This window comes from Fictibacillus enclensis (assembly GCF_030123385.1).
Lineage (GTDB): Bacteria > Bacillota > Bacilli > Bacillales > Fictibacillaceae > Fictibacillus_C > Fictibacillus_C enclensis.
In genome coordinates this window covers 3,216,691-3,678,063 of the sequence record NZ_CP126109.1, presented here as the reverse complement: position 1 = coordinate 3,678,063, position 461,373 = coordinate 3,216,691, and the positions used below count along the sequence as shown (strand labels likewise).

Annotated in this window: 460 protein-coding genes, 3 tRNA genes, 3 pseudogenes, 5 riboswitches and 6 other annotated features (1 of these 477 only partly in view); of the genes and pseudogenes, 339 read left to right on the top strand and 127 right to left on the bottom strand. The window is 44.2% G+C overall.

Translation table 11 applies throughout. The annotated features are described in order from the left end of the window. Positions 1-27: 27 nt before the first annotated feature. On the bottom strand, positions 28-1,017 hold the full coding sequence (locus tag QNH15_RS19285) for an acrylyl-CoA reductase family protein (RefSeq protein WP_283889758.1): 990 nt from the start codon (positions 1,015-1,017) through the stop codon (positions 28-30). Between the two features lie 363 nt (positions 1,018-1,380). Then, positions 1,381-1,484, top strand: a riboswitch (SAM riboswitch). Between the two features lie 92 nt (positions 1,485-1,576). On the opposite strand from QNH15_RS19285, the gene QNH15_RS19280 reads away from it, so the two are divergent. Next, the gene (locus QNH15_RS19280) at positions 1,577-2,881 is read left to right on the top strand and encodes a homocysteine synthase (protein ID WP_283889757.1); all 1,305 of its coding nucleotides are present in this window, start codon (positions 1,577-1,579) and stop codon (positions 2,879-2,881) included. A gap of 64 nt (positions 2,882-2,945) precedes the next feature. Here QNH15_RS19280 and QNH15_RS19275 read toward each other — a convergent pair whose 3' ends face one another. Further along, positions 2,946-3,131, bottom strand: coding sequence for an alpha/beta-type small acid-soluble spore protein (locus QNH15_RS19275; RefSeq protein ID WP_283889756.1), 186 nt, complete (start codon positions 3,129-3,131; stop codon positions 2,946-2,948). Positions 3,132-3,276: 145 nt separating this feature from the next. On the opposite strand from QNH15_RS19275, the gene QNH15_RS19270 reads away from it, so the two are divergent. After that, a complete protein-coding gene (locus QNH15_RS19270) occupies positions 3,277-4,047 on the top strand; it encodes a TIGR01457 family HAD-type hydrolase (protein ID WP_129480474.1) in 771 nt (256 codons plus the stop codon). A 74-nt stretch (positions 4,048-4,121) separates the two neighbouring features. Here QNH15_RS19270 and QNH15_RS19265 read toward each other — a convergent pair whose 3' ends face one another. Continuing rightward, complete coding sequence (locus QNH15_RS19265) at positions 4,122-4,619, bottom strand: phosphatidylglycerophosphatase A family protein (protein ID WP_283889755.1); 498 nt, start codon at positions 4,617-4,619, stop codon at positions 4,122-4,124. 142 nt (positions 4,620-4,761) lie between these two features. Here QNH15_RS19265 and yutH point away from each other — a divergent pair, with 142 nt between their 5' ends. The 5 genes from yutH (at position 4,762) to thrB (ending at position 10,325) form a co-directional block, all read left to right on the top strand. After that, on the top strand, positions 4,762-5,787 hold the full coding sequence (gene yutH / locus QNH15_RS19260) for a spore coat putative kinase YutH (RefSeq protein WP_283889754.1): 1,026 nt from the start codon (positions 4,762-4,764) through the stop codon (positions 5,785-5,787). 88 nt (positions 5,788-5,875) lie between these two features. Next, positions 5,876-6,850, top strand: coding sequence for a 2-hydroxyacid dehydrogenase (locus tag QNH15_RS19255; RefSeq protein WP_283889753.1), 975 nt, complete (start codon positions 5,876-5,878; stop codon positions 6,848-6,850). A 210-nt stretch (positions 6,851-7,060) separates the two neighbouring features. Further along, entirely contained in the window at positions 7,061-8,359 is a 1,299-nt protein-coding gene (locus tag QNH15_RS19250) for a homoserine dehydrogenase (protein WP_283889752.1), read from the top strand. Beyond that, on the top strand, positions 8,356-9,417 hold the full coding sequence (thrC, locus tag QNH15_RS19245) for a threonine synthase (RefSeq protein WP_283889751.1): 1,062 nt from the start codon (positions 8,356-8,358) through the stop codon (positions 9,415-9,417). The genes QNH15_RS19250 and thrC overlap by 4 nt, the downstream gene beginning before the upstream one ends. Beyond that, positions 9,402-10,325, top strand: a complete 924-nt coding sequence (thrB, locus tag QNH15_RS19240) for a homoserine kinase (protein WP_283889750.1) — start codon at positions 9,402-9,404, stop codon at positions 10,323-10,325. The genes thrC and thrB overlap by 16 nt, the downstream gene beginning before the upstream one ends. A gap of 66 nt (positions 10,326-10,391) precedes the next feature. Here the strand turns inward: thrB and QNH15_RS19235 are convergent, their stop codons facing one another. After that, positions 10,392-10,631, bottom strand: a complete 240-nt coding sequence (locus QNH15_RS19235) for a NifU family protein (RefSeq protein ID WP_090235323.1) — start codon at positions 10,629-10,631, stop codon at positions 10,392-10,394. A 163-nt stretch (positions 10,632-10,794) separates the two neighbouring features. Here QNH15_RS19235 and QNH15_RS19230 point away from each other — a divergent pair, with 163 nt between their 5' ends. Continuing rightward, positions 10,795-11,121, top strand: coding sequence for a YuzD family protein (locus QNH15_RS19230; RefSeq protein ID WP_283889749.1), 327 nt, complete (start codon positions 10,795-10,797; stop codon positions 11,119-11,121). Positions 11,122-11,186: 65 nt separating this feature from the next. On the opposite strand, the gene QNH15_RS19225 is transcribed toward QNH15_RS19230, so the two are convergent. Then, entirely contained in the window at positions 11,187-12,251 is a 1,065-nt protein-coding gene (locus tag QNH15_RS19225; RefSeq protein ID WP_061972242.1) for an NAD(P)/FAD-dependent oxidoreductase, read from the bottom strand. Positions 12,252-12,481: 230 nt separating this feature from the next. Between QNH15_RS19225 and QNH15_RS19220 the strand changes: the two genes are divergently transcribed. Then, positions 12,482-12,718 (top strand): YuzB family protein, encoded by a 237-nt coding sequence (locus tag QNH15_RS19220; protein ID WP_061972243.1) that lies wholly within the window; start codon positions 12,482-12,484, stop codon positions 12,716-12,718. A gap of 46 nt (positions 12,719-12,764) precedes the next feature. On the opposite strand, the gene QNH15_RS19215 is transcribed toward QNH15_RS19220, so the two are convergent. Beyond that, positions 12,765-13,343 carry an ECF transporter S component gene (locus tag QNH15_RS19215; protein ID WP_283889748.1) on the bottom strand — a complete coding sequence of 193 codons (579 nt, stop codon included), beginning with the start codon at positions 13,341-13,343 and terminating at the stop codon, positions 12,765-12,767. Between the two features lie 707 nt (positions 13,344-14,050). On the opposite strand from QNH15_RS19215, the gene QNH15_RS19210 reads away from it, so the two are divergent. Beyond that, positions 14,051-14,284, top strand: a complete 234-nt coding sequence (locus tag QNH15_RS19210) for a hypothetical protein (protein WP_061972244.1) — start codon at positions 14,051-14,053, stop codon at positions 14,282-14,284. Positions 14,285-14,316: 32 nt separating this feature from the next. Here the strand turns inward: QNH15_RS19210 and mqnE are convergent, their stop codons facing one another. Beyond that, positions 14,317-15,411 (bottom strand): aminofutalosine synthase MqnE, encoded by a 1,095-nt coding sequence (gene mqnE, locus QNH15_RS19205; protein ID WP_061972245.1) that lies wholly within the window; start codon positions 15,409-15,411, stop codon positions 14,317-14,319. A 341-nt stretch (positions 15,412-15,752) separates the two neighbouring features. Here mqnE and QNH15_RS19200 point away from each other — a divergent pair, with 341 nt between their 5' ends. The 3 genes from QNH15_RS19200 (at position 15,753) to QNH15_RS19190 (ending at position 16,753) form a co-directional block, all read left to right on the top strand. Then, positions 15,753-15,938 carry an aspartyl-phosphate phosphatase Spo0E family protein gene (locus QNH15_RS19200; RefSeq protein WP_283889747.1) on the top strand — a complete coding sequence of 62 codons (186 nt, stop codon included), beginning with the start codon at positions 15,753-15,755 and terminating at the stop codon, positions 15,936-15,938. 81 nt (positions 15,939-16,019) lie between these two features. Further along, positions 16,020-16,376 (top strand): HesB/IscA family protein, encoded by a 357-nt coding sequence (locus QNH15_RS19195; RefSeq protein ID WP_283889746.1) that lies wholly within the window; start codon positions 16,020-16,022, stop codon positions 16,374-16,376. 107 nt (positions 16,377-16,483) lie between these two features. Beyond that, positions 16,484-16,753, top strand: coding sequence for a hypothetical protein (locus tag QNH15_RS19190; protein WP_283889745.1), 270 nt, complete (start codon positions 16,484-16,486; stop codon positions 16,751-16,753). 4 nt (positions 16,754-16,757) lie between these two features. Here the strand turns inward: QNH15_RS19190 and QNH15_RS19185 are convergent, their stop codons facing one another. The 3 genes from QNH15_RS19185 to QNH15_RS19175 form a co-directional block, all read right to left on the bottom strand. Further along, on the bottom strand, positions 16,758-16,919 hold the full coding sequence (locus tag QNH15_RS19185) for a hypothetical protein (RefSeq protein ID WP_283889744.1): 162 nt from the start codon (positions 16,917-16,919) through the stop codon (positions 16,758-16,760). 128 nt (positions 16,920-17,047) lie between these two features. Continuing rightward, positions 17,048-17,218 (bottom strand): hypothetical protein, encoded by a 171-nt coding sequence (locus tag QNH15_RS19180; RefSeq protein WP_283889743.1) that lies wholly within the window; start codon positions 17,216-17,218, stop codon positions 17,048-17,050. 57 nt (positions 17,219-17,275) lie between these two features. After that, positions 17,276-18,256: an NAD(P)/FAD-dependent oxidoreductase gene (locus QNH15_RS19175; protein WP_283889742.1), complete on the bottom strand. Its 981-nt coding sequence runs from the start codon at positions 18,254-18,256 to the stop codon at positions 17,276-17,278. A gap of 348 nt (positions 18,257-18,604) precedes the next feature. On the opposite strand from QNH15_RS19175, the gene QNH15_RS19170 reads away from it, so the two are divergent. From QNH15_RS19170 to QNH15_RS19150, 5 genes are all read left to right on the top strand, one after another. Then, a complete protein-coding gene (locus QNH15_RS19170; protein ID WP_061972271.1) occupies positions 18,605-19,807 on the top strand; it encodes an NAD(P)/FAD-dependent oxidoreductase in 1,203 nt (400 codons plus the stop codon). 94 nt (positions 19,808-19,901) lie between these two features. After that, complete coding sequence (locus QNH15_RS19165) at positions 19,902-20,384, top strand: NUDIX hydrolase (protein ID WP_283889741.1); 483 nt, start codon at positions 19,902-19,904, stop codon at positions 20,382-20,384. Positions 20,385-20,526: 142 nt separating this feature from the next. Continuing rightward, on the top strand, positions 20,527-20,661 hold the full coding sequence (locus tag QNH15_RS19160) for a YuiA family protein (RefSeq protein WP_162264551.1): 135 nt from the start codon (positions 20,527-20,529) through the stop codon (positions 20,659-20,661). Between the two features lie 108 nt (positions 20,662-20,769). Continuing rightward, positions 20,770-21,087, top strand: a complete 318-nt coding sequence (locus QNH15_RS19155; RefSeq protein ID WP_061972273.1) for a YuiB family protein — start codon at positions 20,770-20,772, stop codon at positions 21,085-21,087. A gap of 134 nt (positions 21,088-21,221) precedes the next feature. Continuing rightward, entirely contained in the window at positions 21,222-21,884 is a 663-nt protein-coding gene (locus QNH15_RS19150) for a 3D domain-containing protein (RefSeq protein ID WP_283895666.1), read from the top strand. 37 nt (positions 21,885-21,921) lie between these two features. Here the strand turns inward: QNH15_RS19150 and QNH15_RS19145 are convergent, their stop codons facing one another. Beyond that, positions 21,922-22,716: a cobalamin-binding protein gene (locus QNH15_RS19145; RefSeq protein WP_283889740.1), complete on the bottom strand. Its 795-nt coding sequence runs from the start codon at positions 22,714-22,716 to the stop codon at positions 21,922-21,924. 13 nt (positions 22,717-22,729) lie between these two features. Next, entirely contained in the window at positions 22,730-23,212 is a 483-nt protein-coding gene (locus QNH15_RS19140; protein ID WP_061972275.1) for a divergent PAP2 family protein, read from the bottom strand. 165 nt (positions 23,213-23,377) lie between these two features. Between QNH15_RS19140 and QNH15_RS19135 the strand changes: the two genes are divergently transcribed. The 3 genes from QNH15_RS19135 (at position 23,378) to QNH15_RS19125 (ending at position 26,385) form a co-directional block, all read left to right on the top strand. Next, on the top strand, positions 23,378-23,764 hold the full coding sequence (locus QNH15_RS19135; protein WP_283889739.1) for a DUF309 domain-containing protein: 387 nt from the start codon (positions 23,378-23,380) through the stop codon (positions 23,762-23,764). A gap of 35 nt (positions 23,765-23,799) precedes the next feature. After that, positions 23,800-25,296, top strand: a complete 1,497-nt coding sequence (locus tag QNH15_RS19130) for a leucyl aminopeptidase (RefSeq protein ID WP_283889738.1) — start codon at positions 23,800-23,802, stop codon at positions 25,294-25,296. Positions 25,297-25,446: 150 nt separating this feature from the next. Continuing rightward, complete coding sequence (locus QNH15_RS19125) at positions 25,447-26,385, top strand: cation diffusion facilitator family transporter (RefSeq protein ID WP_129480127.1); 939 nt, start codon at positions 25,447-25,449, stop codon at positions 26,383-26,385. Between the two features lie 38 nt (positions 26,386-26,423). Here the strand turns inward: QNH15_RS19125 and QNH15_RS19120 are convergent, their stop codons facing one another. The 4 genes from QNH15_RS19120 to QNH15_RS19105 all read right to left on the bottom strand — a co-directional run bounded on the left by QNH15_RS19120 (position 26,424) and on the right by QNH15_RS19105 (position 30,620). Continuing rightward, on the bottom strand, positions 26,424-28,397 hold the full coding sequence (locus tag QNH15_RS19120) for a M6 family metalloprotease domain-containing protein (protein ID WP_283889737.1): 1,974 nt from the start codon (positions 28,395-28,397) through the stop codon (positions 26,424-26,426). A gap of 577 nt (positions 28,398-28,974) precedes the next feature. Continuing rightward, positions 28,975-29,316 (bottom strand): YrdB family protein, encoded by a 342-nt coding sequence (locus tag QNH15_RS19115; RefSeq protein ID WP_283889736.1) that lies wholly within the window; start codon positions 29,314-29,316, stop codon positions 28,975-28,977. Between the two features lie 9 nt (positions 29,317-29,325). Next, entirely contained in the window at positions 29,326-29,988 is a 663-nt protein-coding gene (locus tag QNH15_RS19110) for an MBL fold metallo-hydrolase (protein WP_283889735.1), read from the bottom strand. Next, positions 29,985-30,620: a TetR/AcrR family transcriptional regulator gene (locus QNH15_RS19105; protein ID WP_283889734.1), complete on the bottom strand. Its 636-nt coding sequence runs from the start codon at positions 30,618-30,620 to the stop codon at positions 29,985-29,987. Before QNH15_RS19105 ends, QNH15_RS19110 begins: the two co-directional genes overlap by 4 nt. A 207-nt stretch (positions 30,621-30,827) precedes the next feature. Here QNH15_RS19105 and QNH15_RS19100 point away from each other — a divergent pair, with 207 nt between their 5' ends. Next, positions 30,828-32,144: a Na+/H+ antiporter family protein gene (locus QNH15_RS19100; protein ID WP_283889733.1), complete on the top strand. Its 1,317-nt coding sequence runs from the start codon at positions 30,828-30,830 to the stop codon at positions 32,142-32,144. Between the two features lie 50 nt (positions 32,145-32,194). Here QNH15_RS19100 and QNH15_RS19095 read toward each other — a convergent pair whose 3' ends face one another. Continuing rightward, entirely contained in the window at positions 32,195-32,788 is a 594-nt protein-coding gene (locus QNH15_RS19095) for a biotin transporter BioY (RefSeq protein WP_283889732.1), read from the bottom strand. A gap of 116 nt (positions 32,789-32,904) precedes the next feature. On the opposite strand from QNH15_RS19095, the gene QNH15_RS19090 reads away from it, so the two are divergent. After that, positions 32,905-33,501: a sulfite oxidase-like oxidoreductase gene (locus QNH15_RS19090; protein ID WP_283889731.1), complete on the top strand. Its 597-nt coding sequence runs from the start codon at positions 32,905-32,907 to the stop codon at positions 33,499-33,501. A gap of 93 nt (positions 33,502-33,594) precedes the next feature. Beyond that, positions 33,595-33,738, top strand: a complete 144-nt coding sequence (locus QNH15_RS19085) for a Spo0E family sporulation regulatory protein-aspartic acid phosphatase (RefSeq protein ID WP_283889730.1) — start codon at positions 33,595-33,597, stop codon at positions 33,736-33,738. Positions 33,739-33,789: 51 nt separating this feature from the next. Here QNH15_RS19085 and QNH15_RS19080 read toward each other — a convergent pair whose 3' ends face one another. Then, on the bottom strand, positions 33,790-35,121 hold the full coding sequence (locus QNH15_RS19080; RefSeq protein WP_283889729.1) for a serine hydrolase domain-containing protein: 1,332 nt from the start codon (positions 35,119-35,121) through the stop codon (positions 33,790-33,792). 276 nt (positions 35,122-35,397) lie between these two features. Between QNH15_RS19080 and QNH15_RS19075 the strand changes: the two genes are divergently transcribed. Next, positions 35,398-35,550, top strand: a complete 153-nt coding sequence (locus tag QNH15_RS19075; protein WP_283889728.1) for a hypothetical protein — start codon at positions 35,398-35,400, stop codon at positions 35,548-35,550. A 90-nt stretch (positions 35,551-35,640) separates the two neighbouring features. Then, positions 35,641-35,793: a hypothetical protein gene (locus QNH15_RS19070; protein ID WP_283889727.1), complete on the top strand. Its 153-nt coding sequence runs from the start codon at positions 35,641-35,643 to the stop codon at positions 35,791-35,793. 46 nt (positions 35,794-35,839) lie between these two features. Here QNH15_RS19070 and QNH15_RS19065 read toward each other — a convergent pair whose 3' ends face one another. Further along, positions 35,840-37,003, bottom strand: a complete 1,164-nt coding sequence (locus tag QNH15_RS19065) for a CapA family protein (RefSeq protein WP_283889726.1) — start codon at positions 37,001-37,003, stop codon at positions 35,840-35,842. A 274-nt stretch (positions 37,004-37,277) separates the two neighbouring features. Here QNH15_RS19065 and QNH15_RS19060 point away from each other — a divergent pair, with 274 nt between their 5' ends. The 5 genes from QNH15_RS19060 (at position 37,278) to QNH15_RS19040 (ending at position 39,832) form a co-directional block, all read left to right on the top strand. Next, positions 37,278-37,883: a SipW-dependent-type signal peptide-containing protein gene (locus tag QNH15_RS19060; protein ID WP_283889725.1), complete on the top strand. Its 606-nt coding sequence runs from the start codon at positions 37,278-37,280 to the stop codon at positions 37,881-37,883. 40 nt (positions 37,884-37,923) lie between these two features. Further along, positions 37,924-38,481 carry a signal peptidase I SipW gene (gene sipW / locus QNH15_RS19055; RefSeq protein ID WP_283889724.1) on the top strand — a complete coding sequence of 186 codons (558 nt, stop codon included), beginning with the start codon at positions 37,924-37,926 and terminating at the stop codon, positions 38,479-38,481. Positions 38,482-38,580: 99 nt separating this feature from the next. Continuing rightward, complete coding sequence (locus tag QNH15_RS19050) at positions 38,581-39,165, top strand: CalY family protein (RefSeq protein ID WP_283889723.1); 585 nt, start codon at positions 38,581-38,583, stop codon at positions 39,163-39,165. 99 nt (positions 39,166-39,264) lie between these two features. Beyond that, positions 39,265-39,606 (top strand): helix-turn-helix domain-containing protein, encoded by a 342-nt coding sequence (locus tag QNH15_RS19045; RefSeq protein WP_283889722.1) that lies wholly within the window; start codon positions 39,265-39,267, stop codon positions 39,604-39,606. Further along, positions 39,593-39,832, top strand: a complete 240-nt coding sequence (locus QNH15_RS19040; RefSeq protein WP_061972287.1) for a hypothetical protein — start codon at positions 39,593-39,595, stop codon at positions 39,830-39,832. The genes QNH15_RS19045 and QNH15_RS19040 overlap by 14 nt, the downstream gene beginning before the upstream one ends. Positions 39,833-39,858: 26 nt before the next feature. Here QNH15_RS19040 and QNH15_RS19035 read toward each other — a convergent pair whose 3' ends face one another. Then, positions 39,859-40,185: a helix-turn-helix domain-containing protein gene (locus QNH15_RS19035; protein WP_061972288.1), complete on the bottom strand. Its 327-nt coding sequence runs from the start codon at positions 40,183-40,185 to the stop codon at positions 39,859-39,861. Positions 40,186-40,265: 80 nt separating this feature from the next. Next, on the bottom strand, positions 40,266-40,418 hold the full coding sequence (locus tag QNH15_RS19030; RefSeq protein WP_283889721.1) for an anti-repressor SinI family protein: 153 nt from the start codon (positions 40,416-40,418) through the stop codon (positions 40,266-40,268). A gap of 288 nt (positions 40,419-40,706) precedes the next feature. Between QNH15_RS19030 and kynU the strand changes: the two genes are divergently transcribed. The 4 genes from kynU (at position 40,707) to QNH15_RS19010 (ending at position 44,248) form a co-directional block, all read left to right on the top strand. Continuing rightward, positions 40,707-41,972 (top strand): kynureninase, encoded by a 1,266-nt coding sequence (gene kynU, locus QNH15_RS19025; protein ID WP_283889720.1) that lies wholly within the window; start codon positions 40,707-40,709, stop codon positions 41,970-41,972. After that, positions 41,972-42,592 (top strand): arylformamidase, encoded by a 621-nt coding sequence (kynB, locus tag QNH15_RS19020; protein ID WP_283889719.1) that lies wholly within the window; start codon positions 41,972-41,974, stop codon positions 42,590-42,592. Before kynU ends, kynB begins: the two co-directional genes overlap by 1 nt. A gap of 219 nt (positions 42,593-42,811) precedes the next feature. After that, positions 42,812-43,099, top strand: coding sequence for a hypothetical protein (locus QNH15_RS19015; protein WP_283889718.1), 288 nt, complete (start codon positions 42,812-42,814; stop codon positions 43,097-43,099). 12 nt (positions 43,100-43,111) lie between these two features. After that, the gene (locus QNH15_RS19010; protein WP_283889717.1) at positions 43,112-44,248 is read left to right on the top strand and encodes a conserved virulence factor C family protein; all 1,137 of its coding nucleotides are present in this window, start codon (positions 43,112-43,114) and stop codon (positions 44,246-44,248) included. 17 nt (positions 44,249-44,265) lie between these two features. Here QNH15_RS19010 and QNH15_RS19005 read toward each other — a convergent pair whose 3' ends face one another. After that, positions 44,266-45,144, bottom strand: a complete 879-nt coding sequence (locus tag QNH15_RS19005; RefSeq protein ID WP_283889716.1) for an alpha/beta fold hydrolase — start codon at positions 45,142-45,144, stop codon at positions 44,266-44,268. Between the two features lie 173 nt (positions 45,145-45,317). Between QNH15_RS19005 and QNH15_RS19000 the strand changes: the two genes are divergently transcribed. The 4 genes from QNH15_RS19000 (at position 45,318) to yugI (ending at position 48,041) form a co-directional block, all read left to right on the top strand. Next, the gene (locus tag QNH15_RS19000) at positions 45,318-45,485 is read left to right on the top strand and encodes a sporulation protein YjcZ (protein ID WP_283889715.1); all 168 of its coding nucleotides are present in this window, start codon (positions 45,318-45,320) and stop codon (positions 45,483-45,485) included. A gap of 98 nt (positions 45,486-45,583) precedes the next feature. Then, complete coding sequence (locus QNH15_RS18995; protein WP_061972974.1) at positions 45,584-45,853, top strand: hypothetical protein; 270 nt, start codon at positions 45,584-45,586, stop codon at positions 45,851-45,853. A gap of 238 nt (positions 45,854-46,091) precedes the next feature. Continuing rightward, positions 46,092-47,474, top strand: a complete 1,383-nt coding sequence (locus QNH15_RS18990) for a class II fumarate hydratase (RefSeq protein WP_283895664.1) — start codon at positions 46,092-46,094, stop codon at positions 47,472-47,474. Positions 47,475-47,642: 168 nt separating this feature from the next. Then, positions 47,643-48,041 carry a S1 domain-containing post-transcriptional regulator GSP13 gene (gene yugI / locus QNH15_RS18985; protein WP_061972295.1) on the top strand — a complete coding sequence of 133 codons (399 nt, stop codon included), beginning with the start codon at positions 47,643-47,645 and terminating at the stop codon, positions 48,039-48,041. A 53-nt stretch (positions 48,042-48,094) separates the two neighbouring features. Here the strand turns inward: yugI and QNH15_RS18980 are convergent, their stop codons facing one another. Next, complete coding sequence (locus tag QNH15_RS18980; protein ID WP_061972296.1) at positions 48,095-48,331, bottom strand: DUF378 domain-containing protein; 237 nt, start codon at positions 48,329-48,331, stop codon at positions 48,095-48,097. A 239-nt stretch (positions 48,332-48,570) separates the two neighbouring features. On the opposite strand from QNH15_RS18980, the gene QNH15_RS18975 reads away from it, so the two are divergent. The 3 genes from QNH15_RS18975 to QNH15_RS18965 all read left to right on the top strand — a co-directional run bounded on the left by QNH15_RS18975 (position 48,571) and on the right by QNH15_RS18965 (position 51,744). After that, entirely contained in the window at positions 48,571-49,734 is a 1,164-nt protein-coding gene (locus QNH15_RS18975; RefSeq protein ID WP_283889714.1) for an iron-containing alcohol dehydrogenase, read from the top strand. Between the two features lie 138 nt (positions 49,735-49,872). After that, positions 49,873-51,222, top strand: coding sequence for a glucose-6-phosphate isomerase (locus tag QNH15_RS18970; protein WP_283889713.1), 1,350 nt, complete (start codon positions 49,873-49,875; stop codon positions 51,220-51,222). 114 nt (positions 51,223-51,336) lie between these two features. Continuing rightward, a complete protein-coding gene (locus QNH15_RS18965; RefSeq protein ID WP_283889712.1) occupies positions 51,337-51,744 on the top strand; it encodes a YugN-like family protein in 408 nt (135 codons plus the stop codon). Between the two features lie 10 nt (positions 51,745-51,754). On the opposite strand, the gene QNH15_RS18960 is transcribed toward QNH15_RS18965, so the two are convergent. From QNH15_RS18960 to QNH15_RS18950, 3 genes are all read right to left on the bottom strand, one after another. Continuing rightward, positions 51,755-52,534: an ion channel gene (locus QNH15_RS18960; RefSeq protein WP_283889711.1), complete on the bottom strand. Its 780-nt coding sequence runs from the start codon at positions 52,532-52,534 to the stop codon at positions 51,755-51,757. Positions 52,535-52,647: 113 nt separating this feature from the next. After that, the gene (locus tag QNH15_RS18955; RefSeq protein WP_283889710.1) at positions 52,648-53,607 is read right to left on the bottom strand and encodes a hypothetical protein; all 960 of its coding nucleotides are present in this window, start codon (positions 53,605-53,607) and stop codon (positions 52,648-52,650) included. Next, positions 53,608-54,111 carry a hypothetical protein gene (locus tag QNH15_RS18950; RefSeq protein WP_283889709.1) on the bottom strand — a complete coding sequence of 168 codons (504 nt, stop codon included), beginning with the start codon at positions 54,109-54,111 and terminating at the stop codon, positions 53,608-53,610. A 207-nt stretch (positions 54,112-54,318) separates the two neighbouring features. Between QNH15_RS18950 and QNH15_RS18945 the strand changes: the two genes are divergently transcribed. Next, entirely contained in the window at positions 54,319-55,407 is a 1,089-nt protein-coding gene (locus QNH15_RS18945; RefSeq protein WP_283889708.1) for a CotH kinase family protein, read from the top strand. Between the two features lie 37 nt (positions 55,408-55,444). Here the strand turns inward: QNH15_RS18945 and QNH15_RS18940 are convergent, their stop codons facing one another. Together QNH15_RS18940 and QNH15_RS18935 are read right to left on the bottom strand one after the other, a co-directional pair. Then, complete coding sequence (locus QNH15_RS18940; RefSeq protein WP_283889707.1) at positions 55,445-57,088, bottom strand: anti-sigma-I factor RsgI family protein; 1,644 nt, start codon at positions 57,086-57,088, stop codon at positions 55,445-55,447. A 12-nt stretch (positions 57,089-57,100) separates the two neighbouring features. Further along, positions 57,101-57,511 carry a hypothetical protein gene (locus tag QNH15_RS18935; protein WP_283889706.1) on the bottom strand — a complete coding sequence of 137 codons (411 nt, stop codon included), beginning with the start codon at positions 57,509-57,511 and terminating at the stop codon, positions 57,101-57,103. A 280-nt stretch (positions 57,512-57,791) separates the two neighbouring features. Here QNH15_RS18935 and QNH15_RS18930 point away from each other — a divergent pair, with 280 nt between their 5' ends. The 6 genes from QNH15_RS18930 (at position 57,792) to QNH15_RS18905 (ending at position 62,803) form a co-directional block, all read left to right on the top strand. Next, positions 57,792-59,465 (top strand): serine hydrolase domain-containing protein, encoded by a 1,674-nt coding sequence (locus QNH15_RS18930; RefSeq protein ID WP_430667100.1) that lies wholly within the window; start codon positions 57,792-57,794, stop codon positions 59,463-59,465. Between the two features lie 118 nt (positions 59,466-59,583). Continuing rightward, positions 59,584-60,000 carry a MerR family transcriptional regulator gene (locus QNH15_RS18925; protein WP_283889705.1) on the top strand — a complete coding sequence of 139 codons (417 nt, stop codon included), beginning with the start codon at positions 59,584-59,586 and terminating at the stop codon, positions 59,998-60,000. Positions 60,001-60,123: 123 nt separating this feature from the next. Then, entirely contained in the window at positions 60,124-60,423 is a 300-nt protein-coding gene (locus QNH15_RS18920; RefSeq protein ID WP_283889704.1) for a hypothetical protein, read from the top strand. A gap of 74 nt (positions 60,424-60,497) precedes the next feature. After that, entirely contained in the window at positions 60,498-61,037 is a 540-nt protein-coding gene (locus tag QNH15_RS18915; protein ID WP_283889703.1) for a flavodoxin family protein, read from the top strand. 130 nt (positions 61,038-61,167) lie between these two features. Next, on the top strand, positions 61,168-61,923 hold the full coding sequence (locus QNH15_RS18910) for a DeoR/GlpR family DNA-binding transcription regulator (RefSeq protein ID WP_283889702.1): 756 nt from the start codon (positions 61,168-61,170) through the stop codon (positions 61,921-61,923). A gap of 13 nt (positions 61,924-61,936) precedes the next feature. Then, positions 61,937-62,803, top strand: coding sequence for a Cof-type HAD-IIB family hydrolase (locus QNH15_RS18905; protein ID WP_283889701.1), 867 nt, complete (start codon positions 61,937-61,939; stop codon positions 62,801-62,803). A 56-nt stretch (positions 62,804-62,859) separates the two neighbouring features. On the opposite strand, the gene QNH15_RS18900 is transcribed toward QNH15_RS18905, so the two are convergent. Both QNH15_RS18900 and QNH15_RS18895 read right to left on the bottom strand, forming a co-directional pair. Continuing rightward, positions 62,860-63,705 carry a YitT family protein gene (locus tag QNH15_RS18900; RefSeq protein WP_283889700.1) on the bottom strand — a complete coding sequence of 282 codons (846 nt, stop codon included), beginning with the start codon at positions 63,703-63,705 and terminating at the stop codon, positions 62,860-62,862. Positions 63,706-63,895: 190 nt separating this feature from the next. After that, the gene (locus QNH15_RS18895) at positions 63,896-64,123 is read right to left on the bottom strand and encodes a CotD family spore coat protein (RefSeq protein WP_074440555.1); all 228 of its coding nucleotides are present in this window, start codon (positions 64,121-64,123) and stop codon (positions 63,896-63,898) included. A 126-nt stretch (positions 64,124-64,249) separates the two neighbouring features. On the opposite strand from QNH15_RS18895, the gene QNH15_RS18890 reads away from it, so the two are divergent. Both QNH15_RS18890 and QNH15_RS18885 read left to right on the top strand, forming a co-directional pair. Beyond that, positions 64,250-64,516 (top strand): atypical membrane-integrating protein (Mistic protein), encoded by a 267-nt coding sequence (locus QNH15_RS18890; protein WP_283889699.1) that lies wholly within the window; start codon positions 64,250-64,252, stop codon positions 64,514-64,516. Between the two features lie 133 nt (positions 64,517-64,649). After that, positions 64,650-65,627: a polysaccharide deacetylase family protein gene (locus QNH15_RS18885; RefSeq protein ID WP_283889698.1), complete on the top strand. Its 978-nt coding sequence runs from the start codon at positions 64,650-64,652 to the stop codon at positions 65,625-65,627. Positions 65,628-65,676: 49 nt separating this feature from the next. Here QNH15_RS18885 and QNH15_RS18880 read toward each other — a convergent pair whose 3' ends face one another. The 3 genes from QNH15_RS18880 to QNH15_RS18870 form a co-directional block, all read right to left on the bottom strand. Then, a complete protein-coding gene (locus QNH15_RS18880) occupies positions 65,677-65,820 on the bottom strand; it encodes a hypothetical protein (RefSeq protein WP_283889697.1) in 144 nt (47 codons plus the stop codon). 170 nt (positions 65,821-65,990) lie between these two features. Beyond that, on the bottom strand, positions 65,991-66,140 hold the full coding sequence (locus QNH15_RS18875; RefSeq protein ID WP_283889696.1) for a hypothetical protein: 150 nt from the start codon (positions 66,138-66,140) through the stop codon (positions 65,991-65,993). Positions 66,141-66,332: 192 nt separating this feature from the next. Next, entirely contained in the window at positions 66,333-66,539 is a 207-nt protein-coding gene (locus tag QNH15_RS18870; RefSeq protein ID WP_283889695.1) for a hypothetical protein, read from the bottom strand. Between the two features lie 193 nt (positions 66,540-66,732). Here QNH15_RS18870 and QNH15_RS18865 point away from each other — a divergent pair, with 193 nt between their 5' ends. Then, entirely contained in the window at positions 66,733-67,197 is a 465-nt protein-coding gene (locus QNH15_RS18865; RefSeq protein WP_061972315.1) for a hypothetical protein, read from the top strand. A 44-nt stretch (positions 67,198-67,241) separates the two neighbouring features. Here the strand turns inward: QNH15_RS18865 and QNH15_RS18860 are convergent, their stop codons facing one another. Beyond that, positions 67,242-68,210, bottom strand: coding sequence for a quinone oxidoreductase family protein (locus QNH15_RS18860; protein ID WP_283889694.1), 969 nt, complete (start codon positions 68,208-68,210; stop codon positions 67,242-67,244). 148 nt (positions 68,211-68,358) lie between these two features. Here QNH15_RS18860 and QNH15_RS18855 point away from each other — a divergent pair, with 148 nt between their 5' ends. Beyond that, entirely contained in the window at positions 68,359-68,682 is a 324-nt protein-coding gene (locus QNH15_RS18855) for a c-type cytochrome (RefSeq protein WP_283889693.1), read from the top strand. Positions 68,683-68,732: 50 nt separating this feature from the next. On the opposite strand, the gene QNH15_RS18850 is transcribed toward QNH15_RS18855, so the two are convergent. Beyond that, on the bottom strand, positions 68,733-69,635 hold the full coding sequence (locus QNH15_RS18850) for a DMT family transporter (RefSeq protein ID WP_347343355.1): 903 nt from the start codon (positions 69,633-69,635) through the stop codon (positions 68,733-68,735). 153 nt (positions 69,636-69,788) lie between these two features. On the opposite strand from QNH15_RS18850, the gene QNH15_RS18845 reads away from it, so the two are divergent. The 34 genes from QNH15_RS18845 (at position 69,789) to QNH15_RS18680 (ending at position 105,980) form a co-directional block, all read left to right on the top strand. Further along, positions 69,789-70,961: a glycosyl hydrolase family 18 protein gene (locus QNH15_RS18845; RefSeq protein ID WP_283889692.1), complete on the top strand. Its 1,173-nt coding sequence runs from the start codon at positions 69,789-69,791 to the stop codon at positions 70,959-70,961. Positions 70,962-71,081: 120 nt separating this feature from the next. Then, the gene (locus tag QNH15_RS18840) at positions 71,082-71,870 is read left to right on the top strand and encodes a putative hydro-lyase (RefSeq protein ID WP_283895658.1); all 789 of its coding nucleotides are present in this window, start codon (positions 71,082-71,084) and stop codon (positions 71,868-71,870) included. A gap of 88 nt (positions 71,871-71,958) precedes the next feature. Next, positions 71,959-72,999, top strand: a complete 1,041-nt coding sequence (locus QNH15_RS18835; RefSeq protein ID WP_283889691.1) for a LacI family DNA-binding transcriptional regulator — start codon at positions 71,959-71,961, stop codon at positions 72,997-72,999. A 98-nt stretch (positions 73,000-73,097) separates the two neighbouring features. Then, entirely contained in the window at positions 73,098-75,191 is a 2,094-nt protein-coding gene (locus QNH15_RS18830) for an amylo-alpha-1,6-glucosidase (RefSeq protein WP_283889690.1), read from the top strand. A gap of 27 nt (positions 75,192-75,218) precedes the next feature. Further along, positions 75,219-76,469 carry an ABC transporter substrate-binding protein gene (locus tag QNH15_RS18825; RefSeq protein WP_283889689.1) on the top strand — a complete coding sequence of 417 codons (1,251 nt, stop codon included), beginning with the start codon at positions 75,219-75,221 and terminating at the stop codon, positions 76,467-76,469. A gap of 22 nt (positions 76,470-76,491) precedes the next feature. Further along, positions 76,492-77,394, top strand: coding sequence for a carbohydrate ABC transporter permease (locus QNH15_RS18820; protein WP_283889688.1), 903 nt, complete (start codon positions 76,492-76,494; stop codon positions 77,392-77,394). A gap of 11 nt (positions 77,395-77,405) precedes the next feature. After that, positions 77,406-78,230 carry a carbohydrate ABC transporter permease gene (locus QNH15_RS18815; protein WP_283889687.1) on the top strand — a complete coding sequence of 275 codons (825 nt, stop codon included), beginning with the start codon at positions 77,406-77,408 and terminating at the stop codon, positions 78,228-78,230. Positions 78,231-78,335: 105 nt separating this feature from the next. Further along, positions 78,336-78,446: riboswitch (SAM riboswitch) on the top strand. Between the two features lie 93 nt (positions 78,447-78,539). Next, positions 78,540-79,856: a Na+/H+ antiporter NhaC family protein gene (locus QNH15_RS18810; protein ID WP_283889686.1), complete on the top strand. Its 1,317-nt coding sequence runs from the start codon at positions 78,540-78,542 to the stop codon at positions 79,854-79,856. A 211-nt stretch (positions 79,857-80,067) separates the two neighbouring features. Next, positions 80,068-82,056, top strand: coding sequence for an asparagine synthase-related protein (locus tag QNH15_RS18805; protein WP_283889685.1), 1,989 nt, complete (start codon positions 80,068-80,070; stop codon positions 82,054-82,056). Then, the gene (locus tag QNH15_RS18800) at positions 82,016-82,141 is read left to right on the top strand and encodes a paeninodin family lasso peptide (RefSeq protein ID WP_283889684.1); all 126 of its coding nucleotides are present in this window, start codon (positions 82,016-82,018) and stop codon (positions 82,139-82,141) included. The genes QNH15_RS18805 and QNH15_RS18800 overlap by 41 nt, the downstream gene beginning before the upstream one ends. A gap of 95 nt (positions 82,142-82,236) precedes the next feature. Then, positions 82,237-83,175: a phosphoenolpyruvate carboxykinase (ATP) gene (locus QNH15_RS18795; protein WP_283889683.1), complete on the top strand. Its 939-nt coding sequence runs from the start codon at positions 82,237-82,239 to the stop codon at positions 83,173-83,175. After that, positions 83,168-83,458: a lasso peptide biosynthesis PqqD family chaperone gene (locus QNH15_RS18790; protein WP_283889682.1), complete on the top strand. Its 291-nt coding sequence runs from the start codon at positions 83,168-83,170 to the stop codon at positions 83,456-83,458. The genes QNH15_RS18795 and QNH15_RS18790 overlap by 8 nt, the downstream gene beginning before the upstream one ends. A gap of 10 nt (positions 83,459-83,468) precedes the next feature. Beyond that, entirely contained in the window at positions 83,469-83,957 is a 489-nt protein-coding gene (locus QNH15_RS18785) for a lasso peptide biosynthesis B2 protein (protein ID WP_283889681.1), read from the top strand. Next, positions 83,932-85,095: a nucleotidyltransferase domain-containing protein gene (locus tag QNH15_RS18780; RefSeq protein ID WP_283889680.1), complete on the top strand. Its 1,164-nt coding sequence runs from the start codon at positions 83,932-83,934 to the stop codon at positions 85,093-85,095. Before QNH15_RS18785 ends, QNH15_RS18780 begins: the two co-directional genes overlap by 26 nt. 14 nt (positions 85,096-85,109) lie before the next feature. Next, a complete protein-coding gene (locus QNH15_RS18775; RefSeq protein WP_283889679.1) occupies positions 85,110-86,897 on the top strand; it encodes an ABC transporter ATP-binding protein in 1,788 nt (595 codons plus the stop codon). 30 nt (positions 86,898-86,927) lie between these two features. After that, on the top strand, positions 86,928-87,158 hold the full coding sequence (locus QNH15_RS18770) for a helix-turn-helix domain-containing protein (protein ID WP_283889678.1): 231 nt from the start codon (positions 86,928-86,930) through the stop codon (positions 87,156-87,158). Positions 87,159-87,321: 163 nt separating this feature from the next. Next, positions 87,322-88,017 (top strand): YveK family protein, encoded by a 696-nt coding sequence (locus QNH15_RS18765; RefSeq protein ID WP_283889677.1) that lies wholly within the window; start codon positions 87,322-87,324, stop codon positions 88,015-88,017. Further along, positions 88,007-88,660 carry a CpsD/CapB family tyrosine-protein kinase gene (locus QNH15_RS18760; RefSeq protein ID WP_283889676.1) on the top strand — a complete coding sequence of 218 codons (654 nt, stop codon included), beginning with the start codon at positions 88,007-88,009 and terminating at the stop codon, positions 88,658-88,660. Before QNH15_RS18765 ends, QNH15_RS18760 begins: the two co-directional genes overlap by 11 nt. A gap of 325 nt (positions 88,661-88,985) precedes the next feature. Continuing rightward, positions 88,986-90,815 carry a polysaccharide biosynthesis protein gene (locus tag QNH15_RS18755; protein ID WP_283889675.1) on the top strand — a complete coding sequence of 610 codons (1,830 nt, stop codon included), beginning with the start codon at positions 88,986-88,988 and terminating at the stop codon, positions 90,813-90,815. A gap of 20 nt (positions 90,816-90,835) precedes the next feature. Beyond that, the gene (locus QNH15_RS18750; protein WP_283895657.1) at positions 90,836-91,984 is read left to right on the top strand and encodes a glycosyltransferase family 4 protein; all 1,149 of its coding nucleotides are present in this window, start codon (positions 90,836-90,838) and stop codon (positions 91,982-91,984) included. Next, positions 91,969-93,090 carry a glycosyltransferase family 1 protein gene (locus tag QNH15_RS18745; RefSeq protein WP_283889674.1) on the top strand — a complete coding sequence of 374 codons (1,122 nt, stop codon included), beginning with the start codon at positions 91,969-91,971 and terminating at the stop codon, positions 93,088-93,090. Before QNH15_RS18750 ends, QNH15_RS18745 begins: the two co-directional genes overlap by 16 nt. Then, the gene (locus QNH15_RS18740) at positions 93,087-93,971 is read left to right on the top strand and encodes a glycosyltransferase family 2 protein (RefSeq protein ID WP_283889673.1); all 885 of its coding nucleotides are present in this window, start codon (positions 93,087-93,089) and stop codon (positions 93,969-93,971) included. The genes QNH15_RS18745 and QNH15_RS18740 overlap by 4 nt, the downstream gene beginning before the upstream one ends. A 48-nt stretch (positions 93,972-94,019) precedes the next feature. Further along, on the top strand, positions 94,020-95,090 hold the full coding sequence (locus QNH15_RS18735; RefSeq protein WP_283889672.1) for an EpsG family protein: 1,071 nt from the start codon (positions 94,020-94,022) through the stop codon (positions 95,088-95,090). 14 nt (positions 95,091-95,104) lie between these two features. After that, positions 95,105-96,244, top strand: coding sequence for a glycosyltransferase family 1 protein (locus QNH15_RS18730; RefSeq protein WP_283889671.1), 1,140 nt, complete (start codon positions 95,105-95,107; stop codon positions 96,242-96,244). A 12-nt stretch (positions 96,245-96,256) separates the two neighbouring features. Continuing rightward, entirely contained in the window at positions 96,257-97,462 is a 1,206-nt protein-coding gene (locus tag QNH15_RS18725; protein ID WP_283895655.1) for a glycosyltransferase, read from the top strand. A gap of 18 nt (positions 97,463-97,480) precedes the next feature. Further along, positions 97,481-97,630: a YwzD family small protein gene (locus QNH15_RS18720; RefSeq protein ID WP_283889670.1), complete on the top strand. Its 150-nt coding sequence runs from the start codon at positions 97,481-97,483 to the stop codon at positions 97,628-97,630. Between the two features lie 15 nt (positions 97,631-97,645). Continuing rightward, on the top strand, positions 97,646-98,245 hold the full coding sequence (locus tag QNH15_RS18715; protein ID WP_283889669.1) for a sugar transferase: 600 nt from the start codon (positions 97,646-97,648) through the stop codon (positions 98,243-98,245). Between the two features lie 4 nt (positions 98,246-98,249). Beyond that, on the top strand, positions 98,250-99,239 hold the full coding sequence (locus QNH15_RS18710) for an ATP-grasp domain-containing protein (protein ID WP_283895653.1): 990 nt from the start codon (positions 98,250-98,252) through the stop codon (positions 99,237-99,239). Further along, a complete protein-coding gene (locus tag QNH15_RS18705; RefSeq protein WP_283889668.1) occupies positions 99,214-99,936 on the top strand; it encodes an HAD family hydrolase in 723 nt (240 codons plus the stop codon). Before QNH15_RS18710 ends, QNH15_RS18705 begins: the two co-directional genes overlap by 26 nt. Next, the gene (locus tag QNH15_RS18700; protein WP_283889667.1) at positions 99,933-101,084 is read left to right on the top strand and encodes a DegT/DnrJ/EryC1/StrS family aminotransferase; all 1,152 of its coding nucleotides are present in this window, start codon (positions 99,933-99,935) and stop codon (positions 101,082-101,084) included. Before QNH15_RS18705 ends, QNH15_RS18700 begins: the two co-directional genes overlap by 4 nt. Before the next feature lie 10 nt (positions 101,085-101,094). Beyond that, positions 101,095-102,099, top strand: coding sequence for a polysaccharide pyruvyl transferase family protein (locus tag QNH15_RS18695; protein WP_283889666.1), 1,005 nt, complete (start codon positions 101,095-101,097; stop codon positions 102,097-102,099). Then, the gene (locus QNH15_RS18690; protein ID WP_283889665.1) at positions 102,077-103,321 is read left to right on the top strand and encodes a peptidase; all 1,245 of its coding nucleotides are present in this window, start codon (positions 102,077-102,079) and stop codon (positions 103,319-103,321) included. The genes QNH15_RS18695 and QNH15_RS18690 overlap by 23 nt, the downstream gene beginning before the upstream one ends. 6 nt (positions 103,322-103,327) lie before the next feature. Then, positions 103,328-104,899: a lipopolysaccharide biosynthesis protein gene (locus QNH15_RS18685; RefSeq protein ID WP_283889664.1), complete on the top strand. Its 1,572-nt coding sequence runs from the start codon at positions 103,328-103,330 to the stop codon at positions 104,897-104,899. 22 nt (positions 104,900-104,921) lie between these two features. Further along, positions 104,922-105,980 (top strand): glycosyltransferase family 2 protein, encoded by a 1,059-nt coding sequence (locus QNH15_RS18680; RefSeq protein WP_283889663.1) that lies wholly within the window; start codon positions 104,922-104,924, stop codon positions 105,978-105,980. Positions 105,981-106,011: 31 nt separating this feature from the next. On the opposite strand, the gene QNH15_RS18675 is transcribed toward QNH15_RS18680, so the two are convergent. Continuing rightward, positions 106,012-108,090 (bottom strand): right-handed parallel beta-helix repeat-containing protein, encoded by a 2,079-nt coding sequence (locus QNH15_RS18675; protein ID WP_283889662.1) that lies wholly within the window; start codon positions 108,088-108,090, stop codon positions 106,012-106,014. A 238-nt stretch (positions 108,091-108,328) separates the two neighbouring features. Here QNH15_RS18675 and QNH15_RS18670 point away from each other — a divergent pair, with 238 nt between their 5' ends. Together QNH15_RS18670 and QNH15_RS18665 are read left to right on the top strand one after the other, a co-directional pair. After that, entirely contained in the window at positions 108,329-109,045 is a 717-nt protein-coding gene (locus tag QNH15_RS18670) for a metallophosphoesterase family protein (protein ID WP_283889661.1), read from the top strand. A 69-nt stretch (positions 109,046-109,114) separates the two neighbouring features. Further along, a pseudogene (locus tag QNH15_RS18665) lies at positions 109,115-109,462 on the top strand (SDR family NAD(P)-dependent oxidoreductase); the annotation flags it as partial. 43 nt (positions 109,463-109,505) lie between these two features. Here the strand turns inward: QNH15_RS18665 and istB are convergent. Together istB and istA are read right to left on the bottom strand one after the other, a co-directional pair. Next, a complete protein-coding gene (istB, locus tag QNH15_RS18660; protein ID WP_283889660.1) occupies positions 109,506-110,270 on the bottom strand; it encodes an IS21-like element IS643 family helper ATPase IstB in 765 nt (254 codons plus the stop codon). Next, entirely contained in the window at positions 110,270-111,814 is a 1,545-nt protein-coding gene (istA, locus tag QNH15_RS18655) for an IS21 family transposase (protein WP_283895387.1), read from the bottom strand. Before istA ends, istB begins: the two co-directional genes overlap by 1 nt. A 132-nt stretch (positions 111,815-111,946) precedes the next feature. On the opposite strand from istA, the pseudogene galE reads away from it, so the two are divergent. From galE to QNH15_RS18610, 9 genes and pseudogenes are all read left to right on the top strand, one after another. After that, a pseudogene (gene galE / locus QNH15_RS18650) lies at positions 111,947-112,636 on the top strand (UDP-glucose 4-epimerase GalE); the annotation flags it as partial. Between the two features lie 176 nt (positions 112,637-112,812). Beyond that, the gene (locus tag QNH15_RS18645; protein ID WP_283889659.1) at positions 112,813-113,019 is read left to right on the top strand and encodes a hypothetical protein; all 207 of its coding nucleotides are present in this window, start codon (positions 112,813-112,815) and stop codon (positions 113,017-113,019) included. A 21-nt stretch (positions 113,020-113,040) separates the two neighbouring features. Continuing rightward, the gene (locus tag QNH15_RS18640) at positions 113,041-113,826 is read left to right on the top strand and encodes a P-loop nucleotide/nucleoside kinase family protein (protein ID WP_283889658.1); all 786 of its coding nucleotides are present in this window, start codon (positions 113,041-113,043) and stop codon (positions 113,824-113,826) included. Further along, positions 113,823-114,104 carry a PqqD family protein gene (locus tag QNH15_RS18635; RefSeq protein ID WP_347343354.1) on the top strand — a complete coding sequence of 94 codons (282 nt, stop codon included), beginning with the start codon at positions 113,823-113,825 and terminating at the stop codon, positions 114,102-114,104. Before QNH15_RS18640 ends, QNH15_RS18635 begins: the two co-directional genes overlap by 4 nt. Next, the gene (locus QNH15_RS18630) at positions 114,091-114,543 is read left to right on the top strand and encodes a S24/S26 family peptidase (protein WP_283889657.1); all 453 of its coding nucleotides are present in this window, start codon (positions 114,091-114,093) and stop codon (positions 114,541-114,543) included. The genes QNH15_RS18635 and QNH15_RS18630 overlap by 14 nt, the downstream gene beginning before the upstream one ends. 17 nt (positions 114,544-114,560) lie before the next feature. Continuing rightward, entirely contained in the window at positions 114,561-116,348 is a 1,788-nt protein-coding gene (locus QNH15_RS18625) for an ABC transporter ATP-binding protein (protein ID WP_283889656.1), read from the top strand. Positions 116,349-116,381: 33 nt separating this feature from the next. Then, positions 116,382-117,497 carry a nucleotidyltransferase family protein gene (locus QNH15_RS18620; RefSeq protein WP_283895649.1) on the top strand — a complete coding sequence of 372 codons (1,116 nt, stop codon included), beginning with the start codon at positions 116,382-116,384 and terminating at the stop codon, positions 117,495-117,497. Between the two features lie 124 nt (positions 117,498-117,621). Then, a complete protein-coding gene (locus QNH15_RS18615) occupies positions 117,622-118,626 on the top strand; it encodes an LLM class flavin-dependent oxidoreductase (RefSeq protein WP_283889655.1) in 1,005 nt (334 codons plus the stop codon). Positions 118,627-118,723: 97 nt separating this feature from the next. Continuing rightward, a complete protein-coding gene (locus tag QNH15_RS18610) occupies positions 118,724-119,731 on the top strand; it encodes an LLM class flavin-dependent oxidoreductase (protein WP_430667099.1) in 1,008 nt (335 codons plus the stop codon). A gap of 691 nt (positions 119,732-120,422) precedes the next feature. On the opposite strand, the gene QNH15_RS18605 is transcribed toward QNH15_RS18610, so the two are convergent. Then, positions 120,423-120,872 (bottom strand): Hsp20/alpha crystallin family protein, encoded by a 450-nt coding sequence (locus QNH15_RS18605; RefSeq protein ID WP_061972328.1) that lies wholly within the window; start codon positions 120,870-120,872, stop codon positions 120,423-120,425. A 204-nt stretch (positions 120,873-121,076) separates the two neighbouring features. Between QNH15_RS18605 and katA the strand changes: the two genes are divergently transcribed. Both katA and QNH15_RS18595 read left to right on the top strand, forming a co-directional pair. Next, entirely contained in the window at positions 121,077-122,534 is a 1,458-nt protein-coding gene (katA, locus tag QNH15_RS18600; RefSeq protein ID WP_283889654.1) for a catalase KatA, read from the top strand. A gap of 122 nt (positions 122,535-122,656) precedes the next feature. Next, positions 122,657-123,082: a Fur family transcriptional regulator gene (locus QNH15_RS18595; RefSeq protein ID WP_141687086.1), complete on the top strand. Its 426-nt coding sequence runs from the start codon at positions 122,657-122,659 to the stop codon at positions 123,080-123,082. Between the two features lie 167 nt (positions 123,083-123,249). On the opposite strand, the gene QNH15_RS18590 is transcribed toward QNH15_RS18595, so the two are convergent. Beyond that, the gene (locus QNH15_RS18590) at positions 123,250-123,636 is read right to left on the bottom strand and encodes a sporulation protein (protein ID WP_061972331.1); all 387 of its coding nucleotides are present in this window, start codon (positions 123,634-123,636) and stop codon (positions 123,250-123,252) included. Positions 123,637-124,080: 444 nt separating this feature from the next. Between QNH15_RS18590 and QNH15_RS18585 the strand changes: the two genes are divergently transcribed. From QNH15_RS18585 to QNH15_RS18530, 12 genes are all read left to right on the top strand, one after another. After that, complete coding sequence (locus QNH15_RS18585) at positions 124,081-125,073, top strand: XdhC family protein (protein WP_283889653.1); 993 nt, start codon at positions 124,081-124,083, stop codon at positions 125,071-125,073. A gap of 14 nt (positions 125,074-125,087) precedes the next feature. After that, positions 125,088-127,424, top strand: coding sequence for a xanthine dehydrogenase family protein molybdopterin-binding subunit (locus QNH15_RS18580; protein ID WP_283889652.1), 2,337 nt, complete (start codon positions 125,088-125,090; stop codon positions 127,422-127,424). Beyond that, entirely contained in the window at positions 127,411-128,247 is an 837-nt protein-coding gene (locus tag QNH15_RS18575) for an FAD binding domain-containing protein (protein WP_283889651.1), read from the top strand. The genes QNH15_RS18580 and QNH15_RS18575 overlap by 14 nt, the downstream gene beginning before the upstream one ends. Next, the gene (locus QNH15_RS18570; protein WP_283889650.1) at positions 128,244-128,726 is read left to right on the top strand and encodes a (2Fe-2S)-binding protein; all 483 of its coding nucleotides are present in this window, start codon (positions 128,244-128,246) and stop codon (positions 128,724-128,726) included. Before QNH15_RS18575 ends, QNH15_RS18570 begins: the two co-directional genes overlap by 4 nt. A 126-nt stretch (positions 128,727-128,852) precedes the next feature. Continuing rightward, positions 128,853-130,919, top strand: a complete 2,067-nt coding sequence (locus QNH15_RS18565) for a catalase (RefSeq protein ID WP_283895646.1) — start codon at positions 128,853-128,855, stop codon at positions 130,917-130,919. 115 nt (positions 130,920-131,034) lie between these two features. Further along, positions 131,035-131,424: an acyl-CoA thioesterase gene (locus QNH15_RS18560; RefSeq protein ID WP_283889649.1), complete on the top strand. Its 390-nt coding sequence runs from the start codon at positions 131,035-131,037 to the stop codon at positions 131,422-131,424. A gap of 280 nt (positions 131,425-131,704) precedes the next feature. Further along, positions 131,705-132,424 carry a DsbA family oxidoreductase gene (locus QNH15_RS18555; protein ID WP_283889648.1) on the top strand — a complete coding sequence of 240 codons (720 nt, stop codon included), beginning with the start codon at positions 131,705-131,707 and terminating at the stop codon, positions 132,422-132,424. A 29-nt stretch (positions 132,425-132,453) separates the two neighbouring features. Further along, on the top strand, positions 132,454-132,735 hold the full coding sequence (locus QNH15_RS18550; RefSeq protein ID WP_283889647.1) for a DUF3219 family protein: 282 nt from the start codon (positions 132,454-132,456) through the stop codon (positions 132,733-132,735). Positions 132,736-132,821: 86 nt separating this feature from the next. Then, positions 132,822-133,466 carry a LytTR family DNA-binding domain-containing protein gene (locus QNH15_RS18545; RefSeq protein WP_283889646.1) on the top strand — a complete coding sequence of 215 codons (645 nt, stop codon included), beginning with the start codon at positions 132,822-132,824 and terminating at the stop codon, positions 133,464-133,466. A gap of 131 nt (positions 133,467-133,597) precedes the next feature. Next, positions 133,598-135,112 carry a succinyl-CoA:acetate CoA-transferase ScpC gene (scpC, locus tag QNH15_RS18540; protein WP_283889645.1) on the top strand — a complete coding sequence of 505 codons (1,515 nt, stop codon included), beginning with the start codon at positions 133,598-133,600 and terminating at the stop codon, positions 135,110-135,112. 344 nt (positions 135,113-135,456) lie between these two features. Continuing rightward, on the top strand, positions 135,457-135,915 hold the full coding sequence (locus QNH15_RS18535; protein ID WP_283889644.1) for a 2-thiouracil desulfurase family protein: 459 nt from the start codon (positions 135,457-135,459) through the stop codon (positions 135,913-135,915). Between the two features lie 392 nt (positions 135,916-136,307). Further along, complete coding sequence (locus QNH15_RS18530; protein ID WP_283889643.1) at positions 136,308-138,272, top strand: IS1182 family transposase; 1,965 nt, start codon at positions 136,308-136,310, stop codon at positions 138,270-138,272. 85 nt (positions 138,273-138,357) lie between these two features. Here the strand turns inward: QNH15_RS18530 and QNH15_RS18525 are convergent, their stop codons facing one another. From QNH15_RS18525 to QNH15_RS18505, 5 genes are all read right to left on the bottom strand, one after another. Further along, positions 138,358-138,816 carry a nucleoside 2-deoxyribosyltransferase gene (locus QNH15_RS18525; RefSeq protein ID WP_283889642.1) on the bottom strand — a complete coding sequence of 153 codons (459 nt, stop codon included), beginning with the start codon at positions 138,814-138,816 and terminating at the stop codon, positions 138,358-138,360. Between the two features lie 106 nt (positions 138,817-138,922). Next, entirely contained in the window at positions 138,923-139,075 is a 153-nt protein-coding gene (locus QNH15_RS18520; protein WP_074440556.1) for a YpzG family protein, read from the bottom strand. Positions 139,076-139,126: 51 nt separating this feature from the next. Beyond that, positions 139,127-140,461, bottom strand: a complete 1,335-nt coding sequence (locus tag QNH15_RS18515) for an MFS transporter (protein WP_283889641.1) — start codon at positions 140,459-140,461, stop codon at positions 139,127-139,129. Positions 140,462-140,501: 40 nt separating this feature from the next. Then, positions 140,502-141,818, bottom strand: coding sequence for an alkaline phosphatase family protein (locus QNH15_RS18510; protein ID WP_283889640.1), 1,317 nt, complete (start codon positions 141,816-141,818; stop codon positions 140,502-140,504). Positions 141,819-141,942: 124 nt separating this feature from the next. After that, the gene (locus QNH15_RS18505; protein WP_283889639.1) at positions 141,943-143,154 is read right to left on the bottom strand and encodes a S1C family serine protease; all 1,212 of its coding nucleotides are present in this window, start codon (positions 143,152-143,154) and stop codon (positions 141,943-141,945) included. Positions 143,155-143,434: 280 nt separating this feature from the next. On the opposite strand from QNH15_RS18505, the gene QNH15_RS18500 reads away from it, so the two are divergent. Further along, on the top strand, positions 143,435-145,864 hold the full coding sequence (locus QNH15_RS18500) for a M14 family zinc carboxypeptidase (RefSeq protein WP_283889638.1): 2,430 nt from the start codon (positions 143,435-143,437) through the stop codon (positions 145,862-145,864). Beyond that, positions 145,864-146,283, top strand: coding sequence for an AAA family ATPase (locus QNH15_RS18495; protein WP_283889637.1), 420 nt, complete (start codon positions 145,864-145,866; stop codon positions 146,281-146,283). Before QNH15_RS18500 ends, QNH15_RS18495 begins: the two co-directional genes overlap by 1 nt. A gap of 163 nt (positions 146,284-146,446) precedes the next feature. Here the strand turns inward: QNH15_RS18495 and QNH15_RS18490 are convergent, their stop codons facing one another. The 4 genes from QNH15_RS18490 to QNH15_RS18475 are packed head-to-tail and all read right to left on the bottom strand — an operon-like array spanning position 146,447 to position 150,221. Beyond that, a complete protein-coding gene (locus tag QNH15_RS18490; RefSeq protein ID WP_283889636.1) occupies positions 146,447-147,520 on the bottom strand; it encodes an ABC transporter substrate-binding protein in 1,074 nt (357 codons plus the stop codon). Continuing rightward, positions 147,517-148,320 (bottom strand): ABC transporter permease, encoded by an 804-nt coding sequence (locus tag QNH15_RS18485; RefSeq protein WP_283889635.1) that lies wholly within the window; start codon positions 148,318-148,320, stop codon positions 147,517-147,519. Before QNH15_RS18485 ends, QNH15_RS18490 begins: the two co-directional genes overlap by 4 nt. A gap of 1 nt (position 148,321) precedes the next feature. Beyond that, complete coding sequence (locus tag QNH15_RS18480) at positions 148,322-149,125, bottom strand: ABC transporter permease (RefSeq protein ID WP_283889634.1); 804 nt, start codon at positions 149,123-149,125, stop codon at positions 148,322-148,324. Beyond that, positions 149,115-150,221: an ABC transporter ATP-binding protein gene (locus QNH15_RS18475; protein ID WP_283889633.1), complete on the bottom strand. Its 1,107-nt coding sequence runs from the start codon at positions 150,219-150,221 to the stop codon at positions 149,115-149,117. Before QNH15_RS18475 ends, QNH15_RS18480 begins: the two co-directional genes overlap by 11 nt. A gap of 271 nt (positions 150,222-150,492) precedes the next feature. On the opposite strand from QNH15_RS18475, the gene QNH15_RS18470 reads away from it, so the two are divergent. The 3 genes from QNH15_RS18470 (at position 150,493) to mgrA (ending at position 155,364) form a co-directional block, all read left to right on the top strand. Next, a complete protein-coding gene (locus QNH15_RS18470) occupies positions 150,493-152,244 on the top strand; it encodes an ABC transporter ATP-binding protein (protein ID WP_283889632.1) in 1,752 nt (583 codons plus the stop codon). Further along, on the top strand, positions 152,245-154,026 hold the full coding sequence (locus QNH15_RS18465; RefSeq protein ID WP_283889631.1) for an ABC transporter ATP-binding protein: 1,782 nt from the start codon (positions 152,245-152,247) through the stop codon (positions 154,024-154,026). A gap of 327 nt (positions 154,027-154,353) precedes the next feature. Next, the gene (mgrA, locus tag QNH15_RS18460) at positions 154,354-155,364 is read left to right on the top strand and encodes an L-glyceraldehyde 3-phosphate reductase (protein ID WP_283889630.1); all 1,011 of its coding nucleotides are present in this window, start codon (positions 154,354-154,356) and stop codon (positions 155,362-155,364) included. 130 nt (positions 155,365-155,494) lie between these two features. Here the strand turns inward: mgrA and QNH15_RS18455 are convergent, their stop codons facing one another. The 4 genes from QNH15_RS18455 to fdhF are packed head-to-tail and all read right to left on the bottom strand — an operon-like array spanning position 155,495 to position 159,710. Beyond that, on the bottom strand, positions 155,495-155,854 hold the full coding sequence (locus QNH15_RS18455; RefSeq protein WP_283889629.1) for a Na-translocating system protein MpsC family protein: 360 nt from the start codon (positions 155,852-155,854) through the stop codon (positions 155,495-155,497). 13 nt (positions 155,855-155,867) lie between these two features. Beyond that, positions 155,868-156,245, bottom strand: coding sequence for a phosphate-starvation-inducible protein PsiE (locus QNH15_RS18450; protein ID WP_347343353.1), 378 nt, complete (start codon positions 156,243-156,245; stop codon positions 155,868-155,870). A 28-nt stretch (positions 156,246-156,273) separates the two neighbouring features. Next, a complete protein-coding gene (locus QNH15_RS18445) occupies positions 156,274-156,753 on the bottom strand; it encodes a helical membrane plugin domain-containing protein (RefSeq protein WP_283889627.1) in 480 nt (159 codons plus the stop codon). Further along, positions 156,753-159,710: a formate dehydrogenase subunit alpha gene (gene fdhF, locus QNH15_RS18440; protein ID WP_283889626.1), complete on the bottom strand. Its 2,958-nt coding sequence runs from the start codon at positions 159,708-159,710 to the stop codon at positions 156,753-156,755. Before fdhF ends, QNH15_RS18445 begins: the two co-directional genes overlap by 1 nt. 305 nt (positions 159,711-160,015) lie before the next feature. Between fdhF and QNH15_RS18435 the strand changes: the two genes are divergently transcribed. Beyond that, the gene (locus QNH15_RS18435) at positions 160,016-160,774 is read left to right on the top strand and encodes an SDR family NAD(P)-dependent oxidoreductase (RefSeq protein WP_283889625.1); all 759 of its coding nucleotides are present in this window, start codon (positions 160,016-160,018) and stop codon (positions 160,772-160,774) included. Here QNH15_RS18435 and QNH15_RS18430 read toward each other — a convergent pair. Then, positions 160,753-161,064, bottom strand: a complete 312-nt coding sequence (locus tag QNH15_RS18430) for a hypothetical protein (protein WP_283889624.1) — start codon at positions 161,062-161,064, stop codon at positions 160,753-160,755. The two genes, QNH15_RS18435 and QNH15_RS18430, sit on opposite strands and share 22 nt — an antisense overlap. A 33-nt stretch (positions 161,065-161,097) precedes the next feature. Continuing rightward, the gene (locus QNH15_RS18425; protein ID WP_283889623.1) at positions 161,098-162,459 is read right to left on the bottom strand and encodes an amino acid permease; all 1,362 of its coding nucleotides are present in this window, start codon (positions 162,457-162,459) and stop codon (positions 161,098-161,100) included. Positions 162,460-162,664: 205 nt separating this feature from the next. Here QNH15_RS18425 and QNH15_RS18420 point away from each other — a divergent pair, with 205 nt between their 5' ends. The 4 genes from QNH15_RS18420 (at position 162,665) to QNH15_RS18405 (ending at position 165,880) form a co-directional block, all read left to right on the top strand. Continuing rightward, a complete protein-coding gene (locus QNH15_RS18420; RefSeq protein WP_283889622.1) occupies positions 162,665-163,891 on the top strand; it encodes a putative glycoside hydrolase in 1,227 nt (408 codons plus the stop codon). A gap of 211 nt (positions 163,892-164,102) precedes the next feature. Further along, the gene (locus QNH15_RS18415) at positions 164,103-164,600 is read left to right on the top strand and encodes a hypothetical protein (protein ID WP_283889621.1); all 498 of its coding nucleotides are present in this window, start codon (positions 164,103-164,105) and stop codon (positions 164,598-164,600) included. 73 nt (positions 164,601-164,673) lie between these two features. Further along, positions 164,674-165,162 (top strand): hypothetical protein, encoded by a 489-nt coding sequence (locus QNH15_RS18410; RefSeq protein ID WP_283889620.1) that lies wholly within the window; start codon positions 164,674-164,676, stop codon positions 165,160-165,162. Positions 165,163-165,316: 154 nt separating this feature from the next. Then, complete coding sequence (locus tag QNH15_RS18405) at positions 165,317-165,880, top strand: glycerol-3-phosphate responsive antiterminator (protein ID WP_061972361.1); 564 nt, start codon at positions 165,317-165,319, stop codon at positions 165,878-165,880. 25 nt (positions 165,881-165,905) lie between these two features. Here QNH15_RS18405 and QNH15_RS18400 read toward each other — a convergent pair whose 3' ends face one another. The 4 genes from QNH15_RS18400 to QNH15_RS18385 all read right to left on the bottom strand — a co-directional run bounded on the left by QNH15_RS18400 (position 165,906) and on the right by QNH15_RS18385 (position 168,939). Next, positions 165,906-166,694 (bottom strand): HAD-IIA family hydrolase, encoded by a 789-nt coding sequence (locus QNH15_RS18400; protein ID WP_061972362.1) that lies wholly within the window; start codon positions 166,692-166,694, stop codon positions 165,906-165,908. Between the two features lie 119 nt (positions 166,695-166,813). Next, positions 166,814-167,590, bottom strand: a complete 777-nt coding sequence (locus QNH15_RS18395; protein WP_283889619.1) for a sugar phosphate isomerase/epimerase family protein — start codon at positions 167,588-167,590, stop codon at positions 166,814-166,816. Continuing rightward, positions 167,574-168,077 carry an MFS transporter gene (locus QNH15_RS18390; RefSeq protein WP_283889618.1) on the bottom strand — a complete coding sequence of 168 codons (504 nt, stop codon included), beginning with the start codon at positions 168,075-168,077 and terminating at the stop codon, positions 167,574-167,576. Before QNH15_RS18390 ends, QNH15_RS18395 begins: the two co-directional genes overlap by 17 nt. After that, a complete protein-coding gene (locus tag QNH15_RS18385) occupies positions 168,028-168,939 on the bottom strand; it encodes an MFS transporter (RefSeq protein ID WP_283889617.1) in 912 nt (303 codons plus the stop codon). The genes QNH15_RS18390 and QNH15_RS18385 overlap by 50 nt, the downstream gene beginning before the upstream one ends. A 412-nt stretch (positions 168,940-169,351) precedes the next feature. Between QNH15_RS18385 and QNH15_RS18380 the strand changes: the two genes are divergently transcribed. The 3 genes and pseudogenes from QNH15_RS18380 (at position 169,352) to QNH15_RS18370 (ending at position 171,963) form a co-directional block, all read left to right on the top strand. Beyond that, positions 169,352-171,286, top strand: a complete 1,935-nt coding sequence (locus tag QNH15_RS18380; protein WP_283889616.1) for a lamin tail domain-containing protein — start codon at positions 169,352-169,354, stop codon at positions 171,284-171,286. 108 nt (positions 171,287-171,394) lie between these two features. Continuing rightward, a pseudogene (locus tag QNH15_RS26230) lies at positions 171,395-171,519 on the top strand (DeoR family transcriptional regulator); the annotation flags it as partial. A 219-nt stretch (positions 171,520-171,738) separates the two neighbouring features. Then, the gene (locus QNH15_RS18370) at positions 171,739-171,963 is read left to right on the top strand and encodes a hypothetical protein (protein WP_283895781.1); all 225 of its coding nucleotides are present in this window, start codon (positions 171,739-171,741) and stop codon (positions 171,961-171,963) included. Between the two features lie 37 nt (positions 171,964-172,000). Here QNH15_RS18370 and QNH15_RS18365 read toward each other — a convergent pair whose 3' ends face one another. Genes QNH15_RS18365 through QNH15_RS18355 form a run of 3 tightly spaced genes read right to left on the bottom strand, consistent with a single transcriptional unit; the run spans position 172,001 to position 175,065 of the window. After that, a complete protein-coding gene (locus QNH15_RS18365; RefSeq protein ID WP_283889615.1) occupies positions 172,001-173,302 on the bottom strand; it encodes an ABC transporter substrate-binding protein in 1,302 nt (433 codons plus the stop codon). 51 nt (positions 173,303-173,353) lie between these two features. Next, positions 173,354-174,181: a carbohydrate ABC transporter permease gene (locus tag QNH15_RS18360; RefSeq protein WP_090235172.1), complete on the bottom strand. Its 828-nt coding sequence runs from the start codon at positions 174,179-174,181 to the stop codon at positions 173,354-173,356. After that, on the bottom strand, positions 174,181-175,065 hold the full coding sequence (locus QNH15_RS18355; RefSeq protein ID WP_090236856.1) for a carbohydrate ABC transporter permease: 885 nt from the start codon (positions 175,063-175,065) through the stop codon (positions 174,181-174,183). Before QNH15_RS18355 ends, QNH15_RS18360 begins: the two co-directional genes overlap by 1 nt. A gap of 277 nt (positions 175,066-175,342) precedes the next feature. On the opposite strand from QNH15_RS18355, the gene QNH15_RS18350 reads away from it, so the two are divergent. Then, positions 175,343-177,163: a sensor histidine kinase gene (locus QNH15_RS18350; RefSeq protein WP_283889614.1), complete on the top strand. Its 1,821-nt coding sequence runs from the start codon at positions 175,343-175,345 to the stop codon at positions 177,161-177,163. Further along, positions 177,160-178,743: a response regulator gene (locus tag QNH15_RS18345; protein WP_283889613.1), complete on the top strand. Its 1,584-nt coding sequence runs from the start codon at positions 177,160-177,162 to the stop codon at positions 178,741-178,743. Before QNH15_RS18350 ends, QNH15_RS18345 begins: the two co-directional genes overlap by 4 nt. 49 nt (positions 178,744-178,792) lie before the next feature. On the opposite strand, the gene QNH15_RS18340 is transcribed toward QNH15_RS18345, so the two are convergent. Further along, a complete protein-coding gene (locus QNH15_RS18340; protein ID WP_283889612.1) occupies positions 178,793-179,143 on the bottom strand; it encodes a hypothetical protein in 351 nt (116 codons plus the stop codon). Positions 179,144-179,274: 131 nt separating this feature from the next. Next, positions 179,275-179,463, bottom strand: coding sequence for a hypothetical protein (locus QNH15_RS18335; RefSeq protein WP_283889611.1), 189 nt, complete (start codon positions 179,461-179,463; stop codon positions 179,275-179,277). A gap of 212 nt (positions 179,464-179,675) precedes the next feature. Between QNH15_RS18335 and QNH15_RS18330 the strand changes: the two genes are divergently transcribed. Next, a complete protein-coding gene (locus tag QNH15_RS18330; RefSeq protein WP_283889610.1) occupies positions 179,676-181,346 on the top strand; it encodes a glycoside hydrolase family 13 protein in 1,671 nt (556 codons plus the stop codon). A 51-nt stretch (positions 181,347-181,397) separates the two neighbouring features. Here QNH15_RS18330 and QNH15_RS18325 read toward each other — a convergent pair whose 3' ends face one another. Then, entirely contained in the window at positions 181,398-181,916 is a 519-nt protein-coding gene (locus QNH15_RS18325; protein WP_283889609.1) for an SRPBCC domain-containing protein, read from the bottom strand. 49 nt (positions 181,917-181,965) lie between these two features. Next, a complete protein-coding gene (locus QNH15_RS18320) occupies positions 181,966-182,292 on the bottom strand; it encodes an ArsR/SmtB family transcription factor (protein WP_061972374.1) in 327 nt (108 codons plus the stop codon). A 192-nt stretch (positions 182,293-182,484) separates the two neighbouring features. Between QNH15_RS18320 and QNH15_RS18315 the strand changes: the two genes are divergently transcribed. From QNH15_RS18315 to QNH15_RS18255, 13 genes are all read left to right on the top strand, one after another. Next, positions 182,485-183,312, top strand: coding sequence for a MerR family transcriptional regulator (locus tag QNH15_RS18315; protein ID WP_061972375.1), 828 nt, complete (start codon positions 182,485-182,487; stop codon positions 183,310-183,312). A 72-nt stretch (positions 183,313-183,384) separates the two neighbouring features. Continuing rightward, a complete protein-coding gene (locus QNH15_RS18310; protein WP_283889608.1) occupies positions 183,385-184,875 on the top strand; it encodes a UbiD family decarboxylase in 1,491 nt (496 codons plus the stop codon). Further along, a complete protein-coding gene (locus QNH15_RS18305; RefSeq protein ID WP_283895643.1) occupies positions 184,875-185,444 on the top strand; it encodes a non-oxidative hydroxyarylic acid decarboxylases subunit B in 570 nt (189 codons plus the stop codon). The genes QNH15_RS18310 and QNH15_RS18305 overlap by 1 nt, the downstream gene beginning before the upstream one ends. A gap of 26 nt (positions 185,445-185,470) precedes the next feature. After that, on the top strand, positions 185,471-186,331 hold the full coding sequence (locus QNH15_RS18300) for an alpha/beta fold hydrolase (RefSeq protein WP_283889607.1): 861 nt from the start codon (positions 185,471-185,473) through the stop codon (positions 186,329-186,331). Between the two features lie 223 nt (positions 186,332-186,554). Continuing rightward, positions 186,555-187,277: a carboxymuconolactone decarboxylase family protein gene (locus QNH15_RS18295; RefSeq protein WP_061972378.1), complete on the top strand. Its 723-nt coding sequence runs from the start codon at positions 186,555-186,557 to the stop codon at positions 187,275-187,277. A gap of 5 nt (positions 187,278-187,282) precedes the next feature. Continuing rightward, a complete protein-coding gene (locus QNH15_RS18290; protein ID WP_283889606.1) occupies positions 187,283-187,972 on the top strand; it encodes a CoA transferase subunit A in 690 nt (229 codons plus the stop codon). Continuing rightward, entirely contained in the window at positions 187,965-188,612 is a 648-nt protein-coding gene (locus QNH15_RS18285) for a 3-oxoacid CoA-transferase subunit B (RefSeq protein WP_061972380.1), read from the top strand. The genes QNH15_RS18290 and QNH15_RS18285 overlap by 8 nt, the downstream gene beginning before the upstream one ends. After that, entirely contained in the window at positions 188,609-189,739 is a 1,131-nt protein-coding gene (locus QNH15_RS18280; RefSeq protein ID WP_283889605.1) for a muconate cycloisomerase family protein, read from the top strand. Before QNH15_RS18285 ends, QNH15_RS18280 begins: the two co-directional genes overlap by 4 nt. Positions 189,740-189,772: 33 nt before the next feature. Beyond that, entirely contained in the window at positions 189,773-190,090 is a 318-nt protein-coding gene (locus tag QNH15_RS18275) for a DUF3870 domain-containing protein (RefSeq protein WP_283895642.1), read from the top strand. 1 nt (position 190,091) lies between these two features. Beyond that, positions 190,092-191,285, top strand: a complete 1,194-nt coding sequence (locus QNH15_RS18270) for a thiolase family protein (protein ID WP_061972382.1) — start codon at positions 190,092-190,094, stop codon at positions 191,283-191,285. An 18-nt stretch (positions 191,286-191,303) separates the two neighbouring features. Continuing rightward, a complete protein-coding gene (locus QNH15_RS18265; RefSeq protein WP_283889604.1) occupies positions 191,304-192,116 on the top strand; it encodes a dioxygenase family protein in 813 nt (270 codons plus the stop codon). 126 nt (positions 192,117-192,242) lie between these two features. Next, complete coding sequence (locus QNH15_RS18260; protein ID WP_283889603.1) at positions 192,243-193,607, top strand: MFS transporter; 1,365 nt, start codon at positions 192,243-192,245, stop codon at positions 193,605-193,607. Positions 193,608-193,830: 223 nt separating this feature from the next. Next, positions 193,831-194,034 carry a hypothetical protein gene (locus QNH15_RS18255; RefSeq protein ID WP_061972385.1) on the top strand — a complete coding sequence of 68 codons (204 nt, stop codon included), beginning with the start codon at positions 193,831-193,833 and terminating at the stop codon, positions 194,032-194,034. 168 nt (positions 194,035-194,202) lie between these two features. Here the strand turns inward: QNH15_RS18255 and QNH15_RS18250 are convergent, their stop codons facing one another. Beyond that, positions 194,203-194,868 (bottom strand): haloacid dehalogenase type II, encoded by a 666-nt coding sequence (locus tag QNH15_RS18250; RefSeq protein WP_283889602.1) that lies wholly within the window; start codon positions 194,866-194,868, stop codon positions 194,203-194,205. A 191-nt stretch (positions 194,869-195,059) separates the two neighbouring features. Between QNH15_RS18250 and QNH15_RS18245 the strand changes: the two genes are divergently transcribed. From QNH15_RS18245 to QNH15_RS18205, 9 genes are all read left to right on the top strand, one after another. After that, the gene (locus tag QNH15_RS18245) at positions 195,060-195,938 is read left to right on the top strand and encodes a pirin family protein (protein WP_283889601.1); all 879 of its coding nucleotides are present in this window, start codon (positions 195,060-195,062) and stop codon (positions 195,936-195,938) included. A gap of 16 nt (positions 195,939-195,954) precedes the next feature. After that, the gene (murB, locus tag QNH15_RS18240) at positions 195,955-196,884 is read left to right on the top strand and encodes a UDP-N-acetylmuramate dehydrogenase (RefSeq protein WP_283889600.1); all 930 of its coding nucleotides are present in this window, start codon (positions 195,955-195,957) and stop codon (positions 196,882-196,884) included. Between the two features lie 214 nt (positions 196,885-197,098). Continuing rightward, complete coding sequence (locus QNH15_RS18235; RefSeq protein WP_283889599.1) at positions 197,099-198,727, top strand: helix-turn-helix domain-containing protein; 1,629 nt, start codon at positions 197,099-197,101, stop codon at positions 198,725-198,727. 87 nt (positions 198,728-198,814) lie between these two features. After that, positions 198,815-200,317: an aldehyde dehydrogenase family protein gene (locus QNH15_RS18230; RefSeq protein ID WP_283889598.1), complete on the top strand. Its 1,503-nt coding sequence runs from the start codon at positions 198,815-198,817 to the stop codon at positions 200,315-200,317. Positions 200,318-200,333: 16 nt separating this feature from the next. Next, positions 200,334-201,236, top strand: a complete 903-nt coding sequence (locus QNH15_RS18225; RefSeq protein ID WP_283889597.1) for an NAD(P)-dependent oxidoreductase — start codon at positions 200,334-200,336, stop codon at positions 201,234-201,236. A 33-nt stretch (positions 201,237-201,269) separates the two neighbouring features. Further along, the gene (locus QNH15_RS18220; protein WP_283889596.1) at positions 201,270-202,091 is read left to right on the top strand and encodes a DUF3100 domain-containing protein; all 822 of its coding nucleotides are present in this window, start codon (positions 201,270-201,272) and stop codon (positions 202,089-202,091) included. Next, positions 202,088-202,531, top strand: coding sequence for a hypothetical protein (locus QNH15_RS18215; RefSeq protein WP_283889595.1), 444 nt, complete (start codon positions 202,088-202,090; stop codon positions 202,529-202,531). The genes QNH15_RS18220 and QNH15_RS18215 overlap by 4 nt, the downstream gene beginning before the upstream one ends. A gap of 151 nt (positions 202,532-202,682) precedes the next feature. Beyond that, a complete protein-coding gene (locus QNH15_RS18210; RefSeq protein ID WP_283889594.1) occupies positions 202,683-202,832 on the top strand; it encodes a hypothetical protein in 150 nt (49 codons plus the stop codon). A gap of 317 nt (positions 202,833-203,149) precedes the next feature. Further along, positions 203,150-203,422: a hypothetical protein gene (locus QNH15_RS18205; RefSeq protein ID WP_283889593.1), complete on the top strand. Its 273-nt coding sequence runs from the start codon at positions 203,150-203,152 to the stop codon at positions 203,420-203,422. Positions 203,423-203,605: 183 nt separating this feature from the next. On the opposite strand, the gene QNH15_RS18200 is transcribed toward QNH15_RS18205, so the two are convergent. Beyond that, positions 203,606-203,681 (bottom strand) — tRNA-Ala (locus QNH15_RS18200). A gap of 358 nt (positions 203,682-204,039) precedes the next feature. On the opposite strand from QNH15_RS18200, the gene QNH15_RS18195 reads away from it, so the two are divergent. The 11 genes from QNH15_RS18195 (at position 204,040) to nagE (ending at position 216,042) form a co-directional block, all read left to right on the top strand. Beyond that, positions 204,040-204,318, top strand: a complete 279-nt coding sequence (locus tag QNH15_RS18195) for a hypothetical protein (RefSeq protein ID WP_061972390.1) — start codon at positions 204,040-204,042, stop codon at positions 204,316-204,318. A 14-nt stretch (positions 204,319-204,332) separates the two neighbouring features. Continuing rightward, on the top strand, positions 204,333-204,671 hold the full coding sequence (locus tag QNH15_RS18190; RefSeq protein ID WP_283889592.1) for a spore coat protein: 339 nt from the start codon (positions 204,333-204,335) through the stop codon (positions 204,669-204,671). Positions 204,672-204,928: 257 nt separating this feature from the next. Then, on the top strand, positions 204,929-206,971 hold the full coding sequence (locus QNH15_RS18185; protein ID WP_283895640.1) for a glycoside hydrolase family 3 protein: 2,043 nt from the start codon (positions 204,929-204,931) through the stop codon (positions 206,969-206,971). Positions 206,972-206,984: 13 nt separating this feature from the next. Continuing rightward, positions 206,985-208,244, top strand: a complete 1,260-nt coding sequence (locus tag QNH15_RS18180) for an exo-beta-N-acetylmuramidase NamZ family protein (RefSeq protein WP_283889591.1) — start codon at positions 206,985-206,987, stop codon at positions 208,242-208,244. 108 nt (positions 208,245-208,352) lie between these two features. Continuing rightward, positions 208,353-209,537 (top strand): N-acetylglucosamine-6-phosphate deacetylase, encoded by a 1,185-nt coding sequence (nagA, locus tag QNH15_RS18175; RefSeq protein ID WP_283889590.1) that lies wholly within the window; start codon positions 208,353-208,355, stop codon positions 209,535-209,537. 1 nt (position 209,538) lies between these two features. Further along, positions 209,539-210,279 carry a glucosamine-6-phosphate deaminase gene (gene nagB / locus QNH15_RS18170; protein ID WP_283889589.1) on the top strand — a complete coding sequence of 247 codons (741 nt, stop codon included), beginning with the start codon at positions 209,539-209,541 and terminating at the stop codon, positions 210,277-210,279. Positions 210,280-210,287: 8 nt separating this feature from the next. Next, a complete protein-coding gene (locus QNH15_RS18165) occupies positions 210,288-211,010 on the top strand; it encodes a GntR family transcriptional regulator (RefSeq protein ID WP_061972995.1) in 723 nt (240 codons plus the stop codon). A gap of 238 nt (positions 211,011-211,248) precedes the next feature. Next, complete coding sequence (locus tag QNH15_RS18160) at positions 211,249-212,616, top strand: PTS transporter subunit EIIC (RefSeq protein ID WP_283889588.1); 1,368 nt, start codon at positions 211,249-211,251, stop codon at positions 212,614-212,616. 26 nt (positions 212,617-212,642) lie between these two features. Next, positions 212,643-213,686, top strand: coding sequence for a DUF871 domain-containing protein (locus tag QNH15_RS18155; protein ID WP_283889587.1), 1,044 nt, complete (start codon positions 212,643-212,645; stop codon positions 213,684-213,686). An 11-nt stretch (positions 213,687-213,697) separates the two neighbouring features. Next, positions 213,698-214,600 carry an N-acetylmuramic acid 6-phosphate etherase gene (gene murQ, locus QNH15_RS18150; protein ID WP_283889586.1) on the top strand — a complete coding sequence of 301 codons (903 nt, stop codon included), beginning with the start codon at positions 213,698-213,700 and terminating at the stop codon, positions 214,598-214,600. Between the two features lie 35 nt (positions 214,601-214,635). Beyond that, on the top strand, positions 214,636-216,042 hold the full coding sequence (gene nagE / locus QNH15_RS18145; RefSeq protein WP_283889585.1) for an N-acetylglucosamine-specific PTS transporter subunit IIBC: 1,407 nt from the start codon (positions 214,636-214,638) through the stop codon (positions 216,040-216,042). Positions 216,043-216,315: 273 nt separating this feature from the next. Here nagE and QNH15_RS18140 read toward each other — a convergent pair whose 3' ends face one another. The 5 genes from QNH15_RS18140 to QNH15_RS18120 all read right to left on the bottom strand — a co-directional run bounded on the left by QNH15_RS18140 (position 216,316) and on the right by QNH15_RS18120 (position 221,825). Further along, complete coding sequence (locus tag QNH15_RS18140; protein ID WP_283889584.1) at positions 216,316-216,480, bottom strand: YjcZ family sporulation protein; 165 nt, start codon at positions 216,478-216,480, stop codon at positions 216,316-216,318. 120 nt (positions 216,481-216,600) lie between these two features. Next, on the bottom strand, positions 216,601-218,016 hold the full coding sequence (locus QNH15_RS18135; protein WP_283889583.1) for a sodium:solute symporter family protein: 1,416 nt from the start codon (positions 218,014-218,016) through the stop codon (positions 216,601-216,603). Positions 218,017-218,049: 33 nt separating this feature from the next. Continuing rightward, a complete protein-coding gene (speB, locus tag QNH15_RS18130) occupies positions 218,050-219,018 on the bottom strand; it encodes an agmatinase (RefSeq protein ID WP_283889582.1) in 969 nt (322 codons plus the stop codon). A gap of 15 nt (positions 219,019-219,033) precedes the next feature. Further along, positions 219,034-220,344, bottom strand: a complete 1,311-nt coding sequence (locus QNH15_RS18125) for an aspartate aminotransferase family protein (RefSeq protein WP_430667173.1) — start codon at positions 220,342-220,344, stop codon at positions 219,034-219,036. 107 nt (positions 220,345-220,451) lie between these two features. After that, a complete protein-coding gene (locus QNH15_RS18120; protein ID WP_283889580.1) occupies positions 220,452-221,825 on the bottom strand; it encodes a sigma-54 interaction domain-containing protein in 1,374 nt (457 codons plus the stop codon). A gap of 258 nt (positions 221,826-222,083) precedes the next feature. Here QNH15_RS18120 and QNH15_RS18115 point away from each other — a divergent pair, with 258 nt between their 5' ends. Together QNH15_RS18115 and QNH15_RS18110 are read left to right on the top strand one after the other, a co-directional pair. After that, positions 222,084-222,737, top strand: coding sequence for a 3'-5' exonuclease (locus QNH15_RS18115; protein ID WP_283889579.1), 654 nt, complete (start codon positions 222,084-222,086; stop codon positions 222,735-222,737). A 219-nt stretch (positions 222,738-222,956) separates the two neighbouring features. Next, a complete protein-coding gene (locus QNH15_RS18110; protein ID WP_090235120.1) occupies positions 222,957-223,184 on the top strand; it encodes a hypothetical protein in 228 nt (75 codons plus the stop codon). 74 nt (positions 223,185-223,258) lie between these two features. Here the strand turns inward: QNH15_RS18110 and QNH15_RS18105 are convergent, their stop codons facing one another. After that, complete coding sequence (locus QNH15_RS18105; protein WP_283889578.1) at positions 223,259-223,414, bottom strand: hypothetical protein; 156 nt, start codon at positions 223,412-223,414, stop codon at positions 223,259-223,261. Positions 223,415-223,656: 242 nt separating this feature from the next. Here QNH15_RS18105 and QNH15_RS18100 point away from each other — a divergent pair, with 242 nt between their 5' ends. The 4 genes from QNH15_RS18100 to QNH15_RS18085 all read left to right on the top strand — a co-directional run bounded on the left by QNH15_RS18100 (position 223,657) and on the right by QNH15_RS18085 (position 227,124). Further along, positions 223,657-225,546 (top strand): OPT family oligopeptide transporter, encoded by a 1,890-nt coding sequence (locus QNH15_RS18100; RefSeq protein ID WP_283895639.1) that lies wholly within the window; start codon positions 223,657-223,659, stop codon positions 225,544-225,546. A 77-nt stretch (positions 225,547-225,623) separates the two neighbouring features. After that, positions 225,624-225,911: a PqqD family protein gene (locus QNH15_RS18095; protein WP_283889577.1), complete on the top strand. Its 288-nt coding sequence runs from the start codon at positions 225,624-225,626 to the stop codon at positions 225,909-225,911. Between the two features lie 89 nt (positions 225,912-226,000). Continuing rightward, complete coding sequence (locus tag QNH15_RS18090; RefSeq protein ID WP_061972406.1) at positions 226,001-226,180, top strand: hypothetical protein; 180 nt, start codon at positions 226,001-226,003, stop codon at positions 226,178-226,180. A 164-nt stretch (positions 226,181-226,344) separates the two neighbouring features. Continuing rightward, positions 226,345-227,124, top strand: coding sequence for a GDSL-type esterase/lipase family protein (locus QNH15_RS18085; protein ID WP_283889576.1), 780 nt, complete (start codon positions 226,345-226,347; stop codon positions 227,122-227,124). Between the two features lie 56 nt (positions 227,125-227,180). Here the strand turns inward: QNH15_RS18085 and QNH15_RS18080 are convergent, their stop codons facing one another. After that, complete coding sequence (locus QNH15_RS18080) at positions 227,181-227,375, bottom strand: hypothetical protein (protein WP_053357472.1); 195 nt, start codon at positions 227,373-227,375, stop codon at positions 227,181-227,183. A 169-nt stretch (positions 227,376-227,544) separates the two neighbouring features. Continuing rightward, positions 227,545-227,697, top strand: a riboswitch (cyclic di-AMP (ydaO/yuaA leader). A gap of 138 nt (positions 227,698-227,835) precedes the next feature. On the opposite strand from QNH15_RS18080, the gene QNH15_RS18075 reads away from it, so the two are divergent. After that, a complete protein-coding gene (locus QNH15_RS18075; protein WP_283889575.1) occupies positions 227,836-229,077 on the top strand; it encodes a dicarboxylate/amino acid:cation symporter in 1,242 nt (413 codons plus the stop codon). Positions 229,078-229,233: 156 nt separating this feature from the next. Beyond that, entirely contained in the window at positions 229,234-229,935 is a 702-nt protein-coding gene (locus QNH15_RS18070) for a hypothetical protein (RefSeq protein ID WP_061972409.1), read from the top strand. 10 nt (positions 229,936-229,945) lie between these two features. Here the strand turns inward: QNH15_RS18070 and QNH15_RS18065 are convergent, their stop codons facing one another. Then, positions 229,946-230,557 (bottom strand): DNA-3-methyladenine glycosylase, encoded by a 612-nt coding sequence (locus tag QNH15_RS18065; protein WP_283889574.1) that lies wholly within the window; start codon positions 230,555-230,557, stop codon positions 229,946-229,948. A gap of 138 nt (positions 230,558-230,695) precedes the next feature. Here QNH15_RS18065 and QNH15_RS18060 point away from each other — a divergent pair, with 138 nt between their 5' ends. The 3 genes from QNH15_RS18060 to abbA all read left to right on the top strand — a co-directional run bounded on the left by QNH15_RS18060 (position 230,696) and on the right by abbA (position 231,369). Beyond that, on the top strand, positions 230,696-230,866 hold the full coding sequence (locus tag QNH15_RS18060; RefSeq protein ID WP_156412583.1) for a hypothetical protein: 171 nt from the start codon (positions 230,696-230,698) through the stop codon (positions 230,864-230,866). Positions 230,867-230,927: 61 nt separating this feature from the next. Beyond that, a complete protein-coding gene (locus QNH15_RS18055; protein WP_090235106.1) occupies positions 230,928-231,107 on the top strand; it encodes a Fur-regulated basic protein FbpA in 180 nt (59 codons plus the stop codon). 82 nt (positions 231,108-231,189) lie between these two features. After that, a complete protein-coding gene (abbA, locus tag QNH15_RS18050) occupies positions 231,190-231,369 on the top strand; it encodes an antirepressor AbbA (RefSeq protein WP_090235104.1) in 180 nt (59 codons plus the stop codon). Positions 231,370-231,405: 36 nt separating this feature from the next. On the opposite strand, the gene QNH15_RS18045 is transcribed toward abbA, so the two are convergent. Next, on the bottom strand, positions 231,406-231,618 hold the full coding sequence (locus QNH15_RS18045; RefSeq protein WP_061972413.1) for a hypothetical protein: 213 nt from the start codon (positions 231,616-231,618) through the stop codon (positions 231,406-231,408). A gap of 226 nt (positions 231,619-231,844) precedes the next feature. On the opposite strand from QNH15_RS18045, the gene QNH15_RS18040 reads away from it, so the two are divergent. Together QNH15_RS18040 and QNH15_RS18035 are read left to right on the top strand one after the other, a co-directional pair. Beyond that, positions 231,845-232,120 (top strand): holin, encoded by a 276-nt coding sequence (locus tag QNH15_RS18040; protein WP_283889573.1) that lies wholly within the window; start codon positions 231,845-231,847, stop codon positions 232,118-232,120. 201 nt (positions 232,121-232,321) lie between these two features. Further along, a complete protein-coding gene (locus QNH15_RS18035) occupies positions 232,322-232,834 on the top strand; it encodes a hypothetical protein (protein WP_283889572.1) in 513 nt (170 codons plus the stop codon). A gap of 112 nt (positions 232,835-232,946) precedes the next feature. Here the strand turns inward: QNH15_RS18035 and QNH15_RS18030 are convergent, their stop codons facing one another. Together QNH15_RS18030 and cudC are read right to left on the bottom strand one after the other, a co-directional pair. Beyond that, the gene (locus QNH15_RS18030; protein ID WP_430667172.1) at positions 232,947-234,629 is read right to left on the bottom strand and encodes a high affinity choline transporter 1; all 1,683 of its coding nucleotides are present in this window, start codon (positions 234,627-234,629) and stop codon (positions 232,947-232,949) included. Between the two features lie 360 nt (positions 234,630-234,989). Continuing rightward, positions 234,990-235,547 carry a choline uptake/conversion transcriptional regulator CudC gene (gene cudC, locus QNH15_RS18025; RefSeq protein WP_283889570.1) on the bottom strand — a complete coding sequence of 186 codons (558 nt, stop codon included), beginning with the start codon at positions 235,545-235,547 and terminating at the stop codon, positions 234,990-234,992. A 513-nt stretch (positions 235,548-236,060) separates the two neighbouring features. Between cudC and ytkD the strand changes: the two genes are divergently transcribed. Both ytkD and hmpA read left to right on the top strand, forming a co-directional pair. Further along, positions 236,061-236,537 (top strand): RNA deprotection pyrophosphohydrolase, encoded by a 477-nt coding sequence (ytkD, locus tag QNH15_RS18020; RefSeq protein ID WP_061972417.1) that lies wholly within the window; start codon positions 236,061-236,063, stop codon positions 236,535-236,537. A gap of 175 nt (positions 236,538-236,712) precedes the next feature. Beyond that, positions 236,713-237,948: an NO-inducible flavohemoprotein gene (gene hmpA / locus QNH15_RS18015; protein WP_283895638.1), complete on the top strand. Its 1,236-nt coding sequence runs from the start codon at positions 236,713-236,715 to the stop codon at positions 237,946-237,948. Between the two features lie 69 nt (positions 237,949-238,017). On the opposite strand, the gene QNH15_RS18010 is transcribed toward hmpA, so the two are convergent. The 3 genes from QNH15_RS18010 to QNH15_RS18000 are packed head-to-tail and all read right to left on the bottom strand — an operon-like array spanning position 238,018 to position 240,626. Next, on the bottom strand, positions 238,018-238,827 hold the full coding sequence (locus tag QNH15_RS18010; RefSeq protein ID WP_283889569.1) for an ABC transporter permease: 810 nt from the start codon (positions 238,825-238,827) through the stop codon (positions 238,018-238,020). Continuing rightward, complete coding sequence (locus QNH15_RS18005) at positions 238,805-239,584, bottom strand: ABC transporter ATP-binding protein (RefSeq protein WP_061972419.1); 780 nt, start codon at positions 239,582-239,584, stop codon at positions 238,805-238,807. The genes QNH15_RS18010 and QNH15_RS18005 overlap by 23 nt, the downstream gene beginning before the upstream one ends. Before the next feature lie 28 nt (positions 239,585-239,612). Then, positions 239,613-240,626, bottom strand: a complete 1,014-nt coding sequence (locus tag QNH15_RS18000) for an ABC transporter substrate-binding protein (RefSeq protein ID WP_425590362.1) — start codon at positions 240,624-240,626, stop codon at positions 239,613-239,615. Between the two features lie 122 nt (positions 240,627-240,748). Here QNH15_RS18000 and QNH15_RS17995 point away from each other — a divergent pair, with 122 nt between their 5' ends. After that, positions 240,749-241,552: an alpha/beta hydrolase family protein gene (locus QNH15_RS17995; protein WP_283895634.1), complete on the top strand. Its 804-nt coding sequence runs from the start codon at positions 240,749-240,751 to the stop codon at positions 241,550-241,552. Here the strand turns inward: QNH15_RS17995 and QNH15_RS17990 are convergent. The 3 genes from QNH15_RS17990 to pckA all read right to left on the bottom strand — a co-directional run bounded on the left by QNH15_RS17990 (position 241,541) and on the right by pckA (position 245,115). Next, positions 241,541-242,182 carry a TetR/AcrR family transcriptional regulator gene (locus tag QNH15_RS17990; protein ID WP_283889568.1) on the bottom strand — a complete coding sequence of 214 codons (642 nt, stop codon included), beginning with the start codon at positions 242,180-242,182 and terminating at the stop codon, positions 241,541-241,543. The two genes, QNH15_RS17995 and QNH15_RS17990, sit on opposite strands and share 12 nt — an antisense overlap. After that, positions 242,136-243,401 carry an MFS transporter gene (locus QNH15_RS17985; protein WP_283889567.1) on the bottom strand — a complete coding sequence of 422 codons (1,266 nt, stop codon included), beginning with the start codon at positions 243,399-243,401 and terminating at the stop codon, positions 242,136-242,138. The genes QNH15_RS17990 and QNH15_RS17985 overlap by 47 nt, the downstream gene beginning before the upstream one ends. Before the next feature lie 130 nt (positions 243,402-243,531). Beyond that, positions 243,532-245,115: a phosphoenolpyruvate carboxykinase (ATP) gene (gene pckA / locus QNH15_RS17980; RefSeq protein ID WP_283889566.1), complete on the bottom strand. Its 1,584-nt coding sequence runs from the start codon at positions 245,113-245,115 to the stop codon at positions 243,532-243,534. 272 nt (positions 245,116-245,387) lie between these two features. Next, a riboswitch (SAM riboswitch) is annotated at positions 245,388-245,506 on the top strand. Between the two features lie 180 nt (positions 245,507-245,686). Here pckA and metK point away from each other — a divergent pair. After that, a complete protein-coding gene (gene metK, locus QNH15_RS17975) occupies positions 245,687-246,886 on the top strand; it encodes a methionine adenosyltransferase (RefSeq protein ID WP_283889565.1) in 1,200 nt (399 codons plus the stop codon). Between the two features lie 218 nt (positions 246,887-247,104). On the opposite strand, the gene QNH15_RS17970 is transcribed toward metK, so the two are convergent. The 4 genes from QNH15_RS17970 to QNH15_RS17955 form a co-directional block, all read right to left on the bottom strand. Further along, positions 247,105-247,656: a phosphatase PAP2 family protein gene (locus QNH15_RS17970; RefSeq protein WP_061972423.1), complete on the bottom strand. Its 552-nt coding sequence runs from the start codon at positions 247,654-247,656 to the stop codon at positions 247,105-247,107. Positions 247,657-247,787: 131 nt separating this feature from the next. Continuing rightward, positions 247,788-248,357 carry a manganese catalase family protein gene (locus QNH15_RS17965; RefSeq protein WP_090235081.1) on the bottom strand — a complete coding sequence of 190 codons (570 nt, stop codon included), beginning with the start codon at positions 248,355-248,357 and terminating at the stop codon, positions 247,788-247,790. A 24-nt stretch (positions 248,358-248,381) separates the two neighbouring features. After that, entirely contained in the window at positions 248,382-248,645 is a 264-nt protein-coding gene (locus tag QNH15_RS17960) for a spore coat protein CotJB (RefSeq protein ID WP_061973006.1), read from the bottom strand. 5 nt (positions 248,646-248,650) lie between these two features. Beyond that, entirely contained in the window at positions 248,651-248,863 is a 213-nt protein-coding gene (locus tag QNH15_RS17955) for a spore coat associated protein CotJA (protein ID WP_420889651.1), read from the bottom strand. A 181-nt stretch (positions 248,864-249,044) separates the two neighbouring features. Between QNH15_RS17955 and QNH15_RS17950 the strand changes: the two genes are divergently transcribed. Then, positions 249,045-249,446: a VOC family protein gene (locus QNH15_RS17950; RefSeq protein ID WP_283889564.1), complete on the top strand. Its 402-nt coding sequence runs from the start codon at positions 249,045-249,047 to the stop codon at positions 249,444-249,446. Here the strand turns inward: QNH15_RS17950 and QNH15_RS17945 are convergent. Then, positions 249,419-249,937, bottom strand: coding sequence for a gamma carbonic anhydrase (locus QNH15_RS17945; protein WP_061972425.1), 519 nt, complete (start codon positions 249,935-249,937; stop codon positions 249,419-249,421). The genes QNH15_RS17950 and QNH15_RS17945 overlap by 28 nt on opposite strands. 103 nt (positions 249,938-250,040) lie before the next feature. Here QNH15_RS17945 and QNH15_RS17940 point away from each other — a divergent pair, with 103 nt between their 5' ends. After that, a complete protein-coding gene (locus QNH15_RS17940) occupies positions 250,041-250,820 on the top strand; it encodes an alpha/beta hydrolase (RefSeq protein ID WP_283889563.1) in 780 nt (259 codons plus the stop codon). A gap of 32 nt (positions 250,821-250,852) precedes the next feature. Beyond that, positions 250,853-251,917 (top strand): tetraprenyl-beta-curcumene synthase family protein, encoded by a 1,065-nt coding sequence (locus tag QNH15_RS17935; RefSeq protein WP_283889562.1) that lies wholly within the window; start codon positions 250,853-250,855, stop codon positions 251,915-251,917. 34 nt (positions 251,918-251,951) lie between these two features. On the opposite strand, the gene mnmM is transcribed toward QNH15_RS17935, so the two are convergent. Together mnmM and mnmL are read right to left on the bottom strand one after the other, a co-directional pair. Beyond that, complete coding sequence (gene mnmM, locus QNH15_RS17930; protein ID WP_283889561.1) at positions 251,952-252,524, bottom strand: tRNA 5-(aminomethyl)-2-thiouridylate-methyltransferase MnmM; 573 nt, start codon at positions 252,522-252,524, stop codon at positions 251,952-251,954. Beyond that, on the bottom strand, positions 252,521-253,483 hold the full coding sequence (gene mnmL / locus QNH15_RS17925; protein ID WP_283889560.1) for a tRNA modification radical SAM protein MnmL/YtqA: 963 nt from the start codon (positions 253,481-253,483) through the stop codon (positions 252,521-252,523). Before mnmL ends, mnmM begins: the two co-directional genes overlap by 4 nt. Positions 253,484-253,666: 183 nt before the next feature. On the opposite strand from mnmL, the gene QNH15_RS17920 reads away from it, so the two are divergent. The 5 genes from QNH15_RS17920 (at position 253,667) to QNH15_RS17900 (ending at position 259,006) form a co-directional block, all read left to right on the top strand. Beyond that, positions 253,667-254,860 carry an MDR family MFS transporter gene (locus QNH15_RS17920; protein WP_283889559.1) on the top strand — a complete coding sequence of 398 codons (1,194 nt, stop codon included), beginning with the start codon at positions 253,667-253,669 and terminating at the stop codon, positions 254,858-254,860. Between the two features lie 15 nt (positions 254,861-254,875). Next, on the top strand, positions 254,876-255,553 hold the full coding sequence (locus QNH15_RS17915) for a site-2 protease family protein (protein WP_061972430.1): 678 nt from the start codon (positions 254,876-254,878) through the stop codon (positions 255,551-255,553). A 69-nt stretch (positions 255,554-255,622) separates the two neighbouring features. Beyond that, positions 255,623-255,856, top strand: a binding site (T-box leader). An 82-nt stretch (positions 255,857-255,938) separates the two neighbouring features. Beyond that, positions 255,939-258,356 (top strand): leucine--tRNA ligase, encoded by a 2,418-nt coding sequence (gene leuS / locus QNH15_RS17910; protein WP_283889558.1) that lies wholly within the window; start codon positions 255,939-255,941, stop codon positions 258,354-258,356. 21 nt (positions 258,357-258,377) lie between these two features. Further along, a complete protein-coding gene (locus tag QNH15_RS17905) occupies positions 258,378-258,686 on the top strand; it encodes a rhodanese-like domain-containing protein (RefSeq protein WP_283889557.1) in 309 nt (102 codons plus the stop codon). Positions 258,687-258,814: 128 nt separating this feature from the next. Beyond that, complete coding sequence (locus tag QNH15_RS17900) at positions 258,815-259,006, top strand: sporulation protein Cse60 (RefSeq protein ID WP_283889556.1); 192 nt, start codon at positions 258,815-258,817, stop codon at positions 259,004-259,006. Between the two features lie 51 nt (positions 259,007-259,057). Here QNH15_RS17900 and QNH15_RS17895 read toward each other — a convergent pair whose 3' ends face one another. Continuing rightward, positions 259,058-260,314: a BaiN/RdsA family NAD(P)/FAD-dependent oxidoreductase gene (locus QNH15_RS17895; RefSeq protein WP_283895631.1), complete on the bottom strand. Its 1,257-nt coding sequence runs from the start codon at positions 260,312-260,314 to the stop codon at positions 259,058-259,060. A gap of 203 nt (positions 260,315-260,517) precedes the next feature. Between QNH15_RS17895 and QNH15_RS17890 the strand changes: the two genes are divergently transcribed. Continuing rightward, complete coding sequence (locus QNH15_RS17890) at positions 260,518-262,146, top strand: putative polysaccharide biosynthesis protein (protein ID WP_283889555.1); 1,629 nt, start codon at positions 260,518-260,520, stop codon at positions 262,144-262,146. A gap of 70 nt (positions 262,147-262,216) precedes the next feature. Here QNH15_RS17890 and QNH15_RS17885 read toward each other — a convergent pair whose 3' ends face one another. After that, positions 262,217-262,651: a DUF6884 domain-containing protein gene (locus tag QNH15_RS17885; RefSeq protein WP_347343384.1), complete on the bottom strand. Its 435-nt coding sequence runs from the start codon at positions 262,649-262,651 to the stop codon at positions 262,217-262,219. 108 nt (positions 262,652-262,759) lie between these two features. Here QNH15_RS17885 and QNH15_RS17880 point away from each other — a divergent pair, with 108 nt between their 5' ends. Together QNH15_RS17880 and QNH15_RS17875 are read left to right on the top strand one after the other, a co-directional pair. Continuing rightward, complete coding sequence (locus tag QNH15_RS17880; RefSeq protein WP_283889553.1) at positions 262,760-263,488, top strand: pseudouridine synthase; 729 nt, start codon at positions 262,760-262,762, stop codon at positions 263,486-263,488. A 35-nt stretch (positions 263,489-263,523) separates the two neighbouring features. Beyond that, positions 263,524-264,171 carry a PRC-barrel domain-containing protein gene (locus QNH15_RS17875; protein ID WP_061972436.1) on the top strand — a complete coding sequence of 216 codons (648 nt, stop codon included), beginning with the start codon at positions 263,524-263,526 and terminating at the stop codon, positions 264,169-264,171. 72 nt (positions 264,172-264,243) lie between these two features. Here QNH15_RS17875 and QNH15_RS17870 read toward each other — a convergent pair whose 3' ends face one another. Beyond that, entirely contained in the window at positions 264,244-264,462 is a 219-nt protein-coding gene (locus tag QNH15_RS17870) for a DeoR family transcriptional regulator (RefSeq protein WP_074440559.1), read from the bottom strand. A 463-nt stretch (positions 264,463-264,925) separates the two neighbouring features. Between QNH15_RS17870 and pepV the strand changes: the two genes are divergently transcribed. Next, positions 264,926-266,326, top strand: a complete 1,401-nt coding sequence (gene pepV / locus QNH15_RS17865; RefSeq protein ID WP_283889552.1) for a dipeptidase PepV — start codon at positions 264,926-264,928, stop codon at positions 266,324-266,326. A 60-nt stretch (positions 266,327-266,386) separates the two neighbouring features. Here the strand turns inward: pepV and cysK are convergent, their stop codons facing one another. Then, the gene (gene cysK, locus QNH15_RS17860) at positions 266,387-267,319 is read right to left on the bottom strand and encodes a cysteine synthase A (protein WP_283889551.1); all 933 of its coding nucleotides are present in this window, start codon (positions 267,317-267,319) and stop codon (positions 266,387-266,389) included. A gap of 148 nt (positions 267,320-267,467) precedes the next feature. Here cysK and thpR point away from each other — a divergent pair, with 148 nt between their 5' ends. From thpR to QNH15_RS17840, 4 genes are all read left to right on the top strand, one after another. Then, positions 267,468-268,046 (top strand): RNA 2',3'-cyclic phosphodiesterase, encoded by a 579-nt coding sequence (thpR, locus tag QNH15_RS17855; RefSeq protein ID WP_283889550.1) that lies wholly within the window; start codon positions 267,468-267,470, stop codon positions 268,044-268,046. Beyond that, positions 268,043-268,975, top strand: coding sequence for a diacylglycerol/lipid kinase family protein (locus QNH15_RS17850; protein WP_283889549.1), 933 nt, complete (start codon positions 268,043-268,045; stop codon positions 268,973-268,975). Before thpR ends, QNH15_RS17850 begins: the two co-directional genes overlap by 4 nt. Before the next feature lie 193 nt (positions 268,976-269,168). Next, complete coding sequence (gene pulA, locus QNH15_RS17845) at positions 269,169-271,316, top strand: type I pullulanase (protein WP_283889548.1); 2,148 nt, start codon at positions 269,169-269,171, stop codon at positions 271,314-271,316. Positions 271,317-271,483: 167 nt separating this feature from the next. Then, positions 271,484-272,278, top strand: a complete 795-nt coding sequence (locus QNH15_RS17840; protein WP_061972442.1) for a phosphotransferase family protein — start codon at positions 271,484-271,486, stop codon at positions 272,276-272,278. Between the two features lie 51 nt (positions 272,279-272,329). On the opposite strand, the gene QNH15_RS17835 is transcribed toward QNH15_RS17840, so the two are convergent. Continuing rightward, positions 272,330-272,611 (bottom strand): YtzH-like family protein, encoded by a 282-nt coding sequence (locus QNH15_RS17835; protein WP_061972443.1) that lies wholly within the window; start codon positions 272,609-272,611, stop codon positions 272,330-272,332. A gap of 200 nt (positions 272,612-272,811) precedes the next feature. Here QNH15_RS17835 and trmB point away from each other — a divergent pair, with 200 nt between their 5' ends. The 3 genes from trmB to QNH15_RS17820 all read left to right on the top strand — a co-directional run bounded on the left by trmB (position 272,812) and on the right by QNH15_RS17820 (position 275,323). Continuing rightward, a complete protein-coding gene (gene trmB, locus QNH15_RS17830) occupies positions 272,812-273,459 on the top strand; it encodes a tRNA (guanosine(46)-N7)-methyltransferase TrmB (protein WP_283889547.1) in 648 nt (215 codons plus the stop codon). Between the two features lie 384 nt (positions 273,460-273,843). Next, positions 273,844-274,680 (top strand): YtnP family quorum-quenching lactonase, encoded by an 837-nt coding sequence (locus tag QNH15_RS17825; RefSeq protein WP_283889546.1) that lies wholly within the window; start codon positions 273,844-273,846, stop codon positions 274,678-274,680. A gap of 106 nt (positions 274,681-274,786) precedes the next feature. Continuing rightward, positions 274,787-275,323 (top strand): hypothetical protein, encoded by a 537-nt coding sequence (locus QNH15_RS17820; protein ID WP_061972446.1) that lies wholly within the window; start codon positions 274,787-274,789, stop codon positions 275,321-275,323. Between the two features lie 43 nt (positions 275,324-275,366). Here QNH15_RS17820 and QNH15_RS17815 read toward each other — a convergent pair whose 3' ends face one another. After that, positions 275,367-275,696 (bottom strand): PepSY domain-containing protein, encoded by a 330-nt coding sequence (locus tag QNH15_RS17815; protein WP_283889545.1) that lies wholly within the window; start codon positions 275,694-275,696, stop codon positions 275,367-275,369. 289 nt (positions 275,697-275,985) lie between these two features. Here QNH15_RS17815 and queD point away from each other — a divergent pair, with 289 nt between their 5' ends. The 5 genes from queD to QNH15_RS17790 all read left to right on the top strand — a co-directional run bounded on the left by queD (position 275,986) and on the right by QNH15_RS17790 (position 279,527). Beyond that, on the top strand, positions 275,986-276,468 hold the full coding sequence (gene queD, locus QNH15_RS17810) for a 6-carboxytetrahydropterin synthase QueD (protein WP_283889544.1): 483 nt from the start codon (positions 275,986-275,988) through the stop codon (positions 276,466-276,468). Next, a complete protein-coding gene (locus QNH15_RS17805; RefSeq protein ID WP_283889543.1) occupies positions 276,452-277,183 on the top strand; it encodes a 7-carboxy-7-deazaguanine synthase QueE in 732 nt (243 codons plus the stop codon). The genes queD and QNH15_RS17805 overlap by 17 nt, the downstream gene beginning before the upstream one ends. 2 nt (positions 277,184-277,185) lie before the next feature. Further along, complete coding sequence (gene queC, locus QNH15_RS17800; RefSeq protein WP_129480238.1) at positions 277,186-277,857, top strand: 7-cyano-7-deazaguanine synthase QueC; 672 nt, start codon at positions 277,186-277,188, stop codon at positions 277,855-277,857. A 92-nt stretch (positions 277,858-277,949) separates the two neighbouring features. Then, positions 277,950-279,014 carry a M42 family metallopeptidase gene (locus QNH15_RS17795; RefSeq protein ID WP_283889542.1) on the top strand — a complete coding sequence of 355 codons (1,065 nt, stop codon included), beginning with the start codon at positions 277,950-277,952 and terminating at the stop codon, positions 279,012-279,014. Positions 279,015-279,032: 18 nt separating this feature from the next. Next, positions 279,033-279,527 (top strand): DUF84 family protein, encoded by a 495-nt coding sequence (locus QNH15_RS17790; RefSeq protein ID WP_283889541.1) that lies wholly within the window; start codon positions 279,033-279,035, stop codon positions 279,525-279,527. 60 nt (positions 279,528-279,587) lie between these two features. On the opposite strand, the gene QNH15_RS17785 is transcribed toward QNH15_RS17790, so the two are convergent. Then, complete coding sequence (locus tag QNH15_RS17785) at positions 279,588-281,645, bottom strand: methyl-accepting chemotaxis protein (protein WP_283889540.1); 2,058 nt, start codon at positions 281,643-281,645, stop codon at positions 279,588-279,590. A 151-nt stretch (positions 281,646-281,796) separates the two neighbouring features. On the opposite strand from QNH15_RS17785, the gene QNH15_RS17780 reads away from it, so the two are divergent. From QNH15_RS17780 to murC, 7 genes are all read left to right on the top strand, one after another. Next, positions 281,797-282,810 (top strand): PTS sugar transporter subunit IIC, encoded by a 1,014-nt coding sequence (locus QNH15_RS17780; RefSeq protein WP_430667098.1) that lies wholly within the window; start codon positions 281,797-281,799, stop codon positions 282,808-282,810. A gap of 15 nt (positions 282,811-282,825) precedes the next feature. Then, entirely contained in the window at positions 282,826-283,155 is a 330-nt protein-coding gene (locus QNH15_RS17775) for a thioredoxin family protein (RefSeq protein WP_283889538.1), read from the top strand. 68 nt (positions 283,156-283,223) lie between these two features. Then, positions 283,224-283,640: a preQ(1) synthase gene (queF, locus tag QNH15_RS17770; protein WP_061972456.1), complete on the top strand. Its 417-nt coding sequence runs from the start codon at positions 283,224-283,226 to the stop codon at positions 283,638-283,640. A gap of 58 nt (positions 283,641-283,698) precedes the next feature. Beyond that, positions 283,699-284,502 (top strand): DUF1444 domain-containing protein, encoded by an 804-nt coding sequence (locus QNH15_RS17765; RefSeq protein WP_283889537.1) that lies wholly within the window; start codon positions 283,699-283,701, stop codon positions 284,500-284,502. A gap of 276 nt (positions 284,503-284,778) precedes the next feature. Next, a complete protein-coding gene (locus QNH15_RS17760; RefSeq protein ID WP_283889536.1) occupies positions 284,779-287,625 on the top strand; it encodes a DNA translocase FtsK in 2,847 nt (948 codons plus the stop codon). Between the two features lie 471 nt (positions 287,626-288,096). Then, positions 288,097-289,194, top strand: a complete 1,098-nt coding sequence (locus tag QNH15_RS17755) for a nicotinate phosphoribosyltransferase (RefSeq protein ID WP_283889535.1) — start codon at positions 288,097-288,099, stop codon at positions 289,192-289,194. Between the two features lie 185 nt (positions 289,195-289,379). Continuing rightward, positions 289,380-290,708, top strand: coding sequence for a UDP-N-acetylmuramate--L-alanine ligase (gene murC / locus QNH15_RS17750; RefSeq protein WP_283889534.1), 1,329 nt, complete (start codon positions 289,380-289,382; stop codon positions 290,706-290,708). Positions 290,709-290,795: 87 nt separating this feature from the next. Here the strand turns inward: murC and QNH15_RS17745 are convergent, their stop codons facing one another. Next, a complete protein-coding gene (locus tag QNH15_RS17745) occupies positions 290,796-291,908 on the bottom strand; it encodes an aminopeptidase (RefSeq protein ID WP_061972461.1) in 1,113 nt (370 codons plus the stop codon). Positions 291,909-292,099: 191 nt separating this feature from the next. Here QNH15_RS17745 and QNH15_RS17740 point away from each other — a divergent pair, with 191 nt between their 5' ends. The 7 genes from QNH15_RS17740 to QNH15_RS17710 all read left to right on the top strand — a co-directional run bounded on the left by QNH15_RS17740 (position 292,100) and on the right by QNH15_RS17710 (position 298,937). Beyond that, positions 292,100-292,558, top strand: coding sequence for a DUF948 domain-containing protein (locus QNH15_RS17740; RefSeq protein WP_061972462.1), 459 nt, complete (start codon positions 292,100-292,102; stop codon positions 292,556-292,558). Between the two features lie 14 nt (positions 292,559-292,572). After that, positions 292,573-293,004, top strand: coding sequence for a YtxH domain-containing protein (locus QNH15_RS17735; RefSeq protein WP_283889533.1), 432 nt, complete (start codon positions 292,573-292,575; stop codon positions 293,002-293,004). Between the two features lie 87 nt (positions 293,005-293,091). After that, positions 293,092-293,418, top strand: a complete 327-nt coding sequence (ytxJ, locus tag QNH15_RS17730) for a bacillithiol system redox-active protein YtxJ (protein WP_283889532.1) — start codon at positions 293,092-293,094, stop codon at positions 293,416-293,418. Between the two features lie 295 nt (positions 293,419-293,713). Next, positions 293,714-294,775: a bifunctional 3-deoxy-7-phosphoheptulonate synthase/chorismate mutase gene (locus QNH15_RS17725; protein WP_283889531.1), complete on the top strand. Its 1,062-nt coding sequence runs from the start codon at positions 293,714-293,716 to the stop codon at positions 294,773-294,775. A gap of 291 nt (positions 294,776-295,066) precedes the next feature. Beyond that, a complete protein-coding gene (locus tag QNH15_RS17720; RefSeq protein WP_347343352.1) occupies positions 295,067-296,983 on the top strand; it encodes an LTA synthase family protein in 1,917 nt (638 codons plus the stop codon). A 219-nt stretch (positions 296,984-297,202) separates the two neighbouring features. Continuing rightward, a complete protein-coding gene (gene ccpA, locus QNH15_RS17715) occupies positions 297,203-298,213 on the top strand; it encodes a catabolite control protein A (protein WP_283889530.1) in 1,011 nt (336 codons plus the stop codon). A 22-nt stretch (positions 298,214-298,235) separates the two neighbouring features. After that, positions 298,236-298,937: a 5'-methylthioadenosine/adenosylhomocysteine nucleosidase gene (locus QNH15_RS17710; RefSeq protein WP_283889529.1), complete on the top strand. Its 702-nt coding sequence runs from the start codon at positions 298,236-298,238 to the stop codon at positions 298,935-298,937. Between the two features lie 30 nt (positions 298,938-298,967). Here the strand turns inward: QNH15_RS17710 and QNH15_RS17705 are convergent, their stop codons facing one another. From QNH15_RS17705 to QNH15_RS17695, 3 genes are read right to left on the bottom strand one after another with little or no spacing between them, the layout of a single operon-like run. After that, on the bottom strand, positions 298,968-300,128 hold the full coding sequence (locus QNH15_RS17705) for an acetoin utilization protein AcuC (protein WP_283889528.1): 1,161 nt from the start codon (positions 300,126-300,128) through the stop codon (positions 298,968-298,970). Beyond that, positions 300,125-300,772 (bottom strand): acetoin utilization AcuB family protein, encoded by a 648-nt coding sequence (locus QNH15_RS17700; protein WP_283889527.1) that lies wholly within the window; start codon positions 300,770-300,772, stop codon positions 300,125-300,127. Before QNH15_RS17700 ends, QNH15_RS17705 begins: the two co-directional genes overlap by 4 nt. 55 nt (positions 300,773-300,827) lie before the next feature. Continuing rightward, on the bottom strand, positions 300,828-301,460 hold the full coding sequence (locus tag QNH15_RS17695) for a GNAT family N-acetyltransferase (RefSeq protein WP_283889526.1): 633 nt from the start codon (positions 301,458-301,460) through the stop codon (positions 300,828-300,830). A 170-nt stretch (positions 301,461-301,630) separates the two neighbouring features. On the opposite strand from QNH15_RS17695, the gene acsA reads away from it, so the two are divergent. Then, positions 301,631-303,346, top strand: coding sequence for an acetate--CoA ligase (acsA, locus tag QNH15_RS17690; protein ID WP_283889525.1), 1,716 nt, complete (start codon positions 301,631-301,633; stop codon positions 303,344-303,346). A 29-nt stretch (positions 303,347-303,375) separates the two neighbouring features. On the opposite strand, the gene QNH15_RS17685 is transcribed toward acsA, so the two are convergent. Further along, positions 303,376-306,258, bottom strand: coding sequence for a transglycosylase domain-containing protein (locus QNH15_RS17685; protein ID WP_283889524.1), 2,883 nt, complete (start codon positions 306,256-306,258; stop codon positions 303,376-303,378). 142 nt (positions 306,259-306,400) lie between these two features. Beyond that, positions 306,401-306,614 (top strand) — a binding site (T-box leader). Between the two features lie 58 nt (positions 306,615-306,672). Between QNH15_RS17685 and tyrS the strand changes: the two genes are divergently transcribed. Beyond that, positions 306,673-307,932: a tyrosine--tRNA ligase gene (tyrS, locus tag QNH15_RS17680; RefSeq protein WP_283889523.1), complete on the top strand. Its 1,260-nt coding sequence runs from the start codon at positions 306,673-306,675 to the stop codon at positions 307,930-307,932. A gap of 285 nt (positions 307,933-308,217) precedes the next feature. Here the strand turns inward: tyrS and rpsD are convergent, their stop codons facing one another. Then, on the bottom strand, positions 308,218-308,820 hold the full coding sequence (gene rpsD, locus QNH15_RS17675) for a 30S ribosomal protein S4 (RefSeq protein WP_061972474.1): 603 nt from the start codon (positions 308,818-308,820) through the stop codon (positions 308,218-308,220). A 352-nt stretch (positions 308,821-309,172) separates the two neighbouring features. Between rpsD and megL the strand changes: the two genes are divergently transcribed. Next, positions 309,173-310,378, top strand: coding sequence for a methionine gamma-lyase (gene megL, locus QNH15_RS17670; RefSeq protein WP_283889522.1), 1,206 nt, complete (start codon positions 309,173-309,175; stop codon positions 310,376-310,378). 46 nt (positions 310,379-310,424) lie between these two features. On the opposite strand, the gene QNH15_RS17665 is transcribed toward megL, so the two are convergent. Continuing rightward, the gene (locus tag QNH15_RS17665; RefSeq protein WP_061972476.1) at positions 310,425-310,910 is read right to left on the bottom strand and encodes a GAF domain-containing protein; all 486 of its coding nucleotides are present in this window, start codon (positions 310,908-310,910) and stop codon (positions 310,425-310,427) included. Positions 310,911-311,063: 153 nt separating this feature from the next. Between QNH15_RS17665 and refZ the strand changes: the two genes are divergently transcribed. Next, positions 311,064-311,750: a forespore capture DNA-binding protein RefZ gene (refZ, locus tag QNH15_RS17660; protein WP_283889521.1), complete on the top strand. Its 687-nt coding sequence runs from the start codon at positions 311,064-311,066 to the stop codon at positions 311,748-311,750. Here the strand turns inward: refZ and hisJ are convergent. Then, positions 311,715-312,554: a histidinol-phosphatase HisJ gene (hisJ, locus tag QNH15_RS17655; RefSeq protein ID WP_283889520.1), complete on the bottom strand. Its 840-nt coding sequence runs from the start codon at positions 312,552-312,554 to the stop codon at positions 311,715-311,717. The genes refZ and hisJ overlap by 36 nt on opposite strands. Before the next feature lie 272 nt (positions 312,555-312,826). On the opposite strand from hisJ, the gene ezrA reads away from it, so the two are divergent. The 6 genes from ezrA (at position 312,827) to QNH15_RS17625 (ending at position 320,824) form a co-directional block, all read left to right on the top strand. Continuing rightward, a complete protein-coding gene (gene ezrA, locus QNH15_RS17650; protein WP_283889519.1) occupies positions 312,827-314,518 on the top strand; it encodes a septation ring formation regulator EzrA in 1,692 nt (563 codons plus the stop codon). Positions 314,519-314,726: 208 nt separating this feature from the next. Continuing rightward, a complete protein-coding gene (locus QNH15_RS17645; protein WP_283889518.1) occupies positions 314,727-315,866 on the top strand; it encodes a cysteine desulfurase family protein in 1,140 nt (379 codons plus the stop codon). Positions 315,867-315,872: 6 nt separating this feature from the next. Next, positions 315,873-317,078, top strand: a complete 1,206-nt coding sequence (gene thiI, locus QNH15_RS17640; RefSeq protein WP_283889517.1) for a tRNA uracil 4-sulfurtransferase ThiI — start codon at positions 315,873-315,875, stop codon at positions 317,076-317,078. A gap of 116 nt (positions 317,079-317,194) precedes the next feature. Then, positions 317,195-317,392: an alpha/beta-type small acid-soluble spore protein gene (locus QNH15_RS17635; RefSeq protein WP_283889516.1), complete on the top strand. Its 198-nt coding sequence runs from the start codon at positions 317,195-317,197 to the stop codon at positions 317,390-317,392. Positions 317,393-317,526: 134 nt separating this feature from the next. Further along, on the top strand, positions 317,527-319,113 hold the full coding sequence (gene mbcS / locus QNH15_RS17630; protein ID WP_283889515.1) for an acyl-CoA synthetase MbcS: 1,587 nt from the start codon (positions 317,527-317,529) through the stop codon (positions 319,111-319,113). A 115-nt stretch (positions 319,114-319,228) separates the two neighbouring features. Further along, positions 319,229-320,824, top strand: coding sequence for an amidohydrolase (locus QNH15_RS17625; RefSeq protein ID WP_283889514.1), 1,596 nt, complete (start codon positions 319,229-319,231; stop codon positions 320,822-320,824). 194 nt (positions 320,825-321,018) lie between these two features. Here QNH15_RS17625 and QNH15_RS17620 read toward each other — a convergent pair whose 3' ends face one another. Then, positions 321,019-321,822: an NAD kinase gene (locus tag QNH15_RS17620; RefSeq protein ID WP_283889513.1), complete on the bottom strand. Its 804-nt coding sequence runs from the start codon at positions 321,820-321,822 to the stop codon at positions 321,019-321,021. Positions 321,823-321,954: 132 nt separating this feature from the next. On the opposite strand from QNH15_RS17620, the gene QNH15_RS17615 reads away from it, so the two are divergent. The 5 genes from QNH15_RS17615 to QNH15_RS17595 all read left to right on the top strand — a co-directional run bounded on the left by QNH15_RS17615 (position 321,955) and on the right by QNH15_RS17595 (position 326,655). Beyond that, positions 321,955-322,635, top strand: a complete 681-nt coding sequence (locus QNH15_RS17615) for a DUF2953 domain-containing protein (RefSeq protein ID WP_283889512.1) — start codon at positions 321,955-321,957, stop codon at positions 322,633-322,635. Beyond that, complete coding sequence (gene ytfJ, locus QNH15_RS17610) at positions 322,628-323,089, top strand: GerW family sporulation protein (RefSeq protein WP_283889511.1); 462 nt, start codon at positions 322,628-322,630, stop codon at positions 323,087-323,089. The genes QNH15_RS17615 and ytfJ overlap by 8 nt, the downstream gene beginning before the upstream one ends. Positions 323,090-323,663: 574 nt before the next feature. Beyond that, complete coding sequence (tpx, locus tag QNH15_RS17605; protein WP_090234970.1) at positions 323,664-324,161, top strand: thiol peroxidase; 498 nt, start codon at positions 323,664-323,666, stop codon at positions 324,159-324,161. A 122-nt stretch (positions 324,162-324,283) separates the two neighbouring features. Beyond that, positions 324,284-325,279, top strand: coding sequence for a class I SAM-dependent methyltransferase (locus tag QNH15_RS17600; protein WP_061972488.1), 996 nt, complete (start codon positions 324,284-324,286; stop codon positions 325,277-325,279). A gap of 188 nt (positions 325,280-325,467) precedes the next feature. After that, positions 325,468-326,655: an acetate kinase gene (locus QNH15_RS17595; protein ID WP_283889510.1), complete on the top strand. Its 1,188-nt coding sequence runs from the start codon at positions 325,468-325,470 to the stop codon at positions 326,653-326,655. Between the two features lie 45 nt (positions 326,656-326,700). Here QNH15_RS17595 and QNH15_RS17590 read toward each other — a convergent pair whose 3' ends face one another. Beyond that, positions 326,701-327,582, bottom strand: coding sequence for an AraC family transcriptional regulator (locus QNH15_RS17590; protein ID WP_283889509.1), 882 nt, complete (start codon positions 327,580-327,582; stop codon positions 326,701-326,703). Positions 327,583-327,734: 152 nt separating this feature from the next. Between QNH15_RS17590 and QNH15_RS17585 the strand changes: the two genes are divergently transcribed. Beyond that, a complete protein-coding gene (locus QNH15_RS17585; RefSeq protein ID WP_283889508.1) occupies positions 327,735-328,571 on the top strand; it encodes an EcsC family protein in 837 nt (278 codons plus the stop codon). 71 nt (positions 328,572-328,642) lie between these two features. Here the strand turns inward: QNH15_RS17585 and QNH15_RS17580 are convergent, their stop codons facing one another. Next, positions 328,643-328,963 (bottom strand): hypothetical protein, encoded by a 321-nt coding sequence (locus QNH15_RS17580; RefSeq protein WP_430667097.1) that lies wholly within the window; start codon positions 328,961-328,963, stop codon positions 328,643-328,645. Between the two features lie 218 nt (positions 328,964-329,181). Here QNH15_RS17580 and QNH15_RS17575 point away from each other — a divergent pair, with 218 nt between their 5' ends. The 5 genes from QNH15_RS17575 to ald all read left to right on the top strand — a co-directional run bounded on the left by QNH15_RS17575 (position 329,182) and on the right by ald (position 334,128). Then, positions 329,182-330,390: an argininosuccinate synthase gene (locus QNH15_RS17575; RefSeq protein WP_283889507.1), complete on the top strand. Its 1,209-nt coding sequence runs from the start codon at positions 329,182-329,184 to the stop codon at positions 330,388-330,390. Beyond that, entirely contained in the window at positions 330,387-331,760 is a 1,374-nt protein-coding gene (gene argH, locus QNH15_RS17570; protein WP_283889506.1) for an argininosuccinate lyase, read from the top strand. The genes QNH15_RS17575 and argH overlap by 4 nt, the downstream gene beginning before the upstream one ends. A 75-nt stretch (positions 331,761-331,835) precedes the next feature. Beyond that, positions 331,836-332,000 (top strand): hypothetical protein, encoded by a 165-nt coding sequence (locus QNH15_RS17565; RefSeq protein ID WP_283889505.1) that lies wholly within the window; start codon positions 331,836-331,838, stop codon positions 331,998-332,000. Between the two features lie 150 nt (positions 332,001-332,150). Further along, on the top strand, positions 332,151-332,912 hold the full coding sequence (locus tag QNH15_RS17560) for an SDR family oxidoreductase (protein ID WP_283889504.1): 762 nt from the start codon (positions 332,151-332,153) through the stop codon (positions 332,910-332,912). Positions 332,913-333,006: 94 nt separating this feature from the next. Then, positions 333,007-334,128, top strand: coding sequence for an alanine dehydrogenase (ald, locus tag QNH15_RS17555; RefSeq protein ID WP_283889503.1), 1,122 nt, complete (start codon positions 333,007-333,009; stop codon positions 334,126-334,128). 48 nt (positions 334,129-334,176) lie between these two features. Here the strand turns inward: ald and QNH15_RS17550 are convergent, their stop codons facing one another. Continuing rightward, on the bottom strand, positions 334,177-335,274 hold the full coding sequence (locus tag QNH15_RS17550; protein ID WP_283889502.1) for a M24 family metallopeptidase: 1,098 nt from the start codon (positions 335,272-335,274) through the stop codon (positions 334,177-334,179). 199 nt (positions 335,275-335,473) lie between these two features. Between QNH15_RS17550 and QNH15_RS17545 the strand changes: the two genes are divergently transcribed. The 3 genes from QNH15_RS17545 (at position 335,474) to QNH15_RS17535 (ending at position 337,871) form a co-directional block, all read left to right on the top strand. Beyond that, a complete protein-coding gene (locus tag QNH15_RS17545; RefSeq protein ID WP_283889501.1) occupies positions 335,474-336,151 on the top strand; it encodes a metal-dependent hydrolase in 678 nt (225 codons plus the stop codon). A 60-nt stretch (positions 336,152-336,211) separates the two neighbouring features. Then, positions 336,212-336,469, top strand: a complete 258-nt coding sequence (locus QNH15_RS17540; protein ID WP_283889500.1) for a hypothetical protein — start codon at positions 336,212-336,214, stop codon at positions 336,467-336,469. A gap of 85 nt (positions 336,470-336,554) precedes the next feature. After that, on the top strand, positions 336,555-337,871 hold the full coding sequence (locus tag QNH15_RS17535) for a DRTGG domain-containing protein (RefSeq protein WP_061972499.1): 1,317 nt from the start codon (positions 336,555-336,557) through the stop codon (positions 337,869-337,871). Positions 337,872-337,916: 45 nt separating this feature from the next. On the opposite strand, the gene QNH15_RS17530 is transcribed toward QNH15_RS17535, so the two are convergent. Next, positions 337,917-338,219, bottom strand: a complete 303-nt coding sequence (locus tag QNH15_RS17530; RefSeq protein WP_129480266.1) for a YtpI family protein — start codon at positions 338,217-338,219, stop codon at positions 337,917-337,919. A 97-nt stretch (positions 338,220-338,316) separates the two neighbouring features. Between QNH15_RS17530 and QNH15_RS17525 the strand changes: the two genes are divergently transcribed. Then, positions 338,317-339,267: a DHH family phosphoesterase gene (locus tag QNH15_RS17525; protein ID WP_283889499.1), complete on the top strand. Its 951-nt coding sequence runs from the start codon at positions 338,317-338,319 to the stop codon at positions 339,265-339,267. Positions 339,268-339,373: 106 nt separating this feature from the next. On the opposite strand, the gene QNH15_RS17520 is transcribed toward QNH15_RS17525, so the two are convergent. From QNH15_RS17520 to QNH15_RS17510, 3 genes are all read right to left on the bottom strand, one after another. Beyond that, positions 339,374-339,556: a YtzJ family protein gene (locus QNH15_RS17520; RefSeq protein WP_061972502.1), complete on the bottom strand. Its 183-nt coding sequence runs from the start codon at positions 339,554-339,556 to the stop codon at positions 339,374-339,376. 121 nt (positions 339,557-339,677) lie between these two features. After that, positions 339,678-340,181 (bottom strand): sporulation membrane protein YtrI, encoded by a 504-nt coding sequence (ytrI, locus tag QNH15_RS17515; RefSeq protein ID WP_283889498.1) that lies wholly within the window; start codon positions 340,179-340,181, stop codon positions 339,678-339,680. Between the two features lies 1 nt (position 340,182). After that, positions 340,183-340,512: a YtrH family sporulation protein gene (locus tag QNH15_RS17510; RefSeq protein WP_061972504.1), complete on the bottom strand. Its 330-nt coding sequence runs from the start codon at positions 340,510-340,512 to the stop codon at positions 340,183-340,185. Between the two features lie 118 nt (positions 340,513-340,630). On the opposite strand from QNH15_RS17510, the gene QNH15_RS17505 reads away from it, so the two are divergent. The 8 genes from QNH15_RS17505 (at position 340,631) to QNH15_RS17470 (ending at position 351,291) form a co-directional block, all read left to right on the top strand. Next, the gene (locus QNH15_RS17505) at positions 340,631-344,020 is read left to right on the top strand and encodes a DNA polymerase III subunit alpha (RefSeq protein WP_283889497.1); all 3,390 of its coding nucleotides are present in this window, start codon (positions 340,631-340,633) and stop codon (positions 344,018-344,020) included. Between the two features lie 167 nt (positions 344,021-344,187). After that, on the top strand, positions 344,188-345,426 hold the full coding sequence (gene ystJ, locus QNH15_RS17500; protein ID WP_061972506.1) for an NADP-dependent malic enzyme: 1,239 nt from the start codon (positions 344,188-344,190) through the stop codon (positions 345,424-345,426). Positions 345,427-345,451: 25 nt separating this feature from the next. After that, entirely contained in the window at positions 345,452-346,081 is a 630-nt protein-coding gene (locus tag QNH15_RS17495; protein ID WP_283889496.1) for a FadR/GntR family transcriptional regulator, read from the top strand. A gap of 32 nt (positions 346,082-346,113) precedes the next feature. Continuing rightward, positions 346,114-346,968, top strand: coding sequence for an acetyl-CoA carboxylase, carboxyltransferase subunit beta (gene accD, locus QNH15_RS17490; protein WP_283889495.1), 855 nt, complete (start codon positions 346,114-346,116; stop codon positions 346,966-346,968). Positions 346,969-346,970: 2 nt separating this feature from the next. Continuing rightward, positions 346,971-347,948, top strand: a complete 978-nt coding sequence (locus QNH15_RS17485; RefSeq protein WP_283889494.1) for an acetyl-CoA carboxylase carboxyltransferase subunit alpha — start codon at positions 346,971-346,973, stop codon at positions 347,946-347,948. A 116-nt stretch (positions 347,949-348,064) separates the two neighbouring features. Further along, a complete protein-coding gene (gene pfkA / locus QNH15_RS17480; protein WP_061972510.1) occupies positions 348,065-349,024 on the top strand; it encodes a 6-phosphofructokinase in 960 nt (319 codons plus the stop codon). Positions 349,025-349,066: 42 nt separating this feature from the next. Further along, positions 349,067-350,818: a pyruvate kinase gene (gene pyk / locus QNH15_RS17475; protein WP_283889493.1), complete on the top strand. Its 1,752-nt coding sequence runs from the start codon at positions 349,067-349,069 to the stop codon at positions 350,816-350,818. A 77-nt stretch (positions 350,819-350,895) separates the two neighbouring features. Beyond that, a complete protein-coding gene (locus QNH15_RS17470; protein WP_283889492.1) occupies positions 350,896-351,291 on the top strand; it encodes an FxsA family protein in 396 nt (131 codons plus the stop codon). Positions 351,292-351,493: 202 nt separating this feature from the next. Here the strand turns inward: QNH15_RS17470 and ytvI are convergent, their stop codons facing one another. Beyond that, positions 351,494-352,606, bottom strand: a complete 1,113-nt coding sequence (gene ytvI, locus QNH15_RS17465; RefSeq protein WP_283895625.1) for a sporulation integral membrane protein YtvI — start codon at positions 352,604-352,606, stop codon at positions 351,494-351,496. Between the two features lie 48 nt (positions 352,607-352,654). Between ytvI and QNH15_RS17460 the strand changes: the two genes are divergently transcribed. From QNH15_RS17460 to QNH15_RS17325, 28 genes are all read left to right on the top strand, one after another. Further along, positions 352,655-353,113 carry a DUF441 domain-containing protein gene (locus QNH15_RS17460; RefSeq protein ID WP_061972513.1) on the top strand — a complete coding sequence of 153 codons (459 nt, stop codon included), beginning with the start codon at positions 352,655-352,657 and terminating at the stop codon, positions 353,111-353,113. A 189-nt stretch (positions 353,114-353,302) separates the two neighbouring features. Then, positions 353,303-354,418, top strand: coding sequence for a citrate synthase (citZ, locus tag QNH15_RS17455; RefSeq protein ID WP_283889491.1), 1,116 nt, complete (start codon positions 353,303-353,305; stop codon positions 354,416-354,418). Between the two features lie 105 nt (positions 354,419-354,523). Then, a complete protein-coding gene (icd, locus tag QNH15_RS17450; RefSeq protein WP_283889490.1) occupies positions 354,524-355,795 on the top strand; it encodes an NADP-dependent isocitrate dehydrogenase in 1,272 nt (423 codons plus the stop codon). 86 nt (positions 355,796-355,881) lie between these two features. After that, positions 355,882-356,823, top strand: coding sequence for a malate dehydrogenase (gene mdh / locus QNH15_RS17445; RefSeq protein ID WP_061972516.1), 942 nt, complete (start codon positions 355,882-355,884; stop codon positions 356,821-356,823). An 87-nt stretch (positions 356,824-356,910) separates the two neighbouring features. Further along, positions 356,911-357,387 (top strand): MaoC/PaaZ C-terminal domain-containing protein, encoded by a 477-nt coding sequence (locus QNH15_RS17440; RefSeq protein WP_061972517.1) that lies wholly within the window; start codon positions 356,911-356,913, stop codon positions 357,385-357,387. Between the two features lie 201 nt (positions 357,388-357,588). After that, positions 357,589-358,299, top strand: a complete 711-nt coding sequence (locus tag QNH15_RS17435) for a response regulator transcription factor (RefSeq protein ID WP_283889489.1) — start codon at positions 357,589-357,591, stop codon at positions 358,297-358,299. After that, complete coding sequence (gene pnpS, locus QNH15_RS17430) at positions 358,299-360,038, top strand: two-component system histidine kinase PnpS (RefSeq protein WP_283889488.1); 1,740 nt, start codon at positions 358,299-358,301, stop codon at positions 360,036-360,038. The genes QNH15_RS17435 and pnpS overlap by 1 nt, the downstream gene beginning before the upstream one ends. A gap of 216 nt (positions 360,039-360,254) precedes the next feature. Beyond that, positions 360,255-362,894: a DNA polymerase I gene (polA, locus tag QNH15_RS17425; RefSeq protein ID WP_283889487.1), complete on the top strand. Its 2,640-nt coding sequence runs from the start codon at positions 360,255-360,257 to the stop codon at positions 362,892-362,894. 60 nt (positions 362,895-362,954) lie between these two features. Beyond that, entirely contained in the window at positions 362,955-363,776 is an 822-nt protein-coding gene (gene mutM, locus QNH15_RS17420) for a DNA-formamidopyrimidine glycosylase (protein ID WP_283889486.1), read from the top strand. 59 nt (positions 363,777-363,835) lie between these two features. Continuing rightward, positions 363,836-364,468 (top strand): sporulation membrane protein YtaF, encoded by a 633-nt coding sequence (gene ytaF, locus QNH15_RS17415; RefSeq protein ID WP_283889485.1) that lies wholly within the window; start codon positions 363,836-363,838, stop codon positions 364,466-364,468. Between the two features lie 17 nt (positions 364,469-364,485). After that, positions 364,486-365,076, top strand: coding sequence for a dephospho-CoA kinase (coaE, locus tag QNH15_RS17410; RefSeq protein ID WP_283889484.1), 591 nt, complete (start codon positions 364,486-364,488; stop codon positions 365,074-365,076). A gap of 133 nt (positions 365,077-365,209) precedes the next feature. Then, positions 365,210-366,247 carry a glyceraldehyde-3-phosphate dehydrogenase gene (locus QNH15_RS17405; protein ID WP_129474651.1) on the top strand — a complete coding sequence of 346 codons (1,038 nt, stop codon included), beginning with the start codon at positions 365,210-365,212 and terminating at the stop codon, positions 366,245-366,247. Positions 366,248-366,557: 310 nt separating this feature from the next. After that, positions 366,558-366,941: an adenosylmethionine decarboxylase gene (gene speD, locus QNH15_RS17400; protein ID WP_061972525.1), complete on the top strand. Its 384-nt coding sequence runs from the start codon at positions 366,558-366,560 to the stop codon at positions 366,939-366,941. Between the two features lie 88 nt (positions 366,942-367,029). Further along, positions 367,030-367,425 carry a cytosolic protein gene (locus tag QNH15_RS17395; protein ID WP_129474653.1) on the top strand — a complete coding sequence of 132 codons (396 nt, stop codon included), beginning with the start codon at positions 367,030-367,032 and terminating at the stop codon, positions 367,423-367,425. A 75-nt stretch (positions 367,426-367,500) separates the two neighbouring features. Next, entirely contained in the window at positions 367,501-367,962 is a 462-nt protein-coding gene (gene nrdR / locus QNH15_RS17390; protein ID WP_061972527.1) for a transcriptional regulator NrdR, read from the top strand. A gap of 93 nt (positions 367,963-368,055) precedes the next feature. Further along, positions 368,056-369,426 (top strand): replication initiation and membrane attachment family protein, encoded by a 1,371-nt coding sequence (locus QNH15_RS17385; protein WP_283889483.1) that lies wholly within the window; start codon positions 368,056-368,058, stop codon positions 369,424-369,426. A gap of 14 nt (positions 369,427-369,440) precedes the next feature. After that, a complete protein-coding gene (dnaI, locus tag QNH15_RS17380) occupies positions 369,441-370,379 on the top strand; it encodes a primosomal protein DnaI (RefSeq protein WP_061972529.1) in 939 nt (312 codons plus the stop codon). A 115-nt stretch (positions 370,380-370,494) separates the two neighbouring features. Continuing rightward, positions 370,495-371,346 carry a GRP family sugar transporter gene (locus QNH15_RS17375; RefSeq protein WP_283889482.1) on the top strand — a complete coding sequence of 284 codons (852 nt, stop codon included), beginning with the start codon at positions 370,495-370,497 and terminating at the stop codon, positions 371,344-371,346. A gap of 15 nt (positions 371,347-371,361) precedes the next feature. Beyond that, the gene (locus QNH15_RS17370) at positions 371,362-372,150 is read left to right on the top strand and encodes a glucose-1-dehydrogenase (RefSeq protein WP_283889481.1); all 789 of its coding nucleotides are present in this window, start codon (positions 371,362-371,364) and stop codon (positions 372,148-372,150) included. A gap of 150 nt (positions 372,151-372,300) precedes the next feature. Beyond that, the gene (gene mqnC, locus QNH15_RS17365) at positions 372,301-373,407 is read left to right on the top strand and encodes a cyclic dehypoxanthinyl futalosine synthase (RefSeq protein WP_283889480.1); all 1,107 of its coding nucleotides are present in this window, start codon (positions 372,301-372,303) and stop codon (positions 373,405-373,407) included. Positions 373,408-373,588: 181 nt separating this feature from the next. Next, positions 373,589-374,350 carry a basic amino acid ABC transporter substrate-binding protein gene (locus tag QNH15_RS17360; protein ID WP_283895623.1) on the top strand — a complete coding sequence of 254 codons (762 nt, stop codon included), beginning with the start codon at positions 373,589-373,591 and terminating at the stop codon, positions 374,348-374,350. A 26-nt stretch (positions 374,351-374,376) separates the two neighbouring features. Next, positions 374,377-375,033 (top strand): amino acid ABC transporter permease, encoded by a 657-nt coding sequence (locus QNH15_RS17355; protein ID WP_061972533.1) that lies wholly within the window; start codon positions 374,377-374,379, stop codon positions 375,031-375,033. Positions 375,034-375,141: 108 nt separating this feature from the next. Continuing rightward, on the top strand, positions 375,142-375,981 hold the full coding sequence (gene ytxC / locus QNH15_RS17350; protein WP_283889479.1) for a sporulation protein YtxC: 840 nt from the start codon (positions 375,142-375,144) through the stop codon (positions 375,979-375,981). A 53-nt stretch (positions 375,982-376,034) separates the two neighbouring features. Continuing rightward, positions 376,035-376,260: a binding site (T-box leader), on the top strand. Positions 376,261-376,335: 75 nt separating this feature from the next. After that, positions 376,336-378,267 (top strand): threonine--tRNA ligase, encoded by a 1,932-nt coding sequence (gene thrS, locus QNH15_RS17345; protein WP_283889478.1) that lies wholly within the window; start codon positions 376,336-376,338, stop codon positions 378,265-378,267. Positions 378,268-378,640: 373 nt separating this feature from the next. Beyond that, positions 378,641-378,763 (top strand) — a sequence feature (ribosomal protein L20 leader region). Between the two features lie 65 nt (positions 378,764-378,828). Further along, complete coding sequence (gene infC, locus QNH15_RS17340; protein ID WP_061972536.1) at positions 378,829-379,332, top strand: translation initiation factor IF-3; 504 nt, start codon at positions 378,829-378,831, stop codon at positions 379,330-379,332. 25 nt (positions 379,333-379,357) lie between these two features. Beyond that, positions 379,358-379,561 (top strand): 50S ribosomal protein L35, encoded by a 204-nt coding sequence (gene rpmI, locus QNH15_RS17335; protein ID WP_283889477.1) that lies wholly within the window; start codon positions 379,358-379,360, stop codon positions 379,559-379,561. 36 nt (positions 379,562-379,597) lie between these two features. Beyond that, positions 379,598-379,957 (top strand): 50S ribosomal protein L20, encoded by a 360-nt coding sequence (gene rplT / locus QNH15_RS17330; protein ID WP_061972538.1) that lies wholly within the window; start codon positions 379,598-379,600, stop codon positions 379,955-379,957. Positions 379,958-380,026: 69 nt separating this feature from the next. After that, positions 380,027-380,284: a DUF1294 domain-containing protein gene (locus QNH15_RS17325; RefSeq protein WP_129474659.1), complete on the top strand. Its 258-nt coding sequence runs from the start codon at positions 380,027-380,029 to the stop codon at positions 380,282-380,284. A 5-nt stretch (positions 380,285-380,289) separates the two neighbouring features. Here the strand turns inward: QNH15_RS17325 and QNH15_RS17320 are convergent, their stop codons facing one another. Then, positions 380,290-381,315, bottom strand: coding sequence for a cytochrome d ubiquinol oxidase subunit II (locus QNH15_RS17320; RefSeq protein ID WP_283889476.1), 1,026 nt, complete (start codon positions 381,313-381,315; stop codon positions 380,290-380,292). Positions 381,316-381,336: 21 nt separating this feature from the next. Continuing rightward, on the bottom strand, positions 381,337-382,683 hold the full coding sequence (locus tag QNH15_RS17315; protein ID WP_283889475.1) for a cytochrome ubiquinol oxidase subunit I: 1,347 nt from the start codon (positions 382,681-382,683) through the stop codon (positions 381,337-381,339). Between the two features lie 158 nt (positions 382,684-382,841). On the opposite strand from QNH15_RS17315, the gene QNH15_RS17310 reads away from it, so the two are divergent. After that, complete coding sequence (locus QNH15_RS17310; RefSeq protein ID WP_283889474.1) at positions 382,842-383,432, top strand: TVP38/TMEM64 family protein; 591 nt, start codon at positions 382,842-382,844, stop codon at positions 383,430-383,432. A 99-nt stretch (positions 383,433-383,531) separates the two neighbouring features. Next, the gene (locus QNH15_RS17305; protein WP_061972543.1) at positions 383,532-384,017 is read left to right on the top strand and encodes a dUTP diphosphatase; all 486 of its coding nucleotides are present in this window, start codon (positions 383,532-383,534) and stop codon (positions 384,015-384,017) included. Positions 384,018-384,051: 34 nt separating this feature from the next. On the opposite strand, the gene sspI is transcribed toward QNH15_RS17305, so the two are convergent. Continuing rightward, on the bottom strand, positions 384,052-384,258 hold the full coding sequence (gene sspI / locus QNH15_RS17300) for a small acid-soluble spore protein SspI (protein ID WP_283889473.1): 207 nt from the start codon (positions 384,256-384,258) through the stop codon (positions 384,052-384,054). 133 nt (positions 384,259-384,391) lie between these two features. Here sspI and QNH15_RS17295 point away from each other — a divergent pair, with 133 nt between their 5' ends. The 3 genes from QNH15_RS17295 to pheT all read left to right on the top strand — a co-directional run bounded on the left by QNH15_RS17295 (position 384,392) and on the right by pheT (position 388,984). Beyond that, positions 384,392-385,156: a TrmH family RNA methyltransferase gene (locus QNH15_RS17295; protein ID WP_283889472.1), complete on the top strand. Its 765-nt coding sequence runs from the start codon at positions 384,392-384,394 to the stop codon at positions 385,154-385,156. Between the two features lie 71 nt (positions 385,157-385,227). Continuing rightward, positions 385,228-385,467, top strand: a binding site (T-box leader). A gap of 39 nt (positions 385,468-385,506) precedes the next feature. Then, positions 385,507-386,541, top strand: coding sequence for a phenylalanine--tRNA ligase subunit alpha (pheS, locus tag QNH15_RS17290; RefSeq protein ID WP_283889471.1), 1,035 nt, complete (start codon positions 385,507-385,509; stop codon positions 386,539-386,541). 13 nt (positions 386,542-386,554) lie between these two features. Beyond that, on the top strand, positions 386,555-388,984 hold the full coding sequence (gene pheT, locus QNH15_RS17285) for a phenylalanine--tRNA ligase subunit beta (protein ID WP_283889470.1): 2,430 nt from the start codon (positions 386,555-386,557) through the stop codon (positions 388,982-388,984). 56 nt (positions 388,985-389,040) lie between these two features. Here pheT and rnhC read toward each other — a convergent pair whose 3' ends face one another. Continuing rightward, positions 389,041-389,985: a ribonuclease HIII gene (gene rnhC, locus QNH15_RS17280; protein ID WP_283889469.1), complete on the bottom strand. Its 945-nt coding sequence runs from the start codon at positions 389,983-389,985 to the stop codon at positions 389,041-389,043. A gap of 139 nt (positions 389,986-390,124) precedes the next feature. Here rnhC and zapA point away from each other — a divergent pair, with 139 nt between their 5' ends. From zapA to QNH15_RS17255, 5 genes are all read left to right on the top strand, one after another. After that, positions 390,125-390,406, top strand: a complete 282-nt coding sequence (gene zapA, locus QNH15_RS17275) for a cell division protein ZapA (protein ID WP_061972549.1) — start codon at positions 390,125-390,127, stop codon at positions 390,404-390,406. Further along, a complete protein-coding gene (locus QNH15_RS17270) occupies positions 390,407-390,946 on the top strand; it encodes a CvpA family protein (protein WP_061972550.1) in 540 nt (179 codons plus the stop codon). A gap of 66 nt (positions 390,947-391,012) precedes the next feature. Continuing rightward, on the top strand, positions 391,013-392,734 hold the full coding sequence (gene polX / locus QNH15_RS17265) for a DNA polymerase/3'-5' exonuclease PolX (protein ID WP_283889468.1): 1,722 nt from the start codon (positions 391,013-391,015) through the stop codon (positions 392,732-392,734). 28 nt (positions 392,735-392,762) lie between these two features. After that, a complete protein-coding gene (locus QNH15_RS17260; RefSeq protein ID WP_283889467.1) occupies positions 392,763-395,132 on the top strand; it encodes an endonuclease MutS2 in 2,370 nt (789 codons plus the stop codon). A 13-nt stretch (positions 395,133-395,145) separates the two neighbouring features. Next, positions 395,146-395,550: a DUF350 domain-containing protein gene (locus QNH15_RS17255; protein ID WP_061972553.1), complete on the top strand. Its 405-nt coding sequence runs from the start codon at positions 395,146-395,148 to the stop codon at positions 395,548-395,550. Between the two features lie 561 nt (positions 395,551-396,111). Here the strand turns inward: QNH15_RS17255 and QNH15_RS26130 are convergent. Continuing rightward, positions 396,112-396,279 carry a DUF6254 family protein gene (locus QNH15_RS26130; RefSeq protein WP_164988823.1) on the bottom strand — a complete coding sequence of 56 codons (168 nt, stop codon included), beginning with the start codon at positions 396,277-396,279 and terminating at the stop codon, positions 396,112-396,114. A gap of 190 nt (positions 396,280-396,469) precedes the next feature. On the opposite strand from QNH15_RS26130, the gene QNH15_RS17245 reads away from it, so the two are divergent. The 9 genes from QNH15_RS17245 (at position 396,470) to QNH15_RS17205 (ending at position 406,222) form a co-directional block, all read left to right on the top strand. Beyond that, positions 396,470-398,176, top strand: coding sequence for a long-chain-fatty-acid--CoA ligase (locus tag QNH15_RS17245; protein ID WP_347343350.1), 1,707 nt, complete (start codon positions 396,470-396,472; stop codon positions 398,174-398,176). A gap of 144 nt (positions 398,177-398,320) precedes the next feature. Beyond that, entirely contained in the window at positions 398,321-398,914 is a 594-nt protein-coding gene (fadR, locus tag QNH15_RS17240) for a fatty acid metabolism transcriptional regulator FadR (protein WP_283889466.1), read from the top strand. 39 nt (positions 398,915-398,953) lie between these two features. After that, positions 398,954-399,724, top strand: a complete 771-nt coding sequence (locus QNH15_RS17235; protein WP_283889465.1) for an enoyl-CoA hydratase — start codon at positions 398,954-398,956, stop codon at positions 399,722-399,724. 21 nt (positions 399,725-399,745) lie between these two features. Continuing rightward, positions 399,746-400,516 carry an electron transfer flavoprotein subunit beta/FixA family protein gene (locus QNH15_RS17230; protein ID WP_283889464.1) on the top strand — a complete coding sequence of 257 codons (771 nt, stop codon included), beginning with the start codon at positions 399,746-399,748 and terminating at the stop codon, positions 400,514-400,516. A gap of 13 nt (positions 400,517-400,529) precedes the next feature. Continuing rightward, positions 400,530-401,507 carry an electron transfer flavoprotein subunit alpha/FixB family protein gene (locus QNH15_RS17225; protein ID WP_283889463.1) on the top strand — a complete coding sequence of 326 codons (978 nt, stop codon included), beginning with the start codon at positions 400,530-400,532 and terminating at the stop codon, positions 401,505-401,507. A 90-nt stretch (positions 401,508-401,597) separates the two neighbouring features. Continuing rightward, on the top strand, positions 401,598-402,197 hold the full coding sequence (locus QNH15_RS17220) for a histidine phosphatase family protein (RefSeq protein WP_283889462.1): 600 nt from the start codon (positions 401,598-401,600) through the stop codon (positions 402,195-402,197). 106 nt (positions 402,198-402,303) lie between these two features. Continuing rightward, positions 402,304-402,615: a thioredoxin gene (trxA, locus tag QNH15_RS17215; RefSeq protein ID WP_061972561.1), complete on the top strand. Its 312-nt coding sequence runs from the start codon at positions 402,304-402,306 to the stop codon at positions 402,613-402,615. 193 nt (positions 402,616-402,808) lie between these two features. Beyond that, positions 402,809-404,530 (top strand): excinuclease ABC subunit UvrC, encoded by a 1,722-nt coding sequence (gene uvrC / locus QNH15_RS17210; protein ID WP_430667171.1) that lies wholly within the window; start codon positions 402,809-402,811, stop codon positions 404,528-404,530. Positions 404,531-404,606: 76 nt separating this feature from the next. Next, positions 404,607-404,797, top strand: a riboswitch (Lysine riboswitch). Positions 404,798-404,986: 189 nt separating this feature from the next. Continuing rightward, a complete protein-coding gene (locus QNH15_RS17205; protein ID WP_061972562.1) occupies positions 404,987-406,222 on the top strand; it encodes an aspartate kinase in 1,236 nt (411 codons plus the stop codon). A 37-nt stretch (positions 406,223-406,259) separates the two neighbouring features. On the opposite strand, the gene bioB is transcribed toward QNH15_RS17205, so the two are convergent. Next, positions 406,260-407,249: a biotin synthase BioB gene (gene bioB, locus QNH15_RS17200; RefSeq protein WP_283889460.1), complete on the bottom strand. Its 990-nt coding sequence runs from the start codon at positions 407,247-407,249 to the stop codon at positions 406,260-406,262. Positions 407,250-407,373: 124 nt separating this feature from the next. Next, positions 407,374-407,856: a YslB family protein gene (locus QNH15_RS17195; protein WP_129474688.1), complete on the bottom strand. Its 483-nt coding sequence runs from the start codon at positions 407,854-407,856 to the stop codon at positions 407,374-407,376. A 317-nt stretch (positions 407,857-408,173) separates the two neighbouring features. Here QNH15_RS17195 and QNH15_RS17190 point away from each other — a divergent pair, with 317 nt between their 5' ends. The 30 genes from QNH15_RS17190 (at position 408,174) to yihA (ending at position 442,567) form a co-directional block, all read left to right on the top strand. Next, positions 408,174-408,782, top strand: a complete 609-nt coding sequence (locus QNH15_RS17190) for a succinate dehydrogenase cytochrome b558 subunit (RefSeq protein WP_061972564.1) — start codon at positions 408,174-408,176, stop codon at positions 408,780-408,782. 16 nt (positions 408,783-408,798) lie between these two features. After that, positions 408,799-410,562: a succinate dehydrogenase flavoprotein subunit gene (gene sdhA / locus QNH15_RS17185; RefSeq protein ID WP_283889459.1), complete on the top strand. Its 1,764-nt coding sequence runs from the start codon at positions 408,799-408,801 to the stop codon at positions 410,560-410,562. Between the two features lie 3 nt (positions 410,563-410,565). Next, positions 410,566-411,324: a succinate dehydrogenase iron-sulfur subunit gene (sdhB, locus tag QNH15_RS17180; protein ID WP_090234828.1), complete on the top strand. Its 759-nt coding sequence runs from the start codon at positions 410,566-410,568 to the stop codon at positions 411,322-411,324. Between the two features lie 214 nt (positions 411,325-411,538). Continuing rightward, on the top strand, positions 411,539-411,763 hold the full coding sequence (locus QNH15_RS17175) for a helix-turn-helix domain-containing protein (protein ID WP_007202417.1): 225 nt from the start codon (positions 411,539-411,541) through the stop codon (positions 411,761-411,763). A gap of 142 nt (positions 411,764-411,905) precedes the next feature. Continuing rightward, positions 411,906-412,739: a glucose PTS transporter transcription antiterminator GlcT gene (glcT, locus tag QNH15_RS17170; RefSeq protein WP_129474694.1), complete on the top strand. Its 834-nt coding sequence runs from the start codon at positions 411,906-411,908 to the stop codon at positions 412,737-412,739. Between the two features lie 196 nt (positions 412,740-412,935). Continuing rightward, positions 412,936-414,972, top strand: a complete 2,037-nt coding sequence (gene ptsG / locus QNH15_RS17165; RefSeq protein WP_283889458.1) for a glucose-specific PTS transporter subunit IIBC — start codon at positions 412,936-412,938, stop codon at positions 414,970-414,972. 24 nt (positions 414,973-414,996) lie between these two features. Further along, a complete protein-coding gene (locus tag QNH15_RS17160) occupies positions 414,997-415,263 on the top strand; it encodes a phosphocarrier protein HPr (RefSeq protein WP_090234822.1) in 267 nt (88 codons plus the stop codon). Next, the gene (gene ptsP, locus QNH15_RS17155; protein ID WP_283889457.1) at positions 415,263-416,975 is read left to right on the top strand and encodes a phosphoenolpyruvate--protein phosphotransferase; all 1,713 of its coding nucleotides are present in this window, start codon (positions 415,263-415,265) and stop codon (positions 416,973-416,975) included. Before QNH15_RS17160 ends, ptsP begins: the two co-directional genes overlap by 1 nt. A gap of 208 nt (positions 416,976-417,183) precedes the next feature. After that, on the top strand, positions 417,184-417,990 hold the full coding sequence (gene racE, locus QNH15_RS17150; RefSeq protein WP_283895619.1) for a glutamate racemase: 807 nt from the start codon (positions 417,184-417,186) through the stop codon (positions 417,988-417,990). Between the two features lie 89 nt (positions 417,991-418,079). Continuing rightward, entirely contained in the window at positions 418,080-419,129 is a 1,050-nt protein-coding gene (locus QNH15_RS17145) for a GerMN domain-containing protein (protein WP_283889456.1), read from the top strand. A 122-nt stretch (positions 419,130-419,251) separates the two neighbouring features. Further along, positions 419,252-420,007 (top strand): ribonuclease PH, encoded by a 756-nt coding sequence (gene rph, locus QNH15_RS17140; RefSeq protein ID WP_283889455.1) that lies wholly within the window; start codon positions 419,252-419,254, stop codon positions 420,005-420,007. Next, a complete protein-coding gene (locus QNH15_RS17135; RefSeq protein WP_283889454.1) occupies positions 420,004-420,594 on the top strand; it encodes an XTP/dITP diphosphatase in 591 nt (196 codons plus the stop codon). The genes rph and QNH15_RS17135 overlap by 4 nt, the downstream gene beginning before the upstream one ends. 13 nt (positions 420,595-420,607) lie before the next feature. Further along, positions 420,608-421,123, top strand: a complete 516-nt coding sequence (locus QNH15_RS17130; RefSeq protein WP_283889453.1) for a metallophosphoesterase family protein — start codon at positions 420,608-420,610, stop codon at positions 421,121-421,123. Between the two features lie 535 nt (positions 421,124-421,658). After that, a tRNA-Gly gene (locus QNH15_RS17125) sits at positions 421,659-421,732 on the top strand. Between the two features lie 178 nt (positions 421,733-421,910). Continuing rightward, positions 421,911-421,987: transfer RNA gene (locus QNH15_RS17120), tRNA-Arg, on the top strand. A 297-nt stretch (positions 421,988-422,284) separates the two neighbouring features. Next, positions 422,285-423,190, top strand: a complete 906-nt coding sequence (ilvE, locus tag QNH15_RS17115) for a branched-chain-amino-acid transaminase (protein WP_283889452.1) — start codon at positions 422,285-422,287, stop codon at positions 423,188-423,190. A 26-nt stretch (positions 423,191-423,216) separates the two neighbouring features. Further along, positions 423,217-424,884, top strand: a complete 1,668-nt coding sequence (ilvD, locus tag QNH15_RS17110) for a dihydroxy-acid dehydratase (protein WP_283889451.1) — start codon at positions 423,217-423,219, stop codon at positions 424,882-424,884. Between the two features lie 353 nt (positions 424,885-425,237). Then, positions 425,238-426,956: an acetolactate synthase large subunit gene (ilvB, locus tag QNH15_RS17105; RefSeq protein ID WP_283889450.1), complete on the top strand. Its 1,719-nt coding sequence runs from the start codon at positions 425,238-425,240 to the stop codon at positions 426,954-426,956. After that, a complete protein-coding gene (gene ilvN / locus QNH15_RS17100) occupies positions 426,953-427,471 on the top strand; it encodes an acetolactate synthase small subunit (RefSeq protein ID WP_061972578.1) in 519 nt (172 codons plus the stop codon). The genes ilvB and ilvN overlap by 4 nt, the downstream gene beginning before the upstream one ends. Before the next feature lie 62 nt (positions 427,472-427,533). Next, positions 427,534-428,565: a ketol-acid reductoisomerase gene (gene ilvC / locus QNH15_RS17095; protein ID WP_061972579.1), complete on the top strand. Its 1,032-nt coding sequence runs from the start codon at positions 427,534-427,536 to the stop codon at positions 428,563-428,565. Then, positions 428,552-430,093, top strand: coding sequence for a 2-isopropylmalate synthase (locus QNH15_RS17090; protein WP_283889449.1), 1,542 nt, complete (start codon positions 428,552-428,554; stop codon positions 430,091-430,093). Before ilvC ends, QNH15_RS17090 begins: the two co-directional genes overlap by 14 nt. 21 nt (positions 430,094-430,114) lie before the next feature. Then, the gene (gene leuB / locus QNH15_RS17085; RefSeq protein ID WP_061972581.1) at positions 430,115-431,212 is read left to right on the top strand and encodes a 3-isopropylmalate dehydrogenase; all 1,098 of its coding nucleotides are present in this window, start codon (positions 430,115-430,117) and stop codon (positions 431,210-431,212) included. Positions 431,213-431,225: 13 nt separating this feature from the next. Further along, a complete protein-coding gene (leuC, locus tag QNH15_RS17080; RefSeq protein ID WP_283889448.1) occupies positions 431,226-432,659 on the top strand; it encodes a 3-isopropylmalate dehydratase large subunit in 1,434 nt (477 codons plus the stop codon). Continuing rightward, positions 432,646-433,251, top strand: a complete 606-nt coding sequence (gene leuD / locus QNH15_RS17075) for a 3-isopropylmalate dehydratase small subunit (RefSeq protein WP_283889447.1) — start codon at positions 432,646-432,648, stop codon at positions 433,249-433,251. The genes leuC and leuD overlap by 14 nt, the downstream gene beginning before the upstream one ends. A gap of 243 nt (positions 433,252-433,494) precedes the next feature. Then, positions 433,495-434,538: a tetratricopeptide repeat protein gene (locus tag QNH15_RS17070; RefSeq protein WP_283889446.1), complete on the top strand. Its 1,044-nt coding sequence runs from the start codon at positions 433,495-433,497 to the stop codon at positions 434,536-434,538. Positions 434,539-434,662: 124 nt separating this feature from the next. Next, positions 434,663-435,958, top strand: coding sequence for a trigger factor (tig, locus tag QNH15_RS17065; RefSeq protein WP_129474708.1), 1,296 nt, complete (start codon positions 434,663-434,665; stop codon positions 435,956-435,958). 390 nt (positions 435,959-436,348) lie between these two features. Further along, complete coding sequence (gene clpX / locus QNH15_RS17060; RefSeq protein ID WP_283889445.1) at positions 436,349-437,623, top strand: ATP-dependent protease ATP-binding subunit ClpX; 1,275 nt, start codon at positions 436,349-436,351, stop codon at positions 437,621-437,623. 164 nt (positions 437,624-437,787) lie between these two features. Then, the gene (lonB, locus tag QNH15_RS17055; RefSeq protein WP_283889444.1) at positions 437,788-439,461 is read left to right on the top strand and encodes an ATP-dependent protease LonB; all 1,674 of its coding nucleotides are present in this window, start codon (positions 437,788-437,790) and stop codon (positions 439,459-439,461) included. A gap of 197 nt (positions 439,462-439,658) precedes the next feature. Further along, positions 439,659-441,983 (top strand): endopeptidase La, encoded by a 2,325-nt coding sequence (gene lon / locus QNH15_RS17050; RefSeq protein WP_283889443.1) that lies wholly within the window; start codon positions 439,659-439,661, stop codon positions 441,981-441,983. Continuing rightward, a complete protein-coding gene (gene yihA, locus QNH15_RS17045; protein ID WP_283889442.1) occupies positions 441,980-442,567 on the top strand; it encodes a ribosome biogenesis GTP-binding protein YihA/YsxC in 588 nt (195 codons plus the stop codon). The genes lon and yihA overlap by 4 nt, the downstream gene beginning before the upstream one ends. Before the next feature lie 20 nt (positions 442,568-442,587). Here the strand turns inward: yihA and QNH15_RS17040 are convergent, their stop codons facing one another. Beyond that, entirely contained in the window at positions 442,588-443,067 is a 480-nt protein-coding gene (locus tag QNH15_RS17040; RefSeq protein ID WP_283889441.1) for a LiaF transmembrane domain-containing protein, read from the bottom strand. A gap of 306 nt (positions 443,068-443,373) precedes the next feature. Here QNH15_RS17040 and hemA point away from each other — a divergent pair, with 306 nt between their 5' ends. The 9 genes from hemA (at position 443,374) to ysxE (ending at position 453,279) form a co-directional block, all read left to right on the top strand. Beyond that, positions 443,374-444,714 (top strand): glutamyl-tRNA reductase, encoded by a 1,341-nt coding sequence (gene hemA / locus QNH15_RS17035; RefSeq protein ID WP_283889440.1) that lies wholly within the window; start codon positions 443,374-443,376, stop codon positions 444,712-444,714. Positions 444,715-444,752: 38 nt separating this feature from the next. Next, the gene (locus QNH15_RS17030; protein WP_283889439.1) at positions 444,753-445,580 is read left to right on the top strand and encodes a cytochrome c biogenesis protein; all 828 of its coding nucleotides are present in this window, start codon (positions 444,753-444,755) and stop codon (positions 445,578-445,580) included. Between the two features lie 32 nt (positions 445,581-445,612). Beyond that, positions 445,613-446,545 (top strand): hydroxymethylbilane synthase, encoded by a 933-nt coding sequence (gene hemC, locus QNH15_RS17025; protein WP_283889438.1) that lies wholly within the window; start codon positions 445,613-445,615, stop codon positions 446,543-446,545. Further along, on the top strand, positions 446,542-447,303 hold the full coding sequence (locus tag QNH15_RS17020; protein ID WP_283889437.1) for a uroporphyrinogen-III synthase: 762 nt from the start codon (positions 446,542-446,544) through the stop codon (positions 447,301-447,303). Before hemC ends, QNH15_RS17020 begins: the two co-directional genes overlap by 4 nt. Continuing rightward, positions 447,300-448,271 (top strand): porphobilinogen synthase, encoded by a 972-nt coding sequence (gene hemB / locus QNH15_RS17015; RefSeq protein WP_129474716.1) that lies wholly within the window; start codon positions 447,300-447,302, stop codon positions 448,269-448,271. Before QNH15_RS17020 ends, hemB begins: the two co-directional genes overlap by 4 nt. Before the next feature lie 18 nt (positions 448,272-448,289). Further along, positions 448,290-449,579 (top strand): glutamate-1-semialdehyde 2,1-aminomutase, encoded by a 1,290-nt coding sequence (gene hemL / locus QNH15_RS17010; protein WP_283889436.1) that lies wholly within the window; start codon positions 448,290-448,292, stop codon positions 449,577-449,579. Between the two features lie 417 nt (positions 449,580-449,996). Next, on the top strand, positions 449,997-451,304 hold the full coding sequence (locus QNH15_RS17005) for a LysM peptidoglycan-binding domain-containing protein (protein ID WP_283889435.1): 1,308 nt from the start codon (positions 449,997-449,999) through the stop codon (positions 451,302-451,304). Positions 451,305-451,318: 14 nt separating this feature from the next. Further along, entirely contained in the window at positions 451,319-452,239 is a 921-nt protein-coding gene (locus tag QNH15_RS17000; RefSeq protein ID WP_283889434.1) for a hypothetical protein, read from the top strand. Beyond that, positions 452,236-453,279 (top strand): spore coat protein YsxE, encoded by a 1,044-nt coding sequence (gene ysxE, locus QNH15_RS16995; RefSeq protein WP_129474723.1) that lies wholly within the window; start codon positions 452,236-452,238, stop codon positions 453,277-453,279. The genes QNH15_RS17000 and ysxE overlap by 4 nt, the downstream gene beginning before the upstream one ends. A gap of 24 nt (positions 453,280-453,303) precedes the next feature. On the opposite strand, the gene QNH15_RS16990 is transcribed toward ysxE, so the two are convergent. Further along, the gene (locus QNH15_RS16990; RefSeq protein WP_283889433.1) at positions 453,304-453,522 is read right to left on the bottom strand and encodes a hypothetical protein; all 219 of its coding nucleotides are present in this window, start codon (positions 453,520-453,522) and stop codon (positions 453,304-453,306) included. A gap of 182 nt (positions 453,523-453,704) precedes the next feature. Further along, positions 453,705-453,945, top strand: a binding site (T-box leader). Positions 453,946-453,990: 45 nt separating this feature from the next. On the opposite strand from QNH15_RS16990, the gene QNH15_RS16985 reads away from it, so the two are divergent. Beyond that, positions 453,991-456,639: a valine--tRNA ligase gene (locus tag QNH15_RS16985; protein ID WP_283889432.1), complete on the top strand. Its 2,649-nt coding sequence runs from the start codon at positions 453,991-453,993 to the stop codon at positions 456,637-456,639. 19 nt (positions 456,640-456,658) lie between these two features. On the opposite strand, the gene QNH15_RS16980 is transcribed toward QNH15_RS16985, so the two are convergent. Next, positions 456,659-457,531 (bottom strand): ATP-grasp domain-containing protein, encoded by an 873-nt coding sequence (locus tag QNH15_RS16980; RefSeq protein WP_283889431.1) that lies wholly within the window; start codon positions 457,529-457,531, stop codon positions 456,659-456,661. Then, positions 457,528-458,421, bottom strand: a complete 894-nt coding sequence (locus tag QNH15_RS16975; protein ID WP_283889430.1) for an ATP-grasp domain-containing protein — start codon at positions 458,419-458,421, stop codon at positions 457,528-457,530. Before QNH15_RS16975 ends, QNH15_RS16980 begins: the two co-directional genes overlap by 4 nt. A 101-nt stretch (positions 458,422-458,522) precedes the next feature. Here QNH15_RS16975 and QNH15_RS16970 point away from each other — a divergent pair, with 101 nt between their 5' ends. The 3 genes from QNH15_RS16970 to QNH15_RS16960 form a co-directional block, all read left to right on the top strand. After that, entirely contained in the window at positions 458,523-459,818 is a 1,296-nt protein-coding gene (locus QNH15_RS16970) for a bifunctional folylpolyglutamate synthase/dihydrofolate synthase (protein WP_283889429.1), read from the top strand. A gap of 83 nt (positions 459,819-459,901) precedes the next feature. Continuing rightward, on the top strand, positions 459,902-460,648 hold the full coding sequence (locus QNH15_RS16965; protein WP_283889428.1) for a prepilin peptidase: 747 nt from the start codon (positions 459,902-459,904) through the stop codon (positions 460,646-460,648). Between the two features lie 94 nt (positions 460,649-460,742). Beyond that, positions 460,743-461,373, top strand: partial view of an SPOR domain-containing protein gene (locus tag QNH15_RS16960; protein ID WP_283889427.1) — the 5' portion only. It continues 389 nt past the right edge of the window; only the first 631 of its 1,020 coding nucleotides appear in the window; it begins with the start codon at positions 460,743-460,745; its stop codon lies off the right edge, out of view.

Below are 461,373 nucleotides of genomic sequence, written 5' to 3'. Positions count from 1 at the left end.
TTTTCTGCAGGCTCCTTTCTTTATTCATTATTGAACCTTTACAATCACGCGTCCTTTGTTGTTGCCTTCCACCGTAGCGCGTAAAATATCCGGAAGCTCATCAAGGGTGACTTCTTGTCCCATTATATCCCCTGCATGCTCAGTTTTTAAATCTGTGGCAATGCGCTCCCAAATGGTATTCCTGACTGTTGCCGGGCAAAAAACCGAATCGATTCCGAGAAGGTTGATCCCTCGTAAAATAAAGGGATATACTGTGGTATGAACATCGGTTCCCCCTGTTAGTCCGGAAACCGCAACAGAACCGCCGTATTGAATCGAGCTCAGCAGGAATTCAAGTGTTTTTCCTCCTACTGGATCAACGGCTGCTGCCCAGCGCTGGGAATAAAGGGGTATGTTGTCTTTTTTTACCACTTCATCACGGTCAATGATGTCACTCGCTCCAAGTTCTTTTAAATAACTGTGCTCTGATTCCTTGCCGGTACTTGCTGTGACACGGTAGCCAAGATTGGAAAGCATGGATACCGCTTGGCTGCCCACGCCTCCGGTTGCTCCCGTCACAATCACAGAGCCGCTTTCTGGAGTTATACCGTGCTCCTGAAGGCGATGGACCGACAGTGCAGCAGTGAAGCCAGCAGTTCCATATAGCATTGCATCTTTTAACGTTAGTCCCTCGGGAAGGGGAACCACCCATTCCGCGGGAACTCTTGCGTATTCACTGTACCCGCCAAAATGGGAAACACCGAGCTTATAGCCCGTTACAAGAACCTTGTCCCCTTCCTGAAAGTCAGGTGAAGAAGAATGGGAAACGGTTCCTGACAAATCAATTCCGGGAATCATGGGGTAGTGGGTTACGATGGAACTTTTATTTTGTGCTGCCAGTCCGTCTTTATAATTGACGCTTGAATAAGCCACCCTTATGGTGACTTCGCCTTCTAGAAGATCGTCGAGAGATAACTCCTTTTTTGTAATATCGACCTGATCATTGTTTTTCTCGAGAACGATGGCTTGAAATGGCATGAGATTCCTCCTTTTATATGACTATCATCTAATAAGTAATACCCTTTCATCAGATCGGGTTAAACGGCAGAAATATTTATTTTTATTATTTTACATATATGTTTAAAAAAGGTTGTTGTATTGATGAAGGCAGGGGGAAGGAAAATGTTTGTTGGAATACCTTTATTAATCGCTGCTGTCCTGGGAATTTTAGTTATACTTTTAACCTGGTGGTTTAGGAAACACAAATTATCTTTATTCAATCGCGGGTTACATGATGGCTACAAAAAAACTTTCGCCAAGGCAAAACTCTGTAAAAATAAAAAACAATTGACACGAAGGATAAAGTTCAGTATTATTCAAACTAACTTAATATTCAGATGTATCTTATCCAGAGAGGTGGAGGGACTGACCCGATGAAACCCGGCAACCAGCAGGAAATGCATGGTGCTAATTTCAGCAGAACAGTATGTTCTGAAAGATGAGAGCCGACGGTGAAAACTGCGACCTCTTCTTTTGGAAGGGGTCTTTTTTATAGGCTCTTAATGAACAAATACATATTAAGAAGGAGAGATGGAACATGAGTGAAGAAAGAGAATACGGGTTTGAAACGATTTCATTGCACGAGGGGCAAAAAGTGGATCCAACAACAGGGGCAAGAGCAGTTCCGATCTACCAGACAACATCCTATCAGTTTGACAGCACAGAGCATGCTGCGAATTTGTTTGGACTAAAAGAATTCGGAAACATCTACAGCCGGATCATGAACCCGACGCAGGACGCGTTTGAGCAGACCATCGCCAAGCTAGAAGGAGGAGTTGGGGCGCTTGCGGTTGCGTCCGGTCAGGCAGCCATTACCTATTCCATCGTAAATATTGCAGGTGCCGGAGATGAGGTTGTTGCCTCAGGATCCTTGTACGGGGGAACGTATAACCTGTTTGCCAATACGCTGCCAAAGCTTGGGATAAATGTGAACTTTGCTGAGCTCGATAACCTGCAATCCTTTAAGGATGCCATCACAGAAAAAACAAAAGCCCTTTATATAGAAACCATCGGAAATCCAAAGATTGATGTGGCGGATATTTCAGCGATTGCGGATATTGCACACGAAGCGGGTGTGCCGCTGATTGTGGACAACACATTTGCCACACCTTATCTTTGCCGTCCGATTGAACATGGAGCCGATATTGTAGTCCATTCAGCAACCAAATTTATCGGCGGGCATGGTACGTCCATTGGTGGCTTGATTATTGATTCCGGAAAATTTGACTGGACCAACGGCAAGTTTCCAGGATTGACAGAACCGGATAACAGCTATGGAGGCGTAGTTTATACAGAAGCGGTCGGACCATTGGCGTATATCATTAAAGCACGTGTTCAGCTTTTAAGAGACCTTGGATCTTGCGTATCGCCATTCAACTCCTTCTTGTTCATTCAGGGGCTGGAGACACTGTCTCTGCGGGTAGAACGCCATTGCGAAAATGCATTGAAAGTGGCGAAGTTCCTGCAGCAGCATCCTGCAGTTGATTGGGTCAACTATCCTGGCCTCGAGGACAACCAATACCATGAACTGGCAAACAAATATTTGCCAAAAGGTGCTGGAGCGATTCTTACGTTTGGTGTAAAAGGCGGAGTCAAAGAAGGAAGCAAACTCATCGAAAATGTGAAACTTTTCTCCCACCTTGCCAATGTAGGAGATTCAAAATCCCTCATCATCCACCCTGCGAGTACAACGCATCAGCAGTTGACTGAGGAAGAGCAGCGCAAAGCAGGAGTTGCTCCTGAGATGGTAAGACTTTCGGTTGGTATTGAAACGATTGATGATATTATTTATGATCTCGAACAGGCGCTTGCTGTCATCAGCCCTGTTCCAAGCGGTCAATAAGACGTCATACCCAACAAAGAAAAGAAAAAAACAGGAGGGGCAAGCAAGTTACCCTCCTGTTTTTCTATGAAAGCTGTTGTTCTGCCATTTGAATGAGGCGTTTTGTGATTTCTCCACCTACTGATCCATTCTGTCTTGCAGCCGTATCCGGCCCAAGGTTAACGCCAAATTCTCTTGCAATCTCCATTTTCATTTGATCCAGTGCATTTTGTACGCCTGGAACAACTGTTTGGTTTGTATTTTCAGCCATATGATGCCCTCCTTTTTTATAGAATGTGTAGTATATGGAAAAATATACATGATGAGGAAAATGATTGGTTTGCCAATCTCAATCTTTGTTAGAAACCGTTTATATTTGGTACACTAAAGCCGTTAATAAAAAAGGAGTCAAGATGATGAAAAGTTATAAAGGATATTTGATTGATTTGGATGGAACCATGTACAGAGGAAAAGAACGAATTGATGAAGCGGTGGAATTTGTAAAAGAATTAAACCGCAGAGAGCTGCCATATCTGTTTGTAACCAACAATTCTTCCAAAACCAAAGAAGAAGTGGCAAGAGTGCTTCAAAATTTTGAAATTCCCGCAACATCTGACCATGTATATACGACCAGTATGGCAACGGCCAATTACATTGAAAAGCTGAAACCAAATGCAAGCGTATATTGCATTGGGGAAGAAGGAATTCGCCAGGCTCTTGAAGAGAAAGGCTTCACTTTGACCTCTGAACAGCCTGACTTTGTCGTGATGGGAATCGACCGCTCCATTAATTACGAAAAATTAGCACTGGCCTGTCTGGCTGTAAGAGGCGGCGCCCATTTTATTTCGACCAATGGAGACATTGCATTGCCGACGGAAAGAGGTCTTTTGCCTGGCAACGGTTCACTAACCTCCGTAGTTGCTGTTTCCACACGAACCGAGCCTGTGTTTATCGGCAAGCCTGAAGCAGTCATTATGGAAATGGCACTTGAACAGCTTGGCACATCCAAAGAGGAAACCTTAATGATCGGTGACAATTACGATACCGATATTCTTGCCGGAGTCCGTTCCGGTCTTGATACTCTTCTTGTCCATACAGGGGTCACTCTTAAAGAACATCTCACAGATGTAGAGGTTCAGCCGACCTATACCGTCAATGGCCTGGATGAATGGAAAGCTTTTGAATAAAAGAAACAGCACCCTGAAGGATACTCCTGTTGTTTTTCAACAATGGGAGGCATTTTCCTAAAAGGTGCTGTTTTTTATTCTGCGTTCGCTGCACGGTGGGCAAGACGGCTCGATGCTGCTGCCGCAATGGCTCCCACAATATCATCCAGAAAGGTGTGAACTTTTCCACTGGATTTGTCATTCAGTTTTTCCAGTATGCCGGGTTTTTGTTTATCAATAAATCCGTAATTGGTAAAACCGATCGATCCGTATATGTTAACAATGGATAATGCAATCACTTCATCGATACCGTACAGGCTCTCATCCCGTTCCAAAATTTCTTGAAGCGGTCCCTCAAGCATCTTTTTTTCGGCGAGCATGTCAAGCTGTATTCCAGTCAGTATGGCGTTTTGTACCTCCCGCTTGGCAACTACCCGTTCCACGTTATGCAGACAGACGGACAAATCCAGGTCCGGATGGTAAGGTACCTGAAGAAAATAAACAAGCTCTGCGATATCTTTTAATGTTACGCCACGCTCAGTAAGCAGGCGCATGGCCGTTTCCTCAACATTCTCTACCTTTTTCTCTCTCATAAAAATCTCCTTATCTTCCGCGACGTTTGGGTTTTTATAGTATATGTGTCCATACCTAACTTATGAGTCCAGCCAAAAATTAATAACCAACCGTGCAGTTGGGTCATAGACTATAATTATTGATGAACTTGGGGTGAGGGCTGTGTTCGAAAGAGACGTTTATCATCATTATCAATTATATTGCGAAGGCAAGCGAAGCATCAGCGGATACCGGTATTTTGTTTCTGGCGGGGAACCGTACCTTGTTGTTCCGCAAAAAAAGATCACGATCGACCGGATCGAAGAGATCGTGTACTTTAGCGATTATTTAAGATATAAGGGAGAAACCGGAATTGCGGGGCTTTTTCCAACGATGACCAACATGCCCAATGCGAATATTGAAGGTGAATCCATCCTGTTGTTTAAGATTGAACAATCAGAGCGGGATGCTTCTGAAAAAAAGCCAATGGGTGAGGAACTGGCCCTCTTTCACAGAAACGGTAAGGACCTGCCTCCTCCGCCTGTTCCGACTGAAAGTTATTTGTTTGGAAGCTGGGCATTGCTTTGGATGAACCGGGTCGATCAGGCAAAGGAATGGTACCTGGAGGTTTTTGCCAAGCCGGTGAAAAACGAGTTTGACACCTTGTTTTTAACCACGTTTCCGTATTTTGAAGGATTATCCGAGAATGCCATTCAGTACATTATTGATTACAACCTGGAGGATTCCATGAGGGAGGAAGAAGGGCCCTCAATCGTGCACGAACGTTTTCAAGAGAACTCCTGGCTGCAGTTTGACAACGATTATGTAAAACTTCCTACTGGTTGGGTGCTTGATCATCCTGTCCGTGATATCGCAGAATGGATCCGCTCATGCGTATATCAAAGAAACTTCAGCCCGGACAGTGTTACAACCTTCCTGGATGAGTATGAAAAAGTGACTCCGTTAAAAAGAGAAGGATGGAGATTGCTGTACGGAAGGCTTCTTTTTCCTGTCTGGTATTTTGATATGATCGAAAACCATTACAAAAATGAACGGGAGATTGGCAAAGAACTGTCTCAGCATAAATTTACGGAGTATTTGCTGATGGAAGAACAGAATGAAGCGTTTTTACGCTCCTTTTTCCCGATGATCGGTCTTCCTGCAGACCGTCTGCAGATTCCCGTAGTGGATTGGCTGATCCCCAACTGACGAAAGTGCTCTATTTAAAGAGCGCTTTTTTCTTTTGAAATGAAAGCGGGAACATGAGAAAATAAGGAAAAACGCTTGGAGTGCTAGAATGAAGCCGTATATATTTATTACAAGAAAAATTCCTGAAGCAACGTTGAACGAATTACAGAGGATGGCCGATGTGACCATGTGGGAGGAGGAATTGAAGCCGGTGCCCCGTGACCGTTTGCTTAAAGAAGCAGCAAAAGCAACCGGCCTGCTTACCATGCTTTCAGACAAAATTGATGCAGAGCTGATGGATCAGTCGCCAAATCTTAAAGTGGTTGCCAATCTCGCGGTTGGCTATGATAATATCGATATTCCTTATGCTGATAAAAAAGGGATGATCATCTGCAACACACCAGACGTTCTGACAGATACAACCGCGGATTTGACGTTTGCTCTATTGATGGCCACGGCGAGAAGGATTACGGAGGCTGCACAGTATTTAAAAGAAGGAAAATGGACGGGCTGGAGTCCTTTGCTGCTTGCAGGGACAGATATTCACCACAAAACTTTGGGTATTCTGGGAATGGGTCGCATTGGGGAAGCTGTTGCTAAAAGAGCGGCCGGTTTTGATATGAACATCCTGTACCACAATCGCAGCCGGAAAGAAGAAGCGGAACGAAAGCTCGGATTGTCCTACCGCTCGTTTGAGGACTTGCTAAAAGCGTCGGATTATGTGGTTTGTCTTGCACCCCTAACCGAAGAAACAAAAGATTTGTTTGATGAAAAGGCATTTCAAATGATGAAGTCATCCGCTTTGTTTATCAACGCGTCCCGCGGGGGAGTAGTGGTTGAAAAAGCGTTGGACAAAGCTTTGACTAAAGGGTGGATCAAAGGGGCAGGGCTCGATGTATTTCGTGAAGAACCGATTCAGCGGGATCATTTCCTATTAAAACATGCCAATCTGGTTGCCCTTCCCCATATTGGGAGCGCAAGCCTGGAGACGAGGATGCAAATGGCCCGGTTAGCGTGCAAAAATATTGAGAACGTTCTACAGGGGCTTACACCTCCTGCGTCAGTAAACGGCAAGGATGCTTAATGGACTAATCCTTCACTTCGAAGGAGCTTCATCCGATAAGGAGCAGTATACAATGGTAGCTTTTAAGTTAAGCCGCCCTTATCTGCTCTGTATTTGAAAACGCTTCCAAAAACTTTACAAAACTACTGGTTGTGCCAAGCGTAAATTACGTCTACAATTGTCCTTAATATAAAAACAAATGTATTTCTAGTGAGGACAGGAGTGTTGGCAATGGTTCAGAACGTATCTGTAGGATTATTGGGACTGGGGACAGTAGGAAGCGGTGTCGTTAGAATGGTGGAAGGGCATCAGGAAGAATTGCTCCACCGTGTAGGCTGTCCTGTCTACATAAAAAGAGTGCTTGTTCAAAATCTCGACAAGGAGCGGTCATGCCACATCAACCCCGAGCTGTTGACGAGTAAAGCAGACGAGGTCGTAAGTGACCCCGAAATTGATGTGGTGATCGAAGTCATCGGCGGAATTGAGCGGGCCAGAGAATATATTCTGCAGGCACTCAGCAACAAAAAGCATGTAATCACGGCCAACAAGGACCTGATGGCGCTCCACGGCGCTGAACTTTTATCAGCAGCTGAAGAAAATGGATGCGACTTATTTTATGAAGCGAGTGTGGCCGGTGGAATTCCGATTATCCGTACGCTGGTGGATGGACTGGCATCCGACCGGATTACGAAGATGATGGGGATCGTAAACGGAACCACCAATTATATATTAACGAAAATGGACAAGGAAAATTTAACCTTTGAAGAAGTATTAAAAGAAGCACAGGAACTTGGTTATGCGGAAGCAGATCCCACTTCTGATGTAGAAGGAATTGATGCGGCACGCAAAATGGCCATTTTGGCTTCTCTCGGTTTCTCCATGAACATTCATTTGGATGATGTAGAAGTAAAAGGCATTTCAAGCATCACAAGCGAAGATCTGGATTATGCCCGGCAGTTCGGCTATTCCATGAAGCTCATCGGAAATGCAAAAAAAGACAATGGAAAGGTGGAGGTGAGTGTAGAACCGACGCTGCTGCCGGATACACACCCGCTTGCCTCCGTACAAAATGAATACAATGCCGTTTATATTTATGGCGAGGCTGTCGGAGAAACCATGCTGTTCGGCCCGGGTGCCGGCCAGCTTCCGACCGCAACCTCCATTGTCTCAGACTTAGTAGCTGTCGTAAGGAATATGCGCTTGGGCGTCAATGGCAAAAGCGTTGTAGCTCCCCAATTTGATAAACAGCTTAAGAAGGACGATGAAATTGCAGGCAAGTATTTTTACCGTCTTCATGTGAAGGATGAAGCAGGCACGTTCTCTGCATTGACATCAATCTTCGCCAATAATGAAGTAAGCTTGGAAAAATTGCTTCAGAAGCCGGTTGGAGATAACGGTGTGGCTGAGGTTGTCCTAGTGACCCATACGACCAGCAAGCAGCAAAACGACAACATCTATCAGCAGCTCAGGGATTCCGGAGTTGTCAATCAAATCAAAAGCCACTACCGCGTAGAAGGAGGAGCACAATGAGATACAAAGGACTAATTCATAAATATAAGGACTTTTTACCAGTTACAGATAAAACACCTGAACTTTCGTTACAGGAAGGAAATACACCGCTTATTCCACTTGAACATCTTTCCAAAGAGTGGGGAATAGAGCTCTTTGTAAAATATGAAGGAGCTAATCCCACAGGATCTTTTAAAGACCGTGGTATGGTAATGGCCGTGGCCAAAGCCAAAGAAGAAGGCAGCAAAGCGATCATTTGCGCTTCAACAGGGAATACAAGTGCAGCAGCTGCTGCGTATGGGGCGAGAGCGGGACTTCGCTGTCTTGTGGTTATCCCGTCCGGAAAAGTTGCCCTTGGCAAGCTGGCGCAGGCAAAAATGTACGGTGCTGAAGTATTCGAGATCGAAGGGAATTTCGATGAAGCGCTCCAAATGGTGCGCAAATTGAGTGAAGAAGAACCATTAACGCTAGTCAATTCAGTAAACCCATTCCGTCTGGAGGGCCAGAAGACTGCAGCCTTCGAAATTGTGGACGCGCTTGGCTCTGCTCCGGATGTTCTTGCTATTCCTGTGGGAAATGCCGGAAACATTTCAGCGTATTGGAAAGGGTTCAAGGAATATCACGAAAAATTAGAAAGCGGGCTTCCTCAAATGCAAGGATTTCAAGCGGAGGGAGCAGCACCGATTGTAAACAATGCCGTTGTGAAGAACCCTGAAACCATTGCGACTGCCATCCGTATTGGAAACCCTGCCAGCTGGAATTTCGCGCTGGAAGCCGTAGAGCAGTCAAGCGGCGGCGTTAATAGCGTATCCGATGAGGAAATTGTGGAAGCTTATCATCTGTTGGCCAGGAAGGAAGGCGTCTTTGCAGAGCCGGCTTCCTGTTCCTCCATCGCAGGGGTATGGAAACTTGTCAAAAGCGGCCAGCTTGCTCCGGGAACAAAAGTTGTGGCGGTATTGACAGGAAACGGCTTGAAAGACCCTGAAACAGCGATGGACACAGTTACGGTCAATCCTGTGAAAGTATCTAATCAACTGGAAGATTTGAGGGAGGCCATGAAGGGTTGTGTATTACAATGACCTTTGCTCCTTTTTCCATCCAAGTACCAGGAAGTACGGCTAATTTAGGGCCTGGATTTGACTCTGTGGGTATGGCGCTTTCGATGTATTTAACCGTCAATGTCTTTCCATCGCGCGAGCAGAAGATCACATACTTTGGCAAAGAGCTTCAGAGCCTGAATGGTGAAAAGGATAATTTGATACTCCAAGCTGCGTCCATGGTAGCCGATGCCTATGATAAAGAGCTGCCTTGCTGTTCACTTGAGGTGGAAAGCGAGCTCCCTTTATCCAGGGGGCTGGGAAGCAGTGCAGCAGCGATAGTGGCAGGGATTGAGTGGGCAAACCGTGTGCTTTCTCTGTCGCTCTCCAAGGAGGAGAAAACGCTCTTTGCATGCAAGATGGAGGGGCATCCTGATAATGTAGTGCCTTCATTAATTGGTGGACTGGCGATCAGCTGGTATGATGAGAACCAGGTGGAGACGGTTCATGTTACGGATTTATCGGTTGAATTGGTTCTCACCATTCCCTCATTTGAGCTTGCTACGAGCATGGCGAGAGAAGCATTGCCTCCAAGTTTGGCGCACTCGGAGGCTGTTCAGGCCAGTGCGGTCAGTAATGTATTGGTAGCTTCACTGCTCAGGGACGATTGGAAAAGGGCAGGGAAGATGATGAACAAGGATCGGTTTCACGAGCCATACCGGCAGCAGTGGTTTCCCGATTTTACAGAGATCAAAGAAAAAGCCGCTGAAGCCGGCGCATACGGGTCCGCCATCAGCGGTGCGGGACCTGCCATGGTTTCTTTTGTACCTGCTGGTTCAGGGGAAAGGGTATGCGAACAGATCGCCAACGCATTTGAAGGCTATGAATGCAAGGCGGTTTCTCCTGATGTGAAAGGCGTTCTTGTCCAGCAGCTTAGTCTTCCGGCATAAATAAAACCCCCGTGCCTATGAACTGTCACAGTTCACTGGGCACGGGGGGTTTTTTATTGGCGATTTTTAGAATACTTGTTCCAATTCAACAACGCCAGGTACTTCCTCAAGCAAAGCACGCTCGATACCGGCTTTTAGTGTAATAGTGGAGGAAGGGCAGCTTCCGCAAGCACCCATAAGACGGACTTTTACAATTCCATCTTCAATGTCAACGAGCTCCACGTCTCCGCCGTCACGAAGCAAAAATGGGCGTAATTTATCTAGAACTTCTTCAACTTGCTCACGCATAGAAACTTCAGTAGCCATAATAAAAAACTCCTTTCATAAACAACTTACCCTTATTATACGGGTTTTGATTCAAAAAATCCATGTGCGTGCATCACAACATTTAAAAAGTATTCACCTTTATTAACTTCCCGGAATCGATTACAATTAAACGTGCAGGGACTTTTAAGCTGGGGTGAGGCGAATGGACATGAAACAGATTACGATCAAGGTATTCGGCGGTGAACAGAAATGTGCAAGCTGCGTGAATTTGCCATCTTCCAAAGAAACAGCGGAATGGCTGGAAGCGGCCATTTCACGTAAATATCCTGATCAACTTTTTACCATCGAGTATATTGATATCTTTTCATCGGTTGAAGGGGAGAATCAGAAGTTTGCACATCAAATTGTGGAAGAAGACCTCTTTTATCCTGTGGTTGTTATTAATGATGAAATTGTAGCTGAGGGCAACCCAAGGCTTAAGGATATTTATGCCATCATGGAACTGAACGGTTATAAGGATGCAGGCTGAGACAATGTCTTTACCTTCTATGAAAACCCCGCAGGGATGAGCCCTGCGGGGTTTTTACAATCATTTTAGTTTTGATATTTATAAAGCCATAAAATACCGGATTTCAAAAGACGAGGCACACGTCCGATGAGAGAAGCACCGCCCATGGTTCCAAAACCGCTCTTCTTCCCTAAAGAACCCATAACTCCCTTAAGTTTAATTTCTTCGAGTTCAGGCATCGGCTGATTTTTCCACTTTTTAAGAAGAATATCTGAAATTTGCTCTGCTTGTTCCTCAGCAAGCTGGGCGCTTGGGGAGAAAGCCATGCTGGCACAGTCGCCTACGACATACACATCTTCGTTATTCGGAAGGTGGTGGTACTTCGTCAGTTTAACACGGCCTTGTTGGTCTTTTTCCACATCAAGGTCGCGAACCAGCTTGTTGGGCTGAATGCCGGCAGTCCACACAATCGCATCACATTCAATGGCTGTATCATGGTTGTACAGAACATTCTTTTCCACACGAGTAATGTTGGAATTATTAACAACTTCAACGCCATGCTGAATGAACCAGTTCTGAACATAGTTGCTCAAACGGGGTTTAAAACCATTAAGTATGATTGGGCCACGGTCGAACAGAATAATTTTAAGGTCTGAACGGCTTTCATGCAGTTCACTGGCAAGCTCCACGCCGCTTAGGCCGGCGCCTACCACACCTACAACCCCATTATGAGGGAGATTGTTCAAGACCTGATACGTTTCACGAGACTTGTCCACACTCTGGATGCTCAATGTATATTCTTGTGCTCCAGGGACATTATGGTATTTATCCTCACAGCCAAGGCCAATGATTAATTCATCATATGCCACGGGTTCGTCGTCTGCAAGCTGGACTTGTTTGTTGTTAAAATCAAGTTCAGTCACGATTCCGTATTTTATTTTAAGCTGTGGGTGTTCCGGGAAAGGAACACGAATATGGTGGTCAGAAATCGTTCCAGCCGCCAGTGCATAATATTCTGTTTTCAAACAATGATAAGGCTGCTTGTCAATTAAGGTAATTTGGACGTCGGTTGGAAGCTCTGGAGAATTTAACAGACGCTTTAAGATTCGCATTCCTCCATATCCTCCGCCAAGCAATACAAGGTGTTTCATTGTCTTTCCCTTCTTTCTATGGCACTATGTGTAAATAATGGCAACAATAATCGCAGTAATACCGCAGTTTTTAAGGCTTCACAGGAAGCGATTTCACATTCAAACACTTCTTAGTATAGCATTTTACTATAAATTCTCAACTGTTTTCCTAAAAACAAAAGGAAGAAGTAAAAGGGTTTGACGGACAAGCCGGAGCGATATACGATAGAAAAGTAAGGCGAGGTGATAAGATGAGACCGATTATTGAATTTTGTGTCAGCAACCTGGCCAACGGTTCGCAGCGTGCACTTGAAAAACTGGAACAGGATTATGATCTCGATGTGATTGAATACGGCTGTCTCGGATATTGTGGTCAGTGTGCCCGTTCTCTATTCGCATTGGTTAATGGTGATATTGTGCGCGGGGAGACGCCGGACGAGCTGGTAGAAAATGTTTATAAATTTCTTGAAGAAAATCCAATGTTTTAATCATAATAAAAAGCTGGCTCAATCATCGAGCCAGCTTTGTTTTTATTTATGATGAATGTTGATATTGTTTGTTCAGCCAAGGCTGGAGCCTTGAATACAAGATGACGAATAGGATTGTGATGATCATGCCTTTAATCACATTAAACGGCGCAATACCTACCAGTATAAGGTTCAACATCGCTTCACCGGACATTTGCGGGGAGTTCAGGAACCAGGTGTAGGCAGGAAGAATCAGTACATAATTCAATAATGCCATCATTAAAGTCATCAGGACTGTCCCGACAATTAAACCGGCAGACAGACTTTTCGTTGAACGGTGCTTTCTGTAGAAGTAGGACACAGGAACAATGAAGATGGTTCCGGCGATAAAATTCGCCATTTCACCAACAGGCACTCCGGTCAGGTTGCCGACGATCCCATAATGAAGAACGTTTTTAATTCCCTCAACTGCCAGGCCGGCAAGAGGGCCGAATACGATTGCTGCAAGCAATGCAGGAACTTCACTGAAGTCAATCTGCAAAAAGGCAGGCAATCCCGGAAATGGAAAATCTAATAATTGTAGTACGTACGCAATGCTGCTTAGCATGGAAACAGCCACCATCTTATACACTTTTCCCTTGTGCATGTTGAAATCTCTCCTTTGTTGCGCCATCTCTGATTTCAAATGCAGTGCACGCTTCTACAATAGAAAACCCTTAGCGGTTAGAACGCTAAGGGAGAGTAGTCAGGCATCGTCAAATAAACATTTCAAGGTGATGTGTATCTCCTTAAAACGTACTGAGCGAGGGCTCAGTCATTTTGCAATAGCTCACTTTATTGCAAATCAACCGAACCGTGCACCGTCATCTTCTCCCATCCAGACTGTACTGTCGGCTCTGGAATTACACCAGATCAGCAAATAAGAAAAGCAAAGATGTCTAGCTTCAACGCCTAGAGCCTCGAGTCACTTCACTCTCTTCCAAAAAACAAAAAGCGTTTTTTAATCAGAGAGTTCCAGTGCTTGTCGGCTCTAAGCAAGGCGTTTCAGCTTTTCTTACAGCTCACGGGCTGATGAAGAGGGAATCTTCAAATACCGCCGGTCGGGAATTTCACCCTGCCCCGAAGATGGATCGCTATTTTTTTATACTGTGATTATTATACTGCAGAAAAAAGATTTTGGAAACCATTTTGACTTACAAAAGTTTAGTGTTGATTTTTCAATCAGCAGGTTACTTTTAAGTGAGACTGGGGTAAAAGAAATCACACAGCTTTGTTGGCATGTAGTATACAATAGAAGAACACTTTAAAATAAAAGGAGGGAAACCTGGCTTCATTCAGAAAAAGCCAGTAGTTATGCTAAACTTTGAACATTCTTGGCCCTATGAAAAAATGATGGATGATATTTATATAAATGAATGCCCCTACTGCCATACTTCCAATGTGCTGACCACATTTTCGGAAGACAAGCTGAATAATGCAAAGGAAGGGATCAAGCAGCTGCTTGTTATGCCCTGCTGTCACAGCAAGCTGACGATACTTAACGCTGATGAAGATTATTTTTGGACAGAGGAGAAGTTAAGATCATAAAAAAAACTGCCGGAGGACCGGCAGTTTGCTTCTTAATATTCTTTGATGACATTGTAGAATGTGTCGCGTTCGACTGGTTTTTTGTTGGCTGTTTTAATGAGGTGAACTAACTCTTTTCGAGTAATTCCCTGGGAAGTCAACGCCCCAACAGAGTGAGAAATTCGTTCCTCGATCAGTGTTCCGTGAATGTCATCCGCACCAAAGGACAGTGCCATTTGTGTTAACTGTACGCCAATATTGATCCAGTATGCTTTAATGTGATCAAAGTTATCCAGCATCAAACGGCTGATGGCTATCGTACGCATATCATCATAAGCAGATGTACGGCGTGTCAGTCCCATAGTCGCTGTTCTCGGCTGCATAGCAAGCGGGATAAACACCATAAATCCATTCGTTTTATCTTGAAGCTGGCGTACACGGTCCATATGGATCAAACGCTCTTCTTTGGATTCAATGGAACCGTACAGCATCGTTGCGTGTGTGCGGAGACCCAGGCCATGGGCGAGCTCATGTGCTTCCAGCCATTGATCGGTTGAGGCTTTGTCAGGGCTCATTTTCTCACGGTAGCGCTCGGTAAGAATTTCAGCTCCGCCTCCAGGCAGGGTGTCCAGTCCGGCTTTGACAAGCTCTTCGAGAACTTCTTTCATGGATAGGCCGGAAATTCGGGAGAAGAATTCAATTTCTGCTCCTGTATAGGCTTTAACTGTAGCGTTTGGATAATTTTTTTTCAGCACGCGGATGGTGTCCAAATAATAATCAAACGGAACTTCATTGTTATGGCCGCCTACAATGTGGAATTCTCGGATGTTATCGTTCCATCGTTTTTCTACATATTCCAGAAGCTGTTCTTCGTTCATTGTGTAGGCACCGTCTTCACCCGGCTTGCGCTTAAAGCCGCAGAAGCTGCAAGAAGCTTCGCAAACATTGGTCGGGTTAATATACATATTTTCAATGAAATAAACACGATCGCCGTTTTTCTGCAGGTTAGCCTCGTTTGCCAATTGAGCGACACTTAAAATATCGTTGGTTTCGTATAAAAACAAACCGTCTTCAATTGAAAGACGTTCACCGTGACGGATTTTTTCAGCAATGTCATGGATTCTTGTATCCTGTGTAATGATGGCCATTACTTTTCCCCCGTTTCTTATTGGTATGTATATATGTTCTATTGTGCAGGGTCTGAACCTGCTGACTCAAACATGTGAAGTATTCCGCCACCTGGTTTGGGCCAGCGAATACGGTGTCTATTATACGCTCATTTATTTGGAAGGACAAGAAAGGAACCATTTCCCCTTGATGTCACATGAATGTAACATAGGTTACGTCTTGTTTACGTTTTGGAAAGAGTATCCACAAATGCGATAAAATATTGCAAAATACAGAGGGGTACCAGGTGATTGTCAATATATTGAATTTAGAGTAAAATTATGGAACAGCCAGGTATGGAACGAACCAGGGAGTGTTGCACATGACAAATTTATTGGATTGCGAACGACTTGATAAATATAATGAACAGATCGAACACCTGCGCCAGCAAATGATTGATACGGCCAACAGCTTGGGCCTGAATCACCCTCAAGTATTGAACTACAGCCAGAAAATAGATGAAACGCATAATTTAATCTTAAAGATGGAACAAGGAAAACAGTATTAATAAAGGCAGATGCCTTGAGAGTTTTCTTTGGCACTTGTATACTATAAGTATAAAACCTTCAATGAAGGAGAGTGGATAATAATGATCGTAAACTTTACTGATGCTGCAATCGGCCAAATCAAAGAAATGATGGCTGCAGAAGAGGAAACAGGGCTATTTCTCCGTGTCGGTGTAAAAGGCGGCGGATGCAGCGGCCTTTCGTATGGCATGGGATTTGATAAAGAAACACAAAGCACAGATCACGAGGAAGAAATCAACGGGCTTAAAATTGTCGTTGATGCGGAAAGCGCGAAAATTCTTAACGGAACTACGGTTGACTTCAAGCAAAACATGATGGGCGGAGGATTCACCATCAACAACCCGAACGCCATCGCGTCCTGCGGATGCGGATCTTCCTTCCGTACAGCGGTCAATGCCGGAACTCCTGAAGAGTGCTAATAAGCCATACACGGTAAAACCCCTGACGAGTCAGGGGTTTTATTATGCGAACATTTTAATCCCGCTGTGAATACCTTTGTATCATTAAAGGAGGAAGCATAGAGGGAATGACAAATTATGTTGTTGAAGTGAGAAGACAATTAAAAAACAGGCCGGGCCTTACCGTTGAAATCGAGTTCCCAACACAAGAAGAAGCCGAAGCCTATATTCAAACGGTGTATGATGATTATGTAAAAGGACAGGAAGGTCAAGTGGATTATGAAACCCTCACATACAGTGAAGAACAGTTTCAAAAAGAAATCCTTGTCCGCAAACGGAATGAAAAAGGAAAAACCATTTTCAGCCTATTGCTTACAACCTACATGAAAACTACGTGAATGATTAATTCCCCAAAAATAAAAGAAAAACAAGGCCCGCCAAGTCAGAAAGAATGGAGCCTCCCACATACAGCCACTTTTTCCGGCCAACATGGCGGCTACTTGCCATCATGAGTCCTGTCCCCAGAATAAAGAATAAAATACCGATGATAATGAAAATGTTCATAAAGAAAAACTCCTTTTTCAATAAAAAAACCCGGTGCGCCAACACCGGGTTATCGTTATGGGTTTATGAGCAGCACTTGTCTGCTACAGCTAGTGTAACACACACGCTTTGTGATACCAACTGTTAATTCATTCCAGTGCGCGCTCGACTTCCTGCAACAGCTGCTTCAGCTTGGGCAGTGCTTCTTTCACATCTTCCAGAAATGATTCATCAGAAATGTGAAGAGTCGCCGTCTTCCGCTGTAGCTCCTGAAGCAGCTCAGCCACCTCAATTTCATCTTCGGTCCATTGACGGTTCAAATTCGTCTCATTCCTCCTTTTCGCAAATTAAAGAGCCGGCGTTAACCGGCTCGGAAATTAAAACAAGCTCGTGCTGTGCTGGGGCTGTGTTTTTGCTTTTGGATCAATATACGTTTTTGCATTGTTCACAGCAGTAGGGGCTTCCCCAAATCCGGCAGCAATCAGTTTAACTTTGCCATCATACGTACAAATATCACCGGCGGCGTAAATGCCAGGAATATTGGTTTCCATTTTGGAATTGACAATGATGGAATTGCGTTCAATATTAAGGCCCCAGTTCTTGATTGGACCAAGAGAGGACACGAAACCATAGTTGACAATAACCGCGTCCACTTCGATTTTCTCTTCCGCATCTTCGTTTTCTAAAAGCACATGGGTGATCTTTTCATTATCGTGGATCAATTCTTTGATCTGATAGGGTGTTTTCACCTTCACAGATGAATTGAAGAGCTGTTCTACGCTGTGCTCGTGAGCACGGAATTTGGCACGCCTGTGGGTCAGTGTTACCTCTTCGGCAATCGGTTCAAGCATTAGAGACCAATCGAGTGCAGAATCACCGCCGCCGGCCACGAGAACTTTTTTGCCGGCAAAGGCTTGGAGGTCGTTAACAAAATAAAGGAGTGATTTTCCTTCAAACTGTTTGGCGTTCTCGAGTTCAATTCGTCTTGGCTGAAAAGCCCCAACGCCTGCTGTGATGATGACCGCTTTTGAATAATGCGTGTCTTTATCTGTGGTCAGTTCGAAGTGGTCTTCTTTTTTCTCCACGGTCTGAACCGATTCCTCAAGCACCACATCAGGATTAAATTGTTCAGCCTGGACTTTAAGGTTATTCACAAGATCCTGAGCCAGCACTTTAGGAAAACCGGCCACATCATAGATGTATTTTTCAGGGTATAACGCGGAAAGCTGTCCGCCAAGCTGAGGCATGCTTTCAATAATTTTAACCTTCATTTGCCGCATTCCCCCATAGAACGCCGCAAACATACCGGTGGGACCGCCGCCGATTATCGTAATATCATACAGAGTTTCTTCCGTCATTTTTCCACCCCCGGGGTAATTTACTCTCCCTTCATTATAGATAGAAAGAGTATGAAAAGAAAGGATAATACCATATTCGCCAATCCATCAAAACCCTTATGGGACTTGAAAGGGCTTTTATCTTCCTTTATTAAAAAATATGCGCTCCGTTTCTTAAAATTTTCTTAAAAACGGTTGAAACTTGTCTGGAAAAGGAATAAGATTATAGAGGAAAAAATATGGTGAAATTGTGACAATTTTCGTCTTTATCTATCCTACTACGTGAAATACGTCACAAACTTTTTTGGCCTTTCATATTTCAATCCATGTTAGGTCAAACTAAAAAAAATCTGAAGTGGAAGTGATCATATGAGTAAGCCAAAAATTTTAATTATTGGTGGAGGATATGGCGGTATGATGTCCGCTGTACGCCTGGAGAAAGAGCTTGGATTAAACAATGCTGAGATTACGCTTGTAAACAAGCACAACTATCACTACCAAACAACATGGTTGCACGAGAACGCAGCCGGTACGTTGCACCATGACCGTACACGTATCATGATCGATGACATCATTGATACAAATAAAATCAACTTTGTACAAGATACAGTAGTTGAAATCAAAAAAGACGAAAAGCGTGTCATTCTCCAAAATGGTGAATTAACATACGATTACCTTGTTATTGCTCTTGGATCTGACCCTGAAACATTCGGTATCCAAGGACTTAAGGAAAATGCAATGAGCATTCGAAGCATTAACTCTGTTCGTGAGATCCGCGAGCATATCGATTATAATTTTGCCCGTTACAACAATGAAGGACAAAAACAGGAACTCATCAATATTGTTGTCGGCGGAGCTGGCTTCACTGGTATCGAGTTTGTCGGTGAATTGGCAGACCGAGTTCCTGAACTCTGCAAGGAATATGATATTCCACGTGAAAAAGTACGCATCATCAACATTGAAGCAGCACCAAATGTACTGCCAGGATTTGATGAAGAACTTGTGGAATACGCAATTAATAATCTTGAACGCCGGGGTGTGGAATTCCTTGTGAACACTCCAATTAAAGAGTGTAACGAAGACGGAGTACTTCTTGCATCTGGTGAAGAAATCAAGGCCGCAACCGTTGTTTGGACGGGTGGAGTGCGCGGTAACCATCTTGTGGAAGAAGCTGGCTTTGAAACCATGCGCGGACGTGTAAAAGTGGACAAAGACCTTCGCATGCCTGGTTATGAATACATCTTCGTAGTTGGTGACTGTGCGTTAATTATTAATGAAGAGATCAACCGCCCTTATCCTCCAACTGCACAGATTGCAATCCAGCAGGCATATACGCTCGCACGCAACCTGAAAACGTTGATCAATGGCGGAGGAAAGATGGAAGAATTCACTTTTGACAACAAAGGTACAGTAGCTTCTCTTGGTAAAGGTGAAGCGATTGGAGTAGTCGGAAACAAGAAGTTGTTCGGTTCCACTGCTTCAGCAATGAAAAAAGTCATTGATAACCGTTACCTCTTCTTGCTTGGGGGCGTACCAATGGTCGTTAAAAAAGGTAAGCTTAAATTATTTTAATTAGCATAACCAACATAGTAAAGCAGAGTTCCCTTCGGAGCTCTGTTTTTTTATATAATAGAGCATAAAGGTATCGTGAAGGAGAGGTAGGGACATGAGTAATAAGAAAAACAGAGGCAGTGTTTGGCTCGCGGCAGCCGGACTCGTCATTCAGGATGGCAAATGGCTGATGGTCAAAAAGAATTACGGCGGGCTTAAAGGAAAGTGGTCCATTCCGGCAGGGTTTGTGAATGCCGGAGAGACAGTGGATGAAGCGGCAGTCCGAGAGGTAAAAGAAGAAACGGGAATTGCAAGCCGTCCTGTTGGAATCCTGGGAGTAAGAACAGGTGTGATCAATCATGAAATCAGTGACAACATGGTTATTTTTCTTCTTGAACCTGAAGGAGGATCCCTCATTCCGCAGGATAGAGAAATCCAGGAGGCGCAGTTTTTGAGTCCTGAGGAATTGCGGAATGATCCGGCAACTTCGGTTATGGTTCACCATTTTCTAAATGAAAAAGAATCAGACCTGTTGGAGCACATTAACCCTGGTGATATTTTTGGGTACACTTCTTATAAAATATTTGATAACCGATGATATTGTAAGAAAATCGTACAAAGATTCAGATATTTATTGATGTTTGCGCTTACATAGGCGATATGAACGAAAATGCCCCCTTTTCAAGTTTTCTGTTTCCTGTTATATTATCAGAAAATTCAAACAAGGGGAGTGCCGTCTAATGACAACATCCACTCGTACAAAAACACAAGAGAAGTGCCAATACTGTGAAGGGAAAGGCTATTTCCAACTATTATTAGGTGGCTCAGAGACTTGTGAAGAGTGCTGCGGCAGCGGTAAAAAGAGAAAGGCATAATAAAGAAGAAGGAGCATCAGCAATCAGATGATGCTCCTCTTTTATTATCCTTATATTGACTTTAACCTCCTGTTTCAGTAAACTAGCTTTGAATACGGGGGTGAAGAAATGTATTTACCGCAGTTGTTTATTTCCATGCTTTTGTTTATTGTACTGTTCTTTGGAATCGGTTTCCTTTTAAACATGCTGTTGCGCTCGACATGGGTAATGGCTGTGATTTATCCCGTTGTCGTTGTCATGATTGTGGATCATGTTAAATTTTTTACATATTTCTCAAGTCCGGCAAAAAGCTTTTCTCAGCTTGGACAGGACTTTATTCATTTGCAAGCGGTCGATATCGCTATTCTGGCATGCGGGATGATTGGGGCCATGATGGCCGGAGTTGCCATCCGTATGCTGCGGGTAAGAGGATATCAAATGTTTTAGAATCTTCTGTTTACACAGGAAGGTTCTTTTTTTATGCCTACTTACCGCAGTATAAAATTTGCTTCTCTTGGAAAATACTACGTGAAGAGAGGAGTGAGGGTTTGCGTTATCTCATAAAGAATGCCAAAAGGCTCATGATGACTGTGCTATTGGTGTGGGCAATGCTTGCTACCTTGTCTTCCATATCAGGAGTAGTAGCAGCAGATGTCTCACACTGGGCAGCCGTAAGCCTGCAGGAACCGCAAAAGAATATTTTCGAGCGTGCAGGAACTAAAACGATTCTGGTTTTGTCCCAAGCCATGGAAAAGACTACCGGCATATGGGGGCATGAATTTAAGGTGAATGCGGAGTCATCGGCCCCGAAAGAGACAGCCTTGGATCAATTTGATGTTTCACCTTATCCATCGGTTAAAGTAACCGCCACCGGTTATACTGCCGGGGTGGAATCCACCGGTAAAAGCAAAGCACATCCTGCTTACGGAATTACCAAATCAGGACTCAGGGTCAAGCGGGACCTTTATTCTACAATCGCAGCGGACACGAACATCTTTCCGATTGGCACCATCCTGTTTATACCGGGCTACGGTTTTGGTGTGGTTGCTGATACCGGTTCAGCCATTAAGGGCAGAAAGATAGATTTGTATTTTGAAACGATTAAGGATGTTTATGAAAAGTGGGGCAAGAAAACCTTGAGCGTGTATGTCGTCCAAAAAGGGTCCGGCAAACTAACCGAAAAGGAACTGAAAACATGGAACGAACAGAAATCCATGCAGCATTATCGTAAACAATTATATTAAAAAAAGCTTCAAGCGCGATGGCTTGAAGCTTTTTGCTTTAATTAGCCGTTTGGGTGGGCTGTTTCTGCTTCCATAATACTTGATGCAGCTTTTGCAGTCCGTCGATCAGACGGGGGGATGGCCTGCAAAAAAGGTGCTCATCAAGAATATGCACCTTATTTGCCTTGACCGCCCGCAGCTCTGACCAGCCTGGACGTTTTTCCAGTACTTCCGGTTTCACTTTTTGTTTTCTTACACCTACCCAAGCGATGCAAATCTCGTCAGGATCACGTTTGATTACGTCTTCCCAGGTGGTCTGGATGCTTGGCTGCTCCATATCCTCAAATACGTTAACCGCTCCAGCCAAGTGGGAGATCTGGGTCAGCCAATTTTGCTTTCCTGGTGTAAATACAGGTTTTGGCCACCATTCCCAGTAAAGCTTCTTCTTTTCTTTAACACACGCAGCGAACGTTTTGTATTCATTTATCAATTCTTTATATTGAGAAACAAGATAATCCGCACGCTTTTCGACACCTGTTCGTCGGCCGAGGTCTTTTAGATCCTCTGCAATGTCTTCGAGCGTGTTTGGGTTGTACACGACATGTGGAATGTTGCGCCGTTCCAACTCAGCGATGTTTTTTTCCATTCCCGGAACACTTAGGGAAGCGATCACAAGATCCGGCTTTAATTCTTCCACCATATCCATATTGATCGACAGATCCGGGCCCAACTTCGGCAGCGTCCGGACCCGTTCCGGCCAGTCGGAAAAATCGTCAACAGCCACCAGCTGTTCCGTTAACCCCAAATAATCAACAAGCTCAGTATTGCTCGGACAGATAGACACTAATCTCATGAATCTTCACCCCTTAAATAACGAAGAAAAGCCAGTATACAATCAGTGTTTGGACAATCCCAAGCAAGGCGCCGTAAAATACTTCGTCTGGCTGATGTCCAAGAAGCTCCTTTAATTGCTTGTGCTTTTCTTTTACGTCGGTTTTTTTCATTGCTTGGCTGACTTCCACATGCTCGCGAAAATCAGTTACTAACTTATTCAATACGGCTGCTTGTTCTCCTGCATGCCACCGTATTCCTTTTGCATCATACATGACAATGATGGCAAACATGCAAGCTACGGCGAATATCGAGCTGCCCAAGCCTTCTCTAAGAGCAACTCCAGTTGCAAGCCCGGTAACTGCGGCAGAGTGTGAACTTGGCATCCCTCCTGTACTGATAAACAAATCCCATCTCACTTGTTTTGTCTCCAGGTACGTAATTGGTATTTTTAAAAATTGAGCCATTAATATTCCTAATAAGGAAGCAAGTAAAGGAAAATTAAAAAACAGGTCCATAGATCGTCTCCTCGCAGCCTTTTTTCTACAATGTATAGAGATAAGTTTGTTCTAATGCTCTCATAATACCCTTTTTTTCCTGTCTGCAATCTTGTTGTTCTGTGGGGAAAAAATAAAGTGATGCAGTAGCAATTTGGTATGATAGGAATGAAAGCAGGTGGGGGAATGAACTATCCAATGGAATACTATCAGTTTTTTATATCATTCAATGAAGGAGACTACTATACCTGCCATGATCTCCTTGAGGAAATGTGGATGACGGATAAAAGCAATTATTTTTTGAAGGGGCTGCTGCAAATGTCAGTGGCTGTTTATCATTACGAATATGGAAATGTAAAGGGAGCCCGAGTCATGATGGAGGCAGCCCGTCATTATTTGACAGACTATCGTCCGTTTCATTGGGGAATGGATTTGGAGCATGTTTATAATTTTATTGTAGAGTGCTTGAGGAGAATGCCAAAACAGATAAACATGGTTTCGTTTGAAGAGGTGGATTCCTTGCCGGGCCTGCCGGAGCTGATCCTGCTACTAAAAGAGAACGAAGAAGAATAAACTGAGTTTAACACACCTCGCAAAGGAGGATTTGCATGTTTACGATAAAAGAAAACTGGAAGAAAGCAGATACAGAGGAAGCGCTGCTTGTCGGCCTTTGGGCTGATTATAAAAAATTGGAAGGCATCCCTGCAGAGCTGGATGAAGCGTTCAACGGCCACATTACACAGCTTTTGCGTGAAGGGGATATACAGACACAGGCCAAGTCTGTAACCAAGGTCCATACATTCGGAATCGTCGGAGCCAAGCGGATCTACTTTATAGGGTTAGGGCGCCGGAATGAAGCAAAGTATGAAACGATGAGAGAGGCTTTTGGGAGAGCGGTGGGGCAGCTTACCCGGGAAAAACGGGAAAAGGCGGCCATTGTAATGGAAACCTTTGAAAATGAGAGGATTGCTCCTGAAAGGCTCGCACATGCTTTGGCTGAGGCCGTCACTGCGGCCAGCTACGCATTTGAAAATTACAAAGAACGAACCAACGAGCGGGACAAAAAGCTTACAGAGATCAGGGTCTACAGTTCCGACAGCCGGACGGGGAAAGGGCTTTCGACCGGTTACGCCTTTGGAACAGGAATCAATACGGCACGCAACCTCATCAATACACCAGGAAATCTGATGACCCCCACCGATTTGGCCCAGGCTGCCATGGGGATTGCAAGGAAATACAGAATGGACTATGAGATTCTCGAGCGGGAAGATATGGAGCGGCTTGGCATGGGGGCGCTTCTTGCTGTTTCACAAGGATCGGAGGAACCGCCTAAATTGATTACGGTCAAATACAAGGGAAGGGACACATGGGATCATGTGCTGGCCCTGGTTGGAAAAGGCCTTACGTTTGATTCAGGCGGGTATTCGATCAAGCCAGCATCCAATATGCATGAAATGAAAAGTGATATGGGAGGCAGCGCCGCAGTCCTCGGCGCCATGGAGATTGTCGGACAGCTAAAACCGCAAACCAATATCCTTTTTGTCATCCCCTCAAGTGAAAACCTCATTAACGGGAAAGCGATGAAACCGGGAGACGTTTTTACCTCACTCAGCGGTAAAACGATTGAAGTAAGAAATACGGATGCTGAGGGAAGGCTCATCCTGGCTGATGCCATATCATATGCGAAAGAAATGGGGGCCAATTATCTGGTGGATGTGGCGACACTGACTGGAGGCGTAGTGGTCGCTTTAGGTGATACCACGACAGGAGCAGTGACAAATAACGAAGCCTTTTTCGAGCAGGTGAAGGCTTCAGCTGATCATGAGGGGGAATATCTTTGGCAGCTTCCCAGCCATCCTCATTTTAAAGAAATGCTGCGCTCAAGTGATGTGGCAGATTTGAATAATTCCACCGGGCGCCTGGGCCACGCCATCACCGGAGGTCTTTTTGTGGGAGAATTCGCAGGTGAAACTCCGTGGGTTCACCTCGATATCGCTGGAACGGCTTATTCGTCCAAACCATCTGCGCTCGGGCCTAAAGGGGCAACGGGAGTAATGGTAAGAACATTGGCAGGTTTAGCGATGAGCTTTCAAGATAAGGAATAGGAGTTACCATTAAAAAGCATGGCACCTGTCATGCTTTTTTACATAAAATAAGGGCAAAGAAAAAGATTGCGGTAAGGATAAGGCTATACTATAATATAATTATTATCATTTTATAATAATTTTAAAATAATAAAGAAAGGGGACTCATTTATGGCTGATTACGATTATCACCATCTCCCTCACGTAAAAGTGCAAAGCCGTTCAAAAAAGACACTGTGGGTCACTTTGCTGTTAACCCTGTTTTTCACCATTGTTGAAGTGATCGGCGGTTTGATCTCCAATTCTCTGGCGCTTTTATCCGATTCAGCCCACATGGTCTCCGACGTACTTGCATTAAGCTTAAGCATGCTCGCTATTTACCTTGCGACAAGGCAGCCAAACGCCAAATTCTCGTTTGGTTTTCTGCGTTTTGAAATTATTGCTTCATTCTTAAATGGTCTTGCGCTTGCCGTTATCGCTCTTGGGATTTTTATCGAAGGAATCAAGCGGTTTATCCATCCGGAAACCATTAACTTTCAGTTGATGCTCATCATTGCGTTCATTGGTTTGGTTGTCAATATTGTGCTTACTATTGTTTTGAGCCGCAGCATGAAGGAAGAAGAAAATCTAAACGTAAAAAGTGCGCTCTGGCATTTTATCGGGGACCTTCTCAGCTCCATAGGTGTTATCTTGGCTGCCTTTCTGATAAAACTGACCAATTTTTACTTTTTTGATCCGCTGATCAGCTTGATCGTCGGAGCAATCATTTTTACTGGCGGTTTTAAGATTTTAAAAGAGTCCTATTTAATCTTGATGGAATCTGTTCCGGAAGGGCTGGATTTGGACGAAATCCGAGCAGATATTGCTAAAGTGGAAGGGGTAGAGGATGTACATGAGCTGCACCTCTGGACAGTCACAACCGATCACCATTCCCTGACTGCCCACGTCTTTATTAATGAGCATATTCAGCCGTTTTGTGTCATTCTGGCCGTTAACGAAATGCTGAAAGAAAAGTACAAATTGAAGCATACCACTGTCCAGATTGAACATGCGACGATCCACCATCATGGAGAATATGGAAAGCAGTTTTTAGAAGCACAAAAAACATAAAAAAGAGTCCTTCATTTTCGTGAAGGACCCTTTTTTTGTTATTTTTTATTTCCCGGGACAACGGTCTGTACAACAGTAGAGCTTTGGCTTTGGTCGGTTTCAGATGTGCTTGTAAAGGTAAGTCTGGTCAGTTTTGGGTTGTCTTTTCCGTCTGGAATTTTAACATAAACGGGAACCTGTACGCTTTTTCCCGGTGCTAATTCTATGACGTTGTTTTGCAACTGAACCTCCCAGCCTGCTTCTGTTTTGGCATGAAGGCGAATAAGGTCTTTTGCTCCTCCAGTGTTGGTTACAACATATTTGTATTCAGCAACCCGCCCGGGAGCAGCAAACTGATAAGGACCTCTTTGGGCTTTCACACCCCGTTCGTACGATCCTGAGCCATCCATATTTCTGACAGCCACACGGTAGGTGAGGGCACCCTGGTCATCGGTTTTCTTTTTCAGGATGTAAAAATGCAGGCGGTTGTAGGAATCTTTATACTCACTCACGACACCGTCACCTGTTCCTGCTTTAAAGAGGGAGTCGGCAAGCTGTTGGAAATCTCCTTTGGAAAGCATGGCTGTCGATCCGTCGGGCCGTTTGAAGTCGGTTTGATTAATGTCCTCTTTATGGGAATCAACCACCCAGATATTTGGGGCTGCTTCTGTATTTTTTGTTTTGGCCAGCAATACACCCGAGTCTGGGACAAAGGAGTCATAGCCGACTCGGTCAACGACTTCGAGCGAGTAGTTGTTATACCATTTGGCTCCCCGCTGCATATCCGCACGCCAGTCATCGTCAAGCGAATTTGGGGGCGTTAAATCTTCCATTTTAATGTTGATGCCATACAAGCCCTGCCTCCTGAATTCCTTTCCGCTTGGCACTTCGCGAGATAATATATTGGCGAAAACAGGACCTGTCTGTGCAAGTTCATCACGATCGATATTTAAGTACTGATCTTCGGATAAAAATCCCTGTTTGATTTTGTTCCTGAGCATATGGTGGGAGGGAGCCGAGGCACCAAGAGTTCCGGGAACCATCCAGCGGGTGTGAGGGCCTCCGGGGCCGTTGAAGCTTCCGCGGCTCATCAGCTCCCATGGACCGGAATATGAACGGGATACGGGCTTTCCATAAGGGTTGTTGTAATTGTCACCTAGGGCCATGATATGCCCGAATTCATGGGCGAACGTTCCCATGCCGTCATTTTCTCCCTGTATGGACGTCCCGGCACCAGCGCTGGACCAAATACCTTTTGCCGCATACCAGGACGTCCATGGCACATAGCGGGTGATCGCAGAATTTGGCATATCAGGAATAGGAGGGCCAAATGCATCTGTCACACTTTCTGGATTTTGGAACATCATTTCGCCAAGCTCCTGCCACACTCCAGATTCGTCATAGCCGGCGTGAACCACAAATTTAAAATCGTACTTTTCACCAGAAGCATCGATATCTGCCTGTGCTTTCTGGATGGCTTCAGAGCGAAGGTTCTTTCCTGAAAAACCTGGAGGCATATTTTGCATCTGGTTGAATTCATTCAGTCCATATTGAAATTCATTGAAATCCATGCGGTATGTACCAAAGGCGTCGAGGTCCACAGCCCATTTACCGAAGGAGTTTTCTCTCCAATATTCATTGATTGTTCTGTAGTTATTCAGCGCTTGAGGCTTGTTCAGAAAATCGAGCCAAAATTGTCCCATTTTATCACGCGGTATATTTCCTGTTTTGATGGGGTTGCCAGCAATTTCAGAGCCTTCAGGCTGGCTCAGCATAAATTCACGATCCGGAAAGTCAACGATGATCAACGCGCCTTTCAGTACCCTTTCTGGTTGGATATCTGAATTTCTCCAGTCTATTCCGGGTACAGGGCGATAATCATTCCATGTCATGTCACGGGGAAGCTTCCAAGACTCCTTTTCCACGGGTTCAGGGAACGTTTTTAATCCAGGCTGATCCGCATAGGCAGGGGCAGAAACAGACAATAGCAGGAAAAACGAGAGGGGCAAAACAAAGGACTTTTTTCTCACCATAGGCACAGAAACCTCTTTCTATGATTTATTTGATTATTCAAAAAATACCATATTTGGTTGCTGGATTCCTGAATTAACGATCAATTGTCGAAAGAATAGGAAATATTTACCTGTGTTATTGTGTATGAGGACGTTGTTTATAGGCTTAATGGCATGGAAAAAGCAGAAGGGGAATAGAACCTCATTAGACAAGAGGATTGATTCCCTTTACAATAAAAACAAGACGTTTTACTGTAAAGGGGTTAATTATGAACGAAAAAAAATCCATCGGAGCACAAATTCTGTGGGGAATCATTCTCCTTATACCGATATTGATTATTGTGTTTTCTATCGTCGCTATTTTCAGGTATATCTTTTAATCGAGGGGAGCTATCTGGCCAGTAAACGTTTGATTTTGGCCAGTACATCTTCAATTCTCGTCAGTAAATCTTCCAAACTGGACAGTAAATTCTTGAAACCGGGTTGTAACCAGTTTCTTCAGGGAAAACAGATGGCTTTGCTCAACGCTTTTCGAGGAGTGAGCGGGTGCTTTCAATAGAAAAAAGAAAAACCAGCCGTATTTGGCTGGTTTTTTTCGCTAAAATTTTAAAAAACGAATGAGTAACAGCACTATACTTGATAGGATGATAAATATCCATGAAATTAAGGGGAAGCCAGTGCTATAAAGTGCTACAGCAGCGGCGGCAAATACAATAAGCTGAAGAGCTGTCCTCCAAAGAGGAGGCAGCAGTAAAGCGGCTTTAGGAGAAAGAAAGGTTCCCCATATGAATGCAACAAAAAGCGGGGCAGCGAGACATAAAATATATTTTTCAAATCCGCTTGTTAGCTGATAACCCCAGAATCCAAACACCCCGAGTGCGAATAATTCAGACATAAACATCACAGCGAGCAAAACCGGTTTAGCGATGGCCAACATCATTCGCCGCCTTTAATTACTTTTTCGATAGTCTTCTATTTGCTCTCCTGGATTAAGCACACAATTGCCGTGGCATACCTCCAGTCGTTTTGGATTCAGCTGGCTGACAATTTCGGCGCTTTGGAGTGCTTCTTCCATGTTGGCCGTAAACATTGGCATAGGTTTTTTTAGCGTTCCATTCTTGGATGTGAACAAATCTCCGGCCAGTAAAACCTGATCTTTTTCATGATAATAGACCACATGACCAGGAGAGTGTCCTGGAGTGAGATACGGCTTTAGTCCGCCAATCGGGGATAATTGATTCTGATTGCTGGATGGCAATGGCTGTGTCAGGCCGGGTACAACGGTTACCGTTGCTTTTTTGCGTCGCGGATAGGCGAGCTTTCCTTCCAGATAGGGTATCTCAATCGAATGGGCATACACGGGGATCGAGGATGTTTGTCTAACTTTGTTGATGGCACCGGTATGATCTGAATGGCCGTGTGTAAGCACAATCCGTGCTAAGGAGCCCGCATTCAAATCCTGGACCGTTTTTAGGATACCCTTTGCCATTAAAGGAATCCCTGCATCAACGAGAGTAATTCCTCTCTCGTCCTTAACCACCCAAATATGAACAGGAATAAGCATCCACGTCTTTAAACTCCAGATATGCTCAGAAATTTGTTCAACTTTCATCCTTTTTTTCCTCCTTGTTTCTTGATTTCCCTAAGTCCCAGAAGCATGGCCTCCACACTCAAATCAAATGTTGATGAAAGGCGTTCTGTCAGATCTTCCGCCGGTTCCTTATTATCGATATAGGTACTAATAACACCATGCAGGTTATAAAAAAGAACGCGGGCAAAGGCAAGCGATTGCTTTGAATCGGAAAGCGCAAGAGCATTCTCCAATGTCTGCATTAAAAGTTGGAAAATTTCAATTCTCACGTTATTGATCTGCAGTTTTGGGTCTTCTTCATCCACTCTCGAGGCCCTTGCTGTCATAAAGGTCGAGTACATGCTTTTATGCCGAAGACAAAATGTAATAAAGGAGCAACACATTCTTTTTAATTTTGTCCAATCATCCATTTCATTTGACTGGATGATGTTTTTCATCTGCCGGGATAACAGTTGTAAAAGCGGCATGGCCAAATGATGCAGCAGGGATTCTTTATCTTTGTAATAAAGGTAGATGGCCGTGTGTGAGCATCCTGCTTCTTTGGCAATTTGCCGTATAGTGACACTTTCATATCCGTATGTCATAAAAAGTTTCTTGGCTGCGTTTAGAATATTTTTCTTTGTTTCTTCTGATTGTTCCTGCTTAGACTTCACATTGAACACGCTCCTAACCAATGGTTACTAACCACTGGTTATAATGTAATCCCTTTTCATCCTTTAAGTCAACATGTTTGCGTTCGACAAACTTCTACTTGTTTACATTGACAGCCTCTGCTGTTCATGTTAATTTGTTATAGGTTTAATACATTAGTAATTTAGTGAGATAAAGTACAGCTTTGTTGAACATCAGGGGGAAGAAGAGTGAATTCTGTAGTTATTGCAGTAGCCATCATGCTGCTGTTGAGTATATTTCGCATTCATGTTGTTTTATCTTTGATTATTGGGTCATTGGCCGGAGGGCTGATCGGTGGTCTTGGGCTGGAAAAGACCATCAGTGTCTTCAGCGATGGTCTCGGATCAAACGCGGTTGTGGCTTTGAGCTATGCGATGCTGGGAAGTTTTGCGGTGGGACTCTCAAAAACCGGACTGCCGGACGTTATGGTAAAAGCCGCGTTGAAGCTGGTAACAAAAAAGGGTGAAAACCGGAGGGCATCCCTTTCAAAAGCTCTCGTAATCATCATTATCTTAATGCTGTCCTGTTTTTCACAAAATGTAATCCCGGTCCATATTGCGATCATTCCTATTTTTATCCCGCCGCTTATTAAGATTTTGAATGAGCTCAAGGTAGACAGAAGATTGGTAGCAACGGTCATTACCTTTGGGTTAATCACCCCGTACATGTGGTTCCCGGTTGGATTTGGAAGCATTTTTCATGAGGTTTTACAAACAAATATGAAAGACAGTGGACTCAATGTGAATTTGGATCTGATCCCGCAAGTGATGTCCATTCCTTCTCTCGGGATGATTGTCGGACTCCTTACCGCCATATTTATTACTTACCGGAAACCCAGGGATTACATGGTGACAGAAGGGGCAGTCGTGACAGAGGATCATCCGTATACGACTCGTTCCTTGTTGGTTGCTGGGCTTTCCATCATCGCTACGCTGGCGGTTCAATTGTTGACAGATTCCATGATTTTTGGGGCGCTCAGCGGAGTGATCATTCTTTACTTCAGCGGAAGCTTCAAGGTGAAAAGCTCTGATCTTCTGCTAACAGAAGGCATGAAAATGATGTCATTTATCGGTTTTGTCATGCTTGCTGCTGCAGGTTTTGCCGAAGTAATGAGAAAAACAGGGGATGTCGAAACGCTGGTGAAACAAAGTGCTTCATTCATCGGCAATAACCAGGCGCTTGGTGCCATATTAATGCTGGTTATCGGGCTTTTGGTAACAATGGGAATCGGTTCTTCTTTCTCTACCATTCCAATCATTACGACCATTTTTGTTCCTTTATGTATGGAGCTTGGATTCAGTGTCGCAGCGACTACGGCTCTTATCGGTACAGCCGCCGCGCTGGGAGATGCAGGATCACCCGCGTCTGACAGTACGCTCGGGCCAACATCCGGTCTGAATGTGGACGGACAGCATAACCATATTTGGGATACATGTATTCCAACCTTCCTCCACTACAATATTCCGTTAATTGCCTTTGGATTTATCGCGGCAATGGTGTTATAGCATAGAAAAAGAGGTAAACCCTAATTACAAGGGATTTACCTCTTTTTTTGTTAAGCCGCGTTGTGATTGAAGCGGTTTTTGCGATTTTTCGAGACAGCTTTATAGATTCGTGGTGATATAAAGGCTGTAACTGCCGTCAGAAGGATATCCTTCGGAAGAAAAATCAGCATCCCCTTCCATGTTCCAAGGTACGTTACTCCTTCGATGGCTGCCCAATTGGTGAGTGCCACATAAAGGAGGGTTGTTCCAACCGCATAGTTTACAATCAAGCCGATAAATGAGGCAGCAAGGAAAACCGGAAAGCCGGGCTTCTTTGCTTTTTCAAGTACTATGCCTGCAGCATAAGCAGCGACAATATATGATAAAATAAAGCCGAATGATGGACTGAAAACGGTGGATATGCCGCCTGAAAACTTGGCAAACACAGGAGCACCCGCGAGTCCGACCAGCATGTAGACAATCATTGAAACGGCACCCAAACGGCTGCCGAGGAGAAGCCCTGCCAGGATACAAAAGAAGGTTTGCAGCGTAATCGGCACCGATCCGAAAGCTAGTGCTGGAATCCATGATGTAATGTTTGCACCCACGGCCATTAATGCCGCAAACATGGCTGCAAGGGTTAAATCGCTCGCTTTAAATTTCATAATGTTCACCCCAAAAGTAAATAATTAATCTATCCTGATGGTAATTGAAGGGCATATCTATTGTCAACTTAAATTTTATGAAAGGTTAACAAGTAAAAATTGAGGGAGGAACGAGCATGTTTTTTGGAAAACCCAAAGTTAAAAAAGAGAATGACCGGGTACCGCCAAATCAAAATGTCACAACGAAATGGCCGGTGCTTCACGTTGGAAATGTTCCCTACTACCCGGACCTGACAGACTGGGATTTAAAAGTCTATGGAATGGTGGAGAAACCAACGACTTTTACATACGATGAACTTCTTGCCTTGCCAAGAGCCACTGCACAGAATGATATCCATTGTGTGACCGGCTGGTCAAAGCTTGATAATGTTTGGGAAGGTGTAGCAGTAAAGGATATAGTTAAAGATGTAGGAATCCATCCATCTGCTAAATACGTTTTATTGCATGCGGAAGAGGGTTGGACGACGAATCTCCCACTCGAAGATTTCTTAAAGGAAAGCAGTCTCCTCGCCCATACACATAATGGCGAATCCCTTTCACCCGAACACGGCTATCCTCTGCGGGTAGTTGTTCCACATTTGTATTTTTGGAAAAGTGCCAAATGGCTCCGTGGAATTGAGTTTCTGCCACTGGAAACCCCGGGCTTCTGGGAGAAAAATGGATATCATATGTATGGAGATCCATGGAAAGAAGAACGCTTTAGCTGGGACTAGATGGTGAATATTTTGAAAAACTTGAAAATCTACACAAGGAACCGATAAATAAAACAAAGGTGCCCAAGGGCTTAAGAAAGGAAAGAAGTCCCTGTGGATCAATATCTTCAAACCATTTGCGAACTGATGGACAAGCTCAAGGAACGATTCTATGCCTTTTGTGAAACAGATGCCGATTATTCGGATCCAGTCATTGTTAAAATCAGCCAGGAGCTGGATGAGCTGATGATGTTGTAGCAGCATTATATGAAGCTAAGCTGGTCCTATTAAAGAAGAAGCAGCAAAGAATTATGGCTGCTTCTTTTTGCATTCCTCTGCTCTTGTTAAGGTCTTTATTGTTCCATCTGAATCATGATGGTGAATGAATAGCTTATTTTCCTCCTTAATGATTTGTATGCTCTCAGGGGTGTTGCTTGAAATCATTAGAACTGATGAAGAAGAGGATGAAATTTGTTTTACCGGTAGAGTGTAAACTGCTCCATATCGTTTAGGGAGAGTCATAAAGTACGTGCTGCCTTCACTGTACAGTGTTATGAGGGCTTCACCATCTTCGGAATAATAGGTTCCCTGAAAATCAAAAGGTAACGAAGCGTATAATGGTTCTTCCATTATCCAAGGAGTGGTGTCTACTCTTTCGTTGCACAGGATCGCAGCCAGGTCCCGATTTATTCTCGTAACCGGTGTTATATTGAAATTACTTAACACGATGACGGTTACTTCTCCGTCCAGGCTTCTCAGCATCTCACTGCAAAAGCCATTGACATCCCCAAAGTGGCAGACCACTTCTCTTTCTGAAAGTTTGTCAAAACCCCAACCATATCCGTATTTCCCTTTATAGGGGGTACACATCTTTTTCAGGGAACGTTCGGTAAGCATCCTTCCGGAAAACAGAGCTTCAGTCCAAGTAAACAAGTCTTTTACGGTGGAGTACATACCATAAGCACCCAATGGAAAACTCATGTCGATATATTCACTATATATTATCATTTTATCGATGGAATACCCGGTGGCCAGATTTTTCACAATGGTCCTTCCATCTAAAACACCAGAATCATGCAGACCGAGTGGCTTCAACCATTCTTTTTGGATAAATGAAGAATAAGATTGACCGCTCACCGTTTCTATTACAGCTGTGAGTATGATGTAGTTTGAATTGCTATAGCTATATTGCCTGCCAGGTTCAAAGTGAAGCGGCTGATTGACAATCCGTTCAATCAACTGGGAAACGGTCGCAGGAAGCCTCATGGTTTTTTCCCAATAGTCCGGTTGAGCTGCGAAGTCGGGAATTCCGGAAGTATTGGAAAGAAGGTGGTGAAGGGTCACGTTTATTAGAGAGGAACAGCCGGGCAGATGCCATTCTACCGAATCTTCCATATTTAACAGACCCAGTTCTTCAAGTCTGAGAATAGCAGCAGCCGTAAAAGATTTCGTCAGCGAACCGATGGGAAAGCGCGTGCTGGGCGAGTTGGGAACCTCAAAGGCCCGGTTGGCGGTCGCGTACCCTTTAGAGAGCAGAACTTCTCCTTGATATGCCGCAAGAACACAGCCGTTAAAGTGGTCGAAGTTGTCGAGGTTCTTCATGTACTGGGTTAGGTATGATATTATTTCGGATTTATTCATATGTTCCTCCTATATAAAAAATCTTAATTCGATACTTCCTGGTTCGCCTCCTTTTTTCCGACCTAAAAATATCAAACAAAAACCTAAAAACTTCCCACTTGTTTTAAGAGCAATAAATCTTTTATAATTCATTTTAAGAAAACGCTTTCAAAATCTGGTGAAAAAATGAAAATTAAGTAAAAAGAAAGAAGGGTTTTTATCAGAAATATCAAACAATAGTAAAGAATAAACAGTCTTCTTTTTAGAATATACTAGGACATGAAGGAGGCGGGTTCCATGGATTTTGTGAATAATGAAGAAAACCGCACGAACGATCATCTTAATGCCCAGTCAGAGTACTGCATGGTATGCAACAATGAGCTTTCGAGCTGGGAAGAAAAAGAAATATCCATTTGCGACCATTGTGTCAGTAAAGCCATTGGCGATTAGCATTCCAAACCGGAATGCTTTTTCTTTAGGAATCAGATAGACACTTTTTTCACACACTATAAACAAGATCAATGAGGAGGAAATGAAATCATGGCTAAACGAAAACAGTCCAAGGATGCTGCAGCAAAGAATAATCACACCCCGACCGAAAGTATGACCGACATCGAATTCTCTGATGACAAATTTGTGGATGAACTGCCAACACGTGATACCCAAAGCCCGAAATCAAAAGGTGAGGCATAAAAAGGAGGCCCGGCACATGAGTCGGGACCTCCTTTTTTAATAAGTATTAAAGCGAAAATTGCAGTTCGGGTACATATTGGTTCATATGTTTTTTGATTTCTTTGTATTTCTGTTGCTGTGAAGGAACTTGCTCCATCGGATGTACATGCCAGGAACGGTCAACCCAGGTCGGCAAAAAGGATGGCTTCTCCAACGTAATCTTTTCCTTTTTCCCTGTTACTGTCTTTTTTACATGAATTTCCATCATGCCTCCGATATTTTTATAGGGACCGGTTTGTCCCGAAAAGAAGTTGCCAAGAGAATAAGCGACAAAGGCGCGCTCTCCGTTCTTTTTCTTGATCCAGGCGACAGGCTGCAGGACATGAGGGTGATGGCCGATGATAATATCCGCCCCCGCATTGGCAGCCATACGGCTTAGCTTCTTTTGTTCCTCATTGGGCATCCGTTCGTATTCATTGCCAAAATGCAGACTCAGCACCACGACATCGGAGATTTTTTCCGCCTGTTGGATTCCTTCTTTTATTTTAGTCTCATCAATCAAATTGACAAGATAGGGTTTATCCTTGGGAACTGGAATTCCATTTGTGCCGAATGTGAAGCTCAAGAATGAAAACGTAATGTCATTACGCTTTAAGGTTCGAATGGTTTTTTGATCCTCTGCGGATTTAAACGCTCCGGTATAAGGCATGTTAATTTTGTTCCAGTGCTCAATCGCACTGAGGATGGCTTTTTCACCACGGTCAAGTGTGTGGTTGTTTGCCAAGGTCACCAAATCCACGCCATTTTCCTTCAACGCATCTCCTACTTCCTGTGGCGAATTAAAGGAAGGATAAGAAGATAACCCTATTTTTTCCCCGCCAATCATTGTTTCCTGATTAGCCACGGTAATGTAGGGTTTTTCCAAATAAGGCTTAACCTCTTTTAGCATCGGATTAAAGTCATACGAGCCGTCCTTTGTTTTAGCTTTATTGTAGACCCGGTCGTGAATCAGGATATCACCGACTGCTCCGAGGGTGGCCTCATGAGTAATCGTTTTTGGTTTTTCTGGCCGTGTGGGCGCCTCCTGTTTGTTGGTGTTTGTTTTCTGGCCGCTAGTTTGTTCTTTTTCATTTACTGAAGGCGCTTCCGTTTTATTGGCATAGAACGGTAAAAAAATCGCCAACAAAATGATCACGACAATTCCTGCATAAATCGCTGTTTTTTTCATCATATAATGTCCCCCTACCTACATAGTAGGGGATTTTGCTTGAATTTCAAGAAAAATTTAACGGGTTGTTCTATAAAATGAACAAAGTTCGTTATGGATATTACGAAAAATTGCGATAAATCGCGATAAATAGAGAAAAATGGAAATTATGTCTGTTAAAAAGAACGAAAAACCCTAAATTAACGTTTTATTCTCTCAATTAAACATGCCATACTATGGAAGAAATTGTTCTTATTAAAGAACGGATAAGTTAAACTTTTTGTTTTTAAGGAGGAAGATGAACATCAAACGTTCTCCATACCGCAGTTGGATTTTGCGGTTGACAATAAAACTGTCAATCATTTGTTATAGTATCGTTTTCGCTTTTATACATTTATATTCGCCGACGAACGCTTCCTTCAGTGATACGGAAGTAGTTACTGGAACAATCACAGCAAAAGCGATGGATTCTTCCGACTGTATAACAGAGAAAGATCAGCAGAAATCTTCACCTCAAAGCAGCAAAAAAGCTGCCTGTGACAAAGCAGGTGAAACAGCTGACAAGAAAGAGAACGGTAAAGACAAAAAACAGGAAGAGAAAAGCAAGGCAGAAAAACCAGCAGAAAATAAGGATCAGACTGACAAAAAGCAACCGGACAAACCGGTAGCCCCAACACAGAAGCAGCAGGAAACCACAACCGAAACAAAGCCACCTTCCGAAACCAATCCGGAAACAAACTCAGAAAAAACATCAGAAAAAACACCAGAAGATCAGCCGGATAAAAAAACAGACGAAACGACTGATGATGCCGATTCCAGCCAATCTGTGCAGACTAAAGAGCAAAAGCAGGAAGAAGGGAAGCAAGACCAAACAACAGGGAATGAGGAGACGGAAGAACAGTAACAACCCGCCTTTATTCCTTTACTAAGGAGTGGTGCAGCTTATGGCAGCCCTAAGAAAATGGATCAGTAATCTGATTACAGGTGTCCTTTTAATTACCTTGCTATTTATGTTGTTCGTCGTTATTTCATCAAGAGCTTCAGGTGGAGAACCCGCCTTCAACGGGTATCAGCTGAAAACTGTCTTATCCGGTTCCATGGAGCCTGGTATTCAAACCGGTTCAATCATTGCAGTAAAGCCTGGTGGAGACATGACCCGTTTTCAAAAAGGGGATGTGATCACCTTTAAGGCTTCTGAAAATAAATTGATTACTCACCGTATTTATAAGGTGGAGGGCAATGGTGACAACGTCAGATATGTCACCAAGGGGGACAATAATAACGCGCCGGATCCAGAACCGGTTCTGTCAGCCAATGTTGTCGCCCAGTATAACGGCTTTACCATCCCTTATATCGGGTATGGAATGGAATTTGCTCAATCCAAAAAAGGAACCATGTTACTTATGATTATCCCAGGAATTCTACTGCTCATTTACTCTGCCATCACGATTTGGAAAGCCATTCGGGAAGTCGAAATGTCAAAAAAAGAAAGTACTCTCTAATGTGAAACACGGACCGATTGTTCACTGCACTGTTTATCTTTGCAGGTTCAATATAAAAAATGTCATATTCCCATTTACATGGGAGAGGGAGGATTAGACATGAGTTTGAAAAAGAAATTAGGACTGGGTGTAGCATCAGCAGCATTGGGGCTGTCTTTAATCGGTGGAGGTACATATGCATATTTCAGTGATTCTGCAGAGGCTTCCAGCACATTTGCAGCAGGTACACTGGATATCAATACAGATCCATCAACCATTGTTGACCTTTCAAATCTGAAGCCGGGAGATTATATCCTTCGTTCATTCGACCTTAAGAATGATGGAACTCTTGATGTCAAAAAAATTCTTTTGAACACAGACTACACGGTAACGGATGCTAAAGGAGATAACGCGGGAGAAGATTTTGGACAACACATCCAAGTTGATTTCCTCTACAACTCTGACAAAGACAATGATGTGATCTACAGCACAACGTTGGCTGACCTTAAGAAGCAAAAGAATCCTGATGCGGTTGCCAAAGGATGGATGGGCGAGAAAAAAGGCCTAAAAGCAGGGGATAGCGATGAAATGCTTGTCATGTTCACATTTGTTGATAATGGCCAGGACCAAAACAAATTCCAGGGAGACTCTTTATCTTTGAAATGGACATTCAATGCACAACAAGGTGCTGGAGAAGCGAAGTAAGGATTGAGGCAAAGGTGGGAATTTATTCTCACCTTTCCTTTTTACAACCAGAGAGAAGGCTAGCAGCTTTTTAGAGTTTCAGTAAAGGAAGTCAAAGACTTGGAAAATTTCATCGGAAAACAAATCAAACGCATGCGGCAAAAAAAGGGATGGAGCATCACCAAATTAGCAGAACGCTCCGGCGTATCCAAAGGGTATGTCAGCAGTATTGAAAACCATAAAACAAATCCATCTGCGCAAATGATTATGAAGGTTGCCAGAGCCTTGGAGGTACCGGTGGAAAAATTAGTGAATAATAATGAATATACCCTTGATCATGGTTGGGTAGAACTGATCGTGCAAGCGAAGGAAATTGGGATTGACCGTGAGGAAATCAGAGAGTTTTTGGCTTATGAAAGCTGGAAAATCAAAAATAAGGGAATGTCAGATGATTCGGTTTGAAAATGGAATCTACCGGAGTGTGCTACAGGGAAATACGGTAGAGATTGTTTACAAAGGGGCAAACGTTTGTGAAATTTACCTCAATAACGTTTATGAAGGAATAGCCCCCTTTGATTATGTCAGGCAGAAACTCTATCAACAAGAGAAAAAAAGACGGCTGGCAGCCGCTTATTATAAACACTATGAATATAAAGAATTTGTACCCATTATTGATGTATCTATTTAAACAAGCCGACATGTACAAATGTCGGCTTAACTTTGCTTATTTCTCCATTTATTGAACTCAAGGAACTCTTTAAACTGATCCTTGCTGACTCCTGAATCCATGGCTTCCTTTACAAGCTCCGCCCATTCATAATCAAGTTCATTCTCATTCACTTCTGATTTTTCATTCAAAAGCTTCTCTACTGGAATATCAAGTACTGCTGATAATTTTTCCAACAATTGCACAGATGGATTGGTTTGGATATTTCGTTCCAGAGAGCTGAGATAGGACTTGGCGATACCTGCTCGTTCCGCTAACGCTGATAAAGAAAGGCCTTTCTCTTTTCGATACTTTTTTACAAGTTCACCAATCACTATTATCCCTCTTTTTTACTACGAATTTGATTATATTATACAATTAAGGTCAGCATCATGTAAATAGAAGGAAAGCGGCATCACAAGGATGTCGCTTTTATGTAAGGTTTTGCAGGAGGAGTAATATAGGTCTTTCGTAGGTATAAACGAACTTCTTCAATACTTAGTCCCATTTTTTTAGCTTGCAGAATTAAATGAATCCACTCTTGGTCCAAGTGTTCTTTGCTTGTCATTATAAATTCCTCCTCTTTCTGCTTTCTCCATTTAAATCAGTACCAGCGTTCTCAATGGTAAACAAAACCCTCATTTTTCAGCAGTCAAACAAGTTGTGCTTATTATACATTTTTCTCCAAATAGTAGTTCGTTTTTCATAGTTTTTATTATAAATGGGATTCCTCCGAAATTATGTCGTAATTTGACTGTTACATAATTGTAATATTTGAAAAGAAAACGGTTTCATTGAGAGAAAGCGCTTAATTGTTTAAGATAGAAGGAGAAATGAAAAAAGGGGCACATAAACAATGAAACAAGCATATTGGACTGAAATGGACGGAAAAGATGGGCTCAAGCACTTTAAAGAAGAATTTTATGTAAAAAAAGGTGTCTTGTATATGGACGGCAACTCATTAGGCCTTTTGTCGAAAAATGCCGAGAAGACGCTTGCAGAGGTTTTAAATGACTGGAAAGAATATGGTATTGATGGCTGGATGGCAGGTACACACCCCTGGTTTACGCTTAGCGAAAAACTTGGAGGAAAAATGGCTCCGCTTATTGGTGCCCATAACGACGAGGTAATCGTCACTGGTTCAACGACCGGAAACCTTCATCAGCTTGTATCTACCTTTTTTCAACCTGCTGGCACCAAAACCAAAATTTTGGCCGATGAACTGACGTTTCCATCGGACATTTATGCGCTAAAAAGCCAGCTCCAGCTAAAAAGTTTAACCCCCGCTGATCATCTGTTATCCGTAAAAAGCCAGGATGGCAGAATGATAGAGGAAGAGGATATCATTTCCTCGATGACAGAGGAGGTAGCCCTCATTGTGCTTCCTTCTGTTCTCTACCGTAGCGGACAACTGCTTGATATCCAGCGGCTGACAGCAGAAGCACACAAAAGGGGAATCCTGATCGGTTTTGATTTATGTCATTCCATTGGAGCAGTTCCTCATGAATTGTCCAATTGGGAGGTGGACTTCGCTTTTTGGTGCAATTACAAATATTTGAACGGAGGGCCGGGCAGTGTTGCCGGACTCTATGTAAACCGCAAACATTTTAAAACAGCACCCGGTCTTGCCGGCTGGTTTGGTTCAAACAAAGAAAAGCAGTTTGATATGTCTCATGAATTTGTTCCGTCAGATACGGCGGGCGCTTTCCAAATGGGGACTCCTCATGTATTAAGTACTGCACCGCTCATCGGGTCGCTCGAACTTTTTGCAGAAGCAGGAATGGGCCGGTTAAGGGAGAAATCGCTTCAGCTTACCCGCTACATGATGGAATTGATTGAATCGGAGCTATCTTCCTTTGGTTTTCACATTGGCAATCCAAGAGAAGATGAACGCCGCGGAGGACATGTATGCCTTGAGCACCCTGAAGCAGCAAGAATCTGCAAAGCATTAAAAGAAAATCAAGTTGTACCTGATTTCCGGGCGCCGAACGTCATCCGGCTGGCTCCCGTTCCACTTTATACTTCATTCCAAGATGTGCATGATACAATTGTACGGTTGAAGAAAATCATGAGTGAAAAGCAGTATGAGAAATTCCCTAATGTTAGAGAGGTGATTGCATAATGGGAAAACTGATCGATGTTTCCATGCCGCTAAGTTCAACCGTTCCCATCTGGCCTGGTGATACACTATTTGCCTATGAATTGACATGGACGAAAGAAGAATCAGGTTCTGTAAATGTTGGCCAAATTACGATGAGCACCCATACAGGCACCCATATTGATGCTCCCTTTCACTTTGACAGCCAAGGAGAACGGGTGTTGGAATTAGATCTTGATTTGTACGCCGGAACAGCGCTGGTTGTTGATGTCAGGGAGAGAGACTGTGTAAGGCCGGAAGATTTGGAAAGCGAACGACTTGACGGTATTCAGAGGGTCCTGCTTAAAACCGGTTCATGGAAGGATCGAAGCGTGTTTCCGGCAAGCATCACCTGTCTTCATGAATCCCTTGCACCTTATTTATTTGATAAGGGAGTCCGTCTGATTGGTGTAGATGTGCCTTCCGTGGATCCCCTTGACAGCAAAGAGCTTCCCGCTCACCATGCTCTTCATGGTAAAGGAATTCATATCCTTGAAGGACTTGTGCTTGACGATATCGAGCCGGGAGAATACCATCTCATGGCATTGCCTCTTCCCTTAAAAGAAGGCGACGGCAGCCCGGTTCGTGCGGTATTAAGCCGATAGATCATCCTGGACACTGGTGCACGATGCGCCGGTGTCTTTTTCTTCTTAAAAGGAGCTTCGTCTGATGGGCTCAGCGCACGCTGCGAAGTCCCTGTAAAAGCGAGCAAACTGGAACGGCAATCAACACTTTCAAGACCAGCAAGCAACCCGCCACCTTTGTTTCCTGAACATGGATTGTTTATAATAAGAGAGAAGCTTAATGTCATACGGGGGAACATTATGTACAAGTATGGATTTCAAAATTACTTCGAAGCGAATTTTACTGCATTTTATCCTGAAGTTGTGAAAAGCGGACACTGGATCAATGTGTATTTGACCTTCGAATTTTCAAAAGACACGATGCTGCCGGCTGATCTGACCGACCCGAGCGCATTGGTTGTGTTTGATCTGGAAGGCGAGGTACAGGATTTTATTGTCCATGATGAAGGGGTAGACAGTGAGTATAAATTCACGGATACCGAAAAGAAGAAATTGCTGGATTTTATTACCCAACAGAACTTGATTTGAAGGAGTGAAAGCATGAAGATTAAAGGCATTGAACCAACGCCAAGTCCAAACTCCATGAAAATAAATATGGATGAAAGCCTGCCGGGAAACGAAAGGTACAACTATACAAAGGATAACCTGGAGGGCGCACCTGATTACATTAAAGAAATCTTTCAGGTAGAAGGGGTTAAAAGTGTCTATCATGTGGCAGACTTTATCGCACTCGACCGCCATCCGCGTGCCGATTGGGAGGATGTACTTGCAGGCGTACGGGAAGTATTTGGAGATTCAGAACCAACACTTGAACAGGATAGCACTGAAGAGAAAAAGGACGATGAGTATCTCGAAATTACCGTGTTGATTCAAATGTTCAGAGGACTGCCGATGCAGGTGAAATTAAAAACAGACAAGGAAGAGCGCCGTGCGGGTTTGCCTGACCGGTTCATGAAGGCGGCTCTCGAAGCACAAAAAGCATCGGATAACCTCGTTATGGAGCGAAAGTGGGAAGAACAAGGTGTCCGTTATGGAACCTTTGAGCAAATCGGTCAGGAAGTCGTCGATGAAATCTCGGCTGCTTATGATGAAGAACGGGTACACAAGCTTGTGGAGCAGGCGTTTGTCAGCGAGGAAGGGAAAAAAGCGCCAGAGGAAACCGTAACTTCCACTGAAGTAGCTGAAAAAATGAGAGATGAAGACTGGCAAACACGGTATGCAGCCTTAGAACGCATGAATCCAACAGTAGACGATATTATGGTGCTGAAACAGGCGCTGAAGGATCCAAAGCCTTCCATACGCCGGCTGGCCGTCGTATATCTTGGCATGATTGAAGACGAAGCGGTTCTTCCGCTGTTATATGCAGGATTAAAAGATAAGAATGTAGCAGTAAGACGAACAGCTGGGGACTGTCTGTCAGACCTGGGAAATCCAAAAGCGATTCCTGCCATGTGTGAAGCATTGGAGGATAAAAATAAACTGGTTCGATGGCGGGCGGCACGATTCCTGTTTGAAGCAGGAGATGAAACCGCCGTTCCGTCTCTAAAAGCGGCAGAAGACGATCCCGAATTTGAAGTTCGGCTGCAGGCGAAAATTGCGCTCGAGCGAATTCAAAGCGGAGAAGAGGCGGCCGGTTCTGTCTGGCAGCAGATGATGAGAAGCAGAGAAAATCAATAAATGTCAAAGAAGCGATCTTAGACCGGAGTCTGGATCGCTTTTTTTTTGTCTGGCAGTGAAAGGAAGTTTTTTATGTCCTGTGCAAGTTCTTTCGGTTTTTCTTCCATAATCAAGTGCCCCGTATCTTTGTATACGATCAGTCTGGAATTCTTCAAATCACCGTTTAGCCGTTTCCCTGTAGTTAACGGAATGACTTGGTCATCGTCACCATGGATCAGCAATATAGGATGCGAAATAGAATTGAGTTCAAACGGCTTCAAATCTCCTTCACGATGCCGGAGAAGACGGATTAAACTGTCAAAAAATCCTTCTTCCAAAAATTGCGCCCTGTAATCTCTGATCAGCTCATCGGTGACCAGGTTCATATTGTGAAGCACGCCGCTTAAATTGTTCTTGATGTCCTTTTTCAATACCCATTGCTTCAACCCCCAGGAAAAGAAAGGAAGATAGGAGCAGCAAATAATGGGAGTACCTGCCCGTTTAATATAACCACAGCAGCCAATAAGAATGAGCTTATCTATTAGTTTGCCGTCCTGGCGTGAGGCATGCAATGCGACCTGGCCGCCCATCGAGTGGCCAACCAGTACCACATTGGACCAGCCCATTTCCTCAATGAACGATAATACAAGCTTTCCATAGTTGGCCAGTGAATACGTAAAGCGCTTTGATTTTTCGCTTTTCCCAAATCCCGGGAGGTCGATGGCCACCACATGGTAGTCATCCGTCAAATAGGGGATCAGCTGGCGAAAGCTGATGGTGGAAGACAAAAATCCGTGAATAAGGATCAGAACCTGTGCCTCAGGGTTCGGTTGGTGAAAATCTTCATAATGAATCGTAACATCGCCGATCTTTTTCCGAAATGCCGGAGTTAGCAGCGGCGTATTTTTTGTTTCCATTGCATTCCTCCATCATCTTTTCGTCCTATTTACTTTGCCCCATCCTTTTTTCTTTACAAAAGAAATAATTTCCTTGAACAGGCACAAAATCCGCACTTGCCTCTCTTCCTTTTTACCTCGCTCTTACATATTTTATTAATGTGAGGACGTATCAGATGAAGGAGGTTTGTAATATGGCATATCCTTATGGTGGCGGTTTTCCGGCCTATGGCTATGGTTATGGCTATGGCGTAACCGGCGGTGGCGGATATGGATTTGGTTACGGCTGGGTTTGGGCCGTATTGATTATCATATTTATACTTCTCCTTATCTTTGGAGGTTTATGGTGGTTCTTTAGATAAGGATGTGAAGGGCTTGAAGTTTCGAGCTTCAGGCTCTTTCCATGAATAAAGCTGGCGAAAAAGGGGATAATGTATCAAAAAAATGGAGCGATCGGCGAATGCATAGCAAACATACCGTATTATATATATGTGAAGAATACTTAAGCGGCAATTGTTATTATTACAAAACCGAGCTGATTACCCATGATTCCTGGAGAAACCCGGAGTCTATTTCCTGGTCCCGCCCGCGTCCCATTTCAAAAGCGACTTTCATGAAACAGAAAAAGGCCGGATTCCGGACAGAACACCGAAAAATAAAAAAATCTCCAGCTGTGGTCATCGCTTTACATAAGGAAAGGGATGACCTGGCATCCATTGAATCAAGTTAGCCTTAAGTCTCTTGCAAAGAGGCTTTTTTTGGTGGAATAAAAAAAGCAGACGAGCCTGATTTTTTGAAAAAAAAGCAGGCATGTGGTGGCATGCCTGCAAAGAAAAAGGGGATATCGAATGCTGCCTTATCAGTATGGACAGGGTCTCAAAAGATAAACCATAAAATGTGAAAAAAGAGGGAATACAAAAAAATGAGGATATGCGGTTTAACCGTAAAGTGATGAAAGGAGATGCATGATGACGGAATACAGAACAGCAAAAGATACGCTTGGAGAAGTTCAGGTGCCAAAAGAGGCCTATTATGGGGCCCAAACCCAGCGGGCAGTGGAAAACTTCCCGATCAGCGGGCAACGGCTTCCTTTTGCTTTTGTAAAAGCACAAGCGATCATTAAAGCGAGCGCAGCCGCCGCAAACCGGGACTGCGGAGAACTCGATGAGAAGAAAGCCAACGCTATTATTCAGGCAGCGGAGGAAGTAATGGAAGGAAAGCTTGCCGATCAATTTGTGGTTGATGCTTATCAGGCGGGAGCAGGTACTTCACAGAACATGAATGCGAATGAAGTCATTGCAAGCCGTGCATCCGAGCTTCTTGGCGGTGAGAAAGGGGATTGGAGCAACGTCCATCCCAATGACCACGTGAACATGGCACAATCCACGAATGATACGATTCATGTGGCCATCAACATCAGTACTACACAGGAACTTTATGCTAATCTGTATCCTGCTCTTGAAGAAACCATTGTGGCTCTCCGAAAAAAACAAGAGGAATTTCATGACATCATCCGATCCGGCCGGACCCATCTGCAGGATGCGGTTCCAATGAGGCTTGGCCAGTCGTTTGGAGGATACGCAGAAAGTCTTCAAAAAGTGCATGATGCGCTTAAGCAAAGCGAGCCCTTCTTGTTTGAAATCGGCCTGGGAGGAAACGCAGTCGGCACAGGAATCAATGCGCATCCCGATTATAGTGAAAAGGCAATTAACGAAGTGGCAACGCGCACCGGTCTTCCGTTTACACAGCCAACCGACCGCTTCCGTTTTATGCAAAATAATGGCGCGGCGATCCAGGTCAGCGGGCATTTAAAGGAATTGGCCATTCATCTTATCAAAATCTCTTCGGACTTGCGATTGCTGAGTTCGGGGCCGAGAACCGGCATTGCAGAAATCCTGCTGCCAGCGGTACAGCCAGGTTCTTCGATCATGCCAGGAAAGGTGAATCCGGTGATTCTTGAAAATTTATACATGATTTGTGCGCAGGTTATTGGCAATGATACGTGTGTGACAACCGCGGGAATTGGCAGCCAGTTGGAGATCAATGTCATGATGCCGGTGATTGGTCTCAACCTCCTTCATTCCATTACGATTCTTTCTTCAGGGATGAGGACCTTCACTGAACGCTGCCTAAGCGGCCTGGAGGCCAATGAAGGGCGGATTAAAGAATTGATGGAACAGAGCCTGGCTATTGCGACTGCATTGAATCCAAAAACAGGCTATGAAAAAGCCGCAGAAGTGGCGAAAGAAAGCTTCAGTTCAGGTAAGACGGTCAAGGAGATTGCCGTTGAAAAAGGATATATTACAAAAGAAGAGGCAGAAACATTGCTGAATCCAGAACGGTTGGTTTAACGAGAAAAAGTTTCCAATAACGCCAAATATGGGGATGGGGATGAGGTGAAACTCAAACTTATGCCCTATTTGCTTGAAATTGGGCATGGGTTATCCTGTTACATTCGTTTTCTTTTATCCCCGGGTGTGTTATACTTAATAGGTTAAAAAATAGTTAGGAGTGTTTTCATGAATTTTGAAGTAGGTAGCATCGTTGAAGGTAAAGTAACTGGAATTAAACCGTTTGGTGCTTTCGTCGCTTTAAACGACGAAGTTCAGGGATTGGTTCATATCTCTGAGGTTTCTCATAGCTTTGTTAAAGATATTAACGACGTATTAAAAGTGGGGGATATTGTACAGGTAAAAATTCTTTCTGTTGACGAAGATTCAAAAAAGATTTCTCTTTCCATCCGTCAAACTCAGGAAGCACCAGCCCAAGCTCCTAAAAAAGAACGTCGTCCGGCACCTAAGAAGCAAGCGGCTCAAGATTCTTCCAAAGGCTTCAACACACTTGAAGCAAAGCTTAAAGAATGGTTGAAAGAGTCTACAGACCGTCAAGCTCAACTTAACAAGCGTCTTAAGAAATAAATGAAAAAAGCTCTTCCACCTGGGAAGAGCTTTTTTTTATTGTTGTGGTTTTGTTACACGCGATTGGTTTCAACGCGGTCCTCACGTTCAACTTCATGGGATGGTTTGAAAAGAAGAGTCAGGCAATATAAACCGGATAGTCCAACCAATCCATAAACGATTCGGGAAAGTGCTGCATCCTGACCGCCGAAAATGGCTGCTACGAGATCGAATTGGAAGAAACCGATAAGACCCCAGTTGATTGCACCGATAATGACTAAAGCTAATGCAGTACGTTGTAATCCATTCATGGTATTACCTCCTTAAGAATGAAATGAATTGCAGTAATAGGATGACTTCTCTTTGTTACATTTATACATTTCCACATGAACGAGAAGAATAAACCCATTTTTTGCTTATATTCAACTTTTGTTTAGTGTATTGTTCAATATTTGTTCACGTTAAATTGGGTTCAAGCCGATTTCTTTACTTTTAAAATCGGCATGATGGATAATACTAACGAAGTATTGGATCACTGGGAGGTAAAATAATGAATTCATTTACGTACTATAACCCAACTCGATTAGTGTTCGGGAAAGGACAACTCAGCCAGCTCTCCTCTGAAATGGAGCCGTATGGTAAAAAGGTATTGCTTGTTTACGGCGGTGGCAGCATTAAGCGTAGCGGCCTGTACGACCAGGTAACAAGTGAACTGGGAAAAATGGGGGCTGAGGTTCATGAACTTTCCGGAGTAGAGCCTAATCCACGATTAACTACCGTTAAAAAAGGTGTAGAAATCTGCAAGGAAAATAATATTAATTTCATTTTGGCCGTTGGTGGCGGAAGTGTTATTGACTGTACCAAGGCAATTGCTGCAGGTGCTAAATACGATGGCGACGTTTGGGATTTCGTCACGAAGAAAAGTACACCGAAAGAAGCGGTCCCATTTGGAACTGTGCTGACACTTGCTGCAACAGGTTCTGAAATGAACTCTGGATCGGTTATTACCAATTGGGAAACCAATGAAAAATATGGATGGGGAAGCCCGCTTGTGTTCCCTAAGTTTTCAATTCTTGATCCAGTGAACACATTTACTGTGCCAAAAGACCATACCATCTATGGAATGGTTGATATGATGTCCCATGTGCTTGAAACGTATCTCAACCACACAGAAAATGCGCTTCTTCAGGACCGTTTTGCTGAATCCATTTTGAGAACGGTAATTGAAACAGCACCAAAAATGGTGAAGGATCTTGAGAACTATGATCTTCGCGAAACCATCCTTTATAATGGAACAATGGCATTGAACGGAACGATCGCAATGGGCGTTCAGGGTGACTGGGCTACTCATAACCTTGAGCATGCCGTTTCTGCTGTTTACGATATTCCTCATGCCGGAGGATTGGCTATTTTGTTCCCGAACCTGCTTAGACATGTTCTTGATGAAAACCCTGCTCGCTTAAAGCAGCTGGCTGTTCGAGTGTTCAATGTGGATGCTGAAGGTAAATCAGACCGTGAAGTAGCTCTTGAAGGAATTGATAAGCTGTCTGCTTTCTGGACTTCCATCGGTGCTCCAAACCGTCTTGCGGATTATGATATTGATGACTCGAAGCTTGACCTTATCGCTGATAAAGCAATGGCTAATGGCGAGTTTGGCAATTTTAAAAAATTAAATAAGGAAGATGTGCTTGAAATTTTACGCATGTCCCTGTAAAGGATAGGGAAAGTAACAGATGACCCACTTTACTTTTTAACGCAAATCAGGAGAGCCGTTTTCTAACGGTTTCCTTGATTTGTACTTTTTCGTTCTGTAAAGTAAAGAAGACTAATACAAAAAACGGAGGCGTGTACATTGGCCAGCAAACTACGTTTTGATTACAGCAAAGCTTTACCTTTTTTAGGAGACCATGAAGTAACGAATTTGTCAGCGTTGGTGAAAGCAGCACACGAACAAATCCATAATAAAACAGGTGCAGGCAGTGACTTTTTAGGATGGGTGGATCTTCCGACCGAGTACGACAAAGAAGAATTTGCCCGCATTCAAAAAAGCGCAGAAAAAATTAAAAATGATTCCGATGTATTGATCGTCATTGGAATTGGCGGTTCTTATCTGGGAGCACGGGCAGCGATTGAAATGTTGAACCATTCTTTCTCTAACATGCTTTCCAAAGAAGAACGCAAAGCGCCACAGGTGATCTTTGCCGGACAAAATATTTCATCTACGTATATGAAGGACTTGCTTCAATTGATTGAAGGCAAAGATGTTTCTGTAAACGTCATTTCAAAATCAGGAACAACAACCGAACCGGCTATTGCATTCCGTATTTTCCGCAAGCTGCTTGAAGAGAAGTATGGAAAAGAAGAAGCACGCACGCGCATTTATGCGACAACAGACCATGCGAAAGGCGCTTTGAAAACATTGGCGGATGAAGAAGGCTATGAAAGCTTTGTTATCCCTGATGATGTGGGGGGACGTTACTCCGTCCTGACGGCTGTAGGACTTCTTCCAATCGCGGTTAGCGGTGTGAATATTGAAGAAATGATGAGCGGTGCAGCAGATGCGAGCAAGGCATATTCTTCTCCAGAACTTGCTGAAAACGAAGCATACCAGTATGCAGCGGCCCGAAACGCATTGTATAACAAAGGAAAAACCATTGAATTAATGGTGAACTACGAACCAAGTCTTCACTATGTTTCCGAATGGTGGAAGCAATTGTACGGTGAAAGTGAAGGTAAGGACAATAAAGGTATTTATCCAGCGTCCGTTGACTTTTCAACTGATCTTCACTCCATGGGTCAATACGTTCAAGAAGGACGACGCGACCTTTTTGAAACCGTGCTGAATGTGGAGAATGCACGCGAGGAAATCACCATTGAAGAGGACGAGCAAAATCTCGACAAGCTGAATTTCCTGGCTGGACAAACCATGGACTTTGTAAATAAAAAAGCATTCCAAGGAACACTTCTTGCTCATACCGATGGCGGCGTTCCTAATCTGGTAGTTAACATTCCGGAATTAACGCCATACCATTTTGGCTATCTGGTGTATTTCTTTGAAAAAGCATGTGCGGTCAGCGGATACCTTCTTGGAGTAAATCCATTCGACCAGCCTGGAGTGGAAGCGTATAAGAAGAATATGTTTGCACTGCTTGGCAAGCCAGGTTTTGAAAAGGAAAAAGAAGAACTGGAAAAACGTTTATAATTCTGTGAGATGACCTCGATGGGGGTCATCTTTTTTCATTTCCTTTCAGGGCTTATTTTTTTTCTTTTGGGGATGATAAACATAAACGAAAACCGAAAGAAACGGAGCGAAGCCATGATTCCTTTGGAAAGCAAGCTTGAAAATGAGGTATTTGCATTCAATGAGCTTGAGGATAAGCTGAAAGCGTTGGGATTTACCATCGGAGGAAACTGGGATTATAATCATGGATATTTTGATTATAAACTGGACGATGAGGTAGGATATACGTTTGTAAGAGTTCCTTTTACTGCCTATGAAAAGGAGATTGACCAGCAAGGTTCTTTAGTGACGCTTGGAGAGCCTTTTCTGTTGACGCATAAATACCAGATCGGACTCGACGATCATGCCAACGCGGGAGCTGCGGGAGGAAGTTTTAATCAGTTCGCCGAGCCTGAGGACCCTGACGCCTCCATTGACGATAAATGGATTAGTATTGGCAAAACACTAGTGGAAAAAGCAGAAAGCCAGTTATTGGAGGAGTAGGGGGAAATCCTTACTCCTTTTGCAATGAACGGTGGCAGATTTGAGCCATTGTTTCACCTGCCAGAGAAGTGGTTTTGATCAATTCATCTGCTCCCGCCCTTAAACTGTTATTCATCTGTTCGGATGTCAAAATTTCAGCCGCGACTGGGATCGAAGGATGAATGCCCTTTATCGTAATGATGGATAAAATGGTGTGCATGTCCGCATCCGACTCCTTTAAGTTTTGATCCGCTGTCAGCAGCACGGTTTTGGCTTCGGCCAAGTTTGCTTTTTGCCAGGTGTCATCTGCTGAAGGATCTCCTTTTATGAAAAGCACACCCTCATCAGTCAAGGGATTCTGTTTAAGAGATGCATCCACAAGGATGATCTTTTGTCCGGTCTCTTCCTTTTGCAGGGTAAGAATGGTTTTTTTGGCACGTTCGTTCCATCCTACAATAATGAGGTGCCCGCTTCCTTTAAACATCAGTTTCCCCTCTCTGTACTTATTTTGAACCTGGATGACTGCTGAGGCTGCATTAACAGTGAAAAAGGCAATAAAGGAGCCTCCAATAAAAACCAAAATAATGGCTACAAATCGACCGTAAGAGGTTTTTGGAACAAAGTCGCCAAATCCAACAGTCGCAGCGGTCATTACTGACCAATAAATGCCTTCAAATATAGTGTGGAAACTGCCTGGCTCCAACAAATGAATAAGAATGCCAAACAAGATCATCAGTGAGCCTATGATGCTGAAAAGCCGAATAAGCATCGGCAGACGAAGATATGAAAAAATAAACTCCTCAAATTTCATAATGCACATCCTTGGGCAATTTATTTACCATTATGCCCGGTTATGTACGGAGTAAAACCAGCAAAAAGAAGCTGTTCGGACAAGAGCAGCTTCTTTTCTCGTTAACTGTAAAATTATAATGCACTAATGCTTTTAACATGTTTAGTCAGGATGCGGTGAATTACATTGTCCGCAAGGACTACAACATAGCCATTGGCACATTCAGTCAGGACACCCTCGATGGCATCCGGGCCTCCACGGTTGATTTTAACCTTTTTCAATGCCAGTCGGTCAAATAGATTGTTGAACCCATATTCCCGATAATACGTTACATCCATTGCGGCAGCGGCTGGACCATGGCCGGTTGTTCTGCCTGTCATGCGTCCAGTGGTGCATCCCCCAGTACCGCCAGTCGCACGTCCAGTGCCACGCCCGGTACCTTTGCCAGTGCCACGCCCGGTACCTTTGCCAGTGCCACGCCCGGTACCTTTGCCAGTGCCACGCCCGGTACCTTTACCAGTGCCACGCCCAGTACCTTTGCCAGTGCCACGCCCGGTACCTCTGCCGGTACCGCGTCCCATCACAGGGCTTTCGTTTCTGCCGGTCCCACGACCTGAACCGCGTCCGGTTCGGCTTCCACTTTTATCTTCATTTGCATCGTTTTCTTTTTGTTCCTGAATAACGCTTACACTTTTCACATGATCGGTCTTGTAGTAAACGACACCTTCCTTCTCGGTGGCTAGCGCAATATAATCATATGTGCTTAGCAAAAGGACTCCCTGTCTGGATTCGGGGCCACCGCGATTAATCTTTACATTTTGGCCAATCATGTTGTCCATAATGGCGGAAAAACAGCTCGGTGTAAGATAGTCATAAAATTCCCCTGTTCCATTTTTCTCGCCGTTGTTGTCGCTTTGAAGGTCTTCTCCGACACTTTTTAAGTGACGTGCCGCATAATAGACGACTCCCTCATCCGTTCCGACAACCATATAATTATGGCCCGAATGAAGCAGTTGGCCAGCTTTGGCTTCGGGACCTCCTTTATTGACATTAATCCTTCTGCCAATCATTGAGTTGATATGAAAATCAGACATTCATGTTCTCCTTTCAGAACCGTAGATTCGATTTTGTTGTTGCATAGTAAAAATATATGTAGACAACCATCGTTCGGCGCTGGTACAAGCGCCTTTTTCCATGAAAAACAACGCTTGCCTAATCGACATGAAAACAGATAGAGCCTGTGCTCTATCTGCAAAAAAGTACTCGATTAACTGATTAGCTCGATCTGCGGGAGTGCCGTGTTCTTCTGGTTCTTCTGGTTCTTCTTCTTCTTGAGCTCGAACTTGAACTGCTGGAACTGCTGGATTTTCTAGTTCTTCTAGTTCTTCTTCCAGTACGTCCAGAGCGACTGGAACGTCCAGAACGACCAGAACGACCGGAACGTTTGCCAGAACGTTTTCCAGATCTTTTGCCAGAACGTTTTCCAGATCTTCTGCTGGAACGTTTTCCAGATCTTTTGCTGGAACGTCTGCTTCTTCTTGAGCTCGAGCTCGAGCTGGAGCAGGAACTAGAACTTGAGCTTTCTTCACATGGATCATTATGCCATACGCTCATGAGTAGACCTCCAATACTTTAATATGGGAAAAGAACGGAGTATCATTTCTTTTCAAATATAATGTACGTAAGTTTTTACGTTCTGCTTGGATAAACGTCCAGAAAGGAGGCCCTTTTTAGCATTGATTTGTGACGCTTACATTCTTCTTAACATAGAGATAAGTATCAACCTAAGGAGAGATTGAAGAGTCATGTCTAAAGGTATGTTGCCGGAGTATCGTCTCTCTGTCCCCATTAAAGGGGCCAAGTCAATAGAAAAGGGAAGATGGGCCAGCCAGCCGGTTAAAGGTACATTAAAAACCGAAAATCAATCTTATGAAACCACTGTAAAATATAGAGGAGCACACATCCGTAAGTTTCCCAAAAAATCATATGATTTTGTTTTTCCATCTTCCAGGATGTTTACAGGAGCTAAAAGGATTCATATGAATGCCGAGTACAATGATCCTTCCTTAATGAGGAATAAGCTGTCCCTTGACTTTTTTCGCGATATTGGCGTATTGTCCCCGGAAGCAAACCATGTCACATTGTACATCAATGGCTTTTATCAAGGTGTTTATCTTCAATTGGAGTCGGTCGATCAGCTTTTTTTGAAAAAAAGAGGGCTTCCTGATGGCAGTATCTATTATGCCATTTCAGAAAATGCCAATTTCTCAAAGTACAATCCTACAACCGGCAAAGCGAAACGGTCAGTCACATCAGGGTATGAAATTAAGTATGATCCCGAACATTCCTTTCATCACTTAAGAAAGCTGCTGAATTGCGTGCTGACTTCTACGGATAAAGAATTTCCAACAAAAATTGAACCTCTGCTGAATCTGGAAAGTTATTTTCGATGGCTGGGCGGTGCCGTCTGTACACAAAATTTTGATGGGTTTATTCACAACTATTCTCTTTACAAAAATGGGGAGACTGGACAGTTTGAAATCATGCCATGGGATTACGATGCCACATGGGGAAGGGATATTCACGGAGATGTGATGGAGAACAAGTATGTCCCGATCGAAGGGTACAATACGTTGACAGCACGTTTGCTGCTTCATGGAAATTATCGAAGACAATACAGACACGTGATGGAACAATTGCTTGAAGAAGCATTCACCATAGAATCCATGGAATGGAAAATTGAAAAGCTATATGCGTCCATACGGCCGCATATCATTAAAGATCCGTATAAGCACTACTCTCTGTCCAAATTCGATAAGGAGCCAGAATACATTCTTGCATTCATCAAGAAAAGAAATAAATATTTAAAGAAACGGCTTCATCGCCTTCAATAAAAAATCCTGCTGAACATGTTGTTCAGACAGGATTTTCTTAAGCTGCATCATCTGCACTTGCTGCAAGTGTATTGACTTCTTCTGAGGGCTGTTCGTTTTCCTGTTCCATGTCTGGAAGGGAGTCTTCCTGAACAGGAGCGGAGTCAACCACGGCTGGTTCTTGTTTATTGTGAATATACCCGGCACAGTCCGAATCCTTTGATGCCTCTGAAAGAGTGGTGTCTTGTTGCTTTTCACTGACCGGAACTATCCTTTCTTCTTGAGGTTCTTTTGTCTGAACAGCTATATCTTTTGAATCACGAGAGGGCTCGGCAGCTTCACTTTTTGCTGGTTGTTTTACGTTGCATTCCCCTGCCGTTTTAGGTTTATCCGTATTCTTACTTTCCTCACGGTCTTCAGGGCTTGCCTGTTTGGCTTCTTCTTTTGGAACCGAAACAGGAGCAAGAGAAGTTTTTTCTTCTTTATCCTTTTCCTTAGGAGGTATAACAGCGTCAGATCCTTTTGATGCTTCATTGGCAGAGGCCGCTGCTGGTTTATCCGTTTTCTTTTCGGGTGCTTGTGTTGCTGACGGAGCACTTTGCTTTACCGGCTCAGCAGCAGGTTCCTTCACCACATCTGAAACCGGAAAAGAAACCGGCTGATTTTTCGTGCTTTTATTGCCAGATACTGATTGTCCGGACTGCATTGGAGCAGGGAATTCGGCAGATGCTGGATTACTCATACTGCCTTCTGCTGCTTTCTTTACTGGAGCGTTTTGATCAACTGCAGTTTCCGTTGGCTCACTGCTTTTCACGTCTTCGTGATCCTTCAGAATCAGGACGGGATCCGGATTAACCGTGGATGAGGTTTCTGTTAGGTCAATGTCATCCGGAGAAGGTTCGTTATGAACAAAAACAGAGACATGTTGATATTCTCCAAGAGGCGTTGAGGAAAGCAGGTCGCTGATCGGGCCAACCTTATCTGACAATTCCTGAATGCTTTTTTTCTTGATATCACTCTGCGTAATGGGTATTCCTGCTTCTTTTGCCGCCATGAAGATAGCATATTTCGCAGGTGGAAGGCCGCTTTTTTTGGCCCGTTTTCTTTCTTTGTTGGAAATGATCAATGAAGTCATGTCTATTTTGTTTTCCAACGCTTGTTGTTCCATTAAGGAATTAATTTTCTGCTCAATTTTCTGCTGTGTTTCTTTACTGACGTCCTTTGTCAGAGTCGTGGTAACAATAACTTCCTGATCGGGTTTGATAAACCCTTTGGCACGGCAGATCTTGAAAATGTCCTCGGTCACTTTCTCAAGAGGCTGCCCATGGTAATCTTCAAGAAGAGCAACCAGTTTTTTACCGTCCGAATTATAGGCAGTTATGTGCTGAACCCGCATGTCATCATCGATGGACAATTCAATGCTTGGGTTCATCTCTATGCCAACATAGGCGTAAACGCCTTGACCAGTGTTGGGTGCGAGCTGGAAAAATAATAAGAGGATGGCAAAGGTAAACACGGTTGCAGATTTCCAGCTAAATACTGGAAGGCTGAACATCGGTTTTCGTTTCGGTTCATTAGGCAGGAGAATATCACTTCCTACCGCATAAGGCTGTCCATTGTTTTTCACCTTTCGAAACACACCGCCCTCAGATAGAACGATGATGTGGTGCCGTTTGACTTCTACCACAATTCCTTTTGTCATCGTAAGGGCCTCCTATTCCGGCAAATAGCCTTTAAGATATTCATAGTCTTCAATAATAATGAGAGCAACAGCGATAATATAAGGTGTGTATCGTCTAATGCTCTTGATTGGAAACTTTTCTGAAAGCTGGGATGCAGGCAGACTTTTTTTTGTTAGAAAAAGAGATTTAAGTTCTGTATTGTTTGCTATGTATGAGGCTATGGTGTAGGCATCGAGTCTGCTTTTCTTCGATTGGGGAGTTAACTTTGGCATCTCGTAAATGTTAATGCCAAATTGCAAAAGTCTGCTTTTGTAATGTTCGATTTCCTTATCGGGTGAAATGGATTTAGTTTGCAGATGAGCTGCAGCAGAAGAACGGGAAGCAAGGTCAGGTGATGAATGGGTCTTGATATTCATTTTTCTCCGTTTAAGCCAGCTGATCATAACCGCCCTCCATTTCTCCTATACTATATTTAGAAAATAATAACTCTCAGATTATAGTATGGAAAGCTAAAAAAAAACAGGTACAATAGTCATACTTTGATGATTTGTGGGGAGGAAAAAAGTTTGGTAATGATTACAGTTTACTAGATTTTCCGACCGGAAGCTTCCAAAAGATAGGAAAGGACCGGGATGAGAACGGGACCTTCGTTCCATGGCTTTTTCAGTATATCGCTGCTACTCTTTAATAAAGGATTGAATTTTCTGAAAACGGAGGGAAGCAATGATGAAAAAATGGAAACAGCCGGCCGCGGTCATCGTCGGTCTGAGTATGATTTTGTCAGCAGGGACACCGGTTTTCGCTCAAGGCAAGCAAGAGCAAAGCAGTCCGATCAGCTACTTCAAACCGGGTGACTGGAATTATCCTGGCTCCTCATCACCAGTTATTCACAATGGCACACCAAGAAGTGCTGGGCTTTATCCGGATGCATTAAACAGTATTGACACGACCATGAATAAAGCGATGGAAACGAAGATGTTTCCCGGCGGGGTGGTTTTGATCGCAAGAAAAGGATCCATCGCCAAGTGGGATGCTTATGGTTATGCTTCTCGTTATACGGACGATCAGTATACGGAGTTGGAGCATCCGGTTCCCATGAGGAAAGATACAATATTTGATTTAGCGTCGATCAGCAAAATTTTTACAACAACCGCTGCTATGAAGCTGTACGAGCAAGGGAAATTCCAACTTGATGACCCTGTATACAAATATATTCCTGAATTTAAGGAAAACGGAAAAGAAAAGGTGACCATCCGGCAGCTTCTCACACATACATCGGGTTTTGAGCCGTTTATCCCGGTCTACAAGATGGGAACAAACCGGGAAGATCGGCTGCATATTATTTTAACCTATCCACTCAAAAATTCGCCCGGCACTACCTATACATACAGTGACTTGAACATGATTACTCTCGGGGTGCTGGTCGAGCGGCTTTCCGGTAAACGTCTGGATGAATATGTGAAAGAAGTGATAACCGGCCCGTTGAAGATGAGGGATACAATGTATAACCCTCCGGCCTATTTGAAGCCAAGAATTGCCGCAACCGAATATGAACCTTATATTAACAGGGGCATGGTATGGGGAGAAGTACATGATGAAAACGCATGGTCGCTTGATGGAGTGGCTGGACATGCCGGCGTTTTTTCTTCGGCTCATGATCTTGCTGTCTTCGCCCACATGTTCCTGCAAAATGGAAAGTATGGCCACACAAGGATTTTAAAACCTTCAACCGTCAAATTACTGGAGGAGAATCAGCTTCCTCAATTCCCTTCCGACTCTCACGGGCTTGGCTGGGAATTGGACCAGGGCTGGTACATGGACGCACTGTCTGACGCGACCACACTTGGCCATACCGGATTTACCGGAACTACGATGGTCATCAGCCCCAAAAACCAGACCGTTGTTTTAACATTGACCAACCGTGTACATCCGACACGAACAATGCCATCAATTAATCCGGTTCGCCGCGATGTGGCACGTGCTGCGGCAGATGCTATTCCTGTTTCTCTGGCTAATCATGAAAAAGCCTGGTTTGCGGGATATGGTGATAAGGTTTCCCGGCCGTTGGTTTATGAATTAAAGAAACCGGCCTCAACAGTAAGCTTTGAAACCTGGTTTGAGATCGAAAAAGGAAGCGACAATGGAACCGTTGAAGTATCTGCAGATGGTGTCAACTGGCAGAAAACAGCTTCTTCCTTTACAGGAAAAAGCAACGGCTGGAAGAAGCAAACCACCGCCTTGCCGGCTGGCACAAAGTTTATCCGTTTTCTATATACGACCGATGCCAGTGTTAACGGACGAGGCTGGTATGTAAAAGACGTGAAAGCAAAGGATGCATTGGGAAAAGGAATCGCAAAAAAGGTCACCGACAGCCAGTGGACCAAACGAAATCATTAAAAAATGTACGGCCGCCGCTTCTGTGGCGGTTTTTTTTATTTAAATTGTCCGTTCACAACTGACACCTTTGACGTTCGCGTCATAGTAAAGGTATACTTTTAATAAGGGAGTGAGTCGGGTGAACTGGATTAAAATTGATGAAGCAGCAAAAATTACGGGAATTACCAAGCGTGCTATCCGTTATTATGAAGAGATTGGGCTGATTCAGCCTCCGGAGAGAAGTGACGGGCAAGTGCGTTTGTATACCGATGAAGACATCAAACAATTAAAGAGAGTGGTTGATGCGAAGGAAGTACTCGGGTTTTCTTTGCAGGAATTGCAGCACTTCTTAACCATTAAAGAACGGGTGCTCGAACATAAGGATCAATATGAGTCGACGAAAGATACAACCATTCAGCAGTCGGAATTGGAAGAGATTGCTGTAGGGCTAAAAGAGCAGGAGAAGATGCTTCAGCAGAAGATGGAGAAGATGAAATCCTTTCAGGGAGAGTTGAAGGATTTGATCCAAAAGGTCGACAGCTTGCTGAACGTTTAATGAAAAGAGGCAAAAAACCAGGCGTGTCTGTCATGATCAGCGGGTTTTTGCCTCTTTTTTTATGATAAAAGTTCATGATTATGGTGATACTGGGAGTAACCCAGCTAAAAGAGAGGAATACGCATGGAAGTTTTTCCGGTCATACATACGAACTTTTGGGATGGAGTGCTTGCCGTGCCGCTGGTTCTCCTGCTGACACAAATCATCAAATGGATAACACCTGTACCCAAGGCATTAATTCCTTCGGTTGCGCTTTTGCTCGGCCTTCTTCTTTCCATTTTGTACAGCCATCGACATCATTTGATCGCTGGTGTGTTTATGGGCTTTTTTTATGGATATGCAGCAATTGGAAGCCACTCGGCATCAAAGAATTCATGGCATGCTTTTAAAGAGAAAGTTAGAAAAAAGGAACATTTTCGATAACTGCAGAGCCGGTTGTTGGGAAAAAGACAGAGGATGCGTTATGATTCACATAGTAAGACAACAGGGGGAAAACGATGAAAATTGCAGCAATTATCGGAAGTTCGAGAGCGCACGGAAACACACAGCAGTTAACCGAGCTGGCACTTAAAGGGGTAGACTATACACCGATTATTTTAAAAGAAAAACAGATCATACCCATCGATGACTTAAGACATGCAGCAGGCGGCTTTGAACCTGTCGCTGATGATTATGAGAATGTGATCGATACTGTACTTGAGCATGATATCCTGCTTTTCGCCACACCGGTATACTGGTACGGGATGTCCGGCCTTATGAAGAATTTTGTGGATCGGTGGTCCCAGAGTTTGCGTGATGACCGTTTTGCCTTTAAAAAAGAAATGAGCCAAAAGACGGCCCATGTGATTACATGCGGCGGTGATCAGCCGAGAATAAAAGCAATGCCTTTAATTCAGCAATTTCAATACATATTTGATTTTATGGGTGTTTCATTTGCTGAATACATCATTGGAACAGCCAATGCACCACATGATATTTTAAAAGATGAAAGAGCACTTGCTGAAGCGAAACGCTGGAATAAACTGTTTTTAAAATAAATGGAGACCAATTTAAGCAAAGGTGAGGGATTATCCTTACTTTTGCTTATTTTTTGTAAAGATATGCATATTTCATTGCAGAACTGCTTAATATTACTTATAATCACTTAAGTAAGGGGGCGAATGAGGCATGTATCAGGATGAACGTATGGAAGCGATTCTACATTACTTAAAAGAGCACGAAAGGGTCGATATGGAAACCATCTGCAACATGAATAATGTCTCACGGGATACTGCCAGACGCGACCTGGTGAAACTGGAGGAAGAGGGGAAAATCGTACGACTGCGCGGCGGGGCAAAGTCACCCACTCTTTTTCATGATGTGTCCAACTATGATGAGCGGCTGCAGAAAGCTTCGGAGGAAAAGAAGCGTATCGGTAAATATGCGGCAGGCTTGATTCTGGATGGCGACCATCTGTTGTTGGATGCTTCTACCACCGTTCAATTTTTAGCAGAAAATATTCAAACAAAAGACAACGTGGTTGTCACAAATTCGATAGATATAGCAGGGATTTTATCCAAAAAAGAAGATATTTTCATTCATTTGCTTGGAGGGCTGCTCAATAACAGTCACCGATCGATCTATGGATCGAGAACCATACAGCATCTCGCAGATTTTAAAGTCAACAAGCTGTTTTTGGGAGCCTGCGGCATTTCTTCAGATGGCTTGACCATTCCTTTTGAAGAAGAAGGGTTTTTGCTGAAAGAAATGATCAGCCGCTCAGACCAGGTCACACTGCTTGCTGATTCATCAAAGTTCAACCGAACCTATTTTCAAAAAGTATGCGGGTGGAACAAGATCGACATCCTAGTAACAGATCAGGAAATGGAACCAAAGCTGAAAAAGCAGCTGGAACAGTTTGAAATCGAAATCATCGTACTATAAAAAGGAGGAAGTTATGAAATTAATTGCAATCGATTTGGATGGTACATTGTTGAACAAAAAAGGTTCAATCAGTCATGAAAATGCGCAGGCTATAAAAGAAGCTCAGATGATGGGGCATGTTGTTTCCATTTGCACAGGCCGTGCGGTGGAAGACGTGCTGAATCTGCTTCAGGAAGCGGGAGTAGAATGTCCGGTCATCGGTGCGAATGGAGCCGTTCTTTATGCTGACGGAAAAGTGGTGGACCACCATCCGCTTCAAAAGGAACATGCTGCTTCCATTTTAACGAAGATGGAGGAACTTCAGGTATTTTACCATCTTCATACCAATAAAGGGATCCATACACCTGACTTTGGTCAGGAGGGGATTCAGGTGGAAATCGATATGGCGAAATCCGCCAATCCGGAATTAAATGCAGAGGAATTGTGGGATGCGGCTCAAGGTTATTTAAAGCAATTCGGTCAGATTTCCATTGATTCATTTCGGTCCATCTGGACAGAAGACCTCACCGTCAATAAAATCCTGCCTTTCTCCTACTCCGAGAAGAAGCTGGAAGAAATCAACCGTTTTGCCAAACAGTTTGAGGATCTGTCTGTAACGAGTTCCGCTCAGCACAACCTTGAAATTAACGATGAAAAAGCAAACAAAGGCAACGGGATACTGGGTATGGCTGACCATTTTGGAATTCAGCAAGAGAACACAGTTGCCATCGGAGACAATATGAACGACTGGCCCATGATGAAGACTGCGGGTACGGCTATTGCCATGGGAAATGCGCTTCCTGAAATCAAGGAGATCTGTCATTTTACCACCCTTGAGAACGATGCACACGGTGTAGCTCACGCCATTCGGGAGTTTGTCCTTAAACAAGCATTGGTGTAAAAATAAAAAGGCCTGCTGGCGTAACCTTTTTGGGCGTAACGGCAGACCTTTTTTGTTTATGTAGCTTCTGTTTTCGGGAACGTAAACCCTTCACCGAAGACATCCCTGACATCATGGACGACCACAAACGCTTTTTCATCCATTTTTTGAACGATCTTTTTCAGTTGAAACAATTCCTGTTTATTGATGACTACGTATAAAATTTCTTTTGATTCCTTCGTATAGCTGCCATGGGCAGAAAAAACAGTCACGCCCCGGTCCATATCATTGTTCACCTTTTGGGCAATTTGCTCCGCATGCTGAGAGATGATAGTGACCGCTTTTCGTGTATCGAAGCCCTCAATAATATAATCAAGAACCTTGGTTGAAATATAAATGGAAATCACTGTGTACATCGTATTTTGCGCTCCGATGACAAAGTAAGAGCTCATGACCACCAACAGGTCGATGCCAAGCATAGCCCCGCTGATACTCCACCCAAAATATTGGTTGGCCATCCGTGCCAGGATGGTTGATCCTCCGGTGGTTCCTCCAGAACGAAGCACCAATCCAAGGCCGATTCCGATAAAGATTCCGGCAAAAACGGTGCCTAGAATTGTATCCTTAACGGGTGAGCCCCACCCTTCGGTCAGATGAAGAAATACAGAAGTAAATACAATGCTAAAAACCGTATAGAGAGTTACCCGCTTATTGAGCAGACGATAGCCAATGATTAATAAAATCCCATTCATAATGAAGTTCGTATAACTGGGCGACCAGGAGAAAAGATAGTATAAAATCATGGAGACACCGGTGACCCCGCCTTCTCCAAGTTCATTTGGTATGGCAAAGCAGTTCACGCCGAGAGCGAAAAAAAAGGATCCAATAATAATGAGTGTGAACTCTTTTACAGTACTGTTCATCGTAATACCCCCCTAAATAAAAAAATCAAGCAAAGAAACCAACCGCACAGGGTTGGCTGCATGTCTATGATAATGAAAATAAACGGCTTAAGAATCCAGAAATCAATATATCATGCCTTGAAGCGAGTTTCAAACCGAATTATGTAAAAAACCTGCATGGCCTCTTTTGGCATGCAGGCTAAAGCCGGGTTTAGCAGCAAGGAGGTGCACCACAGGAGATGTTCTGGTGATGAACCTGACAAGTCTCGTATTGGGAAACCGGATATTCATGAACATGCTGGTATAATACGTGGTTCACATGCTGAATTTGTACAGGATGCACGTGGATAACCTCTTCCGTATGATAATGCTGCTGAACACAACACTGGGTGGGATGAACAATGACATGCGGGCAGTGGCAGCCATAGCCATAATACATAATGCATTCTCTCCTTTTTCTCATCATTATTGACTGTTGCTTCACTTCTTAATTTATGATGAGTGTTAACAATCTGTAAGGGTACCTGTCTATAAAATAGGATTTAGGCGGGGAAAAAAGGAGATAATGAGAACAGGTGATAACATGAAGCTAAATAAAAAAAGCAAGAAGCTGTACAGTGATGCCATTGATCGCATGCAAGAGGGGCTTGAAGCCATGATTGATCTCTATAACGAAGCGGAGGATGACATCCCGCTGATCAATTTTGAAAAAGAGGTTCAGGAGGAAATCGAAAAAGCAAAAAGTAAATATGGAAGTGCCTTTATAGATGACAAGATCAATGCCATCGTAAAAGAGGTGCTGTCCTTTTTGCCGCCAGATCAGCAAGAGTAATGCAGGGAAACCAAAGATTGTCAACAAAATTCGTAATTTTTTCATAAAATTTCCTATTTTTTTACCTTTTTTTACAAAAAATCCGTTATACTTAGAGCGTATAAACGTTTTGTAAAGATAAGGTGATGGTAAGGTGAAAGGTTACATAGGGGAAGCAAGAAAAAATGCAGGAAAAAGAGAAGCTGCGGTTTTGTTGGTTTTGGCCGTGATTGGTCTGGTTTTTATTTTTGGTTCATGGCATGCCAACAAGATTAAAGCAACCACTTCGGAGGAGAAGCATTATACCGAGAAAATTCAGAAGGAGAAATACGATCCGAAACTGAAGGGAGCTTCAAAAGAAACCCTTCAGCTGGGAAAAAAGGAGAAACAAAACAGCAAAGAAAAGAAAGTAACTTCCAAAGTTTCTATTAAAAAAGCTCAGGAAAAACAAAAAAAGACCAAGGAAAAAGCCGTAGGTGCAGCAGCAGTACATAAAAAACCGGCCGGGCAAAGCCAAGCGAAAATGGTGTATTTAACCTTTGATGATGGTCCTTCAAGGGTTTCAGACGGAATAATGGATGTGCTCAAGAAGTATCAAGTGAAAGCAACCTTCTTTATGCTTGAACCCAATATGCTGAAGTTTCAGGATCAAGTGAAACGGATGGACCGGGAAGGACATAGTCAGGGGCTGCATGGAGTCTCTCATGATGCCAAAAAGATTTATCGCTCGAAGGAAACCGTCGTTCAGGAAATGGATCAGGCGAATCGGGCACTGCAAAAGATTACTGGCAAAAGAACCGCGCTGATCCGAACGCCATACGGAAGTGCTCCATACATGAAGCCGGATTACCAGAAGGCGGTCAAAGACAAAGGCTATGAGCTCTGGGACTGGACGATTGACAGCATGGACTGGTCCTTTAGAAGCCCGCAATATGTGACAAATTCAATCCGTCAATTAAAAAAAATGGAGCACCATACCGAGCCGATTGTCATTTTAATGCATGAACGGAAAGAAACGCTCGAAAGTCTGCCCCAGCTACTGGATTATTTAAAGAAAAATGGATATACGATGAAAAGAATTGAAAAAACCATGAAGCCTGTCACCTTCCGGGTTTCCAAGGCAGCCTCCTAAAGGTGTTTACTCGTTAAAAAGCTCTTCCACCATGGAAGAGCTTTTTTGACTAAATATCATAATTCATACTTTCTTGAGAATTTTTTTGTTCTTTTTGATCCCAGGCGATCAGGACGACATCCAATTCCTTTTCCATGGCATCCAATTTTGCTTTTTGTTCATTTGTTAAGTGAGCCAGGTCAAATGCTCTCATTTATGTATCCACCTCCAATTAGCTATACCAAAAGAATGCCCGCGTTTAATGGAAACTATCCTTTCCAAAAAAATCCCACTGCCTTTAGCGGACAGTGGAATTTTTGTGTTGATTTAATTAATAATCAGAGTCCCAGTAATGGCCGTCATTCATGTCGCTTTGAACACCCATTACATCACCCCTTGGGCCAGGACTTCTCCAGTTGCAATCATTGTCATCCATCTCACCCATTGTATTGCCTTGATTGCCTCGACAAGCAAGACAATCCTGGATACATTGCCTTCGACCACTACCATAGAGCGAACGACAAGCATTCTCACAGAAGCGCCGGCAGCTTGGCCGCTGGTTCTGTGCCGGACTTACATTGGAAGGTTGTCCACAATTGCAGTTTTGAATAAATTGTGTTGGACGTTCATTCATTGCTCCCATCACCGGATATTCATTGGTGGGTCGTGAGCCGCCGCAGTTGCAATTTTGAGTGACTTGCGTTGGCCGTTGATTCATCGCTCCCATTACCGGATTTTCATTGGAGGGTCGAGAACCGCCGCAATTACATTGAACAATCTGAACCTGACGACGATTGCGGTTTCGACGTCGATTCTGTGCCCCTTCCACCTGGCTGCTGGAAGTCCTGGAACTGCTTGATGATGATTCAATTTCAAACTCGAAACGGGCAGTGCTTGATGAAGAGCGGCGCCGGTTTCTGCTTGAGGAATCACTTCTTCTTCTTCTTCTTGACATATTATTTCACCCCTTTGAAATACTATATTCACCTTCTTGTCTGATAGTTAGGGACAAGTATCCTACTGGGAGAAAAAAAGGCTCAGGAAAGCTCTTTGATAGTGAATAGAATGATACCAGCCAACATATCATAGTAAAAAATTCAGACGGGGCAAGGGAAGGGGAATTCTGATGATTTGTTTGGGCGAGGTACTGGATCAAGCAATCTATCGTGAGCGGATTGCCATTATAGAAGACAAGCAGGAAATTATGAGAACCTTTGGCCTTGAAAAGGAAGATTGGCTTCAGCTTTGGAACATTGATAACCGGATATTAACGTTATGTTATCATTCATTGGATCCGGCATTTGACCGGTTCATTGTGGTATATGATTATTCTTATTTTTGTGAAGATCAGGAAATGAAAGAAGCCATTATCTGGCACGAAATCGGCCATGCGGAATTTCCAGTAACAGAGGGGAATATTGATTTGTATTCAGAGAAAAAGTGTGATGAGCTCGCGTTTCATAAAGGGTACAAAGCAGGACTGGAGGCTTTTTTGAATTTAACATACAAGATGGCTGAAACATTAAACAACCAACTTTTGATTAACATGACGGACGAGCGGTTAAAGGCTTTACGATTATTAATGAGTTAATAGAAAAACGGATGGATCCGATGCGGGTCCATCCGCTTTTTTGTTTAAGGAATAAGTAAAATCTTTCCGGTACTTTTTCTGCTTTCCAAAAAACGATGAGCTTCTGCTCCCTGTTCAAGTGGATAGGAGGTCATTTCGGGTACTTTTACCGCACCGGAGAGAATCAGGTCAAAAAGCTCCTGGGACCGTGATACACGCTCCCAATGGGAGGTAATAACATTCCAAAGATCGCCTCCGGTTAATGTTTTCGATGTATCCATCAGCATGCGGGGATCTACCGGAGAAGGGTCACCGCCAGCCATTCCATAAAAAACAACCGTACCACCGGTTCTCACCGCTTCAAAGCTATCCATCAATGTGCTCCCGACAGAATCATAAATCACATCGACACCTTGGCGGCCTGATGAAGCTTGTTTTACTTTATTGACCCAATCTTCATTATAAAGGAAAACATGATCAGCACCTGCAGCGAGTGCGGCTTCCTTTTTTGACTCTGATGAGGCAAGCCCGATGACTTCTGCTCCGAGCGCTTTGGAAATCTGGATCAGAAGCTGGCCCACACCGCCTGCCGCCGCATGAAGGGCAAGAAGGGTTCCTTGCCCAACTGCATAACTGTCCCTTGTTAAATACTGTGCAGTCATGCCTTGCAAAAGGATGGAAGCAGCAGTTTCAAAGGATATTTTCTCTGGCAAGGGGATAAGATGATCCTCGGGCACGGCAACGTATTCGGCATTGGCATATGGAACATCAGCAAATGCGACACGGTCACCTTCTTTCACATTCTGTACGGAAGAACCCACGCTTTTTACCACTCCAGCTCCTTCATAGCCTGCAATATAGGGAGGATTCCCCAGTAAGTGATAGTTTCCTTTTCTTCGGTAAATGTCGGCAAAATTAAGTCCAATAGCCTTCATTTCAATCAAAATTTCATTCGCATTCAGTTCCGGAGTTGGAACATCCTGATACTGAAGGACTTCAGGTCCTCCAAATGTATGGAAGGTCAGTGCTTTCATTTTTATGCTCCTTACTTCAAATGTCGTATCCTCATTCATTGTATACAAAATGAATCGATTTCACTAGGAAGGTGATTAAATTAGAAAAAGGTTTAATGGTTTAATCGTTGTGGAAACGGTTTATATCTTGGATGGGAGGCATTTTATAATGCTAAAAAATATTGTAATGGCAACGGGTATGGTTTTTCTGCTTGCAGGATGTTCTTCAGGAGGCGACAGCGGCGGAGGTGGAAAGGGCGGAGGCTCGGTAGATTCCGCTGCGGCAGAAAAGTCTTTTAAGCAAAATTGTGCAAGCTGCCACGGAAACAACTTGGAAGGCGGAACAGGACCTGCTTTAAAAGAGATTGGAAAAGAGCACAGTAAAGATGAAATTTTAAAGCAAATTAAAAATGGCGGAGGCGGCATGCCTGCCGGTTTGATTAATGGTGATGAAGCAGAGAATGTGGCTGTATGGCTGGCCAGTAAAAAATAAGTGGAAAAGAGGCACCTGTTTTATGAATAGGGCCTCTTTTTTGATGAGCGCTAAGTAAGTGAAGCCCCTTTGTTGAGGTGAGTCTTCTTTTGTTTGTCCTGGACGAGGACAGCAGAAAAGATGATGAGCAGGATTCCTGCACATTGCCAAAGTGTAAGCTTTTCCTGAAAAAGAAAAAAACCGGCCAGAGTCGCTACCACCGGCTCGACCGTTGCGACAATCGCTGCCTTGCTGGGTTCTACCTGGCGTAATCCAACCGTATATAAAATATAAGCAAGCACAGTGGGGACTATACCCAATCCAATGATATAAAGCCAGACTTCCGTGTCTTCTAAAAGGTGAGCAGAATGAGATAATCCGCTGATCGGAAAGAGAGCGCACCCGGCAAAAACAAACGTATACGTCGTGATGGTTAACGTTTTGTATTTGGCGGAGGCTGCCTTACCGAAAATGCTGTATAACGAGTAGCCCAATCCTGATCCCAGCCCCGTGAGCAATCCGGTCCACGTTATACCACCGTTAGAGGCTGGCAAATAGCCCACGACAAACACACACCCGAGAAATGTGACCAAAAGGGCGGCCACTTTCTTTTTTGTAATAAGATCACGGAAGAAAATCCTCGATAAAATCAGGACAAAGGCGGGCGCTGTATACAGCAGAACGGCCGCAACAGACAGAGATACTTCATTCATGGTTTTGAAATAACACCAATTGAAAAAGGCGATGCTGAGCAGCCCGGTACCGATAAAATAATAGCTGTCCCTGATGTGTATTTTAAGAAGTGATCGGTTTAGAAAGAAAGTAAGGATCAAAAAGGAAACTGCAGCGCTCAAAGCGCGTAAAACAACAATTTGGATCGGAGTGAATCCCATAGAAGATAGTTCTTTGATAAAGATGCCGATCGTTCCCCACAAGGCTGCTCCCCCGGCAATCCAAAGATAAGGCCATTTCAAGCAAATACACCTCCATAGCGTTCAGACTCTCCTAGCGTATCTTACAATCAACAAGTTCTCAAACGCGGGGCCTTGTCTTCCAAATTTTGCTCGTTTCTCTCCTGTATAACGGGATGAGGGCCAAGGAAGCATAAGGAAAAAAGGAGGGACCGAATGTTGAGAACTATTTTTGCACTACTATTCACGTTTTCCCTTGTACTCTCCGGTTGCGGAAATGTAAAAGGACAGCAGGAAGGAACAGCAGATGCCGGGAAAAATGGCAGCGAGCATCCGAGACTGCAGCAGGTAAAGTATAATGGCAGCAAACAGAAGGAAGTAACACCGTCTCAGACCAAACATAAGAAAACCAAAATTACTTCGATTGGGTTTTTAGAGCCGGTTGATCCCCAGGCGGCTGTAAAAGAAGTAAAGGACGTAGGCCGGCATTTATCGTATGTTGCTTTTTTCAGCTATCGTGTAAAACCGGATGGTACGTTGATCGGCATTAAAGATGATCAGGCGCTCGCTGCAGCCAGAAAACAGGGTGCAGTCCCGATGCTCGTTCTCACAAACTTTACGGAGGGGAACTTTTCTCCTGAGGTGGCACATACCATTTTTACGGATAAAACCGTATCCAATCGTCTGGTCAATAATGTGATCAAGACCATGAAAGCAAAAGGCTACAAAGCATTAAATATTGATTTTGAACATATTCGTGCAAAAGACCGCGATCTTTATAACGGATTCCTTGAAACGATTCTGCCAAGAGTGAAAAAGGAAGGATTCATTACGTCTACTGCTCTAGCACCAAAAACGAGTGATGAGCAAACGGGCCCGTGGCATGGCGCCCATGATTACAAACGGCATGGAGAGCTTGCTGATTTTGTTATTCTCATGACGTATGAATGGGGATGGTCCGGCGGTCCTCCGATGGCTGTTTCACCTATTCCTCAAGTGCGCAACGTCATCGACTATGCAGTATCTGTGATCCCCCGCAAAAAAATTGTAATGGGTGCGCCGCTGTATGGGTATGACTGGATCCTGCCCTATAAAAAAGGTAATGCTTTCGCCAAGCGCATTGCGCCACAGGAAGCAACCGAACTGGTGATTAAAGAAGGCGCTGAAATTAAATATGACAATAAATCACACTCTCCGTACTTCAACTACAGTGATGATCATGGCAAGAAACACGTTGTCTGGTTTGAGAATGAAGAAAGTGCACAAGCGAAATTCAATCAAGTCAAGTACTATAATCTTCGCGGCATCGCGTATTGGGTACTCGGCGAGCCGTTCCCGCAAAACTGGAGCATGCTTGAAGACCAGTTCAATGTAAGAAAAGCGAAATAAGAAAAAGGAGACTTTTATGGCATGTGGCCATGAAGGTCTCTTTTTTATCCTGACATGCACAAAACGAGAAAAGTGTTAGAATATTTGTGAAGAATAAAAAAATGAGGAGGAAACAGCTTGCTGAACAACAGTCTGATACACCCCGAAGAAGCACGTAAAATGATCCGGAAAAACCAATGGAACCGTCCTACCGCGGGTATGTGCAACGGCTATACACAAGCGAACCTGGTCATCCTTCCCAAGGATCTTGCGTTCGAGTTTTTATTGTTCTGCCAGCGGAACCCCAAGTCTTGTCCGGTTTTGGATGTAACTGAGCCAGGCAGCTCAGTTCCTGCACTTGCTGCTCCTTCAGCAGATCTGCGAAGTGATCTGCCAAGCTACCGGATATACCGCAATGGCATCCTTACCGATGAAGTACAGGATATTGATTCATACTGGACGGATGATATGACGGGTTTTCTCATTGGCTGCAGCTTTTCATTCGAACAAGCTCTTATGCAAAATAAAATTCCTGTAAGGCATATCGAAGAGAACCGCAATGTACCTATGTACAAAACATCAATAAGCTGTACAAAAGCCGGACGTTTTGAAGGTCCGATGGTTGTGAGCATGCGTCCCATTCCCGAAAAAGATGTGGTACGTGCCGTACAGGTGACCTCCAGATTTCCATCGGTGCACGGAGCGCCTGTACACATCGGTGATCCCCGTTCGATCGGGATCGAGTCTATTGATACACCGGATTTTGGCGATGCCGTAACCATCAAAGAGGGAGAAGTACCTGTTTTTTGGGCTTGTGGCGTAACTCCTCAGGCAGTCGTAATGAACGTTAAGCCTGAACTCGTGATTACCCATTCACCCGGACATATGTTTATCACGGATTGGACGGATGAAGAGTTCGGGGTACTTTAGGGAAACAAACGAAAAAAGGGGTTGAAAGCGCCTTCCCAGAAGAGTATAGTATAAGCATTACGTTCCGAAACGTTTTGGAGGATTGAATGTGGCGACAATTAAAGATATTGCAAAACATGCCGGAGTCTCTGTTACCACAGTTTCAAGGGCATTAAACGGATACTCTGATGTGAATGAGAAAACAAGAGAAAAAATTAAAGCTGTGGCTCGTGAACTTCAGTACAGCCCGAATTTGTTGGCCCGAAGCCTGGTCATGAAAAAAACAAAAACGATTGGTTTGCTTGTTTCTGGGATGCGGATCGAAGGCAGCAAAGATAATTTTACGTATGAAGTGCTTTGTGGAATCAATGACTGTGCGGGAGAGAGGGGATATGATCTTATTCTCTTCAGCACCAATTCCGAGCAGCAGCAGAAAAAAACGTACAATCAGCTTTGTCAGGAGCGGAAAGTTGACGGTGTAATCCTGCAGGGGATTAAAACGGATGACCCTTATTTAAAAGAAGTTGTGGAAAGTGACATTCCCTGTGTTCTTGTCGATATTCCCATCGAAAGCGACAGTGTGGGTTATGTTACGACCAACAACAAACAAGGGGCAAAGATGGCGGTGGATCATCTCATCGAGCTTGGGCATCGGCAGATTGGCATGATCAATGGGCACGAGCAAGCCTTTGTCAGCAAACAGCGCCTTCAGGGATATCAGGAAGCACTGAATCAAGCGAAGATCGACTATCAGGAACAATACGTGGTTAATGGTTCTTTTTTGGAATCGGAGGCGGAAGTGCAAGCTGAAAAGCTGCTCCATGCACATCCGGAGATTACGGCTGTTTTTTGTGCAAGTGACCTCATGGCGCTCGGTGCGATGAAGGCAGCACGCCGGATGGGCAAAAGAATTCCTGACGATCTCTCCGTGGCAGGCTTTGATAACATCATGCTAGCATCCTATTCATCACCCACCCTGACAACCATTGCTCAGGACCGATACCAGATCGGCTTTGAATCAGCCATTTTGCTGATTGATATGCTAGAGGGAAAAGATGGAACGCACAAAAAAGTGCTGAAAACCTCATTAGTCAAACGTGAATCAACCAAATTAAAACCGACAAGGTCGTTTTCAACGAAAACGACTTGATCGTTTTAATTTAAGGAAAAATCGAAAACGTTTCGGATTTTGGAATATATTTTTTAATCATTTTCCAAAACGTTTCGGAATTATGGGGAGGAAGAAAATTGGATTATCGAGTAATTAAGGAAAATGATTTGTTTTTATTAACGGATGATAAAGGAAACATTCCTTTGAACAATGATTACGGACTGGGATTATATACAAAGGATACACGGTTTTTAAGCAAGTTTGATTTAAAAATTAATAATGAAGACCCGATCCTGCTTTCTTCGTCCGCCGACGAAAATTACAGCGCCAACATATTGATGACCAATCCTCATATGGAAAAGGACGGAGAATTGATTCTCTGGAGGGAGTCAGTAGAGATTCAAAGAAAGCGCTTAATCTATGATGGCGTGTTGTATGAAACCGTTCAGGTGAAAAGCTTTTATCCTAAGCCAGTTGAGTTTGATATCAGCATGCTGCTGGATGTGGACTTTACCGATATGTTTATTGTCCGTGGTTTTCAATCCGGAGAAACCGGCAAACGAACAGGCATCGATCATACAGACAAGAGCTTGACTTACCATTACGAAGGAGCCGACGGAGTCAAACGGTCCACACGAGTAGGCTGGGACCATGAGGCAATAAACACTTCAGATTCCGAAGTTGCTTTTCACTTTTCATTGGATCATGAGGAAATCCAATCAGTCACCTTTACGATTGCTCCAGAAGTGGATGGAGTATCCGGTGAAATTATGGCACCAGAACAAGCTCTTGAGAACCTTAAGGCATCTTATGAAAACTGGGAAAAGAATACAGCCCGTGTTCAAACCGATTCCTCCCGTTTACAGCGCCTCGTTGACCGAGGAATCCTTGACCTCAGGGTGTTAATGACAGATATCGGGTACGGACAGTTTCCGGTGGCAGGCCTCCCCTGGTTCGGTGTCCCATTTGGCCGTGACAGCCTGATTGCCGCGCTGCAGATGCTTCCGTTTAACGCGGAGATTGCAAAAGGCACGCTAAGGACTCTCGCGTCACAACAGGGAACAAAAGTGGATCCTTGGCGGGATGAACAGCCGGGCAAAATCATGCACGAAGTCCGTTATGGAGAGCTGGCGGGAACTGGACAGATTCCATTTACTCCTTATTATGGAACGATTGATGCCACTCCGTTATTTTTAATGCTGCTAACGGAATACACCAAATGGACCGGAGATCTATGTCTGGCAGAAGAGCTTCAGCAAACGATCGAAAATGCCCTCATGTGGATCGACCAGTATGGTGACCGGGACGGCGACGGATTTGTGGAATATCATCAGGAATCCAGCAAGGGCATTGCCAACCAGGGCTGGAAGGATTCCGCAGATTCAGTTGTTCACAAAAACGGCGATTATGCAGAGACACCGATTGCGCTCTCGGAAGTCCAAGGCTATGTGTATCAGGCCAAGACAGGGATTGCCTCCATCTATGAAAAACAGGGGAGGACAGATGAATCGGTGAGACTGCGTAAAGAAGCAGAAGAGTTAAAATCCAAGTTTCACGAGCAATTTTGGATGGAGGATCAATCCTTCTATGCCATTGCGCTCGATAATGAAAAAAAGAAAGTGGGGACGTTAACCTCCAATCCTGGCCATGTGTTGTTTTCCGGCATGCTGGAGGAAGAACAGGCAGATCAGATGGTATCCAAGCTCGTATCACCGGCATTCTTTTCCGGTTATGGCATACGCACAATGGCAGAAGGCGAGGCCGGCTATAACCCGATGAGCTACCATGATGGCAGCATTTGGCCGCATGATAACAGCATGATTTTGCTGGGCATGAGCAAGTTGAACCATCAGAAACAGGCGAACCTGGTGATTAAAGGCTTGATGGACGCGGCACAGCACTTTGAATATGACCGGCTGCCAGAGCTGTTCTGCGGTTATGGTGCCGCTGGCGGACCTGCGGTAAAGTATCCGGTCGCTTGTTCACCTCAGGCATGGGCTGCCGGTACACCGCTTGTCTTTATCCAAACGGTTCTCGGATTGTTTCCAGATGCTTTGAACGAAGTGATTTCCGTATCTCCTGAGCTTCCGGAAGGAGTGAATGAACTGACCGTACAATCGATCAAGATTGGAAACGGCTACTTGTCTGTCAGCGTTCGCAAGGAAAATGGAAAGAGTTTCTTAACCGTAAATGAAAATACAACGGGCTATACGATCCATACCGATAAGTAAAATACGCATAGGAAGGGAGAGGTTTCTATGAAGTTGAAAAAATATGTTTCAGCAGCGGGGCTAACTGCCCTGCTGGCTACTTCTCTGCTTGCAGGATGCAGCCAGCCTGATGAATCAGAAAACAGCAGCAAAACGGTCATTACACTGAGCGGCTGGGGAGGAAATCCGGTCGAGAAAAAACTTTTGGAGGAAGTGCTGGACGACTTTGAAAAATCCCACCCGAACATCGATGTAAAGTTTAATCAGATCAGTGATCAGTACATGGACGTTTTGAAAACCAGGCTGATTGGGGGAACAGCAGCCGATGTTTTTTACCTGGATGCGTTTGAAGCACCCGGCCTGATCGAAACAGGTGCAATTGAACCGCTGGACAAGTATGTAACCAAAGATTTTGATGTGGATGATTTTGAAAAGCCGATGTTAGATGCGTTTAAAGACAACGGTAAAATTTACGGCTTTCCAAAGGACTATTCCACGCTTGCCCTTTTCTACAACAAAAAAATGTTTCGGGAAGCGGGAATAGACGGTCCGCCAAAAACATGGGAAGAGCTGGAGCAAGACGCTAAAAAACTCACCAAAGGCAACAAAGTTTACGGATTGGGTGTAATGCCGCAGATCGAGCGTTTGTATTACATGGCTGAGTCCCAGGGCGGCCAGGTCATCACAAATGACCGTGCGACTTTTGCAGAAGACCGTGTGGCGCGTGCACTTCAGCCGGTATTGGACATGCATCTAAAAGATAAAACCGCTGCTCAAGCTTCAGAGGTTGGTTCAGGTTCCGGGGGAGAAATGTTTGGCCAGGGAAGGGCTGCCATGGTGATGGAAGGAAACTGGAACATTCCGTTCATGGAAGATACGTTTCCTAAAATAGATTATGGAACCGCCGAGCTGCCAACGGTTAACGGCAAGAAGGGAACCATGTCCTTCACGGTCGGTTATGCCATGAATGCAGAATCCAAGCATAAGAAAGCGTCATGGGAACTAATCAAGTACCTGACCGGAAAAGAAGGCATGAAAACATGGACAAGCAAAGGCTTTGCCTTGCCTACGCGTAAGTCAGTAGCTGCAGAACTCGGCTATGACAAGGATCCACTGCGTAGACCCCTTGTTAAAGGAGCCAAATATGCGACTGTTTGGCAGGACGGTCCGATGCTGCCGATCGTGATGAATAACTTCAACAACCAATTTTTAAGTGCCTATCTTGGGGAACGGCCGCTGAAGGATGCTTTGAAAGACGCGCAAAAACAGGCTAATAAAGAGATTAAGGTAGCGGAATAACAAAAAAGAGAGGTGAAGAAACATGGTAAAAAGCAGTTCTTCCAAAAAATTGAGAAGGGAAGCGGGGCAGGGGTACCTGTTCATGGCACCGGTCCTCATCATTCTTGGAATCTTTGTAATCGCTCCCATCCTTTGTGCAATCTACCTTTCTTTCCATAAAGTAGAGTTGCTTGGCGGTACGCATCTGGAATTTAGGGGACTTGATAACTTTATGAAGATCACGTTTGATGACCGGGCGCATATTGCTCTAAAAAATACCTTCATTTACGTGGTGATTGTTGTGCCGCTTCAGACGCTGCTTGCGCTTGTATTGGCAGCGTCCCTGAATGCCGGCATGAAGGGGCAGAAGTTTTTCCGGATTGTTTATTTTTTACCGACATTGACCTCTTCAGCAGTACTTACTTTGATTTTCATGTGGATGTACAATCAGAACGGTCTGATCAACCACATTTTACACATGCTGCACCTGCCAACGTACAACTGGATCGGTGATCCGAGTGTAGCTTTATTGGCGATCATGATTATGAATATTTGGGCGACGGCACCGTTTTTTATGGTGATCTATCTGGCGGCCCTTCAGGATATACCAGACAGCCACTATGAAGCTGCTGAACTCGATGGCGCAACGGGACTTCAGAAATTCTGGCACATTACGGTTCCCAATTTGCGGCCCGTGACTTCTTTTGTGGTGATTATGGGTCTCATTGGAACCTTCCAGCTATTTGATCAATCCTACATCTTTTCAGGAGGATCGGGTGGACCGAACAACTCCACCTTGACGGTTGTTCTTTTGATCTATCAATATGCCTTTAAATCACTCGGCACCATGGGCTATGCGACAGCACTTGCCTTCATGCTTGCCATCATTATTTTGATCGCAACACTTCTGCAGCGGAAATTTTCCAAGGAAGAATCACTTTATTGAGGAGGGGTACCATGAAAAAACGACCGATTGGAAAAACCATTCTGTATGTAATCTTGATTGTCTACGCGGTGATCACCCTTGTTCCGTTTTTATGGGCTCTTTCATCCTCTTTTAAATCATTAGGAGAAATCGTAAGCGGAAGCATAAACTTTATACCGAAAAACTTTACCATCGATAACTATAAGGAGATTTTCTCACGGGAGCCGCTTTTTGGCCGCTGGTTGTTTAACAGCTTGTTTATCGCTGTGGTCGGCACCTTTTTGAATTTGCTTTTCAACTCGATGGCCGGTTATGCCCTTGCCCGCCTCAGCTTTCCGGGCAAAAAAAGTATCTTTATTATCATTTTAGCAGTGTTGATGATTCCGTTTCAGGTGACGCTCATCCCTAACTTCTTGATTTTAAAAGAATTCGGATGGCTGAATACCTATCAGGGAATGATCATCCCCGGTGCGGTCAACGCCACCTTCATATTCATGATGCGCCAGTTCTTTATTAACTTTCCAAAAGAAGTAGAGGAAGCGGCAGCTATAGATGGACTGGGCAAATTCGGCACCTTTTTCCGGATTGTTCTTCCGCTTGCCAAGCCGGCATTAGCGGCACAAACCATCTTTGTCTTTATGGCCTTCTGGAATGATTTCATGCGGCCGCTGATCATCCTGTCTGATGAAAGCATGTTCACTCTTCCGTTAGGGCTAAATTCATTCAAAGGACAGTTTATCAGCTACTGGAATTACATTATGGCAGCTTCTATGGTCTTTACCTTGCCGATTTTGATACTGTATGCCTTCTTTAACCGCTATTTTGTCAAAGGCATTAAGTTTACAGGGGAGAAATAGACCACCATTAGAAGGACAAAAATCGTTTTACCAAAAACTAACTTTTGACAAGAAAGCCCAAACCCTTTACAGTAGTAAAAGCTGTTATAACTGAAAACTGGATACTTCTTATCACGAGAGACTGAGGGACTGGCCCTGAGACGTCTCGGCAGCGGACCTGAATTTCGAAGGTGCTGTGCCAAATCCAGCAAGCAGTTCATGCTTGAGAGATGAGAAGAGTTCCTTATGAGCATATAGGGCCTCTTCTTTGGAAGAGGTCTTTTTTCATATATGTACATGCAGCAATAACAAACGTAGAGGTGTTTTTAGATGGATGCAGTAAAAAAAGGAAATGCGCTGGCGCTATTGCCGCTCGTTATCTTCCTGGTCCTGTTCATCGGCTCAGGTGTAATCACTGGTGACTTTTATAAAATGCCCGTGGTTGTAGCCATACTCGTGGCAGCAGCGGCAGCCCTGTTAATGAATAGAAAAGAAACGCTGAACCGTAAAATTGAGCGTTTTGCCAAAGGTGCAGGACATCTTGACATTATCATTATGGTCTTCATCTTTATTCTGGCCGGTGGATTTTCTGCAGCTGCGAAGGGAATGGGAGCAGTGGAGTCCACGGTCAATCTCGCCTTGTCAGTTGTACCCGAAAATTTCCTGATTGTCGGTCTCTTCGTAATCGGTGCCTTTATTTCCTTGTCGATGGGAACGTCCATGGGGACCATTGCCGCACTGGCGCCGATTGGCGCAGGAATCAGTGGTCAGACGGATATTCCAATGGCACTTTCCATGGCAGCCGTCGTAGGGGGAGCCATGTTTGGAGATAACTTGTCCATTATTTCGGATACCACCATTGCTGCGGTCCGTACCCAGCAGACCCAAATGAGGGATAAATTCAAAGTGAACTTTTTCATTGTCCTTCCTGCCGCCATTGTTACGTGTGTGCTCCTTTGTATTGTTACGATGGGCAGTCATTCCAGCGTATCGGCTGACAGCTTTCAAGCGGTAAAAATCCTTCCATATGTTGGTGTATTGATTGCTGCCCTTCTTGGCATGAATGTATTTGTTGTGTTAAGCGGCGGAATCATATTGGCGGGAGTGATCGGCCTGGTGGATGGAGCCTATACTCTTTCAGCCTTTTTAAAAACGATCACCGACGGAATGTTTGGCATGTCTGAACTTGTTTTCCTGGCCCTACTCATTGGAGGAACGGTAGAGCTGATCCGCTATAACGGCGGAATTCAGTATCTTCTTGATGTATTAACGAAGAACATTCGAACAAAAAAAGGAGCGGAGTTTGGTATTGCAGGATTGGTCAGTGCAACCAACCTTTCCACCGCCAACAATACGATTTCCATTATTACAGCAGGTCCTCTTGCCAAGCAGATATCCGATCGGTATGGCATCGATAAGCGAAAATCAGCAAGTCTTCTTGATATCTTTTCGTGCGCTATTCAAGGCTTGATTCCCTACGGTGCCCAACTGCTGACGGCGGCCAAAATCGGCTCCATCTCACCAGTGAGCCTTCTGACGTATTCGTTCTACCCGATTTTAATCGCCGTTTGCGGCGTGATTGCCATTTTGATCGGTTATCCGAAGCTGAAAGAACGAAAAGAACATATGGAAAAGAAACATGCTTAAATGATGAAAGGAACCTCAATCGTTGGATATTCCCATGCGATTGAGGTTCTTTTTTGTCGAATCTTTTTAGGAAAATAGTCATATTTCGTATTGACAAGGAAGATTATGGGTGTTAATTTTAGAATAATCAATCGTTCTTTTTAGAGAACGAAATTGCTTGATTCTTACCATTCGTTTCTGTTTTTTTATTAAGGATATTTGGAGGACAACCATGAGTGCAATAGCTGGAATACTTCATTTTAATAATGAACCTGTCAATCCAAAGGCTGGCATGAACATGATGCAAACATTAAGCCGTTATCCGGCTGATGCTGTGCAGACGTGGCAAAACCAGCAAATTTTTCTTGGTTGTCATGCGCAATGGATTACGCCTGAATCAATTCGAGAACAACTCCCGTTTTACGACTATGAAAAACAGCTGGTTATTACCTCTGATGCGATTATTGATAACCGAACCGAATTATTCGAACGACTGCAAGTCCATCACGCGCTTCGGAAAGAAATGCCCGATAGCCAGATTATCCTTCTCTCTTATGAGAAGTGGGGAGAGGATTGCGCAAAATATTTAGTGGGTGATTTTGCCTTTATGATTTGGGATGAAAAAAAACGAAAGCTGTTCGGAGCAAGAGACTTCTCAGGATGCCGGACGCTTTATTATACAAATAAGAACAATCGCTTTGCTTTTTGTACAGCAATGAATCCTTTGTTAACTCTTGATTTTGTAACTAAAGACCTAAATGAACAATGGCTCGCTGATTATCTAGCAATTCCTTGGAACTTTGAATCCGTGGACGTTCGTTCAACCGTATATCACTCCATCCAACAACTTCCACCTTCGCATACCATCTCAATCGTCGACGGAAACGTAACCCTTTCACGCTATTTGACCCTGGAATTTGATAAAAAAATAAAATTAAAATCCAATGAGGAATATGAGGAAGCCTTCCGTGCAGTATTCCAAACCGCGGTAGATGCGAGGCTGCGTACTCATTTAAAAGTAGGTGCGCATTTAAGCGGCGGGCTTGATTCTGGGTCAGTTGCAAGCTTTGCGGCAAGGTCATTAAAAAAGGAAAATAAGCCGTTGTACACATACAGTTATGTACCGGTCAAAGACTTTGTCGACTGGACACCGAAAAGCAGGGTGGCCAATGAACGGCCATTTGTTGAATCTACTGTCAAGTATGTTGGGAATATCCAAGACCACTACTTTGATTTTGAAGGGAAAAGTCCCTATACCGAAATTGATGACTGGCTCGATACGTTGGAAATGCCGTATAAATTTTATGAGAATTCGTTTTGGCTCAAGGGAATTTATGAACATGCTCACGAGCAGGGAGTCGGGGTACTTCTTAATGGACAACGGGGCAACTGGACGATTTCATGGGGACCGGCTCTGGAGTATCAAACACAGCTTTTAAGGAAAATGAAATGGATTAAGTTTAATCAAGAGCTTCGTTCTTACAGTAAAAATATAGGGGTAAACAAATCCAAGATATTCAAGCACCTTAGAAAGAAGGCATTTCCATTTACAGACCGTGGGAATGTACAAGAAAAGCCTTACCCCTTAATTATTAATTCTGAGTTTGCCCAAAAGACAGGAGTGCTTGAACGTTTAAAAGAACATGAAGTTGATGTTTCAGGAATTGTTCGACAGAGCGCGTATGAAGTAAAGAAAACCCAGTTTGAAAAATTATACTACTGGAACATCAATGGTACATATACGACCAAATTATCGTTAAAACAAGTTTTATGGGACAGAGATCCAACCAACGATTTAAGAGTAGTTCGGTTTTGCTTATCAGTCCCAGAAAACCAATATGTACAAAATGGTCAGGATCGTTCCTTGATCAGAAGGGCAACAAAGGGCTATCTGCCTGACAATATTAGGTTGAATCAACGTACAAGAGGTGTTCAAGGAGCAGATGGAATTCATCGTATGTCGTCTTTTTGGAAAGAGTTTGTGAGTGAAGCTAAGAAAATGTGCACTCACTCATGGATGAACGAGTTCCTTAATACAGCTCTCTTATCTGAATCAGTTAAAAAGTTGGAGCATAGTCCGAATGCAAATGAAGTTTTTGAGGATGAATTCAGAACCTTAATGAGGTCATTAATTATCTATCATTTTGTTATAGGTGCTCACTTGAAAGGGGGTGAAAGAGATGAAAAAAGATTGGGAAAAGCCAGTATTGGAAGTGCTTGATGTGAACATGACAATGGCAGGTCCAGGAAGAAAAACACCTGATGCTACACAACCTGACCCAGACGATCCTGTAAAGTTTAGCTAGAGGATCGCAGCAATATATTATACTTATTGATAACTCATGCCCTTATACAGTTTCACTGTATAAGGGCAATTATTACATCCTGCTGGAGTGATTAGGTGATTATAGAACAGGCGGTATCCTATTTTTATAAAGGCTTTGGAATCAAGTTTAAAAGTGAAATACCCTTGCCGGAACTTTTCAAAAGTGACGACATAACAAATTATGACCTTTCTATTACAATAGAGGATCTGGCTGCGCTATGGAAAGAAACAGATGCCAATCCTGGGAGGTTTAATATTATCAATGGAGACAGTGTCCTGTTTCAAGTTCCGGATACAGCTATTTTTTATGTGAAGGATGGAAGAAAAATAATGGTTTCTCCTTTTCCAAACAGTAACACGGATAAAATCAGGCTGTACATTCTAGGCAGCTGCATGGGAGCTGTATTGATGCAGCGGGGAACGATCCCGTTACATGGCAGTGCTGTTGTGGTCCAGGGTGGGGCTTATGCGATTGTGGGAGAATCAGGGGCAGGTAAGTCGACCCTTGCCGCAGCCTTTATAAACAAAGGATATTTTTTATTAACCGACGATGTCATACCGGTTGTTTTTTCCGCTTTAGGTTCACCAGTTGTTTTGCCAACCTATCCCCGGCAAAAGCTTTGGCAGGAAAGTTTAAATCAGTTTGAACGTTCCCCAGGACAATATCAGCCTTTATATGGCAGGGAAACCAAATATGCTGTTCCGGTTGATCACGCCTTTTCTAGTGAAGAGCTTCCGCTTAAAGGGATTATTGAGCTGAAACCTCCTGCAGAGGCTCTTCAAATCAGCCCTTTAAATAAATTGGAAAAGCTTCAGACGCTATATCATCAAACGTTTCGTTCTCTTTTGTTGGAGCGTATGGGACTGCTTGAATGGCATTTCAGAACAGCTGCAAAGATTGCCGAACAAGTAAAGATGTATCAAATTTTCCGACCTGCTACAGGTTTCAGTGCCAATGCAATGGCAGATCTTATTTTAGCAACAGTAATTCAGGAGGAGAAAAACCATGATTAAGAGTTCAACTGTCGAATTACAAACGAAAGTCGTTCAGGCCAGTGGCAACATTGTAAGTGATATGGGTGGAGAAAAGGTTATGTTGAGTATTAATAACGGGAAGTACTACAATCTTGGATCCATTGGAGGAATTATTTGGGGGAAAATCAAGACGCCTGTAAAAGTCAGTGATTTGATCAGTGATATGTTAAATGATTATCAAATTGATGAAGAACAATGCAAAGAAGAGGTATTGCCGTTTCTGGAACAACTGCATGCAGAACAGTTGATTCAGCTTTCCTAGGAGCAAGCATATGGCAAACGGTTTTCGTATCGTGAGAACGTTTCTTTTTCTTGGTTCAAAGAAAAAATGGCTTTTTCTTGAAGCACTTTATTATTTGGGTCTGGGCCGAATATTAATATCAATTCCATTTTCCAAGGTTGCCCCAACACTTGGAGTTCCAATGAAGGAAACCGCTGAAGATGACATCAACGAAGATATCCCTATGCTCAACAGCATTTCGGATGTTTTGCACATTATCAGTCGCCGTACCCCCTGGGAAAGTAAATGTTTGGTCAGAGCCATTGCGGGGACAAAAATGCTGCGCCGCCGAAGAATTCCAAGCACACTTTATTTAGGAACAGCAAAAGATAAAGAAGGAAAATTAATTGCCCATGCCTGGTTGAGAAGTGGATCACGCATCATTACAGGAGCAGATGTAATGGCGGAATTTTCTGTGGTAGCCAAATTTGCAAATGAAAACAGAGGAGAAAATCATGTCAAAAGAAGCGGAATTGGATAAAAAACAGATTCCTGTCGAGCTAACCGCCATCCTTGAGATGATTCAGGAAGATGAACCTGCTGATAAGAAGGAGTATCTCGAGGGATTAAATTATGAGGAATTTTTTCAACTTGCCGTACATCACAGGCTTTACCCACTGATTTGCAAAAAAATGGGCAATAATCTTCCGGAACAAACTTCAGAAAAGCTGCAGTCTTGCTATAAACAGAATGTATTCAACATGTTGAAACTGTGCGGTGAAATGGATCTGGTCAACCAACTTTTTATTCAGAATGACATCAAAATGATTGTATTAAAAGGTCCTGTCCTCGGTGAGGATTTGTATGGTGACATTTCGTTACGAACCTCATCAGATCTTGATGTCCTAATACCATTGGAAAATTTGGAGCAAGCAGAAGGAATTCTTGAAAAGCTCGGCTATCAAAAAGATGATTACATACTGACGGTGTTAAATGACTGGAAATGGCGGCATCATCATATTACATTCCTACATCCGGAAAAGAACATAAAAATCGAAGTGCATTGGCGCCTTAACCCAGGTCCTGCGAAAGAACCTTCTTTTGTAGATTTATGGACAAGAAAGAGAAAAAGTACGCTTTCAATAGGAGAGATTTTTATTTTGGGCAGAGAAGATCTCTTTTTATTTTTAACGACGCATGGGGCGAGGCATGGTTGGTCCCGTTTACGCTGGCTGGGTGATATTGACCGGCTGTCAAGGCAGGCCATCGACTGGAAAAAAACGAATGCGCTAATGGACAGATACAATTACAGACACATAGGTGGACAGGCCATACTGCTGTCAGCCCATTTTTTTCACACACCCGTTTTAAAAGAGATGGAACCTTTGCTGCGCGGTAATCGTCCCGGGAAATTGGCGGTAGATACTATGTTTTATATGAAGCGAATGGTGAGTTTGCACAAGGAACCATTGGCTGAAGATGTGGCAAGCTATCATAAAAAATACTTAATTTCCATTATGTCGGTACATCAAAAGATACTTTACACTCTCAGTCTTCTTTATCCTTTTTACACGGATGTTGAGACGCTGCCATTGCCCCGCATCCTGCATGTATTGTATTTTCCTTTACGTCCTTTTTTATGTGCTTGGAGAAAAACAAGAAAGCAAGCTTTGTTTTAGAAGGGGCTGACAGTATGAGTGAAGTTCTTCAGTTTATGAAACGGTTTTATACTTATTGCGGCAAAGTGTGGTACATCAACCTTGCTGGAATGGTGTTTATAAGCGTTCTTGAAGGTATAGGAATATTTCTTCTAGTTCCGCTCCTTAGTGTAAGTGGGATTATGAAATCAAGCAGTACCAGCTTTTTAATGGAGTACTTGCCATCCTTTAATGGCTATTCGGTCAAAACAATTCTGCCCATTGTCTTAGGTATCTATGTTTTGGTCGTTATTTTGCAAAATATCATTCAGAGGAAATTATCTATTTTTACAATCGGTATGCACCAGGGATTTATACAGGATGTCCGAATCAAACTCTATGAGTCATTATTGTATTCTAACTGGAACCTGTTTATTAAAAAGCGAAAGTCGGATCTTATTAATTCATTGACAATTGAATTAGCACGGGTAAATGCTGGTATTGGTTTGTTTATGCAGCTTTTAACGTCGCTGATTTTTACGGCGATACAGATTGGGATTGCCTTTTGTCTGGCGCCCAATATTACTTTCTTCGTTTTATTATCTGGTCTCATACTTGCCTTTTTCTCACGTAAATTTATTAAACGTTCCAAATCACTCGGGAACAGGACCTCTCAGTTGGCACAGCAATATTTGGCGGGGATTACCGATCAGCTCAATGGAATAAAGGACATCAAAGTAAACAACTTGGAAACGTCACGGCTTAAATGGCTTACCAGACTTAATGATGGCATGGTACAAGAACAAATTGATTATTCAAGACTGAAATCGGATTCACAGCTCTTTTACAAAGGTGCATCTGCCGTCCTTATTGCGATTTTTATTTATTTATCGGTGAACCTGTTTCATGGACAGACAGGGCAGCTGCTCATTATTTTGCTAATCTTCTCAAGACTGTGGCCGCGGTTTACGGGAATTCAATCCAGCTTTGAACAACTCGCCTCTTATATTCCTTCCTTTGTTAATGTTCAAGCTTTAGAGGAAGAAACTAAACAGGCTTGCGAGTCAGAAGCAGGAGGAATGGAAAGTAAACGTTTGTCATTAGTGAATGGGATAGAATGCAGGGACGTGGCGTTCCGATACAATAAAAAGGAAAATCATTTTGCGTTAAAAGATATTAATCTATTCATTCCAGCAAACCGAATGACGGCAGTCGTTGGAAAGTCGGGGGCAGGAAAAAGTACAATGATTGATATATTAACAGGTCTCAATCAGCCGGAATACGGAGATGTGTTGATAGATGGACATCGGCTTTCCGGGAAAAATGTGAAAGCACTGAGACAATCCATTAGTTATGTTCCACAGGATCCCTTTCTCTTTAATGAAAGTATCAGAGATAATTTACTGATTGTTCATCCCAATGCGAGTGAAGAGGACATCTGGGAAGCTCTTGAATTTTCCGCAAGTGCAGAGTTTATCAATAAGCTTCCAGATGGTTTGGATACACAAATAGGCGACAGAGGCGTAAAGCTATCTGGTGGCGAAAGACAGCGGCTTGTATTGGCAAGGGCGATTCTGAAACGACCGTCTATTTTAATTCTCGATGAGGCCACCAGCTCACTTGATACAGAAAATGAAGCGAAAATCCAAATGGCTCTGGAAAGAATTAAAGGATCAATGACAATTATTGTGATTGCCCACCGGTTGTCTACCATCCGCAATGCAGATCAAGTGGTGGTTCTGGAAAAGGGAAGGATTGTTCAAAAAGGGGGCTTTTCGCAACTTGCAGAGAGAAAAGGGATGTTCCAGCATCTGTTAAACAAACAAATTGGTGGTATAAGATAGATTAATCTTAAGGTGAAAAAGGGGAATGAGATGAAGAATATTGGACAACGTATAAAAACACTGCGTCTAGATCATGGGATGACGTTGCAGGAACTGGGAAAAGAGGTTCAATTTAATTATAGCAATCTCTCAAAAATAGAAAGAGGCTGCCGGATGCCCTCAGTCGAGCTTTTAAGCCAACTGGCTCAGTTATACAATGTTGAAATCTCTTATTTCTTTGAGGAAAAGGAGTATTCTCCAAATAATAAACTAAGTTATTAGAAACCCGTTCGTTGTAAGCATGTAAATGTGCCCAATAAGAGTTGACTTGTTCTGTATAAAGAACTAAAATAAGACTATATATTTTCCAATTTGAACAAAACTTTCCATTTTGTTCAAAATAAAGGACGAATGCTTTTATTACTAACCGATCGGGTGATAAATTATGGATGGAGAACGAGCGAAGGAAATTAATATTAAAGAATTATTTAATGTTATGCGCCGCCAGCTTTGGGTAATTGCGGCTGTCACCATTCTTTTTACGGTTTGCGGCGGTCTTTATGCTAAGTATTACACAACACCGCTCTACCAATCTTCCACTCGTATTATTATTGGGGCAACCCAGGATAATATGAAGACCCTCCAGGTAATTATCAAGGATGTTACTGTACTGCAAAAAGTAGTTGATGAACTAGACTTGCAGATCACACCTGAAGCACTGGCAGGTAAAATAAATGTTGAAAGTGTGGACGAATCTCAAGTCGTCAGTATTAATGTCACAGATACTGATCCGGAAATGGCTGCTCGAATAGCCAACACCACGGCTACCGTATTTAAAAAAGAAATACCGGATATTCTCAATTTTAAGGATGTGAGGTATTTATCCCCAGCGAAGGTAAATCCATATTCAATAAATGAGAATGAAACGAGAACGATTGCCATTTCTTTTATTATAGGATTAATGGCTGGCATCGGTCTTGCTTTTCTGCTTGATTCTCTCGACGACAAGATACGAGGACCCAGAGAATTGGATGCTTTGGGAATTACTCTTTTGGGGAGCATTCCAAAAATTGATCAACGAAAACTTCAGAAAAGTCAGCAGAACTATGAAGTAAGGAGTGAAAGTGTTGATGTTAAATAAAAAAAGAAAAAATACAGTCAACCAAAAGAGAAATTTAGTCGCTTTTTCACATCCGCACTCAGTGGCTTCAGAGCAATATCGTACCATACGAACGAATATTCATTTTCTGACGAAAGAAAACAGGAAAAAAGTTTTTGTGGTTACTTCCCCTGGAAAGGGAGAGGGAAAATCTACAACTGCTGCCAATTTAGCAGTTTCAATCGCTCAGCATAAAGAAAAGGTTCTACTCATTGATGCAAACCTTAGAGATCCTTCTTTACATGTTATTTTTAAGATGAATAACGAGGATGGGCTGTCTACAATCCTCAACGGTTCATCGCCCACAAGTAAAAGCGTTCAATCAACCGAAATCGGCAGGCTTGATGTCGTTACAAGCGGTCCTTTGCCGCTTAGCTCGGCAGAATTGCTAAGTTCAAATTTTTTAAAGGATTTTCTATACAGTATGTATGATAAATATGATGTTATTCTCGTTGATACACCACCTGTACTGGATATTACGGATACGCAGCTGATTGCTGAACATAGTGATGGCATCATCCTAGTCATGAGACGGGGAGTAACAAAAAAAGCAAAAGTACATGAGACCCAAAGTGTGCTGGAGCTGTCAAAAGCACCCATCCTGGGAGCAGTTGTAAATCGATAGCTGCATATTTTTTTAAACATTTTGTTCGTTATTAAGAATTATTCGTTCTATATTTAGTTTTTATGGGGATGTCTCCTTCCTGATATCAATGGAGGCACTCGGTCATGCTGTGGGTTAACAACAAACCTTAGACGCCGGTCGTCGGTAGTGTGATGTGAGGTGGGGTTAAATGCCCCTAGTAAACGTTAGCTGGCCGCTTCTACTCAGGCAGGAGCGGACGGTTTACTGTATATAAAAGAATTTAAGTATGTGCTCTTTACGAAGAACCTATACTTAAATTCTTTTATTTACGATAGCCAAGATAAAGAAAAAGAGGAGGAAGGCTATGACATACAGACAAAGACTTACTTTATTTTTAGCAATTGACTCAGTCATTGTGTTAACCGCGATCTTCTTTAGCCGGTTTTTAGTGAGTGCTGATATTCATGTCTTGACCCTGCCCATTGTCATAAGCTCGATGGTTATTTTAATCAGCCACCATTTATTTTCAATAAAATTTAAGCTGTATAAAAAGGCATGGGAATATGCAAGCATTGGTGAGTTAATTGTGATATTGAAGGTTGTAACCTTATCCATTTTGTGTGCAGGTGTCATCCAGGAAATTCTTTTGGAAGATATATATTTCCGGCTGCTGGTTGTAACATGGCTGATTCACGTCCTGTCTATTTGCGGTTCGCGTTTTTGCTGGAGAATGTTTAGGGATACATACCTCTTGAAGACAACAAACAAGAAAAAAACATTAATTGTTGGGGCCGGTTCTGCGGGAACGATGATTGTACGCCAATTGCTGAAAAACAGCAACAGCAAGCTGCAGCCTGTTGGCTTTATTGATGATGATCTCAAAAAACAACAACTGGATATTATGGGGCTACCTGTCATTGGTGGAATCGCCCAAATCCAACAAGCAGTGAATGAATACGAAATTGAAAATATTGTGATCGCGATTCCATCGCTCGGAAAAAAAGAATTAAACAGAATTGCACAGGCATGCACAAAAACAAATGTTAAGACACAGATCATTCCGATGCTTGAGGATCTGATGACAGGAAAAGTGTCAATTAATGAGTTTCGTGATGTGAAAGTTGAAGACTTATTAGGAAGAGAGCCCGTGCATTTGGACATTGACAGTATCTCTGAATATTTGACAGATAAAGTTGTCATGGTAACAGGAGCAGGAGGCTCCATAGGATCAGAGGTTTGTCGGCAAGTTTCTCAGTTTTCACCCAGCAAGCTGATTCTTTTAGGACATGGTGAGAATAGTATTTATTCTATTGAAATGGAACTAAGAGAGACATTTGGACATTCAAACATTGAGTTTGTAACAGAAATAGCAGATGTACAGGATCAACAGAAAATGATAAATATCGTAGGCAAGCATTTGCCAGAAGTTATCTATCATGCCGCTGCACATAAACATGTTCCGTTAATGGAGCGAGACCCGGAAGAAGCTGTAAAAAATAATCTAATGGGAACCAGAAATATTGCCGAAGCTGCAAACTGGCATGGAGTTAAGACGTTTGTCATGATTTCAACTGACAAGGCCGTCAATCCAACAAGTGTGATGGGTGCCACTAAACGGATGGCCGAAATGGTCATTCAGGAGTTAAACACTAAAAGCAAAACAAAGTTTGTTGCGGTGCGGTTTGGAAATGTTTTGGGCAGTCGGGGAAGTGTCATTCCTCTCTTCAAAAAGCAGATTGAAAAAGGCGGGCCAGTAACCGTTACTCACCCTGAAATGATTCGATACTTTATGACTATTCCAGAGGCTTCAAGACTCGTTATTCAGGCTGGAGCCGTTGCACAAGGCGGAGAAATTTTTGTCCTGGATATGGGAGATCCAGTAAAGATTGTGGACCTTGCCAGAAATTTAATTACTCTTTCGGGTTATTCCATCGAAGATATTGGCATCGAATACTCAGGTATCCGACCAGGAGAGAAGCTGTTTGAGGAATTATTAAAGCCTGACGAGGTTCATGAACAGCAAGTCTATCCAAAAATCTATGTAGGTAAGACGACGGCAGGGGTTTACCGTAGTGAGATCGACGAACTGATTGCACAGGCATCCATGCTTGATGCAGACTCTTTAAGAGAAAAATTGCTTTATTATACCAATGAATATCAGGCTCGGGAGCAAATGGTCACTATTCCGAGTTAAAAAAGCCAACAGAAAAAGGGATAGCTATGAAAAAAATATTATTTTGTGCCACCGTTGATTTTCACTTTGAAAAATTTCACCTGCCTGTCATGAAATGGTTTAAAGAGCAAGGATGGCTCGTGCATGTTGCAGCCCATGGGAGCCTCAATCTACCTTATACGGATAAAAAGTTTAATTTGTCGATTCAGAGATCTCCGATAAGCATGCATAACGTTCAGGCCTATCGTGAGCTAAAAGCTTTAATGGAAGAAAATCAGTATCAAATCATTGATTGCCATACACCGATGGGCGGAGTCCTTGCCCGACTGGCAGCGAAAAGCCAAAAGACAAAGGTGATATACACTGCCCATGGATTTCACTTTTATAAAGGAGCACCTCTCCTAAACTGGCTGCTGTACTATCCTATTGAAAAAGTGCTGGCTAAGAATACAGACAGCCTGATCACCATTAATGATGAGGATTATCAAGCAGCGAACGCTAACCATTTCAAGGCGGCAGCCATACATCATGTACATGGTGTTGGAGTGGATACCACTCGCTTTCAACCAGTGTCTGAACCTTTAAAACAGGAAATACGGAGCAAACTCGGCTATAAGGAAAATGATTTTCTTCTCTTTTACGCGGCCGAATTTAACAAAAACAAAAATCAGCGCTTACTCATCGAGATCATGGCTGATTTGGCAGAAGAGCTTCCACAGGTGAAATTGCTTTTGGCAGGAGCTGGGCCATTGATTGAGGAATGTCGCCAACTCTCCAAGGACAAAAAAGTTGGTGGAAAGATCGAATTTCTTGGTTACCAAAAAGATATTCTTCCCTATTTGAACTGCAGTGATCTTGCCGTCGCCTCAAGTTTGAGGGAAGGACTTCCCGTTAATATTCTGGAAGCGATGGCATGCGGATTGCCTGTATTGGCCAATAAAAATCGAGGACACCTTGATTTAATAAAAAATAATAGTACCGGCTGGATGATTGAAACCCAGCAGACTGCGGATTATGTCAGTAAAATTCGAATGCTTGTTTCCTCCCCTGCATTGAGAAAAAGAATGGGGGAAAATGGTAGGAAAGTGGTGTTGGACAAATTCTCAATAACCAGGGTACTGGCTGAAAAAACAGGCATTTGCAAGGAATACATGAATGAATTGGAGGAAGAAAAATGGGAGATCCATTAAGAGTCCTTCATGCTGTGGTGAATATGAACCGTGGCGGCGCTGAAACGTTGATTATGAACCTGTACCGTAATATTGATCGAACAAAGGTACAATTCGATTTTTTAACCAACCGCTCAGGAGTATTTGATGAAGAAATAAAAGAATTGGGTGGAAGGATTCATCGGATTCCTTACATCAGTGATGTCGGTCATTTTAAGTATCTGAATGCTCTGAATGGATTTTTCAAACACAATAGCGGGTACAAAATTATCCATTCTCATATGGATAAAATGAGTGGTCTAGTGTTAAAGGAGTCAAAAAAAAGCAGAATTCCGTACCGCATCGCCCATAGTCATAATACAAGAAGTGAAGGGGGAACAGCCGCCAGAGTCTATAAATGGTACGCAGGGACCCGCATTAAGTCAAATGCGACACATTTCTTCGCCTGTTCCAATGAGGCCGCTCAATGGTTGTTTTCACAACATGCACAAAAGGCCAGAGTTCTTAATAATGGGATTGAACCCGAGAAATTTTTATATACTGCAGAATGCCGAAATTCGGTAAGAAAAGAACTCAACATAGAAGAAAACACGTTTGTGATTGGCCATGTAGGCAGGTTTGCCCCGCAGAAAAATCACTCGTTTTTAATCGAACTATTTTTGGAGTATCACAAAATCAATAACAAAGCTGTCCTGCTTTTGGCTGGTGATGGCGCGCTGCGCCGGGAGGTGGAGAAGAGGGTGAAGCAACTGAATCTGGAATCCCATGTGAAATTTTTGGGAATTCGAAGTGATGTACAGCGTCTATATCAAGCGTTTGATGTATTTGTTTTTCCTTCTCTTCATGAGGGACTCCCGGTCACACTGATCGAGGCTCAGGGAACAGGGTTACCTTGTATGATTTCCGATTCTATAACGAGACAAGCTGACATGGAGTTAAATCTAGTAAACTTTTTATCATTGGACAACAAGAGAGCTTGGTTAGACAAGCTGCAGCATTATGCCCAAAACGTGAGTAAAGAGCGCAATATTGGAAAACATGCTCTCGCATCCAAAGGATTTGATATCCGTGAAACAGCCAGGCAAGCACAGGAGACCTATCTCACTTGGGGAGGAGGAGTCAGGTGAAACTGCTAACTGTGTTTACGCCTACGTATAACCGTGCGTATTGCCTTCATCAGTGCTACGAGAGCTTGAAGAGACAAACTTGCAAGGAGTTTGTTTGGCTGATTATTGATGATGGTTCAGCAGACTCTACAAAAGAACTTGTTGAAGGATGGATCAAGGAAAAAGAAATCGAGATTGACTACATCAAACAGAACAATCAAGGAATGCATGGAGCTCATAACACAGCGTATGAACGGATTAATACGGAGCTAAATGTGTGTATTGATTCAGACGATTACATGCCTGAAGATGCCGTTGAAAAAATTGTTACCTTCTGGACCAGGCATGGCAGCAGCAAGGTAAGCGGATTAATCGGGCTGGATGCCTATACAGACGGGAGCATCATTGGAACAAGGCTGCCGGAAAATTTACAGACCTCCACGTTATTTGATTTATATCAAAAGCACGGTGTTAAAGGAGACAAGAAGCTCGTATACCGGTCATCATTGACCAAACGCTATCCCTATCCTTTGTTTGATGGAGAGAAGTATGTAGGACTGGCTTATAAATACTTCAAGCTGGATCAGGAATATGAAATGTTATTGATGAACGAAACGATTTGTTGTGTGGAGTACCTTCCGGATGGTTCATCCTTAAATATGTTCAAGCAATATCTGAAAAATCCACAGGGTTTTTCCTTTTACCGAAAAGAACTGATGAAGCTGCCATCCGCAAGTACAATCTTCAAATTTCGCCAGGCAGTTCACTATGTTTCAAGCAGTCTGATGATGAACAACCGTAGTTTTTTAAAAGAAACACCTAAGAAAGGGATGACACTTTTGGCGGTGCCAATGGGTTTGCTCCTCTATTTATATATTGGTACAAAAACCAGGAGTGCTTAACCTTTGCAGGATGAACTCTAATATTTAACGGATGAAAGGAACTGCAAAATGGCTATACTTTGGATGAATCTTGCCGTTGTCTTTGCCGTGGCGTTCTTAGCCAGGTATTTTGCCATAACACCCGCAATGAATGGATCTTCCCTATCTTTCAGACGGCCCAATAAGCTTTTAGTGTTTATGGCGTTTCTGTCATTGGTACTGGTTTCGGGGCTGCGGTCCAATATCGGAGATACGTATTTTTATAAACATACGTATGAAATCAGTGATTTTACCTGGGAATATATTTTGAACCAAAAGGATATTGGTTTTGGGATTCTGCAGAAACTACTGAAAGTGTTCAGCAATGATCCTCAAGTTCTTATTTTTACTACTGCCGTGATTACCAATCTACTTATTATTCTCGTTCTTTATAAGTATTCGAGAATGATTGAGTTGAGTATCTTTGTGTATATAACTGGCGGTTTGTATCTTGTTTCTATGAATGGTATGAGGCAATGTCTGGCTGCTGCAATCGTATTCACTGCAACCAAATATCTATTGAATGGTGATTGGAAAAAGTACATGCTCATCGTAGTTTTTGCCTCATTATTTCACGAAAGTGCCTTGGTATTAATTCCAATCTATTTCATTGCACGCTTTAAAGCCTGGTCGAAAGCTACCCTAATCCTTCTAATCCTGTCAGTACTCATTGTGGCCGCTTTTGATCAATTTTCCGTGATTTTGTTTTCAGCCATCCAGAATACCCAATATGGACATTATCAGGAGTTTTCTGAGGGTGGTGCCAGCACAATCAGAGTTGCCGTAAACGGAGCCCCTTTATTGGTTGCTTTTTTTGGAAGAGATAAACTAAGAGAACTCTTTCCCAAAAGTGACTATATCGTCAATATGGCGGTGATCGGTTTCGTATTCATGATCGTTTCTTCACAGAATTGGATCTTTGCCCGGTTTTCCATTTATTTCACACTTTACCAAATGATCTTAATTTCATGGCTGGTGCATCTTTTCAGGAAGAAAGATCAGAAACTTTTCTATTATGTTTTGTTGATTTGTTATCTTGCTTATTATTATTTCGAGAATGTGATTAGCCTGAATATTATCTATGAAAGTAATTTTCTATAAGGCAGTTGTTGATTATGGATGAAGCGATACACGTAAAAAGAGTTCTGCACATCGTCAGTTCCATGGACCGTGGAGGAGCAGAAACACTAATCATGAATGTATACAGAAACATTAACCGCAAAAGAATACAATTTGATTTTGTCACCCATAATACTCTAAAAGGGGAGTATGATGATGAGATCAGGTCTCTTGGAGGAACGATTTACTCCATTCCAAGCCTCGGATCTTCTGGTCCTTTTAAGTATATAAAAAATCTTGTCAGTCTCATGAAGGAGCAATCGTATGTTGCAGTACACGCCCATACAGATTATCAAAGCGGTTTTCCTACACTGGCTGCCAGGCTTTCAGGTATCAAGAAAAGAATCAGTCATTCTCACAGTACAGATTGGCCGAGAGGTAAATCGGTAAAAGAGCGAGCAGCTCTTAGGCTGCTTCAATCCACAATAAAGGTTTCAGCTAATCAATACTGTAGCTGCAGTCCTGAGGCAGCAAGATTTCTTTATGGAAATCATTCCTTAAAAAGAAATAAAGTAAGCATTCTGAAAAACGGCATCGATTTAACCCATTTTGAGTCCATAAATCGGGAACATTCCAAAAGCAGTGTGATCGAGGAGTTGCAGTTGAAACCCGATGTGAAAATTTTGGGACATGTGGGCCGGTTTTCACCTTCAAAAAATCAGGAGTTCATTTTAAATGTGCTGGCACAATTGGTTAAGGAAGATGAGAAAATAGTGGTTTTATTCATAGGAGACGGTCCTTTGCAAAAGGAAGTTAAAGAAAAAGCTGAAAAGATGAATTTATCATCATATGTAAAATTTTTAGGAGTTAGAAGTGACGTTTCACGGCTGATGAGTGCCATGGACGTTTTTTTATTTCCGTCCAAATTTGAAGGGTTTGGTATCGCTGCACTGGAAGCTCAATGTGCTGCCACGCCATGTGTAATGTCTGTTGCAGTACCGAGCAGTACAGATATGGGATTAAGTTTGGTGTCTTACCTTATTCTCAATGAAGAGAGTTGGGTTCTGGCGATCAAGAAAGCTTTGATGGTTCATAGACCTAATCGAGAAAAAATTAGAAAAAACATAACCAGCCATGGGTACAGCATTACAAGCAATCTTCCTGAATGGATGGAGCTGTATGGCATAAAGGCATAAGGTGAGGGATAGCTGATGAAGAAAAAGATACTGATTGCTTCGTTCGATCTGGCGATAGGCGGGGTGGAAAGAAGTTTAATCGGTTTGTTAAATAGTATCGATTACACCAAATATGATGTGGATCTGATGCTTTTTAAACATGAAGGAGAATTCCTGCCATTGCTTCCGGAAGGCCCAAGATTATTAAATGAAGTAGCAGAATACACCACCTTTCGAAAATCGATAAAACAAGTGATGCAGCAACGAGCATTCCCGATTCTTTTTTCGAGGTTGTTTGCCAGATGTGCAGGAGCGCTCCATGGAAGATTGGTGGGAAGTGCTGAACCGGGTTACTACATTATCCAATATGGATGGAAATTTGCATTGCCTTATCTACCAAAGCTAAAAGGTGAATATGATACCGCCATTAGTTTCTTATGGCCGCATTATTTTGTAGCTGAAAAAGTAAAAGCAAAGAAGAAAATAGGATGGATTCACACAGATTACTCGACCATTACCGTCAATCAGGCAGAGGAAACGAAAATGTGGGAGCGAATGGATCACCTTGTAGCGGTCTCCAACGGGTGCAGAGATTCCTTTCTATCTGTTTACCCACATTTTCAAGATCGATTGGAAGTAATTGAAAACATCCTGACCCCTGAATTTATTTATGAACAAGCACAATTGAGTGAGTTGCCGAAATTAACAAAACGTCCAAACGAAACCGTATTGGTTACTGTTGGAAGGCTTTCTCATGCGAAAGGAATAGATGATGCAGCAAGAGCATGCCGGAAAATAGTAGACGAGGGATATCAAGTGAAGTGGTATATCGTAGGTTATGGTCCTTTGGAAAGTGAACTTAAGAGGTTAATTGATGAATTGAATATCAATGAACACTTCATTTTATTGGGTAAGAAAACCAATCCCTATCCTTTTATCAATGCATGTGATATTTATGTTCAGCCCTCAAGATATGAAGGAAAAGCAGTAACTGTACGCGAGGCTCAAATTTTGGAAAAGCCGGTCTTAATCACGGATTTCCCAACAGCCAAAAGTCAGTTGGAAGATGGGATAGACGGGGTAATCACACAGCAGGGAGTTGAGGGGGTCACTGAAGGTATCATTCAATTGATCAATAATCAGCAAAAAGTAGCTTCTTTACGTGAAAACACAAAGAGAAGAAGTTACGGCAACGCCAAGGAAGTTGAAAAGCTATATGAACTGATTGAAATGGCGTAAAGGAAGTGAAACGGAAGAATGGGAATCTCCGAGAAACTGACCCAGCAAAAGCTGCAGGAAATTTTGTTAAAAATCTGCCGTGAGAGCAATGAGGACAAGAACAAAAGTGCACAAGATATCATTGAAGAGATTAAGGAACAAATCCTGATGTCAACAAAAAATCAATAGAAGGAGGGGGAGAGGTTGAAAAGGGCTCTCGATATAACCATCGCATTACTATTAATAATCGGCTTGGCTCCGATTATCGTTATAACCACACTTCTTGTAAGAATCAATATTGGTTCTCCTGTCCTTTTCAAACAACAACGTCCAGGATTAAACGGAAAGCCATTCTACCTTTACAAGTTCAGAACAATGACAAATGAAAAGGATGAGAACGGGGACTTATTGCCTGATCATCTTAGGTTAACTATAACTGGAAGGTTTTTACGGAAGTATAGCCTGGATGAACTCATTCAGCTGATCAATGTATTAAAAGGAGAGCTTAGTCTGGTGGGACCGCGTCCGCTGCTAATGGAATACCTATCGTTGTATACACCTGAGCAGGCAAAACGCCACCTGGTAAAACCGGGGATTACTGGATGGGCGCAAATTAACGGAAGAAATGCCATTGAGTGGGAGGAAAAGTTTCAACTGGATGTGTGGTATGTTGAAAATTATAGTTTTTCCCTAGACCTAAAGATTTTATTTTTAACAATTTTTAAAGTAATAAAATCTGAAGGTATTTCGAATGGTGAATTTGCCACTATGCCTGTTTTTAGAGGAGGAAAAAACATTGATTGATAAAATAAATATCTTATTCACTAGCTCAGGCAGGCGAGTAAGCTTAATACAAAAATTTAAAGATGTTATGTCTAAAAATAATATAAAAGGAAAAATTATTTCGGCCGATTTAAAAGGGAATGCTCCTACAGCTTATATAAGTGATAAACATTATTTAGTTCCAAAAGTTACTGATAAAAATTATCTTCAGGAATTATTATCTATATGTGTATTAAATGAAATTGATTTAGTTATTCCCTTAATTGATACCGAGTTAAATTTAATAGCAAAAAATAAATTAGTTTTTAATGAACACGGAATTAACGTCTTAGTTTCATCAGAGAGAATAAATGAGATAGCTAATGATAAATTAAAAACATTTGAATTTTTTCAACGGAATAGTATTCCTACTCCAAAAGTTTATAGTGAACAAGAACTTGAAGAGAAAAAATTTAGTTTCCCTTTAATTGTAAAACCTCGAAATGGAAGTTCAAGTCAAGGAGTCACAATAATAAACAATGAAAAGGAACTATATTTTTTTAAAGAGTATATCCCTAACGCCATAGTACAGGAATATATCCAAGGTAAAGAGTATACAGTTGACGTTATGCTGGACTATGAAGGGAATATAAAAACCATAGTGCCACGTCTTCGAATAGAGACAAGATCAGGGGAAGTGAGTAAAGGTACTACAAAAAAGGATAAAAGAATAATTAATGAGGTAAGAAAATTATTAAATGTCTTGCCTGGATCTTGTGGTTGTATTACCGTTCAGCTATTTAAGAAAGAGGATGGTGAAATTTCAATAATTGAAATCAACCCGCGTTTCGGTGGAGGGATTCCATTATCCATTGAAGCTGGGGCAAACTTTCCTTTGTGGACTATTGAAATGAGCAAAGGAGTTATCTTTAACGTTGAAGACTTTACTTGGAAAGATGGCTTTTCAATGTTGAGGTTCGACGAAGCATTATATATGGAGAGCAACATTTATGAAAATAAATACACTAGTGTTTGATCTGGATGATACCCTATTTAACGAACAAGATTATGTATTGAGCGGTTTTAAGGCTGTCGGTCAATGGGTAGAAAATGCATTAAAAACAGATCAGTTTTACAATAATGCAGTAAAGCTTTTCAATAATGGAGTAACTGAGCAGTTGTTTAACAGAACCCTTGAAACTCTGGATATATCATACAACCAAGATATGATTATCGATATGGTAAATGTTTATAGGAGTCATAGACCAAATATTCAATTGTTCGAAGACGCACGTTGGCTTTTTAATGAAATAAACGAAAATGTTAAAGTTGGTCTTATTACTGACGGTTATCTTGTCGCTCAACAAATGAAGGTTGAGGCGTTAAACATAAAGCATAAATTTAATGCGATTATATTTTCTGATACCTTAGGAAGGGAATATTGGAAACCCAGTCCAATACCCTATGAAAGATTAATTTATCAGTTGAATTCAGATCATAAGCAGTGTGTTTATATAGGTGATAATGTTACGAAGGATTTTATAACTGCTAAATGGTTAGGTTGGAAAACTGTTCAAATTTCCAGGGGAGATGGGATATATTCAAACACTGTCATTAAGCAGAGTCAATATCAGGCGGATTATAAAATTGAAGAATTCAAAGAACTGCTGAACATAAAAGAATTGAGACATTTGTTTAAAAAAGACAAGAATAAAGTGGTGGTAGAAACATGATTGTAAAAAATCAAGAAAAAATTTATTTGTCTCCCCCCCATATGTCTGGTAATGAACACAAATATATTAAAGATGCTTTCGAATCAAATTGGATTGCCCCATTAGGACCCAATGTAGATGCATTTGAAAATGAACTAGCCAATTATGTTGGAGCCAAAGGAGCAGTAGCTGTCAGTTCAGGGACAGCAGCTATTCATTTGGCTCTCATTTTATTAGATGTTAAAAAAGGTGATAAAGTTTTTTGTTCCAGTCTTACTTTTGTGGCAAGCGCGAATCCCATTCTCTATCAAGGAGCTGAACCGGTGTTTATTGATTCAGAACCTGAAACCTGGAATATGTCACCAGGCGCTTTAGAAGATGCTTTAAAACAAGCCGAACACGCAGGGCAGCTTCCTAAAGCTGTTATTGTTGTAAATTTATTTGGACAAAGTGCAAAAATGGATGAATTACTTTTTTTATGTAAAAAGTACGGTGTACCTCTTGTTGAAGATGCTGCTGAATCTTTAGGTTCATTGTATAAAGGTAAAATGAGTGGTACTTTTGGAGACTTTGGAATTTACTCTTTTAATGGTAATAAGATAATTACCACTTCTGGTGGAGGAATGTTAATATCGGATAATTTAGCAGCTTTAGAAAGGGCGAGATATTTGGCCTCGCAAGCTAGGGAAACGGCAGTTCATTATCAGCATAGTGAACTGGGATTTAATTATAGAATGAGTAATATTCTTGCTGGTGTTGGAAGAGCTCAATTGGAAGTACTTGATGAGAGAGTAGAAGCCAGAAGAAGGATTTTCCAAAGATATTATGCACAATTATCGAATATAGCAGGGATCACGTTTATGCCGGAAATGCCTGGCACATATTCAAATAGATGGCTCACCGCACTCACGGTAAATGATGATTTAACAGGGATATCGGCTGGTGAGATTATACAACACTTATTAAAACAAAATATTGAAGTAAGGCCAATATGGAAACCTTTGCATATGCAACCTATATTTGATAACCCAACAAAATATCAAGATTTAAACAATGTATCTGAACAATTATTTAAAACAGGTATATGCTTACCATCCGGATCAAATTTAAATGAGAATGAAATTTTGAGAGTGATTAATTCTTTTATGAATGCTTTAAATAGGAAGTGAGGTTAAAACCTTGGACAAAATGTTACTTTTAGATACTTCTGTTGGTTCGCTTAATAAGGGTGACGATATCATTATGAAATGTGTCAAAGATCAATTAAAAGACATCACCAAGGATGCATTTTTACTAACATTGCCAACTCATGTTTCTCCATTTCATTGGTATCAAGTAGCAAGAGGATCACACAGAGTTCAAATATATAAAGATGCTAAGTATAAGTTTATTGGTGGATCCAACCTGCTTACAATGGACATGCTTACACATTTTCCTCAATGGAATATCAATTTATTTAATTATGGACCATTGAAGGGAAGTATTTTAGTCGGTGTAGGAGCTGGAAAAGGTAATAAGGTAAACAAATATACAAAACTTTTATACAAAAAGGTGCTTTCACATGAGTATGCTCACAGTGTCAGAGATGAAAGAACGAAACAAATAGTAGAAAACTTAGGCTTTAAAGCGATTAATACAGGTTGCGCAACGCTTTGGTCCCTTACAAAAGATTTTTGCGAAGACATTCCAGTTAAAAAGTCAGATGCTGTTGTATTTACTTTGACTGCCTCATCAAGAGTATATAAAGAAGATCAAGTGTTAATTAACACATTGAATAAAAATTATAAAACGGTATATTTTTGGATACAAGGTATGAATGATCTGGATTATATTAAACAGTTTAAAAATATTGAAAACATAATAATTCTACCGCCTACATTAGATGATTTCGAGAAAATTCTTTCCACTGATATTGATTATATAGGTACCAGGCTTCATGGAGGTATCTATGCGATGAGAAAGAAGAAACGTTCAATTATAATTTCTATAGATGAACGAGCAGCCGGGATGAGTGAAACGTATAATTTAAATACAATAAACAGAAATGAAATCCACCAACTTGATAAACTCATAAACTCAGAAATTATCACCGGAGTTAATGTCAACTTTAATAATGTTGATCAGTGGTTCCGTCAATTTGAACCTGGGCAGGTGATTGAAAATGAAAAACAAGATATCTCTTGAGAAAATAGCAGTTAGCAACAATCGTGTTGACTTTTTTTTTAGTACTTCTAAAGAATTATCAAAGTACTTTAAATACAAGCATTTGTACTTTAAATATAATTATGATTTAAATGATGTGCCGACCAGTGTAGTAGTTATTCCGTTCGTTGCAAACATTATTCCTCTTGTATGGCTTACAGATTCTATTTTGGAAATTAACGAGGTGGATGAGTCTTTTTTTAAATGCCTTGCAAAAGTAAAAGTTGGTTACAAAAACATGTTTCCTAATGTACAATTTAAAGGGGAAATTAGAACTTCTAATATTATACCAAATCAGTATACACCCACGAATGAAGCTGCATCCCTTTTTAGTGGAGGACTAGATGCTTTGGCAACGTTTGTAAGAATTAAAGATAAAAGGCCAATTTTAATTACGGAGTTTGGATGGCATGAAAAGGATATACAATATAGTGAAGTTTGGGAGGCAGACAAAAAAAATGCAATGAATTTTGCATCCGAAAATGGCTTGCAAAATATTTTAGTAGAATCCAACTACGGGACTTTCATTGATGATAGTAATATAAATAAGGAATTTTCTCGAAAACTAGGTGATACATGGTGGCATGGCCTCCACCATGGTTTAGCCATCATCTCTGCAGCAGTACCAATTTGCTATAAATTAAAGATTAAAACAATATATATTGGAAGTTCAAATACGCCGTTATTAAAAGTCCCTTGTGCTTCTGATCCTTCAGTTGACAATGAATTTAAATTTGCATCGAGTCATGTTTTTCATGACGCATATGAGCTTAACAGGCAAGATAAAGTAAAGGTGGTGGTAGATCAGTATTCATCTATAAAAAGCAAAGTAGCGATAAGGGTTTGCTTTAAAAATGAAGAGAACTGTTGCCGATGTGAAAAGTGTTTAAGAACCATTATGGGAATTGTTGCAGAAGGAGAAAATCCTATAAAATATGGTTTCAATATTCCAGGAGATTTAAATCTATTCTTAAAACAGGCAATTGATTCTGAAGTGAAATTTTTTACGGATACCTTTATAAAAATCTATTGGGAACTAATTCAAGATAGGATGAAAAAAAATTATAGAAAAAATCCTGAAATTGCTGCTTGGTTTATCCACTATCAATTTAAAGAACAACGTAAAAAGTCTCTTCTTAAATATAGAATAGTAAATTTTTTCCCGATTCTAAAAAGAAAAATTCACACAGCATTTTCAGGTTAATAATTTATGAGGATACAAAATTCTATAAAAAACATGTTTTTTGGTATATCTGGCCAAGTGATTAGTATGTTAATGGGTTTTTTGGTGAGAACCGTATTTATTCACACTTTGGGAGCAGAGTATCTTGGAGTTGAAGGTTTATTTTCAAGTATTCTAATGATGCTTTCACTTGCCAACTTAGGCTTTGATACAGCAATTATTTACAGTCTATATAAACCCTTGGTACATAAAGATCATAGAAAAATCCAAGCTCTTATGAATTTATACAAAAAAGCATATACGATTACGGGTTTTATTGTATTGCTGATAGGATTAATGATACTTCCTTTTCTTCCTGTCTTAATAAAGGGAAGTACAACAATAAAAGAAATTAATCTTATTTACATGCTGTTTTTATTAAACTCTGTTTTTTCCTACTTCCTGGTATATAAGCAAAGCATCCTTATTGCCGATCAAAAGAATTATGTTATATCAAAGTTGCATGCAATTCTGGTGATAATCTCTAATACAGCTCAAATTGTAATTTTGATATTGTTCGGGAATTACATTTTTGTTCTATTGACACAAATCATTATAAGAATAATTGAAAATATAATTATATCTATTAAAGCAAACAATATTTACCCATTTTTAAGAACTAAAAATAAAGAAAAACTTTCCTTAGAAGAACGGAAAGATTTTTTTGCAAATTTATATGCTTTGTTTTTATATAAATTAAGTGGAATTGTCATTAATGGAACAGATAATATAGTAATTTCTGTACTAGTGGGTTTAAAATATGTAGGTTTGTATTCGAACTATCTCTTAATATTAAACACACTAAACACATTCTTAGGCTATATTTTTTATTCAATAAGCGCGAGTGTAGGAAATTATGTTGTTAAGGAAACAAAAGAAAGACAATACTTTTTATTTAATGTTTTGCAATTCTCTAATTTTTGGGTTTTTGGATTATTTACTATTTTACTTTGGAACGTATGTAATCCAGTAATATTAATATGGTTGGGAAAAGATTATATATTAAATGATTTTGTATTAGCGGCAATATTATTGAATTTTTTCACTGCAGGTATGCAAAATGCATGTACCACATTTAGAGAAGCAACTGGGATGTTCAGAAGAGGTAAATACAGGCCGGTGATTGCTGCATTAATAAATATAATTGTTTCTATACTGCTTGCTAAGACAATTGGTATTGCTGGTGTTCTTTTAGGAACGGTTGTAAGTAGGATATGTACTTATTTCTGGTACGACCCATATATATTATACAAATTCATATTTCAAAAAAACGTAAAAACATATTTCTTTAAGTATTGTAAGAACTTTATTTTGGTAATTTGCTTAGCCTTTTTAAATCAAGTGAGTTTTAATGGGATATCAACGAATTTGTTCATTGAAATACTCCTGAAAGTAAGTTTTGGCTTAATGAGTGTTAATTTTTTATTTTTTGTTTTATATAGAAAATCAAAAGAATTTATTTACTTAAAAGACATTTTGTTTTCAATTTTTCGCCAAAGATCAAACAAACTTTTCTCAACTAGCTTCATTTCAGTTTTAAAACAAAAGGATGAATTATAATGGATTTATTGGAGACTGAGAAATGAGTCAAATTAGCATTATTGTTCCGATTTTTAATGCCGGCAAAAAGCTAAATAAATGCATTCGTTCCATTGTGTCCCAAACACTAACTGATATTGAAATAATACTGGTTAATGATGGATCCACGGATCAAACCTCATCGATCTGCCACTATTTTGCGAAAAAAGACAAAAGAATTCGTGTCTTGAATTTGCAAAAAAATGTAGGAAGTATAGCCGCCAGGAAAGTGGGTATAAATTTTGCCACATCAGATTTTATTATGTTTGTGGATGCGGATGATTGGATTCATAGAAGAATGGCTGAAAAACTCTACATGGAAGCAGACGCTCACAAACTGGACATCACTGTTTGCAATATGTACAGAGTTCTCGGCTGGTCGGGGACAATTAAGAGAAAAAATAAAAGTTCATATTTCAGTAGAGATAGAATTTATGAAGAAGATGAAATTAAAAATTATTTAGCCGCGGCTTATTTGCACGGACATCCATTTCCTTCATCATTATGTAGTAAGCTTTACAAAAAAGATTTGTTAAAAGATAGTGGTATGTTTTTAAAGAATATAATATTTTTTGGTGATGATCTTTTTCTTAATTTAGAAGTTTTTTTGAAAGCAAGAAAAGTAAAGGTCATAGATGAGGCCTTGTATTATTACCGAATGGGCGGATTTACTAGTAAATACATGTCCTCTCTGTATGTTGATACAATCAATACTTATAAAATACAAAGAAGAGTAATATATCAATACTTTACTGAAAGTGCTCAAGATCATTATAACGGCATAAGTGTGATGCTTCTCAATACGTTTAAAGCTTGTTTAACAAATTTATTTAAGAGTAGGTACAAAGATGATGAAATTTCGGAAATCATAAAAGAGTACATTTCTGATATTTCGTTAATCGAGTCAACATATAATGAATATGCAATTAAATATTTTGATCAGGAATATTTAGATGCCATTAAAAATGAAAATATCAATTACCTTATGCAGTTAGGTTATAAAAACTATTTGAAGAATAAATCTAAAAGTATCTTAAGACATTTAGTGGCTAATTTTATATAAAAAACAAAACTCTCTGAATAGGAGAGTTTTATTATGGTTTAATTACTCCATCTATAATGTTGTCTTTAGAAATCTCATACCCCTGGGTTTTAATTGTAGCTTTAATTAATATGTTGTTGGTCAGGATTATTTGTGGGTTGTTTATGGTAGCATTTTCAATGCCAATCTGATTTAGGTTGGTTGACTTCAAAACATTATCTTTTATGATGATTGAATTACCTTCAAAAGAAGATTCGAAAAGTAAAAGAGATCTTAATAAACTATCATTTGTGATTTTAATCGTATTGTTGCTAATATCTATGCTATCAGTAATTCTTTGGCCTTTAAAAATATAACCATTGGGTTTTTCAATATAACAATTATACATTCTAAAAGTTTTTATATTATTTACTGTTATTAGGGTATTGTTACGGTCCTTACTAATTATTTTGCAACCAATAAGCTCAATCTGGTCTTCAGTTGTACCTTTCACTCCTAAAGTTGTAATGTTACCAATGAATGTACAATTAGTGTATTTTCCTATTAATGTGGCTTCTTGAGTGAAAATTGTATTTGTAAAAATCCAATCGCTTTTAATCGTTGAGGGAATATAGAATGTATATAATTTATCAATCCCTTCAAAAATACAATTTGAAATGGTTTGTGGGGCGTTTTTTAATTCAAGGGTCCATTGAAGGCTTGGAAATACATTTGGTTTATCTAAATCATTGTGGAATCTGCATCCATCAATATTTATATTATATGAAAATGGATGATCAATAACTAATTTGCAATTATGGAATTCATTGTTTGATACATTAATAGGTCTGTTTTTATAACTACCCAAAATGTTAATTTGCGATCCGTATACGTGATTATTTGATAAGAGTATATTGCCGCCTAAAATTACTTTTGACTTGAGTATAGTATTATTTGTTATAACAACTTCGTCTGTACCATCATTTATAGCTAGTGATGCTCCACCAGATATAGTTTCCGTTAATCTGTTATCATTAATTTCTATTGATTTACCATTAACTACAACAATATTATACGCATAATTATTGTGGAAATTGTTTTTTTCTATATAAATATATTGGTTTAAATCATAGCCGTCTTCAATATCAATTCCTGCTTGAGGCGGTGTACCCCCAATATGGTGTATATCATTATTTCTAATAAAAACATTTTTTGCGCCACTTATGGTGATTCCCTGTCTTCTGCACATGCATAGTTCACAATTTTGAATGGTTATAAATTTTGGAAATGACGGAACTCTCACGTTAATGAGACAGTTATCACTGGCTGGAATTAAACTTTGATGCAATACAATCCTGGCATAACTGGCATTTGATGGCACTTCAACCTCATCAAAAAATTGTATCTGTATTTGAGAAGATAGAAATGTGTTATCACTTCTGTAAAAAATAATATTATAAAAGTCTGTTATAATATCAGAACCTAAATTGCCATAACCATTCCCATATAATCCAAAATAACCATATTTTTTTATAGATGATTGGTTTAAATCAACTTTCAAATTAGATCTTATTTTATCTTGAGTAGATATTAATTGTCCGTTTTGTGTATTTATATCACCCTTCTCCCAGGACATTGACAGTTCCTTTGGTGTAGGGAAAATTTGTCCGAATGTACTATTTAGAGTAATTGCATCGCCTGTGCAATTTAATATTTTCAGATCATCAATGGTAAGAAATCTTGTATTATTTCCTCCATCTAGTGGAGGTGTGTAACTTCCAACTTGAATACCATATCCTCCTTCATGAGTACCTCCTGACGAATAATTATGCCGATCTTTATCACCTTCTATTGTTCCGTTTGTTATCCTGGAATGCAATTGGTTCTGATTAAAACTAACTATTGAATAGCTCTGTAATCCGTTGTCCCGAATTCTCATCGTGGAGCCATTTAGATTTATTGTCATATAGCTCTGCGGCTGAATTGGAATAGTTTCATCAATTAAATAGGTTCCTTTGGGCAACACAACTTCTGTATAGTTCTGCTGGGCAGCCCATACGAGAGCCGCATTTATACCGTTGGAAGTATTAGGGGCATCAGTTCCATCATTCTTAACATTCCATCGCTGGAGCTCAAGTAAATAGCTGCTCATCTAGGAGTATTCCTTTCTATTCGGTTAATAATAAATTCTTTCATTACTTACACCTCATCAATGGTTATACTGACAAGATATTTAAAAGTGAGAGTGTCAGCAGAAGGTAAAGCTTGACGTTTATGTTAATAAGTTAATTGTCCTGCTTCTTCTAAAAACATAGTATTCAGATTATAGTAGAGTGATAGGGCGAATTAGACAAAGTTACATAATATTGTTGGATTTTGGAGGTGTTTTTATGAAAATGGCTTTTATATCAGATATTCATGGGAACGCAGTAGCGCTAGAGACAGTTTTGCGAGATATAAAAGAAAAAAGTATCGATCAGGTTTTTGTGTTGGGAGATTTATGTTTTCGAGGGCCGGAGCCAAAGCGGTCACTGGAGCTTGTACAGGCACTGAACACCAAGGTAATCAAAGGCAATGCCGATGAATGGGTTGTCCGTGGGATTTCAGAAGGAGAAGTGCCGCCTCATGTAAAGAACATGATGGATAAGGAGCGTTTATGGTGTTATGAACAATTGAGTGCAGAGGATATTAATTTTTTGCAGGAACTGCCTTCAGACATAATGTTTAATAACGGGCAACTTAGTGTCCATGCTTTTCATGCCACACCTGACAGCTTGTTTGAAGTGGTTACCCCCGCCGAGAATGAACCTGTTTTGACAGAAAAAATGATGAAGGAAAATGCTGAACTTTTTGTATATGGCCATATACATAAGGCTTACGTGAAGTATCTGGCTGGCAAATGTCTGGCGAATACGGGAAGTGTAGGGCTGCCGTTTGATGGAGTCCCTCGAGCCTCTTATTTTTTGCTGGAAACCAATGACTTTAGTTACCAAACGAGCATTGTACGGGTAAGTTATGACATGGAACGAGTGATCCGGCAGTATAAAGAGAATGACTATCCAAACGCCGAAATGATGATCAATGTTTTAAAAAATGCAAGCTTATAACAAATATTGCAAATAAAGACCATAAGCCGTGGAGCTTATGGTCTTTTTCTGTAAACGGGAGCGTGAAAAATGAATGTACTGGTTACCGGCGGAGCAGGTTATATTGGATCTCATACTTGTGTTGAACTGTTAAATGCAGGTTATGGGTTGATTGTGGCCGATAATTTATCAAACAGCAATCAAGAATCTCTGGAAAGAGTAAAAGAAATTACGGGAAAGGAACTGTCTTTTTACTCTGTTGATCTATTAAATGCAGGGGAGATCGAGTCTATTTTCAAAGAACATACCATTGATGCAGTGATCCATATTGCCGGGTTAAAGGCAGTAGGAGAGTCCGTGATCCAGCCACTTCGGTATTATCAGAACAATATCACCGGAACCCTTAACCTGATAGAAGTAATGGAAAAGTACAATGTTGTAGACGTCAAGTTGAATTTTACATTTTTTGCTCGTTTCCTTTTTACACTTCTGCTGAAAAAATGTTCTTCCGATTTTTCATCCGATGACTTTCCTCTTCTTCGCCTCCATGGATGACCTCCGCACGATGTAGTAAACGATCTAAAATAGCTGTGGTGATCCCTTGGTCTCCTATTAAATTGCCCCATTCATCTGGACTTTTGTTTGATGTCAAGATAATCGAACTTCGTTCGTACAAATGATTAATCAAATGAAAAAATAGGTTCGCTTCTCTCTGATCCATAGCCATATACATTAAATCATCAATGATCACAAGGTCGGCATTTCTAAGTCTTTTAAGCTGAACTTTAGATTTGTTCAGGTATTCTTCTGATTTTAGAAGCTGCACAAGTTCACCCATTGTGGCGAAATAAACATTGAACCCTCCATAAACAGCCTCGAGTCCAAGTCCAATTGCGATATACGTTTTTCCAATGCCAGGGGGACCGAGAAGGATCAAATTGTATTGTTGCTCGAGCCAGCTTAATTCCCGGAGTTGAGAGAGTTGGCGAGCAGTCAGAACGTTTTGTCCTTTTAGCTCAAACTCATCTAATGACTTCACGAAAGGAAAGCGTGCCCATTTCATTCTTTTCTCAAGGCTTTTCGCTTCACGTTTGGCTAATTCATATCGGGTAATAGACTCTAAAAATTCCAAGTAGGTCCATGATGCTTTTTCAGCTTCACGAAGAAGCTGCGGCAGCTCCTCCGCCGTTTCTGCTAGACGGAGTTGACGGAATTGATCTTGTAATTCATGTACCGTCTTGTTCATTATGCTCTACCTCCTAAAATGCTGGTGTACGCATTGAGAGAACGGGTAGAGGCTTTGATATGAGAGTGTTTTGGCGATCTCGTGTAAAAGGATTGTACTTCTTCAGCCGGTTCACCTTGTAATGTATCAAGATGATGAGCGATATCACGAAAATCATTCGCATTGTAAAGCTTCTCTGTCATGCACTTGGTCAAAACAGAATCAACTAACGCTGGATACTGTTGGATTACCTTATAGATAATCGAAAACTGGTCTCGATGATACCTTGGGTATCTTTGACTAATTTCATCTAAGTATGCAGCTGCCTGAACCTGATCTTCAAAGTGAGACATGAGGCGTTGCTTAAGCTCCTTAATGCCTTTAAAGCGATCTCGGGTATGGTGGCGGTTTTGAATAAGTTTTCCCTTTTCCGAGCTGATCACATGCTCGGCAATCACTTCACCATTTGCTTCTCTACGTATGACAAGGGTCTTGTGATCTTCTTCCTTCACTTCAATCCAAACAAGGTTCTCACTCATCGTTTGATAAGTCCCGAGAGGGACGGAATAACGGTTAGACTTATACCGGATCGTATTGTCCTTGCTTATACTTCTTGTTATACTTTGGTTATTGGTACTTTCATATGAAAGTAACGAAGAGACTGGCTGTAAGTGTTGCTTTTCGAGGAGAAACACTTCTGCTGGTCTTTTTTTTGTTGTCTGGTGAACCTGATGGTTTCCAGTCCGCTCAAGCCATTGTCTTGCTCGTTCATTCCAATCTTCTATATCACTAAATACACGGCTGTCAGCGAAATTGCCTTTTACGTATTTCACGACATTTTCAATCATACCTTTAGATTCTGGGTCAGCTCTTCTACACAGGTGAATTTTGAAATTACGCTCGTTTACATAGCTTTGAAATTCAGCTGTTAAAAGCAGTTGTCCTGCATTTTCACTCACTGAGATTAAATGATCCTGATCATAGACAATCTCTTCTGTTCGCCCTCCATAGAATTGAAATGCATTTTCGTGACAACGAATCGCATCTCTTGTGGTAAATGGGCGCGCTTGCCATTCCATATATTTATGTCGGGAGCTAGCGAGCACAAAGGCAATAAAGTACAGTTTGATTTCTTTGTTGTTTACTGTTTTCTGTTTTGTTTCTCCCCAGTCTACCTGTAGTTGTTTACCCATGGGTTGTTCAGGAACTGCTTCGTATTGACGGACAATCACCTTTTTATTAATCTGATAGACTTCTCGAATACCTCTCACATATGTTCTTACAGTACTTCCACCGACCACTAGGTCGGGGTATCTCTCTAATAGCCAATCATGTATCTGAGCACTGCTTAGGTGGGGATACTCTTCTAGCCAGGCAAGTATCCAGTCCTTATAGTGATCTAGTTTTTTCTTCTTTCCCAAAGGCTGTTCAGTATAGGCTCTCGCTTCATCGAATGTCATTTCTAAATACTTATAGACAGTCGGTCTTGAGATCTTAAGCTCTTTAGCGATTTGCGCTACTTTAAACTTTCTCTTATGTAATTCCTGAATCTTTATATATAACACTAACTTCTCCTCCAAAACCTTACCCTCCAGTAAAATAACGTCACGATCTATTTTACTAAAGCAGTAGGTTGATTGAGCAAAAGTGTAAAATCCTATCGAGCAAAAAGTGTCAACTTTATTCTAGCGTTTACAAATGTGTTCAGGTTTGTTTTCAGTTCGTCTGCTACCGTATACGGCGCTCAGAAAACCGTCCCGTTTACCGAGGGGGCTTTGCTGGGAGCCACCAATCCATATGGGCGAACCAAACTAATGATTGAAGAAATGCTGAGAGACATATTTGTGGCAAACTCCAAATGGAGCATTGCGCTTTTAAGATATTTTAACCCGGTGGGTGCACATGCGAGCGGAAAAATAGGAGAAGATCCAAACGGAATACCAAATAATCTTGTTCCTTATATTACGCAGGTTGCTGTTGGAAAACAGCCGATGCTAAAAGTGTTTGGCAATGATTATGACACGAAGGACGGAACCGGGGTCAGGGATTACATCCATGTTACCGATTTAGCACAGGGACACCTAAAGGCGATTGAGAAATTGGCAAACAGTTATGGAGTAGAAGCTTATAACCTGGGCACAGGAAGAGGATACAGCGTATTGGAAATGATACAGGCATTTGAAGCAGCATCCGGCCGAAGCATCCCTTATGAAGTAGTTGAACGCCGCCAGGGAGATATTGCTGTCTGTTATGCCGATGTATCGAAGGCATATAGAGAATTGAACTGGAAAGCTGTAAAAGGGGTTAAGGAGATGTGTGAGGATTGCTGGAAATGGCAAAACAAGAATCCACAGGGGTACAGTGTAAGAGGCATCGCTGCTCATTAAGATGTTTATTATAAAGAACAAAAAAGATGCGTACAGTCTATTGTCATGTCTGTACGCATCTTTTTTCATTTTAGTTTATGTCGAAAATTTGTTCTTTAAAAAGAACGAAAAATCATTTATACTACAAATGTACTAGTCTTATGGTACTTGTTTAAGGACGGAAGGGGAGTGGATTTATGACAAAAGGACGTATGATGTATCATAAGCCAGAAGTTTTGGATCAGCAGCCAATTCGTTTTGAAACGGCTCAAAGCTGGAATCCTGGTAAAGGAAACCGTGATCATCCTGGAACAGGCAATGGGGGCGTTAACTTCCCTCCTGGTAACCCAAATCCTCCTGGAGGTGCAGGGACTCCTGGTAAAGGGAATGGGAAAAACAAATAATTTTTGTTAGGAGAACAGACAATGATCAATTATTTGACAAGAATAGGTGAGCACATCATTCAACTCAATACTTCATCTTTCCATCTTGCTCAAAGGATCAAGAACATGTTCTTCCCCATTCCTGGTTTAGAAAGGCGCGAAAATTCCATATCCATCACTATACATGATGGATATGGGGTCCCCTTTCAGGATTATGAAGTACAACCATTAATTGAGGGTGGAACGATTTCCTTTCAACGGGCAGATTACCAAATTGCAATTGATGAACAGTTCAACTCGGCAACGATTCATATTCATGATGACCTTGCCTTAAAGCACGCCATGATGAATTTATATAGTGCTTATATTGTATATCAAGGATGGGGATTACTGCTGCATTCTTCTTGTGTCATCGAAAACAATGAAGGTCACATTTTCTCCGGGCACTCCGGTGCCGGCAAATCCACTGCAGCAAGATTGTCCTATCCTAGAGAGTTGCTTTCTGATGAAGCCACCATTGTAAAAATAGATAGGGAAGGCCACACGGTCTTTGATTCACCGTTTCGAAGTGAAATGGAAGAACGTGCACGGACTGCTTTTGTGCCATTGTCAAGTATTCAACTGCTTTACCAATCCAAGACAAACAAAAGAATTAAAATAAAGAGTTCTGATGCGTTGATCTCTATGATGGATAAAGTATTTTACTGGAATTACTCTGTAAGTGAAACAAAAAAAGTGCTTCGTTTATTAACAGCCCTTGTCAGTGAAATTCCGGTACATCAGCTTTATTTTCAAAAAAACAATACTTTTTGGGAGTTGATATCATGACTCGTTACATGCAAGTCCAACCTTATGAGACTACTCAGCTGGAGGAAGAGTGGATAATCTTGGACACCGAACATTTCCATGTAACAAAACTGAATCAAGTGGGTGGTTTTTGCTGGTCCCGGCTTCAAGAGGAACAAACCATAGAGTCGTTGGTTCAAGCTCTCCTCGAGTCATACGATTTAGAAAGGCATGTGGACATGGATTCCTTATATCAAGATGTACAAACTTTTATACTACAGTTGGAAAGTGCCAGTTTAATCAAGCATGTCAATCGCTGAGGTAACCTCATCACTAATTCATCAAGTGATAAGAAAAGAAAAACAGATCGTATTGCCTGCAGCCGGAACGAGCATGTTTCCCTTGATTCAAGAAAATGATATTTGTCGTTTTATTAGCTGCGATATTGAAAGGCTGAAAAAGGGGGACGTTGCTTTATTTCATACACTTGATGGCAGAATGGTTGCCCATCGTTACTATTATTCAGAGCAAGCAGGTACTTATAAGATTTATTTTTTTAAAGGAGATACAAATCTGGGTTGGGATAAACCAATTGGAAAAGAACAATTTATTGGTAAACTGGCAAGTATTCAAAAACCAAGTATAAAAATTGGATCGGACAGCAGGGCATTTATGTTGTGGGGCCGTCTTTTGATTGTTTTTCCTATAGTAACCAGGGTATTACGATTAGTATTGTCTATAAAACGTATATTGAGTTAAAAATGGAGTGTCCGTTCATGGTAAAAACAATGGCACATGAAGTTAAAGCTTATATTAAGCTTAATGATTTTAAAAAAACATGGTCACTCTTATTTCCTTTTGTTAAAAAACAAAAGGCTGCTTATAGTATTCTATTGGTTTTGATGCTGATTGATATTGCTTTAACCTTGCTGTTTGCCTGGTTTTTTGGTGATATTACTGATGCTGCACTTCAGGGTGATTTTCCAAGACTCAAGTGGTTAATCCCAGTGGGTATTCTATTACTGATTATAAATTCGGCCTCTTCTTTTTTCACAACCTACCTGGAAACAACCACTACCAATGCCGTTAAGCGTGATTTGAAAAATTCGCTTTATCATCATATTTTGCGAATGCCGGCTAGTCATGTCTCTTCTTCTCATTCGGGAAATTTACTATCCCATTTTTCGAATGACATACATAGTGTTGATGGGGTTGTTGGAGGCAGTCTTATCAATCTGCTTCGTATGCCGCTCATCTTTTTTGCCGTTTTAGTTTATTTACTGACCATTAATTGGAAACTTTCCATGATTTGTTTGCTTATTGTTCCTTTGGCCGTCATATCGGGGTTGTTTTTTGGATGGCTTCTGAGAAGAAACAGCTGGAAAATCCATAATCTATATGATGAGATAAATCGTCACCTTACTGAAACCTTTCAAGGAATCATTGTTATTCGGTCGTATACCATGGAGCGGTCTTTTTTTAATAAGATCAAAAAACAAAACCAGCAGCTTTACGAATTGGAAATTGAAAATGCCAAATTTCAGGGCTGGTTCCATGCAGGAGGGCAATTAGTTGGAACGGCACTGTTCTTCGTTACCCTTTTTCTCGGAGCTGTATTTATAGCCAGAGGTTTGATGACCGCGGGGATGCTGCTAACCTTTATTAATTTGGTGAACCACTTGATGTATCCATTAACAGGATTGGCAGGCCAATGGGCGGGCTATCAACGATCGGTGACGGCCGTTGAACGTATTTCAAATGTCCTCAATCATCCTGTAGACAGTCAAGATCTTCCTGCCTACGTAAAGGGTGGAAGGGTCTGTCATGCAGTGGAATGTAAGGAAATTCAGTTTGGTTATGATGTGAAGAATCCAGTTCTTCAACGTTTAAATGTCTCAATCCCCGCAAAAAAAATGGTTGCCATTGTGGGACCAAGCGGTGCAGGCAAGAGCACTCTTTTTCAACTTCTGATGGGGTTTTATCATCCACAATCTGGAGCGATTTATATGGATGGACTACCCGTTGAGGAAATGACGCTTTCCCAGCTTCGCAGTTCAATTTCTTATGTTTCTCAGGAAACCTTCCTATTTGCAGGTACCATCAAGGATAATCTGATGATGGTAAAGCCAGGGGTTCCGATGAGTGAGATCGTTGAAGCAGCTAAAATAGCAAACATTCATGATTTCATTCTTTCATTACCATGCGGTTATGATACTGAAATCGGTGAGAGGGGGATTTTGTTGTCTGGAGGACAAAAGCAAAGAGTAGCGATTGCAAGAGCCATTCTTAAAGACGCTCCCATTCTGCTTTTAGATGAAGCCACTTCAGCTCTTGATAATGAAACAGAATTCTATATAAAAGAAGCATTGGAAAGATTAATGAAACACAAAACAACCATTGTTATCGCTCACAGGCTTTCCACTGTTGAAAATGCCGATTTTATTATTGTGATGGATAAAGGTAAGATTGTTCAGAAGGGGACACATCAGGAATTAATGAGCGAAAGTGGATTGTACCAGAAGTTGGCCAGAAAAGAATTTTCACAAAAACAAACGGCGTTATAACAACGAACGTGAAAGGAAGAATCGGAATTGAGCATGGAAACATTCCGTTTATTATTAAATTCAAAAGGTACATTGCCACAAGATAATCAGTTTTATAAAAATGCTATTATCGATATTGAATATTTTTCTGTTTCTGCCCAAATTTATTATTCATTAAAACAAGATGGTCGATTGCATCAAACTCCTCCGTTTTTTCAAGACCAGTTAAGACGGAATTATGAGAAAGTCTTATATCAAAATATGTTCTTGAAAAATCAGACGGATAAAGTTCTTGATCTTTTTGAGGCAAAAGGAATAGATGTTATTCCCTTAAAAGGAATTAAATTTGCCGAAAAGTATTTTGGGAATATTGGCGCCAGGGCAACATCGGATATTGATCTGCTAATAAAACCAGATCATGTACAAAAGGCGCTTGAATGTATTCAACCCCTTGGTTTCGAAATGGAGGAGGCTCCGATTCCTGGGCATTTCCATTGCAGTTTAAGCAAAAAAATTCCTCACTCAATGATTCCTCTAACCATTGAGTTGCATTGGGATATCCTTCGAAAAGATACTGCACAATTAAAAATTGAGGATTTTTGGTCGCAAGCCTTGTCTGTAGGAACTTCAAATCATATATGGGAATTGTCTTTGTACCACACATTTTATATGATTTGTCTACATGGATGGAGACATAATCTGGATTCCATCAAGTATTTTATTGATATCATGCAAGTACTGACCATTGCTGGACCAACATTAAGTTATAGAACCCTTTTTCGGGATGCTATTGATCATAAAACCTCCAAACGGCTTAAGAGGACATTGGCCATTGTTTACCATGAGTTCCCTCATCTCTCGTCCATCAAGCGTTTTCCCTATTCAAGTCGGAAAACCTATTGGAATTATGATGATATAAGATATGAGCGAAAGACTAAAAAAACGTACATAAACTTCTTTCATTATTTGTTTTTTAGCTATGATTCTGTTTTCCATGTCGTATTAGAAATGACCAACTGGGTATTTCCTTCGAAATATGAGTTGCATGCAACACTTGGTGAAGCTGGAATAAACCGTTCTGCCTTTATGAATTATACATATTTATATACTAAAAGGATGCGTTCTGTTTTTGATGCAGTATTTAAAAGGTTGAAACACAGGGCATCCTAATCATGAAATTGCCGGATTGAGGCAATTTTTTTTGTTGTGGCGGAATTCTGTTTTATCATACATACAATGAAAGGTTTTCACTCATTAATAAAAAGACCTTATTCCACATGAAAGAAGGCATTATATGAAATTAAGCATTCTTGACCAGTCACCGGCATCAAGCGGGGGAACGGCCAAACAGGCATTGGAAAATTCACTGGCTCTGGCACAGACCGGTGATCAGCTCGGCTATGAGCGATACTGGATTGCTGAACATCATGATTTTCCGGGGTTGTCGTGTCCTGCTCCTGAAGTGATGCTGGGGTATATCGGAGGTCAGACAGAATCCATCCGTATCGGATCTGGTGCTGTTTTGCTGCCTCATTACAAACCGTATAAAGTGGCTGAAACGTATAATCTGCTGGCCACGTTGTTTCCGGGCAGGATTGATGTTGGGATCGGACGTGCTCCGGGTGGCTCTGCCGAAGCGACCATGGCTTTATCGGATAACTATTTGGAACAGGTTCGCCGGATGCCGGAATCTGTTGAAGAGCTGCTTCATTTCTTCAAAAATGATTTTCCGAAAGACCATATGTTTTCAAAGATATCTCCTTCTCCAGTTCCGAAAATGGCGCCATTGCCCTGGATGCTGGGAACGAGTAAAAAGAGTGCTCTACTCGCGGCGAAGCATGGATTGCCTTATGTTTTCGGGCAGTTTATGAGCGATCAAGAAGGTTCGGAAATACTTCAACAGTACCGTTCGACATATAAAGCCGGTTCCTGGATGGCTGATCCGTACACGATCGTAACTGTATCTGTCTTTTGTGCAGAAACAGCGGAAAGAGCAGAAGAACTGGCTCTTCCAAATCACATATGGAAGCTGCAGCTGCAGAAGGGAGAGGGCAGCAAAGGCGTTCCTTCACTGCAAGAAGCGAAAGACTATTCGTTGACCGAAGAGGAAAAGGAACTCCTTGCGCGGATGAAAAATAGAACCATTACGGGCAGTCCGGGAGAAGTGAAGCGACGTCTCGAGGAGCTGCAATTTCTTTATGGGGCAGATGAATTAATGATTGTAACTATTGCGCATGATAACCGTGACCGCATTCATTCCTATGAGCTTCTTTCAAATGTTTGCTTGGATCCATCATGAGCAAAAAATTTAGAAGCTTTACATTTACTTGTTACAATCAAAAAGAAGGTAAAAATAATCTAATTTTTCGTTGATATTCAGAAAGGGGACTATTCAATTGTCCAATAAGCAGCTTCATGAAATTCCTTACTCTGTACTGGATCTTTCTCCAGTCATTGTGGGGGAAACTCCTGCAGATTCATTAAAGAAAACATTGGACTTGGCCCAGCATGCGGAGAAGTGGGGATATAACCGCTATTGGCTGGCAGAACATCATAGCATGCCCGGCATCGCCAGTTCAGCAACTTCTGTTGTGATTGGGCATGTGGCAGGCGGAACAGAACGAATCCGTGTGGGTTCAGGCGGGATCATGCTGCCAAACCATGCACCTCTTGTCATTGCCGAGCAGTTCGGCACACTGGAATCCCTGTATCCGGGCAGAATCGATCTCGGTCTGGGAAGAGCGCCGGGAACCGATCAGGTCACGGCTCATGCCTTACGCCGCGAGAACATGAGCAACGGGGAAGATTTCCCTGAACAGGTCGATGAGCTCCGTGCGTACTTAAAAGCAGACGGTGGCAGAAACAGAGTTCGTGCAATTCCTGGAGAAGGGCTCGATATTCCAATTTGGCTTCTTGGCTCTAGCGGATTTAGTGCAAGGCTTTCTGCACAGCTTGGTTTGCCGTTCTCGTTTGCCAGCCATTTTTCACCGGATAACACGTTGCCTGCGCTGGATGTGTACCGACGTAATTTTAAACCGTCAGAGGTCCTTGATAAGCCATATGCGATGGTCGGCGTAAACGTTATTGCGGCGGATACTGAAGAAAAAGCTGCTTATCTTGCAACGTCCATGCAGCAGCAGTTCTTGAACCTCGTGCGCGGAATTCCTTCTAAGCTGAAGCCGCCGGTTCAAAGCATGGAAGGTATCTGGTCTCCTTACGAAAAAGCTTCCATTGACCAGCAGCTTCGCACAACGATGATCGGTACACCGGAAACGGTTAAAGCAAAACTGCAGGCATTCCTGGATGAGACACAGGCAGATGAAATGATCATTAACGCGCAAATATTTGATCATCAAGACCGGCTTCGTTCTTATGAAATTGTATCTGAAGTATTTAGCAAGTAACGGTTTAAGCCCCCTCTCCACCATGGAGAGGGGGTTTTTGTTTTATCAAATACAATTTGTTTAATGAGGAGTGAAAGAATCTGCACATGAGGAAAAGGCGAACGTTAAGGTTAAATTGTGGATTTAAAAAATGATAGATTATAAATTTAATAGTCGGGGTATATTAAGTTCATAATACCTTTAAAGGAGATGAAACGAGATGTTAAATTATAACAAAGTTGAAATCATTGAATTCGTTAAAGGTGAAAAGTTCGACTTGAATGATTACTTATCTCAATTGGTTACTGCTAATCTTCAGCGCTAGGAAATCTTGTTCATTACATAAATTTTAAGATATTTGAACAAATGATACGATTGATCTATTTAAAAGCATTGCTCATGCAGTGCTTTTTTATATTTGTTCGCTTAATGTGATTGATGAGTGGTTACACCTAATATTCACATTGTGGCCGATCAAAGGTAAAAAAAGCGGCCAGCTAGGTAACAACTGGCCAAAGAGAGTTATTCGGGGGAGGTGCGGCTACCATCCGCGCCTTCTTTTAAAGAATAACATAAGAACAAGTGTTCGTAAACACCTTTTTTAAAAAGGCACAAATTTATTTTTTTGAATCAGCTATCCTAGAATCGTCCATCCTTTTATGGAAGTGACGCTGTTAAAAAATAGCGGCAGGAACAATTAAGAGAAATCCAATCATGATGGATCAGGCTTAGCTTCCTCGGTAAACGAAATCGTAATCGGTTTCGTTTTTTTAATTTTTGTCAACGTAATTAGCAGCAAGCCGTGCTTGTATTCTGCTTTTATATCATCTGGTAAGTATGCGAATGGAATGGAAATGACCTTTTTAAAGGGGCCGGACAGCCGTTCGTTCATTTTGAGCGCTTCTTTTTCAACAGGATATAGATAAGGGATATTTCCCTGCAGGATCAACTGGTTGGCTTCTAGCTCGATTTGAAGATCTTCCTGGGAGTGTAAACCGGGAAGCTCAACGATAATATGGCCTTCGGTTTCTGTTTCATAAAAATCGCTGCATGCGGTCCGTTTGGGGACAACCCGGTTTAGATCCTGCCAAAAATCATGACCCAGTACGCCATCCACTTTTTCTTGAATGGAAGCCCAGTCGAAATTCACTTTTTTCCCCATCAACCTTTCCTCCATCCTCTCAAAATTGACCGATTCTATATAGTTTATGAGCGAAAGGAGAAAACATTATGATTTTCAATTGTTGACTTCAGTTATCTAGTTGAATTATTTAATTATAATTATTATAAAAAAGTATTGATTTTATAGTAATAGCTGTTATTATTATATTTATAATAATTCTAAATAACTTACGAGGTGATTCGAATGACGAACAAGAATCGTTTAACAACAAGCTGGGGCGCTCCAGTTGGAGATAACCAAAATTCAATGACTGCAGGTTCAAGAGGACCAACGCTCATCCAGGATGTGCACCTATTGGAAAAACTCGCACATTTTAACCGGGAACGGGTGCCTGAGCGTGTTGTTCATGCGAAAGGAGCAGGAGCTCACGGGTATTTTGAAGTCACCAATGATGTTTCCAACTACACAAAGGCCGATTTTTTATCTGAAGTCGGAAAACGCACACCGCTTTTCGTCCGTTTTTCAACGGTAGCAGGAGAAAACGGCTCTGCAGATACCGTTCGGGACCCTCGTGGGTTTGCTGTGAAATTTTACACCGAAGAAGGAAACTATGACCTTGTGGGCAACAACACGCCGGTGTTCTTTATCAGAGATGCCATCAAGTTTCCTGATTTTATCCATACACAGAAAAGAGATCCGAAAACTCATCTCAAAAATCCAACCGCTGTTTGGGACTTCTGGTCACTTTCTCCAGAATCTCTTCATCAGGTGACCATTCTGATGTCAGACCGCGGGATTCCGGCCACACTCCGTCATATGCACGGGTTTGGAAGCCACACTTTCAAGTGGGTGAACAAAGAAGGAGAAGGGGTCTGGGTTAAATATCACTTTAAAACAGAACAAGGCGTAGCCAATCTTGCTCCTGATGCGGCCGCTAAAATAGCGGGGGAAAATCCGGATTATCATACAGAGGATCTGTTCAATGCCATTGAAGAGGGTGACTTCCCGGCATGGAAGCTATATGTTCAGATCATGCCGCTTGAAGATGCAAACACCTATCGTTTTGACCCGTTTGATGTAACGAAAGTGTGGTCCCAAAAGGATTATCCGCTAATTGAGGTGGGCAAAATGATATTGGACAGAAACCCTGAAAACTATTTTGCTGAAGTGGAGCAGGCGACATTCTCACCAGGTACCCTTGTACCGGGAATTGACGTTTCTCCTGACAAGATGCTTCAGGGACGCCTGTTTGCCTACTCTGACGCACACCGCTATCGTGTAGGCGCCAATCATCAGGCACTGCCGATCAACCGTCCGCGCAATGAAGTGAAGAATTATCAGAGAGACGGGCAGTTGCGATTTGACAACAATGGCGGTGGGTCCGTGTATTATGAGCCAAACAGTTTTGGAGGACCGCAAGAGTCTCCAGAGAATAAGCAGGCTGCTTACCCAGTTTATGGAGTGGCCGACAGTGTGGCTTATGATCACAACGATCACTACACTCAAGCAGGAGACCTGTATCGTCTCATGACCGAAGAAGAACGTACACGGCTTGTCAATAATATTGTAGGAGCCATGAAGCCTGTGAAAAAAGAAGAAATCAAGCTTCGCCAGATTCAGCATTTCTTTAAAGCGGATCCGGAATATGGAAGAAAAGTGGCTGAAGGTATAGGCTTACCGCTTCCTCAAGAAACTCATTAATTCTCATTTACAGGTGATTTTCTCAATTGATAGGCAAGAGTGCGTATTGCAACTAAAACGTACTGAGTGCGTATTGCAACTAATACGTACTGAGTGCGTATATAAAAAAATGTTTAAAAGGGATGTTGATCGTGGATGCGGAACAAGCAGCAAAAACCAAGCTGAAAGAAATCGGAATGCGGATCACCCCTCAGCGTGTACTGATCCTGAAAAACATTATAGCGATGAACGGCCATTTAACCGCTGAGGAAATTCACAGGGAACTTCCGTCATTCATTACTCTGGCTACCGTCTATAATAATTTGAAATATTTTGCAGAGCTTAATCTCATCAACGAGCTTTCGTTTGGAAGTTCATGCAGTAAATATGAATTGGCCGATACCAGTCATTACCATGTGATCTGTGAATCGTGCCAGCAAATTGCAGATTTTAATTATCCTTTACTGAATGAAGTGGAGTACGCTGCTGCCCAGGTGGCACATTTTAAAGTTCACCGCCACACGCTTGAGTTTTATGGCCTTTGCCAGGAATGCAAAAAGAAAAAATAACGAATAAAGTGAGGTATTAGCATGAATGTACCTGTTCCTGTTGAATGTCCACGATGCCACAGTGAAATTAAACAATTAAAACACAGTGTCCGCTGCAAATGCGGAATGAGAATGAAAAGAAAATAAACGAAACGAAAACCCAATCGGATGCCGATTGGGTTTTTTGTTTAGCTGCATATTGTAATTTCATCGTGATCCACACAACGCATGTTGTCACAGATGAGTCTTGTTTGAAAACGGTAGGAGACCGTTGATGAGGATGATAGAAGATCTTGCGGAAGTTGGTACGTTAGTGGAATTTCGATACTGCCATCGGAGGCGAGCTCTTTGGACATGTAGATGGTGGTGACAGACTCAATCATGTGTTCGGTTTTATCTTCAGTGTTATGAAGGATAAGGTCACACTCGAGCCTTTTTATAATCTGCTTCATCCATTTGCCTTTCAAGCGGAAATAGCCATTTACATTTTGACCGGGCTTCAGCTCGTTTGAGTCCAAAACTAAATCTATACTTGCCTGCCCTAGCTTGAAGAAGCTCATACATTTTTTTAACACGGTGATCAGACCTCCAGTTGATAATAGCCAATTGAAGAAAGTGATTATTCAAGTAAAAAACCTTTACCTGTATTGTCCTGGTAAAGGTTTTAACATCTAGAAAGACCTTTACCAGGTGGCAAAGGTGTCGCTACAACTAGATGTTGCCAGTTAAGCCGGTGATCAAGGAATCACGGGATGTCGACGTAACTGTCAGCTACTCCCCTTTGGAGTTTAATTTATATCAATTTTATAGTCGTTTTGTTCATCACTTCATCGATTCGATACCCATTGTATACGCCTGGATTAGTGATGTCAACACACTTTTTCATAAGCAATTGTTAACTTTTTATGACCATGTGAAATCCGGTATTCTAACCAGAGGCATCCTCTGAATACATTGTGATAATGGGCGATTTCCGTTGACGGAAAGAAGGGATGGGCTCGGCACCATCTGGGGGTGGCATGATGATTGGCTTTTATGAATTGGTTCATAAGATGGAAGAGTTGCAGGCAGGTTGTGTAGCAGCGACGTTAATTAAAGTGGAAGGTTCGTCCTATTTGAAAGAAGGGGCGATGATGCTTTTCTGGGAGGAGAACCAGGCAGGAATGATCAGTGCCGGCTGCGCAGAGGCTGATCTCATGGAAAGAGCCCGCAGAGTTGCGGAAGATAGTATCCCCCAATATGTTACATACAACCTGAAGGAGGAAGATGATCTTTCCTGGGGACAGGGAGCCGGCTGCAATGGTGTGCTGCATGTCTGGTTGGAGGTGGTGGATGATAAATTAAGACGTCAGCTCCTTTATACGAAGTCCATGCTGGAAAAGGGAAAATCGATTTTGCACCGGAAAGAAATTTCTCTCATACCTTACCCCACAACAATCAATGAATTTATAAAAGTGGAAGATACGGACCAGGCTTCTTTGTTTTCAAGCGGTGTTCAGTTTATGGACCATGAAGGAATGGTCTATACCCATCTCTATGAACCTAAACCGCGCTTGATCGTATTTGGGGCGGGATTTGATGGAAGAACAGTGGCTGAGCTGGCATATAAAACAGGGTGGATGGTCATGGTATGTGACTGGCGGCCGGCTCTCTTGTGCAAAGAGGACTATTCATTTCCGGTAGAGACATTTTGTTGTGAATCGGGGGGGTTAAGTAAGGTATGTATGGTAAATGAACGAGACTTTATCGTCGTGATGTCTCATAACTTTCAAAAAGATAAAGAATTTTTGTCATGTCTGCCGGAAGACCAGCTTCGTTATGTTGGTGTGCTGGGGCCGAGGGAGCGTACAGAACGGCTTTTGGAAACAAAAGAACTGCCGGATTTTATTCATTCGCCGGTGGGACTTTCTATCGGTTCGAGAGGTCCTCAAGAAATTGCCATAAGCATACTTGCGGAAATGATCAACGTTTTCCGTACAAGGAACCAGGCGGCAGATATAAGCAAAAGGTAAGGGGGAGGGTAGCATTGGGGTTGATCGGAAAAAGTGTGTTTCGGAAAGAAGCCTGGGAAAAAGTAACCGGTACGGCCAGGTATACAGCAGATTATCCGTCAACTGACTCGCTCCATGCCAAAATTGTTGTAAGTCCCTATGCTCATGCGCTGATCAAGAGCATCCATATAGCAAAAGCCAAAGAGGTGTTTGGTGTGCGTGCGGTTATAACAGGCGAGCACTTTCCGTTAACCGGTGAAGAAATCAGGGACCGTCCGGTGCTGGCGAAAAATAAAGTGAGACACCACGGCGAAGCGGTCGCTCTTGTGGTGGCCGATACTCCGCAACAGGCCAAACGGGCAGCAGAACTGATAGAAGTGGAATACGAACAATTGCCCGTCGTACATTCGCCGACAGAGGCCTTAAAGCCAAACGCGCCACTCGTTCATGAACAGCTCGGCAGTTATAAAAAGGAGGATCGGGTGTATCCTGAGCCAGGAACCAACGTTGCCAACCGGACCAAGATACGCAAAGGCAGCATGGAGAGAGGATGGAATCTGTCAGAGGTAGTGGTGGAAGAGCGCTTTTCATTTTCTCCATCCGATCATGCGGCAATGGAAACAAGGTGTTCAACCGCTGAAATCCATCCCGATGGCAATGTATACATCATGACCTCGTCACAAGCGCCATTCATGGTGAAGCGGTTAATCCATGATTATTTTGGCGTGGACATTGGAAAGATCATTGTAGAAACACCCTTGGTAGGAGGTGCATACGGAGGTAAGGCGTCCATTCAGCTTGAACTTCTTGCATTTATCGGGTCCATTGCGGTGGGAGGCCGAAAAGTCCGGATTTTAAATATCAGGGAACAAGATATGCTGACTTCGCCATGCCACATCGGCCTGGATGCCACTGTGAAGCTCGGAAGTACCAGAGAGGGGAAAATTCAGGCGGCAGAGCTTCTTTTTTTGTTTGATGGAGGAGCGTATTCTGACAAAGGTGCTGATTTAAACCGGGCTGCAGCCGTCGACTGTACGGGTCCCTATGATATTGATCATGTATGGTGTGATTCACTCTGTGTTTATACGAATCATCCGTATGCAGCGCCCTTTCGAGGGTTCAGCCATTCAGAGCTCCTGTTCGCCGTGGAACGAACCATGGATGTGCTCGCCGACAAGCTCGGAATGGATCGATTACAGCTTAGATACATTAATGCGATCCGGCCGGGAGATACCACTCCGACACAAGTGAAGCTGAATAAAAGCAATGTAGGAAATTTACCGGAATGCATTGTTCGGTTAAAGAAAATGATTGACTGGGATATGGGCATGATTCAGGACCTCGGCAACGATAAACTAAGGGTTAAAGGGGTCAGCTGTATATGGAAAACCTCCACAATTGAATCAGATGCAGGCTCCGGAGTGACCTTGAGCTTCAATCCTGACGGAAGCATCAACCTCATTTCTGGCGTCATCGAAATTGGCACAGGAACAAAAACGATCCTGGCACAAATTTTGGCCGAACGGCTAAAAATGGATATACGGATGGTTCATGTCCAAATGAAAGTAAACACACAAAGTACCCCCGAACATTGGAAAACGGTGGCCAGCCGCGGAACCTTTATGGCGGGTCGTGCTGTACTGGCGGCAGCTGAAGATTTGATTGAGCAGTTAAAAAGCATCGCTTCGTGTGTGTTGCGGGTTCAGGCCGCTGATTTGGAGGTTGGGTACGGAAAAGTATTTTTGCGTGATGAACCGGAAACTCACCTTGATATTAAAGATGTGGCCTATGGCTATGTTTATCCGAACGGAAATGGAATTGGCGGTCAGATCATCGGAAGAGGTCATTACAATCTCAGAAGGCTCACGTACCTTGATAAAGAGACGGGATCAGGAAAGCCGGGGCCGGAATGGTCGGTTGGTGCCCAGGCGGTCGAAATTGAATATGACAAAAAACATCTCACATACAGAATCGTCCGTGCATTTTCAGCGGTTGATATTGGGACGGTTTTAAATGAAAAAGCAGCACGGGGCCAGGTGATGGGGGCGATGAGTATGGGTCTTGCCTTTGGTGGAAGGGAAACCTTTGTTTTTGATGAATGGGGCAGAGTTTTGAATCCGCAATTAAGAACCTACCGGCCGCTCCGGTATGGGGAACATCCAGAGTATCACGTGGAATTTGTTGTAACTCCACAACTTGATGCGGCCTACGGCGCCAGAGGAGCCGGAGAACATGGTCTGATGGGGATGCCTGCTGCTCTTGGAAACGCCCTTTCCCTGGCCGCGGGTGTAAAATTGAACGAATTGCCTCTTATTCCGGAACAGATCTGGAAAATGAAACAAAAAGAAGGACATTCCCATGCTTCCTTATGATTTTGATTATTACCTGCCCAAAACCGTGGAGGAAGGGGTCCGGCTCTTTCAGCAGCTCGAACGTGAAGGGAAGATTCCGGTCTATTATTCTGGAGGAACCGAAATTATTACCCTGGGCCGCCTGAATCTGGTGGAAACAAACGCGGTTATTGACATAAAAGCCATTGGAGAATGCAAGGAGCTTACCGTAAAAGATCAGCGGTTGATCGTCGGATCTGCGCTCTCTTTAACGGCAGTTGAGGAAAAAAACGTGTTCCCATTATTAAGCAAAGCAGCGAGCGGGGTGGCCGATCATACGGCCAGAAACAAAATTACGGTGGGAGGAAATATTTGCGGACAAATTTTTTACCGCGAAGCGGTGCTCCCTTTTTTGTTGACTGACAGCCATGTTGTAATTGCAGGGAAAAACGGACTCAGACAGACACCTATTCATCAGCTTTTCAAGCGCAATCTTAAGCTTCAAAAAGGAGAATTCCTCGTTCAACTGCACACGGACCGGCGTTTTTTAACGATGCCGTATGTGTGCGTTAAACGAAGACAGCAATGGGATACAGGCTATCCGTTGATCACGGTAGCTGTTTTAAAAAAGGAAAATGAAACCAGGATAGCGATTAGCGGTCTTTGCCCATTTCCTTTTCGGGCGTTCGAAATGGAAAAAGCAATTCAACAAGTTGGTCCGTTAGGTGACAGGATTCAAGAGGCGCTTCGGCATGTGCCGCAGCCGGTGCTCGATGATGTAGAAGGTTCATCCGGTTATCGGGTGTTCGTTCTGGAACAGATGCTTCAAGACTTGTTAAGGAAACTGGAGGGGAACCACCCATGATTTCAGCCCGTTTAACCGTGAATGATGAAGAAAGAGAAATAGCGTTTCGGCCATCAGACACACTTCTTTTTGTGCTCCGGGAAAGGCTTGGTTTGACCGGGGCAAAGCCGGGCTGCCTGAACGGTGATTGTGGAGCCTGTACGGTCAATGTGAACGGCACGGCCATGAAATCGTGCCTGATGCTTGCGGTTGAAGGGATGAACCAAACGATACGCACGATTGAAGGATTAAAGGATTCGCCCATTCAGCATGCTTTTATTGAACATTTTGCTTTTCAGTGCGGATATTGCACGCCGGGCTTTATCATGAATATCAACAGTTTGCTGAAAAAGCATCCGAATGCGGACGATTCCACCATTAAAGAATTTTTAAGCTCAAACATTTGCAGGTGTACAGGATATCAGGAAATTGAAAAGGCGGTAAAATCTCTGCTTAAAATAAACCGGGAAGATAAGGCTGGCTTACCGAATGACGAGTAAGCTGGCTTTTTTTCCTGCTTGGAAGCTAAACATCTAGTTTAACTTCAGCCATGAAGGGTACGTCTATGAGTAGGTACATAATCCCAATCATCAAATTTGACCGAATAAAAAAAGGAGGAGAACACTATCAATAACAACGATTCCAGCAAAAATGGAGCAAAGAACAAAAAAAATAAGCAGCTTGATGCATTCCGCGTAAACAACAAAGGCAAGAAACTCACAACCAACCAGGGGCTCAAGGTTTCCGAGGACGAGCATTCGTTAAAAGCGGGTGTGCGCGGTCCTACCTTAATGGAAGACTTTCATTTTCGTGAAAAAATGACCCACTTTGACCATGAGCGGATTCCGGAGCGGATTGTCCATGCGAGAGGCTATGCTGCACACGGAGAATTCGAAGTTTACGAATCCATGAAAGAATATACGAAGGCAGGATTTTTGCAGGATCCATCCGTAAAAACACCGGTTTTCGTCCGATTTTCAACGGTGGCAGGATCCCGTGGTTCAGGAGATACGGTCCGAGACGTTCGTGGTTTCGCGACAAAGTTTTATACCGAAGAAGGAAACTATGACCTTGTCGGAAACAACATTCCGGTCTTTTTTATTCAAGACGCGCTAAAGTTTCCGGATCTTGTTCATTCCTTCAAGCCGGAGCAGCACAATGAAATTCCTCAGGCATCCACAGCCCATGATACATTTTGGGATTTTATCGCCAACAATACTGAATCGGCTCATATGATGATGTGGGCGATGTCCGACCGTGCGATTCCGCGCAGCTACCGGATGATGGAAGGCTTCGGTGTCCATACGTTCCGCTTTGTAAATGATAAAGGCGAGGGACGCTTTATTAAATTCCACTGGAAGCCGAAGCTTGGTGTCCATTCACTAGTATGGGATGAAGCCCAGCTACTTGCCGGCAAGAACCCTGACTTCCACCGCCAGGACCTGTATGAGGCGATTGAGAACGGCGATTACCCGGAATGGGAGCTTGGCGTGCAAATGATTGAAGAGAAGGATGAATTCAACTTCAATTTTGATGTGCTTGATCCAACGAAAGTGTGGCCGGAGGAGCAGGTTCCTGTGAAGATCATCGGCAAGATGACACTCAAAAAAAATCCGGATAATTATTTTGCAGAAACGGAACAGGTCGCATTCCATCCGGGCCACGTAGTGCCAGGGATTGATTTTACGAACGATCCGCTTCTTCAGGGACGATTGTTCTCGTACACAGACACACAGCTTTCGCGATTGGGCGGCCCGAACTTCCATGAAATCCCGATTAATCGTCCGGTGTGCCCGTTCCATAACAATCAGCGGGACGGCATGCACCGCATGACCATTAACCAGGGACCGGTCGCTTATCACAAAAACTCATTGGATAATAATGATCCCGCGCCGGCAACAGAAGGAGAAGGCGGCTATGTTCACTATCAGGAGAAAGTAGAAGGGCGCAAGGTCCGACAGCGTAGTGAAAGCTTTAAAGACCATTACAGCCAGGCCAAGCTTTTCTGGAACAGTATGTCTGATGTGGAAAAACAGCATATCATTAAAGCCTTCCGCTTTGAGCTTGGAAAAGTCAAAAGCAAAAGTGTGCAGCAGCAGGTGGTTGAGGTGATCAGCCGTGTGGATACAACACTTGCGGAGCAGGTTGCCGCAGGGATCGGTGTGACAGCTCCGGAAGGGATTGAGCCATCCGATGAAACCATGTCTTCTCCGGCATTGAGCCAGGAAAATACGGTAAAAGCACCAGCTACCCGAAAAGTAGCCATTTTGGCAGAAGACGGATTTAATGGAGAAGAAGTAAAAGGGCTTCAGGATGCGTTGAAAAATGCAGGAATTGCTTCTGAAATTATAAGTGAAACATTGACTCCTATCTCGAGCAGTCAAGGAGAGGAGCTTCAGGTAGATCAGACGTTACTGACCAGTGATTCCGTTCTGTACGATGCCGTATATGTGGCAGGCGGAGGTGATAGTGTCAGCACCTTAAAAGGAATTAAAGAGGCAACAACGTTTGTGAATGAGGCGTACAGCCACTATAAAGCCATAGGAGCCTCTGCAGAAGGGACGGAACTTCTTGCAGCAGCAGGAGTAGAAACCAGCTCAAGTGCAGATGGCGTCGTGATTTTGCAAGGCGGAAACAGCGATGAATTTATTCAAGCTATTGCACAACACCGCCACTGGGCGCGCCAGGTATAAAAGAATCTATTGGAAGGAGCAGCGGATAAAGCTGCTTCTTTTTTTATTAAAGGAAACAGGAATGAATAACGAGAAATAGATATGGAGCAAATGACGAACGAAAGGGCAGGAGTCTATGTATACAACCATCATCGAACCGCGTGTGTCAGAAACAGACGGCGTCGGCCATATTAACAATACAACCATTCCCATCTGGTTTGAAGCAGGGCGCAATCAGCTGTTTAAATTGTTTATGCCGGACAGTTCTTTTAAAAACTGGAGAATGATCATTTTAAATATGAATGTTGATTTTGTGGACCAAATCTATTTCGGACAGGAAGTGAAGGTTAACACCTGGGTTCAGCGAATCGGAAACACAAGTTTGGAGCTATATGAAGAAATTCATCAGGAAAACAGGCTTTGTGCCAGGGGAACGGCCGTCTATGTTAATCATAATCTGGAGAGCAAAACCTCGGAATCTATTCCGGAGGACATCCGGGTGGAGCTTCAGAAACATTTGAAATAGGCGTAAGAGAGAGGTCGGTACGACGAAGTCCCGGCTTCTTTTTTTTATGAAAATGACGTGATATGCAACTATTTCTTGTCGAACCGCAAGTAAATTCGGCTTTACCGCTACTAATCTCTGTCGAACCGCAAGTAAATCCCGCTCTGCCGCAACTAAATCATGTCGAACCGCAAGTACCGCTTCTCACCACCCCGCAAACCCTCCCCTCGTGAGCAGGATGAGAGCCAAATCGGCGTATTCCCTTTACAATAGGGGAGAATAAGGTACGAGGAGGTACAAAATGAAGGTAGAAATATGGTCAGATTATGTTTGTCCATTTTGTTATATAGGAAAAAGGCGCTTTGAAAATGCCCTGAGTGGGTTTGAAGGACGCGAGCAAGTGGAGGTTGTGTACAAAAGCTTCGAGCTGGATCCTTCGTTTCAAAAAACAGATCAGGATATTCATGCTGTGCTAGCCCAGAAATATGGTACATCGTATGAGCAGGGAAAAAGCATGAACGACCAGATGACAGAACGGGCAAAGGACGTTGGTTTGGCGTATGACTTTGACCGGGCGATTCCGGCCAATACGTTTGATGCCCACAGGGTCTCTCATTTTGCCAAACAGAATGGATTGTTAAAAGAAGTAACAGAGCGGATCTTGAAAGGGTATTTTACCGAAGGCCTTGATCTTAATGATCACGCTACCCTTGCAAAACTTGCCGGAGAAGCGGGACTTGATGAGCAGGCGACTCTTGCTGTTTTAAAAGAAGGAAAATTCGCAGAGGATGTTCGTGCCGATGAGGAAGAAGGCTCCCGTCTTGGTATTACCGGCGTTCCGTTTTTCGTATTTAACCAAAAATACGGAGTATCAGGCGCGCAGCCGGAGGATGTGTTTACTGAGGTTCTTGAAAAGGTGAAGAAGGAGGAACAGGAGGAGTCTCCGATTCAACTGCTGAACCAAAACGGGAATCAAAAAAACAAGGAAAAGGACTGCAGTGACGGTTCCTGCAACATCTAATTTGTTTCCCTAGATAAGGAGTGAAATGTATGGCGAGCAGCGTTATTTTGAATGACACAAAAATCATGGTCCGTGACTTTCAACAAAGAGCAGTGAACGGACGAAGGCAAATTTCTTTTCAATTTCAGGTTGAACACAAAGACTATCACGATATTACCACGCTGTTGTACAAAAACGATTTCGATGTAAATGTTCCTGAGGAAGAGATATCGTTCAGGGCATCCATCACCAATTATTCTACTTCCGTTACAAACCTGTACGAAGAAAATGCAGTAGGAGATTTTTATCTGGAGCTTACGGAAAAGGAATAAAATCACGAAGAGAGCGGGATTTCCGTTCTCTTTTTTCGTGCTACAATATCAGAGGAACAACAAGGTAAAAAGAAAAGGTGTGAGCTATGGAACGGTTTAAAACATCAGCACTTCTTGATGTCATCAGTGAATTGTTTTCAAACGAAGCATCAATTGCGGTTACGGATACCGAGCATTATATTTATTATCAGCCCAGCAGACGGATCAATTTAAAAATTAAACCGGGTGATGGGATCAAAGAGGGGACCATTACACATAAAGCACTGGTGTCCCGGCAAAAAGTCTCCCAATTTATCAATCGCGATATTTTTGGAACGCCTTATTATGGGATGGCGGTTCCCTTATTTGATCAGGAAGAACTGCAAGGATGTGTGACCGCAATTTTTCCGGCGCTGACAAGCGGGAAAACGGTGGTTACGGTAAAAAGCGAGGATGGCTGGATTCCAATCCCGTTCTCGGATATCTTTTATTTGGAGGCGAAGGACCGCAAGACCTACGTCATAGGGGAAAAGCACACGGGAAGCCACAAGGATACACTGAATGAGTTTGATTTTCTTTTGCCCAAGGATAATTTTGTCCGCTGTCATCGCTCGTTCATCGTAAATGTTCATCACATTTTGGAGATCTATCCGGACACCCATTCAACCTTTTTATTAAAAATGAAAAACGGTGAACAAGTGCCTGTCAGCCAGTCTTATGCAAGCTATTTCAGAACATTGCTTGGCTTCTGACCAAATCCTTCTGTTTGGTGAACTGAATGTTCTGTCTTATCTCAATTTTTTGTGATTTATTCCCTTTCTCTCTCGATCATGATTCTGTTTGCTACACTTATGAAAAGAGAGAGACAAGGAGTGTGGAGAAAATGGAAAGCGTTTGCAAACGAATTCGAGATCAGCGCTTACATGATCGGATAGTGTCTGCAGAGGAAGCCGCATCCTGGATCGAAGATGGAATGACACTTGGCTTAAGCGGATTTACGCGGGCAGGAGATGTGAAGGCCGTGCCGTTTGCTCTTGCCAAACGGGCGGAAGAAAATCCCCTGAAAGTCAATGTGTTCACAGGTGCCTCCCTTGGGTCAGATGTTGATAAACTGTTTGCCGAGAAGAACTTGATTAACAAACGGCTGCCGTTTCAGGCAGACGCGACCATGAGAAAAGGCATCAATGCCGGGGATTTTCATTTTGTTGATCAGCATTTGTCCCATACATCGGAATGGATCCGCTCAAATGTACTGGACACGATCGACTTTGCGATTTTGGAAGCAATTGCAGTTACCGAGGAAGGTATGGTGATTCCAACCACATCGATCGGCAACTCTATGGTGTTTTCACAGCATGCCAAAAACATCATCATTGAAATCAACACCGCACAGACAGAGTTGCTCGAAGGCATTCATGATTTGTACGAACCAGGGCCGCAGGGTGAACGGCAGCCCATCCCGCTTTCTGCGCCTTCCGACCGGATCGGTGTAAAGGGAATCCAGGTGGATGTGGACAAGATCAGAGGGATTGTTTTTACCCATCAAGAGGATTCGCCGTCCACCATCGTTGAACCCGATGAGGAAACCGTTGTCATGGCACAGCACTTGATCACATTTTTAAGAGAAGAAATCAAGGCAGGCCGTCTGACAGAAAACCTCGCTCCGCTTCAGTCAGGAATCGGTTCGGTGGCTAACGCGGTTTTTCACGGATTGCTGGATTCCGAGTTTACGGATTTGGAAGTCTATTCAGAGGTTCTTCAGGATGCGGTATTTGATTTGCTGGATGCCGGTAAAGTGAAATTTGCGTCTTGCTGCTCGATTACTTTGTCTTCAGAAAAAATGAAAAGCGTATTTTCCAATTTTGAAACGTACCGAGACCGTTTACTCCTGAGACCTCAGGAAATTTCCAATCATCCGGAACTTATTCGCCGGATGGGGCTCATCTCTATTAATACTGCGCTTGAACTGGATATTTATGGTAATGTTAACTCGACCCATGTGATGGGAACGAAGATGATGAATGGCATTGGCGGATCAGGAGACTTTGCCCGCAATGCGCGCATTGGCATTTTCGTGACCAAATCCATTGCAAAGGACGGAAAAATCTCGAGCATCGTTCCATTCGTATCCCATGTGGATCATACAGAGCATGATGTGGATGTGATTGTCACAGAACAGGGATACGCAGATTTAAGAGGGCTGGCGCCTAGAGAGCGTGTGCAGAAGATTATCGAAAATTGTGCGCATCCGCTGTACCGTGACCAGCTGAATGAATATTACCAAGAGGCGTTGAAAAAAGGCGGACAAACGCCGCATGTGCTTGAAAAGGCTTTTTCGTGGCATACAAATTTTGAAAAGAACGGAACAATGCTCGAAAAGGCAGCACAGCCTGTCTAAACCATAAGAAAGCTGACTTTTCTTTTGCGAAGTCAGCTTTTTTTGTTAAAGGGTTGCGTTTTCGGTTGCTATTTTAATAAATGACATAAGAAATGACGTGTGAATTGGCACAGGTCATTTTATTAAGGTTTTTAGCTTGATATTTCATTTTTGGCATAGATAGTAACTTTATATTTTATAATGGACAAAAAATAGTGCTCCTTTAAAATGTTGTGTGAAAATTGCTGTCCATTTCAATGTCACTTGGGGTACAGGCAATATGCTCTTCATATACAATTAACGGGGCAGTTTCGTACAATAAGGATGGCAATGTGTGGATTTATTTGAGAGGTGTGTGGTAATTAATGATTTTGGTCAGTTCTTGTTTAGCTGGATTAGAAGTAAGGTATAACGGTACACATAGCTTAGATAATAGGATAAGTAAATTAGTTGATGAGAATAAAGCTGTTACTATCTGTCCCGAATTGCTTGGTGGGTTATTAACCCCAAGGGAACCTGCTGAAATAGTAGGCGGAGACGGAGAAGATGTACTGGATGGGAAGGCTAGAGTAGTTGAGAAGTCTGGTAACGACGTAACCGAACTTTACATAAAAGGAGCTTACGCTACTTTAGAAAAAGCTAAAAAAATGGACGCAACACTAGTTGTTCTCAAGGAGAATAGCCCATCCTGTGGCAGTTTAATGATTTATAACGGTGAATTTAAAGGTAACAAAATTGTTGGAAACGGAGTTACTTCAGCCTTACTTAAAAGAAATGGTTTACAAGTAATTTCAGAAGAACAATTTATTGACAATTTCTTTTAGTTATCAATGAATCGCAGCAGGGACAGCAGCTTTGGTTCAATGACAGTCTGTTTTGAACGAATCTTTATTCACAAGCGGCTGTGCACCGACGTGTAGTCAACTTGACAATGGATTTTTTACCGCTAAAAATAGTGATCAGCCATGTTGCTAAATCACAATGAGACTCAGAATGCTATAAATCAAAATCAACCATAACAACCTCCAAGGAGCTCCGCATACTTTTTACTAATGCTTTGAGAAGACACAAAGGGGCTGTCCAGAAAGTCAGTGTAAACTGACTTTCTGGCAGCCTTTTTTTAAAATACTATAAAAAGTACACAAAAAAATCGTCCTCTTTAGTAAAATGAAAGTTACCACACCAACATTTTCACGAAAAGAAAGGACGATTTTTTATGCGCAATCTTACGATTACTACTGAAAATTATACCACGCAAACGAGCCTTCCTCTAGGGGGAATCCAAGAAAGTTCTTCTACTAAACGAAAATTAGCTCCCACCTTCAAACCGTACGATAACCAACAAGTTCAAATGATCTTTGATCTGCAGGAATGGATTCCAGCCCACCATGTGGCACGTGTAATTGATGAGATGGTGGAGGGCATTCCTGATGACCGGCTATTTTCTTATTACTCCGGCGGTGGACGGAGCTCATATCACCCAAAAATGATGGTGAAAGTCCTCCTCTATGGGTATTCACAGAAGGTCTATTCGTGTCGCGGAATTGAAAAGCTGCTTCAGGAAAATCTTCCGGCCATGTGGCTCGCAGCCATGCAGAAGCCCGATTTCCGAACGTTGAACGACTTTCGCGGCCAACGGATGAAAGCCTTGATGGATGAACTGTTTGAAACCATGATCAGGCAACTCATCCAGGACGAGTATATTACGATGGATCACTACTTTTTGGATGGTACAAAGATCGAAGCCGATGCCAATAAGTATTCTTTCGTGTGGAAAAAATCCACCGTGAAACATGAAGCGAAGTTGAAAGAGAAAATTCAAGAAACGCTGCACCACATCAACCGCCTCACTGAATTAGAAGCGTTGCCAGAAGGAGATGAAACCAGCGATGAGCTCTCCCTTCCATTAGAAGAAGCCGCAACGATTCTCGATGAAGAAGTCACGTCCCTGACGGATGCGATCGAGAAGGAAACGAATACCGAAAAACGCAAAGAGATGCGTAAGAAGCGCAGTATCTACAAAAAACCCTTGAAGCTTATTCGTCACGATTTCTTGCCTCGTTTAGCCAAATATAAGGAACAGAACGAACGGTTTGGAGACCGGAACAGTTACTCCAAAACCGATACCGACGCCACCTTTATGCGCATGAAAGAAGACCACATGAAGAACGGCCAGTTGAAACCCGGCTACAATGTACAGATGGCGACCGAGAACCAATTTGTTTTGTTTTATTCCCTTCATCAACGCCCGACAGATACGCGGTGTTTCATTCCTCATTTTGAGAAACTGGCCGCGTCTTCTTTACCGATGCCGAAAACCGTGATTGCGGATGCCGGTTATGGCAGCGAAGAGAACTATTTGTTTGCGGTCGGAGAAGAAACAGAACCGCGATTTGATTTTCTGATTCCCTATGGAAGCTATTTGAAGGAACAAACCCGAAGCTATAAAAACGAGATCAAAAACGCAAAGAACTGGGTATATGAGGAACTCGATGATTGGTTTATCTGTCCCAATGGCAGAAGGGTACCGTTTAAGAAATATCTGAAGAAAAAGAACCGATCCGGTCTGGAACAAAGTTTCAAGATTTATGAATGCGAAGATTGTACGGATTGCCCGTTTAAAACCAAGTGCACCAAAGCGAAAGGGAACCGCCAGGTGCATTGGAACACGATCTATGAAGAAATGAAGGCCAAAGCAAAAGCAGCCCTTGAATGTGAGGAAAAAGCCGCGATCTATGCCCGACGTAAAGTCGAAGTGGAAAGCGTCTTTGGCCACATCAAGGGCAATCGGTCGTTCCGCAGGTGGTCGTTGCGGGGACTGGACAAGGTACATGTAGAGTTTGGAATCGTGGCATTGGCCCACAACCTCCTGAAAGTAGCAGGCATTCGCCTGACTACTTTCAGGAAAAAAGAACAACCAAAAAAAGCAGGACGGAAAAACTTATCGTTTTTCCGTCCTGCTTTCATTTTAGGGACTTATTGGACAGCCCCTTTGCATGTTATGAGTTACCTGAAGCTTGAACTTGAACTTGAACTTGAGCTGGAGCGTCGTCTTCGGTTATTTCTGACTCTGCAACGAATGGTAATCACTTTACCACCGCTCGTACGGCGTGTTCTTGCTTTGCATCTCACTACTTTTCTTCTTCTGGACATACTTCATCCCCCATATCTGAATCGATAAATAAGAAAAGGAAATCTCTTTTCTCTCCTATATCCTATGGGGAATCGCTAGAATTGGCTTGGACACATTACAGGAATGGGAAATTTTAAATAAATGGACCTTCGTAGGGATGGGCAGGCATTCGGATAAAATCATACGTGGCCATGCTATCCACATTGGTAAAGAAGGCATGAAGACTTTCAATGAGCATGAGGTTTGGGACACTTTCCTTTTCCTTAATTAAAATTATCGGCTTTTGATAAGCATAGGCGTAGCCCAGTTCAAACGCTGTCCCGCTGTCGGTGCTCTTTCCTTCGTAATCGTGAATCGCCACGACGACATCTGCCCGACGCAGTGCGTAGAGATCGAGGTTAAAGACGACTTTTCGCCACTCCTTTGAACCCCACGGATACTGCTGGTTCTGATGAAACCGGGCGGAGTAATATTCAGCAATCTGGGGATTGCGGGACAAGGCATTCTCGAGTCTTTGGATGCGGGCGATCTGTTCCTGATCAAAAAAGGGACCGGCGATAAAAACTCTGATCTTTCTTGTGTCTCCGTTCATAGGACACCTTCTTTCTTGACGAAGCGTTAATCCCTTTATAGGTTATGAAAAAACAAAAAAAGAAGACCGAAGAGGCCTTCTTTTTTCTGTTTCTTTTTCGTCATGCTTACCAGTGGTGGGCTTTGGCGTTGCTTCTCAAGATAATGTTCTGCTGAGACATCTCAGTATGTCCATTTACTTGAGATTTTTGACGCTTCGGCCGTGTCCAATTGTGGTGAAACTTACTAGAGTGAGGATCTAAATGATCTTTGTAACTCATGGCTTTTCACCTCATCCGCTAAGAGTAACAATCCAGAAACAAGGGTGATATTCAGGGAATATCATGATTATTATGCGTCATTATCGGCAAATTTATGTCCGATTGGTCTACATTTTTATCATTTGCACGATCCACCGCATCTGCACGGGTTTCGGGAACAAACTTTAACAAAATCAAGCCGATGATAAATAAAAGAATCAGGGAAAACACACCGCTGCTCGAATTGCCGCTCATCTGGGCGGTAACTCCTACCAGGAGCGGTCCAAGAATGGAAGCAAATTTTCCAAAAATGTTATAGAATCCGAAAAACTCGTTGGCTTTCTGCTTTGGCACAAGCTTGGCAAAGTAGGAACGGGACAGCGCCTGAATACCGCCTTGTGAGGTGGCGACAAGCATGGCAAGGATCCAGAAATCCAGTGTAGTTTTTAAGAAATAGGCATAAATGCAAACAATGATATAGATAAATATGCCAACATAGAGCATTTTTTTGCCGGTGAATTTTTCAGCCAGTCTTCCATACAATAGCGCGAACGGAGCCGCTACCACCTGGGTCACGAATAAAATAATCAGCAGGGAGGTCGAGCTGATGCCAAGGTCGGAGCCATAAGCGGTAGACATGGAAATAATTGTACCGACTCCATCGATATAAAAGAAATAGGCGAGCAGGAACAAAAAGAGGGCACGGTAGCTGCGGATGTGTTTCAAGGTCTGGCCGAGCCGTTTGAAGCTGTTGCTAACGATGCGGGGTTCCCGCTCGACATAATATTTTTGGTGAACATGTTTGAAGAACGGGATCGAAAACAACCCCCACCACACAGCCGTGATTAAGAAGGCCAGCTTGCTTGCGGTGACAGTGGAAAGGGGAAGCGTTTTGGTTTGTGCGAGAATGATGATTGCAATGCTGATCAAAAATGGAATGGTACTGCCGATATAGCCAAGGCCAAATCCCCGGGCAGATACATTGTTCATCCGCTCTTCGGTGGTAATATCGATCAAAAAGGCGTCATAAAAAACGAGGGAGCCGCTAAAGCCAAGAGCAGTCAGCGTATATAAGATCAGTAAAAGAAGCCATTGCTCACTGGGAATAAACACGAGAGAAGCGGTTGAACCGATACCAACTGCGAAAAAGAAGGCGAAAAACTTTTTCTTCATGCCCCGATAATCAGCAATCGTGCCCAGTATCGGCCCAAGCATCGCCAGAATAAAGGTGGTAATGGCAATAGTGTATCCCAAATACGCAGTAGAATCTGCGGCGCTTACACCGGCCTTCATGGCAGCACTTTTGTAAAAAAGCGGAAATACAGCGGTGGTAATAATAATCGAGTAGGCGGAGTTTGCCCAATCATAATACATCCAACTGCTTTCTTCCTTTGAGAAATGTTTCATTCTCATATCCCCTTTATTTTCGTCTTCTTTTCTTAGCTTGTTATTCTCGTTCTTCCGTCAATAATCCTTCAACCACCGAGCCGTCTGTGTCTCCCAAGTACAATCCGAGCAATCTGGCCAATGTCGGACCCTCGTCGATCAGGCGCATCGCAGGAATCTCCTGATGGGGTCTGATTCCTTTTCCGGCTGCTGCAAAAAATGTGGCGTAATTTTCTTTTTTGGGAGAATAGCCATGACAGGCATACGTATATCGTTTGGCACGAACATCCTCCTTCGTGACGCGGTGAAGAAAGTCTCCCTCCAGATTTTCTTTAAAATAATAGCCATCACATGCCTCCAGCATAAAATCGCAGCGAGGATCGGCTCCCAATGCTCCGGCTTCCTCTCCAGTCAGCACTTGTTCGATGCCGTTTTCTTCCTCCTTTGTTAATTGAAGAAGGAGAGCATTGACCCTTTTTGTGAGGTCTTTATCGCTTTTGTTTCTTATGTATATATATGCCGAGCCATCACAGCTATGGCAGTAGACCTGCCAATTTGTCACCTTTCCTATTGGAGTAACAGAAATCCATCCCTGTTCCTTAAACAGGACGTTTAGTTGAATACCGGTTGTTTCATCGAGTGCGCTATGGTCACCGAGTGCGACAATGGTTGTGCTTTCAGCAGTACCACTCTCTTTTACCGCTGCCTGAATCCTGCCGAGCCGGTCATCATGGCGCTTTAGTGCATTCATCGCCTCCTCTGAAGAGAACCCATGGTAATGCCGCTGGGTATCCAGGTCGGTAAAATGAACAAGCAAGAGGTCGGGATTTTTTGTTTTAATCGTATGAACGGCTGATTCCAGCACAAAGTGATCGAGCTCGGGCTGGTTGAGCCCATTGCGGATATGGCCAAAACGCCGGTTCATGCCAAGCTGGTAAAAGACACCGCCATTCATGAGCGAGACAGGTATTTGGTGATGCCACGGCCGGTTCGCAAAGATCTCAGGCATATGATAATCAATATCGGCTTTTGCTGTGACCGGCCAGAGCAGCGCACCGGTCTTCATTCCCGCCTGTTTGGCTTCATCAAAAAGGGTAGTGCCCTGAATATGCCTCCGGTGCCAATGCCAGTCAGGTGAAACTCTTCCTGGCTGGAGATAGGTATTGTTCACAACACCATGGCGCTTCGGATAATTGCCGGTCACGATGGTGGCATGGCATGGATAGGTGACGGTAGGATAAATGGATTCAACATTGGTGCAATATGATCCCCACTTGAGAAGCTCTTGAAAGTGGGGAAGCTCCTTGATCACAGGAAAATCAAGTGAAGAAAGACAATCAAAAGAGATGACAATTAAATGTTCTGTCAGGCGGTTCATGAGGGCCTCCCTACAATAATCTCAATAATAACTGTTTCTTCATGATATAAGGCTGCTCCTTTAAAAAGAAGGAAAGAAAAGGGGCTGTCCAAGAAGTCAGGACAGCCCCTTTGGATCTTTCCTATTATTTTGATACGTCTTCGAGTGTAAGTTCTGCAGAAGCCTTTTGGCCATCCCGATAATAGGTGACGGTAATGTGATCGCCGGCTTGGTGTTTGAAGATATATTCCCGCAGACTTGCTGCAGTGTCAATTTCCTTCCCGTCCAATTCTGTAATGACGTCGTAATTTTGCAGGCCGGCTTTTTCTGCTGGACTGCCGGCTTCGACATTCAGAACCACTGCGCCATTTTGGACGGTATCAGGAAGGTTCAAAACGTGCTGGCGGGAGGCTGTTGGGATCTGATTCAAGGACTGAGGGACGATTCCCATCTGTGGACGCTTAATCTCTCCCTGTTTTACCAGTGTCTCGATGATTGGCTTGGCTGTATTGATGGGTATGGAAAAGCCGATGCCTTCTACTTCCTCCTGGGCAATTTTGCTGGAATTAATGCCGATAACTTCACCGTTGGCATTAAGCAGAGGACCTCCGGAATTACCTGGATTAATGGACGCATCGGTCTGGATCACCTGAGCGGTAAAATCCTCCTGGCCATCCTGGTCAATGTCTACTGGCAAATCGCGTTCCTTACTGCTGATGATACCTTGTGTGACGGATCCCTCCAAATAGCCGAGCGGGTTCCCGATCGCGATGGCCTGCTCACCGGCTTTCACAGCATCTGAATTCCCAAGGTTGGCCACACTCTTTACTTTACTGCCGTCAATTTCGAGAACGGCAAGATCCAGCCATTGGTCCGACCCAAGCAGTTTGGCAGAAAGGGTAGTCCCTTCGTTTAGTTTCACCTCAAGCTTGTTTGCACCTTCCACAACATGATGGTTGGTGACCACATACGCTTTATTCCCGCTTTTCTTGTAAATAACTCCGGACCCTGATCCAGCTTCCTGTTCATTTGAACCGGAGCCAGATAAAGAGGAGGGGGCTTGATAATTATTGACACCTACCACTGACGGAAGTGCTTTTTCCACCATGGATGAAACATCCTTTGTACTGGACGAGGTTGAAACAGGGAGTGTTTTGACTGTGTTGTTCTTGGAATTCTCTTGGGCTGTTGTTACATTCTTCGTGTTGTCTGATTGGGTTTGCCCAATGGATGGAGCGATATCACCCGTATACATAAACAGGACGCATGCTCCGCCGACCACAGCTCCTGTCAGTCCAGATAGAAAAGGCATCCAGACTCCTTTTCTTTTACCAGTTGAACGTCGTTCTTGTTCCATGTTCTCCACCATCCTTTTATTATTCACCTGTCAAACAGGCTGTTGTTTGTATAAGTTTAGTATGGAGGAACTTCCTTAACTTTTTCTTAATACACGTATATTCATATTTTCGTATGTGTCATTGGTAGTAAAAAAGATCGATAATATCTTTTTATATTGCAACGATTCAATAGATTTTTAAAGGATAATTAGTACTTTATTACGATGTATGTTTGAATATTCATACGATACTATGAATATTGTAATAGTTTTCCAAAAATGAAAAAGAGGAGATGGGTTGATGGGATTAAAAAAGAAAGCGGCGACGGGACTAATAGGGCTCAGCCTTCTGGCTGCACCGTATGCAGCGCTGGCTGAATCACCGGCCAAAGCACAGGTCGGGTGGCATAATGTCAATGTTTATGAAACGCAAGATGAGAAAGATGGCAGCCTGTTTAACAGTGAAAACTATGATTTTGTGAAATACAGCAAAATTGGACAGAAGTTGATGGACATTCAAAAACAAAGTCCTCGCGTAAAAGTAGAGAAACAGGGGAAGTCCGCCGATGGCAAAGATATGTATGTCGTGACGGTTGCTGAGCCGTCCGCTAATGGTAAAATGGGATATTACAAGAAACTGAGAAAGCAAATGTTTAAGAATCCCGAAAAGGCACAGAAATTTATTGAGAAGCATCCTGATGTAAAGGTGCCTGTCATGATCAACGGTTCCATTCATGGAACAGAGTTTTCGGGATCGGATGCCGTGCTTCAGCTAATCGAGCGATTTGCGAAAGAGAATGATGCAGAAACTAAAAAAATCCTCAGCACGCAAATCTTAATTTTTAATGTCGTGGCGAATCCGGATGGGCGTGTGAATGCGACACGTTTTAATGGCAATGGCATCGATTTAAACCGTGATTTCATTACCCAGTCCCAGCCGGAAACACAGCAGATGGTGTCACTCATCACTGAATGGAACCCGATGGTGTTCCTGGATCTGCATGGTTATGTAAAGGCTTATGGAGGACCGGACCATCCAGGACTGATTGAACCATGTACGCCGCCGCATAACCCGAACTATGAGTATGATCTGTTCTCCAAGTGGTCCATGAATCAGGCGGAAGCGATGGAAGATGAAATTGTCAGCAATCGAAGCGACTATCAAAATACCAATACCTCGACTTCAAAGGTGGATTATCAGAACATGACGGGTGCTTACATACCACAGCGTGATGATACAGCAGGATGGGATGATTATCCTCCAATTTTCACTCCAATGTATGCCATGTATCACGGTTCTTACGGCTATACCCTGGAAACGCCGACCAATGACTGGGATGGTGTAAAGTGGCATTATGATGCGGTGATGGGTGCATTGAATTATGCTGCGCAAAATAAAACGGGAATGGTGAAAGATCAGATTGAAGTGTTCAAGCGCGGTATTAACTTTGACCACCCTTTCCATAAGAAAGGCTTTTTCCCGAAAGCCTACATTTTGCCGTCAGATCCAAAAGATTCTACTGCCACAGAAAAAGCGGTCAACCATTTGATTAAAAATGACATTGATGTAAGCAAAGCCGTCCAGCCATTCACCTTTGATGGAAAAACGTATCCGTCCGGAACGTACGTGGTGAACATGAGCCAGGCAAAAGCGGGACTGGCCAATACCATGCTCTGGGATGGTGAAGATATTACCAATGATACACCGGCCATGTACGATATTTCAGCATGGAGCCTGCCTGAGCTTTGGGGCTTTGATGCGATTCAAGTGCCGGCGGACAGCAGCACAACCTTCTCTCTTGCTCCGGTAAAAGAAGCCGGCGATCAAGGACATCTAGTAGGGACAGGCCCATACCAGATTCCGAATACGTCTGTGAAATCCGTAGAGCTTGCCAATAAATTGGTTCAAAAGGGATATGTGGTCAAGCGTGATGCAAATGGTGATTTCTATCTTAATAGCAAGATCACCCTTGATGCTGTGAGACTCGTCCGTTATTCGGGGCTGACCATCAAGAGTGCCAAGATTCCAGCAGGTGCGAAAAACGTGCAATCCGTAAAGGTAACCATTTTAAAAGATGGTGGAATGAGCAAGGCACAATCGCATTCAGGAACAAAGCTGGCGCTTGAACGACTGGGCTTCAACGTAAAAGAATTAACACCAACCGAGCTTGCAAATAAGGGGCTGGGCACTACCGATGTCTTTTTCTACAGCGGAACGTCAAATCTGATTTCCTATAAAAATAGTAAAGCCAATGCCGAGTTTGGCTTGGAAAACGAAGCACAGTTCGAGTCCTTCAAAAAGAAGATTACTGACTTTGTAAATGGCGGCGGAAAATATATCGCAGTCGGAGCCGGGGCAGCCAGTGCAGCAAAAACACTTGGCCTCACAAACGTAACCATCAACAAAGGCAATGGTGATTCAAATGGTATTGTCCGGGTCGACTACAAGAACAATCCATTAACACAAGGCTATAAATCCAGTGATTATGGCTTCGTATATGGCCCAGTTTGGTACTCCAACACCGATGGCTATGATACAGTGGCGACCTTTAAAAACAATGCTGATTTCTTTGTGGCCGGTCATTGGAAAAATCGCCAGGCTGCTCAAGGACAGCCGGTTATCATCAAAGGCCAGTCCAAAGATGTGACTCTGATGGGAATTGAAGCAGGTTTCCGAGATCATACCGATTATCTGTTCCGCCTGCTTTCCAACGCTGTTTACAGCAAGTAATGAATGAGCAAGTCTCTATAAAAGGGGCTTGCTTTATTTTTTCCTGCGGAAAAACAACCTTGGCACGACAGCTTTCTGACCGCCTCGGTATTCCTTCTTATGAGCTGGACAATATTGTCTGGAAAAGAAGTCTCTCTGGAGATATCAAAAGAAGCGAGGCGGAACGCGACCAATACTTGAATGAAATTATTCATTCATCGGCATGGATTATCGAAGGTGTGCATACCGAATGGGTAGACTCGAGCTTTAAACAGGCAAATGTGATCCTTGTTTTGGATACACCTTATTCCAAGCGAATATACAGGATTGTTAAGCGATTTGTGCTTCAAAAACTGGGGATTGAGAAGTCAAACTACCGGCCTACCTTCGAGATTTTTATCTTCAATACGTTTACGGTTTCAAGGTTATCAGTATGCTGAAGGACTTGCGGCCAAGCTCGGAACACCTGTGATCGATTTCCCTGGCAATCATGTGGGAAGCAGCATGCATCCAAAAGAGTTCTCGGACAGATTGCATAAAGTATTGAGTCAGTTTTAAACAAAAAAGAGAGGGAGCTGCCTGGCTGCAGTCCCTCTCTTTTTTTTACTTCCGGTGCATCTTAAATTCCAAGAACAGCTCATTATAGTAGGCTAAATTCTTTTTACCGAGGTTTTCATATACCTCAAGTTTTTCTGTCAGTTTAGGCGACGGATAAAAGCGCTCATCGTTGACCGTTTCTTTCGGCATGTAAGCGAGGGCTTTTTTATTTGGTGTGGAATAGTTCACGTATTCCGTATTTTGTGCCGCTACTTTTGGATCGAGCATAAAGTTCATAAATTTAAGTGCCGCTTCTTTGTTTTTTGCTGTTTTTGGTATGACCATGTTGTCAAACCAGAGGTTGGATCCTTCTTTCGGTACGACATATTCGAGATCCTCGTTCTCGCTCATAATCTCGGAGGCAACACCCGACCATACGATACCGATGGAAGCTTCCTCGTTCTGAAGCAGCAGGCGGATTTCATCGCCGACGATGGCCTTAATGTTCGGCGTTAAGGTATCCAGCTTTCGTTTCGCTTCCTGCAGGTGGGCATGGTTCGTGTCATTCAGGGAATAACCAAGGCTGTTCAGCCCCATTCCCATGATTTCACGGGCGCCGTCAACCAGCAGAATCTTATTCCTCAAATCAGGATCCCACAAGTCATTCCAGCTGGTGATTTTTTTGCCATTCAGCATTTTCGGATTGTAGACGATCCCGACTGTTCCCCAGAAATAAGGAACAGAATATTTGTTGCCTTCATCAAACGGAAGATCCATAAAACGTGGGTCAATATTTTTTAAATTCGGAAGCTTGGAGTGATCCAGTGGAATCAAGAGATGCTCCTTCCGCATCTTATCGATCATATATTCAGATGGAACAGCAATATCGTACGTTGTTCCGCCTTGCTGAATCTTGGTCAGCATCGCTTCATTGGAGTCAAAGGTTTCATAGATGACTTTAATGCCGGTCTCCTTTTCAAAGCGTTTAATCAAATCCGTGTTAATATAATCTCCCCAGTTATAAATGGTGAGTGTGTTTTTGCCAGAATAGCCCTGTGATGAATTAAGTTCAGACAGTGCAAAAAAGAGAACGGCAGAAACAAGAATGATACCCAGAAAAAAGCGGAGAAGCTTGCTCATTTTTTAACCCCCCATCTTCCCGGCCGGTTGCGCTGCGAAATAAAGTAATATACAACAACGAGCACAAGTGTAAATAAAAACAGAAGGGCGGACAGAGCATTGATATTAAGCGATATTCCCCGGCGTGCCAGCGAGTAGATCTCCACAGAAAGGGTGGTAAAGCCATTTCCGGTCACGAAAAAAGTAACGGCAAAATCATCAAGTGAATAGGTCAGTGCCATGAAAAACCCTGCAAAGATTCCTGGTGTAATAAAGGGAAGTATAACCTTTGTCAGCACATTCCATTGGCTTGCGCCAAGATCTCTGGCCGCATCAATCAAGGTCGGACTCATTTCGGACAGCTTCGGCAGCACCATAAGCACCACAATCGGTATACTGAACGCGATATGCGAAAGGAGCACTGAATACATCCCCAGTTTAATACCTGCCATGGTAAACAGAATCAGAAAGGACGCGCCAATGATAACATCCGGACTGACAATCAGCACATTGTTCAGCGAGAGAAGCGTATTCTTCGTCTGACGCTTGCGGATGCTGTGGATGCCCAGAGCCCCCAGTGTACCGATGATTGTCGCAAACAGCGAAGAAACGAGTGCAATGACCAGGGTATTCAGTACAATGATCAGCAGCCTGGAATCCTGGAACAGTTCCTTGTACCAGTCCAATGTAAAACTTTTAAAGTTATACATAGTGCCGCCGCTGTTAAATGAATAAAACACAAGGAAGAAAATGGGTGCATAAAGGATGAAAAAGATGAGAACCAGAAATATGCGTGATAAAGGTGTAATTCTTTGTTCCAATTTATACACCACGCTTTCGGTTCCCAGTCAGGCTGATGATCAGGAACATGATAAGAATTAAGAACACAGCGATGGTGGAGCCCATGCCCCAGTCCTGTGTTACGAGAAACTGCTGTTCAATGGCTGTACCAAGCGTGATGACACGGTTTCCTGCGATTAAGCGCGTGAGCATGAACAGAGACAAGGCCGGTATAAAAACGACCTGGCAGCCTGCCTTCACACCGTCAATCGTCAGCGGAAATATGACTCGGCGGAAGGTGATCCATTTGGATGCTCCCAAATCATTGGCCGCATCCAGCAGCGTCGGATTCAGCTCATTCAACGCATTGAAAATCGGCAGGATCATAAATGGAATAAAAATATAGACCGATACAAAAACAAAGCTGAAATCGGTAAACAAAATTTGCTTTGAACCAATGCCGATGGCTTCCAAAAAACTGTTCGCAATACCTTTTGTGCCAAAAATACCGAGAAACGCATAAGCCTTCAGAAGAAGGTTAATCCATGACGGCACAATAATCAGCAGAAGCCACAGCTGCTTATGTTTGGTTTTTGTCAGCAAGTAGGCCGTCGGATACGCAATGATTAATGAAATAACCGTAATCAAAAACGCATACCAGAAGGAACTCAGGGTCATTTTTAAATAGACCGCAGTGAAGAACGTCTTGTAGTTGACCAGCGAAAAATGTCCTTCGATATCAAAAAACGAATAGTAAAGAACGAGCAGCAGCGGAGCCACTACAAACAGAACAATCCAAAGAGCGTACGGAAACAGATACAAATTGCGGGTTACTTTATTGTTCATGGGCATCTCCTGCAGAGTAAGCTTCCAAACGGCGGTCAAAATCGGCTTCGGTTTCCCCTAACCGCATAACGTGAATCGCCTCCGGATCAAAGTACAATCCAATCTCATCACCGACTGCCGCTTTCCTTGTGGAATGGACGAGCCATTCGTTGCCGTCTTTGTCATAGCAGCTGATTTCGTAGTGAACGCCACGGAACAGCTGGGAATCTACCTTTACTTGAAGTTTTCCGCGTTCAAGCGTAGTGATTTCCAAATCTTCCGGACGGATCACGATGTCCACGGATTCATTCGGATTGAGGCCTCTGTCCACGCACTCAAATTGGCCGCCGACGAATTCCACAAGGTAATCTTTGATCATTTTTCCTTCGACAATGTTGGATTCCCCGATAAAGTCAGCAACAAAGCGGTTAATGGGTTCGTCATAAATATCGATCGGCGTGCCGCTTTGCTGGATGATTCCTTTGTTCAAGACGAAAATCTCATCAGACATGGCAAGGGCTTCTTCCTGGTCATGAGTAACGAAAATAAAGGTAATGCCCAGCCGGCGCTGCAGTTCACGCAGCTCATACTGCATCTCTGTCCGCAGCTTTAAGTCAAGAGCAGATAGAGGCTCGTCCAGCAAAATCACTTCAGGCTCATTGACGATGGCCCGCGCAATCGCCACACGCTGCCGCTGTCCGCCGGACATTTCACGGATCTCACGGGTTTCATAACCGTCCAGGTTGACGAAACTCAATGCTTCCCTGACCTTTTGTTGAATACCGGCATTCTTCATTTTTTTAATGCGCAGTCCAAAAGCTACATTTTCAAATACATTCAAATGAGGAAAAAGAGCATAATCCTGAAAGACTGTGTTCACCTGACGTTTATTGGCCGGCACATCATTGATTTTTTTGCCATTAAAAAAGATGTCTCCCTCTGTGGCTTCCGTAAATCCCGCGATCAGGCGAAGAATGGTCGTTTTTCCGCAGCCTGATGGGCCCAGCAGGGTGTAAAACTTTCCCCGTTCAATTTCAAAACTTACATGATCCAGCACAGCCGGATCATTATCATATTGTTTGGTAACCTGTTTAAATTGAATAATAGCGTTTGTCATCGCAACCCCTCATCTATCCCAATTTCAACGACTGTTTGTCTATACCGTCATTAAATAAACTGAACCTTTTTGTTCTGAACAATTATACCTGAAAACCCGATCCTTTTTAACAAAAAAACCTGGAGATATCGTCTTTCTCGATTATTGATAAAACAATCCGCAATTTATTTCTTTTACATGAAAAAGTAATATTTGTTTTTTTGCTTCTATAGAATGATACGGTCGGTTAAAACAAACCCAACCATCTATAGAAGTAAGGAGGTAGGAAAAATTGCATAGCTTGCGCTGGATTTGGGGAAACCTGCTGCCTTATCGCAAACGATTGACTTTGGGGCTGCTGCTCGTGCTTACAGTTGCGTGCATGAACCTGATCAATCCCTATGTGGCGGGCAAAATTGTGGACCGGGTCATTTATGGAAATCAGAACGTGCTGCTCTGGCAGCTGCTGGCCATCATGATCGGCTCTACGCTTATTCGCACAGGTGTTCGCTACGGGTACCAGATGCTGTTTGAAAACCTGTCACAGAACCTGATTTTTATGATAAGAGAGAAGCTGTATGACCATCTGAACCAGTTGGAACCGGGCTTTTATGACCGGACGAAAACAGGTGATATTATGGCGAGGATGACGAGTGACCTGGAGGCTGTACGGCATTTTGCCGCATGGACCATTTACATGGTTGTTGAAAACCTGGCCATTCTGCTGTTTGCTCTCTGTTTCATGTTTTACATTCATCCGCCTTTGGCGCTGGCTATGCTGGCGGTTACGCCGGTCATTGGCTTTTTTGCCTACAGGCTGACAAAAGATGTACGGCCAACCTTTGCCGAGATACGAAACCAGTTTGCCAGGCTGAATTCGGTTGTACAGGAAAATATTTCAGGCAACCGGGTGGTAAAAGCCTTTGCCAAGGAAGAGTATGAGATTAAAAAATTTTCTGCTGAGAACAAGGCCTTTAAAGAGAAGAATCTGATGTCATCCCATGTTTGGGGAAAGTATTTGCCAGTACTGGATTCGCTGGCAGGTGTATTGACCGTTGTTATGACCTTGGCCGGGGGGATCATGGTCATCCGTGGCTCCCTTTCTCTGGGAGAGCTTGTAACCTTTAATTCTCTCATTTGGGCATTGAACAATCCGATGAGGCTGGCGGGATGGCTGATCAATGATGTGCAGCGGTTTATCGCATCGGCAGAAAAAGTGGAAGAGCTGCTGGAAACAGAACCACAGATCAAATCGATAACCGAAGAAAGGGCTGTACAGCCGTCCAATAACGTTCTTGAATTTGATCATGTTCATTTCAGTTATGGAGACGGCCCGGTTCTTCGTGACATCACGTTTCAGGCTCATGCCGGCGAAACCATCGGCATTATTGGTCCCACAGGTGCCGGTAAATCGACGCTGGTTGACCTCCTTGGCCGCTTTTATGAAGTGGATGCCGGGGAGATCAGGGTGGATGGCATCAACATCAAGGATTGGAACATTCATCAGCTGCGGGAAAAAATGGCGATGGTGATGCAGGATATTTTTCTTTTTTCCGATACCATTGAGGGAAATATCGCTTATGGAAATCCGGATGCACCAATGGACGCGGTATATGATGCAGCGGAAAAGGCGGAAGCCAGCCGGTTCATAGAGTCGCTTCCCAAAGCCTATGACACAGTGGTGGGGGAAAGGGGCGTGGGGCTCTCGGGCGGCCAAAAGCAGCGAATCGCTCTTGCCCGTGCTCTGTTGCGGGATCCTTCTCTGTTAATTTTGGACGATACCACGTCAAGTGTGGATATGGAAACAGAGTTCAAGATCCAAAAAACGCTGAAATCCATTCTTAAAGATAAAACTTGTTTTATCATTGCGCACCGGATTTCATCGGTAAAAGATGCCGACATGGTCCTGGTGATGCAGGAAGGGTGCATTATCGAAAGAGGGAAACACGCTGATTTGATGAAAAGAAAAGGGTATTACTGGCATGTGTACAACAACCAGTTGGGCAATTTTGATCTGACATCGCTTGGTGAGGAAGTGATATAGATGGCACGCAATACGTATGATGTGGATGAAGAATTGGAAACACCGTTTAATCTCAAACATTTAAAGCGCTTGACCGTGTATGTCCGGCCGTTCAAAAAGAAAATGACTTTGACGGTGCTGATTATGCTGATCGCCAGCGGGGCCAATCTGATCGGCCCCTTTATCATCAAGCACGCAATCGATAGTGAAATTCCGGACAAGAACATTACAGGTCTTACCCTGCTTTCCGGCATCTTTCTCGCCGCACTGGTGATTTCGGGCATTTGCATGAAGTGGCGGATAAGGATGATGGCCGACATAGGCCAGAGCATTATCCAAAATATCCGCAAGGATCTCTTTTCGCACTTGCAGTCCTTGTCTTTTTCTTTTTATGACAGCCGGCCGCACGGGAAAATTCTTGTCCGTGTTGTCAATTACGTTAATTCATTGAGTGATCTGTTATCCAATGGGTTGATCCAGCTGATTACCGATTTGTTCAGCCTGGCCGTTATTTTCGGTTTTATGCTGGCGATCGATGTTAAGCTGACGCTGCTTACCATGGCTGGATTTCCTGTTCTTGCGACGGTTATCTTCTTTATTAAAACAGCCCAGCGAAAAGCATGGCAGACGCTGAGCAACAAGCAATCCAACATGAACGCCTACATCCATGAAAGCATAAACGGCATGAAGGTGACTCAGGCGTTTACGCGTGAACAGGAAAACAAACGGATTTTCCACAGAGTTTCAACGGGATATAAACAGTCATGGCTGAAGGCGATGTACGTTCAGTTTCTGCTCTGGCCCTCGATTGAAAATATTTCGGTACTGACCGTATCTGTCATCTATGTGTTTGGTATCGCCTGGATCGGTCATGGTGTAACAGTAGGAGCTTTGATTGCCTTTATCGGCTACATCTGGATGTTTTGGACGCCGCTGGCGAATATCGGGAACTTTTACAATGCCATCATAAACGCCATGGCGTATTTGGAACGAATATTTGAAATGATGGATGAACAGCCGGCTGTTAAAGATAATCCCGATGGAAAGGTCCTGAAAACCATTGAAGGAAAAGTAGAGTTTGAGAGTGTTGAATTTGGCTATGGAGAAAAAGAGCAGGTGCTGAAGAACGTTCAGTTTAAGGCGGATCCCGGTGAAACGATCGCTCTTGTCGGTGCAACCGGTTCTGGAAAAACGACGATTGTCAGTTTGATCAGCCGATTTTACGACTGTACGCAAGGCAGAATCAAAATCGATGGAACAGACATTCAGGGTGTGACTCTTTCGTCACTCCGTAAACAAATGGGCGTAATGCTTCAGGATCCGTTCATCTTTTCGGGAACAATTATGGAGAACATCCGGTATGGCAGGCTCGATGCCACGGATGAAGAGGTAATGGAAGCGGCCAAGGCCGTTCAGGCCCATGATTTCATAAGTGGTTTGCGGCACGGGTATTACACAGAAGTAAATGAAAGAGGAACTTGGCTTTCCACAGGCCAAAGGCAGCTTATTTCATTTGCGAGGGCACTGCTTGCCGACCCGAAAATTCTTATTTTGGATGAAGCGACCTCATCCATTGATACCGAAACAGAGCTTGCTTTACAAAAAGGGCTGCAGCGGCTGTTGGCAGGAAGAACGTCCTTTGTCATCGCCCACCGCCTTTCCACTATTCAAAATGTGGACCGTATCCTCTATATTGATGACGGGCGGATTGTGGAAGAAGGGGCGCATGAGGAACTGATCGGAAAAAGGGGCTGGTATTGGAAGCTGTATAACTCCCAGCGCCTTCCTTCCGACGCAGGATGAGTGAGATCATTTAAGGGAGCATTTCGATGCTCTCTATTTTTCATTTTATCGGGGTAGTCTTATAATAGAAGTTGAAAGCGCTATCTTATAACGAGATACAATGTCTCCTATTTGAATAGGTACAAGATTATGAGAATCATGAACTGAAAGCAGGTGATACAGCCGAGGGTGACTCCCGATACAATATATAGCTATGGCTTTGTCTACTAAACCAGCATGAAGAAGGGGAACATGACCTCAGGCGCATAAAGAAGAGTTATTACTGGTATAAAAATGTGGTCCAAACAAACGGAGAAGAGATTTAACGATTTAGAGGAGGCTTTTTTAATGGTATACAGTGCAGTTAACAATCGCTATGAGACGATGAAATATAACCGAAGCGGCCGTTCAGGCCTTCAGCTCCCAGCCATTTCACTGGGCCTGTGGCATAACTTTGGCGGAGTCGATCCGTATGAAAACGGCCGTGCCATGCTGAGACGGGCATTTGATCTGGGCATCACCCACTTCGATCTGGCGAACAATTACGGCCCTCCGGCCGGTTCAGCGGAGGAGATGTTTGGCAACATCTTGAAAACGGACTTTGCGCCGTACCGCGATGAGATGATTATTTCGACCAAAGCCGGTTACTATATGTGGCCGGGGCCTTATGGCGAGTGGGGCTCCAAGAAGTATCTAACCGCCAGTCTTGATCAGAGCTTAAAACGAATGGGGCTGGACTATGTGGACATCTTCTATTCCCACCGTCCTGATCCAAACACCCCTCTGGAAGAAACGATGGCAGCGCTTGATGCGGTTGTACGCCAGGGAAAAGCGCTGTATGTGGGTATTTCCAGCTACAGCCCTGAACAAACGGAAGAAGCCATCAGAATTCTGAACGACCTGGGAACTCCTCTTTTAATCCATCAGCCAAGCTATTCCATGCTCAACCGCTGGATCGAGGACGGCCTGCAGGATGTACTGGAGGAAAATGGTGTCGGTTCCATCGCCTTCTGTCCACTGGCTCAAGGATTGCTGACACCAAAGTATTTGGACGGTGTTCCAGAAGATTCAAGGGCGGCTAAATCTACTGGAGCCCTTGATGAAAACAGTGTAACGCCAGAGGTTATTGAAAAAGTAAAGCGGTTGAACGATATTGCCGCCAACCGTGGCCAAAGCCTTCCGCAGATGGCGCTGGCCTGGGTGCTTCGCGGCGGGAAAGTGACTTCTGCGCTAATTGGCGCCAGCAAGGTGAACCAAATCGAAGACAATGTGAAAGCTCTTGATAATCTTGATTTTAGTGATGAAGAACTGCAGCGAATTGATGATATCCTCATGGTGAATAGCTCGGTTCGTTCTTAACAACAAAAAAGAACTGATACGATGCGCGTATCAGTTCTTTTTTTGTGCTTGATGAGTAGTTAGTTAACATAACCCGGTTTTAGATTATGGCGGGTAAACCGGCTATTTCCGCGGGTATTTCACAATACCATTACTCTTTTGAGTGCAGCGGCTTATCAAAGACAAAAACGGTCATGGCGATATCATCTTCAATATCGATATCTGAAAAGATACGGACGATATGGGCGCCCATAAGTTCTTCAAACCTCTGGCGCACGCCTTTGTCGTTGTAGATTTTTTTAACAAATTCAGTCCGCGCTTCATGCACCATTTTTTCGCCATCTTTAGAATTCATCATGAACTTTTCGATATTTGTGAGATTCCCCCTCATTTCACTGACCGCCCATGAACCGATAAAGCGGGTGCTGATTTCTTTAGGACCGTTGCCGACAAATTCTTTTCGAATTTCCCGTACAAGCATACTGAATTGATGTTCCATATTTCTGCTCATTGTTTCATCTCCTTTAACCGCCGAAAGGTTTTCCCTTGCGTATCATCAGCAGGTAACTGAAAGTCAGCACAAGGATGACAAGCGACAGCCAAAAGTTTTCCTGCGGATTCTGGTTGTTCACGATAATAAACCTTACGCTAGCAGTAATGCCAATATATAAAAGGTAGCCCAGAGGAAAATGGTGGCTCTCACTAAAATATTTCACGATCATTGATATAAAGGCAAAGTAGAGGAAGAAAACCAATACTTTTCCCAGTATAACATGCACATTGGTCTGATGATGCAGGGCATCGCTGATGATATAGAAAAGCTCGCGAAACAGAAAAAACAGCAAAGCGAGAGCCAGCAGGACTAGAGAAAGATTTAACAGATATTGAAACCCTTTACTCAAGGTTTTCCATTCTATTACGTATTTCATCCTATTCTTTCAAACCTTCTCCAACCCCTTTTAAGAGGTTAAGCCCAAAACCTATGGCCCGGTTGATGTCAGGATCCTTCAGTGCCTTCATCAAATCAAATACGCCTACCTTTTCGTTGGCTTCCAGTCCTTTTTCCGCTTTCTCCAGTCCGTTGCCCAAGGCACCCATTAGTTTTTTGGTCATATCTGGATTGGTATCGGACAAAGCACCAGCTGCGGCCATCATGTTGTTGATGGCGTTGGTAATTTGGGGGCGGAGAAGCTGCTCTACAGCAATGCCCGCTACTTTTTCTTTTGCTTCAACAAGACCATTTACCGATCCAAGAATTCCGCTTTCGTGCAATTCATTGAACAGCTTGATTATTTCTCTGATTCCGTCTCCGCTTTTTGCCAAGTCTGTCAGAATTGCTTCCAGACTTTGTTCTTGCAGTTCTTTTTCTGTACGGGCCGGATGGACAATTTTCGTAATCGGCTGTGCCATTATCTCTGACCTCCCACCGGTATATTGACATCGGCAATCGGTTCATAGTCAGCGCGTGCCCATTTGCGTTCCACCTGAACACCCGCTTGCGGATTGCGCTCCGCATAACGCGGATTATACATAGGAAGTGGAGCTCGTCCTTTAACGTTGATCACTTCCATGCGCACCTTCGTCTGTTTGTAGGCCGGAGTCTGGGTCCGGACATCACCGACACTGCCGGTCAGAATGTTAATAGCATTTTCATGGCTGACGGAATGCATCGGAACATACAATTCGTTACCTTGTACCCGGTCGGTTACGATGGAACGCAGTTTAATGAATCCGTAAGGGGATATCAAACGAACAGTGGATCCATCCTGCACGCCGCGTTCGCGCGCGAGCTCCGGTGAAACCTCTACAAATACTTCAGGCAGCTTGTATTGAATACCCTTGGATTTATTGGTCATGTTTCCTTCATGAAAATGTTCAAGCAGGCGGCCGTTGTTCAAAGTCAAATCAAATTCCTTTTCATAATCAACCGGCTGGACGTAGTCAACAAGCGAGAATCGGGCCTTGTTGTCCGGGAAGTTGAAGCGCTCGGTATAGAGAAGAGGCTCATCGCTGCCATCCTTTTGAACCGGCCAGATCAGGCTGTCCCATCCTTCGAGGCGGTCATACGAAACTCCGGCGAAAATAGGGGCAAGACTTGCGATTTCATCCATGATTTCACTTGGGTGAGAATAGTTCCAATCAGCTCCCATTGCTTTGGCGACCTGCTGGATGATCCACCAGTCCGGCTTGGATTCTTCCAACGGTTCAAGTGCCTGGTACAATCGCTGAACCCGGCGTTCCGTGTTCGTAAAGGTTCCATCTTTTTCAAGAGACGGTGAAGCTGGAAGAACCACATCTGCAAACTGGGCTGTTTTTGTAAAAAATACATCCTGTACGACAAAAAAGTCGAGCTTGCCAAGCATTTCATGAACATGGTTGGAGTTTGAATCCACCCATGCCATGTCTTCACCCATAAGGTACATGGCTTTCAACCGGCCTTTTTCCACTTCCTGAAGCATTTCAATGTTGGTGAGACCGGCTTCAGGTGAAATGGAAACGCCATATGCTTCTTCAAATACAGCACGTGCCGCAGCATCTGTCAGTCTTTGGTTGCCTGGAAGCCATTGCGGGAGTGTACCCATGTCACAGGATCCCTGAACATTATTGTGTCCGCGCAATGGATAGGCACCTGCACCGGGGCGTCCGAAGTTTCCGGTTGCCAAAAGAAGGTTGGCAATCGCTGCTGATGTATGAGAGCCCGCAATGTTTTGGGTAACACCCATTCCCCAGAGCACGCATGTGCCATCTGCTTCATGAATCATTTGGGCCGCTTCCATGAGCTGCTCTTTGGACAGGCCAGTCACTTCCTCCGCAAAATCAAGGGTATACTTTTCAAGCATAGCCAAATATTCGTCATACTGGTTGACGCGGTCCCGAATAAATGCTTCATCATGCCATCCCTGGTCGATGATGTATTTGGTCACTGCCGCCAGCCATACGAGATCGGAACCTTGTTTAGGGTGGAGATATAAATCGGACCGGTCAGCCATTTCATGTTTGCGAAGATCAGAAACGATCAGCTTTTGGCCGAGTAATTTTTTCGCCCTTTTTACGCGGGTGGCCAAAACAGGATGTCCCTCCGTCGGATTGGCACCGATAATGATGACCAGTCCGGCGCTTTCAATGTCTTTGATGGTACCGGAATCACCGCCATAACCGACCGTTGATAGCAATCCGTCGGTCGCAGGGGACTGGCAGTAGCGGGAGCAGTTGTCCACATTGTTCGTTTCAAAGATTTGCCGTGCAAGCTTTTGCATCAAGTAGGCTTCTTCATTGGTTGTTTTTGAAGAACTCACAAAACCAAAGGCATTGCCGCCATACTGTTGTTTAATGCTGCCCATTTTTTCACCGATTACAGAGAGTGCTTCTTCCCATGTCGCTGTGACAAATTCATCGCCTTTACGGATGAGCGGGTGAGTCAGGCGCTGGTCGCTGTTCACGAAATCCCAGCCGAATTTTCCTTTGATACAAGTGGAGATGCTGTTAACCGGAGCATCTTCAGTTGGTTCGATTTTTAAAATTTTTCTTCCTTTTGTCCAAACTTCAAACGAACAGCCGACGCCGCAGAAGGTGCAGACCGTTTTGGTTTTTTTCGTTCGTGTATCCCTCATTGCGGCTTCCACTTCTGAAATGGCAAAGATACTGCCATAGCCCGGTTCAACTTCTTTAATTAAGTCGACCATCGGGTTGAGCAGGTCCTGCTTGATTCCTGTCATGAAGCCCGCTTCCCCAAGCATGGATTTTTCCATCAAGGCGTTGCAAGGACATACAGTGGCACACTGGCCACAAGAAACACAGGAAGATTCATTGATCGATTTGTCGTTATCCCAGATAACACGTGGCATGTTGCGTTCCCAATCAATCGTCAGTGTTTCATTGACTTGCAGGTCTTGGCAGACTTCTACGCATTTTCCGCAAAGAATGCACTGATTTGGGTCATAGCGGTAAAACGGGTGGGACATATCCACTTCATAGCCTTTTTCACGGAAAGGCCGTTCCTGATGCTCAACCTCAAGTAATTCAGCGGTATTATGGACTTTGCAGTTGCCGTTGTTGTTGTCGCAAACGGTACAGTAGAGAAGGTGATTCTCGAGGATGCGGTCCATCGCTTCATTCTGCGCCTCTTTTGCTGTTGGTGAAGAGGTGAGAATGTTCATTCCTTCCTTTATTTCAGTGGAACAAGCTCTCATTACTTTTCCATCAATCTCACACATGCATGTATCACATGTCTGGATCGGTCCGAGCGTTTCCGTATAACAAATATGAGGATGCTCGACTCCCTGCTGCAAAAGGTGCTCGAGTACCCTTGTTCCTTTTTTGACTTGCTGTGTTACACCGTTGATCTGTACGGTTAACGTATTTTCCACTCTAATTTCCTCCTTAAAACCTAAAAAACCCACCATAAAACAATCTGTGCCTGTTGACACAAATTCCTTTACAGTGGGTTAATAGCTAAGCATTATGAATACCAGCGATCCATCCCGCTATGTGATTGCACGCCATGAACTCCTGGCAGCTGATCGTTACCGAAGAACAATGAACGTTTCCTTTTTTGATTATACCACTTTCCTTTGATGGGGTAAATTTACTTTTTGGAAATGGCTAAAGGCGTCGATTTTAGGGAACACAGAGTATGATTAAGGCTTAACATAACCTATACGGGAGGTGCTTTATGAAATATACCGTCATCACAGGAGCAAGCTCAGGAATCGGTTATGAAACGGCTCTTGCGTTTGCCGAAAGAGGAAAGAATTTGATTGTGGCTGCCCGCAGGCAGGAAGAGCTTGAAAAGTTAAAAAGCGAAGTCCAAAACATTAATCCCGATCTTGAAGTTATCATTAAAACGGTCGATTTGGCAGATCCGGAAAATGTTCACCGTTTATACGAGGAGCTGAGCAGTTACGAGCTTGAAACCTTAATCAATAACGCGGGCTTCGGTAACTTTGACAGTGTGGGGGAGCAGAATTTAAATAAAATCCAGACCATGCTTCATTTAAACATTGAAGCACTGACCATTTTATCCACCAAATTCGCGGCGGGTCATGAAAACACGGAAGGTGCCCAGCTGATTAACATATCATCCGGTGGCGGCTATACGATTGTTGGTAATGCCGTCACCTATTGTGCGACCAAGTTTTATGTGAGCGCGTTTACCGAAGGCTTGGCCCAGGAGCTCAAAGGGAAAGGCTCGAAGCTGAAAGCAAAAGTGCTTGCTCCTGCTGCGACGGAAACGGAATTTGCCCAGCGGTCGATGGATATGGAACATTTTGAGTATAGCGGCAATCTTCCTAAATTCCATACCGCAAAAGAGATGGCTCACTTTTTGCTTGATCTGTATGACAGTGATAAAGTGGTTGGCATTGTGGATGGGGAAACGTATGAGTTTCAATTAAAAGATCCGATTTATCCTTATGTATCCAGAACAAGATAAGCATAAAAAAACAAAGGGGCTGTCCTGAAAGTCAAAAATCGACCTTCAGGCAGCTCCTTTGCGTAAAAAATCTTCAATGAAAAGTTGATTGTAGTGGAAGGTGCGAGATCCTCGAAAATGAAAATCACATTTTCTTCGTGCGATGCACCGCTGCCGCAGCGTTCCTTGTCCTGCGGGACTAGCGTGGCAGGTGAGACTCCCGCAGGCGCTTGCGCCAAAAGGTAGGCGTTCACGCCGGTAAGGCTCACCGAACGCCCCGCGGAAAGCGAGCGGCCTGGAACGAAAATCAACGGCTTCCAGACTTCTTGGACAGCCCGTTTTTCTCATGAAGCGCTGGGTTTGTTTCGTTTGGTTATCAGGTAAGCAACGATCAGGATGATAAACCAGACAGGAGTGACAAACAAGGCGATCCGGGTGTCTTTTGCAAACCCGAGCACGACTACAACGAAAGCAAAGAACAAAAGGACTATCCAATTAATAAAGGGAGCGAGCGGCATTTTGAATTTGCTTTTTGCTGCTTCTTCGGGTTTCTGCTTTCTGAAGCGCAGATGTGCGATCAGAATAATGCCCCATACCCAGATAAAACAGATGGTCGCAATGCTAGTAACCAGGGTAAAAACATCTTCCGGCAATAAGTAGTTAAGCAGAACTCCAAATAACAGGAAAAAGGTAGATACAATCAGTGCCGCCGCAGGCACTTTTTTGTCGTTCAGGGAGGCCAGACGTTTCGGTGCTTTTCCTTCATTAGCCAGTGTATACAACATTCGTCCTGTACTGAATAAACCGCTGTTACAGGATGACATAGCAGAAGTAATGACCACAAAGTTAATGACACCAGCTGCAGCAGGTATTCCGATCAGCGAGAAGACCGAAACAAACGGACTGCTCGACGGGTTGATTTTGTCCCAAGGATAGATCGACATGATGACGATCAGGGATCCGATATAAAAGAGAAGGATCCGGACCGGAATATTGTTGATCGCGCTCGGCAACGTCGTATCCGGATTCTCAGCTTCACCGGCGGTGACCCCAACGAGTTCAACTCCGACAAAAGCAAAAAGGGCCATCTGAAAGGCCAGAACAAATCCGGAAGCGCCATTTGGGAAAAATCCGCCGTGGCTGACAAGATTGGAAAAGGAAGCCTGTGTTCCATGGCTTTCATATCCCATGACAATGAGTACAATACCGATCACAATCAGTGCAATAATGGTAATGATTTTTATGATAGCAAACCAAAACTCGATTTCTCCAAACGCTTTGACAGCCGACATATTGATCAGCAGTAAGATAAGCACCACAGCTAGTGCGGTCAGCCATTGGGGAATGGAAGGAAACCAATACTTTACGTACACACCTACCGCTGTAATTTCTGCCATGCCGGTCACAATCCAGCAGAACCAATACGTCCAGCCCGTAATAAAACCGGCCCAGGGGCCGATAAAGGATTCGGCAAAGTGCGTAAAGGAACCCGAGGTCGGATTATACAGGAGCATTTCACCCAATGCGCGCATCATGAAGAAAAGCATGATTCCAATCAAGGCATAGTTAATCATGATGGACGGGCCTGTCAAATGAATGGACTTGCCTGCACCCAAAAAAAGACCAGTGCCAATGGCCCCCCCTATGGCTATTAATTGAATGTGCCGGTTTTTTAAACCGCGGTGCAGCTCTTCTTCTTTTTTCATTGATACACCAACCTTTTCTACATGATCTCTGGAAAATTTTTTTCTGCGGTTATTGTCTTTAATTCCCTTTACTATTCCCTTGCAAAACCAATTGCATAACGGTTAATCATGAAAAAAGAGGGTATAGACACAACGTAATGCCAAACTTTGTTCGAAGACTTTAATGGAAGTCTTGCAAGATAACGACATCACAGGAGGGTTTTGGATGAAAAAAATATGGTCGAGTATTTCGCTGGCAAGCGTGCTTTTGTTTGGAGGGATTGCCGGCTGCAATGCTCAGGATGCAGCAGGAGACGAGACAAACAAGCAACCGGCTAAAGAAAAAGAAAACAAGAAAACAGAACAGGGAAAAACAGCAAAAGAAAAAAAGGAGGAAGAGAAAAAACAGGCAGAAGCATCAAAACCAAAGCCTGCTCCCAAACCCAAGGACATAACGGTTAAAGGGGTATACATGTCAGGTGCTGCAGCAGGCATGAACAGCAAATTTAATGAGCTGACCAAGCTGGTGGATGACACGGAACTCAATTCACTTGTAGTAGATGTAAAAGGTGATAGCGGTGAAATTACATACGATTCAAACGTTCCCGAAGTTAATTCATATGGTTCTGATAAACATCCCCCAATTAAAAATATGAAGCAAAGGCTAAAGGTGATGAAAGACAAAGATATTTACACGATCGCCAGGGTGGTTACATTTAAAGATCCATACATGGCCAAAAAGAAGCCGGCATTCGCCATGAAAAAGAAAAGCGGCGGATTGTATTACAATGACGGCATACCGTGGGTGGACCCGTATAAAGAACAGTACTGGAAGTATGTTACTTCTATTGCAAAGGAAGCCGCGAAACTTGGATTTGATGAGATTCAGTTTGATTATGTCCGTTTTCCTGATAACGGAGCACAGGTGGACCGGGAAGTGAAATTCGATAACCCGAAAAAGAAGTCAAAAGCACAGAACATCCACGACTTTTTAACGTATGCCAAAAAAGAACTGAAGCCTTATGGAGTCAATGTGTCTGCCGATGTGTTTGGGGTTTCAACGAGCGCGAAAGGAGATACAGGAATTGGACAGCAGTGGGAGTCTTTGACACAGGCCGTCGATGTCATGAGCCCGATGACATATCCATCTCATTACGGACCAGGGGAATATGGTATCAAAGTCCCTGATGCAGAGCCCTACAAATTAATCAAGAGTGCCCTTCAGCCGGCGATCCAAAGGGACAAAGCACTGGAAAAACAGAAGAAACATGCAGCAAAAATCAGGCCATGGTATCAAGATTTTACGGCCACCTGGGTGGACGGCCATATTACATATGGCTCTCAGCAAGTGAAAGATCAAATCCGCGCCGGTAAAGAATTGGGCATTGACGGCTATTTACTATGGAACGCAAGTAATGAATATACGAAAGAAGCGCTTCAGCCAAAAAACTAGAAACTTACCGTGCAACAGAACAGCCGATAGAAGGCTGTTCTGTTTGTTTTTCTGGGTACTTATAAACCAATATACATAATTATTCAAATTTAAAAAATTTTTTCATTTTTCTGGGTAAAAAATACTAGAAAGAGTATTGTAACTGTGATAGATTACTTATGGTGAACATGCAAAAAGTCCTATTTATTATGTTGCAGAGGAGGAAGACCTTTTGGAAAGCTTAAAAGAAAAGCGGAGAAGAGAGCGGCAAAGAAAGTTGAAAACAAGACTCCTTATTATTCTTTCATTTCTCATTCTCTCAGGAGGCGGAACATTCGCCTATGCTGAGAGTAATAGCATAAAAGATTACCTTTCCAATCAGTCTCAACGAATTCTCGGTCAACTTATGGCCCGGCTGCATCCCGATATGAAACAAGTGAGTGAAGAATCTTCCAAAGAAGTGCAACAAGCGGTACAAACTGAATCGACAGCGATGAACCAAGAGGTGTCTGCCTATGCAAATTCGGAGCTTGAGCGCTACAAACAAGAAGTAAAGAAGTATGAGGAACAAAAAAAGGAATCTATTAAAAGAGAACGAGTACGAAGTGAAGCAAAAGCGAAGCAGGCACTTCGACAATCTACCAACCAAAAAATAGAAGAAGCGAAAAAACAAATCGATCAAGCTGCAGAAGCGGAGGCCGCCGGACAATTACAGAACAACGGCCAATAAATACAGGAACAGAGTACAGATGTACTTTTTCTATACATCGACGTGGCGATAGCCGGAAGGAGAGAATCTAGAAATGTCAGTCAAAAAGAAAGCAGCAGCAGCAGTTACCGGACTCATGGTAACTGGAGCCTTGTTTGCAGGAGCGGCCTCTGACAGCTTTGTGGATCATGTAAAGGCGGGTGTAGCTCCGCTGATTGGGAAAGTGGCGGCATGGGCAGGATATCAAGTGGCGGATAACGCTGAAAAGAAGGAAGACGAAGTAAACGCTCATGTAAAAAGCGAGTATCAGCGAGGAAAGACGGAAGTAGGCAATGCGTACAATAGTACGGTGGCGGATGGCAATGCACAAATTAACAGCTATGCCGAGGAATACAAAAAGGCCATTACGGCTGCGACCAACGAAAACACCGCTCTGGCAAAATCGAGTATCCAGGAAAAGGTAACCAAAGAGGTGTCGGCCGCCAAGTCGGAGATTGATGCAGATGCAAAAGCAACCGTCGACCAGCTCATCCGCGAAACCAATTCATCCATTCCGGCTCCACCGACTTCGCCCGAACGTTAATTATAAAACAGGAGACAGGCAGCAGCCTCTCCTGTTTTTTTATGTTTGAATCGCTGGCTCCAAATGCAATAGGAAAAAACAAGGGAAAATCATTACTGATATAGAATACCTTGTTAAACGCTAAGAATTCGGTACTTAAGGAGCTGCACTTCACATGAATATTGTTGACCTTGTTCAGTCACAAGTGATCGCGTCTGTAAAAGAGGAGGAAGATATTGAGAAGGCGATAAACAGCACATCCAATATCGTTTTCCTGTTAACCGGTAATCTTTTGAACATGACAGAGCACCTGGACCGGTTGAAAAGTGCTCAAAAAAGTGTTTTCATACATATTGATTTTATTGAGGGCCTGTCCAATACGAAAAGCGCCATTAAGTATATCGCTAAAAAGTGGAAGCCCTCGGGCATCATTACCACAAAAAGTTCCTTGATTAAATTTGCGAAGGAAGAGAAATTAATGGTTATTCAGCGTATGTTTCTCATCGACCACACGGCCTTAAAAAAGGGGATCAGCATCTGTGAAACGTTTGCACCGGATGCGATTGAAGTCTTGCCCGGGCTGATGCCTAATATTATTGATCATCTGACTCATCGGATCAACCTGCCTATTATTGCAGGAGGCCTCATCAGTTCAAAGGAAGATATCACTAAAGGGCTGGAAGCGGGGGCACTTGCGATGTCTACCGGAGATCCTGCGCTTTGGAATTTTGATATATAAAAAAAGGGGAAACGAGTTCCCCTTTTTAGCTGATTTGTAATTGATGGATTTCTTTCATGCTTGGAAGAACATATGAAGGCTTATGAATAGATGTTTTGACCATTTCTTCCGTGGTAATGCCTGACATCACCAGCACGGTCTGAATGCCATGATCAATGCCCATTCGTATATCGGTTTCCAAACGGTCTCCGACAATATAGCAATCTGCCGGTGTTAACTTTAAAATGTCTCTGATGACAATGTCTGCTGCAAGTTTGGAGGGTTTCCCCATAATATAGTCAACAGGTTTGCCGGTCGTTCCTTCAAAAGCGCCAATTATGGATCCGCAATCAGGAAGCTGTCCGTCCATCATCGGACACGTCCGGTCTGGATTTGTGGCGATAATCATCGCATTGTTGGCAGCCCATGCCTGGTAGGCATCGTTCAGCTTGCGGTAATTAAATTCCCGATCCCATCCCAAAACCACATAGTTGGCTTCGCGCGGAACGGTGGTCAACCGGATTCCTTCATTTTGCAGTTCTTCGAATAAAGCGGCTTCTCCAATCACATACACAGCTTCTTCCGGTGTCATTTTTTGTTTTAAAAACATCGCTGTAATGTAATTCGAATTAATCACATCTTCAATAGATGCATCAATTCCCAATCCCCGAAGTTTTTTTACATAGTCATTCCGTGTGGCTATGGATTTATTGGTGAAGAAGACCACCTTGTGACCACACTGCCGTAAATATTCGATGGACTCCTTCACGCCATCCAGGATTTTTTCCTCCACATACACAGTTCCATCCAAATCCAATATAAAACCTTTTGCCATGGTGATACCTCCGATACGTATGAGCTAAACGATGCAAAACCCCCAGCTAAAGAAGCCTCCAAAAGAGTAAAGGCAAAAATAGCTGGGGGTTCTCTTCATCTCTTCCCTGCGATAGTGTATTACGTCAACACAGACTTGGTGTTTGACTGATGATTAATGATTTGCTGAAGCGAGTATTTGTAAGGATTGATTTCATAAATTACCGGCCCGTTAAATCGATGGTTGATCAAATATTCTCCTGCGTTTTTTGTAAATTGGTTCCCGTCTCCCGGGAGTAAATGAAGGTCTGCCTTTCCATCATTCTCCGATAAGTGGAGGGCTCCAAGAGATGCGCCGAGCCGGTCGATGGCATCTTCCAATTCATTTCCCATGAGATTGAGATGGCCTGTATCCAGGCAAGCCTTGACCTGTGTATTTTTTATGAGATCGAGCCATTCATCAAGATTGGAAGCAACCTGATGACAATAGTTCAAATGGTCGGGGATCAAATTCTCCAGCAGAAGATCAATCCCGTACGGTTTTGCCACCTTATCCAGCCGCAGGATCCGTTCCGTTACCCTTTCTATGCACGCATGCTTTTCTTCAGAAAACCAGGCATAGCCGCCATGAAAGGTAGCATGCGTCCCTCCGTAATCAGCAAGCCGTTTAATCCAATCCGTTAAAATTGAAAAGGTACGTTCATAGACCACAGCATCGGGAGTAGCCAAATTCAGATCATGAAAGGGTAGGTGCAGTCCCACGTTGAAACCGGATCGATGGGCAAATTCCAGATAGTCAGCTGCTTTACGCTGTTCTGCCAGGACTTCAATGCCTCTGAACCCGGCTTCTTTTAGACGTTCAAAGTCACCCAGATGGGCATCCAATCCAAGTGACCAGCTGTTAAGCCATTTCTCCATGATTCTCTCCTTTCAATGTTGTTCCAGGACTTACGTTTAATTCGTTGTTCAGTTCCTCGAGGTTCTTGCCTTTAGTTTCCGGGGCCAACAGTACAGAAACAATCAAGCCGGCCATGCTGATTACCGCGAAGAACCATAGTGCTTTGGAATTTCCCCATGCGGCGACCAGATTCGGAAATACAAGGATTCCGAGAATGGAACCGATACGGCTGACTCCGGTGGCCAGACCTGAAGCACTTGCCCGAATACTGGTTGGGAACAGTTCCGTCGGATAGACAAAGTTCAGGATTCCTCCACCCATATTGGCAAACAGAACAGCCAAACTAAAAAGAATAACCAAAAAGGCCATGGTAGGATGAGGATTTAATGCAAGAATGATTAACGCAATGGATAATCCGGTAAATGACGTAATGATCAGCGGACGTCTGCCGATTCTTTCAACCAGATTCAATCCTACAATGGCTCCAAGCAAGCCCAGAACACTCACCGTTAGGGAACCTGTATATTACCATCATTTGTGAACCATTGGTAAACGGTTTTAAGATGGTTGGTGTATACATGGAGATTCCATAGTACGCGACCGCGTAACAGAACCAGAAACCGCAAACGAAGAACGTCCGTCTGAAAAGAGATTTTGTAAAAAGAGCTCCTGCCTTTTGTTTTGGTGCTGCATCCGGCTTGATGATGACTTTTTGTCCTGTGATCTTCAGCATGATTTCTTCCGCTTCTTTTTCACGTCCTCTTGAGGCAAGCCATCTCGGTGACTCCGGGAGTGTAACCCTGAAAAAGAAAACAATAAGAGCAAATACAGCACCGACCAGCAGCATGTATCTCCACGCACTTGCACCGAGCGGAAGCATCAGCATTCCGATAAGGTAGGCGGTTACCGCCCCGACGAACCACATGGCACCAAGTGAAGTGCTATGTTTGCCGCGGCTCTTTGTGGAACTGAATTCAGACACCAGGGTGGCAGAGATCGGATAGTCAGCTCCGATACCAATCCCAAGTAAGAAGCGGAACAGAATGAGCTGCCACGGAGCTTGTGCGAAAGCGGTTAAGGCAGCAAAGACGACAAACGCGACCAAATCAACCACATACATTGCTTTTCTTCCGTATTTGTCTGTTAAATTTCCGAGCCATAAAGCACCGATTAAGGAGCCGATGACTGCAGACGAAGTAATTAACCCCTGAAGACCCGGAGTGATTTCCCACTGGCTTAAAATGAGCGGCATGGCTACGGCAATGACCGTTAAGTCAAAACCATCCAGAAACGTACCTGCAGCCGACAGCAACGTGACCTTTCTTTGAAAGCGCTTTAGTTTTGGAGAATCCAAATGCTCAAAGCTCATTACTTTTCCCCCTTTTTCTGTGTAACGTTATGGAAAAGAACAAATAAAAGCCATAGCCAAAAAAACATGTACCATGTTTTAAATGGCTATGGCTTCTCTTCATCTCCGGCCATAAAGCTACATTAAATTTTAGGATTGCTAAATCATTTATACAATATTCAAATAAGTCTGTCAACGTAATTTTTTGTGGTGTTTAAAACAATGGATTGAACAATTTTCTGTTGTAAAACAATTAACATCTAGGTATGATTGTGAATAATCAGATAACAACTTTAATATCCGTACGGGTAGAGATATGGGAGAACCCTGTGAACAGATGTGTACTGCAAAGGAGCGGCACACCATTTGGTCATGGGGTTTTTCGTGTTGTCGGAGGTTATCTGGTTGCAAAAAATTTAGAGGAGGAACAGGAATGAAAGGCAGGAAGTGGCTGATTTGTATGATGGCATGTGCTATAGGCTTGGGTACGGATTTAAGGTTGAACTCCATTCAACCGGCAGCGGCTGAAAGTGCAATCCCCCGTTTGCTGATCACAGAAGTCGTTCCGGACACGGACAATTATGCGGGATATGATGCGTTTGAGTACATTGAAATCTATAATAACAGCAATCAGGAGATCAATCTTCAAGGCTATCATATTGCTTCTAGCAACTGGAATACGACGATTGAGAATTCGATTAAAATCGCTCCGTGGGATACCGTGTTGTTTTGGCCAAGAAGACAGGAAGTGAAGCCCCTGACGCTGGAAGGCTTTAACCACCTTTATTTCTCCTCATATTCAAGTAAATACATACAACAAGATCATCTACAACCAATAGAAAATGTTGGCGGACTGGTAAACAGTAACAACCAGACAGTCTCCGTTTACGATCCGGGTGGAAAAGAGATCGTAAAAGCAAAGTACACCGGAAGCCAGGTAAGTGCAAACAAGTCCATTACGCTCGGCTATCCGACAGATGGCAGCAACACGATGAAAACCTTGGCAGGCAGCCAAACGCCGACACCAGGATGGGTGGTATCAGGACAAGCTCCGGCAAGACCGAAACTGGATGACGCGGCACCAGCTGTTCCGGCAGGTATTCAGGCACAGGCAGGAAACGGTGAAATCGATCTAACATGGAGTCCCAATAGAGAAACAGATCTCTATCGTTATAATATCTACAAAAATGGCAATCTCGAATATTCGGTTGATCCGTCCAAAACTACATTCCGATTGTCTGCCCTGATTGGCCATCTCAATTATGATCTCCAGATCACGGCTGAAGATACTTCGGGAAATGAATCACCGAAATCTCCCGTATTGCGCGTTCAGCCTGATCATCAGCTGATCACGCAAACCGAAAGATCATCCAATGACAGAAATCCCGCTTATCAAACACTATGGGATATTTCCAAGGACGGCCCTGTCATCCCCGGACTGGCAGAGGACCTCGTTCCCCAGGGAATTGGTTATTATAAGAAAAAGAACTGGTTGTTTACCATCAATTATTTGGACGATGGCCGACCAGGAACACTTTGTGTCGTTGATGCTACTACTGAAAAACTAGTAAAGTCACTGGTGCTCTACAATCAGGACGGGACACCTTACACCGGACACGCAGGGGGTGTTACCGTAAGTATGGACCATGTATGGATATCCTCCGAAGAATCTCTATTTACATTGGATGTTGACGATATTGCCGCCGCTCAAAATAATGATGAGCTAACGTTCACAAATGAAATCCCGGTACCCGTAGAAGCGGCTTATGATGTCTATGATGATGACAAAAAGATTCTGTGGGTCGGTGAGTTTTATGAGCCAAACGCCTATCCTACCGATCCCTCTCATCATCTCGTAAACCGGGCCGGTGAAATGCAATTTGCTTGGATGGTAGGTTACAAGCTAAGACCGAATACGGATATGCTGACTCACGAGCAGTGGGACCCTGCAGGCAATGAGCCCGCAAAACCAGACTATGTTTTTTCCACGATCGGTAAGGTACAGGGAGCGATCGTCCAAAAGAAGGGAATTTCTCTGGTCACGTCTTACGGGCGGGCGAATGACAGTGTTTTGTATCGATATAATGACCCGATGAAAGAAGAACCGCATGAATATGTAACCGTTGGGGGAAAAGAAGTGCCTGTTTGGTTCCTTGACGGGGAAAATGCAAAGCCGGTCAAAAGTATTACGGCTATCCCTATGAAAGAGGGAGCCGTACTCGTAAAAAGTGATCTGTATGTTTCTTTTGAATCGGGCGCGAACAAATATCGGTATACAGGTTCTTATCCAAGAGACCGGATGCTTAAGATTGATATGAAAACCTTAATGAAGGATGACAGAAATACAGAAAAAGAAGAGCGCCAATAAGAGAAAAGACCAGCTGTCTTAAAAGACGGCTGGTGTTTTTGTTCTGTCCAAACAAAAACAAATAAACAGAAATAAAGTAGGTGCAGACAATGCTTGTAGCACGAATGAATGAGCATCAGGGTGAATGAGCTGAGCAAGATCTTTTCTGTGACAGAGGAAACGATCAGAAGAGACCTGGAGAAATTGGAAAAGGTACATCTCCTTTGTCGGAGCCATGGGGGCGCTCTCCATTGAAAAAAGATCAATCGGAGATTTCTTATCAGGAACGGAAATTATCCATTCCGTAGATAAGCAAAAGATTACGAGTGAGGCGGTCAAGTGGATTGAGCCGGGAGACCAAATCGCTCTCGATGCAAGCACTACGGCCTGGTATATGGCGAAAGAACGTTTTCAGGTTATTCCTATGAAACGGTTTTACGTTTATTTCGTATACGTACATAAGGAGGGGGATCATGAAAAGATTCTTGGTATTTATAGGCCTGTTTCTTATTGGATACCTATTACTGCAGCTGGTATCCGGCCTTTTTCTAACGGCGGGTTACTCACCGGAAATCATGGACCAGGGCAAAACCGTGGGTTATCAAGTGTTTGGCCGGATTTCTTTTTTCATCGGAACGTTATTTATTGCGACGCTTGCCTTTTTTCTGTCTGAAAAAATGATCAGGATCAATAAGTAAACCCCTGAAGCTCAGCTTCAGGGGTTTTGATTTTCTATTATTTCTTTAACTTATTCCATGTAGCATCAAGTGCTTCCAATGTTTCTTTTTCTGATTTCTTCTTGCCAACATAGGCTTGAAGAGCAGATCCAAATTCTTGCCCAGCACCATCAGGATATTTCATGAACTGCCAAGTATACGTTTTACCTTCTTTGGAGTACTTCTGGATTTCAGCGCCAAGTGGTCCGATATCTTCTGCCTTTGCGTCAATGTTCTTGAAGGCAGGGATGTATTTGAATTCCTTCGTCAACGCTTCTTTTCCTTCTTTAGAAGAAACCATCCAGTTCAAGAAGTCTTTTGCTGCTTTTTTATCAGCCTCAGGAGCTTTATTGTATACAACCCAGTTACTCGGTACATCTGCCATGAGCTTATCTGCTTCTTTTGCATTGTTGTTCAGTGCCATTGGGATAAAACCAACGTTCATGTTCGTCGTGATTTTGTCGATCATCGGCTGAATCCAGTTACCTTGCTGGATCATTGCTGCATCACCGCTGGCAAATAGGGTTACTTGTGTGTTGTAGTCTGTAGTTAACGGGTTTTTATTACCATACTTAATCGTCAGATCAAGCAACTTGAAATAATCGTCAAAGTATTTGCTGTCTGCGATTTTTGCTTTTCCTTCGTTCAAACCTTTAATAAAGTTTTTGTCTGCACTTTCCTGATAAGCCAACGGAACATTCAAGCCGTGGTTTGCAAGCACCCACCACTCGCCGTAACCGACTGAGAAAGGTGTGATGCCTTTGGCTTTTAATTTTTTCGCTGCGGCTTCCAGCTCAGAGAATGTAGTAGGAAGCTTGGTAATTCCTGCTTTTTTGAACAATTCCTTGTTGTATGCAAATCCGTAGCCTTCAAGGTTTACCGGCTGGCCAAGCACTTTTCCGTCCAGAGTCATTGGCTTCAATGCATTTGGATATGCATTTTTTACCCATGGCTGATCGGAAAGGTCTTCGAGTTTGTCTTTCCATGTGACGGCATCCTGATAGCCAGAGCTGGTGAAAATATCAGGCGCTTTGTTGGAAGCAAACTTCGCTTTTAGAGCTGCACCACCGTCTGCACCTCCGCCTACGGTTTCAATGTTAAAAGTAACGTTTGGATGTTCTTTTGTATACTGGTCGGTCAATGCTTTAAGCTGGTCGGCAATTTCTACTTTGCCCTGGAACATATCAATGACGACTTTGTCGCCTTTGCTTCCGCTTGCTTTGTCTCCTGATGCACCATCACTGGAACAAGCTGCTGTAAAAAGAAGTGACGCGGAAAGCACACCTGCTGCTAATGAAAACTTTTTCATGTTTTTAACCATGATTTTACCCTCCTGAACATGATTCATTTATAGTTTGAAAAAAGAATAACCTTATTTGATGGAACCGCTGGTAATACCTTTAATAATGTGCCTTTGCATGGAGAAGAAGAAAATGAGCAAAGGAATGATGCCCAGGATCAAAGCGGCAAGTGCCAGATCCCATTGCTTCGTATACTGTCCAAAGAAGAAGAACGTAGCGAGCGGTACAGTTCGTAATTCCGGATTTTGCAGAACAAGTGACGGAAGCAGGAAGTCATTCCAGATCCACAGGCTGTTCAGGATCACAATGGTTACTGTAATTGGCTTTAACAGCGGGAACACAATTCTCCAGAATACCCCGAATCGGGAACATCCATCGATGATTGCTGCTTCTTCCAGTTCTTTTGGAATTCCTTTAATAAAGCCGTGATACAGGAAGATCGTCATCCCGGATCCGAATCCAAGATACATGATGACCAGTCCCCAGATGCTGTTGAGAAGGCCGAATGTTCCGGCTGTTTTGATCAATGGAATCATAATGGACTGAAACGGAATGATCATGGCTGCAACAAACATCATGAAAATGATATTGCTGATTTTCTTTTTGGTCCGGACCAGCATGTAGGCGGCCATGGAACAGAAGACCACAAGAACGACGTTGCTGGCGACCGTAATGATCAGTGAGTTTGAAAATACTTTCAAGTAGTTCAGCTTTTCGAATGCGTTTACATAGTTCTCAAATTGAAAGACCTTGGGAAGCGCCGAGGTATTGGTCAGGATTTCGGCGAACGGCTTCAGAGAATTTGAGATTACGTAATAAAAAGGAACCAAAAAGAGCAGGCCGAGCAGAATCGCAAGGATTTCAACAATGAATGTTTTGCCCGTATATTTGTTTTCCATCACGATTCAACCTCCTTTTTCTTCGTGTACATAACCTGAATGACCGTAATGGCGGCAACAACGATGAAGAAGATCAGCGCTTTCGCTTCACCAATTCCGTAACGGTTGTTAACAAAGGCTTCTGTGTAAATGTTCAGTGCCAGCATCTCGGTTGACTTGAACGGCCCGCCGTTCGTCAGGGACAGGTTGGCATCAAAGATTTTGAATGATGATGCAGTGGTTAAGAATAAACAAATCGTTACCGCTGGTGCTACCATCGGGATGGTAATATGGCGGAGGATCTGCCATCGGTTGGCACCATCGATACGGGCAGCTTCCACGATTTCCTGAGGAACATTCTGCAGAGCGGCAATGTAGATGATCATGATGTAGCCGGCACCCTGCCATACACTGACAATCACGATTCCCCAAAACGCCGTTTTTGCATCTCCAAGCCAGGCCATTTCAAAAAGTGGAATACCCGTGATTTGTCCGATGGATGCAAATCCTTTGACGAAAATAAACTGCCAGATGAAGCCTAAAAGCAATCCGCCGATTAAGTTCGGCATGAAGAATACGGTACGCAGAATGTTTCTTGTCTTTAGCATTTGTGTGACCAGAATGGCAAGCGCAAATCCAATCACATTGGTAAGTATAATGGCAACGACTGTGTATTTAGCGGTCAGCAGAAACGAAGCCTGGAATTGCTTGTCTTCCGTGAATAAGTATTTGAAATTATCGAATCCGACCCAATTGATATTCCCTGTTACTCCGTTCCAATCGGTAAAGGCGTAATAGATCCCGGTAAAGAAAGGAATTAAAACGATTATTGTAAACGCTAACAGAACAGGGCCGACAAAAAGAGTGAATAATCCTGCATCTTTCCATTTTTTCTTGGAAGCCATGGAAACAGGCTTTGATACGTTGGTGTTTTTTTGTAAGGCACCGCCTTGAAGATTTGTAGCTTTCGTCTGACTATTCACATAAAGCACCTCCCGTACCTTTTATTTTAGGGATTCCTGAAATTTATGAAACGGCTTACATTGACCAACAGGGTGGAAAATATTGAACAGTGATTTTTGAATCAAGGAATGAGAAGGTTATGCTACAATAAAGAAAAATCTGTAAGCAATATAATTCAAGGGAGGAAGGTTAGCCGAAAGTATAGCTGACCAAATTGGTATGCAGTGGGGGATCCGAAAGAAACTCATCATCTTATTGCTTGTAGCAACCGTGCTTCCGTTTGGAACCTCGATTGCCGTCACGTATTATCAAACCACACAAGCTCTCAATGACCGCTTTGTTTCCACAAACCATGATTTAATTCAAAAAGGGGAAGAGGACCTGGCTGCATACTTTGATGAAGTCGCAGATATGGGAACGGTTTTATACCGGTATACTCCTTTTATGAATGTAATGAGGGGGGGAGTATCGGCCGACTTCAACAACAACCAGGAAGAGGTTCGACGGCTGCTCGCCTATTTATTTAATACTCGTCCAGAAATTGAACAGATGCATCTGTATATCGATAAAGAAAAAGATTCGTATACCAATTTTCATTCTTCCATCAGCGGAAGAGGGAAGTATGAGAACATTTTTTCACATCCGTATTATGCTCAATTGAAAAAGAGCAGCACGTTTTCCATCATTGAGCCGCCGCATAAAATTTATCCTTATAATCATTTGTCAGATATCCCAGACTCTGAAAAGAAAAAAGTCTTGAGCTTTCATAATATTATCCGTGACGTTCCTTCAGATAAGTTTCTTGGCTTCCTGTCGATTGATATTAACCTTTCAAAGATTAGCTCCCTGTCAAACCGGCTGTATACAAAGGGTGTTGAAGATCTGTACATTATGGATGACCAAGGGAATATCGTTTATTCGTCCAATGAAAAACAAATTGGGAACAAAAATAAAGAAAAATGGTTCGACCATGTAAAGAGCAGTGATAAAAGCAGCAAAAGCCTGGAATGGCAGGACAAGAAATTTTCGGGAGAGATTGTGTACGAGCGTTTTTCGGCTCCATATAAAAACTGGTATATTGTAAAAAGAATTCCGTATGACGTTCTTTATCAGAGCGCAAGGGAAACCGCATTGATGAATATTTTTATCGGCATTATAACGTTGATCATCGTACTTTTGGCGACATTATTTGTTTCACTTAAACTGACCGCGCCGATAAAAGTATTAAGCAACAACATGAAAAAGGTGGAAAATGGGGAACTCGAAGCTGACTTCGATTCGTTGGGGAATGATGAAATCGGCATGCTTGGCCGCAACTTCAAATCGATGATCACCAAGATCAATCAGCTAATCGACAGGGAATACAAACTGGAGATTGAAAATAAATCATCTCAGCTCAGGGTGCTGCGTTCTCAGATCAACCCTCATTTCCTTTACAATGCACTTCAGTCGATTGGTACGCTGGCCCTTAAATCGAATGCTGCGTCTGTCTATTCGTTGTTAACCTCCTTATCCAACATCATGAGGTACAGCATGAACATGAAAGAAGATGTTGTTCCATTGAACCTGGAGCTGAGGCATGTAAAATCGTATTTGGTGCTTCAAAAACAGCGGTTCGAAGACAAATTTGAATATGAGCTTCAGGTTGAAAAAGAAGTGGAACAGGTTCTGGTTCCGAAAATGATTTTACAGCCCATTGTGGAGAACAGCTTCAAGCACGGCTTTGACCAGCAGATCGAGGAAGCGGCCGTAACGATCAAAGCGCATGCCATGGATGAAGAAAAAATTAAGCTGTCCGTGAGCGATAACGGAAGGGGCATTGATACGCAGCAATTAAAGGACTTGAAGGGTGCGCTTTTCGAGGAAAGTCCATCTGAAGAAGAACGCAGCGAAGCCATCGGGTTAAAAAACATTTATGATCGGCTTCAGATCTATTACAGCAATCAGGCAAAAATGTCGGTGGAAAGCGGGGATGCCGGAGGCTTTACAGTGACCATTGAGATCCCCAGGGTAATGCCAAAAGAGGTGAAACAATCATGAAAGTCTTGATTATTGATGATGAGAAACACGTCCGGGATGGAATCCGGCTGCTTGGTGCCTGGGAAGAAAACGGTATCGGTGAATTTTATGAAGCCGAAAATGGGGAAGATGCCATTCGTTTGATTCAAGAGCACCGGCCAGAGATTATATTTTCCGATATGAAAATGCCAAAGATGGATGGCACGCAGCTTCTTGAATGGATTAAGGCGAATCAGCCGAAAAGCAAAACCATTGTGGTAACCGGTTATGATGATTATCACTATATGAGAAAAGCAATTCATTTTGGGAGCTACGACTACCTTCTTAAACCAATTGATCCGGAAATCCTGAATCAAACGTTGAAAAACGCAGTAGAGGAATGGAAGAAAGAAGAAGCTGATCGCAAAAGCAAGGATAGCAGCTACCAAATGATCAATGAAATGAAACCTGTATTTCGTGACCGGAAGCTTACCCAGCTTGTAAGCAGTGACAGTATCAAGGATGAGCTGTACAAAGAGCTTGGCTTTCAATTGTCTCAAACCTATATGGTTGCTCTTATGCGGCTGGATGGCAAAACGATTAAATCGTTTCAGGGAGACAGAGATCTTGCTTACTTTACAATTTTAAATGTGATCAATGAAATTCTTATGGAGTGTGACTGCGGGATCGGCTTCCGCTACCTCTCCAGCAAAGGCGAAATTGTTATGATTTTCTGGAACATGCTCGACCAAATCGAGGAACGTCTGTCCCAGATTCATCAGACACTGAAGAAGGTATTGAATCGTTCCTGCCCGATTGCCATCGGGGAAGCAGTTACTGGTACCGCCGGGTTGCTGCAATCGTATCACCATGCCAAGCAAGTGCTGCTTTCGAGTAATCTGTTGGAGCGGAAAGAAAAGCGGGTCTATGGACCGGATACGGTTCAAGTTATCTCACCGAAAAGCCTGATGTCTTATAGTTCCGACATTGAAGGGGGCATGATGGCTGGACGAATTGAAGCGTTTGACGATCTCATTGAGGATGTGACAAACGATTTTACCGAGAACGGATATTTGTCATTGAAGCAGTTGCTGCATTTTGAAAACGAATATCAGGTGATCAGCAACATATGGTTCAAGCATTACAATATTCCGATCGGCTCAAGTGAAAGCATTGAAAAGCGGATCGATCCCTATTTTGATGCCGGGGGCACGTTTAATCTGGAAGACTACAAAAAAAGAATCCGCCGGGAAATTTCCGTCTTCCTGAAAAAAGTAAAGAAGGCTTCAAAACAAAAGGGCAACATCATCCATGAGATTGAAAAGTATTTGCAGTCCCACTTTGACCGGGATGTAAAACTTCGGGAAATTTCGGACCATTTTTACATCAGCAGGGAGTATATTTCGAGGAAATTCAAGCAGGAGCTCAATGTTAACATTTCGGATTATTTGGTAAGAATCCGCATGAACAAAGCAAAATCCTTATTAAAAAACAGTGACCTGAAAATCTATGAAATTGCGAACATGATCGGCTATCAGGATGATAAATATTTCCGCAAAGTATTCAAAAAGGTAGAGGGCATTACCCCGAATGAATACCGCGATCAATATTCAGTAAAATAAGTGTTTGCTGCACAAGAAAAGAAGAGGGAGAGCCCCTCTTCTTTTGCATTTAGCTTGTTAAAAAGTCCTTCATAATAAGAACGTAAACACCGATCAAAAAAGCGGATCCCCCATTGTCCAACATGTTTTCATGGTTTTTCAACTCCCTTATTTTCACCATACTTGATGATTGAAAAGCTGATGAAGAAAAACCAAATGCAAACAGCACACTGCCTAAAATAATGAAAATGTTGATGTAGCTTTTTAAGATGATGTTGAAATGATCAGGATCACTTCCGCCTTGATCAGTTAGCCAGTTAGTTGCTAGTGAATCACCAAAAGTCATACTATTAAACAACAATATGATTCCTAATAAACTCACCATTAATCCTGTAGCTAATGTATTCGTGAAATTCATCATATTATCTCCTTACTTCTGAAGGGTTTAAGGAAAAGGCGGGAAGAGAACAGACCACAATTAGAGAGTTTCAAACTATAAAATTGCTCATTAAGAAGACCTTTCTGACAGAAAGGTCTTCAACGTTTAAGTGCTCATTTCCATTCTAAAATCACTGTGTCTTCCGTCTGGGTGAGATAAGGATTGGCTCCAATGCATTTTCTTGCGGCAGCAGAGACGATCTGTTTTTTGGCCAAGCTGGCTCTGTTTTTTACAGCAGCAGAAGCTTTACCCCTTCCATCATAAAAGAATGGAGGGTTCACCAAGCGTTCCGACGTACTCATCTAATATCTCCCCTTATTAGAATATTTTGTAAGTTTATTATAAAGGAAATTATTGGTTGCGGCAACAGGGATTCAATGCCGTTAACCCATGGAATACAGGGTTCAATATATTCCACCTTATCCGTCAATGTAAGCCGTTTCATTACGCTGTTGATTCTCTAAAATGTAAAATGGACAGGTAAAAGTTTTTGATGAAAAGTTGGAGGTTTGACATGAGCAAAATATGGTGGAAAGAAAGTGTCATCTATCAAGTGTATCCCCGCAGCTTTATGGACAGCAACGGCGACGGAATCGGGGATTTGAAAGGCGTAACAACAAAGCTTGATTATTTAAAAGAACTTGGGATTGACGTCATCTGGCTCTGCCCGATGTTTAAGTCACCAAACGACGATAATGGCTATGATATTTCGGATTATCAGGACATAATGAATGAGTTCGGTACATTGGCAGATTTTGATGAGCTGCTGGCGGAAGTGCACAAGCGGGGCATGAAGCTGATCCTTGACCTGGTGATCAATCATACGAGTGATGAGCATCCATGGTTTATTGAATCGCGTTCTTCCAAAGATAATCCAAAGCGGGACTGGTATATCTGGCGTGATGGAAAGAATGGAAAAGCGCCAAACAACTGGGAGTCCATTTTCAGCGGGCCAGCCTGGAAGTATGATGAACAAACCGACCAATATTTCATGCACATTTTCTCCGAACGTCAGCCTGACCTGAACTGGGAGAATCCGGAGGTGAAAGATGCCCTTTATGACATGGTGAATTGGTGGCTTGAAAAGGGAATCGACGGTTTCCGCGTAGATGCCATTTCACACATCAAAAAAGAACCGGGCTTTCCAGATATGGAGAATCCTGACGAGCTGGAGTGTGTCTCCTGTTTTCCGTTTATGATGAACGTGGAAGGCATTGATAAATGGCTCACCGAGCTTTCACAAAAAACATTTAAGAAATACGATGTTATGACAGTTGGAGAAGCCAATGGTGTAAAAATTGAAGAAGCTGAAAAATGGGTCGGCGAAGACAATGGCCATTTTAATATGATTTTTCAGTTCGAGTTTCTGGACCTTTGGGATAAAGATGCGGAAGAGGGCATTGATGTTGCTGGGCTGAAGAAGGTGTTAAGCAAGTGGCAAACAGGGCTTGAGGGAAGAGGATGGAATGCGCTTTTCATCGAAAACCATGACCAGCCTCGCCGTGTTTCCACATGGGGGAATGACCAGAACTATTGGTCAGAAAGCGCCAAAATGCTGGCGGCCCTGTACTTTCTTATGAAAGGAACACCGTTCATTTATCAGGGCCAGGAAATAGGCATGACCAACGTTCAGTTTCCTTCGATAGAAGACTACAATGATGTAGGAATGGTCAACTATTACCGCATCGAAACGGCGAAGGGCCGCTCGCATGACGAGATCATGAACATCATCTGGAAAACAGGGCGAGATAATTCCCGTACCCCAATGCAATGGAATGCCGAGCATATGGGAGGTTTCACCACTGGGGATCAAACATGGCTGGGCGTTAATCCGAATTACAAAGAAATTAATGTGGAAGAACAATGGAACAACCCGGATTCCATCTTAAGCTTTTACAAAAAATTGATCAGCATGCGCAAGGACAATCCAATCTGGGTATACGGCGTCTACGAATTGTTGCAGCAGGATCATCCTGAACTCTTTGTTTATACGCGCACACTTGATGACAAGTGTGCCATTGTCATCAACAATTTCAGTGACCAGCGTTCTGAATTTGAAGTGCCGGACGATCTGGTATTTGAATCATCACAATTGGTGCTGAACAATTACGAGGAGGCAGACACCACACTTCCTAAGCAGGTTACCCTTCAGCCGTATGAAACGAGAGTTTATCTATTGAGCTAATAACAAGAGGCCGAGTACCATGAAAGGTATGCGGCCTCTTGTTTATGCTTATTATTGATCAACCAGTTCTTTTTCCAAAAATTCATCCAACCGTTCATATTGGGAGGTAACACCTTCAATGATGCCCATCTCTTTGACCTGCTGCAGTGCTTCTTCCGTTGCGAAAGTGGTCCGCGTAATGACGTTCGTTTTGTCGCCTTGTTCAACAAATTCCATCGTAATCAAAAGCTCAGGCATGTTCTCCATGAGATTGCCGTCGCTGTCTACAAAGGTGTCTTTATAAACAAGCCTTTCAGGAGCGGAAATTTCCTCGTAAAATGCTTTCCCGCAGGATTCCTGTCCGTAAAACTCTTCCTGATTTTTGTCCGTGCACTTCATGCAGTAATACCACACACCGCCCGGCTTAAAATCAAATTCCCGTATTTCTGTCTGCCAGCCTTTTGGCCCCCACCAGTTCGCCAGGTGTTTGGGATCAGAAAAGGCTTGAAAAACAAGAGTTCTTGGAGCGTCAAAGACTCTCTCCACAATTAATACTCGGCCTTCAGTGCTCGTTTTTAAAGAGTGGGACATGATCATTTTCCTCCTAAATGGTTAGTCACTGCTTTTCTTGAAACGAGGATCAGTCTTTTCCTTGAAGCTTTTGCAAATACTCATCCAAACGGTCAAATCGTTCCTCCCATACATGCTCGAAGGAGGTAAGCCATCCATCCAAATCTTTGAACGGCTGCTGGCAAAGCTTGTAAATCCGCATGTTTGCTTGAGCTTTGACCTCAACAAGACCCGCTTTATTTAAAACACCAAGATGTTTCGACGTCTGAGGTTGGAGAAGCTCCAGCTTTTCTGCGATCTCCCCTACTGTAAGGGGACCTTCACGTAATAGCTCAACAATCTGGAGGCGCTTAGGCTCGGCAAGTGCAGATAAGGTGGCATTGATGTTCGCGCTCATATCAGGTGTCTCCTTTCATTACTAATATACCTAAATAGGAATATTCTTGTAAAGGAATATTTAGATGAATTTAGTAAATATTTTTAATTTTGTTTATAATGGAGAACAGAAAGCTGAAAATGCAGGAACATTATTGGTATCGAACATGCTGATCAAAATAATACAAACAAAATAAAAAAGGAGATAATCGTTTTGGAACGGTATTTTTCAATAAGCGAAATGGCTTCCATTCATGGAGTTTCCAGGCAAACCCTCATTTATTATGATAAGATTGAGCTGTTTCAGCCTGTACATATTGATGAAAACGGTTATCGTTTTTATGCGGCAGAGCAGATACCGTTTTTGCGTGAAATCTGCTTTTTAAAATCCATCGGCATTAAGCTGAATGATATCAAAGAGCATATCGGGAACCGCAACCTGACTTCTGCTATCTCTTTATTGGAATATCATCATGACTTGCTTCAACGGGAGATCGATTCGCTGCAAAAAGCAAAAATGTTCATTCAGCAGAGGCTGGGGAAATATTCGGAGGCTTCCCGTTTTAAAAGTGATCTGGATCAGCCGGTCATTGAGCAATTTCCGGAGAGGAAGGTCGTGTTCGTTCCTTTTGAAAATGAGATTTGCAGAAAGGAGCTTCACGTTACACTCATGAAAGCCTGGCATATCCTCAGCCAACAGGAAATGCTTCCATCAGATGGGTTTGGTACTCTGATTTTGAAAGACCAGTTGGGAACCAATCAGGTTTTTAAGGGAGCGGGCATTTTTACAGCGCTTCCTCTGGACGATACGGTTACGGAACAACTCAGGATTTTGCCAGCGGGGCAGTATGCCTGCATGTATAAATATGGGATGCCTTATGAGACGCAATGTCTGAAGGAACTGGTTCAGTGGATAGAGGAACAGGGCTACCGGATTACAGGAGATGTCATAGACGCCTGTCTGCTTGATACAACATTTTATGAAACCGAACAGAATGTAGATTTTTGCCAGCTGCAAATTCCTGTAGAAAAAATGGTTTGATGTTTTTATTGACTGTATAGCTGTTATACACCTTACCATAAAGGTATAGACAAATTACTGGGAGGTTTTACTATGCCTGCAATAACCAAGGTAAAAGTAACAGACTTAAGGTCAGCTCTCGAACTTTTGAAAACGGTTCCAGGGCAGTTGATTGAAACAAGCGAACCGGTGGATCCGCATGCGGAGCTTTCAGGCGTCTACCGTCATGTCGGTGCAGGGGGAACGGTCAAACGGCCGACGCAAATCGGTCCTGCCATGCTGTTTAATCATGTTATAGGCCATGAGGATGCTAGTGTTATCATCGGGCTGCTCGCAAGCAGAGAACGCGTCGGCCTTCTGCTTGATACACCGGCGGACCGCCTTGGCTTCCTGCTGAATGAAGCGGTAAAAGCGCCCATACAGCCGGTAACCATCCCGAATGAAAAAGCAAAGGCCCAGGAAGTGGTGCATTATGCGGACGAACCCGGATTTGATATCCGCAAGCTCATTCCTGCTCCAACCAACACGGAAGAGGATGCAGGGCCTTATATCACAATGGGCATGTGCTATGCATCAGATACCGAAACAGCAGAGTCGGACGTGACCATTCACCGACTATGCCTGCAAAGCAAAGACGAAATGTCGATGTACTTTGTTCCCGGCAGGCACCTGGAGACGTACCGGCTTAAGGCAGAACAAGAAGGAAAACCGCTGCCGATTTCGATCAGCATCGGGGTAGATCCGGCGATTGAAATTGCGGCTTGCTTTGAACCGCCAACCACGCCGCTTGGCTTCAATGAATTAAGCATTGCAGGAGCCATCAGGAAAGAAGCGGTGGAACTGGTTCCTTGCCTGACTATCGATGAAAAAGCGATTGCCAATGCGGAATATGTAATTGAAGGCGAGCTGATTCCAAACGTACGGGTAAGGGAAGATCAGAATACAAACACAGGCAAAGCTATGCCTGAATTTCCGGGTTACACAGGGCCTGCAATAGCGGAGCTTCCCCTGATCAAAGTGAAGGCTGTAACCCATCGCAAAAATCCCATCATGCAGACGGTCATCGGACCAAGTGAAGAGCATGTCAATATGGCAGGCATTCCAACCGAAGCCAGCATACTGCAAATGGTGGACCGAGCCATGCCGGGAAAACTTTTAAACGTGTATGCCCATTCATCCGGCGGAGGGAAATACATGGCGGTCTTGCAGTTTAAAAAGAGCCTTCCTGCAGACGAAGGCCGCCAGCGGCAAGCTGCACTGCTAGCATTTTCCGCCTTTTCCGAGTTAAAGCATATTATCATCGTGGACGAGGATGTGGATCTCTTTGACAGCAACGATGTGATGTGGGCCCTGAATACCCGTTTTCAGGGTGATGTGGATACGATGATGCTGCCAGGGGTCCGCTGCCATCCGCTCGATCCTTCACAAAGCCCGGAATACAGTCATACCATCCATCAAAAAGGGGTTTCGTGCAAAATGATCTTCGACTGCACCGTGCCATTTCATCTAAAGGAACATTTTAAACGGGCAGAATTTAAAGAAGTGGATCCGAGCCGCTTTGCTCCGGATTTATTCAAAAGTTGATGAAAATCATTGTAGCGATCACCGGAGCAACGGGTGCGGTATTTGGAATCCGTCTCCTTGAAAAATTGAAGGAAGCGGGAGTGGAAACGCATCTTGTGCTTTCTTCTTGGGCGAGGACGACGATTGTACATGAAACCTCCTATTCTATTAAAGACGTCGAAGGAATGGCCGATTTTTTCTATTCGAACAAAGATCAGGCCGCAAGAATTTCAAGCGGATCGTTCCGGATCGATGGCATGATCGTCGCACCATGCAGTATGAAGACGCTGGCTTCAATAAGAATCGGTTTGGCAGATAACCTGATTTCAAGAGCAGCGGATGTCATGCTGAAGGAACAGAAGAAATTGCTGTTGATGACAAGGGAAACCCCGTTAAATACGATTCATTTGGAAAACATGACGGAGCTTTCAAGAATGGGAGCGATTATCTTTCCACCGATGCCCGCTTTCTATAATCTTCCGGAAACACTCGAGGACCTGATTGATCATCAGGTGTACAGGATGCTCGACCAGTTTGGCATCGTGCGTAATGAAGCGAAAAGGTGGCAAGGGCTTGGGAATCGCCAATAAAAATACCGAAAGAGCGGAGTGAAATCATGCAGCTTAAACAACTATCATTAGGTACAAGAACCATGCAGTATGCGGACTATCCAGGGAGCAAGGGCACGATCATTGCCATTCATGGATTAACCGGCAATCATAAACAAATGCACTATTATGCCGAAAAGCTCAAAGGGGATTACCGCGTCATTGCGGTGGATTTGAGAGGCAGAGGAAACAGTTCAGCAGCAGATGAGAACACCAGTCTTTTTCAGCATGCGGAGGATATCATTTCACTCATTAAAGAGTTGAAAATTGAGGAACCCCTCTTACTCGGTTACTCCATGGGAGCTTTTATTTCAGCTGTAGTCGCAAGCGAGATGGAGGACGTGAAAGGCGTGATATTACTGGATGGGGCTGCGGCATGCACTCAGCAGCAGCGGGATATTGTGCAGCCATCCCTTGGCAGGCTGAGTAAAACCTATGAAACTCAGGAACAATATATCAAAGAGCTTAAGGAAATCTATGGACGCCTTGGTGTCACCTGGACGGATCATTTGAAAAGTGTGGCAGAATATGAGACACATGAAGTGAATGGACATTGGGAGAACAAGTCTTCAGAGGTGGCCATTGAATCTGATTTTAATAGCTTTTATTCCTTTGTGCCGGAGGAGATCTGTTCAAAAGTAACCTGCCCGGTTTTGCTCGTCCATGCCAGCGGGGCGATCGGCACGTTTCCGCCGCTCTTTTATGCAGAAGCTTATGACGAGACCAGAAAGCACATTGAAGATCTTGAAAATGTAACATCAGACTGCAACCATTATACTATGGTGTTTGAAAACCGTGAAGAAATCAATAAAGCGATTTTGACTTTCTTAACAAAAATAGCTAGCAAAGTGCACAATCAATTGTTGTAATCTTCGGAATTTTGTTGTACTATAATGGTAATTAAAAATGATTGCCTATTCATTAGCGATTAAAAAATGCCCTTTTTTAATACTAAACTAGTGAACTTCCGGCTGTCTTGAACACTTGCTATCTAATATTTAGATAGTAATGTTTAAGACGGCCTTTTTTGTTGGCAACAATGAAAACGCTTTGATTTTATTCAAGGTAATACATCACAGGAAGGTGAGGCAGATGGCGACAGGGTTATCCTACTTTAAGGAAGTGTACGATGTGGTTCCCGGCTGGGTTCAGAAAATGCATGATTACCGGCCGGCCGCATTGGACCATTATACAAGCTTGCGCAGCGACATCATGCAGGACGGAGCATTATCAAGAAAGGAAAAAGACATTCTTCTTGTGGGCATGAATGCTGCACGATTATATGAGAGAAGCATGATCTATCACACAAAAGGAGCGCTGGACTATGGTGCAACCCTTTCCGAGCTTGCCGAGTATCTCATCGTTCCTTACCTGTATAACGGTAACGGGGCGCTTAAAACAGGTGTTAAGTCACTGGAATACGCTCTTACATTGAAGGACCGGGACTTTACCCCTCTGGCAGCGGGTGAGCACACCACAGAGGAACTGATGTCTCACATGATCGGGCTGCTGGGTAATGAGGACTCCGCATTTGCTCAACAGGTGCTTAACCTGATCAGGGAAGGTGAAGAGCAGGAAGTGGATAGCTTCATTTTAAGTGAGGCTGTAGTTGCCCAAAAGCTAAAACACATTTTAATGACAGGTATTTATATTACAGAACTAAAGGGAAAACAGGCCGGTAAATGGATGGAGAAGGCAAGGGAGTGCGGAGCAACCGAAGAAGAGCTTGCAGATACAGGATTCATCTGCTTATTGACCGCAGGAATTCCCGCGTGGTTTGAAGCAAGTGATTCATTAACCGAAATCAAAGGATGATTAACATGACAAAATTGCTGCCGGATGGCACGTCAGCTCTTGAAGCCGTTAAAACGGGTGACACGATCATGGTCGGGGGATTTGGACTGATTGGTGCTCCACTAACATTAATCGATGCGCTCACAAACAAGGATGTAAAGGATTTAACGATCATCAGCAATAATCTTGGTGAAAAGGGCAAGGGCCTGGGGATTTTGCTGGGACAGAAAAAGATCAAAAAAGGAATCGGCTCTTATTTCACAAGCAACCGGGATGTCGGGGATGCCTACCAACGAGGCGAAATTGAACTGGAGCTTCTCCCTCAAGGGACCCTTTCAGAATCGATCCGGGCAGGAGGGGCCGGCATCGGAGGATATTACACCAAAACAGGCGTCGGAACGGAACTGGCCAAAAATAAGGAAGAACGCGAAATCAATGGCGAAAGGTATATTTTTGAACAGGCCATCCGTGCTAATGTGGCACTGATCAGAGCCTGGAAAGCCGATACGCTTGGAAATCTTGTCTATTACAAAACGGCCAGAAATTTCAATCCGGTCATGGCGACCGCCGCAGATGTGGTCATTGCAGAGGTTGATGAGATTGTGGAACCGGGAGAATTGTCTCCAGAAGAAATTGTAACGCCGCATCTCTTTGTTGATGGCATCCTTTTGGCATCCAAGATTCTCACAAACGAAGGGGTTGTCTCTCATGGCTAACGAAATACAGGAATCCATTGCAAGACGGGCGGCAAAGGAACTTAACGGACCGTGTGTGGTAAATCTCGGGATTGGGATTCCCACCCTGGTTGCAAAGTATATTGATGATGAACAAGTCTATTTTCACACCGAAAACGGGTTGCTCGGCGTGACGGATGTAGACGAAGAAAACAAGGATCCGAACCTGGTGAACGCCGGCAAGCTGCCGGTCGGTGAAACGATCGGTGCCTCTTTTTTTAACAGTGCTGAATCATTTGGCATGATTCGCGGCGGACACGTGGACGTCGCCATACTCGGTGTGCTGCAGATGGACCAATCGGGTAAGATCGCGAACTGGGCCGTTCCAGGAAAAAATATCATGGGAGTCGGCGGTGCCATGGACCTGCTCGTCGGAGCCAAAAAGGTCATCGTTACGACGACGCATACGGCGAAGGATGGCAGCAGCAAGCTGTTAAAAGAGTGCACATTTCCAATTACGTCTACAAGAAGTGTGGATATGATCATTACGGAATTGGCCGTTTTTGAAGTGAAGGAGAAAAAGCTGGAGCTTGTGGAACTCATGCCGGGTGCCACCCTTGATGAGGTAAAAGAAAAAACAGAAGCGGAGTTTTCCATCCGCCTGAAGGAGGGGGCACTGTGAAGATTCATTCGCTCCATGTATATATTCTTGATTTGCCGACCATTCGTCCCCATCACCTTTCAATGCACACGATCGTCACTCAGACGATTGTGATGGCATGTGTAAAAAGCACCGATGGCCTGGAAGGATGGGGAGAAGTAGCCACCATCGGAGGGGTTTCGTATGGCGAGGAAAGCCCGGAATCGATAAAATTAACCGCCGAAAAATACATTACACCATTGATTCTTGGAAAGGACCCTACCAACTTTGATGCCCTTTCCCACTACATCAGCACGAATGTGAAAGGCAATTATTTTGCCAAAGCGTTGGTTGAATCTTCTGTCGTTGACCTGGTCGCAAAGTCGAAAAACATACCAGCATATGAGCTGTTTGGCGGCAAATGCCATGATTCGCTGTCCGTTGCCTGGACCCTTGCATCAGGAGATACCGGCAAAGACATCGAAGAAGCGCAGAACTGCCTGCAACTGAAAAAGCATAACATCTTCAAGTTGAAAATTGGAAAGGGAGATCCGAAGGAAAATGTGGCACATGTCACTAAGATCAAAGCGGCGGTGGGGGATCAAGCCAGTGTCCGCGTCGATGTGAACCAGGCATGGGATGAGGCGACTTCACTCTATTGCATTGAGGCTCTGGAAGCAGGCGGTGTGGATTTGATTGAACAGCCGCTTGCCGCCTGGAACAATGAAGGAATGACCCGGTTGGTTTCCCGGTTTAAAGTACCGGTGATGGCTGATGAATCACTGGGAACCGTTCAGGATGCCTATCAGATCGCCAAACACCGGGCCGCAGATGTTTTTGCATTAAAGCCGGCTAAAGCAGGTGGATTGACGGCGACCAAGAAAATCGCTGCCATTGCCGAAGCATCAGGCATTCCGCTGTATGGAGGGACGATGATTGAATCGACGCTCGGGACAGCCATCTGCGCCCAGCTTTATTCCACGATTCCGGAGATGAGTTTTGGAACAGAGCTTTTTGGTCCGCTGCTGTTTAAGGACAATGTTACATTAAATGATCTTGACTATGAAAAATTCCAACTGAAAATACCGGGAGGACCTGGTTTTGGACTGGAAGTGGACAAAGAAAAAATTAAGCATTATGCAAGGGAATTCGTGGGAAGCACCATTTAAAACGATCTTTGAAAGGAAGTGATTGCGTTGAGCATGCCGACGTTGCTGATTACCGCCTATGCCAAAGCCCCGCAAAATACGAGCATGTATGAAAATTACAAGTACGCAGGCATCGTCCTAGAAATCCATAAAGAAACCCACATCATCATCAATGCTGAATTCGCCTTTTTAACGCAGCTTGCACAGGAATTCTTTAAGCGCATGGTCATTGGCTATGATTTCAGCAAAGAGATTCAGCCACTGATTGAAAAGATTGCTAAGGATTTTCTGGCTCCTTCACAGCAGGCCGTCATCGTGGCGTTAAAAACAGCACATCAACGATATCAAGACAATTTGGAAGAGGGGACCTGATTTGAAGAATGTAGTCATTATTGACGCTGTCCGGACCGCCATTGGAAAACTTGGCGGTGCACTGGAAACCGTACCGGCAGATTTCCTCGCAACAGCGGTTTTGGAAGAAGCGGTGCAGCGGGCAGGTATAACAAAAGATATGGTCGATGAAATCATTTTGGGCCAGGCGAAACAAAGCTCGGATGCGTCCAACCTCGCCAGGGTGGCCTCCCTCCGGGCAGGGTTTCCTGTTGAGGTCCCCAGCTACACCGTTCACCGGCAATGCGGCTCGGGTGTACAGGCCATTAACTCTGCTGCTCAGCAAATTCAATGCGGACTGGCCAATGTCGTTATTGCAGGCGGTGCCGAATCCATGAGTACTGCACCGTATTACATGAGAAACATTCGCTTTGGTCTCAAGTCGGGCAACGGCCAGCTGCTGGATCCGAACACGGAAAGCCAGCCGGGTTCACAGCCAGTGGAAGACTATGGCCGACTAACGATGGGATTGACCGCTGAAAACCTGGCGGAAAAATATAATATTTCAAGAACTGAGCAGGATGAATTTGCTTTACGCAGCCAGGAAAACACAAGAAACGCGATCTCAAGCGGAAAATTCGAAACAGAAATTGTTCCTTATCAGCTGAAGACCAAAAAAGGGGTGATGGAGTTTAAAATAGATGAACATCCGCGGGAAACCTCGATGGAAAAGCTCGCCAAGCTCAAGCCGGTGTTCAAGGAAAACGGAACCGTTACAGCCGGCAACTCAAGCGGCCGAAATGACGGGGCCTCTGCACTCGTATTGATGTCAGAAGAAGAAGCACACCGTCTTGATAAAACTCCAAAAGCGCGCATTATCGCCCAGGCTGCCTCTGGTGTCTCTCCCGACTACATGGGAATCGGTCCTGTCAGCGCTACTTTGAAAGCGCTTAAACAGGCAGATCTTTCCTTGGAGGATATCGATGTTATTGAGCTTAATGAAGCTTTTTCTGCCCAATCATTGGCAGTTATTAAACAATTGAAGCTCGATATCAATAAAGTCAACCCGAATGGCGGTGCGATTGCACTCGGACACCCGATCGGAGCCACCGGTGCTATATTGGCCACAAAAGCTCTCTATGAACTCGAGCGGACAGGCAAGCGGTATGGCTTGATCACCTTATGTATTGCAGGCGGATTAGGAATTACAAGCATTATTGAAAATACACAAATCTAAATTAATGGGGGAATTAACATGAAAAATCAAAAAGTAATCGATGTGTATCAAGGATTGGTTGTAAAGTTTAAAGAGTTGATCAGAGAGCATGAAATTGATCATGATGACTACCAGGAACTCGTTAACTGGATGGATCGGCTGGGCCGTGCAGGAGAGATTCCATTGTTTATGGATGTTTTCTTTGAAACACATGCGCTTCAGGAAATGTATAAGAATGTAAAAGGAACCGAGCCTACCATTCTTGGACCTTACTTTATTGAAAATACACCAAGTGTTGAAAACCCTGGTGAGCTTCCGCAGCGTGAAGACGAGCCTGGGGACGTGCTCTATTTTTCCGGTTCCGTCAAAGACACAGACGGCAACCCGCTGGCCAATACCAAAATTGATATGTGGCAGGCAGATGCAAACGGAGAATATTCCTACTTTGCAGAAGGCATTCCGGATAACAATCTCCGTGGTATTTTCTACACAGATGAAAATGGTAATTTTGAAATCAAAACGGTTGTGCCGGGCAACTATTCCATCCCTTCAGATGGGCCATCCGGACAATTTTTGAAATGGATCGACCATCATGCATTTCGTCCTGCGCATCTGCATTTGTTGTTCCAGCCGGAAAACGGGGACAAGCTTGTCACACAGATCTACTTTGAAGGCGATCAGTATTTGGATAACGATGTGGCTCAAGGAGTTCGCGGCAGCCTGGTTACCAAGCTGGACAAAAAGAGCGGGGCAGAAAAAGGACTCGAAACCGATTACTATACCGCACATCTTGATTTTGAGCTTCGTCTGCAGGACAAGCCGGTATTCTCCAAAGAAGTTTACAGCGTATAAGACTTTTCTCTCAACCTAGTCAACCATTCGGCTATTTGAACCAATTACTATCCTGTTTTCATAGTAGAGTTCAAATAGCCTTTTTTTGTTCAGAACGGAGTTTAATAAAAAACAAGGAGTAAGATCATGCGAAAAATTGTTGCGCTTGATGTTGTTGCTGCCAGTAAGTTTAACCGCTTTCATTTGCTTGTTTTTATCTGGTGCTTTTATGCGATCGCCTTTGATGGATATGACATTGCCATGTATGGTGTGGGGCTTCCATGGATGATGAAAGAATGGGGGCTGTCCCCGATCCAGGCAGGTGCTGTAGGAAGCTATTCATTGTTTGGCATGCTTCTCGGCGCACTTGTCCTTGGGCCAGTCGCAGACAAGTACGGACGAAAAAATGTCATAGTCCTTTGCATGCTGCTGTTTAGTGTTTTTACACTGGGAGCTGGAATGGCACCGAATCTCATGGTATTTGGTGTGATGCGGTTTATCGCCGCAATCGGCATGGGCGGCCTGATGCCTAATGTCATTTCACTAATGACCGAGTACTCTCCGAAAAAGAGGCGTGCCATCATTGTCGCGTCCATGTATATCGGCTATTCGCTTGGAGGCATTCTGGCCTCGCTCACAGGAATGTTTTTGATCAGTGATGCCAACTGGAGGATTTTGTACTATATCGGGATCATTCCGTTACTGACACTTCCGTTTTTCATCAAGCAATTTCCGGAGTCGCTGTCCTACTATCTGGCAAGAAACAGGATTGGTGACGTTGTGCGCATCCTGAATCAAGTAGATCCTGCAGGAGAATACAAAGAGTTTGACGATTATATGCAAAAAGATACACAGGAGGGTATCAAAGGGTCACCGGTGAAAAAACTGTTTAACCAGAATCGAGCATTCAGCACAGCCGCCATATGGACAGCCGTTTTCTGCACGCTGATGATGGCATATGGCCTGAATACATGGCTTCCTAAAATGATGCAAGAGTTCGGCTTCAGCATTTCGTCCAGCATGTCCTTTAACCTCATTCTTTGTCTTGGGCAAATCGCCGGTTCCATCGGGGGAGGATATTTTGCCGGAAAGATTGGCCACCGAAATGTACTCGTTTCACTGTTTGTTCTTGGCGCCGTCACGTTTATTGCCTTGAGCATGGCCAGCAATGTAACTTTTGTCTATTTCCTTGTTTTCCTTGGCGGCGCCTGCACAGTAGGAGCCATGAACCTTGGAAATCCGTATATTACAGAATACTATCCGCGTGAAATCCGGGCGACTGGAATTGGATACGCACAGGCGGCTGGACGGGTCGGTTCCATCCTGGCACCCACACTCATTGCTCTAATTATGGCAGCCGGTGCAGGTTCAAAAATGGTATTCGGCTTGTTTGCCATTCCTAGCCTGATTGCCGCCGTCGGTTACCTCCTTGTTCGCGAAAAATATGGTTCGTTTGACAAGGCTGAGGTAGAGCCAGAGCCAGAAAGAGCAAGAAAAACCGTGTCCGTTTAAGTTGAAAAAAACCTCTCTTTAGATCTTTTCTAGAGAGAGGTTTTTATGTTTGTTTTCTATTTGTTAGAAATAATGCGATAAAAAGGAAAAGAGATTAGGTATTTACAGTATGATAGGAATAAGAGAGGGGAGAAAGACATTGATTTTAGCACTTTTCATCTTTTATTTTATATTTATAATCAGTCTGGCAACCGGATTCACTATACGCAGGCGGATAAGAAGAATGATCGTCAGCATTCTTCTTATGCTGTATGCCGTGTTTATGTATCCCTGGCTGGTTCCCATGATAGGAGAGTGGAAGGGCCTGGATGGAGTGGCAAGCCTGATGCTCGGTCATTTCTTATTGTTAATTGGAGCTATTATTCTTTTTATTGCAAGCCTTTTTACCGAAAAAGAAGTGAAAAAGGCAGACAGGTTAGAGAATTAGTTCATTTTAAGGCAGTTTCCAGACTGGGATCTTTTAAAAATTGCCTTCCCAGATCACTTACTGTCCACTTTTGATAAATTACTGGCCGAAATTAAATATTTACTGTCCCCTTTTAAACTTTTACTGGCGGCTTTCGAGAATTTACTGTCCGGGCTTACCAGTCTCCTATCAGGAATTCCACTCCAGAATTCCATTCAAGTCTGTGTATATCGCATCAGGAATAAGGTTCAATTCTTCCACAGGCAGGTCATTTCGGTTAATCCAGGCCGTTTGAAGACCAAAGTTCTTGGCCCCTGAAATGTCCCAGCCATTGGATGACATGAACAGGACTTCTTCCCGTTTCACGTTCAGTGTTTTTAATACGTGATAATAGGAAGCAGGGGTCGGCTTATACTGTTTGATCTCATCAATGCTGATTACAAAATCAAAGAGGTTTGTTAATCCTGACTGGTGAACCAAAGGATCAAGCATGTCATGGGAACCGTTGGAAAAAATCGCAAGCGTTTTATCGCTTAACTGGGACAGGACGCTTTCGGTCTCAGGGTAATGAGTAAGTTTTAAATAGGCATCCATCAATTCCTTTTCGATTTGTTCGTTGCTCTCTCCTTGATTCTTTTTAATCGCATATCGCAATGCATCCCGGGTGATGGTTGAGAAGGTCTCGTAATTCCCCATCAACTGTCTCAGATTCGAATACTCAATCTGCTTTGTTCTCCAGTCCTGGCTGATCTGCGCTCCCTTTTCAGGATAAAATTCCTCGCATTTTTCCTTCACGGAATGAACGTCAAACAACGTGCCGTATACGTCAAATACAAAGGCTTGAATTGAACTCATTTACTTTTCCTCCTGAACGTGCATTTTCTCTTCCTTACGTTGTTCCCTATATAAGGAAAAATAACCATTAGCAGTACAACTATTTAATTGTTTTTAGTAAGTAGATATGGTTTAATTAGCTTATTGATTTAAATTCTTTGATTAAAAAATAGATTTCTTACAATAACAGCGAATTGAGAGGATGTTCATATATGTCAGTTTCATCTTCAACAGATATTTTTCAGCGGGATGTAAAGGATCATTGGTATGTGAATTATGAAGAGGTGGATTTGCCGGCAATACAAAAGGGATGGGTGTTGCCGCCGGGCCGCTGGTACGATTTTGATCCGTTTATTTTAATGGCGGAGGATTGGTTTAAGCGGGGAACGTTCTCAGATCATCCGCATCGAGGCTTCCAAACGATCACCTATGTCATCGATGGAAGGCTGGAACACATCGATAATGCAGGAGGACGGGACATTCTTGAACCCGGTGACGTCCAGTACATGAACGCCGGTTGGGCGGCACGTCATGCGGAAGAAGGGGTGGACGATGATATTGCACATACCCTTCAACTATGGCTCAACCTGCCGAAAACGTTAAAACACACCGAAACCTCTTACCAGAACGTTTATGCTGAAGATGCACCATCTGTTTCCATTGAAGGAGGCCGTGTAAAAGTGTTCTCGGGTGAAACAGCAGGTGTAAATGGCCCGCTACATTCGATTGTTCCCATTACATTAGCAGAGATCTCATTAAACGAAGGAGCAGAATATGTTCACACCCTGCCGGAGAACCACAACGCCTTTGTGTATGTTTTGTCAGGAGATGTGGAGCTAGGTGACTCTCGTGTTTCGTTAAAAAAACATGGTGTTGCCATGTTAACTTTTGATAATGAGGGAAATGAAAAGAATAACAGTGGGCTAAAGATAAAATCCAATAGCCGACGTACACGGCTGCTCGTATATTCAGGAGCACCGATTAACGAAGAGGTGGTTCCGTACGGGCCATTTGTGATGAATACAATGGAAGAAATTAAACAGGCATATAGAGATTTTCGTGATGGCAAGTTTGGACCGCCTGCCATTTAACAGGAGGAAAGGACGCATGAGACAATATTCTAAAATTAAAGCGAGACTGCAGGAAGTTTTGCCGCCGGAGGATCGTATCTTTTTTGAACCGATCAAGAAACATACGTATACCAAACTTGGTGGGGAAGCCGACATTTTTGTCACTCCTACCACAATCGGGCAGCTTAAAGAGATCATGCAAATCGCTAAAGAATATCAGACACCGGTAACTGTCATGGGAAATGGATCCAACCTGATCATTAAGGACAATGGCCTGCAGGGGCTGACCATCAATCTGGAGCATATGAACGAAATCAGTACACTACACCAATCCATTTACGCCCAGGCAGGAGCGGGGCTCATTGATGTATCCCGCAAGGCGCTTGAAATGAAATTATCCGGGCTGGAGTTCGCCTGCGGAATTCCCGGGACCATCGGCGGCGCACTGTACATGAATGCCGGCGCGTACGGCGGACAAGTTTCCGATGTCTTGATAAGAGCACTGGTCATGAATACAGAAGGCGATTTGCTGACCTTGAGCAAGGACGAGCTGAACATGGGGTACAGAAAAAGTCTTATCGCAACCGGAGACTACATTGTGCTGGAAGCCGAATTTGGACTTGAGCCAGGAATATATGAAAAGATAAAAGAAAAGATGGATCATTTCACCCACCTCAGGGAAAGTAAACAGCCCCTTGAATATCCATCTTGCGGAAGTGTGTTCAAGCGGCCTCAGGGGCATTATACAGGTAAGCTGATCCAGGATTGCGGTCTTCAAGGCTTCAGGATCGGCGGAGCGCAGATTTCTACCAAGCACGCGGGATTTATCGTAAATGTTGGCGGAGCGACCGCAAAAGATTACACCGACTTGATCAGGATCATTCAAAAAACGGTGAAACGAAAATTTGGCGTTGACCTGGAAACCGAAGTGATTATCAGGGGCAGGGAGGATCAGGAGGTTTCTTGATAGTTAACCCCTTTTTAACTAAAGAATAGAGAATGGTACGATTTTGAAAAAATGCTCCGTAGAGATTTTTATCCCTTTGTACCTTCTTTTAGCGTAATAAACCAATGAATGAACCCCCTTAGGAAATAAATTCCTAAGGGTGTTTTTTGTGTGCACACAGACGGCTGATTTCCTTTCTAGTAGAATAAGAGGAAAACGAAAGAGGGGGCCCTGTATGGATTTAATTACAGATAAAAAATATTTAAGACTACTTGAAATTAATCAAATTTTAACTCAAAGCCTGGATATACAGTGTATTTTAAGAAATTTAGTTGAAGCGGCATATGATTTAATCGAAGGAGCGGATACTATCATTTTGTATTACTTAAATCCGGAAGGTCAGCTTGAATTTGCTGACGGGGTTGGAGTGGATCATCACTATATGAGGAAGGTGTGTTTTCAACCCGGGGAATCCCTGACAGGCCATGTGTTTTTAACTCAAACCGCCAAGAACTGTACAGGTGACATTGTAGAACGTTTCATGGAAAATATGTCAGAAACAAACAGGGATAATTTATTAAAAGGTGTAAGGAATAAAAGAATAAAAAATTCCATAGTGGTTCCATTGCTTTATAAGGAGGAAAGCATAGGAGTACTGGTTGTTGACAACTTTATGGATGATACTAAGGGTTTTCAGGAAGAAGAAACCCGTGTAATTCAAGTTATCGCTGATCAGGCAGCCATTGCTATTATGAATTCCAAGTTATTTAAGGACGTTCAGTCAAAAAATGAAGAGTTAAGTAACTCTCTCAATATCCAAAACACCTTTATGAAAGTGTTGCTTGAGGGGAAAGGGATGGATCAAATTCTAATGGTCATTAGCCGTATTTTAAAGTATCCAGTTGCTTTCCGAGAAACTGCAGATTATACAAATCGGTGTTTTCCTATCATTTGTTCAAATGAAACACTAGGCTATTTGAAAATAGAAGAGAATATAGCCTCTTTATCTAAATTAAAATATGCTGCTTTAAGTCACGCCGCTACAGCTATGGCCTTAGAGCTTATAAAACAGAATGCGATTTTTGAGAAGGAGCTCCTTCTTCGTCAAGAGCTTTTTCAGCAAATTATGGAGGGTCCACAAACTCAAGATGTGATGAGTATGATGAAACCGTTTGGGATTAATGATAGTTCAAAATTAACATGTATGGTTTTGGAAACTAGGTCTCAAACTCTTTGGAACACTCATTCCTTCACACAGAAGAGAAAGTTTATTAACCAGTTAGAGACTGTAATCTCTCCTTTTTGTACTAACAGCATAATCTTTATCAAAGTACATCAGGTTATTGTGTTATTGCCTTCCGTAACTGGAGAAATCGTTAATAACATCGGTAAGGCTCTATCATTGAAGGATGAATTAAAAGGCTTCGTCATAGGTATAGGACGCGAGGTATCTGTTCCAAAAATTGCTGAATCGTATCAAGAAGCTGTGGAGGCAGCTGCTTATTGCAAATCTGTTAACCATTCGTCCATCGCAACGTATTCGGAACTTGGGGCGGAGCGTCTATGGCATACAATTGAGCCAGGCATCTTGAGCAAGTTTGCCAAGGATCATATCGGTCAACTGCAAAGTATGGATCCCAGCTATTGGGAAACCATGAGAGCATTTGTTCAATTCAATGGAAATCATAAACAAACTGCTGTTAGTTTGCATATCCATCCAAATACGCTGGCCTATCGGCTTAAAAAGATTGAGGAAGTACTTGACGTTAAATTGACTAGTCAAAAAGACATGATTAACATCATCTTATCCATGGAGATTCTTCATTTCACCCAAACTCGTTTTGTGGATACCCACAATAAGTAGTTAATTTTTTTGGAGCTTGCCATATACGCCTTTATTAGTCTGAATATTATAATAAATTTATATATTTGACTAATAGGGAGGTATTTGATGGCAACGACAAATGTTTTATTGAATGAACAAAAAGAAAACTTTCAATATGGGAGTACATTTAAAAACTATATTAATGGTGAATGGGTACCTTCAATTTCAGGTGAAATTTCCCCAAGCATCAATCCCGGCAATATCCAAGAGGTACTGGGATATTTTCAAAAATCAAATGTAGAAGATGTTCAGGCTGCTATAAAAAGTGCAAAAGATAGTTTTCTTGCTTGGTCAAAGACTTCCGTTATCAAAAGAGGAGATGTTCTATTTAACTTAATTTATCTTCTCGAACAGGAAAAAGAAGAGTTAGCAACTCTTATTACTAAAGAAGTAGGTAAGACCATAAAGGCTGCAAGGCTTGAAGTAGAGGCAAGTATTCAAGCATTAAAACATTTTAGTGGTGAAGCAAACCGTCTTGCAGGGGAAACTGTGCCTGCAAATGATCCCAATACGTTTACATGCACCATAAAAGAACCCCTTGGTGTGGTTGCTGTGGTTACTCCTTTTAATTTTCCTCTGGGAATAGGCATATATAAAATTGCTCCGGCCATCCTGGCAGGAAATACCGTCATTTTTAAACCGGCAAGCGATACGTCTTTAATTGGGGTTAAGACTGTTGAATTATTTGTTAAGGCAGGTATTCCTAAGGGTGTTTTAAATTTGATTACAGGACCAGGATCTGTAATTGGACAAGAATTTAGCGACAATAAAGAGATTAAAGCTGTTTCTTTTACAGGATCATCTGAGATTGGTATTGCTTTAGGACGAGCTGTTACGAGCCGTGGAGCGAAAATGCAAGCTGAAATGGGAGGGAAGAACGCCACCATTATCCTGGAAGACGCAGATATTGAACAAGCATTAAAAGGAGTGGTAACCAGCGGTTTTATTAATAATGGGCAAAGCTGTACGGGAACATCCAGATTAATTGTTCCACGATCCATTGCTAAGAAAGTAACCGAACTGCTTGTTAAAGAAGCTTCAGCCATTAATGTTGGAGACGGTTTTGCTGAAGAAGTTCATAATGGTGCAGTAGCCAACGAGCAACAGCTTAAAACGTATCTGCATTATGTTAAAACAGCTATTGATGAAGGGGCTACGCTTGAGTATGGGGGAGAAAAGCTGACCGATCTAAACAGGGAAAAGGGCTATTTTGTTTCACCAACCGTGTTTAGCGGCGTGAATAAGAACATGACTATTGCTAAAGAAGAGATTTTTGGTCCGGTAGTTGCAGTAATGGAAGTAGAAAACTATAACGAGGCCATTGATTTGGCGAACGACATTGAATTTGGATTATCTTCTGCGATCTACACGAATGATTTGGAAAAAGCGTTCTATTTCATAAGACATATTGATACGGGAGTCACCCATGTTAATATACCCTCAAATCATTATGAGAACCAGTTGCCGTTCGGTGGAAAAAAAGATTCCAGCATTGGTCCGAGAGAGCAAGGCAGTTCAGCACTTGATTTTTGGGTAGAAACGAAGGCTGTTTACATTAAACCTTACTAAGAGCGGAGGAGCATACATGAATATAGGAGTCATCGGCTGTGGAGCAATGGGTAAGGGGATTGTGAAAAATTTAATTAAGCAGGGGCTAACAGTGAAAGTTTATGATGCAAGTCCTGACTATATTTCATTCTGCGATGAAATGGGGGCCATACCGGTCAGCTCGGCCAGAGAAACCGCAGCCGACGCAGATGCTCTGTTTCTTTCATTGCCGAGTCCCGAAGTTGTGAAAAACGTATTGCTGAGTGACGAAGGGGTATTAAGCATATTACAGGCTGGTGCATACATCCTCGATTTAAGCACCATTGACCCTATGACTTCAATTCACCTTAGTAAAGAGGCGAATCATCAGGGTGCTTATTTTTTTGATTGTCCAGTGAGCGGAGGGCCTGCAGGAGCGGATCAAGGAAATCTGACGATCATGGTGGGGGGGCCGGAAGAACAATTTTCATCTGTTCTTCCGTTGCTGCAAGTGATAGGAAAAGAAATCATATATTTAGGGAAATCGGGGGCGGGCCAAACCGCCAAACTTTGTCATAATATGCTTGTCGCTTCTATCACCGCAAGTTTGGGTGAAGTCCTTACCGTTGGCGCAAAGGCTGGAATATCACCTGAATCGCTGGCTAATATTATTGAAAAAGGTTCAGCCAATAACCGGGTGCTCTCGATCTTTGGACTGAATATGATAGAGGGAACCTATGATAATGTTAACTTTTTTCTTTCGCACATGCATAAAGATGTCAACTTGTATACAAAGCTTGCTGCTTCCCAAAGCGTTCCGTCGTTCATAGGCTCCATTGTGCTGCAATTATATGAATCTGCTAAAGCCAATGGCATGGGAAAGCTTGATTCCTCAGCGGTCTGCCTTACTATTCAAGAGCAATCCAACTTTTCTTTTGGTACGACAGCCCACCAATCTTAAACGAATAGAGTACTTTAAAAGGAGGCGAGACAGATGAAGGATCTGCATATAAAAAATCATGTTATAGTGTTAATTCTTGTAGTGATCACCGAGTTGATAGGGGCTTATCAATTTAATATTGGCATCGGGGTATTGGCGTTGTTTCCTATGCTTTATGCCATGGTTCTAGGTGCATTTATCAGTTGGCCTTCTTTCAAATGGATGAGCACGAAAGAAATGCAGGCTGCCACCCGTGTGCTGGAAATAGCTTTCTTATTGTTTGTGGCCAAACTAGGTACCATGATGGGGCCTTCCCTTCTTCAATTAGCAGATGCAGGATTTCCGTTGATTTTGCAAGAGGTTGGACACTTTCTCGGTACGATCGTTATAGGATTGCCAATCGCCTTGCTGATTGGAATGAAAAGGGAAGCCATTGGAGCGACCTTTTCAATTGACCGAGAGCCTAATTTAGCTATCATCGCTGAAAAGTATGGAGCGAATTCAGCTGAATCCAGAGGTGCGCTGGGGGTATATATATGCGGAACATTGTTTGGAGCGATTTATCTGGCATTGCTTGCAGGATTCCTAGGAAACCTAGGGTTTTTTCACCCGATTGCCCTGGCGATGGGAGCTGGAGTTGGGTCAGGAAGTATGATGGCCGCTGCAACCGGAGCACTTGCTGTTATTTTCCCGGACCAGGCAAAGGATATTGCCCTTTTTGCAGGCGCAGCTAATATTATGACAATCATTATCGGTACCTATGTCTGTCTCTTTTTCTCCTTGCCCGTTACCGCTCGTCTCTATAAGTGGCTGGAACCCAGAATAGGGCGTAGAAAGGAAACCATCCAGATGGAAGAGGGGAGAGAAGCCAAATGAAACAAAAAGTACTTATAGTAGCTCTCATTGGTGCTATTGCCTTGATTGGGAATTGGATCGGTTACAAGGTTTCCCCCCTGCAAGCTCTCCCGGGCATACTAATCATTTTAGCTGTGACATTGCTTGGATTGGGATTGACGAGGTTTTTACCTTTTAAATTTCCTGCCGTGGCTTGGATTTCATTACTTGCCCTACTTATCACTTCCCCTGTTTTTCCAGGTCATACGGCGTTTGCCAAGATGACCGAACAAATTAATTTTATGGCCCTCGCAACACCGATTTTGGCATATGCAGGTTTATCTTTTGGTAAAGACATTCAAGAATTTAAAAAGCTTGGGTGGAGAATCGTTGCAATATCTTTGGTTGTGTATACAGGGACATTCCTGTTTGCTGCCACTTTTGCTGAGATTACCTTTCGATTGACAGGCAAGGTTCATTAAATAATAAACACCCTTATGAGAAAATTGTCATAAGGGTGTTTCACTTAAAATAAGTAATTATGACAATTTGTTTGAAATAAGAAGGATTATCGTCATGCGATGACGAAATACATAATTAAGAAGTTCAAGATTATGTAAAGGGGGAGTTAGTATGGTTAAAGATAAGGAAGCAATCAGGCAGGAGATTTCCCGGAAAGTGCAGGAGATTCAAAATAGTTCAGTTACGTTTGTTCATGTAGCTGACGTGCACGAAATCATCACTTTATACCAACAACTGAATCCCGAACCGATCCAGAACTAATGGTTTTAAAGGTAACCAATAAAGATAAATTATAAAAAGGGTTTGATATTTCTTTTTTCATCAAACATAAAGAGCACTGCGGATTTATATTGCAGTGCTTTTTATTATGGCTTCCAATTGGAAATGGAATTAAGAAACAGCACTATATAACCATATTAGGGATATTGTTTTGATTCCATAATATAAAGTAGAATAGGGGCTACTATGGAGAAAAGAAGAAATATGCGAACTGTCAGCAGAACCTTTACACTGTTAATATCGTTTTTTGTTTGTTCTTAACTATTTATAGTAAAGCATTATTTCAAGAGGGAAATCCAATGGTTATGTTACTATCCATCGCAAAACTGGAGTTAACCAGTGATTCCTACGTGAAAATATCCACTTCGCCTGTTCGGTATGTTTCTAAGTTCGAAAAAGGTACCGAACCCTATATAGTGATTAACCTATATATGCAGCAGCAAGGCTGGAAGTACAAAGACCAACTCGGTTCAAGTTTAATCTTCGAAAAAAATAATCAACAATCAACCGTTTCTACTATACAATACACAAAGCGGTTTTTCATCTGGACAATTCCTGAACCAATGATTTGATTAAACTGGAATTCTCTTAACGATGATATGTAACGTTTGAATTCAAACAGGCCAAACAACGTAAGAAGTAAGGTAGTATAAAATAAAACTCAGTCTCTTAATCAAGAGACTGAGTTTTTTAGTAGAAGGATTAATGTGCATTAAAAACCATCTCGCTGAGCAAGATGGTTAAAATTATGTATTTGGTGGAGACTAGCGGGATCGAACCGCTGACCTTTTGGCTGCCAGCCAAACGCTCTCCCAGCTGAGCTAAGCCCCCACGATGTGTTGCTGACAAGAAAAATTATATAATACAAACTATAGGAAAGGCAAGCCTTTTTTAAAATTTATTTTCGAAAGGTTTGAAACATGATTTTAGAAAAGCTTCATGAATTTGTTGATTGTAGTGTAAGGTGCGAGACTCCTACGGGAAAAGTGGGACAGATGAGACCCCGCAGGAGCTTGCGACGAGGAGGCTCAGCGCCCGCCCGTGGAAAGCGAGCGACCTGTAACGAAAATCAACGGCTACCTGCTCATCTTTTTAAATTATACCTCCTGCAATTTCCAGTGTCCAAGCATAGTTTTTCGTAAAGTTGGAAAGCTAACATGGTAAATCAAGGAATAAAGGAGGAATAATGATGCAACAGCAGCAACCACCAAACCAAGGCCAAAACCAGCAACAACAGCCCACTTATCAGCAGCCGCCAAATGTCATCACAGGAAAAGACTTTAACTATCTGACCGACATGCTTTCATGGAATTTGCTTGGATTCAAAAAGGCGCACTTTGCCGCAAGTCAGTGCCAGGACCAGCAGGTGAGCGCGGCGCTTGAGAAAGCATGCCACATGCACGAAAAGCATTATCAGCAGCTTTTACAAAAACTCCAGTCCGGCGGAAGCCAGCAGATGAACCAATAAGGAGGGGAGAACCCATGAACAACAATCAAAACAAAATTCAAAATCCGGAATCACAAGTACCGAAAACACCTCAGATGAACGATCGTGATTTTCTCAACGATATCCTGTCGTACGAAAAGTACATGACGGCTTCGTATTCCACAGCGATGAACGAAGCGAGCCATGACGCACTGTATCAGGAAATTCACTCGATCTTTGATGAGACGAAGAACATGCAGCGGGAACTGTACACGCTTATGTTCCAAAAAGGCTGGTACTCGTTGTCACCGGAACAGCCGCAAAAGCTTCAGCAGGCGGCCCAGCAATTTACAGGGTATATGTCCCAGTTTCCACACAATCCGCCAATGCAATAAGCGACCAACAAGCTATGGAGGTTTCCATGGCTTGTTTTTTTGCGGGAGAATATTACCATGAAATTCGACAAATACGTTAACTGGTATAGACAACTAGAACTATAGTCAGAATTTCTTACTGGGCCTATTGCTCCGTTTTTGTCTTGTTCGAAAGGATACGACAAATTCCTCCAGAATGAGGATAACGTTCCAATAAATTCTAAAGGAGGATTTTTGTGAAAAAGAAAAAAAGTCTAGTGCTTTATGCCCTGATCTGTATGCTCGCGGTTTCCGCGTTCTTCGGATCGCAAGCCCGTCCTGCCCAAGCGGCATCTAAGGGAACTAATGGGATTAAGTCGCTGATCATCAGCGGAAACATTCCACAAGCCCAGCCGCTCGTGCAGGATAACAAAATCCAGCTTCATGCCCTTCACGTTTACAAAAAAGGATACTTCATGGAAACGAAGACAAGAACCTGGTGGTCTTCGAACAAAAATGTAGCCAGTGTCGACCGAAATGGTCTGGTTACGTTAAAAGATCACAATGGCAAAACGTTCATTTACACAACAGATGGCAGAACCACCGACCGGATTGCCATCCAAGTGAAGCATGGCCAAACGACCATTCAAAAGCAAAAAGGAAAAAAGTATGATGTGATTCCTCAAGCCATCAACAAAATGTCCATGGAAGAGAAAGTCGGCCAAATGTTGATGCCAGACTTCAGAACCTTCAATGGAAAAAACGTTACCGACCTTACGCCGGAAATCAAAGCACTTGTGAAAAAGTATCATCTTGGCGGCGTGATTCTTTTCCGTGAGAATGTTGTAACAACCGATCAGACGACCAAGCTCGTGGCAGATTATCAGGCAGCCGCTGAAAGGCAAGGATTACTGATCTCAATTGACCAAGAAGGCGGAATCGTAACCCGTCTGCAAAGCGGAACCGATTTTCCTGGAAACATGGCGCTTGGTGCAACCCGCTCTGCAGAACTTTCTGAAAAAGTCGGAAAGGCGATCGGTGAGGAATTGAGCGCACTAGGTATTAACTTTAACCTGGCTCCATCTCTTGATGTAAACAACAACCCAGACAATCCGGTCATTGGTACCCGCTCTTTCGGTGAGGATCCAAAGCTCGTATCCGAACTCGGAATTGCGTACATTAAAGGTCTTCAATCCACAAACACTGCTGGTTCAGCCAAACATTTCCCGGGTCATGGGGATACTGCGGTAGATTCCCACCTTGGACTGCCTGAAGTACCGTATGACCTTGACCGCTTGAAGAAAGTGGAGCTTTATCCGTTCCAGCAAGCAATGAATGCAGGAATCGACGCGATCATGACGGCTCACGTCACATTCCCGAAAATTGAGCCAGGAACAGCCATCTCCAAAAAAGACGGCAGTGTCATTGCCATTCCGGCGACTCTTTCTCATAAAGTGCTGACAGAACTGATGAGAGATGACATGGGCTTTAAAGGAGTTATTACAACTGACGCTCTTAATATGCAGGCGATTGCCGATCACTTTGGAGCAGTGGATGCAGCCATCCGTGCGGTTAATGCCGGAACTGACATCGTCCTCATGCCTGTAGGCCTTGAAAGCGTGGCTAATGGACTTTACGACGCGGTTAACAAAGGTGAAATCACCCAGGAACGCTTAAATCAATCCGTTGAACGCTTGTTGACCTTGAAAGTAAAACGCTCCATCTTTAAGCAGGAACGTCCACAGGATATCGGCCAGTTGATCGAAAATGCAGAAAAGGTTGTTGGTTCTCCTGAACATAAAGCCCTTGAAAAAGAGGCTGCCAACAAATCCATTACGCTTGTAAAAAATGATGGAAATGCACTTCCGCTTGCAAAGGAAGACAACGGACAAGTCGTGGTCATCGGAAATACGTATGTAGAAGATCTTGCTGCCCAGGTCAAGCGCGTCTATCCAAACAGTGTGATGATCAAATCTGCAGGACCGTCCCTGACACCAGCACAGCTAGCTCTTGTGAAGAATGCCAAAGCAGTGATCGTTGGCACCTATACATCAACCCTATCCGCCCGTTCTCCGGAAAGTGCACAAATGAAGCTGGTGAATCAAGTGATCAATGAAAGCACTGCGCCAGTCATTGGCATCGGAACTCGTAATCCGTACGACATTATGGCTTATCCGAATGTGGATGCGTACCTTGCGCAATACAACTTCAAAACTGCAAGCTTTGCCGCGAGCGTGGATACCATCTTTGGATTGAACCAGCCGACAGGAAAGCTTCCGGTAACGATTTATGACAGCAACAAAGAGGTGCTCTACCCATTTGGACACGGATTATCTTATTAAGGGGTGAACTACGATGAAAAAGTGGTTAAGTGCAGGGATACTATTTGTATTGATCATTTCTTTGCTGTCGTCCGCGATGGCAAAGAATGACACACAGCAAAAAAATTCGCCGCAGAATTTTAAAACCGGAGTGGATGTGCTGCTGAACGGTAAAAATAATATTTTAAAAGGAAAGCGTGTCGGACTGATCACGAATCCGACCGGAGTGGACGGCAAGCTGAACAGCATTGTGGATGCCATGTACAAAAGCAAAGATTTCGAACTGAAAGCATTGTACGGACCGGAGCATGGGGTGCGGGGAAGCGAGCAGGCCGGCTCCTATGTCGAGTTTTACATTGATAAGAAGACGAATCTTCCGGTATACAGCCTTTATGGCCCAACCAAAAAGCCAACACCTGAAATGCTCAAGGACATCGATGTTCTGGTGTTTGATATTCAGGATGTGGGAACCCGATTCTATACGTACATTTACACGATGGCTTATGCAATGGAAGCGGCGAAGGAAAACAACATTGAATTCGTCGTGCTTGACCGCCCGAATCCGCTTGGCGGTGAAAAGGTGGAAGGACCGATTCTTGAACCGAAATACTCGACATTCGTAGGACTTTACCCGATTCCGCTTCGCCACGGGATGACAGTAGGGGAACTTGCAAAGCTGTTTAACAAGGAATTCAAAATTAACGCGGATTTAAAAGTGGTGAAAATGAAAGGCTGGCACCGCTGGAAGACGTACGATGAAACACCACTGCAATGGGTTCTGCCATCACCAAATATGCCGACCGTGGATACAGCATTTGTTTATCCGGGAGCCGGTTTGATTGAAGGAACTAACGTATCAGAAGGAAGAGGAACGACTCGTCCGTTTGAAACCATCGGAGCACCATTTATTGATGGCGACGATCTGGCAAAAGCACTGAATGATTTGAAGCTGCCTGGTGTTATTTTCCGCTCCAACTCATTTACACCAACGTTCTCCAAGTTCGCAAATCAGTTGTGCAATGGCGTTCAGATTCATGTGACCGATTATAATTCCTATAACTCTGTAGACACAGGACTGGCCATCGTCAAAACCATACATGACATGTATCCGAATGATTTTCAGTTCAGAGCAGAGAACAGCCAGGGCATATCCTATTTCGATAACCTGATCGGCAACGGCTGGGTTCGTGAAGAAATCGAAAAAGGAACTCCACTTGTGAAGATTAAGGCAAAGTGGAAAGTAGAGCTTGAACTGTTCAAAAAGGTTAGAAAGAACTATCTTCTCTATAAATAAGGAAATATGTACCGATTTCAGAAAAATTAAAATAGTTCGACTGGTATAGACAACTAGTTATAAGCGTGGTACCCTGTGCATAGAGATAATAAGGATGGTGAGTGGAGTATGAAACCATTATTGATTTATGGAGGAACCATTTTTACAGAAAAAGGTTCTATAAAAAATGGGTACCTCGTCATGGAAGACCAGCAGATCAAAGAGGTCGGAGAAGGAGTGGATGCCCTTCAATTGGAAGCGTATGAGGTTCTAAAGCTTTCGGAGAGCGAAATCGTTGTGCCGGGTATGATTGACCTGCATATTCATGGTGCTGCAGGAGCCGATGTGATGGACGGGACGATGGACGCACTGAAAACAATGGCGGAAATTCTTCCCCAGGAAGGAACGACAAGCTTCCTTGCGACAACGATGACACAGGGCATACCTGAAATTGAAAGCGCTTTGCAGACGGTCAACACCTATATGGAGGGCAGCAATCCTCCCGGCGAAGCCGAGGTTCTTGGGCTTCATCTGGAAGGGCCGTTCATCTCGCCGAAGCGGGCGGGGGCACAGCCTCTCGACCATATCAGGAATCCGGATGTGAAGCAGTTTCAGGAATGGCAGGAGCTGTCGGGCAACCATATTAAACTGGTTACCCTTGCACCGGAGGAACCGGGCGGCTACGAGCTTTCTTCATATTTGAAAGAAACAGGAGTCGTAGCATCGATCGGCCACTCTGATGCTGTGTATGAAGAAGTGGTTAGAAGCATTGAGTCTGGGGTTACCCACGCAACCCATCTGTACAACGGCATGCGGGGACTTCACCACCGGGAACCTGGAGTGGCAGGAGGTGTGATGCTGCATGACGAGATCACTACTGAAATGATCGTCGATGGCATTCATTCCCGTCCGGAAATGGTGAAGTTTGCGTATCGCAATAAAGGTGCAGAACGGATGGTGTTGATCACCGATGCGATGCGGGCAAAGTGTATGGGAAATGGCTCGTTTACACTTGGCGGACAGAACGTGACGGTCAACGGAAACGAAGCGACCCTCGCGGATGGCACACTCGCTGGCAGTATTTTAAAAATGAAAGATGCGGTACGGAACATGCAGGAATTCACAAACTGTTCTACTGAAGAGGTGATTCAGATGACCGCGGTCAACCAGGCGAAAGAGCTTGGGGTATATGACCGGAAAGGCAGTCTGTCAGCCGGAAAGGATGCGGATGTAGTTGTGCTGAATGAGGAAAAAGATGTTATCTTCACTTTCTGCCGTGGAAAACTTTCGTATCAGCGGAAGGAGGAGAAGTAACATGAACATTATCGAGGTAGCCAACTACGAGGAAATGAGCAAAGCATCTGCCGATTTCATTTTGAAAAAGATCAAGGGATCCGAGAAAGTGACATTGGGCCTGGCGACGGGCGGTACGCCGCTCGGCACCTACCAGGAGCTGGTGAAGGATTACAAGAAAAACGAAACGAGTTACAGCCATGTGCATACCTACAACCTGGATGAGTATGTCGGCTTGACGCCGGATGATCCGGAAAGCTATCACGCCTACATGTGTGAGCATCTGTTTCACCCGGTAAATATGCCGCTTGAGCAGACAAACATTCCAAACGGGGCGGCACCGGAGCTGCTTCAGGAATGCTTGCGTTATGACATGCTCATTGAAAGCATAGGAGGCGTTGACCTGCAGCTGCTTGGAATCGGAGAGAACGGCCATATCGGGTTCAATGAGCCGGGTACCCTGTTTTCCACCTCTACGCATGTGGTCGATTTAACTCCTTCAACGCTGGAAGCGAATGCAAAGTATTTTAAGGACCCGTCCAAACAGCCGACACAGGCGATTACGATGGGAATTGCCACGATTCTGAAAAGCAAGGAAATCCTGCTGCTCGCATCCGGGGAACGAAAGCAGGAGGCGCTGTTTCACCTCTTGCGGGGAGAAGTAACAGAATCGGTGCCGGCATCCGCGCTGAACATGCATGATAGTGTGACAGTTATTGCAGATTCGCAAGCGTTGAAACTGGTAAACTCGTTAGGGAAGTGATGAAGAACATGATTGATAAATATTCGCCTCTCCCGATCTACTATCAAATCGAGGAAGCCATCAAGGGACGAATTGAAAAAGGGGAACTGCAAGAAGGGGAGATGATCCCCTCCGAGCGGGAATACGCCGAAACCTATGGCATCAGCCGGATGACCGTCAGGCAGGCCATTACCAATCTTGTCAATGACGGCTATCTGACCCGCCGAAAGGGCAAAGGCACGTTTGTTGCCAACCAGAAAATAGAGCAAAAGCTCGGCCTGACGAGTTTTACAGAAGACATGAAGGCAAGGGGCCTTAAGCCTTCGACCAAGCTGATTGACTTCCAAATCAGTGAAGCCCGGGGAAAGATTGCAGCAGGATTGGGCATTCATCCGGGAGATGAAATCTATGAGATTCAAAGAGTGAGGCTGGCCGATAACATTCCGATGGCGCTCGAGACCACGTATCTCGCCGCCGATCTGGTAAAAGGGCTGAACCAAAGAATCGTACAAGGATCGCTTTATCAGTTTGTGGAAGAAGAACTTGGGTTGAACATCGATTATGCAACACAGGAGCTAGAAGCCTCGGTCGCACGGGAAACTGAGAGCGAAGTGCTCCGAATTGCAAAGGGAACTCCGGTTTTGCTCATCCGCCGGTACACCTACCTGAAGGACGGACGGCCACTCGAGCTCGTTCAATCCATTTACAGAGGTGACCGTTACAAATTTATCATCGATATGCAGCGGGGATAAAATTTAACCGATATAACAGCTTGTTCCAGTACCTTCATTGACCAGTTGATTGGAGTGCAAGGTGCGAGTCTCCGGCGGGAGTAGCGTGACAGGTGAGACCAAGTAGGCGTTCACGCCGGCAGTGAGGTGCTTGCGCCGGTCAAAGCGAGCAGCCTGGAACGGAAATCAACCGCTCAAAGAAGCAACAAAGATCTACAAAGGTTAGGGAAATTGCTTTTCAAAAAGGGGGATAAGTCAAATGAAGAAAGAACAACGAATGGCGCAGGAAATTACGGAGAAGCTTGGTGGCGCCGATAACATTCACAGCTTAACGTACTGTATGACACGCCTTCGCGTCATGCCCAAGGATGTATCCAAGGTCGATCTGGCTGGAATCAAGAACATTGAAGGTGTCATGGGAGTAGTGGGGGATGAAACCCTTCAGATCATCGTTGGACCCGGAACGGTCAACCGGGTGGCCGATGAGATGACCCGCACCACCGGACTTTCCGCTTCTGCTCTTGATGAAGACGGTGAGGACGATCTTGCCAAAACGACGAAAGACGCCATTAACCGGAAGAACGCTACACCGTTTAAGCTGTTTCTTCGTAAAATCGCCAGCATCTTTATTCCGCTTATTCCGGCTATCGTCGGTTCCGGTCTGATTGCAGGTATTTCAAACGTTCTTCTGCGCAGTGGTGTTCCAAAAGACCTTGCCATCATGCAGATGATTGATATGATCGGCTGGGGACTCTTTGGATATCTGGCTATCTTTGTGGGGATAAACACGGCCAAGGAATTTGGGGGCACACCAGCTCTCGGTGGTGTCGCCGGTATTATGCTGATCAACCCGGCACTTGCCAACATCACATTGTTTGGTGAAAAGCTCGTTCCAGGACGGGGCGGTCTGATCGGTGTTATGCTTGCTGCCTTTTTTATCGCATGGAGCGAAAAGCGGATTCGCCGTTTCGTACCAGCTGCAGTTGATATTATTGTAACTCCTACACTTGCTTTGCTGGCTACAGGAATCGCAACCATTTTCGTTTTACAGCCTGTTGGAGGATTCATCTCCGATCTGATTACAAAAGGACTCTTGAACATTCTTGATATGGGTGGTATTTTTGCCGGGATCGTACTGGCCGGAACCTTCCTGCCGCTTGTTGTTACTGGGCTTCACCAAGGTTTGACGCCAGTTCATATGGAACTGTTAAATTCCATCAAGGTCGATCCGCTGCTACCAATTCTTGCGATGGGTGGAGCAGGGCAGGTCGGCGCAGCGTTTGCCATTTACTTTAAAACAAAAAATGCCAAGCTCAAGCGTGTCATCAAAGGCGGATTGCCGGTTGGTATCCTTGGTATCGGTGAACCATTGATCTTCGGGGTAACCCTTCCACTCGGACGTCCGTTCTTAACCGCTTGCCTTGGCGCAGCGGTTGGCGGAGCGTTCCAGGCGTTCTTCAAAATTGGAACGGTTGCCATCGGGGTTTCCGGGCTGCCTCTGGCATTCCTGATTAAAGAAACAAATCAGATTGTTCTCTACATTGTCGGACTATTATTGGCTTACATTTTCGGATTCCTTTTCACCTGGCTCTTTGGCTTCAAAGAGTCCATGGCGAAGGACATTTAAAGCAGTATGAATAGGGAGTGGCAGGCATGTTAGGGATTTCAGTATATCTGGGCAATGATCCGGAGCAGAACATACAGTGGATTGAAAAAGCCAGCCGCTATGGTTTTAAAAAGATCTTTACATCGCTTCATATTCCGGAAGAAGACGCCTCTCTTTTAAAAGAGAGGCTGATCCTTCTTGGAAAAGCAGCTGAGAAAACGAAAATGAGCATCATGGTAGATGCTGGTCCAAAATCTCTGGAGTGCATTGGTCTCAGCATGAGTTCCATTGATGAGCTGAGAGAGTGGAATATTACCGGGCTCCGTGCTGATTATGGTTTTTCAGATCAAGAAATCATCGCGTTATCACAACATTTGAAGGTGGGTGTCAATGCGAGCACCATTAACGAACACATGGTAAAAGCCTGGAAGGATAATGGATTGCGAACCGAAAATGTGGAGGCATGGCATAACTTTTATCCCCGCCAGCACACGGGCATCTCTTCTTCCTTCTTGCAGAAACAAAACAGGTACTTAAAAAGTATGGGACTTCAAACTGCTGCATTTATTCCAGGTAATAAGAAACTAAGAGGGCCAGTATACGAGGGGCTTCCAACGCTTGAAAAACACAGGGGAGCTAACTCTTATCAGGCCGCTGTGGAGCTGGCCAGTCTTCAAACCGATCACATTTTAATTGGAGATGTGGAAATCTGTGATGAAACACTGGAGCTGCTTTCGGTATGGCAGTACGGCATTATAACGTTGAAGGCCGAATGGATCGTGGAGCCCGTCATATCGAATATCCATACGAACCGGATGGATGCGGCCAGGGATGTTGTTCGTTCCGCTGAATCACGTACTTATGCAAGGAATGATGGACATAAAGTGGAACCGCATGATTGGCCACAGATCCGTCCTAAAGGAAGTATTACGATCGACAATGTCAAATACGGACGATATGCCGGTGAACTTCAAATTACAAAAACCGACCTGCCAGCTGATGAACGAGTGAACGTGCTCGGCCGTGTGAGGGAAGAGGATCTGAAGCTGCTTGCCCACATCGGCCCCGGACAAAAATTTTTAGTGCAGTGAAAGGAAATTCCATGAAAATCAATCATCTAACGACAGAAAAACGTAATCAAAACACACTGGACATTGATGAAGTTTCAAGTCTTGAAGTGGTACGCAAAATCAATACGGAAGACAAGAGGGTCCCGGAAGCGATTGAAAAAGTATTGCCGGAAATTGCTTCTGTCGTGGATCAGGTGGTGGTCGCTTTTCGTAAAGGCGGACGTCTCATTTATACGGGAGCGGGAACGAGCGGACGGCTTGGCATTTTGGACGCATCCGAATGCCCGCCAACGTACGGTACACCGTCCGAAATGGTCATCGGCATCATTGCTGGCGGGGACCAGGCGATTCACACAGCAGTTGAGGGTGCAGAGGATGATGTCGAAGCCGGCAAAAATGATCTCTTAAACCTTCAGCTGACCGAGAATGATGTGGTGGTTGCCATTGCAGCGAGCGGGAGAACACCGTATGCGATTGGTGCACTGAAGTACGCCAATGAGGTGGGGGCAGTGAGTGTTGCTCTCGTTTGCTCGCAGGATTCCGAAATGAGCAAGGTGGCGCAGCACACAATCGCCGCTGTTGTTGGTCCTGAAGTGGTGACAGGATCCACACGAATGAAAGCAGGAACCGCGCAAAAGCTCGTACTGAACATGATCAGCACGGCATCGATGATCGGAATCGGAAAAGTGTACAGCAACCTTATGGTGGATGTTCAGCCTTCCAATAAAAAGCTTATTCAACGGGCCAAGAACATTGTTATGGAGGCGACCGGTTGTATGCCGGAAGAGGCGGAGAAGGCTCTCTCCGATCATGACGGCTACGCCAAGGCTGCCATTTTGCAGGTGCTGACAGGTTGTTCTCCACAGGAGGCGAGTGACCTTCTGGAAAAACATAAAGGAATGCTGAAACAGGCATTGCAGGAAAAGAAAAGTTAAAACCTATTAATCTTGAAAATTAGGGGGGACCTGTTATGTTAGGGTTTTTACAACGAATTGGCCGGGCGCTCATGCTGCCGATTGCCGTATTGCCGGCTGCCGGTCTATTGCTTCGGTTAGGTTCAGAGGATATTTGGAACATCCCATTTATGGCTGCGGCAGGGAACGCGGTTTTTGCCAACCTGGCGATTATCTTTGCCATCGGGGTGGCGATTGGATTTTCAAAGGATGGAAACGGAGCTGCCGCCTTGGCAGGAGCCATTGGTTACTTTGTTCTGACGAGCGGGACACAAGCTATTGATAAAGATATTAACATGGGTGTGCTCGGCGGGATTCTCTCGGGAATCGTCGCAGGACTGCTCTATAACAGGTTTCATAATGTAAAACTGCCAGACTACCTCGGTTTCTTTGCCGGCAGGCGCTTTGTCCCGATTGTCACTGCGGCAAGTATGATTGTTCTTGCCGGAATCTTTGGATATGTATGGCCTCCGGTTCAGGATGGCATCAATGCGGTCGGCCAATGGGTCGTTGACGCAGGCGCATTCGGTGCGGCCGTATTCGGCTTCCTTAACCGATTGCTTATTCCGCTTGGATTGCATCACATTCTCAATAACTTCCTTTGGTTTATCTTTGGTGACTTTAAAGGAGCACATGGCGATTTAAGCCGTTTCTTTGCCGGAGACCCTTCTGCAGGATTTTATATGTCCGGATTCTTCCCTATCATGATGTTCGGATTGCCGGCAGCGTGTCTGGCGATGATCATGGCGGCAAAAAAGGAAAAGCGAAAAGCCGTTGCCGGGATGCTCGGCGGATTGGCGTTTACCTCTTTCTTAACAGGTATTACTGAACCGATTGAGTTCTCGTTCATGTTCCTTTCACCGCTGTTATACGGAATTCATGCTTTATTAACAGCCATCTCCATGGCCATTGCGGTTATGTTTGATATTCACCAGGGCTTCACGTTCTCAGCAGGAGCGCTTGACTTCTTCCTGAACCTGAAAATTGCCCAGCGGCCATGGCTTCTTGTTCCGATTGGGCTCGTTTACGCGGTGATTTATTATGTGGTCTTCTACGTCATGATTATGAAGCTCAACATTAAGACCCCTGGACGTGAAGATGAGGATGAAAACATTGTGGAGGATGCGAGTGCAGGGGCATCTGACAATGAGGAAGGCAATGATAAGTACGATGGCATTGCTGCCCGTTATATTGCTGCACTCGGTGGAACAGATAACATTGATGTGCTTGACAATTGTGTGACACGGCTTCGTATGAAGCTGAATGATGCTGGAAAAGTCAATGAGCCGGATTTGAAAAAAGCAGGCGCCAAGGCGGTGCTCAAATTGAGCTCGACTGATGTCCAGGTTGTGGTTGGTACAGACGTCGAAGCGGTTGCTGAGGCGATGAGAAAGATTGTTTCAAAGGAAAAACGAGTTTCATAAGGGTAGATTGAGAGCCTTCGGCGGTGCCGGAGGCTTTTTTGTTGGTTTTTAAAAGGTAGGATAGTCGAATTAAGCAAATCTCATGATAATTGGGCAAAAACAGCAACAATTGTGCGCAATTTTAATTAATTGGGCAAAAACCAGCGTTAATTGAGCATAACTGAGTATTCCGACTTCTTACCGCAGCGCGGCCCGAGCAAAAGTATACCCAGCCTTCACCAAACAAAAAAAACCGGCCTTCTCCCAAGAGAAGGCCGGTTTTTTCATAACTGATTAGTACCAGCCTTTGCCGCCGCCATAGCCGTAGCCGTAGCCACCGCCACCGCATCCGCCATAGCCGCCATAGCCGCCATAACAAGCGCATCCGATAATAATCAACAGGATGAATAGGACGACAATTAAACTAAAGTTGTTAAAAATTCCGTGACCACCTGACATATTGTTCACTCCCGGATTATTGTATTTAAGAGGCTTTCCCTCTTCCTCCATACATCATATGAATTCAGGCGGGCTATGAAACCGGGGCATGTGCGGAATTTTGGTGATCATGCCTTTGAATCAGCCTTGCTTCGTATCACCGAGCGAGGTGACGAGCGATTCTTTGTTGCGGTAGTTTGTGATCAGTGAGATGCCGATTAGCACAACAAAACCGGTCGCAATCCCGTACATGATCGGGTTGGTTGACGCGAGGCCTTCTATGAGCAATCCGCCGATCACGACAATCGTGCTGGCAAGAATGGAGTAAAAGCCTGCATTCGGTGTGGCCTTTTTCCAAAAGAACATCAGCAGAACCGGAACGAAGATGGCGCCGGAAAGGATGGCATAAGCCACATCAAGGGCAACAAGAACATCCTGAATCCAGACCGCAAAACTGATGGCAAGTAAACCAACACAGAGAGTAGTGACACGTGACAGCACAAGAAACTTTTTATCACTGATATCCTTCATAAAATACTGACGCAGAATATCGTTTGTGATCAGGGTGGAAGAGGCCAAAAGCGTTCCAGAAGCGGTGGACATGAGCGCTGAAATGACGCTCGCCAGCACCAGGCCAAGAATTCCGGTTGGCAGGATCTTCATTGCGAGTGTGGCAAATGTGTTTTGGGTATCACCGATATTGGGGAGAATCACGAATGCGCACATTCCGATGATGCTGCCTGCAAGCGCATAGGCGATGGAGTAAATACCAGCATACAGTGACCCTTTTCTGGCGATTGATGGTGATTTTGCGGTAAACACACGCTGCCAGATATCCTGAGAAACGACCATTCCCAGGGTGTAAAGGAGAAAGTATTGAAAAATTTGCGCATAACCGATGGATGTTAAGCTGAGATGAGATTCAGGCAATTTCGAGATCAGGCTTCCGATTCCATCTGCCTTGGCGATGCTCATCGGCAGCATGATCGCAAAAATTCCGACAGTCATTACAACGAATTGAATAATGTCTGTAACCGTAACGCTCCACATTCCGCCCAGGATGGTATAGAAAAGAACGATTCCGCCGCCCACAAACATGGAAGTGGTCAAATTCCAGCCGAGCAGCACATTGATGATGGTACCCATTCCGATGACTTGAGTGACGGCGACCATGAGTGTATAAATCGAAGCGACAATGGCGGTGATCAGTCTGGCTTCGGATTTGTATTTTTTGCCGAGCAATTCACTGATGGTTGTTACCTTGTACTTGGCGATTTTTTTGATAAAAAAGGTTCCCAGAACAATGATTCCAAGCCCGATCATCGAGACGAACCAGATGCCGGAAAGGCCGAACTCATAGCCAAGTTTGGCTGTTCCGATGGTTGAAGCTCCTCCTAAAATGACGGCAGACAGACAGCCAAGGTACATGAAAAGCCCAAGATTTCGTCCGGCAAGGGCAAAATCCTCTGTCGTTTTTGCCTTCGTGGAACCGATAATACCTACCCCAATCAGAACTGCAAAATAAAGAAAAATGATAACCGTGTCCAACGTACCCATATCAAAACCCTCCCTTTATTCATTTATGAATAATTAAAGCTGTGTTTGTTCAATGGCTGAATGCGTTCTTGCTTTCTTTAAAGCGACCAGGGTAATCATTTCAAACATGACCGAGCTTGCCAGCATGGCGGTAATTTCACCGCTGTCATAGGTGGGCAGTACTTCCACAAGGTCAAAGCCAACGACATTGAGCCCGTCCAGGTGTCTCACCAGCTCCAGTGCTTCATGACTCGTTGGTCCTGCCGCTTCAGGTGTACCGGTACCGGGTGCATAGGCAGGATCCACAAAATCAATGTCAAAGGAAACGAACACAGGCTTGTCCCCGGCTCGCTCATGAATTTTTCGAACGACCGCCTCATAGCCGAGCTGGCGTACATCACGCATCGTAAGTACCTCAAACCCGAGGTCACGGGCATCCTGGATGTCCTCTTTTCCGTAAAGCGGCCCCCGCATACCGATTTGGATGGAATGCTCTGTATCGATCAGTCCTTCTTCCACAGCCCGGCGGAACGGAGTGCCATGGGTATACTTTTCACCGAAATAATGGTCCCACGTATCGCTGTGGGAGTCAAAATGAACGAGAGAAACCGGTCCGTATTCCTTGGCGAACGCCCTCAGATTTCCGAGTGAAATGGAATGGTCTCCTCCCATAATGACTGGGGTGATTCCGGAGGACAGAAGAGGCTGTAAAAACTCTTCCATATTACTGTAGGTGCGATGTATGTTTCCTGGCACGACATCCACGTCCCCATAATCAATCCCGCTGCAGTAATCAAAAATGTTGATGTCTTGATCGGGATTATAGGGACGGAGAAGGGAAGAGAAGTTCCGGATGTGCTGCGGGCCAAGCCGCTGGCCTGTACGGTTGGAGGCACCGGTATCAAAAGGCACTCCAAGTACGGCGAAATCCACGTTCTCAGTGGTTTGGATGTGCTCCAGTCTCATGAAGGTCTTCACACCGCAAAAGCGGGGTGAAGCGGAAGAATCTTTTGGTTTATACATCTTATTTGCTCCTTTCTATACCTTTTGAAGTTTACATGGTACCTGAATCTCTGCTTCATACTCGGCGATAGAAGCCTCAAGCAAGGAGAGCCCTTCATCAATCTGTTCTTTGTTTACGGTAAGCGGAGGGATCATACGGATCACTTCGCCTTCGTTTCCGCACAGATAAAACAGCACTCCTTTTTCAAGGCTTTTGTTCAGAATGTTGATGACACCTTCTCCGTTAGAGTCACCCGTTACCGGATCCACAATTTCAATACCGATCATAAGTCCGATCGAACGGATGCTGCCTACAGAGGCATACCGCTCCTTCATCTCCAGCAGGCGGGTCGTGGCATAACTGCCCATCGCTTTTGCGTTTTCCACGAGCTTTTCTTCCTTTAAAACTTCAAGGGTTGCAAGTCCTGCCGCACAGGCGATCGGGTTGCCGCCAAACGTGGTGCCATGGCTGCCGAGCGGCCACTGCTTCATCAGCTCTTTGGAAGCAACGGTTGCGCTCAGCGGGAGACCGGAAGCGATCCCTTTGGCGACCGCCATGATATCAGGAGTAACACCGAAGGTCTGCGCAGCAAACCATTCCCCCGTGCGTCCAAAACCAGTCTGCACTTCGTCAAAAATGAGCAGGATGCCATGTTCGCTGCAAATTTCACGCATCTTTTTCAGCCACTCGGCTGGAGGAACAATATAACCGCCCTCTCCGAGCACCGGTTCAACAATCATGCATGCCACTTCTTCAGGGGTTACCTGATGTTTAAATAGAGTGTTCAGATCTTTTTCAAGTTTGCTTGCGGCATATTCACCAGGATCAATGCCTTCAGGGCAACCTTCAACTGACGCGTAAGGAACCTGATAGGTAAGACCATTCGGCTGCAAAAACTTCCTGTACTTCGCTTTAGAAGTAGTGACACTCAGCGCACCGAGGCTTCGGCCGTGAAAACAGCCGGTAAAGGAAACCACATAGGGCCGGCGGGTCACATGCTTGGCCAGTTTGATCGCTCCTTCAATCGCTTCTGTTCCGCTGTTGGCGAAAAAGAAGCAATCAAGTCCTTGCGGCAAAACCGTTGTGAGCTCTTTGGCGAGCTTCAGAATCGATTCATACATAATGACACCGGAAGGACCATGCATGAGCTCGTCGGCGCCCTTTTTAATTGCCTCCACCACTTTGGGATGCCGGTGGCCTGTGTTCGCTGTGGCGATGCCGGATGTGAAATCCAAATACGTTTTTCCGTCCAGTCCATAGTAGTAACAGCCTTCCTCCTTGACGACAGGAAGGTTCGGATGGTCCTTTGCCATCGTCGGAGCCAGCAGATCGGACAGTTCATTCATCAATTCATTGAGTTCGTTTGGCACAAAACGTACCTCCTTATGTGATAGGTCTTAAGAGGAAACTTGCAGTCTTGTTCTTTTATCTTGCAAGTTTTGTGCCAACTTCCTCATGAAATCTCATATTTCTGCATTTTTCGAACGACTGATGGCTGGCTGATGCCGAGTGCATGGGCCATTTGGGTGGTCGTTTTGTATTGATCTCTGGCTTCCTGAATCATTTGTTTTTCCACATTCTCTATAACTTCTTTTAACGGCTTTGATAGAGGAGCAGGGGTAACGGGGGAAGGATAGGATTCTTTGATATAGTCTGGCAGATGTTCAGTTGTGATGAGTGAGGTGGGGGAGATGACCACGAGGCGTTCCATAAGATTAAGGAGCTCTCGAACGTTGCCTTTCCAGTCATATTGAAGCAGGTGATGAATGACTGCTTCATCCAGCCGTTTTTCTCGTTTGTATTTCTCCTGCAGCACCTCCAGAATATAGTGGATCAAGGGAATAATGTCTTCTGTTCTTTGGCGCAATGGTGGAATGGTCAGTGGCACCACATTCAGCCGAAAATAAAGATCCTCCCGGAACGCCTTTTCTTCAATGGCATTTTCCAGGTCTTTATTGGTTGCAGAAATCAGCCGGAAGTCAACTGAAATCGGCTTTGTTCCACCGACTCTATAAAACTTTTTTTCCTGAATGCATTTCAAAACCTTGACCTGGTGGGCCAGGGGGAGTTCGCCGATCTCATCAAGAAAAAGAGTGCCACCATCAGCCAATTCAGCAAGACCGAGCTTGCCTTTGCGGCTGGCACCGGTAAACGCTCCGGCCTCGTAGCCGAAAAACTCTGCTTCAAATAGAGATTCCGGAATCGCCCCGCAATTGACTTCGATAAAAGGCCCTTGGTTTCTTGCGCTTTTGTTATGGATAAATCGTGCGATCAGTGATTTCCCGACTCCCGATTCACCGAGAAGAAGAACATTCACATCCACGTCCGCCACTTGCAGCGAAGTGGTCAAAACATTCTTCATCCCGGCACTGTTGGCAATAATTCCGCTGTCATAAAGCTGGAGGCTTCGCAGGAGGTCGAGTTCACTTTTGACCCGCTCCATTTCTCCTTCCATTGTTTGCAGAAATTTGCGAAGCTCCAACAGCTCTGTCACGTCATGCGAATAACTCACTACCCGAAAGATTTCGCCCTTCTCGTTCAAAACAGGGATCCCGGTCACTAGCAGCTTTTTTCCTTTATTCGTCGTTTGAACAAACGTAATTTTTTTCTTTTCCTTTAAAACCATCGGTGTTGCGATGGGTGTAAACAATCCTTCTGCCGCAAGCTGATAGACCGATTTGCCGAGCAGACTTTCAGAAGTAACTCCGTAAATTTTGCCGGTGGCCTCACTAACCTTCAATATGGTCCCATCCACATTGGTGACTAAAATATCATCCTGAAGGGAATGGAGAATGGCCTCATTTTCATTCCATGACGATAAACTCATGACTAACCGCCTTCTATTATCCGTTTTTGAATAATTATTTATTTCTGAATAGTATAAACGAAGGAATTCAGCCTGCCAACCACTGATTTTCTTTGGTGTATAGGCAATAATCTTCTTTTTACACATACAATAAAAAATACAAATCAAAGAAACGGTAGAAATGAATGACGATATCATTCCAATACATTCGAAAATTTACTAAAATTAAAGGTAAAGGACAGGCAGAGCAGGCAAGAAGAATGAGATGGAGTGAAGAAGATGGAGTATATTGTGTATGATCTGGAAATGACAAACCGGCTGTCGGAAATCATTGAAATTGGGGCAGTGCGTTTGGGATGGATAAATAGTGAATTGGTGGTTTTGGATACCTTTCAATCTTTTGTTCAGCCCAAGATGGATAGTTTGAATACGCGCATTACCAATCTGACCGGGATTACAAAAAAGGATTTGATCAGTGCGCAGCCGTTTACTTCGGTCATCAAAGACTTCAGGGATTGGATCGGGAAAAAGGAGTATTATTTGTGTTCATGGGGTCCGGAAGACAAATGGGCACTGATTACAGATTCCACTTACCATAAAACCTCTATTGACTGGATCATCAATCACAATGACCTTCAGTTTTTGTTCAGCCTTCTTCATGAAAGCGATAAAGGTTTCCGGTACGGGCTTTCACGGGCGCTGAATAAGCTGCAAATCTCACTGGAAGGTTCCCAGCACAGAGCGCTGGATGACGCGATGAACACCGCAAAAATCTTTCTGGCCATTCATAAGGATATAAAGCTTGAAAAAAATCCCCGCTCCTACCTGGAATCCAAAATTTTTGAACCGGAAAAGCTTGTCTATCAATCAAAGGATGAAGAAGAAGACAAGTCATCCTCCCCGTTTGCATCTTTGTCCAATTTATTTGGATAACTTTTAGGATTTTCGGGCATTATATTTATAAAACTTTAGCTTTCCAAACATTCTTCTGATATAGGAAAATACGTTGAGAAAACCGACAGAAACCGACAGAAGAAATAGGGATAAAGTTGCGTAAAACCAGAAAAAGTAAGATATGTCGGCATTTGACGAAATGTTTTTATAGGAAAATGACCTCATATCTCTGATAATAAAGTGGAGGGGGTGATCTAGTTGGAATCCACGTATTTTATTACGAACAAAAACAACCAGCTTCTGGAATTAATTAACACTATTGATTATATGGCTACTGAAGCAACGGTAGAAGAATTGGATTGCATTGTGAGGCTAAAAGAAGAACTGATCGCTAAGGATGGTATACATGTGTCACCGGAGCAGTATAACAGTATCATCTCAATCCTGTTGAAATTCGTCCCAACATACATAAAAGAAGTATCATGACCTGCAGGGTGCCTGCAGGTTTTGTTTTTTTTCATCAAAATAAGGGGCAGCTCAATGGCTGCCCCTTCTTTTTGTTATTCTTTATTTTTTTGCTTCTGGTCTTTTTCTTTCTGGGATTCGGTATCGAAAGTTTCTCGTTGTTCGATTGCTCCCTGTTCAAAAACGTCCTCAATGTTCTCTTTGGTCTTTTCATTGCCTTTTTGATTTTGATTCTTTTGTTCATCTTTCATGGTTTATCCCTCCTACTGTACACATATATAACGTTCCCTCTGTGGCTGTTTATAAACATTCTTCACTATCACAACGAAACGATCGCTTCATTTTTTTCAAAAAGTGGATAAGTTCTCAATAGAATAGGGAACCTTTAAATAGTTGACTGAAAATAGAAGAAACATTTGGAAAACTCGGTTTTTGTCGAATTATGGTATAATGGTCTTTGTTCAAAATTTCTGATGATTAGGCGGTGTTAATGATGGACAACAAACAAGAAAAGTCCTCATCCTTTGTTCCCTACATTCCCTCATCACGATCATTGCCGGAGTTAACTGCGGTTGCTATCATTTTTGGTATCATTCTGGCGATTGTTTTTGGTGCGGCAAACGCGTATTTGGGACTTAAAGTAGGTTTGACAGTTTCCGCTTCCATTCCTGCGGCGGTCATATCCATGGGGGTATTGAGAGGGATCTTCCGAAGGGATTCGATTCTTGAAAACAATATCGTACAGACGATGACAACAGCGGGAGAAGCGATTGGAGCTGGAGCTGTATTTACGCTTCCGGCCTTCTTTCTTCTGGATATTGATTTATCACAGACGGTTATTATATTTATTGTACTTACCGGTGGGCTGCTCGGCGTCTTTATGATGGTCCCATTGCGTCAGATGTTGATTGTCAAAGAGCATGGAAATTTGCCTTACCCGGAAGGAACGGCGTGTGCCGAAGTTCTGAAGTCCGGTGAAAAGGGCGGAGCCAATGCAAAGACAGTGGCCATCGGATTCTTGTTCGGCGGTCTTGTAAAAGTTTTGGGAGACGGCTTTATGCTCTTTAAAACAGAAATTGAAACGCAAGTGGGCAAACTTAAGAATACAGTGGTTGGTATGGATATATTCCCTGCCCTGCTCGGTGTGGGTTATATTATCGGGCCGCGAATTGCCGGACAGATGCTTGCTGGCGGTTTGCTGGCGTGGATTGTATTGATTCCTGCCATCGCATTTTTTGGTGCAGACAGCACAACGGCTATATTTCCTGCAGAAGATCCGATCGGCAAGCTGGATGCCTGGGGAATCTGGGATAGCTATATCAAGTATATCGGCGCAGGCGCCGTGGCAGTAGCCGGATTGATTACGCTGCTAAAAACGATGCCAACATTGATTTCCACGGCTGCCAAGACCATGAAGGGACTGTCTGATGGTTCGGTTGGCGGAGGAATTCAGCGTACCGATAAAGATATGCCATTCCGCTATGTTATTTTAGGCGTCGTTGCCCTCGTTATTATTATTGGTGCAGCACCGGTGACAAACGTTGGGTTTATTGGTGCGATTGCCATTGCCATCTTCGGCTTCCTGTTTGTTGCTGTCGCTTCCCGAATCGTGGGTATTGTCGGGAGTTCATCCTCTCCGGTTTCGGGAATGACGATCGCTACCTTGTTGATTGTAACTCTCGTATATAAAGTAACCGGCCTGACCGGCCTGGATGGCATGAAAGCTGCATTAACAGTGGCAGCCATTGTTTGTACAGCGCTTGCCGTGGCCGGTGATATTTCACAGGATTTAAAAACAGGTCACCTTGTCGGAGGTACACCTTGGAAACAGCAGGTTGCCATGATGATCGGTGTTATTGCTTCAGGTCTTGTCATTGGTATTATTCTAATTGTCCTCGATAAATCATATGGCATGGGTTCGCAGCAGCTTCCTGCTCCTAAAGCGGCCATTATGAAAGTGCTCGTTCAAGGGATCTTTGGCGGTGATCTGCCATGGAGCCTGATATTTATTGGTGCAGCCATTGCGATTGTTATTGAGTTTCTTGGGTTGAATTCACTCGTTGTGGCAGTTGGTTTGTATCTGCCGGTTCATATTTCAGCGCCAGTTATGTTTGGTGGCGCGGTTCGCTGGCTGGTTGATGTCACTGCGAAAACAAAAGAAGAGCGACAGGCACGCGCCGATAGAGGTGTATTGTTTGCTTCGGGACTCATTGCAGGGGAATCCTTGCTTGGGGTGCTCATCGCTGTGCTTATCTTCTTTAACGTAAGCATCCCGGAAACACCGCTCACAGATAACCGGTTGATTCCATTCCTGATTTTTCTGTTTGTCTGCTGGCTGCTTTATTGGTTCTCCACCCGGACGAAAGCGGACAAGTTAAAATAATGGGTCTTTTTGGATCAAAAAAAAGGAGTGACCAAAACCTTTTAACGATGGTGCCTCAGTTCAAACAAGGTATTCATATGGAAAATCGCAAGGACGGATTTGTTTACTTGATGATTCCAAGAACAAATCCGATTGAACGGCTGTCCATCCGTTTTCTTAAACAGCCCTCCTTTTTTCCAGTCAAACTCGATGAGCTTGGTGCCTTTGTTTCAAAACAAATCGATGGCATAAAAACCATCGATGAGATCAGCGCGAATCTTGAGGCTGAATTTGGAGAAAAGGCTTCACCGGTTGTTCCAAGGCTGGCCAAATTTATAGAAATGCTTGAGGTGAACGATTGGATCACCTGGAGAAGAGAGAATTGATTTCTCTCTTCTCTTTTTTTTGAGTTTCACTGCTACATAACTGCTTTCTGTGATTCATATACATGTGAAAAAGGAAAAGGAGAGTGGTTATGGGGGCGCTGGTCATTGTACTCCTGCCCGTGGCTTTGGTCCTGGTGGGTACAGCTGGACTGATTGGTTCATTTGTGCGGAGGGATACAGGTGATTATGATTTGGAAAACCTGTGGGAAGACCGTCATTATACTGCCGAAGACTACCGCTTAATCGATGAAGAAGACTCCTTGAAATAGGGGTTTTTTTTATGGATCCAAAGTGCTAACTTCTTCTATTTGCGTTATAATAGTAAAACTTGATAATATCCCGGTATGCTGTTTTAATGGATAAGCAAAAGGGAACTCAGAGAGACAACAAGCAATTTTGACATCTAGGGTCACGCAGAAAGAGGAGGATTTTTTTGGGTAACCGAAAAAAGGTCATATACCTACTTGGTGCTGTTGTATTAGTGACAGCATTGTTTTTTATATTTTATTTCGTAAAAGAATATAGTGGTGACCAGGGGAGCGAACATCGAAAATCTCCTCAGGTTCAAGGGAAGGAACCCCGGCCTAAACAGATCCGGATTGTGGCTTTGGGGGATTCACTGACATACGGTCGTGGAGATCCGAAACGAAAAGGCTACATCGGTCTGGTGAGACAAGGAATGCAGAAAGAGCTTAAGCGTCCTGTCGTTCTCAATAATTACGGGATCAGCGGGCAAAGGTCGGATCAGCTGTATAAACAGCTCAGCAACGGGATGGTATCACGGTCCGTCCGTCAGGCCAATTATATCTTTTTATTTATTGGGACGAATGATTACAGAAAAACCGCAGGCTGGAACTTCAGAAACATCAATCAGCAGGAAATGGCCATCGGCCAAAAAATGCTGTACAGCAACCTTGAGAAGATTACCAAGAAACTGCGCCAGCAAAACAAAAGGGCTCATATTTATATTTTAGGGCTGTATAACCCTTATACCGAAAACTTTTATGATGCGGTTTCGGCACAGGTGATTAAGAAATGGAATATATCCATTCAGGAAATCAGCGAAAAAACCCCTAATTCTACTTATATTTCCACGTATGAGTTATTTAACGGGATTCCGAAGGGGGAATATTTCTCGGATGCCATCCATCCAAATCCCCGGGGATATTACCTGATTGCCCAGCGGGTAATTGGAGAACTGAAGATCAGATGACCATAAGAAAACCGGGCAGCAGAAGCAGTCCGGTTTTTTACATTTATTTTATGGACCTAGCGTTTAATATCATTTTCAAGCTTGCCGTTCATGTCGATCATGAAACCGATCTCCCGGCCAAGCAACTGGCTAAGTTCTTTTGCTTTCTTTTCACTCTCATTTTTAATTTGCTCTATCGTCAACTCACCCTTTAATCGTGAAGAACCAACGATAATACTGAGATCTCCTTTTTCAAAAAAAACAATTCTCATTTCTTATATGCCTCCTATTTAGGAATTTCTGTCTATTCTTTATATATTTCGTCCTAATCCAAAAAGCTGGTGGGGTTATCTATTGAATAAATTACATTGATAATGTTTAAGGTTTCTCAGGGAACTTGACAAAATTTTTGTAACATTGATACTATAGTAGTAACCGAATAAAGTACAATCGCTGAGTTTCTGGGCACAGAAACCGGGGGAACCAATCAAATGGCTTTCATAAGCCTAGGGGTGAATCTAACTATAATTTAGAAGGCATATATCTCGTTGCCTAATCCGACAGCTAACCCCGGAAGCGTTTTGGAGAGTGATACGTTTGTGCAAATTAAACCACTAGTCTGCCCACGAGAAGTCTCGCTCTTTTCGTGGGTTTTTATTTGGGATAAATTTCTTGAAAGAGTGTAATTTTATACCATTCTTTCAGACATATTAGAGATATGGGGGAGATGAAATGAAATTATCGGTTAAAATTATTATCGGTCTCGTGTTAGGGGTTATTGTAGGTTTAGTTCTCAACCTGGCATTTCCAGATGCGTTCGGAGGACTCGATAAGTATGTTTTGACGCCCGTTGGACAAATCTTTTTGAAGCTCATTAAGATGCTGGTCGTACCAATTGTTTTCTTTTCTATCGTTCTTGGAACAGCAGGATTGGGAGATCCAAAGAAACTGGGGAGAATTGGTGCGAAGACTATCATCTATTTTCTAGCCACCACCACGATTGCGATTGTAATTGCCATGGCTGTTTCCTTGATTGTTAAACCGGGTGCAGGCGGAGGCTTCCAGACCCAGGGCCTTGAATTTAAAGCAGAAAAAGCACCTCCGGTAACGGAAACCCTGATGGGCATTGTTCCGGAAAACCCGGTTGCTGCCATGACGGATGGAAATATGCTGCAGATCATTGCATTCTCTGTGTTTGTAGGATTTGCACTTACCATGCTTGGCAGTAAAACAAAAGGTATTTTGAACTTGGTGGAGCAGGGAAATGAGATTATGATGTATCTGGTTAATCTCGTCATGAAAGTTGCTCCATACGGTGCCTTTGCATTGATCGCTTCTGCGGTCGGCAACTATGGGCTTGGCGCGCTGAAAGCGATGGCACTCTACATGATTGTGGTTGTTGCTGTATTGTTGATTCACTCCATTGTAACTTACGGAGGAACGGTTGCTCTGATTGCAAGAAAAAGCCCAATCTGGTTCTTTAAAGGCTTTGCGCCGGCCATGGCTCTTGGCTTTAGTACATCAAGCTCGAATGCAACACTTCCAATTTCCATGAAAACTGCTCAGGAAAACCTGGATGTTCCGGAGCCGATCAGCGGCTTTGTACAGCCGCTCGGAGCCACCATTAATATGGATGGAACAGCCATCATGCAGGGTGTTGCCACAATCTTCATCGCACAGGTGTTTAACCATAGCTTAACGATTGGTGAAATGTTGACAGTCATTTTAACAGCCGTTCTTGCTTCAGTCGGAACCGCTGGCGTTCCAGGAGTAGGATTGATTATGCTAGCGATGGTTCTTCAATCTGTTGGACTTCCGGTAGAAGGAATTGCGCTTATTCTCGGTGTGGACCGGTTGCTTGATATGCTTCGTACTTCAGTAAACATAACAGGCGATGCGGCATGTGCAGTGATGGTTGCGAAGACAGAAGAAAAACATGCGGATCGCCCGTCATCCGTCAGTGCAAGTGTATAATTAACATCTAAAAAAGAGGATGGCGCCCAAGCCCTGAATGGTTTGGGCGTCATTTTTTTCTTGTTAATTTTCCGTGAAATCGTAAAATATTGCCTTTTTCACCAAAAAAGGTGATATCATGAGAAATAGAAATGCTTTTGTCAGGAGGAAGTTGGCATGGATCAATTGTGGCAATTAATCGTATTAGTAAGTAAACTGCTATGGGCAAAAGCTGCAGCCGGATATTTTGCATTGGGCGTGCTGGCAGAAGCTGTTTTCCAAAACTTTTGGGTGCAGTTTGTCAGTGCCATTGTAGTGGGTATGGTACTGGTGAAACTCATTGAGTTTAGTATTCGATACTATTATTATCATAATTTTGTGCACCGAAAGTTAAAAAACAGCCTGGGCGCACCTGCTGACCTTGATCTATTTTTTCAAACGACGATGAAACGGGATATCTCCAGAGGCCTGCTTCCCAATTTGCGTTTTATGCGAAGCCTTTTTTTACAAATGAGAAGAACAGAATTGAGATTGTTCCATACCTATTTGCGGACGAATATAAGGACGCTGAAGGGCGGCAAACCGATCGGTTATGCTGTGGGGATTTTAATTGGTCTGTTTACCAGCTTTGCCATGGACATCCTGAAGATCAATAACCTTGCTTTTTCCCAGGAAAGCACAGTGAAAACCGTGTTGTTTGTGGTTGTCTGGTTTATTATTGTTCATCTGTGGATGAACAAGCGCATCCGTTCTTTTACACAGCTGGATGGCATTGTCCTTGCCTGTTTGAATGAAAAGTTAACGGATCCTTTTGACCCTGAAGAAGAACACGATGAGGACCTGTTATTCGAAGAGAGAATGATGAAAGAGCACTCCTGATGGGGTGCTCTTATTTTGATACGTAGAGATTATCCTTGACCCAAAATCTGTAGGGATACAGTGCTGCTTCGCCGGCATAATCCACACCAATCCTTGGTCCCGATACAATGTCTTGTTCTGGGACGTCTCTATATTCTCGTAAATAAAGATGCTCGGAATTGAGTTTTACCCCATAGTCTTCAAGTGTAATGCCCATGGCTTTGCACAATTTTCCGGGCCCGTCGGCCAGTTTTTTTAATTCCTTAAGGTTCCAGGCACCATTGTCCATTAACGAAACTGCCATGTTGCGGCGCTCCATCATCAGAGGGATGCCTTCTTTTGGCTCAAGTGCGCGGATTAAAATGGCTTCAGGCTTATGAAGGGGACCTGATACGATGTTAAAACACGTATGCATGCCATAAATAAAATAAACGTACACATGGCCGGCTTCTGCATACATGATTTCTGTACGGGGTGTTCGTCTGCCCCCATACGAATGGGCAGCCCGGTCTTCCGGTCCCAGATAGGCTTCGGCTTCGACGATAAATCCAGATGTCAGCCCTTCCTCTGTTTCATGGACAAGTTCCATACCCAACAGCTTTCGGGCAAGTTGAAGGGTTGGGTATTCAAATAATTCGTTCATTGTTTTCCTCCAATATCATTCTTCTCTTCTATACCCGAGTTCCTGGATAATTATATCTGTAAAATTTTTAATAGACCAAGGAAGGAAGTCAGCGAGCAAAGTAGAATTGTTTAGTGTAAAGACGGGAGGCGAATAACGATGGATGGAAAAGTTAAAAAAACGGGCATCTATGAAAACCTTTCGAAACGACGCTATGAATATTGGTATGTAAGCAAATCGGGACTGAAAACCATGGTTTCCTGGCTATGCTGGAGTGCTCCGCCTGCCGTTTTGGAAGAGTGGAGCAATTCTGTGGCCAAATCGGTATAGGAATGAAACTCACGAAAACTGGAGAGAACTGTAGATAAAAAAGAAAGGATCACTCTAAACAATGAATGTTCCTCAAGGACAATTGCGCAGGGCGGTTGAAAGCAGAAAACAGTTTCTTATCCAGAAGTTGCTTCACCATGGATTTATGATGCAAGAACAGCGGTTGCTGCAGGAGTTTACATTATCCGAACTGGAACGAGAATGGAACTCGATGCAGGCGCAGGACAATGTGAGCCTATAACGTTGCTCAGAAAATTACCAGAATTTTAGGCATTCTGCTGCGAACTTTCTCCCTTTATAATAAACAAAGGGAGGGATTTCTTATGAGTCTTAGCGTTGCTGACAAATTGCTGCTGGCGGATCTTACGTTAACGCAAAAATATGCGAAAGAGTTGGTTCAGTCCGAATTGATGGAAATTGAACTGGGTTTAAAAGAAGCGGAAGATGACCGGGTGAAGAAATTGAATGATTTGCTTATGGTTTTACATAAAACAGGCTATTAACTAAAATAACCCCTTTTAAAAAGAGGGGTTATTTTTTTATGAATCCAGTAATCCTTTGCGGCGCGCTTCCATCCTCCACTCGGCTTCTTTTACTAGCCGTTTCGGAAGCTTGCCTTTATTTTTTAGAAAAGACCAATAGGTTTTGTACTGTTTGGGCCGGACGTTTGGTGACACTTTTCTCGCATATTCCCACCACGTCATTTCATTCGATTCCAGCATAATTAAATACAAATCATCTTCTCTTCTCATGCGTTTCACTCCTGTTATGCATTGTTTCTCTTTTTCTAGCTTTAGTATGCACAATCTACTGGAAAGTCAATCTGTTCCAGCAAATTTAGTTTATGCAGCAAGTTATTAATGGTACGGGTCATTTCGTTTTTATTAAAATAGAAGGGATTTGCAAATGGAAGTTGAACTATAACGTATATGCTTTAAACTGAATAACAGAAGATGGAAAAGCAAAGGAGGATGAGGAATGGAACAAATTGTGACGTTTGCCTCACTTTTAACGCCTCTGGTAACGAGTCTCGTACAGCTGTTAAAACGTACTTTCCCTATTCGGAAAAGATTCATTCCATTAATCAGCTTTTTCATTGGAATATTCATTGGGCTTTTTGCCTATCCATTCACTGATATGACAGCAGATTTTCGCGTTTGGTCGGGCGGGCTTGCAGGACTTGCGGCCACCGGTTTATATGAAGTAGGTAAAAGAGGAACCGGCCGTTTGGGACGAAGCCGGAAAGCCGGATAATACACGCATAACTAGACGACTATAACTATAGTCGTATTTTTTATGAATCTGATCCTTCTTGCAGGGAATCGCGGATATATGAAGTATTTTAGGAGTAAAGAATGGAACGAAAACAAAAAAAGAGGTTTCCTTGTCTTTCATTAAAGGAATAGTTTATCTAACGTAACATTTTTATTAAAAAATTCAGGGTGGTGAACAGATTTGAGATATTATGCAACCAGTTTTTTAATAGTAATGTTGGCTATATTTGCTTCTCCAAGTCCGTTAAAAGAATCTTCGGTGATGAAAGAGACCTCGTTCGCGGAACAAAGTGCTCAGGCTGAGGAAGTGTCATTGACGAAAGCGAAGGCTTTGCAATTATCCCAGGAATTCATAAATAAACTGCAAACCAAAACAGACAGCCAGTATAGAGTAAAAGATTATTCAAGCAAATCAGAACTGATCAAGGATGTAAGGCGTGTTGCCTCTAAACAAATGGCAAGTGATTATGTAAATGGACTGTTTGAAGAGAAAAAAGGAAAGCTATACGTTGTTCCCACTGATCTTCCTCCATGGGTGGAAAAAGGCCAAAACTTTGAGTTGAAGAAGTTAAGTGAATCATCGTATCATCTTGTTCAACATAACAAAAGCGATTTATATGGGGAGTATAGTATAACACTTGGATTTGAAAAAGTTAATAGCCATTGGGTCATTACTTTTGCTTCAATTTCATAATGCCAAAAGCCGCATGGTCAAGTACTCCTGCGGCTTTTTATGTAATGAAAAATGATAGGAATATCATGGTTCTAAAAAAAAGACCGGGGAGACGTTCCCGGTCTTTTAACTCTTATTTAACCGTTTCTTGTTTATTTCTTCTTACGTTGGTAAGAGGGAGCGGCGGGCATTTATGGCGTGTCAGATAAGACACGACAAGAATGGTGATGAGCCCGGCAAGCATCGAGGTCGTACGGAATGGAAAGTAGATGATTCCATTCTCGACCATTGGATAAGGAATAAATGCTGGTATATTCAGCACAGGCTCCCCTCCTCCGAACCTTAAAATAATGGCTACCAAGAAGCCTGCTATAGATCCATATTTATTGGCCCATTTGTAATAGAGTGCACAGGTCAATTGCGGGAAAAGGATGCAATAGACCATGTCGCTTGATAAATACCAGAGTGAATAAACGCTTTTCGTATTCAAAGCAATCAATGTGGCCCCAACACCGATGATGATTACACAGCGGCGAATGACTTTTTGCAGCTGCTGTGGCGTCACTTTCTTTTTGGTTAACGGACGGTAAACGTTCCATGAAGCCATACCTGAAGCGGACAGGAATGAAGCAGCAACGGCTGCAAGAACTGCTGCTGCCAGACCGCCCAGTGCAATCGCTCCAACGATTTCCGGGGTCATGTATTTAAATACATAGGTCAGGATCAGTGAAGCATTCTCGGGTTTAGCAACACCCAGTGAAGCCCAGTCTGCATTATATCCGGCAATTCCGATCAATGTCGGAGGAATCGCTGCGAGAGCACAAAGCACTCCAGCAGAGATGGACAGCCACATCGCAACATTTTCGTTCTTGGCCGAAAGAACCCGCTGAAAATAAATTTGCCATGGAATTCCTCCAAAGATCAGTAGCAGTGCATAGTCCCACCAATACCAATACTTGTTGCCCCACTCCGGATCATCCCAGCCGGTGAGCGGCGGGAACATGCTTGTGGCACCTTTCATATTTCCCGAATAGTTACTGAAGGCTTCATGGAAACCTCCCACGTGTGAAAATGCAAAAGGCAACACAAGGAGAAGTCCTGCAAACATAATGGTGATTTGCAGCACATCTGTATGAGCAATCGCCCATAGTCCTCCTACAACGGTATACGCGATGGCGACAATCGCCGAGAAAATGATGGAAACTGTAAAACTTAAGCCCAAAATAACACCAAACGTTGTACCAAGAGCTGTTAAAATGGCGGCGCTCCAGAATAACTCTCCTAGAAGGGCAGGGATATAAAGTAATCCAGCCATCTTCTTACCAAATCGTGACTCCAAAGGATCCAGCATTGTCATGAATTCCATTCTTCGCATTTTACGGGCGAAGAAGATGCCGCCTAGGATCAGGCTGATGGCATAAGCCCATGGCGCTTGCGTCCAGACAATACCATCGGAATAAACGGTTTCTGCGGTCCCGGCAATATAGCCTCCGCCCACCCATGTTGCAGTCATGGTAAACATTGACAGCCAAAGCGGCATTGACCGGCCGGCGACCAGCATGTCGTCCGTTTTTCCTTTGCGTTTTTCCACGGCTTTGGCGCCAATGTAATAAAACAGGCAGTACAGTCCAAGCATGATGAACAAGCCTGGCCAATAGATGGTTTTCTTGGCAAATAAGGAATAACCAAGTGTGATTAATGAAAAGACAATAAATCCGATAACGGCGACCGTTAAGGGGTTCCAAAACGGCGGTTTGCTGCTTTTGCGGCTTACCTGCTGTCCGTCACCTGTATTTGGTTGTTTTGGTGCATTCATACTCATGTTTTTTACCAACCTCCTAAAGTCTAGTGTTTCGTCTGGAATAGAATTGAAAACGCTTGAATTTGCAGTGGGCATAAGACATTTCATCATAATGCAGGCCCGCTCTGGATGTTGGTTTCATTCATTTGTAATAAATAGTAAGAAAAATTCGGGAATGGGAAAAAATCAGAAAACAACGGGTAGAAGAGGGCTTCTCATGAAGAAACCATCTCTTTCCACATGCATACGAGGTTAAAAGGGACTGGGGGTGCAGTACCCGCTTTTCCAGTGAATGTTTGTTGTAGAAACAAAATTCCCCGCTCCCCACTCATGGGGATTAAGCGATCTTACTGTTTTGTGGAATTACCAGGTGATTTACTTTTTATCGTCATCCGGTATGGGAAGATAGCGAAAAATGTCTCCAGTCTCAAAACTGTCAACAAGCGTTTCAAGCCAATAATAATATTTCTTTGACTCGTGGATCAGCTCAAAATGGCGCTCTGCTTCAGCACGGATGGCTTTATCCACCTTTGTATGCTGAATCACGGTCTGTAAATCCTTCTCCGACATTTCAATGGCTTCCAGATTAAGTCTCACTTCACGCATCCATTTAATACAGAAAAAGTGAATCAGTGATTTGAAAAAGTTTTTTTCCGCTACAAAAACATCCTTGCGTGAACCTTTTTGCCATGTTTTATGAACCACATTAATCTCTTGAAGTGTCCGGACAGCCGTGCTCATACTCGGCTTGCTCATCTTCAGTTCTTCCTTCATTTCATCAAGCGTCATTGCGTTTTCAAAATACATGGTTCCATAAAGTCTCCCTGCTGAAGGAGTAACTCCATAAAGATCCATCGTTTCTGCAATGGAATGGACAACGTTTCCCTTCGCTCGTTCAATAGCTTCCCGAGCCATCTCATTATGATCTTGCATTCCAACCATCCTTATTAGAAAAATTTAATTCGTTAAAAATTTTCCTTACATTCACCTATGTTACATGAATAAATTCTTATGTCAAATGCTCATAAGAAAATCAGGTGTAAATATAGAATACCTACATTATAAGGGGGATTTTCATTTTTTATTTCACGGAAATCGAGCGAGGCTTGGGGTTTACAAATGAAAAAAGGGATGTTAAGTTATATAATGTTCAAAACATTAAATTAAAATTTAATAAACTAAACTCCTTTGTGTAAATCCTAACAACCTGTTTGGAAATGATGAGTGCACTTATAATGTAAAAAAACTCCAGTCCGCTTGGACAGGAGTTTTTTATTTTTTACTATAAATATGGGATAATAGATAAAGAAACTAAAAAGTGATCCTTCCTCTTATTAAAAGGGTACCTGTATTTCATAATAGGAAGGAAAGTATTTTTAGGTATTGGACAATGTATGCTTCCTTATTTACAATAGAATTAACCTAGTGATTTGGAGTAATTAAACAATGGAACCCATTACTTTTAAAGATTATTATGATAATACTGTTAAGCTTTCCTTTGATGACCATCCTTTTTCCACTGACCCAAAGCATGTCTGGGTACTGTGCCGTTTTCGCGGGCAATGGCTCCTGACAGAGCATCCGCGGCGGGGAATTGAATTTCCCGGCGGAAAAGTTGAACCGGGAGAAAATGCAGATCAGGCTGCTGTCCGTGAAGTTTTTGAAGAAACAGGGGGACATGTTTCTTCCCTTCATTATTTGGGACAGTATAAGGTGGATGGCAAAGGCGGCATCATCATTAAAAACATATATTATGCTACAGTTGATAAATTATTGTTGAAAGATCGTTATTATGAAACTAACGGACCTGTCTTTTTTGAGGAATTGCCGGAATCCTTTGAAGGACAACAAAAGTTCAGCTTCATGATGAAGGATCAGGTGCTCATACAAAGTCTCCAGCATACGAAAGAAAGGTTTTTATAGAGCCTTCATTGCACAGCTGCATCCCATGGATGTTGGCTGTTTTTTTATTCTGCAAGATTTGTATAGAAATACCACGCGTTGCTAAAGCTGAATTGGGGTACGTGTCCTATAGTGAAAAAAGGAGGCTTTGACAGTGGATAGAAACAAAAAAGAACAGCGTGAAGAAGTAACCAAAATGGTAAAACAGCTGGGTCCAAAAAAATTAGAAGTGATCAAACAGACACTTCCGGTTGTTAAAGAACATGGTGAGGCCATTACCAAGAAATTCTATCAGCGGTTATTCGAAAGTCATCCCGAATTGAAAAATATGTTTAATATGACCCACCAGATTACCGGCCATCAGCCAAAAGCACTGGCGGAGGCCGTGTATGGAGCTGCAGCAAACATAGAAGACCTCAGTCAGATCATGCCTATCCTGGAGAGGATTGGCCAAAAGCACCGAAGTCTGCAGGTAAAACCAGAGCATTATCCCATTGTAGGCGAACATTTGCTGGGGGCAATCAAGGAAATTCTGGGCGATGCAGCGACTGACGAGATTCTTGATGCATGGGTCGATGCTTACCAGATTATTTCGAGTGCATTTATTAAAATGGAAGAAGGATTTTATAAAAGCGCAGAGACCCAGTCAGGCGGGTGGGCAGGATTTAAGAATTTTATCATTGACCGGAAAGTCAGGGAAAGCGAAGTCATTACTTCGTTTTACCTTAAGCCTGAAGATGGACAAGCATTGCCATCATTCCTTCCGGGACAATATATTACAGTGAAAGTTGAAATCCCCCAGGAGGAATATACCCACCTGAGACAGTACAGCCTGTCTGACCGGCCGGGTCTGGATTATTTCCGGATCAGTGTAAAGCGGGAAGGACCAAAAGGCGAAGACATAGGGCCCGGTGTGGTATCCACGGATTTGCATCAGTTATACAATGAAGGGGATGTACTTCCCATTTCTGCTCCAGCCGGCGATTTTTATTTGGATGTTGACAGTAACAGGCCGGTTGTGCTCATCAGCGGAGGGGTTGGTCTGACTCCGGTTACAAGCATGCTGCATACCATCAATGCCAATCAGCCCGATCGAAAGGTTGTCTATATTGAAGCGGCGCAAAATGGAAGCGTCCATGCTTTCAGGGAAGAAGTCCGCAAGGTAAGTGAACAAAATCCAAATATCACATCTTATTTTATTTATACACAGCCCTCAAACGAGGACCGAGAAAAAGAGTGTTTTGACCGTGAAGGCTACATTACCCTTGAATGGCTGCAGGAGGTATTGCCCTCAAAAGATGCCCAATTTTACTTTTGCGGTCCATTGCCGTTCATGCAGGTGGTCAACTCTGCACTGAACCAATGGGAAGTGCCCGAAGAGGATATTCACTATGAATTCTTTGGATCATTCGGTAACCTGGAAGAGGCGTAAATACTTGAACCCCTCCGATCAATGAGGAGGGGTTTTGGTCATGTCCGTAATTTAGTTTAAGCGTAAGGTTTACAGTGTCCGGTTCTTGATCAGCTTTTTTTCGAGAGCTTCAACAAGCTGATACATAAGGGTTGCCAGCAAAGCGATAATCAGAAGGCTCATCAATACGAGGGTAAAATTGAACACCTGAAAACCGTAAATAATCAGATAGCCCAGTCCTTGTTTGGAAACAAGGAACTCTCCAACAATGACCCCAACCCAGGAAAGGCCGACATTTACTTTCAATGCCGAGATAATCGCCGGAAAACAGGCGGGGAGGATCACCTCTTTAAAACATTGATACTTTGAACCTCCGAACGACCGGATGACTTTTACATAGTTGGGTTCTACATTTCTAAATGACGTATAGATTACGATGGTTGTAATAATGACAGAAATTAAGATCCCCATTGCCACAATGGATGTTAGATTGGGCCCGAGAGCTACGATAAGGATAGGGCCAATGGCGACTTTGGGCATGGCGTTTAGAATGACAAGGTACGGATCAAGAACTCTGGAGAGAAAGGGGAACCACCAGATCAGGGCAGCGAGCAGGGTTCCGAATAACGTTCCAAGCAAAAAGCCAATCGCTGTTTCTGAAAGGGTCATACCAATATGACCGAAAATACTTCCATCCGCTATTTTATCAGCAAGCAATGTAAGGATTTTCTGTGGTGAACTAAAGAGAAGGGGATCGATCCATTTTTGGTCTGAGCTGTACTGCCAAAGACCGAAAAAAAGAATGAAAATCAAAAGCTGAGAGAGTCTGACTTTGATTGTTTGTTTGCGCAGGTTCAACAAGTAGTCGGAGTGGGTTTTACTCGGTGTCGTTTTGTTCAATTTGTTCCAACTCCTCCCAAATTTGCTGAAACATCACAGAATAATCAGGATGCTGGCGCGCTTCAAACGGCAGACGCTTTCTAAGATGGCCGGATACCGGAAACGTCCGGAAGATTCTCCCCGGTTTTGTGGAAAATAAAATGATCCGGTCGCTCATGGCAATGGCTTCTCCAATATCGTGGGTGACCAGAATTGCGGTTTTGCCATGTTCACGCAGAGTAGTAGAGACTAAATCTTCAAGTTTTAGTTTGGTTTGATAGTCAAGTGCGGAAAACGGTTCATCCAGCAGGAGGATCTGCGGGTTGGTTGCGAGTGTGCGGACCAATGCCACACGCTGTCTCATGCCGCCGGACAATTCATTTGGGTATTTATCCAAGGTGTCATATAAGCCGATTTCGCTCATCAGGGATAGGGCATATGAGGTCCGCTCATCGTTCAGACAACCTTGCAGTTTTAATCCTACCAAGATATTGTCTTTGATTGTCTTCCAGGGAAACAGGTAGTCTTGCTGAAGCATATATCCGATTTTCGCATGGGGTTGTGTAATCAACTGATTTTTCAAGGAAACTGTGCCGTTCGTTGGCTGTATTAGACCCGAGATGATGGAAAGCAGGGTGGACTTTCCGCATCCACTCGGTCCTAGAAAGGAAACAAATTCTCCCTCGGAGACAGAGAGTGTAATGTCTTCTAATGCAGTCGTGGCCGTTTGCTTGGAAAAGTACGTTTGACCGATCGATTTTAATTGTAAGAAGGCCACTATGATCCCTCCATCGTAATTTTATGATTTATTTTGTGGCATCACGGGAAAAGGTGGTGTTAACCAGTTTCTTGTAATCGGCTTTTTTCGGAAGCTCTCCCGCCGCTTTCATGACCGACTGCAGGTTATTCCAGGCATCTTGTTCGAGGATCGGATTTACTGCATAGCTGTGCTGACCTTTGTAGCGGTCCACAACTTTTTCAATAAGATCAACGGGTGTGTCTTCAAAATACGGAGCGATCAGTTCCGCCGTTTCCTTTGCCGTATGGGTTTCTACATAAAGCTGCGCCTTATAGATCGCTTTGGTAAAGCGTTTGAGCACATCCCCATTCTTTTTCATATAGCTTTGTTTGGACATATAAGATGTATATGGCAGCTTTCCGGATGCTTCACCGAAGGAGGCCACCACATGGCCGATGCCTTTTTGTTCAAACAGGCTTGCCTGTGGTTCAAACAACTGCACATAGTCCCCGGTACCGGAAGCGAAGGCGTTTGGAATGTTGGCATAGTCGATGTTCTGGATTAGCTTCATGTCTTTATGAGGATCAATTCCGTGCTTCTTCAAGCTGAACTCACCTGCCATCTGTGGCATTCCGCCTTTGCGCTGTCCGAGGAAGGTGCTGCCTTTGAGCTGATCCCAGGAAAAATAATCCGGCTTTTTTCGGGCCACTAGGAAGGTTCCATCCGTTTGGGTAAGCTGTGCAAAGTTAATGACAGGATCGCTCGTTCCCTGGGCACCTACATAAATAGACGTTTCAGAGCCGACTAGGGCAATATCGGCTCCGTTGGACAAAAGCGTGGTCATGGTTTTATCTCCGCCCCATGTGGTCTTTAAGTCCACATCAATGCCCTCGTCTTTAAAGAAGCCTTTTTCAATCGCAACATATTGGGGTGCATAGAAAATGGACCGGGTTACTTCAGCCACCCGAACCTTATCACGCTTTTGTTTTTCCGAGGTATCGGAAGAACATGCCGACAACAGCAGGCATGCCGTCAAGATCAGTGAAAAGAAAAGCATAAGCTGGGCTTTTATACGTTTCAAATGGTTAGCCTCCTTTATATTCGAATGAAGGATAAAGTTTCATGTAATACTTTATATGTGAATGGTAAAATTGTGTGTTGGCCTAAATAAAAAAAGGGGGAATTTATGTGCTGGACAGCAGCCTGATCACTCATGCCCAACGGTATCCTTCTCCACATCCACAGATTACGTTATTCAGAATCTCTTATAAGAGTGAAGGGTTGACCGTAAAAGGGCTTCTGGCCATTCCCAAGAACAGCGGGAAAGACATGCTGCCTGGATTTTTATATTTGCGGGGCGGCATAAAAAAAGTGGGAATGGTACGTGTTCCGCGGATTATTCAGCTTGCTTCCCAGGGGTTTGTTGTGATGGCTCCTTTTTATCGTGGAAATGAAGGGGGAGAGGGCAGAGAAGACTTTTGCGGAGAAGACCGGCAGGATGCGTTCCATGCCTTTGAAGTTCTTCGTTCTTTATCCATTGTTGATCATGATCAGCTTCATATTTTTGGATTCTCCCGTGGCGGGCCGATGGCCTTCTTTACGGCACTGAAGTATCCAGAAGCACGTTCAGTAGTCATTTGGGGAGGGGTTTCAGACATGGCCCTGACCTATGAAGAGCGGGTAGATTTGAGAAAAATGATGAAGCGTGTCATCGGGGGAACACCATCGAAAGTTCCGGAAGGCTACAGGACAAGATCGCCTGTTCATTATTGTGAAGGACTTACTGTCCCGCTTCTTTTGATACATGGCTGCAAGGATGAGAATGTCAGCATTACACATTCGTTAGTGTTAAAAGAATGCATAGATCCGAAGGGAATGGTGGAAACCTGGTTTTATCCCCAGTATACCCACCACTTCCCGCCCCAGGAAAACAGGAAGATTACCTTTGCGTTTTGTGAGTGGATGAAAACCCGAAATAAAGAAAAGCCGGAGCTGTCACCGTTGTGACAAATCCGGCTCTTTTACGTTCAGCATGGATTTCATGCTATTTTCAAAAAGGTCCATCTGCTTGCCTGTTTGCATAAATCCGTGAGTCAGAGTAATCGCAGAAATCGCAATTCCGTCCAGAAAGCTAATCATGAACCGGCTGACGTCATCGACGGATACAACAGGATCAAATTCACCGTTTTCGATACCTTTATGAATCAAGGATGAAAAAATTCCGGCCGCTTGCTCATACCGGTTTTCGATATAGCCTCTATTCTCGGGTTTCCGCCAATGGGCAATTCCATATTCAATGATTGCCGCACTGAACGAGTCTTCCTGATCCTCATTTTTGGCCTCTCTGTAATCATCCCAGATCGTAAGCAGTGTTTTCCAAACGGATCCGTTGTTCTTTTGGAGGAGTGTATCTATTTCCTTGCGGTTATCTTCCATGGACTGCTCCAGCAGGGAAAGAAAGATGTGCTCTTTGTTGGAAAAGTAATCGTAAATACCACCCCGGCTGATCCCGGTTGCTTCCATAATATCTTTGATGCTGGTGGCTTCGTACCCTTTTTTAGCAAACACTTCCTTGGAAGCCTTCAAAATTTCACGCTGTCGTTTTTCCTTGTGTTCGTCCGGCACTTTCGGTGACAAGATGATCGCTCCGTTCTGTTCGTTTTCTTAATAGTAGTGCAGCTAGACTTATTGTAACAAGTCCCGCACCAGATGCAATAAATACGGAGATCACGCCCCAGTGGTTTCCAGCGAATCCTCCGGCCACAGGACCAATGAGTGTGGCGGTCATAATCATGCTTCCTGTAAGTCCAAACACTCTGCCGGTCATATGAACAGGGGTGAGCTTCTGTACGGCAGTATTGAAAGGAATAAAGATGAATCCACCACCTGATGCAGCCAGAAAGGTAATGACAGGAGCCCAGATAAAGGAGTGAGGAAACTGGATGCGTGCTAAATATCCCACAAGGACAAAGCCAGATCCAAGTAAAAAGAGTCCCATTGTCATGCCTTGCCAAGGCGAGCGCACCTTCCATTTGGCCAGGCATAGGCCGGAAACAAGAAATCCGGTTCCTGAACATGTGACAACCAGTCCGACCAGAGCAGGACTGCCTTCCTTCAACAAGCGAATCAACACGGAAAACTGTGCGTCCGCCATCTGCAGAATAAGCATGGAAACAAACATGATGCCTGTTCCATACAGGATAAACGGCACTTTTTTAATGTATAGAAATCCCTCTTTTAAATCGGAAATTATGGATGGATGTTCTGGCTTTTCCTTGCTTCCAAAAGTGCGGGTTTTTGGAAGCATAAAAAGCAGTAAGGCAGACAGCAGAAAGCTCATGGAGTCGAGGAGAAACACACTATCCAGGCCCGCGGCGGTCACCAAAACACCACTGATGGCGGGTCCGATAATCTTCGCCCCGTCCTGTATCACGGAACTGATCGAGGCCGCTTGCTGCATCTCTTCATCATTGACAATTTCTTTGAGCATCCCACTTTTCGCTGGTGTAAAAAGAGAAGAGAAGGTGCCAAGAAGAAGCAGGAGAACGTAGATATGCCATGGAACGTTGGCAACAATTAAACCAAGTATAATGACACAACGAAATAGGTCAGAAACCACCATAATGACTTTACGATTCATGCGGTCTGCAATTACACCGGATACAGGACCGAGCACCGTCATGGGAAGACCCAGACAGATGACGACAAAGGATATTTCAAGAGGTGAGACATCCCATTTGAAGGCCATTAACGAAAAGATGGCCATGAGGCTTAACCAGTCACCGAGGTTGGAAACGACCTGTGCGGACATTAAATACAGGTACGAGCGGTTACGTAATAGAGCATTCTTTTTCATGTAAAACACTCCCTTTTACAAAATGACACCTTTGTCGTTATTATAAGCGACACTTGTGTCGCTTGCAACCTTTTTATGGAAAATAAAAACCGCTCCCTTAAAGGAAGCGGTACAATCAGATATATTCTTATTAGACGAGCGGGCCTGCACCTTTAATTTCAGCAGGAACATTATTGAACTTTGAAAAATTATCATTGAACTGAGCAGCAAGCTCTTTGGCTTTCAGGTCATATTCTTCCGGGTTGCTCCATGTTTTCTTTGGCTGGAGCACCTGATCAGGAACACCTGGGCAGTGAATCGGGATGTTTAATCCAAAGATCGGGTCGGTTACCGTTTCCACAGATTTTAACTCACCCTGAAGCGCTGCCTGGACCATGGCTCTTGTATAGGAAAGGTTCATGCGCTTACCTGCGCCGTATGCCCCTCCGGACCAGCCGGTGTTCACAAGGTAAACTTCTACTTCATGGTGATCGATTTTTTCGCCGAGCATTTCTGCATAAACCGTTGCCTCAAGCGGCAGGAATGGAGCACCAAAGCAAGTGGAGAAGGTGGCCTGAGGAGACGTAATTCCACGCTCTGTGCCAGCAAGCTTACTTGTGTAACCGGACAGGAAGTGGTACATTGCCTGTTCCTTCGTCAGTTTACTGATCGGAGGCAATACTCCGAATGCATCAGCTGTCAGAAATATGATGGTGTTCGGGTGTCCGGCAACACTTGGCTGTATGATGTTTGGAATCGCCTGGATCGGATAAGCTGCTCTTGTATTTTCGGTCAATGAGCCGTCATCATAGTTTCCTTCACGTGTCAAATCATCCAGGACGACGTTTTCGAGAACGCTTCCAAATCGGATAGCATCCCAGATTTGCGGCTCTTTTTCCTGAGAGAGGTTGATGGTTTTGGCATAGCATCCGCCTTCGATATTAAAGACGCCTGTATTGGCCCAGCCGTGTTCATCATCTCCGATCAGGGAGCGGTGAGGATCAGCGGAAAGCGTCGTTTTACCGGTTCCGGATAAGCCGAAGAAAAGGGCGACATCGCCTTCCTGTCCGACATTTGCCGAGCAGTGCATGGAAAGTATCCCTTTTTCGGGAAGGATATAGTTCATAACTGAAAAGATTGATTTTTTGATTTCACCGGCATATTCTGTGCCGCCGATCAAAACAATCCTTCTCTCAAATGATATAATAATGAAAGTTTCTGAATTTGTGCCGTCTACCTCAGGATCAGCCTGGAACCCGGGAGCGGAGACCACGGTAAATTCTGCATCCAGTCCCTTTAGCTCTTCAGCTGTAGGGCGGATAAACATTTGCCGGGCGAACAGATTATGCCAGGCGAATTCGTTCACGACCTGAATGGGTAGGCGATAAGCATGATCAGCGCCAGCAAAGCCTTTAAACACAAAAAGTTCTTCTTGCTGGCCTAAGTAATGAAGTACTTTTTTGTAAAGCTTATCAAACTTTTCTTCATTAAAAGGCTTATTGATTTTGCCCCAGTCTATTTTTCCGCTTGAACTGGCTTCGTCCACGATAAACTTGTCTTCTGGAGAGCGTCCAGTGTATTTTCCAGTTGTGGCTCTGAGAGCACCTGTCGAAGATAAAATGGCTTCGTTGCGGAGCAGTGCTTTTTCAACAAGCATAGGTACTGGGAGATTTTCATGAGTAGCTGCGCTGTTTAGAATATCATCTAAAGTCGTCGTTGAATCAACCGTATTCATGTTCGCAAAACCGTCCTTTTAAAGAAATATATTAATCACCGTCAACATGACTAAATTCGAAATTAGTATAGCACATTAAAATAAATAATGTATACTATTTTATTTAACATTTTACGATTTGGTTCGAAAATCAGGCATTATCCTCTGATCAGCTCTGGCAAACATTATTATCAGGCATAGTGACGCTGAAAATTCCTATCTGGATGAAGAAGGGGTGCCATTTCAAGTTGACAGGTTTGTCGAACTGCGCTATTATATTTCGGGAACGGCTACTCTTATTCCGAGTAGGTGGAGGGACAGGCCCTATGAAACCCAGCAACCGACACTTCGTGCCAAAAAATGAAGTGAAAAGGTGCTAACCTGCAAGGTGAACAAGCCTTGAAAATAAGAGGTGAAGGCGTAGACATAAGACCTTTTCCCTCGTGTATGATGATTTAGGGAAAGGCTTTTTTTATGTCTCAAAATGGTTTGAACCTGAATATTTTACAAAAACAAAGTATCCATATAGGAATGAGTACCGTATCTTAGAAAAATATTGCTCTATGCGTTAAATAGAGAAGGAGGATCTCAATTGTCTAAAAGTCGTCGTCTTTTTACATCTGAATCAGTTACAGAAGGGCATCCGGACAAAATTTGTGACCAAATTTCCGATGCGATCCTGGATGAAATCCTGGCTAACGATCCAAATGCCCGTGTAGCTTGTGAAACTTCCGTAACAACCGGACTTGTGCTGGTTGCAGGAGAAATTACTACATCCACATATGTTGATATTCCGAAAGTGGTTCGGGAAACCATCAAAGAAATCGGTTACGACCGCGCGAAGTATGGTTTTGACTCTGAAACATGTGCGGTTCTGACATCCATCGATGAGCAGTCTGCTGATATCGCGATGGGGGTTGACCAGGCGCTTGAAGCTCGTGAAGGTTCGATGACGGATGAAGAAATTGAAGCAATCGGTGCTGGTGACCAGGGTCTTATGTTTGGCTATGCCAACAACGAAACACCTGAACTCATGCCGCTTCCGATTTCATTGGCACACCGCTTGTCCCGCCGACTGGCTGAAGTGCGCAAAACGGAAGAAGTGCCATACCTTCGTCCAGATGGTAAAACTCAAGTAACGGTTGAATATGATGAGGATGACAAGCCGGTTCGTATTGATACGATTGTCATTTCAACTCAGCATCACCCTGAAATTACACTTGAACAAATCCAGGCGGATATTAAAGAACAAGTAATCAAGCCTGTTGTACCTGCAGAATTGATTGACGAAAATACAAAGTACTTCATCAACCCGACAGGCCGTTTTGTAATTGGCGGACCACAAGGGGACGCCGGTTTGACTGGCCGTAAGATTATTGTTGATACGTATGGCGGATATGCCCGTCACGGTGGCGGGGCATTCTCTGGGAAAGACGCGACCAAAGTAGACCGTTCTGCAGCATATGCAGCACGTTATGTTGCGAAAAACATTGTTGCATCCGGTCTTGCTGACAAAGTTGAAGTTCAGCTTGCCTACGCTATTGGTGTAGCTCAGCCTGTATCCATTGCTGTAAACACGTTTGAAACAGGAAAAGTTTCTGAAGAGGTATTGGTTGATCTTGTGCGCAAGAACTTTGACCTTCGCCCGGCAGGAATCATCAAAATGCTCGATCTTCGCCGTCCGATTTACAAGCAGACAGCTGCTTATGGACATTTCGGCCGTACTGACGTTGAGCTTCCTTGGGAAAAAACAGATAAAGCAGAAGCACTTAAAGAACAAGCAAACGCATAAATAAAAAAGCCGGTCTTCCATTGGGATTCCCACTGGAAGGGCCGGCTTTATTTTTTTGAGCGGCAGATCAGGAGGTTTATGCTCCAGAGATTTTATGAATACAGGAAATTTGAGGATTGTTGGCAGATTGAATCCTGACTGGAAAGTGGGATTTATTTCTTTTACAATCATCAAATCGTGTTCCTGTAGCGCTTTTTTCATGTAACCCCTCCTGAACATTATAAATGGTTGGTAACGAGATAAGAATTAACCAAGAAAACGGAAAAGATTCCTGAACTGATTCCCAGCATCATGCCTGCGAGGACATCTGTGGGATAATGCAAGCCAAGGTACATCCGGGAGATTCCGACAGAGAAGCCCAGCGGAACAAGAATCCAGAGCAGACCGGGGTGGATCAGGGACAACGGGATAATGACAGAGAAGACCGCTGTTGTATGCCCGGACGGAAAGGAATGGTCTTTCAGCGGATGACTGAAGGTTTTTGTACCCGGTATCATGAGGTATGGGCGCTTGCGGGGATAGCATTTCTTGGAGATGGCCACAGGGATATGGCTGAGTACGAGAGACAGGAAACCTGCGGCAGCAAATATTCTTGCATTATCAGGTGCGAAGAGCAGTACGAGAAGAGTGGTAATGATCGTGGCAGTTGCACCTCCAAAGTGGGTAATGGCGTTAAAGTACTTGTCCAACAAACGATGCTGCAGCCTGCTGTTTACCCATTTGAATAACCTGCATTCTTTTTCATAAATCCACCCGGTCACTCTCGCCATAAACATCCTCCTGTCTTAATGCTGATTTCTCCTTAAGCATACAAGTGGATGTTTGTCCCAGTTTTAAGGAAGTATGAAGAGTTTGTAAAAATAAAAAACCACTGATGAATCAGCGGTTTTAAGAATGACTGTCAAAAAACGGTTTTTCGGTCGCGTTCTTCTTTCAGAATTTCCACAGCCTCCCGGAACCTCATGGAATGGATAATTTCACGTTCCCTCAAGAAACGGAGACCGTCATTGAGATCCGGATCGTCCGACATGTCAATCAGCCACTGATAGGTGGCGCGCGCCTTTTCTTCAGCTGCTATGTCTTCATAAAGGTCTGCAATCGGATCTCCTTTGGCCTGAATGTAAGAGGCGGTCCATGGAACACCTGCTGCATTATGATAAAAAAGAGCACTGTCATGGTTCGCATAATGGGCATCCAGTCCGGCGTCACGCATCTGTTGAGGCGTGGCGTCTTTGGTAAGTTTTACAACCATTGTGGCAATCATTTCAAGGTGAGCAAATTCTTCTGTGCCTATATCGGTCAACAGCCCGATGACCTTATCGGGAATGCTGTACCGCTGATTCAAGTAACGCAGAGCCGCCGCAAGCTCTCCATCGGCTCCGCCGTATTGTTCAATCAAAAATTTAGCGAGTCTCGGATTACAGGTGCTGACTCTAACCGGGTACTGAAGTTTTTTTTCATAAATCCACATGGTCACCCTCCAATAAAATTACATTTACACTTGCCAAGGCCAAGGCCCTTTGTTCCAGTCCCATGGTGTACCTGAATAGCTGTTTCCGTACTGCTGCATGGGACCGTATTGGGATTCAATGGCTTTTTTCAGTTTTTTTCGCTCCCGTGCATAATGATTAAACTGATTAATGCTTGCGGTGTCATTTGGATGGGTATCAAGGTACAGCGTTAATTCTACCAGCACAAAATCCACAGCCTGCAATTCTTCCAGGAGTCTGTAATAGTCGGCAGGAAGGCTATTTTCCATATGCTTTAACTCCTCCGATCATAAGGGTTTTCATAATAATCGTAGAACGCCGGCCAAAGGGTTCCTTTCTGTAATGCTTCCCTCGGGGAAAACTGCGGCAGGTTGGGCGGCTGGAATGTCATATACAGTTGCGGTGGAGTGCGGTAGTACTTTTTGCCGATGGGAGGACAAGGATCAAACGGACTGTGGTAAGGGGTATAGGATTTTATCGGTTTCAATAAGTTCACCTCCAAAAAAGGGCTCTTACTACTTTATTGAACAAGAGGAGGAAATATGACTTTAAGGTAAAAGCGGCTTCTGGGGTTTATCCATTTAAATAGGAAATCATCTTGTGGTATGATTTATCCAGAACATGCATTATGTACGGAAAAAATTTTGGGATGAATGGAAGGGGAAGCCATGTACGAAGGAATCCATCACGTTTCACTAGTGGTAACTGATTTGAAGAAAGCGTTGTATTTTTATGAAGGCATATTGGGGTTCAAAGCAGACAAAGAGCGCCCGCAGTTTGGTTTTCCGGGCGTATGGTACAATTTTGGCGCAACTCAGCTTCATTTGATCGTAAACCCGCAGGGAAAAGCATTAAGAGGAACGGATGACCTGGATAGCCGGGATGGCCATTTTGCCATACGGGTGAACGATATTCCGGGGTTATTGAAAAAACTGGATCACTTCAAGGTGCCATATCATAATAAACCCGAGAATAAGACGCCATGGCACCAGGTATATGTATGTGATCCGGACGGCAACTTAATCGAGTTTAACGGCGATCGTCAATCGGATTCGGAAAGCGACTTGTAATACTGCCCTTTTTCCTGATATTCACGGCGAATGCGGTTCATATCGGCGATGTCGTCAGCATTTAATTCCCGAATCACTTTGGCTGGACGGCCAAACGCCAGGGAATTTGGCGGTATCTTTTTTCCTGGGGGAACGAGGCTGCCGGCTCCGATAAATGCGCCTTCGCCAATTTCAGCACCATCAAGGACCAGTGAGCCCATTCCGATCAGCGCATTTTTCCGGATGAGACTGCTATGTAAAATAACACTGTGTCCAACCGTCACTCCATCTTCAAGGATCAGGGGGCGGTTGGGGCTTTGGTGAAGAACCGAGTTATCCTGAACATTTACGCCATTGCCGATAATCGTGGGGGAAACATCTCCGCGTATGACTGTGTTAAACCAGATGGAACTGTTTTCTCCGATGGTCACATCGCCGGTAATGGTTACATAATCTGCAATATAGGCGCTTTTTGCAATGACTGGATTTTTTCCATTGTAAGGGTAAATCAAACGTATCACATCCTGTTTTCAAATAAAATCGGGTTTTTAAACTGTTTTTAGCTTTTCATTCTATTCTATCAAAGGATAATTATTTCGAGAAGGGGATGCTGTTATGTGGAAGTGGGAAACTAAGGATGTAGTAAAAGGTGCCGTTATCATGGTTCATGGTGCGGGGGAATATCACGGCCGCTATGAATGGCTGATTCAGCAGTTTAACGCCGCAGGCTTTCATGTCTTAATGGGAGACCTTCCCGGACAGGGAACGACCACCCGCCGCCGCGGGCACATTGATTCTTTTGATGAATATATTCTCACGATAGAAGAATGGATTACAGAAGCTGAGCTGTATTCCCTTCCTGTATTCCTTTTTGGCCACAGCATGGGAGGACTTGCCGCTATCCGTGCAGCAACGGAGAGGAACTTTACCTTAAAATGCATCATTCTTTCATCACCATGCCTGGGGCTTGCGAGTCCACCAAAGAAGGGAATTGAAACACTTTCCAGGGTCCTGAACACAGTGGCTCCTTCCATCAAATTTTCTGCCAATCTGGATCCTGTCAACAAAACAAGAAATGAACAGGTTCTTCTGCGGGATGCTTCTGATCCGCTGCTGGTGGAGAAGGTGTCGGTAAGATGGTACCGTGAGCTTGTAAGCGCCATGAAACAGGCTCATCAGGAGACGGACCGCTTTCCGAACGTGCCGCTTTTGGTCATACAGGGAGGAGACGACCGGATTGTGGATAAACGTGCGGTCCGCAGCTGGTTTAACCGGCTTGAACTCCATGATAAAATGTATAAAGAATACCCGGGCTTGTATCATGAAGTGCTGAACGAGCCGGAACGGGATGATGTTTTTAAATTTATGAAATCGTATTTAAATCTTCATTTTTGATTTTGGATGATTGCAAGGGGTGGAAAATTGAAATGAGTGTACCGAATCAACCTTGGGCATTAATGTATCGCATCTATCGCAATGTTCTGCCCGATGTAGCACTTTTTTTAGAGAAATGGCGGGAAAAGGCAGAGACCATCCCCAATGACGAACTTAGAAAACAGGCTCTGATGAGCATTGATACAAAGGAATTCCATTGCCAGGGAGGAGCCATACTGGCTCTTCTGGCAGGTGAACAGCGGCAAAAGGTTATTGAATTTGTGGTAGCCTATCAGACAATCAGCGACTATTTGGATAATCTCTGTGACCGAAGCACTTCACTTGATCCCAAGGATTTTGAAGCGCTGCACGAATCTATGATTCATGCGCTGACACCGGGGACTGAAAGGAAAAATTACTATCGTATGAGAGAAGACCAAAATGATGGGGATTACCTTTGGAGCCTGGTACAAACGTGTCAGCACATTCTTTCGGAAATTCCGCATTATTCTTCCATCGCGGATTCACTGCTTGATCTCGCACATTATTATTGTGATTTGCAAATACATAAGCATGTGATGATTGAGGAACGGGTACCGAGGCTGCAGGCCTGGTACCGAAGCCACAAGGATTCGCTGCCTGCCATGAGCTGGTACGAATTTTCGGCCTGTACAGGCTCGACTCTCGGTATTTTTTGCCTGGTCTCCTACGCTTCGCAGAAAAGTTTGACTGCTGAACAGGTTCAGGTGATTAAAAACGGCTACTTTCCCTGGGTTCAAGGTTTGCATATTCTGCTCGATTATTTTGTGGATCAGCAGGAAGATGAAGAGGGGGGCGACCTCAATTTTTGCTCGTATTATGAAAACGGAAATCAGCTTCTGGAGCGGTTTGGCCATTTTGTTGAACAGGCTGACCACAGCATTCAGCGGCTGCCGGACAGCAAATTTCACAAACTCATCAACAGAGGACTGCTTGGTATCTATCTTGCCGATCAGAAGGTCGACCGCCACCCTGGCATTAAAAAGGCGGCAGGCAAGATCATGAAAATGGGCGGAGGAATAACCTATTTCTTTTATATGAACCGAAGATTGATGCAACGACTAAAGCCTTCTGTATAAAAAGAGCGGATACTGCACATGCAGTTTCCGCTCTTTATCTTTTTTCAATCGCCACAATAAAAGGAGGACTGTTTTTTTGATTAATAAATCCGTATTGCAGGACATGGGCTTTTTGCTGATCCAGCTGACTGGCATACTTTAAAACGGTATCCCGTTCTTTCTTTCCTTGTTCATGGCCGTGGTAGATGACCAGTACGGCGATTCCCCCGGGAGCAAGCAGATCATAAAGCTGTTCCAGTGCCTCTATTGTGGAATCGCTTTGTGTGACAATCTCTTTATTTCCACCGGGCAAATAGCCGAGATTAAAGATGGCAGCTTTAATCGAACCGTGGTATTCCACTGGAATGGCAGATTTCATCGTATGGTGGCCGGCGTGAAAAAGGGTTACATTGTCAAGTGCCTGTTCTTCCAACAACCGGCGGGTGGTGTTTTGAATCGCCAATTCCTGAATGTCAAATCCAAACACACGGCCCCTCTTACCGACCATTCGTGAAAGATGAAGTGTGTCATTCCCGTTTCCGCATGTGGCATCGATAACAGCACTTCCATCTGACGCAGCGGCTTCGAGCAATGTTCTTGCAAATGGCAGTATTCCTTGTAGATTCATAGCGGCCTCACCATTTCTTCAGAATAATATTTTCCCTGGTAACTGTTTCTTCGTTCAAGTTCGCTTTCGATCGCGTTCAGGACTTTCCATTTATTCATACTCCACATCGGGCCAATCATTAATTCAGGGGGCCCATCACCCGTAAGGCGGTGTATCATCATTTCAGGGGGAAGAATCTCAAGCTGGTCACATACGAGATTAACGTAGGTATCAAAGTCCAGAAACTGAAGCATTCCCTTGTCGTATTGCTTGACCATCGGCGTTTTTTTTAACAGGTGAAGCAAATGGATCTTGATGCCCTGTACATCCAGCTTGGCTACTTCTCTTGCCGTTTCCATCATCATTTCTGGTGTTTCCAGTGGAAGCCCGTTAATAATATGGGAGCATACCCGAATATTATGTTGACGGAGCTTTTGCACACCTTCTACATAGGTTTGGTAGTCGTGGGCACGGTTGATGAGAAGGGCAGTCCGTTCATGGACCGTTTGAAGACCCAGCTCGACCCACAGGTAGGTCCGTTCATTGAGTTCTGCAAGATATTCAACCACATCGTCAGGCAAACAGTCGGGACGGGTGGCAATGGCCAGTCCGGCGACATCCTTTTGCTCCAGGATGGATTCAAACATTTCCCGCAGCTTTTCCACGGGGGCATAAGTATTGGAAAAAGCCTGAAAATAGCCAAGGTATTTCCCTTTTTTCCATTTTCGGTGCATACGTTCTTTTACCGTATGAAACTGGGTGATCAAATCATCACGACGGTCCCCGGCAAAATCCCCGGATCCGCTCTGCGAGCAAAAGGTACAGCCGCCGTATGCTGCTTTTCCGTCACGATTTGGACAGTCAAAGCCGCCATCAAGAGGGACTTTGATAATTTTTTCATCAAAATGGTTTCGTAGATGGGTATTCCATGTATAAAAACGCTTGTCGCCAAAATGGGCGGGAAAACTTAGGTCTGGCAATTAGATTCACTCCTTAACTTAACAAAAATGCTCACTATCGCACTATATGCCATTTTAGCATGGGAGAGTCCATTCTCCAACATTCGGTTAGAGGGGAGGAGGAGGCAGGTTTACAATTGTCAGCACGCAGAAAAAGCACTACAATACTTAGGGGTATTCTTTTGCTGAAATGGGGGGCTTGGTATGCCAAAGTCGCTTTGGCTGCTTATTATCGGCATGGTCCTGAATGTAACAGGATCAACTTTTTTGTGGCCGGTGAATACGATTTACATACATGAGCATCTCGGAAAGTCGCTGACTGCTGCGGGAATTGTGCTCATGATCAATTCGGGCGCCGGGGTGCTGGGCAATCTGGCTGGCGGCCTGTTGTTTGACAGGCTTGGTGGTTACCGTGCCATTCTTGCCGGAGTTTCGATCACCCTTCTTGCCCTTGTACTGTTAGTGTTTTATCATACATTTTTGTTTTATGCCCTTCTTCTTGCGGTGATTGGATTCGGGATGGGAATGACCTTTCCATCCATGTATGCCATGGCGGGAACCGTCTGGAAAGAAGGCGGGCGAAAAGCATTTAACGCCATTTATGTTGCCCAGAATGTGGGGGTGGCGCTCGGAGCGGCTGGCGGCGGATTTGTCGCTTCCGTTTCCTTTCAATGGTCGTTCATCGGAAACGCCGGCCTTTGTGCCGTATTTTTTCTGCTCGTTTTATTTGGTTTTAAAGAGATGAGCAGCAAAGCGTCAGAGATTGCTCCGGAAACCATTCTTACCCAGAATACAAGAATACAGAACAAGACTATGTTTACCGGGCTGCTCATTTTATGCGCAGGCTATTTGCTGGCATGGATCTGTTATGTGCAGTGGCCATCCACGATTGCGGTCTTTACGCAGGAAACAGGCATCAGCCTTAGACTGTACAGTCTGCTTTGGACGGTGAACGGTGCATTGATTGTCCTTTTGCAGCCAGTCCTCACTTATGTTTTAAACAAATGGACCGCTGCCACAAAAACTCAAATTCTTGCAGGTTATGTAATCTTCATTCTTTCGTTTATTATAGTGAGTCAGGCCGAGTCATTTGCAGGTTTTCTTGGAGCAATGGTGGTTCTGACGCTAGGGGAAATGCTGGTTTGGCCAGGCGTTCCTTCCATTGCTAATGAACTTGCCCCTGCGGGCAGGGCCGGCTTTTATCAGGGAATCGTGAATAGTACGGCTACAGCGGGACGAATGATCGGGCCATCATTTGGCGGCATTCTCGCAGACACCTGGGGAATGAATGCTGTTTTTAGTGTCATTTTTGGTTTGTACCTGATTAGCATGGCACTTACGCAATTGTACGACAGAAAGATTGCTGTCCGCGATCTTTCGCAGAAAAAGACCGTTTGAAATAAGGAGAGTTGAATGGAAAATTTCATGGCTTTTAATTTTCAGGAACTGCCGTTTGTCATCATTTCATTGGTTATTGCATTTACCATTCATGAATTTGCCCACGCATTTACCGCTTATCTATGCGGTGATCCGACAGCAAAGAACCAGGGCCGGCTTACCCTTTCGCCGATTGCCCATCTTGATCCCATCGGCACCATTCTCTTGCTGATTGCCGGCTTTGGATGGGCGAGGCCTGTTCCGGTTGACCGCCGGAACTTCAAGCGCCCTCACTTATATGGCATTCTTGTTTCGATTGCCGGGCCGCTGAGCAATATATTGATCGCTGTTATTGGCATCATTGTTTTTTATTCACTTTTTACAACGGGTGTCGTGGACGGTGTGTCGGAAAAGGGAATTGATTTTATCGACCGGCTGATCAACATGCTTGTCTATTTAAATGTCTTGCTGTTTGTATTTAACTTGCTTCCGGTCCCGCCGCTTGACGGCTATCGCGTTCTCGAGGACCTGGCACCGGATAGAGTCCGGGCGAAAATGATGAAATATGAGCATTTTGGGGTCATCATTTTCCTGGTTCTCGTTTTAACACCGCTCGACCGTTACACCATCTATCCGATTTTCAATACCATCGTGCCTGCTGTCGCCAATACGGTGGATAACTGGATTCGTCCTTTCTTTGAATCTGGTATATAACTAGGAAAATAGGGCTAAGCTACACTTGACAATTTGCTTTGGTATTCATACAATACAAGTTAAATATGGTAAATTACGATGATAAGGACTAGTAAAAAAGCAGAAGGAAGCAGAGAGTTGACGGATGGTGCAAGTCAACCCCAAACCTTTTTGAACTCGCCTTGTAGTTGCGGAAGTGAACATTTGTAGCTTCTGTCGTGCAACCCGCGTTAAGGGTCCAATGAGAGAGCGTGGCACGTTTGCACGCTAATGTGGGTGGTACCGCGGCAGGTTAATAAGTATACACAACCTTTCGTCCCTGAATGAGTTTTAGGGGCGGAAGGTTTTTTATTTTGTCTTTATTACTTTAAAGGGTGAATGATAGTAACAGGGAGGAAAAGACAGTATGCATTACGATCATCGAAAGATCGAGCCGAAATGGCAGCAATATTGGGAAAACAAAAAAACATTTAAGACCGAAGAGGATTACTCAAAAAAGAAATTTTACGCCCTGGATATGTTTCCTTATCCGTCCGGTGCCGGACTTCACGTTGGTCATCCGGAAGGCTATACAGCCACTGACATCCTTTCACGCATGAAGCGTATGCAGGATTACAATGTACTGCACCCTATGGGGTGGGACGCATTCGGCTTGCCGGCCGAGCAGTATGCACTTGATACAGGAAATGATCCGGCTGAGTTCACCGAAAAGAACATAAATACCTTCCGCAGACAGATCAAAGAACTTGGCTTCTCCTATGACTGGGACCGTGAAGTCAACACGACTGATCCGGAGTATTACAAGTGGACCCAATGGATTTTTATCCAGCTGTATAAAAAAGGATTGGCGTATGTTGACGAAGTACCTGTGAACTGGTGTGAGGCACTGGGGACAGTCCTTGCGAACGAAGAAGTCATCGATGGAAAAAGCGAACGCGGAGGCCATCCGGTTGTCAGGAAACCGATGAGACAGTGGATGCTGAAGATTACAGCCTATGCCGATCGCCTTCTTGAAGATTTGGAAGAGCTGGATTGGCCGGAAAGTCTGAAAGAAATGCAGCGCAACTGGATCGGCCGTTCGGAAGGTGCTGAAGTTCATTTTGAAATTGACGGATATGACAAGCAAGTAACCGTGTTTACAACACGTCCGGACACCTTGTTCGGAGCGACCTATCTTGTGCTTGCTCCTGAGCATGCATATGTCAATGAGATTACTACAGAAGCCCAAAAGCAGGCTGTCGAGCAATACAAAAATGAAGTGGCTACTAAGTCTGACCTTGAACGCACCGAGCTTTCCAAGGAAAAAACAGGTGTCTTTACCGGTGCTTATGCGGTCAATCCAGTTAATGGCAAACGGGTGCCAATCTGGATCGCCGACTATGTGCTGGCGACTTATGGCACGGGTGCCATTATGGCCGTACCGGGACATGACGAGCGCGATCATGAATTTGCGATGAAATTTGAATTGCCGATCATCGAGGTTGTAGAAGGCGGAGATGTGAGCAAAGAAGCTTATGCCGGCGACGGAAAGCATGTGAATTCCAACTTCCTGGACGGTCTGGATAAAGAGGAAGCCATCAATAAAATCAACAGCTGGCTCGAAGAAAATAAAAAGGGCGAAAAGAAAATCACGTACCGTTTGCGTGACTGGCTGTTCTCCCGCCAGCGCTATTGGGGTGAGCCGATCCCGATCATTCTGTGGGAAGACGGAACAATGACTCACGTTCCTGAAGAAGAACTTCCTTTGCAACTGCCTGTGGTGGAAGAAATCAAGCCATCAGGTACAGGAGAATCCCCGCTCGCCAACGTATCAGAATGGGTGAATGTAGTGGATCCAGAAACCGGCAAAAAAGGACGCCGCGAAACCAATACAATGCCGCAATGGGCAGGAAGCTGCTGGTACTATTTAAGGTACATCGATCCAAAAAACAGCGAAATGATTGCCGATCCTAAGAAAATTCAGCACTGGCTGCCGGTTGATATTTATATCGGCGGTGCAGAACATGCGGTTCTTCACTTGCTCTATGCCCGTTTTTGGCATAAGGTGCTTTATGATCTTGGCATTGTTTCGACAAAAGAGCCGTTTCAGCGGTTGTTCAACCAGGGAATGATTCTTGGCGAGAACAATGAAAAAATGAGCAAGTCCAAAGGCAATGTAGTGAACCCGGATGAAATCGTCGCCTCGCACGGTGCAGATACTCTCCGTATGTACGAGATGTTCATGGGACCGCTCGATGCCTCTATCGCATGGAGCACGACGGGGCTTGACGGATCCCGCCGTTTCCTTGACCGTGTGTGGCGCCTGTTTGTCGCAGATAACGGAGAGCTTAATCCTGCAATCACAGAGGAGCAGGGAACAGATACCTTTGAGCGGGTTTATCATCAGACCGTGAAAAAGATAACGGAGGACTTTGAAGGACTTCGGTTTAACACTGGTATTTCTCAATTGATGGTGTTCGTGAACGAAGCCAACAAGCAAAAGGTTCTTCCGAAGTACGCGATGGAAGGCTTTGTGAAGCTTCTTTCTCCAATTGCTCCACACATCACGGAAGAGCTTTGGGAAAAGCTTGGCCACAGCGGAACCATTGCCTATGAAGCTTGGCCGGTATGGGATGAAGCCAAATTGGTGGATAAAGAGGTCGAGATTGTAGTACAGATAAACGGTAAAGTAAAAGCTAAGCTCAGCGTACCAGCTGACATTACACGGGAAGACATGGAGCAGGCAGCAATGGACAGTGACGCGGTTCAAAGCAGCATTGAAGGGAAAACAGTCCGCAAAGTCATTGCAGTTCCAGGCAAGCTCGTGAATATCGTTGCCAATTAATCCGCAAAGAGGTGAAATGAATTGACAGATCATATTGAAACGATTACTCCTGAAGAGGTGAAAGCTAAGCTGAAAAAGGGTGAGGCCATCTCCCTCATTGATGTTCGTGAGGATGAGGAAATCGCTGCGGGAAAGATTCCTGAAGCGAAACACATCAAGATGATGGAGATCCCTGATCGATTGGATGAGATAAATCCGGACGAAGAGCATATCATCATCTGCCGTTCCGGGAATCGAAGTGTGAACGTATCTTACTTCCTTCAGGATCATGGATATAAAGTAAAAAACATGGTCGGCGGCATGCTGGCTTATGAAAGAGATTCCGAATAAATTAAGACCTGGCTGTCAAAATGCGCAGCCGGGTTTTTTTATGGATTGTTTTAAACTGCAAAACTAGTGGGATTTTTACAAAGGATTCGACGAAACCGGGAGGGAATTACTTAGACAGGAGGTGGGGTATGTTAAAGATCAAATTATTTGATGAAGAACATGAAGAAGACCTGGAAGAAGCGGTTAATGCTTTTCTGGAGAATATTCCTGAATCCAAAATCAAAGATGTTAAGTACCAGGTTTCTATCAGTGACAGTCTGAGAGCAGAAGAGGAACCGACCATATACTCCTATTCCATCCTGGTAATCTATAGCGAGTAAACAAAAAGGCTGAGAGGCAAGTGTTTTCACTTCCTCTCAGCCTTACTGATTTTATAACACGGCGGCGTTCGTTCCCGCCAGGTGCCCGGTAACAAAAGCAACAGTAATGTTGTATCCTCCGGTATACCCGTGAAGGTCGAGTACTTCTCCACAGAAATACAATCCCTTTTTCTTTTTGGAAGCCATACTTTTTGGCTCGATTTCCTTAATCGATACGCCTCCGCCAGTAACAAAGGCTTTTTCAATGGAGAGTGTTCCGTTAACTTCCAATGGAAAACGTTTAAGGAGTGAAGTGAACTTGCGAAGACTTTGCTTGTTCAGATGCTCACCCGTTATCTCAAGCGGGATTTCTGCTTTTTCCAGCAAAAACAAAAGATACCGTTCGGGAACCAACCCTTTTAAGACATTCTTAATGGCCTTTTTCGGATCATTTTTCAATAGGTTGTTTACTTGTTGAAACAGTTCTTCCTCGTTCAGGTCAGGAAAGGCATCAACACTCATCGAAATGGTTTTCGTATTAAATTTTTTGAGAGCTTTTACTACATATTGGCTGGACCTGAGAACAGCGGGTCCTGAAATGCCGAAGTGGGTAAAGATCATATCCCCTTTATGTGATTTGATCAGCTTGCCCTTTGGATTCCAGACAGACAGCTCCGCCTGGCGCAGTGAAAGGCCCTGCAAAGTTTTTGATTTAATAAAAGGTTCAGAAGAGGTGATGGGAACCTCAGTCGGATAAAGTTCGGTGATGGTGTGACCGGCTTTTTTTGCCCAGGCATAGCCATCTCCGGTTGATCCTGTATGCGGTACCGATTTTCCTCCGACGGCAATGATCACTGACTTGGCGGGAATGATGGTGCCGTTTTTCAAAACGATTTCTTTTACCGCCTCTTCGGTATAGTTAATGGTTTCGACGGGAGAGTTGGTCCAGATTTTCACACCGAGGGATTCAATTCTCTGTAACAATGCCGCAACCACATCGCCGGCCTTATTGCTGACAGGAAACATTCTTCCATTGTCTTCTTCTTTTAACGCTATGCCCAGTCCCTCAAAAAAAGAAATGATATTCTCGTTATTAAAGATGGAAAACGCACTGTATAAAAAACGCCCGTTTCCGGGAATGTGTTTAATGATTTCCTCAATGGGCAGCCTGTTGGTGACGTTGCACCGTCCTCCGCCTGAAATAGCCAGCTTTCTGCCAAGCTTGTCCCCTTTATCGATGAGCAGCACTTTTCTGCCCTTTGATGCTGCTGCGACTGAGGCCATAAGTCCTGAAGGCCCTCCGCCGATGACAACCACATCATATTTCATTTTTGCACCTGCTTCCTTTTCTGCCTGGCTTTTCAACCAGGTCTTCAAAACACGTTCATTTGATACATTCAAAAAGATACCACAAATTTTATCAAATTAAAAATTCTGTTTCATTTGATTGCTTGTGTTACAATACTAATGTTGTTTTAAGAGAACACATAAAAATTGCCTGGTTGCAGCATTTAATAGTAGGAGATGGATTCATGTCTCGGTTATTGCGAGGAACGTTAATTTTAACAGCAGCAACATTTTTTTCAAAGTTTATCGGAATGCTATACATTATCCCTTTCAATGCGCTTGTCGGCACGAAGGGGCTTGCGTTATATGGGTATGCCTATAATCCCTATACGGTGCTATTAAGCATCGCAACGATGGGAGTTCCGCTGGCGGTTTCAAAGTTCGTATCGAAGTACAATACGCTCGGTGACTATGAAACCGGAAGAAGATTATTAAAATCGGGACTTTGGATTATGACGGCCACCGGCTGTATGGCTTTTCTTATTCTGTACTTAATGGCTCCCGGCCTGGCTTCAAATATCCTGGGAAAACATGATGGTGTCGGAAATTCGGTCGAGGATATCACGTTTGTCATCCGAATGGTAAGCACCGCCTTGATTTTTGTTCCTTCCATGAGTTTGATCAGGGGATATTTTCAAGGATTTCAATCCATGGGACCTACGGCGGTTTCGCAGGTCATTGAACAGATTGTCCGTATTTTGTTTATTTTGATTGCCAGCTATATTGTCATTAAAGTGATGCATGGTGATTTAACAACCGCTGTGGGACTGGCTACGTTTGCGGCAACTGTCGGTGCAGTCGGCGGTTTGCTTGTTCTGCTCTGGTACTGGAACCGCAGACGGCCGTATCTGAAAAAACTGTATGCAGAATCAAAGGTGGAGTCCACGGTGTCGCTGCCTGCGATCTATAAGGAAATCGTCTCGTATGCCGTTCCATTTGTAGCGGTTGGACTTGCCATTCCGCTTTATAAAAATATTGATCAGTTTACCGTGGTCAGTACACTGCAAAATGCGGGGTACAGCTTAAAAAAAGCAGAAGCCGTGTTTGCGATGGTAACCCAGACTTCCCACCAGCTGGTCATGATTCCGGTGTCGCTTGCCACCGCCTTTGCGCTGACGCTGATCCCGGTGATCACGAAGTCTTATACTGAAGATGACAGAGAAACCTTGAACAAACAGATCACCCAGTCCTTCCAAATCACCTTGTTCCTGACGGTGCCGGCGGCCATCGGGCTTTCGGTTTTAGCTTATCCGGCGTATGGAACTCTCTTTACCCTGGGGGACATCAAGCTGGGAGGACAGATTCTCGAGTGGTATTCCTTGTCTGGCATCTGGTTTGCCATGTTCACTGTAACAGCAGCCATTATGCAGGGGCTTAACCGCCAAAAATTTGCGCTTTTCAGCATGCTTGTAGGAATACTGTTTAAGTTGTCATTGAACATTCCCCTCGTTCTTTTGTGGCAGGGGATCGGCTCCATCATTGCCACTAATATTGGCTATACGGTTTCGATTTTAATCAACCTGTATGTTATTAAGAAATACGGTGAATTTTCATATAAGTGGGTCATTCGCCGTTCCATCTTGATCCTTGCTTTTGGTTTGGCAATGGCCCTTGTCGTTTACCTCGTAAAAGCGCCGATCGAACACTCTTTTGATGGCGTGTATACAAAAGCAAGAGGCGTAGTGGTGCTCACTGCAGGCATTATTTCGGGAGGACTTGTTTATTTCTTCCTCTCTTACCGTTCGGGGCTGATTGGCCTTGTGCTTGGCCAGAGATTCAAGTTCCTGAAACGAAAAAATCAAAAAGCCACATAAAAAGAAGGTCCTTTGAAAGGACCTTCTTTCTGCAATGATGGCTTGGCAAATCGCGTGTAAAACGCCGGATTCACTTTGAAGCTTCGTTTTGTTCATCATACCACTTTAACTGGTTGCCAATGCTGTATCCTTGCAGGGGAACCTCAAATTGGTATCCCGCACGGGTGAGTGCAGGCTGGAGATGTTCCCGATATACCCAGCCGCCATGGAGGAAAACCGTGGTTTCTTCCGGTTTTTCATGCGTGAGCAGTTCATCGATGACCTTTCTTGCCCATTCCTGCTTTTCCTTCGATGAAAAATTTTTGATGGAAACATTATAGGGCTCAATCCGCTCATCCTGAGTGAGAAACCCTTCTTTTGCACTGTAAAAATAAAACGCATCGTAATGTTCCTTGGCATAATGAACCGATTTTACAAACAGTGGGCTTATGTATAATTCGATCGCAGTTGCGGGATGGTGCAGTTTTTTTCTGGCAGTAGCCAGCAGGCCAATTTTCCGCTTCATCACATAATCTCCTCCTATAGTACTAAAATACCCGCGTTTCATAATTATAAAGCAAAATTTTGAAATTATATAGGAAAATATACTTATGAACAGAAATGAGGTCGCGCCATGATGCGTATTGATAAATTGTTAGCCAATATGGGCTTTGGAAGCCGGAAAGAAGTAAAGCAATTATTGAAATCAGGTGTTATTAAAGTGGATGAAGCGGTTGTAAAAGACAGCAAAACAAAAGTGGATCCGAACGTGCAGAAGGTTACCGTTCATGGTGAGGAAGTGGTTTATCAGGAAACCATCTATCTGATGATGAACAAGCCGCCGGGAGTCATTTCTGCAACGGAGGATCATGCTCTGCAGACGGTAATTGATCTTCTGGAAGAGAAAGACAGGATTCTTTCTCCATTTCCAGTAGGGCGGCTGGATAAAGATACAGAAGGGCTGCTCATACTTACGAATGACGGACAATTGTCCCACTCGCTTTTATCCCCAAAAAAGCATGTACCTAAAACCTATTTTGCAAAAATAGACGGCTGTGTTACGCAAGAAGATGTGGATGCGTTTAAACAAGGTGTAACGCTTGAGGATGGCTATCACACCAAGCCAGGAACTCTTGTCATTCTTCAATCAGGAGAACATTCCGAAATCCGGCTTACGATTACCGAAGGCAAATTTCATCAGGTGAAAAGGATGTTTGAGGCGGTCGGAAAAAAAGTAACCTACCTGAAACGAATCCGGATGGGGGGACTTGACCTTGATAAGGGATTGAAATTGGGGGAATACAGAGAGCTGACGGATGATGAATTAAACAAACTGCAGGATGGAAAGGTTTTTTCTGACTGATATTGGGGTAAAGCCTCCAAAAGGAGGAATGTTTCATGCTAATAAAAGGAACAGATTTACTCGATAAAAAAGTACGGCATGCCGAAGCGAATGAAGATAATATTGAATTAAATGGCATTCTTCTAAATAAATATGACTTTTCACTGTGCTACCTTACGTTTGAAGAAGCCGTGCCTGCGGACCCGGGAAATGATAAGTCATTTGATGCTGTAGACAGGAGTGTCCTGGACATGCAGGCAGCGACAAGCGGGATTGGCTCACAGAGTACACCAATAAGCGGAACAGGCTATCCTGTTACCACAAAAACAAGGATCAAAGAAACGTATTATATTCCTTGGCATGAAATTGTTTCATTGGATGAGGATATCGTCTATCAAGGGAACGAACGCCAATTGGATGAACCGGAAGAATGTTTGGAATCCACCATATTTAAGGGATGGACCGTGGAAACCACTGAAGGAGATAAAATCGGGAAAATTCATGATCTGATCTTTGATACCATTGCCAAGAAAGCAGTGGCTCTTGAAATGACCGAAGGCTTTTGGTCAAAGCTGATGGGAGAAGGCAACAAGTATTTGCCTATTGCAGGAGAACCTCACTGGGCAGAGGAGAAATGGATTGTAGAACCTGAACTCAAAGATCATCTGGTGAATACAAAGGATGAAATCCAGCCACTGTTTTAAATCAGAAAACAAAAACCCCTGTCCAATGCGAGGCAGGGGTTAACTTATGGAAGCAAGAAAATCTTTTCTTGCTTAAGAAACTTTTACTTTTTTAGAAGTTGCCTGCCACAATCCGCGGCTGGGGCTTGTCACCAGGTTGTTATACGCCAAAACATTTAAGTCTCTTTGGATCGTACGCTGCGTAGTTCCAAATTCTTCAACCAATTCTCGTGTTGTAACAGTCCCTTTCTTTTTGATAAAAAGATACATGGATTTTACACGGTTCAACATACGGTTAGTTGAAGGACTCAAAAAACCACTCCCTATACAGTATTGTTGTTCATAATAAATTATAGTGGCAGTTCTTTAATTTATTATGATGAATTGTTTAAGTTTTCTTTAAATACGAGAATGAACATAAAAAGCGAAGACTCCACTTTCTGGTTCTTCGCTGCTTGGCCATGATCTTAAGTATCATGTTTCTCTATATCTCGGATGATTGGCGGCTTTGCAGCATAGAATGGCCACTGTTTCAGTTGCAAAAACAGGCATTCATTTGTACGAATATAACAACCACACCTCCTATTTACGCGATATTATACTTCATTTTTTTGAAAAAAGCAAACAAGTCGGCTCTTTTCCGAACAATTTTATAAAATTTTCACCTTTTCGACTCAATCGGCTAAAATAGAAGAAGGTTTTGATCATGATCAGGATGTACCATCCGGAAATGGTGAAACATACATATATATCCAGAAGAAAGGTGAATCATAACATGAACCATATAGATTGGAAAATCGAAGTTGAGAAAAGAAAAGATTCTTTTCTGAACGATTCACAGGGACTTCTTCAAATCAGAAGTGTTTTGGATGAAGGGAATGCAACCAAGAATGCGCCATTTGGTCCTGATATCGCTGCAGCTTTGGAATATATGCTATCGCTCGGCGAAGACGCGGGGATGGCTGTCAAAAATGTGGATGGATATGCTGGCCATATTGAAATGGGGGCCGGGGAGGAACTGATTGGAGTTCTCGGGCATTTGGATGTTGTTCCTGAAGGCGACGGGTGGACGGTGGATCCTTATGGCGGAGAAATCAAGGACGGCAAAATTTTTGCCAGAGGAGCCATCGATGACAAAGGCCCCACGATGGCGGCATGGTATGGGATGAAAATCATTAAGGAATTAAATCTCCCTTTATCAAAGCGCGTAAGGCTGATTCTTGGAACAGACGAAGAAAGCCAGTGGAGATGTGTCGACCATTATTTTAAGCATGAAGAAATGCCTGCGGCTGGCTTTGCTCCTGATGCGGATTTTCCAATCATTCATGCAGAAAAGGGCATGATGAATGTAACGATGAAACAAGAAGTGGTCACTAAGGGGGAGGAGTCAGAGGCTGTTTTACAATCCTTTCAGTCGGGTTTACGCTTAAATATGGTTCCAGACCGGGCCGAAGCTCATCTGATAACGGCAGAAAAATGGGAGGACCGTTTTCAGGACTTTTTGAATGAAAACCACTTAACGGGTGGAATAGAGGAAGAAGGAGACGTGCAGCGTTTTTATCTGACAGGAAAGTCCGCCCATGGCAGCACACCTGAATTTGGCGTGAATGCTGGGATCATGCTCGCGAGTTTTCTGTCTCAGCTTTCTTTGGATCACCAAGGTTTGTCATTCCTTCATTTTATAAAAGAACACCTGATGGACAGCTCGGGAGAAAAATTAGGCATCAAGGTGGAAGATGAAGTGAGCGGGATGCTGACCGTTAATCCTGGTGTGTTTAACTATCACAAGGAAGATGGGGGTTCTTTAGGACTCAATATCCGGTATCCGGTAACACACTCTGGTAATACGGTAATGGAGATTCTCGGAAAATTGGCGGAAAGAGAAGGGTTTACGATTGACGTCACCAAGCACACGACCCCTCATTTTGTGGATGAACAGCATACCGTCGTTCAAACGCTGAAAAAAGTATATGAAGAACAAACGGGGCATTCCGGAAAACCGATTGCCATAGGGGGAGGAACGTACGCCAGATCGCTTGAAGCAGGAGTAGCGTTTGGTGCCCTGTTCCCCGGAAGGGAAGACGTTGCCCACCAGAAGGATGAATATATGTTTTTGGAAGATTTGTTCAGCGCTGCGGCTATCTATGCAGAGGCTATTTATGAACTGGCTAAATAAAGCAAAAAAAGGTGGTCCTTACCCGATTGCTGCGGATGAGAGCCACCTTCGCTGAGTATATTAAAATTGAAACAAATCAGAGGACAGATAGCGTTCTCCTGAATCACATGTCATGCAAACGACAATATCATCCTTGGAAAGTTTTTTAGCCACCTCGATGGCTCCGTGAACGGCAGCTCCGGATGAAGGGCCGACCAAAATGCCTTCCTCAGCCGCAAGCCTTCTCACAGCTGTATAGGCCGGTTCATCTTCTACCCTGATAATTTCATCGTACACCTTCTGATTGAGAATGGAAGGGATAAAACCAGGGCTGGTTCCCACAAGTTTATGTTTTCCAGGCTTGCCTCCGGATAGTACAGGCGATCCCGCAGGCTCAACCACATGCACGGTCATTTCAGGAAAAGCCTTTTTTAACGGTTCGCCAGTACCTGTAATCGTACCGCCTGTGCCTGCTGGAGCAATAAACGCGCTTAGCGGCTTATCGAGTTCTTTCATAGCCTCAATGATTTCAACGGCGGTTGTGGTGCGGTGTGCATCTGGGTTGGCTTCATTTTCAAACTGCATCGGCATGAAGCTTGTATCCGGATTGGCTGCCAGCAGTTCCTTCGCTTTGTTGATCGCTCCTGGCATCTTTTCATCACCAGGAGTAAGAACAACTTTCGCTCCATAGGCTTTCAAAAGATTGATTCGTTCAGCTGTCATGGTGTCCGGCATCACAATGATCGCCTTATATCCTCTGGCAGCTGCATTCATGGCCAAGCCGATTCCTGTGTTGCCGGAGGTCGGCTCGATGATTGTATCCCCGGGTTTTAACTGGCCGGATTGTTCAGCTTGAGCCAGCATATTATACGCAGCCCTGTCCTTCAGGCTTCGGCTTGGATTAAAGAATTCGAGTTTTACATAAACGGCTGCTCCTTCAGGATCGGGCAGACGGTTTAAACGGACAAGAGGGGTATCACCGATCAAGTCCGCGATGTTTTGAACAACTTTCATTGATTTGCACACATCCCTGTCTTTTACTGTTTATGATTAAAAGTATATCAAATGAAGCTTTTAATTGAAAATCTTCCGGCTTATTGGGGTTTCTGACCCTTCTTTTTGGTAAAATTAAATTAATTCCTTATAATGGAGATGGTACCATTTGAACAGACATGTTTTTGCGGCGGTTCCTCTGCCTGTACATATAAAAAATGCCATTCATGATGTTACCCTTCTGTTAAAAGATAAGGTTCCTTTTAAACAGTGGGTTCATCCGGAGGATCTTCATATGACCCTGTCTTTTCTTGGACAGGCAGACATAACAAAACTGAATTCGCTGAGAGAAATGTTGCATCGGGAGCTGCTGGAAAGTCCTGCTTTTTCGCTGACTCTTTCCACTTCCGGTTTTTTTGGAAAAAAACAGCAGCCACGTATTTTCTGGCTCGGTGTAAAAAAGGAGCCGGCCTTGATCGAACTGCAAAAAAAGGTGCATACCTCCTGCGAACAAGCAGGATTTACGCTCGAATCAAGGGTTTATTCTCCACACATTACCCTGGCCAAACGGTGGAAGGACACTGAGACTACCATAAATGAAGAGTTTGACGGGCAAGAGCTTGCTTCACTGGCTGGACAGTCTTTTGATGTGAAAGATATCGTTCTTTACGAAACTCATTTGGACAAAGTTCCAAAATATCAGGTGATAGAAAAAATTCCTCTAAAAGGGGACCGTAATGATTCATGAAAAAAGGTTACTTTTTTATTATTAATTCAAAAAGCAAAAAAGCCAGAAAAATCTGGAATGCGGTAAAGGAAATCCTTGCAGCAGAAGGAGTACCTTACCGCTCTTTTTTTACGGAAGGTAAAGGACACGCCCAAAAGCTTGCGGAAACGGTCCACAGCATCCACGGCGAGCAGGCGGAGGCCATTATTACGGTGGGTGGAGACGGTACCATTCATGAGGTGATTAACGGGCTTCACAAAAAGGATATACCGGTTGGGTTTTTGCCCTGCGGTTCCGGCAATGATATTATGCGCGGGCTTGGTATACGAAAAAAAGAACGTTTGGACCTGTTAATCAAACACCTTTTAAGCTCCAGAACCAACGTGCGGAAAATAGATGTTGGATGTTTGCAGAGTGCAGGTATAGGAAGATTCCAAAGAAGATTTGTCAGTGTTGCGGGAATTGGATTTGATGGGGAAGTAACCAAACTGACGAACGCCTCCTGGTATAAAGATTGGCTGCAGCGGTTCGGACTCGGGGGTCTCGCCTATACGATCAGTACGATGCGGCTGCTTTTTACCTACCGTCCTGTGGATGTAATGGTGAAGGTTGATGGCAGAACCCATGAGTTTACATCGGTCTGGCTGATTGCAGCCGGCAATCTGCCCTATTATGGGGGCGGGATGAAAATCTGTCCATCGGCTTTGCCTTATGACGGAAAACTGGATATCTGTATTGTACATAATCTGAGTCCTTTGCATTTGCTGTTTCTTTTTCTTACTGTTTTTTACGGTCGCCACACAAATAAAAAAGGGGTTACGATGCTCACCGGCACCAATCTCAGCATTGTCAGCCATACTCCCCTCACTGTACAGGCCGACGGGGAAGTCATTGGCTCTACGCCTGTGGATTGCAGTGTGCTGCCTTCCATGCTGACCATAAAAATGTAGTTCCCATATAAAGTTTCAAAAAGCCAATTCTGTTTTCTATATCTTTGGATAAAATAAGTAAGAGAGAATGGTTTCAAACAGGCTCGTTTAAAGGTAAATAACAATCATGAGCAGGCAATACATAAACGCTGGGATTGTTTAATGAAGCCATGGTTGAAACTGGGGGTGCAGTATACTGGATACGGAAAAGAGAATGATTAATACAGATCAAATTGAAGCTTATCTGGATACCTTCACGATGATTACGCTCGTGATATTTACTGAGGTATCAAGGGAAGCCCACTTTGACGTGACGGATAATGAAAAGGTTTACCCGCTCAAAAAAATCTCGGAGCAACGGCTGGAGGATCGTCTTCTTTTTCATATGGTGCTCGATCAAAAAATACCTCTTTACCGTGATTATTGGGTGGTTTGCCCGGACGGCAGCAGGATTCCCCTGAAAACGGGTGCTGTTGTAAGGACCAAAGAGTTCGATGAATTATTTGCCTACGATAAGTGTGATTTGGGAGCCGCATATTCACCGGAACGGACCATATTCAAGCTATGGGCTCCAACTGCTTCCTCTGTCCGTTTAAAACTGTTTACCAGTTCAAGCACAGCTTTTGAATATCCCATGAACAGGGAGGAGAAGGGTGTTTGGTCCGCGGAGCTTGAAGGGGATCATCATCTGCATGAATATACCTTTCTCGTCCGTGTAAATCACAGTGTGAATGAAGCGGTGGATCCGTATGCGAAAGGCGTTACGGTGAATGGAACAAGGGGAGTCATTGTGGATATGGATAAAACCCATCCGCCGGGGTGGGACGAAACGGCAATGCTTCCTCCTATTAAAAAGACCGACAGCTTGATCTACGAAGTTCACGTCAGGGATTTTTCCATTCATCCGTTAAGCGGAATACAATATAAAGGAAAGTTTATGGGATTTACGGAAAGCGGGACTACAGGCTCCGGACCGTTCAGCACAGGGCTGGACTATTTATCATCACTGGGTATAACCCATGTGCAGATTTTGCCTGTGAACGATTATGGCAGCATTGATGAATTAAAGGCTGACACCGAGTATAATTGGGGTTATGACCCCTTGCATTTCAATGTACCCGAAGGATCTTATGCCACGGACCCGACTGATCCGGTTACCAGGATCAGAGAATTTAAAACGCTCATTGCTGCCCTCCATAATAAAGGGCTGCGTGTGATTATGGACGTCGTGTATAATCATGTTTTTATCCGTGAAACCTCTGATTTTGAAAAAATTGTTCCCGGCTATTATTTCAGGTTCGATTATGGCGGGAATCCGGTTAATGGCACGGGTGTGGGAAATGATACCGCCTCAGAACGATACATGATGAGAAAATTTATGCTGGATTCGGTTCTTTATTGGAAAAGCGAATATCAAGTGGATGGCTTTCGGTTTGATTTGATGGGCATCCATGATATTGATACAATGAACCTCCTGTTTACAAAGCTGTCTTCTGAAGATCCGTCCATTTTCCTGCTAGGGGAAGGATGGAAGATGGACACTTGGCTTGATGAAGACCAAAAAGCCTGTATTGATTCTGCTGTACGAATGCCTGGCATCTCTTTTTTTAATGACCGTTTCCGTGATCACGTGAAAGGCAACATTTTTAATGAAGCCCAGGGCGGGTTTATCAACGGGAATGCGGCTATGCTGGGTGGACTGTTTGAGAATGTTTCCGGCAACAGCGGCGATCATGGACTGTTTAAAACTCCAGGCCAAAGCATCAATTATATTGAGTGTCATGACAACCATACCTTATGGGACCGTCTTAAGATCCTCCATCCCCAAGAGGACGAATCCGTTCTCCGCAGGCGCCATTTGCTGGGAACTGCACTGGCTCTTTTTTCGCAGGGAGTCCCTTTTATCCATGCGGGGCAAGAATTTTTCCGTACAAAGCAAGGCGATGGAAACAGCTATCGGTCGGGAGATCTGATCAACCGTCTGGATTGGGAACGGCGGGCGAAATTTGCTGCAGATGTTCAATACGTGCAGGAGCTGATCCGGATTAGACAGCGTCATCCGGCCTTTCGAATGGATCATCCAGCAGACATTGCGGCCCATGTGTCCCTGCTTGGGGAACTGCCTGATGGTGTGTTCGGGGTTATCCTTAAAAGCGTGGAAGAGATGGACACATGGCAGGATATTGTTTTATTGTTCAATGGTCATCTTGAAGAAAAAAATGTATCTCTTCCTGAGCCGGAAAAATGGCGGGTAATCGCAGAAGACATGGAAGTAAAAGAGGATGGTCTGTACGAGACCGAAGCAGGAAAGCTGTTACTGCCTCCTCTTGGATTTACAATGGCCGTACAGGATTCGTTGTAAAAACCTGTGAAAAGGCAGGATGTCACATAAATATGTACGAATTTTCATAGAGCTGTGTTAAAATAATGTATTCGTAGAGGTTTTTATAAAATGGTGTACGGTAAACATGGGAATCGACCGATATATATAAGGACATAATTTTCCGCATGAGATTGAAGGTGAACGTTTTGGAACATATACTAGGCAAAGGCTGGCAAATCATGCCTGCCGGAGGAGCAACAGGAGAAGCATACCAAGCTAAATATGAAGATCAGACCCTTTTTCTAAAGCGCAATTCATCACCTTTTCTTGCAGTACTCTCTGCGGAGGGAATTGTTCCGAAATTGTTATGGACAAAGAGATTGGGCAACGGAGATGTCATTACCGCCCAAAAATGGCTGAACGGCAGGGAACTAAAGGCTTCGGAAATGAATAACGATGCCGTCGGAAGACTCCTTGGCAGAATACACGGTTCTTCTGAACTGCTTGATATGTTAAAGCGTTTGGGAAAAAAGCCGCTTACTCCGGAACTGATTATTGATGAGATTGAAACCAATATCCAATCGGAGCAGGAATGCCCGCCTAAAATCAAAGAAGCTGTTTCTTATTTGAAGATGCAGAAAAACGTGATTCATCATGATAAAAAAGTTGTCTGTCACTGTGACGTGAATCATAACAACTGGATGGTGAGCGAAACGAATGAGCTTTTCCTGATTGATTGGGATGGAGCGATGATTGCCGATCCTGCACTGGATCTCGGATTATTGTTGTATTGGTATATCCCGCGGGACAATTGGGCGCAGTGGCTTTCTGTCTATGGCGTTGAATTGACAGTTGACCTTCAGCGGAGAATGCACTGGTACATTGTCGCTCAAACCATCCAGTCTGTTTTCTGGCATGGACAGCGAAAGCAAAATGCCGAAAAAGAGTACTGGTATAATTTTTTAAAACAAATTTTGAGAGAAAGCTACTATATCAATTAAAGTTACGACATTTTTTCCATTTATTGCCCGGGGAATCCATGTGTTTAATGGTCAGCCCTGGGGAGCCTGAATGGTATTGAGCCAGGTTTCAATATGCATCTTGTGATCCGTTATATGCTGTTGCAGATTTTCATGGGTAGAGCCATCATGGCTGTAGGTGTTGATCAGTCCAAGTACGTTTTTTACGTCACTGTTCACACTTCCATGCTGCATGAGATGATTGGCCAGGCGTTCTAATTGGGCACATTCCTGTGGGGTGCCATTGCAGTCCGTATGGTGATCCTGAAGTATATCACGAAGCAGTGTTAACTGATGAGTATAATCAAGAGGCATGTTGTTCACATCCTTTTTTTAGTGGGTGATCCAAGTAAATATAGGGTATGGAAAACCCCTGAATTTATCCATGGCTGAACTCGGTTAGAGTTCTTTTTTTTGGAAGGAAAACCAGCAGGGTGCGGCTATCTCTTTTTATATACTTCATGGTAAAATGTCGGAGTTATGAACTGGCACTGAGTTAAGAAAGGAAGATTATAATGCGTCAGCGTTTTAAACCGTGGGCAAAAGAAAAGCTTCAAGAGTACCCCGCAATTGTTGCCCAAAATCCTGCCGAATTAAAAGGCAGATGGCACGAGTACTTTGGAAATAACAATCCTATCCATATTGAAGCGGGAACAGGCAAAGGGCAATTTGTCACGGGTATGGGAAAAGCCCACCCGGACATTAATTATATTGGAATGGAAATTTACGATAGCATTATCGTTTCTGCATTGGAAAAAATCGTTGTAGAAGACATCGGAAACGTTAAAATCATCCGTGAAAATGCACAAAAGCTGACTGACTTTTTTGAGCCGGGCGAAGTGGACAGGGTGTATCTGAACTTTTCTGATCCATGGCCGAAAAACAAGCATGAAAAACGCCGTTTGACTCATGAATTTTTTCTCGCCATATTTGAAACCATACTTGGGGAAAACGGCGAAATCCATTTTAAAACCGACAACCAGGGGCTGTTTGAATACTCGCTTCACAGCTTTTCAAAATACGGCATGGTTTTAAATCAGGTTTGGCTTGATTTGCACAATAGTGATTATGAAGGAAATATTATGACGGAATATGAAGAAAAATTCTCTTCCAAAGGCTTCAGGATCTATCGCACAGAAGCCCAATTCCGGTCAAAGAACTAACCCGGGCCACGTTGCCGGGTTTTTTGTTGTTTGAATTTTGTATTTCCTCATTGACGGTTGATGGAGTGCAAGGTGCGAGACTCCAGCAGGAAAAGCGGGACAGATGAGACCAATGAGGCGCTTGCGTCGTTACCGCAGGAGCTTGCGACGAGGAAGTAGGCGTTAACGCCGGTCAAGTAGGCGTTAACGCCGGTCAAGTAGGCGTTAACGCCGGTCAAGTAGGCGTTAACGCCGGTCAGGCTCAGCGCCCGCCTGCGGAAAGCGAGCGACCTGGAACGAAATTAACCACTGAAAATTTGTCTAAAAATGTTGTCGGACGGGAAATACAAAGTATGGTAAACTAAATTCAGACTATTGTTACTACTGCTAAAGGAGTGTGAAGGAATGGATCAATGGAAAATAGGAGGTCTCACATTAACCTGGCTGGATGGCGGTGTCACTCATATGGACGGAGGCGCCATGTTCGGAGTCGTCCCCAAACCGCTGTGGAGCAAAAAGTATGCGCCCAATGAATTGAATCAGATTGAGTTGAGAACCGAGCCGATCCTGGTCCAGGGGTTTGGAAAAAATATTCTGATTGAAGCTGGAATCGGCAGCGGCAAATTAAGCGAAAAGCAAAAAAGAAATTATGGCGTACATGAAGAGGCATCGATCGAAACAAGCTTGAATGAGCTTGGATTGACTGTGAAGGATATCGATATGGTTTTAATGACGCATATGCACTTCGATCATGCTTCAGGACTAACCCGGAAAAATGGGGAAGAATTCGTTTCTGTTTTTGAAAACGCTGCCATACATACCTCTGCGATTGAATGGGAGGAATTGAAGAACCCGAATATCCGCTCCCGAAACACGTATTGGGAAGAAAACTGGAAACCGATTGAATCTCAGGTATGCACATTTAGCGAAACATTTGAACCTATTAATGGAATAAAAATGGTCCATACCGGCGGGCATAGCGATGGTCACAGTATTATCGAAATACATACGGACGGGCAGACGGTGTATCATTTAGGTGATATTATGCCAACTCATGCCCACAAAAATCCCCTGTGGGTGCTGGCTTATGATGATTATCCAATGACCTCCATTTATGAAAAGCAAAAATGGATCAAGCCGGATACCTGGTACTTTTTTTATCACGATGCTGTGTACCGGGCGGTGAAATGGAATGTGGAGGGGGCGATTTCAGAAAGCATTAAGCGAACGACGAATCTTTAACGTTGTCAAATTTTCGTCACATTATTTCCAGATTCAAGTGGGTAAACAATAAGGAGATCTATGATATGATGGAAGAGATTAGGACTGAAAGCAAGGAGGATTATTTATGAAAAAGAAGATTTTTGCACTATTTTCCGTTTTTACTCTTGTTTTTTCCTTTGCTTCGATTGCTTCCGCTGCTGGAGCAACTGCAGAAATGAAAGCAGCTATTGAAAAAGGATTAAAAGATGCTCACTATGATTACAAAAAAGGCAGCATTGAAATCAGTGATGTTCAAACGGTGCCCAATGAGGACAAGAAGCTGAATACGTCAGAAATTGTTGTCGGCATGGGATCCTACAAAACAAAGAGAGACAATATCTTTTCTTTCACGCACAAAGAAATTGTTTTCTACAATCCAAAAGACAATAAGATGCTGACTGAACAGGAAGTGGCCAAGGCCGGTCCGGAGCTTCAAAAGTACAAGAAAGACCATGAAAGCGAGACAGGAACCAAAATGGATTATGTGGTTGTTCTTCTGCTACTTGCTCTAGTATTGCTTGTACCTTTATATCTTCTTACCATTTGGGAAAAAGGACAGTACCTTACTACAAAATTCAAAATTAAAAACAACTTGTACAATCACACCAAGGAATTTAACTAAAAAGAAAACACCGCTTGCTCAAGCGGTGTTTTTTTATGGTGCTTTATACGGTAGCAGCCACTTTTTCTCCATGTTTTGAAATATCAAGTATACTCCCGGTTTTTGCATCAATCGTGAAATCGTATTGTGTCAATTTGGAATGAAGTCTGCTTGACAGACCTCCTTTATATACGGTGTAGGGAAGCCCGAAACGCTTAACCTCTTCTGGATGAACATTGATCCAGGAACCGGTGATCATAAATTCATCCCTGGTCTGGTCTTTAACGAGGTTTAATGCTTTTTCAGGAGTCAATGTCTGCGGTAAACGTTTCGCAGCGACATATCCTGCCGCAAATCCTGCAACTCCGGCAAGAATCCATTTGCTTGCTTTCATGTTCAGCATCTCCTTTTTTGTGTGAGCTTTTCCCATACAGTATAACAGAAATAAACCCATGAACAAAAAACAGGCACCCAGCTGTCAGGCGTAATAGCAGCTTGCGTATTTCGGGGTGTTTTTGCTATGCTAAAAAAGCGTTAGTACGAGGGTTCGAAATTCCCGCCCCTCATTAAAAAAAACTAGGGAGCGTGGAAAACCATAAACCTTTCACTCTCTCCCGATACGTTTGTTGACAGGGAGCTTTTTTATGGTTTTTTTCATGTTCTTGGAAGGATGTTGAAGATAAATGGAATTCGAAATTCCAAAAAAGGTGCAAAAAATAGATGAAGATATTCAGCGCGAAAAGCTGAAATACCATCATAAGCGGGTAGCTGTAACAAAAGAATTTACTTTTGATGCGGCACATCATCTCCATTGCTATGAAGGAAAGTGCAAGAACCTGCACGGCCATACGTACAGGCTGGTCCTGACCATCAGTGGGTTTGTAGATCCGGTTGGCATTTCCATGGATTTTGGGGATATAAAGAAAATTTATAAAGAGGCGATCGAAAGCAGGCTGGATCATCGTTATTTAAATGATGTGCTGCCGCCAATGAACACGACCGCAGAAAATATGATTGTATGGATCTGGGAAGAGTTCGATCAAAAACTGGACGATTATCAATGGAAAGAAAAAGGCTTCCGCCTAGAGGAAATCGTACTTTACGAAACACCAACTAGTTATGCAACCATGAAAAGGGAGTGGATGGAACATGACGAATCACTTTGAGCTTCCTTCATCTGATGTGTACTCCCAATGGAAGCTTCCCATGGTTGAAATTTTTGAAACCATTGAAGGAGAGGGAATGGCTGCAGGTTTTCCAACCATTTTTGTCCGCGTGTTTCATTGCAATTTGCGATGCACCTGGTGTGATACACCGTACAGTTATGCTCCGGCCAAACCTGAATTTGAAGCAACAATTGAGGAGATTATTGAACGCATTAACACGTTCGCCTCTAAGCGCATCTGTTTTACCGGCGGGGAACCGTTAATTCACAGAGAAAAGTCCGCTGCTCTTTTAAAGGCAATGGCGGGCATCGAACGAATTGAGGATATTCATGTGGAAACCAACGGAGCGATTGCTCTGAAACCCTTTCAGCTTTTGCGTGAAAGCGACCCGGTGCTGAGTAGTAAAGTACGATTCGTTATGGATTACAAGCTGCCTGCTTCCGGTGAAATGGACCGCATGATTCATGAAAACTTTGTTTTTTTGAAGTCGCATGATGAGATTAAATTCGTGATTGGAACTGACGAGGATTTTGACATTGCTTCGTCAGTACTGGAGCAGCATCACAAACAAGGTCTGGCCTTATTCAGTCCGGTCTGGGAGACCATGCCTCCTGAAAAACTGGTAAACAAAGTATTAAGCGCACGCATGTCAGATGTCAAAGTCAGCATGCAGCTTCATAAAATCATCTGGGATCCGGAGAAAAGAGGGGTATAAACATGAAAAAAGCAGTGATTGTTTTAAGTGGAGGGCTTGACAGTACGACCTGCATGGGAATTGCAAAACATGAAGGGTATGAACTCTATCCTTTGACCTTTAACTATGGCCAAAGACACAGCCGTGAAGTGAATCAGGCAAAAAAAGTTGCTGAGTATTTTGAAGTAAAGGAACACCGCATTGTGGACATTGCTTTCCTGAACCAAATTGGAGGCAGTGCTCTTACGGACGCTTCAATCGATGTTCCAACGGAAAAAGAAGACAAGGAAGAGATACCGTCGACCTATGTTCCGGCCCGCAACATGATCTTTTTATCTCTGGCAAGCGCCTATGCGGAAGTAATAGGTGCGGAGGCCGTCTTTATTGGCGTGTCTGCTGTCGATTACAGCGGTTATCCTGATTGCCGGCCTGAATTTATCAAAAGTATGAACGAAACGATTAATCTTGCAACAAAAGCCGGCACGACCGGAGAGCAAATTGCCATCTGTGCTCCGCTTATGCATTTGACAAAAAAGGAAACCATTCAAAAAGGACTGGAACTTGAGGTGCCTTATCATTTAACCACTTCCTGTTACAACGGAGAAGAAGAAGCATGCGGCGAATGTGACAGCTGCAAGCTCCGCTTAAAAGGATTTGAGGAAGCGGGCGCAAAAGATCCAATTCCATACAAATAATAAGAACTGTCCCCTATTGAAGGTTGGTAAATTTTGATTGCCAGCGGTACAATAGGGGTATTACATATATCCGTTTTTTGAAAGGAGAACCAATGAATACTGATACATTGCAATTGTTTAAAACATTAACAGAGCTTCCCGGTGCACCGGGATTTGAGCATGACGTCCGTAAATTTGTACGAAAAGAAATTGAGCAGTTTAGTGATGAAATCATTCAGGACGGAATGGGCAGCATTTTTGGAGTCAGACATGGAGAAGGTCCAAAAGTGATGGTTGCCGGCCACATGGATGAGGTTGGATTTATGGTGACCCGTATTACCCGGAATGGCATGATTCATTTTGAAACACTTGGCGGCTGGTGGAGTCAGGTCTTGCTTGCCCAAAGAGTTCAGATTATTACAGATCACGGTCCGGTGATTGGTGTTATCGGTTCAGTTCCGCCGCATCTTTTAGGTGAAGATCAACGAAAGCGGCCAATGGACATCAAGCATATGTATATTGATATCGGAGCTGACGGCAGACAGGATGCAGAGATGTTCGGCATTCGTCCGGGACAGCAAATTGTTCCGATTTGTCCGTTTACCCCTATGGCGAATCCCAAAATGATTATGGCAAAAGCATGGGATAACCGGTATGGTGTTGGACTGGCCATTGAGCTTCTAAAGGAATTAAAAGATGTGAAGCTGCCAAACCAGCTTTATTCTGGAGCAACTGTTCAGGAAGAAGCTGGCTTGAGAGGTTCAAAAACGGCGGCCAATTTGATTGAACCCGATATTTTTTATGCCCTGGATGCAAGCCCGGCTAACGACATGACGGGAAATGAAAATGAATTTGGACATCTTGGGAAAGGGACGTTGCTTCGGATTCTGGACCGAACGATGATTACGAATAAAAATCTGCGCGAATTTATTCTGGATACCGCCGAAACACACAACATTCCTTATCAATATTTTGTTTCTCCGGGCGGCACGGACGCGGGCAGTGTTCATCTTTCAGGAAAAGGCGTTCCATCTGCTGTTGTGGGCATCTGTTCCCGCTATATTCACACTCATGCTTCCATTGTTCATGTGGATGACTATGCCGCGGCTAAAGAATTGCTGATCCAGCTTGTTAAAACGACAGACCAATCCATGCTGGATAGCATCCTGAACGACTGAGATTTGGTAGGTGATTAAATGAAATATGCAATTGGTTCCGCGAATCCTGCGAAAGTAAAAGCAGTGGAACAAATGGTAAACGAGCCTGTCCAGCCATTGGACGTTCCTTCAGGTGTATCCCCGCAGCCTTTATCTGACGAGGAAACACGGCTTGGCGCAGTTAACCGTGCAAAAGCGTGTGTAGAAAAAGGAGCGGAGCTTGGATTCGGCCTCGAAGGCGGCGTTACTGATATGGAAGGAACGCTTTATCTTTGCAACTGGGGAGCACTGGCTGATCAGGACGGCCACCTGGTCGTTGCGAGCGGGGCAAAGATTCCTCTGCCCGATGAGATCGCTGCTCATATACGAAAGGGAAGTGAACTGGGAGAAGTGATGGCCGGTTTTACATCCGACAAAGATATTCGAAAAAAAGCAGGGGCGATCGGTGTTTTGACAAATGGCGAGCTGGCACGGGATGAGATGTTCATGCACATCGTCAAGCTCCTCTATGGACAATATAAATTTCAAAAGTGATAGAAATGAAAAAAGCTCCTTTCGGGGAGCTTTTTCATTTGGGGTTTTTGTTTGGGGATTCTAGGAAGCAGCTCCTTCTTCGTCCATAGATGCTGAGGCTTCAAGCAAGCCGTCATGGAGAGCGTCAGTCGTCTCGTTTGAACGCTTTGAATGAGTTTCTCCGAGATGAAACTGCTGAACTTCGTTTTGCAGGTTAAGGGCGATTTCCTGAAGTTCATTGGCAGCGTCGTTCACCTCATTAATGGCTTGTTTATGATGGATGCTTGATTCGCTGACCTGCTCGCTTGTTGCGACGGACTCCTGTGAGATGGCGCTCACTTTATGGAGTTTTTCTGAAAGTCCCACATTGGCCGCTCCCACATGTTGAATCGATTGCTGAATACGGCTGATTTTGCTGTGAATCGCAGTTACATTTGTAACGATTGATTCAAATGCCTCTCGGGTCATGGACACGGATTGCAGCTGTTCATTTCGATATTCTTGAAAACTTGCGGCTTCCTGGGTGAGGTTTTCCATTTGCTTTGCCATCATTTTAACCAGATTCTGTATTTGTTCCGCTTCATTCTTTGAGCGTTCCGCAAGCTTACGGACTTCGGCGGCAACGACGCCAAATCCCCTGCCGGCTTCTCCGGCTCTTGCAGACTCGATGGCCGCATTGAGTGCAAGCAGATCGGTACTTCTCGTAATCTCCTGAATGGTATGAACAATCGGCTGTATCTGTTTTGATTGTTCGCTCGCTTGCTGAATTTGGGCAATAAGGTTGTTGGCGAGAGCAATAAACTTTTCAGAATGATGATTGAGCTGCTGGACCGTTTCCATACCCGATTTTCCATCTTCTTCTGCACGCAATGTATCATCAGCGATTTGTTCGCTGAAAGCAGCTGTTGCCTCGATGGCCTCGGTTACCTCATTCAGCAGCTCGGTGCTTTCGTGTAAATGGTCTGCCTGATTCTGCGCCCCGAGAGATACCTGTTGTGCAGCTTCTGAAACTTCTTCAGTCTGAGCCGTTGTCTCTTCGGAAATGGCGGCGAGATGCTGTGATGAAGCTGCCAATTGCTCAGAAGCTTTTTGTACCTCACTGAGCGACCGCTGCATTTTTTCAGCCATTCCGTTAAAGGTTTCAGCCAGAGCACCCATTTCATCATTGGTCGTCACCTTTACACGGTAATCCAGGTTTCCATTTCCGATAATTGTGGCCCCTTCTTTAAGCAATGAAATGGAACGGACGATCGAACGGGTCAGCCAGACTCCGGCAAAGCTGAGACCGGCAATAATCACAACTGCCATCCCAATCATGAGCCAGGTGAGCAAGGATTTTAATCCTGACTGCTGGTTTGCAAGCTGGGCCCGTTTTTGATCGTTTGATTTTTCGATTGTCATGATGGAAACATCCACCTTGTCGGCGATCGTTTCAAATTCAGCGTTAATTCCCTTGATTTGTTTGGACACGTTTTGAATATTACCTGCAGATGATGTATATTTCAGCAGTTTGGTTTTGAAGTCGTCTTTTTCCTTCTGGGAAAGGGAAGTCTGGTCAAGCTGATTTTCGAAGGATTGGGCAGCCTCCTCAAATTTGGTGATATTTTCGTCATTCAATTCTAAATAGAATTCTTTTTCATATGTGCTCATGATCAAGAAGCGGTTGTACAGCTTTTCATCCTTTAAATCTTTCACTCTTTTTTCAAAGTCCGCTGATGTATCGGACATCAATTTTTTTAGTTCCATAATTTGTACGGTCATCGCTGAAGTAGAAGTAAACGCTGTTTTGTATTGACCGATTTTATCAAGAATACTTTTGTATTCGTTTTTTACGGAAGAATTGTTGGCTTTCTTCGAATAATTTTTTACTTTCTTTTGCAATGTAAGAACAGAAGAATCAATTTCGCTGGCTTTTTCTGTAGAAGGCGTTCTTAAATATTCTTGCTCCTTCTTTCGGATGGCTGATAATTCGCTGTAAATTTCCTTGCTTTGGATGCTGTTTTGCTGCAGCTGGTCTTTTTCTGCATCCATTTTTCCGTTCAGCCAAATATAGGCTGCCATAAAGATGGTCATGACAAGCGATCCGCACAAACTGATCAATAGCATGGTTCTGACTCTGTTTCGAATGGACATATTCATTTTGCTCCCCTCCAATTTTAATATCGGAGGAATCTTCTTTTTGTTTATATCTGAAATTTTAAGCAATTTTTTATGGTGTCTTTACAGATGTTAATCCTCCTGTATAATAAATAGGTTACAATGTGCATTCAACATACGATGATAAAGGAGAATGGGTGTGGGTCAATTTTTGGCAAGAAAGGGAGTAACATTATCCCCGAAAGTATATTTCATTACAGGGTTCAGCTATTTTGCGCTTGGATTAATGTCCTCGTTGGTGATCGGACTTATTTTAAAAACGATTGGAGAACAGGCGGGATGGCCGTTTTTTATTAAAATGGGGACAATTTCCATGAGCATGCTTGGACCGGCTATTGGGGCAGCTGTCGCCTATGGGCTTGAAGCACCTCCGCTCGTGTTGTTTGCGACCGTAGCTGCAGGTGCGGCAGGGGCTGAGCTTGGAAGTGTGGCTGGCTGTTTTGTGGCGTCCCTTGTAGCGATAGAAGCAGGAAAGCTTGTTTCAAAGGAAACAAAAGTGGATATTCTCGTTACACCTGCAGTCACTGTTTTTGCGGGCTTTACGGTCGCCTATTTTGCGGGGCCGGGGATCGACCAGTTTATGAAAGGATTTGGCCATCTCGTAATGTGGGCCACCGACCAGCGTCCTTTGGTCATGAGCATTCTTGTTGCACTTTTGCTTGGCCTTGCTTTGACTGGCCCGATCTCAAGTGCGGCCATTGCCATCATGCTCGGCCTTGAAGGGACAGCAGCGGGTGCAGCGACCATCGGGTGTGCGGCACAGATGATCGGGTTTGCCACAATCAGCTTCAGGGAAAACGGTTTTGGGGGTTGGATTACGCAGGGGATCGGAACTTCAAAGCTTCAGTTTCCTAACGTGGTTCGAAATCCGAGAATCATTATCCCGCCAACGGTTGCCGGCATGATCCTGGCGCCAATTGGCACTCTCGTTTTCCAGATGGCGAACATACCGGCAGGCGCGGGAATGGGGACCAGCGGCTTGGTCGGACAAATCATGACGTTTCGAACGATGGGCTTTGGCTGGGATGTTTTTTTGTATATCGTGCTGCTGCATATTGCTGGACCAATTGTGATCAGTCTGGTACTTTCAGAATGGATGAGAAAAAAAGGTTATATCGCCTTTGGGGATATGAAAATAAATCAATAAGAGGAGCGAATCTTGATGAAAACTGTACAAACGATTGAAGAGTTTAAAGAGATCACAGGAACAGGAAAAACCCTCGCTGTTTTTTCAGCGGACTGGTGTCCTGACTGTGTGTTTATCAAACCATTTCTTCCGGAGCTGGAGCAGGAATTCAACGAGTTTACATTTGTTTATGTGGACAGGGATCAGTTGATCGAATTGTGCCAGGAACTTGATATTTTCGGGATTCCGAGCTTTGTCGCCTTTCAAGACGGAAAAGAGATTGGACGGTATGTTGACAAAGACCGTAAAACAAAGGAACAAATTTCATCGTTTATAAATAATTTGCCTGTTCATGCCAATGAATAGTAGAAGTATGTTAAACTCAAAATAGTACGTGAAAACGTCGAGCATCATATTAAGAAAGGGCGTTAGCAATGGCAAAGGTAGAAGTAAATCATCAGAAATACGAAGGAATTCGTTTTGATATAGAAGATGAAAGTGTTATTTTGGTAGACATTCTTGAAACCATTCCTTACGAGTATGTCGGCAAGGATACAATGGTTACCATCCCTACAACAGAATTCACCTCTGTTTGCCCATGGTCAGGTCTTCCTGATTTCGCGGATATTATCATCAGCTATATTCCAAACGAGGACCTAGTGGAAATGAAGTCGTTAAAATATTATTTAACCTCTTACCGCAACGTAGGCATCTATCAGGAACATGCAACCAACAAAATCAAGGAAGATCTCGTTAATCTTCTTAAACCGAAGTACCTTAAAATTGTCGCAACCTGGAATGCTCGCGGAGGGTTGGGTACAGAAGTGGTTGTAGAATACAAACAAGACTAATAAAAAAAACCTCCGTCCAGGAGGTTTTTTATGCTTTTATTAATGGAGGGATTTTCGCATGAGTACAAGTCTGAAGCTGAAAAAGGCGCTCGAGGACCGGCTGAAACGTCCGGAATGGGATCTATCCTATGACCGGGAATATGAACAGCTTAGAATTGAACACAAGGACATTGGAAAGGGAATCACCCTTTCTCTTTCAGGATTAACAGTGGAATGGGAAAAAAAGAAGGATGCGTTTTTAGATGAACTTGTTTACCATGTCGAAGAAGCACTGAAAGCCATTGAAGAAACTCCTGCCAATAAAGCGGAGAATCAAATCTTCCCAGTCATCCGCTCCACCTCTTTTCCAAAGGAATCACCCGAGGGAGACACTCTGATTAACGAGGAGCATACGGCAGAAACGGCGGTCTTTTATGCGCTGGATCTGGGAAATACTTACCGGTTAATCAGTGAAAAGATGCTGGAAGAAATGAATATGACGAGGGAGCAACTGAAGGAAGTGGCCCGCTTTAATGTGAGATCACTGGACACCTCGATGAAAAAAGATGAGGTCGCTGGCAACACCTTTTACTTTATCAATCACAATGACGGGTATGATGCGAGCAGAATATTGAATGCCTCTCTGCTGGATCGAATGGTACAGGAAGCATCCGGTACACTCGCAGTTGCCATTCCGCATCAGGATGTCCTTATTCTGGCGGATATCCGCAATAACCAGGGCTATGATATTCTGGCTCAGATGGCGATGCGATTTTTCATGAACGGCCGTGTTCCTGTAACTGCATTACCTTTTTTATATGAAAAAGGAGAGCTTGAACCCATTTTTATTCTGGCGAAAAACAAGCCGGTGGACGAATCATAAAAAAATCATGAAATTGTTGGTAAAAATGTGGCGAAAAAAGTCATAAAAGCCATCGATGGACCGAATTTTTATGATAGGGCATGTCCGTACCATTCCCTTTGTGAAGTTTGCCAATGAAGCTGTTTGGATACCAGAAATGAGCTTGTGTTTTCATAACCGCTAGAGCAATCTAGTGGTTTTTATATTTTTTACTTTCGATGGCAAATTTTTCTTAAAGTATGGCCCGAATTCCGCTACAATATAAAGACAGACCCAGAGAAAAAGAAGGTGAAGGCAATGTCGTGGTTTAAAAAATTGATGAATTTAATGTTTGATGATGAACCTTCTGAGACAGAAGAAACAATAGATCCAGCCCTACATAAAAATGAGAAAACAGAACCCGTAAAAGGACGTACAGTCGGCCGGTTTCAGAACCATCAAAACAGCTCTGCAGCCAGAATGGTCAGCCGCTATCCGGTAGAAGGGAAATTTCGATTCCCGTTGATTGATGATCAAGAAGAGATTGGAAGACATACCCCGGCAAGAAAACAAAGCTATGCGAAAAAACAAACAGGTAGAGAAGGACAAGAGACAGCGAGATACACACGGGAGCGTCAGAAAGAAAACCTGTCCAAGGAAGAGCCAGCAAAGCCACTTCTTAAAGAAGAGAAAACACAACCCTTTAAGCCTTCCGAAATCCCATCACCCATTTATGGGTTTGGCAGCCGAAATGGAACCAATCAAGTTGGATCTGGACAAGCTGGTGAAAACCGGTATAGCGAACAAGATTCTAACAGCAAGTTTCGGCCTTCGGAAATTCCATCTCCTGTTTATGGATTTGGCGGCCGTGACAAAAATGGGCCAAGTCCTTCAAAGAAAACGGAGGAACGTCCAAAGGGAGGCTTCATGCCTTCTCAGGTCCCATCACCGATCTATGGTTATGGTGAACGGAAACCAGATACGATTGTCAATCCGGGATTGTGGAAGCTATCCGAAATTCAGAAAAAAAAGATGCCGGATCCGGCCTTGATGGAAGAACTGCTAAAAGAACCTGTATCAGGCAAAGAACCCGTCATTCTGAGTGAAGAAGAAGGCAGAAACCTTTCTGTAGCGCAAGAAAAAATGGAAGATCCCATTGCGGTACCTATTCCCCAGATGCAAATGAAGAAGGAGCCTGTGCTTCTCATTGATGAATTCAGAAAAGAAACCATTGAGCCGGCACAAGCAGAATTGCTGCCGGAACCACAGCTGGAACTGCCTGCTGAACCATCTGAAGCACGCGGGAATGAGCTTCATGTGGCTCAACTCCCTGATGATGAAGTGATTTTTGAGTTGCCGCCTGAAAGGGTGGACCTTAAAGAACCTGAAGACGAACAAATCGAACAAGTACAAGTTGTTGCAGAAGTTGAAGAGCCAACAGCTTTGGAGCCGGAAGAAGAGGAAGCGTCTGCGGTTAAGAATCGTACCGTGACCGATCAGGAAGATGCAATCTTAACAGCAGAACCTGCTCTGCAGGAACCGTCATTAAAAGAAGAAGTTATTACCCGCCGGGAGCCTGAGAAAAAACCAGGAGGCTCTTACATTCCTTTTAATGTACTGATGCTCAAAAAAGACCGGAAAAGCACTGCCAATCATACGGGTGACAAAAAGACGCCATCTCCTGTGGAATCAAAAGCAACAGTAAACGAGGTTGCTCCGATTTCGGCAGAGGAGGCTGATCTTTCTTTTCCGCCGCTCGAGTTACTTCAGAATCCCCCGGTACAGGAGGAGGATGATAGTCTTTGGATGGAAGAACAAAGAGATCTGCTCCAGCTGACACTCGATAACTTTAATGTTAATGCCAAAGTAGTCAACATGACAAAAGGGCCGTCGGTTACCCGTCTCGAAGTACAACCGGCACCTGGAGTAAAAGTGAATAAGATAACCAATTTAAGTGACGATATTAAGCTGAGTTTATCAGCAAAGGATATACGAATCGAAGCACCCATCCCGGGGAAAAACACAATCGGCATCGAAGTGCCCAACCTATACAGCCAGCCTGTTTTCTTACGGGAGATTCTTCAGAGCGAGGAATTCCGCAACAGCAGTTCACCACTTACCGTTGCGCTGGGATTGGATTTATCCGGTGATCCGATTGTGACCGACCTGCAAAAAATGCCTCATGGGTTGATCGCAGGAGCCACAGGCTCCGGAAAAAGTGTATGTATCAATTCCATTTTGGTTTCATTGATGTACAAAGCATCTCCGGAAGATGTACGCCTGCTTCTTGTTGATCCGAAAATGGTGGAATTGGCTCCGTACAATGCCATTCCTCATTTGGTTACACCGGTCATTACCGATCCTAAGGAAGCGACTACGGCTTTGAAATGGACAGTCGAGGAAATGGAGCGAAGGTATGAAGCCTTTGCAAGAGATGGCGTGCGTGACATTAAGCGGTTTAACGACAAAATGAAACGCGAACAGCTGTATGCCAACAAAATGCCATATATCGTTGTGGTCATCGATGAACTTGCAGACCTGATGATGGTATCGCCGCAGGACGTGGAAGAAGCCATTTGCCGGATTGCCCAAAAAGCTAGAGCATGTGGCATTCATTTGCTGGTGGCAACCCAGCGGCCTTCCGTGGACGTTATTACCGGTCTGATTAAAGCAAACATCCCGACAAGGACAGCCTTTGCTGTTTCTTCTGCGGTCGATTCCCGTACGATTATCGACATGAGCGGTGCGGAACGCCTGCTCGGCAGAGGCGATATGCTGTTTCTTGAAAATGGATCAAGCAAGGCAGTCCGTATTCAGGGGAATTTTGTATCGGATGATGAAATCGAACGGGTTACTGCGTTTGTCAAAGAGCAGCATTCAACCAATTACTTATTCAGCAGAGAAGAATTGATCCAGTCCAATCAAACGGTTGAACAAGAAGATGACCTGTTTGAAGAAGCCTGCTATTACGTACTCGATATGGGCGCTGCATCTTCCTCAAGCATCCAACGACGTTTCAGGGTTGGTTACAACCGAGCTGCGCGTCTTGTAGAAATGATGGAGGCATTCGGACTTGTTTCCGAAGCCATGGGCTCAAAGCCCCGTACAGTTCTCATGACCAATGAAGAATTTCAAAGCAAGCTTTACAGCGAAGCAGAAGTATAAAGCAGTTGATTGGAGTGTGAGGTGCGAGACTCCTCGAAAATAAACTTCACATTTTCTTTGTGCGATGTGTTGCTGCCGAAGCCTTCCTTGTCCTGCAGGAAATGCGGGACAGGTGAGATTAGGTAGGTGCTTGCACCGGTAAAGGAGGTGCAAGCACCGGTAAAGGAGGCGCAAGCCCCGGTAGGCTCTGCGCCCGCCCTGCGAAAGTAGGCGTTTACGCCGGTAAAAGCGAGCAACCTGAAGACGGAAATCAACCCTCCAAGTAGAATTAGACAGTTCATTGCCTGGCCATGGAGCCAGGCAATGGGTTGTCTTTTTTTTTGTGCAAAAGATTTTGAAGTGCCCGCTGTTTCACTTTCTCTTGTTTTCTGAAGAGTACTTCTATATGATAGTTAAGGATGAGTCCAAAGGGCCCATTTTAAATGACAGAAAGAAACCATGAATTTCTTGACCAGGTGATGAGGAGTTTATATGAAAGAAATAGAATTAAAGCTGCAGGGTAAAATCAAACGCTTGACCAATCTAACATTCAAATTTGATGAAAGGGCAGGCGATGGCTGGTTTTCAGCTGTTTATTTTCTGAAAACGTGTGAAATCGTAAAAAAATTCAAACCTGACAATATAGTAACCATGCAATTCTTCCAAAAAGACGATGCCGTACTTTGCGGAACAGACGAAGCAATTGCCTTAATCAAGACATTTGCTAAAAATGCGGATGATCTGGAGATTCACTCGTTGAAAGATGGAGACAAAATCTCTCCATTTGAAACCGTCTTTACCATTAAAGGCCCTTATCAAAATTTTGGCTTTTTGGAAGGAATGCTTGATGGCATTTTGGCCAGAAGAACGTCAGTGGCAACGAATGTTTATAATGTTGTCAAAGCGGCGAGTATTTCTGGTGTCCAAAAGCCGGTCATCTTTATGGGTGACCGGGACGATCACTTTGCCCAGCAGGCAGGTGATGGTTATGCGGCTTATATCGGCGGCTCTACCGCACAGGCTACCCATGCGATGAATGAATGGTGGGGCAAACAGGGGATGGGCACGATGCCGCACGCCTTGCTCCAGATGTTTAATGGAGAAATTGTTGAAGCGACGAGGGCGTATCATGAGACGTATCCTGAAGACGAACTAATGGCACTGGTGGACTACAATAATGACACTATCACCGATGCCCTTAAAGTGGCCAGAGAATTTGGAGATGTTTTAAAAGGAGTCAGAGTGGATACCTCAAGGACGATGGTTGACCAATACTTCTTCCGTAATCCAGAGGTGCTCGGCAGCTTCGACCCCCGTGGTGCGAATCCTGAGCTTATTTTTGCGTTGCGTAAAGCTCTCGACCAGGAAGGGTTTGGGCATGTGAAAATCGTCGTCAGCGGCGGTTTTACCGAGGAGCGGATCACCGATTATGAAAAACGCGGTGTACCTGTTGATATTTATGGAGTAGGCAGCAATCTTCTTAAAATTAACATCGGGTTTACCGGAGACAATGTAATGATGAACGGAAATCATCAAGCCAAAGCGGGACGGGTCTACAGACCAAATGCACGTCTCGAAAAAGTAGAATAGTGGTGGTTATCCGGAAGTAATGGAGTTAGACTTCATTTTTTGCTATAATGGAAAAATGAGTCGGTGCAGCTTGCTCGATTATCACTCTATCGCAGCAGGCATATACTAACAGAAAATAGGCCTTGAAAAGTGGGTTGCCTAAAAAGGTGATTCTTGAGAAGGTTTTTGATTGTGGAGGTCTTTACATGACACATTATCACTTTGTGGGAATCAAAGGTACAGGGATGAGTGCCTTGGCACAAATACTTCATGACATGAAGCATGAAGTTCAAGGATCGGATGTTGAAAAGTATTTCTTTACCCAGCAGGCTCTAGACGAGCGCGGGATTACAATACTGCCATTTGATAAGAATAACATTAAACAGGGCCAGACCATCATTGCTGGAAACGCGTTTCCAGATGACAATGAAGAGCTGGTAGCAGCGCGTGAACTTGGCCTGCCGATTTACCGTTATCATCATTTTCTTGGTGACTTTGTGAAGAAGTATACCGGAGTTGCGGTGACAGGTTCTCACGGAAAAACATCAACAACAGGACTGCTTGCCCATGTAATTGGCGGAGCAGAGCCAACTTCGTTCTTGATCGGAGACGGGACCGGACGAGGAGTGGCAGACAGCAAGTATTTTGTATTTGAAGCATGCGAATACCGCCGTCACTTCCTTTCTTATGAGCCTGCGTATGGAATTATGACGAATATTGATTTTGATCACCCTGACTATTTTAAAGATATTGACGATGTAATCAGCGCATTTCAGCAAATGGCGATGCAGGTTACAAAAGGAATCATCGCATGCGGTGATGATCAATATCTTCAGCAAATCCATGCAAATGTACCTGTCGTATTTTACGGACTTGGAGATCATAATGATTTTCAGGCGTCGAACATTCAACGGGACGAGAACGGGACTACATTTGATGTATTTGTAAGAAATACGTTCTACCACACGTTTACGATCACAGGATACGGAACACACAACATTCTTAATGCTCTGGCCGTTATCGCCCTTTGTCATTACGAAAATGTAGATGTGGTCGTTATTGCCGATCGTTTAAAAACGTTTGGCGGAGTTAAACGGCGTTACTCTGAAAAGCCATTCGGAGACCAGGTGCTGATTGATGACTATGCTCATCATCCAACTGAAATCAGTGCAACCATTGAAGCGACCAAATACAAGTATAAAAATCGCGATGTGGTCGCTATTTTTCAGCCCCATACCTTCACAAGGACGAAAACGTTCCTTCATGAATTCGGGGAGAGCTTAAGAAAAGCTGATTATGTTTATTTATGCGATATTTTTGGATCGGCACGTGAAAATGCCGGCAGTCTTTCCATTGAGGACCTGCAGAAACAAATTCCAAATGCAGTGCTGTTGAGCGAAGAAGAAGTAGGGATTCTCGAACAGCATAAAGATGGAATTCTTTTGTTCATGGGAGCGGGGGACATTCAAAAATTTCAAAAATCCTATGAACAGACCGTGGAAGGTCATCAAGGGAAAAGCACACAAATTGGATAGAAGCAAAAAAGGAGGCTCAAAATGAGTCTCCTTTTCAATAAGGTCTAAAAGAAAAAAACGCCGGGTGCGAACCAGCGTTTTTTGGTTTTATTTAAGGTTTTCAGGATTAAGCACGTTAAGTTCAGGAAGAACGAAACGACCGTCTTTACGGATAAGAACATCATCAAAATAGATTTCCCCGCCGCCGTAATCCGGCCGCTGAATCATGACCATATCCCAGTGAATGTTGGACTCATTGCCGTTGTAGGCTTCTTCGTACGCCTGTCCCGGTGTAAAGTGGAAGCTTCCGTCAATTTTTTCATCAAACAGAATGTCTTTCATCGGGTGCTGGATATAAGGGTTAACGCCAATCGCAAACTCACCAATATATCGGGACCCTTCATCGGTATCAAAAATTTTGTTGATTCGTTCGGAATCGTTGGCTGTTGCGTTTACAATTTTCCCATTTTCAAATGTCAGGGACACATTTTCAAATGTAAAGCCCTGATAAGGAGATGGTGTGTTATAGGTGATGGTTCCGTTTATGGAATCTCTGACAGGAGCTGTGTATACTTCACCATCCGGGATGTTCGCTTCTCCTGCACATCGTACAGCAGGTATATCTTTAATGGAGAAGGTAAGATCAGTTCCTGGTCCCTTCAAATGGACCTTATCCGTGCGGTTCATCAAATCTTCAAGAGATTTCATGGCTTCATTCATCTTGCTGTAGTCAAGGTTACACACCTGGAAATAGAAATCTTCAAACGCTTCGGTGCTCATGCTGGCAAGCTGTGCCATGGCTGCATTCGGATAACGAAGAACAACCCATTTTGTTTTCTTGATGCGAATTTCACGGTGCATGGCAAGTACCGTTTTTTCATATAATGCCATCTGTTCACTTGGAACATCGGACAATTCATTAATATTGTCGCCTGAACGAAGTCCGATATAGGCATCCATTTGAGCCATCAGGTCACCTTCATGCTTGGCGATGATTTTCATCTGTTCTTCTGAAGCGTTCATGTACTGCTGGCGCATAACGGAATGGTCTTTCAGCAATACGAACGGAAAACCACCGGCAGCATAAGCTTCCTGCACGAGTGCATTCACAAGCTCTTTTTGAAAGCCAAAGTTTTCAATCAGAACTTTTTCTCCTTTTTGAAGATTAACTGAATATGTAATTAAGTTTTTAGCCAATTGCTGGATACGTGGATCTCTCACTGCAATTTCCCCCTTCTATATGGTGAATAAGCCTAACGTATTTATTCTAACGTAATTTAAATAATTTGTAATCTTCTAACCCTTGTCCTTAGCAGGAATTCTGAAAATAGTATAGAATATAGCATACATGTTTAGTTTTATTGGCATAGGGTAATTTTAAAAGCATCTAACTCAGGAGGTGTCGTGGAAACATGAACATACTTATACCCATCAGTGTACTCATCATTGCCCTAGCTTTTGTCGTCCTAGTAATCTTCTTGGCACGTACGCTAAAATCACTTACAGTAACGCTTGATAACGTGGCTAAGACTGTAGACGGCCTTGAAACTCAATTGAATGGTGTTACATCAGAGACGGCTCAATTGCTTCACAAAACCAACAAATTGGCAGAAGATGTACAAACGAAAGCTGCTTCATTGAACACTGTGTTCTCAGCAGTGCAGGATCTTGGCAGTTCCATTCATAATGTCAACGAATCTGTACGCAAGGTCACAGAGAAAATCACAACAGGTGCTGAACGGCAGTCAGAAAATATTTCCCAGGCGGTTCAATGGGGAAATGTAGCCATCAACTTGTGGGAAAAGTGGAAAATCAAGAAAGCCGGCGTTGATTCTACGCAGCAAACATCCCAAAGAAGACAATATCAATAAAGGAGGAGTTTAGAATGAGTAACGAAAACAATAATCAAAACATCAACAGTAAAGATTTTATTATTGGAGCTCTAGTTGGCGGAATTGTAGGTGCAGCCTCCGCCCTCCTCATGGCGCCCAAAAGCGGCAAAGAATTGAGAAATAATCTTTCTGATCAAGCAGGTACGATCAGGGACAAAAGCACAGAATGGTCTTCAATGGCAAAAGACAAATCCTCTAATATTGCCCGCACAGTTTCTGAACAGTCCAATCAAGTAGCCGGCAAAGTGAAAGAACTTTCGACCAGCATCCGCCGTGATTTGAACAATTGGAGAAACAAAGGACAGGAGGTTCTCGATGAGAGCGCTGATGCGTATGGTGAAATTACTACTCAAGTGGAAGAAGAAGCCACACGCCAGCCGGATCCTCTTGCAACGGAAGATGATTTGGTAAAAAATAAGTATTGATTACACAAAATCAGATGAAGATAAACGAAGAAGCATCCTTCTTCGTTTTTTCATGGATTTTATGATTCACCCAGGGAGGAATTACATATGTCACTTATTAAACTTTCAACTTCAGAGGAATTTAAACAGGCAGTAAGTGAAAATGAAAAATTGTTTTTATTAAAGAACAGCACAACATGCCCAATCAGCCATGCTGCTTTTCAGGAATACCAAAATTTTGCCGCAGAGCAGGATAAGCCCATTTTTTATTTGAACGTTCAGGAAGCCCGTCCGCTGTCTAATGAAATTGCCGAAAATTTCGGGGTAAAGCACGAATCACCTCAAGCCCTTCTTTTTGAAAAAGGTGAGGTGAAGTGGGATGCATCTCATTATTCCATTACCTACTCATCGCTCAGTGAGCAGTTGGGCAAATAATCGCTTTTATAGCTCTTTTCTTAAGCTTACATTGTTGCTTTTTGAGTAGATGATTTCCTGTTCCAGGATGCTCGCTTTCACCGGCGTAAACACCTGCTTTCGCAGGGCACCCTGCACTCCAATCAACTGATCGATGATGAAACTTAAAAGAATCTTCTCTTGACAACAATCTTTTAGTTAAACCCCGGGGCGACTCGGGGTTTTTTTATCGGTGGAGACGGTTTTCAAACGAAGGTCATAGGATTATAATGAAATTGCATGACCCAATTTGTTTACAGAGCAGAGGAGAGATTAGATGAGACAGAATACGTTAGATGAGCTGAGAGACCAGTTGGAGGATCTGGATTTGCAGTTGATCGATCTTGTGAATCAACGAGAGATCCTGCTTCAAAAGAATAAGGATTTACGGCCGGAAAGGGCAGATAAGGTGCTTGAACGAATGAATCTCCATTCAAAAGGTGCATTAAGCAAGGAAACTCTGATCGGCTTGTTCAAGCTGCTGGACCAGATTGGACCGGCCGGGAAGCCTGCTAAATTACCCGAACTTCTCGTATCACGAAAAAACAAACCGGAAAATACCGTCGTAACTGTTGCTGGAAAAGAAATTGGCGGTGGACAACCACAATTGGTTGCCGGCCCGTGTGCTGTGGAAAGTGCAGAGCAAGTGGACGCGGCAGCCGGGGCAGTCAAGGCCCAGGGCTTGCATTTTTTGCGGGGCGGTGCGTTTAAACCAAGAACATCGCCATATGATTTTCAGGGGCTCGGTGAAGAAGGCTTGCGGTTATTAAAGCAGGCAGGCAACCGACACGGGCTAGCTGTGATCAGTGAGATTGTGGATCCGAGAGATCTTGAAATGGCTGCCGGCTATCTGGATATGATTCAGATTGGTGCCAGAAACATGCAAAACTTCGAGCTGCTGAAAGAAGCAGGGAGGACAAGAAAACCGATTTTACTAAAAAGAGGACTTGCCGCTACGATCGATGAGTTTATTCATGCCGCAGAATACATTATGGTCCACGGTAATGATCAAATCATTCTTTGTGAACGCGGTATTCGAACGTATGAAAAAGCAACCAGAAATACGCTTGATATCACCGCCGTGCCTCTTCTAAAGCAAGAAACCCATCTTCCGGTGATGGTGGATGTGACCCATTCAACGGGAAGAAAGGATTTGCTGGTGCCCGCAGCCAAAGCCGCTTTGGCCATCGGAGCTGATGGCGTGATGGCCGAGGTCCATCCTAACCCGAAGCAGGCATTATCGGATGCTTCCCAGCAAATGAACTTTACGGAATTTGAACACTTTGTCAATGAGCTCGAAAAGAGCGGTTTATATAAACATAATAAAGTAATGGTATAAGGATAAAGCCCTCTGTTAAATGGGGGCTTTTCTTTTATATGGATGGCCAAGAATATTAAGGAAATGTCTTTTGTGCAATTTGGAGGATAATGAAGCATAATATAGGGATTTAAAGAATGACCTGTATGAGTTGTACACTGGTAGTTACAAAAGAAAATACATAAAAGAATCACGATAAGAGGTTTTTTACTTCCTCATTGAACTCCGTATAATGGGTAGGGTGAACCTGAAACACTGCAAATGGGTCAATTTGTAGCAGGGTCCTTTTCTTTTTTTTGAGGAGGGAAATGAATGATGAATAAACTTGAACAACAAACGAACATACAAAATTCAACTAAACGATCTTTAAGCTTTTTTCTGCTGGCGGTTATCCTTCTTTGGGTAAAATCGTACATCGCCTTCAGGGTTGGATTGAACCTTGATCTTGAGAATGTGATGCAAGAGATCATCCTGGTGATTACACCGCTCAGTTCCGCATTGTTTTTCCTGGGGCTAAGTTTGTTTGCTCCGGCAAAGAGCAGGAACAAAGCGTTGCTTACGATTCATTTTATAATGTCCTTTATTTTATACGCCAATATTGTGTACCACCGGTTCTTTGATGACTTCATTACAATACCGGTCCTGTTTCAATTTAAAAACTTTGGCGATCTCGGCGGAAGTGCACAAAGCCTGATGCATCCGCTTGATATTTTATATTTTTTGGACTTTCTACTGTTATTGACCATTGTATTAACCAAGAAAATAAAACCTGTGGAAAAATTGAAAAAGAAAACCATTGGTCTTGTTTTTATTTCAGCATTCAGCATCTTTTTGGCGAACCTTGGGATGGCGGAAATTCAGCGTCCCGAGCTGCTGACCCGTACATTTGACCGGGCCATTCTGGTTAAGCTGATGGGTGTTTATAACTATCATGTATATGACGCGGTATTGAACACCAAGTCGTCTACACAGCGTGCATTAGCAGACAGTAATGATTTGGCTGAAGTGAAGAACTATTCGGATTCGCAATACAAAAAACCGGATCCAAAAATGTTTGGGGCGGCCAAGGGTAAAAACGTGATTCTTGTATCCATGGAATCCACCCAGAACTTTTTGATCAACAAGAAAATCAACGGTCAGGAAGTTACACCTTTCTTGAATGACCTGACCAAGAAAAGTTATTACTTTGATAATTTTTATCACAATACTGGACAGGGCAAAACGTCCGATGCGGAGTTTTTGATTGATAACTCGCTGTACGGACTGCCTGGAGGATCTGTATATTCAACGAAAGCGCAAAATAAATTTCATGCCACACCGGAGATCGTGAAACAAAAAGGCTATAACCCGGTTGTGTTCCATGCCAACAACAAAAGTTTCTGGAACCGTGACATGATGTACAACACGCTAGGATATAACAAGTTTTACTCTAAGCCTTACTATAATGTGAACGATGAGAACTCGGTAAACTACGGCCTGAAGGATAAGGAATTTTTCAAGCAGTCCATGCCGATGCTTGAGAATTTGAAACAGCCGTTTTACAGCAAGTTCATCACGCTGACCAACCATCACCCGTTCATCTTGAACAATGAACAGGAGAAGAGCATCCAGCCGGCTGATACCGGTGATCCTACAGTAGATAATTACTTTGTAACTGCGCGCTATCAGGATGAAGCCTTGAAGCAATTCTTCCAGCAGTTGAAAGCTTCAGGACTCTATGACAATTCTGTCATTATCCTGTACGGTGACCACTACGGAATCTCCGAGAACCATAATAAAGCAATGAGCAAAATCCTGGGCAAGGAAGTAACACCATATGAACACCTTAAGCTTCAGGAAACACCTTTGTTCATTCATGTGCCCGGGCAAAAAGGTAAAGTAATGCATACCATCGGGGGAGAAATTGATTTGAAGCCAACGATTCTGCATCTGCTTGGCATTAAAACGAAAGGTGACATCCAGTTTGGATCTGACCTCTTTTCTCCGGACCGTGACGAATTTACAGTTCAGAGAGATGGCAGTGCCATAACGAAAGACTATGTCTATGCAGGTGAAAAAGAGAAATGCTACAGACAGTCTGATGGGCAGGAGGTAGCGAATAAACTCTGTAAGCCTGCAAAAGAAAAGGCAGCCAAAGATCTAAACCTCTCTGATAAAGTGGTGTATGGTGACTTGCTTCGCTTCTTTAAAGATGGAAAAATTGTTAATCAGCAAGAATCAAACAAATAAGAGAAAGCCGGCTGAAATCAGCCGGCTTTTTCCTGTTTTGAATGGACTTTTAAGGATTGGAGAAAACTAAACAAAGAAAGTTGGAAAATGTTCACTTTTATACAGTGGAATATGGCAGTTGTACGGGCTTTTCGTTGCCTAACAGCAGTCCTTTACTGTATGATAGCAATAACATTACATAACCTGTCTGGATTGTGGAATTAAAGGAGGATTACTAAATTGAATACAACAATTTATGATGTGGCCCGTGAAGCAGGCGTCTCAATGGCAACTGTTTCCCGTGTCGTTAATGGAAACCCAAATGTGAAACCATCTACAAGGAAAAAGGTGCTTGAAGCGATTGAACGCCTAGGGTACCGACCAAACGCGGTGGCAAGGGGGCTTGCCAGTAAAAAGACAACAACCGTCGGCGTGATTATCCCCGATATCGCGAGCATCTTTTTTGCAGAACTTGCGAGGGGTATTGAAGATATCGCGACCATGTATAAATACAATATTATCTTGTGTAATTCTGACCAGAACAAAGATAAAGAAATTCATCTTTTAAATACATTGCTCGGAAAGCAAGTGGATGGCATCGTCTTTATGGGAGGTAAAATTACAGATGAGCATGTGGAAGAATTTAAAAAATCTCCCGTGCCGATTGTAATGGCGGCAACCGTTGATATGAACAATGAAATCCCGTCAGTTAATATCGATTATCAGCAGGCTGTGTATGATGCGGTTGAGCATCTGTTAAAATCAGGCCATGACTCAGTCGCGATGGTAACCGGCCCGCTGGAGGATCCCATCAACGGCTATCACAAGTTCACAGGCTTCCGTAAAGCAATGGAGGATGCCGGGAAAAAGGTGGATGAAAAACAGATTTTTGTCGGCGATTACACGTATGATTCTGGAATTGAAGCCGTGGAAACCTTCCTTGAAAGCGGAAATATGCCTACAGCCATTTTTGTAGGGACAGATGAAATGGCGCTGGGAGTTATTCATGGCGCACAGGATAAAGGAATCACAGTTCCTGGGGATCTTGAAGTGATCGGCTTTGATAATACACGACTGGCTACGATGGTAAGACCAACCCTTTCAACTGTGGTACAGCCTATGTATGATATCGGAGCGGTTGCGATGCGTCTATTGACAAAGCTCATGAACAAAGAAAAAGTCGAGGAGAACACCGTTGTGCTTCCTCACCGTATTCAATTCAGAAATACAACAAAGAACAACGAACAATAGACGCTACAGAGGTGGGAGAGTTTTGAGAATCGGCATTATTGGAGCGATGGATGAAGAAATCCATTATATGAAACAGGCTCTTGATATTTATGGGGAAAACAATTATGCGAAAACCACCTTCTATGAAGGAACCTACGCCAACAAAGAAGTCGTCCTTTGCAAGTCGGGTGTGGGAAAAGTGAATGCGGCAGTCGTGACACAGCTTTTGGTGGACCGGTTTAACGTGACACATATCATGTTTACCGGCGTCGCAGGGGCCTTGCACCCTGAGCTTGAAATTGGAGATATTGTGATTTCAACAAGTGCCATGCAGCATGATATCGATGCCTCCGCATTAAGTTCGGATTTTCCGCAAGGAACCATTCCCATGTTTAGGTATGAGTCGGATTTTGCGGCAGACCCAAGCCTTGTGGATCTGGCGGAAAAAGCAGCAGCAAAGGTATCCGGAGTTTCTGTCAGAAAGGGAAGGATCCTAAGCGGGGATCAGTTTATTGCAAGCCGCACACTTGTGGAAAAGTATTATCAGCTTTTTGACGGTGCGTGCATTGAAATGGAAGGCTCCGCTGTTGCACAGACTGCTTTTTTAAATGACGTTCCCTTTGTCGTGATCCGTTCGATCTCGGACAAGGCCAATGGCGAAGCAGCTGTCAACTTTACTGAGTTTACAAAGCATGCGGCGAAGCGGTCTTCTGACATGGTAGAAGAGATGCTGAAAGCCATTTAATAAATTGGAAAGACCTGATGCATGTTTGCGTCAGGTCTTTTTTCTGCTGTCCCGGATATGGTGTAATGCCTTGCTTAAGGTCAGGCTGTTTTTTTCCATGATTTCAGGTTTTCGGGGAATCGGTTTATACAAGCCGGGCGGGTCTTCCCATGTAAGCGGCAGGGTGACTGGAGCTGCTTTTTGCCACTTTTCAATCCATTCCATGGGAAGTGATCCTTCCAAATCCATGTCGTTCATCGCCAGCCAGATTTCAGACCAGGCGCGTGGAACGACCCTCCAGATATCATAACCACCGCCGCCGGTGGCGATCCACTTTCCGCCGCAAAACCGGTCGGCCGCTTCCTTTGCGATCCTGGGGATGGCATGATAGGATTTCATCGTTACCGACAGGTGGGTCAATGGATCGTAATAGTGGGCATCTGCACCATTCTGAGACAGAATGACATCAGGCTTGAAAAAGGATGCCACTTCATGGACCGCCGTTTCATACAATTCAAGCCATGATTCATCTTCTGTAAAGGCATCCACGGGGAGGTTAAAGGAGTAGCCGTAACCGTCGCTTTGACCCTTCTCCGTGACGTTTCCGGTGCCCGGAAACAGATACCGGCCAGTCTCATGTATTGAAAGGGTACAGACATCCGGATCTTCATAAAAGGACCATTGCACCCCGTCTCCATGATGAGCATCCGTATCAATATAAAGCACTCTCGCACCGTACTTCTTTTTCAAATAAGCAATGGCTACAGCGCTGTCATTGTAAACACAAAAACCGGAAGCTTTTCCGCGAAATCCGTGATGAAGTCCCCCGCTTGCATTAAATCCATACGTTGCTTTGCCTTCCATCACCATCTCAGCAGCTGTCAGGGTCGCACCCACTATCCACGCGCTTGCTTCATGCATGCCGGAAAAAATCGGGGTATCCTCAGTCCCAAGTCCGTAATTTTCTGCTGCAGCTCCTTTTAAGGTCCCATCCCCGGCTTTTTTTACGGCTTCGATATAAGCTGTATCATGGATGAGTGCGAGCTCTTCATCGGTTGCCATTCGGGGCTGTACGATTTGGCTCTCATTCAGTGCATCAGACATGCGCAGCAGATCATAGGTCAGCTTGACGCGCAATTGGTTGAAGGGATGCCCTTCATTGAATTTGTAACGCAGCAGGTCATCGGAATAAACAAAAACAGGCTTTTTCATTGTCCCACTTCCGGTTCCTGCGGCCAAATGACGTCATAACCATTCTGCCTTAATTCTGAAGCAATTCGGTAAGGATTCATCGTTCCAATGCGCAGGACAAGGATTTTTTGGCTGTCGTCCTGCTTGCTCGGATAGACAAGCACACTATTGATATTGATTTTAAATTTCTTGATCAGCGAGGCAACATCTGCCAGCTGTCCGGCTATGTTTTCAACTTTAACTTCCAGATGGGAGCTCGGCTGATGGGCACCGGTCAATTGGATCAATGTGTACAGCATGTCCCGTTCTGTAATGACCCCCACCAGTTTTTCATGCTCAAGCACAGGGATACAGCCGATTTGATGCTCATAAAAAACACTGAGAAGATCTTCTGCAAAATCAAGGGGATGGGCGGTAATCACATCCCTTACCATGATCTCCGATATCGGCCGTTCCAACTTGTCCGCATGATCGGCTGCATCAAAGATGGAAGGGCAGGCATCCCTGAGGTCACGGTCGGAAATGATCCCTGCCAATGATCCATCCTCGACAATAATGGGCAGGTGTCTGATCCGGTGTTTTTTAAGCGTAAGCAGGGCCTCCACAATGGTTGTTTCGGGCCGTGCGGTAACGGGCTTTTTATTCATCATATCCTGAACAATCATCTTTATTTCCCCTTTCTGCGGCTTTCTGGAACGCTATGTCTTTGGGTAGGAATAGTTAATACATGAAACGGTTCTGAAACCGAATCCGGTCAAACTGCTGGACGGACTCCATCGAAACCCGGCTGCCGAATCTGACCATTAAGCAGTTTGCAGGGTGGGAACTGATCTCGGGATCATCCGTTGCCATATATTCCAAACCGCCGGCGTTCATCATTTTTTCCATGACTTTTCGGTAATCCCACACCGATAAACCGGTGCCTTTTAAATCCCAATGCCAGTAATACTCCGTCGTAATAATAATATAATCTTCCATGCTGTCATCCATCATGGACACCCTTAACAGGCTTTTCCCTATTTTATAGTTCCGGTAATCAGAAATGACTTCGATCGCTCCAAGCTCAAGAAGATTTTCCATATTGCCATGTGACCATCGTTCCATTGGATCAGGATAAACGTATGTAACGTAACCGATGATGGTATCCTTTGTTCTGGCAATAATAATCCTTCCTTCATCAAGGCCGGCGATTTCGATAAGAGCTTCATGCTGCTGAGGTGAGGGCCTGAACGCTTTTAGTCCGGCATGAAATTCGTAACCGGCCAGATGTTCCGGCGAGATGGGACCCTCAATAATAACCTTGCCTGAAGGTGTATCAACAGCAAGGCAATTGTAAGTTTTAATATGATTCATGTATACACCACCCAAGTAAAAATTCATCTACTTCCATTATACATAACAAAAAAGATTTGTAAGGGATTTCAAGTCAGTCAGATTTGACATTTCTAATAAATTTAAATATTTTGAACCTATATGATATACTTAGTATGTATATATTTATTGGCATAGGAGGAGATTGACAGATGAAGGTGGAAGCGCTTCCTAGTATCAAAGGTAATTTTAATCTGGAAGATTATCAAACAGCATATGATGCATTTGACTGGACCGAAGTTGAAAAAGAATTCTCCTGGTATGAAACGGGGCGAGTCAATCTGGCCTATGAAGCAGTGGACAGGCATGCGGAAGGGAACAGAAAAAATAAAGTCGCTCTTTATTTTTCTGATCAAAAAAGAGATGAAAAATACACATTCCGCGATTTGAAGGAAATGTCCAACCGGGCAGGGAATATGCTCCGTCAGCTTGATGTTGAAAAAGGGGACAGGGTGTTTATTTTTATGCCTCGTTCTCCCGAGCTGTACTTTGCACTTTTGGGTGCGGTAAAAGTTGGAGCGATCGTTGGCCCGTTGTTTGAAGCATTCATGGAGGGGGCTGTCAGGGACCGCTTGGAAGACAGTGAGGCAAAAGTGCTCATTACCACTCCTCAGCTCCTGGAGCGTGTACCTGTAAGCGAACTGCCTCATCTCAAGCATGTTGTTCTTGTAGGGGAGGATGTGAAAGAAGAGGGGCCGTATGTCGACTTTTTCAGCAGAATGGAAAAAGCGGACAAGCATCTTGATATCGAATGGGTAGACCGCGAAGACGGTTTAATCCTTCACTATACCTCCGGATCTACCGGAAAACCAAAGGGCGTATTGCATGTTCATAATGCCATGATTCAGCATTACCAGACAGCCAAATGGGTGCTCGACTTGAAAGATTCCGATGTATACTGGTGCACCGCCGATCCAGGCTGGGTGACCGGAACATCCTACGGTATTTTCGGTCCATGGCTCAACGGGGCATCCAATGTGATTCGCGGCGGCCGCTTCAGTCCGGAAGATTGGTACGGCACGATCGAAAAATATGGTGTAACCGTCTGGTATAGTGCACCAACGGCTTTCCGTATGCTGATGGGAGCAGGAGATGAGGTCGTGAAGCGTTTTGATCTTTCCTCGCTGCGCCATGTACTGAGCGTCGGTGAACCGCTCAATGCTGAAGTTGTACGTTGGGGAATGAAGGTCTTCAGTCTTAGAATTCATGATAACTGGTGGATGACGGAAACAGGAGCCCAGCTGATCAGTAACTATCCGGCAGTGGAAATTAAACCTGGCTCCATGGGGAAACCATTCCCTGGCATACAAGCGGCCATTATCGACGACCAGGATAACGTGCTTCCGCCAAACCGAATGGGGAATCTGGCCATTAAGAAAGGCTGGCCTTCCATGATGAGGGCCATCTGGAATAATCCGCAAAAGTATGAATCTTATTTTACACCTGGCGGCTGGTATGTTTCCGGAGACTCGGCTTATATGGACGAGGAAGGATACTTCTGGTTCCAGGGAAGAATCGATGATGTGATTATGACGTCCGGTGAACGGGTAGGTCCGTTTGAAGTGGAAAGCAAGCTCGTCGAACATCCGGCGGTTTCAGAAGCGGGTGTTATCGGAAAACCCGATCCAGTGCGCGGTGAAGTGATCAAGGCGTTTATTGCACTAAGGGAAGGATATTCACCAAGCGATGAACTGATTGAAGAGATCCGTTCATTTGTAAAATCCGGCCTTGCTGCCCATTCAGCGCCAAGAGAAATTGAATTCCGTGACAAACTGCCTAAAACAAGAAGCGGTAAAATTATGAGACGCGTATTGAAAGCATGGGAGCTCGACCTTCCGACTGGCGACCTGTCCACGATGGAAGACTAAAAGAAAAGAAGATATGAAAAACCCCTCGATCAATTCGAGGGGTTTTCTGTTTCCTTTTTATCGGTATTCTGTTCATCAGATGGTTTCTTTGGCGTATCGGATGGTTTTTCTTCGGTTGGTTTCTTTTCCTTTGGTTTCTCTTTCTCGGGCTCTTCTTTTGTATCTTTTTTGGATTCCTTTTTAGAATCTTCCTTTTTTTTGTCTTTATCGGTGGATTCCTGTTTTTTCGTACCGTAGGTGACTTTTTCCGACGGAGACGATTCCTTGCCTGCAATGTCCACTGCGGTGACATAGAGTACACCTGAAGGGGCAGACAGGGAGGTCTGGTCTGATGTCACGCTATCAATCTTCTTAAAGGATCCACTGGTGCCGGAAGCCTGATAGATGCGGTAACCGATCACATCGCTCTCACCTGAGGACGACCAGGATAGCTTACCGTCTTTAACGGATATTCCGCTGACCGTACCAGGCGCTTTGCCGTTTTCCGGCAAGCTTTTGTCAGGGAGGAGATCTCCGGCATCTACGCCGGCAGCTTCTTTCAAATCCACACCATTAAATAATTCCTCATCGACCATTACACCATTTTTCGTAAACTCTTTTGGTGTAGAATCAGACGCCTTGTATTTTTTGCCGTTCGCAATGACATAAAGGCCGGTATCCAAACTGTTGTCTTTTGAATTAGGCGCATATTTCACATTAAATAAATCGGTTGTGACCAATCCGGCTTTTCGGCAAAGATCAGATGGAAGCTTTCCGGAAATGCCGCATATTTCTTTTCTTACGATACCAGACGGCATGCTGAACCGCTCTTTAGGAGCAATCAGTGAAGGCGCGTATTTATAGGCATCATTCGCAAAAGCCGCCCACAAGGTCTGGCTGATATGCTGTTGTCCGGCCGGAAGGGCATCCGGCTTGTCATAGCCATGCCAAACACCAAGAGTTACGTTAGGGTTGGTGGCAACGAACCAGGAATCCTTCGCTGATGATGTGGTTCCTGTCTTTCCTGCCCAGTCGGCAGAAAAATTCAGTCTGCCTGGAATACTCGCTGCTGTTCCGCCCGGTTTCAATACATCTCTCATCATATCAAGGATCAGATAAGAAGTCTGTGGAGAATAAGCAGTGACCGGTTTAACTTTGTGCTGATATACGACTTTCCCGTTTTTTCCTACGATCTTATTGATCAGGTATGCATCCACGAACTTCCCTTGATTCGCGAAGGTGGCGAAAGCATTTGTGTTTTCTTCAACCGTTACCCCGTGGGTAAGACCACCGATGGCAACTGACGGTGCGCTTTTATCTGCTTCCGCAATACTAGAGAATCCCATTTTTTCCAGGCGGTTGAACGCATCGGCGTGGTCAGCCATCAAGTAGCTTCTCAGTGCCGGGATATTATAGGATTTTGCAAGTGCAGTTCTGGCCGAAAGAAGACCATGGTACCGGTTATCATAGTTGTGCGGATTATATTTACCTATCGTCAAAGGTGTATCCGGAATAATGTAGCCCGGCTGCATTTTTCCTTCTTCAATGGCTGGCGCGTAAGCGAGAAGCGGCTTCATGGTTGATCCATTTTGGCGTAATGCCTGTGTCGCATGGTTCAACTGCTCACGGTTATAGTCGCGGCCGCCAACAAAGCTGAGAATCGCTCCCGTTTTATTTTCGATTAAAATGGATCCCACTTCCTGGGGCTGCTGGACATACACCCATTTTCCTTTGACATTTTTGACGCGTACCGTGTGAGGAGATCCAAAGAGATACTTGTTCTTTGCCGTTTTCTCCATTTCATCATAAATCTTTTTATTGATGGTGGTATAAATTTTCAAGCCTTTTTGGCGAAGCTGTACATAAGCGTTCTGGCGGTATTCGTCCTTTTCCTTCCGCTTCAGCTTGGAATAGTTTTTACCATCTTGTTTCGCAGCCTGTGCCGCTAAAATGGACGCTGAACGCCGTTCGACTTCCATGCTTAAATACGGATATTTTTCATAGGAATTATCTTTTTTCTTAGTAAAATGTTTTTTTACATCATACTTTATGGCTTTTTCATATTGGTCTGGTGTAATTTTTTCAGCAGTGAGCATCCGCTTGAGCACGATTTTCATACGGTTCGTTCCGGCGCTGATATCCTTTTTCACATCCCCGCTGTTCGTAAACGGAGAATACACAAATGGATTCTGCGGCATTCCGGCGAGAAACGCGGCTTGCGGAAGACTTAAATCCTTCGCATCCACACCAAAAACCCCTTGTGCAGCCGCCTGTATGCCCGCGACGTTGTGGCCGGATGAACTGCGTCCAAAAGGAACAATATTCAAGTATGCTTCGAGAATTTGCTCTTTCGTAAAAAAGTGTTCCAGACGGAGAGCCAGCAGAATTTCTTTTGCTTTCCGGTCGAAGGAGACTTCGTTGGTCAGGATTTGGTTCTTGATCAGCTGCTGGGTCAGCGTACTTCCTCCCGAGCGGTTAGCTGATCCGGTTACTTCCTGAATGACGGCACGTATGATGGCTTTTGGAACAACACCTTCGTGCTCGTAAAAATATTCATCTTCTGTTGAGATGACAGCATCTTTTACAAAAGGAGAGATGTTTTTTAACGATACCTCGTCGCGGTTCAGATCCGCCCGAAGGTTGCCCAGTTTTGATTTGTCATTAAAGTACATCATACTCGTCGTCGAGTAGTTGTAAATCTCTTCTTTCATGGTAGCTTCGGCCCTGACCGGCTCATTTTTTACAAGTGAAGCCAGAAAGCCTGCACCGGCTCCAGCTGCCAGACAGCCGCCAAGCAAGATCAAAACGACGATGATTAAAAATAAGTTCCATGTAAAAGTGTATGTTTTATCGGCGGCCTGGATAATTTTCTTCTCATTAAGGTAGGCGATGAAACGCCTCCATTTTTCCTTAATTACCTCTAGATGAGACATATGTAAATTCCCCCCTATTTGACTAATTATATCATATCCGTTGTCGTTTGAAGGGAGTGAGGGTACAATTTTGTCAATGAAAGAGGAATTGACATCGCCCTTCAGCTATGGTAAAAAGAAGAATATATGCTAATTGGATAAGTAAGAAGCGAAGATAGGAATGAGTAGTAACTGTCTCCCTGTTTCAGAAAGCTGGTGGCCGCTGCAAACCAGTACACAGACGGATTATGAAGTACACCCTGGAGCTTTCTTTGTGAACATACAGTAGCAAAGACCGGTTGAAAAGCCGTTAACCGATATGAGTGGAAGGATTTTTCCTTCAACAAGGGTGGTACCGCGATAATCACGTCCCTTATTCAGGGGGCGTTTTTTATTTGTCTTTTTTAATTGGATGCAATGAAAGGAGCAACATTAATGGGAATCTTGCAAGATTTGGAATACCGGAATCTGATCAACCAGATGACCGACCGAGAAGGTCTGGAAGAAAAACTGAACAGCGGAAAAACAGCATTTTACTGCGGGTTTGACCCGACAGCGGACAGTTTGCATGTCGGCCATCTTCTCGTAATTATGACAATGCGCCGCCTTCAGCAGGCAGGACACCAGCCTATTCCATTGGTGGGAGGCGCCACTGGGATGATTGGTGATCCGAGCGGAAAAAAAGCGGAGCGCACACTGAATGAATCCAGTGTCGTCGAGCAATGGAGCGAGCGCATCAAAGGCCAGCTTTCCAAGTTTTTGGATTTCGAAGCTGAGAACAATCCTGCGGAAATTGCCAATAACTATGAGTGGATTGGGAACATGGATGTAATTACCTTCCTTCGTGATGTGGGTAAATACTTCCCGCTGAACTATATGCTCGCGAAAGAATCGGTAGAATCCCGTTTGGAAGCAGGAATTTCCTTTACCGAGTTTACGTACATGATTCTGCAATCATATGATTTTCTGCAATTATACCGCCAGAAGGACTGCCGCCTTCAGCTGGGAGGAAGCGACCAGTGGGGGAACATTACTGCAGGGCTTGAACTGATCCGAAAAGCAGGGGAAGAAGAGAAGGCATTTGGCCTGACAATTCCGCTTGTTACAAAGAGTGATGGAACCAAGTTTGGTAAAACGGAAGGCGGAGCAATCTGGCTGGATCCGGAAAAAACCACTCCGTACGAGTTCTATCAGTTCTGGATCAACACGGATGACCGCGATGTCGTCAAATTCCTGAAATACTTCTCGTTCAAGAGTGAAGAAGAGATCGGGGCACTTGAGGAGCAGGTACAAAACGCTCCTGAAAAACGTGCGGCTCAAAAAGCGCTTGCCGAAGAACTGACAGCTCTCGTTCATGGGGATGCAGCCCTTGAACAAGCCATCAAAATTTCACAAGCTTTGTTCAGCGGCCAGCTTTCCGAGCTTTCCGGAGCTGAGATTGAACAAGGATTTAAAGATGTTCCATCCTTTGAAATGGAATCTAAAGAGGACATAGGACTCATCGATTTGCTTGTAGCAAGCAAGATTTCTCCTTCCAAACGGCAGGCGCGCGAGGATATCACAAACGGAGCGATCTCCATTAACGGCGAACGTTGCCAGGACCTTGAAAAAGTTGTTGGAGCAGACTCACGAATCGATGATCGATTTGTCGTCATCCGCCGTGGTAAGAAGAAGTACTTCCTGATCCGATACTAAATAGACGAAAACCGGCTCACCATTATGGTAAGCCGGTTTTTTTAAGACAAATCGTGATTCAAAAGATTGCTGCTTTCCAGAACATCTTTGTAAAAAATCTTCATTGCAAGTTGATTGGAGTGCAAGGTGCGAGACTCCTCGAAAATAGGCAGGTGTTTACGCCGGTACATAGGCGCTCGCACCGGTAAAAGCGAGCAGCCTGGAACGGAAATCAACCACTCCGAGAGGAACATCCCGTTTACAGTAAAAAAAAGCGTCCCGCATAAACGGAACGCTTTCTTAAACTTAACGAGAGTAGTACTCGACGATAAGTTGTTCTGAAATTTCAGCTGGCAATTCAGAACGCTCTGGCAAGCGAGTGAATGTACCTTCAAGTTTGTTTTCGTCAAAAGTCAAGAAGTCAGGAACGAAGTTGTTTACTTCGATTGCTTCTTTAACCGCGCTTAGGTTTTGAGACTTTTCACGGATTCCGATTACTGAACCAACTGCAACGCGGAATGATGGGATATCAACGCGCTTACCGTTTACAGTAACGTGTCCGTGGTTTACCAATTGACGAGCTGCACGGCGAGTGCGAGCAAGGCCAAGACGGTAAACGATGCTGTCCAAACGAGACTCAAGAAGGATCATGAAGTTTTCACCATGAATTCCTGCCATTTTGCCAGCGTCGTTGAAGATGCGGCGGAATTGGCGCTCGTTTACACCATACATATGACGAAGCTTTTGCTTCTCTTGAAGTTGTAAACCGTATTCAGAAAGTTTTTTACGTTGGTTAGGACCATGTTGTCCTGGAGCGTAAGGACGCTTTGCTAATTCTTTTCCAGTTCCGCTTAGGGAAATACCTAAACGACGGGAAATCTTCCATGATGAACCTGTATATCGAGCCATGAATGACTCCTCCTTCACGTGTTTTGTTTTTGTAAAACAAGAACAGTGACTGTTTTCTTTCCACCTGTTTATTTTGTTGGCCTATACCTTCACTTCAGCAGCCGTAGAAGCTACGTGATATACCATGCCAGGGAGGCATGTAACAAAATAACAGCAAGTGACGAACACAGTGCCGCTTTATTTTACACAAAGTCTAGTATATGTTTTTTTGGGCGCCAAGTCAAGGGATGTCTTCAAGAAAAGGATACATTGGCCGGAACCGATGAATACATTAGTAAGGAAGGGGAGGATTCACCTTTCTGAAGAAGAAGCTATTATAGTAAGCGCTTACAAACAGAGAAGGGGTGCATAGATGAAATCCAATTATTTTGAGACGCACGCGATTCATGCTGGATATGATGACAGGGAGCATAGCGGCAGTCTTTCCCCGCCCATCTTTCAAACTTCAACCTTTGTGTTTCCTGATGCAGAAACCGGAGAGCGGAGATTCGCCGGTACGGAGGAGGGCTACGTGTACTCCCGGCTGAAAAATCCGACGGTCCGCCAATTCGAAGAAAGAATGGCGGTGCTCGAAGGCGGTGAGAAAGCATTGGCGTTTGCTTCCGGGATGGCGGCAGTTTCTGCTGTTTTGCTGGGACTTGCGAAAACCGGAGAGCATATTCTTTGTTCAGAAGGAGTGTATGGCTGTACGTACGGACTCCTTCAATTCATGGAGGAGCGCCTGGGAATCAGTCATTCCTTTCTCTCCATGGAAAGCGCAGAAGAGCTCGATGCGGGAATCTTGTCAAATACATCACTGATTTATATTGAGTCTCCGATCAATCCGACGATGAAGCTGGTCGACCTGGAAATGGTGGTGACTATAGCAAAAGAAAAAGGAATTCCAGTCATTGTCGATAATACATTTTGTTCGCCGTACCTGCAGAGGCCGCTGGAGTTAGGTTGTGACCTTGTTGTTCACAGCGCGACCAAATATTTATGCGGCCACGGCGATGTGATAGGGGGTGTGGCTGTTGGCAGGCAAGAAGTGATGGAACAGATTGCCCACGCCGCACAAAAGGATATAGGCGGTATTATGTCTCCATTTGATGCATGGCTGCTTCTGAGAGGAATAAAGACGCTTCCGGTGCGGATGGACCGCCATTGTGATAATGCTGAACACATTGCGCTCCTGTTAAAACGGCATCCTTATGTTGATGGCATTTTTTATCCCGGTGATCCGGATTTTCCCCAGTATGATATTGCCTGTAAGCAAATGAAAAAGTCAGGGGGAATGATCAGTTTCAGAATTAAGGGAGGAAAAGAAGAAGCACAGCAGCTTGTGAACGAGCTGCAGCTTATTAAAATCGCCGTCAGCCTTGGTGATGCAGAAACATTGATTCAGCATCCGGCCACCATGACCCATTCGGGAGTCCCGGAGCACGAACGGGAGAACATGGGAATTCCCCAAAATCTGCTCCGCCTGTCTGTAGGGCTGGAAGCATGGCAGGACATCTGGGCTGATCTCGAGCAGGCACTGCATTCGCTCATGCAAAAAGAGGACCAGGTAGTATCCTAAAAAAAACGGCCCGGAATGATTCCGGTGCCGTTTTTTATGTTTAATCTTAAATGTGTTTATTCAGTTCATCCACAAACTTTTCAAGCCACTCTTGATCGGTTTGATCAAATCTTCCTTTTTCCGGGCTGTCGATATCAAGCACACCAAAAAGCTGTCCGTCCTTTACGATGGGCACGACAATTTCAGATTGTGACGCAGCATCGCAGGCAATGTGTCCTGGAAATTGGTGAACATCTTCAACAACAAGGGTCTTTTGCTCTTTCGCTGCTGTACCGCACACACCTTTACCGATCGGAATCCTTACACAAGCAGGAAGACCTTGAAATGGCCCCAGTACAAGCTGATCCGATAATTCTTCGTATTCGTAAAATCCAACCCAGTTAATGTTGGGAAGGAACTGGTTTAAAAGCGCGGAAGCATTGGCCAGGTTGGCCGTGATGCTTGTTTCATCTTCCAAAAGAGCACGTGCCTGTTTAAGCAGCTGTTCGTATCCCTCTTTGCGATTCTGACTGTATTTTTCGACTGTAAACATGAACATCCCCCTTTATGTGCTAGCCGTCTTTTACCATCTTATCAAAAATTGTAGAAGAAAACATCCGAACAGATGTATTTGTCGAGCGAATCTTAAAGGGAAAAACACCGCTATGAAAGAAAAAAGAAGTATAAGAAGGGCGGTGGTTGTAATATGTCAAAAGATCAGATGGCCACAAAGATAAAAATTGCCGAAGCGGCGGTTGAACTGTTTACAAGTCAGGGGTATCAGGGAACTTCTGTCCGTCAGATTGCAAAAAAAGCGGGAGTGAACCTTGCTCTTGTTTCCTACCATTTCGGAGGCAAGAAAGGACTTCTCGAAGAATTGGTCTCCTCGTTTTATGAGGGATACATCCGTAAAATTGAAGTCGTCTACCATACCTCCGCCGATCTACCCGAGAAGGAGCGGCTGCTCGAAGTGATTGAGAGTGTCCTGAACTATCAGCTGCGGCAGCCTCATCTGTCCCGGTTTGTCCATCGTGAAATGACCCTGGACTCCACGCTCGTTCGCGAAGTGATGACCACTTACCTGGCAAAAGAAAAATATTATTATGATTCCATTTTTGAAAAAGGAATGAAACAAAAAGAGTTTCACAAACAGCCGGTTATGCTTTTGACCCTGCAGCTGCGCAATCTGATTATTATGCCTTTTCTTCATCCTTTATATATTTCTGAAGTGTTTTATACTGCACCTCATGACCCGTTATTTGTTACTTCTTATATGAGTTTTATCCATAAATGGCTGGAACAGTCTGTCTGTGTACCGCAAAGGAAAGGCTCTCTTCTTTCTGCCGTGCAAAATCCATTATTCGCTACGATTCAGGAAAAGTGGAACGGTTAAGCTTCCCGTATGGATGAGTGAATCGAGACCTTGCCCCAATCCCTTCACGCTGTGGGCATCTGATCCATATACGAGAGGGATTTCTTGATCTACGGCGGCTTCAATCACCCAATCCGGGGGATAAGGTTCCTTGCAGAAAGGCTTTGATAGTCCGGCTCCATTATAGTCCAGTTCTAGACCGTAAGTTTTCACGAGTTGTAAAATACCCTGGATTTCACGGTCGAAAGAAGTTTCTGTCGGATAGAGAGCCTGAAATTTATTTACTAGTGTCATGTGGCCGATCCTTTTTGGTTTGTACTTGCCAAGATCGGAAGTGATCGATTGGGCCAATGTCCTGTAATACGATGAATGGACTTGGTCTGTGCTGCCAAATACGGCGGCAATTTTTCCAAACATCTCTTCACTGTAATCGAGGCAATAATAATGGTCAGCTTGCTTTAAAAAGTGAACTGACAGGACTGCGTCATCCAGCCGGGGGCCGAATTCATCCAGGAATGTTCTGGTTTCGTTCTCCCATCCCTCAATATAATCCACTTCCAGACCGATATTAAGAGTTAGGGCACTGTTGTAATATTTTTTTAATGAAGTAAGCTCGTCAAGGTATGCCGGAAGCCTGGACATTTCCATCGCTGAATCGTTATCAGGTACAGGATCTGTGAATCCTTCGGGAAGAGGGGCGTGCTCAGTAAAGGTCATGCCGCGGTAACCCAATTGAATGGCCCTTTCGATATACTCTGTCAGTGGATCGGCTGAACCGTGGGGACAATAGGGGGTGTGAATATGGCCGTCATATATTCCTGTCATGCTTAACCTCCTGATTGGTTTTAAATAAAAAACGACTTTGATAATTCTGGAAAAAAATTATTCATTTTTTTCATTTTTTTTTGGTCAAAAATCGGGTTTACATGTTATCATTAGAACATTGAGTCAGCACTAAATGTGGTTTTAGAGGAAGAAAAATGCCGGCTCGAAGTAAAAACAGGAATAAATCATTATTACAATAAAACGTAAATCATTGTAACATGATTATTACATAGATTTTGCAGTTTTGCAGAAAGGAAGAAAGGGTGCTTCCTATGACATACATAATTGCCGCAGTAATTCTTTTAATTGCTTTAGTTGTTTTCGGCTCCTTTTCACGCAAACGGATTTACAAGCAGATTGACCGGCTGGAATCCTGGAAAATGGAGATCATGAACCGTCCTCTGACAGAGGAAATTTCAAAGGTCAAAGGGCTTACCATGGTAGGCGAAACGGAAGAAAAGTTTGAATCCTGGCGAAATGATTGGGATGAGATGGTAACTGTCGAGCTGCCAAATATGGACGAGGCCTTGTTTGATGCGGAAGAAAGTGCAGATAAATACAGGTTCAACAAAGCAAAAGGAATCCTTCGACGAATTGAATCACAGCTTCTGGGGATGGAAGGACGAATTAAAGCCATCTCCACAGAAATAGATGAGCTGGTGACCAGCGAAGAGTTGAACAGAGAAGACATCATTGAAGCGAAGGATCAATTCAGTGAAGGTAAAAAGTATTTTCTTACACACTCCCGCTCGTTGGGGAAGACAGCTGCACTGTTTGAAGCTGAGTTCTCGGAAGTCAATACAATGTTTGCGCAGTTTGACGAAATGACCTCACAGGGCAACCACCTCGAAGCCCGAAAAATCCTCGTAAACAGTATCGAACGCTTAAAAGATCTCCGCGAGAAAATGGAGTCTGTGCCAGAATTGCTTGTCCTGCTTTTATCCGATCTTCCATCGAGCCTGAAAGATCTCAAGGACGGATTCTCCGATATGGAAGAGCAAGGGTATATCCTGAATCATATCGGCATCGATAAAGAAATCAGCTCCATGAACGAGCGGATCGCCGCTTTACTTGAAAAGGTGTATGAGTTGGAAATTGATGAAACCCAAAAAGGCATTGATCAATTAAACACAGAAATTGACCAATTGTATGACCTGCTGGAAAATGAAGTGATATCCAAGCAGTTTGTGTTTAAAGAGAAGGAAGTCATCCTTCAGTCTCTGGCCGATCTTCAGCTGGATATGGAAAAGATTCGTGCAGAAGCAGACATGGTTTCTCTAAGTTACCAGCTTGACCAGTCCGATGTAGAGGTGCATAAGCGACTGGAGAAGATGTTTAACAAGTTGCAAACCCGCTTTGCTTTGATTGAACACTCGATTGAGGAAAAAAAGGATTCCTATTCCGTCATCCGTGAGATGATGGAGGAGATGGCGGTTCAGCTGGAGGATCTGAAAAAATCCAATCAGGAATATCAGGAAAAGCTGGTGAATCTCCGAAAGGACGAGCTTGAAACCAAGGAGAAGCTGAAAGAACTTAGAAGACGGCTGCTTGAAGCAAGAAGAATGATGCAAAAAAGCAACCTGCCAGGACTGCCTGATCACTATCTGATGACCATCGAAAAGGCTGAAAACTATATTATTGAGGTGTCAAAACGCCTTGACGATAAACCGCTCGAAATTGCTGAAATTACCGAAGTGCTTGAAAATGCGCTTGAAGCAGTGGAAGAAGGATATAAAGAAACGGCCGAAATCATTGAAACAGCCATGCTTGCAGAAAAAGTCATTCAATATGGCAACCGCTACAGAAGTTCTTATTCTTCCGTTTCGGTCCGGCTCATTGAAGCAGAGATTGCGTTCCGCAACTTTCAATATGAAGAAGCACTCAATCTGGCAGCCAATGCCATAGAAAGTGTTCAGCCGGGGATCCTGAAAGAACTCGAAGTTAACGTGAAACAAAAAATCTGATAAAGCTGGAATCCGTAAAACGGGTTCCGGTTTTTTTTATATTCACCAAAGAAGCGGAACTTCGTATACATGGGAAGCAGAGCAGAAGGTTTAGTTTCTTGTGATGATGGAATGCTAAAAGCACGGAAAAATACAATTTTTTCTTTTCATCCATTATGGTATTATAGAATGATGTGTAGAATAAGTGAGTTATGCGGAGGACTCGATCATGATTTATTTTGACAACAGTGCAACAACCAAACCCTATAAAGAGGTTCTTGATGCGTTCGTTACGGTTTCTCAAACGTATTTCGCCAATCCATCCTCCATTCATTCCAAAGGCGGAGAAACAGAACGTCTGATGCTTCAAGCTCGGAAAACAGTAGCTGGGCTGCTGAGTGTTAAGCCAAACGAAATTATCTTCACTTCCGGAGGAACGGAAGGAAACAATACAGCTATCAAAGGAATCGCATTAAAACATCAGGAACGTGGCAAGCATTTGATCACGAGTGAAGTGGAGCATGCTTCATCCTATGAAACGTTTCATTATCTCGAATCCCTGGGTTTTGAAGTCACCTGCCTTCCGGTAAACCGTAAAGGTGAAATTTCACTCGAACAGCTGGAGAACAGCATCAGGGAGGATACCATTTTAGTTTCGCTCATCCATGTGAACAATGAAGTCGGCACGATTCAGCCTGTCGTGGATGCCGGTAAAATTTTAAAGAGATTCCCGAAAGTATTCTTCCATGTGGATCATGTGCAGGGAATTGGCAAGGTGCCTTTGAACCTGAAAGAAGCTGCTATTGATTTATGTACGATGTCAGGCCATAAATTTCATGGCCTGAAAGGCACCGGCATTCTGTATAAGCGCGAAGGGGTAAGCCTTTCGCCGCTTCTTACGGGCGGAGAGCAGGAAATCAACGTACGGGCGGGCACAGAAAATGTGGCAGGCATCGTTTCCATCACCAAGGCGCTCCGTATGTCTTTTGACAAAATGGATGCTGGCGTGGAGACCATGAACCGTGTCAAGGAGCGGATTTTGGAAGGTCTTTCGGAAATCCAGGGAATTTCAATCAATACACCTGCTGACGGATCTCCTCACATTATCAACTTTTCGGTGGATGGAGTGAAGCCCGAGGTACTGATCCACACACTTGATCAAAAGAATATTTATGTATCCACCCGTTCAGCTTGTTCATCAAAGCAAGCGGGGCCGAGCAGAATACTTATGGCCATGGGGCTGGGACAAAAGAGGGCGAACACGGCCATACGGATCAGTCTGTCGTATGAAAATACGCTGGAGGAAGCAGAGATTGTCCTTAAGGAACTAAAAAATGCAGTGGTTCAGCTGCAGACAGTAATGGGGTAAATAAACATGCAATATAATCACATTGTTATTCGTTTTGGTGAATTGTCGCTAAAAGGGAAGAATAGAAGACATTTTGAAAGCCAACTGAGGGAGACGGTTCGCAAAAAGCTGTCACCGTTTACGAATGCAGTCGTTCTCAAGTCATACGACCGGATTTTGGTAGAAATTAACGGAGAAGATCATGAAAAAATGATTGCAAAACTGCAGGAAGTGTTTGGAATTCATGCTATCAGTCTGGCCATCCGGGCAGAAAATGAACTTGAAAGCATAAAAGAAGCAGCGCTAGCCACGTTTTTAAAAAATGGACAAGGTCCGAAAACCTTCAAGGTTTCTGCACGCAGGAGCAATAAACATTTTCCGGTCGGTTCCATGGAACTGAATCGGGAAGTCGGCGGCCACATTTTAAAGAATACCGAAAATGTATCTGTGGATGTCCATCATCCGGACATCGATGTTAAGGTCGAAGTCAAAGACAATGGAACATTTATCAGCTGTGAGACCTATCCCGGGGCAGGCGGACTGCCGATCGGTGTTGGCGGTAAAGCGCTATTGATGCTGTCTGGAGGCATTGACAGTCCGGTTGCAGGCTACCTTACCATGAAGCGTGGTGTCCGTCTTGAGGCGGTACACTTTCACAGTCCCCCTTTTACCAGTGAACGGGCAAGGCAAAAAGCGGAAGACCTCATGCAGGAGCTGACAAGATATGGAGGTAAAATGAAGCTTCATATCGTTCATTTTACTAAAATTCAGCAGATCATTAAGGAAAAGATTCCGGCAAGCTACAGCATGACGATTATGAGGCGGATGATGCTGCGCATCGCCGAGCGGATCGCAGAAGAGCGAAATGCAATGGCCATTGCGAATGGGGAAAACCTGGGTCAGGTGGCCAGCCAAACGATGTACAGCATGCATACCATCAATGAAGTGACCAACCTTCCGATTATCCGGCCGGTGGTTACGATGGACAAACTGGAAATTATTGATATTTCGCAAAAAATTGGAACGTATGATATTTCCATACGTCCATATGAAGACTGCTGTACCATTTTTGTTCCGGCAGCACCCAAAACGAAACCAAAACGAGAAAAAGCCAATCGGTTTGAACAGGCTATCGAGAATATGGATGAGCTGATCCAGGAAGCCGTGGATACAATCGAAACCGTAACCTTTGAAGAGCAAAAAGAACAAACGGAATTTGAAGACTTATTTTAAAACAGTCCTGAAGGTGCCCTGCATCTTCAGGATTTTTTTTGGTTATCCACTTAATATTTTCCACGGTTGAAAGCTGGTTTCTTTCACAACCTATAAGTACAGGAGGTGAACACAACATGTCAAACAACTCAAACCAACTTCTTGTACCTGGTGTACAACAGGCAATCGATCAGATGAAAGTTGAAATCGCATCTGAATTAGGCGTTAATTTAAGTGCTGATGGTTCTTCCCGCTCCAACGGTTCTGTCGGAGGAGAAATTACTAAGCGTCTTGTTGCGATGTCTCAGCAGCAATTCGGCGGACAACAAAAATAATTCATTCCTAACCAACTTCATATATGGCTTAAGAGCGGCTTGTACCCGCTCTTTTTTGTTATTTTAAAATATTCTAAATTTATTGTATAATAAAGAGAGAAATATGCTTGGTTTACATAGAGGAGGACACAGAAATGGATAATCTATTGGATCTGCAGGCGCCGGCGATTTACAACGTGACGGAGGAAATGGAGAAATATGCTCAAAACCCTGAGCGTAAAGCCATTGTTTGGCAAAATGACCAGGGGGACAAGAAAGAAATAACCTACAGCGAGCTTTTTGAATGCTGCAATAGTTGTGCAAACGCACTGACGAAGCTAGGGCTTTCCAAGGGAGACAAGGCGTTAATTGTAATGCCGCGGAAAGTGGAAACCTATGTGGTTTATTTGGCTTGTTTAAAAGCAGGTATTGTGGTCATTCCATCCTCCGAAATGCTCAGACCAAAGGATTTGAGTTACCGAATTATGCACAGTGAAGCTAAGGCTGTGATCATCGACGCTGCTTTTCTGTCCGGCATTGATGAAATCACTGACGAGTTACCTTCGCTACAATACAAATTGTCCATTGGGGGAAGCAAAGAAGGCTGGAAACCTCTCGATGATTTGGCAAAAAATGAAAGCGGTTCCTTTGAAGGGGTTAAAACAAGTAAAGATGATATGGCATTTTTATCCTATACTTCAGGAACGACCGGACTTCCCAAGGGAGCGGTTCATACCCACGGTTGGGCTTTTGCCCACCTGCAGACAGCGGCAAAAGGCTGGCTTGGCATAAAAGAACAAGATAAAGTATGGGCCACTGCCGGACCGGGCTGGCAAAAATGGATCTGGAGCCCCTTCGTTTCCGTATTGGGCTGCGGAGCTACAGGGTTCGTGTACAATGGGAAATTTGATCCTGAAAAGTATTTGGCACTGATGGAAGAGCAGGACATATCCGTTTTATGCTGTACACCGACCGAATACCGTCTGATGGCGAAAACCGATCATCTGGATCAGTATAAGCTTTCTTCGCTGCGCAGTGCAGTGTCTGCCGGAGAACCGCTAAACCGGGAAGTGATTGATATTTTCCAGCGCCATTTCAATGTCACGGTCCGTGATGGATATGGCCAGACTGAGAACACATTATTGGTAGGCATGATGGAGGGCATGGATCTCCGTCCGGGATCGATGGGAAAACCCACACCAGGGAACCGCGTGGAAATTGTGGATGAAAATGGAGAGCCGGCTGCGGTGGGTGAAGTGGGGGATATTGCCGTTCACAACAGTTCACCAGCTTTGTTTAAATCGTACTACAAGGATCCCGAACGTACAAAAAGGGCCTTCAGGGGAGACTACTATTTAACGGGTGACAAAGCAAAAAAAGACGAGGATGGCTATTTCTGGTTTGAAGGCCGAAGCGATGATATTATCATCAGTTCCGGCTATACCATCGGACCGTTTGAAGTGGAAGATGCACTGGTTAAGCATCCTTCGGTAAAGGAATGCGCGGTCGTGGCAAGTCCGGATGAGATCAGAGGCCATATTGTAAAGGCATATGTGATTTTAAAAGATGAACAGCAAGAAGCTTCTGAGTCTCTTGTCAAGGACTTGCAGGAACATGTAAAAACACTAACTGCTCCTTATAAATACCCTCGCAGTATTGAGTTTGTATCTGATTTGCCTAAAACAACATCAGGTAAAATCAGGAGAATCGAGCTCAGGCAAAAAGAAAACAGCGGCAGTTGATGAAAAAGGCAGGCAAAAAGCCTGCCTTTTGAGTGCGAAAATATTCCGTTAATTGTATGAACTGTGGTTAAATGAGGGAAAAGCATAGCTGAAATCTGTACATGCGAGGTGCCATATGGGAACGTTATACTTCAATGGAACAATCTATACAATGATGAGGGAAGGAGAAACGGTGGAAGCCATTTTTGCTGAAGGAAAGGTTATTAGGGATGCGGGCTCCCTTCAAGACCTATCCGAAAGATATGGAAGCGAAATCAAAGAAAAAGTAGACCTGAAAGGAGGGGTTATGTTTCCCGGATTTGTGGACAGTCATCTTCATATCATTGGACATGGAGAAAAGCTGATCCGAAGGGATCTGTCTCATTTTACATCTGCCGAAGAAATGGGATCGTACTTAAAGAAAGAAGCTGAAAAAGAGAAGCCGGGAAAGTGGCTGCTCGGAGACGGCTGGAATGAAAACAACTTTCTGGACCGAAAAATTTTTCACCGCCAGGAGCTGGACGAGCTGGCTCCCCGGCATCCGATGCTTCTGTCAAGAGTTTGCCGACATGCGTCTTTGGCCAATTCAAAAGCGCTGGAGCTTGCGGGAATTACCAAAGAGACGGAAAATCCGGAGGGCGGCATTATTGTACGCGATGAAAATGGCGAGCCGACCGGTTATCTGCTTGACAGTGCTGCAGATCTTGTGAAAAATGTGGTTCCGCCTGCCACAAATGAATATTTGTTTACCGCGTTAACCGCTGCGGTAAAGGATTTGCTTTCTTTGGGGCTGACGGGCGGCCATACGGAGGATCTCGGATATTACGGTGGATTTGATAAAACGATCTCCGTATTTCAGGACGTTCTTAACGATCGATCACTTAAATTTAAGGCGCATCTTCTCGTTCATCACAGTGTGGCTGGCGACTATCAATCATCACGCCTACCTAAAAGTGTCTCGCCATATCTGGAGTTCGGAGCCATGAAAATCTTTAGTGACGGAGCCTTTGGGGGACGAACCGCCCTTCTCAGCAAGCCATATAATGATGCTCCTGATACTTCCGGTGTGGCCATTCATTCGCCGGAAGCATTAAAGGAACTGGTGAAAAAGGCGAGAAAATACCAAATGCCAGTGGCTGTTCACACAATCGGTGATCTATCTCTGGAATACACGCTTGATGCCATTTCTGCATATCCGCCAGTCACCAAAGAGCGGGACCGAATCATTCATGCGGGTCTCGTACGGCCTGAGCTGATCGAAAGGATGAAGCAGCCTTCTTTAATTATCGACATCCAGCCAAGCTTTGTTCCTTCGGATTTTCCATGGCTAATTGAGCGGCTTGGAATGGAGAGAATTCCTTATGCATTGGCCTGGAAAACGCTTCTTTCGAATGGACTGCATTGCGCAGGCGGATCGGACGCTCCGATTGAAACGGTCAATCCTTTGGAGGGGATCTATGCGGCAGTTGCAAGAAAAAAACCGGAGGAGACACATGAGGGCTACCAGCCTGAAGAAAAACTCACTCCATATGAAGCGGTTCAGCTTTATACAGCTGGCAGTGCCTATGCGATCAATAAGGAAGAGGAAAGAGGAAAGATTGCCCCGGGATTTGAAGCGGATTTTACCGTACTCGATCGGGATATCCTGAAGGCAGAACCAGAAGCCATCCGTCAAGCAAGAGTGGTTTATACGATTATCAACAATTCGATCGAATACCGGGCTACTATCTAAAATGAATAACCGCCTGCAGTCATATGCTTCAGGCGGTTGTTTTTGTGTTCTTTAAACTTTGAACAAGAGCATTTATTTTAAAACTTCTATGATCGTCGATTGGAGCGCAAGGTGTGAGACTCCCGCGGAAAGCGGGCATCCAGGAACGGAAATCAACTACTTCTTAGGCTGCAATGTTAACGGAAAAGACTTTTTTATAAAAAGCTTCGTCTCACTTTATGCCAGAATGAATTGTCCTTTAGTTTCACCGTTTTTACTACACGGTCGGATAAGTGGAAACGGATGGATTCCGAATGTCTGATGCTCAATGCTTCGTTATCGATGCCGATGATGGGATATTGGTTATTGTCCTGTTCGATTTTAAAGGTGAGTTTTCGTTCGTTGCTCAAAACAAAGGAAGAACCAAGTGTCCGATACAGGTTGTTGTTTAGGGACGCCATTTCACTTACCTGATAACACTGCAGTTTGGGATCGACAACTGCACCTGTTACGGACTTGTTGTAAGCCGTACTTCCGGTAGGCGTCGAGACGATCATGCCATCCCCCCGGAAGGTTTCAAAGTATAAATCATCGATGAACACATCCATCACTAGTGTTTTGATGATGGAAGAGCGGATAGAGCATTCATTCAAACAATAGAACGTTGAATCATCATGATCCATCGTGACTGCCAATGTTGGATATTTACGGACCTCCACTTCGTTGTTGTCCATGGCGGTCATCATTTTTTCATGATCATCCACATGAAAATCACAATAAAAGCCAAGCTCTCCCGTACTGACCCCCACGTACAGGCAGTCATCTCTGAATCCGGTTTTCCTTACTGCCTGCAAAAAGGCGCCGTCACCGCCAATCGACGCAATAATATTGGCTTTTTTATAATCATCCACAAGGGTAAAACCGTAATTTTGAGCAAGCTCCAAGAGGGGCTCTACCTTTCTTAATACCTCATCTTCCTGCTTGTACGCTACAAATAAATTTCTGCGATCGTCTGTCATGTGATGTCCTCCTGTTGAATGTTTCTGGTGTCCTTTATCCATTTCTACTCTTGTTTTATAAATCCTTTTGCCGTACAGCAGGTTTATTTTTTTCCGCCAAGCCCATAATGGTTGTGAAAGGAAGAATAGCCTGTGTTGATTGTTTATAGTATTCTCATTTTGCTGTTGCTCTTATTTATTGCCATACCACTGTCGACGCTCCACATTACTTTTTTGTTCACCCATCAGGGAGATGACGATTTTCTTCGGTTAAAGATTACGCTTTGGAAAGTGATTTCCTATACGCTGGAGCTGCCGGAGATCAAGGTTAATCTTGCAGAAAAGAAGCTGGACCTTAAGGAAAAATCAAAAGGCGCGACCAAGGAAAAAAAGAAGAGAAAAAGCATTACACTGCATGCCTTTTTGAACAGCTATCACAACTATCGGAATTTACTCCGGCATGTTGGAGGCTTTTATCGTATTCTCAAGGTTTTTTTTAAAAAGGTGACCATTACAGATGTAAAATGGAACAGCCGGTTTGGGCTGGGCGACGCTGCATCTACTGCAGTGGCGTCGGGTTTGGTGTGGGCATTAAAGGGAAACGTTCTTGGCCTTTTATCTCACTTTGTAAGGTTAAAGGGCATTCCAACCATTGGAGTTGTACCTGTTTATCAGGGAACCCTTACGCAAACCCGGCTGTCTTGTATGATTTCTTTTAAAATCGGGCATGCTATTGTCGTCATGTTACAAGTGTTGAAGCACTGGAGATCCATCAGCTCCAACGCAAACAAAAAATCCAAAAAATATGTAGCAGGAGGAACATCACATGTCTGAGCATCCTATCGAAGGCTTAATGAAAACCGCGATGGAAAACCTGAAACAAATGATCGATGTAAATACCATTATAGGTGATCCGGTTGAAACCCCGGATGGAAGCGTCATCCTGACCGTTTCTAAGGTTGGATTCGGCTTTGCGGCTGGGGGAAGTGAATTTGGCGGCGGAGATCAACAAAACGGAAGCAGCCAGCAAAATCCATTGGATTCAGAAGAGCTGCCATTTGGCGGAGGAAGCGGTGGCGGGGTCTCCATTACACCGATTGCTTTCTTGATTGTTGGCTCAAATGGCATCAAAACCATCCATTTGGACAACAGCACTCATTTGTACGAGCGGTTGCTTGATCTTGCACCAAGCGTTGTGGAGAAAATCCAGCAAATGATGAACAATAAAAACAGACAACGCAATGTACAGCATCAGAACAATCCGAATCAACCGCAGAACCCTTTTTGAGTTAACTGTTTTTACAGTTAGCTTTTTTCTTTGCGGTTAACATAATCCAGTTTTGGCGAGTAAATCAGTGACTATGGCGGGTAAACGTGTCGCAGAAGGGCTGTCGGCTTTAAAGACTTCTCTCCAAACGGTACCCTCAGCTTTTCACTGATCCAGCTTCAGGGACCAGAGACTCGACCACTTCGATCTTTGCCAGAAAACAAAAAGCGTTTTATGGCAAAGCCCTCCAGTGTTTTTCGTCTCTAAACGGTCCCCTCAGCTCTTCACTGATCCATCTTCGGCAGGCAAAGCCTCGGCCGTTTCACTCTCTCTCCTCAACACAAAAAGCGTGTTGATATTCGAGAGTTCCAACTTCTGTCGGCTTTAATCGCCTGCCTCAGCTTTTCATCGATCCAGCTTCAGGGGCCAGAGACTCGACCACTTCAATCTTTGCCAGAAAACAAAAAGCGTTTTATGGCAAAGCCCTCCAGTGTTTTTCGTCTCTAAATGGCCCCTTCAGCTTTTCATTTGCACATTCTGGTTCTTCGCTATATGATGGGACATGTACATAATTAAATAAGAGGAGGCTGTTTTCATGGGAGTTACATTTAAAGAAAAACCGGTTACGCTGGCTGGAAAGCAAGTACAGGTAGGTGACCAGGCTCCGGATTTTACGGTGCTGGCCAATGATTTATCAGAAGTGACACTTGCGGATTCTAAAGGTTCTGTTCGTTTAATTTCAGTGGTGCCTTCTGTTGACACAGGAGTTTGTGATGCGCAGACCCGCCGTTTTAATGAGGAAGCTTCCCAATTGGACAATGTGAAAATTCTCACCGTTTCTGTTGACCTTCCTTTTGCTCAAAAACGCTGGTGCGCAGCAGCTGGAGTAGAGAACGTTCAAACGCTATCCGATCACCGCGATCTTTCTTTCGGTAAAGCTTACGGTGTAGCAATTGAAGAGCTTCGCCTTCTTGCAAGAGCGGTTTTCGTTGTAGACAGCTCTGACAAAGTAACTTACGTTGAATACGTGGATGAAGTAACCAACCATCCAAATTATGAGGCGGCTATTGAAGCTGCAAAAGCTGCCAAGTAAAACAAGAAACTCCGGATTTTGATTCCGGAGTTTTTTAGCGGTATTATCTCCCATGATCAGCTTTGGTATATAGGATTAAACGCATAAACAGTGCGGTTGCAGGATATTTAGGAGGAACGACAATGAACAGCAATCTTTCGAATGTGGAAAAATTATTTACGGTTATCGACCAATCGGCAGAAAGAATTAAACAGGAAGAGGAACTGACCTATTTGGATGCCCTTGTGGAAACCGGAGAAAATATGTTTCATAAAGAAATCCCCGAAGACGTGTCGCAAGTCACCAAAGTATTTTTAGAAAAGGAATACGCAAAGGTTAAGCTTGAAGCAATGAATCGGGAAGAAATCCGAAAAGCTTTTCAGCTGGCTGTATTGAAAGGGATGAAGGAAGCCATACAGCCGCATCATGCCATGACGCCGGATGCGGTTGGTATTTTTATCAGTTATCTTGTCCAAAAGCTGATGCCTTCCGCCAAAGAGTTTGCGTTGCTGGATCCTGCGGCAGGAGCGGGTAATTTGCTGACAACGGTTTTGAATCAATTGGAAGGCAATATAAAAAGCTTTGGCGTAGAGGTGGATGAAACCCTTTTGCGTCTGGCATGGATCATTTCCAATCTGCAAAAGCATAACGTGGAGTTTTATCATCAAGACAGCATTAAGCCGCTTTATGTGGAACCCGTGGATCTTGTGGTCTGCGATCTTCCTGTCGGTTTTTATCCAAATGATGAAGCAGCAAAAGAATTTATCGTTCATGCTAATGAGGGACACACTTATGCCCATCATCTGCTCATTGAGCAAAGCCTTCATTACCTGAAAGAATCGGGATTTGGGGTATTTCTTGTGCCCAATGGGCTGTTTTCCAGTGAACAGGCGCCTCTTCTTCAAAAAATGATCAAAGAAAAGGCCGTCATCATTGGGATGATTCAGCTGCCGCTAAGTCTTTTTAAACAGGAATCACAGGCAAAAAGCATCCTTCTTCTGCAGAAAAACGGGGAGAATACAGTGAAACCGAAACAGGCATTGCTGGTGGATCTGCCGTCGTTTTCCAAAAAGCAGGCCATTGCTAACGTGATGGACCAAATGAATGAATGGTTTAGCGAAGAACTTAAACGTCCATAAAAAAAGGCATTTATCCACAATGGAAACGAATTCATTTCTGAAAAATACGAATATGCCCGGAAAGCCTTTACAAACTTGAAATAACCGAATAACGATGGTTAAATGGTTAAGGATATATTGAATTTATAATGAGAAGAAGTTCATGGTTACATGTACTTCTTTTTCATTGCTGTTAAGGAGCTAAAAGAATGGCTAAAATTATTGCAATCAATGCCGGGAGTTCTTCCTTAAAATTTCAATTGCTTGAAATGCCTGAGGAGCTGGTTCTCACAAAAGGCGTGGTTGAACGAATCGGATTAAATGACTCCATCTTCACGATTGAAGTGAATGGGGAAAAAATAAAAGAAGTAACCGATATTCCTGATCACGGAGTAGCGGTCAAAATGCTGCTCAACAAACTGACAGATCACAACATCATTTCCTCTTATGATGAAATTGAAGGAATCGGGCACCGGGTTGTACACGGTGGTGAACAATTTCATGATTCTGTGGTTATCACGGATCAAGTTCTTGAAGAAATTGAGGAGCTTTCTTTCCTTGCTCCCCTTCATAATCCTGCCAACGTAGTAGGCATTCGTGCATTCAAGGAAGTATTGCCCGATGTTCCGGCTGTTGCTGTGTTTGATACAGCATTCCATCAATCCATGCCTGAACAATCATTTCTGTACAGTTTACCATATGAATATTATGAAACGTACGGAATCCGTAAATACGGCTTTCACGGAACCTCTCATAAATATGTATCCGAGCGTGCGGCTGAACTCTTGGGCCGCCCGATTGAACAGCTTCGCCTCCTTTCCTGCCATTTAGGTAACGGAGCAAGTATCGCTGCCATTGAAGGTGGAAAATCGATTGACACTTCCATGGGGTTTACGCCACTTGCGGGTGTGACCATGGGAACCCGTTCAGGAAACATTGACCCTGCGCTTATTCCGTATATTATGCAAAAAACGGGTCAAACCGCTGAAGAGGTACTGAACGTACTGAACAATAAGAGCGGTATGCTTGGTGTTTCCGGTTTCTCTTCCGATCTTCGCGATATCGAGCAACAAGCGAATGAAGGTAACGAGAGAGCAGAGCTGGCACTAGAAGTATTTGCTTCACGCATTCATAAATACATCGGTTCTTATGCTGCACGCATGGCTGGAATCGATGCAATCATCTTTACTGCCGGAATTGGTGAAAACAGTGACACCGTTCGAGCAAGAGTGCTTCGCGGCCTGGAATTCATGGGAGTATACTGGGACCCTGCTTTAAATAAAATTCGCGGCAAGGAAGCTTTCATCAGCTATCCGCATTCACCAGTAAAAGTCATCGTGATTCCAACCAACGAAGAAGTTATGATTGCCCGCGACACTGTACGACTTTCTAAATAAACATTCAAACCAAAGGACAGCCTTGATGGAGCTGTCCTTTTTCTTTTATTGATGTTCCTTCTTTTTAACTGGGATCCAAATTTCGCTTTTAAAGGTTGGCGATGTGATATCCTTTTGTTCATTCCACAGAATTTCGGGTCCCTCTATTTGTTCATAGCTAGAAGCTGGAAACCATTCCGAATAGATGCGTCCCCAGGTTTGCTGCAAGGTTTGTGGAAAAGGGCCGACCGCTTCAAAAACAGCCCACGTGGCTTGCGGAACTTCAAGCAGCGTCCAGTCATCAGATGTCTGGATTGTAGTTGCCGCACCAATGTAATGGTCCAGTTCTCCTTTCCCTTCCATTCTTTCTTCAGAAAAATGGGCTGAAGCGCTGATCAGTCCATGCGGGTCAATATTGGAATAGCCTTTTAATTCTTTAATTTTCTGTTCATCCAAGCTTTCCCACATGGATTGTATTTCGGGGTTTACACCCTCAAACTGGAGCCGGACTCGCCTTTTGATACCTACAATACGAAAGGCTTCCTTTTCTACGATACGGTAATTCATTTCATTTCCTCCTCTGATCGATAGATGGAAGGTCATTGGCGGAAAAGCTTTTAATGGATGGCCGTTCTGCCTGGCTTCTGAGGGAGCGATTCCATGAAGGTTTTGAAAAGCCCTCGTAAAGGCGTCTGAAGAACTGTATCCGAATTTTACAGCGATGTCGATCACCCGCAATGAAGTGTCGCCGAGTTCAAAGGCAGCTAGTGTCAGGCGCCTCCGCCGAATATATTCAGAAAGCGTCATACCTGCGAGAAAGGAAAACATTCGCTTGAAATGATATTCGGAGCAGAAGGCCTTTTGGGCCACTTGTTTGAAATCGATACGTTCTGTTAAATGCTCTTCGATATAGCTTATTGCCGTGTTAATATTTTTCAACTGATCCATAATAACCTCCTTAACTGCAACAATAGCAGGAGAAATGAATGGGCATCCGACTTTCCGTGCACGAAGATGCAGGGTGCAGGGGAAATATGTTATAAAGGATAAAAAGATTGTATAATAACTATAACAAATGCGAAATCGCAGGAGGTTGAATTGTGAGCCTAACGCCAAGAGAGGAAAAAGTATTGAATTCCATTCTTCAATGGGAGTCCAGTTATTTTGAATATGAGCCGACAGACTTTGAAGCAACGTACGAGCGATGGGTGAAACAGCAGCTGAACCAATTGAACCCCGCCCTGATTGAAAAGATGAACAATGGTATTGATGCCGCGTTGTTCCATGTTCATTCGCTGATCCAAAATTCCAGGCATCAAATGGATGTTCGGGAAAGGCTGTTATCAGAGGCGAGAATCTTTCATCCGGAAGCGGAAGAAATTGAAGATTTAAAAGTATGCTCCGTTGACCAGCTTACATATATTGCCCAACAGCAGATTGCCAGAAGCCGGATGCTGTCGCTTGCCCAGGGAGGACTTTCGGGAACCGGTGGTTTATTGCTATTGGGAATCGACATTCCGGCAATGATTGCCCTGCAGGTTCGTTCCATTCAATACATTGCAATGAATTATGGATATGACATTCAAAAACCGTATGAAATGATGATGTCGCTCAAGGTGTTCCATGCATCCACTCTTCCTAAACGCTATCAGCATGAGAGCTGGGATGAACTGATGGAGGAAATCAGCAGCGGAGAAGCCGATTCCTTTTTTTATGTAGGAGATGAGTCGGTAGCTGATATTTCATGGCTGTCCATGCCTCTCAGACAGGGAATCAAAGGTCTGATCATTACGATGCTGAAAAAGAAGGTCGTCCAGGGAATTCCGCTTCTTGGAGTACTGTTTGGGGCCGGAATGAACTACCAGAAGTCGAGGGAAGTTACAGAGTTTGCCCATAAATTTTATCAAAAACGTTTTTTAATGGATAAACAACTATAATTTTATGCATTTTATGCATACAACATACAAAAACACCCGATAATCTGTTGATCACTATCGGGTGTTTTTTATTATGGGTGAAGCCTTGTGCTAATATCCTGATGGGTACGGTACCAGAGCCACAAATCGTTAATTATGGAAGCAAGCTCAGCGATGTCCCAATTTAACCGGCAGGAAGTTTCGAAATCATCTTCATCGCCGAGCGCTTCTTGTTTTCGATTAATGGTTTCTTCAATCTGTGCTATTCTGTCCGGGATGGTTCCGCGGACGGTTTCCCACTGTGCAAGGACTTCCGCCTGTCTGGCTGCCGAATAGTATTCCCAGGGCTGCTCCAGGCGGGGCAGGGCAATGCCGAGCCGTCCATTAAATTCAAAATCAGATGTCACTTCCATCACCTCTGCTTCCATCATACATAATATAAAGGAGATGTAAAACAGAATTCCTATTAATATTTATACATTTTTATAAATAATTATTGAAATATGATTCAAGAGTTGGTATAGTGGTCTCAGAAGAAAAATTGAAGTTGCAAAGTGCAGCTTCTTTTATTTAACCGGTAATGCATAAAAATTAAATTTAAAGTATTTTAATACAAAGGAGTTTTTACAGAATGGCGAACAAAAAAGTAGTATTGGCATACTCAGGCGGATTGGATACTTCAGTAGCGATAAAGTGGCTTCAGGAAAAAGGTTACGATGTCATCGCTCTTGGACTGGATGTAGGAGAAGGAAAAGACCTCGATTTTGTTAAAGAAAAAGCTTTGCTTGTTGGGGCCGTTGAATCCATCAGCCTCGATGTAAAAAAAGAATTTGCACAGGAGTTTGTCCTTCCGGCTCTTCAAAGTCATGCAATGTATGAAGGAAAATACCCGGTGCTTTCTGCGTTATCCCGACCGTTGATCGCCAAAAAGCTGGTTGAGGTAGCAGAGGAATATGGAGCGCAGGCGGTAGCTCACGGCTGTACAGGAAAAGGGAACGACCAGGTTCGTTTTGAAGTTTCCATCTCTGCCTTGAATCCGAATCTTGAAGTGATTGCTCCGGTTCGTGAATGGGGCTGGTCACGTGATGAAGAGATTGAATATGCAAGAAAACATAATATTCCGATTCCGGCTACACTTGACAGCCCGTATTCAGTGGACCAAAACCTGTGGGGAAGAGCCAATGAATGCGGCATTCTGGAAGATCCATGGGTTGCACCACCAGAGGACGCATATGATTTAACGGCAGCACTTGAAGATACACCGAACACACCTGAAATCATCGAAATTGCATTTGAAGAAGGTGTTCCTGTTGCGCTGAACGGGATTCCGTACGGCCTGGAGCATTTGATTCTACATTTGAACAAGATAGCCGGAGCACATGGGATTGGCCGAATTGATCATGTGGAAAACCGATTGGTGGGTATTAAATCACGTGAAATTTATGAATGTCCTGCAGCCGTAACGCTTTTAAAAGCGCACCGCGAGCTGGAAGATATCACGCTTGTAAAAGAAGTAGCTCATTTTAAGCCGGTTGTTGAGAAAAAATTGACGGAAGTAATTTATGAAGGGCTATGGTATTCTCCAATTCGCCCTGCACTTCAGGCTTTTCTTGAACAAACACAAAAAACAGTAACGGGCGTGGTACGTGTCAAGCTGTTTAAAGGGCATGCCATTGTGGAAGGACGTAAGTCACCATTTTCCCTTTATGATGAAAAACTTGCCACCTATTCAACAGACGATACATTCAATCACCAGGATGCCATAGGGTTTATTTCCCTATGGGGCTTACCAACCAAAGTAAGCAGCCAGGTGAAGCAGCAAAACGGGGTGAAAGCATGACCACAAAATTATGGGGAGGAAGATTTACCGAATCTGCCGAACAATGGGTCGATGAATTCGGTGCTTCCATCTCTTTTGATAAAGAACTAGTAGAAGAGGATCTTGCAGGCAGCATCGCCCATGTGACGATGCTTGCCAAATGCGGGATCATAACAGAAGAAGAAGCAGAGACCATTCGGAACGGACTTCAAACCCTTTTGAAAAAAGCACAGAACAATGAGCTTGAGTTCAAGGTGGACTATGAAGATATTCACCTGAACCTGGAGAAGCTTCTTACGGATGAAGTTGGACCTGTAGGCGGAAAACTCCATACAGGCAGAAGCCGTAATGACCAGGTCGCTACTGATATCCATCTGTACATGAAAAAGCAGGTTTCTGCATTTATCGAACAGATTAATCAGCTGCAAACGGTGCTTCTTTCTCTGGCAGAGGAACATGTGGAAACCATCCTGCCGGGCTACACCCACCTGCAGAGAGCGCAGCCGGTTTCTTTCGCCCATCATTTGATGGCTTATTTCTGGATGTTCCAGCGAGATAAAGAACGCCTTTCCGACAGCATGAAGCGGATCGATGTGTCTCCACTGGGAGCCGGTGCGCTTGCAGGCACGACGTTTCCTATCGACCGTGAATACAGCGCCCAGCTTCTTGGGTTTGATGATATTTACCACAATAGCCTGGATGCGGTCAGTGACCGGGATTTCCTGATCGAATTCTGCAGCAATGCTTCGCTTGTTATGATGCATTTGTCCCGTTTTTGCGAGGAGCTGATTCTGTGGTCTTCACAGGAGTTTCAATTTGTTGAAATCAGTGATTCGTTCGCAACAGGAAGCAGCATGATGCCGCAAAAGAAAAACCCGGACATGGCAGAGCTGATCCGCGGGAAAACCGGACGTGTCTATGGCAGCCTCGTTTCCTTGCTGACCGTGCTAAAAGGACTGCCGCTTGCGTACAACAAGGATATGCAGGAAGACAAAGAACCCTTGTTTGACGCGGTGCATACGTTAAAAGGTTCAGTGGCCATTTTTACCGGCATGCTTGAAGGTCTTACCGTTAAATCGGAGAATATGCAAAAAGCCGTTTCTTCGGATTTTTCAAATGCCACTGAACTCGCCGATTACCTGGTAAATAAAAACATTCCATTCCGCGAAGCGCATGAAATTGTCGGAAAGCTTGTGCTAACCTGTATTCAGAAGCAGATGTATTTACTGGATCTGCCGTTTGAAGAATATAAATCCGCTTCATCATGTTTTGAGGAAGATGTTTATGACGTCCTGCAGCCGAAAACCGTGGTATCCCGCCGGAATTCTGCAGGCGGAACCGGGTTTGAAGCCATCAGATCTCAATTGAAAGTGGCGAAGACCAAAATTTAACCAGCCAAATTGTGGCACGCTAATCTAACCTCACGTGGTGAACACTAAGGTAAACCCGAGAAGGAGGACAAAAGTATGCCCAAACAAGAAAAACCTGGTTCCTTTACATCCTTTGATCAGGAAGATGAGATAACCATACAGCAGCAAATCAACGAATCGTATCAGAGCGGAGTCGTTGACTATGTAGATCAAGGCCATTCAAAAAAAGAATGGGAAGACGAAGAAAGTCTTGAATCCTGACAGGCAAAAAAGCACCTGGATAACCCAGCGTGCTTTTTTGTTTTGCAGAGATGAGAAGTGCCACACATTTAACTGGTGTCCGGAATAGACTTAGTTAAGAAGAAATGGTTACAATGATAATGAAGGATCAGAGTTTTTGGAGGTGGTACAGTGAGGCATGCCATTGTCACAGCAGGATCAAAAGGATTAGGCAAAAAAGTATCAGAGCAGTTAATCAAGCAGGGGTGTTCCGTCACTGTCAACTATCGGAGTGATGAACAGGCCGTAAGTAAGCTCAAGCAGGAATGGGAGTTGTATGAAGACCGTATCCAATACATAAAAGGCGATGTAACAAAAAAAGAGGATATCTCCCATATCTGTGAAAGTGCTCTGGATCAATTTGGACGTATCGATTATTTAATTAACAATGCAGGACCTTATATATTTGAACGAAAAAAACTGGCTGACTATGAAGATCATGAATGGTATGAAATGATCGACGGAAATTTAAGCTCAGTGTATCACTTTTTAAAATGTACGATACCGGTTATGAGAAAAAATGGTTTCGGACGCATCATCACCTATGGGTTTCAAGACGCAGAATACACTCCGGGCTGGGTCTATCGTTCAGCCTTTAGTGCTGCAAAGGTGGGGCTCGTATCGTTGACCAAAACCATCGCGCTTGAGGAAGCGGAACATGGCATTACGGCAAACATGGTCTGTCCGGGCAACATTGTTGGAGAGATGAAGGAAGCCGGTATAGAAGAAGCAAGGATGCTTAGAGACCAGGACACACCAATTGGCCGTTCGGGAACAGGAGAAGATATCGCCAGACTGATATCTTTCTTGTGTGAAGAAAATTCGGATATGATTACAGGCAGTATCATTTCAGCGACCGGCGGACTGGATGTCATCAACCGCCACCGGAAATAGGAAGTTTTTTAGTATTTTTTTGCTCGAATGCTAAGACTAGACATTGATACGTTTTTACATAAATAATCATTGGTCTCAAAGAGGAGGATGGAAAATGAAAATCGGTGTTCCCACAGAAGTGAAAAATAATGAGAACCGTGTTGCGATGACGCCGGCCGGTGTATTGAACCTGGTGGCATCCGGGCATGAAGTGTATATTCAGAGCGGTGCGGGTGAAGGATCTGGCTTTCATGATTCTGAGTATGAAAAAGCGGGAGGAACGATCGTTCAGACGGCTGATCAGGCCTGGGCCATGGACATGGTGATGAAGGTAAAAGAACCGCTGCCTGAAGAGTATATTTATTTCAGGGAAGGACTGATCTTATTCACTTATCTTCACCTTGCGCCAGAGCCGGAACTGACAAAAGCACTGATTGATAAAAAAGTAGTGGGCATCGCCTATGAAACCGTACAGCTGCCAAACCGCTCACTTCCCCTTCTCACCCCGATGAGTGAGGTGGCAGGGAGAATGGCGGCGCAAATCGGCGCACAGTTTCTTGAAAAGCCAAAGGGCGGAAAAGGCATCCTGCTTGGAGGAGTTCCAGGGGTGAAACGCGGAAAGGTAACCGTCATCGGCGGCGGCGTAGTTGGAACAAACGCTGCAAAAATAGCGATGGGGCTTGGAGCTGATGTGACCATCATCGATTTAAATCCTGAGCGGTTAAGACAGTTGGATGACATCTTTGGAGCAGAGATTAACACCCTGATCTCCAACCCGTTAAACATCGCTCTCTCTGTAAGTGAATCCGACCTGGTAATCGGCGCTGTATTGATTCCGGGAGCTCGGGCGCCCAAACTTGTAACAGAGGAAATGATCAAATCCATGAAGCCGGGGTCGGTCATTGTAGATGTAGCCATCGACCAGGGGGGTATTTTTGAAACCGTTGATAAAATCACCACCCATGATCATCCGACGTATGAAAAACACGGAGTGGTTCATTACGCGGTCGCCAACATGCCGGGAGCGGTCCCGCGGACATCAACGATGGCGCTTACAAATGTCACCGTACCTTATGCGGTCCAAATCGCAAATAAAGGGTACAAAGAAGCCTGCCGGAAAAATGAGGCTCTGCTTAAGGGGATTAATACACTTGAAGGCTATGTGACATACGAAGCGGTGGCAGAAGCGCACGGTCTTGAATATAAGTCGGTTCATGAGTTTATTGATAAAGATTGATACAAAAGAAAAACAGCGAATCCATCTTGGATCCGCTGTTTTTTCTGATTATTTTACAATCACAAGTTCTTTGGTGAATTGTGTAAGGCATTCGTGGCCGCTTTCTGTAATGTAAACATCGTCCTCGATCCTTACACCACCCACATCCGGAAGGTAAATACCCGGCTCGATGGTATAAACCATTCCTTCAGCCAGTTTTTCGTTATTTTTTTCGTTCATGGAAGGGTGCTCGTGAACGTCAAGTCCAAGCCCATGACCGATGCGGTGAGGGAAGTAGTCGCCGTATCCCGCTTCTTCGATGACCCGTCTTGCAGCAAGGTCTAGATCACCCACGCGCGTTCCCGGTTTGCTCAGATCCAATGAGGCCTGCTGGGCTTTTTTCACCACTTCATAAATTTCTTTTTGCTTTTCGGAAAGCGACTGGTAGGCAACGGTCCGGGTAATATCCGAGCAATATCCGTCAACCACCACTCCAAGATCAAAAAGGACAAAGTCTCCTGGCTGGATTTCTTTTAATCCGGGATTGCCGTGTGGCATCGCGGACTTTTCACCTGCCAGAATGGTTGTGGAAAAGGACATTTCTGCCGCCCCTTTTTTCTTGAGTGCATATTCCACTGTAGCGACGAGCTCAAGCTCTGTTACTCCTGTGCCTATGGCTGCGATTCCTGTTTCTATGCCAAAGTCGGCCAGACGTGCTGCTTCGCGGAGAATGGAAATTTCATCTTTGCTTTTGACAAGCCTCATGGCATTCAGCTCATGCTCCACGGACACAAGGGATGCGTTTGGAAACAGATTTAACAGCTGCATACCGCGATGATAGGAGAGATGCTCTTTTTCCACGGCAATGGATTCCACAGAAGAAATGCCGCGGCCGGAAATGGCTTCCGAAATCATTTCCCATGGATTATCCGTGTCGGAAAAGCCCAGAATCTCATGCTTCCATCCTGCATTTTTTGCCTGTAGTACTTCCATTCCTGGACAAATGAGAACGGGCTCTTTATCCGGAAATACAAATACACCGAGCAAGCGCTCGTGAGGGAAACAGCGAAATCCCGTTAAATAATAAACATTGGCGGTTGAAGTTACAAATGCGCCTTGTATGTTTTGCTCTTTCAGCCAGGTTGAGAGTGCTTCGATTTTTTGCATAATGTATCTTCCTTTCCTATGTATGGCTATTCATTGATATTTGAAGTACGCTTTCAATGTATCACTTCAATGGGGGGTTGTAAACGAACCGCCTCTGTAAAAGTCCGTTTAAGATCTGTGAAAACAGGTAATGAGAAGGAAATGAAGGCTGTAATTGCGAAATGAATTACAGATAACCATTAAAGGAGATGTTGAAGTAATGAAATTAACGTTCCATGGACAATCTGCACTAGAGATTACCACTGAAAAACATTCCATATGGGTTGACCCTTTTATTTCAGGCAACACCTTTTGTGATGTGGAGATTGGTGACGTAAAGCCTGATGTTATTCTTCTGACCCACGGACATAATGACCATGCCGGTGATGCAGAGGAAATTGCCAAACGGAATAACAGCCTGATTGTAGCGCCGTTTGAGCTGGCCGAATATTTTGGTACCAAGGGCTTGAACGTTCATCCCATGCATATTGGCGGCGGCTGTCAGTTCGAATGGGGATATGTAAAGTGGACGCAGGCTTTCCACGGATCCAGCTTTACCGAAGAAGACGGAACGGTTGTCTATACAGGCATGCCGGCGGGACTTCTCTTTACATCAGAAGGAAAAACGATTTATCACGCAGGCGATACGGCCTTGTTCTCGGATATGAAGATGATCGGCGAACGCAATGATATTGATGTGGCCTTTTTACCGATCGGGGACAATTTCACGATGGGGCCAGAAGATGCGGCAACCGCGTCGGAGTGGCTTAATGCGAAATTGACAGTGCCTATTCATTACAATACGTACCCTGTGATTGAACAGGATCCCGACAAGTTTGTCGCATCTTTAAAAGGAGACGGCAAGGTCCTTAAACCGGGAGAATTTATTGAACGATAGGATACGCTCTGCTTCTGCCTCCTTGTCAACATGCATAGCATTAGACAAGGGGGTTTTTTTATGATGGCCAATCACACCATGTTTAAAGCACTTTCTTTATTGGCGCTGCTGGTTTACGGTATTCCGCATTTGAATTTTTCTCAGACAGGAAGTCCGGCTTTTGTTTTCTCGGTTGTTTGGCTCGGTTTCGCACTTGTGGCATTCATAGCACAGACGAAGAAATTATGGATGACGCTGGATTTTGTTCTTGAACTGCATCAACGACCAAAAGGTGATAATGCCGAGCATTCCGGGCAGTCCTTCCTGAAGAATCATTGAGTTTCTGTTTCAATGTCTGTATAATCTGTATTAATCAACTATAGTAGAACAGATAAAACAGAAGCCAGAAGGAACGGTGGATAACGTGGCTACCAAACATGAACAAATTATTGAATACATCGAATCCCTTGAAATCGGCTCCAAAATTTCTGTACGGCAGATCGCCAAAGCGCTTTCCGTAAGTGAGGGCACTGCCTACAGAGCCATTAAAGAAGCTGAGAATCAAGGTGTGGTCAGCACAATTGAACGTGTTGGAACCATCCGTATTGAGCGGAAATTGAAGGAAAATATTGAAAAACTGACCTTTGCCGAGGTGGTTAACATTGTGGACGGCCAGGTGCTCGGCGGCAGAGAGGGATTACATAAAACACTAAACAAATTTGTCATCGGCGCGATGAAGCTGGATGCCATGATGAGATACGTGGATCCGGGAAGCCTCCTGATTGTCGGTAACCGTGAAAACGCCCATGAATTGGGACTGAACTCCGGGGCAGCTGTACTCATAACTGGAGGGTTTGATACAACAGATGAAGTGAAACGGCTGGCGGATTCCCTGAAACTTCCTGTTATTTCTTCGAGCTATGACTCCTTCACCGTGGCGACCATGATCAACAGGGCGATTTATGACCAGCTTATCAAAAAGGAAATCGTACTCGCTTCGGATATACTGATACCGGCAGAAAAGACCCACCTGCTCACCACGTCAGATAACGTGGAAAAATGGTACGAACTCAATCAGAAAACACAGCATAGCCGTTATCCGGTCATTGACAGCCAGATGAAAGTGGTTGGCATCGTAACGTCAAAAGACATCATTGGTATGGAGCGGTCTTTAATGATCGATAAGGTCATGACCCGCTCACCCATTACGGTCACCCATAAAACGTCTGTTGCTTCCTGCGCTCATATTATGATTTGGGAGGGCATTGAGCTTCTGCCAGTGGTGAACAACGCACAGAAGCTGCTCGGGATTCTGACGCGGCAGGACGTATTGAAATCCATGCAAATGATCCAGAAACAGCCTCAGGTCGGGGAAACCTTTGACGATTTGATTACCGCCTCCATTACGGAAGTCAAAGACGGACAAGCTCCAAGGTACAAGTTCGGGGTTACCCCGCAAATGACCAACTACCTCGGGACCGTTTCATACGGCGTCATGACAACCCTTGTTATTGAAGGAGCCAGCCGCGCCCTAAGAAAGATTAAAAAAGGGGACATCGTGGTTGAGAACCTGACGTTTTATTTTATCAAACCTGTGCAGATGGAAAGTACGATCGAAATCGTCCCGCGCGTACTCGAAGTCAGCCGGAAGTTCGGAAAAGTGGATGTGGAATTGTATCATGAGGGTGCAGTCGTGGGTAAAGCCCTTTTGCTTGCCCAGTTGATCGGACATCGCTCCTAACGAAAAAACGGCTCAGGATCATCATCCGCTGAGCCGCTTTTTATATTAAGACTGTGCGTTTTGTGCTTCTTCTATGGCCAAAGGCAGAAAATGCTTGTACATTTTATAGCCCGTAACCAATAAAAACAAGCCGTAAACAGAAAAAATGATAGCAATCCAAAGCTGGATTTTATCTTCGACCATGGTGAACTCGTTCAAACCGAATGAAAGTAAGAAGATACCAAGTGCCATTTTGGCTTTGGTACCAATCCAGTTTTTTTCATAAACTGCTCTGGAACGGACTTCTTTTACTTTATAAAAAATGTAAAATGAAAGAGAAACTACAATCAGGATAACAAATAACGGCATATGTCTTCTAACCTCCAAGTTCGTTGTCCATCTCCATTGTAATGGTTGATGAGAAGAATTGCCATATGGTTAGTCAAAGAAAAGGGGAGAGAATTCAATGAAAGACGCTATTCTTGAAACGATCAAAAGCTACAATAAAATCGTCATCCACCGCCATATCCGTCCGGACCCTGATGCGCTTGGTTCCCAGGGTGGCCTTGGAGCCATTTTAAAAGCCAGTTTTCCAGAAAAAGAGATTTACCTGGTGGGGGAAGAAGATCCAGCATTAACGTTTTTGGTGCAAATGGATCAGATTACAGATGATACCTATAACGGTGCGCTTGTGATTGTATGTGATACGGCAAATTCCCCGCGAATCAGTGATCAGCGATACTCGCTCGGCGACAAACTGATTAAAATTGATCATCATCCCAATGAAGAGCCATATGGTGACCTTGTCTGGGTGGATACAAGTGCCAGTTCTGTCAGTCAGATGATTTTCGAGTGGTTCGAGCATGAAAAAGAGAATGGTCTGATTCTGAACAAAGAGGCTGCCCGGTTGTTGTTTGCGGGTATAGTAAGTGATACCGGACGATTTTTATACCGGAATACTACAGACAGAACTTATTATGCCGCAGGAGAGCTTGTGAGGAAAGGAATTTCAACAGGCGAAATCTTTGAAAATCTGTATAAAGTGAAAGAAAGTACGGCGAGATTGAATGGCTATGTTCTTCAAAATTTTACTGTGATTGACGGCATCGCCGGTTACATTCATCTGCCGAAGGAGACGCTCGAAGAGTACGGCGTAAGTGTGAGTGAAGCCTCCCAGCTCGTGAACGCGTTTGCCAATGTGGAGGGAATTGTGGCGTGGGTGTTTTTTGTGGATGAACCCAATCAGATTCGTGTCCGCCTTCGCTCAAAAGGTCCGGTGATCAATCAATTGGCAATGAAATACAACGGTGGCGGCCACCCGATGGCTTCAGGAGCAACGGTTTACAGTGAAGAAGAAACAAAACAAGTTGTTTCCGATTTGGTAGAACTGTGCAAAGAGTTTGTAACGGGCCGCTAAACCAGCAGGATGACATAAAGAAAAAACAGCTCGATGCAACTGCCCCTGGTAACAGGTCAGCAGTTCAACGGCTGTTTTTTGTTTGCTATGCACGCATTTAAACCCATTAGGATTTCTCGGGAATAAACCAGGAGCCAAGGTCTGTTGTGTCTTCGTGAACAGGAATATTCAGCTTCATCAGTTCTTTTTTGATGAGTTCTGCCACTTCTTTTGTTTCTGCAAAAGCAGAAAAGCCATTCTGGATTTTTTTGACTTGTTCACGAGCGATTTCTTTACGGTTAATAATCAAGCGAAATACCCCCTATTCTTTCTTGCTTTCTTTTATTGTAAACAATCCGGTATCAAAAAGCCAACAGATTATTTGAATTGTCAAAAAACAGGAAATACGAATTATTTTTGGGATGAGCAGATTATCCTTCGGGAATGATTTTTACGTGAACCTCGAGTGTCGTGAACAAAAAAAGATAAGTAACAATGACTTTGTAGCTTTCGCCGTCGACTTCATACCCTTTGTTTTCAATAGCCTTGTAAAGGAGCATACGGGTTTTATCGACGGATTCAATATCTTCACCGAGGAGGTTTTCCAGCTGATCCTGTACGGATTCTGATATTTCGTAGACTTTGAGCTGCGGCAGTCTGAGTGTATCATTGTTCGTTACGTATACTTTTATTTTCTGAACCCTTAATTGCTTTTCGTTTTCCTCATTGCTTTTTTCATAGGTATCTTTCCATTGGGCGATTTGTTCTTTAAGGTCAGCGATATGGGACGCTTGATTCTTGATGGTGCTGACATAATGTTCTACCGTCAACCCATACTGTATTAAAAAGAAGACCCATCCCAGTATAATTCCAAGCATCATCCCGGCAAAAAAGCGCTGATATCCTTTTCGGTTAAAAAAAGGGGGGATTCTCATCTCAGTTCAGATTCTCCTGTGTCAGCCATTGCAAAAGAAGCATGGCGGTATTGGCTCCGGCCATGGCGATAAAGATGATAATCAGCTGTTTAATGATTTCGTAGGTTGCACCATTTAAAAAGCTTCGTTCAAAATTCGTAATGGTGTCAAACGTACCTCCCATTGCAGCCACGATGGCCCAGATTTTCAGTTTTTTTGCAAGATCCACTGTCTCCATGAGAGGGGCTTTCCCGACCAGGAAGGCGGCGAGGCCGCCGATAATGGCGCCACCGAGAATGACGCCGAAAGCGATAAAAAAGGTAATGATAATACTTGAAAGAAACTCTCTCACACGTCACTCCTCCTTTTTTATTATTATTATGGACACGCTCTGCCGAATATGCTTATTTTCTAAAGGAGGCACGGATGTACTATAATAGAAGACAAATGAGCGATAAGGAAGTGATGCAATGACATTTGTTCCGTTGCATATACATACAGAATACAGTCTGCTTGAAAGTTCCAGTCGCCTGAATTCCCTGGTGAACCGCGCAAAAGAGCTCGGGTACAAAGCGCTGGCGATTACGGACAAGCTGAATATGTACGGGGTGATCCCCTTTTATAAAGCCTGTAAAAAGCAGGGCATTAAGCCGATCGTTGGCCTTGAGGTCACCATTCTTTTAAACCCGGTGTTCGATACAAGAAAAAGACCGGAAACCGGCAAGCTGCTTCTTTATGCACGAAATGAAGAAGGCTATATGAATCTTTTGAAAATCAGCACAAAGCTGATGAAAGACCCGGCTTCTTTTCCAAGTCTGCAAAAAGATGTGTTGAGCGCAAATAAAGAGGGGCTGCTCCTCATCTCTTCCGGAACGGAAGGAGAAGTGCAGCAGCTGATTCTCCAGGGAGAAAAGGAGAGAGCGAGGGAAGTTTGCCGGCTTTATCAAAGCTGGTTTGGTCCACACGTTTACCTCGGGGTGGAAGACCATGGAACCGGGAAAGAAAAAAATATCAATTTTGAGATGGAGCAGCTCTCCAAAGAGGAAAACATTCCACTTACCGCTGCACATGAAATCTATTATGTGAAACCGGAAGAAGCGGAATCGCAGGAGGTGCTGCTCTGTATTAAAAACGGTCATAAGCTTGGGGATTCGGATAGGGAAATGCTGCCGACCGATGAGTTTTACCTGCTGTCACCCGATGAGATGGAAACCCGGTTCAGCCACCTTCCAGATGCTTTGGCTGCCTCAGAAAAAATTGCGTCTGAGTGCAATGTCGATCTTGTATTCAATCAGCAGTTGATTCCTAAATATCCGCTGCCCGAAGGAACAGCATCCACCGACTACCTGAAGACGATTTGCCTGAAAGGCGCGGCTGCCCGATATGGGGAACCGGATGCCAGAGTTCTTGAACGGCTGGACTATGAGCTCGACATTATCCGGAAAATGAAATTTGATGATTATTTTTTAATTGTCTGGGATTTTATGAGATTTGCACATCGTTCCGGCATGATCACAGGACCCGGACGAGGGTCGGCGGCAGGCTCGCTTGTCGCTTATGTGCTCTATATTACCGAAGTGGACCCTATTGAGCATGATCTGCTATTTGAACGGTTTCTTAATCCGGAACGTGTAACCATGCCGGATATCGATATTGATTTTCCGGATGTTCGAAGAGATGAAGTGCTTCAATATGTGAAAGAGAAATACGGAGAAGAACGGGTCGCTCAAATCATCACGTTTGGAACCCTCGCGGCCAAAGCGGCAATCCGTGATACGGCCCGGGTGCTTAACCTCCCGGGGAATCTGGTGGACTCGGTTTCCAAACAAATCCCCTCACGCCCGGGTATGACACTGGCACGGGCAACAGAAGAGTCGTTTGGGCTTCAAAAGCTGATGAATGAAAATCCGACTGTGAAAAAACTGATGGACGTGGCTGCTACGCTTGAAGGCTTGCCGCGCCACGCTTCCACACATGCAGCCGGGGTTATCATAAGCGGTCGGCCACTTACGCATTATACTCCCCTGCAAACCGGGCATGAAGGCATATCTCTTACACAGTACAGCATGGAATGGCTTGAGGAGATCGGATTGCTTAAAATGGATTTTCTCGGCTTGCGAAATTTAACGTTGCTGGAGCAAATCTGCACGCTCGTTGAAAAGGGTACAGGAACGACCGTCCATCTGGGCAGCATTCCGTTTGATGATAAGGCAACCTTTGAAATGCTGGGCAAAGGCGATACAACAGGGATTTTCCAGCTGGAATCTGACGGAATGCGAAGAGTCCTGCAGCAGCTGAAGCCAACGGAATTTGAAGATATTGTCGCCGTGAACGCGCTTTACCGGCCGGGCCCAATGCAGAATATTCCGGATTATATTGAGGGGAAGCATGGGACGCGAAAGGTACAATACCGGCATCCGGATCTTGAACCCATTCTAAAACCAACCTATGGCGTTATCGTGTATCAGGAACAGATCATGAAAATCGCCTCAAAAATGGCAGGCTTTTCTTTGGGTGAAGCCGACCTGCTGCGGCGGGCCGTAAGTAAAAAGAAGCGGGATGTGCTTGATCGGGAAAGAGAGCATTTTGTTAAAGGCTGTCTTGATCATGGGCATGACCAGGAGACGGCGAACGGCCTTTATGATCTCATCGTCCGGTTTGCCGATTATGGATTTAACAAAAGCCATGCGGTCGCATACAGTGTTATCGCGTATCAGCTGGCCTATTTGAAAGCCAATTATCCGCTTTACTTCATGGCGGCTTTGTTGTCCAGTGTAACGGGAAATCCTGAAAAAATTGAACAGTACCGGAAAGAATGTACAGAAAAGAAGATACAGGTGCTTCCGCCCTCGATCCGACACAGCTTTCTCCATTTTACTGTGGAAGGAGATTGTGTTAGATTTGGTCTGTTGTGCATAAAAAATGCAGGTTATCAAGCAATCAAGCACTTGATTGAAGCAAGGAGCAAGCATCCGTTCACTGATTTGTTCGATGTTTGTGCTTATTCGCCCGCCAGGCTGGTGAATAAGCGGACACTTGAATCCCTGATTTTTGCCGGAGCATTCGATGATTTTGGACAGGATAGGGCTTGTCTTCTGGCTACTCTGGACCGGGCCATCGAGTATGGAGAAAAAATTCAGGCGTACCGGGAAGAAAATCAGATACAGCTGTTTGGGGAACACGACAGCATAGAGAAGCCCGGCTATGTAGAAGTGCCTCCGTTCAAGGAGGCGGAACGTCTGAAGTTCGAGCATGAAGCCCTTGGCTTTTACCTTAGCGGCCATCCGCTGAAAAAGTTTCAGCGCATAATGGAACAGTATGGGCTCCTTTCCATCAGTGAAGCGTCAAACACCCCGGCGAAGTCCAATGTGCGCCTTGGCGTCATGATCACGAAGGTAAGAGCGATTAAAACAAAAAAGGGAGACCTGATGGCTTTTATTTCGGGAAGTGATGAATCGGGAGAAATGGAATTTGTGGCTTTCCCGAATGCCTATAAAACCTATCATGACCTTTTTCAAAAAGGAGCTTTCCTCTTGATTGAGGGAACCATGGAGGAAAAGAGCGGGTCAAGGCAGGTTTTGATTAATAAAGCCGGCCTCCTTTCGGACGTCAGTGAAAGAAAACAGCCTTCCGGGGAACAAATTTTGTATCTCAAACTTCAAAAGAACCTTTCTCCGGCCGTGCTGAGCCAATTAAAAGCAAAGCTGAATACGAGCCGGGGAGAAGCCCGGGTGATTCTGTATTATGAACAGGATCGAAAAAGCATGAAGCTGGCACAGTCAGTCGCTCCAACCCATGAATTTTTGTCAGAAATCAGGGGGCTGATTGGTGCAGAAAACGTGGTGTTAAAAGGAAGGTAATGTCTTTACAGCTTGCCTTCATCTGTTATAATAAATAGGTCAATGGTGGTCAGACCACCAAAAAAGGCTGATAAAATATACTGGATATTTGCACCGCTTTGAAACAGACATTGCTTCACCAATTCTTTTTATGCTAACTTAATTCATTAAAATTAGGAGATGAACGGATGTCTATATTACGAGAAGAAGCACTGCACATGCACAGAGTAAACAAAGGGAAACTGGAATCAACTCCTAAAGTTCCGGTAAGAAATGCAAAGGATTTAAGCCTTGCGTATTCTCCGGGAGTCGCAGAACCATGCAAAGATATCTATGATGACAAATCCAAGGTCTACGAATATACCATGAAGGGCAATACTGTTGCTGTAGTTTCCGACGGTACGGCTGTTCTTGGACTGGGCAACATCGGACCGGAAGCGGCCATGCCTGTTATGGAAGGAAAAGCTGTTCTTTTTAAGAGCTTTGCCGGTGTGGATGCGTTCCCGATCTGCCTGAATACAACGGATATCGATAAAATTGTTGAAACGGTTAAGCTGCTCGAGCCTACCTTTGGCGGAGTTAACCTGGAAGACATTGCGGCTCCAAATTGCTTTTTGATAGAAGAACGATTGAAAAAAGAGACGAATATCCCTATTTTTCATGATGACCAGCACGGCACGGCAATCGTTACACTTGCAGGCCTTGTTAATGCTTTGAAGCTCTCAAACCGTCAGATGTCTGAGATCAAGGTTGTAGTGAATGGGGCAGGTGCTGCCGGAATCGCAATCATTAAGCTTTTGGACCGCTTTGGTGTAAAAGACATTGTAATGTGCGATACTAAGGGTGCGATTTATGAAGGTCGTCCGTTTGGCATGAACAGCGTAAAAAGCGAGGTTGCTAAATTTACCAACCGCTCCAAAAAGGAAGGAACCCTTCAGGAAGTAATCGCCGGCACCGATTTGTTCATCGGCGTGTCAGTTGAAGGGGCATTAACGGAGGAAATGGTTCGCTCCATGAATGAAAACCCGATCATCTTCGCCATGGCGAATCCTACGCCTGAAATTATGCCTCGAAATGCGAGAGAAGCAGGAGCTATGGTTATTGGGACAGGCCGTTCCGATTTTCCAAACCAGGTAAATAACGTACTTGCTTTTCCGGGGATTTTCCGAGGTGCTCTTGATGTCCGGGCAACCCACATCAATGAAGAGATGAAGATCGCTGCGGTGCATGCCATTGCGAACCTTGTGGCAGAATCAGAACTGAATCCTGATTATGTTATTCCGGCACCATTTGATCCACGTGTAGCACCAGCAGTTGCCGCAGCAGTGGCAAAAGCGGCTATGGAAACTGGTGTTGCCAGAATCAAAGCGGATCCCGAAAAAATCGCTGAAAAAACCATGCAGCTTTCATTGATTGGTAAGGAATAAGCGATTCTCGAGGGAGGCTGGACAGTTGTCAGGCACATCTGAAAAGGTCTATGTTGAGATCATAAAAAAGATTAAATCCATTATTGAAGAAGACGATCTGCAAGCCGGTGATAAACTTCCGTCGGAGCGAGAGCTTACAGACCGCCTGCATGTTGGGCGCTCCTCTGTAAGAGAGGCGTTGCGTTCACTTGAGCTTCTGGGGCTTATTGAAACCCGCAGAGGTGAAGGGACGTTTATAAAGCCTGCCACGGGCCACCGGCTTGTGGAGGTTCTTGCTTCTTTTATTTTGCACGATCAAAAGGCCAGGCAGGATCTTCTGGAAACCAAGTCTATTATTATCAGAGATTGTATAGAATTAGCTGTACAGAGAGTTCGTCCAGAGGATATTGAGTACCTGAATGGCCTCATCCGGGAGATCGAACGCACGGAGCATGAGAGAGATCTGCGGCAGCTGATTCTCTTGTTCCAGGAATCTGTCATCAAATTATGCAATAATCATTTGCTGTACAGGCTGTGGGTTGAGTTATCAGACTACGGACTGTCAGTTCATCAACATTCATTTCTTCTTCATTCAGGGGATTGCTCGCAACTATTGGAGCACTTAAAGAACGGGGACAGCAAGAATGTAATTCAGCTAATGTCACAGACGATGTGAGATTAAGTTTACACAGTATGGGTGGTGTTATTTTGTTAAAGGATTTTTTCGCCAAGAAGAAGAAATATGCCACGATTCCTACCGAAAAAATGAAACAGGATGTGCCTGAGGGACTGATGACCAAGTGTCCCGAATGCAAACACATCATGTATACAAAAGAGTTAAAGAAAAACTTGCTTGTATGCCAATCCTGTCATTATCATTATCCGATGTCTTCCTTCGAACGAATTGGAAGTCTTGTGGATGAAGGCAGTTTCACAGAATACGACCGGAACATGATATCGGAGAATCCGCTGGAGTTTCCAGGATATCTGGAAAAATTAGAAAGTGACAGAATGAAAACAAAAATCAATGAAGCGGTTGTCACTGGAGACGCGACCATTAATGAAAATCCAGTTGTTATTGCCGTCATGGATTCGCGTTTCAGAATGGGCAGCATGGGCTCTGTGGTTGGAGAAAAGATCACAAGAGCTATTGAGCAGGCTATAGAGAAAGAGCTTCCGTTTATCATCTTCACCGCTTCCGGTGGTGCAAGGATGCAGGAAGGAATCCTGAGCTTGATGCAGATGGCCAAGACGAGTGTTGCACTTAAAAGGCACAGTGACCGCGGGCTGCTGTTTATTTCTGTCATGACCCATCCGACAACGGGCGGGGTATCTGCAAGCTTCGCTTCTGTTGGAGATTATAATTTTGCAGAGCCTAAAGCGTTGATTGGCTTTGCCGGCCGCCGGGTCATCGAGCAGACAATCCGCGAAGACCTGCCGGAAGATTTCCAGACGGCAGAATTTTTGCTGAAGCACGGTCAGCTTGATAAGGTTATACCAAGACATGAAATGAAAGAAACACTGACAAATGTATTGAAAATCCACTCAGGAAGGAGGGTATAGACATGGTTGGAGAGTTGGAGTTCGAACGTCCGATTACAGAACTGAAAAAGAAGATCGCAGAACTTAAATCGTTTATGGATGAAAAGGGAATTGACCTAACCGATGAAATCACTTCACTTGAAGAAAGGCTGAGCGCTCTTCAAAACGATACGTATGAAAATATGAGCGCATGGGACCGTGTTCAAGTTGCCCGCCATCCTGAGCGTCCGACAACCCTTGATTACATCTCTTATCTTTTTAAAGATTTCATTGAATTGCATGGCGACCGCCTCTACGGAGAAGATGAGGCGATTGTCGGGGGAATTGGCATGTTCCATGACCAGCCCGTTACTGTGATTGGACAGCAGCGCGGTCGTGACACAAAAGAAAACATCAGACGCAACTTCGGCATGCCGCATCCGGAAGGATACCGCAAAGCCCTTCGTTTGATGAAGCAGGCAGAGAAGTTCTCACGCCCGGTTATTTGCCTGATGGATACAAAAGGAGCATTTCCCGGGAAGTCAGCTGAAGAAAGAGGACAGAGTGAAGCCATTGCCAGAAACCTGGTGGAAATGGCGGGTCTTCATGTACCCATTATTTGTATCGTTATCGGTGAAGGTGCAAGCGGCGGAGCCCTTGGCATCGGAGTAGGCAACCATGTTCACATGCTGGAAAATTCCTGGTACTCTGTTATTTCACCTGAAGGTGCGGCTTCTATTCTTTGGAAGGATTCCACAAAGGCCAAACTTGCGGCAGAGTCGATGAAAATTACAGCTCCGGATCTGAAGGAACTCGGAATTATCGATGAAATGATCCCCGAAGTTAAAGGCGGAGCACATCATGATCCGGCAGAACAGGCGAAGCGAATCGAAGCGGTTATTCAGTCATCGCTTGAAGAACTGATGAATTTGTCAGAAGAAGAGCTGGTGGAACAGCGCTATGAAAAGTATAAAAATATGGGAGAATTTACGTTTGTAAACGATTCCATTGCTGTAAAATAAGGAATGTGCTTTCTCTGTGACGAGAAAGCACATTTTTTGTCGTTTGTTGTCTATTGTGTTGAAGTTTTGAACATGATATTTTAATAAGATGAGAATACATGAGAGGTGGAAGCTAAATGAAGCGAATTGGGGTTCTTACGAGTGGAGGAGATTCACCAGGTATGAACGCTGCCATTCGTGCTGTAGTTCGTAAGGGGATTTTTCATGATCTTGAGGTTTATGGCATCTATAATGGTTACGCTGGCTTGATTGCGGGTAATATTACTAAATTGGAAGTGGGCTCTGTGGGAGATATTATTCACAGAGGCGGCACCATGCTTCGTACAGCAAGATGCGAAGAATTCAAAACGTCTGAAGGACAGGCTAAAGGTATTGAGCAGCTGAAGAAATTTGGCATCGAAGGTTTGGTTGTCATTGGAGGAGACGGTTCTTTTCAAGGAGCGAAAAAACTCTCCGAAGCCGGGTTTCCAACGATTGGTTTGCCAGGAACCATTGACAATGATATTCCCGGAACCGATTTTACGATTGGATTTGATACAGCATTAAATACTATAATTGAAGCGATCGATAAAATTCGAGATACTGCAACTTCCCATGACAGAACCTATGTCATTGAAGTTATGGGGCGCGATGCAGGGGATCTGGCCTTATGGGCAGGTCTTGCTGACGGTGCAGAATCCATTCTTATACCTGAAGAACAGCATGAAATTGATCACATTATCAACCGTCTGCAGCTGGGCATTGACCGCGGTAAGAAACACAGTATTATCATTGTGGCTGAAGGCGTCTGCAGCGGTGTGGAAATCGGAAAACAGATCGAAGAAAAAACGAACTTGGAAACACGGGTTACGGTGCTGGGACATATCCAGCGCGGCGGATCACCAACCGCATTTGACCGTGTACTTGCAAGCCGTCTGGGCGCCAGAGCCGTAGAGCTCCTGCTTGAAGGCAAAGCCGGGCGTACCGTTGGTGTGCAGAAAAACGCCCTGGTGGATCATGACATCACGGAAGTGCTGGCAAGCAAACACCATCTGGATCAAGGAATGTACCGTCTGTCTCAGGAACTATCAATCTAATTTTACATTGCATGAACAAGTGCAAAACACAGGAGGAAGACCATGCGTAAAACAAAAATAGTCTGTACTATCGGACCTGCAAGCGAGAGCGTTGAGAAACTGACTCAACTGATCGATGCAGGTATGAATGTGGCTCGACTTAATTTCTCTCACGGAGATTTTGAAGAGCACGGAGCACGTATTATTAATATCAGGGAAGCAGCTGGTAAGCTGGGAAAAACAGTTGCCATTCTTTTGGATACAAAGGGGCCTGAAATTCGTACACAGACATTGGAAGGCGGAGTGGCAGAGCTTCAAGCAGGAGAAGAGCTTGTCATTTCCATGGAAGAAGTCATGGGTACGAATAAAAAAATCTCAGTAACATATCCTGGCCTTGTGGACGATGTTCATGTAGGTTCCAAAATTCTTTTGGATGATGGCTTGATTGAGCTGGAAGTTACAAAAATCGGAGCCAAAGAAATCACAACAAAAATACTTAACAGCGGAACGCTAAAAAATAAAAAAGGGGTTAACGTCCCAAATGTCAGCGTTAAGCTGCCAGGTATTACGGAAAAAGATGCGAAGGATATCGAGTTCGGTATAGAACAGGGAATTGACTTTATTGCTGCCTCCTTTGTACGTCGTGCCACGGATGTGCTAGAGATCCGCGAGATTCTTGAAAAGCACAACGCCCCAAGCATTCAGATCATTCCAAAGATCGAGAACCAGGAAGGTGTCGAAAACATCGACGAAATTCTTGCTGTATCTGACGGTTTGATGGTTGCCCGCGGTGACCTTGGCGTGGAAATCCCTGCTGAAGAAGTTCCGCTAGTGCAAAAAATGCTCATTAAAAAGTGTAACGAGCTTGGAAAGCCTGTCATTACGGCAACGCAGATGCTCGATTCCATGCAGCGTAATCCTCGTCCAACACGTGCGGAAGCGAGTGACGTGGCCAACGCGATTTTTGATGGCACAGATGCCATTATGCTTTCCGGAGAAACAGCAGCCGGAACTTATCCGGTTGAAGCAGTACAAACCATGCACAAGATTGCGAACCGTGCCGAAGCCTCTCTTGAATACCGCAATATCCTGTCACAGCGAAGCAAAGAGAGCAAAACAACGATTACAGATGCGATTTCTCAATCTGTATCCTTTACTGCTCTTAATCTTGAAGCAGATGCCATCATCACAGCAACCGAGCGCGGTCATACTGCAAGAATGATTTCCAAGTATCGTCCAAAAGCTCCTCTTGTTGCGGTAACAAGCCACGATGACGTGATGAGAAAGCTTGCTCTTGTCTGGGGAGTCTATCCGGTAAAAGGCAAAAAGGCAGAAACAACAGATGAAATGTTCCAGATTGCTATTGACTCTTCCATTGAAAGCAACCTTGTTACTCATGGCAGCATTGTGGTGATTACAGCTGGTGTTCCTGTAGGAAAAACCGGATCAACCAACCTTCTTAAGGTTCATGTAATCGGCGATGTACTTGCCAAAGGTCAGGGCATTGGACAAAATTCCGCTACCGGGAAAGTTGTAGTGGCAAAAAACTCCACTGAAGCTTCCAAAGTTCAGGAAGGCGACATCCTTGTAACCATCGGTACTGACCGTGAAATGATGCCGGCGATTGAAAAAGCAGCTGCTATTATTACCGAAGAAGGCGGGTTAACAAGCCACGCTGCGGTAGTGGGGATCAGCCTTGGAATTCCTGTTATCGTTGGTCTTCAGAATGCCACAGAAATTTTAAAAGACGGCCAGGAAATTACCGTGGACGCTTCCAAAGGCGACATTTACGACGGGCGTAAAAACGTACTATAAGATATGCAAATAAGAGAGGGATTCTTGTCCTTCTCTTTTTTTATAAACAAAAAGTGTGATGGTAAAGGAGCACCTTTATGTTCAGGATTTTATTTTTATTGTTGCTGATCGTACCCGCTGCAGAAATTGTAATTTTGGTATGGGTGGGCCACCAAATCGGTCCACTGCCCACGTTTATCCTCATTGTCCTCACCAGCCTGCTTGGCGCATGGCTGGCCAAAAAAGAAGGGCTGCATGCTTTGAGGCTTGCACAAACTCAGCTGCAGAACGGGCAGGTTCCCGGCTTTGTGCTTATTGACGGCATCTGTATTCTGGCGGGTGGTATATTTTTGTTCACGCCAGGCTTTATTTCAGACCTTATCGGTGTGCTTCTGCTCATCCCGCCGACCCGGGCGGTGGCAAAAGCCTGGCTTTTGCGCTATTTTCAGCGAAAAATCAAATCCGGGCAATATCATTTCTATTGGAAACGGTAAAAGAGCATCCATTTTGGACGCTCTCTTCTTTTTACGGGGAGTAAAACCGATGGCTGAGAAGAGATTTTTCTAAATACCCGCGAAAACATGGGATTTACCTGCCATTTTGCCCATTTCACCCGTAAAAACCTGATTATGGTCAACTTGCGGCTCGAGATTGCGAGTCAAGTCCTCCAATGCTTTTCGTCTCTGATCGGGCGTGTCAGCTTTTCCCTTTGATAAACGCATAGATTTCGTGGAAAAACTGGGCTTGATGGAGGGCGCGGATGATGACGAGAAAGGCAGGTCCAATTAACAGCCCAAGAAAGCCAAACCACTGGTATCCGGCAAAGAGGGCAATCAGGGTAGCGAGAGGATCGAGTCCGATCGTGGAGGACAGAATTTTAGGTTCTGCCAGCTGGCGCTGAATGATCACAACCCCATACAGGATGGAAAGCCCCACGGTCAAAGGATAGTCGCCTGATACAAAGGTATACGCAATCCAAGGCATAAAAACCGCTCCTGTTCCGAGGTAGGGAAGAAGGTCAACGGCACCAATCAAAAGTGAAATGGTAATGGCGTATTCAATCCGCAGCAAAAGCAGACCGATTAGAACAATACAGGCTGTCATTGAAATCAGTGTAAACTGGGCCTTTGCAAAACCGAACAACGCCTTTCTGAGCTCCAGATAGACGGTCCGTGTGCTCGCCATCCACTTGTCCGAAGAGATTTTTCGCAAATACCGGGAAAAGCGGTACCAGTCCTTGCATATAAAAAAGGCAGCCAGTATGGAAAAAACAAAAACGGTCACAAACGTGGGAAGGCTGACGACCAGGGCGGAGACGATATTCACGGCTTCTTGTGCGAGCTTGGAAACCGTTGTGGTAATGTGGGTACCGATGGCGTCAATATTCTTCATGATCGTTTGCTGATGGTCGTCTTCAAGGTTGTTGAACATGGCGTTAATATCATTATAAAAGGGCAAAATTTTTGTTTTGAAGCAGATCTCTATATACTGCACAAGTTCCTTGCTGTAATCGGGAAGAACATGGGCCAGGTACGCCAACCCGGTGAAAATTTCACGGACGAGCAGCAGGATGATGCCGGCAGCCGCTCCAATCAGGAGCAGCAATGCCGCAAAGACAGCCAGCGCCCTCGGCATTTTCCCCTTTTCCTCCAAAAAGTTAACAAACGGATTAATCACCATGGCGATGATTCCCCCCAGGATAAAAGGATAGGTTACTTTGGAGAGAAAAAAACAGCCTACTAAGACGAGGGCAAATAAACATACTATGAGAAAGAAACGAAATATACGGTGCAGATAATCATTGTTCACCATTTCCACCACTTCCTGTCCATTGCTTACTACGAAAGAAGGTATATTATGCAGTCCACTATATTTTTGGTTATTTTGCTCATCATAGGAGTAATCGCGAAGAACCAGTCGCTGATTGTAGCGCTGGCGGTATTGCTTGTCCTGAAATTCACCGGGATTGGAGACAAGGTTTTCCCGCTGATTCAACAAAAGGGAATAAACTGGGGAGTCACGATCATAACCATTGCTGTTCTTGTTCCCATTGCAACCGGCGATATCGGATTCAAGCAGCTTCAGGAGGCAATGAAGTCTTCCTTCGCCTGGATTGCCTTACTTTCGGGAATATTTGTCGCACTTATTGCTTCTAAAGGAATCATCCTTCTCCAGGAGGATCCGCATATCACAGCAGCTCTTGTTTTCGGCACTATCCTCGCTGTAGCATTCCTGAACGGCGTTGCCGTAGGTCCGCTTATCGGAGCAGGAATTGCTTATTTCGCCATGAAGATTGTCGAATATTTCACTGCATAAAGAAGGAAAAAGGGCTTAAGCATTCACAAAGTACTATTTATTGTTTATAATTGACTTATATGTACCAATTCCTTTAAATAGTCTACATTTCTTAATAGGCCAGAAATGTAAGCTCTTACTTATAAGAGTTTTTTGGTATTGTGCTTTTCTATTAAAGGAGAAAGAGATTCTAGAAAGGGAGAGATAACCATGACAGCAACAAGAGGATTAGAAGGTGTAGTAGCTACCACCTCATCTGTCAGCTCAATCATTGATGATGTACTGACATACAGAGGGTACAGCATCGATGATCTCGCAGACCATGCAACATTTGAGGAAGTAGTGTATTTATTATGGAATGGCAAACTTCCTAACGAAAGAGAACTTGAACAGTTTAAAGCAGAGCTTGCTGAACAAGCGACTGTATCTGAAAATTTAATCAACCAATTGAAATCGCTTCCGCTAAAAGGGGTACATCCGATGGCGATTCTGCGTACAGCTGTCTCTATGCTAGGCATGTATGACGACGAAGCGGAAGATATGTCAACAAAAGGAAACTACAAAAAAGCGGTAAAACTTCAAGCGCAGATTTCCACTGTGGTTACAGCGTTTGCAAGAATAAGGGAAGGCAAAGACCCTGTTGCTCCGCGCAAGGATCTAGGCTTCGCCGCCAACTTCCTGTACATGCTGACTGGCAATGAGCCGGATGAAGTGGCAGTGGAAGCGTTTAATAAAGCGCTTGTTCTTCATGCAGACCATGAACTGAATGCATCCACGTTTACAGCACGTGTAGCGGTTGCCACGCTTTCTGATATGTATTCTGGTGTTACTGCTGCAATCAGCGCCCTTAAGGGACCATTGCACGGCGGTGCCAACGAGCAGGTTATGAAAATGCTCAGCGAAATTAAAGAAGAAGAAAACGTTGAAAGCTATTTAAGAAACGCAATTGACAACAAACAGAAGATCATGGGCTTCGGACACCGTGTATATAAGAGTGGTGACCCGCGCGCCAAGCATCTTCGTGAGATGAGCAAGCAGTTAACGACAACAACAGGCGAAGAAAAATGGTATAACATGTCTGTGAAGCTTGAAGGATTGTTGAAAGAAGAAAAAGGCCTTCTTCCAAATGTTGACTTCTATTCAGCAAGTGTATATCACAGCCTTGGAATTCCACATGATATCTTCACACCGATTTTTGCAGTAAGCCGTGTATCCGGTTGGATTGCTCACATTCTTGAGCAATATGAGAATAACCGCCTGATCCGTCCGCGTGCAGATTACACCGGGCCTTCCATGCAGAAATACACACCGCTTGCCGAGCGTTAAAAAAAGATGGTGAGAAGAGGGCTTCCTCTTCTCATTTGAACGGTATTTTAGTAGGATAGAAAAGTAAGAGTTTTTGGATAGATTACAGATAGGAGGACAAGCAACATGTCAAACGGAGAGCGTATTACAGTAGATAACGGGGTATTAAACGTACCAAACCATGCAATTATTCCTTTTATTGAGGGAGACGGGACAGGCCCTGACATTTGGGCGGCAGCATCTCGTGTATTGGAAGCAGCAGTAGATAAAGCATATAACGGTGAGAAGAAAATTGTCTGGAAAGAAGTTCTTGCCGGAGAAAAAGCATTCAACGAAACTGGGGAATGGCTTCCAGCTGAAACACTTGATGTGATCCGCGATTACATAATCGCTATTAAAGGACCTTTAACTACACCGGTTGGCGGCGGAATCCGTTCATTGAACGTAGCACTTCGCCAAGAGCTTGACTTGTTTACATGTCTTCGTCCGGTTCGTTATTTCAAAGGTGTTCCTTCACCGGTTAAACGTCCAGAAGACACAGATATGGTTATCTTCCGTGAGAACACTGAAGATATTTACGCTGGTATCGAGTATGCAAGCGGTTCTGATGAAGTGAAGAAAGTAATCTCTTTCCTTCAAAACGAAATGGGAGTTAACAAAATTCGTTTCCCAGAAACTTCTGGAATCGGAATCAAACCAGTTTCTTCAGAAGGTACAAAGCGTCTTGTGCGTGCTGCTCTTCAATATGCAATCACTGAAGGCCGCAAGAGCTTAACGCTCGTTCACAAAGGAAACATCATGAAATTTACAGAAGGTGCTTTCAAAAACTGGGGTTACGAGCTTGCTGAACAAGAGTTTGGCGATAAAGTATTCACTTGGGCTCAATACGACCGCATTGTAGAAGAGCAAGGAAAAGAGGCAGCGAACAAAGCACAGGCTGATGCAGAAGCTGCAGGAAAGATTATCGTTAAAGACTCAATCGCTGATATCTTCCTTCAGCAAATCCTTACTCGTCCGGCAGAATTCGATGTTGTAGCAACAATGAACCTGAACGGTGACTACATTTCCGATGCACTGGCTGCACAAGTAGGCGGAATCGGAATCGCTCCTGGAGCCAACATCAACTATGAAACTGGACATGCGATCTTCGAAGCAACTCATGGTACAGCTCCTAAATATGCTGGTTTGGATAAAGTTAACCCATCTTCTGTTATCCTTTCTGGTGTGCTCATGCTTGAACACCTTGGATGGAATGAAGCAGCTAAACTTATCACGAATGCTATGGAAAAATCCATTGCAGAAAAAGTGGTAACCTATGACTTCGCTCGTCTGATGGACGGTGCTACAGAAGTAAAATGTTCCGAGTTTGCTGACGCATTGATCAGCAAGATGAAATAATAACAAAAGGCCCCGACTTCCGGGGCCTTTTGTAAAATTTAACGAGCTGCAGGACAGAAACCTGAATACCTTGGAGGGATAATAGAATGGCAGTGAATTCGCGCAAAAAGATTTCGGTCATCGGTGGAGGATTTACAGGAGCAACTACTGCATTTATCGCAGCACAAAAAGAACTTGGCGATGTGGTTCTTGTTGACATCCCACAAGCTGAAAACCCTACGAAAGGCAAAGCGCTGGATATGCTTGAAGCAAGTCCGGTACAGGGGTTTGATGCCAACATTATCGGTACTTCCAACTATGAAGATACAAAAGATTCCGATGTGGTGGTCATCACAGCCGGTATTGCACGCAAGCCCGGCATGAGCAGGGATGATCTTGTCAACACGAATGCAAACGTCATGAAAAGTGTTACACAAGAGATTGTGAAGCATTCACCTAATGCCGTTATCATTGTTTTAACCAATCCGGTGGATGCCATGACCTATACCGTATTGAAGGAATCCGGTTTCCCGAAAAGCCGTGTGATCGGGCAGTCTGGTATCCTTGACAGCGCCCGCTTCCGTACCTTTATCTCACAAGAGCTTAACTTGTCTGTAAAAGACATTACCGGGTTTGTCCTTGGCGGACATGGAGATGACATGGTTCCGCTCGTTCGTTACTCTTACGCAGGCGGTATTCCGCTTGAAAAACTGATTCCTCAGGAGCGTCTGGATGCCATCGTGGAACGTACACGCAAAGGCGGAGGAGAAATTGTTAATTTGCTTGGAAATGGCAGTGCCTATTATGCACCAGCGGCATCTATGGTTGAAATGGTGGAAGCTGTTCTTAAAGACCAAAGGCGCGTTCTTCCATCCATCGCTTACCTTGAAGGTGAGTACGGCTATCAAGGAATCTGTCTTGGAGTACCGACCATTATTGGAGGAAACGGACTGGAAGAAATCATTGAACTGGAACTTACAGCAGATGAAAAAGCCGCTCTTGACCGTTCGGCTGAGTCTGTAAAAGCAGTCATGAACGTGCTTGCATAATGATAGAAGATTCGGGACTTCCCGAATCTTTTTCTGACACCAAAAATGTAAGCGTTTACTTTTTAATTCGGGGAAGGGGTGTTCTATATGCTGCTTGGAAAAAAACGAAAACTGGGCAGAAAATTAGAAGAAATCAAAACAGGTGAGAAGCTTGAGTTGTCTGAAGCGATAGAAGATAAAGATCTCCTGTTATATCTTGGACTTACCAACGATAATAATCCTTTATTCATCCAGCATGACTATGCATCTATGACGCCTTTCAAAAAGCCAATTGTTCCACAAATCATGCTGACGGGAATGGTAACCTCGGCCATATCAAAGTATTTGCCGGGACCAGGAAGCAGTATTAAAAAACAATCCCTTACCTTCATTAAACCCGTTCACCATTATGGAAAAGTACATTTTCTCTTCCAGGTGACCGGCATCAACGAGGCAGCCCATTCTATTACCATGTCGGTGGAGGGCAAAAATGAAAAGAACGAAAAGGTGCTTGAAGGAGAACTTGAAGTTTGTCCTCCCTATGCTCCAAAATCGATTACTTCCCATACCTTGGAAAATTTCTGAGGAAATTTCTAGGGGAATTTCTAAGACCGGCTGCATTGCTGGTCTTTTTCATTTGGACATACCCGTCAAGAATGAGCACCACTCTATAAAAATTTTACAAACTTTACGAAATCTTTATTCTGACCCTTTTGTGCATTGAAGAAAAAAATAGTATGATTGTAATGAATCAAGTGAAACGTAACTATAAAAGGGTGGGAAAAGATGAGCCAGAAGATTATGGTAGTCGAGGACGAGTTATCGATCTCAACATTATTGCAATTTAATTTAGAACAAGCTGGTTTTGAAGTGATCACTGCTATGGACGGACGCAAGGGCCTGGAATTGGCAGAGATGGAAAAACCGGATTTAATGGTTCTCGATCTTATGCTTCCTGAGATGGATGGCCTTGAGGTTTGCAAAAACCTGCGGCAAAAGCAGATTTTTATTCCCATTCTCATGCTGACTGCAAAAGATGATGAGTTTGATAAAGTCCTGGGGCTGGAGCTTGGGGCTGACGACTATATGACAAAGCCATTTAGCCCGAGAGAAGTGGTGGCCCGTGTTAAGGCGATCTTAAGACGGACAAACCAGATGGCCGTGGAAGAAGCTGCTCCTGTGGAAGAAGCAGAAAAACTGACGATCGGCGAGGTTGAGGTATATCCGGAAAATTATGAGGCCTTTTATAAAGGAACGGCACTGGAATTAACACCAAAAGAATTTGAACTTCTCGTTTATCTGTCAAAAAATAAAAACAGAGTATTAACCCGTGAGCAGCTTCTGTCAGCTGTGTGGAATTATGATTTTGTCGGTGATACACGAATAGTTGATGTTCATATCAGCCACCTCCGGGAAAAAATCGAAGAAAATACACGAAAGCCCATCTATATTAAAACCATACGGGGAATGGGCTATAAATTAGAGGTTCCTCAGTAATGCCGGATTTTAAAAACCGGGTACTTTCTTTTTTCCTGGTTGGCATTATGCTTGTTTTTATTTTGCTTGCTTTAATTGTGGGAGGGCTGGTACATTACACCATCAAGGAGAAGCGGGTGCAATCCTATCAGCATGATCTTGAGCTGGTGGCGGTTGCTGCCAGAGGCAATGATCAGGAACTGCTTAAAAAGCAGCTGAATATGGCAGAAAAGGATTTACATGGTAAACTCGTCTATCTTTCCCCTGAAGGCAAGGTGCTTGCCCAAACCGACAGAGAAGAACAGCCGGTTCCCCGGCAGCCATTACAGGGCCTGGACGGTTATAAAAAAGATGTACTGGTTTCCGCCAAATATATGGACCGTCTTTTGTATACTCTCCCTGTAAAAGAAGATTCCTCCGGTAATCTCCGTGGCTATGTCCAGCTGATTATCCCGGAACAAGCGGCCAACCAAACAGAACGAACCGTATGGCTCAGCCTTTCACTTGGCTTTTTGCTCAGCCTTGTGATCGTTCTTTTCATCTCAATCCGGGTGCTGGACCGTATTGTGAAACCGGTGGAAGAAGCGACCAGCACGGCGAAAGAATTGGCCCGGGGGAATTTTAAAGCCAGAACCTATGAGTATAAAGGTGATGTAGGAGAACTGAACTTTTCATTAAATGTACTGGCAAGAAACCTGGAAAAAATGACAAAATCGTACGAGTCACAGCAGGACCGTTTGAAAACCCTGATTGAAAACATGGGCAGCGGTCTGATCCTGATTGATTCCGATGGATACATCAATATCGTCAATAAAGCATTTAAAGAGATTTTTAGAGAATATACCGATTCCTGGAGCGGGCATTTGTTTCATGAGGTTTTTCCTTACAAGGAAATCAAGGAAATTGTGGAAGACACCTTTATTATGGAAACCAATATCCGCAAGCAGGTGGTCCTGCCGATTCATATTGAAAGAAAAAACTTTGATGTATACAGCGCACCCGTTTTAAACAGTCTTGGAAAACTGAGGGGTATCGTCCTGGTTTTCCATGATATTACCGAATTGAAAAAGCTCGAACAAATGAGAAAAGATTTTGTTGCCAACGTTTCTCATGAATTGAAAACGCCTGTTACATCGTTAAAAGGCTTTGCTGAAACATTGCTGGATGGGGCGGACGGCAACCCGGAAATCCGCAAAAAGTTTTTAACGATCATATGGAAGGAGAGTGACCGGCTGCAGCATTTGATTCAGGACCTGTTGGATCTTTCCAAAGTGGAACAAGGGTTTTCGTTAAACCTGCAGAATGTCAATCTGTCTGCCATTGTTGAAGAAGTGATCGTCATGCTTGAAACGAAGGCTAAGGAGAAAGAGATCACACTTAAGTACTCGGTCGAAGGGGACACCGCCATTGAAGGCGATGCTCCGCGTTTAAAGCAAGTATTTATCAATCTTATCAACAACAGTCTGAATTACACGCCTAAAGGCGGCCGGGTCACCATCAGGCTTAAGGAGAGCAGTGAGAAGGTAACGTTCAGTGTGTCGGATACCGGAATTGGCATTCAGAAGGAAGAAATCTCCCGTATTTTTGAGCGTTTCTACCGGGTGGACAAAGCAAGAAGCCGTAATTCCGGAGGCACAGGGCTTGGCCTTGCCATCGTAAAGCATTTGATTGAGGCCCATCATGGAAGAATTCATGTTAAAAGCAAACCAGGTGAAGGTTCGACATTCACACTTGTTTTTAGAAAAGAATTTGTTGAGTGAATTTACAAACTATTAACACTGGGTTTGTTTCAGCTTAACAGTCTCCATGTAATATGAAAGTATCCTTTTTCAGTACCCTCTTTAAGAGAATCCGATTCCGGGTTCTCTCTTTTTTTGTTTTTGCTCACCAGCAGGCAGAGCAAGGCGGCCGTTATTTTGTTTTCGGGGAAACCGATGGTACAATATAGACAGAAAAACTGATCAGGGGGTATCATTTTGGCAAATAAACTAGTATTGATTGACGGAAACAGTATCGCCTACCGGGCGTTCTTTGCACTTCCTCTGCTCAATAACGACAAAGGTGTTTACACGAATGCCGTTTATGGATTCACGACTATGCTTCTTCGCATATTGGAAGACGAAAAACCAAGTCATGTTCTTGTAGCTTTTGATGCAGGCAAAACGACGTTCAGGCATAAAACATTTGAAGACTATAAAGGAGGCCGTCAAAAGACGCCTTCCGAGCTTTCAGAACAATTCCCGCTGATTCGGCAGCTTCTGGACGGTTTTGGAATCAAGCGGTACGAGCTTGAAAGCTATGAAGCGGATGATATCATTGGCACCCTTTCCAAACAGGCCGCAGAAGGTGATTGGGATGTGAATGTCTATACAGGAGATAAGGATTTACTTCAGCTGGTAACGGAGAATGTGAAGGTTACACTCACAAGAAAAGGCATATCTGAAGTTGAAGCCTACGATCTCAAGCAGGTGGAAGAGAAATATGGCTTAACACCCCATCAGATCATCGATATGAAAGGCCTGATGGGCGATCCTTCTGATAATATTCCGGGAGTTCCCGGAGTCGGGGAGAAAACAGCCATCAAACTGATTAAACAATTCGGTTCTCTGGAACAAACACTGGATTCCATTGATCAGGTGTCTGGAGCAAAGCTTAAAGAAAAGTTGAGTGACAACAGAGATCAGGCATTGATGAGCAAGGAATTGGCGACCATTACGCACGAAGCTCCTCTTGAGGTTTCTCTGAAGGATGCCGTATACCAGGGGTATGAGGCAGAACGGCTCCTCCCGCTGTTCAAGGACCTCGGATTTAACTCCCTGCTTGAACGGATTGGAGGGGACAGCGAGCAAGCAATGGTGAGTGAAGAAGAAAAAGAGGAGATCAATTTTGAAAAAGCCAAAGCGTTAAATGATGAAATTTTATCTTCTCCTGCAGCCTTGATCGTAGAAACCACACCGGAAACCTATCACCGGGCGCCGGTAAACGGCCTGGCGATCGTCAATGAAAACGGAAGGTTTTACATTCCAGCAGACCTTGCCCTGTCTTCTCCCGAATTCAAGCAATGGGCGGAGGATACAAGCAAAGAAAAGTTTGTATTCGATGCGAAAAGAGCCTACGTCGCACTGGACTGGAATAATATTTCACTTCAGGGAGTGACGTTTGACCTGATGATCGCCTCTTATCTGCTGAACCCCTCGGATTCGGGGGATGATGTGGCAGTGATTGCCAAACGCTATGGCATCCATGATACCGATAGTGAAGAGGCGGTTTATGGAAAGGGAGCCAAGCGGAAGGTACCAGAAGAAAGCGTTCTTTCCGAGCATATGGTACGTAAAGCCAACAGCATTTATGTGCTTCAGGAAAAGCTGACGAATGAACTGAAAAAGAATGAACAATATGAGCTGTTTGCCGATCTGGAACTTCCACTATCGCTGGTGCTTGGTGAAATGGAAACGACAGGCGTTAAGGTAGATGTAGGCAGACTGCAGTCCATGGGACATGAGCTGACGGAGCAGTTGAATGCACTCGAAGCCGACATCCATGAACTTGCCGGGGTCGCCTTTAATATTAATTCACCCAAACAGCTTGGTGAAATCTTGTTTGAAAAGCTCAATCTTCCTCCCATCAAAAAAACAAAGACCGGTTACAGCACCTCGGTGGATGTGCTGGAGAAGCTGGAAGGCAAGCATGAAATCATCCGGAAAATTCTTGTTTACCGGCAGTTGGGCAAGCTGAGCTCAACCTATATCGAAGGTCTCCTGAAAGTGGTAGATCAACAGACCGACAAGATTCATACTCGTTTTAATCAGGCTCTTACTCAAACCGGACGCTTAAGCTCAACAGAGCCCAATCTGCAAAATATTCCGATCCGGCTTGAAGCAGGAAGGAAGATCAGGCAAGCCTTTGTTCCAGCTACTTCAGGGTGGAAAATCCTGTCTGCCGATTATTCTCAGATTGAGCTCCGTGTACTAGCCCACATTTCTCAGGATGAAAATCTGATGGAAGCCTTTAAGAAGGAAATGGATGTTCATACGAAAACAGCGATGGATGTGTTCCATGTTGATATGGAGGATGTTACTTCCGAAATGAGAAGGCACGCGAAAGCCGTAAACTTCGGGATTGTATACGGAATCAGTGACTACGGATTGTCTCAAAGCTTGAATATCACAAGAAAAGAAGCGGGAGAATTTATCGAGCAGTATTTAAAGACGTTTCCGGGTGTCAAGGAATATATGGAATCCATAGTCCGACAGGCTAAACAGGATGGATATGTGTCCACGCTGATGAACCGTCGCCGGTATCTTCCGGAAATTACGAGCCGAAACTTTAATCTCAGAAGCTTCGCTGAACGCACCGCAATGAATACACCGATTCAGGGGACTGCAGCTGATATTATCAAGAAAGCCATGGTAGAAATGGAACGCGTGTTAAAAGAAGAAAAGCTTGAAGCATTGATGCTGCTTCAGGTGCATGATGAATTAATCTTTGAAGCACCTGAACACGAAATTGAAAAACTTTCAAAATTGGTTCCGCAAGTCATGGAATCGGCCCTTGGCCTTGACGTTCCATTAAAAGTGGACTTGAATTACGGAGATACATGGTACGACGCAAAATGACAGAAAGAAAAACGGAAAACAGCCGCTGGGCTGTTTTCCGTTTGATTAGAGGTGAAACAAATGCCAGAGCTACCTGAGGTAGAAAATGTAAAGAATACACTGAAACGGCTGGTTGGGGGGAAAACCATTAAAGAAGTCAGTGTGCTATGGAGCAACATTATCAAGCATCCGGAGCTGGATGAGTTTAAACTCCGGCTTGAGGGACAGACGATTCAGAATGTGGAACGCCGGGGTAAATTTCTGAAAATTTTCCTGGATCATGATGTGCTGGTGTCCCATTTGCGGATGGAAGGAAAATACGGGCTGAATCAGCTGGAGGATCCCTCGGACAAACATACCCATGTGCTTTTCTCATTTACAGATGGAACACAATTGCGGTATCGGGACGTAAGGAAATTTGGTACCATGCATCTTTATCCCATCGGAAAAGAAGAGCAGGAGCAGCCGCTATCAAAGCTCGGATATGAGCCTTTTTCTGCGGAATTGACTCCTTCTGTTATGAAAAAGATGTTTTCCAAGACGAGCAGGAGCATTAAAGCTGTGCTTTTGGACCAATCACTGATCACGGGACTTGGCAATATTTACGTGGATGAAATCTTGTTTGCATCCGGCATTCATCCAGAAAGGAAAGCGAATGAAGTGTCGCTTCCGCGATTGCAGAAGCTTCATGAACATATGGTATCCATCCTGAAGAACTCTGTTGAAAAAGGCGGCAGCACCATCCGCTCCTATACCAATTCAGAGGGGAAAACCGGAAACTTTCAGCTTGAACTGTTTGTTTACGGAAAGAAAGGAGAGCCATGCAAAACGTGCGGCTCCGAAATCGACCGGTCCGTCGTGGCCGGGCGGGGCACCCATTTTTGCTCAAAGTGCCAGAAATAACAGTTGCCAGGCTCCTTTCATATACTGCAATACGTGGTATGAAAGGAGCTTTTAGAGTCATGGTATCCTTTTCGATGCTCTTGCTGGCGTTTGCTGTCAGCCTTGACAGCTTTGGTACGGGGTTGACCTACGGAATGAAGGAAATCAAAATACCTATCAAATCGGTACTGATTATTTCCTCTTGTTCCGCCATTACTTTTTTCGTGGCCATGGGGTTCGGCCATTTCCTCGAACGTTTCTTGTCTCCGCAAGCCGGTCAAATGGCCGGGGGCATTATATTGCTGGGTCTTGGTTCATATTTCTTGTTTCAAGTTGCCAAGCCTGACAAAAAGGCTGAAACTGTACCCGAAGAGAAGACTATTGTAAAATTAGAAATAAAATCGCTCGGAATTATGATACAGATCTTAAAAAAGCCGACCATTGCGGATTTGGATAAATCGGGATCCATTAATGGCTGGGAGGCGGTGCTTCTCGGTGTTGCCCTTTCGCTGGATGCGTTTGGTGCAGGGATTGGGGCGGCCATGATTGATATGCCGCCGATTACAACGGCTTTCACGGTGGCAGCAATGAGTTCCATTTTTGTGCTTGCCGGCATAAAACTGGGTTTTGCGGTCTCCAAAGTTACCTGGATGAAAAAACTGACGTTTCTTCCAGGAATTCTGTTGATTATTATTGGTTTGATGAAATTGTAGTGAAGGGATGTTAACAAATGATTATTGGCCTGACCGGCGGAATTGCCAGTGGAAAAAGCACAGTTTCCAATCTTTTGCGAAGCTATGGACTGCCAGTTGTTGATGCAGATGTTATTGCGCGTCAGGTTGTGGAGAAGGGCCATCCTGCCTATGAAAAAATCGTGGAGTACTTTGGAAAAGATATTCTGGATGAAGCCCAAAACATCGACAGAAAAAAGCTGGGAAGTATTGTTTTTACTAATGAGGAAAAGCGACTGATGCTTAACAGGATTGTCCATCCAGCTGTTCGGCTGGAAATGAAAAATGAGGCGGCAGCTCATTTAAAGGGGAGCCCATGTGTCGTTTTGGATATTCCTCTGTTATTTGAAAGCGAATTAACGCATATGGTAGACCAGACCCTTCTTGTCTTTGTGGATGAGGAAACCCAATTAAGCCGGCTGATGGAACGAGATGGCTATACAGAAGCAGAGGCAAAGAGCAGAATCGCGGCGCAAATGCCGCTAAAGGATAAAGTGCAGCTTGCCGATGCAGTAATCATGAACAATGGTTCATTGGAAGAATTAAAAGATAAAGTGGAGATCCAGCTTCACGAATGGAACATCATTTAACCCTCTGTTATAGGCAGAGGGTTATTTTTTCGCCCGTTTTTATAAAATAGTGTTCTTTTTTTGGTCAATTATGCTATACTAATCATAGCAAAAGAGAGATAAAAGTATAACACATATTTGGAGGGAGCATACCATGAAAGCAAAAGTAGCGATTAATGGACTCGGGCGAATCGGAAGAATGGTTTTTCGAAAAATGATGGAGGAAAACAATGAATTTGAAGTGGTGGCAATCAATGCCAGTTATCCTCCAGAAACGCTGGCACATATGATAAAGTATGACTCCATCCATGGAGCTTATAAAGGTGAAGTCACTGCCCATGAGGGATACTTAATGGTGAATGGGCAAAAGGTTCTGCTGCTCAATTCCCGTGATCCAAGGGAACTGCCTTGGAAAGGACTTGGGATTGATCTTGTGATCGAAGCAACTGGAAAATTTAAATGTCAGGAAACTGCAGGCTATCATTTGCAGGCCGGCGCTAAAAAAGTGATTATTACCGCTCCCGGAAAAGATGAGGATGTAACCATCGTTATGGGAGTGAATGAGAGCGATTACAATCCGGATAAACACCATATTATTTCTAACGCATCTTGTACAACCAATTGCCTGGCCCCAGTAGTAAAAGTACTGGATGACCATTTTGGCATTGAATCAGGTATGATGACAACGGTACATGCTTATACAAATGACCAAAAGAATATTGACAACCCGCATAAAGACCTTCGCCGTGCGCGGGCGTGCGGACAATCAATTATCCCGACTTCGACAGGGGCTGCCAAAGCCATTGCCAAGGTGCTTCCTCATCTTTCAGGCAAGCTTAATGGGATGGCGCTTCGAGTGCCTACGCCAAATGTGTCACTGGTGGATTTCGTGGCTGATCTAAAAACAGAGGTAACAGAAGAGAGGATCAATGAGGTACTGAAGTCGGCTGCGAACGGATCGATGAAGGGGATTCTGGGCTATAGTGATGAACCGCTTGTTTCCGTCGATTACAATGGAAACGAAAATTCATCGATAATTGACGGATTGTCCACGATGGTCATTGAGAATAGAAAAGTAAAAGTCCTGGCATGGTATGATAACGAATGGGGGTATTCCTGCCGTGTCGTCGATCTTGCGGGCTTGGTTGCCGCAGGACTTAAACAAGAAGAAAACATCAAGATACCTTCCTGATCATAGGGGAGTCTCTTTGACAGCACCGACACATTCGGTGCTGTTCTTTTTTGTGTGGTCTGGTACTTAATTTGTCTAAGGTATGCGAATACTTTTCATATAAAATATTCAGAGAAAAAATTGAATCAGGTTATTGCAAATGAAAAATAAAACAAGTATACTATGATTCGTGAACTTCAAATAAAGCAAACCAAGGCGTTGGATTCTACTTAAAGGGTTAGGACCTCTTAGGACTAACTTTCCCCCGTGGTAGATGTTCAATACCGCATGCTTGAAGGCATGAAAATTTTTTAAGGGGGACTATGCTAATATGGATACAATGGGAAGACACGTAATTGCCGAACTATGGGGTTGCAACAGTGAAAAGCTGAATGACATGAAATTTATTGAAGAAACATTTGTTGACGCTGCTTTAAGAGCAGGCGCAGAGGTGCGTGAGGTGGCTTTTCATAAATTTGCACCGCACGGCGTTAGCGGAGTTGTTATTATTTCAGAATCTCATCTGACAATCCACAGTTTTCCAGAGCATGGTTATGCAAGCATTGATGTATACACTTGTGGGGATCGAATTGATCCAAATGTGGCTGCTGATTATATTTCACAGGCATTGGAAGCAAACAGCCGTGAAAATTTAGAGGTTCCGCGTGGAATGGGTCCTGTCAAAGTTAAAAATAAAGTTGCCGCAAATCAATAATAAAAAAGTTAAATGAAAAAGAGGTGTGTAATTTGCACCTCTTTTTTTACATGTTATTCTATAAGTAACAACCCTGAGGAGGAAGACCATGCTGCGTCGATTGCAAAACATTTTGAAAAATAATTCAGAAACTTCCGAAAAACATTATGACCCCTTGCTCAGAACGCCGTATTTTAAGGCAAACCGCAATAGCGTCATGGATGCGTTGGAAGAATTAGTCCGTCAGAAACAGAATTATAAGCTGCTCGGTTCATCCAAGGAAAGAGGCGAATTTTCCTTTCAAGTGACCTCCCCCCGAAAAGCGTTCGTTGTTGTAACCGCAACCACGCTAAGACCATACCGCACAGCCATCGATTTCAATGTGTCCACCGAATCTGCCCTTCCCGTCGACTTTGGATACAGTAAAAAAGTCATTGCCAATGTAACCGAAGAACTAAAAGGAAAGCTCGAATATATCGGAACATCTTTAATGGAAAACAATTAATTCTTGTCACCCGCCTTCCTTTTGTCTAAGATAGAATTATAGTAGAGGAACATTAATTTTTGGAGTTGATCTGCATTGCGTTGTCCGTCCTGTCAATATAACGGTACAAAAGTGCTTGATTCCCGACCCGTTCATTCAGGAAGATCGATTCGCCGTCGACGTGAATGCGAATCATGCAACTATCGATTTACCACATTTGAAACCGTTGAAGAAATACCGCTCATTGTTGTAAAAAAAGATGGTACCAGGGAGGAGTTTAGCCGGGAAAAAATTCTCCGCGGACTCATTAAAGCGTGTGAAAAGCGTCCTGTTCCCTTGGAGGTACTTGAAAATATTGTGGATAATATAGAAAAAGATCTCCGGAACCAGGGGGCATCTGAAATAAACAGCCAGGAAGTCGGTGAAAAAGTCATGGATTATTTGGCAGACACGGACGAAGTAGCATATGTCCGATTTGCTTCCGTTTACCGGCAATTCAAGGACATTAATGTATTTATTCAGGAACTAAAGGACCTAATAAAAAAAGACGAGCATTAACCTGCGTAAGACAGAACCGGTTTTACGCTTTTTTTTATCGAAAGGTCCTAAATCCTCTGCAACAACAGAAATTCTTTTTGAAAGGTGAGAACCATGAGTGTACACTGGAAAGAAATTGTCCCGGTGGATACATATGAGGTTCAATTTAGCGGCTATCTTCATGATGTAGACCGCAAAGTATTGACCATGCTGTACCAGCCGTTAATAGGGGCTTTTGCCTATAGTTTATATATGACATTCTGGTGCGATGCGGAGATGGAGGTTGAGAACCCCCAAACCCATCAGCGTCTGATGAATGTCACCCAGTTTTCATTGAAAGACATTATAGCAGCACGTAAGAAGCTCGAAGCCATCGGCTTGCTGAAAACATATAAAAGAGAAGAAAATGAATCAAAGTTTTTTCTGTATGAATTGCAGACTCCGCTTTCTCCGGCTGCTTTTTTCAACGATGGAGTGCTGAATATCTATTTGTACAACCGGCTGGGGAAAACGAAGTATTGCGAGATGAGAGATCATTTTCTGCAGGAAGAAACAGAAGTGGATGAATATCAAGAGGTTACCGCATCGTTCAGCGACATATTTGCCTCCCTTCATCCTTCGGAGATGACCGCCGGCACCTATTCGGAAATACAAGAAGGTGCCAACGGCAGGCTGGCAGACCGAATGCCTGGCAGAACGTTGCAAATTTCGGCAGAGGAATTTGATTTTGATTTACTGGTTTCCAGCATTTCCAGCTTTATACTTCCAAAAGAGGTGATTACGCCTGCGATCCGGGAAGCGATTGTGAAGCTGGCCTATGTGTACCAGATGGAGCCACTGGAAATGAGCCGGCAAATTCAGAGTGCCTACCATATCCACGGGGAACTGACCGAAGAAAATCTTCGGAAAGAGGTTCAGAAATGGTACCGGATTGAAAACAATAACCAGCTTCCGCAAATGGCCCTCCGGACTCAGCCGCAAGGTTTGAAAACCGTCAGTGCCGAGCCTGTTTCGGAAGAAGAGAAAATGATAAAATACTTTGAAGAGGTTTCTCCTTATCAGCTCCTCGAGCATCAATCAGGAACAAGGCCGGCCGAAGCCGACTTGAATATTGTCAGCTACCTGATTCTCGAGCAAAAATTGACACCGGGTGTTGTGAACGTATTGATCGATTATGTATTAAAAACCAACGATCTTAAGCTGACCCGGTCATTTGTCGAAAAAATCGCCAGCCATTGGGCGAGAAAAAAAGTGAAAACAGTTCCTGAAGCCATGGCGCTGGCCCGTTCCGAGCAAAAGAAATACAAAGACTGGCAGGAACGGAAAAATACGTCCTTTCAACGAAATACATCACAAAGAAAGGCACCGAGGCTGCCAGACTGGCTTAAGGACGAGAATGTGCCAGCAGAGAATTCCAGTCCGAACATCAACGAAGAAGAAGAGCAAAATCAGCAATGGCTGGAAAACTTGCTTAAAGATATTTAAAGGGGGGATCAACATTGGAATCCATTACTGACGCTGTAAAAAAGATGGAAGGTTACGACCAGCTTAGAAGACAGCTTGACCGTATTAAGCAGCAGGTACTCCAAGATCCGTATGTCGCTTCTTTTATGGAGGCCAACCCTGGCATCAATGAAGTTAACCTGGAAAAAGGGCTCACCAAGCTGTATGAGTACTCCAAAGAAAGGCATCAATGCGCCAACTGCCCGGGCCTGGAACGTTGCCCGAATTTGATGCAGGGCTACCAGCCTGTGCTGACTGCGGAGAAAAATCAGATTGATATCTTTTATGAGAAATGCTTTCTGAAAAAGCAGGATGAAAAGCAAAAATCGATGACAGCATTAATTAAAAGTTATTTTATTCCAAAGGATATTCTCAAAGCTTCATTCGACCGCCTGCACAGTATTGATCAAGACCGGAAAGAGGCAATTGGGGCAGCTGCTGAATTTGTAAAAAAAGTGGCAGCTGGCGAGGAATGCAAAGGCATTTATTTTTACGGTAAATTTGGCGTCGGAAAAACGTATCTTCTCGGTGCGATTGCAAACCGGCTGGCAGAGCGTCAGATTCCTTCGCTATTGGTGCATACACCCGAATTTCTTCGGGAGATGAAAAACAGTCTCTCGGATGGATCATTCAATGAGAAAATGGAGCTGTTGAAAACCGTTCCTGTATTGATGCTGGATGATATCGGGGCCGAAAACATGACCAATTGGGTCAGAGACGAAATTATCGGAGTGATTTTGCAATACCGCATGATGGAACGTCTGCCGACCTTATATTCTTCTAATTATGATTTTTCGATGCTGGAAGAGCATTTTTCCTACTCTCAAAAAGGGGGCCTCGAGGAGGCAAAGGGAAAACGAATCATGGAACGGATCCGCCATCTTACTGTTCCAATTTTTATTGGCGGTGACAAAAACTTTAGATCCTTACAATAAAGAGCAAGCAAACCTTTGTCAATCATTGGCAAAGGTTTTTTGTTTGAACTGATGATTCTTCGGGAAGATGCTAATACTACTACCTATAGAATCAGCAGAAAGAAAGGAAATGAATATGGGAATACTTTTAGCAGTAGTTACCGCGGTTTGCTGGGGAAGCATTGTGCTGGTGAGTCAAAAACTGGGGGGAGATTCTTACAGCCAGACCCTGGGCATGACGCTCGGCGCCCTGGTCTTCTCCATCATTACGTTTTTTATCGTGTCTCCCGATATAAATACACTTGTCTTAACGGTTGGCGTGATATCCGGTGCCTTGTGGGTTGTCGGCCAGCGCTTCCAATTTGCGAGTGTTGACCACCTCGGAGTGGCCAAGGCTGTTCCTCTTTCTACCGGAATGCAGCTTTTTGGAACCACCCTGTTTGGGGTGCTCGTTTTTCATGAGTGGAAAACAAAAACTGAAATTATTGTTGGCATTATTGCGATTGTGGTTATTATTTTGGGTGCTGTTTTTACTTCCATTAAGGATAAAAGCAATGACGATGGAGGGGGAAACACCAAAAAGGGCTTGCTTATTCTCCTGCTTTCAACAGCAGGCTATGTTGGCTATGTGGTGATTGTCAACTGGTTTAAAATCGGAGGCTGGGAAGCCATACTTCCCCAGGCGGGAGGTATGTTTGTAGGCGGTTTACTTCTGACGTTCACAGGGAAACCGTTTAATAAATTTGCGATAAGAAACATTATAACGGGACTGATCTGGAGCACCGGAAATATTACTCTGCTGCTTTCATTGCCCCAAATCGGTGTGGCGACAAGCTTCTCGCTATCCCAGACGGGGATCATTATTTCTACTCTAGGCGGGATTTTTATCCTGAAGGAGAAGAAGTCGAAGCGGCAGGTTATATTTGTTATTGCAGGATGTTTACTCATTATTGCGGGCGGCGTTATGCTCGGATTCACAAAATCTTAAGGAGCGGATGAAGTTATGTTTACAGATTTAGAAGGCAAAGTTGTTGTTATTACAGGCTCAACCACTGGCATCGGAAAAGCATGCGCGCAGAGGTTTGCAAAAGAAAAAGCGAAAGTTGTCATCAATTACCTGAGTGACAAAGGAAAGGAATTGGAAGAGCTTTTACAGGAACTACGAGACCTTGGAGGCGAAGCCATCGGGGTTCAGGCTGATGTAACAAAAGAGGAAGATGTTAAACGAATGATTCAGGAAACCGTGAAGACGTTCGGTACACTGGATGTATTTATCAATAATGCGGGGATTGAAAATGAAGTTCCATCACATGAACTTTCACTTGATGACTGGAACAAAGTCATCTCCACCAACCTTACTGGACAGTTCCTCGGCTGCCGGGAAGCGATCGATTACTTCCTGAAACATAACATCCAGGGCAATATTATTAACATGTCAAGTGTCCATGAAATCATTCCCTGGCCGCATTTTGTCCACTATGCAGCAAGCAAGGGCGGAGTAAAATTAATGACCCAAACCCTTGCCATGGAATATGCCCCAAAGAAAATCAGAGTAAATGCCATCGGGCCGGGTGCAATTAATACACCCATCAACGCAGAAAAATTTGCGGATCCGGGTAAAAAGGCAGATGTGGAAAAACTAATTCCAATGGGATATATCGGAGAACCTGAGGAAATCGCTTCTGTGGCTGTTTGGCTCGCTTCAAAAGAATCCAAATATGTAACGGGCCATACACTTGTTGCTGACGGGGGAATGACACTGTATCCTTCCTTCCAGGCAGGAAGAGGATAATCCACATAAGAAATAAATTGGGCTCCCTTGATCAGGGGGCTCTTGTTTTATGAAGGTAAGCAGCCTGTTTGTTTGCTTCACAAATTTCATAAAACTATGATAGGATTATAGAATGCTACATAAGATGTTCCGTAACTGGAGGTAATATAGATGAGCATTGATGCGATTTTGCAAAAAGCACTGGATGGCAAACGTTTGACCGTCGAAGATGCGGTTGCTCTGTATGAAAGTGATGAAGTGGAAAAGATGGGAGAAGCGGCCGACGTGATCATGAAACGCTGGCACCCCGAACCCATTACGACCTTTGTAATCGGGAGAAACGTCAATTACACGAATTTTTGTGATACATACTGCCGTTTCTGCGCGTTTTACCGCCCGCCGGGAAGCGAGGAAGGCTATGTATTGGATGATGATGTGATCTTCCAAAAGATTCAGGAAACCATTGATGTCGGTGGTACAGAAATCCTGATGCAGGGAGGAACCAATCCGAACCTTCCATTCTCTTATTATACTGACCTGCTTCGCAACATTAAGAAGCGCTTTGATATTACAATGCACTCTTTTTCACCGGCAGAAATCTGGAAGATGGTTGAAGTTTCCGGCCTAACTCTTGAGGAAGTACTGAAAGAGCTGAAAGAAGCAGGGCTCGATTCCCTTCCGGGTGGAGGAGCAGAAATACTGGATGACCGGACGAGAAAAAAAATCAGCCGGTTGAAAGGGTCCTGGACAGAATGGATGGAGTGCATGAAAACGGCAAAAAAAGTCGGCCTTCATTCCACGGCTACAATGGTTATTGGCTTTGGTGAAACCTTTGAAGAACGGGCGATGCACTTGCAGCGGGTACGTGATGCGCAGGATGAAACCAATTGCTTCCTTGCCTTTATTTCATGGACGTTCCAGCCGGATAATACCAACTTAAAAGGGGAAAAGACGTCACCAAGAGAGTATCTGAAAAACGTGGCTATCTCCCGCCTGTTCCTCGATAACATTGCTAACTTCCAGTCTTCCTGGGTTACGATGGGACCTGAAGTGGGCAAGAAGTCCCTTCATTACGGCTGCAACGATTTCGGAAGCACGATGATGGAGGAAAACGTGGTATCTGCAGCGGGGACCACTCATAAAGTAAATACGAACCTGACCCTGCGTTTGATTCGTGAAGCCGGCAAGATTCCGGCCCAGCGCGATACGAAGTATGAAACCTTGCGTGTGTTTGATGGAGAAGAAACCGCCGAAAAAGATTTTGTGATGCAAAACTAATGAACCAAAAGCCTGGCCTTTTAGCAAAGGGGCCGGGCTTTTTTGTTTGTAAACGACATATTTACCTAAATAATTATGGGAATATTCTCATTTTTAATAATTTTGTTATAATAGAAGAGAATACATATATTAAGGGGGAAAAAGATTGAAAAAAGTCATTTTATTTTTATTATTGTTGAGTATGCTCGCTTTGGCTGCCTGTGGAAGCCAGTCAACATCCGGATCCGAAGGCGGAAGCAAAAACGAAAAACTGGTGGTGGGGACAGATGCAGCTTATGCACCGTTTGAGTATTTGAAAGACGGGAAAATCGTCGGGTTTGACGCAGACTTGCTTAAAGCCGTCATGAAAGAAGCAAAGCTGAAATACGAACTGAAAAATACAGGCTGGGAGCCATTGTTTGCTTCTCTCAAGAGTGAACAGGTACAGGCTGGCATCTCCGCCATCACAATCAATGACAAACGAAAACAAACCTATGATTTCTCCTCTCCATATTTTGAATCCATCAACAAAATCCTGGTCAAAGAAGGTTCCCCCATTAAGGGCGTGGATGACCTGAAAGGAAAGAAAGTCAGTGTTCAAAACGGAACGACCGGACAGGACGCGCTTGAAAAGAAATTCGGCAAGGGCGACGCCAATGTGAAAAAATATGAAACCAACGTATTGGCTATCCAGGCCCTGTTGAACGGAGAAGTGGATGCTGTGGTGGCAGACAACACCGTGGTAGATGAATACGCCAAAAATAATCCGGACAAAAAACTGACAGTGGTGAATGACAAAACCAACTTTGAGTCTGAATACTATGGCATTGCTTTCCCGAAAGGAAGCGAGAATAAGAAAAAAATTGATAAAGCATTAAAAACGGTCATTGACAATGGAACCTACTCCAAGGTCTATAAAAAATGGTTTAAAGTAGAACCGAACCTGGATGCATTGAAAAAATAAACCTGACACATTGACCGGAGGCACAGATGGATTTTAAATTTGATCTGATTGAAAAATACATGCCTTTGTTTCTGAAAGGCACATTGATTACCATAGAAATTTCGGCAGCGAGCATCGTGATTGGAACCATTATGGGGCTATTGATCGCTCTTGGAAAAATGTCTTCCAACGCCTTTCTCCGCCAGCCATTTATCTGGTACATTAATTTTTTCCGGGGAACTCCTCTGCTTGTACAAATATTGCTTATTCACTTTGCGGTCATGCCGCTGTTTATGAAGCCCCCGGTTGCTCTTATTTCTGCGATTACCGCTCTTTCCCTTAATGCAGCCGCCTATATTGCAGAAATTTTCAGGGCGGGGATTCAATCGATTGATAAAGGACAAACAGAAGCGGCTCGTTCTTTGGGTATGACCCACCGGCAGACGATGAGACATATTATCATACCCCAGGCGTCCAAACGCATGATTCCTCCGCTTGGCAATGAATTCATTGTGCTGATTAAGGATTCGTCCCTTGCGGCGATCATTGCAACAGAAGAGCTGATGTATTGGGGAAGAGCGATGATGGGGGAATACTACCGTCCATGGGAGCCTTTCTTAACGGTTGCGTTTATTTATTTAATCCTTACGTTGACGCTGACCCATTTGTTGAACTTTATTGAACGGAAATTTGCTATTGACTAAAAAAACAGCAGGGAAACCTGCTGTTTTTTAATATTCTTTGAAAAGGGTTCATTTTTCACGACGTTGTCCCATATAGTGTATCATCGAGTGTTTAGGGGAGGGACAGGGTTGGCAGAACTTATTTTTGCAGATCAAAAAACGTGTTACCAATTACAAAAGGAACTGCAGCAGATGGCGAAATCACTCAACATTCAACCTTCCTTTGTAGAATGCAGGAACCACTCCTTGGTGCTGGACACAACATATGATTTGGAAAGTGCCGCAGATGTCATGGCCGCATATACCCGAAAAAAAGTGGAGGAATCCCGTATCCTTTTTTTTATCGAGCATTTTTTTTATTTTACCGACGCTCAGGAGCAGCGGGAAATTGCAGCAATCGTTAAAGAGTTTATTGAACAGGAGCGGGAAGATGTGCCGGTGGTCAGGGAGCTGGACACTTGTGATTACCATATGAGGGATGCCTGGAGAAAAATCCTGTCAGAGAAAGAGCTGTCGTTCACGTTCGAGTCTTTTTTGCAATTCCGGCTTAAGGATTACTTCGAATTGCTCCAGGTGTATGTGGAATGTGCGATCGATGAATACAAGCTGGAGCTGGATTATCAGGCATTTGTTGAGCAGCTGCGAAAATGTGCGGGGAGTCAGCCGTATCTTACGGATGAGATTCATGTCGCTTATGACGGTGAATTCAAGCTGTATGACAATCATTACCGGCTGTACAGCAAAAAAATGCTGGAGCTTATGCATGAAAGAGCCCTTGTTCTGACACAGGAATTAGATCTGGATCAAGAAATTCTGGGACCGATTATCGGTCTTGCTCCGGAAATCCTTCATTTGTATCTGGAAGATGAAAATCATGGCATGGTACATACCTTGCAGAATATTTTCCAGGAACGATTGATTAAAAAACCGCTTCATGCCTTTTATGGCAGGATCAACCGACAAAGTTAGCTCTTGATTTTGAGGGGCTGCTTGCCTATAATGGAGGTATCAATTGGATACAAAAATGAGTAAAGATAAGGACATGTGATATTTTTTACGGTTTATAGAGAGGAATGCCCAGGCTGAAAGCATTCCAACACGGAAAAATGTTGTACCCCCTTTGAACTTCAGCGGTGAAAAACAGGAGTAGTCGCTGACGGCCCAAAGCCGTTAAATCTTGACCGAGTGCCGCCGCATATTTTGCCGCGGAACAAGGGTGGAACCACGAGTACAACACTCGTCCCTTTTTGTGGACGGGTGTTTTTTGTATTTTAATTAATCATTAGCGTGCATACTGTATTGTAAAAAAAGGAGAGATTAACCATGGCAGACATTAAACTGACATTTCCAGATGGTTCTGTTCGTGAGTATCCGAAAGGAACTACTTCCGAGCAAGTGGCTGACTCCATCAGTTCAAGCCTGAAGAAAAAATCAGTAGCAGGAAAAGTCAACGGAGTTTTATATGATTTTACCCGTCCGATTGAACAAGATGCATCGATTGAAATCGTTCCCCAGGATTCCCCTGAGGGACTTGAAATGACCAGGCACAGCACGGCCCACCTGATGGCTCAGGCGATCAAACGGCTGTACAAAGACGTGAGACTCGGCATTGGTCCCGTGATCGAAAATGGATTTTATTATGACATCGATATGCCGGAAGCTTTAACTCCGGAAGACCTTCCGAAAATTGAGAAAGAAATGAAAAAGATTGTCAGCGAAAACCTACCGATCGTCCGTAGGGAAGTCAGCAGGGAAGAAGCCTTGGCCATCTATGAAAAGTTGGATGATCCCCTGAAGCTGGAGCTGATCCGTGATCTGCCGGAAGATGCAGTCATTACCATTTACGAACAGGGTGAGTTCTTTGATCTTTGCCGCGGACCGCATGTGCCGTCCACAGGAAAAATCAAGGCGTTCAAGCTGATGAGCATTTCAGGTGCCTACTGGCGTGGAAACAGCAACAATCAAATGCTGCAGCGTATCTATGGCGCAGCCTTTTTAACTCAAAAAGAGCTCGATCAGCATCTGGTTTATCTTCAGGAAGCAAAAGAGCGTGATCACCGTAAGCTTGGGAAAGAGCTGGATCTCTTTACGATTTCTCAAAAAATCGGACAAGGTCTTCCAGTATGGCTGCCTAAGGGAGCAACCATCCGCCGCATCATTGAGCGCTATATCGTGGATACTGAAGTAAAGCTTGGTTATGACCATGTGTACACTCCTCACCTTGGAAGCGTAGAGCTTTATAAAACTTCCGGCCACTGGGATCATTATCAGGAAGATATGTATCCTGCGATTGAAATGGATAACGAACAGCTCGTGCTTCGTCCGATGAACTGCCCGCACCATATGATGGTGTTTAAGAACAGCATGCACAGCTACCGCGATCTGCCAATTCGTATCGCAGAACTCGGAACCATGCACCGCCATGAAATGTCCGGAGCTTTGGCTGGCCTTCAGCGTGTCCGTTCCATGACACTGAATGATGCTCATATCTTTGCCCGCCCGGACCAATTGAAGGATGAGTTCATCCGTGTGGTAAAACTTATTCAGCGAGTATACAAGGATTTTGGCATTACGGATTACAAGTTCCGTCTGTCCTACCGCGATCCTGAAGACAAAGAGAAATACGTGGACAATGACGAGATGTGGGAAAAAGCTCAGGCGCTTCTCAAAGAAACAATGGAAGACATGAATCTTGATTATGTTGAAGCGGAAGGCGAAGCGGCGTTCTATGGCCCGAAACTCGATGTACAGGTGAAAACAGCGCTTGGAAAAGATGAAACGCTGTCCACTGTTCAGCTTGATTTCCATTTGCCTGAGCGTTTTGACCTCACGTATAAAGGTCGTGACGGTAAGGATCACCGCCCAGTCGTTATTCACCGCGGTGTCGTTTCCACGATGGAACGTTTTGTTGCCTTCTTGATTGAAGAATACAAGGGAGCATTCCCTGTATGGCTGGCTCCGGTACAGGTTCAAATCATTCCGGTTTCTTCTGTACACGAAGAATATGCGAAAAAGGTGAGCGAAGAGCTGCTTGAAGAAGGTATCCGTGTGGAAGTGGACAACCGTGATGAGAAACTCGGCTACAAGATCCGTGAAGCTCAAATGCAGAAAATCCCGTACATGCTCGTACTCGGTGATCAGGAGATTTCCGACCAGACCGTGAACGTGCGTAAATACGGAGAGCAAAAGTCCGAAACCGTAGCTTTTGAGTCATTCAAAGAAAGCATCCTGGCACAAGTAAACAAAAGAGGCTAACATTTTAAGAACTGCGAAGTGATTCGCAGTTCTTTTTTTGTCCTTCTAAATTTACTGGCGTGAGGAATTTTTTAAGTGCCTCATTGATTAGTTGATCGAAGTGCAAGGTGGCGAGACTCCAGCGGGATAAGCGGGACAGATGAGACCCCGCAGGAGCTTGCGACGAGGAGGCTCAGCGCCCGCCCGCGGAAAGCGAGTCACTTGTAACGAAGATCAACCCCCTCAATGGGTGTGCAGCTTTTTAAAAAGATACTCCTTGCCAAACTCTCCGATATGCTGTAAAATAATTTTTGTTGTTAAAAACAAGATCGTCAGTTGACAAGTGGTGCTTGTCAATGGTATATTAACTTAGGTAATTAAATAGTTGAGTTTCGAATCAAAGCAGAAGCACCCGCTTCTCACCTGTTCAACGCAAAAGCAGTTGGCTGGTCAACCGAACTTTCAGAGATGATTGAGGTAGTGTGGGTGCAGTATGCGCCGACGCTTTTTTATTTGTTTACAAAACGCTGAGTGGAACTGACTCACACAAATTCTTGGAGGTGACTTACTATTAGTAAGGACATGTCTGTCAATGAGGGCATCCGTGCTCGTGAAGTAAGACTTATCGGGGCTGATGGCAGCCAGCTAGGGATTAAAACACGTCATGAAGCTCTTGATATTGCGGCAAACGCTAATCTTGATCTTGTGCTTGTTGCTCCAACTGCAAAACCGCCAGTATGCCGAATTATGGACTATGGCAAGTTTAAGTTTGAACAGCAGAAGAAAGAAAGAGAAGCCCGTAAGAATCAAAAGATTGTTACGACCAAAGAAATTCGCTTGAGCCCAACGATTGAGGAGCATGATTTTAATACGAAGCTGAAAAATGCGCGTAAGTTCCTTGAAAAAGGCGATAAAGTGAAGGCAAGCATTCGTTTCAGGGGCCGTGCGATTACGCATTCCTCAATCGGTAAAACTGTGCTTGAAAAACTTGCTAAAGAATGTGAAGACGTTGCTACGATCGAAGTCCGACCTAAAATGGAAGGCCGAAGCATGTTCCTCATTTTAGCACCAACAACCGAAAAATAATTACTTACCAGGGAGGAATCCAATCATGCCTAAAATGAAAACACATAAAGGTGCTGCAAAGCGCTTCAGAAAGACTGGAACAGGTAAACTTAAGCGTGGACGCGCGTACACAAGCCACTTGTTCGCTAACAAATCTACAAAAGCGAAACGTAAACTTCGTAAAGCGAAGATTGTTACAAGCGGAGACTACAAACGTATCCGTACACTATTGACTTACAAGAAGAAATAATAATAACTGATCGTATATATCTAGGAGGGTTTTAAAATGCCAAGAGTAAAAGGTGGCTATGTGTCACGTCGTCGTCGTAAAAAAGTATTAAAATTAGCTAAAGGTTATTTCGGATCCAAACATAAGTTATTTAAAGTTGCTCAACAGCAAGTTTTCAAATCTCTTATGTATGCATACCGCGACCGCCGTCAAAAGAAACGTGATTTCCGTAAACTTTGGATCACTCGTATCAACGCGGCAGCTCGTACAAACGGTCTTTCTTACAGCCGTTTAATGCACGGTCTTAAAGTTGCAGGCATCGACATCAACCGTAAAATGCTTGCAGAAATCGCAGTTACAGACGAAAAAGCATTCGCTGAACTTGCTTCTAAAGCAAAAGACAGCCTAAACGCATAAGTTAAGCACCCAAAAGCCATTTTCTAAAACTAGAAAATGGCTTTTGCTGTAACAGAAAGGATTTATTCCATGATTTATATTTACTTGATAGTGGTCAATGTGCTCGCTTTCTGGCTGATGCATCATGATAAAGAAGCGGCAAAAGCGAGAAAGTGGCGCACTCCTGAAAAGCGCCTGTGGCTGTTTGCCATCATCGGTGGAGCGGCGGGCATCTGGGCAGGCATGATTCAGTTTCGCCATAAAACAAAACACACGAGCTTCCAGATCGGTGTCCCTCTGCTCGTGCTGGTTGACGTATTTATTGTGGCAAAATATTTGATCGGATGAGAGCGCTACTCCTGCTGGAGGTAGCGCTTGTCTTTTAAGAACAATCTCCAGAACACATAAAAGCCAGGTGTGAGGATGGCAAGACCGACAGCATACATAATCATAAGAGAGTAGAAGGTTTCCTTAGCTGTAAAGGCATCATAAATCGTAAGTCCGGGATAGACAATATAGGGCAGGTGTGCCATTCCATAACCATAGCTTGCAAAACCATACTGTGCAACGATGGCCAGGAGGGCCAGCCTCGGCTTTCCGGCAATATCCATTTCACTGTTTTTTAACCACAAGGATCCATAGCCAACAAGAAAGGCAAGGAAAGATAGAATAAACCACATACGCTGGTCGTACAAATTGTCAATCAGCCAGTTGGCTTCCGGCTGTAGGACCATTAATGTAACCATGGCGGCAATAAGCGTCAACGGTCCAAGCAGCAGTGCATTTCCTCTGTAGAGCCTGTACGCTCCTTCCTGCTTGGATACTTTGGAATAGTCAGCAAGGAAAAGGGAGGAGAGAAACAATTCAGAGGTTAACCCGAATAAAATATACATATAGAGGGATGGACTGGTAAACAGCTTCCCGATCAGGAGAACATCTCTGCCGTTAAATCCCGAAATAAATCCACCCTGGCTGACGGGGAGAACTGTAATCAGCAGTGCGGGGATTAAGACACCGCAGATTCCTGATATAAAGAACATGGTTTTTCGATAGCCTTGCACCGAATAGGAGAACACCATGAATGCACTGCGGATCGCCAGCAAAAACAAGATCAGCGAGACGGGAATAAGAAGCACGGTTCCCAGCGTAAATGCTCCTTTTGGAAAAAAGCCGACAAAGGCCACGACCAGCAAAACGAGAAACACATTTGTAATTTCCCATGTAGGAGAAAGAAACCGGTTGGCGATTTTCCCCGCGGATGTCCGGTGCTCATGATAAACCATGGCCCAAAAACCTGATCCAAAATCGATGGACCCGAAGATGCTGTAGATGAATATAAAGGTCCATAATACGAGGATGGCAATGACTTCTTCGTTCATAGTGATCCCTCTTTCTTCGGTTTAATAGCCGGAGTATTTTTCGAATTCCTTGGAAACAGGATTCCGTTTGAAATAACTTGTAAGAATCAATATGGTCAGTGCACCGAGCAGCACATAAAGCCCAATGAACAATAAAAAAAGCGGGGCCAGGTTTTGGGATTGAGTCGCGGCTTCAGCCGTCGTCTGAACTCTGTAAATGGTCCATGGCTGCCTCCCGCTGCAGCTGAAGATCCACCCAAATTCAATGCCAAGCATGGACAATGGACCTGAAAAAATTAATAGAAACAATAGCCATTTCGGGAAAGGCCTTTTCTTTCTTTTGCCGTAATACCACCAGAAAAACAAGGCAACAGCAGCCAAACCGAGTAATAGAAAACCAATCCCCACCATGATATTGAACAGAGTATGTACATAAAAAGGCGGCCAGGTTTCCCTCGGAAATTCATATAATCCTTTTACTTTCGTATCAAATTTTCCCGCTGCCAGCCAGCTCAGCATCCAGGGGATTTCAATTCCATATTTGACTTCCTCTGTTTTTGGATCTGTAAATCCGCCGATCGCAAGAGGGGCATACCGCTGGGTTTCAAATAACCCTTCTGCCGCAGCCAGTTTTTCGGGAGAGTGCTCGTGTAAAATTTGTGCCGAGTGGTGCCCGGAAAAGCTGGAAACCAGTGAAAACACCAGCCCCACGATCATTGCCAGCAAAAACCCCTTTTTATGGTACACCGATTCATTTTTTGATAACTTTCCTCTCAAGAGCTTATAGGCACCGACCGACGCGACGGCAAATGCGCCTGTCATATAGGCTGTTACCGATACGTGAAAGGCAGAAGAAAGAAAGCTGGGGTTAAAAAACGCATCCCAGGGATTCACATCAAAAATGGTGCCATCCTTTGTGATTTTAAATCCATCGGGTGTATTCATCCACGTGTTGACCGCCGTGATTAAAATGGCTGAAGCTACGGCACCAAACGCAACGAGAATGACAGAAATGATGCGAAAGAACTTGGGCAAGCGGTCCGCCGCATAAACGTAAATCGACATGAACAGTGCTTCAATAAAAAAGGCAAACAGTTCGATCTGAAAGGGAAGGGAGATGACCTTTCCCACAATTTCCATGAAACCGGGCCACAGTAAGGACAGCTGAACGCCTACAATGGTTCCGGACGGAATGGCGACACCAAGCAATACAGCGAAAGCCTTTGTCCAGCGTTTGGCCATAATGGCATAATCATTGTCGTTTTTTACCTGGTGAAGAATTTCAGCGATGACAATCATCAAAGGAATCCCCACACCAAGTGTTGCAAATATAATGTGAAAGGCCAGGGAGGTTCCGAAAAAAGCCCGGGCAAGTACAACCGTATCCATTGTTCAACCACTCCTCATTCATTGGCTCATTGTTAAAGAAATCCATCTTTTCTATTGTTAACCTGTCATAAACCAAATGGAAATATTCATAGTCTCTGTAATTCCGAAGAATAACAGCTCGTCTTATGTCATATGATGGCGATAAGGAGGGTTGGATCATGCAGCATGAGCTCACAGAGATTCTGGATATTTTGAAGTTTGCCGGTATTTTTGCTCCGCTCTTTTTTATTCTTCTTCATCTGATGAGACAGTTTCTTTTTCTTCCCGTGGGGTTGATTTGTATGGCCGGAGGTGTTCTTTTTGGTTCCGTTTACGGAACACTGTATTCGATCATCGGCATTACCTTGTCCAGTGTGCTGTTTTATGGCCTTCTGAAAAAAATGCCGAATACGCTGAATCGGTTCCTGAAGATCAAGCGCAAAATTGTGGGGAAACGCATGCCGTTTTCGATTGGACAGATCGCCATTTTGAAACTCGTCCCTTTCATTCACTTTCAACTGCTGTCTTTGTTGATTCTGGAATTAACAAAGAGCTTTAAAGAGTATACAAAAGCAAGTGCGGTGTCCAATGTTCCTCTGGCTTTTATGTATTCCACCTTTGGGCATTACATTTTTAAAATTTCTGTTGTATGGGGCATTGGAATTGCCGCTGTCATGCTCGTTTTATTCCATCTTCTCCGAAAAAAAGAATGGGTCATAAAATGGGAAGAGTTTTTCGAAAAAGAAAAATCCAACGCCAAAAGCGCATAATGGAGAGGCTTGGGTCCCGGTAGCATGGCTGCCGGGTATTTTGCTTCCTTGTGATTTTGCAGGAACGATTGCTATAATGGGTCGATAGGAGGGGATCAAGTGAGTTTTAAAGAACTATTTGAAATGCAGGAAACACTGAATGCGCGAATTGTGGACGAGCATCAGTTACATAATGAGGATCTTTATGAAAAACGGCTGCTGGCTCTGCTTGTTGAACTGGGAGAGCTGGCAAACGAAACGCGTTGTTTTAAGTACTGGAGCTTAAAGCCTCCTTCCTCCTTTGAAGTAATTCTCGAGGAGTATGTTGACGGGCTTCATTTTCTTCTTTCGGTCGGCCTTGATCTTGGCATAAAGGATATGGATGATGCTGAATCCCTACAAAGGGATAATCTCACCGATCAGTTTTTGTCACTCTATCAACACATTGGAGAGCTTCAGAAGAAAAAAGATATCTCGTTGTTCCGGTCGCTTTTTTCCGAATTCGTCGGGCTGGGAGATCTGCTTGGTTTTTCGGAAGAAACGGTTATTGAAGGGTACAAGGATAAAAACCAAATTAACCATCAACGGCAGGATGAAGGCTATTAAAAACAACATCCCGGGAGATTTCCCGGGATGTTGTTTATTTTAAGCCGCTTGATAGCGTGGACAGCAATTCTTCTTTTTTCTGGGTGTCTGATTCTTTCCAGATGACCTCGAATAATACGCCAAGCCCTGGCAGCATTTTTTCTTCACCGCTCTGGATGGCATCCACAATCGTGCTTTCGAGCTGGTCTTTATTGTTGCCGGAAACATTTGCAAGAACTGCCTTACGGATATCGATATCCATATTTATCACCTCAGGATCAATTTAGTTCATTTAAGTTTTTGCTATTTCCTAGTTTTTATTAAGAGCTCATGGATTATGTATCATTTTGAAGATATAATAAAAAAAGTTGAACGTGATAAAGGATGGTTGAGGAATGAAACGGATTGAATCCGAACAAAATGCATCGGTTAAACAATGGAAAAAGCTCTATACGAAAAAGGAGCGGGACAAATCGGGCCAATTTATCATAGACGGCCCTCATTTGATTGAAGAAGCACTTCGTCATCACGTTCCCATTGCCCATTTGATTGTGGAGGAATCCTATATCCTTCCCGAAAATTGGGATGTATCTGCTCTGGACCCATGGGTGGTGCCGAAGAAAATCATGAAAATGCTTAGTGACACCGAGCATCCCCAAGGGGTGTTGGCGGTTTGCCGGATGAAAGAACAGCCTCTAAAAGCGAGACCAGATGGGAAGTATCTTTTGATCGACGGAGTACAGGACCCGGGCAACCTTGGAACCATCATCAGGACTGCAGACGCACAGGGTATAGATGGTATTATTCTGGGAGAAGGCACCGTTGATGTATATAACAGCAAAGTGCTCCGGTCCACTCAAGGGTCACTGTTTCATGTGCCGGTGGTAAAAGGAAGTCTGGACGAATGGATCGCGGATTGCAAAACGGTAGGTGTCCCAGTGTTTGTGTCTGCACTGAAAGGGGCAAAACCGCTTCAGGAGGTACAGTCATCCGGATCGTTCGCTCTTGTGGTCGGGAACGAAGGCAGCGGTGTCCGTTTTGAAAGCATAGAGGGGGCAGACGAATTGGTGTACATCCCCATGTTTGGGAATGCTGAATCGTTAAACGTGGCTGTGGCCGCAGGAATCATGCTGTATGAACTCATGAGAAACCGGCAATAATTGAATGGAAAACGTAATTTCAATTGCACAGCCATCAATGTTCCACTATAATAAGAAGACAACTGCATGAACCAAATGCAATGATGGAGAGTAGTACATAAAAGCTCGCCGGTAAAGGGAGGAAGCACCTTGACTGAAAGTGTTTCTACGGTTGAATTTATCGAATTCGCTCCTGAGCAGTCGCCTGAACGAATTGTCAGTAGGGTGAACCGGATCCAGTCCGTTATGGAAATGAAGTGAACAAGAACAAGAGGCGCTTTGCCTTTTTCTCTTGATTAATTTGGGTGGTACCGCGAATCCTCGTCCCTTTTCGGACGGGGTTTTTTTATTTTCAAAAGGAGGCCGAAAAAATGCAGGACCGATTACAAGCACTAAAAGAAGAAGCACTGCTGAAAATTGAGCAGGCAAGTGATTTAAAAGCATTGCAGGATATTAAAGTATCCTATTTGGGTAAGAAGGGCCCGATTACTGAAGTATTGAAAGGAATGGGCAAGCTTTCACCCGAAGAGCGCCCGGTCGTAGGGGCTTATGCCAACGAGGTCCGAGACGCTATCACATCTGCGCTGGAATTAAAAATCAGCGAACTGGAACAAGCGGTAATTGAAGAAAAGCTGAAAAAAGAATCCATTGATGTCACGCTTCCGGGACGCCCGGTCCGAAAAGGAAACGCTCATCCGTTAACTGCAGTTATTGAAGAAATTGAAGACCTTTTCTTAACGATGGGCTTTACTGTGGCTGAAGGACCTGAGGTGGAAACGGATTATTATAATTTCGAAGCGTTAAACCTTCCGAAAGACCATCCGGCACGCGACATGCAGGACTCATTCTTTATCACGGAGGACATTCTGCTTCGAACTCAAACCTCACCGGTTCAGGCGAGAACAATGGAAAAGCATCACGGGAGAGGCCCGGTTAAGATCATATCGCCCGGTAAAGTGTACCGCAGGGACGATGATGATGCGACACACTCCCATCAGTTCATGCAGATCGAGGGTCTGGTTGTTGATGAAAATGTCCGCTTGAGTGACTTGAAGGGCGTCTTGGAGACCTTTGCGAAAAAAATGTTCGGAGAAGAACGCAAAATCCGTTTACGTCCAAGTTTCTTCCCGTTTACAGAACCGTCTGTGGAAATGGACATCTCCTGTTTTAAATGCGGAGGAAAAGGCTGCTCCATCTGTAAGCATACAGGCTGGATTGAAATTCTTGGAGCAGGCATGGTTCATCCGAACGTACTTGAAATGGCAGGCTTTGATTCGAAAAAATATACCGGATTTGCATTCGGCATGGGTCCTGAGCGTATTGCCATGCTGAAATATGGGATTGATGATATCCGTCATTTTTACACAAATGATCTTCGTTTCTTAAAACAATTTAAAAAGGCATAAGGAGGGGAATGTTGTGTTAGTTTCTTATAATTGGCTAAAAGACTATGTAAACCTTGATCTTTCAGCAGCTGAACTTGCTGATAAAATAACAAAAAGCGGAATTGAAGTAGAAATCGTTGAATCCCTCAATAAAGGGATTACCGGTGTGGTGGTTGGCCTCGTGCTGGAATGCGTACAGCATCCAAACGCGGACAAATTGCGTGTATGTAAAGTTGACCTCGGTGAAGAAGAACCGGTTCAAATCGTATGCGGGGCACCGAACGTGGCGGCCGGCCAGAAAGTTCCGGTCGCAAAAGTGGGAGCAGTACTTCCGGGGAACTTCAAAATAAAAAAAGCGAAGCTGCGCGGAGAAGCCTCCAATGGAATGATCTGCTCTCTCACTGAATTGGGCGTTGAAGGTAAACTTGTGCCAAAGGAATATTCCAGCGGGATCTTTGTTATGCCATCCGACGCGGAAATCGGAAGCGATGCATTGGCGTACCTGAATCTTGATGATTATGTTCTGGAACTTGGATTAACGCCTAACCGTGCAGACTGCCTGAATATGCTTGGAGTCGCTTATGAAGTAGCTGCTATCTTAAATGAAGAACTACGCCTTCCTGAAGTGCAGGTGGAAGCGTCGGGAGAGAAAGCATCTGACTATGTATCCGTTGCGGTCGATGCAAAAGAAGACAATCCGTATTACGGTGCCATGATCATCAAGAATATCACAATCGCTCCCTCGCCGTTATGGATGCAAAACCGCCTGATTGCAGCAGGAATTCGTCCCATCAATAACGTGGTGGATATTACAAACTACGTGTTGCTGGAGTACGGCCAGCCGCTTCATGCATTTGACTATGACCGGCTTGGATCCAAGGAGATTCTTGTCCGCCGTGCAAAAGACGGTGAGGAGATGGTTACTCTTGATAATGCCAAGAGAAAGCTGGGCACCAATCACCTGGTGATCACCAATGGTAAAGAGCCTGTGGCTGTTGCCGGTGTAATGGGTGGTGCCACATCCGAGGTGCAGGATGACACAACAACCGTATTGCTTGAAGCTGCCTATTTTGAAGGCATCCGTGTAAGAGCGGCTTCCAAGGATCTTGGGCTGAGAAGTGAAGCCAGCTCTCGCTATGAAAAAGGAATCGACCGAAATCGTGTATATGATGCGGCATACCGTGCAGCTTCTCTCATGGCCCAATACGCAGGCGGTGAAGTGGCACAAGGAATCGTTGAAGCCGGAGAGCGTTTGGTTTCTGAAGGAAAAGCTGAAGTGACGCAAACGCGGATTAACACCTTGCTCGGAACCGAGATCGAAGGTGAACAGATCAGCGATATTTTAAAGCGTCTTCGCTTTGAATTTGACGTTCAAGGTGAAAACTATGTTGTTACCGTTCCAACGAGAAGACCGGATATCACGATTGATGCCGATCTTGTGGAAGAAGTCGGACGAATTTATGGATATGACCGAATTCCAACCACCTACCTGTTAAGCGAAGGGCGTCCTGGCGGGCTTACACCATATCAGGCCGCACGACGGAAAGTGATGCGCTATATGGAAGGAACCGGTTTGTATCAGGCTGTCACCTATGCGCTCACAACGACTGAAAAATCCAATGCCTTTACGTTTTCAGAGGAACAGGAAAACGTGCACAGCATCAAGGTTTCTCACCCGATGAGTGAAGAGCGCAGTACGCTCAGAAGCACGCTGATTCCTCAGCTTCTCGAAGTGTTAAAGCATAATCATCACCGTTCGATTGATGATGTGGGAATCTTTGAAATCAGTTCGGTATTTTTTGCCCATGAGCAATCCCTGTCCGTTTTGCCGGAAGAGAAAACGTATCTTTCCGGGGCTTTGACCGGGTTATGGAGTATTCATCCTTGGCAGGGTGAGAAGAAGAAAATTGATTTCTTTGTTGTGAAGGGAATTCTTGAAGGGCTGTTTGAAGAGCTTGGCTTGCACAGCAGAATTTCATTTGAGATTGAGAGCCTTCCAGGCATGCATCCCGGCCGTACAGCTGTAGTGAAACTCGACAGCATTGTCGTCGGATTCATCGGGCAGATTCATCCGGGAACCCAGAAGGAATGGGATTTGAATGAAAGCTATGTGTTTGAATTGGATCTTGACCAGCTCCTTGGGGCAAGTGTCGAACCGACCGTGTATCAAACTCTTCCTCGATTCCCTTCCATCACTCGGGATATTGCCGTAGTGGTTGATCAAAATCTGCCGGCAGGCGATTTGAACACGGTCATCCATGAAGCTGGAGGAGAGTTGCTGAAGGAAAGCAGCCTGTTTGATTTGTATGAAGGAGAACGGATGGAAGAAGGAAAGAAATCGTTGGCGTTCTCGCTTAAATACTACGATCCTGAACGAACGTTAACAGATGAAGAAGTAACGAAAGCTCATGAAAATATCCTGCGCAGCCTGGAAGAGCGATTTGGTGCCTCATTGCGTAAATAATGCTGCAAAAAACCCGCTGTCTGAAACCAGACAGCGGGTTTTTTCGTATAATGAGACTAGTTGCGCTTTCCGTGTGCCAGATTCATCGCCTTTTTCGTGTTGGCAAAATGAATCTTGGCGATATCGTTCAAGAAATCCGGGCCATGTTTGCGAATCAATTCGGCGGCCTTGACATCCACTTTGCTGCCCGCGCCCTTTGGAATTTCGATTCCTGTTTTGGCACTGATTTTATCCATTTCGTTTATAAAAGCATAGCGTGCGAGAATGGAGGACGCTGCCACTGAAAGATGCAGGGATTCGCCTTTGGTGGCAAAGTACACTTGATCTTTTACCACCGTGGATTGCCGTGACAGGTAGTTGAAGTAGACGCCCGGTTCACAGAATTGATCCACCAGGATACCGTCCACTTTTTCATTCTTCGTTTTTTCCAGCATATGAAGAAGCGCTTTATTATGCAAAAGAGCCTTCATTTTTCCCTGGCTCATTCCCTTGGCCTGCAACTCGTTATATTTTCGGTTGTCGAGCACCAGCAGGCTATAGGGAATGGTATGCAAGAGATCTTTGGCAATGGAAACGATCTGGAGATCATTCAAAAACTTTGAATCTTTGACCCCGAGCTCTCTGAGGAGTTCCAGCTTGGATTCCGGCACATACGATGCAACCACGGTGATCGGGCCGAAAAAATCTCCGGTTCCGACTTCATCACTGCCAATGAGGGATAAAGAGCCAACATTTTCGGGAGGAGCGTAGGCATGGGCTGGTTTGTCCTTCTTTGGTTTGCTTGCTGAGGGAGCAGGTTTGATGTTCCATTTTAGGGCTTCCGCTTCCGCATTCTTTCCTTGAAATAATACTTTTCCAGATTTATAGGCAGTTATGGTGCATCCCGGCGGCTTTGCGGTAAAAATGCTGCCAGGCGGTGAGGCGGCCGGAATGAATGCTTTGTAGGCTTCTTTCATCTTCTGGATTTCCTGTGTAGTTGCTTGCAATACGGTGTTCGCCATTTTTATTTTCCTTTTCACTAAATTTGTTTTACAAAATTTTGCTTTAATGTTAACAGATGATACAACAAATATTTTCATAAGTGTTCGCTTTCTGTTAAGATAATGAATAGAGTTTCATCCTTTTATAAGAAAGTGAGCTATGAATGGAGGTAATTTTGTGGCGGAAGAAAACATGAGAGAACGGACCATCGTTGAGATCTTTGGTCAAAAATATACAGTAATGGGTACTGAGACTTCCAGCCACATTCGTTCAGTCGCTGCAATGGTTGACGAAAAAATGAGGGACATCCAGCAATATAACGCTGTGCTCGATACGAAACAGCTTGCCGTCCTTACTGCAGTTAACATCATGAACGAATACTTAAAGACTAAAGAAGAGCTGGAAAAATTGCAACAGCAGATTAGGAAAGAGGATAGATAAATGTTAGATTTAATATTGATTGTTCTTTTGATTGCAGGGTTCTTTATCGGCCTGAAGCGCGGGCTTGTCATGCAGGTTGTCCACCTCGTCGGTTTTATTGCTGCATATGTGGTGGCGTATCTGTACTTTGATGATCTGGCACCGCATCTGAAACTTTGGATTCCATATCCATCGGTTGGAAATGACAGTCCAATGTCATCCATCCTGAACAGCATATCACTCGAGGACGTTTATTACCGGGCGATTGCCTTTGCGCTCCTTTTCTTTGCAACCAAAATATTGCTTCAGATTGTCGGCAACATGCTCAGCTTCATTGCAGAATTGCCGCTGCTCCGTACCGTGAACCGCTGGCTTGGAGGCGTTCTCGGATTTGTTGAAGTCTACCTGATTTTATTTCTGTTGCTTTATGTGGCTTCCCTTGTACCATCGGGTTCCATTCATACCGCATTTCAGGATTCCTTCATCGGACAGAGCATGGTAAAAAACACCCCGGTCTTCTCGGATACGATAAAAGATTTGTGGAGCAAAAACATGGCATAAAACTTCTCTCAAGCAGAGAAGTTTTTTTACCGTACGAGTCGATCAAATTGAAGGAGGGAATTCCCGATGAACAAAAAAGAAGTTGTTAATGTGCTGGAAGTAATAGCCGTTTATATGGAAATCAAAGGGGAAAACTCATTTAAAACCTCAGCGTACAGAAAAGCAGCCCAGGCTCTGGAGACAGACGACCGGAACATGGAGCAGATTGAGGATCCTTCTAAATTAAAAGGGATTGGAAAAGGAACCGCTTCCGTAATCACGGAACTTATGGAAACAGGAAGGTCATCTTTACTTGAAGAATTGCAGGCAACGCTTCCTTCCGGCCTGTTAACCATGCTCAAAATTCCGGGTCTTGGCGGCAAAAAAATATCAAAGCTTTATCAGGAACTCGGTGTTACCGATATTGATAGTTTAAAAGAGGCCTGTGAACAGGAAAAAGTGAGAGGCCTTGCCGGATTTGGAACAAAAACAGAGGAGAAAATTCTTGCGGCCATTGAAGAGCTTGGAAAGCGTCCGGACCGTTTGCCCATTGCTTACATGCTGTCCGTGGCCGAAAAAATAGAAAAGCAACTTTCACAAATCGATGGCGTCGAGCGGTTTTCCAGGGCTGGAAGCCTGCGACGCTGCCGTGAAACCATTAAAGATTTAGACTTTATTCTTGCCGTGTCCGAACCTTCTTTTATTAAGGAAAAGCTTATAGAGCTTGAAGACGTTTCCGAAATCATCGCCAAAGGAGATACGAAGGTATCAGTCGTGCTCCAATATGATTACCCGGTTTCTGTTGATTTCCGTTTGGTCGCCGAAGAGCAGTTTGCCACAGCGCTGCATCATTTCACCGGCTCCATGGGGCATAATGTGCAGATGAGACAGCTGGCCAAGGAACGAAATGAAAAGATTAGTGAATACGGCGTAGAGAATTCAGAGACCGGCGAAATGTTGACGTTTGATTCTGAAGAAGACTTTTATGCTCACTTTGGCCTTCAATACATCCCGCCGGAAGTCCGTGAAGGCGAAAATGAACTGGAACTTTTTCGTGAACCGCAAAGGCTCATTCAAGAAAGTGACATAAATAGCGATCTCCATATGCACTCCACCTGGAGCGACGGCGCCAACACCATTGAAGAAATGGCTGAGGCGGTGAGGGCCAAGGGATATACACACATGGCCATTACGGACCATTCAAAGTACCTGGTCGTCGCCAATGGGCTGACGCCGGAACGCCTCCGCAAACAGCGGCATGAAATTGACCGTTTGAACGAAAAATACACCGATTTTAAAATTCTGGCTGGTGTAGAAATGGATATTCTTCCGGATGGCTCACTCGATTATGATGATGAAATGCTGGCTGAGATGGACCTTGTGATTGCATCGATCCACTCTTCATTTTCCCAAAACAGGGAAACGATCATGAAACGGTTGAAAACAGCGCTAACCAGCCATCATGTGGATATTATTGCCCATCCGACCGGCCGGATTATCGGACGCCGTCCAGGCTATGACGTGGATGTGGAATTGCTGATTGAACTTGCCGCAGAAACAAATACTGCTCTTGAACTGAATGCCCATCCCAGCCGTTTGGATCTAGCTCCGCAATGGCTGAAGCTGGCACAGGAAAAAGGCGTGAAAATTACCATTAACACGGATGCCCATTATAAAGATACACTCGATTTTATGGAAGTGGGTACAGCTGTCGCAAGAAAAGGGTATATACGCCCTGAAAATGTATTGAACACGATGACACTGGAAGAACTGACTTCCTTTTTAAAACGAAACGACAATAAGGAATAGCGAACGCTCCTAAGGAGGAGGAATCATTTTGCAAGAACGTGTTCAGAGAGTATTAGAATACACCAAAATTATTGAACAGCTAAAAAAGCATGCCAGCTCAAGCCTGGGACGACAAAAGGCGGAACAGCTGCAGCCATCCATTGATTTTGAGGAAATCAAGCACTGGCAGGACGGCACGGATGAAGGCGTAAAAGTCCTTCGTCTGAAAGGGCAGGCCCCACTCGGGGGAATCCGGGACATCCGGGCAAGCCTGAAGCGTACCCAGATTGGCGGTGTGCTGAATACGGATGAGCTTTTGGATATCTCCACCACCATTTATGGCGGAAGACGCTTCAAGCGGTTTACCGAAGGAATGGTGGAAGACGGAATAGAACTGCCAATTCTTGATAGCCTGGTGGCGGATATTGAACCCCTTACCGATCTTGAGCGGGAAATCAAAGCCTGTATTGATGATAACGGCCATGTGATGGACAGCGCAAGCCCAGCTCTTCGCACGATTCGCGGTCAGCTTCGCACATTTGAATCCAGGGTCCGGGAGAAGCTCGAGAGCATGGTGCGCTCCTCCAGCTACCAAAAAATGCTGTCTGATGCAATCATCACCATCCGGAACGAACGTTTTGTGCTCCCAGTCAAACAGGAATACAGAGGCAATTTTGGCGGTATGGTTCATGACCAGTCTGCATCTGGAGCAACGCTGTTTATCGAGCCGCAGGCCGTGGTTACGATCAACAACCAGCTGAAAGAAGCGAAAGCCAAAGAAGCCAGGGAAATCGAAAAGATCCTGAGAGAGCTGTCTGTGCTTGTTGGGGAATCAGCCGAACTTCTTGCGCATAATGTAGCCATTTTGGCGGACATTGATTTTATTTTCACGAAAGCACAGTACAGCCGGGTATTAAAAGCAACAAAACCGATCATGAACGACAGAGAATACATTTCCCTTCATAAGGGACGGCATCCACTGCTCGACCAGGATACTGTTGTTCCCATTGATGTGGAGCTTGGCGGTGCGTTTCAATCGCTGATTATTACCGGACCGAACACGGGCGGTAAAACCGTTACGCTCAAAACCATCGGCCTGTTGTCATTGATGGCCCAGTCCGGCCTTCAGATTCCAGCCGAAGAAGAATCCGAAATGACCGTTTTTGAAGCCATTTATGCTGATATCGGGGATGAACAGTCGATTGAACAGTCATTGAGTACGTTCTCCTCACATATGGTCAACATCGTCGACATTTTAAAACAAGTGAACTTCAAAAGCCTGGTTTTATTTGATGAACTGGGCGCTGGCACCGATCCGCAGGAAGGAGCAGCCCTGGCCATCTCCATCCTGGATTATGTGTATGCCCGCGGGGCGAAAGTCATCGCAACAACTCACTATAGCGAACTAAAGGCGTATGCGTATAACCGTGACGGGGTGATCAACGCAAGTGTCGAGTTTAACGTGGAGACACTGCGGCCGACCTATAAGCTTTTGATCGGCGTACCCGGCAGAAGCAACGCGTTCGAAATCTCAAGGCGACTTGGTCTGAAGCCATCAATTATCGACGAAGCAAAATCGCAAATCAGTGATGAAGATAACAAGATTGACAACATGATTCGTTCTCTTGAGGACAACCAGAAACGTGCCCAGGAAGAACGTGAAAAAGCGATTGCCATCCGGAAGGAAGCGGAACAGCTTAAAGCGGATCTGGAAGCCGAACTGCGCCACCTCGAACAGGACCGAGACCGTTTGCTTGAAGAAGCAGAGCGAAAAGCGGAAGAAGCGGTCGCCAATGCTAAACAAACTGCAGAAACTGTTATTAAAGAACTTCGCGAATATCAGAAAGAGGCGGCAGGAAATGTTAAGGAACACCGTTTGATCGATGCGCGCAAACGCCTGGAAAACGCCACACCGAGCCTTCGCTCCAAAAAGAAGAAATCCACAGGTGCTGCCAAGCCTAAGACCGTTTCTTTCAAGCCGGGTGACGAAGTCAAGGTGCTGAGCTTTGGCCAAAAAGGGCACATCATTAACAAAGTCAGCGACAAAGAGTATCAGGTTCAAATTGGTATTTTAAAAATGAATGTGGCTGTGGGTGATCTTGAACCGATCAAGCAAACGAAAGAGAAAAAGCCCGAGCCGCGTTCCTTTGTCAAAGTAAAGGGCAGTGATGACTCGGTTCGTCCGGAGCTCGATCTTAGGGGCAAGCGTTACGAGGATGCCATGATCGAAGTGGATAAATACCTGGATGAGGCGATGCTCGCAGGATATCCTCAAGTTTCCATCATTCACGGAAAAGGAACGGGTGCACTTCGTTCCGGTGTTCAGCAGCTTCTTAAGTCCCATCCCAATGTGAAATCGACCCGGATGGGGGCAGCCAATGAAGGCGGAAGCGGAATTACAGTCGCTTTACTAAAATAATCGGAGGTTAGAGATGGATGTATCCCAGAGTCCGTTTATCCAAACGGCAGCATACTACAGTGTAGTCGTCCTTTTTCTCGTCATATTCCTTGCAATATTTGAGCTGGTTACCCGGTATCAGAACTGGGTGGAAATAAAAAACGGAAACGTGGCTGTTGCCATGGCGACTGGTGGGAAGATTTTTGGTATTGCCAACATCTTCAGATACTCCATTGCCCAGAACGACTCCTTGCCGCAGATGATGGGGTGGGGGCTGTTCGGCTTTGTGCTGCTGTTGGTAGGGTATTTTATCTTTGAATTTCTAACCCCGAAATTTAATATAGACGAAGAGATTGAAAACGATAACCGGGCAGTGGGGCTGATCTCTATGATCATTTCCATCGGATTGTCCTTTGTTATCGGTTCAGGGATCCACTAGGAGAGAGTGAAGCATCGATGGACACATTATGGAAAGTTTTATTTGTAGTAAGCGGCCTTTTTATTCTGTTCGGCATCGTTTATTTGCTTTTTTTTACGTAAATATTTAAAAGGTTGCAGCGCACTGTGATGCGCTGCAGCTTTCTTTGTTGTTTTTATAGCAGAAGAAACCGGCCTGATTTTGGCCGGTTTTTGAGTAAATAGAGGTTTTTTGGGTCCGTCATGGCGGAGGTATTCGCTCGCATCCCTCAACACAAAAGCGTGTTGCTGGCTGTGAACTTCAGCGCTTGTCGGACCAAAACGGTCCCTTCAGCTTTTCTTGATCCAGCTTCAGAAGGCAAAGCCTCGGCCGTTTCACTCTCTCACCTCAACACAAAAGTCGTGTTGCTGTGCGAGAGTTCCAACGTCTTTCGGCTCTGAACGCCTGCTTCAGCTTTTCTTGATCCAGCTTCAGAAGGCAAAGCCTCGGCCGTTTCACTCTCTCACCTCAACACAAAAGTCGTGTTGCTGTGCGAGAGTTCCAACGTCTTTCGGCTCTGAACGCCTGCTTCAGCTTTTCCAACTAATACTCAATCTCGTCATAGTCGGCTGGCTGGGTGGTGAGCTCGTTGTTGTTTTTCATGCCAATTTCGCTTGAGAGTTCATGCTGTGATTTAATTTTGCCATGGGGGTGCTGGGTTTCTTTTCCCGCTCTTTGTTCCCCTTCTCTTCGTGCTTTGGAATGGGTCATTTTTTTCTCCTCCTTTGCGCTTTACTGTTAGTATGCGGTCTAGAAACACAGTCAATCCGCGAAAAAAAGTGCCAAATCCAGTAAAAAGTTTTTAAATTTTAAAAATATATGTTAAATTGAATGCGTTTTCACTATAATATTGTATGAGAGAGTATTTTAAAGAAAGGCGTGAATTAAGGAGGAGATAAAAGTGGAAAGAAGATGGCTAAACCATTATCCACCCGAAATCCCCAGTGAGGTTGACTACAAAGAAAAGCCTTTATTCACGTACCTGGAAGAAGCAGCTAATATAAACCCAGAAAAAACTGCTCTTCATTTTTTAGGAAAAGAATTATCGTATCAGGAGCTGCATGACAGTGCGCTCCGCTTCGCCAACGGATTGGTTTCCCTGGGAATAGAGAAGGGGGACCGGGTGGCAATCATGCTGCCCAATTGCCCGCAGGCAGTCATTGCCTACTACGGAATTCTCCTTGCCGGTGGAATTGTGGTCCAAACCAATCCTCTTTATACAGAAAGAGAACTAAGCCATCAGCTGGAAGACAGCGGGGCTGTGGCGATCGTTTGTCTGGACCAGTTGTTTTCAAGAGTAGCGGCGGTCAAAGAGGAAACTTCACTAAGGCATGTGGTTGTCACAGGCATTAAGGACTATTTGCCGTTCCCGAAAAACGTGGTTTATCCGTTTATCCAGAAAAAGCAAAAGCCGTATATTTTGGTTGATGTCCAGTATGGTGGCAGTGTTCATGCATTTAAAGAAATGCTGAACAACAGCAGTACGTCAAGAATTCCCCTGGAAATTGATCCAAAGGAAGATATTGCGCTCCTGCAGTATACAGGCGGAACGACAGGGCCCTCAAAGGGTGTGATGCTAACGCATTCCAACCTCGCCGTGAACGCTAAGCAATGCAGCATCTGGATTTATAAACATCGGGTCGGGGAAGAAGTCGTGCTGGCGGCACTTCCGTTTTTCCATGTGTATGGCATGACGGTGGTCATGAACCAGGCGATCATGACTCGGGCAAAGCTGATTATTCTGCCCCGTTTTGATGCCAAGCAGGTGCTCCAGACGATTCATAAACAGCGTCCAACTTTGTTTCCCGGAGCACCGACCATGTACATTGCCTTGCTGAACCATCCTGATTTAGGGAAGTATGATCTTTCCTCTATCAAGGCATGCATCAGCGGCTCCGCTCCTCTTCCATTGGAGGTCCAGCAAAAATTTCAGGATGTGATATCGGGAAATATTGTCGAGGGCTACGGACTGACGGAGGCTTCTCCGGTAACCCATTGCAATTTTATTTACGGCAAAAAGGTAAAAGGCAGTATTGGTGTTCCATGGCCTGATACGGAAGCCGCCATCTATTCCACGGAACGGGATGAGCCGGCACATGTCGGCGAGGTGGGCGAGTTGATGGTGCGCGGTCCCCAAGTAATGAAGGGGTACTGGAACCAGCCCGAGGAAACAGGGGCGGTCCTGAAAGACGGATGGCTGATGACCGGGGATATGGGCTATATGGATGAGGATGGATATTTCTATATCGTAGACCGGAAAAAAGATCTCATTATTGCCGGCGGCTACAATATTTACCCGCGGGAAGTTGAAGAGGTGCTTTACGAGCACGAAGCGGTAAAAGAAGCAGTAGTGGTCGGGGTACCTGACCCTTACCGGGGGGAAACCGTAAAAGCATTTGTGGTGTTAAAAGAAAACATGACTTGTACAGAAGAGCAGTTAAATCAATTTTGCCGCGAACATATGGCGGCATTTAAAGTGCCAAGGATTTATGAATTCCGTGCCGAGCTTCCGAAAACCATGGTCGGAAAAATATTGCGGCGTGTTCTGCTGGAGGAAGAAAAAGCAAAAGAACGGCAGACACAATCACCGGAAGCACAAGAGATTTAAGGGCCTTTTTAAAAAGGTCCTTGTTTTTTTAGCAAAAGAATTGAATAATAGAATTGACAGAAAAAAACGACTTGTTTTACAATTAAATTATGAATGAACAATCATTCAGTTTACAGCAGCTCGTTTTGAAGTGAGGAGATTATCGTGAAACGTAAAGGCCCAAAGTATGACCAAATTATTGATGCCGCGGTGAATGTCATTGCAGTTCATGGATATCATCAGTCCCAAGTATCCAAGATTGCAAAACAGGCATCTGTAGCAGATGGGACGATCTACCTTTATTTTAAAAATAAAGAAGATCTGCTCGTTTCTGTTTTTAACGAAAAAATGGGAACCTTTATCGAAAATACGGGGAATGAGCTGAAAGGAAAATCGTCGGCCATTGAAAAGCTGTTAACACTGATCGAGATGCATTTCAATCTGTTGAATGAGGATCATCAACTGTCCATTGTCACCCAACTCGAGCTTCGCCAGACCAACCGGGCGCTTCGTGCCAAAATTGGTGAGGTTTTAAAGCGGTATCTGTCACTGATTGATCTCATCCTGAAAGAGGGGATGGAGGAAAACGTGTTTGACAGAACAATGGATACACGGCTCGCACGGCAGATGATTTTTGGGACGATAGATGAAACGGCGACGAACTGGGTGATGAACGACCACCGTTACGATCTGCCTTCCCTGGCTCTTCCAGTACACCGAATGCTTGTTAATGGATTAAGCAATAATGCAGGGAGCTAACGCCCCTGCATCAACCAGATAAATAAGGAGTGTGAGAGAGTGGAGTTCTTACAGGTTCATAAAGAGAATCGCATTGCCACCATACAGCTCAACCGGCCCCCGGCGAACGCCTTGTCGACCCAGCTGATCCGCGAATTGTCCAAGGTGTTTGATGAACTTGAGCATGATGGTGAAGCAAAAGTGATCGTGCTTAAAGGAGAGGGCAGATTTTTTTCTGCAGGGGCGGATATCAAAGAATTTACAACGATTCAGAATGAAGCCGATTTTGCGGAACTTGGAGCGTTTGGCCAGCAGCTTTTTGACCGGATGGAGAATTACCCGAAACTGATTATAGCTGCCATACACGGTGCCGCACTTGGTGGTGGCCTGGAGCTTGCAATGGCATGCCATATCCGTCTGGTTTCAAAAGAAGCAAAGCTTGGTTTGCCAGAGTTGCAGCTTGGGTTGATTCCCGGTTTTGCAGGAACACAAAGGCTCCCGAAATATGTAGGAGCGGCGAAAGCGGCTGAAATGCTCGTCACCTCGGAACCGATAACCGGAGAGGAAGCGGTGGCGTGTGGATTGGCGACAGCAGCGTATCGAGATGAAGACCTTTTTGAAAAGGCTTACAGTCTGGCAGGAAAGGCAGCGGCCAAGAGTTCTCTCTCCATCCGTTATACCCTCGAACTTTTGCAGTATGCTTCAAAAGGACAATACGCAGAAGGAGCCAAAAAGGAATCTCAGTATTTCGGAAAAGTGTTTGTCTCCGAAGATGGCCAAGAGGGGATTCAGGCATTTATCGAAAAACGAAAGCCAAACTTTAAAAACTAATTTTCCATTGGAGGGTTTTGCATGAATTTATATGTGATTTTAAAACGCACGTTCGATACCGAAGAGAAAATCAGCATTTCCAACGGGGAAATTTCCCATGACAGTGCCGAGTACATCATCAATCCGTACGATGAGTACGCAATTGAAGAAGCGATTACACTCCGTGATGCACATGGCGGTGAAGTTACGGTTGTAACGGTCGGAACAGAAGAATCCGAAAAAGAATTGCGCACAGCACTTGCCATGGGTGCCGATAAAGCCGTTTTGATCGATACTGAGGAACTTGACAGCACAGATCAGTTCACCACGTCTGCCGTGCTGGCTGAGTTTTTCAAAGATAAGGAATATGATTTAATTCTTGGTGGAAACGTGGCGATTGATAATGGTTCAGGTCAAGTCGGCCCGCGTTTGGCTGAACTTCTTGGAATTCCGCAGGTCACCACGATTACAAAGATTGAAGTAAACGGCACGGATGTCTCCATTGAACGTGACGTGGAAGGCGATGTGGAAAAGATCGAAACGTCCCTTCCACTATTGGTAACCGCTCAGCAGGGATTGAATGAACCTCGCTATCCTTCTTTGCCGGGAATTATGAAGGCCAAGAAAAAGCCGCTTGAAACGCTGGAAATCGATGATCTGGACATCGATGAGGAAGATGTAGAAGCCAAAACAAAGACGGTGGAAGTATTCATGCCGCCTAAGAAAGAAGCAGGAAAAATCTTAAGCGGTGAAGTCAACGACCAGGTTAAAGAACTTGTTTCATTACTACGCTCAGAAGCAAAAGTGATATAAGGAGGAATACAACATGTCTAAAAAGGTTCTGGTACTCGGAGAAGTTCGTGACGGAGAATTAAGAAATGTATCCTTTGAGGCTGTAGCTGCAGCAAAGGAAATTTCTTCAGGCGGAGAAGTCATCGCTGTCCTATGCGGTGAAGGATTAAATGAAGCAGGTAAAGCATTGATCCACTATGGAGCCGACCGCGTGGTACTTGCTGAACACAGCTTGTTATCCAACTATTCAACAGATGGATACGTTCAAGCGCTTTTGCAAGTGATTGACCAGGAAAAACCCGATGGATTGGTACTTGGGCACACAGCGCTGGGGAAAGACCTTTCTCCAAGACTTGCAGCCCGCCTGAAATCCGGATTGATTTCCGATGTGACGTCGCTTGAGCAAGCCGGAGAAAATGTGGTATTTACTCGTCCGATCTACTCTGGAAAAGCGTTCGAGAAAAAAGTGATCACAGACGGACTTGTATTCGTCACCATCCGACCGAACAATATCACGCCGCTTGAATTCGATGAAAGCCGCTCGGGAGATGTTGCTGCTTTAGCGGTTGATGTAAAGGATTTACGCACGGTTGTTAAAGATGTGGTCAGAAAAGCTTCCACAGGCGTTGACCTTTCCGAAGCGAAAATTATCGTGGCAGGAGGGCGCGGTGTAAAATCCCAGGATGGCTTTAAGCCGTTGCAGGAATTGGCAGATGTACTGGGGGCAGCGGTAGGTGCTTCCCGCGGAGCGTGTGATGCAGACTATTGCGATTACTCCCTGCAGATTGGTCAGACAGGCAAGGTGGTAACACCGGATCTGTATATCGCTTGCGGAATTTCAGGGGCGATTCAGCATCTGGCCGGCATGTCCAATTCTAAGGTGATCGTCGCAATTAACAAGGATCCGGAAGCGAGCATCTTCTCTGTTGCCGATTATGGCATTGTTGGGGATTTGTTTGAAGTCGTTCCCCTGTTAACCGAAGAATTCAAGAATGTTCTGGTGAAATCATAAGCAAAGCGCCGGCGGTCTCTGCCGGCTTTTTGTTATTACAGCCCCATCAATGATACAATGGGTCCAAATCTGAAGAAATGAGTGGGCAAATTGACGACAGTAGCATTTGTAAGACATGGCCAGACCGATTGGAATGCCGCGGGAAGAATTCAGGGAATCATAGATATTCCGCTCAATGCGGATGGCCGGGCTCAAGCGGGTGCTTTGGCCGGGCGGTTTGAGGGAGAACAATGGGATCTCATTGTGACTAGTTCACTCTCCCGTGCCCATGAGACAGGGCGGATCATTGCAGAAGTCCTTCATGTGCCTTTGGCTACGGATTCGCGGATACGCGAAATGAATTTCGGGCGCCTGGAAGGAACGGATGAAGCCGGGCGGATCAAGCGATGGGGAGAGCAATGGAACGATCTTGAACATGGAATTGAAAAGAAGGAAGAGGTCCTGAAGAGAGGATACCAGTTTCTTCAGGAGCTGACTGAAAATCATGAAGGAAAAAAAGTAATGGTCATCAGCCATGGGGCATTTATCGGTACACTGATCAGGGATATGATGAAAGCTGAGGAGTATGAAGCTTCACTCTTTAATACATCAGTGAGTATCCTGAACTATAGGGAGCAGCAATGGGAGTGCCTGTTGTTTAATTGTAACGCTCACCTCAAGGTTCCCTCACCAATGAATGGCAGGGTTTGATTCTGTCACGATTTGGGTACGATAAAGCATGAGCAAACAAATAGATGTAAATTAGGTTTGATGATATACTCTGTTTACATGCTGAAATTAAGGAGGCAATTTTAATATGGCAATTGTAAATGCAACTGATCAGACGTTCAGCCAAGAAACAAGTGAAGGCCTAGTGCTAGCAGACTTTTGGGCACCATGGTGCGGACCTTGTAAAATGATCGCGCCGGTTCTAGAAGAGCTTGCCAGCGAGAACGAAGATCTAAAAGTAGTAAAACTTGATGTTGACGAAAACCAGGAAGTAGCCGGAAAATATGGAGTAATGAGCATTCCAACTCTTATCGTTTTCAAAAATGGTGAGGTCGTTGACCAGGTTGTAGGCTTCCAGCCGAAAGAAGCACTGGGCGAACTGTTAAACAAACACAAATAAAAAACGAAGGAAGGGCTGGCCATGATATGGCTGGCCTTTTTCTTGGCTTTAATTATAGAGAGCGTCTGTTCTTATGAACTGCAAAATTAAGGGTATCATGCTATGATATTACATAGAAAAAGGGGGGAGAGGCACGTTGGATATTATAAGAGAAAAGTTGGCAGTACTTCCCGATCAGCCAGGATGCTACCTCATGAAAGACCAGTTCGGAAAGGTTATCTATGTTGGTAAAGCAAAGGTCCTTAAGAACCGGGTAAGGTCTTATTTTTCAGGTTCGCATGATGGGAAAACTCAGCGTCTGGTAGCGAACATTGCGGATTTTGAATACATCATTACCTCCTCGGAATTTGAGGCTCTCCTTCTTGAAATGAACCTGATCAAAAAATACGATCCGAAGTTTAATGTCATGCTGAAAGATGATAAAACCTATCCTTATCTGAAAATAACCGGAGAGGAACAGCCAAGGCTTTTATATACCAGAAAGGTAAAAAAAGATAAGGGCAAGTATTTCGGGCCCTTTGTCAATGCCTATGCAGCCCAGGAGACCAAGAAGCTGCTGGACCGTTTGTATCCGCTGCGCAAATGCGATCATATGCCAAATAAAGTGTGCCTGTACTACCACATCGGACAATGTCTGGGGCCTTGTGTGTATGATATTACGAAGGAACAGAATAAAAAGATGGTCGATGAGATCGTGAAGTTTTTAAATGGTGGTTTTCCCGAAGTTAGGGAAGAATTAACGAAAAAAATGCTTGCGGCATCGGAAGAGCTTAATTTTGAACGCGCAAAGGAACTCAGGGACCAGATCCAGCATATCGATGCCGTTATGCAGAAGCAGAAAATGATGACCGCTGATATGGCGGACAAAGACGTGTTTGGCTATCATTACGACAAAGGCTGGATGTGTGTTCAGGTTTTCTTCATCAGGCAGGGCAAACTGATCGAGAGAGACGTTTCCCTTTTTCCGTTCTATGGAGAAGCCTCCGAGGATTTCTTAACGTTTATCGGTCAGTTTTACCTGCAAAAAAGCCATATCCTCCCCAAAGAAATTATTTTGCCTCAAGAGGTAAACGGGGATATGGTGAACGAGCTGCTTCAGGTGAAGGTGTCGCAGCCAAAACAAAGGCAAAAGAAAGAATTTGTTGATCTTGCCACGAAGAATGCCCAAAATGCGCTGAAAGAAAAGTTTGCACTCATCGAGCGTGATGAAGAACGGACCATCAAAGCGGTCGAAAGCCTTGGAAGGCAGCTGAACATCCCGGCCCCTTACCGGATAGAAGCATTTGATAATTCAAATATCCATGGCACCAGCCCGGTGTCGGCGATGATTGTTTTCGAGGATGGTAAACCAAACAAAAAAGAGTACCGGAAATACAAGATTAAAACGGTAACCGGTCCTGATGATTATGCTTCCATGAAAGAGGTCGTGCGGAGAAGGTATTCACGGATTCTGAAGGAAAATGGACAGCTTCCGGATCTGATAATCATTGATGGCGGAAAAGGACAGATTGCCGCAGCGCAGGATGTTCTTGAAAATGAATTAAATCTCTTTATCCCGGTTGGCGGATTAGCGAAGGATGAAAAACACCGCACGTCTCAATTGTTAATGGGAGATCCTCCGGAAATTATGGAAATGCCGAGAAACAGCCAGGAGTTTTATCTTCTGCAGCGCATACAAGATGAGGTGCACCGTTTTGCCATCACGTTCCACCGTCAGGTCAGGGATAAGGGCATGTTTCGTTCCAGCCTTGATAATATCCCGGGTGTCGGTGAAAAAAGAAAAAAACTGCTGCTGAGAAAATTTGGATCCATAAAAAAGATGAAAGAGGCGACCATGGAGGATTTCCGGGCAGCAGGCATCCCCATGGGGGTAGCAGAAGAAATCATGCAGGCGCTGCAAAAGGATCCATCATAAAAAAGGGTTGATTTTTAAAATCTGCTTTGCTACACTAAATACAAATTTTAAAAGAGCGCCATACTTCAGTTTTTGAAGTGATGGTAGAGGAGCAAAAACCAATAGTAAGCAACCGGAAGAGAAGGAGCTCTTATGACGGTGGCTGAAAGGGGATTTTTGCCGAAGCTTTAGGAAACTTCCTTTTTCTTAAGGCTGGACCTGCATTGAATAAATGCAGAGCTGTCACACATTCCTTGCCCGGAGGATGTGTGGAGGACTATCTCACATGAGGGGAAAACATGCTGGCTTACTGTTGCCTATTCAAGCAGCAATAAGGTCTTTTCCTTATTGCTGCTTTTTTGTATTCATAAACAGTTTTACAGTCTGTTGAAAAAGTGGAAGCCAGGACTTGGCTGGCCATATCTGGGTGTCTTTTTAGCATAACAACTTTTTGCGGATAAGAAAGGATGGACCATTGTGGCGTTAATCGTTCAAAAATTCGGAGGGACAAGTGTAGGTACTCCCGAAAAAATCAGGAATGCGGCCAGACGGATTATTCAGGCAGCAAATGAAGGAAATCAGGTGATTGCGGTTGTTTCTGCCATGGGCAAGACAACCGACGATTTGGTAAAGCTGGCAGGAGAAATCACAAGCAAACCATCCAAACGGGAAATGGACATGCTGCTCACCACAGGTGAACAAATTACCATATCATTGTTAGCCATGGCTCTTGAGGAGGCCGGTCACCCGGCGGAATCTCTCACCGGATGGCAGGCGGGTATCCAAACGGAGAGCCTTCATGGAAATGCGAGAATATTGGACATTGATACGAAAAGAATCGAAACGCTTTTAAATGAAGGGAAAATAGCAGTCGTTGCCGGATTTCAAGGGTGGACAGCCTCGCAAAGGATTACGACTCTAGGTCGGGGAGGCTCGGACACAACAGCTGTTGCTATAGCTGCAGCCCTTCGTGCGGACAAGTGCGAAATTTATACGGATGTGACCGGTGTGTTTACCACCGATCCCCGGGTTGTGAAGCATGCGCGGAAACTGGCTGCCATTTCTTATGATGAAATGCTTGAGCTGGCCAATTTGGGGGCAGGGGTCCTGCATCCAAGAGCAGTTGAATTTGCCAAGAATTACGGAGTAAAGCTTGAAGTTCGTTCAAGCATGGAAGAGGAACGTGGAACAATCGTTGAGGAGGAAGCAGAAATGGAAAACAATCTAGTGGTAAGAGGACTGGCTTTTGAAGGCAATGTTACCAAAATCACAATTGAGAATCTCCCGAACGGATTGAATACACTTTCGTCTGTATTTTCTTTGCTCGCGGACAATAACATTAATGTTGATATTATTATTCAAAGTGTAAACAAGCAGGAAAAAACCAACATTTCCTTCTCCATTGACAGTGCCATTTTTGATGAGACGGTCCAGCTTTTGGAGCAAAACAAAGGACAGCTTGGTTTCAGCCAAATTCTCCACGAAGATGGACTGGCGAAGGTTTCCATTGTCGGCTCAGGGATGATCTCCAATCCTGGTGTCGCGGCACAAATGTTTAAGGCTTTATCTGATCAGAATATTATGATCAAAATGGTAAGTACCTCAGAGATCAAAGTATCCACTGTAGTAGGGCAGCAGGATATGATTAATGCTATTGAGACACTTCATGATGTATTTGAACTGGATGCGAGAGTACCAGTTCAACACGCGTAATAACGTCCGGGCCATTTTGCCCGGACGTTTTATTTTTCTATACGTTTGCCTTATCGTTCAAAAAGTCGATCTCAAACCCGAGGTCCTCAAGAATTTGATGATCTGCAGTAGTTTCCTGTCCGCCGGTCGTCAGATAATCCCCGACAAAAATGGAGTTCGCCGCGTAAAGCCCCAGCGGCTGAAGGCTGCGAAGATTAACTTCCCTGCCGCCGGATATTCTGATTTCCTTCGCAGGGTTCATATACCTGAACAAAGCCAGTACCTTTAAGCAGAAACGTGGATTCAGATTGTCCATGTTTTCAAGAGGAGTGCCCGGGATGGCATGAAGGAAATTGACGGGAATCGAATCCGCATCGATCTCCCGGAGCGACTTGGCCATAGATATAATATCCTTGTTGCTTTCTCCCATGCCGATAATGACTCCCGAACAAGGTGAAAGGCCGGCTTCTTTTATTTTGTCTAGGGTGGAGACCCTGTCTGCATATGTATGGGTGGTCGTGATGACACTGTGGTGGTCTTCGGATGTGTTGATGTTATGGTTGTATCGTTCTACGCCTGCTTCCTTAAGCTGCTGTGCTTGAGTTTCACTGACAATGCCCAGGCAGGCGCATATCTTCATAGTATACGAGGATTTGATTTCCTTTACGGCTTCGATCACGGTCGTCAAGTCTCTCTGGAGTGGTCCGCGCCCGCTTGAGACAATACAATACGTTCTGACATTTTGCTGATAGGCTTTCTCTGCCCCGGCGACAATGGTTTCTTTATCCATCATTGTGTATTTTTCAATTGATGCATAAGAAACAGAAGATTGCGAGCAATATCCGCAGTCTTCGGGGCACATGCCGGATTTTGTATTGATGATTTTATTCAATTTTACCTTCTTTCCAAAGTAATGCTTTCTCACGATAAATGAGCCTTGAAGAAGGGGAAGCAGATCATCATCCGAAGACTCCAGAATGCTCATGGCTTCTTGATGGGTAAGCACTTTTCCGTTGATCACATCTTTTCCAAGCTGGGTCCAGTCCATAGAATTCCCTCCTGATTGTCAACTTAAATAATTTACAAGTTAACATTAAGGGACGGGCCATAAAGTTGTCAATTAGGAAGTAAAAATAAAAAAAACCGGCATGCCGGTTTCATAGTGAGTGGACTTAAGCTAGTTTTTCGGTGGATGTTTCGTCTTTTCGGTCCCATTGTACAGTAAATTGAATTTTATTTTTACGCTTTACCGTTTCATAGGTTTCCGAGATGCACTTTCGCTGATTTTGTACTTGTTCTGCAATAAACCCTGCTTCCAGGCCGAAGGTGGGGTTTTCCTGTAGTTCAAAGCGTTTGTCAATGAGTGGAGAAGACAGTTCCAATATCATCTCATTCTTGTTCATTTCGGCAATAATCAGGCTTCCCCAACCGGCTTCTGCAAAAAAGTGAACCAGTTCTTCCGTTGAGCTTAAAGGAAACTTCCTTGCCAGGCTGCGTCCGGCCCAATACAGGATGTTGCGTTCTTCTTTTCCAAGCAATTCCGGCAGCAGAATGTTTTTCAAAAGTTCATAGCCGAAAACCGGAACACCTCCAGCAGGTGGAGTTTCTTTTGTTGCCTTTTCCTCGCTTTGCTGGATGTTCTCATGTTGTTCCATTTCGATCTCCCCGCTTTCTACGTTTTCCATTATAGCCTGAATAATACGAGAACTCTATAAAAAGTCACATATTTGTCGAATTTTCCGTGAGCGATGACGTTGAAAAAACCCTTTTAAATCAAGACTTTTTTGAAATTTTTATGTTAACGTTTTCTTGACGGTGTCAAACGATGGGAGTAAAATGAAACATGTTATTAAGTTAACGCATTAACGATCATCTTTTTACTTCAAGCGCTGAGGAATAGCTTTCAAAAAGGGACGGAGAGAAACCAGTGGTTTCAAAAAAGACAGAGGTAATTTAGAAAGGGGCAAATTGAATGGCAGGCAGTCGAAGTTTTAACACAAGAAGGCTACACTCATTACTCGGTGTAATCCCGGTAGGACTATTTCTACTAGAGCATCTCGTTGTAAACTACTTTGCAACAAAAGGGGCAGCATCGTTTGATAATGCAGCAGATTTTATGGGCAACTTACCATTCCGTTATATTCTGGAAGCGGTTGTTATTTTTATTCCTCTCTATTTCCATGCAATTTACGGTCTTTATATTACTTTTACGGCAAAGAACAACACAAGCCGTTATGGGTATTTCCGTAACTGGATGTATCTTTTACAGCGTGTAACTGGAGTTATTACTCTAATCTACGTTTCCTGGCATGTTTGGGAAACTCGAATTGCAGCAGCCTTTGGAGCAGAAGTAAACTATCAGATGATGGCAGACATTTTAAGCTCACCATTCATGGTGGCATTTTACTTAATCGGTGTTCTTTCCGCCGTATTTCACTTTTCAAACGGTTTATGGTCATTTTTTGTCAGCTGGGGTCTTACGGTTTCGCCTCGATCACAGAGAATTTCTACTTACGTGACGATGGGCGTTTTTGTTGCGCTTGCGATCGTGAGTGTCCGAACTATTTTTGCATTCATTTAAGAAGGGGTGAACCATCTTGAGTAAAGGAAATATTATTATTGTTGGTGGAGGCCTTGCCGGGCTAATGGCTACCATCAAGGCAGCTGAAGCCGGTATGAAGGTTGACTTGTTTTCGCTCGTTCCTGTTAAACGTTCCCACTCTGTATGTGCACAGGGCGGAATTAACGGGGCTGTAAATACAAAAGGGGAAGGGGATTCTCCGTACGTCCATTTCGATGATACGATTTATGGGGGAGACTTTCTTGCGAACCAAACTCCTGTAAAGGCGATGTGCGAAGCGGCACCAGGAATTATCCATCTTATGGACCGCATGGGTGTAATGTTTAACCGTACACCGGAAGGATTGCTTGATTTCCGCCGTTTCGGGGGAACACAGCATCACCGAACCGCTTTTGCCGGAGCAACAACCGGACAGCAGCTTCTGTATGCGTTGGACGAGCAAGTAAGACGCCATGAAGTAGCCGGCCTGGTTACCAAATATGAAGGCTGGGAATTCTTGTCCGCGATCGTCGATGATGAAGGAGTTTGCCGCGGTATTACTTCCCAAAACTTAAAATCCATGGAGATTCACAGCTTTGCTGCGGACGCTGTTATCATGGCGACCGGAGGACCTGGAATTATCTTTGGTAAATCTACGAACTCTGTCATCAATACTGGTGCAGCAGCAGCTTCTCTATACCAGCAAGGTGTTGATTATGCAAATGGTGAGTTCATTCAAATTCACCCAACAGCAATCCCGGGGGATGACAAGCTTCGTCTTATGAGTGAATCAGCCCGTGGTGAAGGTGGTCGCGTTTGGACCTATAAAGATGGTAAACCTTGGTACTTCCTTGAAGAAAAGTATCCTGCATATGGAAACCTTGTTCCTCGTGATATTGCTACACGTGAAATTTTCCATGTGTGTGTAGATGAAAAATTGGGAATCAACGGCGAAAACATGGTCTATCTTGACCTTTCTCATAAAGATCCGAAAGAGCTGGACATCAAGCTTGGCGGAATTATAGAAATCTATGAAAAATTCATGGGGGATGACCCTCGTAAAGTTCCGATGAAAATCTTCCCTGCTGTCCATTATTCCATGGGAGGCATGTGGGTTGACTTTAACCAGATGACCACCATCCCTGGTCTTTTCGCTGCGGGTGAATGTGAGTATCAATACCACGGAGCCAACCGTTTGGGTGCCAACTCACTTCTTTCTGCCATTTTCGGTGGAATGCAGGCGGGCCCTGCAGCTGCTGCATATGTAAACGGTCTTGAAAAAAGCTCGGATGACGTTTCTGCTTCTGTATTTGAGCAGCAGGTTCGCAAAGAGCAAGAAAAATACGATAACATTCTTAGCATGGACGGTAATGAAAATGCGTATGTTCTTCACAAAGAACTTGGTGAATGGATGACGGATAACGTTACAGTTGTACGCTATAATGACAAGCTTCAGCAAACGGATGAAAAAATCCAGGAATTGATGGAGCGATACAAAAAGGTCAACATCAATGATACAGCCAAGTGGAGCAACCAGGGTGCATCCTTTACCCGCCAGCTGTGGCATATGCTTCAGCTTGGAAGAGTCATTACGCTTGGTGCCTTAAACCGTGATGAAAGCCGCGGTGCGCACTATAAGCCGGACTTCCCGGATCGTAATGATGATGAATGGCTAAAGACAACAAAAGCAACCTTTAACCCTGCAACTAACGGTCCAGATTTTTCTTATGAAGAAGTGGACATTCAATACATCAAGCCGCGTAAGCGTGACTATTCCAAAAAGAAAGCGGAGGCGAAATAAATCATGAGTGATAAGACCATTAAGTTTCTCATCACGAGACAAGACACTCCTGAAACGGCCCCGTACGAAGAAGAGTTCGAGCTTGAATATCGTGCGAATATGAATGTCATTTCCGCGCTGATGGAGATCCGCAGAAGCCCTGTGAACGCAAAAGGGGAAGCGACTACTCCTGTTACGTGGGAAATGAATTGCCTTGAAGAAGTATGTGGAGCATGCTCCATGGTCATTAATGGGAAGCCGCGTCAGGCGTGTACGGCTCTCGTTGACAAGCTTGAACAGCCGATTCGTCTGGCCCCAATGAAAACATTCCCGGTCGTACGTGACCTTGCTGTCGACCGAAGCCGTATGTTCGATGCCCTGAAGCGTGTGAAAGCATGGATTCCAATCGATGGTACCTATGATTTAGGTCCTGGACCCCGCATGCCGGAAACAAAACGCCAGTGGGCATATGAGCTTTCTAAGTGCATGACATGCGGTGTGTGTCTGGAAGCATGCCCGAACGTAAACAGCAAATCTGATTTCATCGGTCCTGCGCCTTTGTCTCAGGTTCGATTGTTCAATGCGCATCCAACAGGAGAGATGAACAAGGAAGAACGTTTGAATGCATTGATGGAAGACGGTGGTCTTGCATCATGCGGTAACTCTCAAAACTGCGTGCAGTCTTGTCCAAAGGGTATCCCATTGACAACTTCGATTGCCGCTCTGAATCGTGCCACTACATTCCAGGCGTTCAAAAACTTTTTTGGAAGCGACCGAGTATAATGGAAAAGCCCCTTCACAATCGGAGGGGCTTTCCTTATGTCTATTTTTAAAAACGGGCGCATAGTAAGGAAAGGTCAGGAAGGAAATCTGAGACTTTTTCAATGAATCAAGTCACTCCTAAAAAGCTTCTGACATAGTATATGTTGACTAAATACTTCCAATTTGCAAATGTGCATTGGCAGTTCTTATACCCTAGCAAGGAGGGGTGAAATCATTGAAAGAGAAACACTACCGACCGAAGCCTCTACTTACAAAACGAGAAAGAGAAGTTTTTGAATTACTGGTCCAAGACAAGACAACCAAAGAAATCGCAGAACAGCTTTTTATTAGCGAGAAGACCGTTCGCAACCACATTTCCAACACAATGCAAAAGCTTGGGGTGAAAGGGCGCTCTCAAGCCGTTGTAGAATTATTGAGGCTTGGAGAACTAGAAATTTAGTCAGAAAACGGCTTTCGCTGAAAGCCGTTTTTCTTTTTCGAAATGGTAACCTGATTTTGATAATTGCTAAACAACCTTTTTTGGGCTATGATGTAGGCATTGCGAAATTCTAGGCTTACTGCTCGAAAGGAATGGAAACAGGATGAATGCACCCTTCCACATTAAAAAAACACTCAACAATAATGCAGTGGTCGCGACAGATGCTTCAAGCATGGAATTGATCCTGATCGGAAAGGGTATCGGGTTTGGAAAGGTAAAGGGTGATGTCATAGAGGCGAATGTCATTGACAAACTCTATATTCTGACCAGCGAAAAAGAGCAGGAGCAGTATGTATCTCTAGTCCGTTCCCTTGATGAATCATTTATCGAACTTCTCAACGATGTGATTACCCACATAGAGAAGCGGATGCAAACCACATTAAATGAACATATTCATGTGGCCCTTACCGACCATATGGCTTTTGCCGTTAAACGTCTGGAACAAGGAATGGATATTCGTAATCCGTTTCTTTTGGAAACCCAGACCCTCTATCCAAAGGAATTCACCGTAGCCGAAGAAGTAATCGAGGAGATCAATCAGGCTCTCGGCATTCATTTGCCTGATGGCGAGATCGGCTTTGTGGCGCTTCATATCCACAGTGCCGTGACCAATAGAAGTTTGAGTGATATCAATCAGCATTCGCGATTGATCAACCGGCTGGCGGAATTAATCGAAGAGTCTCTTGAGATTAAGCTTGACCGGAAAAGTATCAATTACTTGAGGCTTGTCAGGCATTTGCGGCATACAATCGAACGGGTGGAAGCCGGCGAAAAAGTGGACAAACAAGAAAAGTTAGCAAAGGTGTTGAAAGAAGAATATCCTTTGTGCTACAATCTTGCTTGGAAGTTAATTAAGGTAATGCAGAATACGTTGAACAAGCCCATTCCGGAAGCGGAAGCAGTGTATCTGACGATGCATTTGCAAAGGCTTACTTAAACTTAATAAATGTACTTTTGCTTTACGTGTTACTGATTCGATCAGGCATGAGTGAAGAAAAAAGTGTAGTAAGAGCTTAATTCGGATAATCTATATCTGACTGGCTTTTGTATGCGCTTTTTTTGCACTCATGCCTTTTTTATATTGATTCAACTTCCAATACAACTATATTTAAAAAATAAGGAGGAACATACCCATGTGGAAACAAATTTTTGGGGTGCTTCAGCGGGTAGGTAAGGCGTTGATGCTTCCGGTTGCGATTTTGCCGGCGGCAGGTTTGCTTTTAGCCTTTGGTAACGCGTTCAAAAACCCTGCATTGCTTGATAAGATCCCTGCATTAAAAGCCGGCTGGTTCCAGCTTGTGGCAAGTGTAATGGAAAACTCGGGGAACATTGTGTTTTCCAACCTGTCCCTGCTTTTTGCGGTAGGGGTAGCCGTCGGTCTGGCCGGCGGAGAAGGAGTGGCAGGACTTGCTGCCATCATTGGTTACTTGATCATGAACGTGACGATGGGCACATTAAAAGGCATCACGCCGGACATGATCAAAGACAGTCCGGAGTTTGCCAATGTGCTTGGGATTCCAACGTTGCAAACCGGTGTTTTCGGCGGTATTATCGTAGGTATTCTTGCTTCGTATCTATATAAGCGTTTTTACAAGATCGAACTGCCTCCATACTTAGGGTTCTTTGCTGGTAAACGGTTTGTGCCGATTATTACAGCGGTTTCATCCCTGGTACTTGGGATCATTATGATCGGTGTTTGGCCTTATGCACAGCACGGGCTAAATTCTTTCTCGCATTTTATGCTTGATTCCAACCGTACACTAGCAGCCTTCGTTTTCGGTGTGATTGAACGTTCGTTAATACCTTTCGGACTTCACCACATTTTCTACTCTCCGTTCTGGTTTGAGTTTGGGCAATATACGGACAAAGCCGGCGACATCATCCGCGGTGACCAAAAAATCTTTTTTGCTCAAATTAAAGATGGTGCACCACTAACCGCCGGTACATTCATGACAGGTAAGTTCCCGTTCATGATGTTTGGTCTTCCGGCAGCAGCGCTTGCCATGTATCATGAAGCGCGCCCTGAACACAAAAAAGTCGTAGCGGGCATCATGGGCTCTGCAGCCCTGACTTCGTTCCTTACAGGGATTACTGAACCACTTGAATTTACATTCTTGTTCGTGGCTCCTGTACTTTTCGGAATTCATGCAATTTTTGCCGGGTTGTCATTTATGACAATGCAGCTGTTAAATGTTAAAATCGGTATGACTTTCTCAGGTGGGGTTATCGATTATCTGTTGTTTGGAGTTCTGCCGGGCCGTACCGCTTGGTGGCTTGTTATTCCGGTAGGCTTGGTTCTTGCCGTGATTTATTACTTCGGTTTCCGCTTTGCGATCAGAAAATGGGATCTTAAGACTCCGGGACGCGAAGTAGTGGATGATGAAGTAGAAACAAACGTGAGTGCGAGCAACGAAGGTTCTTTGGCGGCCAACATTCTTGAGGGACTTGGCGGAAAAGGAAACATTCGTGATCTTGATGCTTGTATTACACGTCTGCGTGTTGCGGTTAATGATGCAAAAAATGTCGATAAAGATCGTTTGAAAAAGCTCGGAGCTTCCGGTGTACTGGAAATGGGCAACAACATTCAGGCCATTTTCGGAACACGCTCAGATACGCTTAAGAGTGAAATCAAAGATATTATGGACGGTAAAGTCGTAGCAACACCGAAAGAACCATTAACCGAAAAGCAGGAAATGGAAGTACCTGCTCCAGCCGTAGCTGAACGTTTCGTTTCACCGCTGGAAGGGAAAATCATGCCTATAACAGAAGTGCCTGACCAAGTGTTTTCTGGTAAAATGATGGGTGATGGATTTGCTGTGGAACCTTCGGATGGAACAGTAGTATCACCAGTAAATGGTAAGATCATCAACGTATTCCCGACAAAGCACGCAATTGGAATTGAATCCGATGGCGGCCGCGAAATTCTGGTCCATTTTGGAATCGACACGGTCAAACTTAAAGGAGAAGGTTTTGAATTGTTTGTGAATGAGGGTGACATCATAGAGCAAGGGCAAGAATTAATGAAAGTTAATCTTGATTTTGTAAAAGGAAACGCTCCATCAGTTATAACACCAATCGTGTTTACCAACCTTGCTGAAGGAGAAAGCATTCACCTCGAAAAAACAGGAAATGTGTCTAAAGGTGAAGAAAATATCATTGCAATCCACTAAAAAATATCAAAGGAGTTTTTAATCATGGCAGAAAAAACATTTAAAGTAACTAGCGATTCAGGAATCCACGCACGTCCGGCAACTGTTCTTGTTAACCAGGCAGGACAATTCAGCTCAGACATTACTCTTGGGTACAACGGGAAAAATGTTAACCTTAAGTCCATCATGGGCGTGATGAGCCTTGGAATCCAAAGCGGTTCTGAAATCACGATCAAAGCTGAAGGAAACGATGCTGACGAAGCGTTGAAAGCGATTGAAGATGTAATGAAAAAGGAAGGACTTGGTGAGTAATGTCTGAAAAAATTTCAGGTATTGCTGCATCTGGAGGCATAGCGATTGCCAAAGCATTCATCCTTGAGAATCCTGAATTGACAATCGAAAAGAAGCGGGTGGAAGATACTGCTTCCGAGATTAACCGTTTTTCCGCCGCTGTCGAAAAGGCGAAAGGCGAACTTCAGATTATTAAAGAAAATGCACTAAGAGATTTAGGAGAAGATAAGGCAGCAATTTTTGCTGCCCATCTTCTTGTTCTTGAAGATCCAGAGCTTATTGATGCAGTAAAAACGAAAATTGAAAGCGAAAATGTAAATGCAGAAAGTGCGATGGATGAAATCTCCAGCATGTTCATTACCATGTTTGAACAAATGGACAATGAATATATGAAAGAGCGTGCGGCAGATATCCGAGACGTATCTAAACGTGTTCTTGCTCATTTGCTGGGAGTTCAATTCTCATCCCCTGCAAGTATTTCTGAAGAAGTCATTATTATTGCTGAAGATTTAACACCGTCAGATACCGCCCAGCTTAACCGTCAATTTGTTCTTGGTTTTGCAACGGATATTGGAGGAAGAACTTCCCATTCAGCTATCATGTCCCGTTCAATGGAAATTCCAGCAGTTGTTGGAACTAAAGTAGTGACCGAGAAAATTCAAAACGGCACGATTCTTGTGATTGACGGACTTGACGGTGAAGTTATTGTTGACCCAACCGAAGAGGAACTTGCACTTTATAGGAAGAAACAAGATCAATATAAAGAGCAAAAAGCAGAGTGGGCGAAGCTTGTTAACGAGCAAACAACGACGACTGATGGCCAGCATGTAGAACTTGCTGCCAACATTGGAACACCTCAGGACGTTCAGGGTGTGCTTGAGAATGGTGCCGAAGGTGTTGGGCTTTATCGAACAGAGTTCTTGTATATGGGCCGTGACCAGCTTCCAACTGAGGAAGAACAGTTTAAGGCGTATAAAGAAGTTCTCGAAAAAATGGAAGGAAAGCCTGTTGTTATCCGTACGTTGGATATCGGCGGTGACAAAGAACTGCCTTATTTGGACCTTCCAAAAGAAATGAATCCGTTTCTTGGTTTCCGTGCCATCCGACTTTGCCTGGAACAGCAGGATATCTTCAGAACACAGCTGAGAGCGTTGCTTCGTGCAAGTGCATACGGTAATTTGAAGATCATGTTCCCGATGATTGCGACGCTGGTCGAATTCCGTGCAGCCAAGAATGTTCTTCTTGAAGAAAAAGAAAAGCTCGCAAAGGAAAATATTGATGTTTCAGAAAACATTGAACTTGGAATCATGGTTGAAATTCCATCGACTGCGGTGCTTTCAGACCGTTTTGCCAAAGAAGTAGATTTCTTCTCTATTGGTACAAACGATCTTATTCAGTACACGATGGCGGCAGACAGAATGAACGAGAGAGTTTCCTACTTGTATCAGCCATACAATCCGGCTATTCTCCGTTTGATTCAAATGGTCATCAATGCTGCCCACAAAGAAGGTAAATGGGTAGGCATGTGTGGAGAAATGGCAGGAGATCCAATCGCTATTCCGATTCTGCTCGGTCTTGGACTCGATGAATTCTCCATGAGCGCAACGTCTGTGCTTCCTGCCAGAAGCCAGCTTTCCAAACTTTCCAAATCAGAAGCTGCAAAACATGTAGATACGATTTTAAACATGGATACTGCTGAAGAAGTTGTAAAGTTTGTGAATGAAAATTTTTAATGGCAAGTGAATGATAAGAGCTGGTCCTTTTGTAAAGGATCGGCTTTTCTTTGTTGACAACCATGAATTTTTCTTTTATCCTTTTTAAGGATTTTGTGTTGAACTGGTGGATGTTTGGATGCAGCAGTGAAGATGGAAGAGATAACCATTTTTTAAAGCTGGAGCATACAACATGAATAGACACCGGAAGAAAGAAGAGGCGGAAAAAATGGATAAACCAATAGGTGTAATTGACTCGGGTGTCGGCGGATTGACTGTGGCAAGAGAGATCATGCGGCAGCTGCCCAAGGAAGAAATCTATTACCTGGGAGATACAGCCCGCTGCCCTTATGGCCCGCGGCCAATGGACGAAGTCAGAACCTATACACTGGAAATGATTGAATTCCTTCTGAGCAAGGAGATAAAAATGCTGGTTATTGCCTGCAATACGGCAACGGCAGCGATATTGGAAGAAGTGAAAGAAAAGCTGAGCATCCCTGTTATTGGGGTGATTAATCCCGGCGCACGCACGGCCCTTAAAGTGACACAAAATGGTCAGGTGGGCGTTATTGGCACCGTAGGGACTATTAAAAGCCACGCCTATGAAAATGCGTTAAAAGGCATCAAAGGGGACATTACAGTCCACAGTCTGGCTTGCCCCCCATTTGTGCCATTGGTTGAAAAGGGGGAGCTTGACGGGGAAGAAACGGTACATGTGGTATCCGAAGTGCTTCAGGAATTAAAAGATAAACCGATCGACACCGTGATCCTCGGCTGCACGCACTACCCTTTGCTGCGCCCTGTCATTCAGCGTGTCATGGGAGATGGCATTAAACTCATCTGCTCCGGTGCTGAAACAGCAATGGAAGTGTCAGCAATCCTCGATCACAGCGGTCTTTTGTACAAGGGGGACCGGATGCCTGAGCATGAATTTTTCTCCACTTCCGATAACGGTCATTTTCTTGAGATCGCCAACCATTGGATGGAACAAAAAATCGAACAAGTACACTTTATTACCCTTGGGCAAAACGGATAACCGTTTTGCTCTTTTTTTCTCAACATAGTGGTCTAAACGGGGGGACAGCCCGTATACATAGTAGTACAACCACTTGGGGAGGGAAAAGTATGTACAAAAGGTTCAAAATAGGAGCGCCGCTTCTTCTGCTGTCAGCTTCCTTATTGATGGCGGGATGTGGAATGGGAGGAAATAAAGCAGATAATGAGGTCGATCCTCCGAAAGTGAATTATGTGAAAGAAGGAAAATCTCTTGATGCAGAGACAACGGCAAAGGCGAACAAGAACACTGTAAAACGCCAGCTGTTTTTGCTCGACAGCAATGGTTTGGTGGTGCCTCAGATGCTGAATCTGCCAAAGACAGGAACTGCCGCGAAGCAGGTGCTCGAATATCTGGTTAAGGACGGGCCGGTCTCCAATATCCTGCCCAACGGTTTTCAGGCTGTTCTTCCCCCTGACACGCAGGTGCTCGATGTCGCTGTCAGCAAGGATGGCACGGCGACAGCCAATTTTTCGAAAGAGTTTATAGATTACAGAGGGCAGGATGAGCAGAAGCTTCTTCAAGCGATTACCTTTACTCTCACACAATTTGACAATATCAAAAACGTAAAAATACAAATAGACGGCAAGGATCAAAAAGTAATGCCCGTTAATCACACCCCCATCAATGATGGAATCAGCAGGGCGGATGGAATCAACATCGAAAACGGGGATGTCGTGGATATGACAGGCAGTGACACGGCAACACTCTACTTTGTTGCCCAAAATGATTCTCAAACCTACTATGTGCCGGTGACACGCCGGGTGGCCAAAAATGACTCAGACCCAATCAGTGCAGCGATCCATGAACTGGTTCAGGGGCCGGGTGAGCAGAGCAGACTGCTAACTGGTATGAGAAATGATGTAAAATTGCTGGATCCGCCAGTATTGAAACATGGAGTCGCCACCTTAAATTTCAATAAAGCCATTCTTGAAAACAAATCGGAACATACCATCGATGACACAGTGCTCCAATCCATCGTCTTATCATTGACCGAGCTGAATGGAGTGAAAAAAGTAGCGATACAGGTAGACGGCAAAGCAAAATTGAAAAATGAAGAGGGGAAATCCATTACTGCTCCTGTTTCCCGTCCTGAAATGGTGAACACCGGAGAATTTTAATGAAATATAAACTTGTGGTAGGATAAAAGAGACGGCTTCTTGCCTTCTCTTTTTTGTTCACGAAATTTTCGGAAATCGTTTTAAGAGAGCAGGAAGCGAGCAGGAACATCGGGAGGATTATAATGAGAAATGACGGCAGGTCAAACGATGAACTCAGATTCGTCAGAATGGAAAAAGACTACATAAAGCATGCGGAAGGATCGGTTTTAGTTACCGTTGGGGATACAAAAGTCATTTGTACAGCAAGTATAGAAGACAGGGTCCCGCATTTTATGAGAAACCAGGGGAAAGGCTGGATAACGGCTGAATACTCCATGCTTCCAAGGGCAACAGAACAACGGACAGTGCGGGAAGCAAGCAGGGGAAAGGTGACAGGCCGGACGATGGAAATCCAGCGTTTAATCGGCAGGGCACTTCGTTCGGTTGTGGATTTACCTAAAATGGGCGAGCGGACACTCTGGATCGATTGTGATGTCATTCAGGCAGACGGTGGCACCCGTACGGCATCCATAACAGGAGCCTTTGTGGCCATGGTTCTGGCTTTTGTCGGGCTGATCGAAGCCAAGACGATCAAAAAGATGCCAGTGAAAGATTTTCTGGCTGCAACTTCTGTGGGTATTGACCACACGGAGGGTCCTATTTTGGATTTAAATTATGCAGAAGACGCCAACGCAAATGTGGACATGAATATTGTGATGACAGGAAGCGGGGAGTTTGTCGAGCTTCAGGGAACCGGAGAAGAAGCGACATTCTCTTATGCAGAGCTTCAGTCTCTGCTGAAGCTTGGATCAAAAGGTGTTGGTGAGTTGATTGAATTACAGAAGGAAGTCCTCGGTGAATGGGTGAAACTTATAAATGAAGCGGAGGATGAAAAATGAAAGTTCTGATTGCGACAAAAAATGCTGGGAAAGTAAAAGAGTTTCAATTCATGTTTGCCGAAATGGGTGTTGAAGTTTCCTCTTTACTCGATGTGGAAAACGCGCCAGATGTAGAGGAAACAGGAACCACTTTTGCGGAAAACGCCCGCCTGAAGGCAGAAGAAATTGCAAATTTATATCATTTGCCGGTAATCTCGGATGATTCCGGTCTTGTTATTGATGCACTCGGTGGAAGACCTGGTGTTTTTTCAGCCCGGTATGCGGGAATAGAGAAAGACGATGAAAAAAATATGGACAAGGTACTGGATGAAATGCGCAGCGTTCCGGAAGAGGAGCGGACCGCGCGATTTGTTTGTACATTGGCCATCGCCAGGCCGGGTAAGGAAACGGTGATTGTTGAAGGTCATTGTGAAGGCAGCATTGCTTATAAAAAAACAGGAAGCCATGGGTTCGGCTATGATCCGATTTTTCTCGTTCTGGGAACATCCAAAACGATGGCCGAGCTTACAAAAGAGGAAAAAAATCAAATCAGCCATCGTGCGAAAGCATTGGCCGAACTGAAAGACCAGATGCATCTGCTGTTTTAGGAGGTAGCCAACCGTGAAAGTGTTAATTGTGAGTGACAGCCATGGATACAAAAAAGAACTCGAACTGATAAAGGAACGGCACCGTCATGAAGTCGAGGCTATGATACATTGCGGAGATTCGGAACTGACGTCTGATTCACCAGAATTGAAAGACTTTGTGGTTGTGAAGGGGAATATGGATTATGCTGCACCGGATCTTCCTACAGAAGTCATCGAATTGATCGGTGATACCGTATTTTATGTCACACATGGTCATTTAATGGATGTGAAAATGTCGCTGGTGTCCCTGACATACCGCACTGAAGAAACCGGTGCCAAAATCGCGTGTTTCGGGCATTCCCACACTGCTCATTGCTTTGAGCAAAACGGGCATGTTTATATCAACCCTGGCAGCATCAGAATGCCAAGGGAGCGTTTTGAGAAAACATATGCAATTTGCGAAGTACAAGGAAGCTCAGTCACTGTCTCGTATCTGGATCTTGAAGGACAAGAAGTAAGAGACCTTAGAAGAGAATTTCAAATAAGCTAAGAATCTTTTCTGAAAAACTTGATTAGTTAACGCCACTGCGAAGTTGATTGTAGTGAAAGGTGCAAGATCCTCGAAAATGAAATACACATTTTCTTCGTGCGATGTAATGCTGACGAAGCGTTCCTTATCCTGCGGGAGTAGCGTGACAGGTGAGGTAAAGTAGGCGTATACGCCGGTAAAGTAGGCGTATACGCCGGTAAAGTAGGCGTATACGCCGGTAAAGTAGGCGTATACGCCGGTAAAGTAGGCGTATACGCCGGTAAAGTAGGCGTATACGCCGGTAAAGTAGGCATATACGCCGGTAAAGTAGGCGTATACGCCGGTAAAGTAGGCATATACGCCGGTAAGGCTCACCGCACACCCCGCGGATAGCGAGCGTCCTGAAACGGAAATCAACTGCTTCCTAGAGCTCCAGTGTTCGAAAATAGCATAAATAAATGATATAGCTTTTTTCTCCTCAAAAGTTGTTGACATATTTAACAGGGTATAGTATATTTACTTATGTCGCTGATGCAGTGGCATCCTAATCAAACATGCGGGTGTAGTTTAGTGGTAAAACAAGAGCCTTCCAAGCTCTGGTCGTGAGTTCGATTCTCATCACCCGCTCCATTTGCTATTTCTCACGTCGCAATGGAAATGAAAAGGCAAGACTTTTTTTACGGAACAGGAAAAGTCAATTAGTGATTGATCATACGTTTTCCCCGAGGAAAACAAACCTGTGTGCCCGCAGCGCTTTGCAGTCGCATGAAGTTGCACTGCTAGGCGGAAAGGGCTCTAAAATACATATGTCCCAGTAGCTCAGCCGGATAGAGCATACGCCTTCTAAGCGTACGGTCGGGAGTTCGAATCTCTCCTGGGACGCCACTTTACTTACATATTCAAGACACCTTTTATTGAAAGGGTGTCTTTTTTTGTGTGATTTTCTAATTAATCGGCTCGCTTTGTAAGCGCTTCAAAAATGTTTACAAATGAGGCGTTTAAGACTCGATTTCTTGTACAGCAATAATGTAAGCGCATACAATAAATCAGAATAAACAGAAAAATTACATTTTTTTAAAAAATGTGGTTGACCTGCGTCCAAAAGGGGCGTAACATAATCAACAATTATCAGATTAAATTAAAAAATTCGAACAATTACTACTAAGGAAAAGGAGGATCACGATGTCAGAGCAATGGGTTTATGTAGACCGTGAATTTGTCTTAAAAGAAGATGCCAAGATCTCTGTTTATGACCATGGTTTTTTATATGGAGATGGGGTGTTCGAAGGCATTCGCGTCTACAACGGAAATGTTTATCGGCTAGATGAACATCTGCAGCGTCTTTACGAATCGGCTCAGTCCATCATGTTAACTATTCCACACACGAAAGAGGAGCTAACCCAAATTATTGTTGAGACGCTCCAAAAAAACCAATATCGTGATGCCTACATTCGCTTAGTGATATCACGGGGAAGGGGAAACCTTGGACTGGACCCGTTTACTTGTGAAAAGCCGGGAGTTATTGTCATTGCAGAACAGCTAGCTCTTTTCCCAAAAAAACTTTATGAAACGGGAATTGAAATTGTGACAGTAGCGAGCCGGCGGAATAGAGCAGACGTGCTTAGCCCGAAAGTAAAATCACTGAACTATTTGAACAATATTCTCGTGAAAATTGAAGCCAATTTGGCCGGTGTAAGCGAAGCCTTGATGCTGAATGACCAAGGCTATGTGGCTGAAGGCTCTGCAGATAATGTTTTCATCGTTAAAGGAAACAGCATAAAAACACCTCCGGGTTATCTGGGGGCTCTCGAAGGTATCACAAGAAATGCCATCGTGGAAATTGCCGCCGAGCTTGGCTATAACGTCTCTGAAGAACCGTTTACACGGCACGATGTCTATGTGGCTGATGAAGTGTTCCTTACTGGGACGGCTGCAGAAGTCATTGCTGTCATTAAGGTGGACGGAAGAGTAATCGGAGAAGGCGTTCCAGGAAAACACACCAATATCCTTTTGGAAGCTTTCAGAAAAAGAGTGGTTGAAGAAGGAGTCAAGGTTTACTCCAAATCAACCAGCGTACAGGCAGGATAATCAATTTGTAACAGGAGATGTCGTATATGCGTAGTAACATGATAAAAAACGGAATTGACCGAGCGCCACATCGAAGCTTGCTTCATGCGGCCGGTGTAAAAGAAGAAGATATGAACAAACCATTTATTGGGGTCTGTAATTCCTATGTAGATATCATTCCAGGCCACATGCACCTCAATAAAGTGGGTGAGAAAGTAAAACAGGCCATTCGCGAAGCAGGTGGTGTACCGTTCGAGTTCAACACAATCGGTGTTGACGACGGGATCGCCATGGGCCACATCGGAATGCGTTATTCCCTTCCAAGCCGGGAAATTATCGCTGACTCAGCCGAGACAGTAATCAATGCTCACTGGTTTGACGGAGTGTTTTATATCCCGAACTGTGACAAGATTACACCAGGGATGCTGATGGCCGCGGCCAGAACCAATGTACCGGCTGTATTTGTATCTGGTGGTCCGATGGAAGCCGGTAAGTCATCCGCCGGTAAATCCCTTTCTCTCGTTTCAGTTTTTGAAGGAGTCGGTGCCCACCTGTCAGGCAAAATGTCGCGTGAAGAGCTGCTTGAGCTTGAGACAAGTGCCTGTCCGACCTGCGGATCCTGTTCGGGAATGTTCACTGCAAACAGCATGAACTCCATCATGGAAATGCTAGGCATCACACTTCCGGGCAACGGTACACTCGTAGCAACCTCGGAGGAACGAGATAAGCTGTATAAAGATGCGGCTTTCCACCTGATGGACCTCGTTGAACGCGATATCCGGCCGAGAGACATTATCACGAAAGAAGCAATTGATGATGCATTTGCTCTTGACATGGCCATGGGAGGTTCGACGAACACAGTCCTTCACATGCTTGCCATCGCACATGAGGCGGGTGTTGAATATGACCTTAAACGAATTAATGAAGTAGCGGAAAGAGTGCCATACCTCTCAAAGATAAGCCCTGCATCAGACTATACCATGCAGGATGTTCATGAAGCCGGAGGGGTCAGCGCCATTATCAAACAACTTGGTCAAATGGACGGTGCCATTCACCGGGACAGGATCACTGTCACTGGCAAAACATTGTATGAAAATGTGGAAGAAGCTGAAATTCTAAACAGTGATGTTATCCGCTACCCTGACAATGCCTACAGTCCTGTAGGAGGCCTTTCCATTCTGTATGGAAACCTTGCACCTGACGGCTGTGTTATCAAAGTTGGCGGCGTGGATCCATCCATCAAATATTTTGAGGGAGAAGCGATTGTCTTTGAATCCCAGGATGAGGCGCTTGACGGAATAAAAACCGGTCAAGTCAAGGAAGGCCATGTAGTGGTAATCCGCTATGAAGGGCCAAAAGGCGGGCCGGGGATGCCGGAAATGCTGTCTCCAACTTCCGCTATTGCCGGAATGGGCTTAAGCACAAAGGTAGCTTTGATCACCGACGGAAGATTCTCAGGTGCTTCCAGAGGAATTTCCATCGGCCATATCTCGCCGGAAGCGGCAGAGGGCGGACCGATCGCTTTCCTTGAAAATGGCGACCAAATATTAATTGATCTCCCTAACCGAACCATCAATTTGATGGTCAGTGAAGAAGAATTGCATCAAAGAAAGGCGGATTGGCAGCAGCCAGAGCCTAAAATCAAACAAGGCTATCTCGCCCGTTATGCCAAACTTGTCACTTCGGCCAATACTGGCGGAGTCCTGAAAGTATAATACCTTTTAAAATTAAAAATCGTTAAATCTGTGAAGGGGAAGAATGACAGAAGGTTATTTCCAGAGAGCCGGGTTGCTGTGAGCCGGTAATAACCCTGTCAGGATCTCACCCCTGAGTGTCTGTTCGAACGCACGGTTCAAGTGTCAGTAGGTCAGATCGAGTTAGCCAGTTTTTTTCAATGGGTAACTTGTTATCAAACCGGATGAACTTTTCATCCATGAGGCGGCAATGCAAGAGCCGCGAAGAAGGGTGGTACCGTGAAAAGAAGCCTTTTCACCCCTTTGGCAGGATAAACACTGTCATTTTGGGTGAATAGGCTTTTTATTTTGACCAAATAAGGGAGGAATCAGAAATGAAAGCCAGCTGGGTGGCTGAGGAAGAGAAAAGCAAAGTCCTGAAGATGTCTGGAGCCGATATGCTGATGGAGGCACTGGAAAAAGAAGGGGTTGACGTATTATTCGGATATCCCGGGGGTGCCGTCCTTCCCATTTATGATGCGCTGTACAAAAAGAACATCAAACACATTTTAACAAGGCATGAACAAGGGGCTATTCACGCTGCTCAAGGGTTTGCAAGAGTGACCGGAAAGCCCGGCGTTGTTATCGCCACCTCAGGGCCAGGCGCGACCAATCTGGTAACCGGAATAGCAGATGCCATGATCGATTCACTCCCGCTTGTTATTTTCACAGGCCAGGTTGCCACATCGGTTATCGGAACAGATGCCTTTCAGGAAGCCGATATCGTTGGAATCACGATGCCGATCACAAAGCACAATTATCAGGTGAGAAAAGTGGAAGAGCTGCCAGGAATCATTAAAGAAGCCTTCCACGTTGCCCAGACCGGCCGTCCAGGCCCGGTACTGGTTGATATTCCTAAAGATATCTCTACATCGATTGGTTCGTATAAACCATCCAACGAAGTTGATCTTCCGGGATATCAGCCAACGACAATGCCGAACCTCCTGCAAGTCAAGCGTCTGGCAGATGCGATCGCACAAGCGAAGAAACCTGTCATTCTTGCTGGAGCCGGCGTCCTGTTTGCCAAAGCCGAGGAAGAGATCCTTGCACTGGCCGAGCAGCACAGAATTCCTGTCACGAATACGCTTCTCGGACTGGGAAGTTTTCCGTCGGAACATCCGCTCTTCCTGGGAATGGCCGGAATGCATGGTACGTATGCGGCGAATACCGCTCTTCATGAATGTGACCTTTTGATTGGAATCGGAGCCCGTTTTGATGACCGGCTTACAGGCAACCTTGCACACTTTGCCCAAAAAGCAACTGTTGCCCACATTGATATCGATCCGGCTGAAATCGGAAAAAACGTTGAAACGCTTATTCCGATTGTAGGCTGCGCAAAACATACAGCGGCAGCTTTGCTCCGCGAGAGCACAACGTCAGGAGACACGGAGGAATGGGTGTACCAATTGGCGGAACTTAAGAACAGTTATCCGCTTTGGTACAAAAATGAAGGCGATGTACTGAAGCCGCAGCGACTGCTTGAAATCATTCATGAGGAAACCAAAGGTGAAGCCATTGTTACAACAGATGTAGGTCAGCACCAAATGTGGACGGCTCAATATTATGGATTTTCCAAACCGAACCGCTGGGTAACCTCAGGGGGACTGGGGACCATGGGATTTGGTTTTCCGGCAGCAATTGGAGCCAAAATTGGCAAACCAGAGCTTCCGGTTGTGGCAGTAACGGGGGATGGAGGGTTCCAAATGACCCTTCAGGAGCTTTCCGTTTTACAGGAAATGAAGCTCCCGGTGATCATTGTCATCGTCAATAATCAATCGTTGGGCATGGTGAGGCAATGGCAGGAAATCTTCTATGAAGAACGGTATTCAGAATCCTTGCTTCCGGTCCAGCCGGACTTTGTAAAACTGGCTGCTGCTTACGGAATTGAAGCCGCATCGGTTACGACCGAAGAAGAAGCTCGGGCCAAATTTGCCGAAGCGCTTGATTCCAAAGCACCATTCTTGCTGGACTGTAGAGTCGCATCAGATGAAAATGTTTATCCGATGATTGCACCCGGCAAGGGAATCCATCAAATGATTGGGGTGAAACCATGAGGCGCATCATAACCGCTACAGTATTAAATCGAAGCGGGGTACTCAACCGGCTGACGGGATTAATGACCAAGCGGCAATTTAACATCGAAAGCATCACGGTCGGGCATTCCGATGATCCATCGATCTCGAAAATCACTATCGTTGTGCAGGTGGAGGATGACAGGAAGCTTGAACAGCTCCTGAAACAACTTCACAAGCAAATTGATGTGCTAAAGGTGAAGGATCTCACGGAAATGGCACTCGTCGCGAGGGAGCTGGCCTTGATCAAAGTGATGACCACTCCGGAAACCCGCAGTGAGATCAAAGTGATCATCGAGCCGTTCAGGGCAAGTATCATCGATGTCAGCCTGGAAAACGTGACCATTGAAGTGACAGGCGACAATGACAAGGTAGAAGCGATCATCGAGCTTCTGAGACCATATGGCATTAAAGAAATCTCAAGAACAGGCCTTACAGCCATGCCGAGGGGTACACAAAAAACGGTCTATAATCTGAATCAGTTTTCTATTATTTAAATCTATAAAAAATAAAACCAACAAAACCAACAAAACCAACTATTATTGAGGAGAGATGAAAAATGGCAAAAGTATTTTATGACAAAGAGATCGCGGATCAGTATCTAAACGGAAAAAAGGTAGCAGTTATCGGATATGGTTCACAGGGGCATGCACACGCGCTAAACCTGAAGGAAAGCGGTTATGACGTGGTGGTAGGAGTAAGACCAGGTAAATCATACGATCAGGCAGTCGAAGACGGAGTACGCGTGGCATCTGTTGAAGAAGCTTCCAATGAAGCGGATGTTATCATGATCCTTCTGCCGGATGAACTGCAGCCGCAGGTATACAAAAAGGAAATTGAGCCGGCATTGACACCAGGCAAATCACTCGTTTTTGCTCACGGATTCAATGTTCATTTCCATCAAATCGTTCCGCCGGACTTTGTGGATGTATTCCTTGTTGCGCCTAAAGGGCCAGGACATCTTGTACGCCGTACGTATGAAGCAGGAGCCGGGGTACCTGCATTGATCGCCGTTTATCAGGACGTTTCAGGAACTGCGAAGGAAACAGCGTTGGAATACGCAAAAGGAATTGGAGCGGCAAGAGCAGGCGTTCTTGAAACAAGCTTTAAAGAAGAAACAGAAACAGATTTGTTCGGTGAACAGGCAGTATTGTGCGGCGGATTGACTTCGCTTGTAAAAACAGGATTTGAAACGCTTGTTGAAGCAGGCTATCAGCCGGAAGTTGCTTACTTTGAATGTTTGCACGAACTCAAATTAATCGTAGATTTGATGTATGAAGGCGGATTGGAAGGCATGAGATACTCTATCTCTGATACAGCCCAATGGGGTGATTTCCAATCCGGTCCTAGAGTCGTAGATGAAGATACAAGAGAGAAAATGAGAGCGGTACTGAAAGATATCCAAACAGGTGAATTTGCAAAAGGATGGATTCTCGAAAACCAAGCGAACCGCCCGGTATTTCATGCTGTGAATGAGAGCGAAAAGAATCACCCAATCGAGGTTGTTGGCCGCGAGTTGAGAGCAATGATGCCATTTGTTAAACAGCAGAAAAGTAAGAAAAAGGAGGCAGTAAGCAGTGCGAAAAATTGATATCTTTGACACAACATTACGGGATGGCGAGCAGACGGCTGGAGTAAACTTAAACGCCCATGAAAAACTGGAAATAGCCAGACAGCTTGAACGGCTCGGTGTTGATGTCATTGAGGCAGGATTTCCGGCAGCTTCACCTGGGGATCTTGCTGCGGTGAAACAGATTGCTGAAGAAATTAAAAACAGCACTGTCACCGGCCTTGCGCGTTCGACCCAAAAGGACATCGATGCCGCATGGGAAGCACTAAAAGATTCAGCCGAACCCCGTCTGCATGTGTTTCTGGCAACGTCTCCAATTCATATGACATACAAACTGAAAAAAACACCGGACGAAGTTATTGAAACGGCTGTCCGGTCCGTTAAATATGCTAAACAGAAGTTTCCGGTTGTACAATGGTCTGCCGAAGATGCATGCCGTTCAGATTTGCCATTCCTTGCAAAAATCATTGAACAAGTGATTGAGGCAGGTGCATCTGTCATCAATCTGCCAGATACGGTAGGTTATCGCAGTCCTGCTGAATACGGGCAGCTCTTCCAATATGTAAGAGAGCATGTTCCAAATATCCACAGGGCGAAATTATCAGCACACTGCCATGACGATTTGGGCATGGCAGTAGCCAACTCGATGGCGGCTATTGAAAATGGAGCGGACCAGATAGAGTGCGCGATCAACGGCCTCGGAGAACGAGCAGGTAATGCATCGCTGGAAGAGATTGCGGTTGCTCTTGCCATCCGCAGCTCCTTTTATCAGGCGGAAAGCCGGTTGGAATTAAAGGAAATCAGCCGTACGAGCTCGCTTGTCAGCAGACTGACAGGAATCAGCGTTCCTCCGAATAAAGCAGTGGTAGGTAAGAATGCATTTGCGCATGAATCTGGCATTCATCAGGATGGCGTGCTGAAAGAGAAATCAACGTATGAAATCATTACACCTGAACTTGTCGGTGTATCTTCCAACTCGCTTGTTTTGGGAAAACACTCAGGACGTCATGCGTTCCGGTCACACATTCAGAAGCTTGGCTTTGAACCGGGGGAGGAACAACTTAATACCCTGTTCAAGGAATTTAAGGACCTTGCCGACAGAAAGAAGGAGCTTACCGAGGAAGACATTTTGGCGCTGCTTCTGGAGCACAAGATCCAGCCGCCGGTTCCGATGTATCAGCTTGGCGACCTTCAGGTGAATTATGGAACAAATAATATTCCGACGGCGACCATTACATTAAAAGCACCGGATGGAACAGAGATTCAGGAAGCGGGTACCGGATCAGGAAGTGTGGAAGCCATCTACAATACGCTGGATAAAATGCTTCCGCTGCCGGTTCATTTAAAAGATTACCGCATCCAGTCAGTCGGATCCGGGAGAGATGCGCTGGCACAGGTATACGTTCTTCTCGAATACGAGGATCAGGAGATCAATGGAAGCGGAACGGCGCAGGACGTACTGCAGGCTTCAGCCAAAGCGTATGTTCACGCCCTAAACAAAACGATCATGAACGTTCAAAAAGACGAATTGGTGAACGTGAGTCTATAAATCTAATGAGGAGGGGTCAAGATGGAAAAAACAATTACAGTCTTGCCGGGTGACGGAATCGGACCGGAAGTGATGAAAGGGGCTTTGCGTGTCCTCAAAGCAGTTGAAGCCCGCTATGGCCATCAGTTTAATGTGACAGAAATGCCGATCGGCGGTAAAGCCATTGATGAGACAGGATTTCCATTGCCCTCTGAAACGCTGGAACAATGCAAAAAAAGTGATGCTGTTTTGCTAGGAGCTGTTGGCGGCCCGAAATGGGACGGAATGGAAAAACGGCCGGAGCAGGGCCTGCTTCAAATTCGCAAGGAATTGAATGTTTTTGCCAACCTTAGGCCGGTAAAAGCATTCGCCCCTCTTGGGGATATTTCACCGCTCAAACCGGAGCTCATCGAAAATGTGGACTTGATATTTGTCCGGGAGCTTACAGGCGGGCTGTACTTTGCCCAGCCAAAAGGAAGAACTGGAAACGAAGAAGCGGTAGATACGCTGTATTATCACCGCAATGAAATCGAACGAGTGGTAAAAAAGGCATTTGAAATTGCCGCTTCGCGAAGCGGCAAACTGACTTCTGTAGATAAAGCCAATGTCCTTGAGTCAAGCAAGCTTTGGAGGGAAGTGGTCAACGAAATGGCCAAGAGCTTTCCGGAAGTGGAAGTAGAGCACATGCTTGTTGACAATGCTGCGATGCAGCTTGTCAGAAACCCCGTACAATTTGACGTCATTGTGACAGAGAATATGTTTGGTGACATTTTATCTGACGAAGCATCAATGATCACTGGCTCTTTGGGTATGCTGGCTTCCGCTTCGGTAAGTGAGGACGGTCAAGGGCTTTATGAGCCGGTCCATGGATCTGCGCCTGACATTGCCGGGAAGAATGCGGCCAATCCACTGGGGATGGTCCTGTCAACTGCCATGATGCTTCGTCATTCCTTCCATATGAATGACGAAGCGGATGCAATAGAAATGGCCGTTCAGGAAGTATTGAACGCCAATTACCGCACCAGAGATATTGAAAGCAAAAAAGGAAGAATATCCACAACAGATGAAATGGTGGATCAGCTGATCTATCGATTGGATGAAAATGCAGCAACCACCACACTGCTTGAAGTGTATGTGTAAGGAGGAAGATGAGATGACAAAAACCATTATTGATAAAGTTTGGGAAAAACATACCGTCATGCAAGAAGAAAATAAGCCCGGTCTTTTGTACATTGATTTGCATCTTCTTCATGAAGTAACATCTCCGCAGGCCTTTGCCGGCCTGCGGGAAAAAAACCGGAAAGTAAGAAGACCAGACCTTTGTTTTGCCACAATGGATCATAATATTCCGACAAAAAACCGGTTTGTGATCGATGACAGCATTGCCTTGAAACAGATCCAGACCCTTGAAGAAAATTGTAAGGAGTATGGCATCCATCTGGAAGGGCTTGAATCCGACCAGCAAGGGATTGTCCATGTTATCGGACCGGAACTTGGGTTAACATTGCCTGGGAAAACCATAGTTTGCGGAGACAGCCATACATCCACTCATGGAGCCTTTGGTGCTCTTGCCTTTGGAATCGGAACAAGTGAAGTGGAGCATGTGTTGGCCACACAGACCCTCTGGCAGCAAAAACCAAAACAGTTGAAAGTAAATATAGAAGGAAAACGCGGTTTTGGAGTAACGGCCAAAGATATTATTCTTGCCTTAATTGCTCAATACGGTACCAATGTTGGCGCCGGACATGTTATTGAATTCACTGGTGAAACGGTGCGCAGCTTTACCATGGAAGAACGCATGACGTTATGCAACATGTCGATTGAAGCAGGAGCAAAAGCCGGATTGGTTGCACCTGACGAGAAGACCTATGAATATATTAAAGGCCGCAAATATGCTCCACAGGGTGAGCAGTTTGAAGAAAAAGTGAACGAGTGGAAGGCCCTTCGTTCCGATGCAGATGCGAAATATGACAAGGTCATTGAAATCAATGCGGCAGAAGTGGAGCCGATGGTAACCTGGGGAACCAATCCATCCATGGGTGTGGGGATCTCTGGCAATGTACCTTCCTATAGTGATGAACAAACACAGCAGGAAAGAGAATCCTTGCAAAAAGCCCTTCATTATATGGGATTAAATCCTGGGCAGTCATTGACTGAGGTACCTGTTCAGCATGTTTTCATCGGTTCATGCACCAACTCGAGGATCAGTGATCTGCGAGCTGCTGCAAAAGTGGTTCAGGGAAGAAAAGTTCACGGTGGAGTTCAGGCCATTGTGGTTCCCGGCTCACAGCAAGTCAAGGCAAAAGCAGAGCAGGAAGGCTTACATCTTGTTTTTCAGGAAGCTGGTTTTGACTGGCGTGACTCAGGATGTTCCATGTGCCTTGGGATGAATCCGGATATCGTGCCTGAAGGAGAAAGGTGTGCTTCTACTTCCAACCGGAACTTTGAAGGCAGACAGGGCAAAGGGGCAAGAACGCATCTGGTCAGCCCGGAAATGGCGGCGGCAGCTGCCATCGAAGGGAAGTTTACAGACGTTCGCAAGTTTCAATCTGGTTCTAGGGAAGGTGAGCAGTATGCCAGGATTTAAAACATTTACCGGAACAGCAGCGGTACTGGACCGTGATAATGTGGATACGGATCAAATCATACCAAAACAGTTTTTAAAGCGTGTTGAACGAAGCGGGTTTGGAAAGTATTTATTTTTCGACTGGCGGTTTAACCGTGACGGCTCCCCGAATCCTGATTTCGAATTGAACCGTCCTGAAGCTGAGGGAGCGGAGATCCTGCTTGCCGGAGATAATTTCGGATGCGGTTCTTCACGTGAACATGCTCCTTGGGCATTGAAGGATTATGGATTTAAAGTGATTGTCGCTCCGGATTATGCGGATATCTTCTATAATAATTCATTGAAAAATGGAATATTGGTGATCAAGCTTCCTGCCGAAACCATTAATAGCCTGAAAGCCAGAGTGGCAGCTGGTGATCAAAGGCTTACGGTCAGCCTTAATAAACAGGAGATTTTATCCGGAGAGGAAGTCCTGGCTTCTTTCTCATTCGATCCATATTGGAAAGAGATGATTCAGAATGGCTGGGATGAAATATCCATTACCCTAAAATATGAGGATGAGATCAGCCGCTATGAGAAACAGCAGGAAGCCGTTAAGCAACCACAATTATAAAATGTGTTTTTAAAGTTTTTGGACAGATGGGGTTTGAAGTAAGTCAAAAAAGGGAAAAATAAGAGGAGACGTGGCAAAACAGAACGTGTTAGCAGGTTTCCTATTTAATCGTTCCATATCAGCAATCCTGCACAACCGTGTGCAGGATTTGTTGTTTCCTTCGGCCAACTGTGGCCGCGTCTTGAGTTTATGTCTTTAAACTGTTAAACTGATGCAAATAGAAACTGGAAGTGAATAAACCTAATGGCTAATGACAAAAAAGGAAAAAAACCAAGCAACGTCGTCCCTTTACCTAATTTGCCTGCCCGTTTGCTTGAAAAGGGAATGGCTTCCCTGAAAGCAAAACATTATAAGGAATCTCTATCCTGCTTTCTTCAGCTGTTGGAATTGGATCCCGGCCATCCGCAGGGCCATCTTGGGGTGGTGCTCAGTCTGATCGAACTGGGCCAGCTTCAGGAGGCAAAGACCAGAGCAGAGAGAATGCTTAAGCAGGGTATAGGGGAATACTTTGACGTTTTGCAGATTTATCTTTCCATTCTTATTCAGCTTTCAGAATACGAAACAGTCGTTTCTGTGGTGGAAGCTGTGCTGGGGGAACACCAGCTGCCGGCTGCCCAGGCTGAATCTTTTTACCAGCTGCTTCATTTCAGCCGGAAGATGGCAGAAGACCCTGAACCTGGCGTTGATTTTACTCCGGAGCCGGCTGAAGACAGGAAACAAGAAATTGAGACGCTTAGAAGTATGTTGACAAGCAGCGAAATACATAATCAATGGATTGCCATGCAGCAGCTGAGCTACATCGATCCGGAAGAAACACTTTCTGTCTATCGTGAATTTTTGGCCAATGAAGAGGGCCATCCGGGCATAAAAACGATGGCCCTTAATTATCTGAAATCAAAGAATGTGGAAGAAACCGTTACCTTACATAAGTTTGGACAAATGTATTCGATCTCCATACAAGAGCTCCATGATGTTTATGAAGAGCCGTTTAATCTTGAAGTAAAAAAGAAAGTAGAGGACAGGCTGGAACAGGAAAATCCAACCTTGTCCCAATTTGCTCTTACCATTTGGTGGGATTACATACTTGCGATCTATCCACAGGTGCCCGAGCCCGCTGACCAATTCTTCTGGTCTCATGCCCTGCAATGCGCAGCCGGCAAATTAAGCGGTATGGACGCGTGTGAGGAGCTTCAATCAGACATTGAGATTCATCCGGAAACGTTAAAAAAAGCAGTGGATCAGTTGCTTGATATTGAACGGTTTACGTTTGGGCCAAATAAATTTTAGGACCACTCGTCCTAAACGGGAAATGGTCGTTGTTGAAATACAAGTCGGTTATGATATAATGGAATGGTTGCAATGAAAATGTTAGATTTTCAGGTGAAATACGTAATGTTGGAGGGAACTTTGAATGAGTGCAAAGTGGGAAAAGTTAGAAGGTAACCAAGGTGTCTTAACGATTGAAGTTGAGGCTTCTGAAGTAGATACAGCCCTTGACCAGGCGTTTAAAAAAGTGGTTAAACAGGTAAACGTACCAGGTTTCCGTAAAGGGAAAATTCCACGTAAAATGTTTGAACAGCGTTTTGGGGTTGAATCTTTATATCAAGATGCGCTTGATATCATCCTGCCACAAGCATACAGCAAGGCTGTAGAAGAAACAGGAATTGAGCCGGTTGATCGTCCTGAAGTGGACATCGAAACAATGGAAAAAGGCAGCAACCTTGTATTTACAGCAAAAGTTGTAGTGAAGCCGGAAGTGAAACTTGGCGACTACAAAGGTCTTGAAGTAACTGAATTTGATACAACTGTAACTGACGAGGATGTTGACAATGAAGTCAAGCGTCTTCAAGAACAGCAAGCTGAGCTTGTTGTAAAAGAAGAAGGAACAGTAGAGAACGGAGATACTGCTGTTATTGATTTTGAAGGATTTGTCGACGGAGAGCCATTTGAAGGCGGTAAAGCTGAAAACTATCCATTGGAAATCGGATCAGGTTCTTTCATTCCTGGATTTGAAGAACAGCTGATCGGTGAAAAAGCGGGTACTGAAAAAGAAGTAGAAATTACTTTCCCAGAAGAGTACCATGCAGCCGAGCTTGCTGGTAAGCCTGCTGTTTTCAAAGTAACTATCCATGATATCAAAACAAAACAGCTTCCTGAGCTAAATGATGAGTTTGCCAAAGAGGCTGATTCTGAGGTAGAAACAGTAGAAGACCTTAAAGCCAGCATCCGCAAAAAGCTGGAAGAGAGCAAAAATCATGAAGGCGAGCATCACACACGTGATTCCGTGGTTGACAAGGCCGTTGAAAATGCAGAAGTAGACGTACCGGAAGCAATGATCAACACTGAATTGGACCGCATGGTTCAGGAGTTTGGCCAGCGTCTTCAAATGCAAGGCATGAACCTTGACCTGTACTTCCAGTTCTCTGGCACTGACGAAGCAGCACTTCGTGAGCAAATGAAAGAAGATGCCGGAAAACGCGTGAAAACAAACCTGGTACTTGAAGCAATTTCTGAGGCAGAAAACATTGAAGCGACAGAAGAAGAAATCAATGAAGAGCTTAAGAAAATGGCTGAAATGTACAACATGGATGTTGAGAAAATCACTCAAATGCTTGCAATGCAAGGCGGAAATGACGCTGTAGCTGCGGACTTAAAAATCAGAAAAGCAATTGATTTATTAGTGGATAACAGCAAAACAGTTGCATAATATTAAGTAAGGTCTGACAAGGCACGAAATTTTCGTGCCTTGTTTTATATAATTATTTGCATGGGCGGCAGGAAATACGGCTTTTTTATGGAAACTTTTTTAAAGGCTTTATTTTCCTGAATCAGGTTTTAAAATAAGCCATAAGGTTAATACTTATAGAACACATCGAAAACAGTCCATTATGCCAATACATACTATTAAATGCCAATGAAGGGTTTTTATTTCCGTTTCAAAGGGGTAATATGATACAATCCAATACATAAACTTGCGGAAATGAAATCAACGTGCAGCACAAGTTCAAGCTCACACAGTAATGAAACAAGCATCCATACATCAGGATGATGAACAGGTAAATGGTTTCATTCAATTTAAGGTTTAGGGGTGATTTCATTGTTTAAATTCAATGACGAAAAAGGGCAGCTTAAATGTTCCTTTTGTGGAAAAACACAGGATCAAGTTCGTAAACTGGTAGCAGGACCAGGTGTATATATTTGTGACGAATGCATCGAGCTTTGTACCGAAATCGTGGAAGAAGAACTAGGTACTGAAGAGGATGTAGAACTTAAAGAAGTTCCAAAACCGATGGAGATCCGCAAGATACTCGATGAGTATGTCATTGGTCAGGAACAGGCGAAAAAGTCTCTTTCCGTTGCGGTGTATAACCATTACAAACGCATTAACTCTTCCCAAAAATCGGATGAAGTTGAATTGGCGAAAAGTAACATCGCCATGATCGGGCCGACAGGTAGCGGTAAAACATTATTGGCCCAAACACTGGCACGAATTCTCAATGTGCCGTTTGCCATTGCCGATGCTACATCTCTCACAGAAGCAGGGTATGTAGGGGAAGATGTAGAAAATATTTTGCTTAAATTGATTCAGGCTGCTGATTACGATGTGGAAAAAGCGGAAAAAGGCATTATCTACATCGATGAAATTGATAAGATTGCCAGAAAGTCTGAAAATCCTTCCATCACCCGAGATGTTTCCGGGGAAGGCGTTCAGCAGGCTCTTCTAAAAATTCTTGAAGGTACAGTGGCAAGTGTTCCTCCTCAGGGCGGAAGAAAACATCCGCATCAGGAGTTTATCCAAATCGACACTACCAATATTCTCTTTATTTGCGGTGGTGCGTTTGACGGAATTGAACAGATAATTAAACGCCGTCTGGGCAAAAAAGTAATTGGGTTCAGTTCCGAATCAAGACAGGCTGAATTGAAAGCTGGAGAATATCTTGCAAAAGTATTGCCGGAAGATTTGCTTCGTTTCGGCTTGATTCCGGAATTTATCGGACGTCTTCCTGTAACTGCAAGTCTGACGCCGCTTGATGAGGATGCATTGGTTGAGATTCTTACCAAGCCGAAAAACGCACTGGTGAAACAATATCAAAAGCTTCTTGACCTTGATGGAGTGGAACTTGAATTCACGGAGGAAGCACTCTCCGAAATTGCCAACCAGGCGATTGAGCGTAAAACCGGAGCTCGTGGACTTCGTTCCATCATTGAAGGAATGATGCTCGATGTGATGTTTGAGCTTCCATCCCGGGAAGATGTGGCTAAGTGCATTATTACAAAAGAAACCGTTTCTGATAAAGTTCCGCCGAAACTCGAGCTTGAGGATGGAACAATCGTTGAACCGAAAAAAGAAACACCAAAGGAAAGTGCATAATCATTTAAAAAACCAGCCTGAGGGCTGGTTTTTTTGTTTTTGTCTGAAAAATATGGCCTGTCTTTTTGCTGTCTTATTCAAGTTTTCCTCATTTCTATTTTTTCTGTTTAGTCCTCTGGCCACTCGGAGATACTAGGATCATAAAAAAATTTTGGGAGGAAGAAATGAACTGGACAGGAATCGCTTTACTCATTCAGCTTTTCTTTGGAATCGTGATTGGACTTTACTTTTGGAACTTGTTGAAAAATCAGCGTACACAAAAAGTGAGTATAGATAAAGAGTCAAGAAAAGAAATGGATCAATTGCGTAAAATGCGTTCTGTCTCATTGACGGAACCGCTTTCTGAGCGCGTGCGTCCAGGAACGTTTGCAGATATCGTCGGCCAGAAGGACGGAATCAAAGCGCTCCACGCAGCACTGTGCGGCCCCAATCCCCAGCATGTGATCGTCTATGGACCGCCGGGAGTCGGAAAAACCGCAGCAGCAAGACTCGTGCTTGAGGAAGCAAAACGAAACCGTAACTCACCGTTCAGACCAGCCGCAGTTTTTGTGGAGCTGGATGCCACGACTGCCAGATTTGATGAGCGAGGCATCGCCGATCCGTTAATTGGTTCTGTCCACGATCCTATATATCAAGGAGCAGGAGCAATGGGACAGGCCGGCATTCCGCAGCCCAAGCAGGGAGCGGTCACCAATGCGCATGGAGGGGTTCTTTTTATTGATGAAATAGGAGAACTGCATCCCATTCAAATGAACAAGCTTCTGAAAGTGCTGGAGGATCGTAAAGTATTTCTTGAGAGTGCTTATTATAACGAGGAAAATACAACGATCCCTACACACATTCATGATATTTTTCAAAATGGGCTTCCAGCAGATTTCAGGCTGATCGGAGCGACTACACGAACCCCGGATGAAATTCCTCCCGCCATCCGTTCCAGGTGCCTTGAAGTATTCTTTAGAGAACTGCAGTCACCCGAAATTCAGCAAATCGCAAAGAAGGCAGCCGATAAGGTCTGCGTGAAAGTTGATGATGAGACATTGCAGCTTCTTGCGCAATATGCAAAAAATGGCCGGGAAGCGGTTAATATGATGCAAATTTCAGCAGGGCTGGCTATCACGGAGGACAGGGATTATATTAAAAAATCGGATATGGAGTGGGTGATCCATTCCAGCCAGATGACACCCCGTCCGGAACACAAGATTCCAGAAACTCCAAAAGTCGGGCTTGTCAACGGACTGGCTGTTTATGGGCCAAACAGCGGAGCCCTTCTTGAAATTGAAGTTACTGTTTTACCTGCAAAAAAACAGGGTACGGTTACTATAACAGGTATTGTCGAAGAAGAATCGATTGGCAATAATGCAAAATCAATCAGAAGGAAAAGCCTGGCAAAAGGATCGGTTGAAAACGTTCTCACCGTTTTACGGAAAATGGATGTTGATGCCTCATTGTATGATATCCATGTGAATTTCCCGGGAGGCGGGCCAGTTGACGGCCCATCAGCCGGAATAGCCATTGCCACTTCCATTTATTCGGCCGTGCACGATATACCGATCGACAACGAATTGGCAATGACGGGTGAAATTAGCGTTCATGGAAAAGTGAAACCGGTTGGGGGAGTTATGGCGAAGGTTCTGGCGGCAAAGCTTGCCGGTGTTAAAAAAGTCATCATTCCAAAAGACAATGATCAGGCCATTCTAAGGGAAATTGACGGGATTGAGATCATTCCGGTCACAAAACTAATGCAAGTATTTCAGCATGCATTTCCTGAACTGGATAAAGATAATCAACAGGCGATTCCAGCGTCTGCGTATTTACAGTCCCCTCCAAAATCCGTTTAAAGAGGGGGCTTTACTTTCGATGGCCCTAAAACAACCTGTGATTAGACAAAACGGTTCTTTATGGGTAGAATTGTACAAAGGCTGTAGAAATTTCTTCGGCCGCTTTTGGCATTTGTCAAAAAATTGCCATCATATAAAATTGGGCTGCACGATTTGAAATTATTCAAGACAGTAAGCAGTATTCGGAGGTGTGTTTAATGAACGAAAAAACTACCCGCATCCTTCCCCTCCTTCCTCTTCGCGGCCTGCTGGTGTATCCCACCATGGTGCTTCACCTTGATGTAGGAAGGGAAAAATCAGTACAGGCATTAGAGCAAGTGATGCTTGATGATCAGCATATCTTCCTATCCACACAAAAGGAAGTTGCTGTTGAAGACCCGAGCGGAGAACAAATATATGAAATTGGTACCCTTTCAAAAGTCAATCAGATGCTGAAATTGCCGAACGGGACCATTCGTGTACTCGTAGAAGGCATTCAGCGTGGTAAGATCACGCAATTCATCGACCGGGAAGAGTATTTGGAAGTTGAAGTAGAACTGATGGAAGATCAGGGCGAAAAGGATCTGGAAACACAAGCTCTTATGAGGACGGCTCTTCAGCAATTCGAGCAGTACATAAACTTATCCAAAAAAGTGACTCCGGAAACCCTTGCATCCGTTCAGGATATCGAGGAACCAGGCCGGCTGGCAGATGTCATCTCATCCCATCTTTCATTGAAAATCAAAGAAAAGCAGCATATCCTTGAAATCACTGATGTGAAGGACCGGTTGAATCATCTCATCTCGATTCTGAATAATGAAAAAGAAGTGCTGGGCCTTGAGAAAAAAATCGGGCAGCGCGTCAAAAAAGCAATGGAAAAAACACAGAAGGAATATTACCTTCGTGAGCAGATGAAAGCGATCCAGAAGGAGCTTGGCGATAAAGAAGGAAAAACCGGAGAAATCTCAAGCCTGAGGGACCGTATTGAAGAATCGGATATGCCTGAAAATATCATGGAAATCGCTTTGAAAGAGCTGGACCGTTATGAGAAGATGCCGGGTTCATCAGCAGAAAGTGCTGTGATCCGGAACTATATTGACTGGCTGATCAATCTGCCATGGACAAAGGAGACAAAAGATCAGCTGGAAATTAAGCGAACCGAGAAAATTCTCAATGAAGATCATTACGGGCTTGAGAAAGTTAAGGAACGGGTTCTGGAGTACCTGGCTGTCCAGCAGCTGACCAATTCACTCAAAGGACCGATTCTTTGCCTGGTAGGCCCTCCGGGGGTAGGTAAAACATCTCTCGCCCGTTCCATCGCAAAGGCCATCGGCAGAAACTTTGTCCGCATTTCGCTCGGCGGTGTTCGTGACGAAGCTGAAATCCGCGGCCACCGCAGAACCTATGTGGGAGCGATGCCGGGCCGTCTTATACAGGGCATGAAAAAGGCTGGCACCATCAACCCGGTCTTCCTGCTGGATGAAATAGACAAGATGTCCAACGATTTCAGGGGAGATCCATCCTCTGCCTTGCTGGAAGTGCTTGATCCGGAACAGAACAATTCATTCTCCGATCATTTCATAGAAGAGCCGTATGATTTGTCAAAAGTGATGTTTATTACAACAGCTAACAGTCTGGCAACCATTCCAGGCCCGCTCCTGGATCGTATGGAGATTATATCGATTGCGGGTTATACAGAAGTGGAAAAGGTGCATATCGCGAAGAATCACCTCATTCCAAAACAGTTAAAAGATCATGGTCTGGCAAAATCACAGTTCCAGTTGAAAGAGGACGCCATCCTTAAACTGGTCCGCAATTATACAAGGGAAGCCGGAGTAAGAAGCATGGAAAGACAAATTGCCGGTCTTTGCCGAAAAGCGGCCAAACAGCTGGTATCCGGTGAGAAAAAAAGAGTAACGATTACGGCGCGCAACCTGGAGGATTACATTGGGAAACCCCGGTTCCGCTATGGACAGGCAGAGATGGAGGACCAGGTGGGAGCAGCCACCGGGCTTGCCTACACCACAGCAGGCGGAGATACGCTATCCATTGAAGTGGCTCTAACACCGGGGAAAGGAAAACTTATTTTGACAGGAAAGCTTGGAGATGTCATGAAGGAGTCCGCACAGGCGGCGCTCAGTTATGTCCGTTCCAGAGCAATAGAGTTTGATATCGATCCGGATTTTTATGAAAAAACCGATATTCATATCCATGTGCCAGAAGGAGCAACACCAAAGGACGGGCCTTCAGCTGGAATTACGATTGCCACAGCGCTGGTTTCAGCTCTGTCAGGCAAACCGGTGCGCAAGGACGTGGGAATGACCGGTGAAATTACGTTGCGGGGACGCGTCCTGCCAATTGGCGGCTTAAAGGAAAAATCCCTCAGTGCCCACAGGGCGGGGATCCAGACGGTCATCATGCCAAAAGAAAATGAAAAAGATATCGATGATATCCCGGAAAGTGTCCGCAGCAGCCTTGCCTTTATTCCGGTGTCCCATCTGGATGAAGTGCTAAAACATGCATTAGTAGGAGATAGTAAATGAAAGTAACAAAAGCAGACATTGTAATATCAGCCGTAAAACCAGAGCAATACCCAGAAGACCAGCTTCCGGAGATCGGTCTTGCTGGCCGTTCAAATGTCGGGAAATCCTCCTTCATTAACAAGATGATTGCCCGGAAGAACCTGGCACGCACCTCTTCGCGTCCCGGGAAAACCCAGACGCTCAACTTCTACATTATTAATGAGCAGCTATATTTTGTGGATGTGCCGGGGTATGGCTTTGCCAAGGTTTCAAAAACAGAACGGGAAGCATGGGGACGAATGATTGAACGATATATCATGGAGAGACCCCAGCTTAAGGCGGTCATTCAGCTGGTTGATTTGCGCCATGCTCCATCAAAGGATGACGTGATAATGTATGATTGGCTGAAGTATCATGATATCCCGGTCATTGTCGTCGCAACCAAATGTGACAAGATCCCAAAGGGGAAGTGGGAAAAGCATTTGAAGGTCGTGCGCGACACGTTAAAAAAGAAACCGGAAGATCCGTTGCTGCTGTTTTCATCGGAAACAGGATACGGAAAAGACGCAGCATGGAGCACCATACAGAACTATATACAAAAATAAACCAGAGCCTTGGCTCTGGTTTATTTTTTTTTGATAAAGACAAAATACGCACCGACAGCAATGAGTACAAAGGGCCAAAACCCTTCCACGGAAGAAAACCATTCCGTGATTGACGGTGTCTGTGACTTGTTAAAGAAATTCCACGCGGCGATAGCAATCAGCACGATCCCTGCAAGCAGACCTTCTTTCGTCTGCTTGTACATATATAGAAAAGCAAGACCAATAATCAGAATAATGGTTGCGGGCTGATTGGGCCAGCTGTCGATATGATGGATGGCGTGGAAATGAATTCCCAAACCAAGCAGGAGTATGGCAGAAAATGAACTTGCGCCATCCTTTCCTCCACCACTTTGAACAAGAAAAGCCAATCCGATAATAATCAGAAACGTTGGCCATGTTAAATAGGGTGCAACATATGTAACCTTCATTTGCTGAGCAAGGAAAAATAGTCCAATCCCCAGCAGCACAATACCTGAAAAACTTCCTTTACCTTTCATCATTACCTCCAAACAAATTAAAAAACACAAATCAATCCTTTGCTAAAAAGGTCGAAATTTGTTATTTTTATATGGGTATCACAAATAAATTTTTTTTGTGAATGCAAGAAACTTTTATAGTTTGTTACAGGTTGGACAGAATAGGGAAGTACATATGGTTAAGAGCAAATCCAACCGTTTGCACTTTATTTATGATAGCATACGTTTCATAGTCTGTTCACATTTTTAGAATGATTACTTTCTTATACATGTTATAATGGTTTAGGATAATTACTGCAGTTTTATGATGAGAAAAAGGGGGTGAGTGGGATGCACATCCTTGTTGTCGGTTTAAATTACAAAACCGCACCTGTTGAAATTCGAGAGAAAGTTTCATTTCAACCAACTGAATTAGCGGAAGCACATAAGGCATTGCGGGCAAGAAAAAGTATTCTCGAATGCACGATTGTTTCCACATGCAACCGTACAGAAGTGTATGCGGTCGTCGACCAGCTACATACTGGCCGCTATTACATGAAATCTTTTCTTGCAGAATGGTTCTCCATTGGCACGAATGACTTGAATCCATTTCTATTTATTCGTGAGGAAGAGATTGCTGTAGAACATTTATTCAGAGTGGCTGCCGGGCTGGATTCAATGGTATTGGGGGAGACTCAAATTCTTGGACAGGTCCGTGACAGTTTTCTTCTTGCACAGCAGGAGGGAACAACAGGTACGATTTTTAACCATCTTTTCAAACAGGCAATAACACTCGCAAAGCGATCCCACTCCGAAACAGAAATCGGGGAAAACGCCGTGTCAGTAAGCTATGCCGCGGTTGAGCTGGCAAAGAAGATCTTTGGCGGCCTTGAAAAGAAGGATATTCTAATTGTTGGTGCCGGTAAAATGGGTGAATTAACGGCGAAGCATCTTCACAGCAATGGTGTCGCCAGTGTCCACGTAGTGAACAGGACGTACGAAAAAGCACTTGAGCTGGCTGGACGATTCAATGGAACTGCACACTCTATGGAAGAATTAGGCAGCGTCCTTAACATCGCCGACATTGTCATTACTTCAACCGGATCAGAGTCTTATGTCATCACAAAGGAAATGGTTCAATCCCTGCTTAAGCAAAGAAAAGGCCGTCCGCTGTTTATGGTGGATATCGCCGTTCCTCGCGACCTGGATCCAGGTTTAAATGAGTTGGAAAGTGTTTTCCTTTATGATATTGATGATCTCGAAGGTATTGTTGAAGCCAACCTCGCTGAACGTAAAAAAGAGGCGGAAAAGATCGAGATTATGATTGAAGGCGAAATTGTAGCCTTTCAATCGTGGGTCAATATGCTTGGGGTGGTGCCGGTGATTACAGCATTACGTGAAAAAGCACTCGCTGTACAGGCAGAAACGATGCAAAGCATTGAACGGAAAATGCCACATTTGAGTGATCGCGAGAAAAAGGTGCTGAGTAAGCATACGAAAAGCATTGTCAACCAGTTGCTCCGCGATCCGATCGTAAGAATTAAAGAGCAGGCTGGGGAACCCGGGGCAGATCAGGCGCTTGAATTTTTCACCAAAATTTTTGCGCTTGAAGAAGAGGTGAAACAGCAACAGCTGAAAACGGAAAAAGAAACATCAAAGTTACGTGAAGCATCTCCTTCCCTGCCTCTGTAAAGGAGATGTCACTGGGCTCCTAGAGGGGAGTTTCTGATATGCAAAACGCAAATTGGATATACGATACGACCATTATTTTATATGCGCTGAGCATTATAGGTTATTTTATCGACTTTTTACAAAACAACCGGAAGGCTAACCGAATCGCCTTCTGGTTGCTTTCTATTGTCTGGGTACTTCAGTCGGTTTTTTTCGTTCAGCGTATGGTGGAAATGGGGCGCCCGCCTATTTTGACGCCTTTTGAGGGCTTGTTTTTTTATGCCTGGATATTAGTCACCTTATCTTTGGTGTTAAACTGGTTTTTCAGAATCGACTTTTTGGTGTTTTTTACCAATGTGCTCGGTTTTCTGATTATGTCTATTAATCTGTTTGCTCCGGGTGAACGGGTCAGTGACGAGATGTCGACCAGGCTCATTTCCGAGCTTTTGGTTATACACGTGACCATGGCATTTATCTCGTATGGTACGTTTACGCTTTCGTTTATTTTTTCAATCATGTACCTGCTGCAGCACAGGCTGCTGAAACAGAAGAAGTGGAACAAGCGACTTCAGCGTCTGGGCAGCCTTTCCACGCTGGAACGGCTGTCTTACGGCTTAAATATAACAGGAGTGCCCATTCTTTTATTGAGTTTAATATTGGGTGTCATCTGGGCATTCTTAAAAGTACAGGACTTTTCTCTGCTTGATGCGAAGGTGATTTCGTCCTTTGTGGTTATTGCAGTGTATAGTATCTTTTTGTATCAAAAAGTAGCCAGGGGACTACAGGGGAAAACCCTGGCCATATGGAATACGGCGGCCTTTCTGATTGTCCTGATCAATTATTTTCTGGCATCGACGCTGACCGAATTTCATCTTTGGTATCAGTAGGAAACGGCAATCTTGTAGGAGGTTTTAAATAGATGAGAAAAATCGTAGTAGGATCAAGACGAAGTAAATTGGCGCTAACCCAGACCAATTGGTTTATTGACCAGTTAAAAGCCCTCGGGTGCCCTTTTGAATTTGAGGTAAAAGAAATCGTTACCAAAGGGGATGTCATCCTTGACGTAACGCTTTCCAAAGTAGGGGGCAAAGGGCTGTTTGTAAAGGAGATCGAGCAGGCTCTTTTAAACAAAGAGATTGATATGGCTGTACATAGTATGAAAGATATGCCTTCCGTGCTGCCAGACGGCTTGATGATCGGGTGTACGCCTAAACGTGTAGATCCTCGTGATGCGTTTATTTCAGAGAAATACAGTTCTCTGCAAGATCTTCCGTCCGGAGCAGTCGTCGGGACAAGCTCGCTGCGCCGCGCTGCGCAAATTTTGAACGCGAGGCCGGACCTTTCCATCAAGTCCATCAGAGGTAACATCGATACACGGCTTGGAAAATTGCGCTCAGGAGAATTTGACGCAATCATACTCGCTGCGGCAGGCCTCGAGCGTATGGGCTGGTCCAGTGACACGGTAACAGAATACCTGTCTGTCACCACAAGCCTTCCGGCGGTGGGACAGGGGGCATTGTCCATCGAATGCAGAGAAGACGACCAAGAGCTCAATCATTATCTTCAGCAAATAAATGATAAAGAGACGTTTGAAACGGTAATGGCGGAGCGTGCTTTTCTATACAGACTTGAAGGCGGCTGCCAGGTGCCGATTGCGGCTTATGCGGAAAAAACAAAAACAGGCGAAATTTCTTTAACCGGTCTTGTGGGAACTCCTGATGGAAAAACTATCATCAAGGAACATGCCGTTTCAAATGATGCACAAAAGCTTGGTGTTGAATTAGCAGGCACTCTGCAGGCTAAAGGAGCAGCAGATATTCTGGAGAAGGTAAAGAAAGATTTGGGCATATGAATGCCAGTCTGTTAACGGGGAAAACAATTGTTGTTACGAGGGCAGTTGAACAATCCCGGAAGCTCTTAACCCGTTTAAGGGAGGAAGGGGCAGAAGCGGTCAGTTTTCCAGTGATGCACATTACAAAAGCAGATCCTGGTGCTTCTGCAGAAGAGATAAGGCGGGAATTTGATGCCTTTGAGTGGGTCGTCTTTACAAGCGTCAACGGCGTCCGCTATTTTCTTGAATGGCTGCAAGCCGAGAAGTTGTCCCTAAATAACATGAAGATTGCAGCCGTTGGGCGGAAAACAGCAGAAAGCCTGAAACGACAGGGGATTTATGTGGATTTAATTCCTGAACGATTTGAAGGAGGGGAGCTCGCTGCTCTCTTAAAGCGCAAGGTTACACCAGGCAGCAGGGTGCTGGTTCCTAAAGGTAACCTGGCGAAGTCTACTATAAAAAATACGCTTGCCGGTAAAGCGGACGTTACGGAAATGATTGTTTATGAGACAAAAAAGAACCCTGTACTCGATACCCGGCAGCTTCCAGCCAAGGTGGACATGCTCCTCTTTATGAGCCCTTCGAGTATCTCATTTTTCAGTGAGACAATCGGCAGCCGGCTGGCTGATTATCAAGATGTTCCCGCTGCCTGTGTTGGACCGGTAACTGCTTCAAAAGCAAAAGCAACCGGCTTTCGTAAGCTGATTACTGCCAATGATTATACGGAAGAAGGTATAATAAAAGCGGTGAGGATTTTTTTCGGAAAGGGGAAACAATGATGAACTTTAAACGACATCGACGATTGCGCACAAGTGAAAGCATGCGCGCACTAGTCAGAGAAACACATTTGCACACAGATGATCTTATCTATCCGATCTTTTTTGTAGAAGGTGAAAAGGTGAAGCAGGAAGTGCCATCAATGCCAGGCGTTTACCATGTATCCCTTGACTTTCTTCATGAGGAAATGCAGGAGCTTGTGGACCTTAACATCCGTTCTGTTATGGTTTTTGGCGTGCCGGATCATAAAGACGAAGTCGGCAGCTCGGCTTATGACCATAACGGAATTGTCCAAAGGGCCATCAAGATCATCAAGGAGAGCTTCCCGCAGCTTACCGTGATTGCTGATACGTGTTTGTGCCAGTACACAGATCACGGACACTGCGGCATCATCAGGGACGGAGAAGTGCTGAATGATGAATCGCTTGCGGCGTTGGCGAACACAGCGGTCTCTCAGGCAAAAGCCGGGGCCGATGTTATTGCTCCATCCAACATGATGGATGGATTTGTAACGGCCATTAGAGCAGGGTTGGATGAAGCCGGATTTTTAAATGTGCCGATCATGTCCTATTCTGTTAAATATTCATCTGCTTATTACGGTCCGTTTCGTGAAGCGGCTCACAGCTCTCCGCAATTTGGTGACCGTAAGTCGTATCAAATGGATCCTGCCAACCGCATGGAGGCTCTTCGCGAAGCTGAATCCGACATTGAGGAGGGTGCAGACTTCCTTATGGTAAAACCGGCCTTGGCTTACCTTGATGTGCTTCGTGAGCTGAAGGACCGCTATCCACTCCCTCTTGTTGCCTATAATGTGAGCGGGGAGTACTCCATGATCAAAGCAGCAGCCCAAAACGGCTGGATTGATGAAGAAAGCATTGTGATGGAGACGCTGACTGGAATGAAACGCGCAGGCGCTGATTTGATCATCACTTATCATGCAAAGGATGTATCACGCTGGTTAAACCGTTAAGGACAGGAGGATATAAACATGAGAAGCTTTGAAAAATCAAGTGCTGCTTTTCAGGAAGCCAAACAGTATATGCCAGGCGGTGTAAACAGCCCGGTTCGTGCTTTTAAATCGGTGAATATGGATCCGGTATATATGGAAAGAGGAAAAGGCTCGAAAATCTATGATATTGACGGGAATGAGTACATTGACTACGTACTGTCCTGGGGTCCGCTTATTTTGGGACATGCCGATGAAAAAGTCGTAGACTCCCTAAAGAAAACCGCTGAACTGGGCACCAGCTTTGGGGCGCCTACCGAGTGGGAAACAAAGCTTGCGGAGCTTGTGGTCGAAAGAGTCCCTTCCATTGAAATTGTCCGAATGGTCAACTCTGGAACAGAAGCGACAATGAGTGCGCTGCGCCTGGCCCGAGGCTATACCGGCAGAAACAAGATTTTGAAATTTGAAGGTTGCTACCACGGTCATGGGGATTCTCTTCTCATTAAAGCCGGCTCGGGTGTGGCCACACTGGGACTGCCTGACAGCCCGGGAGTTCCTGAGTCCATTGCCAAAAACACGATTACCGTTCCGTACAATGACCTTGAAAGTGTCCATTATGCCTTTGAACAGTTTGGAGAAGACATCGCGTGTATCATTGTGGAGCCGGTTGCTGGAAATATGGGTGTTGTCCCTCCGCAAAAAGGGTTCCTTGAGGGTCTTCGAGAAGTAACGAAGCAATACGGTTCACTGCTGATTTTTGATGAGGTCATGACCGGCTTCCGCGTCGATTACAACTGTGCGCAAGGCTATTTTGGCGTAACACCTGACCTTACCTGTCTGGGCAAGGTAATCGGTGGCGGCCTTCCTGTTGGTGCTTATGGCGGGAAGAAGGAAATCATGGAGCAAGTAGCGCCGAGTGGACCGATTTATCAGGCAGGAACACTTTCTGGAAATCCTCTCGCCATGGCGGCAGGATATGAAACGCTGTCCCAGCTGACTCCCGAATCCTACAAGGAATTTGTGAGAAAAGGAGACCGTCTGGCCGAGGGAATTGCAGCGGCAGCTGAAAAATACGGAATCCCGAACAGTCTGAACCGTGCCGGCTCCATGATTGGTTTCTTCTTCACAGACCAGGATGTTGTGAACTATGAAAGTGCCAAAACATCCAACCTGGATTATTTTGCATCTTATTTCAAGACGATGCTGCAAGAAGGCATCTCCCTTCCTCCATCCCAGTTCGAAGGATTGTTCCTTTCTACCGCACATAGTGATGAGGATATCGAAAAAACAATAGCCGCTTGCGAAAAAGCATTTTCCAAGTTGAAAAAATAATTGTATTGCAAAGATTCTGCACAGCATCTTCGTTGTTAAGTTAATTGTAGTGAAAGGATGCGAGACTCCGGCAGGATATGCGGGACAGGTGAGACCAGTGAGGTGCAAGCACCGGTAAAGGAGGCGTTCGCGCCGTGAGGGAGGCGCTTGCGCCGTGAGGCAGGCGTTTACGCCGGTAAAAGCGAGCATTCTGCAACGGAAATCAACTACTTCATAGAGCAACAAAGGGTTACAGCCCTTTCGTAAAAACTGCACCCGGTGTATCTGCCGGGTGTAGTTTTTTTCGTTTTGAAAACCTGGACGTAAGCGTGCAGGTTTTCCTCGGTAAACGTCTTTCTTGCTTTTCCAATCATATTTTCCCAAACCTGTTCATAATCCTGTAATGTATGATATTTGGCTGAAAGGAGGAGAAAGGCGTTGAATCCATCAAAACTGCGTTTCTCCATAGAGGAGTCGGTCTGGTTAAAGAAAGGACAGGAAGTTGCGGAAGTTTTATCGATGGCCATGGAGCCGGAAATTCAGGTTACAGAAGAAAATGGCCAGGTTTGTGTTAAAGGAGCCCTGAAGCTGCATGGTGAGTACCGTCCATGTGTACTGGATGAGGGCGGTTCGCTTAATTTGGAAACCGGTTCTCTAAGAGAGCAGGTATCCTACCGTTCATTGACCCAATTGAAAATGAATGATGAAGGAATTGCAGAACTTGATCATCGGTTCCCGGTAGACATTACGATTCCTTCGTCGCGTGTGCCACGGCTTGAAGAAGTTTTTGTACTGGTTGATGCCTTTGATTATGAGCTCCCGAATCCGACATGCCTGGAACTGACGGCATCTGTTTCCATATCAGGGATTCTCGACAGCAATGAAGGAGAGCGAGAGGAAGAGGAGTATTCCGAACAACCGGTTGAAGAAGCTTTTGAATCATTCACAAGCAATAACGAAGAAGATGCAGTTGAAGCCTTTGAAATTCCTGTTTTTGAGGCCAGGTATGAAAACGATCAGCCAGAAGCACAGGAGCAAGAGAAACGAAGGGATGGGGAAGAGGAAATCTTTGCGCCTTTCTCTTTTGAATCTAAAAAGCATTTTGAAATGCCAGTCCCGGATCAAGCCGAAGAGGATGATTTTTCAGAGCCAGCCATCTATTACAACCGGCAAGATGATGAATATTCACCGCTTGAAGAAGAGCCGGCCATGAACATGGAAGAAGAACAAGGTGAAGAGGAAGAAGAAGAAACTGCGTTTCCTGCGCTTAAATCGATATCCTACTATACGCCTTCCTATACACCGCCTGTACCGCCAGTGCCTGCGTTTCTACAGGAAGAAACCGATCCTGTGGAGGACAGCTTTGCTGAAACCGACTCTCATGATCATGAGCAGATGGAAGAACAACGGCCGGACACCTATTCTCCGTTCGCGTATGCACAAACCGAAGATGTGGTTACCGGGGAAACTGCAGAGCAAGTTTATGAAGAAGAGCCAGAAGAAGTGGAGCATACTACCCCTTCAAGAAAAGAAGAGAACGCCCTGTATCTGACAAAAATGCTTTCCGGCAATGAAGAAAAGTTTTCAAAAGTAAAAATGTACATTATCCAGCGGGGAGAATCATTGGACAGTATTTGCGAGCGGTATGATGTGTCCATCCATTCATTACTCAGGGTAAACAGAATCAACCAGGAAGAAGTCAATGAAGGCCAGATTATTTACATTCCCGTCTCGCATAGCCGTTAGGGGCGGTGGTACAGATGACCATACTATTTGAGATTAAGAAACATTATGAACTTCAAAAGGTAACCTGGAAAGAAAAAGATCATCTTGTGGATACCGATTGCGGGGTAAAACAAATCCGAGTGTGGAAGGATCGGGCGCTTCTTGACTGGCATGTCCGGTGGAGAGATGAAGTAGGCAAGAACAGTCTCGCTGTTGCTGACCGCATGATACGGACAGCAGAAGGCAAGCCGTGGGTGGTTATGGGAAACGAGTATTTGACGCTGCATGATTATGTCGAAGGAACACACGAACGGAGCGGCCATGAAAAAAGGTGGGGCTTATTGATCGGCAATATGCTGCAGGCAGGGCTTGAACTTCAGGGGGAGTTCAGCTCCGTCACCAAGGAAGATCATTATTCGTTTGATACATGCCTCGCTGCCATCCATAAGCTAAGTAAAGAATACAATGAACTGGTGAGTGTAAAAAACTCACTGCCTGAAGCAAATAAACGGCTTAATCTGGCAATGGAACTAAAAAAAGCTTCAAGCCATGTACCGCTGCCGCTGTTTGATTCGGACACCCACATGAACAACGGAGGACAGATTTTCAATATCCTGTTTTACCGGGGAAGTGATGACTATCCCGAGCACGGATACCGGCCGTTGCGCAGGCTGTTGACCGAGTGGCTGAAAGAGTGCGGTCCGTATTCGCTCAGAAAACTCTTAACCTGCATAAACGAACATTTTTCACTTGAGAGGGAACAGGGGTATTTGCTACTTGCAGAGATTTTAACGCCGTGGGAGCTTCAGGATTGCGTGGATCAGGTAAAAAATGAAGAGCTGGCCCACATCGTCAGTTATGTGGAATCTTTTGAACAAGATTGGGATTTTAACAGAATTCTTCTCCACTGTTTTACCGACTGGATGGACGATAAACGAAAGAGGGTAGCCCTGTGAGCCATTCAAGCGAAACGGTTAATTATGGCCCGATTCTGTTTCAATATGATCTCTATCCTGAAAAAATTGAGGAAGTAGGCAAAGTCAAAAAGGTGATTTCCAGAAGAGGGACCTTTGCGCTGAAAGAAACCTCATTAAATGAGGAAGAAGCGAGCTGGTTTACTCATGTGATCCACAGGTTGTCCGAAATCGGCTATCACCAGATTGTCCCGCTCTATCCTACAAAATACGGAGATTATACGGTTCAATATGGCAACAGAACCTATTACCTGATGCCCTGGTTTGCGGGAGGAGACCGGTTTGGATTAACAAGGGAAGAAGTGATCATTGAAGAGATCGGCAAGATCCATTTCTTGACGCTCAAGGAGCAGGACTTCTCTCCTGAAGTGGTGGATCATTCGTTTCAGTATTTGATGCAGCGCTGGGAGTCCCGGCAGCTTGAGATGGAACGGTTTGCGGAAGAGTCCGAACGCATGCCGTACATGTCTCCTTTTGAACTGACCTATTTGAGCCATTTCCATCATATGATGAGAATGGCTGAAGACGCTAAACGGCGACTGAAGGACTGGTATGACGCGTGTCATTCAGAAAAACGGTACCGGAGTGTGCTGTGCCACGGCAAACTCTCGCGTAATCATTTGTTATATTCCCATCACGGAGAGCCGCATCTTTTAAACTTTGAGAAAGCTGTATTGGATACGCCTGTAAGAGATTTGGCGGTCTTTTTTAGAAAAGCAGTACACCTGTCAAACTGGACGAAGGAAGAGGGGGGACGGCTGTTGTCGCTTTATCAAAGGCATATCCCGCTCCTGGATGAGGAAAAAAGCCTGCTCGTCAGCTATATCAGCTATCCTGAACCCCTTTTTCACTCCGTTGATTTATATCGGCATCAAAGGGAGCGGTACAGCCAAATTGAGTTTGTCCACAGACTTGAAAAGCGGATTTCGGCGATGCGGCATATCCGTGACTTCTGTGACCTGATCCTGACACCGCCGCCGCCACAGCCTCTGGATACCAATACAAACACCGATCACATATAGGTTTCTATATGTGATCTATTTGATTTACAGGACTTCGTAGGAAAAACAAAAATGCAGAATGACCAGGATAAGAATAATCATAAAATCAATGCCGGAGGGAAAAAGGATAGTACGGATAATTTGGAATACAATAAGCGGTATGGTAAATTGGCTGACCACGTCCCGTGCGGCCCGCAGCCAATCAGGTACCTGGAATTGAAATGGCGGTCTTCGGTTTCTTTTAAAATAGCGTCTGGGCATCATAATCCTTCCTTCGTTCATCTGGGTTAATAACCAGGTTATTCATGAGGGACCTCCAGTGTGAATAAAACCGTGCATGCACCATTTTGTTTTGGTTGAATAGAATAATTGTTACAACAAATGGGAAAGCTATTGACGTTTTCCCAATTCACTAGTTAAAATAGGATATGATCAATAAAATGATATGAATTGCGTTGAAAGGGAAGAGTACACCGACTGTCCTTAAAGAGAGGAAAATCAAAGCTGAGAGATTTTCTAAGGAAACAGCGCTGGAAGGTCGCCCTGGAGCAGCTTCTTTGAAAAAAGTTTGTTCTTTTTAGAAGAAGACGGCAAAAACCGTTATCCGTCAATGAGTGTGCAAAAAGCCATGCTTTTGCTTTTTGCAAACAAAGGTGGTACCGCGAACATGCTTCTTTCGTCCTTTGAGACGGAGGGGCTTTTTTTATTGGAAAGATAGAGGAGGAGACATTCATGTCGACTGAAAAACAAGAACTTTCTATGCCGACGAAATATGATCCGAAGGCAACCGAAGAAACCTGGTACAAGTACTGGGTGGACGGCAAATTTTTTGAAGCAACAGGCGATGAGGAGAAAACGCCATACTCCATCGTGATCCCGCCGCCAAACGTTACCGGCAAGCTGCACCTTGGGCATGCGTGGGACACTACCCTGCAGGATATCCTGAGCCGTGCCAAACGGATGCAGGGCTATGATGTATTATGGTTGCCGGGAATGGACCATGCGGGAATTGCGACTCAGGCGAAAGTCGAGGCAAAGCTTCGCGAACAGGGTACTTCCCGTTATGACTTGGGACGGGAAAAGTTTTTGGAGAAAGCGTGGGAGTGGAAGGGCGAGTACGCAGACTTTATCCGAAATCAATGGGCAAAGCTGGGTCTTGGCCTCGATTACTCCCGCGAGCGCTTTACACTTGACGAGGGATTGTCCGATGCTGTCCGTGAAGTATTTGTCACCCTTTACAAAAAAGGTTTAATTTATCGCGGGGAATATATCATTAACTGGGATCCAGAGACGAAAACAGCGCTCTCTGACATCGAAGTTATCTACAAGGATGTTCAAGGTGCGTTCTACCATATGAAATATCCTTTGTCGGATGGGTCCGGCCATATCGAAGTGGCAACCACACGCCCGGAAACCATGCTGGGAGATACAGCAATCGCCGTTCACCCGGAAGATGACCGTTACAAACACCTCATCGGCAAGAAAGCGATTTTGCCAATTGTAGGCCGCGAGATTGAGATTGTAGGCGACGATTATGTCGATATGGAATTTGGCTCAGGTGCGGTGAAAATTACACCGGCTCATGATCCGAATGACTTTGAGATAGGAAACCGCCACAACCTTGAACGTGTTCTCGTTATGGATGAATCCGGAAAAATGAACGACAATGCAGGCGTATATCAAGGAATGGACCGGTTCGAATGCCGAAAACAAATCGTGAAAGATCTTCAGGATGCAGGTGTATTGTTCAAGATTGAAGAGCATATGCATTCTGTCGGGCATTCCGAACGAAGCGGAGCCGTTGTTGAGCCTTACCTTTCCACTCAATGGTTTGTAAAAATGAAACCTTTGGCCGAGAAAGCGATCGAGCTTCAAAAAACAGAAGAAAAAGTGAACTTCGTGCCGGAGCGTTTTGAAAAAACTTACCTGCATTGGATTGAGAATATCCGCGACTGGTGTATCTCAAGACAGCTGTGGTGGGGGCACCGAATTCCGGCCTGGTATCATAAGGAAACAGGTGAAGTGTACGTTGGTCATGAGGAACCCCAAGACGCGGAGAACTGGGAGCAGGATACCGATGTTCTTGATACCTGGTTTTCTTCCGCACTTTGGCCATTCTCCACAATGGGCTGGCCGGATGAGGATGAAATTGATTTCAAACGGTACTATCCGACCAATGCGCTTGTAACGGGCTATGATATCATCTATTTCTGGGTTGCCCGCATGATTTTCCAGGGTATGGAGTTCACTGGCAAACGTCCGTTTAATGATGTTCTTATCCACGGCCTGATCCGTGACTCAGAAGGACGCAAAATGAGTAAGTCACTCGGAAACGGTGTCGATCCGATGGATGTTATTGAAAAGTATGGTGCAGATGCACTTCGCTTCTTCCTTTCTACCGGAAGCTCACCGGGGAACGATCTTCGTTTCTATTGGGAAAAGGTTGAATCCACTTGGAACTTTGCCAATAAAATCTGGAACGCTTCCCGTTTTGCCCTCATGAATATGAACGGTTTAAAAGAAGAAGAAATTGATTTGACTGGTGAACTTAACCTGGCGGACAAATGGATTTTAACACGTTTCAATGAAACGGCAGAAAATGTGGCAAGGCTGATTGATACGTACGAATTCGGTGAAGTTGGACGTCTTCTGTACAACTTTATCTGGGATGACTTGTGTGACTGGTACATCGAAATGGCGAAATTGCCGCTGTACGGCGAGGACGAGGCTGCTAAGCAGACGACCCGTTCAGTACTGGCGTATGTTCTGGATCGCACGCTGCGCCTCCTCCATCCGATTATGCCATTTATTACCGAGGAAATTTGGCAGCACCTTCCTCACAAAGGCGAGTCCATTACAGTTGCTGAATGGCCGAAGAAACGCGAAGATCTCCACTTCCCTGAAGCCGCTCAGGACATGAACCTGGTGACAGAGATGATCCGAACGGTACGCAACATTCGTTCTGAAATGAACGTCGCACCAAGCAAACCGATCGAACTTCAGATCAATGCGAAGAGTGAAGAGGTACTGCAAGCTTTAGAAGTCAACCGTGCGTACATTGAAAAGTTCTGTAACCCAAGTTCATTGAAGCTGGGAACTGGACTTTCAGCACCGGATAAATCCATGAGTGCGGTTCTTACCGGAGTAGAAATGTATCTTCCGCTTGAAGGACTGATCAATCTTGAAGAAGAGATTCAGCGCCTTGAAAAAGAAGTTGAAAAATACAACAAAGAAGTCGAGCGTGTTCAAAAGAAATTGGGCAACGAAGGCTTTATGAAAAAAGCGCCTGAGAAAGTGATTGAAGAAGAACGAGCGAAAGAAAAAGACTACAGCGAGAAACGCGAGAAAGTTCTTCAGCGTATTCAGGAATTAAAAGCGTAAGAAAAGAGCCTGAAGGTGGTTAGTCACTTTCAGGCTTTTTTAATTTCGCGGCGATATGCTCCATATAAAGTCTGGCGATATTAATGTCAGAGGTAGCGCTGAGTGTCCTGCTCCCGACCACATCTTCCATCTCATTAAAGATAAAAGCTCCTTTTTCATTCAGAAGAAAATCGATGCCGGCCATTCCAATATCAAAATGAGAAATGATCCGTTCAACGAGGGCGGTTTGTTCGTGCTGCAGATGATAAAGTTCTGCATGGCCACCGAGCGAATAATTTGCCCTGAAATCATTGGATGAACTTCGAAGTACGGCACCTGCAATTTTGTTTCCGACGACGAATACCCTGACGTCCTTCCCGGCATCTGGCGCCATTTTTTGGAGGATCCAATCCTGCTCGGGATGTGTACACAAGGCATTTTGAAGTTCTTTTTCCGTTTTCACAAGGTAAACCTGTTGGCCTCCTCTTCCAGATGCAAGCTTAGCCACCAGAGGAAAATCAAAAGGCATGGATTGCGTCTGAAAAAAGGAGGGACGTATGAAAAGAGTGTCCATCATCGGGATGCCCGCTTCAGCAAGGAGCTGGTGTGTCCGTGCTTTGTCATTGGCCACAGCAGAGACCGATGATGAATTAAAGAGCTTGAGTCCCATTTTTTCCAGCTGTCGGGAGAGAAGGGGCTGAATGGTACGGACGACGGCAAAGTGCGGCAATCTCATTTCTTTTAAGTCATAGTACAACGAGAGTTTGTTATCCGTAACTCCAAAGGCAAACCTCTCCGCAAACATCAATTCAAGCGAAAGACCGGCCAAGGCTGCTTCCGCTTTGAGCCAGTCGATGAAGGAAGCGTTTTTTACAGCGTCCGGTTCACTGTATATTAACCAGCCTGCTTTCATGATTGAATCGCCCTTAAAATGTGATCCATCATATGGTCGGCAACATCAATCCCAGTACAATCGTAAATGCTTCGGATATGTGCGTTGGAATTGATTTCACAGACAATTGGGGTGCCATCTTCACCAAAAAGAAGGTCCACTCCAGCGAATGCTGTGCCTGCAGCCTCGGCACAGGCGGCAGCCAGGTCTTCCTGCTCTTTCGTCGGAGTATAAGGCTCTGTTTTTCCGCCGAAACTGACATTGGCGCGAAAATCCGTTTCCGATTTTCTGAGCATGGAAGCCACCGCTTTCCCGCCTACAATATTAATCCGGACATCGCGGCCGTAGCTCGAGGCAACCATTTCCTGAAAAACGTATTCTGTATTTTTTAATGTCTTCATCAAAGAAAGCAGTTCCGCTTCATTTTGGACAAGGTGAACCTGCATGCCAAATGATCCATATGCTTCCTTGACCACCATCGGAAATCCAATTTCTTTGATCACCGTGTCGCAATGGCTGTCATCGTGAAGTTCACCGAATACTTTAGGTGCTATAATGGTTTTGGGAAACAGGATGCCTTGGTTGGCAAGCGTCTGATACATCCTTGACTTGTTGTCGCAGGTTTCAATCGCGTCTGCAGAGTTAAAGACTGGTGTTCCCATGTTTTCGAGCTGTCTTGCAAGAAAAATATCTTTATCGCCAAAAAGAACAAAGTCAGGCCGTTCGTCTTTTAAACGCCCGGCAAGAAAAGATGTTCCGTTTTTAAACGAAACAAGCAAATCATTGTTTTTGATAATAGTAGGTTTGATTCCATTCTTCTGGGCAGCTGATGCCGTCCATTGAGCAAAATCCATAAATTTCTTTTGCGGTAGGTTGCCGTTATAAATAATCCAGCAGGAAGTTTGTGACATGGTATTCCTCCGTATATACATAGCCATTCTAAAGCTGAGTAAAAGTCTATCTTATTTTATCCTTCTCGCAGAGATATCACAATAAAAAGGAGGAATCAGATGTGTTTACATCCTATAAGGATATCAATGAATACCTGCAGCTCAAAAATGCCGGGGAAATGAAGATGGGTCTTGAACGAATGAGGTCCGTCCTTCAAAAACTGGACCATCCGGAAAGGAAGCTTACCTGCATTCATGTTGCAGGTACAAACGGCAAGGGATCCACCATAAAAATGATGGCTTCCATCCTCACAGAGCAGGGATACAGGGTCGGTACGTTTACTTCTCCGTTCCTTGTGAATGTCAGGGATCATGTTCAAATCAATGGAACTATGATTACAGACCGGGAACTGAAAGAAATCCTTGACCAGATGAAACCGTTGATTTCTGAACTTGAAAGGGGAGGTCTTGGCAGCCTGTCCGAGTTTGAAGCAGTAACAGCGGCGGCATTTATGTATTTTCATAAATGCTCCACCGATCTTTGTTTAATAGAGACGGGGCTCGGGGGAACAACGGATGCAACCAATGTTATCACGCCGATTCTTTCGGTGATCACCAGTATCGGTTATGATCATATGAATCTGCTCGGTTCGACCCTTTCAGAGATTGCGTCCCACAAGGCAGGGATCATTAAAACGCGCGTTCCTGTCATCACGGCCGTTGGACAGGCAGAGGCGGCAGCTGTCATTAAACGGCGTGCCACACAATGTTCCTCCCCATGCTTCCGGCTTGGCCATGAGTTCAGTGTTCATTCTGAAAGAAGTGGAGGAGGGAAAGAAGTTTTTTCATTCAGCTCTTTTTATTCCAAAAGAAGAGAAGTCAAAATAGGGATGGCGGGTGAGCATCAAGTAAGAAATGCCGGCCTTGCGTTAATGGCGGTTGATCTTTTAAAACATGAAATGAACTGGGTTATTGATGAGGATTCTGTCATTTCCGGAATTAAAAAGGCGAGATGGCCGGGAAGATTCGAGGTGCTGGAGGGCGTGCCAACCATTATTCTCGATGGAGCACATAACCCTGAAGGCATTCGCGCGTTGGGTAAGACACTGAAAAGACACCTTGGCGTCAGAAGCGTTCATGTTCTTTTTGCAGCTTTGAAGGACAAAGATACTGGAGAGATGCTGAAGCCGTTGGAGAAAATCAGTTCTTCCATTACCTTTACAGGTTTTGAACACCCACGTGCAGACTGCGGAAAAGCACTTTTTGAGAAAAGTGCAATGGTTAAAAAAACATATACGGAAAATTGGCAGGAAGCATTGAAACACCTCCTGCAATCCACAAAGGAGGAAGAAGTGCTTCTCATTACCGGTTCTCTGTATTTTATTGGAAAGGTGAAAGCTTTTTTTAATAGCCGTTAAAGGTGAATATAAACTCTCTCGACAATCATCCGATAGTAAAGTAAACATGGGTTGCAAATGATGATTGGAGATGGAGTGATCAATTGGAATACGCCTTTCTATTCTTTATTGGGTTGGTTATCGGGTCGTTTTGTAATGTGGCGGGGCTCCGGGTTCCGCTAAAGAAATCGATCGTATATCCTGGTTCCAGCTGTTCGGCCTGTGACCGGAAGCTTGGCTGGTGTGAGCTGATTCCGGTTGTATCCTGGGTGATTCAACGGGGGAGGTGCAGAGGGTGCAAAGGGGAAATTTTGATTCTTTACCCGGTAACGGAGCTGCTTACGGGTTTGCTTTTTATGCTTTCACCGCTATTGTTGGGCTGGTCTTTTGAATTGTGCATTTCATGGTCACTCATTGCCATGCTGGCCATCATCACGGTTTCCGACTTGGTGTATATGATTATCCCTGATCGTATTCTGTTGTTTTTCGGCAGTTTCTTTATCCTTCTTCGTTTATGGGTGCAGATCGGCTCTGCATGGAACCCCGTTTTGGGTTTTTTGCTCGGATTCGGGCTCCTCTATTTCATTGCCGCCGCATCAGGAGGAGGCATGGGGGGAGGAGATGTAAAGCTGATGGGCGTTGCCGGTATTGTTCTCGGATGGAAGGCCGTCCTGCTTGCTTTTATGCTCGCGCTCTTTTTTGGTGCGGTCCTTGGTACTGCGGGTATAGCTTTAAAACGCCTGAACAGGAAACAGCGTATCCCGTTTGGTCCTTTTCTGGCAGCAGGAATCCTTTTTTCCTACTTTTTTTATGAAGAGATCGCAGGCTTTTATTTCAGTCAGATGCATTAAAGAAGATTATTCTATTAATCCTTCTTTTTGTTCTATGAAATCGGCACAGGGCATATCCTGTTTACTAGATGATAGAACAAAGGAGCGGATAGACATGAAGGAGCAAAAGCCGGTAACAGTACTGATCAACGGCAAAGCCACTTCCTGCAAAGAAGGGAAGAGTGAACAGGAAGCCACCACAAAGGAAATTGCAGCCGCTGTTTATACAGAGGAAAGGGCTGCCTGGGAGATCATTGACGGTGAAGAGTCCGGAAAAGTACTGGATTTTAAAAAAGTATTAAAACCTTTGCCCCGTCCTTCTGCCCTGAAGAAGCTTGGAAATAAACGACGAATGTTTCTGCTCAGAAGAAAAAGAAACACAACCCCGTTTTCGAAACCCTGGATGACGGCCGCCATAGCGGCCATCATAACCGGCTGCACGTTCGGAGCGATCATTCTCATGCTTTTTACGGGCGAGTCGGCGTCCACCGAAGCTCAGATCGTATCTGCCCGGCAGACCAAACTCAATTCCACAGTGAGCTCACCGGCGACCATTGCCAGCATTCCTTTGGACTTTTATGCGGTTCAGAACGGACTGTTTTCCACTGAAAAAAAAGCCGAGGAGGTCAGTTCAAAGCTTAAAGAACAGGGATATGCTGCTGCCGTTTATAAACAAGGAGCAAATTATTCGGTTCTGATCGGGCTCGGCAATAAGAAGGAACAGGCAAAATCTCTTGCAGATGCGT

Excerpts from the sequence above, each read along its gene's own strand:
- QNH15_RS19285 (WP_283889758.1), bottom strand. The coding sequence starts at position 1,017 with ATGCCATTTCAAGCCATCGTTCTCGAGAAAAACAATGATCAGGTCGAT.
- QNH15_RS19280 (WP_283889757.1), top strand. The coding sequence starts at position 1,577 with ATGAGTGAAGAAAGAGAATACGGGTTTGAAACGATTTCATTGCACGAG.
- QNH15_RS19275 (WP_283889756.1), bottom strand. The coding sequence starts at position 3,131 with ATGGCTGAAAATACAAACCAAACAGTTGTTCCAGGCGTACAAAATGCA.
- QNH15_RS19270 (WP_129480474.1), top strand. The coding sequence starts at position 3,277 with ATGAAAAGTTATAAAGGATATTTGATTGATTTGGATGGAACCATGTAC.
- QNH15_RS19265 (WP_283889755.1), bottom strand. The coding sequence starts at position 4,619 with ATGAGAGAGAAAAAGGTAGAGAATGTTGAGGAAACGGCCATGCGCCTG.
- QNH15_RS19255 (WP_283889753.1), top strand. The coding sequence starts at position 5,876 with ATGAAGCCGTATATATTTATTACAAGAAAAATTCCTGAAGCAACGTTG.
- QNH15_RS19250 (WP_283889752.1), top strand. The coding sequence starts at position 7,061 with ATGGTTCAGAACGTATCTGTAGGATTATTGGGACTGGGGACAGTAGGA.
- thrC (WP_283889751.1), top strand. The coding sequence starts at position 8,356 with ATGAGATACAAAGGACTAATTCATAAATATAAGGACTTTTTACCAGTT.
- QNH15_RS19235 (WP_090235323.1), bottom strand. The coding sequence starts at position 10,631 with ATGGCTACTGAAGTTTCTATGCGTGAGCAAGTTGAAGAAGTTCTAGAT.
- QNH15_RS19230 (WP_283889749.1), top strand. The coding sequence starts at position 10,795 with ATGGACATGAAACAGATTACGATCAAGGTATTCGGCGGTGAACAGAAA.
- QNH15_RS19225 (WP_061972242.1), bottom strand. The coding sequence starts at position 12,251 with ATGAAACACCTTGTATTGCTTGGCGGAGGATATGGAGGAATGCGAATC.
- QNH15_RS19220 (WP_061972243.1), top strand. The coding sequence starts at position 12,482 with ATGAGACCGATTATTGAATTTTGTGTCAGCAACCTGGCCAACGGTTCG.
- QNH15_RS19215 (WP_283889748.1), bottom strand. The coding sequence starts at position 13,343 with ATGCACAAGGGAAAAGTGTATAAGATGGTGGCTGTTTCCATGCTAAGC.
- QNH15_RS19210 (WP_061972244.1), top strand. The coding sequence starts at position 14,051 with ATGCTAAACTTTGAACATTCTTGGCCCTATGAAAAAATGATGGATGAT.
- mqnE (WP_061972245.1), bottom strand. The coding sequence starts at position 15,411 with ATGGCCATCATTACACAGGATACAAGAATCCATGACATTGCTGAAAAA.
- QNH15_RS19200 (WP_283889747.1), top strand. The coding sequence starts at position 15,753 with ATGACAAATTTATTGGATTGCGAACGACTTGATAAATATAATGAACAG.
- QNH15_RS19195 (WP_283889746.1), top strand. The coding sequence starts at position 16,020 with ATGATCGTAAACTTTACTGATGCTGCAATCGGCCAAATCAAAGAAATG.
- QNH15_RS19190 (WP_283889745.1), top strand. The coding sequence starts at position 16,484 with ATGACAAATTATGTTGTTGAAGTGAGAAGACAATTAAAAAACAGGCCG.
- QNH15_RS19185 (WP_283889744.1), bottom strand. The coding sequence starts at position 16,919 with ATGAACATTTTCATTATCATCGGTATTTTATTCTTTATTCTGGGGACA.
- QNH15_RS19175 (WP_283889742.1), bottom strand. The coding sequence starts at position 18,256 with ATGACGGAAGAAACTCTGTATGATATTACGATAATCGGCGGCGGTCCC.
- QNH15_RS19170 (WP_061972271.1), top strand. The coding sequence starts at position 18,605 with ATGAGTAAGCCAAAAATTTTAATTATTGGTGGAGGATATGGCGGTATG.
- QNH15_RS19165 (WP_283889741.1), top strand. The coding sequence starts at position 19,902 with ATGAGTAATAAGAAAAACAGAGGCAGTGTTTGGCTCGCGGCAGCCGGA.
- QNH15_RS19160 (WP_162264551.1), top strand. The coding sequence starts at position 20,527 with ATGACAACATCCACTCGTACAAAAACACAAGAGAAGTGCCAATACTGT.
- QNH15_RS19155 (WP_061972273.1), top strand. The coding sequence starts at position 20,770 with ATGTATTTACCGCAGTTGTTTATTTCCATGCTTTTGTTTATTGTACTG.
- QNH15_RS19150 (WP_283895666.1), top strand. The coding sequence starts at position 21,222 with ATGATGACTGTGCTATTGGTGTGGGCAATGCTTGCTACCTTGTCTTCC.
- QNH15_RS19145 (WP_283889740.1), bottom strand. The coding sequence starts at position 22,716 with ATGAGATTAGTGTCTATCTGTCCGAGCAATACTGAGCTTGTTGATTAT.
- QNH15_RS19140 (WP_061972275.1), bottom strand. The coding sequence starts at position 23,212 with ATGGACCTGTTTTTTAATTTTCCTTTACTTGCTTCCTTATTAGGAATA.
- QNH15_RS19135 (WP_283889739.1), top strand. The coding sequence starts at position 23,378 with ATGAACTATCCAATGGAATACTATCAGTTTTTTATATCATTCAATGAA.
- QNH15_RS19130 (WP_283889738.1), top strand. The coding sequence starts at position 23,800 with ATGTTTACGATAAAAGAAAACTGGAAGAAAGCAGATACAGAGGAAGCG.
- QNH15_RS19125 (WP_129480127.1), top strand. The coding sequence starts at position 25,447 with ATGGCTGATTACGATTATCACCATCTCCCTCACGTAAAAGTGCAAAGC.
- QNH15_RS19120 (WP_283889737.1), bottom strand. The coding sequence starts at position 28,397 with ATGGTGAGAAAAAAGTCCTTTGTTTTGCCCCTCTCGTTTTTCCTGCTA.
- QNH15_RS19115 (WP_283889736.1), bottom strand. The coding sequence starts at position 29,316 with ATGATGTTGGCCATCGCTAAACCGGTTTTGCTCGCTGTGATGTTTATG.
- QNH15_RS19110 (WP_283889735.1), bottom strand. The coding sequence starts at position 29,988 with ATGAAAGTTGAACAAATTTCTGAGCATATCTGGAGTTTAAAGACGTGG.
- QNH15_RS19095 (WP_283889732.1), bottom strand. The coding sequence starts at position 32,788 with ATGAAATTTAAAGCGAGCGATTTAACCCTTGCAGCCATGTTTGCGGCA.
- QNH15_RS19090 (WP_283889731.1), top strand. The coding sequence starts at position 32,905 with ATGTTTTTTGGAAAACCCAAAGTTAAAAAAGAGAATGACCGGGTACCG.
- QNH15_RS19080 (WP_283889729.1), bottom strand. The coding sequence starts at position 35,121 with ATGAATAAATCCGAAATAATATCATACCTAACCCAGTACATGAAGAAC.
- QNH15_RS19075 (WP_283889728.1), top strand. The coding sequence starts at position 35,398 with ATGGATTTTGTGAATAATGAAGAAAACCGCACGAACGATCATCTTAAT.
- QNH15_RS19070 (WP_283889727.1), top strand. The coding sequence starts at position 35,641 with ATGGCTAAACGAAAACAGTCCAAGGATGCTGCAGCAAAGAATAATCAC.
- QNH15_RS19065 (WP_283889726.1), bottom strand. The coding sequence starts at position 37,003 with ATGATGAAAAAAACAGCGATTTATGCAGGAATTGTCGTGATCATTTTG.
- QNH15_RS19060 (WP_283889725.1), top strand. The coding sequence starts at position 37,278 with ATGAACATCAAACGTTCTCCATACCGCAGTTGGATTTTGCGGTTGACA.
- sipW (WP_283889724.1), top strand. The coding sequence starts at position 37,924 with ATGGCAGCCCTAAGAAAATGGATCAGTAATCTGATTACAGGTGTCCTT.
- QNH15_RS19050 (WP_283889723.1), top strand. The coding sequence starts at position 38,581 with ATGAGTTTGAAAAAGAAATTAGGACTGGGTGTAGCATCAGCAGCATTG.
- QNH15_RS19040 (WP_061972287.1), top strand. The coding sequence starts at position 39,593 with ATGATTCGGTTTGAAAATGGAATCTACCGGAGTGTGCTACAGGGAAAT.
- QNH15_RS19030 (WP_283889721.1), bottom strand. The coding sequence starts at position 40,418 with ATGACAAGCAAAGAACACTTGGACCAAGAGTGGATTCATTTAATTCTG.
- kynU (WP_283889720.1), top strand. The coding sequence starts at position 40,707 with ATGAAACAAGCATATTGGACTGAAATGGACGGAAAAGATGGGCTCAAG.
- kynB (WP_283889719.1), top strand. The coding sequence starts at position 41,972 with ATGGGAAAACTGATCGATGTTTCCATGCCGCTAAGTTCAACCGTTCCC.
- QNH15_RS19015 (WP_283889718.1), top strand. The coding sequence starts at position 42,812 with ATGTACAAGTATGGATTTCAAAATTACTTCGAAGCGAATTTTACTGCA.
- QNH15_RS19010 (WP_283889717.1), top strand. The coding sequence starts at position 43,112 with ATGAAGATTAAAGGCATTGAACCAACGCCAAGTCCAAACTCCATGAAA.
- QNH15_RS19005 (WP_283889716.1), bottom strand. The coding sequence starts at position 45,144 with ATGGAAACAAAAAATACGCCGCTGCTAACTCCGGCATTTCGGAAAAAG.
- QNH15_RS19000 (WP_283889715.1), top strand. The coding sequence starts at position 45,318 with ATGGCATATCCTTATGGTGGCGGTTTTCCGGCCTATGGCTATGGTTAT.
- QNH15_RS18995 (WP_061972974.1), top strand. The coding sequence starts at position 45,584 with ATGCATAGCAAACATACCGTATTATATATATGTGAAGAATACTTAAGC.
- QNH15_RS18990 (WP_283895664.1), top strand. The coding sequence starts at position 46,092 with ATGACGGAATACAGAACAGCAAAAGATACGCTTGGAGAAGTTCAGGTG.
- yugI (WP_061972295.1), top strand. The coding sequence starts at position 47,643 with ATGAATTTTGAAGTAGGTAGCATCGTTGAAGGTAAAGTAACTGGAATT.
- QNH15_RS18980 (WP_061972296.1), bottom strand. The coding sequence starts at position 48,331 with ATGAATGGATTACAACGTACTGCATTAGCTTTAGTCATTATCGGTGCA.
- QNH15_RS18975 (WP_283889714.1), top strand. The coding sequence starts at position 48,571 with ATGAATTCATTTACGTACTATAACCCAACTCGATTAGTGTTCGGGAAA.
- QNH15_RS18965 (WP_283889712.1), top strand. The coding sequence starts at position 51,337 with ATGATTCCTTTGGAAAGCAAGCTTGAAAATGAGGTATTTGCATTCAAT.
- QNH15_RS18960 (WP_283889711.1), bottom strand. The coding sequence starts at position 52,534 with ATGAAATTTGAGGAGTTTATTTTTTCATATCTTCGTCTGCCGATGCTT.
- QNH15_RS18955 (WP_283889710.1), bottom strand. The coding sequence starts at position 53,607 with ATGTCTGATTTTCATATCAACTCAATGATTGGCAGAAGGATTAATGTC.
- QNH15_RS18950 (WP_283889709.1), bottom strand. The coding sequence starts at position 54,111 with ATGATCCATGTGAAGAAAGCTCAAGTTCTAGTTCCTGCTCCAGCTCGA.
- QNH15_RS18945 (WP_283889708.1), top strand. The coding sequence starts at position 54,319 with ATGTCTAAAGGTATGTTGCCGGAGTATCGTCTCTCTGTCCCCATTAAA.
- QNH15_RS18940 (WP_283889707.1), bottom strand. The coding sequence starts at position 57,088 with ATGACAAAAGGAATTGTGGTAGAAGTCAAACGGCACCACATCATCGTT.
- QNH15_RS18935 (WP_283889706.1), bottom strand. The coding sequence starts at position 57,511 with ATGATCAGCTGGCTTAAACGGAGAAAAATGAATATCAAGACCCATTCA.
- QNH15_RS18930 (WP_430667100.1), top strand. The coding sequence starts at position 57,792 with ATGATGAAAAAATGGAAACAGCCGGCCGCGGTCATCGTCGGTCTGAGT.
- QNH15_RS18920 (WP_283889704.1), top strand. The coding sequence starts at position 60,124 with ATGGAAGTTTTTCCGGTCATACATACGAACTTTTGGGATGGAGTGCTT.
- QNH15_RS18915 (WP_283889703.1), top strand. The coding sequence starts at position 60,498 with ATGAAAATTGCAGCAATTATCGGAAGTTCGAGAGCGCACGGAAACACA.
- QNH15_RS18910 (WP_283889702.1), top strand. The coding sequence starts at position 61,168 with ATGTATCAGGATGAACGTATGGAAGCGATTCTACATTACTTAAAAGAG.
- QNH15_RS18905 (WP_283889701.1), top strand. The coding sequence starts at position 61,937 with ATGAAATTAATTGCAATCGATTTGGATGGTACATTGTTGAACAAAAAA.
- QNH15_RS18900 (WP_283889700.1), bottom strand. The coding sequence starts at position 63,705 with ATGAACAGTACTGTAAAAGAGTTCACACTCATTATTATTGGATCCTTT.
- QNH15_RS18895 (WP_074440555.1), bottom strand. The coding sequence starts at position 64,123 with ATGTATTATGGCTATGGCTGCCACTGCCCGCATGTCATTGTTCATCCC.
- QNH15_RS18890 (WP_283889699.1), top strand. The coding sequence starts at position 64,250 with ATGAGAACAGGTGATAACATGAAGCTAAATAAAAAAAGCAAGAAGCTG.
- QNH15_RS18880 (WP_283889697.1), bottom strand. The coding sequence starts at position 65,820 with ATGAGAGCATTTGACCTGGCTCACTTAACAAATGAACAAAAAGCAAAA.
- QNH15_RS18865 (WP_061972315.1), top strand. The coding sequence starts at position 66,733 with ATGATTTGTTTGGGCGAGGTACTGGATCAAGCAATCTATCGTGAGCGG.
- QNH15_RS18860 (WP_283889694.1), bottom strand. The coding sequence starts at position 68,210 with ATGAAAGCACTGACCTTCCATACATTTGGAGGACCTGAAGTCCTTCAG.
- QNH15_RS18855 (WP_283889693.1), top strand. The coding sequence starts at position 68,359 with ATGCTAAAAAATATTGTAATGGCAACGGGTATGGTTTTTCTGCTTGCA.
- QNH15_RS18845 (WP_283889692.1), top strand. The coding sequence starts at position 69,789 with ATGTTGAGAACTATTTTTGCACTACTATTCACGTTTTCCCTTGTACTC.
- QNH15_RS18825 (WP_283889689.1), top strand. The coding sequence starts at position 75,219 with ATGAAGTTGAAAAAATATGTTTCAGCAGCGGGGCTAACTGCCCTGCTG.
- QNH15_RS18820 (WP_283889688.1), top strand. The coding sequence starts at position 76,492 with ATGGTAAAAAGCAGTTCTTCCAAAAAATTGAGAAGGGAAGCGGGGCAG.
- QNH15_RS18815 (WP_283889687.1), top strand. The coding sequence starts at position 77,406 with ATGAAAAAACGACCGATTGGAAAAACCATTCTGTATGTAATCTTGATT.
- QNH15_RS18810 (WP_283889686.1), top strand. The coding sequence starts at position 78,540 with ATGGATGCAGTAAAAAAAGGAAATGCGCTGGCGCTATTGCCGCTCGTT.
- QNH15_RS18805 (WP_283889685.1), top strand. The coding sequence starts at position 80,068 with ATGAGTGCAATAGCTGGAATACTTCATTTTAATAATGAACCTGTCAAT.
- QNH15_RS18800 (WP_283889684.1), top strand. The coding sequence starts at position 82,016 with ATGAAAAAAGATTGGGAAAAGCCAGTATTGGAAGTGCTTGATGTGAAC.
- QNH15_RS18790 (WP_283889682.1), top strand. The coding sequence starts at position 83,168 with ATGATTAAGAGTTCAACTGTCGAATTACAAACGAAAGTCGTTCAGGCC.
- QNH15_RS18785 (WP_283889681.1), top strand. The coding sequence starts at position 83,469 with ATGGCAAACGGTTTTCGTATCGTGAGAACGTTTCTTTTTCTTGGTTCA.
- QNH15_RS18780 (WP_283889680.1), top strand. The coding sequence starts at position 83,932 with ATGTCAAAAGAAGCGGAATTGGATAAAAAACAGATTCCTGTCGAGCTA.
- QNH15_RS18775 (WP_283889679.1), top strand. The coding sequence starts at position 85,110 with ATGAGTGAAGTTCTTCAGTTTATGAAACGGTTTTATACTTATTGCGGC.
- QNH15_RS18770 (WP_283889678.1), top strand. The coding sequence starts at position 86,928 with ATGAAGAATATTGGACAACGTATAAAAACACTGCGTCTAGATCATGGG.
- QNH15_RS18765 (WP_283889677.1), top strand. The coding sequence starts at position 87,322 with ATGGATGGAGAACGAGCGAAGGAAATTAATATTAAAGAATTATTTAAT.
- QNH15_RS18760 (WP_283889676.1), top strand. The coding sequence starts at position 88,007 with ATGTTAAATAAAAAAAGAAAAAATACAGTCAACCAAAAGAGAAATTTA.
- QNH15_RS18755 (WP_283889675.1), top strand. The coding sequence starts at position 88,986 with ATGACATACAGACAAAGACTTACTTTATTTTTAGCAATTGACTCAGTC.
- QNH15_RS18745 (WP_283889674.1), top strand. The coding sequence starts at position 91,969 with ATGGGAGATCCATTAAGAGTCCTTCATGCTGTGGTGAATATGAACCGT.
- QNH15_RS18735 (WP_283889672.1), top strand. The coding sequence starts at position 94,020 with ATGGCTATACTTTGGATGAATCTTGCCGTTGTCTTTGCCGTGGCGTTC.
- QNH15_RS18730 (WP_283889671.1), top strand. The coding sequence starts at position 95,105 with ATGGATGAAGCGATACACGTAAAAAGAGTTCTGCACATCGTCAGTTCC.
- QNH15_RS18720 (WP_283889670.1), top strand. The coding sequence starts at position 97,481 with ATGGGAATCTCCGAGAAACTGACCCAGCAAAAGCTGCAGGAAATTTTG.
- QNH15_RS18705 (WP_283889668.1), top strand. The coding sequence starts at position 99,214 with ATGAAAATAAATACACTAGTGTTTGATCTGGATGATACCCTATTTAAC.
- QNH15_RS18700 (WP_283889667.1), top strand. The coding sequence starts at position 99,933 with ATGATTGTAAAAAATCAAGAAAAAATTTATTTGTCTCCCCCCCATATG.
- QNH15_RS18690 (WP_283889665.1), top strand. The coding sequence starts at position 102,077 with ATGAAAAACAAGATATCTCTTGAGAAAATAGCAGTTAGCAACAATCGT.
- QNH15_RS18685 (WP_283889664.1), top strand. The coding sequence starts at position 103,328 with ATGAGGATACAAAATTCTATAAAAAACATGTTTTTTGGTATATCTGGC.
- QNH15_RS18680 (WP_283889663.1), top strand. The coding sequence starts at position 104,922 with ATGAGTCAAATTAGCATTATTGTTCCGATTTTTAATGCCGGCAAAAAG.
- QNH15_RS18675 (WP_283889662.1), bottom strand. The coding sequence starts at position 108,090 with ATGAGCAGCTATTTACTTGAGCTCCAGCGATGGAATGTTAAGAATGAT.
- QNH15_RS18670 (WP_283889661.1), top strand. The coding sequence starts at position 108,329 with ATGAAAATGGCTTTTATATCAGATATTCATGGGAACGCAGTAGCGCTA.
- istB (WP_283889660.1), bottom strand. The coding sequence starts at position 110,270 with ATGAACAAGACGGTACATGAATTACAAGATCAATTCCGTCAACTCCGT.
- QNH15_RS18645 (WP_283889659.1), top strand. The coding sequence starts at position 112,813 with ATGACAAAAGGACGTATGATGTATCATAAGCCAGAAGTTTTGGATCAG.
- QNH15_RS18640 (WP_283889658.1), top strand. The coding sequence starts at position 113,041 with ATGATCAATTATTTGACAAGAATAGGTGAGCACATCATTCAACTCAAT.
- QNH15_RS18635 (WP_347343354.1), top strand. The coding sequence starts at position 113,823 with ATGACTCGTTACATGCAAGTCCAACCTTATGAGACTACTCAGCTGGAG.
- QNH15_RS18630 (WP_283889657.1), top strand. The coding sequence starts at position 114,091 with ATGTCAATCGCTGAGGTAACCTCATCACTAATTCATCAAGTGATAAGA.
- QNH15_RS18625 (WP_283889656.1), top strand. The coding sequence starts at position 114,561 with ATGGTAAAAACAATGGCACATGAAGTTAAAGCTTATATTAAGCTTAAT.
- QNH15_RS18620 (WP_283895649.1), top strand. The coding sequence starts at position 116,382 with ATGGAAACATTCCGTTTATTATTAAATTCAAAAGGTACATTGCCACAA.
- QNH15_RS18615 (WP_283889655.1), top strand. The coding sequence starts at position 117,622 with ATGAAATTAAGCATTCTTGACCAGTCACCGGCATCAAGCGGGGGAACG.
- QNH15_RS18605 (WP_061972328.1), bottom strand. The coding sequence starts at position 120,872 with ATGGGGAAAAAAGTGAATTTCGACTGGGCTTCCATTCAAGAAAAAGTG.
- katA (WP_283889654.1), top strand. The coding sequence starts at position 121,077 with ATGACGAACAAGAATCGTTTAACAACAAGCTGGGGCGCTCCAGTTGGA.
- QNH15_RS18595 (WP_141687086.1), top strand. The coding sequence starts at position 122,657 with ATGTTGATCGTGGATGCGGAACAAGCAGCAAAAACCAAGCTGAAAGAA.
- QNH15_RS18585 (WP_283889653.1), top strand. The coding sequence starts at position 124,081 with ATGATGATTGGCTTTTATGAATTGGTTCATAAGATGGAAGAGTTGCAG.
- QNH15_RS18575 (WP_283889651.1), top strand. The coding sequence starts at position 127,411 with ATGCTTCCTTATGATTTTGATTATTACCTGCCCAAAACCGTGGAGGAA.
- QNH15_RS18570 (WP_283889650.1), top strand. The coding sequence starts at position 128,244 with ATGATTTCAGCCCGTTTAACCGTGAATGATGAAGAAAGAGAAATAGCG.
- QNH15_RS18560 (WP_283889649.1), top strand. The coding sequence starts at position 131,035 with ATGTATACAACCATCATCGAACCGCGTGTGTCAGAAACAGACGGCGTC.
- QNH15_RS18555 (WP_283889648.1), top strand. The coding sequence starts at position 131,705 with ATGAAGGTAGAAATATGGTCAGATTATGTTTGTCCATTTTGTTATATA.
- QNH15_RS18550 (WP_283889647.1), top strand. The coding sequence starts at position 132,454 with ATGGCGAGCAGCGTTATTTTGAATGACACAAAAATCATGGTCCGTGAC.
- QNH15_RS18545 (WP_283889646.1), top strand. The coding sequence starts at position 132,822 with ATGGAACGGTTTAAAACATCAGCACTTCTTGATGTCATCAGTGAATTG.
- scpC (WP_283889645.1), top strand. The coding sequence starts at position 133,598 with ATGGAAAGCGTTTGCAAACGAATTCGAGATCAGCGCTTACATGATCGG.
- QNH15_RS18535 (WP_283889644.1), top strand. The coding sequence starts at position 135,457 with ATGATTTTGGTCAGTTCTTGTTTAGCTGGATTAGAAGTAAGGTATAAC.
- QNH15_RS18530 (WP_283889643.1), top strand. The coding sequence starts at position 136,308 with ATGCGCAATCTTACGATTACTACTGAAAATTATACCACGCAAACGAGC.
- QNH15_RS18525 (WP_283889642.1), bottom strand. The coding sequence starts at position 138,816 with ATGAACGGAGACACAAGAAAGATCAGAGTTTTTATCGCCGGTCCCTTT.
- QNH15_RS18520 (WP_074440556.1), bottom strand. The coding sequence starts at position 139,075 with ATGAGTTACAAAGATCATTTAGATCCTCACTCTAGTAAGTTTCACCAC.
- QNH15_RS18515 (WP_283889641.1), bottom strand. The coding sequence starts at position 140,461 with ATGAAACATTTCTCAAAGGAAGAAAGCAGTTGGATGTATTATGATTGG.
- QNH15_RS18510 (WP_283889640.1), bottom strand. The coding sequence starts at position 141,818 with ATGAACCGCCTGACAGAACATTTAATTGTCATCTCTTTTGATTGTCTT.
- QNH15_RS18505 (WP_283889639.1), bottom strand. The coding sequence starts at position 143,154 with ATGGAACAAGAACGACGTTCAACTGGTAAAAGAAAAGGAGTCTGGATG.
- QNH15_RS18500 (WP_283889638.1), top strand. The coding sequence starts at position 143,435 with ATGGGATTAAAAAAGAAAGCGGCGACGGGACTAATAGGGCTCAGCCTT.
- QNH15_RS18495 (WP_283889637.1), top strand. The coding sequence starts at position 145,864 with ATGAATGAGCAAGTCTCTATAAAAGGGGCTTGCTTTATTTTTTCCTGC.
- QNH15_RS18490 (WP_283889636.1), bottom strand. The coding sequence starts at position 147,520 with ATGAGCAAGCTTCTCCGCTTTTTTCTGGGTATCATTCTTGTTTCTGCC.
- QNH15_RS18480 (WP_283889634.1), bottom strand. The coding sequence starts at position 149,125 with ATGAACAATAAAGTAACCCGCAATTTGTATCTGTTTCCGTACGCTCTT.
- QNH15_RS18475 (WP_283889633.1), bottom strand. The coding sequence starts at position 150,221 with ATGACAAACGCTATTATTCAATTTAAACAGGTTACCAAACAATATGAT.
- QNH15_RS18465 (WP_283889631.1), top strand. The coding sequence starts at position 152,245 with ATGGCACGCAATACGTATGATGTGGATGAAGAATTGGAAACACCGTTT.
- mgrA (WP_283889630.1), top strand. The coding sequence starts at position 154,354 with ATGGTATACAGTGCAGTTAACAATCGCTATGAGACGATGAAATATAAC.
- QNH15_RS18455 (WP_283889629.1), bottom strand. The coding sequence starts at position 155,854 with ATGAGCAGAAATATGGAACATCAATTCAGTATGCTTGTACGGGAAATT.
- QNH15_RS18445 (WP_283889627.1), bottom strand. The coding sequence starts at position 156,753 with ATGGCACAGCCGATTACGAAAATTGTCCATCCGGCCCGTACAGAAAAA.
- QNH15_RS18435 (WP_283889625.1), top strand. The coding sequence starts at position 160,016 with ATGAAATATACCGTCATCACAGGAGCAAGCTCAGGAATCGGTTATGAA.
- QNH15_RS18425 (WP_283889623.1), bottom strand. The coding sequence starts at position 162,459 with ATGAAAAAAGAAGAAGAGCTGCACCGCGGTTTAAAAAACCGGCACATT.
- QNH15_RS18420 (WP_283889622.1), top strand. The coding sequence starts at position 162,665 with ATGAAAAAAATATGGTCGAGTATTTCGCTGGCAAGCGTGCTTTTGTTT.
- QNH15_RS18410 (WP_283889620.1), top strand. The coding sequence starts at position 164,674 with ATGTCAGTCAAAAAGAAAGCAGCAGCAGCAGTTACCGGACTCATGGTA.
- QNH15_RS18405 (WP_061972361.1), top strand. The coding sequence starts at position 165,317 with ATGAATATTGTTGACCTTGTTCAGTCACAAGTGATCGCGTCTGTAAAA.
- QNH15_RS18400 (WP_061972362.1), bottom strand. The coding sequence starts at position 166,694 with ATGGCAAAAGGTTTTATATTGGATTTGGATGGAACTGTGTATGTGGAG.
- QNH15_RS18395 (WP_283889619.1), bottom strand. The coding sequence starts at position 167,590 with ATGGAGAAATGGCTTAACAGCTGGTCACTTGGATTGGATGCCCATCTG.
- QNH15_RS18385 (WP_283889617.1), bottom strand. The coding sequence starts at position 168,939 with ATGAGCTTTGAGCATTTGGATTCTCCAAAACTAAAGCGCTTTCAAAGA.
- QNH15_RS18380 (WP_283889616.1), top strand. The coding sequence starts at position 169,352 with ATGAAAGGCAGGAAGTGGCTGATTTGTATGATGGCATGTGCTATAGGC.
- QNH15_RS18370 (WP_283895781.1), top strand. The coding sequence starts at position 171,739 with ATGAAAAGATTCTTGGTATTTATAGGCCTGTTTCTTATTGGATACCTA.
- QNH15_RS18365 (WP_283889615.1), bottom strand. The coding sequence starts at position 173,302 with ATGGTTAAAAACATGAAAAAGTTTTCATTAGCAGCAGGTGTGCTTTCC.
- QNH15_RS18360 (WP_090235172.1), bottom strand. The coding sequence starts at position 174,181 with ATGGAAAACAAATATACGGGCAAAACATTCATTGTTGAAATCCTTGCG.
- QNH15_RS18355 (WP_090236856.1), bottom strand. The coding sequence starts at position 175,065 with ATGGCTTCCAAGAAAAAATGGAAAGATGCAGGATTATTCACTCTTTTT.
- QNH15_RS18350 (WP_283889614.1), top strand. The coding sequence starts at position 175,343 with ATGCAGTGGGGGATCCGAAAGAAACTCATCATCTTATTGCTTGTAGCA.
- QNH15_RS18345 (WP_283889613.1), top strand. The coding sequence starts at position 177,160 with ATGAAAGTCTTGATTATTGATGATGAGAAACACGTCCGGGATGGAATC.
- QNH15_RS18340 (WP_283889612.1), bottom strand. The coding sequence starts at position 179,143 with ATGATGAATTTCACGAATACATTAGCTACAGGATTAATGGTGAGTTTA.
- QNH15_RS18335 (WP_283889611.1), bottom strand. The coding sequence starts at position 179,463 with ATGAGTACGTCGGAACGCTTGGTGAACCCTCCATTCTTTTATGATGGA.
- QNH15_RS18330 (WP_283889610.1), top strand. The coding sequence starts at position 179,676 with ATGAGCAAAATATGGTGGAAAGAAAGTGTCATCTATCAAGTGTATCCC.
- QNH15_RS18325 (WP_283889609.1), bottom strand. The coding sequence starts at position 181,916 with ATGTCCCACTCTTTAAAAACGAGCACTGAAGGCCGAGTATTAATTGTG.
- QNH15_RS18320 (WP_061972374.1), bottom strand. The coding sequence starts at position 182,292 with ATGAGCGCGAACATCAATGCCACCTTATCTGCACTTGCCGAGCCTAAG.
- QNH15_RS18310 (WP_283889608.1), top strand. The coding sequence starts at position 183,385 with ATGCCTGCAATAACCAAGGTAAAAGTAACAGACTTAAGGTCAGCTCTC.
- QNH15_RS18305 (WP_283895643.1), top strand. The coding sequence starts at position 184,875 with ATGAAAATCATTGTAGCGATCACCGGAGCAACGGGTGCGGTATTTGGA.
- QNH15_RS18300 (WP_283889607.1), top strand. The coding sequence starts at position 185,471 with ATGCAGCTTAAACAACTATCATTAGGTACAAGAACCATGCAGTATGCG.
- QNH15_RS18295 (WP_061972378.1), top strand. The coding sequence starts at position 186,555 with ATGGCGACAGGGTTATCCTACTTTAAGGAAGTGTACGATGTGGTTCCC.
- QNH15_RS18290 (WP_283889606.1), top strand. The coding sequence starts at position 187,283 with ATGACAAAATTGCTGCCGGATGGCACGTCAGCTCTTGAAGCCGTTAAA.
- QNH15_RS18285 (WP_061972380.1), top strand. The coding sequence starts at position 187,965 with ATGGCTAACGAAATACAGGAATCCATTGCAAGACGGGCGGCAAAGGAA.
- QNH15_RS18275 (WP_283895642.1), top strand. The coding sequence starts at position 189,773 with ATGCCGACGTTGCTGATTACCGCCTATGCCAAAGCCCCGCAAAATACG.
- QNH15_RS18265 (WP_283889604.1), top strand. The coding sequence starts at position 191,304 with ATGAAAAATCAAAAAGTAATCGATGTGTATCAAGGATTGGTTGTAAAG.
- QNH15_RS18260 (WP_283889603.1), top strand. The coding sequence starts at position 192,243 with ATGCGAAAAATTGTTGCGCTTGATGTTGTTGCTGCCAGTAAGTTTAAC.
- QNH15_RS18255 (WP_061972385.1), top strand. The coding sequence starts at position 193,831 with ATGATCGTCAGCATTCTTCTTATGCTGTATGCCGTGTTTATGTATCCC.
- QNH15_RS18250 (WP_283889602.1), bottom strand. The coding sequence starts at position 194,868 with ATGAGTTCAATTCAAGCCTTTGTATTTGACGTATACGGCACGTTGTTT.
- QNH15_RS18245 (WP_283889601.1), top strand. The coding sequence starts at position 195,060 with ATGTCAGTTTCATCTTCAACAGATATTTTTCAGCGGGATGTAAAGGAT.
- murB (WP_283889600.1), top strand. The coding sequence starts at position 195,955 with ATGAGACAATATTCTAAAATTAAAGCGAGACTGCAGGAAGTTTTGCCG.
- QNH15_RS18235 (WP_283889599.1), top strand. The coding sequence starts at position 197,099 with ATGGATTTAATTACAGATAAAAAATATTTAAGACTACTTGAAATTAAT.
- QNH15_RS18230 (WP_283889598.1), top strand. The coding sequence starts at position 198,815 with ATGGCAACGACAAATGTTTTATTGAATGAACAAAAAGAAAACTTTCAA.
- QNH15_RS18225 (WP_283889597.1), top strand. The coding sequence starts at position 200,334 with ATGAATATAGGAGTCATCGGCTGTGGAGCAATGGGTAAGGGGATTGTG.
- QNH15_RS18220 (WP_283889596.1), top strand. The coding sequence starts at position 201,270 with ATGAAGGATCTGCATATAAAAAATCATGTTATAGTGTTAATTCTTGTA.
- QNH15_RS18215 (WP_283889595.1), top strand. The coding sequence starts at position 202,088 with ATGAAACAAAAAGTACTTATAGTAGCTCTCATTGGTGCTATTGCCTTG.
- QNH15_RS18210 (WP_283889594.1), top strand. The coding sequence starts at position 202,683 with ATGGTTAAAGATAAGGAAGCAATCAGGCAGGAGATTTCCCGGAAAGTG.
- QNH15_RS18205 (WP_283889593.1), top strand. The coding sequence starts at position 203,150 with ATGGTTATGTTACTATCCATCGCAAAACTGGAGTTAACCAGTGATTCC.
- QNH15_RS18195 (WP_061972390.1), top strand. The coding sequence starts at position 204,040 with ATGCAACAGCAGCAACCACCAAACCAAGGCCAAAACCAGCAACAACAG.
- QNH15_RS18190 (WP_283889592.1), top strand. The coding sequence starts at position 204,333 with ATGAACAACAATCAAAACAAAATTCAAAATCCGGAATCACAAGTACCG.
- QNH15_RS18185 (WP_283895640.1), top strand. The coding sequence starts at position 204,929 with ATGCTCGCGGTTTCCGCGTTCTTCGGATCGCAAGCCCGTCCTGCCCAA.
- QNH15_RS18180 (WP_283889591.1), top strand. The coding sequence starts at position 206,985 with ATGAAAAAGTGGTTAAGTGCAGGGATACTATTTGTATTGATCATTTCT.
- nagA (WP_283889590.1), top strand. The coding sequence starts at position 208,353 with ATGAAACCATTATTGATTTATGGAGGAACCATTTTTACAGAAAAAGGT.
- nagB (WP_283889589.1), top strand. The coding sequence starts at position 209,539 with ATGAACATTATCGAGGTAGCCAACTACGAGGAAATGAGCAAAGCATCT.
- QNH15_RS18165 (WP_061972995.1), top strand. The coding sequence starts at position 210,288 with ATGATTGATAAATATTCGCCTCTCCCGATCTACTATCAAATCGAGGAA.
- QNH15_RS18160 (WP_283889588.1), top strand. The coding sequence starts at position 211,249 with ATGAAGAAAGAACAACGAATGGCGCAGGAAATTACGGAGAAGCTTGGT.
- QNH15_RS18155 (WP_283889587.1), top strand. The coding sequence starts at position 212,643 with ATGTTAGGGATTTCAGTATATCTGGGCAATGATCCGGAGCAGAACATA.
- murQ (WP_283889586.1), top strand. The coding sequence starts at position 213,698 with ATGAAAATCAATCATCTAACGACAGAAAAACGTAATCAAAACACACTG.
- nagE (WP_283889585.1), top strand. The coding sequence starts at position 214,636 with ATGTTAGGGTTTTTACAACGAATTGGCCGGGCGCTCATGCTGCCGATT.
- QNH15_RS18140 (WP_283889584.1), bottom strand. The coding sequence starts at position 216,480 with ATGTCAGGTGGTCACGGAATTTTTAACAACTTTAGTTTAATTGTCGTC.
- QNH15_RS18135 (WP_283889583.1), bottom strand. The coding sequence starts at position 218,016 with ATGGGTACGTTGGACACGGTTATCATTTTTCTTTATTTTGCAGTTCTG.
- speB (WP_283889582.1), bottom strand. The coding sequence starts at position 219,018 with ATGTATAAACCAAAAGATTCTTCCGCTTCACCCCGCTTTTGCGGTGTG.
- QNH15_RS18125 (WP_430667173.1), bottom strand. The coding sequence starts at position 220,344 with ATGAATGAACTGTCCGATCTGCTGGCTCCGACGATGGCAAAGGACCAT.
- QNH15_RS18120 (WP_283889580.1), bottom strand. The coding sequence starts at position 221,825 with ATGAGTTTATCGTCATGGAATGAAAATGAGGCCATTCTCCATTCCCTT.
- QNH15_RS18115 (WP_283889579.1), top strand. The coding sequence starts at position 222,084 with ATGGAGTATATTGTGTATGATCTGGAAATGACAAACCGGCTGTCGGAA.
- QNH15_RS18105 (WP_283889578.1), bottom strand. The coding sequence starts at position 223,414 with ATGAAAGATGAACAAAAGAATCAAAATCAAAAAGGCAATGAAAAGACC.
- QNH15_RS18100 (WP_283895639.1), top strand. The coding sequence starts at position 223,657 with ATGGACAACAAACAAGAAAAGTCCTCATCCTTTGTTCCCTACATTCCC.
- QNH15_RS18095 (WP_283889577.1), top strand. The coding sequence starts at position 225,624 with ATGGAAAATCGCAAGGACGGATTTGTTTACTTGATGATTCCAAGAACA.
- QNH15_RS18090 (WP_061972406.1), top strand. The coding sequence starts at position 226,001 with ATGGGGGCGCTGGTCATTGTACTCCTGCCCGTGGCTTTGGTCCTGGTG.
- QNH15_RS18080 (WP_053357472.1), bottom strand. The coding sequence starts at position 227,375 with ATGAGAATTGTTTTTTTTGAAAAAGGAGATCTCAGTATTATCGTTGGT.
- QNH15_RS18075 (WP_283889575.1), top strand. The coding sequence starts at position 227,836 with ATGAAATTATCGGTTAAAATTATTATCGGTCTCGTGTTAGGGGTTATT.
- QNH15_RS18070 (WP_061972409.1), top strand. The coding sequence starts at position 229,234 with ATGGATCAATTGTGGCAATTAATCGTATTAGTAAGTAAACTGCTATGG.
- QNH15_RS18065 (WP_283889574.1), bottom strand. The coding sequence starts at position 230,557 with ATGAACGAATTATTTGAATACCCAACCCTTCAACTTGCCCGAAAGCTG.
- QNH15_RS18060 (WP_156412583.1), top strand. The coding sequence starts at position 230,696 with ATGGATGGAAAAGTTAAAAAAACGGGCATCTATGAAAACCTTTCGAAA.
- QNH15_RS18055 (WP_090235106.1), top strand. The coding sequence starts at position 230,928 with ATGAATGTTCCTCAAGGACAATTGCGCAGGGCGGTTGAAAGCAGAAAA.
- abbA (WP_090235104.1), top strand. The coding sequence starts at position 231,190 with ATGAGTCTTAGCGTTGCTGACAAATTGCTGCTGGCGGATCTTACGTTA.
- QNH15_RS18045 (WP_061972413.1), bottom strand. The coding sequence starts at position 231,618 with ATGAGAAGAGAAGATGATTTGTATTTAATTATGCTGGAATCGAATGAA.
- QNH15_RS18040 (WP_283889573.1), top strand. The coding sequence starts at position 231,845 with ATGGAACAAATTGTGACGTTTGCCTCACTTTTAACGCCTCTGGTAACG.
- QNH15_RS18030 (WP_430667172.1), bottom strand. The coding sequence starts at position 234,629 with ATGAATGCACCAAAACAACCAAATACAGGTGACGGACAGCAGGTAAGC.
- cudC (WP_283889570.1), bottom strand. The coding sequence starts at position 235,547 with ATGCAAGATCATAATGAGATGGCTCGGGAAGCTATTGAACGAGCGAAG.
- ytkD (WP_061972417.1), top strand. The coding sequence starts at position 236,061 with ATGGAACCCATTACTTTTAAAGATTATTATGATAATACTGTTAAGCTT.
- hmpA (WP_283895638.1), top strand. The coding sequence starts at position 236,713 with ATGGTAAAACAGCTGGGTCCAAAAAAATTAGAAGTGATCAAACAGACA.
- QNH15_RS17985 (WP_283889567.1), bottom strand. The coding sequence starts at position 243,401 with ATGAAAAAGAATGCTCTATTACGTAACCGCTCGTACCTGTATTTAATG.
- pckA (WP_283889566.1), bottom strand. The coding sequence starts at position 245,115 with ATGAATACGGTTGATTCAACGACGACTTTAGATGATATTCTAAACAGC.
- QNH15_RS17970 (WP_061972423.1), bottom strand. The coding sequence starts at position 247,656 with ATGGCGAGAGTGACCGGGTGGATTTATGAAAAAGAATGCAGGTTATTC.
- QNH15_RS17965 (WP_090235081.1), bottom strand. The coding sequence starts at position 248,357 with ATGTGGATTTATGAAAAAAAACTTCAGTACCCGGTTAGAGTCAGCACC.
- QNH15_RS17960 (WP_061973006.1), bottom strand. The coding sequence starts at position 248,645 with ATGGAAAATAGCCTTCCTGCCGACTATTACAGACTCCTGGAAGAATTG.
- QNH15_RS17950 (WP_283889564.1), top strand. The coding sequence starts at position 249,045 with ATGTACGAAGGAATCCATCACGTTTCACTAGTGGTAACTGATTTGAAG.
- QNH15_RS17940 (WP_283889563.1), top strand. The coding sequence starts at position 250,041 with ATGTGGAAGTGGGAAACTAAGGATGTAGTAAAAGGTGCCGTTATCATG.
- QNH15_RS17935 (WP_283889562.1), top strand. The coding sequence starts at position 250,853 with ATGAGTGTACCGAATCAACCTTGGGCATTAATGTATCGCATCTATCGC.
- mnmM (WP_283889561.1), bottom strand. The coding sequence starts at position 252,524 with ATGAATCTACAAGGAATACTGCCATTTGCAAGAACATTGCTCGAAGCC.
- QNH15_RS17920 (WP_283889559.1), top strand. The coding sequence starts at position 253,667 with ATGCCAAAGTCGCTTTGGCTGCTTATTATCGGCATGGTCCTGAATGTA.
- QNH15_RS17915 (WP_061972430.1), top strand. The coding sequence starts at position 254,876 with ATGGAAAATTTCATGGCTTTTAATTTTCAGGAACTGCCGTTTGTCATC.
- leuS (WP_283889558.1), top strand. The coding sequence starts at position 255,939 with ATGCATTACGATCATCGAAAGATCGAGCCGAAATGGCAGCAATATTGG.
- QNH15_RS17900 (WP_283889556.1), top strand. The coding sequence starts at position 258,815 with ATGTTAAAGATCAAATTATTTGATGAAGAACATGAAGAAGACCTGGAA.
- QNH15_RS17895 (WP_283895631.1), bottom strand. The coding sequence starts at position 260,314 with ATGAAATATGATGTGGTTGTCATCGGCGGAGGGCCTTCAGGACTTATG.
- QNH15_RS17890 (WP_283889555.1), top strand. The coding sequence starts at position 260,518 with ATGTCTCGGTTATTGCGAGGAACGTTAATTTTAACAGCAGCAACATTT.
- QNH15_RS17885 (WP_347343384.1), bottom strand. The coding sequence starts at position 262,651 with ATGAAGCGGAAAATTGGCCTGCTGGCTACTGCCAGAAAAAAACTGCAC.
- QNH15_RS17880 (WP_283889553.1), top strand. The coding sequence starts at position 262,760 with ATGATGCGTATTGATAAATTGTTAGCCAATATGGGCTTTGGAAGCCGG.
- QNH15_RS17875 (WP_061972436.1), top strand. The coding sequence starts at position 263,524 with ATGCTAATAAAAGGAACAGATTTACTCGATAAAAAAGTACGGCATGCC.
- pepV (WP_283889552.1), top strand. The coding sequence starts at position 264,926 with ATGAACCATATAGATTGGAAAATCGAAGTTGAGAAAAGAAAAGATTCT.
- cysK (WP_283889551.1), bottom strand. The coding sequence starts at position 267,319 with ATGAAAGTTGTTCAAAACATCGCGGACTTGATCGGTGATACCCCTCTT.
- QNH15_RS17850 (WP_283889549.1), top strand. The coding sequence starts at position 268,043 with ATGAAAAAAGGTTACTTTTTTATTATTAATTCAAAAAGCAAAAAAGCC.
- pulA (WP_283889548.1), top strand. The coding sequence starts at position 269,169 with ATGATTAATACAGATCAAATTGAAGCTTATCTGGATACCTTCACGATG.
- QNH15_RS17835 (WP_061972443.1), bottom strand. The coding sequence starts at position 272,611 with ATGCCTCTTGATTATACTCATCAGTTAACACTGCTTCGTGATATACTT.
- trmB (WP_283889547.1), top strand. The coding sequence starts at position 272,812 with ATGCGTCAGCGTTTTAAACCGTGGGCAAAAGAAAAGCTTCAAGAGTAC.
- QNH15_RS17825 (WP_283889546.1), top strand. The coding sequence starts at position 273,844 with ATGGATCAATGGAAAATAGGAGGTCTCACATTAACCTGGCTGGATGGC.
- QNH15_RS17820 (WP_061972446.1), top strand. The coding sequence starts at position 274,787 with ATGAAAAAGAAGATTTTTGCACTATTTTCCGTTTTTACTCTTGTTTTT.
- QNH15_RS17815 (WP_283889545.1), bottom strand. The coding sequence starts at position 275,696 with ATGAAAGCAAGCAAATGGATTCTTGCCGGAGTTGCAGGATTTGCGGCA.
- queD (WP_283889544.1), top strand. The coding sequence starts at position 275,986 with ATGGAATTCGAAATTCCAAAAAAGGTGCAAAAAATAGATGAAGATATT.
- QNH15_RS17805 (WP_283889543.1), top strand. The coding sequence starts at position 276,452 with ATGACGAATCACTTTGAGCTTCCTTCATCTGATGTGTACTCCCAATGG.
- queC (WP_129480238.1), top strand. The coding sequence starts at position 277,186 with ATGAAAAAAGCAGTGATTGTTTTAAGTGGAGGGCTTGACAGTACGACC.
- QNH15_RS17795 (WP_283889542.1), top strand. The coding sequence starts at position 277,950 with ATGAATACTGATACATTGCAATTGTTTAAAACATTAACAGAGCTTCCC.
- QNH15_RS17790 (WP_283889541.1), top strand. The coding sequence starts at position 279,033 with ATGAAATATGCAATTGGTTCCGCGAATCCTGCGAAAGTAAAAGCAGTG.
- QNH15_RS17785 (WP_283889540.1), bottom strand. The coding sequence starts at position 281,645 with ATGAATATGTCCATTCGAAACAGAGTCAGAACCATGCTATTGATCAGT.
- QNH15_RS17780 (WP_430667098.1), top strand. The coding sequence starts at position 281,797 with ATGGGTGTGGGTCAATTTTTGGCAAGAAAGGGAGTAACATTATCCCCG.
- QNH15_RS17775 (WP_283889538.1), top strand. The coding sequence starts at position 282,826 with ATGAAAACTGTACAAACGATTGAAGAGTTTAAAGAGATCACAGGAACA.
- queF (WP_061972456.1), top strand. The coding sequence starts at position 283,224 with ATGGCAAAGGTAGAAGTAAATCATCAGAAATACGAAGGAATTCGTTTT.
- QNH15_RS17765 (WP_283889537.1), top strand. The coding sequence starts at position 283,699 with ATGAGTACAAGTCTGAAGCTGAAAAAGGCGCTCGAGGACCGGCTGAAA.
- QNH15_RS17760 (WP_283889536.1), top strand. The coding sequence starts at position 284,779 with ATGTCGTGGTTTAAAAAATTGATGAATTTAATGTTTGATGATGAACCT.
- QNH15_RS17755 (WP_283889535.1), top strand. The coding sequence starts at position 288,097 with ATGAAAGAAATAGAATTAAAGCTGCAGGGTAAAATCAAACGCTTGACC.
- murC (WP_283889534.1), top strand. The coding sequence starts at position 289,380 with ATGACACATTATCACTTTGTGGGAATCAAAGGTACAGGGATGAGTGCC.
- QNH15_RS17740 (WP_061972462.1), top strand. The coding sequence starts at position 292,100 with ATGAACATACTTATACCCATCAGTGTACTCATCATTGCCCTAGCTTTT.
- QNH15_RS17735 (WP_283889533.1), top strand. The coding sequence starts at position 292,573 with ATGAGTAACGAAAACAATAATCAAAACATCAACAGTAAAGATTTTATT.
- ytxJ (WP_283889532.1), top strand. The coding sequence starts at position 293,092 with ATGTCACTTATTAAACTTTCAACTTCAGAGGAATTTAAACAGGCAGTA.
- QNH15_RS17725 (WP_283889531.1), top strand. The coding sequence starts at position 293,714 with ATGAGACAGAATACGTTAGATGAGCTGAGAGACCAGTTGGAGGATCTG.
- QNH15_RS17720 (WP_347343352.1), top strand. The coding sequence starts at position 295,067 with ATGATGAATAAACTTGAACAACAAACGAACATACAAAATTCAACTAAA.
- QNH15_RS17705 (WP_283889528.1), bottom strand. The coding sequence starts at position 300,128 with ATGAAAAAGCCTGTTTTTGTTTATTCCGATGACCTGCTGCGTTACAAA.
- QNH15_RS17700 (WP_283889527.1), bottom strand. The coding sequence starts at position 300,772 with ATGATTGTTCAGGATATGATGAATAAAAAGCCCGTTACCGCACGGCCC.
- QNH15_RS17695 (WP_283889526.1), bottom strand. The coding sequence starts at position 301,460 with ATGAATCATATTAAAACTTACAATTGCCTTGCTGTTGATACACCTTCA.
- acsA (WP_283889525.1), top strand. The coding sequence starts at position 301,631 with ATGAAGGTGGAAGCGCTTCCTAGTATCAAAGGTAATTTTAATCTGGAA.
- QNH15_RS17685 (WP_283889524.1), bottom strand. The coding sequence starts at position 306,258 with ATGTCTCATCTAGAGGTAATTAAGGAAAAATGGAGGCGTTTCATCGCC.
- tyrS (WP_283889523.1), top strand. The coding sequence starts at position 306,673 with ATGGGAATCTTGCAAGATTTGGAATACCGGAATCTGATCAACCAGATG.
- rpsD (WP_061972474.1), bottom strand. The coding sequence starts at position 308,820 with ATGGCTCGATATACAGGTTCATCATGGAAGATTTCCCGTCGTTTAGGT.
- megL (WP_283889522.1), top strand. The coding sequence starts at position 309,173 with ATGAAATCCAATTATTTTGAGACGCACGCGATTCATGCTGGATATGAT.
- QNH15_RS17665 (WP_061972476.1), bottom strand. The coding sequence starts at position 310,910 with ATGTTTACAGTCGAAAAATACAGTCAGAATCGCAAAGAGGGATACGAA.
- refZ (WP_283889521.1), top strand. The coding sequence starts at position 311,064 with ATGTCAAAAGATCAGATGGCCACAAAGATAAAAATTGCCGAAGCGGCG.
- hisJ (WP_283889520.1), bottom strand. The coding sequence starts at position 312,554 with ATGACAGGAATATATGACGGCCATATTCACACCCCCTATTGTCCCCAC.
- ezrA (WP_283889519.1), top strand. The coding sequence starts at position 312,827 with ATGACATACATAATTGCCGCAGTAATTCTTTTAATTGCTTTAGTTGTT.
- QNH15_RS17645 (WP_283889518.1), top strand. The coding sequence starts at position 314,727 with ATGATTTATTTTGACAACAGTGCAACAACCAAACCCTATAAAGAGGTT.
- thiI (WP_283889517.1), top strand. The coding sequence starts at position 315,873 with ATGCAATATAATCACATTGTTATTCGTTTTGGTGAATTGTCGCTAAAA.
- QNH15_RS17635 (WP_283889516.1), top strand. The coding sequence starts at position 317,195 with ATGTCAAACAACTCAAACCAACTTCTTGTACCTGGTGTACAACAGGCA.
- mbcS (WP_283889515.1), top strand. The coding sequence starts at position 317,527 with ATGGATAATCTATTGGATCTGCAGGCGCCGGCGATTTACAACGTGACG.
- QNH15_RS17625 (WP_283889514.1), top strand. The coding sequence starts at position 319,229 with ATGGGAACGTTATACTTCAATGGAACAATCTATACAATGATGAGGGAA.
- QNH15_RS17620 (WP_283889513.1), bottom strand. The coding sequence starts at position 321,822 with ATGACAGACGATCGCAGAAATTTATTTGTAGCGTACAAGCAGGAAGAT.
- ytfJ (WP_283889511.1), top strand. The coding sequence starts at position 322,628 with ATGTCTGAGCATCCTATCGAAGGCTTAATGAAAACCGCGATGGAAAAC.
- tpx (WP_090234970.1), top strand. The coding sequence starts at position 323,664 with ATGGGAGTTACATTTAAAGAAAAACCGGTTACGCTGGCTGGAAAGCAA.
- QNH15_RS17600 (WP_061972488.1), top strand. The coding sequence starts at position 324,284 with ATGAACAGCAATCTTTCGAATGTGGAAAAATTATTTACGGTTATCGAC.
- QNH15_RS17595 (WP_283889510.1), top strand. The coding sequence starts at position 325,468 with ATGGCTAAAATTATTGCAATCAATGCCGGGAGTTCTTCCTTAAAATTT.
- QNH15_RS17590 (WP_283889509.1), bottom strand. The coding sequence starts at position 327,582 with ATGGATCAGTTGAAAAATATTAACACGGCAATAAGCTATATCGAAGAG.
- QNH15_RS17580 (WP_430667097.1), bottom strand. The coding sequence starts at position 328,963 with ATGGAAGTGACATCTGATTTTGAATTTAATGGACGGCTCGGCATTGCC.
- QNH15_RS17575 (WP_283889507.1), top strand. The coding sequence starts at position 329,182 with ATGGCGAACAAAAAAGTAGTATTGGCATACTCAGGCGGATTGGATACT.
- argH (WP_283889506.1), top strand. The coding sequence starts at position 330,387 with ATGACCACAAAATTATGGGGAGGAAGATTTACCGAATCTGCCGAACAA.
- QNH15_RS17565 (WP_283889505.1), top strand. The coding sequence starts at position 331,836 with ATGCCCAAACAAGAAAAACCTGGTTCCTTTACATCCTTTGATCAGGAA.
- ald (WP_283889503.1), top strand. The coding sequence starts at position 333,007 with ATGAAAATCGGTGTTCCCACAGAAGTGAAAAATAATGAGAACCGTGTT.
- QNH15_RS17550 (WP_283889502.1), bottom strand. The coding sequence starts at position 335,274 with ATGCAAAAAATCGAAGCACTCTCAACCTGGCTGAAAGAGCAAAACATA.
- QNH15_RS17545 (WP_283889501.1), top strand. The coding sequence starts at position 335,474 with ATGAAATTAACGTTCCATGGACAATCTGCACTAGAGATTACCACTGAA.
- QNH15_RS17540 (WP_283889500.1), top strand. The coding sequence starts at position 336,212 with ATGATGGCCAATCACACCATGTTTAAAGCACTTTCTTTATTGGCGCTG.
- QNH15_RS17530 (WP_129480266.1), bottom strand. The coding sequence starts at position 338,219 with ATGCCGTTATTTGTTATCCTGATTGTAGTTTCTCTTTCATTTTACATT.
- QNH15_RS17525 (WP_283889499.1), top strand. The coding sequence starts at position 338,317 with ATGAAAGACGCTATTCTTGAAACGATCAAAAGCTACAATAAAATCGTC.
- ytrI (WP_283889498.1), bottom strand. The coding sequence starts at position 340,181 with ATGAGAATCCCCCCTTTTTTTAACCGAAAAGGATATCAGCGCTTTTTT.
- QNH15_RS17505 (WP_283889497.1), top strand. The coding sequence starts at position 340,631 with ATGACATTTGTTCCGTTGCATATACATACAGAATACAGTCTGCTTGAA.
- ystJ (WP_061972506.1), top strand. The coding sequence starts at position 344,188 with ATGTCTATATTACGAGAAGAAGCACTGCACATGCACAGAGTAAACAAA.
- QNH15_RS17485 (WP_283889494.1), top strand. The coding sequence starts at position 346,971 with ATGGTTGGAGAGTTGGAGTTCGAACGTCCGATTACAGAACTGAAAAAG.
- pfkA (WP_061972510.1), top strand. The coding sequence starts at position 348,065 with ATGAAGCGAATTGGGGTTCTTACGAGTGGAGGAGATTCACCAGGTATG.
- pyk (WP_283889493.1), top strand. The coding sequence starts at position 349,067 with ATGCGTAAAACAAAAATAGTCTGTACTATCGGACCTGCAAGCGAGAGC.
- QNH15_RS17470 (WP_283889492.1), top strand. The coding sequence starts at position 350,896 with ATGTTCAGGATTTTATTTTTATTGTTGCTGATCGTACCCGCTGCAGAA.
- QNH15_RS17460 (WP_061972513.1), top strand. The coding sequence starts at position 352,655 with ATGCAGTCCACTATATTTTTGGTTATTTTGCTCATCATAGGAGTAATC.
- citZ (WP_283889491.1), top strand. The coding sequence starts at position 353,303 with ATGACAGCAACAAGAGGATTAGAAGGTGTAGTAGCTACCACCTCATCT.
- icd (WP_283889490.1), top strand. The coding sequence starts at position 354,524 with ATGTCAAACGGAGAGCGTATTACAGTAGATAACGGGGTATTAAACGTA.
- mdh (WP_061972516.1), top strand. The coding sequence starts at position 355,882 with ATGGCAGTGAATTCGCGCAAAAAGATTTCGGTCATCGGTGGAGGATTT.
- QNH15_RS17440 (WP_061972517.1), top strand. The coding sequence starts at position 356,911 with ATGCTGCTTGGAAAAAAACGAAAACTGGGCAGAAAATTAGAAGAAATC.
- QNH15_RS17435 (WP_283889489.1), top strand. The coding sequence starts at position 357,589 with ATGAGCCAGAAGATTATGGTAGTCGAGGACGAGTTATCGATCTCAACA.
- pnpS (WP_283889488.1), top strand. The coding sequence starts at position 358,299 with ATGCCGGATTTTAAAAACCGGGTACTTTCTTTTTTCCTGGTTGGCATT.
- mutM (WP_283889486.1), top strand. The coding sequence starts at position 362,955 with ATGCCAGAGCTACCTGAGGTAGAAAATGTAAAGAATACACTGAAACGG.
- ytaF (WP_283889485.1), top strand. The coding sequence starts at position 363,836 with ATGGTATCCTTTTCGATGCTCTTGCTGGCGTTTGCTGTCAGCCTTGAC.
- coaE (WP_283889484.1), top strand. The coding sequence starts at position 364,486 with ATGATTATTGGCCTGACCGGCGGAATTGCCAGTGGAAAAAGCACAGTT.
- QNH15_RS17405 (WP_129474651.1), top strand. The coding sequence starts at position 365,210 with ATGAAAGCAAAAGTAGCGATTAATGGACTCGGGCGAATCGGAAGAATG.
- speD (WP_061972525.1), top strand. The coding sequence starts at position 366,558 with ATGGATACAATGGGAAGACACGTAATTGCCGAACTATGGGGTTGCAAC.
- QNH15_RS17395 (WP_129474653.1), top strand. The coding sequence starts at position 367,030 with ATGCTGCGTCGATTGCAAAACATTTTGAAAAATAATTCAGAAACTTCC.
- QNH15_RS17385 (WP_283889483.1), top strand. The coding sequence starts at position 368,056 with ATGAGTGTACACTGGAAAGAAATTGTCCCGGTGGATACATATGAGGTT.
- QNH15_RS17375 (WP_283889482.1), top strand. The coding sequence starts at position 370,495 with ATGGGAATACTTTTAGCAGTAGTTACCGCGGTTTGCTGGGGAAGCATT.
- QNH15_RS17370 (WP_283889481.1), top strand. The coding sequence starts at position 371,362 with ATGTTTACAGATTTAGAAGGCAAAGTTGTTGTTATTACAGGCTCAACC.
- mqnC (WP_283889480.1), top strand. The coding sequence starts at position 372,301 with ATGAGCATTGATGCGATTTTGCAAAAAGCACTGGATGGCAAACGTTTG.
- QNH15_RS17360 (WP_283895623.1), top strand. The coding sequence starts at position 373,589 with ATGCTCGCTTTGGCTGCCTGTGGAAGCCAGTCAACATCCGGATCCGAA.
- QNH15_RS17355 (WP_061972533.1), top strand. The coding sequence starts at position 374,377 with ATGGATTTTAAATTTGATCTGATTGAAAAATACATGCCTTTGTTTCTG.
- thrS (WP_283889478.1), top strand. The coding sequence starts at position 376,336 with ATGGCAGACATTAAACTGACATTTCCAGATGGTTCTGTTCGTGAGTAT.
- infC (WP_061972536.1), top strand. The coding sequence starts at position 378,829 with ATGTCTGTCAATGAGGGCATCCGTGCTCGTGAAGTAAGACTTATCGGG.
- rpmI (WP_283889477.1), top strand. The coding sequence starts at position 379,358 with ATGCCTAAAATGAAAACACATAAAGGTGCTGCAAAGCGCTTCAGAAAG.
- rplT (WP_061972538.1), top strand. The coding sequence starts at position 379,598 with ATGCCAAGAGTAAAAGGTGGCTATGTGTCACGTCGTCGTCGTAAAAAA.
- QNH15_RS17325 (WP_129474659.1), top strand. The coding sequence starts at position 380,027 with ATGATTTATATTTACTTGATAGTGGTCAATGTGCTCGCTTTCTGGCTG.
- QNH15_RS17320 (WP_283889476.1), bottom strand. The coding sequence starts at position 381,315 with ATGAACGAAGAAGTCATTGCCATCCTCGTATTATGGACCTTTATATTC.
- QNH15_RS17315 (WP_283889475.1), bottom strand. The coding sequence starts at position 382,683 with ATGGATACGGTTGTACTTGCCCGGGCTTTTTTCGGAACCTCCCTGGCC.
- QNH15_RS17310 (WP_283889474.1), top strand. The coding sequence starts at position 382,842 with ATGCAGCATGAGCTCACAGAGATTCTGGATATTTTGAAGTTTGCCGGT.
- sspI (WP_283889473.1), bottom strand. The coding sequence starts at position 384,258 with ATGGATATCGATATCCGTAAGGCAGTTCTTGCAAATGTTTCCGGCAAC.
- QNH15_RS17295 (WP_283889472.1), top strand. The coding sequence starts at position 384,392 with ATGAAACGGATTGAATCCGAACAAAATGCATCGGTTAAACAATGGAAA.
- pheS (WP_283889471.1), top strand. The coding sequence starts at position 385,507 with ATGCAGGACCGATTACAAGCACTAAAAGAAGAAGCACTGCTGAAAATT.
- rnhC (WP_283889469.1), bottom strand. The coding sequence starts at position 389,985 with ATGGCGAACACCGTATTGCAAGCAACTACACAGGAAATCCAGAAGATG.
- zapA (WP_061972549.1), top strand. The coding sequence starts at position 390,125 with ATGAATGGAGGTAATTTTGTGGCGGAAGAAAACATGAGAGAACGGACC.
- QNH15_RS17270 (WP_061972550.1), top strand. The coding sequence starts at position 390,407 with ATGTTAGATTTAATATTGATTGTTCTTTTGATTGCAGGGTTCTTTATC.
- polX (WP_283889468.1), top strand. The coding sequence starts at position 391,013 with ATGAACAAAAAAGAAGTTGTTAATGTGCTGGAAGTAATAGCCGTTTAT.
- QNH15_RS17255 (WP_061972553.1), top strand. The coding sequence starts at position 395,146 with ATGGATGTATCCCAGAGTCCGTTTATCCAAACGGCAGCATACTACAGT.
- QNH15_RS26130 (WP_164988823.1), bottom strand. The coding sequence starts at position 396,279 with ATGACCCATTCCAAAGCACGAAGAGAAGGGGAACAAAGAGCGGGAAAA.
- QNH15_RS17230 (WP_283889464.1), top strand. The coding sequence starts at position 399,746 with ATGAATTTATATGTGATTTTAAAACGCACGTTCGATACCGAAGAGAAA.
- QNH15_RS17225 (WP_283889463.1), top strand. The coding sequence starts at position 400,530 with ATGTCTAAAAAGGTTCTGGTACTCGGAGAAGTTCGTGACGGAGAATTA.
- trxA (WP_061972561.1), top strand. The coding sequence starts at position 402,304 with ATGGCAATTGTAAATGCAACTGATCAGACGTTCAGCCAAGAAACAAGT.
- uvrC (WP_430667171.1), top strand. The coding sequence starts at position 402,809 with ATGAAAGACCAGTTCGGAAAGGTTATCTATGTTGGTAAAGCAAAGGTC.
- bioB (WP_283889460.1), bottom strand. The coding sequence starts at position 407,249 with ATGGACTGGACCCAGCTTGGAAAAGATGTGATCAACGGAAAAGTGCTT.
- QNH15_RS17195 (WP_129474688.1), bottom strand. The coding sequence starts at position 407,856 with ATGGAACAACATGAGAACATCCAGCAAAGCGAGGAAAAGGCAACAAAA.
- QNH15_RS17190 (WP_061972564.1), top strand. The coding sequence starts at position 408,174 with ATGGCAGGCAGTCGAAGTTTTAACACAAGAAGGCTACACTCATTACTC.
- sdhB (WP_090234828.1), top strand. The coding sequence starts at position 410,566 with ATGAGTGATAAGACCATTAAGTTTCTCATCACGAGACAAGACACTCCT.
- glcT (WP_129474694.1), top strand. The coding sequence starts at position 411,906 with ATGAATGCACCCTTCCACATTAAAAAAACACTCAACAATAATGCAGTG.
- ptsG (WP_283889458.1), top strand. The coding sequence starts at position 412,936 with ATGTGGAAACAAATTTTTGGGGTGCTTCAGCGGGTAGGTAAGGCGTTG.
- QNH15_RS17160 (WP_090234822.1), top strand. The coding sequence starts at position 414,997 with ATGGCAGAAAAAACATTTAAAGTAACTAGCGATTCAGGAATCCACGCA.
- ptsP (WP_283889457.1), top strand. The coding sequence starts at position 415,263 with ATGTCTGAAAAAATTTCAGGTATTGCTGCATCTGGAGGCATAGCGATT.
- racE (WP_283895619.1), top strand. The coding sequence starts at position 417,184 with ATGGATAAACCAATAGGTGTAATTGACTCGGGTGTCGGCGGATTGACT.
- QNH15_RS17145 (WP_283889456.1), top strand. The coding sequence starts at position 418,080 with ATGTACAAAAGGTTCAAAATAGGAGCGCCGCTTCTTCTGCTGTCAGCT.
- rph (WP_283889455.1), top strand. The coding sequence starts at position 419,252 with ATGAGAAATGACGGCAGGTCAAACGATGAACTCAGATTCGTCAGAATG.
- QNH15_RS17135 (WP_283889454.1), top strand. The coding sequence starts at position 420,004 with ATGAAAGTTCTGATTGCGACAAAAAATGCTGGGAAAGTAAAAGAGTTT.
- ilvE (WP_283889452.1), top strand. The coding sequence starts at position 422,285 with ATGTCAGAGCAATGGGTTTATGTAGACCGTGAATTTGTCTTAAAAGAA.
- ilvD (WP_283889451.1), top strand. The coding sequence starts at position 423,217 with ATGCGTAGTAACATGATAAAAAACGGAATTGACCGAGCGCCACATCGA.
- ilvB (WP_283889450.1), top strand. The coding sequence starts at position 425,238 with ATGAAAGCCAGCTGGGTGGCTGAGGAAGAGAAAAGCAAAGTCCTGAAG.
- ilvN (WP_061972578.1), top strand. The coding sequence starts at position 426,953 with ATGAGGCGCATCATAACCGCTACAGTATTAAATCGAAGCGGGGTACTC.
- ilvC (WP_061972579.1), top strand. The coding sequence starts at position 427,534 with ATGGCAAAAGTATTTTATGACAAAGAGATCGCGGATCAGTATCTAAAC.
- leuB (WP_061972581.1), top strand. The coding sequence starts at position 430,115 with ATGGAAAAAACAATTACAGTCTTGCCGGGTGACGGAATCGGACCGGAA.
- leuC (WP_283889448.1), top strand. The coding sequence starts at position 431,226 with ATGACAAAAACCATTATTGATAAAGTTTGGGAAAAACATACCGTCATG.
- leuD (WP_283889447.1), top strand. The coding sequence starts at position 432,646 with ATGCCAGGATTTAAAACATTTACCGGAACAGCAGCGGTACTGGACCGT.
- QNH15_RS17070 (WP_283889446.1), top strand. The coding sequence starts at position 433,495 with ATGGCTAATGACAAAAAAGGAAAAAAACCAAGCAACGTCGTCCCTTTA.
- tig (WP_129474708.1), top strand. The coding sequence starts at position 434,663 with ATGAGTGCAAAGTGGGAAAAGTTAGAAGGTAACCAAGGTGTCTTAACG.
- lonB (WP_283889444.1), top strand. The coding sequence starts at position 437,788 with ATGAACTGGACAGGAATCGCTTTACTCATTCAGCTTTTCTTTGGAATC.
- lon (WP_283889443.1), top strand. The coding sequence starts at position 439,659 with ATGAACGAAAAAACTACCCGCATCCTTCCCCTCCTTCCTCTTCGCGGC.
- yihA (WP_283889442.1), top strand. The coding sequence starts at position 441,980 with ATGAAAGTAACAAAAGCAGACATTGTAATATCAGCCGTAAAACCAGAG.
- QNH15_RS17040 (WP_283889441.1), bottom strand. The coding sequence starts at position 443,067 with ATGATGAAAGGTAAAGGAAGTTTTTCAGGTATTGTGCTGCTGGGGATT.
- hemA (WP_283889440.1), top strand. The coding sequence starts at position 443,374 with ATGCACATCCTTGTTGTCGGTTTAAATTACAAAACCGCACCTGTTGAA.
- QNH15_RS17030 (WP_283889439.1), top strand. The coding sequence starts at position 444,753 with ATGCAAAACGCAAATTGGATATACGATACGACCATTATTTTATATGCG.
- hemC (WP_283889438.1), top strand. The coding sequence starts at position 445,613 with ATGAGAAAAATCGTAGTAGGATCAAGACGAAGTAAATTGGCGCTAACC.
- QNH15_RS17020 (WP_283889437.1), top strand. The coding sequence starts at position 446,542 with ATGAATGCCAGTCTGTTAACGGGGAAAACAATTGTTGTTACGAGGGCA.
- hemB (WP_129474716.1), top strand. The coding sequence starts at position 447,300 with ATGATGAACTTTAAACGACATCGACGATTGCGCACAAGTGAAAGCATG.
- hemL (WP_283889436.1), top strand. The coding sequence starts at position 448,290 with ATGAGAAGCTTTGAAAAATCAAGTGCTGCTTTTCAGGAAGCCAAACAG.
- QNH15_RS17000 (WP_283889434.1), top strand. The coding sequence starts at position 451,319 with ATGACCATACTATTTGAGATTAAGAAACATTATGAACTTCAAAAGGTA.
- QNH15_RS16990 (WP_283889433.1), bottom strand. The coding sequence starts at position 453,522 with ATGATGCCCAGACGCTATTTTAAAAGAAACCGAAGACCGCCATTTCAA.
- QNH15_RS16985 (WP_283889432.1), top strand. The coding sequence starts at position 453,991 with ATGTCGACTGAAAAACAAGAACTTTCTATGCCGACGAAATATGATCCG.
- QNH15_RS16980 (WP_283889431.1), bottom strand. The coding sequence starts at position 457,531 with ATGAAAGCAGGCTGGTTAATATACAGTGAACCGGACGCTGTAAAAAAC.
- QNH15_RS16975 (WP_283889430.1), bottom strand. The coding sequence starts at position 458,421 with ATGTCACAAACTTCCTGCTGGATTATTTATAACGGCAACCTACCGCAA.